The following is a 461,373-nucleotide window of genomic DNA, read 5'->3' on the forward strand; positions in this document are numbered from 1 at the left end:
CTTGTTTCAATTTTGCTTTTGATTCTGGTTCATTTACTAAATCCCACCAACTAACATTTTTTGTACGATTTCTAAACCAAGTTAATTGTCTTTTAGCATATCTTCTCGAATTTTTTTGAATTTCAGTAATCACATCTTCAATCGTACCTTCGTTTTCAAAATATGGAAGCCATTCTTTATAGCCTATTCCTCGCATCGCTTGAGAATCCTGAATATTTTGCTCATATAACCATCTTGCCTCTGATTCAAGACCTTGTTCCATCATTTTATGGACACGTTGATTGATTCGATTGTATAAGATAGAACGTTCAGTGGTTAAACCAATTATTTTCACATCAAACAACAACTCTTTTTCTTCGCGCTCTTCTTGATAGTCAGAAAAAGGAATTCCAGTTGTATGATGAACTTCTAATGCACGAATAACGCGTCTAACATTGTTTGCATGAATCATCTTTGCTGATACTGGATCTATTTTTTCAAGTTCATTCCAAAGATGTTGCACTCCTGATTTTTGTGCTTCATATTCTTTTCTGGCACGAAAATCTAAATCACTTTCGCCTGTACCACCCAAGCTGACATTGTATAAAATAGACTCTATATAAAGACCTGTTCCGCCTACTATAATCGGAGTTTTACCTCTAGCTATACTATCGTAAATTAATTGCCTGCCTTTTTTTTGAAAATCAGATACAGAATAACGGCTATTAACAGAAACTTCATCAATTAAATGATGAACTATTCCATCTTGTTCAACTAAAGATACTTTTGCCGTACCAATATCTAACTTCTTATAAATTTGCATGGAATCTCCACTAATAATTTCGCCATTGTATTCTTTTGCCAACTCAATACTTAAACTAGTTTTTCCAACTGCAGTAGGCCCGACAATCGCAATCAATTTAGGCCTAATTGGTTGTCTCTTTTTTTGAATAGTAAGAGCTTTTTCAGGGAAATCTGTGAAAATCCCAGCTACTTTTTTATCAAAACAATAGGCTAAATCTTCCTCGTTATTGATTGTCCATAGTCGGATGGGTATTTTGAATCCTTCACTTAAATAAGTATTTTTAAACCACTTTAAATCAGAATGCCACATTTCAATGGGAACATCCTGGTCCAACATCATTTTATTCTTGCCAGTACCTTTAAATAATAAAGCAATTTGAACTTTATCCTCTATTTTTTTTAACCGAATAAGAGTCTGATAATTAAAGCTTGAAAACACAATTGAAAAAGAATTTGATTGTTTTGAAAGTATCTCTAATACTTTTTTTTCAATACTTGGATAAGGGTATTTATTTGTTTTAAATTCAATATTCAGTAGACCTTTAAATGAGTGTTTATTTAATAACTCAACCACCTCTTGCAAAGTAGGGATAGTACATATTCTACACGCTGAATCAAACCAACTACCCATATCTAATCGTTTCAATTCTTCTAAAGAAAAATCTCGAACTAGTCCTTTTCCATCACTTGTTCTATTTACAGTTTCATCGTGTATGACAACTACTTTGCTATCTTTAGTTAGATGAACATCCAACTCAATCCCATCGCTGCCTACTCGGATAGCTTCTTCAAAAGCAATCAGTGTATTTTCAGGATGAGTGCCTTTACTTCCGCGATGAGCAATAATTTTAGTTTTCTCCATAATTTTATGCCGTTTAAAAAAATTTAACTATAAGATTTTTTAATAGACAGCTCGCACTCTCCCCTCTATAGAAAGCTCTATATTTACCAATTTTAAATAAAAATCATTCTTTTTATACAACTAATTCAACGTATTATTTTGAGCAATAAAAATCTCAAACGATAAAAAAATATCGATTAGATTATTAAAAAACAGAATGAAGGATAACATTCCTATTGTAACATAATAGCATGGAAATTCAGTATGCTTAAATATAAATAGTAAAGTCTTTCCTCGTGTTTATTTCAAATTTAGCGTAAAATAGACAAATAAAGAATGAACGGAGGGACCTCGTATATATCTAACACTTGAAGAAACTGCAGATTATTTAGGTACTGAAATTTCGGAAATTTATCGCCTAGTTCGTGAAACACAAATCCGTACTGTATCAGATGGCGAAAAACTTTTAGTTAATAAACAGCAATTCAATCTCTATTTGAAATCATTAGAAGCATACAAAATAGAAATACAAAACTACTTGAACGAATCATTACCAGAAGACAGTAATATTAAAGATGAAGATTAAATTGTTTCTCTAAACAGATAAAAAAATCGTCTCTTTAAAAAGAGACGATTTTTTATTTATTTATGTTTTTTAGTTTTACCTGTCCAATCACGGAAACCGCCTTTTAGTCGGTATAATTCCGTGTAGCCAATTTTATGCAGTTTAACAGCTGCTCTACTGCTTAGTGTCTTGTTGTGATCATAAAGATAGACTGGCTGGTCTTTTCTAATTTCAACCATTCTGGTTTTAAACAAAGAATAGGGAATATTTCTAGCTCCAAGAATATGTCCAGCATCAAAATCACTTTTTTCACGTACATCTATTAATTGGACTCTTCGCATTTCTTTTTTAAATTCTTCTTCAGTTAATTCTACTGATGCACGTTTACGATTAAAATATTGGAAAAGTTCATAGCCTCCCCAAATAATCACAACAACTAGTAAAACAGCATTTAGTATAACGTTAATATTCAATTCATAGTACCCCTCTCATCTCATAGTCACATGGATAATTGTACACAAGAGAAGCGTTTATTACTAGTATTTTTTCAAAAAAGATTAAGTTGATTCGATCACAAAAAATTATTCAGCTTCAGTCAAAGGATACAATTCTTTTTCCCTTAAATCGATCATATATTCATAGCGCCAACCATATAAACAATAATTCCCATCTTTTGAAATACTAATAGGAGCGTTATCAGGTAAGTCAATAATAGGCTCACTTTTTTGAGAATCAAAATTAAATTTACTAAGCTGAAATTCCCCCGAATTTACTTCTAATTGCGTTGGTTCTTTAGAAGTTATCCCATAAATAGCTTGTTCTCTACTTGATTGAGTTAGATATGGAAAAATTAAACGATCATTCATTGAAACTTTTGGAATAGTTACAAAACCATTATCTACCATAAACGGGTATTGCCTATTTAGTAACAACTCATCTTCGCTAAAATCAGATGGTGAAAATGTAATGAAAGTATCATTATTTAAATAAAAATTTGTTACTTGGCTTCTAATTGGAGTCACTTTGTTTGTACGAATATCCCCCATATATAATTCTCCAGTCTGCAATGAGAAATCATTTAAATTATCTACATATAAATAGAGATTTGCTGAATACCAAACAGGCGTCAGTGAACTAGATTCTACATTCGTTATTTTGTTGGTATTAATATCCCAATTTTGTACAATCATTTCTTGTTCTTGTTTGTAGTAAGAAATGAACAAGTTATCTTGATTAACAGGATTCCAGTTTATATTTAAATAACCATTTGTCTTAATAGTCGTTTGTTGCTCAATTGTCCCCGAAAGAGTCATTATTTTTAATTCTCGATTTTCATCGTTAACTGTTTGAACAAATATTTTTTGCTGGTCAGTAGATATGACTGCTGTTAATATAATTGCGTCAGCTTCGTATAAAATCGCCATTTCGCCATTAAATAAATTAAAAAGATACAACGTATCTTCATTTCCTTCTCCTGCATGAATAAGAACTTCTTCATCGGATACCCATCCGACGATTTTTCTAAAGCTTTCATATTCAAGAGGAAGTTCATGTAGAACTAGTTCTTTCTTTTTTTCTTCAGGAGTAGTGGATACTTTGTTGCAACCAACTAGAAAAAAGGCGCAAAAGGACAATGTTAACGCTGATTTCATCACAGTGGATATAGTTATTTTCATGTTATCACCTTTTGTTTCTTTTTATTAATAAGCTGGATGGTACTTACCTCTTTCCTTATTCAAATGCTATAGCTAATTATAGCACAGCCTTTTTTCTTTAGCTCGTTTTAACTATTAGTAAAAAAACTATACCTAGAAAAGTTAGTTTTTCACCCTAACTTTTCTAGGTACAGTCTTCTTTTCTTTAAAATAATTTTTTTATTTAATTTTTTAAAAAGTTATTTTTTTAGATACTATTTCTTTTATTAATGAACTTGCACCGATAACACCAGCATCATTTCCTAGTTGTGCTAACCTAATTTCACAGCTATTTCGAACTGCAGGGAAGGTAAATGTGTCAAAATAATTTCGAATCTTATCAATTAAGAATTGACCTGCATTAGATACACCGCCGCCAATTACTATTGTAGAAGGATTTAAAATATTCGCTATATTTCCACATGCTAAGCCTAAATAGAAAGCCACTTTATCTACAATAATTAATGCTAACTCATCATTTTTTTTAGCAAAGTCGAATACATCTTTAGCCGTTACAAGTTGACCATCATCAATGGCTAATTTTAATTTTGACTCTCCAGCATATTTATCTGCAAAATCGCGTGCTAAACGAACGACTCCGGTTGCACTTGCAACGGTTTCAAGACACCCTTTTTTTCCACAAGTACAGGCATACCCTTCAGGTTCAACTGTAATATGCCCTACTTCACCAGCAGCACCAACGATACCATGTAGCAGAACGCCTCCTGCTACGATTCCGCCACCAACTCCCGTTCCTAAAGTTAAAAAGGCCATATTGTCTTCATTTTCTCCTGCACCCTTCCAACGTTCACCAAGAGCTGCTACGTTTGCATCATTATCAATCGCAAAAGGAATACCGATACCTGATTCTATTAGTTTTTTAACTGGCTGCATCACTTTCCAATTTAAATTATACGCACCTACTACGGTACCATTTTTTCGATCTACTGTTCCTGGCGAACCCATTCCAATCCCAATAAAATCATCTTTTGACATGTTGTAACGATTAATGTGCTCATTAATCGAATCTATAATAGATGGAACTATTTTAGAACCCTCTTCAGATATATCTGTCAGAACACTCCATTTTTTTTGAATTTCTCCTGCTTCAGTTAATATTGCTAACTTAACTGTTGTTCCACCTAAATCAATTCCAATTAATTTTTTTGACATCTCTTTGTCCTCCATTATTTTTCATTTTCTTTCTCTATTTCTATTTGGTGTTCTTTTTTAAGAATCATAAGCGCTTTAAAGTATTCGCTGTCTTCGATTAACCCTTGGCTGTGAATCTTTTTTAATTCAATCATCATTAACTCAATATCCCACATTCTTTTCCCAACATAGATATAAGTACCAAATCTCTTTAAAATTTGCTGGACATCGTAGAGCGCCCTCAAAAAAACCACCACCTTGTATCATAAAACTAATTGAACTTTCCAATAACCTAAAGCAATCATCAAACCAATGGATAAAAGAAATAATCCAGCGTACGATACTCTCTTTTTTAATAGTGTTGATGATGTTTCTTTGACACTAATTGCTGTTGAAATAAGATAGCCTCCGACAAAACCGCCTATATGGCCAAATAAATCAGTAGAAGAATCAAAAACACCAAAAACTAAATTAATAATGACTAAGGTTAAAAAGTTACGCGCCATTTGTTGAATGGCAGGATTGTATGGATAAAGTTTGCCTAATACTAGGGAGGCACCAAATAATCCAAAAATTGCTGTACTTGCTCCAGCCGAAATAGAATCGTTAAATGCAAAACTTGCTACATTACCAGCAAAACCGCTTAATAAATAAATTAACACAAAACGCCAATGTCCAAAATAATTCTCTAATTCAATACCTAGAAAATATAAAATAACAGAATTAATTAGCAAATGCATCCAGCCTATATGTAAAAACATAGGTGTAATTAGACGCCACCACTGTCCCCATACAATAAAAGGATTGAATTTCGCTCCATATTCAATTAGTGTATTTGTATTTGTACTTCCTCCATTAAAAGTCATTAGAATAAATAACAGAATTTGTGCACCTAAAAAAAAGTAAGTCACTAATGGCTGTCTAAAAAAACGTTTTATTTTCATTTGTGTCTGGTAATCCAATAACTTCACTCCAATCTTTGGTCTCTAACAGTCCAATAACAAAAAAAAAAATTATATTTTCAAAGAAACTATCACCTAATTATAGCATATAAATAAACCATTTATGTTAAGAAGATAAGTAACGTTCGTATTCCTTTCGAGCTCTTTTTTTCAAAAAATAGTCTAAACAACTTAAAAGTAAGGTTAATACTGATATTTTAAAATAAAAAACCTAAGTAGACAAGCCTTTTGTCTGCTTAGGAGTAAATCAATCAAAGTTTGCTTTACTTTATTGTGCGAATAATCTTTTTAGTTGTGACTAAAAGCTTGACTGGGATGTCAAAAGAATCAGCCTTAAATAGTTCTACTTGTTGTTCATTTAAGACTAATGAGACAGTATTCCCCTCATAATTTGCTAGAAAACGATCATAATATCCGCCGCCAAATCCTATTCTAAATCCAGCTTCACAAAAAGCAACTCCCGGAACAATAATTAAATCAATATCTGACCTTGAAGTAGCAATCAAATGACGAGCAGGTTCTTTAAGCCCAAAAGAAGACACCTCTATCGGTGTATCTTTTTTGTAAACAACAAAATCCATTTTTCTATCTTTCTTAGTACGAGGAATGACAACAACTTTATCTTCTGACCAAGCTTTTTCTATTATCTTACTAGTATCTAACTCTAATTTTTGTGCCATCGTTAGCGCAATAACCTTTGCTTTTTCCCACTCGGAAGTACCAAATAATGTTTTGATCAAAATTTCTTCTTGATTTACTTTTTGCTCATTATCTAAGTTTATAAGTAGATTAATAACCTGATTCCTGATTTCTTTTTTCTCCATAGTCGCTTTTCCTCCTAAAAAGAAAAAACGCTAAGAATATAATATTCCTGCGTTTTCACTATTTTTTTAAACTTATTATGAAACAAAAAAAACAACAGAAATTCTGTTGTTATTTTGTTTCACGATGTAAAGTAACAACACGTTCGCGAGGGCAATATTTTTTAAATTCTACACGATCCGGATTATTACGTTTGTTTTTCTTTGAGATGTAATTACGTTCTTTACATTCTGTACATTCCAATGTGATATTTACACGCATGATTTTCCCTCCAAGCAATAAACAATAGTTGAAGTTACATTTCGTAAACTTCTGACTTAAATATCATAGCATTTTTTTTTGAAACATGCTAGTATTTTTTTAAAAGATGTAAAGTTTTTTTACTTTACGTCATTAAAATTTGTTAATAAAATTATTTTTTTAACAACCTACTTTTATAAAGTGAAATATGTTAAAATTATATCAAAGTTTAAATAAAAGAGGTGAAAATAGTGGATTTATGGATAATAGTTATTATCTTGCTAGTCATTGCCGTTGCTTTAATTGGATGGTCTTTTTATAAAAAAGATAATGGCGAAGCAATAAAAGAGGAGTTTGAAGAACTTTCTCTACAATTATTACAAGATATTTACGGATTAAAAAACCGCATTTCTATTCTTGAAAAAGAGTTAAATATTCATACGGAAGAAAAGACTACATCAGTGAAAATTCACGATGTTCTTAAAAAGCACGTTATCACTCTTTATACACAAGGAGTTTCTACCGAAGATATTGCAAATCAAACAAGATTATCTAAAGCAACTATTAATGTTGTCATAGATGAATACATTGATGAAAAATAAAAATAAGGAAAAGGAGTTTTTATATGAGTAAACCAGCATTACGTTTTTTAGCACTTGGTTTCTTAATTTCCGCTATTGTTCTTTCAGGGTATCGCTCTTTTATATACGAATCCCAGTCAACTACTAAAGACTCAGTTGCTATTGAGACAACAAAACCAAATGAGGAAGAAGAATTATTATATAAAGAGAAATACGAAAAGTTATTAGCCGAAACAGAAGTTGCTGAGCTTACTAAAGAAAACGCAGCGAGCTCTGCTGCTGTTGAATCGGAAGAAAAACCAGTAGAGAAACCAGTAGAAAAACCAGCAAAACCTGTTGTGACAAAAGCGACTATTGTTGTAAATGATGGCGATCCAGGTAGTATTGCAGTAGAACAAGTTAAAAATCAAGGCATCATTAAAGATTCTACCGAATTCGAAAATTTTCTTGAACAAAATGATTATATTTCATTTATTAGACCAGGTAGCTATGAGCTTACTAGTGAAATGAATTATGAACAAATTGCCAATGTTTTAATGGGACGTTAAAAAAACTAACTCGTCTAGCCTATCACTGGGCTAAACGAGTTAGTTTTTTTATTCCTCTGCTACGTCTTTTGAATCTAAATTTTTGTAAGCTCCTACTCTGAAATAAGCATCTAAAACTTGCCGTGCAATAACAGTGTTTTCTCTACTCGTATTAAGTAAAGGTAGATAAGGAACCACTACTGTAACAGCAATCTCAGGATTATCAAAAGGCGCGTATCCAATAAAAGTCCGATTTTCAACCTTTGATCCTTTGCTGCTTTCAATTGGCCCATCATAAGGAGCTTCAGCTGTTCCGGTTTTACCACCAGCTACGTATTCTGCACCAACAAATGCTGTTCTAGCTGAACCATTAGCTCCATTTACTACTTGATACATTCCTTCTTGGGCACGACTAAACTCTGTTTTTCCAACATTAACAGTATTCAAGATGTTAGACTCTAATTGAGTCTCTATAGCACCCAGATTTCCTTTTTCATCTGTTCCTCTTATTTCGTCGACAATTCTTGGTGCAATACGTTTTCCACCATTAGCAATAGTAGAAACATATTGATTCATTTGAATGGGAGTATACGTATCGTATTGACCAAAGGAGAAGAAGAGCGGTTGCACACCGGTAATATCTTCACCTACAAATCCTATTCCTTCATTTGGCAAATCAATTCCTGTTTTAAGCCCTAAGCCAAATTGTCCATAATATCCTCTTAATTTTTTAATTACTTCGTCTCCGTCGATTTTTAAATTTAATCCTGGAATGTAAGAAAATTGTCCGCCCATGCGCATCGCAATTTTAGACATATAAACATTTGATGAGCGTTCTATTGCAGTAATATCATTTAAAGCTATACTTCCACCTCTGTTAAAAACAGAGCTGATTGTGTTACTACCTGGAAATTTTAATGGTTCATCAACAAGTGTGTTGTCATTAAGTGTTAGTGCTCCATCCATATATCCAGCCAATACCGTTGCAGGTTTAACAGTAGAGCCCATTACATAGGCTGTATTAATAGTGCCTAGAGCATGATCTTCTATATCACCTGTTTTTGGATTTACTTTTTGTCCTGTCATAGCCATAATTTCACCTGTATTAGGATCAGATGCAATGACGTATACTCTATCATTTAGACCTTGCCGATTTTGTGCAAGAGACTGATAGGCAATATCTTCAACTATTTTTTGGAAGTTCATATCTATAGTTAAAACAAGATTGTCACCCTTTTTTCCGACATAACTTTGAACAGAGTTAACAATATCACCTTTTTGATTAGTTTCTGTAGCAGCTTTAGATTTTGATCCACTAAGGACTTGTTCGTATTCTAATTCTAAGTCGCTACTACCTACACGATCATTTCTAGCATATCCTTTCGCAAGATAAGTAGCTACTTTATTTTCTGGTAAACCTTTTGATTCAGTTGTAACACTTCCCAAAATACTCTCTAACATGTTGCCTTGGGGATAAGTTCTGACCCAATCCGTTCCTGTATCTACTCCTGGTAAGCTTAACAAGTTTTCACTGACCTTAGCTACTTCTTCATCGGTTACATTTTCACTTTTAATATTGATAGTGGATAACGCATAGGCTCCATTCATTCTTTTAAAAATAGCCGCAGCTTCTTTTTCTTCATCTGTAAACTGAATATCCTCATTCGTTACGTAGCTAATTTGCTTTTGATAAAACTCTGATCCGGTTGAAGCTAATTCCTTTTTTGATAAGCGATTGTTTAGTTTTGCTTCATTTAGTGCAATCCAAAAATCTTGTAAATCTCTTTTAGATAAATCGAATTTTTCGTCTATTTCTAATTGTGTTGTATGCGGCATTGCTATATACTTAGCTACTTTTTTTGCTAAGCTTGCCATTTCTTTTGCAGATACTCCCTTGCCTCTTGTATAAGTTATTGCCTGCAATGGATTATTTCCTACTAATTTACGATACTGACTATCGTAAATTTCTCCGCGAGGAACGGTTCCTGTTGCTAGTGTTGTTTCTGTCCGTTGCACTTGCGTTTCAAATTCTTCTCCTTGTACAATTTGCAAATAGCCCAGACGTAAAATAAGAGCCGCAAATAACAAAAAAACAGTGAAAAATAACAAGTTCAAACGAAATGGAATATGTGACTTTTTCTTATTGCTTTTCTTTTTATTCGATTTCAATATGACACCTTCCTATCCGACTTAACTTTATCTATTGTAACAAATTGTATCAAAATTAACCATTGAATGACTAAAATTTTAATCATTCCTTAGTAATTTATGCTATTCTATTAGTTAGACAACTACGTATTATTACGACTTATTTTAATGGGGTGATTATATTGCAACTTTCAATTAAAAATTTTTTACAGTACCAGTGGCCTTTACTATTAGCTTTTTTTGTTCCCTGTATTATTCTATCTGTAATTTATATTGTACAAGGTGTTTATCCTTTTGGAAACAGTTCTCTGATGACTGTAGATTTAGGTCAACAATACGTTGATTTCTTTTCGTATTATCGACAGACTTTTTATGAAGATCCTTCCAGTTTTTTTTATTCTTTTTCAAAATCAATAGGAGGAGATATGGTAGGACTATGGGCTTATTATTTAACTAGTCCATTTAATTTTATTTTTTTAATTTTCCCACAAAACCAAATTTCTTTGGCCATTACCTGCTTAACTATTCTAAAAATTAGTCTAACTGGCTTAAGTTTTGGTTGGTTATTAAAAAAATCATTCAATGGACATGGCTTTATTTTAGCCGCTTTCTCTATTAGTTATGCTTTGATGGGCTACACGATTGTCAATCAATTAAATATTATGTGGCTTGATGGACTTATTTTTTTACCCCTCATTGCATACGGTATTGAAGTCTTACTCTCAGAAAAAAAAGGTCTCCTTTATTCTCTTTTTTTAGCACTAGCTTTATTCTCTAATTATTATATCGCTTATATGATTTGTCTTTTTTTAATTGGCTATTTTTTCTTTCGTTTATTGGGCATGTCTTATGATTCTAACCTGTCGCTTATGAAAAAAATCAAACTAAATCTATCTTCTGTTTTATTATTTTTTTGGCATTCCCTACTTGGAGCTGGTTTAAGTGCTTTTTTACTTTTACCTACTTTTTTTTCTCTTCTAGAAAGTAAAGCTAGTTACACAAAATTATTATTTGATTGGGAAACTTCCTTTCCTTTTCATGAAATGTTATCTAAATTAATGATTGGAGCATTTAACTTCGAACAAATGCCTTCAGGATATCCAAATATTTTTATAGGTAGCCTAGCTTTATTATCTTTTTGCTTTTATTTTTTTAATCAATCTTTTCCTTTACGTGAAAGATTTTTCGGTTTAATTTTAACGCTCTTTTTCATTGTTTCGATGAATCTAAAAGCCTTTAATATTGTCTGGCATGCTTTGCAGTATCCAATTTGGTATCCTTATCGCTTTTCTTTTGTTGTTTGTTTTTTTATGATTCTAAATGGATTTAGAAGTTTTATGAAAATGGAGGGGTTAAGACCTCTTGAAACTTTTTTCAGTGTGATTTTACTTGCAATAATTGGAATAAACGTTTATCAAAATGACTATGATTTTATCGAACCAATTCAAATTATAATAACAATTGTATTTAGCTTACTCATTATTTTTATGCTTATTATAAAATCACAAGCTTATAAGTGGCTTCTTTTTTTATTTTTTTTAGTAACGATTGTTGAAATGGGAACAAATGCTCAAATAAATTTATCACGTTTAAGTTACGTTAAGCAAAATTCTTTTTCAACTTATCAACACCTATTAAATACTGATATTTCAAGTATCGAAGATAGAGATACTGGTTTTTATAGAATCGAAAAAACATTTTCTAGATCAAAAAATGACAGCTTTCAAACTAACTACCCAAGTGTTTCCCATTTTAGTTCTACTTTTGAAAAAGAAATGCCCAAGTTTTTTGGCCAACTTGGATTACCTGTTGGTGATGGTTTTGTCTCATACTCAAATGGAACCTTACTTACGGATTCGTTTCTGGGAATTAAATACTACATTAGCGAACAAAATGAACTTTATCGTAACTCTCTGAACGAAACGAACTTATTAAATAAGCTACCGTTATCAGAAGAAAAAAAACAAAACAAACTAATTAACCCCGATTTTCAGCTTTCTTTAATTCAGACTAAACCTGACTTACGTGCCTATCTACCTTTCAAAGAGTCTGATAAAACAGTTATATACGAAAACCCTTATGCACTTCCAATTTTATTTGGTAGCGATAGAAATATCTTAACCGTTGAACCACCTAATAATAGACCTATTCAATTTCAAGAAACAATCATGCGTTCCTTAGCTGGACTTCCTAATAAGACTAGTCTATTTATTCCGGCTGATTTTGATACAATTGTTTACCAAAATATTGCTGTAACTCAATCTTTTAAAAATCAGTCTTATGTAAAACAAATTTTTAATGAAGAGGCATCTGTCACTTTTCAATTTAAGCCTAAAACAAACGATTCTTATTATTTAACGTTAGACCCAAATATTAAGGAGGAGGATGTGACATTCTATCTAAATGGGATACCCTATACTCAGTATCCTACTTACCGTGATGTTTTAGTTTTAAATTTAGCACATCTAAATAAAGATGATACCATTACATTTAAAATTGCTTTAAAAAAATCAAGACTTTCTTTAAATAATTTTGATTTGTACCGGCTAGATCAAGATATTTTTTCTTCTATCATTAAAAAACTTCAAAAAAATAATTTAACTATTAAAAATCAAAGTAATACGTTAATACAAGGCACAATTACAATCCAACCGGATCAAGAACTTCTTTTTACTTCTATTCCCTATAGTAAAGGCTGGTCTGCTTCGATAGATGGAGTGCCTGTCGAGACTAAAAAAGCTTTAAATAGTTTGTTAGTCGTACCAATAAAACCAGGAATACATTCAGTAAGCTTAAAATATCAACCTCCTTGGTTAAAAGAAGGTGTTATTTTAACATTTATTGTAGCAGGCATATTAGCTATTTCACATCTTCTAGAAATTAAAATTAACAATAAATGCGATTGCAATGATTAATGGACAAATGATTAAGGCACCTAAACTATCTTCTAACCTTTCTCCTAGTGATTTTGAATCATTAGAAGAAGAAAGTTATTATACTGGAGTAATTTTTAAAGATTGCACACTTACAGGTAGTTCTTTTTGAAAAAGTTTGTTTTAAAAATGTATCTTTTTTAAATATTCATTTTAAAAATTGTGTTTTTTATCAATTAGAATTAATTAATATCTATTTTGATAATTGCGATATTAGTAATACTGAAATGATTGAGTCAATTATTCAGCGTACTCATTTTTCAAATACTAAGTTATTTGGTACAAATTTCGCCGAATCCTCATTGATGGATGTGTTGTTTTCAGGATGTTTTGCTAACTATAGTTCTTTTAGTATTAGCTCTTTAAAACAAGTACGTTTTAAAGAGACGATTTTAATTAAAAATGATTTTTATGAATTAAAATGGAAGAACCTTTATTTCAATCACTGTGAATTAAATGGAATAAGTTTAATGCAAACAAATTTAAACGCGTTAGATTTAAGTTTTTCTACTTTTGAAAAGGTAGGCATTTCCCTTGATTTACTAAAAGGGCTTACTCTAAGTAGTATACAAACCTTAGTTATCGCAAATACTTTAGGTAGAAAGATAAAACAAAAAACCCAAGAAATGACTAGTCATTTCTTGGGTTTTTCTTATTCCTTACTTTGCTGCCGCATAATTTTTTGCTGCTTCATCCCAGTTGACTACATTCCAAAAAGCTTTGATGTAATCTGGACGAACGTTTTTATAATTTAAATAATAAGCGTGTTCCCATACATCCAATCCTAAAATTGGTGTTTTTCCTTCTGTTAATGGTGAGTCTTGATTAGGAGTAGACATAATAGCTAACTTATCTCCATCTAATACTAGCCATGCCCAACCAGAACCAAAACGTCCTGCTCCTGAAGCGGCAAATTCTTCTTTAAATTTATCTAAGCTACCAAAAGTTGTTTCAATAGCCACTTTCAAATCGCCAGTTGGCTCACTGCTACCATTTGGCGTAAGGATAGTCCAAAAGAAGCTATGATTAACATGTCCACCACCGTTATTACGAACAGCTGTACGGATGGCTTCAGGTACAGTATCTAAACTAGAAATTAATTCTTCAATTGTTTTTCCTGCTAATTCAGGATAATTCTCAATTGCTTTATTTAAGTTTGTTAAATAAGCATTGTGATGCTTGTCGTGGTGCAAGTGCATTGTTTCCTCATCGATAGTTGGTACTAGTGCATCGTAAGCATAAGGTAGTTCTGGTAATTCATAAGCCATAATTAAATTCCTCCACGTTTGTTTATTATTTTTGTGTAGCTCCTACCTTCTAAATGTAACACCTTTCATAAAAAAACTCAAAATCTTTGCCTGTATTTAAAATAAAAAGTTTATTTTTTCTTTCTATAGCAGATCATATTTAGACCAAACATTGAGTTTTCTACTAGAAAAGCTTACAATAACAAAGAACGATTTTATCATAGTAATAGGAGTGATTGATATTCAACTTTTTAATTTAATGAAAGCCTCTTTTCTTAATCCAGAAAAATTAAGCGCTGTACGTAGCTTGAGTAAGAAAAAAATAATACTGTATCTGATATTCCTTTCGTTTATAACAGCTATTCCTACTTGGATTCAGGGAAATAAATTAATCGCTGATTTTAAAAAAGATGGCCAAAAGATTGCCGAACAATTGCCCTCTTTTAAAATAGAAGATGATAAGTTAGTAACTGAAGAAGGTACTAAAAGCTTTATTTATCAGACAGATTCAATTATTTTTACTTTCGATCCTACAGGAGAACAGACACCAGAAGATGTCAAAAAAAATACTATTGGGACAACAGTAGGACTAGCCTTACTTAAAGAGGGTTTTTATCTTAGTGCACCAGGCTATCCAGGTGATATATCTTATTCTAAAATGAACGGTTTAGATAATATTTTTTTTAAAGACTTATTTTTAGGGATGAAAAGAGTAAGTATTCTAATTTTTATTTTCTCATTTATCTTAATTTGGCTAGTTAGTTTATTAATCGTAATTATTTACAATTTACTTTATACCGTTTTTGCTAATTTAGTCTCTACCTTCAGTCGTCGTTCTCTTCGTTTTTCTGACAATTGGAAAATTGTTTTGTTCGCTTCAACTTTACCTACTGTTTTCTTTGCTGTATTAAATAGTTTTCAACTAACTCCTTATTTGCAGCTAGAAGCAACATTGGCTGTAACAATTTATTTCTACTATTTAGCTATTAAGAAGATACCAAAAGAAAAAATAATTAAAAAATAACTAAAAAGCCGCTCACATAATAAAAATGTGAGCGGCTTTTTTAAAATTATTTAGTTTTATTACTTGCTTTATTTGCTTTTTTAATTGTATTAGCTTGCGTACGACGCTCTGTACGACGTTTTTTCACATTACTTGCTTTAATAACTCGACCCATTTTTTTCTTGTATCCAGGTTTAATCGTCTTTTTAGCTTTTTTCAACATTCCTCTCGTTTCACCATCAAGAGATTCTGTTTTTTTCTTTTCACGCTGAGCACGGCGCTTACGATCGAAAGTATCTACGATTTCTCCATGTTTAATACTTTTAGGCTCAAAAGTGATACCCATTTTTTCGATATCAATAACTAAATTTTCTTCATTTGGTGAATACAAAGTTATGGCTGTTCCTTTTAAGTCTTTACGACCCGTACGACCTACCCTATGAATGAAGAAGTCTAAATCACGAGGGATTTCAGCATTAATGACATGAGAAACACCATCTATATCAATGCCTCGAGCAGCTAAGTCGGTTGCAACAACAAATTGGTACTCTAAGTTTTGGACTTGTTTCATCACACGTCTTCTTTCACGTGGTGGGATATCTCCATGTATTTTCGCTACTTTTATTCCTCTTGATTTTAATCCATCTGCTATTTCATCTACTTTTACTTTTGTATTAGCAAATATCATCACTAAATACGGTTGTCCAATTGTTAGTAATTCGTAAATAACATCAATTCTTTCGCGTCCTTTAGTAGATATAAGCCAGTTTTCAATGTTTGTAGATATGATATCTTTCGGTTGGATTTGCTCATATAGAGGATTCTCCATATATTTCTTCAAGAAAGGTTTTAGCTTATTTGGGATAGTTGCTGAGAAAATTAACATTTGCAATTCTGTTGGTAATTTACTAGCAATTTTATCAATGTCTTCTAAGAATCCCATGTCTAATGTCATATCTGCTTCGTCTATTACTAAAACAGGTGCTGTATAGATTAATAGCGCTTTTTCATTCATCAAATCTAAAATTCTACCTGGTGTTCCAATAACAATATGTGGTTGCTTCCCTGCTAATTTAGCTATTTGACGTTTTTTATCTGTACCGCCAACATAAGTTTGAATATTAATTTTTTCTGGTGCATTTTCCACTAATTGTAAAGCAGCTTTAGATATTTGTTCAGCTAATTCTCTACTTGGTGTAGTAATTACAACTTGAACTTCTTTTTTAGCAGGATCAATGCCATCAATTAAAGGCAACAAAAAGGTATGTGTTTTACCTGAACCCGTTTGGGATTGTCCAATAACACTTTTCCCTTTTTTTATGGCTGGAATAAGTTTTTCTTGCACTTCTGTAGGCTGTGTAAAGCCTATTTCGTTAATTGCTTCTATTAAAAATGTTTGAATATTAAATCTTTCAAATGTATGTTCCATCTATTCGTACGCCTCTTTTCTATCGATACTCTTTTGCATCTGTTATATTATAACATAATTCCACTTGCTCCGTTAATGAATTATTGATTTTTTAATGATCCTATTATATTCTGGATAACTAGTTCGTTCACTTTATTATTGATTAGTTAGTTTTTTAAAAGTTATTTTTTGCTTTTCTTTCCTCATCTTCCTTTAAATAAATAAACAAGAAAAATTGATTCCTCTATCATATACTTGTATAATACAGTAGATAATCCTTTTTAAGGAAAATATTAAAGACTAGTATATATCGATTGAAGGAGTGGTTACAGTACATGAATACAGAAAAGAAAGCTCTCTTTACCATATTTGGTGGAACAGGAGATTTAGCAAAAAGGAAATTATATCCTTCTCTTTATCGATTATATAAAAAAGGGTACCTTAAAAAACAATTTGCGGTTATCGGTACAGCAAGAAGAGAATGGACAGATGATTTCTATCGTGAAATCGTTATTGATTCTATTCGAGATATTACTGATTCACCTGAGCATGCACTAAAATTTGCAAGTCATTTTTACTATCAATCTCATAATGTAACAGATGTAAATCATTACGATACATTAAAGAAGCTATCTAATAAATTAGATGAAGAATACCAATTAAATGGCAATCGCTTATTTTACTTGGCAATGTCTCCTAATTTCTTTGGTATCATCTCACAAAATTTAAAAGATAGAGACCTAATAACAACTTGCGGCTTTAATCGACTGATTATTGAAAAACCCTTTGGACATGATTTTGAAAGTGCTCTAAAACTCAACAATCAAATTAGAGCTTCTTTTGAAGAAAATCAAATCTATCGTATCGATCATTATTTAGGTAAAGAAATGGTTCAAAATATTTCAGCTGTGAGATTTGGAAACTACATAATTGAATCCATGTGGAACAGTCGTTACATTGATAATATCCAAATTACGCTTAGTGAATCTCTTGGTGTTGAAGAACGAGGCGGGTATTACGACACAAGCGGTGCATTGAGAGATATGTTGCAAAATCATATTTTACAAATTATTTCTTTATTAGCAATGGAGCCTCCCACTCGCTTAGAAGACAAAGAAATACGAACTGAAAAAATTAAAGCCTTAAGAGCTGTTCGACTATTTGAACCAAATGAAGTAACAGGTCATATGGTTAGAGGTCAATATGGTCCTAGTCTTGATGATAGTAGTGAAAACTTAAACGGGTATCGTGAAGAAATAAATGTGGCACCCGACTCTCAAACAGAAACATTTGTTGCTGGAAAAATCCTAATTGATAACTTTAGATGGATGGATGTTCCTTTCTACTTTAGAACTGGAAAACGTCTAGCTAAAAAAGGGACTCAAATCGATATCGAATTTAAAAATGTTCCTTTAAATTTATTTGATAACAACGATGAACCTTTACCTGCTAACATTCTTACTATTTATATTCAACCAACAGAAGGTTTTTCTTTAGAATTAAATACTAAAAAGATAGGGCTTGGTTTAGAAACCGAAACTTTGAAGTTAGAACACAAACATTCTGCTGAAACAACTGCAAATAGTCCTGAAGCCTATGAAAAACTTATTTTAGATTGTTTAAATGGTGATTCAACTAACTTCACTCATTGGGATGAAGTAGCAACATCTTGGAAATTCGTTGATGTTATTCGTGAACATTGGGATAATGAAACAGTAAACTTTCCTAATTATGCCAGCGGTTCTATGGGACCAACGGCTAGTGAACAATTATTAATTACAGATGGATTCAAGTGGCACTGGTGCCCTAATGAAAAGTAACGTGTTTATTTAATTTAAAAAAACTAGATGAAAAAAGATTTGGCATTTTAAAATGCCAAATCTTTTTTCATTCCGTTGGTTTAATTGAAGTTACCCTGAGACGTTCTTGATTGTCTGGATTTCCACCATAACGAGTTTCTGTATTTAATAAAGCGATTCTATCCATATCTTCTTGGGTCAAAGAAAAATCAAAGAGTTCGCTATTTTCTTTAATTCGATTTCTATGAATCGATTTAGGGATAATCACCTCACCACGTTCTAGATGCCAACGTAAAACCACTTGTGCTGGTGTTTTAAAATATTTTTGCTCTATTTTAGCTAAAATAGAGTGATTCAATAAGTCAGATTTTCCTTGGCCTAATGGTCCCCAAGCTTCATGGATGATCCCATTTTCTTTCATATAATCATGTAATTCATTTTGTGGAAACTCCGGATGAGTTTCTATTTGATTAACCATTGGTTGCACTAATCCTGCATTTTTTAATTCTTCTAAATGATGAATTTGAAAATTTGAAACACCAATAACTTTAATTTTTCCAGCTTCATATAATTCAATCATTGCTCGCCATGTATCTATAAATTTTTCTGCAGGCCAATGAATTAGGTATAAGTCTAAATAATCTGTCTCTAATTTATCTAGCGATTCTTGAAAAGCTCTTTTTGTTTCTTCATATCCTTAATCATAATTCCAAACTTTTGATGTTAAAAAAACTTCTTCACGTGACAGACCTGATTCTTTTAATCCTCTAGCCACATACTCTTCGTTCTCATATATTTTAGCTGTATCAAAATGACGGTAACCAAATTCAACAGCTGACTTAATTGCGTCAATTAACTCACTCTCATCTTTCATTAAAAAGACGCCCAATCCTAATTTGGGGATTTCAACTCCATTGTAGCATTTGTAACTATCTAGTAGTCCCTGATTCATTTTTAACCAGCTCCTTTGATTGTGCTTACCCACTCGTCATAGCAGGATGAAATCTTTTATTACAAGTCAGATGAATCTAAAAATTCTTGTGAAATAAAAAATATTTTTAACTCTCGGCGCAACTGTTCGATTGTACCCGTTTGATCGCTTTCAAAAGTTAGAACTAGTAAAGGCTCATGTAAACTCATTCTCAATAACAGCCAGCCTGAACCGTAAATACCTTTTGTGTTTACTCTTACACCTTCTAAATTATTGGGTTCAATCACTAAATCAGGCACCTGTTCAATAAATTCTCTGAATTTCCCCATTGTATCTAGCCCGTTTTCTCGAATTGGTTTAGTCAGAATCCGAAAACGGACTTCATCCGTTTCTATTGGTTGTTTTAACGTTCTAATTAAACTACCAATTTTTTCATTTTCTTTACGCAATCGTGCGTCGGTAATTAATATTTTAGCAACCAAGTAAGCACCGTCATCTAAAAAATAATTTTCTTCAAGTGCCGCATGTCCACTTGTTTCTATGGCTAATGAAGTTTGAATTCCTTCTTGGTTTAATTTCAATGCCTGATTAATAACATTGCGATATCCAGTTAGATAGCGATTTTGATGGCCGCCTTGTTCTTCTATAAATATTTTTAAATGTTCTGACGTTGCAGAATTTGTCACAATTGTTGTCCCAGGATTCTCAGCTATCAGAATAGCAGAGATAACTGCAATTAAGTTATTTCGATTTAATGTCACACCCTTATGATCGACTAATGCTGACCTATCTACATCTGTATCAAAAATAATGCCTAAATCAGCTTGATTTTCTAAGACGGCCTTTTGGATACTAGCCATCGCTTCTTTATTATCTGGATTTGGGATATGATTTGGAAACGTTCCGTCTGGATCCAGAAATTGACTACCTGTAATGTTGGCACCTAATTTTTCTAAGACTTCTTTTGCAAAAAATCCTCCAGCACCATTTCCAGCATCTACAATAATATGTCTACCTACTAAAGGTTTTTCATAATTTTCTACATCATTAATCCCTTTTTTTATTTTACTTCTTAAATCAGCTGCATAGACGTTTAATAGATCCGCCTTCTTTACTTCACCTTTATTTCCTGGATAAGTTGGTTTTTCCAAATTTATATTTGCTAAAATAAATTCAATATCCTCATGTTCTGCTCCGCCGTCTTTTGTAAAAAACTTTAAGCCGTTGTATTCATAAGGTAAGTGACTTGCTGTAATCATAATCGCAGCATCACAGTCAAATTCTTGGTATTGTGTGGACATAAACATGGCTGGTGTTGTAGCTAGACCAACGTCAATAACATCGACACCCAAATTAGTTAACGTTTTTATGATAACTTCTTGAATTCTCTTAGCAGACAATCGACTATCGTACCCAATAGCAACTTTGATAGTCGTTAGTGAGTTAGTCAGTTTTTTGTATTCTTTTAGCCACGTCAATAAGCCAATACTAATCTTTTCAATTCGATTATTTGTTAAAGTTAGTTCATTGTTTTTTGTTTGAATAGCAATTCCTCTAATATCAGATCCATTTTGTAAATCTGCTAAATGAAACTCAGATAATTTTGTCATAACGAACCTCCATTTTATGCATTTATCCATTTGTGTAAATAATCATACATTTTAACTGCATCTTCTTCATTTTTAGAAATAATGATGCAAGTATCGTTCCCAGCAATCGTTCCTACTTTTTCAGGAAAATCAATCGCATCCATTAACGCTCCGATAACATGAGCATTGCCTGGAATAGTCATTAGAATCGTTAGAAATTGCACACGAGTCAATTTTATAGTAACTTCACCTAATGTTGACTGTAATTTTTCTTCCGTTGACATTTTATTGTTTTGGAAAAGAGCGTACTTTACATTCCCGCTTGAAGTCGTTGTTTTCACTAAATGCATCTCTTTAATATCACGTGAAATTGTTGCTTGTGTTGCTTCTACTCCTTCTTCCTTTAAGTAGTGCAATAGCTCTTCTTGTGTACTAACATCGTAGTTATTAATAATTTGTTTTATGGCTAGTTGTCTATTAGATTTTTTCATACTACAAGACCTCCTCATAATTACACTATTTATCCGTATTATACCAAACAAAATATGAATACGCTTAGATTTATTAAATTCTTTGCAAAATAATGAATAAAAATTCTTTTTAAAAATGAATGGAATTTATCTAGATACTTTGCTATACTTATAGAATAGAATTAAATAGTGATTCAGTGATGAAGAGAGTACTGATTTAGTTTGTTCAAAGCGAATTGGGATGGTGTAAGCCAATAACAAAAAAATCAGGAACCGCACTTTTGAGAAAATAATTCGAAACTAGTAAAATTATTCGGTTTTGTTTGCCGTTATCTAAAAACAAGTGGTTTTGTCGCTTAGATAAAACAACAAGAGTGGTACCGCGGGCTCAACCTCGTCTCTTTTTTGATTTATTTGTAAATCAAATTAGGGCTTTTTTTGTATTCTAAAGTTTAAAATAATTAAAAAATAGAGATTTAAATAGGGGGAAAAAATATGAACTATAAATTACTCGTTGCCAAAGCTTTACATGAACAAATTGGTGAAACACTAACTGTTGAGAAAATTTTTGCTTTACTTGAAAAACCAAAGACAGCCGAACACGGCGACGTTGCTTTTCCTACATTTATTTTAGCAAAGGAATTTAAAAAAGCACCTCAGCAAATTGCAACAGATTTAGGTGAAAAAATTTCTTCTATTATTATCGAAAAAATTGAAGTTGTTGGGCCATATTTAAATTTTTTCTTAGATAAAAAAATAGTTAGCGCTGCTGTATTAGCAGATGTTTTGGAAAAAGGTGAACATTATGGTGATTTAGCTATCGGTGAAAATCGAAATGTTCCAATTGATATGTCTTCTCCTAATATTGCAAAACCTATTTCAATGGGCCACCTACGCTCAACTGTTATTGGAAATGCGCTTGCTAATATCTACAGTAAAGTCGGGTATCGACCAATTAAGATCAATCATCTTGGAGACTGGGGAACTCAGTTTGGGAAACTAATTGTTGCTTACAAATTATGGGGGAATGCAGAAGCTATTGATGCTGAACCTATTACTGAATTATTACGTCTTTACGTTAAATTTCATGCCATAGCTGAAGAGCAACCAGAACTAAATGAAGATGCTCGTATCTGGTTCAAAAAATTAGAAGATGGCAATGAAGAAGCAGTCTCTCTTTGGGAATGGTTCCGTGAAGAGTCATTGAAAGAATTCAATCATATTTACGATATGATAGATATTCAATTTGATGCAATCAGTGGAGAAGCATTCTATAATGATAAAATGGATGAAGTTATTGATTTGCTTGAAGAAAAGAACTTATTAAAAATTAACCAAAAAGCTAGCATTGTCGATTTAGATAAATACAATTTAAATCCTGCATTGATCAAAAAATCTGACGGAGCGACTCTTTATATCACCCGCGATTTAGCTGCTGCTTTTTACCGTAAACGCAACTATGACTTTGCACAAAGTTTATATGTTGTTGGGAATGAACAAAGCAATCACTTCAATCAATTGAATGCTGTGTTGAAAGAAATGGGTCTTCCTTGGGCAGATGATATGCAACATATTGCTTTTGGTTTAATTACGCAAGGTGGAAAAAAATTATCTACACGTCAAGGCAAAATTGTACTGCTTGAAGAAGTCTTAAACGAAGCAATCAATTTAGCTGGCAAACAAATTTCAGAAAAAAATCCTGATTTACCAAATAAAGACGAAGTGGCTAAGCAAGTTGGAATTGGAGCTGTTATCTTCCATGATCTTAAAAATGATCGCTTAAACAACTTTGACTTTGTTTTAGAAGAAGTTGTGCGTTTTGAAGGTGAAACGGGTCCTTATGTTCAATACACAAGAGCTCGCGCAATGAGTATCTTACGCAAAGCTGGAAACCCAACAACTAATAGTGAAGACACTTATACGTTGAACGACTCTTATAGTTGGGAAATTATTAAATTATTACAAGAATATCCAACTATTGTTAAAAAATCTTACGAAAAACGTGAGCCATCAATTATTGCAAAACACTCTTTACAATTAGCCCAAGCTTTCAATAGGTATTATGCAAACAGTAAAGTTTTAATAGAAGATGCAGAAAAGCTTGCACGTTTAGCTTTAGTTCAATCTGTTGCTACTATTTTAAAAGAAGATTTAAGATTACTAGGAGTAAAATCTCCTGATCAAATGTAATTTACTAATCAACTTTTAAAAAATTCAAACTAAAAACAGCTATTAAACTGATGATAACATTAGTTTAATAGCTGTTTTTTACATCATTTTTTATTTTCCAGGTTTTTCCGTTACAACTAATTCTCCATTACTAATTTGTTGTTTGAATAAGTCAATTTTATCGATTATTTCTTTTGATAGCTGACCATCAGTTAAACCAACCCCATCTTCTGATAAACCGTAATTTAAAATTTCTCCGCCAGGAAAATTTCCTTTCAAAGCTTTATCAGCAATATCTTGAATTGCGTTACCAGTTTGTTTTAAAGTAGAAGTAAGTGTTACATTTCCACTATTATAGACTCCTTCTTTTGTTTGATCGCGGTCTGCGCCAATAACCCATTTCTTGTTTTCAGAGTTTAAATTCATTAAATCCTTTGCTTCAGAAAATACGCCATTACCAGAATCTCCTGCCGCCTGGAAGATAATATCTATTCCACTTGCGTACATTGCGGCTGCTATCGCTTTTCCTTTAGCAGAATCAGCAAACGAGTTTACATACTCCACTCTTACTTCTGCTTCAGGTTTAACTGTTTTAACTCCTTGAACAAATCCCGCTTCAAATTTATCAATAATATCTGATTGTTGTCCACCAATAAATCCTACTTTATTAGAGAGTGTTGACTCAGCTGCTGCAATACCTGCTAGAAAAGCTGATTCATTATCTTTAAAAACCAGTGAAGCAACATTATCCATTTTTGGCATGGCAACATCAACAATCGTAAAGTTCGTTTCAGGGTATTGAGGCGCTACCTCAATAAGGGCTTCAGTTAATTTAAAACCCATTGCTACAACTGTGTCAAACTTATTATTTGCCAATGTCTGTAAGTTCATCACATAATCGGAGGCTGATTTAGCTTGAATGTAGTCATATCCCTGGATACCTTTTGGTAGATTATTCTTTTGACCCCATGCTTCTAGACCTTCCCATGCTGATTGATTAAATGATTTATCGTCAATTCCACTAAAATCAGCTGCTAATCCAACCGTTCCATTCTTTTTTTCATCAGTTGATGCCTTTGCAGGATTTTCGGCTCCACATGCTCCTAATAGAACACTGATAGTTACTCCAGCTGCAATAAGACTTAAAGAATGGTTTGTTTTCAATTTTATAAATCCCCCGTTTTTTTATTTGTTTTCTTTATACTTTTATCCTATCATCTAAGGATTATTTTGTAAACTAAAATACGACAATTAAAACTATTAACTAGTTAATAGTTCGTGTTTATGCCTTAAAAAAAGAAATATTGATTGCTTATTAAAAATAAAAGTTTTTTCTAATTAAATGAAGAGTAACTATCCATTTTTTATTGCAATCAGTTTTCAAAACACTTACGGCTGTAAATGGCATCATTCATGTTTGCTTTAGGAGGAAATCGTTTGAAACTTTTTTTCAGTTAGAAAAAAATAATACAACTATACAAACTGAAGTTTTAGCAGGGTTAATTACTTTTTAAACTAGGGCTTATATTATCGTAGTTAATCCTGTTATTTTATCAGCAGCTGGTGTGCCCTTCGATCAGAATTTTATAGCAATTATTGTTTCGTCAGTAGTCGGAATAACCTGGATGGATTGCTTTAGCCGCTAATTATCCTATTGGTGTAGCTCCAAGACTAGGATTAAATGCTTACTTTGTGACTGTTGTCGCTAGTGGTGTTAATTATAAAACAACTTTTAGAGAAAGGTTAATTGGAGTATTCCTGAATCTTTAGAGCCAGCTATTACCGCTACATTATTCTAATCATAGCTTTTATTGGATTATGCCTCTCTGAAATCGTCGTTTGAAATGAAGAAACATTAGTTCCATTAGAAGACTTGAAAGATCCTGGTATTTTGCTAACCTTATTTGGTATGATTAAATTTAATGGAATTGTCGCCTTACCTGATTTTGGATTTGATTTAATGATTACAAATCCAATAACTCCATTTATAGATATTTTCTCGAATGGTTTTCACGGTACTGTTATTCCATTTTTATTAATTACTATATTTGATACTACTGGAACATTAATTACTGTAACAAAACGTGTGAATTTAATGAAGGATAGCAAATTAAAAAATGCTAAACAAGCTTTGCTATCCGATGCGATTGGTACAACAGTCGGTGCACTATTTGGAACTAGCCCAACAACTGCATCTGCAGAGTCAGAAATAGGTGTTGCAGTTGGTAGACGGACCAGTTTAACAGCCTTAACAATTGCTGTATTGTTTGCATTATCTAGTTTCTTTTATCCTTTATTTAATATTATTTCTAGCGTATCAGCTATCACTTCTCCCACTTTAGTTATCGTCGGTTCAATTATGATGGCAAACACTGCCGAAATAAACTGGTCCGACTTATCAAAACCATTTCCTGCATTCATCGTCATCCTTACTATGCCTTTAACAGGTAGTATTGCTACTGGTTTAGCTTTAGGTTTTATCAGTTATCCTATTACGAAATTTTTTAGTGGGCAAGCAAAAGATGCCCAGCCTTTTGTTTATATTTTTGCTATTCTCTTTATTATTCAGCTATTTTTCTTGAGTTAAAAAAAATCCTTAACTATCTCCAAATGAGAGATTGCTAAGGATTTTTGGTTTACCTGCTTTTAACTAATAAATCAATTGCTTCTTTAATACTCTCTTCATGACTAGAGCCATTACTCGTACTTTCTGCAACGCACCCTACTAAGTTTTCAGCAACTATAATACCCATAGCGCGGTCAATACTGGTTCGGATAGCAGATAATTGAGTAACAACTTCTTTGCATCCTTGCCCTTCTTCCATCATCTTTATCACACCTCGCATTTGGCCTTCTGATCTTTTTATTCGATTGATTACTTTAGTATTTGGTTTATATTCATTCATTTTATTTTCCATTTAAACTACCTCCCCATTAAATTTTACTAATTCTTCTTTTTTTCTTGATTTCTTTTTAAAGTAAATTTAGTTGGAACAGGATCATATCCACCACGAACAAGTGGATGACACCTTAATATTCTAGCCGTACCCATAACTGTACCTTTTAGCGAGCCATGTTTTTCGATTGCTTCAATAGCATAAGTTGAACAGGTAGGATAATAACGGCAAGATGGCGGAAATAAAGGAGATATACTTTTTTGATAACCTCTAATGCCTTTTATAATAAAATTTTTCATAGTTTTCCCCCGCCTTTTCTTATTCCATTATACCCATTCCCGTATTTTTTGTAAAGTTTAACAATCGGTTACTCTAGTAAAATAAAGATACTTTCAAAATAGAATCAAATTAATTTCTTTCAACTAGTAGAATCTTTAGTTGTTTTATCTTCAGATTGTGTACGGTACATGTTAGCATACTTGCCATTTAAACTTAGTAGCGTCTCGTGGTTTCCTCTTTCAACTATCTCCCCTTTATCCAATAGTAATATTTGATCTGCATATTGAATAGTCGATAATCTGTGAGCAATAATAAAGGTCGTTCTTCCTTTTTTTACAACACTCATAGCCTTTTGAATCAACTCTTCTGTTTCTGTATCAATATTAGAAGTCGCTTCATCTAAGATTAAAACTCCCGGATCAAATGCTAGAGCGCGAGCAAGAGAAATTAATTGCTTTTGTCCAGATGATAAGGTGCTACCTTTGTCTGTTACAGGCTGATCAATCCCTAAAGGCATATCGTTCAATAGTACATCTCCCCCAACGGCATTAATAGCTTCTTTGACCTTTTCACGAGAAATAGTCGGATCATTTAATGTAATATTCGAAGCAATCGTTCCTTTAAATAGATAAGGATCTTGTAAGACAATACCCATCTGCTTTCTCAAACTCTTTCTTGAAAGAGAAGTTGTTGGGTAATCATCTAGATAAACACTACCTTTATCAGGATCATAAAAACGAAATAATAAATTTATAATTGAACTTTTACCTGAACCAGTATGTCCAATCAGAGCAGTTGTTTCACCTTTTTTTGTTTTAAAGTTTATATTTTTTAAAACATACTCATCTTTTTTATAAGCAAAGTAGACATGCTCAAAAATGATTTCATTTTTCAAAGTATCAAAGTCTTCTTTGCTTTCAATCTCAATGGGCAAGTCAACGATATCAAAGACACGTTCTGCTGATGCTAATGCCGTTTGCAGATAAGACCATTGAGATACGATACCTTGGATAGGTTGAAATAAGCGATGAGTATAGTCAATAAAAACATACAAAACGCCGACTGTTACTAAAAGCGAACCGTTTAAATAGCCTTTTGAAAAATATAAAATTAACATTAGAAGCGAAAAATTTTTTATGACTTCCACAAAACTATAAGAAGCAATCGAGTCTAATAAAACAAATTTTTGACTATAATTAAACCATTTCTCATTTGTTTCTTCAAATTCTTTCTCGATTTCTTCTTCTTGTTGGAAGACTTGTATAATAGTCATACCTTGGATTGTTTCATTTAATTTTCCGTTTATTTCTCCTACTAACTGACGTATTTTCTTATTGAACGGTGCTGCATATTTTTGATAAATCATCGCCCAAAATAAAAATATAGGGATCAATAAAAATGAAATTAACGCATAAAAACTATTTAATTGAAATAAAGCAATGTAAATACCGATTAAATAGCTAAAGTTTGTTAACATTTGGCCAACAGATATAACATAAAAAATACGAAGTTGTTCTGTGTCATTTGTTATACGAGAAACAATTGTTCCAGCAGCAACTGTATCAAAATATCGGATAGGCAATTTTTGTACATGAGCATATAACTCATTTCTCATTGTTTTTACAACGGTATTTGCTCCGATAGTCAACAGTAAGAAGCTAAGATAGCGAAAAAAAGCTGTTAAAAGTGCTAAGACTAGAAAAACACCTAAGAATAGCAACAATCTATCTACTTTAAGCACTGATTCATTAGAGGGTGCTATAATATTATCAATCATATAACGAATAACTAGAGGGCCACTTAAATCTGTTATTACAGCTAAAATTAATAGAATAAGGCCTGTCAAAAAATACCTTTTTTTCTTCATCGAATAAGACCAAAGTATTTTTATCGTTTTCATGCGATTTATTCCTCCTCTTTCAATTGCTGACGAATAAATTGTTTCTCATACCAACCTTTTTTATCCATTAACTCAGTATGTGTTCCTCTTTCGATAATCGCACCATTATCCATTACAATAATTTGTTTTGCATGGTAGACCGAAGATAAGCGGTGAGTAATAATAAGAGTTGTTTTATTATTACGGTATTTTTTTAAATTAGTTATGATATTTTTTTCTGTCTCTGCATCAACTGCTGATAGAGAATCATCTAAAATTAAAATAGCTGAATTTTTAATTAAGGCCCTAGCAATAGCTATTCGTTGCTTTTGCCCACCTGAAAGAGAAATTCCTTTTTCGCCAATTTGAGTATCTAAGCCATTAGGCATTTTATTTATATCTCTATCAAAATTAGCTAAATGTAAAGCTTCATTGATTTCTTTTTCAGATGCATCTTTTCTTCCAAAAGAAATATTATCACGAATCGTACCAGAAAATAAAATGTGTTCTTGAGGAACATAACCAAATTTCGAACTCAATTGGTCTGGTTTTACAGCATCAATTGGGACTCCTCCTATACTAATTAAGCCTTTACCTCTTGGATATTCTTTTAATAACTGACGAACAAGAGTTGTTTTTCCGCTTCCTGTTTTACCAACAATACCCAATGTTGTATTTTTTGGTATTTCTAAATTAATTTTTTTTAAACTTAGTTGCTTTGAATCTGGATAACTGAAAGTAACCTCTTTAAATGTTATCGTTCCATTTTCCAAAATATCTTTTTCTCCAGTATGTCCCATTTGATCGTCTGTATTTAACACTTCCATCACACGATCCATAGAAGCATTACCTTGTTGAAGTAAATTTATTAATTCCCCAATAGATTGAATTGGCCACACCAACATACTTAGATAAACTTGAAAAGCAACTAATTGTCCAATCGTTATTTCATTTTTAGAAACCATTATGGCTCCCAATCCAAAAGCAAGTACATAACTTATTCCCAATGTAATTTTGATTAGTGGTTGAAAAGCAGAATTTATTTTCGCAACAGAAATATTTTTTTGTAAAACATTGGTTGTTTTCTCATCAAATTGAGCAGACATTGCTTCTTGTCTACCATAAGCTCTTATGACACGAATACCTTCTACTGATTCGAGCACTTCATCATTAATCTCCGCAAAAGCATCTTGAGACTCTTTGTAACGAATATGTACTTTATCTCCCAAAACTTTTAATAGATAACCTAAAATAGGTAGAGGTAAAATACAAGCTAAGGTTAACTTCCAAGATACTGTTAAAAACATCGTTAAAAGAATTACACCAAAAAATGCTGTGGAATCCATCGCAATCATAATTCCATAACCGGCCATTTCAGAAATCGCATCTAAATCATTAGTAGCACGTGCCATTAGATCACCTGTTCTAAATTTTCGGTAAAATATAGAGCGCATTTTCAAAAAATGATTCATCAACTGTTTACGTAGCTGTCTTGTTAAAACATTTTTTCCACCAAATAATTGATAGCCCCAAAATATTTCAATTCCATAAGAAACAACAATTGAAAAAACAAATAATAATACTTGTTTCATTAGTAAGCTATCTGTTAATTTATCTAAATAAATTCCGTCAATAACCTGTCCAACAATAAAAGGAGGAATCAAAACTAACCCGTTCCCTATTAGCATTGCGAAAATTGCCCATCCATATCTTTTTTTATGCTCTAAAAAGAAAGGTGTTAGCTTTTTAAATAATAGGAACATCATAAAACCTCATTTCATTTAATTCTTTCTATTGTAGCGGTTACAAAAATTAGTAGCAATCCTACTCCATTTTTTTATTTTTAATTTTAACTCTAAATTAATTTATTCGTTAAATAAGCAGCTTTAGTGTAGCCAATTATTATTATTATTTACTCTTACTATCCTTAATAAAAAGTCTTTTAAATAATTATTAAGAAAAAATCCTCATGCGGAATAGACTATGCATGAGGATTACCGAAACCCTAATTTTATTTATTCTATTTTCTAAAAAGTTAGCAAAAAACAAGAACCTTAATTGCTTATTTTTTTCTTGTCCAAAATAAATTATTTACGATTATTTTTATGTCTATTGCTATGAAAATAACAGTTAAAAAAAATTAGTTCTACTAAAGAATTAAGGAAAAAATTTGGAAATAATCTAAGAAGTAGAAGAATAAAAAAAGGAACTAAAATGGATTTATTGTCATTCAACTTATAGTCAAACAACTTTTTTTGAATAAAGGCTCGCTTAAATAAACTAATAGTATCCTTACCAGAGATAGTACAACGAAAAAAACAAATAATTCTACTTCCGTTTTGATATTAAAAAAAGTAAAGCTTATTATACTTATAATGCTAAAACCAATATAAATTATTATGTGGTTAATTAACAATATTTTCTTTTCTCTAGTCATAATAGCCTCCAGCAACTTTCTACTAATTAGGTTGAAAACTTATGCAAAAAAATTAATCTAACTTATCATTTTCATAATGGTGTGTTAATTCCATATTTATAAAATTTTGTTGACGTAGAGCTTCATATACTAAAATCGCTGCTGTATTTGATAAGTTGAGTGATCGGATATGTGTATCATCCATGGGTATTCTCAAACATTTTTCTTCATTTTCTCTCATGAAGCTTTCTGGTAACCCTGTTGTTTCTTTGCCAAACATAAAGTAATAGTTTTCTTTTGTAGCGGAGTAATCTGGTTCACTATACGTACGGTTACCAAATTTAGTAATTAAGTATAGATGATCATTGCCTACTGTAGCTAAAAATGCTGATAAGTCAGCATGATACGTAATATTAACATCATTCCAATAATCTAAACCAGCTCTTTTGAGGTGTTTATCGTCTGTTGAAAAGCCAAGAGGTTCAATTAAGTGTAAGTGTGTGTTTGTACCAGCACAGGTTCTAGCTATATTACCTGTATTAGCTGGTATTTGTGGTTCAAATAAAACAATATGATTTGGCATAATACGTTTCCTCCTGAATCTTACTTTTTCTTTTCTTTCTTCATATGAATAGAAGCAATTGCTTTATTCATTTCATCTTGTGCCTCTTTATCTGTTTCTTTTTCTAGGACTTCTTTTAAAAATTCCATAATCATTTCATCTCTATGAAAAACAATCTTGGCTATTGACCAAGCAGCTGTACCACGAATCACCGGCCGTGGATCTTTTTCAAGACAATGTAGCAAATCAGGCAAAGCAGATTTATCGCGATAATTTCCTAGAGCAATTATAGCATTTCTTTGAATCGGTTTTTTTCCACGCCAAGAACCAGACATGTAGCCAAAACTTTCTTTAAACTCTCTATTACTTATGGTCAGTAATGGTTTTAATTTAGGCATAGCGCTTTCTGGGTCAGGTTCCATTGCGGGATGAAAACCCGTATTTTTCCCTTTATTATAAGGACAGACAACTTGACAAATATCACAACCATAAATAACATGACCCATTCTTCTTCTAAATTCTTCAGGCATCATACCTTTTGTTTGAGTCTGGTAAGATAAGCATTGTTTAGCATTCATACGTCCGTCCCCCAATAAAGCTCCAGTCGGACAAGCGTCAACACATCTTGTACAATCTCCACAACCAAAAGGAATTTCTGCATCAATTGGGAAATCTAAATTCGTTATGATTTCACCTAAATAAACATACGAACCAAATTCTTCAGTAATTAATAAACCATTTCGACCAATAAAACCTAATCCAGCTCTTTTTGCTACAGCAACGTCTATTAATTCTCCCGTATCAACCATAGGTTTATACGTAACTGAATCACCAGCTTCTTTGCGGATATACTCAATCAATTGATCCATTTTTTCTCTCAAAATAATATGATAATCTGTTCCCCAAGACGCACGAGCAAATTCTCCGCGCCTTTCCCCTTTTACTCGCTCTGGAGGATGTTCTATTTTAGTTGGATAAGCTAAGGCAATTGAGATGATAGATCGCGGACTCTCGAAAATCAATTCCGGATAAATTCGTTCTTGAATATTCTTATGTTCAAATCCCGAGTGGTGTCCTTTTTCTTGTTGAGCAATCAACTTATTTTCCAAGTCTAAAAAAGGCTCAGCAGTCGTAAATCCAATTTTATTGATACCTAATCGTTGACTTTCTTCAATAATTTTTTCTTTCAAATCTGCTTGTAAAACAATCAATATAATCCATCTCCCTAGCCAAAACTTTCTTTTATTTTAGCACAACCAACAGTAAAAAAAATAGACTCATTTAATTATTTAATTTGCATTCTTAGCTAAATCGATTTAAAATAAAAAAAACGTATCATTTCGGTGTCCAGCACTGCGAAATGATACGTTAATGGTGCATTATTAAGTTTCACTAACTTTTATCAAAATCTGATGGATTCCTGATAAAAACGAATGAATAATAATAGCTTATACGTAATATAACACCCACGGTAACAACTTGCAAGTCAGAATCTATCAAATATACTATATAATTTGTGTTATCTATCCTATTATTTACTTTACGCACTTATTTAGGCTTTATTTTTACCTATTAGCAAACAAACATCGATAGTGATTTTTGATAACGGATGATTAAGTGCATATTCTTTTGCTTCTACACTAGCTCCCCAACCTAAAGGTGTCATCTTCATTAAATCTAAAAAATTTTGCTTTGTCAACGAAAACGAGTAACGAATACGTTTTGTCTCAATTTCTAAAAAATGTTCTTTGAACTTATCTATTACTAATTGATTAGAATAGGACTGTTTTTCTTTTTGATCATGATAAAATAATTTTCTTAGCTCAATTAAATAATCTTTTTCTGGAACAACTTTAATAATAAGCCCATCTTTTTTTAATAATCGTTCAAACTCTTCATAATTTGAAGGAGAAAAAATATTTAGTAACGTATCATATTCGTTAGTTGCAAATGGTGATTGAGCTAAGTCTGCCACACAAAAAAAGGCACTTGTAAAATTCCCAGCTGCCAATTGAATGGCATCTTTAGATATATCAAAGCCGATATTATTTCCAGTTAATCCTAACTGCGTCAAATAATCTAATTGAGAACCTTCCCCGCAACCCACATCTAATAGACTACCATTTTTCTTATGTTCAATATAGCCATAAATAGCTTCTAATAATGGATTAAATAGCCCCGCCTGAGCAATCGCGTATCTTGCTGCTAACATTTCTCTATCATATTCGTTTTTAGAACCTTTTAATAAAAAATAAAGACTTCCCTTTTTTGATAGATCAAATGAATGATTCTGTTCACACTGTAGACTATGATTTCCTATTTTATTAAATTTAGAATGACAAACAGGACATTTAAATAAATTCATATTATTTTCTAAAAATTGATTTGCTAATTCTATTTTTTTCACACTATAGCCTCTTTCTAACATGACTTGCTTTAAGAATTTTCTTGTTATTCGTTTCTTTAGTATAGCATTATTTGACACTCATATCCTGAGTTTTCATAAGGGTTATTTTTTATTCATTTCAAAAAGTAGTATCGTTTGCGACTTTTTTGACTGAGTGTTATAACCAGACTAAAGGATTATTTAATTAGAGAGGATGATAACGGTGCCATGGAGTCCCATTGATTACCTAACTTGTTTGAATAATTTCGATCCATTGCTTCGAAAAAAAACAATAGAAATTGCTAATGCTCTGCTAGAAAATAGTTATAAAGATAATCGTGTTATTCCTATTGCTATCTCACAAGCAAAAGACTGAATAAATAAAGCTAGTGAAAAAGAATTAACGATTTGAAACAAGAAGATAGTTTTAGTAAACATGATATTTCTGATCGTCATATTTATCTGTTTGACAATAATCTGATAGTTTTTTACCATGATGATCGGCGGACAGTAAAAACTAAAGGGACTAAACAAATTAATGAACCACTTGATGAAAAAATCAAAGCTGTATCGCGTGCTAAAGAAATTGTTGCTAATGAAAAAACAACTATCCTAATTTATAAAAAAGATGGAACGATAGAAAAATAATAACTTTTTAAAAGATTGAATAAGTAAATAAGAAAGTTGTAAGAATTAGGAGGTTTCACCTAATTTTTACGACTCTCTTGTTTCCTTTGGGCCCTTTTTTGTGGCCAAAACCCTTCTTTTATCAGAATAGCTGATTTCATAAATTTCGTATATTTCATTTCACAATAAAAGTAAGCAAAAACTTCTAAACGTTCATATTTATTATATTCGGTATTCCATAATTCAACTTCTTTATTTTCTCTTTCATATTCATTATTAACGACAAGTTTCCGTAATAACTTTCTAATTTATCTAATGGTATAATGGTGCTTTCAAAATCTATTAAATCATAAACTTCACTATAAACCCAACGATTATTTTTTTCATTCGAGATTATAGCTGGATATCCTTTATAAGACAAGTCATAAAGGATATCTTTTATTCTTGATTTTTTAGCTTTGGATTTCATCTTTCCTTCTAAATACAAAAATGATTGTGCTTACCCGACTTTAATCTACTATAAACAAAGATAGGTGATTGTTTCATTTCTTCTATTTTAATGAATGGCACCTCCAATTGCTTTTAAATCTTGTTTTTCATCAAAATCAACAATAGCGTTTATAGCCACTGTTAGACCTTTAGTCATATCTTCTAGACTCATAAAGGTTGATTTGGTTTATTGATTACTTGTTCTGGAATGTACGGTACATGGATAAAACAACCCTTTACATCAAGAAGTTTTGTTTCAATCACAAACTGTACTTGGTACATAATATAATTACATACCAATATTCCAGCAGCGTCAGAAACAACACTAGGGATTCCTACAGCTCTTGCATCGCTGTTACCATTGCTTTGACAGGTAACTGAGTAAAATAGGCATTTCTGCCTTTTTCTTGAATAGCGGTATCAATGGGCTGATTTTCTTCGTTGTCTCGAATTCTAGCATCACCGATATTTATCGCTACTCGTTCAGGCGATAAAATAAATCTTCCCCCTGCTTGTCCTATATTTGAAACAACATCTGGATTATATTCTTTTATAGCTTCTTTTACAACAAAAGCTGATTTATTAAAACGGTTGGCATTTGTATTTTTTGATTTCTGCTCCATGTATTGTATCTACTAATTTTTTAACTGCTTCAAGCACTGAATTTTTTTTCGCCACCGAAAGGATCAAACCCTGTTACTAAAATTTTTATTTTTATTCAATACATCACTTATTTAGTTTATTTTTAATTTTTTTAGAAAGCCCAGAAATATATTAATACAATATCAACATCTATCATTATAACTGTAAATGGTGCTTGCTCTTTAATTACATCATTTGGATTTTTCATTTCTAATAGAGCTGCTGGTAAAGCGTTGAAATTTGCAGCCATTAGAGTTATTAATGTTCCACAAAAACCAGCCGTCATTGCTAAAGCACCAGTGATAACAGTATCACCACCTTGAGCCATGACAAATGGTATACCGATACTTGCTGTAATAACAGTAAGTGTAGCAAACCCATTATCCATAATTATAGTAAAGATAACCCATTCCTAAAACATAAGCAATTATACCTAATAAACGATTGCCTTCAGGTACAAAAACAGAAATACCACCTGCAATGACATCTCCTACACCAGCAGCTGTAAAAACAACTCCTAAAGAAGCTAATAACTGAGGCAATATCCCAGTAATTCCAACCTGTTGAATCATTCTGTTTCCCTCTTCTAAAATAAGTTTCGGTTTTGCTTTAGTAATTAAAACTGCAATAATCAATGAAGTAATCGCTCCTGCTCCAATTCCAACTTGACCGCCTAAGGGAGTTAGCTGCGTAACACCTGTAGCAACTATTACCAAAGAAATAACGTGTATAAAGATTTTATTTTCTAATCTATTACTAGTCTCTTTTGCTTCCTCTTCATTTATTGATTTCACTTTTACTAGACGTACTTGTTTAAATAAAATCAAGACTCCCATTAGCATAAATAAAGCACCATTAATTTCTGAAGGAATGAGCTTACCGAAAGCAAGGATAATACCAAGTAATAATCAAAATAAAGCAGTGCCTGCACGAGTAGGATAGGTTAAATCTTTATAAACTGTAAAAGCGGTGTACATTAATAAGAAACCAATCATCATAAAAAAAATTCTAATATATTAGCTGAGATTATTTCCATCAATTATTTCTCTCCTTTTTTGATGACAAATTTGTTCTTTCACTATATTTTTTTCTAATTTCTTATCAAAAATTATATTTGAACTGGTTACTAATACTAATGTAATCAAAGTAACTGGTATTGAGGATAATGCAATTGAAACTGCAGAAACTGTATAGCCTAAAGACTCCAACGTTCCAGTAATCAATAAAACGCCTGCAGCAACAATAAGTGTTTTCTGTGCAAAGAAATTACCATAGTTTTCAGTCGCTGCTGAACGAGCTTTAATTTTTTCTTCATCTAATTCATCTATCTCTCCATATTTTTTTTAGTAGCAGCTTGTGCCATTGGTCCAACTAACGGACGGATAAATTGAGTGTGACCTTGAATTCGAATAGAAAACAATCCTAATAATTCACGAATAACCATATATAATGACAGTAAGCGGCCTGGGGTTAACCCTCTCATTTTCTCAATTAATTTAACTGCTTGTTGACGCAATACACATCTTTCTGTCAATCCAACCATTGGCAAGGTAAGTAAAAATAAAGTTACCAATCGATTGGATACAAACGTATTTCCTAATAGCACTAAAAATTCCATAATGGAAATTCCTGAAACTAATGCTGTAGCTAAAGCAGCAACTAATACAATTACAATTGTATCAAACTTTAACAGAAAGCCTACAACAATAATTAAAATACCAATTAGTTTAAAAATTTCCATTTTTTCTCCTCTTTTATTAATCAAATTTTAATCTAGAGTTCATTAAACGTAAAATAAAAAAGAGATACAAAAAAATTTAATGTATATCTCTTTTTTTATTCAATTACTATTTTTTATTACCTTCTCTTAAACTTATCATTTCAATACATAATCCAATTACGTCCATTGCTTGTTCTAAATCAGCTAATTCAACTGAAGTTGGAGCTAGACGAATGCTATTATCTCTAGGATTATTGCCACTTGGATAAGTCGCTCCAGCTTTAGTTACTTTAACACCAATACGATCTAATGATTCAACAATCTCAGTCGCGCATCCATCCATCGTTGTTAAATGAACAAAATAGCCTCCCTTTGGATTTGTCCAAGTTAACAAGTTACTTTCATTAAAACGTTCATTTAGTTTCTTTTGAATCAAATCAAACTTAGGTTTTAAAATCAAAGCATGTTTTTCCATATGTTTTTTTAATTGGTTTGTATTTTTTAAAAATTTTACATGTCTCATTTGATTTAATTTATCATGACCAATCGTTTGATAACTTAATTCGTTTGCTAACATGGTAATGTTTTTTTCTGAAGCTGCTACTGCTGAAACACCTGCACCCGGAAAAGTAATTTTTGAAGTTGAGCAAAACATCCAAGGACGTTCTGAATTTCCAGCCTCTTTACAAGCGGTTAATATATTTTTAGCAACCTTATTCTCCTGTGTTAAATGATGAACTGCATAGGCATTATCCCACATAATTATGAAATCAGTTGCGCTAGTTTTCATTTTTGCTAAGCGGTTAACAACTTCATCTGAATAAATGATACCGGTTGGATTACTATAGTTAGGGACACACCAAATCCCTTTAATCGTCTGATCTTGTAGTACTAGGCGCTCGACTTGATCCATATTTGGCCCATTCTCATCCATCTCAATTGGAATCATTTCAATTCCCAGCTTTTCAGTCATAGAAAAATGACGATCATAACCTGGACTTGGACATAAAAATTTGATAGGAGATTTAGTTTTCCAAGGTACTGAGCCCATGAATAATTTAGTCGTTAAAACAAAATACATTAAACTCAGACTTGAGTTTCCACCAATAATTGTTTCTCTACTTTCTGATCCTAAAATAGCAGAGAATAGTTCCTTAGCCTCTATAATACCTGTCAACTCTCCATAATTACGGATATCCATTTTATTTTTACTCAAAAAATCTTCTGGATCATTAAGCATTCCCAACATTTCTTGAGATAATTGTAATTGTTCTTCACTAGGGATACCCCTAGTAATATTTAAATTAAGTGGATACTCTAGATAATTTTCGTATTCTTTTTCTAAACTACTTAAATGTCGAGTTGCTTTATCATTATTTAACCCCATAGAACCATCCCTCTTCTCTTTTATCACAATTTTTTACGTGCTATATTTTTAATGAAACGCTATTCTTATAGAAATACCCTACCTTATCACTATTTCATTAAACCTATCAACAGCATATGGAGTATACTTTTTAATAATAAATACCGTTCTATCTGAGTAATTAATAACTTTCCCATTATAATTGAAAGTAATCGTATGAACTAATCTTTTTATTTTCTGGTATTTTATTGAATCTATCTGCTTTATATTTCGTTAACCTCCCTATATAATCTTCCTTTATCTTAATAGATATATTAGCCATTATCAATAATGAACTTCTCTTATGCCATTGATAGAAAATAATAACTAGCCTACTATTATTTATTCTACCGTTTAATAGGAAATAGCTCGTATAAACATAAACTAACCTTTTGCTCATTTCATTTTTATTTATTTAATTATTTTTTTCATTGCAGCTAAGACTTCATCAGGTAAAATATCAAGACCACCTGCCGCGTTTTTTTCTATTATATGGTCTACACGCATTTGCAATCTTTCATGGACCAATTGTTTATAGGTTTCATTATCAAAATCTGGTTCATATCCCTCTACACTCATGTAGCTTAAGTGTTTGATGTTACCAAAAGAATTGAATTTAGCCTTAGCCTCTACAATAGCTTCTATACTATTAAGGGTTACCGATGGTGTAATTTTTTTATCTAAGAAAAAACCAGTATTTATAATATAACAATCAATTCCATTTACCTCAAAAAGATGTTTGAATTGTTCATAATCTTCCGTTAATGGATAAACTCTAAATGGATTAGCGTAAGGAACGATAACTAATTTATTCATATCTACGCCTTCTTTTAAGCGCTCTGCTGTCGAACGTTTTGTTGCTAGTGTAGCGCCAAAACTTGCTGCTAAGGTAGGGTCATCAACTTTAATTACTGGTGGAAGGCTGTCATCTTTCATAATCCAATAAATGGCATTAATCGGTTCTTCAAATCGATCGACTCTATTTGGTGTTGAATAACGTGATTTTACAGTGCGACCATTCCCATTTCTTACATCTTCTGTTAATAGCACCTTATTATTTAGATTATCTAACGTAACAGCAACGTTCTGTACGGTTACAAAATAATCAATCTCTTCATGATCTGAAGGATAATCTTGTGTTTTATCAAAATAAGCTGGTTCTAATGCAATAGACGATCCGTCTGTTAATGAGATTATAAACGCATCATCGTGTAAAACCTCAATAGGATATTTACCATTATGCTTAGCGTGTGTCAATGTTGATTTGCCTGAACCGGATAGACCAAAAAAAGCTGATACATAATTTGTGTCATTAGGTAATGTGAATTTCTTTTGTCCTCCATGACAAGAAGCAAAACCAATTTTATGAGCTGTACCCCAGGCTAAAGTAAGTGTAGCTTTTTTTAATTCTCCAAAATAATTAAGACCCAAGATAACAGCTGTATTATGATCGGTATCGAAATAAGCTAACCCAAGTGGGTAGTCAGGATGTTTCCAGTAAGGATCAGAATAGATGAAAATATCACCTGCATCTATCTCATGTGAATTAGAATACATGTCATCATAAAAATCATTCGTTATTTGAAAATTTAACAACCAAGAATATAAATTATTTTCTTGCCCTTTCGGAACAGAGAGATGAGCTTTTATCATAAACTCTTTATCTAAACCAACATATGCACTTGCTTTATATCGTTCAGTTAAAGACCCTTGGTAAACAGCCTCTCTAGCGATTGAAGCCAATTTAACGTCCTCTTCTTTATTATTTCCTACTATTCTTCTTGCAACTGCTGTTCTACCAACAATAGCTCCACCATTTTCTACTAAAACTTTAGCAGCGTCTGGAAGACCTAATTTTTCTGGATACTTTACTAATAAATCTGTCACTATTGTACCTGGAGAATTCAAAGCTAACTTATACGCTTTACTTGTACTTATTACTTTTTTCACATTATTTCCGTACATAGCTGTCTCAACGACTGATCTTAAAGATGAAAAAATAGTGTTATCTTTTCTTATTTCTGATTTTTGAAAAGTTTCTTTAGTTGACATTTAATCCACTCCCTTATAAATAGTTGACATAATGTATCTCTATTTGATAGAAAAATGAAACGAATATCCTCCTCCTTACTAGATTACCACTGTTCATACTTACTTTAAAGCGCTTTCAATTACTACACTTATCATATCAAAAAAGACCGTTAGTTTACAATAAAAAGATACAATCATTTACTAGTGCAAAATTATACGTAAAAAGACACCAAAACATTAAGATAACTTAACGTTTTGGTGTCTTTTTTATACCGACGGCCGGAATCGAACCGGCACGCCCTCGCGGGCACAGGATTTTGAGTCCAGCGCGTCTACCAATTCCGCCACGTCGGCATGATAGGTAAACAATCAATCTATCGAATAAGGCGGTAACCGGATTTGAACCGGTGATGGAGGTTTTGCAGACCTCTGCCTTACCACTTGGCTATACCGCCATCATTAAATTGGATTGGTTAAAAAATAAAACTGGGCTAGCTGGATTCGAACCAACGCATAAGGGAGTCAAAGTCCCTTGCCTTACCGCTTGGCTATAGCCCAATAAAAAAAGGCGACTGATGGGGATCGAACCCACGAATGCCGGAACCACAATCCGGTGCGTTAACCACTTCGCCACAATCGCCATAATAAAAGGGTAGTTTTTTTAAAAATACAACACAGGGATAGTAGGATTCGAACCCACATCGATGGTTTTGGAGACCATAATTCTACCATTGAACTATATCCCTATAAAAAAAGGTCACTCTTTAAAAAAATGGTGGAGGGGGGCAGATTCGAACTGCCGAACCCGAAGGAGCGGATTTACAGTCCGCCGCGTTTAGCCACTTCGCTACCCCTCCGCTATTAAAAAATGGTGGCCTGGGACAGAATCGAACTGCCGACACCTTGAGCTTCAATCAAGTGCTCTACCAACTGAGCTACCAGGCCTTAATTTGTTGCAACGGTCTCGACGGGAATCGAACCCGCGATCTTCTGCGTGACAGGCAGACATGTTAACCCCTACACCACGAGACCTTTAAATTTTAAACATGGAGGTTGACGGGATCGAACCGCCGACCCTCTGCTTGTAAGGCAGATGCTCTCCCAGCTGAGCTAAACCTCCAGTAACCAACATGACCCGTACGGGATTCGAACCCGTGATACCGCCGTGAAAGGGCGGTGTCTTAACCACTTGACCAACGGGCCAAACTAGGATGACGGAGAGTAAGGGATTCGAACCCTTGAGACAGTGTGCACCGCCTACATGATTTCCAATCATGCTCCTTCGGCCGCTCGGACAACTCTCCAAGGTCGTTCTAATAGAACTCTCTATTCATTTATTTCCATAGATATCTATGTACTCCGCAAGCAGGATTCGAACCTGCGACATCATGATTAACAGTCATGCGCTCTACCAGCTGAGCTATTGCGGAAAAATAAAGATGCGCGGCAGCGTCCTACTCTCACAAAGGGAAACCCTTCACTACCATCGGCGCTAAGAAGCTTAACTGCTGTGTTCGGCATGGGAACAGGTGTGACCTTCTTGCCATCGCCACCACACATCTTTTAGTTATAAGAGAACGTTGTTCTCTCAAAACTGGATAGTGTTTAACTATAAGACAATAAAACTGTTTCTTCATCGTTTAAAAATGGTTAAGTCCTCGACCGATTAGTATTGGTCCGCTCCATACATCGCTGTACTTCCACTTCCAACCTATCTACCTGATCATCTCTCAGGGGTCTTACTCACTTACGTGATGGGAAATCTCATCTTGAGGGGGGCTTCACGCTTAGATGCTTTCAGCGTTTATCCCGTCCACACATAGCTACCCAGCGATGCTCTTGGCAGAACAACTGGTACACCAGCGGTGTGTCCATCCCGGTCCTCTCGTACTAAGGACAGCTCCTCTCAAATTTCCTGCGCCCGCGACGGATAGGGACCGAACTGTCTCACGACGTTCTGAACCCAGCTCGCGTACCGCTTTAATGGGCGAACAGCCCAACCCTTGGGACCGACTACAGCCCCAGGATGCGATGAGCCGACATCGAGGTGCCAAACCTCCCCGTCGATGTGGACTCTTGGGGGAGATAAGCCTGTTATCCCCAGGGTAGCTTTTATCCGTTGAGCGATGGCCCTTCCATACGGAACCACCGGATCACTAAGCCCGACTTTCGTCCCTGCTCGACTTGTAGGTCTCGCAGTCAAGCTCCCTTCTGCCTTTACACTCTACGAATGATTTCCAACCATTCTGAGGGAACCTTTGGGCGCCTCCGTTACACTTTAGGAGGCGACCGCCCCAGTCAAACTGCCCGTCAGACACTGTCTCCCAGCCAGATCATGGCTGAGGGTTAGAGTGGTCATACAGCAAGGGTAGTATCCCACCATTGCCTCCACCAAGACTAGCGTCCTGGCTTCATAGGCTCCTACCTATCCTGTACAAGCTGTACAAACACTCAATATCAAACTGCAGTAAAGCTCCATGGGGTCTTTCCGTCCTGTCGCGGGTAACCTGCATCTTCACAGGTACTATAATTTCACCGAGTCTCTCGTTGAGACAGTGCCCAAATCATTACGCCTTTCGTGCGGGTCGGAACTTACCCGACAAGGAATTTCGCTACCTTAGGACCGTTATAGTTACGGCCGCCGTTTACTGGGGCTTCAATTCTGAGCTTCGCTCGAGAGCTAACCCATCCTCTTAACCTTCCAGCACCGGGCAGGCGTCAGCCCCTATACGTCATCTTTCGATTTAGCAGAGACCTGTGTTTTTGATAAACAGTTGCTTGGGCCTATTCACTGCGGCTGACCAATTGGTCAGCACCCCTTCTCCCGAAGTTACGGGGTCATTTTGCCGAGTTCCTTAACGAGAGTTCGCTCGCACACCTTAGGATTCTCTCCTCGACTACCTGTGTCGGTTTGCGGTACGGGCAGATTGTTTCTAACTAGAAGCTTTTCTTGACAGTGTGACATCGGGAACTTCGATACTTAATTTCTCTCCCCATCACAACTTGTCCTTAATAGAGGCAAGCATTTGACTCACCTCAAGACTTGTTGCTTGGACGCACATATCCAACAGTGCGTATTCCTTAGCCTACCGTGTCCCTCCATTGTTCAAACAAAACAAACTGGTACAGGAATCTCAACCTGTTGTCCATCGTCTACGCCTATCGGCCTCGACTTAGGTCCCGACTAACCCTGGGAGGACGAGCCTTCCCCAGGAAACCTTAGTCATTCGGTGGACGGGATTCTCACCCGTCTTTCGCTACTCATACCGGCATTCTCACTTCTAAGCGCTCCACCAGTCCTCACGGTCTAGCTTCGACGCCCTTAGAACGCTCTCCTACCATAGAACCTAAGTTCTATCCACAGCTTCGGTGTTATGTTTAGCCCCGGTAAATTTTCGGCGCAGGGTCACTCGACTAGTGAGCTATTACGCACTCTTTAAATGATGGCTGCTTCTGAGCCAACATCCTAGTTGTCTAAGCAACCCCACATCCTTTTCCACTTAACATAAACTTTGGGACCTTAGCTGGTGGTCTGGGCTGTTTCCCTCTCGACTACGGATCTTATCACTCGTAGTCTGACTCCCGGATATAAATCAATGGCATTCGGAGTTTATCTGAATTCGGTAACCCGAGAAGGGCCCCTAGTCCAAACAGTTGCTCTACCTCCATGATTCTAATTCCGAGGCTAGCCCTAAAGCTATTTCGGAGAGAACCAGCTATCTCCAAGTTCGATTGGAATTTCTCCGCTACCCACACCTCATCCCCGCATTTTTCAACATACGTGGGTTCGGTCCTCCAGTGCGTATTACCGCACCTTCAACCTGGACATGGGTAGATCACTTGGTTTCGGGTCTACGACCACATACTCATTCGCCCTATTCAGACTCGCTTTCGCTACGGCTCCGTCTCATCAACTTAACCTCGCATGGGATCGTAACTCGCCGGTTCATTCTACAAAAGGCACGCTATCACCCATTAACGGGCTCTAACTACTTGTAAGCACACGGTTTCAGGTGCTGTTTCACTCCCCTTCCGGGGTTCTTTTCACCTTTCCCTCACGGTACTGGTTCACTATCGGTCACTAGGGAGTATTTAGCCTTGGGAGATGGTCCTCCCGGATTCCGACGGAATTTCTCGTGTTCCGCCGTACTCAGGATACTGATCAGAGTGAACAAAGTTTCAGTTACGGGGCTTTTACCCTCTTCGGCGGACCTTTCCAGGTCGCTTCTCCTACTTCGTTCATTTATGACTCTATGTGTTCAGTCCTACAACCCCAGAAAGCAAGCTTTCTGGTTTGGGCTATTCCCGTTTCGCTCGCCGCTACTCAGGGAATCGATTTTTCTTTCTCTTCCTGCAGGTACTTAGATGTTTCAGTTCTCTGCGTCTACCTCTATTGACCTATGTATTCAGTCAATAGTAACACCCGATAAAGAGTGTTGGGTTTCCCCATTCGGAAATCTCTGGATCAAAGCTTACTTACAGCTCCCCAAAGCATATCGGCGTTAGTCCCGTCCTTCTTCGGCTCCTAGTGCCAAGGCATCCACCGTGCGCCCTTATTAACTTAACCTATGGTCATGTTAACTATTCCATTCACCCTAAGGTGAAGAAATACATTAAAAAATAAAACGCGATGTTTTCTTGGTTTCTTGCTTTTCTTACATGTTAAACACTATCCAGTTTTCAAAGAACAACTACTTACTTTCTGAGAAGATTAGACCTCTCAAAACTAAACAAAGTAAAACAACTGTGACGGTTCCGTTATATCCTTAGAAAGGAGGTGATCCAGCCGCACCTTCCGATACGGCTACCTTGTTACGACTTCACCCCAATTATCTATCCCACCTTAGGCGGCTGGCTCCCAAAAGGGTTACCTCACCGACTTCGGGTGTTACAAACTCTCGTGGTGTGACGGGCGGTGTGTACAAGACCCGGGAACGTATTCACCGCGGCGTTCTGATCCGCGATTACTAGCGATTCCGGCTTCATGCAGGCGAGTTGCAGCCTGCAATCCGAACTGAGAATGGCTTTAAGAGATTAGCTTGACCTCGCGATCTTGCGACTCGTTGTACCATCCATTGTAGCACGTGTGTAGCCCAGGTCATAAGGGGCATGATGATTTGACGTCATCCCCACCTTCCTCCGGTTTATCACCGGCAGTCTCACTAGAGTGCCCAACTGAATGCTGGCAACTAATAATAGGGGTTGCGCTCGTTGCGGGACTTAACCCAACATCTCACGACACGAGCTGACGACAACCATGCACCACCTGTCACTTTGTCCCCGAAGGGAAAGCTCTATCTCTAGAGTGGTCAAAGGATGTCAAGACCTGGTAAGGTTCTTCGCGTTGCTTCGAATTAAACCACATGCTCCACCGCTTGTGCGGGTCCCCGTCAATTCCTTTGAGTTTCAGCCTTGCGGCCGTACTCCCCAGGCGGAGTGCTTAATGCGTTAGCTGCAGCACTGAGGGGCGGAAACCCCCCAACACTTAGCACTCATCGTTTACGGCGTGGACTACCAGGGTATCTAATCCTGTTTGCTCCCCACGCTTTCGAGCCTCAGCGTCAGTTACAGACCAGAGAGTCGCCTTCGCCACTGGTGTTCCTCCATATATCTACGCATTTCACCGCTACACATGGAATTCCACTCTCCTCTTCTGCACTCAAGTTCTCCAGTTTCCAATGACCTTCCCCAGTTGAGCTGGGGTCTTTCACATCAGACTTAAAGAACCGCCTGCGCTCGCTTTACGCCCAATAAATCCGGACAACGCTTGCCATCTACGTATTACCGCGGCTGCTGGCACGTAGTTAGCCATGGCTTTCTGGTTAGATACCGTCAGGGGATGAGCAGTTACTCTCATCCTTGTTCTTCTCTAACAACAGAGTTTTACGATCCGAAAACCTTCTTCACTCACGCGGCATTGCTCCGTCAGACTTTCGTCCATTGCGGAAGATTCCCTACTGCTGCCTCCCGTAGGAGTCTGGGCCGTGTCTCAGTCCCAGTGTGGCCGATCACCCTCTCAGGTCGGCTACGTATCATTGCCTTGGTGAGCCATTACCTCACCAACTAGCTAATACGCCGCGGGTCCATCCATAAGCGGTAGCCGAAGCCACCTTTCATCTGTCTGCCATGCGGCAATCAGAATTATGCGGTATTAGCATCCGTTTCCGAATGTTATCCCCCACTTATGGGCAGGTTACCCACGTGTTACTCACCCGTCCGCCACTCCTCTACTATCGAGTGCAAGCACTCAATAGTAGAAGCGTTCGACTTGCATGTATTAGGCATGCCGCCAGCGTTCGTCCTGAGCCAGGATCAAACTCTCATAAAAGTTGAAGCAACCCGTTAGGATTGTTTCGCTTTTTAACGATGCTTGAAGCTCATTAAAATGACTTGCTAGCGAATAATTATTCACTTTGTTTCTTTTGGTTCGACCCTTGGCCGAACCGCCGTTCACAGTTTGTTGTTTTACTTTGTTCAGTTTTCAAAGGTCTAATTTGTTTGTGCTGTCGTTTTGACAACTTCTAAATATTACCAGAAGTTACTTAACTTGTCAACACTAAACTTAATTTTTTTTGTATTTTTATTCATTTTTTTAAATAAATTATATTTTTATTGCACACACATCTTATCACGTTGTCTATTAACAAGTCAATGTGAATATAAACTTATTTATTATTAACATATCCATAAATTCGTTTGCCAACAACTCATATTACTTTACAGAATAAACTAGATTTTGTCAATTGTTTTTAACTTACCTTTTATTTCATTACCTGCTTTTAACTCTCTCTCTTCTACAAATAAAAAAAGCACATAAATCTCACAATTGAGATCACATGCTTCTAGTATTTTCTTAACGACGGACTTCTTTAATACGAGCTGCTTTACCATGTAATGCACGCAAGTAGTATAATTTAGCGCGACGTACTTTACCAAAGCGAATAACTTCGATTAATGCTACACGAGGAGTGTGTAATGGGAATGTACGTTCCACACCAACACCATTAGAAATTTTACGAACAGTATATGTTTCGCTAACTCCAGCTCCACGACGTTTAATTACTACGCCTTCAAATAATTGGATACGTTCTCTAGTACCCTCAACAATTTTAGCGTGAACACGGACAGTATCTCCTGGACGGAAAGCAGGGATATCTTCGCGCAATTGTTCGTTTGTAATTGATTCAATTAAATTCATGTTTTTTCTCCTTCCAACAAACATTCATATGTCACCATTTGGACACAGCGGAATATCGTTATTTCAGCAGGTTTTTCCCACTTACCAAAATAGTCTACCACATTCTAAAAAGAGTGTAAAGTAGTTTTCCTTATTTTATCCTGAATAATTCATAGATTTTTTCAAAAGCTACTTAATGTGTGTTGTAGCGCTACTTTTTATTTAATTTTCTTGCACCCTTTGGGTGTGAAAAAAGAACCCCAATCTGTTATGGTTAAAGTGACTAAACTAAACCATGAAAGGGGTTCTCTCAATGGCTACATTACACGAAAATCACTTAATTTTCAATTCTCAAATGTCAATCTCAAATAATGGAGGAAATCTTCCAACGGATTCCGGATTAATTTTGGCCAAAGAGTTCATGCACAAAATTAATTTTACAAAAGTATTAAAAGAAAAACTTACTATTAACGATAACCGTCTTTATTATAAGCATGATAATTATTCAATTATCGAACAATTACTATTCCAGTTGATTGCAGGATATAAGACAGATTCTTCAGCTGATATTTTATCGAAAGATCCAATCTTCCAAAGTGTTTTAGGCAAAGAAAGACTCGCTTCCCAGCCGTCAATATCTCGTTTGTGGGATCGACTAAGCCAAGAAAATATTGATCAATTACAAGAAGTAAATCAAGTTTTAATTGATAAAGTTCGAACAACTCGTAATACAAATGAACTAATTTTCGATTTAGACTCAACACATTCAGATACATTTGGTTATCAAGAAAACACAAATTATAATGCACACTATCAAACGAATGGTTATCATCCGTTGGTTGCTTTTGATGGCTTAACAGGAGATTTTTTGAAAGCAGAACTGCGTTCTGGTAATGTTTATACCTCTAATGGTGTGGGAGATTTTGTTCGTCCACTTTTCGAACATTATCAAGAAACAACACCTGTAAATACAATTCTAGTTCGAGCAGATAGTGGTTTTGCAACTCCCGATCTTTATGAAATATGTGAAGAATTTCAAAGTTTTTATGTTATTCGTTTAAAATCAAATCGTAACTTAGGAAAAATTGCTGAGCAATTTGTATTTATAGATGATAACCATGACTGGACTAAAAAAGAAGTTCGTTATATTTCTACAATCTATCAAGCAAAGAGCTGGAAAAAACCAAGAAGGCTTTGTATCAAATCGACACGTGAAGCTAATGAACTGATCGCTCGACATGAGTTCGTCCTAACTAATCTATCAGAAAATACCTCTGCAGAAATAGTTTTTGGAACTTACTCTAAAAGAGGAACGATGGAGAACTATATCAAGGAAGCTAAGAATGGATTCTATTTCGATAAAACGGATAGTCCAAGATTTTTAGAAAATCATGCCCGTATGATGTTAAGCTTACTAGCTTATAATATTATTAATTTCATGCGAACACTCTGTTTTACAAAAGAAACCAAAGGTTTCCAAGTTTCAACTATTCGGTTGTTCTTGTTTAAAATAGCAGGCAAATTTGTTCGTTCAGGAAGAAAGACAGTCATAAAACTCAGTTCGTATCATGTTCACCAAGAACTCTTTTATAAAATTCTACAGAATATTCAGTATTTAAGGTGGCGATAATAAGCAAACTGGCCTAATTTTTAAAATATAGATATATTTCACGGTATCAGTCTGTCCAAAAAGCTACAATTTCCAGTTAAAAGGTAGTGATTTATAAAAAAAGAAGTAAAGAACAAAAAAACAGTAAAATAATTTCGTGAGAAATAACAAATAACAAGATATACTAGATTTTTGAAAAGTATGAATCATTCAGGTTTATAATAGATTCGTTTCTTTTTTAATATCATCTAGCCACTTCTTCTGATCTTTCGTAAAGATTGTTTCTGTCAGCATGTCTGGTCTTCTCAAATAAGTCCGACGCAACGACTCTTTTTCTTGCCATTCTGCTATTTTTTTATGGTTTCCACTAATTAGGACATCAGGTACTTTCATACCACGAAATTCTGCAGGTCTTGTATATTGAGGATGCTCCAATAAACCTGTTGAATGAGAATCGGTTTTAGCAGACTCATCATTTCCTAATACTTCTGGTAACAAACGAACAGCCGCATCAATCAGAACCATCGCTCCTAACTCTCCGCCAGTTAGAACAAAGTCTCCCAATGATATTTCATCCGTTACTAATGTACGTATTCTTTCGTCATAACCTTCGTAATGGCCACATATAAAAACTAAGTGACTTTCCTCAGATAATTCTTCAGCAAGACTTTGTGTAAAAGGAACACCTGCTGGATCTAACAAAATAACTCTTTTAATTGTCTCAGGATTTTCAGTCTCGATTGCATCTAGCCCACTAAATATTGGCTGAGCAGTCAATAACATACCTGCACCTCCACCGTAGGGATAATCATCAACATTGCGGTGTTTGTTTTCAGAATAATCCCGAAAATTTCTTATTTTAACATTCAACAATTTTTTTTCTATTGCTTTACCAATAATTGATTCCGTCAGAGGCCCTTCAAACATTCTAGGAAATAAAGTTAAAATATCAATTTTCATTAATCTATTAACCCTTCCATCACGTGAATAGTAACTAACTCATTTTCCAAATCAACTTTTAATACAATGTCTTCTATATAAGGAATCAATAAGTCTTTACCGTTTAATTGTTTTATCACCCAAACATCATTCGCTCCTGGTGACAATACTTCTGTAATTTCACCTAATACTTGTCCTTTTTCATCTTGGACAGATAAGCCAATAATTTGATGCAAGTAAAATTCATTTTCTGGCAAATCACCCATTTGTTCCTCAGTTATTTTTAAAATTCCATCACGGTATTTTTCTACATGGTTAATGTTAGAATGATTTTCAAATGATACGATATCAAATATTTTGTGTTTCCGATGACTAGCAACTACTAATTCTATCGTTTTATTGCCAGGTTGATCGAGTAATAATATTGCACCCTTTTTATAACGTTTTTCTGGAAAGTCTGTTCTTGAAATAACCCGTACTTCCCCTTTAATGCCTTGAGTGTTTACAATTTTACCTACATTATACATTTTAGTCATAGTATCCCTCAATTCTTTTTTAATATTATTCTAGTCATTTTTTATTGTACCATACGTTTTGTTTGAAAATTTATTATACAAAAAAGAAAAAAACCATTCCTTAGAAATGGTTTCTTGCTTCAAGAATTTTCACTATTTTGAATAATTAGCCTAATGCGTTTTGGTCCTTCAACCTTAACACTGTAGATAATCGTTCGAATAGCTTTTGCTACGCGACCTTTTTTCCCTATTAAACGTCCTATATCATCAGGATGAACAGACAACTGATATTCTAAAAAATCATCTTTTTCAACAACATCAATAATCAGTTTCTCCGGATAACTAACAAGTGGACGAACAATGGTAAGAATTAACTCATTCATGTCAGCCATAGTTCTCATCCTTTTTATTTACTATTTTTTGAATCATGGAATTTTTTCATAACGCCTTCTTTTGAAAGGATGTTACGTACTGTATCAGATGGTTGCGCACCTTCGGCTAACCATTTCAATACTAATTCTTCGTCCAATTTCACTTCAGCTGGACTAACAACTGGGTTGTATGTGCCTACAGGTTCGATAAAGCGTCCATCACGTGGAGCGCGAGAATCTGCAACTACTATACGATAAAACGGATTTCTTTTAGAACCCATACGTTTCAAGCGGATTTTTACTGCCATATTTATTACACCTCCATTAACTATCTCTCAATAAGTATATTAACAGGAAATTTCATCCTTGTAAAGTGTTTTTTCTTTACAGTCTTTTTTTTATTTTTTTTAGGTTCTAACGTTTCTTTTTATTTTTCTTTTTGACTTTCTTTTTATTTTTACGAACCATAGAATTCATTGCCATTTTACCTATTTTACCTTTGACACCTTGACCAAACATTCCATCCATACCATCAAAATTTCCTTTAGTCATTTTACTCATCATTTTTTTTGATTCGTTAAATTGTTTAATCATACGGTTAACCTCTGCAATCGGTCTTGCTGAACCTCTTGCAATTCTACGTCTTCTACTTTGAGATAAAATATCAGGACTTTTTCGCTCTTTGGGTGTCATCGATAAAACGATAGCTTTCATACGAGACATATCTTTTGGATCTATTTGTAAATTTTCAAGTCCTGGAGCATTGCTCATACCTGGAATCATCTTAAGGATATCTTCTATCGGTCCCATGTTACTTACTTGATCCATTTGATCAATAAAATCATTAAAATCGAAACTGTTATCTTTTAATTTTTTTGTCATTTCTTCATTTTTCTTTTCATCAAAATCCTGCTGGGCTTTCTCAATCAGAGTAAGCATATCTCCCATACCAAGAATTCGATTTGCCATTCTATCAGGATAGAATGGTTCTAGTGCATCCAACTTCTCACCTTGACCAACAAATTTAATTGGTTTCCCAGTAACTGAACGAATAGAAAGAGCTGCTCCACCACGAGTATCGCCATCTAGTTTTGTCAAAATGACACCCGTGATATCTAGTTGTTCATTAAAAGATGCCGCTACATTTGCAGCTTCTTGACCTGTCATAGCATCTACTACTAAGAAGATTTCTGTAGGGTTTACAGCAGCTTTAATGTCTATCAACTCAGTCATCAATGTCTCGTCTATTTGCAAACGTCCAGCCGTATCAATAATAACGAAATCAAGATGATCTTCTTTAGCTTTTTGGATCCCTTGCTTAGCAATTTCTACCGGACTAACTTGATCTCCCATTGAGAATACCGGGATATCTAATTGTTCTCCTAATGTTTCTAACTGTTGAATAGCAGCTGGACGATAAATATCAGCTGCTATCATCATAGGACGTTTGTTTTGCGTTTTTTTCAAATGGTTTACTAGTTTTCCAGCCGTTGTTGTTTTACCTGCTCCTTGTAAACCGACCATCATAACGACTGTTGGAGCTTTAGCTGCCATTTGAATGGTACTTTGTTCGCCACCCATTAAACTTGTTAGCTCTTCACTAACGATTTTTAGTATTTGTTGACTTGGCGAAAGACTTTCTAATACTTCTGAGCCTATTGCGCGCTCGCTAACAATTTTCACAAAATCTTTTACTACTTTAAAGTTAACGTCTGCTTCTAATAAGGCTAATCTTACCTCTCGCATCATTTCTTTTACGTCTGTTTCAGATACCTTACCTTTACGACGCATTTTTGCCATTGCATTTTGTAATCTTTCTGATAATCCTTCAAATGCCATTTAATTCACCATTCCTTTATTCTACTGATTCTTTTTTTAACTGTTGAATATAGTTTTCTGCTACTTTATCATTTGGATAATGGGCCTTTAAATAATTAGAGAACTCATTAAGCGTTTCTTCTGTTTGATTAAAATTCTCTACTAGATGTAGTTTTTTTTCATAATCAGTTAAAATTTGTTCTGTTCTACGAATGTTATCATATATTGCTTGTCGGCTCACATCAAAATCTTCTGCGATTTCACCTAAAGAATAGTCATCTGCAAAATAAAGCAACATATATTTTTGTTGCTTTTCAGTAAGTAAAGATCCATAAAAATCGAATAACGCATTCATGCGGTTCGTTCGTTCCATTTCCATTTTAACTCTTCCTTCTTTATCCGGCTTATTTTCACAGTGAGTTTCATTATTACACTTCTTAAGCGTACTCATTATCGGTTAAATAGTCAATACTTTTAAGCTGTTTCCTCTCTATTCCCAACAAGTGTAAGTAATTCATTTAAATAAAAAAAGAATCCTTATTTAGATCCTTTTTTTATTTAAAACTATTCGATTACATTGAATCCTTAATCAAGCCGCTAAATAACCCGTAAATGTATTCGCCTGGATCAAACTCTTGCAAATCATCTACTGCTTCACCCAAGCCAACAAGTTTAACCGGTATATCTAATTCCTTACGAATAGCTAAAACAATACCACCTTTAGCTGTTCCATCTAGTTTTGTTAAAACAATCCCGGTTACGTTCGTTGTTTGTTTAAATTGTTTAGCTTGAACCATAGCATTTTGACCAGTCGTTGCATCCAAAACTAATAATACCTCATGTGGGCCATCAATAATTTCTTTTTCGATAACGCGCTTCATTTTTTCTAGTTCATTCATTAAATTAACTTTATTTTGCAAACGACCAGCTGTATCCACAATCAAAACATCTGCTTGTTGTTTTTTAGCCTGACGCACAGCATCAAATACAACAGCTGCTGGATCGCTTCCGGCTTTACCGGTCACAACTTGGGCTCCAACTCGCTCGCCCCAAACAACTAATTGTTCGATTGCTCCTGCTCTAAAGGTATCACCAGCAGCTAGAACAACAGTTTTACCTTCTGTTTGATAGCGTTTGGCCATTTTACCAATGGTAGTTGTTTTACCTACACCGTTTACACCTACGACCAGAATAACGGTTAAACCATCTTTGTTAAAATTAATTTCTGGTTTTTCTGTATTATCTTTCTCATAAATTTCAACCATTTTTTCGATGATAACTTGTTGTACTTCACCTTGACTTTTAGCATTTTTCAATTTAACCTCTTGACGTAGCGCGTTACTGATTTCCATTGATGCGTCGTACCCAACATCTGCGCCAATAAGAATTTCTTCTAATTCCTCAAAAAAATCTTCATCTACTGTTCTAAAATTTGCAAATAATTCGTTCATTCGATTTGAAAAAGATTTTCTTGTTTTTTCTAATCCTTTTTCATATTTCTCTGTTACTTCGGTTGTTTCAATTTTTTCTTCCCCTGTAAAGGCTCGTTTTATTTTATCAAAAAATCCCATTGTCTTACCTCTTTTCTTTTTTATAGTCGCATTCACTTATTCAACTTATCTATTTATTGAAGAGCAAACTTTTGAATAGCATATGCAACACCATGGTCATTATTATTTTTAGTTATAAATTGAGCAATTTCTTTTATTTCAAAAGTGGCATTTTCCATGGCGACTCCCACTCCAGCAAACTCAATCATTGCAAAGTCATTCGCCTCGTCACCTATGGCCATTACTTCATGAGAGGCGATTCCTAAAAGATCACAAAGAACAGAAATCCCTTTGCCTTTATCTACCTCTTTGTTCATCAATTCAAGTAAAATTGGTCTAGATTTCATTAAAGTAAATTTTTCGAAAAACTCTAAAGGTATTTTTGTAATGGCCTCATCTAAAATTTCTTCTTTATAACAAAAAACAACTTTATTTATAGCCATATCTTCAGAAAGTTCTTCAGAAGTAACAGTGACAAAGGGCAATGCGTTCATTACTGTCGAATACAATGACTCTCTTCCCAATGGATAAGGAGGCTCGTATACTTTTTCTAAATCAATAAAATTACAAGGAAGATTAATGTCTTGGCTTAATTTATACAATTCCTGAGCTTCTTGTTTTGATAATGTTTTCTGAGATAAAATTTCTCCAGTATCCGTTTTTTGAACTAACCCACCATTATAAGTAATACAGTAATCTCCTGGCTCTCTCAAATCTAACTCTTCCAAATAATGTGCCATCCCTAAAAGTGGTCTCCCGGTGCACAAGACAACTTTTATCCCCCTTTTTTTTGCTTCGTAAATAGCCTGTTTGTTCTCATTGGATATTATTCGATCTTTCGTTAATAAAGTACCGTCTAAGTCTATCGCAATTAATTTGATCATCTAATCTTCGACTCCTTCGTGTTTATTTCATTGCATTTATACTCCCTCGTTCAGCTTCTTCTAATCGAACAGAGACAATCTTAGATACACCAGATTCTTGCATCGTTACACCATACAAAACATCCGCTTCTTCCATTGTACCTTTACGATGAGTAATAACAATAAATTGCGTATCTCTATCAAATTCATTTAAGTATCGGCCAAAACGGACGACATTTGCTTCATCTAATGCTGCTTCAACTTCATCTAAAATACAAAAAGGTACAGGTCTAACTTGAATGATAGCAAATAGCAGTGCAATTGCAGTAAAGGCTCTCTCTCCACCAGACAGTAAACTTAGCTGCTGTAATTTTTTACCTGGTGGTTGAACAATAATTTCAATTCCAGTAGTTAGTACATTCTCTGGATCTGTCAAGCGTAGTTCAGCCATCCCACCACCAAACATTTGGGGAAAGACTTTGCTAAAACGAAAGCGAATAGCATTAAACGTCTCTGTAAACCGAAGAATCACTTCTTCATCCATTTCATTCATTGTTTCGTACAAGCTTTCCTTAGCTCCTAGTAAATCATCACGTTGCTCTACTAAAAAGGTATACCGATTATAAATACGTTCAAATTCTTCAATCGCACCTAAGTTAACGTGACCCAGTTCTTGAATGCTTAATTTGAGTAATTTAACTTTTTGTGCTGCTTCTTCTGTTTTTATTGTTGGTGTGTGATGTTGTTTAGCACTTTCAAAAGTTAGGTTGTATTCTTCACTTAAATAAACTAATCGATTATCCATCCTAACGTCATTTCTATTCACTGAAACTTCTACTTTTGTTTTTTGTTCAACTACATATAGCTGTTGATTATTTTTTAAAGTAACTGTTTGTTCTACTTGATTTAATCGTTCCTGAAGCAAGAGTAATTTTTCTTTGTGGAGAATCAGAGAATGTTCTACTTGTTCTTTTTCTTTTTTTAACTTGGAAGATTTAGCTATTAAATCACTCTCAGAAAGTTTTTGATCCCCATTTGATTGAGAAATTTCTTGGATAAATAACCTTAACTTATCTACCTCTTTTTGTCCTATCTCTAATTGATTATCAATCCTATTATGCTCATTTTTCAAACTTGTCATTTGTTCTTTAATAGTTGCAGATGAAGTCATTAATTCTTGAACCTTTTGTAGAATGGTGGCTTGTAACTTTTCTCTTTCTTCATCTTGAGAAGAAACCATCTCAATTTGTCGTTTGGTTTGATCCATTTTATCTTTTAGTATGAAAGATTCTTTTTTTATGGCCTCTAGACGTTTCACATAAGTATTTTCTTCTTGTCTCTCTTCTTGTTCTTCAAATCGATTACCTTTTAATTCTCTTACTAAACGAGTAAATTTTTCAACAATAACGGTGTGTGCATTTTTTAATTCTTGATCTTTTAGTCGCTGTTGTTCGCCTAACTCTCGTACTTTTTCTAATTTCTCTTCTTCTTTTATCACTGTTTGTTTTAGCTGTTGAACCTCTGTTTCTTTAGTTAATAACTTATTTTCCATTTGATCAATCTGCTTACTTAATGTAGCCAGTTCGTTTTTTCGAGAAAACAGGCTGCTTTGGTTCCCTTTTTTACTTGCTCCACCGGTCATAGAACCACCAGCATTCATAACATCTCCTTCGAGAGTTACGACACGATAGCTAAATTGAATCATTTTTGCAATACTATTGGCAGACTCTAAATCTCTAGCTACAATAGTCGTACCTAATAAGTTTTGGATAATTGACGAGATTTCTTTAGGATAACCAACTACTTCAGATGCTATCCCTATAAAACCTGCACTGTTTTTAACCTTTGTCTCAACTGAAAGTGGTAAATGACGTGATTTTATAGTTGTTAAAGGCAAAAATGTTGCACGACCAGAGCGTTTTTGTTTCAAAAAATTAATTGAGTTACGTGCACTTGTCTCATCTCGAACAATAATATTTTGCGAAGCGGCTCCTAATGCAATATCAATAGCTATTTCACTTTCTTTAGGAACGCTAATTAACTCAGCAACGGCTCCAACTACTCCACCAATCTTAACTTTATGTTTCAGTATCTCTTTTACGCCTTGATAAAACCCAGTATAATCATCCGTTAGTTCCTGTAAACTTTCTTTTTTTGCTTTAGCTTGTTGAACCACTCGTAATGCATCAAACATTTTTTTATTTTCATTTTCTAAAATTACACGTTTGTCTTGAACGGTTACTTGTTGTTCTTGATAATGTAAAATCTTCTCTGCAATTTCTTGTTGAATCGCCTTCATGTCTGAAGTCGTTCTTGTTAACTTTATTTCAGATTGTTCTTTTTCTAATTCTAAAGCAGCTATTCTAGCAGTGGATTTCATTTTTTTTTGTGAAACTTGATTAAGACTTTTTTCTAGATAGTTTTGTTCGTTTCGTAAACTTGTTTGCTCTTGCATTAAATCGATATAATTGCTACGAAGTTGTTCCCTAATTTCTTTACTATCAGAAGCTAACATTTGCTGTTCTTTTTGAGCTTTCTTTAACTGAGAATGACCTATTTTCTGGTCTTCACTTTTTTTTGTTATTGTTATAGTTACTTGTTTTAATTCTTCAGTCAATTGTTCGACTTTTTCTTTGGCTAATTGCCTTTGTTGTTCATGTTGTTGTCGATTTTTTTTTGTATGTTTAGATCTTTCATTTAAAACTTGTTTTTTCCCTTCTAATTGTTCATAGTGTTGCAGAATTTTCATTAAAGAATTTTGTTCGCTGTCTATTATTTCAGTTACCTTATTTTTTTCATTTTTTAATTCTAATAGTTCTTTCTCTAATTCAACACTTATCTTTTGCATTTTATTTAGCTGTTGATTAAAAGAGTCAACTTCTTGATTTTGACTCTCCGCTTGCTTCTTTAATTGTTCTATTTCTACAACCGTTAAAGCGATTTCTACATCACTTAACTGCTTTTTTTGCAATAGGTAATCTTTTGCAATACTGCTTTGTATTTTTAATGGTTCAATCTGGCTATCTAATTCATATATAATATCTTGAACACGACTTAAATTATCTTCTGTTTCTGCTAGTTTTTGTTCAGCTTTTTTCTTGCGTGTTTTATATTTAAAGACTCCGGCTGCTTCTTCAAAGATAGAACGACGATCTTCAGGCTTACTATTAAAAATAGTCTCTACTTTCCCTTGCGAAATAATCGAAAAGGATTCTTTCCCTAGCCCAGAGTCCATAAATAACTCTACGATATCTTTTAATCTACAAGCTTGTTTATTGATAAAAAACTCACTATCTCCATTGCGATGCAACCGTCTTGTAATATTTATTTCTGCAAAATCTAAAGGTAGAAAATGATCTTCATTTTCTAAAACTAAGGTTACTTCTGCAAAATTTAACGGTTTACGCAAATCTGTTCCCGCAAAAATAATATCATTCATTTTTCCTCCACGTAAACTCTTTGCGGATTGCTCTCCTAAAACCCAACGAATAGCTTCAGTAATATTACTTTTCCCACTACCATTTGGTCCAACTACCGCTGTGACGCCTTCGTGGAAGTCAATAATTGTTTTCTCCGCAAATGATTTAAAACCAGTGATTTCAATTCGTTTTAACTGCAAATGAACTTTCTCCTTTCTCAATAAGTACATGAATTAAGGATAAGCTAAACATTCTAGCTTATCCTTAATTCTATTATTGGCCTTGTAAATTCAACAAAGCATTTTCTGCAGCAACTTGCTCAGCTGCTTTTTTTGTTCGTCCTTGACCTTGTCCCAATATTTGTCCTTCTGCGCTGACTTCAACAACAAAAGCCTTTTGATGAGCTGGCCCGATTTCTTCGACTAATTGATAATCAATTGTTATTTCGCCTTTTTTCTGCAAATATTCTTGCAGATTCGTTTTATGATCCATCACATGTGAGAAAGCACCGGATTGTATTTTAGGAAACATAGTCTGGTTTAGAAACTCCAATACTTTAGTAATTCCTTGATCCAAATACAAAGCACCAATAAAAGATTCAAATAAATCACAAAGAAGGGCTGGTCTTTTTCTACCATCCATTCGCTCTTCGCCTTTGCCTAAACGGATATAATGATCGAAACCACAATCTTTAGCAAATAAGCTCAAGCTTGCCTCACAGACAATTCTTGCTCTTAGTTTTGTTAGATGTCCTTCTGGCAGTGTAGGATAATGCTCAAAAAGATATCTTGAAATAATCAATTCTAACACAGCATCACCTAAAAACTCGATACGTTCGTTATCTTTTATATTTTGATTCCTGTGCTCATTCACATATGATGAATGAGTAAATGCCTCTTCTAGATAAGCAGTATTATTAAATGAGATGTTAAAATCATCTTTAAGTTCTTTTAAAAATAGTTCATTCATCTTTTTTCTCCTCCCAAGCAGACTTGCCAAACTAGTACTAGTATACTGCTTTTTCAACTAAAAATAAATAGTTTCATTTTCCGTCCACGAACTCCCATCTTACTATACTTTTTACTTAACTTAAATAAAATCAAATTAAAACACTAAAAAGACTTTTGATAAAAGAAAAAATTCTTTACCAAAAGTCTTCTAGGTTACTATTAATTTAGATTTGCATTGATATAGCTTACTGCATCTCCAACAGAAGAGATGTTTTCTGCATCATCATCAGAAATTTCTGTCCCAAAAACATCTTCTAATTCCATTACCAATTCTACAATATCAAGTGAGTCTGCTCCTAAATCATCTTTAAATGTCATTTCAAGAGTGACTTTTTCTTCATCAATACCAAATCGTTCAACAATTATTTTTTTAATTTTTTCAAACGTTTCATTCTTTGACAATCCTTACACCCCCGTTTGGCTTTTTTGTTATACTTTTTTTACGTATCAGACATGTTTATTTTACAGATAGTTAAAGATAAAGTCTAGCTTTTTTGTATTTTACTCTTTAAATCCCTTCATCTTGTTTTGCTTCAAAATGAGTGACAAGATCATCAATAACTTTTGAAGCTAACATTTCATGAATTTGTTTAATTGTAAAGTAAACCGCTTCTTTTCCAGTTGAGCCATGTGTTTTAACAACAGGCGCTTTAATTCCGAATAGTACTGATCCTCCATGTTTAGAATAATCTAATACATCTTTCATTTCAGACAAACTATCTTTTAGTAATAGACCACCCAATTTAGCTTTAGTACCGTTATCGTAAACAGCTGATTTTAATAATTTCATCATTGACATCGCAGTACCTTCAATCGTTTTCAAGACAGCGTTCCCAGTAAATCCGTCTGTGACGACAACATCTGCAACTCCGCTTAAAATATCACGAGCTTCTACATTCCCAATAAAATGAATCATTGGCTCATTTTTTAAAAGTTGGTAGGCACGTTTAGTAAGGTCATTACCTTTGTTTTCTTCTGTCCCATTATTTAATAAGCCAACAGTTGGTTTTTTTATTCCTTGCACCAATTTAGCATATTCACTACCTAGAACAGCATATTGATGGATATTTTCAGGTTTAGAATCTGCATTTGCACCGACATCCATTAAATTGAACCCTTTTTCTGAATCCGTAATCACTGGTAAAGTAACTAGCAAGCCCGGACGATCAATTCCTTTAATACGTCCAATAATCAATAATCCAGCTGTTAAAAGTGCTCCTGTATTCCCCGCTGAAAAAAGAGCATCTGCTTCTTTATTTTTTACAGCTTGTGCCGCTAAAACCATTGAAGCGTTTTTTTTACGACGAATAGATCGAATAGGATCATCTTCACTCTCTATTTTTTCATCTGTATGAACAATTCTGATATTTGTTTCATTTGATAAATAAGGTTTAATTGCCTCTTCTTTTCCGTATAAAATAAATTCCATATCTTTAAATTCATTCGCTGCAAGCACAACACCTTCGACTATTGCTTTAGGTGCGTTATCTCCACCCATTGCATCTACTGCAATTTTCACACTTTATTCCTCCTTGTTTATCCTTTAAACGATTCTTTTTATAGATTTTACGGTTCCTACTTCATTTTAGTATTAACGAATAGTTTTAACAATACTTATCAGTTAAAATTTTGTTCAGATAACTGTTCCAAGCCAAGTGATTTTCGTAACTGTGAATACTTTGGGTCAATCATAAATTTAGGATTATTAACCAGTTCTGTCGCTTCTTGTCTAGCGGCTTCCAATGCTCCAAAATCGCCAATAATATCTCCTACTTTAAAATTGGGTAATCCAGATTGTTTTGATCCAAATAAGTCTCCAGCACCTCTTAATTCCAAATCCTTTTCACTTAAAACAAATCCATCTAGTGTTTCAGTCATTATTTTCATTCGTTCAATACCTGTTTCACTTTTAGGATTAGCTACTAAAATACAATAGGATTCCTTATGCCCGCGTCCTACCCGACCTCTTAGTTGATGTAATTGAGATAGCCCGAAACGATCTGCGTCGTAGATAACCATTGTTGTAGCATTCGGCACGTTAACTCCAACCTCAATAACCGTCGTAGAAACAAGAACAGCTAATTTATTTTCTTTAAATTGATGCATCACTTGTTCTTTTTCTGCTGATTTCATTTTACCATGTAATAATCCGACTTGATAACGTGTTGCATAATAAGCCGATAGCTTCTCATAAATATCTGTCGCATTCTTTACGTCTAACGTTTCTGATTCTTCTATTAGCGGACAAATCACGTAAGCTTGAGAACCTAATCTTAATTGACGCTCCATAAATTCTAATGTCAGCTCAAAATTTTTAGGTCTAGTCCAAGTTGTCTCTATTGGGATTCGTCCAGCCGGTAACTCATCGATAATGGAGACATCCATTTCTCCATACGTTGTAATGGCTAATGTTCTTGGAATCGGCGTCGCAGTCATAAATAAAACATCGGGTTCTTTACCTTTATCTCGCAATATTTTCCTTTGATTTACTCCAAAACGGTGTTGTTCGTCCGTTATAACTAAACCTAATCGAGAAAAATAAACATCTTTTTGAATTAATGCGTGGGTTCCAATGATAATATCTAATTGACCATTTTCTAACTCTTCTAAAATAATCCGACGTTCTTTTACTTTAGTTGAACCTGTCAAGAGTGCAATTCTAACTTCTAAAGGATCAAATAGCTGACTTAAACTTTCCATATGTTGTTCTGCAAGAATTTCAGTGGGAACCATCAATGCAGATTGATACTTTGCATTTGCAGTTGCAAACAAGGCTATAGCTGCGACAATTGTTTTCCCACTTCCAACATCCCCTTGCAGTAACCTATGCATGTGCATAGGTTCTTTTAAATCCGTACAAATTTCATTCACAACCCTTTTTTGAGCCTTTGTCAGTTCAAAAGGTAAAGAAGCGATGAAACGTCTTAGATCCTTAACATCGTACTTTATTTGTAACCCATAACCAGCTGCTTTTTGCTTTTTCCTCAGACTCTGAAGTTTAAGTTGATACAATAAAAACTCTTCAAAGATAACTTCTCTTCTAGCTTGTTTTGATTGCTCTTGTGAAGTAGGAAAATGCATACCATATACCGCTTCATTATGAGATATCAGCCGATACTTTTCTTTTAATTCATTAGGTACATTTTCTGGAATCAATTCATGGTAATTTTGATAAGCTTTTTTTACTAATTCAAAAATCGTTTTTTGCTTTATCCCTTTATTTGCTTTATAAATAGATTCAAAATCGTTTGTTGAATCTCCTGAACTCGTTCCTAGGATTTTAATGCCCGTCAAACTTTTACGCTTAGCGTCCCACTTACCAAACACCGCTAATTCTTCGCCCAAAACAATTTTATTTTTTAAATAAGATTGATTAAAAAAAGTAATTGAAATGACTGCGTGTTCGATGATCAAACGAAAAGATAAACGATTTTTTTTAGGTCCAAAGCGACTAACAACGGCTTCGGAGACAACATTTCCTTTTAACGTCACCTTTTCTTGATCTTCTATCTCTAATAAATTTTTTTCTTGAATATCTTCGTAACGAAAAGGAAAATGAGAAAGCAAATCTAAAATCGTAAAAACGCCTAATTGATTTAACGCTTCTTGACGCTTTTGTCCAACCGAAGGAAGAACAGATACTGAATCATAAATCTTTTTCCCCATAGTTGTTCATCTCCTCTCCATCACTTTTTAAGGTTTTTACTTAAAATTTTAAAAATAGACAACAATAGTAAAAATAAAATACTATCGTTGTCTATTTCATTTAATTTATTCTACTGATAATAAGTATGGATAAACAGGCTGTTGTCCTTCGTGAACTTCAACTTCTACCTCTTGAAATTCTTGACTAATTTCACCAGCTATTTCATTAGCTTCGTCCATATTACCATCTTCTCCTAGTAAAATAGTTACAATTTCACTTTCATCAGTAATCATCATTTTAAGTGTTTCTAGCGCGGCCTCTTTACGATTTAGTTTAGAAACTTTAATTTCACCATCAATTATTCCCATGAAATCATCTTTTTTGATACTAATACCTTCTATTTCTGTATCGCGAACAGCATTAGTGATTTGACCACTTATAACATTCTCTAATTCCATACTCATTTCTTTTTTGTTTGTTTCCATATCATTTAACTCATTGAAAGCCAGCATGGCTGTCATCCCTTGAGAAACCGTTTTACTTGGAATAACAACTACCTCTAATTCACTAACTTCTGCAGCTTGATCAGCAGCCATAAATATATTTTTATTATTTGGTAAAATAATAACTTTTTCAGCATTGATAGCATCAATTGCTTTCAATATATCTTCTGTACTAGGGTTCATTGTTTGTCCCCCACTGATAACGTAACCCACACCTAAGCTTTTAAACAGATTTTGTACTCCTTCACCAGCAGCGACAGCTATTATACCATAAGGCGTTTTTTTGCTAGGTGCTTTAGAAGCAGTTGGTTTTTCATTATCTAAGATTGTTTCATGTTGTTCACGCATATTATCTACCTTGATTTTTACAAGTGAGCCAAATTCTTGACCATAATTCATCACTTCGCCAGGATATTCTGTATGGACATGAACCTTAACAATTTCATCATCTGATACGACTAAAAGAGAATCGCCAATTTCATTTAAATGATTGCGGAAAGTATCATAGTCAAAGTCTTGTTTGACTGTCTCTCCATCACCAATTTTGACCATGATTTCAGTACAATAACCAAATTTAATGTCTTCTGTAGCAATATGATTCGAGACGCTACGGTGGTGTTCTGCATTTACCATATCACTCATTTGTTCTGGAGAAGGTTGGTACTCTTCGTCTTCATTGACTTTACCTGATAATACTTCTAAGAATCCTTCATAGATAAATAAAAGACCCTGTCCTCCACTATCTACTACACCAACTTCTTTTAAAACAGGCAATAAATCAGGTGTTCTTGCTAAAGATTTTTTCGCTTCACGAACAACTGCTTCCATTATTACAACAACGTCATCAGTAGATTTAGCTTGTAGTTCACCAGCCTTTGCTGATTCACGTGCTACAGTTAAAATAGTTCCTTCAACTGGTTTCATGACCGCGTTATACGCTGTTTGGACACCATTCATAAAAGCTCCAGCAAACTCTTTTGCTGTTACGGTTTCTTTGTTTTCAATCGCTTTACCAAAACCTCTAAATAATTGAGATAAAATAACTCCTGAATTTCCACGTGCTCCCATCAATAAACCTTTTGACAAAGCTGCCGCTAGTTCATTCATGTTATTTGACTCACAATTTTCAATTGCTTTTACTCCACTTGCCAATGACAAGTTCATATTTGTACCAGTATCTCCATCTGGAACTGGAAAAACATTTAATGAGTTAACATATTCAGCATTCTTATCTAAACGTTTGGCCCCAACTGCAACCATGTTGCGGAACTGTTTTCCTTCTAACTTTGTAACATTCACTACTATATCCTCCTTCATCACTTTCAATCAAAGTGACTACGACAAATTCTTTTTTTTAATCTTTTAAGACACGAACACCTTGTACATAAACGTTCACTGCTTTAGCAGAGATGTCTAACATTGTTTCTAAATCATACTTAACTTTTTCTTGTACATTACGGCTTACTTCAGAAATTTTAGTCCCATAACTAACGATGATGTAAACATCCACTATAACGCCATCATCTTCTTGACGTACAATTACACCACGCGAATAATTTTCTTTATTAAGAATATCATTTAAATTATCACGAATTTGATTTTTGCTTGCCATACCAACAATCCCAAAAATTTCAGTCGCTGCTCCTCCGACTACTGTGGAAATTACTTCGTTTGAAATATCAATAACACCAAATTGCGTTTTTATTTTAACTGCCATGGTAAAAATCCTCCTTTTTGCTAGTTAGCCATGAATTACTACTCCATATTTTATCATAGCTGGCTGAATATTAAAAGGTCTAAGGTGAAAACTCGCTGTTCTCTAATAGTAATAGGTAGTTATATTTATTAATTATTTTTTAAAATAATTATGCCACAATAAACTACTCGCTACTTTCTATGATTTTAGGCTGTCAAGTAAAATTCCTTGAAAGAAAAATCTTGCATATCTTCCCTAATTATGATAAATTATGAAAGTATGAGTGTATAGATTGAAGCCTTGCTTCGAGATATCGGCAAAGGAGGAAAGAATAATGGCTAAAGTATGTGTTATTACAGGACGCAAAGCAAAAAGCGGAAACAACCGCTCTCACGCTATGAACAAGACAAAACGTACATGGGGTGCTAACTTACAAAAAGTTCGCATTTTAGTTGATGGAAAACCTAAAAAAGTTTGGGTTTCTACTCGCGCTCTTAAATCTGGTAAAATTGAACGCGTTTAAAAAGTACAAAAAATAGAGTTGAGACAATTGTCTCAACTCTATTTTTTTAATCTTTACTTTGTATAACCGCTACCAGCCCTGTTTCAAAAGAGAACTGGCATTTTTTGTTTATAAACTCATTACTTGCTAAAGATTGAGGATAAGCGATATCTGCTTTAGATAACTCATATTTCATACCTTTCAGTGTTAATTCCTTAACAGCGGTTAGGCAAACAAAAGCCAAATACTTTTTATCTTTCTCTTTTTCGATTTCATAGGTTCCGGGATTAAAATAAGACAAGTTATTTTTATTGTCAATAATGTTTATTTTAGATAAGTGAGGATAAAAAGCTGGTTGAAAAACAAGCCATAAATTATTTAATAAATGATCCAATCTTCCTCCCGTAGCACCATACAACGTTACTTCTTCAGGAGAAAACTCCCCAAACGCTACTCTAACAGCTAACTCTGTATCTGTTGCATCTTTTTCCGCTGGAAATTGACGCACGTCTTTTACTTCGTTTTTTAAATATTCTAGTTCCACAGAGGTAATAGAATCAAAATCACCCAAAGCTAAAATAGGTTTAATGCCGTAATCCAATAGTCTCATAGCACCTCTATCCACACCAATCCAGATTAAGTTATCAGATAAACTATTTTTAATATTTGGTAGATAACTCTCTGGGCCGCCAACCATTATCGCAATTTTAACCATCTCGTCGCACGGCATCTTTTAAAGTCATCAATCGTTCTACTGGATTTTTTGCACCGTAAATATAAGAACCAGCTACAAAAACATTTGCACCTGCATCTTTACATATTTTAGCCGTTTCAGGTGAAATACCGCCATCAACTTCGATTTCAAAATGGTACCCTTTATCTTTTTTTAGTCTATATAATGAGGCAATTTTAGAAACTGTCTCCTTAATAAAACTTTGACCACCAAAACCAGGATTAACAGTCATGACTAAAACCATATCCACTTCACTTAAAATGGGCATAATAGATTCAACTGCTGTCCCAGGATTAATAACTACGCCTGCTTTGACACCTTGATTTTTAATCAATTGAATAGCACGATGAATATGAGGCGTACTTTCTACATGGACTGTAATAATATCTGCTCCTGCTTTAGCAAAATCTTCAATAAAATTTTCAGGATTTTCAATCATTAAATGACAATCTAATGGTAATTTCGTTATCGGACGGATTGCGGAAACAATGTTCGCTCCAAAAGTTAAGTTTGGCACGAAATGCCCATCCATAACATCTACGTGGATGTAGTCCGCTCCTCCTTCTTCAACTAACCGAATGTCCCTTTCTAAATTCGCAAAATCTGCACTTAAAATAGATGGTGAAATTTTCATATACATCCTCACTTTTCCTTCTTATTGTATTTAGGTTTTCTGTTTTCGATTTCATCAAGGTATTGTAAATAATGTTTGTAACGATAGGCCTGTATCGTACCCTCTGAAACTTCTTTTTGGACTTGACAGCCCGGTTCATTCCGGTGCATACAACTTCTAAAACGACAAAGATCTTGTACTTCAACAAATTCTAAGAATAATTCAGGTAACTCTTCTGTTTCAATCTCTAAAAAATCTATCGAACTAAAACCAGGCGTATCTGCTACTAATCCATCATATAAAGGAATCAACTCAACATGACGAGTAGTATGCTTTCCACGACCCAATGCTGAAGAAATAATCCCAGTTTTTAAGTCTAATTCAGGAGCAATTTGATTTAAAAGCGTTGATTTTCCGGCACCTGATTGTCCCATAAACACCGTTAATTTATTTGGAAAATATGCTATTAACTCTTCTATTGCTGCATGATTTGATTTTAATTCTGGAAGAATAACTGGATAGCCTATTTTCTCATACTGCTGTTTTAGAATCGCCATGTCTTTGATTTGTTCTTTATTCAATAAATCTATTTTTGTAATATAAATAATAGCCTGAATACCTTTACTTTCTAAGGTGATTAAAAAGCGGTCTAGTAAATTAGTGGAAAAGTTAGGCTCAATAGCTGACATAATAATAATTCCTAAATCAACATTTGCTACAGTAGGACGGATAAGTTCATTTTTTCTTGATAACAATTCTTTAAGAATTCCATCAGTCGTCGTGCTGCTCTCAAATTCTACATAATCACCAACCATCGGCGTTAATTTACGTTTTCTAAAATTACCTCTACCACGAGTTTGGTAGGTTTCACCTTCGTGGTAAACATAATAAAATCCACTCAACGCCTTTCTAATTTGTCCTTTTGGCACAGTGTACCTCCTTTTTTTTTTTATTTAGTTTAACGAATAAGAATGTTCTTTTTTATATTTTAACACCAAAAAACCCGAAAGACTAGTTTATGTCTTCCAGGGATTTCGGTTTATAGCAACATTAGACTTCTTTTATGGAGAAACTTCATCTTCTTCGATAGTTTCTCCATCCCTAACAACTTTGTATCTTCCTTTTTTTCCTTCTTCTAAGACAAATGGTAAGTCAATTTCAGTATCTTCTGAAATTTCGAATTGTTGGTAAACAGTTTCTAACTTGTGTTCTTTATCTTCTATATAAATCGTGATTAAGTTTGGAAGAGTGTTTGGCTCTACGCTCTCTTCATCGTTTCCAGAAGAATCTATCTCTTGTAGTTTTTTATAAGAAATATCAATTCTTTTATTAACTGTCTTTGCCGGGATTTCTTTAGGTCCCTGTGAAAGAACCACCGAAATATCTTTCCCTGCGTATAAAATAGTTCCTGCTGCTGGATTTTGTGATATAACTTGCCCCTCGGCTACTTCGGCTGAGTACTCTTTTGTGATCGTTACATTTAGCTCATTATCATTTACATAATCTCTCACGCTCTTTTCAGTGTACCCACTCAAATCGCGCATTTCAAAACCAGCTTGTCCAGTACTAACGACAAAGGTAACCGTTATATCTTCAGGAATAACAACTTCATTTTCGTTAATGTTTTGTGAAATAATCAGGCCTGCCTCTATTGTATCACTACTTTGATCTTCACGCTCTACAGTAAAATTTTGTTCGTTTAATTGAGCTTGAATTTCCTCATATGATTCTCCTGTATAATCTAGAAATTTAAAAGTTACTTTACCAGAGCTAATCACAACATCTATTGGTGTATTTTCTTTTACGCTTAAACCTACTTTAGGTTTAGATTTTATAATGAGTCCTTCTTCAATGTCATCATCTGCTTCTTTTGTAACTTTTCCGAGAAGTAACTTTTTTTCAGATAAAACTTTCGTTGCTTCATTTTCAGTCATATCTGTTATATCTGGAACAGTAACATCTTTCGGTGCACTATTTGCTATCAAAAAGAATAGTCCAATGCTCAATAAAAACAAAGCTAATGCTATCGAGAGCAATACCTTACGCTTTTTACTTTTTTTAGTTTGCACTTTATTTGATTTTTCATTATTTTTAAGCTGCTTATTATCTAATCTTTCATTTTCTTGAGTCTTAGCTTCTACTTTTGAGTCTTTTATAACTAAAGGAATCGGTTCTAAAATTTTTGTTGTTTCCATCATACTAACTGGAATATATTTTGCTTCATCTCTTCGGTCTGCCGATAATGCAGTAGCCAAATCATTTTGCATCTCGTAAATCGTTTTATATCTATCCGCTACTTCTTTAGCTGTAGCCTTTAAAACGACATTCTCTAAAGCTTGCGGGATGCGTTGATCGTAACTTTTGACAGAAGGAACAGTTTCTTGGAAATGCTTTAGAGCAATTGAAACGGCAGACTCTCCATCAAACGGAACATGGCCCGTTAAGAGTTCATATAAAATAATTCCTAGAGAGTAAATATCAGATTGATTTGTTGCCATGCCTCCGCGTGCTTGCTCGGGCGACAAATAGTGTACTGAACCTAGTAATGAATTAGTCTGTGTAATAGACGTTTGAGATAGGGCAACTGCTATTCCAAAATCGGTAATTTTAACTATGCCAGATTCATCAATTAAGATATTCTGTGGTTTCAAATCGCGATGAATGATTCTATTATGATGAGCAGCAGCTACTGCAGATAGAACTTGATCCATAATATGTGTGACTTTTTGATAGGGTATCGGAAAGTTCGTATGAATATACTTTTTTAAGTCCATTCCTTTAACGTACTCCATAACAATGTATTGGTTATCATCTTCTTCACCGATATCATAAACACTCACAATATTAGGATGGACTAATTCAGTCGCTGCAAGGGCTTCTCGCTTGAATCTTCTAATCGTATCTTGATCGTCACGGAAATCATAACGTAATACCTTAACAGCTACGTCTCTATCTAATATTAAATCGTGTGCTAAATAAACGTGAGCCATTCCACCGCCACCGACTGTGCCAATTATTTTGTAGCGACCATTTAACTTTGTTCCTATTTGCATATCCATTTGCCCTCCTTTCCTTTATTGGGTTCTATTAGCATAACTGTAACGTTATCGTACCCACCGTTTGCATTCGCTAATGAAACTAACTCTGACACCTTTTCTTTAAGGCTCGTACTTGATATAGTTAATATTTTTGCTATTTCTTTATCGTTAACCATATTGGTTAACCCATCAGAACAAAGCAACAATTGATTTCCTGTTGAAATAGAGGTAGTAACGATATCCACATCTACTTTTTTAGTAACTCCTAAAGAGCGAGTCAAAATATTTTTTTGGGGATGATTCATAGCTGCTTCTGTTGTAATTTCGCCACTTTTTAATAATTCATTAACCAATGAATGATCGTCCGTTACTTGCTTTAAGTTTCCATTTATAAAATGGTAGGCTCGACTATCTCCAACATTCGCAACAATAAAATGATTTTCAACTAAAGCCACTGCTACAAGAGTTGTACCCATTCCTTCTAAATCTGGATACTGAGTTGATTTTTCAACAATTCGAGTATTTTCTATATTAATATGTTCTTTGATCCACTCTACAATCGTATCTACATCAGTTAAACCACTATTTTCCCATGCATCTCCTAAATGTGAAACAGCCATTTCACTAGCAATATCTCCAGCTTTATGACCACCCATTCCATCACACAAAACTGCTAATGGTATCCCTTGATTATTCTCAAAGTAATTAGCAAAATCTTGATTGTTTTTTCTTTTCTTTCCAATATCACTTTGAAAAAAAATATGCATTACTACACCTCACCGATCATAGAAATTAGTCTTTTAAATCTATTTTCTTCTTAAACAACTAATGAAAAAGCCATCTGTCCCAAAATCTTGTGGATAAATCTGCATTAAATTATCTTGAATCGTTCCATTTAAAGCATCACTCGCGACAACAGCTATTTTTTCGAAGTTAGGATGAGAACTTAAAAATGCCTCTATTGTCCCTTGGTTTTCTTCTTTAGTAATAGTACACGTACTATAAACTAATATTCCATCTTTTTTTAATTTTGGAGCGACACTTGTCAAAATATCTAACTGAATTTTTTTTAATTGAGTGATATCTTGAGCTTTTTTTGTGTACTTAATATCTGGTTTTCTTCTCATTAATCCTAAACCAGAACAGGGTGCATCCACCAAAATACGATCAAAGCTCTCATCTTCAAAAGCTTCTTCGACTTTCCTAGCATCCATTGTTCTTCCCTCAACTACTTTATCGACACGCAATCGTTTAGCATTATCTTCAATTAATTTTACTTTATGTGGGTGCAAATCAAGTGCTACAACCTTGCCACCTGCTTCTTGTGATAAGAATGAAGCAATATGAGTCGTCTTACCTCCGGGAGCAGCACAGGCATCTAATACTTGGTGATGTCCCTCTATTTGCATAGCAGGAGCTACTAGCATAGACGTTTCATCTTGTATCGTTAACTGGCCTGACTGGAATAAAGGTGAGGACGCAAAATGGCCTCCTTTACTAATGACTCCTACTGAAGAAATAGCACTCTGTTCTACATGAAATCCTTCTTCTTCCATTACCTCTAGAGCCTCTTTGACAGATAAATATTTCTCATTAATACGTGCACTAGAATGACTAGGACTTAAAATAGATCTCCCTAATTTCCTTGTTTCTTCTATCCCTATTTCAGCTATAAATTTTTCAATCAACCATTTCGGCATACTAATTTCAATACTTAATCGCTCTACTGGATCTTTTATCTCATCAAGTGATTTAAATCCTTTACGCTCAGCATTTCTCAAAACGCCATTAATAAATTTACTAACTCCAATGTGACCTTTTTTCTTTGCTACTTCTACAGCTTCAAATAAAATAGCATGAGAAGGTATTTTATCTAAGTAAATCATTTGATAAATAGATAAACGCAATAAATTACGAACCCAAACATCTAATTTTTGATTTTCTTTCAAAAAAGAAGTCAAATAATAATCCAATGTTAACTTGTGTTGCAGTACGCCATAGACTAATTCAGTTAATAAACGAGCATCTGCTGGAGACAAATTATTTTTTTGTATCGTCTCGTTGAGGAGTAAATTAGAATAGGAATGGTCTTTTTCTGTTTTTTCTAAAATAGACATCGCTAAATAACGACTAGTCTTTTTTGTATTGCGTTTTTGTACAGTCTTATCTGTTTCTGTTTTATCTTTTTTAGTTTCCATTTTCCCCTACCTTTTCTCCAATCGTTACTTGGCTTCCTATTCCAGTTAAATAGGCCAGTGTTGTCATTTTACTTTTGCCTGCAGGTTGAAGTTCGTTAATTTGTATTGTTGTATTATTTCCACAAGAAATGACAAGCGCGGCTTTTTCTATTCTAACAACAACTCCAGGTTCTTCGCTTATTTTTTCTTCTAAAACAGTTGTATCCCAAATTTTCACTCGGATATTATCTATAATGGTATAAGTAACTGGCCATGGACGCATGCCTCGTACTTGGCAGTCAATTTCTTTAGCTTCTTTTGTCCAGTCAATTCTTTCTTGTTCTGGCTTAATATTGGGTGAAAAAGTAACTTTTTCTTCATCTTGTATGATTGGTTTAATTTTGCCAGCTAATAAATCAGGTAAAGTATCGATTAATAGTTCTTTTCCTAACGCACTCAAGCGTTCAAAAAGAGTTCCCACATCATCACTTTCCGTAATTTCTAAAGAGCGCTGAGATAAAATTAAACCAGCATCCATTTTTTTCTCCATATACATAATGGTTACGCCCGTTTCTTTTTCACCTTTTATTAAAGCATAATGGACAGGTGCGCCTCCACGGTATTTAGGTAAAAGAGAAGCATGAACGTTTATTGCACCATATTTCGGTGTGTTCAATAATTTTTGAGGCAAAAATTGGCCAAAAGCTGCTGTAATAAGCAAATCTGGTTTCATCTCTATTATTTTAGTCATTTCGTCTGAACCCGTTATTTTCTCTGGCTGTAAAACGATTAAATTTTGCTTAAGTGCCGCAATTTTTACTGGAGTTTGTGTCATAACCTTTTTTCTACCAACCGGTCTATCTGGTTGTGTTACTACGGCTAGTATTTCGTATTTCTCCTCAATTAAAGCTTCTAATATTGGAACAGAAAATGCTGGTGTCCCCATAAATACTATTTTTGTCATGTTATATTCTCCTCCATATAATCTTCTAAGTCTTCTGGTTTAATTTTTTGAATGATTTTATCTGTAAATAACTTTCCATCAAGATGTTCTAATTCATGTTGAAAAACACGTGCTAGATAATCTTCTGCTTCAACTTCATAAGCGTCACCATCTCTATCAAAATACTGAAGAACAATCGTTTCTGCTCGCTCAACTGTACCGTAGATTTCTGGAAAACTCAGACAACCTTCAACGTCAATTGCTTTACCTGATGATTTTATAATCTTAGGATTAATCATTTCAAATAAACCTGTTTCTTCATCAATCTCAACTAATGCTATTCTAAGTGATTTATTTACTTGAGGTGCCGCAATACCAATTCCGTCACCGTCTATCATTGTTTCATACATATCATCCATCAACTGAATAATTTCATCTGTGATATCTAACACCTCTTTAGTCGGTGTAACTAATACTGGGTCAGGGTATTTTATTATTGGTAATAAAGCCATTTATTTTCCTGCTTTCTTTTATCAAATAAAATGCATCGGTTCAGAATCAATCGCAATTTGTAAACCTTTTGCCATCTCTTTTTGTGATTGACTTAGTAGCTCTTGTAATTGTTTAAACAAAGTTGGTTCGTGTTTATACTTAATAATTGTTTGATAGTAATACCGATTATTTACTCGCGCAACTGCTTTTGGTGTAGGACCTAACAAGATTGTTTCTGGTCTTAAATTTGGTCTGATGGACTCTACAATTTCTTGCATTTTTTTTGAAGCTTGTAATTCTTCAGTATGACTCGTCGTAATCAGAATAGTGAAAAAAAATGGTGGATAATTCCCTCTATGTCTTAAAAGCATTTCTTTTTGATAGAAAGCATCATAATCGTGTTTTTGAGCTAGCTGAATAGAATAATGTTCTGGATTAAATGTTTGAACAATTACTTCTCCTTTTAACTCAGCTCTTCCTGCCCTTCCGCTCACTTGGGTTAGTAATTGAAATGTTCGTTCACTTGCTCTGAAATCCGGTAAACCTAATCCAGTATCTGCGTTTAAGACTCCGGCTAATGTGATATTAGGGAAATCTAGTCCCTTTGCAATCATCTGAGTACCTAACAGTATATCCGCTTCTTTATTCCCAAAGGCAGATAATAATTTTTCGTGAGCTCCTTTTTTTCTAGTTGTATCGACATCCATCCTAATCACTCTTGCTTCTGGTATGATGTCATGTAGTTCCTCTTCTATTTTCTGTGTTCCAGTACCGTAATACCGAATCTTATGTCCGTTGCAACTTGGACAAATGCGAGGTATAGCTTCTTCATGTCCACAATAATGACATTTCATTGTTTTTGTATCCATATGCAAGGTTAAGGAAATATCGCAATTAGGACAGGGCAAAACAAAGCCGCAGTCTCTACACATAACAAAAGAAGAATACCCACGACGATTCAATAGAAGAACAATCTGTTCTTTTTTAGCTATTCGATCTCTTATTTTTTCTTGTAAGACAATTGAAAAATTACTACGGTTTCCTGTTTTTACTTCTTCACGCATATCGATAACTTCGACTACGGGTAAATCTTTTTTATTTACTCGCTCAGGTAATTCAAGTAAAGTATACACTTTTTTATAAGCACGTGCGCGTGATTCTAGTGACGGTGTCGCACTACCTAGGATAACCGGGCAACTATGATAATCTGCTCTCCAAATCGCTACATCTTTGGCATGATAACGTGGATTTTCATCTTGCTTATACGTTCCTTCATGTTCTTCATCAATGATAATCACACCAATGTTCTTAACCGGAGCAAAAATAGAAGATCGTGCACCAACAACTACTTTAGCCTCTTGTCTTTCTATCTTACGCCATTCATCGTATTTTTCACCTATTGATAAGCCGCTGTGTAAAACAGCAACAGCTCCACCAAATCGGCCTTTAAAAGAATGAACCATTTGAGGTGTTAAAGCAATTTCTGGTACAAGCATTAAGGCTGATTGACCATTTTTTAATGTTTCCGCTATCGTTTGCAAATAAATTTCTGTTTTTCCACTTCCGGTTACGCCTTTAAGTAAGAAAACTTCTTTTTCGTGTTGTTTAACAGCTTTCATAATCGGCTGTAACGCTTTTTCCTGCGTATCATTTAAGACAAACGGCTCGGTTTTTTTAAATTCTTTGTGCTTAAATGGATCACGATACATTTCTTCTTCAAAAAAAGAGAGCCATTTTTTATTTTCAGCTTCTCGTAAAATAGCTGCAGAAACCCCATATTTTTTATTCATATCAGTAGTACTAATGGATTCATTATTCAATGATTGAAGTTGTCTCAATAATACTGACTGTTTAGGAGCTCGTTTACCTAATCCAATAATCTCTTCTTCCAATTGTTCAAAGCTTAAATCGGATTGAATCATCCGTCTTTTTTTTGTTTTTGCTTGGTTTTTTACAGAATAAGACAACTCAACTAATTCTTTTTTCTTTAGCTTTAATAATTGAGGCATCAATCCGCGTTCCGTCGCTTCATCCCAAGTTAATTCATTTCTACCTTTAAATAATTCAAAGAATAAATTTTCTGGTATTTCATCTATTACTTTTATTTTTTTTTCATATTTTGCTCGCAACATAGCAGGCAACATAGTTTGATAACAAGTAATTTGAAAAGAAAAAGTCCATCTTGCCATTTCACGTCCTAATAACAGCAGTTCTTCATCTAAAACAGCTGTTAAATCCATTAAATTAGCTATAGCTTTTAACTCTCCTTTAAAATTACTTGCTTGAGTAATTTCAACAACAAATCCTTGGACTTTTCTAGCTCCTTGTCCAAAAGGAACTTCTACCCGCATACCAGGCATTATTTGTTCATCAAATTCAGCTAGAATTAAATAATCGTAGGGTTTATTTGTTTGCATTGTTGGGACATCTACAATAACCTTAGCAATTGAAACCACTCTTTATCACTTCCTCACTTAATCATTTGCTCTATAGCTACTTTAAAAATTTCTTCGGCAACTTTTTGTTTGCTACGGATAGAAACTTTAACAGGTTCGCTATTCGGCGTGAAAATAATCACTTCATTTGTATCTTGATTAAATCCAACATTGGGTTTTGAGACATCATTAGCTACAATCATATTAGCTTTTTTGCGCATTAATTTTTCTTGAGCGTAACTTTCAAGGTTATTTGTTTCTGCAGCAAAGCCAATCAGAAACTGTTGCTGCTTAGTATGACCTAATTGGTACAAAATATCTGTTGTTTTTTCTAATTCTATTATCAGCAATTCTTCACTTTTTTTAATTTTTTTAGAAGCTTGTTTTTTTGGACGATAATCCGATACAGCCGCAGCCATTACAACAATATCTACCAATGCGTATTCTTTCAATACAGCATCCAACATTTCTAAAGCAGAACTTACATAGACAACAGTTACTCCAAAAGGTTCAGGTAATTGACTAGTAGCAGAAATAATAGTTACTTGTGCTCCTAAATCTCTGGCAACACTCGCCAAGCTGTAACCCATCTTACCAGATGAATCGTTGGTTATATAGCGAACAGGGTCAATACGTTCTTTTGTTCCACCTGCTGTTATGACAACACGCTTATTTTTTAATGGCAACTCTGCTTGTCTTGGAATCATAAATTGTTTGACTGATTCAACAATCGTTAACGGTTCTGGTAGTCTACCTTTGCCTTCATATCCTTCTGCCAGAAAACCGGTTTCTGGTTCCATAACAAAACGCTTATCTAATCTTAAGGTTGCAAAATTACGAACAGTTGCTGGATTCTCCAACATATGTGAATTCATTGCAGGAACAACAAAAATAGGAGCTGTTGTAGCTAGTAAAGTTGTCGTAACAAAATCATCTGCTATTCCATTTGCTACCTTAGCAATAACATTGGCTGTGGCAGGAGCAATAACAGCTAAATCCGTCCAGTCTGCTAAATGGATATGACTGACTTTATCTTCTTCTCTCTCATCAAATGTATCTGTGTATATATGGTGTTTGCTCACTATTTGGAACGTCAAAGGGGTTACAAATTCCATAGCTGATGCAGTCATTGCTACTTTAACATTTGCTCCTTGTTTAATAAACTGTCTAACTAAGTCAACAGCTTTATAGGATGCTATACCTCCACAAACATATAACGCAATATTTTTATTTTTTAACATTTTGACTAGCCTCCTTCAAAATACAACAGAATGTTAACGATACCTGATAACAGTTTACTAAAAAATAAGATGTTTGTCTTGTGAACCTAGTAATTCCTTAATTTACTAAAATAAAAATACTCCAAAAACAGGTAAATACCTATTTTGGAGCACATGTAAAAATTATTAGCGATTAAATAAAAGCAATTACTCTTGAGGCCCAACCGTGGTAGGATCGATAACTAAATCTCCGGCGTCAATTTCTTCTAGTGCACGTCCCACATTTTTATATGATTGGTAATTTTCTAACATAGGCATAGCCTTTGCTTCCAATTCGTGTGCACGCTTGCTTGCTAAAATAACTAACGAATATTTTGAATCAATTTTTTCTAATAAACTATCAATAGATGGCAATAACATCATAATATTTTACAACTCCTCAATCATTTTTTTATACCGATGGATAACACGTGAAACTTTTAAGTGTTCACATTCAACGATATCTTTAATTTTTGCAACAGCATTTTCTACTTTATCATTCTCAACAGCATAATCATAGTGTTGCATCAAATTGATTTCCTCAATAGCTCTTTCCATCCGACTTTCTATGACACTTGATTCATCTGTTCCTCTACTTACTATACGTGATTTTAATTCTTTCAACCCTGGCGGAGTCAAGAAAATAAAGATCCCTTCAGGCATTTTTTCTCGCACCTGTAAAGCACCTTGAACTTCAATCTCTAAAAATACATCTTTTCCACTGTCCAACGTTCGATTGACATACTCTAGTGGTGTGCCATAATAATTTCCAACATATTCTGCATATTCTAATAAACCGTCTTTTTTGATCAAATCTTCAAACTGTTCTTTGGTTCTAAAAAAATAATCACTTCCATCTATTTCCCCTATACGTTCTTTTCGTGTAGTCATTGAAATAGAATATTCTAAGTCATTTTCTTCTTGCTCAAAAATAGCTTTCCTTACGGTCCCTTTTCCTACTCCAGAAGGTCCTGAAAGAACAATTAAAAGTCCACGATCTACCATGTCAAAATCCTTTCCATTCTAAAAAAATAAGTTATTCTTTTTTATAAAAATAGTACTTTATTCAAAAGTTGATAAGAAGAGTTTGAGAGTGTCCATCTCTTCATTCGTTAATGTTAAACCTTTACCCATTTTCTCATGGTTTGGTGACCAATCACGAATATCAAATTTAGGTGGATTACCATTCCAACTTACTAAATTAATTTCTTTTTGCCAGCCTTTATTATTCTTTGACAACACTGCAATTTCTTCCATTATTTCATAAGAAAATTTTTGAGACACTGTTCTTTACACCTCACATATAGACATTAAAAGTAATTTTTAAATAACTAGTTACAAACACTTGTCCTTTTAGTGTACCATAAAAAATAGAAATGGTGTACGCCTTTTTTCATATTTCTTCATTAATACTAGTAAAGCCTATTTTTAAGAGAATATAGTTTTTCAAGGTTATTTTAAACATAATTTTAAATATAAAAGAAGTAGTATGAACACTAATCGTGTCATACTACTTCTTCATGAAAACAGATTTAAATTAAAGGCTAACCCATGTCTTTAACTTTCATTAAGCGAGTTATATTCGCTCTCTCATTTTCATCTAATTTCATTTGGATGAAATAAATTGTCTCTTCTAATTGAGGAATTGTCATGTATTCTAAAGCATTTACACGACGACGAGTTTTCTCAATCTCATCTGCCATTAGTTGGCATGTTTTTTCTATCTCAGAAAGTTCTAACAGTTCAGTCATAACCGCAGACATCTCTTCGATTGACGTATCAAGTTCACTATTTGAATTTAGGTAACCATACTTTAAATCATTTGTATCTTGACTCTCATCGTATCCAAAATTCATTACAGGTACTGAAACACTCATAATATTTTTTTGGTACATTTCTAATTCAACCGAACGTGGTGGTATAGCTACTAACTCTTCAATAAATTTTTCATTTAGTAAAGCCTTAGCCATTACAAATGATTGCATCGCACTAGTTAATTTTTCTTCAACTATTGAACGTAATACATTATTTTTTCTGATTAGAGTAATAAACTGACGCATCAATTCATCTTGTTTATCTTTTAATAATTTATGACCACGAGTTGCTGTGCTTAATCGTTGTTTTAAAATGGTTAATTCCATTCTTGTAGGGTTGACGTTTAACTTTGCCATTTAGACTCATTCCCCTTTCGGCAGGTATTCGTCTAACATTTCATCTTTGATTCGCTTTAATTCTGTTCTTGGTAAAATAGCTAACAATTCCCAAGCTAAATCTAGTGATTGTTCAATTGTACGATTCGTGTAATTACCTTGGTTTACATATTCATTTTCAAAACGCTCGCCGAATTTAGCAAATAACTTATCTGTTTCTGAAAGAGCAGATTCACCTAAAACAACTGCTAATTCCTTTGCTTGTTTACCTTCAGCATAAGCAGCAAACATTTGGTTCATTGTTGCAGCATGATCTTTTCTTGTTTTCCCTTCTCCTGTACCTTTATCTTTCAAACGCGATAAAGAGGGAAGTACATCAATTGGAGGTTGGATTCCACTATTGAATAAATCACGAGATAAGATAAGTTGTCCTTCAGTAATATAACCTGTTAAATCTGGAATTGGGTGAGTAATATCGTCTTCGGGCATCGTTAATATCGGTATTTGAGTAACAGAACCTTTTCCACCTACTAAACGTCCAGCACGTTCAAACAATGTTGCTAAGTTTGTATACAAGTAACCTGGGTAACCACGTCTTCCTGGTACCTCACGTCTTGCTGCTGAAATTTCGCGTAAAGCTTCACAATAGTTAGTCATATCCGTCATGATAACAAGAACATGCATATCTTTTTCGTAAGCTAAATATTCAGCCGTTGTTAATGCCATTTTTGGCGTTGCAATCCGTTCGATAGCTGGATCATCAGCTAAATTAATAAACATTACTGAGTGGTCGATAGCTCCTGTTTTACGAAAATCTTCCATAAAAAATTCAGCTTCTTCAAAAGTAATCCCAATTGCTGCAAAGACAATCGCAAACTCTTCTTCAGAATCTAAAACGGTTGCTTGTCTAGCAATTTGAGCTGCTAATTCTTTATGTGGTAGTCCTGAACCTGAAAATACAGGTAGTTTTTGTCCTCTAACTAATGTATTCAAATGGTCGATTGATGAAATTCCCGTTTGGATGAATTCATCTGGATAATCGCGCGCCATTGGATTAATCGGTTCACCATTTACATCCATTGTTTTTTCTGGAATTAATTCAGGACCATTATCGTTAATTCGTCCCATTCCATCAAATACTCGACCAACCATATCCTCAGAAACATCTAGTGAAAGTGGTCTACCTAAGAAACGTACTTTTGTATCTTCTAAATTTATTCCACTTGAACCTTCAAAAATCTGAACCATAGCTTTATCGCCATTGATTTCTAAAACTTGACCACGTCTTTTTTCACCAGTTTGCATTTGTATATCGACTAGTTCATCAAATTTAACGCCTTCTACGCCTTCAACTGCCATTAAGGGGCCCACAACTTCTGTTACTGTTTTGTATTCTTTAAGCATCTGAGTCCATTCCCCCTTCTTCAACAATTTGATGAATCGTATTTTTAATGTCTTCTTTTAATTGATCAAATTCGCTAATTCTTTCTTCTGGGATATATTTACTACGTGCAATTCTTTCTCGAACAGCGACAGTTCCTTCAATAATCTCATTGAAGTAAGAACCTAATTTCATACCGGCTAGTGCTTCATCTTGGAAATCAAGAATGGTAGAGAGCATTCCATACTGTTTTTCGATTGACGTATAGCTATCAACATCATCAAAAGCATTTTGCTGTAAGAAATCTTCACGAATCATTTTAGATACTTCAAGTTTTAATCTATCCGTTTCTGATAGAGATTCAACGCCGACTAAACGTACAATTTCTTGTAATTCTGATTCATCCTGTAATAGCGTCATGGTTCTTCTTACCATAACAGTCCAATTTTTTTCTAACTTGTTTCCAATAAATGTCCCCAATTCAGCTGAGTACAATGAATAAGAAGATAACCAGTTAATGGATGGGAAGTGACGTTTTTGAGCTAGTAAATTATCTAAACTCCAAAAAACTTTAGCTACACGTAATGTATTTTGCGTTACTGGTTCTGAGGTATCTCCACCTGGAGGCGAAACTGCACCAATAGCAGTGATACTTCCTTCACGACCTTCTGTACCTAATGCGATAATTTTACCAGCACGCTCGTAAAATTCTGCAATACGACTACCAAGATAGGCAGGGTACCCTTCATCTCCTGGCATTTCTTCCAAACGACCTGACATCTCACGAAGTGCCTCTGCCCAACGCGATGTTGAGTCAGCCATGATTGCCACGCTGTATCCCATATCTCTAAAGTATTCTGCAATCGTGATACCTGTATAAATTGAGGCTTCACGAGCCGCAACCGGCATATTTGAAGTATTAGCGATTAAAATCGTACGTTCCATAATCGATTCACCAGTACTAGGATCAATTAATTCTGGAAACTCATTGATTACGTCCGTCATCTCATTACCACGCTCACCACATCCAACATAAACTACTAAATCGACATCTGCCCATTTAGCTATTTGGTGTTGTACAACAGTTTTTCCAGCACCAAAAGGTCCAGGTACTGCTGCTGCTCCTCCTTTTGCTACTGGGAATAACGTATCAATAACACGTTGACCAGTAATCATTGGAGCATCTGGGTTTAATTTTTTTGCTGTTGGACGGCCCTGTCTTACTGGCCATTTCTGTAACATCGTAAATTCTTTCGATCCATCTTCAGTATCTAATGTATAGATTGTATCAGTAATATCAAAGCTTCCACTTTTAATACTTGTTATCGTTCCTTCAACGCCATAAGGCACCATTACTTTGTGTACAATAACTTTAGTCTCTGGGACAGTACCTACAATATCACCAGCAATAACTCTAGTTCCAACCTCTACGGTTGCTGTGAAATCCCATTTATCCGTACGACTCAATGCTTTTATTGACACACCACGGACTAAATAGTTGCTATCTGTTTTTTCCATAAACTTGTCTAACGGACGTTGAATTCCGTCAAACATTTGTGAAATCATTCCAGGAGCCAATTCTACTGATAAGGCTTCTCCAGTAGTTTCTACTGGTTCTCCAGGTCCAATCATCGATGTTTCTTCATAAACTTGAATAGAGGCTACGTCATTACGCATTTCAATAACCTCACCAATTAACCCAAGTTTACCAACTTTACAAATATCTTGAATATTTGCCTCCTCCATTCCATCAGCCGTAACTAATGGTCCAGAGACACTCACAATTCTTCCTTTGTTCAAACTGGTAACCTCCTATAAAATATTTTGTCCGACTGCTTTTTCAACATTTTGTTGAATTCTTTTTTTCCCAATACCTAAAGATCCTAAATGATTCGGAATTAGAATAACAGCAGGCTGAACTACTTGGTCGTAGCGTTCGATTGTTTCAGGTATTAATTTTCCTAGTGGCTCAGTTAAATAGATAATCCCATAATTTTCTTTGGCTAATTGGTCTACCATACGTCTAGCTTCTTTAGCTTCCGATGCATAAAAAATATTAAATCCTAAAATTTTAAAAGGGAGAATGGAATCTTTATCGCCAACTACTCCTATTTTATAAGCCATAAATGATTCGCATCCTTTCTCTTATTTCTTTTATTGGAAGATTATTTTCTTTTCCCACTAAAATTAAGCGTAAGTTTTTAACTTCGTTTTCTTTAGCATAAATATAAGCCAATATCGGCATTGGCCCAAAAACTTCCAGTTTAGCATCTTTCATCTTTTCCATATAAGCATTATCTGTTTGTAAATCAAGTCTTACGGGTGATAGTTCTTGCGTTTCTGGGTTAACAGAGTTTAAAATAATATCACTGTACTTCCCATCAGCAAGTTTCTTACCCGCATCAACTAAATTTCCAGTACCAAGTTGAATCAACTCTTTTTTTGAAATACTTCCTGAACTAGATAATATCGTTGTTAAAAAGTTTTGAGATCGTTTTTGTTTAATTGCTCTAGACAATGTAGATAAATTATTTAAGTCAATTAGCATTGTAATTAAATCAACTACTTTAGGATCTCTAGTACTTTTTGCTAACTGTTTCAAATGAGTAAAATAACGTCGATCTAAAATAATATCAACGGATTGAACGTTATGATACTCCTCATAACCTGTTTTAACTTCTTGAATGCTAATTATATACTCTTGACTTAGTTCGTCTGATTTCCCTGTTTCTACAGCTTGTTTCAAAGATGAAATAGATTCTTTCCCAATCGGTATAAGCATGCTAGAAAAATCATTTTGTGTTAAATTTTCTTTTAACATTACTTTTAAATTATGATAAGAATAACGTAGTGTAAACAACTCTACTAAAGCTGGTTCAGGACTAATCGTAAACAGTTCGTCGTACATCCGTTTTAACTCATTCACAAGAAGCGTGTCGTAATTTTTCGTTCTTTTCAACTCTTCGACATCATTACGATAGGGTGTATCTTTTAACACACCTAGTGCCTCCTCAAAATCAGGCGACTGTAGCATCCGTTCAAATTGATCATTTTTAAGGAGGTTACTTTCGAAAACACGAATACGTGCATTAGTCCCAGCAAAAGCTGTTGGTTCCATTTATTCTCCCCCTTTTTTTAAAACAATTTTTTAGAAATAGATGGTATTATTTGCCTTCTGATTTCAGTAATCAATGAATCAAACAAATAGTTATATTGGATACCTGTTTTATCTTTGATAATAAATCCGGCTTTTTTATCAATCGTTTCAGTAGACAATAATACCAGTAGACCTTTTTGAACAGCGTTATCAGTCCAAGTTTTAGATACTTTCTGACTAGATTTTTCACCTAGAACTAACTCAATAGTTTCTATTGTTTTGAACTGCTCTAAAACGGAAAGTAAAAATTGTTGGAATCTTATTTCGTCCCATTTTTCCATAGTTGTTTGGGCTTCCTCAAAAACGTTGTATAAAAAATGTTGTTTTTTAGCTAATATCTCGTCTCTTCTTTGATTTTCTAAACTATTTTGATTCTTTTCAAAATCTTCTGCTAAACGTTTATCAATCAATTGCAATTGTTTTATTTTTTCTTCTTCCAGTTTCACTTCAGCTAGTGCAATAGTTTCTTTAGCTTCTAATTTAGTCTGGTTTATTGTCTCTTGTATTTCAATTTTCTTTTTTTCAATCATACGATCAGTAATGAGTTTTAAATCTGACATAATTTCCCTCCACTCTTATCAATTTCTTTTTTGTATAGAAAAGTAACTTAATTTTTCTATACGTTTAATACTAATAAGAACGAAATTACGAAACCTAAGATTGCATAAGTTTCAACCATCGCTGAGAAAATAATACCTTTAGTTGCATGTTCCGGTTTTTTAGCTAAAATTTGGATACCTGCTGATGCAACACGTCCTTGAGCAATACCTGAGAATAAACCAGTAAAAGCAATTGGCATCGCAGCCATTAGCAAATACAATCCTTGAGCTACTGTTGTATCAGCACCTGTATTCAAGTAGATTAAGAAGGCAATAACGAATCCGTATAAGCCTTGTGTACCTGGTAACAATTGTAGAATCAAAGCTTGTCCAAATTTTTCTGGTTGTTCTGTCGTTAGTGCCGCTGCTGCTTCACCAGTCATACCTACACCCTTAGCTGAACCGATTCCTGAAAAGATCGTTGCGAATCCAATTCCCATTGCTGCAAAAAATAAACCACCGTTGTTTTCAGTTAAAAATGTTAGCAAGTTTCCCATTATAAAATTCCTCCATTATTGTGTTTTATTTTTTTAAAATTATCATTTATTTACTGTCTTTTTTTAAATAAATATGTTTTTCAAACGTTTTTAACGGATTAAGTGCATGTCCGCCACCTTCATAAAATTTACCAAAAAATTCAACATATTGTAATCTTGCTGTATGCACATACGCACTCAGATAAGTTAAGAAGATATTTAAAGAATGTAGAGCAATAAACAATAGAATTCCAACAGTGAACTTAGCCACTGGTGGAAGGAAATCAACAATCATATTAAATGCTGCTGCGATACTTCCACCTGAAATACCTAAAGCCATCAGTCTTGTATAACTAACTAAATCGCCGACATAACCGGTTATTCCATAAATATTATACAAGCCAAGTGCAGCTCCCAAACCTTTACTTTCCGATGACAACATCGTTACAAAAATAATTCCAACAACGTTTACGCCAATCAGAATGTAAGCGACTAAATTAAGAATTGGACTATCAAATACCATCATTCCTAATACTAGTAAGCCTATACCTAGAAGAATCCCAACCCAGGCCATACCATCGACATAACTAGAAGCACGTTGTTGTTTTCTCCACTTCACTCCACTATTAATAAGCAAGCCATAGATCAGTTGGATAAAACCAAAAATTACAGAAACAATCAATATCGTTATGACATCAGATGTTGTAGATAATAGTTGAATTGGTAATTCGTAACCTATAAAACTACCATAAACTAATCCCCAAACGATTACGGAATAAGATAGTAGATTGAAAAAGCGAATAAATTTAGCTGTTCCACGATCAAGATTAAATAGTTTCTGGGCAGCAAGTGTCCCAACCATAAGAATCAAGCCATACCCTACATCTGCACTCATCATACCAAAGAATACTAAGTAAAAAGGCATCATGAATGGCGTCGGATCAATATCGTCGTATTTAGGCAGACTATACATTTCAGTAATACTCTCAAATGGTTCTACGAACTTATTATTTTTTAAAACAACAGGGACGATATCAAATTCTTTCATCTTAATTTCTTCTGGGATAATAGCATAATTATTTTGCCCAAGATGCTCATCCAAAAGTTTGCTCAAATCAGAAAATTGTTCTTCTTCTAACCAACCATTTAGCATGAAGAGACTATTGCCGTTTAACAGAAGATCTTTTCCAATTTCTCTTTGGTGTAGATTGTAATAATATTCCTCTCCCAATTGTAATTCCTTTAACTGAGGAGAAAATTGCAACAATTCTTTTTTCAATTTCCGCTCTTTTTCTTGTAGTGCTTTATTTTCAGTCCTATTTTTTTGTAGCTCTTCTTTAGGTAAGGATTTGTAAGGATAAGTGAATTTAGTAAACTGAAACTGGTTTAGTACTTCTTCGATTACTTTTTCATTATCTTTTGCAGTAATAACTAGATACGCTGCTTCGTCTTTGTATAGAAAAATTTCATCCATATAATTAGTTTCAGATTCTTTTAAAGCTTCTTTAAAATCCGATACATTTCCTGAACAAATTGTTCCAACAAATGCTGAAGTCAATTTAAATTTAGTCAAGTCATTGGGATTAAAACTTAAAGGCTCCCACTTACGCAAGAATAACTCTTCCTCATTTAACGTTTTTTGCTTTTGATCTAAAATGATGAGTTCCTTTTCCTTTTCTGAAACGTCATCGCAAATCTCTTTCAACCGGGTAATCGAAACCGATTTTTCAAGCTCTTCTAATGTGTATTCTTCTCTACCTGCCTTTAATTTAGCAAACATTCCTGCTTTAGGAATGTATTGATTTAAATAAGTCAAAGAATATTGAATATCTTTTAATCGTTCTTCGTATTCCATTCTTTCATTTGCTGGTTTTTCTTTAGAGTAGTAATCAAGAAGCGTTGATTCTTCTAAAGTAGACAGATCAAACAGTTCTAGTCTTTGTAACTCCTGTACTGCCTTTAGTAGAAGGTCTTTATCTGTTTGTTCAGCTAAGAGCGTTACTTTTTTCATTTTAGCTATTGCCATAGCGATTGACGACCTCCTTAACAATATCATTAACTACATTTTTTTTATTCATCTGAACGGACTGTTTCATTTTTTCTACTTCAACCGTGATTACTTTATTTATTTCTTCTTTAATAGAGGTAATTTTTTCATCATATTCTTTTTGTTGTATATCTTCGTAATCTTTTAATTCTGAGGATAATTTCTTTTTATTTCCTTCAATTACTACTTGCACTTCAGCTTTTATACTTTTTATTTCACTGATACTGTCTAGCTCTAACTTCGCTGCTTTTTCTTCTGCTTTTTTGACGTATTCTACAGTTTCTAAACTCATTATCTCACCTCCTCAAGAATAAAAAATAGGCGTGCTTGAAAAGACTTCTTCTCACCCCTTGAAGAATCATCCTTGAAAGCTATCGCCCAACCGTTACACTCTATTTTATTAAGTAAACTAAGTTTATCCCAAATAATGAAATCCTTTTGATGACTTTCCCTCTAAGAAAAAAACACTACTCCACCTAACTTGACGCCTTTTAATTTTTATGCTTATCTCTACAAACAACTTATTTCTTAGCTGTTGTTCAACAACATATTTAAACTTATACTTGTACCATTATACCGTTTTTTAACCGAAATTACAATGTAGAAGGGTTAAATAAGCCAACGTCATTTTTTTATCTCACCGAATGAAAATACTGCTATAGATCCAAAACCAGTATGAGCAGCAATTGTTGGACCGTAAGGATAAATCTGGATATCTTTTACTGCCATTTTGTCTAAAATTGTATTTTTTATCCAAATGGCTTCTTCAGGTACACCTACGTGTCCGATAAAAAGCGTTTGTTTTTCTGGTTCTACTATACCTTCAATTGTTTTTTGGACTAAATACTGTAAAGATTTTTTGCGTCCACGTACTTTCGCAAATGGGACTAAATTACCTGTACGATTCATAATAATAATAGGCTTTACGTTTAACAATGTCCCTAGTGTTGCTGAAACAGCTGAAATACGTCCACCTCGTTCTAAATGCTTGATATCTTCTACAGTTACCCAAGAGTGAAGTTTCAACTTATTTTCTTCGATCCATTGCGCAACTTCTACTAATGATTTACCCATTTTTTTTAACTGTACTGCTTCGTAAATCAATAATCCTTCTCCAAGACATGCGGCTAGAGTATCAACGACCGTAACTTCGATTAAGCCGTACTCTTCTTTTAACATCTCAACAGCTGCCATTGCATTATTATAAGAGCCACTCAATCCAGATGAAAAGGCTAAATAAAGAACCGGCTCATTATTCTCAATATAATATTTAAAGGTTTCAAAATAAGTTCCGATATTTATTTGTGAGGTTGTAGCAATCTCTCCATTTTTTACTGATTGAAAAAACGCTTCTCTATCAAATGTTTTACCTAAATCGTCTAGGTATTCATTGCCGTTCAAATTAATTGTCATGTTAATAACATGAATGCCATTTTCTTCCACAAAATCTAGTGGTAAATCACAGCAAGCATCTGTCATTATTTTATAAGTCATCATAAAACTCCTCATCATACCTTATCTATTTTTGCATTTCTCTTTCTATTATAACTAGAAACCTAATGAAAGAAAACTTTATCGTTAATAATTTTTAAAAGACTGTCATTAATAATTTTTAAAAGACTTGCAAAAAAGAACATTTGTTCGTATAATAGAAGTATCAAACAAACGTTCGGAGGAATCGATATGGAAAAAAAATTAGCTGAGCAGTATTCTATTTTTTTTAATAAAAAAATCTCTTTGATAAAAAAAATTAATACCATAAAAACTTTATCTCAAATGCCGGAATATCAAATTTTACTTTTTTTAGCCCAGGCTTACGATCGGAAAAAGCCTATCATTCTTCAAATAAATAAAAATGACTACAATTTATCTATCAGTGAAAAGCATGGAACGATTAGTTATTTCCAGAATAAAAGTGGGATGCTTGTTTTAGAAAATACTGATTCTCAGATAACCCATATGCTTTGCTACAAAGACATCCGTCATATCCGTCTTGCTTAGATATGATAGTATGTATTGCAAATCTTTAGCTCTATTGTTTATAAAAAACATTATTAATTAAAAATATTCTAAATGAGCATCAGTTGATAATGACACATTTTTTATAATTTGTGTCATTTTTTTATTCTCGCGAATTGTAAAATTAAGCTAAACAACTAAAAAAGCCATTCGTGGTACACTCAAACTGTATTTCAACTAAAGAAAACATAGGAGTAATCACGTATGACCTACTCCTATCTTACTAATAAAGAACTAATAATGATAAAAACATATTTCCATCAAAAGGTTTATATTTTGACAACTGTCAAAAAACACAATCTAATGCTTCGAAACATTTTATACTACATTCTTTTTCTACGTTCTATCGGACGCAATCAACTCAAGTATCTTTACCCTGTTTTCTTCGCACGATTTCTTTTGCTTTATCTATTAAAATTATAAAAGGAGATCCATTTAGGATGAAAAATCCTTTCAATTCTTTTGCTGTGTACTTACCATTTACCAGACGTCTATATCTTTTCGTTCACCTTTAAAATTGTTGTTTTTTTGATGGCGCTCCGCCAATACCGTGGCAACATCATCAACGGCAATGCCTTGATTATGCAGTAAGACTCCAAGGTGGTACAGCAAGTCAGCTGTTTCATTTGCAGTATTTTTTTTGTCTGCATTTTTTGTGGCAATGATAACTTCAATTGCTTCTTCACCAAATTTTTTAGCTATTTTATCGGTTCCTTCTGTTAACAGATAATGGGTGTAGGAAGCCTCTTCTTTATCTTTTAACCGGTCTTGAATGATCTTCTCGATATCTTTCAGAGTAAAAGCTGGAGCAATGTTGAAATAGCTTTCCGTATTTCGGTGACAAGTTGGTCCTGCTGGGTCTACCAATATAAGCAAAGCATCTTGATCGCAGTCCAAATACATTTCTTTTACATATTGGACATTCTGACTGCTTTCGCCTTTTTTCCACAGCCTTTCTTTGCTCCTAGAATAAAACCAAACTGCTGCTTCTTTTTTTGTGATTTCGAAAGCCTCTTCATTCATGTACCCAACCATTAGGACGTTTTTATTCGTGTAATGCTGCAAGATAACCGTCAGTAATCCTTGGGAAAAATCAGGCTTCAAATCATCGTAATTAGACATAACGCATCAATACTCCTTTTTTAGAACAGCTATCTTTTACTTCAGTAATAGAGACTTCTTCATCATGGAAAATGGAGGCGGCCAATCCGGCAGATACATCGGTCTCTTTGAATAAATCTGCAAAGTGCTGGGCGTTTCCTCCACCTCCAGAAGCAATGACAGGAATATGGACGGCTTGTTCAATTAGCCTCAATAACCGATGATCAAAACCTTGTCTCATGCCATCGTAATCCATACTGGTGACTAGTAATTCCCCGGCACCTAATGCCTCAACTTCTTTTACCCATTCGAGCGTTTGCTTAGGTGTTCGTTTTTTTCCGCCATGAGTATAGCAAAACCAATCTTCTTCTTCGGGTTCCCATCGTGCATCGATTGCAATACAGATGCACTGCGAGCCAAACTTCTCACTAGCCTCTTTAATAAATGAAGGATTTTCCAATGCAAAAGAATTCAAGCTAACTTTATCTGCTCCTGCATTGAGCAGCTGGGAGATGTCTTCCATATTTTTAATTCCACCTCCTATAGTCAAAGGAATAAACAATTCCTTAGCTGTCTTACGAATGACATCAATCATGAGTTCATGTCCTGTTTCAGTTGCAGAAATATCCAAAAACACCAATTCATCTGCTCCAAAAGCATTGTATTTTTTCGCCATTTTAACCGGATCACCGATTTTTCTTAATTGTTTAAATTGAATACCCTTGACCACTTGGCCGTCTTTTACATCCAAGCAAGGAATAATCCGTTTTTTAATCATAGTCTAGTCCCTCCCAGAAAGTATACGTGCTGGTTGCTTTTCTAACAATCGCTGCAGTAACAGCGGATTTTTTTTAATATATAATATCTTTGAGACTGCGTATACCACCTGGATCCCACAATAGGGTGTTTTGGATAACCTTACTAGTGCAACGGTTAATTCCCTATTTGGACCACCCAGCTTTCCATCTTTTGTAGTATCTGTATAAACAATACTTCCTAAAGGCAAATCGGTTACCGATTCGGCAACCTCGCAAATATTCTGTTCACTGACTTCTGTCCAGCCATTCAATGCAGCCTTCTCTACTTTCACATCAAGTCCCAAGTAAATCTTTCCGGGATAGCGTGTGGCTATTTTCGCAAACCATTCTCTATCTTGAAGGCCTTTGATTCCAACAATGATATAAGAAGCTACTGCTTCAAGGTAATGTCGAATGGTTTTTCCAGATTGGATTCCCCCACCGATTTCTATCGGAACGGTACTTTTTTAAGAATGTTTTGATATAAGCGCTAGAAGTTGGTTGTTTCTTGACTGCTCCTATCAAATCAACAATATTGATGCGTGTGACTTGAGGGTGTTGATTATAAAAAGTAATCGTTTCTTCGGGTGTTCGTTTCATTTCCTCTTTGGTTGCACAATCCTCTTCTATTAGGCGGACACTTTTATTGTCAATCAAATCGATTACTGGCCATATCTCATTCATGCAAATCCTCCTTGAAGTGCTTGATTTAAAATTGCCAATCCTTTTATTCCGCTTTTTTCAGGATGGAATTGAATACCCAAAATATTATCCTTTTGCACGATTGCTACTACTTCTTGCCCATAATCAGCTGTAGCGATAATGTTTTCTTTGGTGACTACTTTATAGGAATGAATGAAATATACATCTCCATTTAAAATTGGAAGAGTTGATTGCAACGCATTCCATCCGAGATGGGGTACGGGATACGGGCTAATGATTCTTTCAACTGTACCGGGCAGAAAGCCAAGACCGTCGATATTCCCTTCTTCACTGTGTTGAAACAACAACTGCATGCCAAGGCAAATCCCTACCAATAGTTTTGTTTCCTTTAACTCATTCAATAAAGGAAGCAGGTCTTGTGCTTGAATTCGTTCCATGGCATCTTTGAAGTGTCCAACACCTGGCAAGATAATAGTGTCTGCCTGTCGAAGGGCATCTTCCTCTTTGGTTACTTCTACCTCATAGCCCAGAAAACGGATGGCATTAGTTAAATTAGCAATGTTTCCCAAACCATAATCCATAATCGCTATCATTCAATCACTCCTTTTGAAAAATCTACATCCAAGTACAAATAAGAGCGTCTTCTGATATCGGTCACTAATCGAGCCAATGTTTCGTCCATCGATACATTGGTTGTACCATAATATGTTATACTCTCTTTTTCTTTACCCAGCTCAGTCAACAATTGTCCCAATACGATACCAACATCTTCAGTTGTACGGTGAGAATCCATATCTGTATCGCCATCGACTATCAAATTTAGTACAAAATGGCTGTGAAAAGCAAATAAATCCAGCATATAGTTCAAAAAACTAACTTCCGTTTCAATGCTAGACGGATCTAAACCTTGTTTTAATGACATACTGCTTTTTGTTTCTTTGGTATTGCGTTCTATAAATACTATCATTGTCTTCTCTCCATTCTTTTATAATTGATTCAAGTTGTGTTAATTATTCGTCTGTCCATTATTGAATAGTGAATAGCCTTTTACAGTAACGAATGGGACGAATCAAGATACATTATCGGCTAGAATCCTCTTTATCGAATGTACTCTCCTAATTCCAAGGCGACTTCATCGTAAGTAAAAACGAAGTTCGCTTCATTCGATAGTACAGTCATCATATCACTGACTTCTTTCTCAAAAATATCTTTCAATTTTCCAGCTAACTTTCTTTGATTATTCATAAAGGTTCCTAATTTAGTTGTATTCTTGAATAAGTATTCTGACTTGTTCCACAAACTGTGACACCCATGAGTAATGACATTAGTACGGCAATTATCCAAAAGCTACTTAATTTCTTCTTTATCTTACATTCTTCCTATATCTTTTAAAATTTTGAACCTAGAATTTATATCGCAAAACGGTTAAAAAAACTCCCGTGGTTCCACCTCAATTTATTGATGCTTCACAGTATCAATCTCAAAAAGTACTATCATACTTTTGCACTGTAACGGGTGCGAGTCCCGAATCCAACTACTCCCAAAAAATGGTTTCACCGATTAGCTCAAAGATGTGTTCAATACACTTGTTTATGTGCTCTCACCAACCGCACACTCTCTGATAAACAACCTGTATCTACTCTTTCTTTTCAAAGCCTATGTTTTTCTATTTGTTTTGTAATTGTTTTGTAATTGTTTTGTAATTGTTTTGTAATTGTCACCTAATTTATCATATAAAAAATGATTTGTAAATAAAAAAGAATTTTGATAGTTTCAATCAAAAGGAATTTCTTTTTTAACATAGAAGGTATCTCGTTCAACCAGATTGTATTTTTTTATTCATACTTTTATTTTTAATAACTTAACTAATTCCTGAATAATTCATAGATTTTTTCAAAAGCTACTTAATGTTTGTTGTGGCGCTACTTTTTATTTAATTTTCTTGCACCCTTTGGGTGTGAAAAAAGAACCCCAATCTGTTATGGTTAAAGCGACTAAACTAAACCATGAAAGGGATTCTCTAAATGGCTACATTACACGAAAATCACTCTGTCCAAAAAGCTACAATTTCCAGTTAAAAGGTAATGATTATAAAAAAAGAAGTAAAGAACGAAAAAATAGTAAAATAATTTCATGAGAAATAACACATAACAAAATATACTAAATTTTTGAAAAGTATGAATCATTCAGGATAGAATAGGTTTATTAAATTAATTTTTAGTAATATAAGAATACAAATAATATGGAGCGTTATCGATGACCATTGTGCTTAATTTATTTAACAGATAGGATACATAAAATGACATAGAATAGTATATAAAGAACCTTATTAAATCAAGGTTTTTTTTCATCTTAAAATTAAAAATCAGACACAAAATGTATCTGATTTCTTTTATAATCATTGTTTAATCTTTAAAAATATCATCAACGGTCGTCTCGAGAACCTGAGCTAACTCAAATGCCAATTTTAAAGTTGGATCATATCGATCATTTTCAATCGCATTAATTGTTTGTCGAGTGACGCTACACTTTTTTGCTAAAGCCTCTTGTGTAAGTTTTTTATCTTTTCGGAGTTCAAAAATTTTATTTTTCATAGCTACTCATTTTACGACTATAAATCCAGTAATATATAAAATAACTAACAATCACAATTAACAAATAAAATAACTCCGGATAATTAAACTCTACCATTGCTAAACGCTCATCATTCAAGTTAAAGAAATTGAAAACAAAGTTAATAATGAAAAACATTATTAGTAATAACCAACTACTTACAATCGCTTTATGTTTAATCAACTGTGAACGTTCGTCGTCCTTTTTACTTGTAACACCGTATTCATTATTTCCAGTCAACCAACCAATAACAAAAAACATAATTAAACCAACTACAAAAGTAATTATCCACCTGATTAACAATCAAATCACCTCACTAAAATGTAAAAAACTCTTTCCACTTAACTTTATAATAATAACTTCTTAATGTCAACAACTCTTTACATCTAATAAGTGTACTATCTTACTAAATTGGCCCGGTTATTGAATATTGAGTAAAGTAGAATATCTTCGGCATAACTTACACTCTAGTTGAGTTTTACATATTCATCACACTTTGTTAGATACATGAAATCTTATAGAATCATGTATTGATTGAATGAACCTTTAACACTTTTAGCGTATTGAAGTTCTTTTTTAGTAAAGATAATTTCTATCATCTTTCTACTTTTAACGAGTTAGCAGTGTATACAAAGTAGATACTCTTCTGGTATAATGAATAAAAGAAAGGAAGGGATTTTAATGATTAAGCTACCAGTTAAGCAGTGGGGAAACAGTCAGGCAATACGTTTACCAAAAAGCCTATTAGAAGCATTGGAAGCAGAAAAAGATGATGACTTAAATGTAGAAGTTATTAATCATTCGATTATATTAACCAAAGCAGAAAAAGAAGTCACGTTTGAAGAACTTTTTAAAGACTACAGTAAAGAAAAATTCACTACAGAAATACAAAGTTTTTCTCCTGTAGGAAATGAAAAATGGTAAAACAAGGCGATATTGTTAAGATAAATTTAGAGCCTAAACAAGGACATGAGCAACAAGGATACAGACCTTATATTTGCTTAAGTTATCATGGTGTCAGTGACTATGCTAATATAGCGGTCTTTGCTCCAATATCAAACACAGAACGCAACTATCCTTTATATATCCCCTTAAAAGGTACGAAATCTTCAGGAAAAATTTTGTTAGATCAATTAGTTACCATTGATTACAACGCAAAAGAATATAGTTACATTGAAACTGTTCCAGAGAAATTGAAAAATGAATTATTAATAAAGGTAAAAGTAATCTTTCAAAAAAATGAAAAGATAAAGTGATAAAGTAGTCTTAACAATGAAAATTATCATTTAGCAATGAAGGCTATTAACGTTTAAAAGGACTCAATCGCTTAAAAAGCAGTAGAGTCTTTGTTGCTATTATTCAGGTAGTGGTTGGTTTGTTAAGTTTTTTCAAATACACATTATATTTCACTACTTTTCTTAATAAATAACAATTTTTTCTAAATATATTATAACATTTTGTACTATTAACAACGCGTTCAATATTCTTTATTACATAGGTTAGGTTGTTAAAATAAAACACTGTTCTATCAAGTTTTATTTCCTGGCGTCCGAAAACAAAGATTCTAATTATACACCTTACTAAGAATGATAGTTATCATTTTTTTATACTACTTTAATAAAATTAGAGTTTTTGAATTGTTTCAAATAATAGAATCTAAGGAACATTTTATCGCCTCTTAGGAGTTAACTACATTTTTCCAAAAATGACTTTTATCAGCCTAATTGTAAAATTGATTTCATTAATATCTTGGAGTAAAGATGAAACGTAATATCTTTTTTTCATAATCTTATTAATTTATTTAAAAATACAACCTCCAAAAACAAGTTTCGGAGGTTGTATTATTCTTTTACGTACATATATTTTTTATCTAGCCACGTACTTTACGTGTAGGATCTAATTTCTTTTCAATTACTCCCAGCACAAAATCACTAATAATAGCCATTAATGCTGTTGGTATAGCGCCAGATAATATAATAGCCCCTCCATCAGTAGCATTAACTCCACGTGTTATAATATCACCTAGACCCCCTGCTCCAATAAAGGTTCCAATCGCAGTGATACCAATTCCAACAACTAGTGCATTACGAATGCCAGCCATGATAACAGATAGCGATAATGGTAATTCAATCATAAAAGTTAACTGTAATCTTGTCATTCCCATACCTTTTCCTGAATCCAAAACATTGTTATCAACGTTTTTTACTCCTGTATACGTGTTTTTTATAATTGGCAATAAAGAATATAAAAATACGGTAACAATAACTGTCGTTGTACCGAGCCCTAATCCAAGCATTAAAATAGAGAGCATAGCTAAGGATGGGATAGTCTGAATCACATTAGCTATCCCGATAACCCAATTTGCTAACTTTCCTCGACGGGAAATCAAAAACCCTATCGGAATACCGATAATTGCTGCAAAAAGGACACCGTAGATAGAGATTAAAAAATGTCGTGAAAATTGCTCCCAAATATAAAAACCATTTTCACTAAAGTAATACCATAATTGTTCCCATAGGCCTAACTCTGAAACATCCATCGTTATTCAGCCCCCTTTTTATCTTCGAAAAAATTATTTTCGTCAAGAAAATTTCGTGCAACTGTTTTAGGCTCTAACAAATCATTGTCTGCACTAAAATTCATTTCTTGCATTTTTTCTGTTGAGATCGTGTCTTTTAATTTTAATAAAATATCATTTAATTCTGGATATTCTTTTAAAACTTGGTTTGATGCAACGGGACTAGCATCATACGGTGGAAATAACTGTTTGTCATCTTCTAAAACAACTAAGTCATAACTTTTTATTCTTCCATCTGTTGAATAACCTAGAACAACGTCCATTTTATCTGCCTCTAAAGCATCATAAACTAGGCCAATTTGCATAGGATACACACGATTAAAGTCAAAGCCATATGTGTTTACGAAAGCATCGTATCCATCACCTTTTCTTTCCATCCATGAAGTATCAGCCCCCAGGTTAAGTTCTGAGATACTGTCTTTTAAATCGCTAATTGTTTTAAGTCCATATTTTTCAGAAGTTTCTTTTGTCACCATGAATGCGTAAGAGTTTGAAAAACCATAGCTTGGAAACCACTTTTGATCAAATTCTGTTTCAAATCCCTCTACAACAGTATCAAACGCTTTAATAGGATCTGTTATAGGGTCTAAAGCCAATTCACCTGTCAAAGAAGTCCCTGTATAACGAGCCCCTGATACGTTTGCATCTCCGCCAATTAATGCTTGATGATTTAGTGTAGATGAACCTAAATTATTAATAATTCCTGCATCAACATCTAAATAGTGCTCAACCATACCCTCGACAATAAAGGCTAAAATCTGTGTTTCGGAAGTCGTACCTCCTGTAATGATAATACCTTCTCCATCAAGCCCTCCACCTAAGCCCGGAAGTGAACAACTGCTTAATACAACAGTTGCAAAAAGAAGAATCACAATTTTTTTAAATTTATTGATTGTGTTCATTATTTAAAAACCTCCTATATTTTTATGCTTGAGCGAGTGTTACTTTTTCCTCTAGTTTTCCTAATAAAAAATCTATTATTAATGCCATTAATGTCACCGGTATCGTTCCGGCAAGAATAAATTCAGTACTAAACACATTTAATCCATTAAAAATAAAGTCTCCTAATCCACCAGCTCCGATATAAGAGGCTAATGCGGCCCATGCTATCACGTATACTCCAGAAAGACGGATACCAGCCATTATCACAGGTGCTGCTTGCGGCAATTCTACAAGCCGAATTAAATCTATATCTGTCATTCCCATACCTTTACCGGCATCTTTTAAACCTGCATCTACTCCTTGTACTCCAATAAACGTATTTCTTAAAATTGGCAGTAATGAATAGATAAATAATGCGACGATGGCAGGGATTTTTCCAATACCTAAAATTGGAATCATCAAAGCTAATAAAGCTAAAGAGGGAACCGTTTGTAAAATTGTTGCTAATCCAATAATAAATGATGATAATCTTTTAAACCGAGTTAGTACAATACCTAGAGGAACTGCTACGATAACTCCAAGAAACAAAGCAATCATAGAAATATAGAGGTGTTCCCAAGTTTTTAACAATAGGTCAGAACCATTGTTTACAAAAAAATCAACCATATCTCTTCCCTCCTATTCTTTACTTTCTTTTGCTGTCATCGATTCCATCTTATTTCCGTCAGGGATATCAGCTTCGTCGCTATCGCCCCAAATCGTATCATAAACAATATCCACTAGCGATGCGCGTGTAACAATTCCTACCAAGTGATTGTTTTCATCTACAACAGGTACATTTTTAAAGCCCCGTTTTAGAATACGCTGAACAGTGTCTCTCAAAAGAGTTTCTTTTCTTACAAAATAAACTTTGTTAGACATAATATCTCCAACACTCGTAGCTTTTTTTCTGTTTAAATCGATACTTTCAATATCAACAAAACCTTTAAGTACACCCGCGTCATCTGTTACCAATAATGTATCTACACGACGATCGCGCATGATTTTAATCGCGTCTGAAATAGATTTTCCAGGTGTGACAGATGCTGGATTTTTTAACATGACTTGTTCAACTGTTTGGATATTTGGTCTTGCTTGTATTAAGCGATCTTCGCCAATAAAATCTTCAACAAATTGATTAGCTGGAGCTGATAAAATATTATCCGGAGTATCGAATTGAACGACTTTTCCTTCTTGCATAATAACGATTCTATCTGCTAATTTTAAGGCCTCATCCATATCATGAGTAACAAATACGATTGTTTTATCTAATTCTTTTTGTAGTTCTTTAAGTAATTCTTGTAAGGAGTCTCTTGTAATCGGATCTAATGCACCAAATGGCTCATCCATTAAAATAATATCTTGATCAGCTGCTAGTGCACGAATAACACCTATTCTTTGTTGCTGACCTCCAGAAAGTTCTGATGGATACCGATCCAAGAAATCTAACGGTAAATCCACTTTTTTTATAAGATCTTCTGCTATTGCTCTTTGCTTTTTTAGAGGCCATTTCATTAATCGAGGAACTAACACAATGTTATTAAATATTGTCATATGAGGCATCAAGCCGATTTGTTGAATTACATAGCCAATTTTACGTCGCAACTTTACTGGATCTTGTTTCATAATATCTTCACCATTAATTAAAATCTGACCAGATGTGGGCTCAATCATTCGATTAATCATTCTCATGGATGTTGTTTTGCCACTACCACTCGTACCGATAAAAACAATAAACTCTCCTTTATTAAAAAAAAGATTGATATTTTCTACAGCTTTCTTGCCGCCTTTGTAGACTTTTGAAATATTTTTAAATTCAATCATCGTTTCCACCCTCTTTTTTAATTTTCATTTCTTTTATAAAAAACTCAGATAGTACAGCCTTATTATCCATTAAATAGCCTACATTATCAAATTTAACTTTTTCATTTGATATAATTAGTTAAAAATATCTTGTTTTTCATAATCTTCTAAACCCTTTCTTAAGCTCTTTACTCTTTTTAATTTAACTATAATTCATATCTTTAATTTTTTTGTTATTTTTAATCAATTAACGCATTTCTTTCAATTTTTTTAAATTAACGTTTAATTATTTTGTTTTTTAATTTTTGGTATTTAATTCATTTATTTATCGGTTTCTCATTAGGAAAGTACAAATTTTGGGCATAGTTCGCCCTTTTTTTTGATTGATTTTTTTAAAAGATTTTAAAAGATTAATGAGTATTTAAATATAATGTCGAATCCTTTGGATTCGATTAAAGACGGCATAAAACTCCGCTTGATAAACATGTGAACTAGAAAGTATTAGATACATTTCTCTTTCAGTACTCACTAGTTTACCAGCCACTTTGAATAAGTGAAGACGAATCGTATTAATTTGAAGTCCTTTATAATTTTTATCAAAACAAGTTGTACGCAAAAGATTGATTAGGTTATATGCAAGGACACTTATCATCATACGTGTACGATTTTCAATAAATTTAGGGCTATCTGTCTTATCAAAATAGAAAACATTTTTTTCTTCCTTAATGTAGTTTTCCATAGCACCACGCTTTTTATACGTCTCGAAAACTTGTTTTGATGAACTATTTTCTGAAAAATTTGAGGCAATAAACGTATGCTTGAAAAGTAACTCGCCCATTTCTCGAATGGATTGAATGCATACTCTACGCGGTCTAGACCAAGACGCTGCTTGATAGGAAACGGAATAATAGCACTCTTCTTTTTCATTCCAAGGATAATTATCGCCATAATACACAAACTCTCCTGCTAATCGGTATAAATTATTAGTATGTTTTAGGCGAATGACAAAGTTTGACCCATATTCTTCGCATAACTCATAAATATCAGGTGTTGCAAATCCACTATCTCCACGCACTAAAATATCTGTCGTAGGGACTGCTTGATTATAATGATCTAATAACGGTTCAAGAAACTCTTTAACTCCTTTAGACGTGTATTGATTTCCTGAACGAAGTTTAGCTTTTAAAAAATCGCCCGTTAATCCATCGAATGCGACTAATGGATGATAACCGTTTGTTCGATAGTGGGCATTATAATCTGTTTGTTCCTGAATACCGAAGGTATCAGAGTGTGTAGAATCCAAATCAATAATCATATTCATATCATTGCGAACAAATCTCGCTTGGTCAATTAATGTTTGATTAAAGGTTTCTAAATCATTAATCGTTTGGTCTGTAATGCAATCAAGAAACCGAGAGATAGTCGGTTGAGAAGCTAGACACTCTTCTAGTGATAGAGTTTGTAATACTGGATCATACTGTAAGATAGTTGCAGACGAATCAGCTTTATAGCCAGCAATTAGTTGAAGAATTAGTTATTTTAAAATTTTATGGTTAGTGTGTTTCCAATAGCGACGATTTTCATTATATGAAATGAGTTTTTTTGACAATTCTTCAAAATGAAAAGTATCCATTAATTCATCAACTAAAATTAATCCTGAATCACTCGATAAACGACCGCCTGTATGAGAGACATATAAATGGCTATTGAATTTCATTGCTTTTTCTTGTAAAGTAATCATTAAGAGAACCCCTTTCTATTGGTTGTTTGTGATGATATAACCCTATCAGAAAGGGGTTCTTTTTTCATCACCTAGTGGGTGATAAAGCAAATTAGTTTAAACGCTGTAAAATTAACATCGATTAATGTTTTTAGAAAAGCTATGAATTATTTAGGTTTAATAATTTAAAAATCAAAATAAAAAAACTTCCAAAATCTGAAAGTTTTAAAAAAATAATAAAATAAATTATTTTAAACTACTAGTTATAAAATTGGAGAAAATAGTCTAGAAAAAACTTGTTTAAATTTCAACCATTTTGATTGATTATCTAACATTTCTTGAGTCAACAAGTAGCTTTTTTCGATATCATTATAAAAAATATCTCTTTGCTGCTTAGCAACTTCAGGATCATAGATAAAAGCATTAACTTCGAAATTAAGTTTAAAACTTCTAACATCAAAATTAGCCGTCCCTATTGAACAAATTTCTCCATCTATAACTATCGTTTTAGCGTGTAAAAAACCATTATCATAAATATATACCTCCGCTCCAGCAGCAATCATTTCAGCTGCGTAGTAAGTTGTTGCACGATAAATAAAAGGATGATCAGGCTTATTTGGGATCATAATTTTAACATCTATTCCTGACATTACTGCTATTTCTAACGTTTCTAACAGAGAATCATCTGGAACAAAATAGGGTGTTTGAATAAAAATCGATTCCTTTGCCATACTAATCATTTTTATATACCCTTTTTTTATTTGCTGTATTTCTGAGTCTGGGCCACTTGATACAATTTGCATATTTGTTTTCCCTTGCTTTTTTATAAGTGGAAAATAATTTTCTTGATATTCTAACTTATAGTTAGTAACCGTTGCATTCCAATCCATTAAAAATCTACTTTGTAGTGGCAAAACAGCGTTACCTTCGATTTTCATGTGTGTATCACGCCAATACCCAAACTTTTTATATTCTCCTAGGTACTCATCGCCAACATTAAATCCACCAGTATATCCAATTTTACCATCAATGATAACAATTTTCCTATGATTACGGTAATTAAATCTTAGATTTATTAGACTGTGACTCGAGCCGAAGAAAGATTCTGCGCAGCCTCCTAAAGATTCTAATTTTTTAAAAAAGTTGAATTTCAACGAACGTGAACCTAAGGCATCATAAATAACTAAAACTTCTATTCCTGCAGCTGCTCTATCTTCTAATGCTGTCAGTACTCTTCTTCCAATTTTATCATCTTTAAATATATAGTAGATTAAATGAATATGATGTTTAGCATTATACATATCAGCAATTAACGACTCATATTTTTCTGCTCCATCCGTAAATAATTGGATTTTATTTCCTTTTGTCAAAATAGATTCATCACTTTCCAGAAATAGACTCGCCATTTCTTTAGCATTTTCAGATGCTTGCTTACTAGAAAGTAAATCTTCATCATCTGCTAACATTTCTTTTTGCGCTTGTACTAATTCATACATACCTATGCTTTCTTGAGCTTTAATATCAAAAATCTTTTTCCTGGATAACTTATTTCCAACAAATAGATAAAAGACAAAACCAACAACAGGTAAGAAAATCAAAACAACTAACCAAGCCCAAGTTGCTGCAATATCACGCTTTTCTCTAAAAACTGTAATAATAGCAAAAAAGGTATTTAACGTAATAATGATAGAAGTAATTGATAAAAATAGTTGCATAAGCAATCCTTTCAAATCGTTTTTTCTAATCTTACTATGTCCCATCATTTTTTACTAGTATTACCAAAACAATTAAAGTCATTCCTTAACAGTTAGCGGGAGATAAAGGGATTATAATTTTCTTATTTTAATTGAGCTTACTTTTTTCTGTTGGTAGAAATAAATCAGGACTTGTCTTACTTAATAAAACTAACACCATTGCTGTAACAGTCATCGTAGCAAACGCGCTACTGCCATTCGCAATAAACGAGTACCAAACTGGGCTCATTCCTTCGGGGGCATAGCTTCCCCAAAAATAATATCCAGCAACAAAATGCCAGAAGAAGCGGGCAATTGTTCCTACGATTGCTGCAAGAACAATATAATAAACTGCTTTAATCTGTTTACTATTTTTGATTGTAGCTTGAACTGGTTTTGCCAATAATCCTGCCATTCCAGCAAACGTAAATGCTATAAAATATTCAATAAATCCTTGAACTAGACTCAAGATTGCGACATTACCGGTTAGATAATGCAAAATCCCCCATAAAAAACCTGCAGTTAAACCCGCAATTGTTCCTCTTCTAAGTGAATATAAAACCAAAGGGATCATCCCTAATGAAATGGTAAAGCCTGTTCCAATATTAGTAGGTATCATAGATAAAACAATCGCTGTTGCTGCCACTATTGTTCCTTCAATCCATACTCGTAAACTAATATTTTCCATAAAAAAACCTCCTCTTAATGTGCTGAACAGTGCCACACATCAAAGGAGGAGCTAAAATGATTATTTTATTAATCAGTTGCCCCGTCACAATCCCTACGCTCGTACTAACGAACAGGTTCGAAGGGTTAGAATCAAAGATTCAATCTCAGCTTTACAGCACCCCTTTGTGATGGTTGTTCTATTTTATTTTTTCTTACTTAATTACTATAATAAACATATATGTCCTTGTCAAGTCGTGCTAATAAAATGTTTGTGTCAAGTTTTTCTCGAGCGTCCTATTACCATGCTAGTTTAGACGTTTTATTCTTGTACACTCATCAGCTACCGCACGGCTACGCCGCTTGCTGGCCCATCTTTTGGGAGAAGGTTCCTAAAACCAGGAACCTTCTCCCAAAAGACAGGAATTAACGAAAACTTTTAATTAATTGTCCTATTGCTGATGAACGGGAGGCATATAACGGAATAGTCCCATTTTTTGCCCCGACTGACTGCCGTGTTTTCTCATGCAATAACGACGATAAACGAACCGTTTGGTTTAACTTACGTTGATTTCTCGCACTTCTATTTTGTTGGTGAAGATAGGCTTCACGCAAGGTGTGATTAAACATCCCTTGTTTTACCTTTACCATAGCTTCGCAACCTTCTGCGCTCCAATGCATTCCTCGCTTTTTCATGCGAAAAGAGATACGTCGTTGATTGGACTCCATTGCGCCTAAACCTCTTGCGTCCTTCGGCGCTTGTTCTACTTTTTCGCGCCAATCGAAAATTCGATCCCAATTTCGTACTACATAGGTTCGAAATGTAGTCAGTTTTTCCACTGCAGAAGTTTCATCTAGCGTACTTTCATACGTATCCAACCAAATAGTTAACTGATCTAAATCATGCGTCTTTAATGCTTGTTTGACCTGCTGTTTAAAAATGGTAGTTTTCACGCCAAATGCACGGTTTAACCCTTGAAAAACATGATAAGAGTCTAGCTGATTTAAAACAGGGTAGTTCGATTGAGAAAAAGCTTCTTGGAATTTGTCTGCGGTATACCCTTGTCCGCCGTCACTATTTGTAATGATTTGAGCTTGTTGTAAGGCATAATGATTCGCTGTAAAGGCTTGAATCTCTGCCCAAAAACCAGCGGTTTTTTTAGTCGTCATAATGGCTTTGGGTTCCTTTAAAGAGACGCGTTTCCCATTTTTATTCCAGCCTTCATAAAGGATGGCATGACGAACTTCTAAGCTCTTTTTCTTTTTTGTCCCACGGACAAAAACTCCATCAGCCTCGGCATAAAGATAGTCTACCTTTTTTCCTTCCGGCAACTCAGCTGATTCTTCTAGTTCCAATACGCTCTCTTCATCTTCACGTGCTTGTGCGGATCCAACGCGTTTGAGAAGACTACCGACTGTTTGATGACTAATCGTAACAGCTGTCCATTCATTTAACATATTTGCAGTATCTCTATAAGTAACTTTACTCGCCAACTCTGCCACTTTTACTTCTACTAATGGACTATGGCGTTGATATTTCCGAATACCTAGCCAGTCATCTAGCGGATAATGATTTTGACTCTCTTGATCTATCATCAAGGTACGACAATAACGAACAGACCCAAAAATAAACTGAACGGTTTTCCAATCTTCTCGTTTCACTTTCCAACCTTCCTCTTGTTTCTGCTCTTTGATTACCTGATTGAGATGAGTGAAGACATCTCCTACTAATTCAGCGAATACTTCATACATACAGACTTGAATAGCTTCTTCTGTCTCTATTAAATTGCTTGAATCCTTTATTATTTGGTAAACCTTTGATATAATCTTATTCATAAGAAGGCCTCTTTCATTTATGTATTTGCCGCTCAAGCATACATTTATGATAGAACGTCTTCTTTCTTTTTGCTAGTAAAAAATAATAGTATCTCGAGAACTATTTTACACATACTAATAAAATGATTTTTTTATACTTAAATTAAAAATTATCTGATCCTATACTTGAATCAGATATGGGCTTTTTTGGTACTTCTGATTCTTTATCTGGTTTTGGAACTAGAACTGGCTTCGCATCTAGTTCTAGTTCTGGTTCTGGCTTTGAAACTGAAGTCTGATCCGGTTTCACTGTTGAATTTGGATTTTTATTATCAGAAGGTTCCAAAGGTTTTGCTGGTTCATAAGAGTCTGGATTCCAAGTACTTCTAGACTCTTTATATATTGTATTCGGCTTACTTTCTATCTATTCATTATTTTACATGTCTTGTTCCGTTTATTCTAGCAATTTTTCTTCTATCGCTCTTTTCTTTTTTAATTAACTGTTCTTCAATGAGCTTTAATCGTTTTTTTATTTTATTTTTCATAGTCCTAACTTTGTACTAACTTTTTCCTGTAACTGCTTAAATTGTTTTCTTGTAACGTTATCTCTAACTATTTTTTTATTAGTTCTTTCAAAAAGTGTAGTAAAAGCTCTAACTGTTTCTTCGTTATGCTTAAATTTTACTGTCGCTTCAATTAACTTCTCACTTAATTCTTTAAATAAAGTTAAAGATAAGAGTTCACTATTTTTTAAAAAAATTTCTGCTTCTTTAGCTATTTTTTAACTATATTGTCGGATAAAATCTTTTCTGTTAACAAACTCTTATTTCTTCTTGTGTTTTATAGAATAAACTTGCTGTGTTTACGTCTTTTAATAATTCCTCATTAGCTAAATCAGTTGACAATCCTTCAACTTGTTGTATAACATTCTTCAGTTATTTTTTAGTAGAGTTATTAGCTAATTCGTGTTCTCTCATCTTTAAACAAGCTATTAAATAATCATTTTATTGTTTCTATTCAATCTATCTTTTGTTCAGATTTAGTCATTTTTCTGCTTGCACCGACCTATTATACTGGGCTCCTTTTATAATAACTGCAGCAGTAAATAAGGCTAAAAAACCAAGTAGGACATTTTTTATTCGTTTTTTTACTTTCAATTACATTTTATTTTATTTTTTATAGTTAGTATCTCTATAAACTAGCTATATTTTTTTAAAGTAGATAAACTTAAACCTATTATTTTCTTTGTAACGCTCTTTAGTATCTTTAAAGCCCGTTTTTAAATAAAGCATTTGGCCACTAAGATTATCATAATCAACAGCTAAAACGACTTTATTTATATTATCAAAACTGTTCCTTATATAAATAGGTAATGCCTCTATAGATAATTTTCCGAATCCTTTTTCTTGAAATCGTTCATCAATAGAATGATCTCTTAGAAATAGACTAGTATTATCCATTGGAAAAGTTTCAATAACCTTATTTTTTTGTAAAATGAAAAAACCTACCAGATTCTCTTTATTTAAAATCAAAATAGGGTGTTTTTGTGTTTCATGTAGACTATTTGTCATCGCCTTTATTGGCATATCTGCATATTGATGGTCTTCTAGCGCGTAACTTTCTATGAGTGGTATATCCCCTATTGTAGCTTCTTTTAACTTAATCCCTTTATATTCAATCATTTCTCTCACCACCTGTTCTTAATGATTAAATCATTTTATGCAAAAAATAATACCCCTAATAAAAGTAGAATTCATTGTTACCATACCTTCTAAATCCATTTCCTGGTTTCATCAAATAAATAACTAGTTTAAGTCTGCTCTTTAATATAGTAGCGTTGTATCAAATTACTTCTTATCTTTTTAAATAAATCATTTTATAATTGGTTTAAAAGATAGAAAGCTGGTAAAATCATTGTAATTCGAGTAATAACACAATTAGTTTTATTCTATTTTCTTTTGGTGTCTCAAAAAAATTTTTGTTTATCTTTTTCATCAACTATTTTTCTTAAAGAACTTGATAATTCATTGTTTTAATAACGTTTCTGGCCTATTTAATCTATCTAAAATCTCATGCTTTTTTGATTAATCTCCTTAAAAAAACCACTTTTTTAGTTAGCAGTCTATTGTTTTTTCTTTAAATGAGAAAATTCTTATCTAATTATAATTTTTCTCTCATAGTTCTTTTAAAACAGGAATAACTTGCTGTTATTGGCTAGTATTGGAAAGTCTGTTTGTTTTCATTTAAAGCTTTACATGGTAAGCTTTATCTTGTGCTCACTTCTAGTATAGGCTTTTTAACAGAAAAAATCTATTTTTAATAGTAAAAAGTAATTCAATTATTTTTAGTTTTTCTGTAATAATCGTATGTAAATAGTTGGTAAAAAAAATAAAAAAAGGAGTCGGTTTTATTGACGAAGATTAAAGTAGAAAATGTTACAAAAATTTTCGGTAAAAAAAGTGAACGTGTTACTGAGCTTCTAGACCAGAATAAATCAAAGCAAGAAATTTTACAAGAAACAGGCGTTACTGTTGGTGTCAACAATGTTAGTTTTACAATCGAAGAAGGTGAAGTTTTTGTCATCATGGGTCTATCTGGTAGTGGTAAATCCACTTTGGTTAGAATGCTTAATAGACTAATCGATACAACGCAAGGGAACATCTACATTGATGGTGAAAATCTATCTAAGATGAGCAAGAAAGACTTGCGTGAAGTAAGACGTAAGAAGATGAGTATGGTTTTCCAAAACTTCGCACTATTTCCTCAACGTACAATTCTTGAAAATACCGAATATGGTTTAGAAATTCAAGACATTGATAAAAAAGAAAGAACCCAAAAAGCTACGCAAGCTTTAGAAAACGCTGGCCTAGGTGATTACATTCATCAACACCCTAATCAATTATCTGGTGGTATGCAACAACGTGTCGGTTTAGCTAGAGCATTAGCTAATAATCCTGAAATTCTATTAATGGATGAAGCTTTCTCTGCTTTAGATCCACTCATTCGAAAAGAAATGCAAGATGAGTTAGTAGAACTACAAGCGACCGTAAAGAAAACAATTATTTTTATTACTCATGATTTGAATGAAGCTTTAAGAATTGGCGATCGCATTGCTTTGATGAAAGATGGCGCTATTGTACAGATTGGAACACCTGAAGAAATTTTAATGAAACCTGCAGATGATTACGTTGAACGCTTTGTTGAAGATGTTGACCGTTCTAAAGTTCTTACTGCTGAAAACATTATGAAACGACCTGAAACAGTTAATATAAATAAGCATGGTCCACGTGTTGCATTAGAACAAATGAAACGTGAAGGAATATCAAGTATTATTGTCGTTGACGATAATCGTAACTTAAAAGGTTATGTAACTGCTGAAGATGCTTCTGAAGCACGTAAAAACTCGATTACAAGTCTGGAAACCATTCTAAAATTAGACATACCAACAGTTGATCGTACAACAACAATGAATGATATTTTTTCAGTTATTCACGATACAGTAACCCCTGTTGCTGTAGTAGATAACAAAAAATTAGTTGGTATTATTGTTAGAGGAGCGGTAATCGCTGCACTAGCAGGCGAAAGCGAGGAGGAATTAATCAATGAATAATATTTTAAACTTAGTTCCTAAGCTGCCAGTAGCTGAACAAATTGAAAGATTAACAAGATGGATAACACAAACATTTTCATTTCTGTTTGATCCTATTCAAACATATTCAGAATTATTTATGGATGGAATCACAACCTTTTTATTGTTTATTCCACCAATCATTTTTATTCTCTTAATTGCGCTACTAGCATTCTTTGTCTCTGGCAAAAAATTTGGCTTAACTACTTTTTCAATCGTAGGTTTATGGTTCATTTATAACCAAGGACACTGGGAGAATTTGATGAATACTATTACTTTAGTATTAGTAGCTAGTCTACTTTCAGTTATTATTGGTGTTCCATTTGGAATATTAATGGCTAAAAGTACAATTGCTAACAATATTTTGAAACCAGTTTTAGACTTCATGCAAACTATGCCTGCCTTTGTCTATCTTATACCGGCAGTTGCATTTTTCGGTATCGGAGTCGTTCCAGGAGTTTTTGCTTCTCTAATCTTTGCTATCCCTCCTACTGTTCGTTTTACTAATTTAGGGATACGTCAAGTCTCTACTGAATTAGTTGAAGCATCAGAAGCATTTGGTAGCACAGGTTTCCAAAAATTATTTAAAGTTGAATTGCCTCTTGCAACATCCACAATCATGGCAGGAATTAACCAAACGGTTATGCTAGCATTATCAATGGTCGTTATTGCTTCTATGATTGGTGCGCCAGGTTTAGGTAGAGAAGTTCTCTCTTCATTGCAACGTGCACAGATTGGAACAGGATTTGTTTCTGGTATTGGCTTGGTTGTATTAGCCATTATTATTGACCGTATCACTCAAAAATTAACCAATAAAACTAAAAAATAGTAAAAAGGTGGTTTTAATTTGAGAAAGAAAGAATATAAATATCTAGGGATCATAACAGGACTTGCCCTTTCCATTTTCGCAGCAGGTTGTTCAACTGATAACTCAAAAGTGATTAACGATGATTCAGTAGGAAAGGGTCAAGAAATTGATCTTGCTTATGTAGAATGGGATACAGAAATAGCTTCTACAAATGTGATTGGAACTGTTTTAGAAGAACTAGGCTACGACATCAACCTAATCCCGCTTGATAATGCCGTTATGTGGGAAGCTATTTCAACTGGTGAAGCTGACGCAATGGTTGCTGCTTGGCTGCCTGATACACATGCAGCACATTACAAAAACTATCGTGGAAATCTTGTAAACTTAGGTGAGAATCTAGGTGGCGCTAAACTTGGTTTAGTTGTTCCTAAATACATGGACGTTGATTCTATTGAAGACTTGACGAATGAAGCTAATAAAACAATTACTTCAATTGAACCTGGTGCAGGCATAGTGGCTGCGGCAGAAACTGCAGTTGAAGAATATGATAGTCTGAGTGGTTGGGACTTAGATACTTCTTCATCTGGGGCGATGGTTGTTGCTTTAAAAAAAGCTATTGAAAATGAAGAAGAGATTATTATTACTGGCTGGTCTCCTCATTGGAAATTTTCAACCTATGATTTAAAATATCTTGAAGATCCTAAAAAAGCTTTTGGAGGAACAGAAACAATCAACACAATGGTCAGGACAGATTTAGAAAAAGATATGCCTGAAGCCTATAAAGTTTTGGATCAATTTAATTGGACAAAAGAAGACGTTGAATCTGTTATGTTACCTATTAGTGAAGGTGAAGATCCTAAAGATGCAGCAAAAGAATGGATTAAAGATAATTCCGATAAAGTTGAAGCTTGGACTAAGGATGTAGTTAAATAAAATTTATTAAAACATTAATAAAGGGGTTTTATTTTGAAAAAAAATAATTTCAACTATTTAGGGATTTTGACAGGACTTGCACTTTCATTGTTCGCTACAGGTTGTGCATCTGATGATGCACAAACAACTAAAGATGATTCTGTAGGCAAAGGTCAAAAAATTGATCTTGCTTATGTAGAATGGGATACAGAAGTAGCTTCTACAAATGTGATTGGAACTGTTTTAGAAGATCTGGGCTACGACGTTAACCTAATTTCGCTTGATAACGCCATTATGTGGGAAGCTGTTTCGAACGGTGAAGCTGACGCTATGGTAGCTGCTTGGCTACCTGAGACGAACGCAGCGCATTATGAAAAATATGGTAAGGACCTAGAAAACTTAGGTGAAAATTTAAGTGGTGCTAAACTCGGTTTAGTTGTTCCTGAATACATGGACGTTGAGTCTATTGAAGACCTAACGAATGAAGCTAATAAAGCGATTACTGGAATTGAGCCTGGTGCAAGCATAGTAGCCGCAACAGAAAACGCATTAAAACAATATGATAGTCTAAATGATTGGAACTTAAATACTTCTTCATCTGGAGCAATGACCGTTGCTTTGAAACAAGCTATTGAAAACGAAGAAGAAGTCGTCATTACAGGATGGTCACCCCACTGGATGTTTGCAACATATGACTTAAAATATCTTAATGACCCTAAAGAAATTTTTGGTGGAATAGAAACAATTAACACAATGGTTAGAAAAAATTTAAAAACAGATATGCCTGAAGCTTACAAGGTTTTAGATCAATTTAACTGGACAACTGAGGATATTGAAACTGTTATGTTAGCAATCAGCGAAGGTGAAGATCCCAAAGATGCAGCAAAAGCATGGATCAATGATCATCCCGAGGAAGTTACGGCTTGGACAAAAGACGTAAAAAAATAATAACGTTAAAACATTTACTAAAAAATATATAGAAGGTGGTTTTATTTTGAAAAAAAATAATTTTAAACATTTAGGACTTGCAACAGGATTGGCACTTTCATTATTCGCAGCAGGTTGTGCGTCCGATGATGCAGAAACAGCTAAAGATGATTCAGTCGGTAAAGGTCAAGAAATTGATCTGGCATATGTCGAATGGGATACAGAAGTAGCTTCTACAAACGTTGTTGGTTCTGTTTTAGAAGGTTTAGGCTACGATGTTAACCTAATTCCTCTTGATAATGCTGTTATGTGGGAAGCTGTTTCGACAGGCGAAGCAGATGCTATGGTTGCTGCTTGGTTACCCGGTACTCACGCAGCTCAATATGAAAAATACGGTAATGATGTTGATAATTTAGGGGAAAATTTAAGTGGTGCTAAACTTGGTTTAGTCGTTCCTAAATACATGGATGTTGATTCTATTGAAGACCTAACCGACGAAGCTAGTAAAACAATCACAGGAATTGAACCTGGTGCTGGTGTCGTTGCTGCTACAGAAACGACAATGAAAGAATACGACAATTTAGGGGATTGGAAATTAGAAACCTCTTCATCTGGCGCTATGACCGTTGCATTGAAACAAGCTATTGAAAATGAAGAAGATATTATTGTTACTGGTTGGTCTCCTCACTGGATGTTTGCAACCTATGATTTGAAATATTTAGCTGACTCTAAAGAAACTTTCGGCGGAGTTGAAACAATTAATACCATGGCTAGAAAAGATTTAGAAAAAGACATGCCTGAAGCTTATAAAGTTCTAGACCAATTTAACTGGACAACTGAAGATATTGAATCTATTATGTTAGCTATCAGCGAAGGTGAAGATCCTAAAGATGCTGCAGAAGCATGGATCGATGATCATGCTGAAGAAGTTGCAGCTTGGACAAAAGGTGTAAGTAAATAAAATTAATTTAATTACCTAGTTTTCACTTAATTTATAAACTAAAAAAAGATGTTTCTTCCTCATTTTGGGAGAAGCATCTTTTTTTGTTGCAGTTTTTTTTATTTTTTCAATCTAATCATTTTCTAATTAAGCACTCTTTAAGCTGTTTTTGCTGTGATACACTTAATCTAATACTAATTCGCCTATAGTACACTAACAAGATACGTTAAACACCTATATGAGCCACTCTAGCATCTCTATCGGCTTAACATAAACAAAAAACTTCCAAAAAAGGCCTAAAATAACCTTTTCTGGAAGTTTTTTTGTTTACTATTTAGTTTCTTCTATTTCTTGAACTTGTTTCCATAATAATTGGCAAAATAACAGGTCTTCTTCTTGTTTGTTCGAATAAATACTTGCTAAGCGCATCTCTAATTTCTTGTTTTAGACGACTCCACTCAAATTCTTTATGATTTAAGTTATCTTCTACAACTTTTCTAACAATCTCGTTGCTTGATTCAATAAGATCTGTATTTTCTTTAACGTATACAAATCCACGAGTCATCACCTCAGGGCCTGACATAATTTTACCTTTTTTACGACTAATAGTTACCACAGCCACAAAAATACCATCTTCAGACAATAATTTACGATCTCTCAACACAATGTTTCCAATGTCTCCGATACCAATACCGTCAACCATCGTGTTACCAGCAGTTACTTGACCGGACATAGACATGCGACCAGCTTTGTATTCAACAACATCGCCTTTTCCAGGAATAAAAATATTTTTAAAAGGAATGCCCACTTCGTGAGCTAACTTTGCGTGTGCTGCTAAGCGTCGGTACTCTCCAGTAACAGGAATGAAATAAGTTGGTTTAATCAGATTTATCATTAACTTTAAATCATTAGGAGTAGCATGTCCAGAAGCCTTGATATTATCAGAAATCTGTTTTACTTCTCCGCCTGCACGATAAATCATATTTTTCGTCTTATTAACCGTTACTTCCATACTTACAGAAGGACTAGTAACTATATAAACTAAATCGCCTTCTTTAATGTTAATTTGTAAATGTTTCCCCATCGCCATTCTTTGAAGAGTTTTAATCGGCTCTCCAGTTGTACCCGTTTCTAAAACAACGATTTCATTATCTGGATATTTTTCAATATCTTCAATTGAAACGATTAAATCTTCATTAGGTAAGTGTATTTTTTTTAACTTCATGGCTAATTCAACAATCTCTTCTACCTTTTTGCCAGTAAAAAATATTTTTCGACCAGACTTATAAGCTGCATCCATCACTTGTTGAATCCGTAGAATATTACTAGCAACGCTAGCTACAATAATGCGTTCTTTAGTGTTGCGGAATGTATCTTCGACTTGTTCAGCAACTTTATAATCACTCATATTTTCGATAGAGCTCTCAGCGTCACTTGAATCACTTAATAAAGCTAATACTTTACTCTTTCCAATATCGCTTATTTTAGCTAAATCAGTCTGATAAGCAGGAGTAGCACTTTGATCAAATTTAAAATCACCAGTATAAACAATGCTGCCTTCAGCTGTTTTTAATGTTACACCTACTGAGTCTGGAATAGTGTGGGTTGTTCTAAAAAAACCTAAAACAGCGTGCTCAAATTCAATTTCAGTATCTTCATCAACAATATGATAGTCATCAAAATGACTGACTTGGCTATCTTTTTCAACAAATAATTTTGCTAATGCAATAGTCAATTCTGTACCAAAAACAGGCACATCAAATTTTTGAAGAAAATAAGGTAGTGCCCCAATTGCATCTTCATGTCCATGTGTTAAAAATACGCCTGTTACACGATCGCGATTTTCTTCTAAATAACTAAAGTCAGGAATGACAATATCGATTCCTAATAATTCTGTTTCTGGATACATTAACCCGCAATCCAAAACAAATATTTCTTCATCTACTTCAACAACATACATGTTTTTTCCATTTTCACGTACGCCACCTAGTGGAATTATTTTAATATTACTCATTTCTTCACCTCTGTTTCTTTCTATTTATTTTTATTTATTCGTTAAATTTAAACTATTTAAAATCGTTTGTATTTCTTCTTTTGTACAATCTACTAAAGGCAATCTTACGCTTCCTACTTCTACTCCTAGCGTGTTCAAAACCATTTTGACGGGTGCAGGAGAAGGAACAGAGAAAAGACTATTCATTTTAGGTATTAATTGACGATGCTGATTTGCAGCCTCAACAATTTTCCCTTTACCAAGAAGATCATACATATCTTTCATTTGATTACCTAATATATGACTTGCAACAGAAATAACACCAGTAGCTCCTATACATTTAGCTGGGAAAGTCAGGTTATCTTCACCAGTATAAACAAGAAAACCATCCTTTGTTTTTTCAATAATTTCACTCATAGCATCTAAACCCATACACTCTTTAATACCAATGATATTTTTGAAATTTGCTAAACGAATCGTTGTAGTAGGATCAATCGATACACTTGTTCTACTTGGAACATTATAAATAATAATAGGTAAATCCGTATTTTTAGATACGGCTTCAAAATGAGCATATAATCCAGCTTGGTTAGGTTTATTGTAATACGGTGCCACAACTAGTACCGCATCTATACCTTTAATGTTCTCTACTTCTTTTGTAAAGGAGATTGTTTCAGCCGTACTATTTGTCCCTGTCCCTACAATAACTGGAACACGGCCATTGATAATCTCTGCTGATTTCTTATATAGTTCTAACTTTTCATCGTGAGATAATGTTGGAGATTCACCTGTTGTTCCACCTATGACAAGTCCTTCGCTTCCGTTAGCTAAAAGATAATCAATTAAGGGTTCTAATTTATCATAATCAAGTTGCCCTTTTTCATTAAATGGGGTAGTCATTGCTGTTATAATTCTTGCTTTTATTAAACTCATTAAAGACACCTTCTCTTTCATGATTCGCTCTATTTTTATTTCTTTATTAATCCCATACCATGTAATTTTTCAGCAATTTGAACTGAATTTAAAGCTGCGCCTTTAATTAAGTTATCTGATACAACCCACATATGATATCCATTCTTCACATCTATATCTTGTCTAATTCTTCCAACAAATGTTTCTTTTTTACCTTCTGCTGTTAAAGGGGTAGGATACAATTGTATAGAGGGATCGTCTTGTAGTTCTATTCCTGGTGCTGATTGCAATGCTTCTTTTATACCAGAAACAGATGCTGATTCATCCTTTACTTCTATATAAACAGATTCTGAGTGACCAGATACTACAGGTACACGGACACAAGTAGCTGAAACTTTTATTTCGCTATCTGACATAATTTTTTTTGTTTCGTTTATCATTTTCCACTCTTCGAAAGTATATCCTTCTTGGGAAAATAAATCGATTTGCGGTAAAATATTAAACGAAATAGGATAATGTTTTTTATCCCCACCTGAAGGCAAGATAGTTGCTTCATAAGCTTCATTATTCAGCATTTGTTGAGCTTGATCTTTCATTTCTTTAACAGCAGCTATTCCAGCACCGCTAACTGCTTGATAAGTTGAAACAATAATTCGGCTTAAACCATATTTTTTACGAATAGGCTCTAATGCTACCATCATTTGGATAGTCGAACAATTAGGGTTTGCAATAATACCATTGTGCCCTTTTAACGCTTCAGGATTCACTTCTGGAACAACTAATGGAACTGTTGGATCCATGCGGTAAGCACTTGTATTATCGATAACGATTGCACCACGTTTAACCGCCTCTGGAGCAAATTGTTGTGAAATACTTCCGCCAGCACTAAACAAAGCAATGTCAACACCGTCAAATGATTCAGGAGTCGTCTCTTCAACTACTAATTCTAACCCATTTACCGTTATTTTTTTTCCTGCTGATCGTTTTGAAGCAAGAACTTTAATTTCGCGAATAGGTAGAGTTGAACTTTCTATCATTTCAATCATCTTTGTTCCAACCGCTCCGGTTGCACCGACTACAGCTATCGTATATTTGATCATTTGATTATTACCCCTTTTATAAAACTATTCATATTTATTTTTTATTTTTTATTTTTAATTTATCCTACAGACGTAACCAATGTACATTTTATCATAAATAGCGATAAAATCATACAGATGTAGATTATTCCCTTTGTTTTAAATTAAATTGAGCTAAATGTATAAGATTAGTGCTAAAATAAATAAGCACTTAAAAAAATAAAGAAAATAAAGGAGAAAAAATGAAAAACAAGAAAAAAATAGCTGTTTGGCTTACTTTAACACTCCTACTCTTAGTTACAATTGGATTCGTCACGCTTAAAAATCTTACCTATCAGCCCTCTTCTTTAGCGCTTGAAGCTGCAACCAATACTAGTTCCTATACTGTTGAAACAACAAATAATGTTGTTTATTTTAAACCAACAAAAAAACCCCTCAATAGTTCACTTATTTTCTATCAAGGTGCACTTGTTAATCAAAAGAGTTATAGTATTTGGGCTTCAAAGTTAGCATCTGAAGGATACCCAGTATATTTGGTTCATCATCCTTTTAATTTAGCTATTACAAATAAAAACAAAGCCAAAGATATTGTCGAAGAGTACGCCATTAAAGATTATATAATAGGTGGACATTCCCTAGGTGGCGTGATGGCCAGTCGATATGCTCACGATAAACAAAAGGACCCTACTATAGATAAAGGAAGTTTAAAAGGTATTTTCTTTTTAGCTAGTTATCCAGACAGTAACGGCAGTCTAAAAAATACTGATTTATCAGTTTTATCAGTAACCGGATCAAATGACGGTGTGTTAAATCAAGAATCTTATCTTGAAAGTAAAAAATTCTTACCAGATGATACATTGTACTCATCTATTGAAGGTGGAAACCATGCTGGATTTGGAAGTTATGGACCACAAAAAGGCGATAGTTCTGCTACTATTACCAATAAAGAACAGCAAAGAATCCTTTATTCGACTCTCTTTTCTTGGCTTAAGACATTCGGAAATTAAAAAATTTTATTCTTTGCAACTAAAAAGTAGACCTGCAATTACGATGCAAGTCTACTTTTTTGTTTAATCTTCTTTTTTCAATAAAGCTTTAACGGAAAGATTGATTCTTCCTTGCTTATCGATTTCAACAACTTTCACATCTAATACTTGCCCCATAGTTAAAACATCTTCTACTTTAGCTACTCGTTCATTAGCCAATTCAGAAATATGAGCTAGTCCATCTTTACCTTTAGCAATTTCAATAAAAGCACCGAATTTTTCAATTCGTTTTACTTTACCTGAGTAAACTTTGCCAATTTCAATATCTTTAGTTAATTCTTCGATAATTTCTTTTGCGCGCTTGATCATTGAAGCATCTTCTGAAGCAATACTAATTTTACCTTCTTGATCAATGTCAATTTTTACGCCAGTTTCTTCAATAATTGCATTGATTTGGTCTCCACCGCGGCCAATAACAACTTTGATTTTTTCTGGTTTAATTTGCATCATTTCAATCTTCGGTGCGTATTTGCTCAATTCTGCATGTGGCTCAGCGATGGTAGAAATCAGTTCATCTAAGATTTCTAAACGTGCTTTTTTAGCCTGGATCAAAGCTTCTTCTAAAATTTGAGGAGTAATTCCTTGAATTTTAATATCCATTTGTAAAGCTGTAATTCCATCTTTTGTTCCAGCAACTTTGAAATCCATATCGCCTAAGTGGTCTTCTAGTCCTTGAATATCAGTTAAGACCGTATAATTTTCGTCTTCCATCACAAGTCCCATAGCAATACCAGCTACTGGTGATTTAATTGGTACACCCGCATCCATTAAAGCCAAAGTTCCAGCACAAATACTTGCTTGAGATGAAGAACCATTTGATTCTAGTACTTCTGAAACTAAACGAATCATATATGGGAAATCTTCTTCATTAGGAATAACTTGTGCCAAAGCTCTCTCTCCAAGAGCTCCGTGTCCAATTTCACGACGTCCTGGTCCACGGCTAGGGCCAGTACTTCCAACTGAAAATTGGGGGAAATTATAATGATGAATAAATCTTTTACTTTCTTCAATCCCTAATCCATCAATGATTTGGTGTTCTCCAAGTGGAGCTAGAGTTGCAACAGTCAAAGCTTGTGTTTGCCCACGTGTGAACAGACCTGAACCGTGTGTTCTTGGCAATATACCAATCTCTGAAGATAATGAGCGTATCTCATCAATTTTACGGCCATCAGGACGAATTTTATCAACTGTAATTAAACGACGAACTTCGTCTTTTTCCAGATTTTCAACAATTGTTTTAATTTCTTTTTTAATGCGTCCAGCTTCTTCGTGATCTTGATATTTTTCACTGTAAAAAAGAATAGCTTCTTCTTTTACTGACTCAATATTTTCTTCACGAGCTAGCTTTTCTTCTGTTTTAATGGCTTTACTCATTTTTTCTTTATACGCATTCGTTACCTCTTCTTCAAGTTCTGAATCAATTTTTAATAAAGAAATACCGATTTTTTCTTTACCAACAGCTTGTTTAATTTCTTCTTGGAAGGTAACAAGCTCTTGAATAGCTGCGTGTCCAAATAATAAAGCACCTAACATATCTTCTTCAGATACTTCTTTTGCGCCACTCTCAACCATATTTATAGCAGAATTTGTGCCAGCAACTGTCAAATGAATATCAGAGATTGCTTCTTGTGCTACTGTAGGATTGATAATGTATTCTCCGTCAACACGACCCACATCAACACCTGCAATAGGTCCTGAAAAAGGAATATCTGAGATAACTAGAGATAATGACGAACCAAACATTGCTGAAAATGAGGGTGAACAATCTTTTTCAACTGACATAACTGTATTTGTTACTTGAACTTCATTACGGAAGCCATCAGCAAACATTGGACGAATCGGGCGATCAATTAATCGTGCCGTTAATGTGGCAGCTTCGCTTGGACGAGCTTCGCGTTTGATAAATCCGCCGGGGATTTTACCTACTGAATACATTTTTTCGTCATAATTTACAGTTAACGGGAAAAAATCTACGTCTTTTGCTTTTTTACTCGCTACTGCCGCTGATAATACTACTGTATCACCGTAACGAATCAATACTGCACCATTAGCTTGCTTTGCTAATTGTCCAACTTCAACGGTTAATGTACGTCCTGCCCATTCTTTAGTAAAAATTTGTTTTTCTGACATAAATGATTTTTCTCCTTTTTTTTCAAACTACTATTCATTTTTCCAAACAGACTACTAAACAAATGTCAATCTTCAAGCTATTAAAAACTCACATTTGTATAGTAGGATGGTTAATAGAACAAAGTTTGATTTTTTAAATTTCATTGGCTAAAATGTGCAAAAAATAAAGCGAGATTCCTACGAACCTCGCTTTATAGTAAGACAAACGTGTTTAACGACGTAAGCCTAGTCTTTGGATTAGTTCACTGTAGCGACTAGCATCTTTATTACGTAAGTATGCTAGTAAGTTACGACGGTGACCAATTTTTTTCATCAGTCCACGGTATGAATGATGATCTTTTTTGTGAATACGCGCGTGTTCGTTTAAGTGATTAATTTCTGCAGTTAATACAGCAACTTGTACTTCTGGAGAACCAGTATCTCCTTCGTGTGTTGCATATTCTCTCATAATCTCGTTCTTTCTTTCTTTAGAAATTGCCATTTCTAAACACCTCTTCCTTTTAATTTATCCTGTTACTGAGTAGACGTTGGTGAGTCGTTAAACCAAGTAAAGGATATATGTTTTACATTTACAAACTTTACATGATATCGCGAAGAAATGCAAGGATTAATTATTTAAAAATAGTTGCTATATTCTTAGTTTGATTAGCGCCTCTTTTTATTTATATTGAGCAGTCAATTCTAGAACAATGTCTCTTAAATTCGCAGCTTTTTCAAAATCAAGAGCTTTTGCTGCTTCATGCATTTCATTTTCCATATTTTTTATTAACTCTCTTCTTTCTTGTTTCGTCATCTTCGCTACTTTTTTAGAAGAAAGTCCTTCTTTAGCTTCACCTGGGACAGCCGTAGTAATAGATATTAGATCACGCACTTCTTTGATGATTGTTGTTGGTGTCATGTTGTGTTCTTTGTTGTAAGCTTTTTGCGTTTCACGACGTCTTTCTGTTTCTCCCATTGCAGCTTTCATTGAATCGGTTACTCGATCAGCATACATGATTACTCTCCCATTTTGGTTTCGTGCAGCTCGTCCAATCGTTTGAACTAATGCCCGCTCGCTTCTTAGGAAACCTTCTTTATCTGCATCAAGTATGGCTATTAAAGAAACCTCGGGTACATCAATACCTTCTCTCAATAAATTGATACCGATTAGTACATCATAAACACCCAAACGTAAGTCCCTTATGATTTCTGTTCTCTCTAGCGTCTTTATATCGCTATGAAGATAGGACACTTTTATACCTACTTCCTTTAAGTAATCTGTTAAATCTTCAGACATTTTTTTTGTTAATGTCGTAATAAAGGTTCGCTCATTATTTTCTACCCTTTTATTAATTTCATTAATTAAATCATCAATTTGTCCCTTGATTGGACGAACTTCAATTATTGGATCAAGTAGTCCGGTAGGACGAATAATTTGTTCTACTACTTCTGGAGTACGCTCTAATTCGTATGGTCCAGGTGTTGCAGAGATGTACATAATCTGATTCACATGTTCTTCAAACTCCCCTAAACGCAAGGGTCTATTATCCAAAGCACTAGGTAAACGGAATCCATATTCAATTAATCGCTCTTTTCTCGCTCTATCTCCATTATACATCCCTCTTATTTGAGACATAGTGATATGAGACTCGTCTATTACAATCATAAAATCTTCTGGGAAAAAATCTATTAATGTATAGGGTGGCTGACCAGATTTTCTGCCGTCCATATGTCTTGAATAGTTTTCAATCCCTGAGCAATAACCCATTTCTAAAAGCATTTCTAAATCATAATTGGTTCGTTGTTCTAGACGCTGAGCTTCAATTAGCTTATCTTCTGCACGTAAAACTCTTAATCGATCTTCCAATTCTTTTTGAATCGTTATGACTGCATTTCTTGTTTGTTCATCGTTTGCGACAAAGTGGGTAGCTGGAAATACAGGTACGTGTTGAACTTCAGCTTTAACTTCCCCAGTCAAAACATCTACTTCGGTAATACGGTCTATTTCATCTCCAAAAAATTCTACACGCACAGCATCTCTATCTCTAGAAGCTAAAAAAATTTCAACAACATCGCCACGAACTCTAAAATTACCACGTTGAAAATCAATATCATTTCGTTCAAACTGCATATCTACTAGGCGACGTAACATATCGTCTCTTTTCATTTCTGTTCCAACTCGCAATGACAAAACATGATCTCGATAATCTACTGGGTTTACCAAGCCAAAAATACAAGACACAGAAGCCACTACAATAACATCTCGACGTTCTAGTAGCGAACTCGTAGCAGAATGCCGTAGTTTATCGATTTCATCATTCACACTAGATTCTTTTTCAATAAATGTATCACTAGAAGGAACATAAGCTTCCGGTTGATAGTAGTCATAGTAACTGACAAAATACTCTACCGCATTGTCAGGGAAGAACTCTTTAAATTCGCCATACAACTGGCCTGCTAGCGTTTTATTGTGCGCAATAACTAACGTTGGTTTGTTTACTTCTTGAATAACATTGGATACTGTAAATGTTTTACCAGTCCCTGTTGCTCCTAATAAGGTCTGCTCTTTTTTTCCTTCTTCAATCCCTTTAACTAATTCTTTAATGGCATTGGGCTGATCTCCACCAGGTACATAATTAGATACTAATTTAAATTGATCTTTTTCCATTTTGCTTCACATCCAGTTTCTTGAATTTTTCATATAAACTAATTATGCGCACACTTAACCGCTCTATTTTACCATTGAACGTACGTTCTTACAATAATAAGGAACTTTACTCCTTTCTTTCTTTTGAGAGGAACGTGTTATTTTAAATTGACTAATTTTTTGTATCCAATAAACCAGTAAGTTACTCGTGCTACTCAAAATAACTTTATTTTTCAAGGAATCTATGCTACAATGATTATGTATTAAAAGTAAGTATGTAGTTTTATATAAAATAGTTTTAAAGAAATTTATTCGCACTGGCACAGTTTTAGAACTGTAAGGACATAAAAGAGGTTGGGTTTATGTTGTCTAAATGAGAAATCAATTAATATAATTTAACTAGTATTTTCCCCGAATAACTTTATAAATATTTATTTTTAATTAGAAAGCCACTCCATTGCGGAGTGGCTTTCGTCAATTTTATAGACAAAAAAACCACAAACACAATAAATCATGTTTGTGGTCTTCACAAAAAGTAAGTTAACTACAATATCTTATTTAGCTAATTTAGCTGTTAAACGAGATTTATCACGGTTAGCTTTATTTTTATGAATCAATCCTTTAGATGCAGCCATGTCAATAGCTCTGATTGCTTGTTTGTGTAAAGCTTCAGTACTTTCGTCACCAGCTTCATTAGCTTGAACGAATTTTTTGATAGCTGTACGCATAGCACTCTTTTGAACGTTATTTTCTAAAGCAGATTTTTCTGAAGTACGAACGCGTTTGATTGCAGATTCGATGTTTGGCATTTGATTCACCCCACTTTCAATTAATTACAACTTAAAATAGATTATTCCAGTTGTTTCCCACGTTAATCATTATACATAATGACCAGACCTATTGCAATATAAACTGTAAAGTTTTTTTACTTGATAGTCTGCAAAATTATATTCTTTAAACCATTGAATGATTACTAGCAAATTGTAAAATAAATAATTCGAATTGCATTTCTCTTTTACCTTGACCTGTTTTCAGACGATATTCTGTTTCAATTAATCCACTATAAGCATCGGATAAAACCTTTTTACTGAATGGACGCATATGTTGGATACTCAACTTAATTCTGTATGGATGAACTTTTAACATTTTGGCTATATCCCCTTGCTGATAACCTTTTTTTTCAAGTGTTTTCACTTGGAGCAACAGTCTAAATTGAGAGGTCATAATTGCATTAATTTTAATAGGATCTTCTTTTTGAAGCAATAAATCATGATACAACTCTAAAGCTGGACCTACTTTTTTCTTCAGTACATAGTCATTAAGAGAAAAAATATTTTGTTCAAGTGATTTCGTTATTAATTCTGAAACAGCTTCTTTGGTAATTCTTTTTTTATCCTGCCCAAATAAGATTAATTTAGGCAATTCAGACATTGCTACCGAAAGATTTGCATCCGTTAATTGAACAAACAATTCAAAAGCTTCAGAAGATACCGTAAAATCTTCGTTTTCAATCGTTGTTTTTAAATAACTTCTCATTTCTTTTTCTGATAAAGTCGTTGTTTCGATAATAACCGCATTTTTCTTTAATAGTTTACTTATTTTCTTTCTTTCATCTAACTTTTCATAAGGAGCAAAAATAACTAAAGTAGTCGTTTCAGAAGGTTTTAGTAAATAATTTTCGAACCACTTCATATCGTGTTCAAGTTTAGCCTTACTTTTATCTCCAGTTAAAAAAAGTGGATGATCAACAATAACTAGTCTTCTTTCTCCGAAAAAAGGAATCGATTCTGCATCTTCTAATGCTGTGCCTAAAGGAACTTCACCCAAATCATAAATACCTAGATTTAAGTCAATTTCATCCTCTTTTAAAATAGAATAAATAAACGTCTCTCTGAGCGTCCGATTTAAATAAGATTCTGTTCCTAAAACTAAATAAACTGAGCTAATTTGATTGTTTCGTAGTTTTGCAACTTCTTTTGAAAAATTCAACGCACAACACCACTTTCTTGTCCTTTATACATGGTACAAAGCTTAATTAAATATTGCAAGCTCAATCAATCTTTTTCTTTAAAAATCGTATAAAAAGACTCTTTATATTTATTTTCCCCTATTTTTATGTGGCTGAAATGAATAGCTCCATTTATGTCTGTTCGATAGATTTGGCTAGTTTGAATTCGATTAAGTACTTCTGAATTTGGATGATTGTAGCGGTTATTCACCCCACAAGAAATCAATGCATGCTTTGGCTGAATAGAATCAATGAAATTCTGACTAGTAGATGTTTGGCTTCCATGGTGAGCTACTTTTAAAACATCTACTTTTAAATTTGGATATCGTTGAATTAATTGGTTCTCTCCCTCTTCAATATCTCCTGTAAATAACCAAAAATATGATCCTATTTTTCCGTATAAAACCATAGAATCATTATTTTCTCCTTTCCCTGAAGAAGGTGGCCATAATACAGCTAATGTCGAATTAATAAATGTTGTTTTTTCCTCTGACGCAATAACTTCATGAATGAGTGTCTCAGAGCCAGCTATCTTTGAAACAGTCTTTTGAAAGGATGGCTTATTTAGTGTTCCTGCTGGAAAAATTAGTTCTTTTACTTTAATGGATTGTGTCAAATCTAGTAATGCACCACAGTGATCCTCATCTCCATGAGAAATCAGTACTTGATCTAAACTCGCTATCCCTTGCGATTTTAGCGTTGGTATTACTACTCGTTTGGCTAGTGAAGGAGGATTCTTTTTTTTTTGCCATTCTTTTGTCTCAAAAGCTATAGAACCTCCAGTATCAATTAGATAGTTGCCTCTTCCAAATGATTTTTTTATTATTATCGAATCTCCTTGCCCTACATCGACTACAACTACTTTATCGAAAGGAGAATAACGTTGATAGCTGCTAAAAAGAATGAACGAGATAATTAATAAAATAGTGCTGAATACTCTTTTATTTATAATATTTCTATTTATCTCTAACGTTAAAATAAAATAAATTAAAGAACAAATAAAAACTAGCATTAAAAAAAGTGGAACTCTGCCAGTAACAATTGTGATAAAAGGTAGCTCGCTAATCATCTCTGCTATTTTTTCAATAATAGTTAACAATTTTTCAATACTTATCACGCTGTATTGAAAAAGTGAACTTTGGTAAAAAATAAAAGATACTATCAATAAAACAATAAAAATTGGCAACAATAGCCAAGTAAATAAAGGGACGAAAAGAAGATTAGCAAAAATCCCAATCCAAGAAAATTCAAAAAAATGATAGGACAATATTGGAATAGATACTAACATAAGGATAAAAGAAATAATAAAGTTCGTAACAATAGGTAATTTCGAAACGGTAAAATAGGTTTGTGAGAGAATCAGTAATACTAAACTTAGAAGATAGCTTAATTGAAAGCCTACTGAAAATAATTGATAAGGATCAATAAGAATAGCAGATAATAATGTCCATGACCAAACATCTAGACTGGAAACAACTTTTTTAAAATGACTACAAGTTAATAAAATTAACGACATCACAATTGCTCGATAGACACTTGTACCCCAGCCAGTCAAATTTCCATAAAAAGGCAAAACAATCAACATAATATAAAACGTTGTCTCTTTAGTCACTCCCATTCGCCACAACAAATAAACTAAACCCGTCAAAAAAAATTGAATATGTAATCCTGAGATACTCAGTAAATGAATGATCCCTATTTCTTTAAACTGTTGGATAGTTGTTTTATCAAGAGAATTTAAATCAGCAAAAAGGAGTGTTTTCATGTATTGAGAGACTTTCAGTGTAAATTTCTTATCAAGCTGTTTTAATAAAGCCATTCTCATATTCGCTGGCTTTAATTTAGTAAAAAAAGTAGATTTCGGTTGATACAACGATTGGATTGTTTCAGCTTTTAAAATCCAATGTACTTTTTTACGTTTTAAAAATGTTTGATAATTAAATTGATTTTGATTCCGATTCTTCTCTGGCTGTTCTAAATTACCTGAAATCGTAACAGTAACTATCGTGGTTTGTGCTTCCCAAATCTTTTTTTCTTTTATCGAATTAAGTGTGTAAAAAACAACCAGTTTTTCGGCTACTGGTAATATATTAGCTGATTTGTCAGTCGTTCCGTAAAACTGTAGTTGATCACCATCTATTTTTATTTCATCTGGTTTAATAATTACTGTAAAATTTTTATCTTCAGTAGTTAATTTAGTTTGATTTGTCCACTGATGAACGTTTGTAACCAAAATAACCAAAAAGGATAAGACTAGTGAGCCAACGATTAACGTTAATCTTTTAGTCTTATATAGACGCAACAAGAAAATAAGATACATTATAACTGCTAGCCAATGCATTGTTGTTAAAACGATTAGTGAACTTATTAAACCAAGTATCGCTGGAAACAAGAAATAACTCCTCATTTTTAATTAACGATTGATTCTGTCTACAGCAATTTTTTTTAATAAAACCATTGGCTTAAAATTTTAATTCTTTAAAAAAGTTTTCTGATAGAAAAACTTTTTCGCATTGAACGTGGGCTTGTTCAATTAAATTTAATGCGTATTCATTATTGTGATAATCTTCCAAATAATATATTTTTTTGATTCCTGCTTGAAGAATCATTTTAGTACATTGAAGACAAGGAAAGTGAGTAACATATATTTCCGCACCTTCTGTTTGAACACCAAATTTTGCACATTGTAGGATAGCATTCATTTCCGCATGGATTGTACGAATACAGTGGCCGTCTACCACGTAGCACCCTTCATCAATACAATGCTTGTCCCCACTTACAGAGCCATTGTAGCCACCAGCAATAATTCGTTTCTCTCTTACTATCGTAGCTCCAACAGTTAGTCTAGTACAGGTACTTCTTAAAGAAAGCAATAAGCTTTGTGACATAAAATATTGATTCCATGGAATTCTTTCTGCCATCACTCGTTCCTCCAATTTAATTCCATTAAATAATTATTAATCGGTTCATTTAATAAACATTTCTATTAGTATACAAAAGCTTTTCTATGTTTTCAATCTTTCGTTAAAAAATAATTAATCTGTGCCCACACTAATAAATTCAGCCAACGCTTCAAATGTTTTATCGCCAATGCCAGAAACTTCTTTTAATTCTTCCACAGCTTTAAATGAACCTTTTTCTTGCCTATATTGTAAAATACGTTCAGCTTTTTTTTCACCAATCCCAGATAGTGTTTGTAATTCACTTATATCTGCAGTGTTAATGTTTACTTTACCTGTCTGTGTCTCGTTTGATTCACTTGATGGACTACTCACCACTGGCAGCTCTTCTTCACTTTCATTTGTACCTATACTCGATTTTTCTACTCCTATCGCCGGTATTGTAATCATCATTTGATCTGTTAGCTTTTGAGAAAGATTAACCATACTTTGATCAGCTGTTGGCAAGAAACCACCTGCTAAAATAATAACATCTGTTAAACGTGTTTCTGAATTTATTTCATAGACTCCTGGTAATTGAACAGCACCCTTGATATCAACAAAAATAGAGGTATCTATAACTTTTTCTTGCTTGCTTTTACTTTCATTTCCATCTGAAACGATGCTACTTTGGAGCGAGGAAGCATGACTTATATAAAAATCAGTTAAAGATTCATCTAGCTGGTCAGTTGTTTCTGATTCAGAAATAAGACTAAAAACCAAAAAGAAGATAATAAACAGGCAAGTAACAATTAAACTAATCGCTATCATTGATTTTCTTTTTACTAATTCTATTTTAATTTTTTCAATCATTTAGCACCACCTCCTCTGTATTTATCGTATCTACTAAAATTATCCGCAATCATTTAGCTTTAACTTTATTATTTATTATTAATCTCGTTTTTCTATTAACTTTTGATAAAAAAATAAAACACACTCTCAGACTGCTAAGTCTTAGGAAGTGTGCTTTATTTTAATTGATTTAAATAGTTGATAGCATCTTGATATTGTTTAACGGGAATAATTTTCATTTCAGTATCTATTTTTTTAGCAACTTTTAAAGCTTCTTCATAATTTGATTGTACGTTCGGATAATTTTTTTTAATAACTGGATCAATAGAATCATCTGGCGCAAAAAAGATAGTTGCTCCTTCTTTACTAGCCGCTACAACTTTTTTATCAATCCCGCCAATTCGTCCAATTGTTCCATCAGGTGAAATTGTACCTGTTCCGGCAATCTCAGTGCCTTTACGTAAATCTTGCTTAGTTAATTGCTCATATATTTGGAGAGTATACATAAATCCTGCAGAAGGCCCTCCGATATCATCTGAATCAATAGAAACAGGTATATCTGTTTCTATTGAGGTATGATCAACTAAACTAATACCTAAACCGGGTGTTTTAGTTTGTTCTATTTCTATTAAAGGAGCAGAAATAGTATTCACTTTATTCTCTCGTTGGTACGTAACCGCAATATCTTGTCCAGGACTTTTACTTTTTACGTAGTCGATGAATTCAGCAGAACTTTTAAATTTTTGACCATCTAATGCCGTTACTGTATCTCCAACAAATAGTTTTCCAGAAAAATTTGAATCTGGTAAAATAGACATAACATAAATTCCTTTATAGGTTAATTTATACTCTTCATTTGCCGTCTTATACGCTAACTCAATAGCTGCATTAACTGAGCTATCCATATAATACTTTTGTAAATTATCATACTCTTCACTTGATTCTGTTGTACCAAATAGTTCTTTTTTAGTCACTCCTTCATGAAAAGGCAAGTATTTTGTAAAGTAACTTACAGGTGTAGCTCTACGAATTGAAACGGTCGTTAACATAAAACTTCCTGGATTTTCATCAACTTTATCATTAACTTCAATTAATTCATTTAATCGAACTGCTGAGCCTGGCGCTTCAATATAGTAAGGGAGAGGAACAGTCAATCCTAAAACAAGGAATAGAGTCGCGACAAATAAAATAATGGTTTTACTATTTTTTATTTTTTTCATTATAATCACCCTTACATAGCAGCTATTCTAAGAGTTTTCAGTTTCTTTTTTTAGGTAAGCATACTTTTTTTTAATCGCTTTATCGACATCAAGTGGCACTAATTTAGAAACATCTCCACCGAAAAAAGAGACCTCTTTAATTAAACTTGAGCTTAGAAATCGATGTTGTTGCGAGGCCATTAAAATAATGGTCTCAATTTCTAAATTTTGCGTTTTGTTCATAGCAGCAATATTCATTTCATATTCAAAATCTTCAGCATTGCGTAATCCTCTAATCAGTACGTTTGCTCCAACTTTTTTAGCTAAATCTACTGTCAAACCCGTTGTATGTTCGATGATGGAAACATTTTTCAACTGCTTAGTTGCCGATTGTATTAATTGTATTTTTTCATTTACATCGAATAAATTCTTTTTAGACGTATTCGTTGCTACAGCAATAAAAAGATGATCAAATAATTTAGCAGAACGTTCAATTGTATCAACGTGCCCATTTGTTAACGGATCAAAACTTCCTGGGAATAGTGCATTCTTGACCATTTTAAAAAGCTCCTTCACTAAAAACTTCATACAATACTATTTTACTTGCTCCATAAACCGTCGATCTAAACTGTTTTGCTCCACTAATTTTGTCTGGTAAATCAATTTTCCGTCCAACTTCACAAACAATTACTGCTTTATCTGCTAAAAGATTTAAAGAAAGAATTTTTTCAAGTTGTTTAACAATCTCCTGTTCAAAATAAGGCGGGTCTATAAAAAGTAAATCAAACGGGCTATTTTTAGTTGCTAACATTTCAATAGCCCGGTTCGCATCACTTCGGTAAACATCAAATTTGGTCATTTCTTTAGTCATTTCAATATTTTCTTTTATTATTTTAATCGCTGTTGTATCTTTATCGACCAATACTGCATGGTCCATTCCTCTAGAAATAGCCTCGATAGATAAACCACCACTACCTGCAAATAAATCCAAACATCTTCCACCATCAAAGTAAGGTCCAATAATATTAAAAATAGATTCTTTTACTTTATCGGACGTTGGCCTAGTATTTTCACCAGGAGCAGATTTCAACTTTCTTCCACCATAGTCACCAGAAATTACTCTCATTAAAGAATACCAACTTTCTTTTCTTTTTTTTTCTTTTAAAAAAGAGGTAGGAACAAAATCCTCCCTCTTTAATCTTTTGAACCATTCGACCTACTTTAATCTCGCTATACTAACTTTATTATAGTGATAAACGTTAGCCATTTCTAACTTCATGTTCTTTTATAATATGTTCATTTTTAACTAATTGACTTTCAGACTCTATATTTAGCTGATTAAATTCTTCAACTTCCTCAACTTCTTTTCTAGGAGTTGCTTTTTTAAGAACTTCTTTAAAATCCATATTAATCAATGGTCTGTAAGAGGGTTCCACTTGTCGAACGAAATGCAGCTCCTTGAGTTTACGGATAGTTGCTTCTAGTTCTGTCCGATTCACATAAATAACAATGTATTTCATTCGCTTTGATACATAATGAATCAAACCAAATCGCTTAAGTGTTTTCATATGTCTTAAACTATAGACCCAAATGATTATACCTTGTCTTTCACTTAATGTAAGTTCCAATGAACATTCTCCCTTCTTTTTCCTTATTTTATGCTTGGTTCTTCTTGTCTATTTAATATTAACATGACTTCTTCCCCACGAAAAGCAATGCCAAATCTTTCCATCAGAGGATCAGCTAAAATAGTTCGTTGGTTTTCAAGACTAAACCAATACGTGATTAACCAAGTTGAATTCGTAAACTGATTAGAATAAACAACACGATTATCTAATAAAGTTAATTTATTTAATTTTAAATAATCTTGAATCTCTTCGCTCTTTAAAGGAGGCAGTCCTACCTCTTCTTCAAAATTATCTTGGACAAATTTATTTTCATTTGAAATGTCCATTTTTATTGAACCTTCCGCCAAGGAAGATTCTCTTTTCTTTACTTCTTCACTTGATTGTTCGATAGCCATTTTCTCTTGATTAATAAAAATATCTTTGGCAATAGAAGAAAGTTCTTTATTGTAAGTTAATTCAGGTAAATTATACCGTTTCCTTAAAGCATTAAGAGTAACTTCTACTTCTTTTATCTTGCCTTTTTCATCTTCTAATTCTGTTGCTGGTTCTTTCTTTGTAATGCCTTCATTCTGAGGAAACACTTCATAAATATCCGATTGAAGTAAGGTTTGTTCGTCTACATAACGAATAGCATTAATTTTATTGGTTTCTCTATCTACCATTAAGATTGAAAAAACATTCTTTTCAAAAATAACTAGCGGGTGGTAATTCAAGTCATTTTCTGATAGTTCAATTGTATAATCTTTATTTTCATATTCAATAGAAAAGGTTGGGTATAAAGGAGTTAGTTGATAAACTTCTGCTATATCCATACCTACTTTAAACGGAGAAACATCCAATATTGACCCTAGAACAAACATAGATATGACCTTACCTTGTTTTGAAACCCCAACTTGAAAGTAATCTTTTTCGTTATCGCCATAAATCCACCATTCGTAGCCATATGAAGTTGTTTCAATACGTAGAGGACGACCCTGTTTTTTTTCAAGTAAATCAATGGTTTCTCCAACATATTGGCCTATCCCTTCAAGAGGAAAAACCTCTTGTTTAACGGCAGGAATAGAGTTTGTTTTGGCCTCTTTTTTTAGCTTTGGTACGTTTTTCTTTTGAGTAACAATTTCAGAAGGACTATCGGAAATAATTTGAGGAACAAAATAGGTTAAGAGCATTAAAACCAAGAAAATTGGTATTGTTCTCAAAATTGTTTTCATATTTTAGGTACTCCTTACCGACACTTATTTCGCAATCATCTCAATCAATAAATCGCCTGTTTCAATGAGATTATCTGCTTCTACATAAATTTGATCGATAACGCCGTCAAACGCAGCTTTTATCGTTGTTTCCATTTTCATTGCTTCCGTAATGACGATTGGATCCCCTTGGCTAACACGGTCTCCTTTTGAAACTAAGACTTCTATAATCGAACCAGGCATCGTAGCACCAATATGTTCTTTATTCGTTGGTTCTGCTTTTTTACGAACAACTTTGGTACTCGTAATGCTTTTATCTTTTACTACAATTTCTCTGCCTTGGCCATTTAAATCAAAATACATCGTACGATTGCCTTCAGAGTTTGGTTCACCAATCTGATTTAATTTAATAATCAGTGTCTTACCCTTTTCAATCTGGACTTCAATTGATTCACCTGTTCGCATCCCATGAAAGAACGTCGCTGTATCTAAAACTGTTACATCACCAAATTGTTCATAATTTTTTTGATAATCTAAAAATACTTCAGGATACATAACGTAGCTTAACACCTCTTCGTTAGAAGGCTCCTTATTGATTAGTTTAGCTAGTTTCACTTTAGTTTGTTCAAGATCAATTGGATCCGCTAAAATTCCAGGCCGGACCGTAATCGGCTGACTTTTTTTCAAAACGATTTTTTGCAATTTTTCTGGAAATCCGCCAACAGGCTGTCCTAAATCTCCCATGAAGAAGCTGATGACAGACTCTGGAAAATCAATTGAATGACCTTGATTATAGACATCTTCTTCAGTTAACTCATTTTGCACCATAAATAATGCCATATCTCCAACAACTTTCGAAGAGGGCGTTACTTTAATAATATCACCAAACATCTGATTAACCAGTGCATATATTTTTTTAATTTCATCCCATTTATCTGCTAGTCCAACTGCTTTAGCTTGTTGTTTAAGATTAGAGTATTGACCTCCTGGCATCTCATGTTGGTAAACTTCTGTTTGAGGAGCACTTACCCCATTTTCAAAATCACTATAACGTGTTCTCACATCTTCCCAGTAATGATTAATTTGCTGGACATTTTCAATATTTATAGATGGAACTCGTTGTGTCCCTAATAAAGAATAGTAGAGGCTGCTCATGCTAGGTTGACTCGTCGCGCTGCTCATGGCACTCATTGCGACATCGACAATATCTACCCCAGCTTTAACGGCTAAAGCATACGTAAATATCCCATTTCCACTCGTGTCATGAGTATGCAAATGAATTGGCACTTGAACAGTATCTTTTAATTCACTAATTAAACGATACGCTGCTTCAGGTTTTAAAATTCCAGCCATATCTTTAATTGCAATGATATGTGCACCTTGATTCTCTAGTTCTTTAGCCATTTCCTTATAGTAGTCAATCGTATATTTCGTTCTTAGTGGATCATTAATATCACCTGTATAGCAAATAGATGCTTCAACTATCTTACCTGTGTCTCTGACAACTTGAATACTTTTCTCCATTTGAGGAATCCAATTTAAACTATCAAAGATACGAAATACATCTACTCCACTTTTGGCTGCTTGCTGAATAAATGATTCAATCACATTATCAGGATAATTTTGATACCCTACTGCATTAGAACCTCTAAATAACATTTGGAGAAGCGTGTTAGGCATTTCGTGTCTTAGTTTTTCCAAACGCTCCCATGGATCTTCATTCAAGAATCGATAAGCAACATCAAAAGTCGCTCCACCCCACACTTCAGAAGAAAATAATTGTGGGATAGCTTTTTCTGTTTCCGCAGCAATGTTTAAAAAATCTTGTGTCCGAACGCGGGTCGCTAGCAAGCTTTGATGGGCATCTCTAAACGTTGTATCTGTTAATAAGACTTCTTTCGTATTTTTTATCCAGTTTACCACTGCATCTACACCTTGATGTTCTAAAATACCTTTTGCATTTAGTGGAACATCGTTTAGTAAAGTTAGTTTCTTAGGTCTTCTAGCAGGTTCATAAAATTTCTTTGGAGCTTTCTCGATACCTGGGAAACCATTCACTGTAATCGTACTAATATATTTCATTGTCTTATTTCCTCTATCACGAACTTTTGAAAACACAAAAAGTTCAGGAGTCGAATCAATAAAGGTTGTTTTTGCTTCTCCTGAAAGAAAAACCGGGTGGGAAATAACATTATCCATAAATGGAATATTTGTTTTTACACCACGAATACGGAATTCTCTTAAAGATCGTGTCATTTTTTGTGCAGCTAGTTCAAATGTAGACGCGTGCGTACATACTTTGACAAGCAAGGAATCAAAAAATGGCGAAACTACAGTGCCTTGAAAACCATTGCCTGCATCTAGGCGTATCCCAAAACCACCTGGAGAGCGATACGTATCTATTTTACCAGTGTCAGGTAAAAAACCATTAAGGGGATCTTCAGTCGTTATACGACACTGAATAGCTGCACCCATTAAGGGTATATTCTCTTGAGCAGGAATAGCTATCTCACTGTGTAAATTTTTCCCTTGTGCAATTAGAATTTGAGCTTGAACAATGTCAATTCCCGTGATGAGTTCCGTAATAGTGTGCTCTACTTGTACACGTGGATTTACTTCAATAAAATAAAATTCATTGCCTTCAAGTAAAAATTCAACGGTTCCTGCATTAACATAGCCAACATGCTTCATCAATTGAACAGCCGACTCACACATTTTGAGACGTAGTTCATCTGGAATAGAAACACACGGCGCAACCTCTACAACCTTTTGGTGTCGACGTTGTACTGAGCAATCACGTTCATATAAATGAATAATATTCCCATGAGTATCTCCTAATATTTGAACTTCGATATGCTTAGGATCTTGAATATAGCGTTCGACATATATATCATCATTTCCAAATGCCGATTTTGCTTCACTACGGGCCCTTTCGAAACTATCTTTTACTTCTTCAGCGGAGTAAGCCACACGCATTCCTCTTCCGCCACCTCCTAGTGCTGCCTTTACCATAATAGGATAGCCAAAAGTTTCACCAAATTTTATGACTTCTTCAACAGTTAATACAGGCCCTTGAGAACCCGGTATAGATTTTATACCAGCTGCGATTGCTGCTTCTTTAGCCTTAAGTTTATCTCCAAAAATATCTAAATGATGCAAATCAGGACCAATGAAAATAATTCCTTCTTCTTCACAACGTCTAGCAAAATTTAAGTTTTCTGATAAAAAACCATAACCAGGATGAATTGCATCCGCATTAGAGTACTTTGCGATACGAATCATATCTTCGATATCCAAATAAGCCTCTATCGGTTTTTTTCCTTCCCCTACTAAATAGGCTTCATCTGCTTTGAATCGATGAACAGATCCCTCGTCTTCCTGTGCGTATACAGCAACAGTCCCAATATGAAGCTCCGTCAAAGCGCGGAATATTCGGATGGCTATTTCTCCTCGATTAGCTACTAATACTTTTTTCACTATCTCCACTCCTAAATCATCCGATTATTTTACTTACTATCTAACTTTACTTATACTTTATCATTTAATCATTTAATCTTTTCAACTTCATTTTTTTTATTCATTGCACTTACATTTAAGACTAATCCAATTGAAATAGCCAAAACCAATGCGCTAGAGCCACCGTAACTGACAAACGGGAACGTTACACCTGTAATCGGCAAGAGCCCTAGAACCCCTCCTAAATTGATGGATCCTTGAACTAAAAACATTGTAGCAATTCCAATACACAGCAATGAACCAAAAGAATCTTTTGTACGGATTGCAATCAAATAAATTCGTAGTATCAAAAAACAAAAAAGGCTCAAAATCATTACTACTCCTAACAATCCTAACTCTTCTCCTAAGATTGAGATAATAAAATCTGTGTAAGGCTCAGGCAAATAGCCTGTTTTTTGAACACTCTGTCCAATTCCTACACCAAGTACTCCTCCTCTACTGAGAGCATAATAGGAGTTGACTAATTGAAGTCCCGCACTTTCAGAGACTTCAAAAGGATCCCAAAAAGCTAAGAAACGATTATATTGATAAAGCTGTAGAAAAGGCAATCTAGTTCCAAAAGCACGTACTAATTCAACTGCTCCTAGAATAAGTGCGATACCAAGAGTTCCTATCGTAACGCCTAATTTAGTAGAAACACCGCTAGCAAATATCATAATAATACCAATAAACAAGATAATTACTGCTCCACCTACATCTGGCTGAATAACAATTAGAAAAAGAATAATGCCAAATAGATAGGCTGGTTGTTTCATAGAAGACCAGAAATTACGAATAATTTGTTGCTGTCTTCGAGAAAAGATGTAAGCAAAATACCAAATAACCGATATTTTTGCAAATTCAGCTGGTTGTATTCCAACTATACCAATATCAATCCACCCTTTTGCCCCATTGATTTCTTCTCCAAAAACAAGAAGATAGGCTAGCAGCAATACTGTAAATATAATCGTGTACTTAATTAGTTTTTTATATTTTAAATGGCTATATTTAATTGAAAAGATAAACATACTAATAAAAAGACCTATACATACAAATACAGCCTGTCTTAAAAAATAATATTCCGGAGGTTTACCTTGGCTGATTACAGCATAACTACTAGCACTATAAACCATTAAAATACCAAATATAGATAAGATAAAATAAGGTATAAAAATAAACTGATCTAAATATTTTAACTTATTAATTATTTTTTTTATCATACTGCCGGCTTAAAAGAAGCCCTTGGCCTCCTTTATTTTCTTACAGATTTTTTTCATTATAAGCTTTTGTGTACAAATCATTTAATTTTTTTTCTAAATCACTTAAAATACGGTCACCTTCAGTTGAGTTAATGACTCCAATTTTTTTTGCAAAAGAAATTTCTTTTGATAGTCCAAACATTTGAGTATCAACAATTTCATTAAAAGCAGGGCATTCAGTTAGACACAACTGATTTTTTTGATTATTGATAAGTTGAAAGATTTTTGTAGCATCTTCTAATAAGACCTCAAGGGCCTCTTTTTTCTGAATATTGTTCAGCATAAATCTTCCTCCTTTAATGGAACATTTTTATTATATCAACAATAAGGTCATCCAACAATACGAAAGTATCGGTATTCTTATAAAGCTGAAACTAATCTATCACCATTTTCTCTTTCTTTTTTATAAAAAGCAAAAAAAAAGCTACTCAATGATTCAATATCATCGAGTAGCTTTTTAAAATAGATTTAACCTATTTGAGAAGCTTTATTTTTCTTAGCTGATTTTTCACGTTCATTTTTGTTTAACACTTGTTTACGTAAACGAATACTTTCTGGTGTAATCTCACAATACTCATCATCACCCAAGAATTCTAATGATTCTTCTAAAGTTAAATGACGAGGTGCTTTGATAACGTTTGTCTGGTCTTTGTTAGCAGAACGAACGTTAGTCTTTTGTTTAGCTTTTGTAATATTAACAGTAATATCATTTTCGCGAGAGTTTTCTCCAACGATCATCCCTTCGTATATCTCTGTTGAAGGCTCGATGAAGATTGTTCCTCGGTCTTCAACTCCCATGATACCGTAAGTTGTTGTTTTACCAGTTTCAGTTGAAACTAATGCACCATTACGACGTCCACCAATTTTAGTTCTCAAACGTGGAAGATATTGATCGAAAGTATGATTCATAATTCCGTATCCCCTTGTCATTGAAAGGAACTCGGTAGAGTAGCCAATTAAACCACGAGCCGGAGCTAGGAAAGTTAATTTAACTTGTCCATTGCCGTTGTTAACCATATCTTGCATTTCGCCTTTACGAGCACTTAAAGATTCAATGATTGATCCCATGTATTCTTCAGGAGTATCAATTTGTACTAATTCAAAAGGTTCACACTGAACTCCATCAAAATCACGTAAAATAACTTCAGGACGAGATACTTGCAACTCGTATCCTTCACGTCTCATATTCTCAATTAAAATAGCCAAGTGTAATTCTCCACGTCCAGAAACAATCCAAGCATCAGGTGATGCGGTGTTTTCAATACGCATAGAAACATCGGTATGCAATTCAGACATCAAACGGTCTTCAATTTTACGAGATGTAACCCATTTCCCTTCGCGTCCTGCGAATGGAGAGTTATTTACTAAGAAAGTCATCTGTAAAGTAGGCTCATCGATGTGAAGTATTGGCAATGGATCAATATGATTTGTAGGTGTAACTGTCTCTCCTACAAAAATATCTTCCATACCGGAAACTGCAATTAATTCCCCCGCTTTTGCTTCATCAATTTCAACACGGTCTAAACCGAAGAAACCAAGCAATTTAGTAACGCGGAAATTCTTAGTAGATCCATCTAATTTACTCAGCGTAACGCTATCTCCGACTTTAATTTTACCACGGAATACACGTCCAATACCAATTCTTCCGACATAATCACTGTAATCTAATAGTGATACTTGGAATTGTAGTGGTTCATCCGAATTATCAATAGGAGCAGGAATTTCACTAAGAATTGTATCAAAGATATAATTCATTGTTTCTTCTTGTTCCTCTTTATTATCAGATAGACTACTTGTACCATTCATAGCAGAAGCATAGATAACAGGGAAATCTAACTGGTCATCATCTGCACCCAATTCGATAAATAATTCAAGAACTTCATCAACAACCTCTGCAGGACGAGCTGAGTCTTTATCAATTTTGTTAACAACTACGATTGGAACTAATTTTTGCTCTAATGCTTTTTTTAATACAAACCTTGTTTGAGGCATTGTACCTTCGTATGAATCTACGACTAAAACTACTCCGTCAACCATTTTCATAATACGTTCAACTTCTCCACCAAAGTCAGCATGTCCTGGAGTATCCAAGATATTGATGTGAGTATCTTTGTATTTAACAGCTGTGTTTTTAGCTAAAATTGTAATGCCTCGCTCTTGCTCAAGAGCATTTGAGTCCATTGCGCGTTCAGCCAATTTGCTATGAGAATGTAATGTGTCAGATTGTTTCAATAATTCATCCACCAATGTTGTTTTGCCGTGATCGACGTGGGCAATAATGGCTACATTTCTAATATCTTCTCTTCTTATCATTACTATATTCCTCCATGATTCTTATCATTATTTCAATACTTCTGATTGGCTATCTATCAACATGAAAATTAATTTATCCAATTTATGCACTTGAACTTTTCATAAGTTTCTGCTCATTTCAGGATGAAAACGCATTGAAAACTTATGAAGACAACTATCAACTTGTACAGTCTAACACTAAAACAAAAGATTTAAAAGAAAAAAGTTGATGTTAGCGGTATATTTTTATTATTTTTTTATGAAAACGTTCTATTTAAAGCTAGTTCAAGTTTTCTCTTTATTAATTAAAACTATCTTTACTTTAATATGGAAGACTCTTTATTTAACTATTTCCTTATTTAAAGTTCTTTATTATTTCTTTATGAGCAGATGGTGTCGCTACAACTGTTTTGTTGTGACACAGCATATCGATTATTTCTCCATTTAACTGGGTATAAATTAACCCTAATTCTTCTGCTATTATTTTGCCAGCGGCAATATCCCAAGGAGCTAAAGATGCTCCAATATAAGCAACTAACTTACCTGTCGCTACTCGCGTTGTTTCAAGACCGGCTGAACCAATCATACGCACACCGCTACTAGCTCTTCCAATTCTTCTTGCTTCATCGCTATTTTCGTTGGTCATTAAGCGGTGGCTGATTGCAACTAGGCCTTCTCGTAAAGGGATATCTTCTACCCTTTCCAGTTGTTCTCCATTCAAATAAGCCCCTTGATTTTTTGCAGCCGAATAAAGCTCATCTCTCATAACGTCGTATACATATCCTAAATAGCCTATACCATTTTCATAAATACCTATCATAATAGCAAAATCACTTTTTTGCTTGACAAAATTTAGCGTTCCATCAATAGGATCTATTATCCAAACTGTCCCCTTCAAATCTGTAAAGGGATATTTCGAACTTTCTTCTCCTAAGACTCTTTCTCCAGGAAAATAAGTACTTATTTTTTCAATAAAAAATTGTTCGATTTTCTTATCAATATTTGTTACTAAATCTGTTCGAGTTGTTTTTTCTTCTACACTAATGGTCTGTTCAAAAGATTTTTTACTTATCTTTGCAGCTTCATAGAGCCATTCTTCAATTAATTGATCTCGCTCAATTAGTCTATTCAAGGACCCACTTCCTTTCTTCTATTATTTAGGTTAACTTATTTAAATGTAAATTTCTATCTACTTCCTTTACTTTTGTCCATAAAAATATTCTTTTTATCTAGTTTTTTAGCTTCTTGATATACTGCATAGACAGAATATCCAGAAATGGATTCAAATTGACGACACCATTTTTTCTCTTCCCCAATAGATGGGATAACTTCTTTAAATTCGCGATAACTTATCATAAACTGCTCCTTTTTTATTCCAATTTCATAAGCTAACTCAACTGCTCGCCACAAGTTAATCACTTTTGTCATTTCCTCTTTTGTCCAATCATAATCCATTGGGTAACTGTAACTTTTATTTTCCATTATAAGCTCCTTTGACCTTTTTCTATCCAATCTAAATACTCGCGAGTTTCTTTTGCTGCTTTAAACAATTCTTTTTTTCTGAATCCGAAAAAAAGTTCAGATATCTTATTTATGCCGTCTTTTCCCAGTAAAATAGGTAAAGATAATGGAATATTTGTTAAATCATCTACATCAACTAGATGCATCAACGTAACCAATGTTTTTTCATCATCAAAAATAAATTGAGTTAGCTCAACTAAGGCAGATACCGTTGTAAAATAAGATTTATTTTCAAGAGAAAATAAATCTTTTTCTGAAAGAAATGAGTCAATATTTATTCTATCATTTTGATTAAAATAATTCTTTTTGTCCACCATCAGTCTAAGAATTGGCATTCCACCGATATTAGATCGGATCAAAGTCGTTATTTTACTTTCTCTTTTGCTTCCACCAACAATAAAGGCACTAATATTCGTAAAAGATACGGATAATTTTTTGCTTAATAGTTGTCTGAAGAGTGTAGAATCTATATACGTCCCTAGTCCGATAATTCTTTCTTTAGGAATACCAGAAAATTTCCAAGCAAGATAGGTAAACATATCTGTCGGTTCAGTAGCAATTAAAATTAATCCGTTGAACCCCATTGGCCATCGCCCTTTTAATTACATTAAGAATTAATAATATATTCCTTCTGATGTAGCTATCGTTTGATTCATCCACTTTTCTTTCTTCATACGCCGTTATAATCAATAGATCAGTTGTAAGGAAATCCTTTGCACTAGCAACAGTAAAAGAACTTGCTGATTAAAAAGAGGAAGCATATTGTAGAACTTGTAATTTATTTTCTTCTGAGGATAGAAGTTCATAAAATAAAATGCTTGCTGCTGTTAATTTTAACATACTTAAGAAGGTAAAAAGGTAAGTTACTTCATTCGTACCTGCAATAATAATCTCTTCCATCTGTTCTTTACTCACTAAATCTCCTCCAACAACCTATTTAAACACTATTAATTAATAAGAAAATCAAGTCTGTTGTATTTCTAATTTTTCTTATTATACCAAATTTTTTATGATTTACTTTATTATATGTAAAAAAACACTTATTCAGATTAAGAATAAGTGCTTTTTTCATTATAGACACGTCTTTATTGGAACAATAAAGACAATTAAAACTCTATTAAATTACATGTGAATTGGTAAACCTAATGCTAATTCTGAAGCATCCATAACTGTTTCAGCTAAAGATGGGTGAGCATGGATAGTTAATGCAATATCTTCTGCTACCATTCCAGCTTCAATAGCCAATCCTAGTTCAGCAATGACATCACTAGCACCAATACCAGCAATTTGTGCTCCAACAATCAGACCATCTTCTTTATTTGTTACTAGACGTACAAAACCATCCGTTGCATTTAAAGAAAGGGCACGTCCATTACCAGCTAATGGGAATTTTGATGCTTTAACATCCATCCCTTTTTCTTTAGCTTCTGCAAGAGTTAATCCTACAACAGCTAATTCTGGATCTGTAAAGGCTACAGCTGGCATTGCTTTGTAATCAACAGCTACTTTTTTTCCAGAGATTGCTTCTGCAGCAATCTTAGCTTCATAACTTGCTTTGTGAGCTAATGCTGCACCAGGAACGATATCTCCAATAGCAAAAATGTTTTTAGCGCTTGTACGTCCTTGTTCGTCTACTTTAACTAACCCACGGTCAGTCATTTCAACTCCAGCACCTTCTAATCCAAGCTCATCTGTGTTAGGACGACGGCCAACAGTTACCATTACGTAATCAGCGTCAATTGATTTTTCTTTACCGTTTACTTCATATTTAACAGTTACGCCATTTTCGGTTTGAATCGCTTCTTTAGCCATTGCAGATGTCTCAATTGTTACACCTTTTTTTGCAAAATTAGTTGTAACATATTTAATCATGTCTTTTTCAAAAGTGGGCATAATAGAATCTGTTCCTTCTAAAATAGTTACATCAGCGCCTAAGTTAGCATATGCGCCAGCAAGTTCACTACCAATGTAGCCTCCCCCAACAACAATTAATTTTTTAGGTACTTCAAGAAGTGCTAAACCACCGGTTGAATCAATAACACGTTTACCAAATTTGAAACCTTTGATTTCAATCGGACGGCTACCAGTTGCAACGATTGCATTATTAAAAGAATACGTTTGGCCAGTTTTTTCTCCCATAACGCGCATAGTGTGCTCGTCATTGAAATAAGCTTCTCCTCTTAAAATTTCAATCTTATTTTTTTTCAATAAGCCTTCGACACCTTTGGTAAGAGTCGATACCACTTTATTGTTTTTCCATTCTTGAGTCTTAGCAAAGTCTAAAACAACATTCTCAGCTGTGATTCCAAAAGCTTCTGAATGCATAGCGTCTTGATAATGATGTCCGGCACTAATCAAAGCTTTTGATGGAATACAACCAACGTTTAAACAAACGCCGCCGATATTTTCTCTTTCTACGATGGCTACTTTTTGTCCCATTTGAGCAGCGCGTATTGCCGCAACATATCCTCCTGGGCCTGAACCGATAACAACTGTATCTAACTCTATTGCGAAATCTCCTACTACCATCTTTAACTCACCTTTATCCTTCCATCAATAATAATTCTGGATCAGCAAGCAATGTTTTTAATTCATTCATTGCTTTTTGTGCAGTTGCACCATCTATAATACGATGGTCAAAGCTTAATGATAACTGCATAACAGGTGCTACAACAATCTCATCATCTGCATTTACGACTGCTTTTTTAGCAATCCGACCAACACCTAAGATAGCAACTTCTGGGTAGTTAATAACTGGTGTAAACCAACCGCCACCAATTGAACCAATATTACTTACTGAGATAGAACCGCTACTCATTTCATTTGCTGCTAACTTACCTTCTGTTGCTTTACCAGAAAGTTCAGTAATTTCCTTTGCGATAGTGAAGATACTCTTAGCATCTGCATCTTTAATAACTGGTACAAATAAACCACGATCAGTATCAGTAGCAATACCAACATTAAAGTAATGTTTGTATACGACTTCGTTTGTTGTATCATCAATTGAAGCGTTCATTGCTGGATATTTACGTAAAACAGACACAATTGCTTTAACAACGTAAGGTAAGAATGTTAACTTAATACCTTTATCCGCTGCAATATCCTTGAAATGCTTACGATGAGCCATTAATTTAGTTGAGTCAACTTCATCAAACAACGTAACATGTGGAGCAGTTGCTTTACTGTTTACCATTGCTTTAGCGATTGCTTTACGCATTGGAGTCATTGCTTCACGAGTTTCAAGTTCAGTCTGATTAGATTTAAACGCTGTAGCCGGAGCTACTGCTTTAGCTACAGGAGCTTGTTTTGTTTGAGTTGCTGCAGTTGTTGCAGTTTCTTGTTTTGCTGAACTAACTGCTGGAGTTGCACCATTTTTATTAAAGTTAGTGATATCTTCTCTTGTTACACGGTTATGTTTGCCTGTTGGTGTAACTAATGTAATATCTACATCGTTTTCACGAGCAAATTGACGCACTGAAGGCATAGCTTGTACACGTTTGTTAGAGTCAGAAGACTTAACAACGTTTGCTGTTGCAGCTACTTGTGCTGTCTCTTGAACATTATTTACAACTGCAGGTGTTGCACTTTCAGTGTTGTGTTCAGGTGAATCAATTTCAACGATTACCTGACCAACAGTAGCAACCGTTCCTTCTGCTACTAAAATCTTTTTAATTGTTCCGGTAACAGGTGAAGCAATCTCTTCAACTGATTTATCGTTTTGGATCTCAACGATTGAATCTTCTTCTTTAATTTGATCCCCTTCAGCTACTAACCATTTCACAATTTCGCCTTCTGCCATTCCTTCTCCAACATCTGGTAATTTGAATTGATAGAAAGAAGTATTTTGAGTGCTTGAAGCAGATTCTTGAACTGGAGCAGATACTGGAGCCTCTGCCTCTTTCTCTTCTTCCTCATCTTCATGTCCTGGAGCATCAATTTCAACGATTACTTGACCAACAGTAGCAACGGTTCCTTCCGCTACTAAAATCTTTTTAATCGTTCCAGAAACGGGTGAAGCAATCTCTTCAACTGATTTGTCATTTTGAATTTCAACGATTGAATCTTCCTCTTTAATTACGTCTCCTTCAGCTACTAACCATTTTACGATTTCGCCTTCTGCCATTCCTTCTCCAACATCCGGTAATTTAAATTTAAAAGCCATTTTTGATTTTCTTCCCTTCTATACTAGAATTTCTATTTTTTTGACTTACAAGATTAAATGGACAACTTAAAATCAATAGATGCAACCATTTATCATTTAAGTAAATAGTTTACATCTATTGTTTTTTTGTCTAATAATTTGCAAATTAGAAGTTATAAACTTCTTTTATTTTATCTGCAATATCAGCAGCATTTGGCAACCAAGCGCTCTCAGCTAAACCAAACGGAAATACTGTATCTGGTGCTGCAACGCGGCCAATCGGAGCTTCTAGTGAAAGTACAGCACGTTCTGCGATTTCAGACATAACCATTGCACCAGCACCTGCTTGACGTTGTGCTTCTTGAACCACTACTACACGGCCAGTTTTTTCAACTGATGCGATAATTGTTTCAATATCTAATGGAGAAACGGTTCTTAAATCTACGATTTCTACAGAGATGCCCTCTTTTTCTAAATCATCAGCTGCTTTAAGTGCTTCACGAACCATTGCACCATAAGTGATGACAGAAACGTCTTTACCTTCGCGAGAAATAGCAGCTTTACCTAATGGAATAGTATAAGATTCTTCAGGAACTTCATCACGGAATGAACGATACAATTTCATATGTTCAATAAATACAACAGGATCGTTATCGCGAAGAGCTGAAATTAATAAGCCTTTTGCATCATAAGGATTTGAAGGAATAACCACTTTTAAACCTGGTGATTGTGTCATCAAACCTTCTAAGTTATCTGAGTGCATTTCTGGTGTATGAACACCTCCACCAAATGGCATACGGATTGTAATTGGTAAGCTACGTGTACCACTCATACGGTAACGTGTACGTGCAGCTTGGCCAGCAATGGAGTCTAACACTTCAAAGATAAAACCAATAAATTGAATTTCTGGAACTGGACGAAATCCTTGTAAAGCTAAACCAATAGCCATACCACCGATACCTGATTCAGCAAGAGGAGTATCTGAAACTCTTTCTTCGCCAAATTTCTCTTGAAGACCTGCAGTTGCGCGGAACACTCCACCATTTTTACCGACATCTTCTCCAAATACTAAAATATCTTGATCGCGTTCCATTTCTTGTTCAAGTGCTTCAGTTATCGCTTGGATCATTGTTTTTTGTGCCATAATTATTTATTCTCCTTTGCTTCAAAAGTCGCAATTTGTTCTTTAATTACTTGCGTAGGCTCTTCGTACATGTTTTTCAAAAAGTCTGAAACTTTTTGTTTCGGTACTTGGTCAGCTTCTTTAGCTGATGCTTTAATTTCTTCTTGGGTTTTTTCAATTAATGCTTGCTCTTTTTCTTCAGACCATAGACCTTTTTCAGTCAAGAAGTTACGGAAACGAATTAACGGATCGCGTTGCTCCCAGTAGTCAAAACTTTCTTGGTCACGGTAACGTGTTGGGTCATCTCCAGAGGTTGAGTGAGGACCAAAACGAGAGGTTACAGTTTCAATTAGTACAGGGCCATTTCCGGCAATTGCCCATTCTCTTGCTTGTTTTGTAACTGCATAAACAGCTAACGGATCCATACCATCTACTTGAATTCCTGGAATTCCTGCTGCAACAGCTTTTTGAGCTAACGTAGTAGCAGCTGTTTGCTTGTGGCGCGGCGTTGAAATGGCATAGCCATTGTTTTGGATAAAGAATACTACTGGAGCTTTATATGCTCCTGCAAAGTTAATTCCTTCGTAAAAATCTCCTTGTGATGAACCGCCATCACCTGTGTATGTGAATGCTACGTTAGGCTTGCCACGTTTTTTTAATCCAATTCCTGCTCCTGTAGCTTGAACAATTTGAGCGCCAATGATAATTTGAGGTGGCATAGCATGTAGGTTTTCAGGATATTGGCTTCCCACAGCGTGACCGCGAGACCATAAGAAAGCTTTATAAACAGGTAACCCATGTTGAATTAATTGTGGAACATCACGATATCCAGGGAACAATTCATCTTCTTTTTCGAATGCAAAGTAACTTGCCATTTGAGATGCTTCTTGTCCAGCAGTTGGGGCATAAAAACCTAAACGTCCTTGACGAGCTAAAGCCATCGAACGTTCATGTAGAATACGCGACCAAACCATCTTCTCCATTAATTCCACTAATTTATCATCTGATAGATCCGGCATGATGTCTTTATTAACGACCTTACCATCCTTATCTAAAATTTGTACCATTGGGAAAGCCGCATCAACAGTGCTTAACAATGCTTCGAAATCTACGGGTTGTTTCTTGTTAGCCATTTGTAAACCATTCCTCTCTTTTTACATTCTAATTTTTATAAAGTTCTGTTTTATACAGTTATTCAAACTGTATTAGTGCAATCTGTTTGCTAATTAAATTTACCACTATTTTTCTAGTTATGCAAGCATATCAACGCTTTTCAGGCTACAAAATCTTGTTTTTATAATAAAAATAATGGAAATCTTGTTTTTTTTTTAGTGTCGTGAAGTATTTCACTACTATTTTTATGCTGTTTTTTTCAAAATTAATCTTGTTATAAAAAAAAATAGGCTAGATAATTGATTAATCAAAGTTAAAACTGTTATATAATTTAAAATAAACTGTATTATTTTCGACACAGTAAACATAAAATATAAAACATGTCGTTTTGTTCACAATCTAAAAAAATAATGAGAACATTCTCATTCACTTTAAATTTTTCTATTAAATTTCTTTTTTTAAAAAAGAATAATGATTTTATTTTTAAAAAAAGAAAGAAACAGACTTTTAAATCTGTTTCTTTCTTTTTATACAAGTCCTTGACTAATCATTGATTGGGCTATTTTTATAAATCCAGCAATATTTGCTCCTGCAACAAAATTACCTGGCATATGATACATTTTAGCAGTATCACGCACTTCAATATAGATAGACTCCATAATATTTTTTAGCTTTTCATCTACTTCTTCAAATGACCAGCTAAGTCGTTGACTATTTTGAGACATCTCTAAAGCAGAAACAGCTACTCCACCTGCATTTGATGCTTTTCCTGGTGCATATAGAATCTTAGCTTCTTGGTAAACTTCAATTGCATCTAAATTAGAAGGCATGTTAGCTCCTTCGGCAACAGCTATAACACCATTTCTAATCATCTTTCTAGCTTTTTCACCATTTATTTCATTTTGAGTAGCGCAAGGTAGTGCTACTTGATATTTCTTATCTATATCCCAGATGCTTCCTTCATAATAATAAGCTTTTGGATGGCGATGAACGTACTCAGAAATTCTTTTTCTTTCTACTTCTTTTATTTGTTTAATAGTAGCATGGTCAATTCCAGCTGGATCCCAAATATAACCATCAGAATCGGAGCATGCAATGACTTTTCCACCTAATTCATGTACTTTTTGAATAACGTAAATAGCTACATTTCCGCTACCCGAAACAACTACTTTTTTATTTTCAAAAGAATTCTTCGTATCTTGAAGCATTTTATCTGTAAAATAAGCCACTCCATAACCCGTTGCTTCTGTTCTACCCAAGCTACCGCCTAAAAATACAGGCTTACCAGTTAATACACCTGCTTCAGATCCATTTAAACGTTTGTACTGTCCATACAGATAACCTATTTCTCTTGCTCCAACACCTATATCCCCGGCTGGAACATCAAGATTAGGCCCAATGTGGTGCTGCAATTCCATCATAAAACTTTGACAAAAACGCATTACTTCATTATCCGATTTGCCTTTAGGATCAAAATCACTGCCACCTTTTCCACCCCCAATAGGAAGTCCTGTTAAACTATTTTTAAAAACTTGTTCGAATCCAAGAAACTTAATAATACTTTGGTTTACACTTGGATGAAATCGAAGACCACCTTTATAAGGTCCAATGGCTGAATTAAACTGAACACGAAATCCTCTATTTACTTTTACTTCTCCATGATCAGTCATCCAAGAAACTTTAAATTGAATGATTCTTTCTGGTTCTATCATTCGTTCTAAAATATTTTGTTGAATAAATTCAGGATGAGCAGTAAAAACCGGCTCAATACTTCCAATAAACTCCTTGACTGCTTGTAGAAATTCCATTTGATCAGGATCACTTTTTAGTATTTTTGCATAGGTGTCTTCTATATATTTTTCTGCTTCTTTCATACTATCTACCCCACTTTCTTCAATCGCCAACAAGCCTATTGTTTCTTGTTCAAAATTATCTCATATTTTGTTTTGAAAATGAAGTTTTTATTTCAACATCTTTAAAATTAATTTGACCGTGCATTTTAGTTGAATAGCTGTTAAAATTAAAAAGTTAGTAATTATCGTATCTAAATTGAATGAATGTATCTATAAAAATATAAAATGAAAATTTATTTACAGGAGTGAAATACAAATGATTACAATGAAGAATATCATTTTGGAGGGCAATTCCACTTTAAGAAAGACTGCAGAGGAAATTTCTTTTCCTATTAGCGAAGAGCTAAAAATACTTGGACAAGAAATGTTAGAGTTTCTAAAAAATAGCCAAGATGCAGATTTAGCAGAAGAATATCAACTTCGTGCTGGAGTCGGATTAGCGGCACCTCAATTAAATGTTTCAAAAAGAATGATTGCTGTTCATATACCTAATGTTGACGATGAAACAAGTGAGCCAATTTTGAGTACAGTTATGATTAATCCTAAAGTCATCAGTCACTCTGTTCAAAGTGCTTGTCTATCAGATGGTGAAGGATGTCTTTCTGTCAACCGTGATGTTCCTGGATATGTTCCTCGTCATACTAGAATAACTGTAACTTACTTTGACTTGAACGGCCAAGAGCAAAAGATTCGTTTGAAAAATTATTCTGCTATTGTGATTCAACACGAAATTGATCATATTAATGGTATTATGTTCTACGATCATATTAATAAAGAAGATCCTTTTCACTTAGATGAAAATATTTCTATTCTTTCTTAATTAGCAGGCTATAAAGTAAAATAATCAGGCCAAAGCAAGGTAGCGTTTTAACTATGCTTTAGCCTTTTTTGATTGATTTGATAAAGTTAAACGGATATTGCTTAAAAATATTATATTTGCAACACCAGTAATATTAATTAAATACTAGTGTTGCATGAAAGTCATTCAAGAACGGTTAGAACATAAACAAATAAGCACCACAATGGACATTTATGCTCACGTTTTAAAAGAAGCGGATCAAGGAGCTGGAGACACATTTAAGAACCTATTTTAAAGTTATGCACCTTTCGTGCACCTTTTATCTAAAATTACATAAAAAACGCCTATACAATCGGTTTGAAACACCGTCATATAAGCGTTTTTAGCTTATGGAGATAAGGGGGTTCGAACCCCTGACCTTTTGGCTGCCAGCCAAACACTCTCCCAGCTGAGCTATACCCCCATAAATAAGAAACAAATCTTATTTATCAACGCCTTTATTATATCAGACCAAGTTCTTGCAATGCAAGATAAATTCCATCTTCATTACAGTTCTTAGTTATCTTATCTGCTTTTAATTTCACTATTTCTAATGCATTCCCCATTGCTACACCTGTTCCTACCTCAGTAAGCATTTCTAAATCATTTAAACCATCTCCAAAAGCGATTGTATCTTCTATTGCAAATCCTTGTTGTTTCGCAAAATATAATACCGTATGTGCTTTAGAACCGTCATGAGGAACGACATCAACTCCATCAGTATGCCATCTAATAAATTTGAATTTAGGAAACTGACCATTCTCATAGGCATTTTTTTCTTCATCCGTATAAAAAATTAAACTTTGATAGATAGGATTAGTCAGGTGATAATCATGATCATGAGGGGGAGGACTTGACCCGACACTCTTCATCGCATTAATCATTCTTATATTGTTATCTTTGCTTCTTCTTTTTAACTTATCAGCAGATTCATAAATAACATCGTGGTTGTGCTTGTCTGAAATTTCAACTAATCTTTTAAATTCATTTTGGTCTAGCTTATTTTCGAAAACAAGCTTGTTGCGAAAATAACCTGCTGCTCCATTACAAATAATATAATTATCAAATTCTAACTCATCGATAATAGATTGAGCTAAAAATAAGTTCCTACCTGTCGCGATAACAACTTCATGACCGAGTTCTTTTAATTGCTCTAGAGCTTTTTTAGTACTAGGTAAAAATTTCTTCTCGTCATTCAGTAATGTTCCATCTATATCAAAAAATATCATTTTTTTTTTCATTTTTCACTAACCTTTCATTTTATTAAATAGACTTTTATTCTTCTGCTTGTTGAAATTGGCTATTGTATAATTTCTCATAAAATCCACCTTTACTTAACAGCTCTTCGTGATTGCCTTGCTCTACGATTTCACCTTGGTCCATCACTAAGATTAAATCTGCATCTCGAATCGTTGACAATCTATGAGCAATAACAAAACTCGTACGCCCTTCCATGATCTTCTTCATCGCTTTCTGAATCAAAGCTTCTAAGCGGGTATCGACTGAACTGGTTGCTTCATCCAAGATAAGTATCCTTGGATTAGAGATGATTGCCCTAGCAATAGTTAACAATTGTTTTTGTCCTAGTGAGATATTAGAAGCTTCTTGATCTAACTCCATATTGTATCCCCCAGGCAATGTACGGATAAAATGATCCACGTTTGCTGTTTTTGCAGCGTCTATAACTTCATAATCCGTAGCATCCAATTTACCAAAACGAATATTATCTGCTATTGTTCCATTATAGAGCCAAGCATCTTGCAATACCATTCCAAATTGTGCTCTTACTTCTTTACGGTCCATTTCCTTAGTATCATAACCGTCTATTTTTATTGCTCCGCTATCAACATCATAAAAGCGCATCAATAAATTTATCAATGTCGTTTTTCCTGCTCCAGTCGGGCCAACGACTGCTACTTTTTGTCCACTTTTCACTTGAACAGTTAAATTTTTAATCAGTGGATTATTTTTATCGTACCCAAAACTAACACGCTCAAAGCTGACATTTCCGGCAATCGGTTTTGGTAAATTAATTTGAATTGCATCTGGATTTTCTTCAGGCTCATCTAAAATTTCAAAAATACGTCCAACAGCTGCTGCAGCACTTTGAAGGACTCCAGAAAGTTGCGTAATTTGAGTAAGTGGCTGATTAATTTGCCAAATGTATTGTGTAAATGCTTGTAAGTTACCTAAAGATAACGTCCCTTGGATGACAAACAATCCACCTAATACAGCTACTACGAAATAAACTAAATGCGTAGCAAAACCAATTAGAGGGCTCATAATTCCAGAAATGAAGGCTGCTTTAAACCCATACTCGCTAAGATTATGATTAATTATTTTAAATTCCTCTAATTTATCTTGTTCTTTTCCATAAAGTTTTATCTCAGAAAATCCACTATAACTTTCTTGGACATGTCCATTCATTGCTCCTAAAGCACTTTGTTGTTGGACAAAATAAGGTTGCGATTTACGAATAGTGTATTTTGAAATTAAAAGTGATGCTGGAATTAAGATAAGAATAACTGCTGCTAAAGGAACCGATAAATAGAGCATCATAATGACAGCGAAAGTAATTCCCATAACTGAGTTTACAATTTGTATTAAGCTTTGCTGCATAGCATTGCTCACGGCATCTACATCATTGGTTACACGGCTTAAAATATTCCCTTGTTGATTACGATCGAAATATGAAACCGGTAATCGATTAATTTTGCTTTCAATCGTATTTCTCAAATCACGCATCGTATGTTGAACAACATTCGTCATAATATAAGCAGAGGCATAAAGGGTTAGTTGGTAAACACCTGAAACGCCCAACATAACAATAAGTATTTGTCTAACGTATGAAAAATTAATTTTAGCCCCGGCCACACCTTTTAAGATATCCGCTACATTGTTCCCAACTTCTGTTAATGCAAGTCCGATAATAAAGGGTTGAAGTGCATTCATCAACATACAAATCATCGTTAATGTAATGGCTGAAATAAATCCTCTTTTATATGGCCTGATGAAATTCCACAAACGACGAATAGCGACTAACGATTCTCTCATGCTAATTCCTCCTTTGACAATTGCGATGCTGCTATATCATAATAAATATCTGATATTTTCAATAATTCTTCATGTGTGCCTTGCGCAACAACAATACCTTTATCTAAAACAATTATCTTATCCGCATGTCGAATAGATCCAACTCTTTGTGCAACGATTAAAACGGAAGCCTCTTTTGTTTCAGCTTTTAACCGTTCTCTTAACCTTGCATCGGTTTGATAATCCAATGCAGAAAAACTATCATCAAAAACGTACACGTCCGGTTTTTTTATAATCGCTCTTGCGATAGAAAGACGTTGTTTTTGTCCGCCAGACATGTTGCTCCCACCCTCTGCTAAAAGTTCTTCATACTTTGCTGGTTTTGATAATATAAATTCTTTTGATTGAGAAATATCAGAAGCTTCATCAACTTCATTAGTTGTCGCATTCCACTTTCCATAGCGCATATTCTGAGAGATAGTCCCAGTAAATAAAAGAGCTTTCTGAGGAATAAAGCCAATTTTTTTTCGTAAAGCTTTCAATTGATAATCCCTTACATCTACCCCATCTATCAAAACACGACCTTTAGTTACATCATAGAATCGTGGAATTAATTGAATTAATGTCGATTTCCCACTTCCTGTACTTCCTATAAAAGCAACCGTTTCGCCAGGTTCTGCTGTGAAACTAACATCTCTGATAACAGGAGATTCTGTATTTCCTGGGTAAGCAAATGTCACATTTTCAAAAACAACATATCCATGAATAGCCGTTTCTGTTATACCATTTTCATTTTCATCTATAGAAGGAACTGTTTGAAGGACTTCTTCGATTCTTTCTGCTGACACAGCTGCTCTTGGATATATCATGAAGACATTCGCAAATAGCATAAATGAAAATAACGCTAGAAAAATATATTCGATAAAAGCAATCAAACTGCCTACTTGTAAGTCTCCGCTTTGAATTTCAACCGTTCCAGACCAAACAATGCTTACTAAAATGATATTAAATACAATAGAAAAACCAGGCATAGCTAATGCCATCAATTTGAAAAGTTTTTTAGAAATAGCTGTATAGCTTTCATTAACTTTTACAAATCTTTCTTCTTGGAATGTTTCTTTAACAAAAGCTCGAATAACTCTAAGTCCAGTTAAATTCTCTCGCAAATTTTGATTAATGTGATCCAAACTTTTTTGTTGTTTTTCTGATAAAGGCTCTGACTTACGAGCAATCAACCAAACAATTGCAAAAAGAAATGGAATAGCTATTAATACTGTAGACGATAGTGAAGGACTTGTTCTTACGATCATGAAAAAACTAGCAATGAACATAATAGGCGTCATCATTCCTAATCTCAATAGCATTTGTAGAAAAGTCATCACTTGAAAGGCGTCATTCGTCGTCCTAGTAACTAAAGAAGAGACACCAATCTGGTTAAACTCACTATGTGAAAAAGATTGGACGGATAAAAAAATATCGTTTCTAATGTCTCTAACAATTTTAGTAGTAATTTTACTACCTGTATAAGCTAGTCCTATCAAACTAATTAATCCTATAACCGCTATGACTACCATCCATTTGCCATAGTTCATCACCTCAGAAAAATCATTCATAATAATTCCTTTGTCAATAATTAAAGCTAGCAAGGTTGGTAACCCCAGTTCAATGATGACAAAGCCAAATACACATAAAAAATTTAACCATAACAATCCTTTATAATTTTTTAAATAACGTAACATTAACTTCACTTACTCATCTCCTTTTAATCCATTCTAAGTAAATCCTTTCTAGCTAATATAGCATAGTCTAGATAAAAGGAACATTGCTAAAATCTTTTTCTATTTTTGACTTTAACTTTCTTTCTTTTTTTAATGATTAGCCTTAGTTTCTATACTTACTAAATGAACTATGTTAAAATGAACATATCTGTTGTGAGACTAACACAACCACCAGTTCGGGAAAATAGTAAAAATTATTTCAGCGTTGAGAAATACCGGTTAACTATGAGATTTTTCTGCTTGTTTTACCATTAAAATTTATGAGATAAAACTGTCGTGGTTCCATCTAATCAGCACTGAAAAGTGTAAAATGATGGTTTTTTTCGTTATGCAACATTACACCCAATCATTATCTATAAAACAAATCATCATTTGATGATATTAAAAAGGAGAGAAATACATGATTTACAAAATCACTTACCAAGAAACAAAATTAAGAAACCCAAAACGGGAGGAAACACAATCTTTATATATTGAATCAGATACAGAAATAGAAGCACGTAGCCTTGTTGAAACAAATACCCCCTTCAACATTGAGTTCATCCAACCAATAGATGGTAGCCATTTAGAATACGAACAAAAAAGTCCGGACTTTAAACTTACGGAGTTTGCTAAATGAAACCGTCTATAAAAAACAATGAAGCAGCCGTTTTTGCCATTGGGGGTTTAGGTGAAATTGGTAAAAATACCTATGGCGTACAATTTCAAGACGAGATTATCATTATTGATGCCGGTATTAAATTTCCCGAAGACGACTTATTAGGAATTGATTATGTCATTCCAGATTATAGCTACATTGTTCAAAATATTAATAAAGTGAAAGCTTTGGTTATCACTCATGGCCATGAGGATCATATTGGTGGTATTCCATTCTTACTAAAACAAGCAAATATTCCAATTTATGCAGGTCCTTTAGCTAGCGCCTTAATCCGCAACAAGTTAAATGAGCATGGATTGCTGCGTGACACTGAATTACATGAAATCGGTGAAGATGATGTTATTAAGTTCAGAAAAACAAGCGTTAGTTTCTTCAGAACAACACACAGTATTCCCGAAGCTTTTGGTATCGTTGTTAAAACACCTCCTGGTAATATTGTTGCAACAGGAGATTTTAAATTTGATTTCACTCCAGTTGGCCAACCTGCTGATTTGCATAAAATGGCACGTATTGGTGACGAGGGAGTCTTAGCTCTTCTTTCTGATAGCACAAATGCAGAAATTCCAACTTTTACAAATTCAGAGCAAGGTGTCGGCGAAGCAATCACAAATATTATGCAAAAAGTTGAAGGAAGAATTATTTTCGCCACTTTTGCTTCTAATATTTCTCGTTTAGAACAAGTTGCTCAAGCGGCTATCAAAACAGGTAGGAAAATTGCGGTTTTCGGTCGAAGCATGGAATCATCTGTTGTGACTGGCCGCTCACTAGGCTACATTACTGCTCCAGATGATAAATTTATCGAATCTCAAGAATTAAATCGTATGCCTGCAAAAGAAACAATTATTTTATGTACTGGTTCGCAAGGTGAACCTATGGCTGCATTAAGTAGAATCGCTAATGGTACACATCGCCAGATTTCAATTCAGCCTGGAGATACGGTTATTTTCTCAAGTTCTCCAATTCCTGGAAATACCGCTAGCGTTAATCGCGTTATTAATTTATTGTCTGAAGCCGGTGCAAATGTTATTCACGGTAAAGTTAATAATATTCATACTTCTGGTCATGGTGGTCAACAAGAACAAAAATTGATGTTGCGTTTAATGAAGCCTAAATATTTTGTTCCTGTCCACGGAGAATACCGTATGCAAAAGATTCATGCTGGTTTAGCTGAACAGATTGGTATGTCTAAAGAAGACTGTTTCATCCTAGAGAACGGTGACGTTCTTGCGTTAACAGCAGATTCTGCTAGAAAAGCAGGTCATTTTGATGCTGGAGATGTCTATGTGGATGGGAAAGGTATTGGCGATATTGGAAATGTTGTCTTACGCGATCGTCGCTTGCTTTCTGAGGAAGGTCTAGTTGTTGTTGTTGTTACGATTGATTATAAGTCTAAGGAAATCTTAGCTGGACCAGATATTTTATCACGTGGTTTTATTTATATGCGTGAGTCTGGTGAACTAATCAGCGATGCCCAACGTGTTATCACTAGAAGTCTAAGAAAACTACTTGCTAATACTGAAGAGCCTCTTACAGAACAAGTAATCAAGTCTGTTGTTATCGAGAGTCTGAAACCTTTCCTATATGAAAAGACCGAACGTCATCCAATGGTATTACCAGTTATTATGCCCGTATAATCATAAAAGCTCTTACTTTCTTTTCGAAAGTAAGAGCTTTTATTTATTTTATGCAATTTGATCAATAAACGTATAGATAGGTTCATCACTTTTTTTATCATAATCTACTTTTAAGTCATACCCACTGAAAAACCAATCATCATTTTTTTCAATAAAATAAGTTACTCCGTTTACAACTATTTTAGTTAAGATATCTTCAGGCTGACATATATTCATCCCTATAGAAAAGCCCTCATGAACTTCAGTTTTCCCATAAACCTTACCCATAAATCGAACGCCGCTTCCTTTTGAAACCCCTACTTCTTTTTCAAACCATTCAATAGCATTTTTCGTTAACTCTATTTTCATTTTTTTGCTTCACAGAATATAAAATCTGTGAATCCTCCCTCCATTTAGCTATAACGCATTTAGTTTAACATATCTTTATGCAAAATACAGATAATAGGATTTCATTAACCTTAAGAGAGTTTCTTAGTCAATTAAGTGATGTTTAAAAGCATAAATAGCCGCTTGAGTTCGATCATCAACATCTAATTTAGCTAGTATATTAGAAACGTGTGTTTTAACCGTTTTTAAAGTTATAAATAGTTTATTTGCAATCTCTTGATTTGAATTGCCTTGTGCAATTAATAGAAGGATTTCATTTTCTCGTTTAGTTAAGTCATCATGAAGATAGTGCTGTTGTTTTTTAGAAAAACGAGTCATCATTTTCGCTGTAACTTCTGTTTCTAAGATTGATTCTCCTTTATAAGTAGAACGGATAGCATCAGCAATTTCTCTTGCAGTGGATGTTTTTAAGATATAGCTTGCTGCACCTGCTTCAAGAGCGGGATAAACTTTTTCATCATCAATAAAGCTTGTTACAATAATAATCTTAGCTTCTGGCCATTCATTCATAATCGCTTTAGTCGATTCAATACCGTCCATTACATCCATTACTAAATCCATCATAATAACATCTGGTCTAAGTTTCATTGCTTTTTGATAGCCTACTTTTCCGTTTTCTGCTTCACCAATAACTTCAATATCTGATTGAATCGATAAATAAGATGAAACACCTAATCTTACCATTTCGTGATCATCAATCAATAAAACTTTTATCATCCTCATTCACTCCCTCAATAAGCGGTATCTTAATTTCTACACTTGTCCCTTTGTTTACGAAACTAATGACTCTAAACGTTCCACCCATATTGCTTACTCGCTCGTTTATGTTAACTAAACCATAGTTTCCTGCTTTTTGTTCCTCAGGATTAAATCCAACCCCATCATCAATAACCCTTAGAGACAATGAATCCTGGTATTGCTTTAAATAAACTTCCAACTCCTTAGCCTTTGAATGCCTTAAAGTGTTTGAAAGGAGTTCTTGTATTATTCGAAATAAGTGATCTTCCATTCCAGTTTCTAAATTCACTTCATCAATTTCCCAAACTAGTTTAATTTGTATCTTTGTTTTTAGTTCTGTCAATAACTGCTCAATTCCTTTTTTTAATGTTTTTCCTTCTAAATTAATTGGCCTTAGATGGAGTAACAAGGCTCGCATTTCAGATTGCGATTCATTTATAATACTTTCAACCATTTTTAGTTGTTTTTTCATTACTCCATCAGTATCTTCAAGTTGCTCATTAATAGCTGATAATAGCATCATTGCTGCAAATAACTGTTGGCTAACAGAATCATGTAATTCTCTAGCAATACGACGTCGTTCAGCTTCTAATATCTCTTCTTTTGTTTCTCCGTCAACTAATTTAGGGATATTGCTTTGTTTTTGAACTTCCTTAGATAAATCAAGTAGTTTAATACGGATTAATGAAAGCGAAGTTTTTATATCTTCTAAATAATAAGATTCTTCTACTTCATTATCTAAAAATTTTGGGCTAGTTTCAACTGAGTAATTCCCACTAGCAAGCAATCGCACTATTTCTTCTATATGCTGCCATTCTCTTCGTTGAAACTCATGTAATAAAAGTGAGGTTAGTAGCCCAATAATCAGCGCTACTCCTAGTAGATAAAGAATATAAGGCACATGTAAGAACTGTGTTGTGAAAATGGTAATCAGCCAATCTTCAGGTCGTATTGCGTAGCTATAAGATAAAGAAACAATCGTAAAAAAGAGAAAAGAAAAGAAAGTAATCTGAACAAATCGTATCCTGCTATTCTTTTTTTTCATATTGTTATCACCTCTAAATCGCCAACTAAAACCGTTGTGATGAGTTTTATTTTTCTCGTATTTTTATCGTATTGTTCGCTGTATAGCTTTAAAGATTCGTTATTTAAGACAAAAACGTCTTTTTCAAAATGTACTTTCCCTTTGAAAGCACTATGTTGAATCATTATTCCAATTCCAGCTGGCACTAAAATACGAGTCTTACCAAAACCTTTACGGACAATAACATAACTTTCGTCTTTAGGTAAAAGTGTATTACCTAAGTCTACAATGGTATCTCCCATAAGAACAGTTAAATTAATATCATCCCACTCATAGACTGAATTACCGATTCTTTCATTTCCTAACCAGTTTCGCTTAAATCTTTTGCCGTTTTTTGGTAAGCTTTTTGCTGTTTCTACAATAATTATCTCTTTTTCTTGCCAAGGGATACTATCGAAATCAGGAAATTTTAAATTTGGTAATGATTTATTATCTAAAACTATAAAAAATAAAATAGCACAAATCAACATAAACCAAATAGCACTCGTTGATAATAAAGCAATTAAAACTAGTACACTACCTGTTATTAGATACGTTTGTCGTTTTGAATTATTCTTTTCATGTCTGCCTCGTAATAAAACTAGTGCTCCTACTATAAAGGTTAATAAAGTAAAGCTATTATTTACTGATTCATATAATAACCATACTAGCAGAAATGCTTCAACTAGAAAAAATAAGCGCAATTTTTTTTTCATTGCGTTGACCCCCTTAATATTTGATACTTTAGCATTAAGTATAAGCTATTTATAGACAAAAAAAAGCCTGCTAAAGCATGAGGTCGGTCTAAGACTAAAGTCTGATAATTTTACTAATAAAAAAATAAAAGAACAGCTTAAATTAAAATAATTTAGCCATTCTTATGATATTTATTATTATTCTATACTCATTATCTTGATAGTCATATCTCCACCTGGTGTTGAAATAATAACTTGATCGCCAACTTTTTTACCCATTAATGCTTTAGCAATAGGTGAGTCATTTGAGATACGTCCACTAAATGGATCAGCTTCTGCACTTCCTACTATAGTATATTCTTCAACTTCACCATCTGGTAATTCAATAAATGTAATTTTACGACCAATCGCAACTTCATCCATAGCACTTTTTGAGTTATCAATAATTTCTGAAAAACGTAACATCGTTTCAATTGTTGTGATGCGTCCTTCAACAAAAGCTTGTTCATCTTTAGCTGATTCATACTCAGAGTTTTCTGATAAATCACCGAAGCTACGTGCTATTTTAATTCTTTCAATAATTTCTTTTCTTTTAACTGTTTTTAATTCTTCTAATTCTGCCTCTAGTTTATTTTTTCCATCTAAAGTCATTGGATATATTTTTTCTATCATAAGTAAATTCTCCTTTTTAAATAAAAGCTTGTTTGATGGTTTTATACTTATTAATTTATTGAAAGCGTCTTTATAATTTCAATAGAGATAAGATACCATGTAGGCTTTTATTTGTAAACACTTTATAGCTATTCTCATATAATTTTAAGCTTAGTCATTGTTATTTATTCATTTAATTTTTCTTATTGAACTTTTAACTGATATTCGAGAATACTTTTTATCTTCGTTGTCATCAGATCAATCGCAACTTGATTGCGTCCACCTTCAGGAATAATAATATCTGCAAATTTTTTAGTCGGCTCAATAAACTGCGTATGCATAGGTTTCACAACGGTTAGATATTGTTCAATAACAGAATCAAGCGTCCTACCACGTTCCTCAATATCTCTTTTAATTCTTCTAATAATTCGAATATCGTCATCCGTATCTACGTAAACTTTAATATCCATTAAATCTCTTAGGCGTTTATCTTCTAAAATTAAGATTCCTTCTAAAATAATAACTTCCTTTGGTTCTTGAATAATAAATTTGTCACTTCTAGTGTGAGCAGCATAGTCGTATACTGGTTTTTTGATGGATTTATAGTGAATCAAATCTGTCAGATGCTTGATTAATAGGTCTGTATCAAAAGCAAACGGATGATCATAGTTTGTATTCAAACGCTCTTCATAGGACAGGTTACTTTGATCTTTGTAGTAAAAATCTTGTTCCAACATTAAAATAGAATGTCCAGAGAAGTGATTGTAAACTGCACGACCTACGCTTGTCTTCCCACTACCTGATCCACCTGTTACCCCAATGACAATCGGCTTGCGTTCAACATTCATACTTTTTTCGCTCCATTCTTATTAAAAGATAATCATTCTTACATAATTCACTATTTTTTTCTTTTTTAGTACTTTAAATGATTAAGGGGTGATATATTCATCTACTAATTCTTGGTGTTCAGCATATGTTCTTGAAAAATAGACTTTACCTGTTGATGTATCTGCCAAGAAATAGATATAATTTGTATCTGCAGGATTTAGGGTAGCCTTAATGGCATCTTCTGACGGATTATTAAAGGGTCCTGGTCCATAACCCTTATTTTGATACAAGTTATAAGGAGAGTTTGTTTCTAAATCTTTATAAGTCACAATTTCTTTATGTTTATTCATCGCGTAAAGCACACTGATATCTGATTGTAAAGGCATCTCAACATCCAAACGGTTGAAGAACACACTAGCAATCTTTGTTCGATCTTCAAATGAATTACCCTCTCGTTCGATTAATGAAGCTAATGTCAGCACTTGCTGAACAGTCATCTTTTTGTCTTCAATAATCGAATAATAATTTTGCATGACATCATCTGTCTTTTTAACCATATTTTTTATAACAGTTTCAAGAGACATATCTTCTGAAAAATCGTAGGTAGCCGGAAATAGATACCCCTCGAGAGTATATTTCGCTTCCTTTGACTCTAATGCACTAGTTAGCAATTTTGGATAAGTTTCTTTTAATTGCATTAAAAGCTTTGGATCTTTTAATTTCTCAATAAAATCGGAAGCTTTATATTTAGTTGATTTTGCAACAGATTCCGCTACTTGATCAATAGTTAATCCTTCTTGAATTAATATTTTAGTCCCATCAAAAGCAACAGGACTGCCACCTGATTGAAGAGATTGGATAATTTTTTCCAAAGTCATTGAAGGTGAAAAAAGATAATAGCCAGCTTTAAAATCTATTTTATTATTTAATTTTATATAAAATCTAAAGACAGATGCACTTTTAATAACTTTGTTCTTTTCTAAAATACGAGAAATATCTGCTGAGGAAGAACCAGAGGGTACTTCTATTTGAATTTCTTTTTTACTAGTTGTATCTAAAGGTTGAAGTGATGATGTCACATATTGATAACTAACTATGCCGAAAATAATTAGCAGAGTAAATAATATTGAAACAATACTCCATACAATTTTTTTAACCATCTTTTTTTCTTTTTGTCGTTCAACTAATTTAGAATTACTTTCAATTTCATCTTTTTTTTCATTATTTTTACTATTTTTTTTCTCTTTCTTTCCCAAAAAGAGCCCTCCTATCAAAATAAAGAAATAAATAGGTACACGTATAATTTCTTTAATATCGTACATTTTAACTACTAGCTTGCACCATTATACATGATACCATACTCAAAGTGAATAGAAAAAAAGAACTAGCTCATTATTTATATACAATTAACGACGTTCGTTTTTCTAATATATATTCATATTTTTAATCTATCTTCACTATTTTAAAAAATGATAAACAATAAAATTGAGCTAATGAATAACTCATTAGCTCAATTTCAATTATTAAGTTAGTAAAAAATAATTTTAATCTTCGTCAGCCATAAAAGTATTTAATACTTCTTCAATCATATCCCATTCTTCATCTGTTTCAATTGGTTGCAAATCACCTTGTTTACCGTCTTCTTTTTCCACGTAAGAGTAAGCTTGTAATTCAACTTCTTCTCCTTCTTCAGAACCAGCCGGGTAAACTAAAACATATGATTTTTCAAAATCATCTGAATCAAATGTGAATAAAATTTCGTATAACTCTTCATTTCCTTGCTCATCTATAATTGTAATATGCTCATGTTCCTCATGATCGTGATCGTGTGACATATTTAACACTCCCTTTATTCTTATCTATAGCTCTACTAAATTAGTTTAACGTATCTTTTTATTAAAAGCTAGTTTTGATTGCTATCCAAATAATTTTGAAGAATCATGACCGCTGCAACCTTATCGATAACTTTTTTGCGCTTTGCACGTGAAGCATTTCCTTCTTCAATTAACATTCTTTCTGCTTGAACAGTTGTTAGTCTTTCGTCTTGAAAAAAAACAGGTAGTTGAAATAACTCTCTTAAAAGGTCAGCATAGCAAATGGAAGCTTGTGCTCGTGGTCCAATTGAATTATTCATGTTTTTGGGTAAACCAACAATAATTTTTGAAACTTCGTATTCACTAATCAATTCTTTAACTCTATCCATTCCGAATTCTTTTTGATTTTCATTAATCTTTATCGTTTCAATTCCTTGAGCTGTCCAACCAAATGGGTCACTAATTGCAACACCAACTGTTTTTGAACCTACATCTAATCCCATTGTTCTCATTAGATTTCTTTACCACTCTCTTTCAAATAAGTCTTTACCAATTCTTCTACAATTTCATCACGTTCATGACGTCTAATTAAGTTTCTAGCATCATTATGACGTGGAATATAGGCCGGATCTCCAGAAAGTAAATAACCAACTATCTGATTAATGGGATTGTACCCCTTTTCTTCCAATGCTTCATATACTAACGTCAATGTTTGTTTCACACTTTTGTCGTGATTATCACCAACATTAAACCGAACTGTTTCATCTATTGAACTCATATTCTGCACCTCGATTTCTGTAAACTCTACCTTTATTCTACAAGAAAGAACTTCAAACTACAATAACTATGAGCAAATGAAAAATATTTTGAATTTTCAAAGGAAACCTCACATAGAAAATAATTTTATCTTAGCTATTTTTTTCTACCCACTCTACTACTTTTTCTAAGGCATTTGTTAACCCAGCAGCATTTTTTCCACCAGCTTGCGCCATATCTGGACGTCCACCACCTCCGCCACCGACTAGAGGAGCGATTTCTTTAATCAAATTTCCTGCAGATAATCCTTTTTTTACTGTTTCTTGATCAACTGCAGCTAATAGACTAACTTTTCCATCTTTTGAAAAACCTAAAACTAAAATATTAGAAATAGCTTGCTGTTTCCACTGATCCGCAAGTTGTCTCATTTGGTTTGCGTCCGAGACTTCTACTTGAGCCGTTACTATTGTCATGCCATTGATAGTTTGAACGGTATCAAATACATCATTTGCTTGTTCGTTTGCTAATTTGGCTTGCAATGAATCCTTTTCTTTTTGAGTTTCTTTTAATTCTAACTGTAGCTGCTCAATTTTTCTTTCTACATCTTTAATTTGTTTAGCTTTCACTAAACCTGCGATTATTTTTAACCGTTTTTCTTGCTTTTGCAGATAATTAAATGCGGCTTCACTAGTAATCGCTTCAATTCTTCTTACTCCAGCTCCAATACCAGATTCCGAAAGAATTTTAAAGAGTCCAATTTCATCTGTATTAGCGACATGAACTCCACCACATAATTCTATTGAATAGCCTCCAACGTCAACAACACGTACTTCATTGCCATACTTTTCACCAAATAGTGCCATTGCACCCATTTCTCGTGCTTTATCAATAGTGGTCTCTATTGTTTTAACTTCTAGTGATTCCCAAATTTTTTTATTAACCTTGCGTTCCATCTCATCTAATTCTACTTGAGTTACTTGCCCAAAATGAGTGAAATCAAAACGTAAATAATCACTCATCACTAATGACCCTGCTTGATTAGCGTGTTCACCTAATATGTCTTTCAAAGCACGGTGCAATAAATGCGTTGCAGTGTGGTTACGTGTTATTTTATTTCGTAAGTTCTTATCTACTGAGAGTTTCATCGTTTGGCCTACTTGTATAGGACTTAATACCTCAACGATGTGTAGAGTTTGACCCGCAGGTGCTCTCTTAACATCTATTACTTTTCCAATTGTGTAACCGTCTGAATCTAGTAATAGGCCTTTATCAGCAACTTGACCACCCATTTCAGCATAAAAAGGCGTTTGATCAAATATCATTCTAACTTTATCGCCCGATTTAGTTCTTTCAACTAATTCTTCATCTGTTGCTATTAACTCAAGCTTTGCTTCTATCACTATTTGGTCATAACCAACAAAAATACTCTCTACTGTTGTATCTGAGAATAATTTTGTCTGTATACCCATTGATTTTCCATCACTTCTTGCTGATCGTGCGCGATTTCGTTGAGCTTCCATCTCTTTAATGAAACCCTCATGGTCAACGGATAAGCCTTCATCTTGTGCATATTCTTCGGTTAGTTCAACAGGAAAGCCAAACGTGTCATATAACTTGAATATATCTTTTCCAGTAATTTTTGTTTCACCAGCTAATTTCAACTCTGAAATCAATTGGTTTAAAATTATTAAGCCATCATTAATGGTTTCATGGAAACGTTCTTCTTCATTTTTAATCACTTTTTCAATAAACGATTTTTGTTCTAAAATTTCAGGATAGAATGCATCCATAATATTTCCGACAATTAAAACTAGTTTAAACATGAATGCTTCATCAATACCTAGCTTTTTACCATGCATCACTGAGCGACGCAACAATCTTCGTAAAACGTAACCACGTCCTTCATTCGATGGCAATGCCCCATCACCAATTGCAAAACTAACTGCACGTAAGTGATCTGCAATTACTTTGAATGAAATATCGTCTTGTTTACTTTCACCGTAATGCTTATTTTGACTTAATTTTTCAATCTCACGAATGATAGGCATGAATAAATCTGTTTCAAAATTTGTCGGTGCATCTTGTAAAATTGAAACGACTCTTTCTAGACCCATACCTGTATCTATATTTTTATTTGGTAAGGGTTCATAAGTTCCATCTTCCTTGTGATTAAATTCAGAAAATACGAGATTCCATATTTCAAGCCATCTTTCATTTTCACCACCTGGATAATTTTCAGGATCATCTTTTGATAAATTATTAAATTTTTCTCCACGATCATAGAAAATTTCTGAATCAGGTCCACTTGGTCCAACCCCAATATCCCAAAAATTATCTTCAATTTCAATAATGTGATCATCTGTCAGACCAACTTTATCTCTCCATAATTGAGCTGCTTCTTTATCTTCTGGATAAACGGTAACGTATAGTTTTTTAGGATCTAACGCTAACCATTTTTCACTTGTCAAAAACTCCCATGCCCAAACAATGGCTTCTTCTTTAAAATATTCACCAATCGAAAAGTTGCCTAGCATTTCAAATAGGGTATGATGTCTAGCTGTTCTACCCACATTTTCAATATCATTTGTACGAATACTTTTTTGAGCGTTTACAATTCTAGGATTATCTGGTGTAACAGAACCATCAAAATATTTTTTTAGTGTTGCTACGCCTGAGTTAATCCATAATAATGATGGGTCTTCAAATGGAACGAGCGAAGCACTTGGTTCTACTTTGTGACCTTTATCTTCAAAAAAATCTAAAAACATTTGACGAACTTCGTTACTAGTTAATTGTTTCATAGTCTATTTTCTTCCCTTCAAATTCTTTATTTTTTAAAAAGAGTATAAAAAAAGTCAAACGATATCATTGCCAGACAAGGACGACGTAAGCGCGGTACCACCTTGTTTGCAATGATGTCATTTGACGGATTCATTACCTCTTAAGTCTCTATAACGCGAGAACCGATAGTATTTCTACTATGATTATTAAAAAAAGGGAGCATTTCTTTAACTTACCAGTTTTCTTTCAGCCTTGGAAAACTTCTCTAAAGGTAAAAACTAAAAAAATATATCCTTCTTACTATCGTTTTAAATTATAAGAGAACTTCTATTAAAAGTCAACACTAGCCAAAGGCTTGCCTTCTAATAATTTTGTAGTGAATGACTCTTTTTTTTGATTGCTTTATAGATTTTCAGTTGAAGAGTCTTTAGCTAATGTAAAACCTTTACCCCAGACTTCACTAGCACTCATTACCACAACAAAAGCATGCGGATCAACATCTAAAATTGTTTCCCGTAAATAAGTAAATTCCCTCTCACCTATTACACACATTAACATTTCTTTTTTGTTGTTTCCGTAACCACCAGTGATTCTTAAATTAGTCACACCTCTATTTATATTTTGATAAATAGCTGTCCTAATTTCACTAGCATGATCTGATATAATCATCACGTTCTTAGATCTATTAAATCCAACTTGGATAATATCAATTGTCCGACTAATGACAAATAAGGAAATGATAGAATACATAACCGTTTCTGCATCAAATGCAATTAAAGCTGCAGATATAACAAAACCGTCTACTAAAGCTACACTTGTACCTAGAGGCAATTTTAGATAGACGTGAATAATCTGAGCAATAATACTTGTTCCACCTGTAGAGCCTTTAGCTTTAAAGACTAAACCTATCCCTACTCCTGTCATAACTCCTCCAAATACTGCTGCTAATAAAGGATTCATTGTTAAAGGTTCCATAAAGTTTAATAATCCAATAAAAGCTGGTAAGATTAAACTTCCTAAAATTGTTTTAAATCCAGCTTCTTTACCTAAAGCAACAAAAGCTAAAATCAATAAAGGTACATTAAATGCAAATTGAACAATTGAAGGATTCCATTGGTACAAACTATTCAAAATAGTACTTAATCCTCCAATACCTCCTGATACAATAAAGTTTGGTAAAAGAAAGATGTTAAATGAAACTGCAGCAATAAAAGAACCGACAGCAATAAAAATGATGTCGATTACTTCTAGGGGAAATTGATCTTTTTTAAATTTTTTTCTCACTATAAACACCTTTTTCTCTATACTTTTTTAAACTATAGCTTATTCTATCATTAAATGAATATTTTTAAACTATTTTTTTAAAATAAGAATCTCTTTTACTTATTTTTACTTACTTTCTATTTTTTTTAGTTTATAATTTGTTTACATCTAGATATTATTTTTATAAAAGGAGCATTCATGATAAATCCAACAAAAATTTATATCATTGTTAATGAACTTTCTGGATCTGGTAATGGGAAAAAAGTCTCTATTGCATTAAGTGAACAATTAAGTGAAAAGAAAATTGAGTTCAGCTTATATCCTTCTCAATATGCAGGACATACTATTCAATTAGCTGCAGATCTTTCAAAAAAGCACGATGCTAATTTGACTGAAAATAAACAACTTCTACTTATTATAGGTGGGGACGGAACCTTGAATGAAGCTCTAGCGGGACTTGGAGAAACACAAAAACATATTCCTTTAGCCTATATCCCAGCTGGTTCAGGAAATGACTTTGCAAAAGCCTTAGCTATTTCTAAGGATGTAGCTAAGGCTTTAGAACAAATATTAAACTGTAAGGAACCAAAAAAAATAACTATTCTTCATTATCATGAACGGAATTTAGATGAAGTAGGATATGCTGTAAATAATATCGGAGTTGGTTTTGATGGTGCAACAGCTAATTTTATTAGTATATCTTCTGTGAAAAAGAAACTAGGTGCTATCAAAATGGGATCTCTAACATACTTAGTTTCATTAATTATTGTGTTATTTAAACAAAAAGGTTTTCCAATTGAAGTTAAAGTAGACAACGTTTATAAAACATTCCCAGAAGCTTTTTTAGTTACTGTTAATAATCATCCTTACTTTGGTGGTGGTCTGAAGATCTCTCCAAAAGCTTCGCCGTACGATAACTCTGTTGATTTAATCGTTTTGCAAAAAGTATCTCTTTTTAAGTTTATTTCTCTTTTTATTTTAATGTTAAATAGAGGACGACATTTAAACCATAAAGACGTTCATTATTTACAAGGATCTTGTATTCAAATTCTTTCCAATCAACAAGAATATGTTCAAGCAGATGGCGAATTTTTAGGGAAAAAATCTATAGATTTAGCTATTAAATCATCTACTCGTTATTTTTGGATCCAATAGTAAGAGTGGTCAGGGATTTATGCCCTCCATTCCTATCATCGGATTTATCATATTTTTTTCTATCCTATCAATCGTTAAACGATATATTTTAGACTTATCCTCTTTTACGTTTATTTCTCCTTCTTCGAATAATGAAATCTCATCTCCGGTAACTTCCGGAGCTTTTTTTTGTTTAGTCGTTACTTTTTTCATCTTTTCATCTTTTTCAGTCGTCTCTTTTTCTAAAAGGACCGCATCATTATCCCATAGTCGCTCTTTTAAGGTTGTCAATCTAGTAGCGGATGATTTTTCAACACATTCTTGAAACGCACTAATTTCTCCACAAAGAATCAGCAACTCACTACTTCTAGTGATAGCTGTATACAATAAATCTCTTCTAAGCATCCTACCGTAATTTTGTACCATAGGTAAAATAACCATTTTAAATTCACTACCTTGCGATTTATGAATGGAACAACAATAAGCGAGTGTTATTTTATTCCACTCATTTCTTTTATACGTCACTTCGTTTGCGTCAAATTGAATCACTAATTCATCTACTTTATCATCTGTTTCTTTTGCATAGGAGATACTTGTTATCTCACCCATATCTCCGTTAAACACATTTAATTCAGGATTATTTACTAATTGTAGTATTTTATCACCAATTCGGTAGAATTTATCATTAAATTTTACTTCTTTACGTCTTCCTGAATCATTTGGATTAAGAATTTCTTGCATCATTTTGTTTATTGCATCAATTCCAGCTGGTCCACGATACATCGGCGCTAGAACTTGTATATCTTGATGCGTATATCCTTTTAGTTTGGCTTTAGTCACAACTTGACGGATAACTTCTTCTATTTGGTGAGCATTACAAGTAATTAGTGACCTGTCTTTTTTATTTTGTGTAAAATCAGTTGGTAAGCGCCCATCTTTGATTTCATGAGCTAATGGAATAATAGAAGAACCATCTTCTTGACGGTAAATTTCATTTAGCTCCATACTAGAAATTAATTTTGCATCAATTAAATCATGCAATACTTGTCCTGGACCGACAGAAGGTAGTTGGTTTTTATCGCCCACTAGTAAAACTTGCATGTTTTGAGGAACCGCTCGTAATAACTGGTTAGCTAGCCAAGTATCTACCATAGACATTTCATCCACAATTAATAACCCACCCTCTAACTCACGTTCAGATTGTTGGTCAGCATTGTTGTTTTCTCTCCCATTTAAACCCAAAAGGCGATGAATGGTACTACTTGGTAATCCCGTCGTTTCATTCATTCTTTTAGCAGCTCTACCCGTTGGTGCAGCAAGTAAAACAGGAAAAACCTTATCTGTGTAGTCATTCAAATCTAGAGATAGCCCATTTAATTCGGCAAATAAAGAAACTATCCCATTTAAAACAGTTGTCTTACCAGTACCTGGTCCACCAGTTAAAATAAAAACAGGTGATAGCATGGCTTCTTCAATTGCTTTTAACTGAGATTTTCCATAGGAAATAGCTAAACGTTTTTCTAATTTCCTTATTTCTTTTGGAATATCATGTGCTTTATAACTGATTTTTTTACGATCCATTAATCGTTTTATTGATGAAGTAATACCCCACTCTGCAGCATACAGAGACTTAATATATATTTTTTTATTGTCTTCAATAATTTGGTTTTCTTCAATAAGATGAACCAATTCAGAGGCAACTAAATCCGGTTCAATAATATAAGGTCGACTTGATTCTAATACGCGCAAACTTTCTTCTAAGAGTGGACCTACTAACGTATAAGTATTTCCTTGACTCAAACACAACTCATTTAACGCATAAAAAACGGCAGCTTTTAAACGAGCAGGTGAATCAGAAGCAAATCCAAGTTGTTCAGCAATCGCATCAGCTTTTTTAAAGCCAATATTTTCAATATCTTGTACTAATAGATATGGATTTTCTTGAATGATTTCTAACGTTTCATTTTGGTACAGTTGATAGATATTATACGCTAATTGGCTACCAAATCCGTATCCATTTAATCCAATAATAATTTTTTCCATGCCATCACTTGCTTGAATCGTTTGGACTAAAATTGCTTTTTTCTTCTCGTTTAAACCGGTGATTTCTTTTAAAACAGTAGGATCATTACTTATTCGATCAATTGCTTCTTCTCCTAAAGCATCAACAATATTCTCTGCTGTTTTTTTTCCAATCCCAGGAAACTTATCACTAGAAAGATAATTTACTATACCCATTATAGAAGTTGGCTTCTCTTGTTTATAGCGGTAAGCATTAAACTGAACCCCGAATTTTGGATGATCTGCTATTTTTCCATAAAACCGATAACTCTCTTCTTCTTGAATTTGGCCAAAACTACCAGTAATAACAATTTCTTTATCATCATAATTTGTATTGGTTTCAATCACTTTTACCAGTAATACTTTATAAAAATTAGTTGGATTTTGATAAAATATGGCTACGGTTTGTCCCACTATGTATGGTTCTTCCGTTGAAAATAACTCTAAGTTCTCTTGTTCAGCCATCTTTTATCCATCCCTTCTATCGTATGTCTCTTTTTTTATATTGTTATTTTGGCTAAAAATAAATGATTCTATCTCTTTTAGTTGATAAAGTCTTTCTTCATATTTTTTGGGATCAAGCTCTTTTGATTTTTCAAAAAAACTAGTAAAATTCTCTGACTTTTCTTTCAAAGCTGCACCTACTAATCCTCTTTTAAATAAAGCTTCATCATTGTCAGGTGATAATTTCAACGATTTTATATAGTAGTTTTTTGCTTCATTAAAATAGCTAATTTGCATCATGCAATCACCTAATAGCAGGATGACTGAATTATCTTTTTTATTATTTTCATGAGCTAACAACAAATAAACTAATGCTTTTTTAGGATTGTTTAGTACTAAATAACACTGTCCTATCATGATGGTTGCATCCTCTTTTAAACGAACTTCATTTCCATTAAAAACTTTAATAAAGTAGTCTAAAGCTTTTATAGCATTATTTTTATGATAATATAAGTTACCGAATGCATAAAGCAATTCCAATTGCTTAGGGTACTTTTTAAGAGCGGTTTCTAAAACAACTTGCGCATCCTCATATTTCTTAGCCAAAATCAAAAGACTAGCTAAATTACAATAGGCATCGCTATTCTCGCTGTTTTTTTCAATTTCTTTAAATAATAACTGAATAGCTTCATTCAATTGGCCATTTTCCCATAATTGAAAAGCTTTATGATTTTGGTTCATTTTGCTCACTCCTTTACAACTCCCACTATTTTACACTAAAAAAACTCGTTTTTCTATCTCCACTTTATCACCATTCTTTTTAAAATCAAAATAGAAAAAAGACAGAACAAATAGCGTCCTGTCTCTCTAGAATATTAAACGTATTGTAATTCTCTTGATGTGTTATAAGCCGCATCAATTGTGCCTCCACCTAAACACTCCATACCATCATAGAAGACAACTGCTTGTCCAGGAGTAATCGCACGAACAGGTTCGTCAAATTCAACTCTAGCTGTTGTCCCATCTTCATTTAAATGGACCGTAACAGCTGTATCAGCTTGTCTATAACGAAATTTAGCCGTACATTTAAATGTTGTTGCTTGTTTTTTATCTATTGTAAAATGAATATCGGTCGCATCCAAGTGAGTAGCATATAACCATTCATGATGAAATCCTTGTCCGACAAATAGTGTGTTTGACTTCAAGTCTTTTCCAATGACAAACCAAGGTTCACTAGACTCCCCACCACCGCCGATTCCTAATCCTTGCCTTTGTCCAATTGTATAGTACATCAAGCCGTCATGTGTTCCTTTTACTTCACCATCTGGTGTCAACATTTTACCAGGTTGAGCTGGTAAGTAGTTCATTAAAAATTTTTTGAAATCTCTTTCCCCGATAAAGCAAACTCCCGTAGAATCTTTTTTCTTAGCTGTTGCTAAGTTAGCTTCTTCTGCAATCTTACGGACTTCACTTTTTTCCATATGACCCAATGGAAATAATGTCTTAGCTAATTGTTCTTGTGATAATTGATTTAAAAAATAAGTTTGATCTTTATTATTATCGATTCCTCTTAACATATGAGTTATGCCCTTTTTATCACGTTCCACTTGGGCGTAATGACCTGTCGCAACATAATCTGCTCCTAATTCAATTGCATAATCTAAAAAAGCTTTAAACTTAATTTCTTTATTGCACATGACATCAGGATTAGGTGTTCTACCTTTTTTATATTCATCTAAGAAGTACTGGAATACTTTGTCCCAATATTGTTTTTCAAAATTCACTGAATAGTAAGGAACGCCAATTTGATTTGCAACTAATGCAACATCATTGTAATCTTCTGTTGCTGTGCACATTCCAAACTCATCTGTATCATCCCAATTTTTCATGAAAATTCCTACTACATCATAGCCTTGTTGTTTTAGTAAAAGAGCTGTGACAGACGAATCTACTCCACCACTCATTCCTACTACAACACGTGTATTGCTGTTGTCTTTCATACTTTCACCATCATTTCAACTAGATTCTGAAAATCTTAACGATTTGAAGGTCGTATCTTTTCAGTCTAGTTCATTATACTGACTTTTTGGAAGAAAGCAAGAATACTTAACTAGCTTTCCCTCTAAAAAGAAGCATGAAAATAGGTACCACCCCTTTTTCCATGCTTCTCAATATTCGGTTTATTTTTTTTCCAAAATGCTTTTGTTTAAAAAATCTTGCATAATAAATTCATATTTTTCACGTATTTCTTTAAATGCATCGCCTTTATAAATGATGATTGGCCTTAAACCATTCATAGTCGTTGTTGCTATTTTTAGTTTAGATAAGTCCTCGGATATTATAATCTTTAATTTTACTTCTTGGTTAACTGCTGAATCACTAGTAAGTGTCCGAAGATACTGAAAATTACCTGTTTTTAATTCTTCGAAAGAGTTATCTCTTAACGTATATTTCTTTAAATCTGGACTAAGTGCATATACATCCTCTGATCCTTGAAGTTTTGCTACTTTTTCAAATGCCAAATCATCCACCTCATTTAGTTTTTTTACTATACCTACTATATCATAATTATTGAATTAATCGTACTACCTAATATCTTCTTTATTTCTTTAATTTATTCGTTAATTTGATTAGTTCAGTTACCAAATAATCAATTGATTTCATGGTTGTATCTATTCCAAAACTAATTCTAACTGATTCTTTTACTCGCTGGCTTTCTTTTCCGTACATCGCTATTAGGACGTGACTAGGATCAATATTCCCAGCTGTACAAGCTGAGCCAGCAGAAATAGCAAGACCAGATAAATCCATTAATAATAATAACTTTTCTGAAGAAACTCCCTTAAACCAAATATTAATAATGTGTTTTAAACGACTATCTGGATGGCCATTTATTTCAAAATCAACTTTCTGATCATTTAATCGTTGGATTAAACGATGACTAAAACTATCATACTCATTTCTGCGTGATTCTTTCGTTAATTGTGCTATTTCTACTGCTTTTTGAAATCCTACTATTGCAGGAATATTTTCTGTTCCTGCTCTACGTTTCATCTCTTGTTCACCACCAAGCATGAAACTTGGTAAGTGAATGGCTTCATTTATATATAAAAATCCAATTCCTTTAGGCCCACTTATTTTATGACTTGATGTAGATAATAAATCAATGGATTCTTTTTTTACATCTATTGACTCTAAGCCATAAGCTTGAACAGCGTCTGTATGAAAATAAGCTGTTGACACACTTTCTACTATTATTTCTCCTATCGATTTAATAGCTGATAATGAGCCTACTTCATTATTTCCGTACATGATAGAGACAAGTATCGTGTCTTCTCTTAAAGCTTCCTTTAATACTTCTAAATCTATCATTCCGTATTTGTCTACAGAAAGATAAGTAATCTCAAATCCTAATTTTTCAAGATAGTCCATTGGCTTTAAAACGGCATGGTGTTCAATAACTGTCGTAACTATATGTTTACCTTCTTTTTCACGAGCAAAAGCTGTTTCTATGATTGCCGTATTGTCACTTTCAGTACCACCACTTGTAAGAACAATTTCGTTTGGTTTAGCACCAATACTATCGGCAAATACCTTTTTAGCATTATCCATCATACGGCGACTATCTCTTCCAAGGTGATGAATACTTGATGCATTACCAAAGTGATTGATCATGGCATCATGAACAACTTCTATTACTTCAGGATGAACAGGGCTAGTTGCAGCGTAATCAAAATAAATTCTTTCCATTGTTACCCTCCGTGTTAATTTATTTATCGTCATGGTATTACTTTAAAGAGTAAAGATAAAAAGAGATTATCAACAAGTTTGTCGAATCTCTCCTTATCAAACATTAGATTATTTCAGGGAAAAGCATTTTTAAAATACCCATTGCTAATGGTCGTCCTTCTCCTTTTGATACGTATGCGTGCATATGCATCGCTGGATTAAAGTTCGCTTCAAGTGCAGTATAACCAGGATTTTCTTTTGTAGAAATATGATTATAATCTGGAATAATTAAATCTACTCCACAAACTCTTGCTCCTATTATTCCGGTCATTTCTACTGCTGCTTTTTTATAAGACTCATCAATACTATCTGTTACATCAGTAGAATCTCCACCAGTACTCATATTTGAATTTTCACGCAAGAACACTTGGTTATCCTTTTTAGGAATACTTTCAGTAGTATATCCCTGTTCTTTTAACATGAGTTGCTCAATCTCGTCTAATTGAATCTCTTCAAACGGTGCACGATGATTAGTTCCTCTTAATGGATCTTTATTTTTTTCTGATACTAATTCTTTTATAGTCTGTTTTCCATCACCAATAACATTGGCAGGTGTACGCAATAAAATTGCTGCAACTTTACCATCTAATACAAAGAAACGATATTCTGTTCCTTCAATAAATTCTTCTACTAAAATAGTTGAATCTTCTTTAAAGGCAAAATCTAAAGCTGATTGGTAAGCATCAAAGTTAGCACCCTCTTTAAAAATAGAGATACCAACTCCGTAATTAGTGGATTTTGGCTTTATAACAATGCCTTTATTTTTATAGAGCCAATAATTTTTTTCAGCTTCACTTTTATCATGGTATTCTTCACCAGCTGGTACGTTAAATCCCTTGCTAGCTAGAATTTTTTTTGTAACAGTTTTATTCTCCATAATTAAAGGAGCAATGTACTGATCTTTAGATGTCATATTCGCATTTTTGACATATTCAATCTGGTTTTTATAACTTAATTTTAAAAATTGTTCTGTTTCATCTAGAATTTCTACTGTTATTCCTTTTTTGATGGCATCAAAAATAAGCAACTGTGTTGATAATTCCATATTTTCAAATCCTCTTACTATATAAGGTTTTTCAAGTGATTCTTCTTTGTATTTTTTGGCGAGTTTCATACCAAAAGAAACATAATCTCCGCTCTCTTCAATTCCTTTTATCATTCGAGCTGCTAGTGTCATTTCTGGTTTTTCAAGTTTATCTTTAGCCTGTTGGACACAGTCTATTTGATCACGCGACCCATTAGTCTCTTGAATCATTTTTATCATTTGATTGATAAGTTCAATTCCTTCTTGATGGTAATGAGTAGTATCAAATGGGTATTCTAATGCGACTAAATCACTCATTTCTTTCCCTTTTTCGACTTCTGCCATCGTAGCCGATTCCTCTTTATAAATCATTAGCATGCAAAATAAGTGGATAAACTGCATGTCCTCTTCTGCTATTCCGAAAGCACTAAAAGGATTTAAATCAAAAATCCTTAATTCTACGTAAGAAATTCCCTGCTCTAGCATCTCACGAGCTTTTTTAGTTCCTCTTAAACGAACACCTGAATAAAATTCTTTTTCTTCAGATAGCTTACCTTCATTTACAGCTGTTTCTAAATTTTCAACATACTTTTCAACGGACTCAAAGGAGATAGAAACATCCTCTGAATTAGCGTAGCCAAAGTGGCTACAGCGGATACTTCTGATGTATTTTTCCGGAAGGGTCATCTCACATTTTTTATTTTTAAAAAAAGAAGAATCGACTACTGGAGCTGCCCCTAATAGATAAGTCAAAATCCAACGATAACGCAAAAAATTTCTTGCCAGTTTTAAATAAACAAATGACTGAAACTGAACTAAATTAGTATAATCTTTTTGGTTTAAGTACAATTGTCGCATCATCTCTTTATCTAATTCAAAATTGTAGTGTATCCCACTTAGCATTTGCTTGTTTTTTCCATATTTAGCTGCTAAATGATTTCGATAAGCTACTGCGTCCTGATTATCTAAATCCGCTATTGGAATGATAGACTCTTCCGGTAAAGGAACTGGCATGCTCATCGGCCAGATAAATTCATCCTTAGGAATTGTTCTGAGCGTAACATCGTGAATACCCTTCAGCCAACGATTCGTTTCGTAGATAGAATGAAGTGGAGGAGTGATTAGTTCTAATTGCGTTTCACTAAAATCTGTTTGTATATAAGGGTGAAAAGAACGATTCCCAAGTTCAGATGGGTGTTTTGCTAAAGACAACTCTCCAGAATTTAAAACACGCAATCCTTCTTTTTCGATTCCATAAATAGCTTGATGAAATGCTTGATCCATTTCAATTTCTTTAATATTGTCTTTAATTGTCTTCATTTTAAAATTTACCTCTTTTTTCTTTAATTTGTTTTTCAATTTCAGTTTCAATTCTAGTTTCTGGAGCATATTCTTGTTCCCAATTTTTTGGTTTTAGTACTTTTCCGTCCCCTAGACGATAGTGAGGCTTGCCATCAGGAAATAATTTCCCCATATTAGCTTCATGTACGATGGTTGAAATGGGTGTTGGGTCTACGCCCATTAAAACAAAAGAACCATAATTAAAGTAGTTGGCATCTATTAAAGCATCTACTTGGCCAACTAAAATTGATTTAACCTCTTTTTTTTCTATTTTTATTTTTGCTACTGTTTTATTAATAGTGTACTCCCATTGTTGGATTATTTTTTCAAATAGAATCAAATCTCCTTGCACACTTGCATATAGGAACTCTATTATTTCTTCTGTTGAAAAATTCGCCCGATTGAGTGCTTCTTTTGAAGTAAGCGCTGTTGGAGTACTATTATCTGTTGGATTAAAAACAGCATGAAATTCTTTGACTTGTTTGAATGTAGATACTTCAGTCATCTTTACTATTACTCCTATCCCTTTTTGAAACTTATCAAAATGAGTCTTCTGTTGTATTTTTCATCAGCGAATGCTTTCTCAGCGCTATATTTTCTGATTCTAAAACTGTGCGCTTTATCTCTGATTCTTTTAGATCCGGTTGCATGAGAGTTAAAAATCTAAAATCACCAGCAAAAGAACGCTCTATTTTATCTGAATTTTTTTTGCTCATTAAATTTTGCATACTGTCCAATCAACATCGTTTGTAATAATTGTGTTTTTTCGTTTTTTATTTTTTTCTCTTTTCTTCCTTGTACTAAATAAATATAAAATAAATACAATGCTGCACAGGCTATTAGTATAGGCATTCTTGATTCAATTGCAAATTCTTTTTCTTAAAAAGTTAAATAACAACTGTTCGATAAAAAGAATTATGGCTATAATAAGCTTTAAACCTTTATTTTTTTGACATTCGTTGGTTTAGTATACTAATCTAATTGATTAGCTAATTCTAATTCATACTGTTCTCTTTTTTCTTGCAAAATAAAAAACAATTTAACTTCTTTACTTTCTGAATTGATATCAAGTTATTCTTGGTCTAAAGCAAGCCACTCGCTCTCTTTGCTCAAGTAGTCTAAATAACCATCCACCTCATTTTGATAATCTTGTTTTTTCTAGTTAAGTTATTTTCGAATTCAATAGTTTTATTTTTAAACCAGATATCTATTTGTACTTCTTCTTGCTCAAATTATTTTTTTAACAGTTACTTTTTAACAGCATAATTAACTTCTAAAAGTGCCGTTTTTTTCTCGGTATCTTGGATATTTTCTTGTTTTTCTTTTTCTATTTCTTTTTTAGACTGTTTGATACTCTGTTTAAATTCAACTAGTTGCTCTTGAACCTGCCGATAGATACTATCCGTTTGACGGTAAGCTTCATTTAATATATTTTCAGCTTCCAACTTTGCCTTTATTTCGATGTTAGATAATTCTGGTACAATGAAAGATGAATCTTCTTTTAACTCTAACTTTCCCCCCATGGTTCCCACTCCTTTATAAACCGAAAATTCTAAGAAAATCTTATTTTTCTATTAAACGACTTCACTTTTTCTTTTAATTAATGATAGCATAATTCCTTAATAATAGGGAATATTACTTACTTTTTATCATTTTAAATTAATAATTTATACAAACAAACGTTCCTTCTAACTAGATGCTAAACTTTTAAAGTGATATACTAATAAGGTAACTATTATGGAGGTGTAAAACATGAATAAACCTTTGGCATTCCTTATGCGGCCTACTCGAATTGATCAAATTATTGGACAAACACACTTGGTAGGACCAGGTAAAATTATTCAACGTATGGTCGATGCAAAAATGCTTTCTTCTATGATTTTATACGGACCTCCAGGTACTGGAAAAACAAGTATTGCAAGTGCTATTGCGGGTTCTACTCAATATGCTTTTCGTATGTTGAATGCTGCTACTGACAACAAAAAAGATTTACAAATCGTTGCTGAAGAAGCAAAAATGAGTGGTTCTGTCATTCTTTTGCTTGACGAAGTCCACCGTTTAGATAAACCCAAGCAAGATTTTTTATTGCCACATTTAGAAAGTGGTCGGATTATTTTAATTGGAGCAACGACCGAGAATCCTTATATTTCAATTAGTCCTGCTATTAGAAGTCGAGCCCAAATTTTTGAATTAAAGCCGCTTTCTATTGAAGATATACAACTAGCTCTAAATTCTGCTCTTGAAGATAGGGAGCGAGGTTTAGGTAAATACCACGTTCGCATCACAGATGATGCTTTATTGCACCTCTCAAGAGCAACTAACGGAGACCTGAGAAGCTCTCTCAATGGATTAGAGTTAGCCGTTAAGTCTACTAATCCAGATGATAATGGAATCATTCAAATTACTCTAGATATTGTAGAAGAATGCATTCAGCGAAAAGCCTTGACCCATGACAAAGATGGCGATGCTCATTATGATGTTATTTCAGCACTTCAGAAATCTATTAGAGGCAGTGATGTTAATGCATCTTTGCATTACTTAGGCCGATTGATTGAAGCAGGTGACTTATCCATTATTGCAAGAAGGTTAATGGTCATTGCTTATGAAGATATTGGACTAGCTAACCCTTCTGCTGCTCAAAGGACAGTTACAGCAATCCAAGCATCCGAAAGACTGGGCTTTCCGGAGGCTAGAATCCCGTTAGCTACTGTAGTGATTGATTTGTGTCTTTCACCAAAATCAAATTCTTCTATTATTGCAATTGATGCAGCTTTGCAAGATATTCGTTCTGGAAAAAGTAGTGACGTACCGGATCATTTAAGAGATTCTCATTATAAAGGTGCAAAAAAGTTAGATCGTGGGGTAAGCTACAAGTATCCTCACAGTTATCCAGAAGCATGGGTTAAACAACAGTATTTACCTAATAAATTACAAAAAGCTATTTACTATTATCCAAATCATACTGGAAAATATGAAGATGCTTTAGCAAGACAATACAGTAAAATCAATCAAAGGAAATAATGAGATAGCGCTATCTTTGCTGTAATATAGGTATATTCCATATTCTTAAGGACTCTTAAATTATTGACATTATCTTATGTGCATGCTAGTATAAAGATAAGAATTCTGAGATGTTCGTCACGTCCAACATGTGTTGACCGAACAATTAATAATACCTTGGGATCCAAACTGACTCAAGCAAATAACAAGCCTTTTCACTTGGTAGTTAGACGTTTGACAGTGGAGCCCACCTGCTAAATGCGGGTTCAATACAACCTGGACGTATAAACGGCATCACCGGATTTCTTATTAAAGTTGAAAAACTTTGAAAGCCATTCTTTATTGAGTGGCTTTTTTCTATTTTATCACCTCTAAACTACTAAAAAAAACTAATCCTAGCTATTGACAGAAGGGATAAACTGGTATGTTACTACAAATTCTATTTGGCGTTTTCGCATTTCTTTTATTCTCATTACCCTTTTTCTTAATAAGTGGTAATGCAATCGTTTTCATTCCGATAACTAACGTTGAAAGAAAAAAATTTACTCATAACTTTTTTTTAGTTTTGGTATATTTTTTACTTTTTTAGCCTTTGCTAGTGTTATCCCAATTTTCTATCCCTCTATTTGGTTTTCATTTAGTGTTTTAAGTTTAGCTAGTTTTTTTATACTTATTTTTATTTTCAGCTTATATTATTTTATGTAATTTTATTCGATTCTCTTATCTTAACTATCTATTGAATGGTATGTGTAAAATAGTTCTCGAGATACTATTATTTTTTACTAGCAAAAAGAAAGAAGACGTTCTATCATAAATGTATGCTTGAGCGGCAAATACATAAATGAAAGAGGCCTTCTTATGAATAAGATTATATCAAAGGTTTACCAAATAATAAAGGATTCAAGCAATTTAATAGAGACAGAAGAAGCTATTCAAGTCTGTATGTATGAAGTATTCGCTGAATTAGTAGGAGATGTCTTCACTCATCTCAATCAGGTAATCAAAGAGCAGAAACAAGAGGAAGGTTGGAAAGTGAAACGAGAAGATTGGAAAACCGTTCAGTTTATTTTTGGGTCTGTTCGTTATTGTCGTACCTTGATGATAGATCAAGAGAGTCAAAATCATTATCCGCTAGATGACTGGCTAGGTATTCGGAAATATCAACGCCATAGTCCATTAGTAGAAGTAAAAGTGGCAGAGTTGGCGAGTAAAGTTACTTATAGAGATACTGCAAATATGTTAAATGAATGGACAGCTGTTACGATTAGTCATCAAACAGTCGGTAGTCTTCTCAAACGCGTTGGATCCGCACAAGCACGTGAAGATGAAGAGAGCGTATTGGAACTAGAAGAATCAGCTGAGTTGCCGGAAGGAAAAAAGGTAGACTATCTTTATGCCGAGGCTGATGGAGTTTTTGTCCGTGGGACAAAAAAGAAAAAGAGCTTAGAAGTTCGTCATGCCATCCTTTATGAAGGCTGGAATAAAAATGGAAAACGCGTCTCTTTAAAGGAACCCAAAGCCATTATGACGACTAAAAAAACCGCTGGTTTTTGGGCAGAGATTCAAGCCTTTACAGCGAATCATTATGCCTTACAACAAGCTCAAATCATTACAAATAGTGACGGCGGACAAGGGTATACCGCAGACAAATTCCAAGAAGCTTTTTCTCAATCGAACTACCCTGTTTTAAATCAGCTAGACTCTTATCATGTTTTTCAAGGGTTAAACCGTGCATTTGGCGTGAAAACTACCATTTTTAAACAGCAGGTCAAACAAGCATTAAAGACGCATGATTTAGATCAGTTAACTATTTGGTTGGATACGTATGAAAGTACGCTAGATGAAACTTCTGCAGTGGAAAAACTGACTACATTTCGAACCTATGTAGTACGAAATTGGGATCGAATTTTCGATTGGCGCGAAAAAGTAGAACAAGCGCCGAAGGACGCAAGAGGTTTAGGCGCAATGGAGTCCAATCAACGACGTATCTCTTTTCGCATGAAAAAGCGAGGAATGCATTGGAGCGCAGAAGGTTGCGAAGCTATGGTAAAGGTAAAACAAGGGATGTTTAATCACACCTTGCGTGAAGCCTATCTTCACCAACAAAATAGAAGTGCGAGAAATCAACGTAAGTTAAACCAAACGGTTCGTTTATCGTCGTTATTGCATGAGAAAACACGGCAGTCAGTCGGGGCAAAAAATGGGACTATTCCGTTATATGCCTCCCGTTCATCAGCAATAGGACAATTAATTAAAAGTTTTCGTTAATTCCTGTCTTTTGGGAGAAGGTTCCTGGTTTTAGGAACCTTCTCCCAAAAGATGGGCCAGCAAGCGGCGTAGCCGTGCGGTAGCTGATGAGTGTACAAGAATAAAACGTCTAAACTAGCATGGTAATAGGACGCTCGAGAAAAACTTGACACAAACATTGAATGTAAATTCTATGAAAACGGATTTATTTAAGGTACAATAGAAGTAGTTAAAAGTACCTATCAACTTGTTTAATAAACTTATTAGAATGGAGTGATTTATATGTTACAACAATATAATCGAATTTTAGTCGCTATTGACGGTTCCAAAGAGGCCGAACTTGCATTTAAAAAAGGTGTCCAAGTTGCTGTACGAAATAATTCTTCGCTAATTTTAGCTCATATAATTGATACAAGAGCTTTTCAAAGTATTTCTACGTTTGATGGTTCAATGGCTGAAAAAGCTAATGAACAAGCTACTACTACTTTAGAAGAGTATGTACGTTATGCTAAAAATCATCGAGTTACAGATATTAGTTACTCTATCGAATATGGCTCACCAAAAGTTTTAATTGCAAAACAAATACCGGAAGATAAAGAAATTGATTTGATTTTATTAGGAGCAACTGGTTTAAATGCTGTTGAACGTATTTTTATAGGCTCTGTTTCTGAATACGTTATTAGACATGCTGCATGTGATGTTTTAATTGTTAGAACTGACTTAGATAACGTTGCAAAATCATAATTTGTTCAAATAAAGAGAGTCTTAAAAAGCATTTCACTTTTTAGGACTCTCTTTATTTTTATTAAATAGAGATTACTTACGCAATCTTTCTACATCACGTGCGATAACAATTTCTTCATCAGTTGGAATTAACAATACTTTTACTTTTGAATCAGAAGTAGAAATAATACGTTCTTTGCCTCTTACTTTATTCGCTTCTTCATCAATTTCTGCTCCAAACCAATTGATACCATCAATGATAATTTGACGTGTTTCAGGAGAATTTTCTCCGATTCCTGCTGTAAAGACAATAGCATCTGCACCATTTAACAAAGCAAAATACTGACCAATGTATTTTTGTACACGGTTATAGAAAATATCTAAAGCCGTTTGTGCTTGTTCATTTCCAGCTTCTTCTGCTGCTTCTTCTACGTCACGCATATCACTAGAAATATCAGAAAGACCAAGTAACCCTGATTTATTATTCAAAATATAGATCATTTCATTAACATCAGTAAGACCTAATTTATTCATTAAAAATGGTAAGATAGATGCATCAATATCACCAGAACGAGTTCCCATAGTAATTCCTGCTAAAGGAGTAAAGCCCATCGATGTATCAACTGATTTACCACCTTTAACAGCTGTAATAGAGCCTCCATTACCTAAATGACAAGTGATTAATTTAAGATCTTCAAGTGGCTTACCTAACATCTCAGCTGCACGTTCTGAAACATATTTATGAGACGTACCATGCGCTCCATATTTACGAGCAGAAAAATCTTCATAATAACTCATTGGAATACTATACAAATAATTTTCCTTTGGCATAGATGCATGAAATGAGGTATCGAATACTGCTACACTAGTAATATTTGGTAATAATTTTTTAAATGCTTTGATCCCCGTAGCATTTGCAGGATTGTGTAGTGGTGCAAATTCTGCTAAGCCTTCAATTTGAGCAATCACTTCATCAGTAATTAGAGCTGAATCTTTAAAAATTTCTCCACCAGCAACAACACGATGCCCTACTCCTGTAATCTCTTCATAGTTTTCTATTACTTTTAATTCAATTAATTTATCTAAAACCATTTGTATTGCAATTTCATGATTTTTAATGTCTTCAATTACTTTATATTTTTCACCCTTGTATTTAGTTGTAAATACAGAGTCTTTTAAGCCTACTCTTTCAATAATTCCAGATACAATTTCTTCTTCTGCTGGCATCTCGTAGAGAGTAAATTTTAAACTAGAACTACCTGCGTTGATTGCAATTGTTTTTGACATAATGAGAACCCCTTTATTTTATATTTTTATATTTTCTTGTTTCCAATTTTCAACTTCTTGCATGAAATGTTGCATAGAAGTTTGGTTTTTAAAATCAGGTATCTGAGCTAACAAAACTTGTTTTGCTTGTTTTGCTTTACCACCTTTTTTCTGAACTAAAAGAATAGATTTTCTTGACTGTTCTGATTTAAATAATTCTTTCGGTAAATGAAGCATACCTTGAAGAAACGCTTCGGATTGAATCATTTTAGTTAATGCGGCGGATTCTTTTGATTCAAATAATTGTGTAGGAACTAAGAAAACGCCATAGCCACTATCCTTTAAATAATAGATACTTTGTTCAATAAATAAATGATGAGCATAAGAATGGCCTTCATTTGAACTCGTTTTAAATCGTTTAGCATTTTCGTCTATTGGATAAAAACCAACTGGTAAATCACTTACAACGACGTCTACTGGATCAAGTAACAAATCAGTTAATGCATCTTGATGGGTTAATTTAAGTTTTTGTCCTTGAAGTTCAAAATTAATTAAAGCCAATGATAACAATAAATCATCATTGTCTATCCCTTCAACCTCAACTTCAATTTTTTTCAAAGTTAAACTATTATAAACGGTCGATAATAAATTTCCTGTTCCAATTGCTGGATCAAGTAGGCGAATTTTTTTTATATCCGCATCAATAACTTTTTCAATTAAGTAAGCTAATATAAAACCAATAGCATCTGGTGTCATCTGATGATTCGCTTGTACTTGGTCGCTTTTTGCACCTTTTAAAAGAGCTAACTGAAAACTTTTTCTTATTTCTTCTGAATCCATCTTATTTAGAGGCAATTTTTGATAAAGACTCGTTAATACTTTCACTGCTTGATCAGAAAGCCGATCACTATCTTGTGCTACTTTTCTTCCATCCACAATATTTTCTCCAGTTTCAGAAAGTCCTTCTAAATATGAAACACCTAATTCTTTCTGTAATAGTTGAACTGAAGTATCTAACTCTGAAAATAAACGTTCAATCTCTTTTTGAGACACTTTATCAACCTCTTTTCTTAATTTATAGCTACTTAGCAACTTAGTTTATTCTCTAAGCAGACTTATTTATCTGTTTAAATTTATTTACTACCTGTATTATTCTACCGAATAAAGCTTTAATTTTCAAGACTCATTTCAAATTTTATTTCTCTATTTTTTAAATATTTATCTCGGGTTAATCATACCATTAACCATAGCAAAATAGCAGATTGAGACTTTTAAGCAGTAAATAGACTATTAAAATAAAAAAAGCCCAGATACTTCTTTGTATCTTATTTACACCTTTATATTCATCTATAACTTTTAAAAAAACGAGAAGTACTGTGATGATTGTCTTACTCTTTATGAACTTTAAAATAATAGTCATTAAATCAGTCATTTTCTTTTAAAGTATTCCTATTTCTTTTAAAATAAATAATAAAAAAAAGCTCTTCTACAAAATAGAAGAGCTTTTTTGTTAAATTATTGAGCAGCTGGATAAACAGATACTTGCTTTTTGTCGCGGCCTTTACGTTCGAAACGAACAACGCCATCAACTTTAGCAAATAAAGTGTCATCTCCGCCGATTCCTACGTTATTACCCGGGTAGATTTTAGTACCGCGTTGACGGTATAAAATTGATCCGCCGGTAACAGTTTGACCATCTGCACGTTTAGAACCTAAACGTTTAGATTGAGAATCACGACCGTTAGTTGTAGATCCGCCACCTTTTTTATGGGCAAATAATTGTAAATTCATTTTCAACATTTTAATTGCACCTCCTGTTTTTAATCTTAATTTCGAGTTAATTTAACATATTCGGGATACTCTTCTGCTATACTTTTTAAAGATAAAAGAAGGCTTTCCAAAAGAATCTGCGCAGTAATAAATTGTTTTTCATTGATTTCCAATGGTAATTCAACAAACAGGTATCCACCTTCAACTTCATCATTTGTTTCAACTAAAGGAGTAAATTCTCCCAAAACAGATAAACTGTTTGTTGCTCCAATTGTTAAAGCTGATACACCTGCACAAACAATATCAGTTCCGTAAGCTCCTGACCCTGCATGCCCCGTAACTTCAAAAGAAACAATCTTATCTTCTTCATTCCGTTTAAAAAATGCATGAATCATTCACAAACACCACTTCCCTTATAGGTTGATTGCATTAATCATAACTTTTGTATAAGGTTGACGATGTCCTTGTTTACGATGTGAGTCTTTTCTGCGTTTGTAAACGAAAGTTGTCACTTTCTTTTGACGACCATGTTTTTCAACTGTACCTTCAACGACAGCTCCATCAATAGTTGGAACACCAACTTTTGTTTCTTCGCCACCTACTAAGATAACTTCATCAAATATAACTGTTTCACCAGCTTCAACATTCAATTTTTCAATATAGATTGTTTGGCCTACTTCAACTTTAATTTGTTTTCCACCTGTTTTTATAATTGCGTACATTTATTCGCACCTCCTTATTAGACTTAGACTCGCCGTCGTGAGTGCCATTACTGGACTTCTAAACTCATTCCCGCGCGGTTGTAGTTGTGGTGCTACACATTAACAACAGTAGTAGCATACCAAAAAGAGACTTGTACGTCAATCAATAGTTTTCTCTTTTTTCAAAAAAGTTTCAGAAGAGAGGCTTCTTGTACTAAATTTATCTGCAAATTCAATATCATGGGTAACAATTAATATACCTGTTCCAGTAGCAGCTATCGTTTGTATCATTTCACCAATTCCATTTGAAGACTGTCGATCTAGAGCAGATGTCGGTTCATCGAAACACAGAATTTCTGGACTTAACATCATTGCACGTGCAATTGCAGCTCTTTGTTGTTGTCCACCTGACAGGGTCTTAGGGTATGCATCCTTTTTATCTAATATATTCATCTGTTTTAGTAAGTTTTCAGCTTTTTTTGTTGCTTCTTTTATCGTCATTAGTTTTTTCTGAACAGGTGCTTCAAGACAATTTTGGAGAATCGTTAAGTTAGGAAATAGCTGATAATCTTGAAATACCATTCCAATCTTATTACCATAACGATTCCGTTCCTTTTTCGAAGTATATTCAGCCCGATCTTCAGTTGTTTTCTTATAAAGAAAATCATTAGTTATTGAAATAACGCCTTTATCTAACTCTTCAAGATTATTTAATAATCTCATAAAAGTCGTTTTACCTGTTCCAGACTCACCTACTAATGATATAATTTCGCCATAATCTATATTAAAATCAAAGTTATCGATTATTTTTATCTTATTAAATGTTTTAGTGATTCCTTGTGCATTCAACACCATTTCATCCGCTCCTTAAAAATCAATTTTCTTTTCAATAATAGCTAGAATAACCGTTATTATCCCTGTAATAAAAAGATAAATCACTCCAACTGCTACAAAAGGAAGCAATGAGGCGTACGTATTAGCTGCAATTTGTCCCGCTCTCAAAAGTTCCCCAAGGCCTAATATGTAAACTAAAGAAGTATCTTTTACTAGTGATATAACTTCATTTCCGACAGAAGGAAGAACGGTACGTAGAACTTGCGGAATAATAATTCTTCTAAAACCTTGTACTCTTCCAATTCCTAAAACTTTAATGGCTTCAAACTGCCCCTGTGGGATGGATAGGATACCACCTCTAAATATTTCAGCATAGTAGGCTGTATAATTTAAAGCAAATGCAATAATAGCTGCTACAAACCGGTCAAATGTAATCCCGACTAATGGAAGGCCAAAAAATACAATCATTAATTGAAGCAATAAAGGCGTACCACGCATAATATAAATATAAAGTTGAATAATCCAGGATATAAATTTCGGAGAATAAATTCTGATGCAAGCAACTAGAAATCCTAAGGGAATAGTTAAGAAAAAGATAATAAAAAATAATTGCATTGTTGTACCTAAACCACTCAGTAAAGCTGGCATAATATCATTAATTAGTTCCATACTCTTCCTCTTTTCTTATAAAATAGTCAAATAATATGTATTTTCATTAGCTTAGCCTTCTATAATAACATTATTTAAATGAAGCATACCGAGGTATGCTTCATTTAAATAATGTTTTTTATTCTTCAAACCATTTATCATATATTTTATCATAGGTTCCATCTTCTTTAATATCTGCTAAATTTTCATCTATAGCTTGTTTTAACTTATCGTCTGATTTGCGTAGTCCAACTGCATATTCTTCTTGACCAAAATTTTCATCTAAAACTCTATATTCAATTTCTTTATTTTGTTTCATATAATATCGCCCTAACGTCTCATCCACTACAATTGCTTCACTACGACCAGATGCTAAATCATTAAAAACATCATTATTAGACGGATACTGAACTATTTCTCCATTATTAAATGATTCTATAACATTTTCTTCATCAGCCATGACAGCATCGACAGCACTTGATGATTGTTGTGCAGCTATCGTTTTATCTTTTAAATCAGCTTTATTTTTTATTGGACTATCTTTTAGAACAATAATAATTTGGCTATTATCTAAATAAGGACTACTAAATGAAACTTTTTCTTTTCTTTCTTCAGTTATTGTATAGCCATTCCAGATAACATCAATGTTTCCACCATTTAATTCTGTCTCTTTTAAGGCCCAGTCAATTGACTGAAATTTAAAATTAACTTCCATACGCTTTCCAATTTCGTTAGCTAAATCAATATCAAACCCAACAATTTCACCACTCGAATCTCTATAGCCCATAGGAGCAAAGGTATCATCTAATCCCATTATAATTTCACCTTTTCCCATTATTGCCTCATAACTATCTTTTTCCCGCGAATCTTCGCCACAACCTGACAAAGCTAATCCTAGTAAACCTAAACCTGTAATAACCTTCAATAATTTATTTTTCATTTTATTCTCCCCAATCTTGTTTTAAAAAAACGTATAACTTAACTAAATAAAAAAAGTCCTTTGATTTCCCGAATAACTGGAAATCAAAGGACGATAATTTTTATATCGTGGTACCACCTTTTTTTGTAGCCTCTTCACAGAAGACTACCTTATTACGTTCAAGACTACTAAACGCTAGTAATATAACGGTTACAACCGGATCAGCTTACTGAAATTTTTCAACTGTCAGCTTGGAGATGTGTGTTCAGATTAGAATTTTAATTGCTCACACCACCCGCAATCTCTCTTGTAAACTTCTAAACTTACTTTTTCTCGTCTTTGCTTTTACTTATTCTTTACACTATAACATACTTAATCTTTTTTACCAAATATTTTTTTCCAAAATTTTTCTTTTTCTTTTTTTATCGACATCAACGGTACTGTTTCCCCCAATATTCGGCGAGCAACATTTCGATAACCTTGTGAAGCTGGATTTTTCGGATTTAAAACAATTGGGTCTCCTTTATTAGAAGATCGAACAACATCATCATCATCAAATATAATACCAAGTAATTCAACAGAAAGATGCCTTGTAATTTCATCCACATCTAAAAGTTCTCCATCTTGCATCATTCTTTTGCGAATTCTATTTATAATCAGTTTTGGTGGCTCTAATTGTGTTTGTTCTAATAAGCCAATTATCCGATCAGCATCACGAATAGCAGATACTTCAGGAGTTGTCACCAAAATCGCTTCATCTGCAGCAACAATTGAATTTTGAAAACCTTGCTCTATTCCTGCAGGACAGTCAATTAAAATATAGTCATATTCTTTTTTTAATTCTGCAATAATTTCTACCATTTGTTCACCGTTAATATCATTTTTATCCGCATTTTGTGCTGCTGGTAGTAAATATAAATTATCATTAAATCGTTTATCTTTTATAATAGCCTGATGTAATTTTGCTCGTCCTTCAATAACATCGATAATATCATAGATAATCCGATTTTCTAGTCCTAAAATAACGTCTAAATTTCTTAGCCCTATATCCATATCGATTAAACATACCCGTTTACCTTGTAAAGCAAGGGCTGTTCCAATATTTGCTGTTGACGTTGTTTTACCAACGCCACCTTTTCCAGAAGTAATGACTATTGCTGTTCCCATTTAAATTAGTCCTCCTAACATTTTACCTAACGTCGGTCGTATTTTCCTCAAATGATTTAGATTTTCAAAAGCTAATACATGTAAATCATTTATAAATGCGAATTCATTATTTTTCATAGCTAAATTTTCAGTTATTTTATTCTCTATAATTTGAATGCTATCTGCTATTCGTATTTGTGCGTTTGTTTGGAAGTCGGCAACAATAACTGCCGTTGCGTCGCCTTCAGAACCTGCATGAGCGACACCGTGTAATTCACCGATAATAAAAATACTGCCGTTTGCTCTAATTATACCGCCAGGATGAACCTTGCCCACAAACAAAATATCTCCAGAAGCTTGAAGCACTTGTCCACTTCGAATCGTGTGCATTTCCATTTGTAAGCTATTAGCTTCTTGCCAAGCTATCGCCGCTTTATAAGTTAAAACAGATGAACTTATTTTTTTTATTTCAAATTGACTATTTTCTTTTATTATTTTTGTTATTTTTTTTTTTTCTTTATCTGTTAGCAGACGGTTTCCAGTTGCTACCTCTAGTAGAATTTCTTTATTAGTTTCATTTGAGTCACCTTTTTTTGATTCCGTCCTAAGATGGTCTAATAATTGCTCTATCTCTCCAACAATTGTAGCAAAAGAAGCTGATTCGTTTAAAGTTAATACGAAACCATCCTTACTCCCTTTTAACGTTACACTCTGTTTCACTCAAACAACTCCTATCATCTAAATAACAAACAAGGATTTCATCATTTTTAATTCCCAGTCATTTTAATCATTGCTTTTTTTAATGGATAAAATGTAAATATAAAAAACACTAAATTTAATAATAAAGTAGGGCCTAAGCGTCCAGCCATAAAAGTATTCATATCAATCGCTGTAAAACCTAAAACTCTATAAATCCAATACAACATTGTTTCTAAGATACTTAAGTTAATAAAAACTATCATTCCAATAGTAATTAAATTTGGATTTAAAACTTGTTTCAACTTAGTTGTAACATAAACAATTAAAGGGAAAATAGCTATATATATACCTAAGATTCCTACGTAATAACTATCATAAAGAAATCCAAAAACAATTCCATATAAAATCATTTTATTTCTAGGAAAATAAAATGAAATCAATATAAGGATAAGAATGATCAGTCTTGGTACCATAATATTCCCATTTTCTGCATATAACTGTTTAAAAAAAATTTTCGAAATAAGACCATCCGCTAGTAGGCCAAAAAAAATCAGCATTGGAATAAAAAAATTTATTTTCAATTTCTTACTCATTTTATTCCCCGCCTTCAGCTGTTCGTTGAATAAAAGTCACATAACGAATATCATCAAAATCTGATGCAGGTACAACGTAAGCCTCTTGAGACAACCCGTGTGAGTCTAGTTTAACTTCATCTATTGTACCAATTAATAGTGAACTTGGTGATATTCCACCTAATCCAGAAGTCATGACTTGATCGCCTTTTTTCAACGTTACCTTAGTTGTTATTTGTTTCATAATTAACCGATTGCTTTCTATATCGTAACCATTAATAATTCCATGAACAAATCCTTCTTTTGAAGATACTGAAGCGGCAACTCTACTATTATTTTGATCTGAAGTTGTAATTAATTGAACTTTTGAACTAGCTGGATTCACTTCTATCACACGACCAATTAAGCCATTATCTGCCATAACTGATAGTCCAACAGTTATCCCGCTCTGACTTCCTCGATCGACAACAATTTGATTTATCCAATTATCAGGATTTCTACTTATCACTGTCCCGTTAATTTCTTCGTAATCAGAAAGTGTGTCTTGTAATTCTAGCTGTTCCTTCATTTTTTTATTATCTTGTTTTAAATTACCTAGTTCTACTTCTATTTCATAAATTCCATCAATTTTTGATTTTAATAGCTGATTTTCTTTATAGGTATTTTTTAAATTTTCTACTGAATCAATAAAATTGATAACCACGTTAGTCGGTCTTGATAATAATCGACCAGTTACAGCCGTAATGTCATTTCCAATTCGTTGCACTAATGTTGGCTTACCATTTCCTGAAATAGAATAGGCTATTAAACCTAAGCAAACAATGACACTCACCAACAATATAATTAATTTTTTATTTGAAAGAAATTGACGCAATTTATCACCTCATTAATTCTTCAGGCTTTGTTTATTTTACCATAACTTTAACTAAATAGCTTAGTAATCTACTAAATTTTTATTTCAAATAAAAAGATGCAAGAAGTAAAATAGCTTCTGCATCTTTTTGATTACACCATACTTCCTTACTTATTTCAGTCTTTTCTTTTTATATAAATCTATATGCTTGAGCGACTCTCCAGTACCTAGGGCAACACAATCTAATGGATCATTTGCCACGAAAACGGGTACGTCTGTTTCATCAGCTATTGCATCGCTGATATTTTTAAGCAATGCCCCACCACCTGTCAAAATAATACCATGGTCAATGACATCTGAGGAAATTTCTGGTGGTGTTTCTTCTAATGTTTCTCTTACTGCGCTAACAATACCGTCTACAACTTCTTTGATTGCTTCAGCTACATCTATTGCTGAAACTTGAATGGTTTGTGGTAAACCAGTCAATAAATCTCTCCCACGGACATCCATGGACCCATACTCAACTGCTTTATCAACTGAAGCACAGCCGATTTCTATTTTAATTTGTTCAGCTGTTCGTTCTCCAATCAGCAGGTTATATTTTTTACGTATATAATGAATAATCCCTTCATCCATACTATCTCCAGCTAAACGAATTGAACGACTACTTACGATACCTCCTAGAGCTATCGTTGCTACATCTGTTGTTCCACCACCTATATCTACAACCATGCTACCTGTTGGTTCCATCACTGGTAAACCAGCACCTACAGCTGCAGCAAATGGCTCTTCTAGAATAAAAGCATCTTTAGCACCGGCTAGTCTCGTTGCATCAATGACTGCACGTTTTTCTACTTCTGTTACTCCGCTTGGAACACAAACAATTACATACGGTTTAGATATCGTTTTCCCGATTGCTTTTTCTATATAGTACTTCATCATAGCAGCAGTTGTATCGTAATCAGCAATAACACCATTTTTCATAGGTCTGATGGCTACAATCGAACCTGGCGTTCTACCAATCATATTTCTTGCATCCTCACCTACTGCTACTATCTCACCAGTTGATAAGTCCTTAGCGACTACTGAAGGATCTCTTAAAACGATTCCTTTACCATCCACAAATACATTTGTATTAGCTGTTCCTAAATCTATTCCAATATCTTTACTTCCAAATCTAAACACATAATTCATCCTCTCAAGTCAATCAAATCTAATTGTTTTTATAGAATGTTATTTATTTTTTAGTTAACACTCAATAGATTCTAAAGATAGTATAACAAAAAAAACTGAACTTACCTTATTATATTTTTATCATACTTTATTTTCCCACTCAAAACATTATTTATTGAACACTTTTATAAATTATTTAGATGTTATTTTTTTAATAAGCTAGCTAAGAAAGACATTTTCCATCAAATCGTAATTTTATAATACACAAAAAAAAGACCTAATGAAAATCACTAGGTCTTTTGAAATTCAATTTTTAATTAAGCTTTGTTCACGTTTGCTGCTTGAGGTCCACGGTTTCCTTCTTCAACATCGAAAGTTACTGCTTGTCCTTCTTCTAAAGATTTGAATCCTTCGCTTTGGATAGCTGAGAAATGTACGAATACATCGTCTCCGTTTTCGCGTTCGATAAAACCAAAACCTTTTTCTGCGTTAAACCATTTTACTGTACCTTGTTCCATAATTAAATATCCTCCTCGTGCGTTTTGCACATTTTGTTAAGCCTTGCTAACGGTACGAATTGGAATGTTTTGAAACAATTCTTTTCTTTTACCTCACAAAAACCTTAAATTTAGTATAGCATGCGGTTTAATAGATAGCAAGAATTTTCCAGCTACTTTCAAACAATTATAGAAAAATGTTTTCACTCGCTTGTTTACTTAGTGAGAAATATCTTAATTAAAATTAAAGAAAAAAGAACTTAGTCCATGGGCTAAGTTCTTTTAAGTTTTAATTTTGATTTAAATTAAGCTTTATTTACGTTTGCTGCTTGAGGTCCACGGTTTCCTTCTTCAACGTCGAAAGTTACTGCTTGTCCTTCTTCTAAAGATTTGAATCCTTCACTCTGGATAGCTGAGAAATGTACGAATACATCGTCTCCGTTTTCGCGTTCGATAAAACCAAAACCTTTTTCTGCATTAAACCATTTTACTGTACCTTGTTCCATAATTAAATATCCTCCTCGTGCACTAAACACTTTGTATTTTTACGTTCTTATTTAAATATGATCTAGAATGTTTTGCAACGATTCTTGCACATATAGCAAATTGAACGATGGGTTTATTTTATCACAATACTATAATCTAAGCAAGTAAAACGCTTTATTTTTATATATAAAAAAGACCTGATAAAAATTATCAGGTCTTTTTGAAGTTTAAGTTTTAATTAAGCTTTGTTCACGTTTGCTGCTTGAGGTCCACGGTTTCCTTCTTCAACGTCGAAAGTTACTGCTTGTCCTTCTTCTAAAGATTTGAATCCTTCGCTTTGGATAGCTGAGAAATGTACGAATACATCGTCTCCGTTTTCGCGTTCGATAAAACCAAAACCTTTTTCTGCGTTAAACCATTTTACTGTACCTTGTTCCATAATTAAATATCCTCCTCGTGCGTTTTGCACATTTTGTTAAGCCTTGCTAACGGTACGAATTGGAATGTTTTGAAACAATTCTTTTCTTTTACCTCACAAAAACCTTAAATTAAGTGTAACATGCGGTTTTTTAGATAGCAAGAAAAATTTAGTTGTTTCTCAACTATTGCAGAATAAAGTTTTTCATTTAGTGAAAAACATCTTAATTAAGATCAAAGAAAAAAGAACTCAGTCCAAGGGCTGAGTTCTTATAAGTTTTAATTTAAGTTTAAATTAAGCTTTGTTTACGTTTGCTGCTTGAGGTCCACGGTTTCCTTCTTCAACGTCGAAAGTTACTGCTTGTCCTTCTTCTAAAGATTTGAATCCTTCGCTTTGGATAGCTGAGAAATGTACGAATACATCGTCTCCGTTTTCGCGTTCGATAAAACCAAAACCTTTTTCTGCGTTAAACCATTTTACTGTACCTTGTTCCATAATTAAATATCCTCCTCGTGCGTTTTGCACATTTTGTTAAGCCTTGCTAACGGTACGAATCGGAATGTTTTGAAACAATTCTTTTCTTATACCTAAACAAAAACTTATATTAAGTATAACACGAACAATAAAATGGTTCAACTATTTAATAGGTTTTCTTATATTAAAATATCCCAAGTTCTTTTAAACTTATATAATGAGTTTGTCCGATAATAATATGATCTAACATTTCAATTCCCATCATCTCTCCACAAGTGGCCATTCTCTTAGTAAACATTAAATCCGCTTCTGAAGGTTCAGGGTTTCCAGATGGATGATTATGCCCAATAATAATACGAGCTGCTGAAAATCGAACAGCTCCTCTGAATATCTCTCTAGGGTGAGCTACTGAAGAGTTTAGTCCTCCTACAAAGACTGTTTCTTTTTTAATAATCTCATTTTTTGTATTTAAGTACAAGACAATGACGTGTTCTTGTTGAAAATCACGCATTTCACTTAATAACATCTCACCAGCATTACGACTAGATGTTATTTGTCCAATCTTAATTTGAGAAGCTTGAGAAATACGAATGCCTAATTCAATCGCAGCTCTTATTTCTATCGCTTTAATTTTGCCAATACCCGCTATACTCATTAATTCTTCAATTGAAGCTGTTTTTAAGAAATATAAATTTTCAAACTTATTTAAAACTTTCATCGCAAGTGCCATCACGTTCGAATCTTTTGTGCCCGTACGAAGTAATATAGCTAATAATTCGTGATTAGCTAATGCCTTTTCGCCATAATTTTCAAGACGTTCTCTCGGTCTTGAAAAAGTCGGTACCTCATTAACTAAACTTGTCATTTTCCCTACCATAAAAACACTCCTTTTTTGTATCCCTTTTAAATATACGCAGGAAAAGGAGCTATTTTTATTTTTAACTCATCCATTTACCTTATTTTATTAATAGCGTGCGAACTTCTGAAATAAAATAAAGTGATCCCGTTATGAGAATGATGTCATTTTCATCCATCTCCTGAATAATATCCGCTAAAGCTTCTTGCCAATATTCTTTTATTGTTATACCTGAAAGTCGGTAGCTCTCGAGTTCTTCTATCTTAGCTGCCCTAGGATTATCGAAGCTCGTTAATGTGATATGACAATTGGGTAACTCTTCTAGCAAGCTAATCATCTTATTAACTGCCTTATCTTGTAAAACAGCAAAAATAAGATGAATTTCCTGCTGTTTAAAATCAGCATTTATCGTTTCTATTAACCGACCTATAGCTGGCTCGTTATGGGCTCCATCTAGAATAATTATAGGACTACTACTAATTTTTTCCATTCTTCCTGGCCAAAAAGCCGTTTTTAATCCTCTTCTTATCGCTTCATGATTTAATTCTAACCCTGTTTCTTGGCAATAGATTTGTATTGTTTCAAGAGCTACCATTGCATTCTCAATTTGATGTTGTCCCAACATTTTTATTTGCACCTGATTCAAATAAATATATTCGTCTTCAAACGTAAATTGTTCTCCCCACGTAGGTAAAGTCTGACATTTAGAAGACCAATAATCTTCTCCAAATAATTTTATAGTAGAGTTATTCTTTTTGGCAACTTGTTGAATAACTTGTAAAGCTTCTTCTGGAACCTTTCCTACTACAATAGGAACAAACGGCTTAATGATTCCCGCTTTTTGAAAGGCTATTTCAGCTAGCGATTCTCCTAATACTTGCATATGATCTAAACCAATCGTTGTGATAGCTGAAACTACTGGTATTATAACGTTTGTTGAATCCAATAGGCCTCCCAGTCCTACTTCAATAACTACTATATCGGCATGACCTTCTCCAAAATAAATAAACATCATTGTCGTAATAACTTCAAACTCTGTCGGCCCATCTAACTCCGTTTCTTCTAATTCAAGAGCTAAAGGGTAAACAATATTAGCTAATCGAGTTATTTCTTCATCAGAAATAGGCTCTCCATTTACACTGATACGTTCATTGAACGTTTCAATATAAGGAGACGTAAACGTTCCAACTATCTTACCATTCGCTTCTAATATACTTCTTAAAAAAGTAACCGTCGAACCTTTTCCATTTGTTCCAGCAACATGAATAGCTTTTATCTTTTCTTGTGGAGATTCTAATTTTTTAAGCATCCATTCCATGCGTTTAAGTCCAGGTTTCATTCCAAATATTTTTCTACCATGAATCCAATTTAATGCTTCTTCGTAAGTTTTAAACATTAGCTACACCCCGTCTTTTGTAGTCATCGTTTTTTACAGAGTATTGTATAATAAAAAGTAAAAAATCTTTGCCTTCTCTCATAGTAGTGAAGGCAAAGATTTTTTTCAAGTTTATTTAATTATGATTGAGTTTTTAATATTTCAATTCTTTCTAAAACAAGCATTTGTTTCTCAAGATACTCTTTTTCTTTTGCTTTTTCTGCTTCAACAACAGCAATTGGTGCATTGTCAACAAACTTAGCATTAGATAGCTTACCTTTAACGCGTTTAACTTCACCTGACCACTTAGCTAATTCTTTTTCTAAACGAATAATCTCTTCGTCAATATTAATTAATCCCGCCAAAGGAAGATAAATTTCAGCGCCTGTAATGACAGCACTCATAGCTGTTTCAGGAGCTTTAATGGTACTTGAAATAGTTAGATTTTCAGGGTTACAGAAACGTTCAATATAAGAAGTATTGTTTTTCAAAAATGATTCAACTTTAATATCATTTGTTTTAATTAACAATTCAACAGGTTTAGATAGAGGCGTATTTACTTCTGAACGAATATTACGAACTGAACGAATCAATTCCATTAATACGTCCATCCCCTCAGTCGCTTCTTCATCTGACAACTCTGGACGAACAACTGGATATTCGGCAACAACCAATGATTCTCCAATATGTGGAATATTCTCCCATATTTCTTCTGTTACAAAAGGCATCACTGGATGCAATAAGCGAAGTGTTTGATCTAAGACATGAGCTAAAACACTTCTTGTCGTTTGTTTAGCCTCTTCATCTTCATTAAATAAAATTTCTTTACTCATCTCAATATACCAGTCACAAAAATCATCCCAGATAAAGTGGTAAAGATGTCGGTTAGCTTCTCCAAATTCAAAACGCTCAAATAAATCAGCTACTTTTTCGATTGTTTTATTTAGTTTAGTTAAAATCCAACGATCAGCTATTGTTTTCTTACTAGTTAAATCGATTTGTTCAACTGTAAAATCTTCCATATTCATCAATGCAAAGCGACTTGCATTCCATATTTTGTTGATGAAATTCCAGGAAGCATCCATCTTATCGTAACTAAATCGTACATCTTGGCCAGGCGCTGAACCATTAGACAAGAACCAGCGCAATGCATCTGCACCGTACTTATCTACTACTTCCATCGGATCAATTCCATTGCCTAAGGATTTACTCATTTTACGACCTTCTTCATCTCGAATTAATCCATGAATAAGTACATCATTAAATGGTTTTTTGCCAGTAAATTCCAGACTTTGGAAAATCATTCGACTTACCCAGAAGAAAATAATGTCGTAACCTGTTACTAATGTGTTATTAGGAAAGTATCGTTTAAAATCTTCTGAATCTTCATCTGGCCAACCCATCGTTGAAAAAGGCCAAAGAGCTGAACTAAACCAAGTATCTAAGACATCTGGATCTTGCTCCCAGTTTTCACTATCTTCAGGTGCTTGCATCCCTACGTAAAGTTCACCCGTTTGTTTATGAAACCAAGCTGGTATCCTATGACCCCACCATAATTGGCGTGAGATAACCCAATCATGGACATTTTCCATCCAGCTTAAATAGGTGTTTTCAAATCGTTCTGGCACAAAATTAACTTTATCTTCCGTTTTTTGTAGATCGATTGCTTCTTTTGCAAGAGGCTTCATTTTAACAAACCACTGAGTAGATAAACGAGGTTCAACAATAACTCCCGTTCTTTCCGAGTGCCCTACACTATGGACCATTTTTTCAATTTTTACCAGTCGTCCTTGAGCTTCTAAATCTTTGATAACCGCTTTTCTAGCGTCAAAACGATCCATCCCCGCGTATTTACCAGTTATTTCATTCATCGTTCCGTCTGGATTCATAACATTTGTGCGCGGCAAATCATGGCGATTTCCAACTGCAAAGTCATTAGGGTCATGTGCTGGAGTTATCTTAACAACTCCTGTTCCAAAATCCATCTCAACGTACTCATCCGCAATTATTGGTATTTCAAGATTCATCAATGGTAAAATAATTTTTTTACCAATGAGATGCTGGTAACGTTCATCATCAGGATGAACAGCGACTGCTGTATCGCCTAACATCGTTTCTGGACGCGTTGTAGCAATTTCTACAGAACCACTGCCATCTGCTAATGGATAGGTCATGTGATAGAAAGCTCCATCAACATCTTTATGAATAACTTCAATATCTGATAAAGCCGTCTTCGCTTTTGGGTCCCAGTTAATAATATATTCCCCACGATAAATTAAGTCTTTATTAAACATCGTAACGAAAACTTTTCTAACTGCTTCTGATAATCCATCGTCTAACGTAAATCTTTCACGACCGTAATCAACAGATATCCCAACTTTTGCCCACTGTTCACGAATAACTAAAGCGTACTCTTCTTTCCATTCCCAAACGGTCTCGTTAAATTTTTCTCGTCCTAAGTCATAACGTGAAATACCTTCTTCAGCTAATTTAGCCTCTACCTTGGCCTGTGTTGCAATCCCTGCATGATCCATACCTGGCAACCACAAAGTATCAAAGCCTTGCATTCTTTTTTGGCGAATAATAATATCTTGCAAAGTTGTGTCCCAAGCATGCCCTAGATGCAACTTACCTGTAACGTTTGGAGGAGGGATAACAACAGAATAAGCTTCTTTTGTTTTATCTCCGCTTGGTTTGAACAAATCTTTTTCAAGCCATTTTTCATAGCGACCGGCTTCAACTTCTTGCGGTTGATATTTCGTCGGCATTTTCAATTCTTTAGACATTTTTTAGCCTCTTTTCTTTTTATTGTTTATAACTAACAAAAAAAAGCATTCGTCCTAATACAACTAGTTGTATTAGGACGAATGCTTTTTAATTCGCGGTACCACCTATTTTGTATATCTCCACAAGAAATATACCTCTCTTCACGTTTTTAACGAAACGTCATTCCGAACAAAGTTACTGTACATTCACCTTGTTAGCTCCCAAGCTACTTTCATTTTATTTTGGTCAAGAACTCTCAGCATCTGCTCTTTTCTCTGGATAACCATGTAACAAAACTACTTCTCTTGTTCATTGCTTTTTTTCTATAATTTAGTTTAGCACTGAAAAGATGTTAATTCAATCTTAATTTTAATATTCTGTCTAAATTAACGTACTGCTTTTGCACTTTCGATTGCTTTATCGTAGTTCGGCTCATCAGACATTTCTGATACCACCTCTTTGTAGATTAACTTGCCCGTTGCATCAATAATAAATACTGAGCGAGCTAGTACATTTAATTCAGGAATAGCTATTCCATACATTTTGCCAAAAGATAAATCTACATCACGAAACATTTCCATATCTATGCCTTCTCCTGCACACCAATTTTCCTGCTCATCTTTTGTATTTGTAGAAATAGTTATTAAGTTGATTCCTTCGAGTTCACTTACATTTTTATTGAAAGCTTTTGTTTGAACCGCACAGACTCGTGTATCAATATCAGGAACAACACTTATCAAAGTAATTTCCCCTTGACAATTTTCTAAAGATATCGTTTCATCATTTTTATTTCTAACAAAAAAATTTGGGACCATTTCCCCTATGTTGGGCTGAGTACCTTCTATTTTTAATAACTTGCCTTTTTTTGTGAATTCCATATTTACTCGCTCCTATCTCTAAACATATTTACCCATTAAGTATACGCTGTCTGAAAAGAGAAATGCAAATTTTAGATTTCATTTACCTTTCATTAAAAAAAGGTAAGAGTAGAGTATTATTACACTTTAGGTACTTTTATAATACTTAATGTTTACCTTTTTATAGTCGGTGGAAGCAATTTCCCATCATAATAAACCAATGTTAATATTTCACCAGTCAGGTCAATATAACGAACATCAACTCTTGAAGGAACAACTACTCTACCTGGGGCAAAATTTAAAATAGAGGTAATTCCTGAGTCCACTAGCATATTTATCGACTCTTGAGAGTATTCACTCGGAACGGTAGAAATAGCTACATGAATATTTTCACGAGATAAAACACTTCTCATTTGATCGATAGAATAAATCGGAACGCCGGATAAAATTTTTCCAGATTCTTCTTCATTTTTTTCGAAAGCACATGTTATTTTCATATTATCGTCTCTACGAAAATTATTAGCGATTAACGCTTTACCTATATTTCCTACACCCACTAAAGCTATATTTACGATTTTATTCACATTTAAAATTTCATGGAAGACTTCTAATACGTAATCAACTTCATAACCGTATCCACTTCTACCTAATTCTCCGAAATGAGAAAAATCACGGCGGATTGTTGCTGAGGGTATCTGTGTTAATTCACTAATTTCTTGTGATTTAATCCTCTTTACTCCTTTATCTGCAAGCTTTTTTAAACATCGGTAATAAACTGGTAATCTTTTAGCAGTTGCCCTAGGTACATAGTGTTCTTCCTGCTCACTTTTCATTAAAAATCCTCCAATTGCCTATCTCTTTCTTTAAATCATATCATCAATAAAAACAAAACTCAATCTTTTTGTGATAAAAATCACATTAAAATCATAAAAACGCTTTCTATGATTTATTGAAAAAAGATTAGAAATAGTATTTTCTCTAATCCGTCTGAGATAAGTCTATTTCTGATCTTTTTTAATTTATAATAGTGAAGAATATTTATCAGTTTGCTGGTTTTCTAGAGTATCTCCCACTTTTATTTCAGAGTAAACTAAATTATCCATTGTATGTTGGATTAATTCTTCTATATTAAGTCTTGCTTCATAGCGCCTACTTTTTTCTAAATCGGGCCTTGTTTTTGGAGTAGTAGGAGCAAATATAGTACAACAATCTTCAAAAGGTTGGATAGACAGTTCAAATGTCTCAATCTTTTGAGCTAAATCAATTATTTCATTTTTATCCATTGATACAACTGGTCTAATAATCGGTGTGACTGTTACATCATTAATGGCAATCATACTATGCAAAGTCTGCGAAGCTACTTGTCCAAGAGATTCGCCATTAATGATTGCCAATCCATTTTGCTTTTCACGAATTTTTTCTGTGATTCGTAACATCATCCGTCGTGTTACGGTCATTGAATATCCCTCAGGCACACATTTTTTTATCTCTTCTTGAATCTCAGTAAATGGGACTTCAATAAAGACAATATTCCCTACAAATGCAGCCATTTTAGAGGTTAAATCCTTAGCTTTTTGTAGAGACCTAGTGCTTGTATAGGGGGGGCTGTGAAAATGGACCGCTTCAATTTCTACACCACGCTTCATCGTCAAATAGCCTGCTACTGGGGAGTCAATCCCACCGGATAACATCAATATTCCTTTTCCGCTCGAACCAACTGGTAATCCACCCGCTCCTAAGATTGTTTCGCTAGATAGAAAAATACCTTCATTTCTGATTTCAACGCGAATATTAATATCAGGATTTTTCATTTTCACCTTAATATCTTCTATATTTTTTAAAACTTCAGATCCTAGTAAATGATTAATCTGATCCGTATCCAGACTAAACTCGTGATCTGAACGCCGTGCTGTAATTTTAAAGGACTTACCTTCTGTATATAACTCTTGGACCATCTCCACGGTTATTTTTTTCATTTTTTCAATATCTCTTTCCAATCTCATTACTGGAGAGAAATTTTGGATGCCAAAGATAGACTCTAATCTTTCTAAAACAATAGCACTATCTGCACCATTTAATTTCAGATGCATCCGATCTCGATCGCCTGTTACCTCAAGTTGTTCAAAATCGTACAAAGCAAATTTTACATTTTGGATTAATTTATTAATGAATTTCTTTTTATTTTTTCCTTTAGTAGATAATTCTCCATATCGGACCATTACTTCATTATATTGCATTACTTATTCACTTCTCTTTCTTAAGCATGGATGGATTGAAATTTTTTATATAAAACTTTAAAGACACTTAAAAATTGCTTTGCTTCTTCTAGCGTATTTGTATCTGACAAGCTGACACGGACAGCATCCACGGCAAGTGTATTTGGTATATGCATAGCTGAGAGAGTACCAGAGCTCTTTTTATTCTTACTAGAGCAAGCGCTAGTAGTGGATATATAGATTAACTCATTTTCGAAAGCATGAAGCAAAACTTCTCCTCTAATTCCCTTTAAAGCAAAACAAAGGATATGTGGCGCTCCTGCTTTCGTCGAAAACAACATTACTTTTTTGTAACTAGCCAATTCATTCATTAAATAATCTCGTATTTTTCTTTGCTTTTCTTGTTTGTTAACAGAATCAGTTAATATTAAGCGAAGAGCTTTTCCAGTTGCTGCTATGCCGGCAACATTTTCTGTTCCGCTCCGCATACGATTTTCTTGTCCACCTCCGTTAAATAAAGGAGCTATCTTTCTTCCTTTTTTCAAGTAAATAAATCCTGCTCCTTTTGGCCCATGAAACTTGTGACTTGAAAAAACAGCAATATCAATACGAGATTGTGGACCTAGAAGTAAAGGAATCTTTCCTATAGCTTGAACGGCATCCACATGAAAATGAATGGTTGGATAATTTTTTAATACTTCGCCAATTTCCTCAATGGGTTGCAAGCTACCTACTTCATTATTTACGGCCATAACAGATACTAAAATAGTGTCTTTTCGTATAGCTTTTTCTAGGTCTTTAACGGAAATAATACCATCTTTATCAACTGATAGATAGGTAACTTCAAAACCAAATTGTTCTAGTTGATAGATAGATTCACTAACAGCTGGGTGTTCTATAGTTGTTGTAATAATATGATTCCCATAATTTTTTTTCTCAATAGCTGTTCCTTTAACAGCCCAATTATCTCCTTCTGTTCCACCGCTAGTAAAAAAAATCTCTTCTGGGCTAACTGCAAGTAAAGAAGCTATTTGCGTACGTGATTGATGTATTAACGCGGCAGATTTATTTCCAATTTCATGCATACTAGAAGGATTTCCATTAATATTTTTAGTCACCTCTATAATTGTTTGTAATACTTCTTCGTTAACACTAGTTGTTGCACTATTATCAAAATAAATCATTTTTTCCACACTTTCTATTAGCTATTTCATTAGTCTTGTTATCTTTTTTTATCATTTAATTTAACACAAAACAAAACAGAGTTTCCAATTAAATGAAAGACTCTGCCACTTTTCTCATTAATTTTTTTTTTTATCTTCTAGATAATTTGCTTCTATTTTTTTAAATGATCCGGGTTCAACTTTTTCTAAAGTCGTTGAAATCTGTTCTAATGCTTTATTGTAATCAAATTGAGTATTAAAAGTTGCCATACTTTCTGCTATAGCATTCGCTATCTCTGGATGTGTATGTCGATAACGATTAGCGTATTGCATCATATATTCGCACAATAGGGCATTATCTACTAAATCTTCCGTTTTTCCAACTAATAATTCAACATCATCATCACATAAATTACATAATCGTTTGATGTCCTTCATATCTATTCTTAATTTATTCAACTCCTTAGATAGCTCTTCTACTCGTTCGGTCGTTAAAAAGAAAAAATCTAAGTATTGTGTAGGTAGTCCAGGTAAGTGCTGTTTCTCAATATATCGTTTTACTCCGCGTAGATTAAATTCAAAATCATCAATTTTATCTTTTACTTTTTTCTCTTCTTCTCTTAACTCTATTAAGGATTGGTTAATAATTTTTTGTTCTCCCTCTATTTCTTCAAGTTCTTTTGCATGTTCTATATAGCTTTCTTTCACCGCACTAAAGACGGCTTGACGACTATTCAAACCATCTGTAAAGGTGTCAAAATTTTCTTGTATTTCTGTTAACTGTTCTTGCATTTTTTGAGTTTGATTTAGCTCATCATGATTTAATGCATAACTTTGAGCTACACGGTCAATTTCAATCAGCAACTTACGATTTTTTTCAATCATAAACTCTATATAATCATCTAAAATAGGCTGATATTTAACAATATAATTTTTTGCTTCAATTTCAATTTCCATACTACTATATAAACGATTGATTTCTTCTTCTATTTCTTTATTTAATGATTTAGATTTTTCCATATCACAGTCCGCAATCGCCTCTTTGGAAATTTCATACTTTACTTCAACAGAATCAATATCTGCTAGGATGGTATCATTTAAAAATATAAACTGTTGTTCGACAAGCTCTTTGTACCCCTGTTTTAATTCTTGTATTTGCTCCGAGAACTCATTAGTCAGTTGTTTTAAAATACCAGGGATTTGTTTGGTACTGTCATTCAATTCTTTTGTATCTGCATCAATTTTATTTAAAATGCTTTTTGCTTCAACAGGGTCTCCAGAAACTGTTAAGTCTGAAACTTTAGCAAAATCAACCTCTAAAAGAGTCAGTTTTTTTTCCAGCTTCTCTAATGCAGGACCAAATGAAAAGCTCTGTGTCAGTAGTTTTTTCCTGATTTCTTGGTAGGTTTCTTGTATTCTTTTAACTTCTAATAAATTTTGTTCTTCGCTTTGTAACAATTCACGCAAGGCTGTTTGGATTTCATTGCTATCTATTTTAATATTTTTTATTAGCATTACTACCTTTTGTTCTATTGTTTTTGCTCTAATTAATTGCAGACGATTTGTCGCTTTTTTTGCATCAAACAAGTAGTTTTCTAAATCCGGAAAAGTACTTATCTCAATCCGTTGCCATTCCAAGCGTAATTGATCAAACTTTTTTTCCGTCTGTCCTGTTAATTCTAATTCTTTTGCTCTGAGCAGATCATCTGATATAGTTAAATCCACTAATTCAAATTTCTGTTTCTCTAGCCCATCAATTAATGAATAATGTCTTTTTTTCATTATAGAACTTATCAAATAAGCAGTAAGAGCCAAAAAGATTATAATCATCAAAATATATTCAAACTTCATTTTTATTGATACCTCCAGCTAATTTTATAATAAAATAGTTGTTATTAATTAGTTCATTTATATATTATCTAAAAAAAGTTAACATTGTTTGCATTTTCTTATAAAAATACCTATTATGTATATTAACATATATAATGAAATCTGACACTACTTAAAGGTTTTTATATTTATCCTATCTAGTAAGTGTGCTTATTACAGGAGGAATTTTCGTGCCTAAAGAATCATATTATCGTTTAATAAACAAACAGCTCTCTGCAGTCTTAGGTGATGAAACAAATTTGATTGCTAATTTGAGTAACAGTGCGGCTTTATTATTTGAAAGCTTACCAGATATCAATTGGGCGGGATTTTATTTGTACGAAAAAACATCAGACGAATTAGTCTTAGGTCCTTTTCAAGGTAAAGTAGCTTGTATAAGAATAAAAATAGGTGCAGGAGTTTGCGGAACGGCTTTCAAAAATAATACAACTCTAATTGTCAAAGATGTTTCTAAATTTAAAGGTCACATTGCTTGCGATGCTGCAAGTAAATCAGAAATCGTTATTCCCATTGTAATAAATGGTGAAAAAATAGGTGTTTTAGATATTGACGCTCCTATAACAAATCGATTCGATAAAACGGATCAACATTATTTAGAATTATTTGCTAAGATTTTACAAAAAAATAGCTAATCTGTACTTCACTGAAAATACAAAGCTTGCTCTTTAGAGTTACCCATTGTATAATTAATTTTGTGTAAAATAATGCAGCGTGAAAGTGGTATTCGCGTCAACAGTTTATTGCCAATATTGGTGCATTTGTGTAACCTGCGGCTGCAAAGGCGAAGAATGAAAAATAAACTGCACGGAGTATTGAACTATCAACTTATTATTTTACTCCAAAAAAAATATTATTGGAGGAATTTTATTATGTCACGTTATACAGGTCCAAGTTGGAAAATTTCACGTCGTCTAGGTATTTCACTTTCAGGTACAGGTAAAGAAATTGAACGCCGCCCTTACGCTCCCGGTCCTCATGGTCCAAACAGCCGTAAAAAATTAACTGAATACGGTTTACAATTACAAGAAAAACAAAAATTACGTAATATGTACGGTATGAACGAACGTCAATTTAAAAATCTATTTGTTAAAGCTGGAAAGATTAAAGAAGGTAAAGTTGGTGACAACTTTATGATCTTACTAGAACAACGTTTAGATAATGTTGTTTACCGTTTAGGTTTCGCAACTACTCGTCGTCAAGCTCGTCAAATAGTCAACCACGGTCATATCCTTGTTGATGGCAAACGTGTTGATATCCCATCTTACAGCGTTGCTGTTGGACAAGTTATCTCTGTTCGTGAAAAATCTAAAAACATGGAAATTATCACTTCTGCTGTTGAATCATTATTTGGACGTCCAGAATTTGTTAGTTTTGATGGAGAAAAATTAGAAGGATCATTGAACCGTTTACCTTTACGTGAAGAATTATATGCTGAAATCGATGAAGCATTTATCGTTGAGTTCTATAACCGCTAATTCAACTTTAATAAAAATAACAAACAAAAAACACAACTATAAAAAGTTGTGTTTTTTGTTTGTTTTTCTGTCGATTATAATAAGTCTGATTTCATTTCTAATTTTTTTTCGAGAAATTAAATTTGAACCAGATCAGCTAACTGCCAGTATCCTTCTACTCTTTATTTCACAATTCTGACATAATCTTTTTAAGTTTTTCATGATATATAAACACTTGATTCCTTAATAATTATAGATGCTTTATAATGACAGTAATAATTAATTTGAGGTGATGACTATGTTGATTGAAGTAAGTGATAGTTTTGGAAATGATATTAAGCGCTTAGCTGAAGCTGCTAATATAACTCCAGGTGAAGTAATTGAATCAAGCTTTAAAAATTCTTATTTTTTAAAAGAAGATTTACTGCATGGAAAAAATCACTTTTCAGATTTTATTGAGGAGTATCTCTCAGCTTTAAGCAGTTTAGACAATTTAAAAAGTGAGATGTTACTTGTTATCAAGAAAAGAGACGAATCAGATGCTATTCAACATGTTTTTAAAGAACTATTTAGACTTGCTAGCGAAGATATTACGTTATTGAATAAATTATTTCAAGTCTATAAACAATCCGATGATATTTCTAGTTTACTCTGATTTTCAACTCTTAAATAAAGTTCCTACACTTAAAATAAGTATTTCTTGCTTATTTTAGTTTGTCCTGGTAGATTATTTTTTATAGAGTGAAAACAGTTCTTTTATTTATTCAACTAATATAATTTATTTAAAGGAGTAATTATTGTGTATAACCAAACGATACTTGAAGTATCCGGTAAATCTATCACGTTAACACGCAATCGTTCGACATTTATTTTTTATCTATTATCTGATAGCGACGCATTAATTTTGTATGATTATATGGCTCGTTGTATCCATAAAAAATAACCAACAGATTCTGCATTAGAATTAGTCGGTTATTTTTTTGCTATTGTGTAAAGGTCAATTTGGATAAGCTTGAAAGGCTTGTTTATAGATAGGGACTAAAGATTTATAAGTTTCTAATACAAAAGTATAAAAAGCTTCAGAATCTTTAAAAATTGGATTAGCGGCACTTAATCGCCTACCAACTAAAAACTCGCCTTTTTTACTATCTCTCCATCTGATAAGATTTTTCCTTAATTCACTTTCATCAATAGATTGTACGTTTTCTTTTGTATGATCGTATGAAACAACAAAATCAGAAGGTAATGATTGAATAACAGTCTTATTATCAATAAAACTTTGTGCCATTTCTTTTTCAAATTGTGGATTATCAATAAATGCTAACCAGATAAATAAATGAGAATGATAGAGGCCCAATTGAAAGTGTGGATATTTTTTATATCCTCTCTTATCTCCTCCAATTGCACACCAAGTATCTTGAGGTGGATTTTTAGTTCTTCTAAGGTGTTGTGCAATATGCACTGGTAAAGTTTCATCACCTAGCAATAAGCTCAAGTCTTTCGAAATATCTGTTCCAATTTTTTTAAATTTAGGTTGAATTTTTTTACGAATTTCATTCATTCTAGAATCTAATCCTTCAATAGCGAAAATATCAAAATCTTCTTGAGTAAAAACCACTACATTTTTCATTGCTTGATTCCTTTCTGTGCTTTTAACGTAGTACTTATATTCTTATATACCATGGTCTATAAATGTAAAAATCCTAATATATGTTATAATAAAAGAGAAAACCAATTCATTAAGTAAAAGAAATTAAAAGGAGGGGAAGCTTTATGGGTTCAGATAACATGCAAAACTATTTAAGCAAAGGTATGTATGGAGCTCATCAGACTAAACCCGATGAGCGTCAAAAATATCTTGGAAGCTTAAGAGAACGCATTTATTTATCCATAACTATCGAGCAATTGTCTTCGACAGATTATTCAAAAGAAGTAAAGAAAGAAATAACTCAACATCCAAAGAATACATTATTATTTAATGGCTCTGTTGACATAAAAGATTTAGATTCCTACATTAAATTAAGTAACCAGTTAGACTGTTCTTTTAGAATTGTAACAGACGAAAACGCTGAGAAAAGTAATATTGGACTAGTTTACGTTGCTCCACAAGCAGTTAATATTGAAATTATTAATGTTGTGGAAAAATATCCAAATTCTGATAAAAAACTAGAAAAGGAAGTTACTAAAAAGAAATCCTTTTTTAAAAAGTTCTTTTCGTAGATTTTAAGATAGTATTGATACTAAAGCTCAAAAGAAGAGTTCTTTCTGGCTGTTCTTTTGAGCCTGTGTAACTTACTTATACTTATTTTTCCACTCAAACTCAATGACCTTTTCATCTCTTCCAATTATACCTTCTCCAGTTTTAATAAATCCATTATTTTCCAATATATGTTGTGACTTTTTATTTCTAGAAAAAGTTTTAGCTTTAATAAATGAAATATTTTCCATTTCTACTGACCACTTTAGAAATAGTTTTATTGCTTCGGATACAAAACCTTGATTTGAATAAGAATCAACAATTCCATATCCCAGTTCTGGAATCCATCTCGCACCAGCGTTGCCTTGCATGCTTATTTCTCCAATAATTTTATTTTCTTTTTTTAAAATAATTAACCTTGTCCATTTTTCCATTTCAGGCCTTTTTTTTAACTCCTCTAGCGCGAAGGGTAAATAAAAAGAAAACTCGATACCTGGCCATTCACTGCTTACATCATATCCTGATACATGACTTAAATTTTCTTTTCCTAATAAAGTCGCTTCAATATAGTTGATTTTATAAGCAACTAATAATAACCTTTCCGTTTCTATACTTTCCATTATTTCTCCTCGCTTTTCAAATAAAGATACTTTTATTAGTGGGTAACTGATTAATTGTCTTTTACATACTGATTTTTAATAATTCTAAAACCATATTTGCTGATTTTTTTCCAGCTTCAATAATAAATTCATCAAAACTAATACTAGCTTCTTCATTTGCAACATCAGACATTGCTCTTACGATAACAAAAGATTTTTTGAATTGGTAACAAACTTGAGCGATTGCTGCTCCTTCCATTTCTGCTGCTAATGCATCTGGAAAATCTTCCATTATTTTTTCTTTTTGAATTTTCCCAGCAATAAATGAATCACTTGTTACAATTAATCCTTCAATTGGGTGCAATCCAACATTCTTAGCTGCGGCAATTGTCATTTTAACAAGTCGTTTATCAGCCGTATAACGAGCTGGCATCTGCGGTACTTGTCCTATTTCATAATTAAAAATAGTCGCATCCACATCATGATAAGCCACTTCAGTCGAGACAACAATATCTCCAACTGCCAACCCTTTACCTATTCCACCAGCAGAACCAGTATTAATTAACGTTTCCACTTCGCATTGAGAAATTAATAACGTAGCTGCAATTGCTGCATTCACTTTTCCAATACCTGATTGCACAAGGACAACTTGGTGTCCTTCTATTTCTCCAGATATAAATAAAGCATTAGCTTGAAGCCATTCTTTTGGAGATTCCATTTTTGATTTCAGTAAAATAATTTCTTCTTCCATAGCGCCGATAATTCCAATTCTCATATTTCCTTCTCCTTTAAAATTAGATTAAAAAAACGATTATTAATAAAATAATAAGCAATATAGAGACAAAAATAATCGCTTTTGTTAAAAGTTTATCAATACTTCGGTATTTTTCATTTTCTGTTTTTCTACTCTTTAAAGATTTATCTTTTTTTTCTAATTTTTTTTGATAATCTTTTTCAACTTTATCTCGTTTTTTGCTTCTTTTTTTTCTTTCTTTTTTTTCTTTTTCCTTAATTTCTCGCAATTCAGCTCTTGTTTTTTGATCCATTTTTTTGTTCACAACCTCATCTATTCATTTGTTCCAATTGTCGTTTCATCTTCCAATAAAAAAGAGCAAATACTGTTTTAGCATCAATTATTAATTTTTCCTCATAAGCAGTCCATGCTTCTTCAAAAGATAAGGTTGTAAGTTCAATAAACTCATCTTCATCTTGTGCAAGAGGACATTCTATTTTTGTCAATTCTTCAGCTCGATAAATGTATAAGAGTTCATTTGAAAACCCAGGTGATGAATAAAATGATGTTTCTAGTTCAAAAACTTTGGCCTGGTAACCTGTTTCTTCTTCCAGCTCTCTTTTCCCAGTTTCTATTGGATTTATATCCGTTTTATCAATTATTCCTGCTGGTATCTCTAGTATCGTTTTTTCAATTGCTTTACGAAATTGCTTAACAAAAATCATTTTTCCATCTATTGTAAAAGGCATTATTGCAACTGCGCCAGCATGCTTTACTAGTTCACGAGTTGATTTTTTTCCGTTTGGTAGAAGTACTTCATCTACCCAATATTCTGTAATTTTTCCTTTGTAAATACAGTCGCTTTTAATCGTTTCTTCTTTAAATTTCATTATATTTCCTCCTAATTATTATAGATATCGTCTTTCTTATCATACCGTGCTAGAATTACTTTATCAATATTGAAATTATAGTCTTATTTGCAACTTTTAAGTAAATAATTTGATTACTGACAGCTAGAAAGAGAAATCAACCTTAAGTCTGATGGGCCTTTTGTATGCTTATATGATAAAATAAAGATATACAATAAACTGAACGATGAAATCAAAATAAAATTATGGAGTGATTTAAGATGAATGATTTTTCTAAAAATATTATCGCCGTACTACGTTATACTTTTACTAGTGTCTCTACAATTCTATTTTTTTTACTTTTAGTCTTTATTTTTAATTTAGATTTTTGGTGGTCCCTGATCATTAGTATTGCACTCGGCAGTGTCTTTTTCTACATGCAAAATGATAATGAAACCAAGAAGCCATCCACTAAGCTAAAAAAAGTATCTGCTGAAAAAGAAAATTTTTATAAATCTAATGGTTTAAATAAAGAAGAAATGAATTTCTTTAGAGAAACAATGTATCTTGCGAAAACTCAAATTTTAATTTTGGAAAGAAACATGTACTCTATTTCAAAGTTAACGGCTATCGAAAAGCGCAACAATACTTTACACCTAGTTAAATCTTTATTCAAAGAGATTACAGAAAATCCGCGTCGTTTAAATGAAGCTAACAAATTTCTTTATGTTCATTTATCCTCTTTAGTTGATTTGACAAATAAATATATTGAAATTGATCAACATGAAGTTAAAAGTAAAGCAACATATGATGTACTCAATGAGAGCGCACTAACTATAGACGAAATGTGCCACTTAATTGCAGTAGACTATGTCGCTTTTAAGTCAGAGGATTTCGATGATATGAGTATTGAGGTAGAACTTGCAAAAAAAACAATTGAGCGAGATAGTACAGATTTTGAAATAATAGAAAACCAAGAATTATAAGATTGCCCAAGGAGATGAAAAAATGGTAGATGACATGTCAAGAAATAATCTTTCAATTAAAGAAGTAAACTCTGAGTTAAATGAATTGTTATCAAATCCTTTTGGAGATGCTAGTTTAAATAAACTTTCTGTAAAAGATTCAGTTGAAAATGATATGGTTGAAACCGAAAAAGTTGATCGTTTAATTAACCGATTACCAGAAGAACGTCAGAAACAAGCTAGAGATTTAGCTGAACAAATTGATGTTACAAATATTCAATCTGTTATGAGCTATGGAGCTGCTGCACAACAAAAATTAGGTGAATTTTCCCACGCTATGCTAAATCAAGTTCAAAATTCGGATACAGGTGAAATAGGTGATTCCTTAAACGATTTGATGTTTCGCCTGAACGAAGCTAATCCTGAAGACTTAAGAGCGGAAGACAATAATGTTTTCAAAAAAATATTTGGACGAGTCAGAAAATCAATCTATGAAATGACAGCAAAATACCAAAAAATTGGTGCACAAATTGATAAAATTAGTGTCAAGTTAGATAAAGAAAAAAACGCTTTAATTAGTGATAATCTTATGTTAGAACAACTTTATCAAAAAAATAAAGACTATTTTGATGCTTTGAATATTTATATCGCAGCTGGCGAGCTTAAAATTGACGAGCTAACTACTGCGTTTATTCCTGAAGCTATCAAGAGCGCTGAAAATAGTTCAAATCAGATGGATGTTCAAATTGTTAATGACTTAAATCAATTTTTAGATCGCTTAGAAAAAAGAACCTATGATTTGAAACTAGCTCGTCAGATGACCATTCAGCAAGCTCCTCAAATACGTTTAATCCAAAATACGAATCAAGCTTTAGCAGAAAAAATTCAATCTTCTATCAACACAGCTATTCCCCTTTGGAAAAATCAAATTGCAATCGCGTTAACCTTATTGCGTCAAAAAGATGCTGTTACCGCTCAACGACAAGTATCAGAAACAACAAATGACTTATTAAAAAAAAATTCAGAAATGTTAAAAATATCTACTATTGAAACAGCAAAAGAAAATGAACGTGGCATCATTGATATTGAAACGTTACAACAAACTCAAAATGATTTAGTAGAAACTTTACAAGAAACATTGCAAATTCAGAAAACAGGTCGTTTAAAGCGAAAAGAAGCTGAAATTGAATTATCTGTTATGGAAGATTCTTTAAAAAATAAGCTTCTCGAGTTGACTAGCGATCAATCTTAAATAAAAGGAGAATAAATCTCTTCCTTATTTGCGATGATATAGCGAATAGGAAAGAGCTTTATTTTTTTATATCATATCTATCAAGTTTCTTTCTTATATTTTTGAATAGCGGTACAATAAATAGTGTATATTTAAACCTGTATATGATGATTATTTCATTTTCTTAAAACAACTGTTGATACAGGCGAGAAATAATATAATAAATATTAAGATAAAAAATTATGATATATCTAAACATGTTACCCCGTATACTGTTATAGTTATTAAGTGTGACGGACAAGGAACGTTATTTCAATAAGAAAAAATCTACCACTCGCTTATAAAAACAGATGAAACCCAACTAACTACTTCCAAGAATAACTTTAATCAAGAATTACTTAAAAAAGTTAATAAAATTACGATAAAACTGATTCATTTTTACGTCATTTTAATAATAAAAAGATAAGTGTTTATAAAATAAGAGAAACTATTTTTCAAGTACTAATGAATTAAAATACTTTAAATTTAGCCAATGCCTATATGGATTTCAAAATTCAAAAATCAATTAATCGTAAAAATGAGGCAGATATCAATTGAGCTTTTAATACTAATAAAGATACTGCAGTTTTTGATCCTCAGAGAAATTTGACTATTAGAGTTGTAGGAAAATCTATTGATCTACACCTGTTACCTGAACATGCCCATAATGCTTATCGAAAAGGGGCATGATAACCACTGCCATAATTTAGATTACCACCCCTACTTTACTATGATTAATTACTGCCTGATTGATTTTGAACATATACTATCTGAAGGATTCAAAATTAGAAATGTAGAAGTAAAAAGTCCGAAACTTATCCAAACAGCTGCTATTCAAATGGCTAAATTATTGCAAACATTGCTTCTAGTTACTACGATGAATATAGTGTTGGTAGAATAGCTCTTTATGCAAAACTGAATTTTAAAAAGTACCTTGCAGAAGCCGTTAAATGGACAGATGATTCTGACCAAAGAGAACTATGGGTTCTTCAAGCAGCTAAAAAGGATATCTACGAAGATATGAAGAGCTTAGAATATGAAATTAACACCTTTTCTCTTCTAATGGTCAAACACGCTTTACCACTCCAGAATACTGTACAAATAGTTTCCATTATAAAGTCACAAAAAATGCTACAGATCTTATATTTTTTTGTCCTGTAAAGTATTATTTATCTACTTTCTTGGGCACAGTTTTCGTCAATCCTTTATCAAAATGAGTAAAAGAAATCTTTGGCTAAACTAAAGATTTCTGGGCTTGGACTCGTTATATATAGAAAGAAGTGATACTAGAATAATAGGATAAACTTGAATCACTTTCTTATATCGATGAACGATACGAAATTGACAAACAAGACTTAATTCTTAAGTTTAGGGGTAGTTCAAATCAACAAATTAGTGATGTCCAAGAACCTTTGTAGTCTCAAGTAATCATCTTATGGACTAGCCCACTAATTGCTAAAGATTAATTTTTCTATAATAAATTTCACTATCCAATGCATATTGCTTGAAATGTGAACGAATTATGTCTATAATAGGAACAGTGATAGAGTAATAGCTATATTACTTACTTATATATATAGAAGGAGGAAATCATAATGGGATTTATTTGGTCATTAATTGTAGGTGGCGTTTTAGGCGCTGTAGCAGGAATGATTTTAGGCAAGGACGTACCGGGAGGAATCATCGGTAATATTATCGTAGGATTCATCGGTTCATGGATTGGCTCTTCATTATTTGGTAGCTGGGGTCCAGTTATCGGTGGTTTTGCTATCTTACCTGCATTAATTGGTGCTGTAGCACTAATCTTTATCTTTTCACTTATTATGGGAAGACGTAAAGGCTAATTGTAGTTTATTATTTGACTAAAACTCTTTGAGAGAAATCTCAAAGAGTTTTTTTAACTAATCTAAATAAAGGAGAGTTAATATGTCATTAAATCATTATTCGATTACTATAAATGCTCCATTCAATAACTCCTGTGAGAGGATAAAAGAGCCTTCCTTTTGGTTAACTTTTTTACCAGGATTTGATCAACTCACTAGTATTTCAGAATCTATCTATTTAATAGATTTATATTTATCTTTGGGGCCTGTTTCACGTAAAGCGTTGTTAACATTTAAATTTAAACCAGAAACAAAAATGACTGATGTCCTCTTTACTTTTTCTTCATCAAATAAAAGCGTATCAGGTCTTGGCCAACTAACCATTTCGCAATACTCTGAGAATGCTATTCAGCTAAAAGTCTCTTTAGATCTACAATTAAAAGGAAAGAAAAGTTTGCTCCTTACTCCTCTCTTGCCTTCTGTTAAAGAATCATGGGCTAAAAATATTTTAAATCAAGTAAAATTTTCTTTAGAGAACGAGCAATAAAAAAACTTCTTACACTATCATTTAGAAAATATTTTCTAAATGATTTATAAGAAGTTTTTATTATTTAAGATAATTAATTTATTTTATTGTTCTGGCACAAGAGCTTCTGGGAAATTCTTTGAAACAATGTCTGCACAACGTACGCAAAGAGTTGGGGCTATTTCATTTGTTCCTACGTCTTCTTTGATTGCACGACATCTTTCACAAGTCTCCCCATGAGCATGTTCAACTACAATAGCCAATGAATCAAATTGTAAAGCCGTTTCTGGTGCATCTTTTTTGTCTTCTGCAATTATTAAGTCCGATACAATTAATAATTGTTCTATATTACTATTTAATGCTGTGAATAAATCTCTTGTTGGTATAGTAGGATAAATAGTTAACTTAGCTTCAAAAGACTTACCAATTTCCTTATCATTACGTGCCTCTTCTAATGCCTTTTGAACATCTTGACGAATAGTCATAAATGCATTCCACATGTCCATTAACTCTGTTTCATTTTCATAAAATTCAACTTGTGGCATTTCAGCTAATTGAACAAATTTCTCTTTTTCACCTAATAGACTCCAAATTTCTTCTGCTGTATGAGGCAAAATAGGTGTTAATAATTTAGTTAATTTAACAAGCACTGTATGGAAGACCGTTTGCATTGCTCTACGTTCATAAGAATCCTCTGCTTCAATGTAAACAACGTCTTTTGCAAAGTCTAAATAGAACTGAGATAAATCGACGGTACAAAAATTATTGATTAATTGATAGATTGCTGGAAATTCATATTTTTCGTAATTCATTTCTACTTTTTCAACAAGTTTATTTAATCGAACCATCATATATTTATCTACTGAACGTAAATCATCAAACTCTATAGCATGATTTTGTGATTTAAAATCAGATGTATTCGCTAATAAAAAGCGCATAGTATTACGAATCTTACGATATACTTCTGAAACTTGTTTCAAAATCTCATCACTTACACGGACATCTGCTTGAGAATCAACACTTGAAACCCATAAACGAATGATATCGGCACCCATTTGTTTCGTTACTTTATCAGGAGACATTGTATTACCAAGCGATTTACTCATCTTGCGCCCATCACCATCTAACACCATTCCTTGAGATAAAACAGTTTTATAAGGTGCTTCACCATTGATAGCAATACTAGTTGTGATACTAGAGTTGAACCAACCACGATATTGATCTGAACCTTCTAAATACATGTCTGCAGGAAACGATAAGTTGTTTCTTCCTTTTAAAACTGCTTCATGTGATGAACCGGAATCAAACCAGACATCCATTATATCTTTTTCTTTAGTAAAGACATTGTTTGGACTAGAAGGATGTGTAAATCCTATAGGCAATAAATCGACAGCTTCACGTTCAAACCAAACATTTGAACCAAACTCACCAAATAGTTTTGCAATATGATTTGTTGTTTCTGGCGTAATAATAGGCTCATTATTTTCACCATAAAAAATGGGTAGTGGCACACCCCACGCACGCTGGCGAGAAATAACCCAATCGCCACGATCGCGAACCATATTATAAAGACGTTGCATGCCCCATTGCTGAGTCCAATTCACTTTTTTAATCGCTTCTAGAATTTCTTCTCTGAAAAGATCAATGGAAGCAAACCATTGTGGTGTTGCACGGAAAATAACCGGTTTTTTTGTACGCCAGTCATGAGGGTAACTATGCATAAAGAAATCTAATTTTAACAAAGCGTCTTTTTCTTTCAAAATATCTGTAATAATTTTATTCCCTTTATCATAAAATACGCCTTCTAAACCAGGAGCTTCATCTGTAAAACACCCTTTATCGTCAACTGGTGATAGAACACCTAATTTATATTTTTGTCCAACGATGTAGTCATCATCACCATGTCCAGGAGCTGTATGAACTAATCCAGTACCTGCTTCTAATGTAACATGATCTCCTAAAATAACTAATGATGCTCGATCATACATAGGGTGCTGAGCTGTCATTAATTCCATATCTTTCCCTTTAAGTTCACTAACGATTTCTACGCTTTCCCAACCGATTTCTTGAGTTACTGCATCAACTAAATCTTTCGCTAAAACGTATTTTTTTCCGTCAGCTAAGATAACCACATAGTCATATTCTGGATGAACCGCGATACCTAGATTTGATGGAATAGTCCAAGGAGTTGTTGTCCAAATAATTAGTGAGGTAAACTCATCAATCAACCCTTTTCCATCAATAATCTTAAAAGCAACATAAATACTTGCAGATTTGACGTCTTTGTACTCAATCTCTGCTTCAGCTAAAGCGGACTCGCTTGAAGGAGACCAGTAGATTGGTTTTAACCCTTTGTATATATAACCTTTTTCAGCCATTTTACCGAAAACACGAATTTGCGCTTCTTCATATTCAGGTGTCAACGTAACGTAAGGATTATCCCATTCACCTGCAACACCTAAACGCTTAAAATCATCTCGTTGTTTATTGATTTGTTCCCATGCATAATCTTCACATAATTCGCGAAATTTAGCCACAGACATTTCTTTACGTTTAACACCCTTATTTGTTAAGGCTTGCTCTATTGGTAAGCCATGTGTATCCCATCCTGGTACATAAGGAGAACGAAAACCTGTCATTGATTTGTAGCGAACAATAACATCTTTACTAATTTTATTTAAGGCATGACCAATATGAATATTCCCATTAGCATATGGAGGTCCATCGTGTAAAATAAAAGTGGGTTTATCTTTATTTAGCTCTTGTCGTTGGCCGTAGATATCTTTTTCTTCCCAATCTTTTTGCCATTCTAGTTCGCGTACAGGTAAATTACCACGCATTGGAAAAGCTGTTTTTCCTAATTGCAACGTTTCTTTCATTTTCATTTTTTATTCCTCCATTTTTTCTGTATATTATTTTAACTATATGCTACTTTTAATCTACGCTTTTAATTTAAACGATAAATTTAGAATAAAAAAAACACTTCGCCCTAAAAAGGGACGAAATGAATTCGTGATACCACCCAAGTTCAGGAAATGAACATTGCTCTTATTCCTCTCAAGTAATTATTAACGGTAATTAGCCGGCTAATTTTAATAGATTATTCAAATTAGCACTCTTGGAGGATCTTACAATAAAATAGACTGTTAGACTTTCACCATTTCTAACTCGCTAAAAGTATATTATTGCTTTCTGTTCCAATCATCGTCTTAAGTTCTATGGTAACTCAATTGCCGGTGTCATACCTTCAATATTTTGATTTTCATTATCTTCTAACTCTTCATCATTTACTATTTCTGTCATCTCTTCTTGATCTTCACCATGTTCAATTTCAAAAAATAGTGCTCTTAAAGTTGGGATTTTTAATATATCATCTTGTAAAGGTTTTAAAATATCTTCCCATTCTTCATTTTTCACCATTTCTAACTGAGATTCAAGCATCAATTGTAATCGTTGTTTAAAAATTTTACTTTGTTTTCTTAGTTCATCTGTCTCAGTTGCAATTTTTTTAGCTTTATCAACTGCTTCATCGAGTAAACGATTTGCATTTGTTTCAGCCTCTAAACCAATTAACTCTGCTTCTTTTATAGAATTCTCTTTTAAACGATCTGCAGCATCTTGGGCCACAATAATAGATTTATTCAAAGCATCTTGTAGATTATTATAATGTGTTACTTTTTCTTCAGAAAATTTTAAATTTTTCTCTAATTCTCGATTTTCTTTCAAAACCATTTCATAGTCTTTAATAATCTGATCCAAATAATCGTTCACTTCGTCTTGGTCATATCCACGCATCTTGACACGGAACTCTTTGTTATGTATATCCAAAGGAGTTAACACCATTTAAGACACCTCCATTATCTGATTTTTTATCTTTAATTTGACACTAATGATTTACTACTATAATACCTAAAGTAGCTTACTTATGCAAGACTCCAAATTTTATACGCCATTTATCTTTTTTTGTCTTTCCTTCTATTTCTTGAACTTGTAAGCGACCAAATCCACGTACAGAAACAATATCTAAAATACCTAATTCAAAATCTGGTTGGGTTATTTCTGACCAATTTAATTTAATTTTCCCGGATTCAATCATTTGTTTTGAGCGTTGTCTAGAAATATTAAACAGGTTAGCAACAATCGTATCCAAACGCATGGAAGAAACGGTCTCTTGAACGATTGTCCAACTATCAATTGGTTTCAAAATATCTAAATACGTTTTTTCTACAAATCTAATAGTGACGTTACCTATTTTTTCGATTTGAATTTGAACAAATGATTTCATACTATCACTAATGAAAAATTGCCAACGTTCGCCATCAGAAATAATATCTCCAAAATAATCTCTTTTCAAACCTGTTGAAAGTAATGTTCCAAGGATTTTACCATGAGATAATTTTGTAAATTTAATAGGATAGCGTATTTCGAAAAGAGATACTTCAAAATCTTCTTGTTTAGGAATAAAGTATTCGGGACATATATATAATCTATTTCTTTCAGCCATTTGATAACCACCAAAAGAATAGATTTTTATTCCACTTCTTTTACCAACAATTGTTTCCACTATATAGACTTGTCTGGGATCTAAAAAATTTGTTAAATACGGCGTATATTGATCTTCGCATTCTCTAACCCAACCGGTAACTTGATCAATAAAAGGACGCTCTTCTTTTCTAAAATGTTGATAAACATTTTCTATCATCAGAACACCTCCCTCCGGTTAGAAGCCTAAAATTACTCTTGCTATTATTTGATAAAGTGAGAATAATCCTCTTTGGGCTAAATTTAATACGACTATAGCTACAATTCCAGAAAAACTAATCATACCAATTGGAGGGATAAAACGTCTAAAAAATCCTAAATACGGTTCACAAAGTCGAACAATAATTTGTCCGATTTTTGATTGATAAGCTCCCGGAAACCAAGACATCAAAATGTAGATAATAATAAGAGTCGAATAAGCTTGAATCAATCTCGATAAAATAAGGTAAATAAAATATAATATATCCATAGCGTTTAAAGTATCCCTCTTTTCTAATATAAATCTTTTTCACGCATAATATCTGTTAGTGCACCATCAATGTCTACACTTTCAGGAGTACATAAAAATATTTCATTGCCAATCCGCTGAATGTCTCCACCTAAAGCATAAACGGTGCCTGTTAAAAAATCTACAATTCTTTTTGCTTGTTCTTCATCCATCCGAAAAAAGTTCAATACAACGGACTCTTCTCTCAACAAAATATCTGCTATTTCTTGTACTTCCGAGTATATTCGAGGTTCAATAATTGTAATTTTAGCTTGTTTTGTTGAAGTTTGCTGATTAAACGAAACAACTTTATTATTCGCTTTCTCTCGCTTAGTATTAATAATAGGAATACTTTTATCATTATCCTGTGACGTTCTGGATTCTCCACTTCTAGAAGAAGAGGGAATTCCTTGATCATAAATTGAGTCCAACTCGTCTTCCTCGTCTAATTCAAAAAAACGACTAAATTTATTTTTTATTCCCATTTTAATCCTCCTTAATGAAAAATGGTGCTAACAGAGCCAGTTACTCTTGAAAAAACAAACTACCTATCCTGATATAAGTTGCCCCTTCTTCAATAGCGATTTGGTAATCTCCACTCATCCCCATACTAAGTTCTGCACAAGGAGCGTAAGACAATTTTTTCTGTGCTATTTTTCTCTGACAGATTTTTAATGTTGAAAAAACATTTCTTATTGCATTTTCATCATCAGTCAGTGGAGCCATCGTCATCAAACCAATAATATGGATCTTAGGATACTCACTTAACTGTAAAATAAACTTTTCTAACTGTTCTGGATGGACTCCACTTTTAGAACCTTCCCCACTGACGTTGACCTGTACAAAACAAGACACTCTATCCTCTGCTCGATTGTTAATTTCTTTTGCCAAAGATAAACGGTCAAGAGAATGCAGAAAATCAATATGATTAATAATTTTTTTTACTTTTCTTGTTTGTAAATTTCCAATAAAATGCCAAATAATATTTTGGTTGTTTAATTCATTCTGTTTTTCAAGTAATCCTTCAGGACGGTTTTCTGCTAAATGATAAAAACCTTCTTGAACTAACTCTTTTGTTAATTGAACAGATCTATTTTTTGTTACTGCAACAACTTGGACACTAGTTTTTTTTAGTTTCTCTTTATTCAAAGAATAGTTAAATTTCTCTTCAAACTGCAGGACGTTCTCTTTTATATTTATCATTTTATTTATTTACGACGTCTTCTAAAAAATGGTGGAGTATCAATATTGTCATCTTCTGATTTATGTGCACGTTCGTTTTTTTCTTCACGTTTGAAGAAGTCGAACTCAGACCTTTCTTTTTTAGAATCAGCATCTGTTGGTAAATGAGGACTATTTTGATCACGAACATTGGGATCTTTACGAATATCCCAATCACCAAACGGATCTTTAGAAGCTCTTGATTGCGCTCCCTCTCCGCGTTTTGATGAATCGTTTGAGTCTGTATTACGATTTCTTCCTGAAGATTTTGGATGCACATCAGCTTTTTTAGTTGTATCAATCCCTGTAGCAATAACCGTTACAATGACTTCATCACCTAAATTCTCATTAATAGAGGTTCCAAAAATAATATTTACTTCTGTTGTAGAAGCTGAAGAAACAATATCAGAAGCATCTTGTGCTTCAAATAAAGTTAAATCGGAACCTCCGGTAATATTCAATAAAACTGACTCAGCCCCATCAATCGAAACCTCCAATAATGGTGAAGAGATAGCTTTTTTTGTAGCTTCAGCAGTTCTATTTTCTCCACTAGCCATACCAATTCCCATTAATGCTGATCCTTTATTTTCCATTACTGTTTTAACATCTGCAAAATCTAGGTTTACATATCCAGGTGCCGTAATTAAATCCGATATTCCCTGTACTCCTTGACGCAATACGTTATCAGCTTCATGAAAGGCTTCAAGCATGGGTGTCTTCTTATCGACAATCTCTAATAAGCGATTATTAGAGATAATAACTAATGTATCTACGTGCTCTTTCATTTGAGCAACACCCTCAGCAGCAAAACGACTACGTTTAGGTCCTTCAAATGTAAATGGTCGAGTAATGACTCCTACCGTTAAGGCTCCTTGTTCTTTTGCGATACGAGCAACGATAGCTGCTGCCCCAGTACCTGTTCCTCCGCCCATTCCAGCTGTAACAAAAACCATGTCCGCTCCTTTTAAAGCATCAGAAATTTGCTCTTCACTTTCTTCAGCTGCTTTGCGCCCAATTTCAGGGTTAGCACCCGCTCCAAGTCCACGAGTCAACTTAGGTCCTAACTGTATTTTCACCTCTGCGTTTGATCCTGCTAACGCTTGAACATCTGTATTTGCTACGATAAATTCTACACCTTTAACGTCTTCATCTATCATACGATTAACAGCGTTGTTTCCTGCTCCACCAACACCGATTACTTTTATAATTGCTCCATTATTCATCAAGTTTGCATCAAATTCTAAATCCATCCTATTTCCTCCTACTCACACAGTTCTGTGTATTTAATCAAAAAAATTCGTGAAAAAACTTTTAGCTTTAAAAACTAAAGTGTCTTCTTTACGCTTTTCTTGTTTTTTCGGCTTTTCGTTATAGTGATGTTCTTGTTCTTCATAATCTAATATTTGAGATTGCTTTTGTCTTATTGTGTTATCATCTTCGGTAGGCATATCTTGATTTAAAGAATAATCTTTTATAATTTGATGAATATCGTCTAATTTTGCTTCATAATTAACTAAGCCGATACTAGTCGTAAATGTTGGATAACGCATTCCCATTTGATCAGGAATATACAGCTTTACATTAGCTTCAAAAATATCTTCTGCTAATCCAATAACTCCCGGAATTGCTGCCGCTCCACCAGTTAATATAATACCACCTGGTAAATCACGTGCCTCTATAAAATCTAATTTGTTTTTTATTTTCCCGAAAATTTGAACCAATCGTGCTTCAATAATTTCTGATAAATATTGTTCGTCGACATTTATAGGTTTACTTTGTCCGATAATTTCAACCGGAAATTCTTCATCAGGCGAAGCATCTTCTGGAAGTGCATAACCGTAATCTCGTTTGATTCTTTCAGCATTTTCGAAAGAAGTATTTAAGACAACTGAAATATCTTTTGTCACATATTCTCCGCCTTCTTGATTAACAAAAGCGAATTTCAGTTGGTTATCATGCATAACAGAGGCTGTTGTTTGTCCACCACCCATATCAATTAAAATAGTGCCAAAATCACTTTCTCCTTTGGACATCGCTATACTACTCGCAGCTAATGGTTGCAATACAATATTTTCAATCTGCAGTCCAGCTTTTTCAACGCATTTTTTCGTATTATGAATAATTGTCTTTGGTCCAGTAATCATGGTCGCGTGCATTTCTAATCTAACACCGATCATCCCACGCGGATCTTTAATTCCATCAAAGCCGTCAACAATAAACTCTTCTGGCAATATTGCTAAAATTTCTTTTTCTGGTGGGACCGATTTGACCATAGCAGCAGATAGTACATTGCACACGTCTTCTTTTACTATTTCTTTATTTTCACCTGAAATAGCAATCATACCTTGACAGGGTTCAATTTCAATATTATTTGCAGGAATACCAACAATTACTTTATTAATGTCAACGTTTGCTTTTTGTTCCGCTTGCTTAATGGCTTTATTAATTGAATCAACTGTTTTATCAATATCAACAATAATTCCTCGACTTAGACCTTCTGATTTTTCATTTCCTACTCCAATAATATTCATTTCACCGTTAATAAACTCAGCAACAACAACTTTTATTGAAGTGGTTCCAATATCTAGACTTACATACATTCCAGTATTTTTCATTCATTGAAACCTCCTTATACTTCATTTCTAGTTTTAATTTTAATTTTATAGTACTTACCTCTGATTTTACCATAGTGACGCTTGATTTACGAAATTTTTAATAAAATACTTAAATTTTATCCGCTTTATTTAATTATCTATTCATCTTATTTATTGTGAGTCATTTATCTACTAAATAGTTCTGTAAAAAAAGGTATTGTTTTTATAATATTTTGTGACCTCAGTTACAATGAATATTCAAAACTCATATTATTTAAGGGTTTATCTAGTGTATTAATAATATTTACGGTAATTTTTCATCTTCTAATAAGCATCTTTTCCATATAAGGTTACTGCTATTTTTATGACACTAGTCTTATTGTTATAACACTATCATTTTCTGAGTACGTCACCGATTTTAACAAATACATTTTATACTGCTTAATTTTTCACCAATTTAATAAAGCAACATTCAAAACAATTAGTGTAATTTTTTTAAAGTTATTGAGTTTATCTTATTTATCTTCATTTATTTCCGGTATAACGGACTCAAAAGGAAAGAAATAGATTCCTACTTCGATATTGATGATCCCATTTTCTTCCCCAATTTTTTGAACAATATCTGGATAATAAACCATTTTTTCAGCAAATGAAGTAATAGATGCGATAACTTGATTCCCATCGTTCATATATATTTTTATTAAATAAGGATCTGTTTTACTTGGCTCATATTCAATTTCTGAGATACTATTATGAATAGTTTCTTTTAATTTATCATATTGTTCAATCATATCATTTAATACTTTACCTTCTTTAAAATTCACAAAGATAGGTTGATTGCCTATAGAAACTTTTCTGCTTTCATTTACAATTTTTCCATTCTCTAAGATATTATAATAAGTATCTTTCTTCTCTAGATAAGCTACAGTTTTGTACTCCGCTATAGCTAATTCATATGAGTTAATACTATCAAATTTTAAATCCATTGATTTCACTTGGGATAATTGCTTTTTTATTAACTGTTCCTTTTCTTTTTTTGAAAAGAAAGTCTCCCATAGAGATTCTCCAGATTTAATTTGACTAGCATTAATAATAGATTGTTCGGTGACTTCATTAGCTCCACTAACGCTAATTTTCTCAATTTTACTTAGCGGAGAAATAAAATAAACAACCGTTAAAATTGCAAATGAAAATAACAAAAGTAATAAAGTTAATCGCTGCTGCATTTTCTTGCGGCGCATCTTTTTTAATTCAGGTAATTTATTTTCTATAGACTGATTTCTTTTTTTCTTAACTGATTTCTTTTTAAAAGAAGAGAAGAGCGCAGATATTTCTTTGCTTTTTTTAACCAAATCTCTTTTTTTTGTCATACGCTATCCTCCTCTTTTATTTTTTTTTATCCGTAATCTCTTTTATCATTTGAATTAAATGATCTGCAGCTTTAGGCAAGCCTAATTTTTTAGCTGCATTTGCCATATTTTTCCTTAACTCTTTATTCAACATTAGTTCATCAATTGCTTCTATCAAGCTTTCTCCACTCAATCGATTTTCAGCTATCATCTTAGCTGCACTCCGTTTAGTTAAACTCTCAGCATTTCTAGTTTGGTGGTCATTAGTAACATAAGGACTAGGAACTAAAATACTTGGTAGACCTAAGGCTGTTAATTCTGCTAATGTCGTTGCTCCACTTCTAGAGACTACTAGTTCAACATTCGCAAAGACTTCAGGCATATTTTCGATGTAGGGAACGACTGAAATTGACGAACTGTTTTCTAGATAAGGTTCAATATGTTTTTTTATTGACTCATAATGTATTTCACCTGTTGCGAATAGCACTTGATAATCTTTATTTTTCAATAGTGGTACAGCCTCAAGAAAAGCTTCATTTAAAATTCTAGCACCACGACTTCCACCAAAAATTAAAACAGTTGGCTGATTGGCAACCAAATAATAGTCTTCTAGAATAGCTGATGGTTTTGCATCTACTGCTTCTTGTGCTCTTGGATTACCTGTATAATCGACTTTTTCTGAGTAATTACTAAATTCATTTCGAGCTTCTTCAAAGCACACGGCTATTTTTGTTACATAGCGTGCTAAAAATTTATTTGTGACGCCAGCTACGCTATTTTGTTCATGGATAATTGTTGGTATTTTTAACTTTGATGCTGCGTAAATAACCGGTGCGCAAACATAACCTCCTGTTCCAATAACGACATCTGGATGGAAGTCTTTAATTATTTTTTTCGATTTTTGAATACTCGTAATAAATAAATAAATTGTCTTAAAATTGCTTATTGAAAAAGAACGTTTAAATCCTTGAACTTCTATAGATTTAAATGGTATCGCCGCGTTTCTAATAATTTTGCTTTCTAATCCCTTTTCTGTACCAACGTATAAAATTTCAGTAGTAGGGTCTAACTGTTTAATCCTTTTAATTAAAGCTAAGGCAGGATAAATATGCCCGCCTGTACCGCCACCAGATAATATAATTTTCATTTTATGTCAGACCAATTAGCCTACTCCTCCTCTTTATTTGTTTCATTGATTAATTGTTCGATAGAGTTAATAAATGCGTCTCCACGAACTTCAAAACTTCTGTATTGGTCCCAACTTGCACAAGCTGGTGACAACAAGATAACTTCTCCTGGTTCACTTAATTCAAAGGCAACGGTTACTGCAGCTTCTACGTTCTGAACAAATTTAATTTGTTTAATTCCCGCTTTTTCACCCGTTTCAGCTAATTTAACAGCCGTTTCTCCAAAAACAATCAAAGCTTTTACATTTTTTAGTTCTGGTACTAACTCATCAAAATTATTTCCTCTATCCAATCCTCCAGCAAGTAAAATAATTGGAACTTTAAAACCTCTTAAAGCATTTTTTGTGGCTAAACTATTAGTAGCTTTTGAATCATTATAGAAACGTCTTCCCTTAAACTCTCTTACAAACTGAGTTCGATGTTTTACTCCTGTAAATTGTTCAAGACATTCTCTGATTTCGCCATTTTTTTGTCCCAGTATTTTTGTAGCTGCAATAGCTGCCATAGCATTTTCTACGTTGTGCTCACCTGGCACCAATATAGATGCTTTATTCATGATTGGCTCATTCTGATAATAAATAACGTCATCTTTTAAATAAACACCATTTTCTAATTGCTCCAATCGCGAGAAAGGTATGATTTTAGCTTTACTTGTTTTTGTTAGTTCTCTCAACTCTGGTTGATCCCAATTAACGATTAAATAGTCAGATTCAGTTTGGTTTTCGGTAATTCTCATTTTAGCTTGAACATACTTATCTCTTGATCCATGATAATCAAGATGTGCTGAATAAATATTTATAATAATTGCGATATGTGGCTTTAACTCTGTTATACCCATTAATTGAAAACTAGATAGTTCCATAATAATTTCGTCATTTTCTGTAGACGTTTGGGCCACCAAACTAGCTGGGGTTCCAATATTTCCAGCAACATAAGCTTGTCCTTTTTCACGCTTTTTATTTAATATATCTGCAATCATCGTTGTCGTAGTTGTCTTTCCGTTTGTCCCTGTAATACCAACTAATGTACTTTCAGAAACTTCATAGGCAAGTTCAACCTCCGTAATAACTGGGATACCTTTTTCAATAGCCCGTACAATAATCGGATTAGTATACATAATTCCAGGATTCTTTACAATCCATTCAAAGTCTTCATCTAGTAACTCAACAGGGTGGCCTCCTGTTACTACTTTGATTCCAGATTCTAATAATTCCTGTGCTTCAGGATTTTCGTCAAATTTTTTATAATCGTTAACCGTTACCAACGCTCCTAGTGAATGGAGCAACTTTGCTGCGTTTACACCACTTAAAGCTAGTCCTAAAACCAACACTTTAGTATTTTGATATCGTTTAATATTTTTCATATTCAAACCTCTTTTCAGCGGAATAATTTAAACTACTAAATTTATTAACCTGTTTATTTTGTCTATTCTAAAAAACTAGCCATAGGCTTAGTACTGCTGTAATAAGACTGATAAACCAGAATGCTAATACAATACGCCATTCACTCCAACCGCTAATTTCAAAATGATGATGGATAGGACTCATTTTAAAGACCCTTTTTCCTGTTAATTTGAACGAGGTTACTTGAATCATGACACTAGCTGTTTCGATTACAAAAATTAATCCGATTAAAAGTAAAGACCACTCTTGCTTTAATAAAATAGATACTGCTGCTAATCCTCCGCCTAGTGCAAGCGAACCAACATCTCCCATAAATATTTTTGCTGGCTTTTTATTGAAGAAGAAAAAGCCGACTAAACCTCCCATAATCGTTAAACAAAAAATTAAAATATCTGTTTGTTGCTGATTCCAAGCAATGAATGCGTAAGCTGTATAAGCTATCCCCGCTGTACCTGCAACTAATCCATCTAGTCCATCTGTTAGATTAACGGCATTAGAAAATCCAACTAACCAAAATAAAGCAAAAATACCATAGAACCATCCGAAATCAATTGAACCTATCAAGGGAATAGTTAAATTGGTTGGGAGGTTGTTCAATTGGTAAACAATAAAAAATAGCAGTCCACCAACTAATTGACCAATCAATTTTTGCTTAGAAGTTAATCCTAAGTTGCGTTTTCTAAAAACTTTAATAAAATCATCTAAAAAACCTAATAAACCATAAAGTAAAGTAATAAATAATAACAATCCTAAACTTATTGATAAACTCTTCTGCCAAACACCAACCCACACCGTTGAAATAACGGATGCTATCAAAAAAACAACACCCCCCATTGTCGGCGTTCCTGTTTTAACTTCATGCCATTTAGGACCATCATCTCTTGTTGTTTGTCCTAATTGTTTTGTTCTAAAATAGCCAATAATAATTGGCATTGCCATAATAGTCAACGCAAAACTACTAACCGATGACAATAACATTTCTGTCCAGTGCATGCTTAATCGCTCCTACATTTTTAAATTTTTTAGCTTGATAGCTTTTTCTACTTCTTCAACGTCATCAAAATGGTGCTTTGTTGTTCCAATAATTTGATAATCCTCATGCCCTTTTCCTGCAATTAAAATAATATCATTTGTTGTCGCTTGGTTGACGGCTGCTTGAATAGCTTTTTTACGATCTAAAATCATTTGGTAAGTACCCGCTTTTAAGTTTACAACCATTTCGTCAAGAATATCTTGTGGCTCTTCTGTTCTTGGATTATCAGATGTGAAAATGACATAATCTGAGTTAGCGATAGCAACTTCTGCCATAATAGGTCGCTTTGTCCGATCTCGGTCTCCGCCACATCCAACTATACAATATACTTTACCCGTTTTAATCTCATTTACTGCATCTAATACATTTAACAACCCATCAGGTGTGTGAGCATAGTCGACAATTACTGTGAAGTTTTGTACGCCTTGTACGACTTCAAAACGACCTCTTACTCCTTTAATTTTTTCCATTGAATCAATTACACTAGCTAAATTTATTCCAGAAGCATAAGCAGCTGCAATAGAAGCCAAAGCATTAGACACATTAAATTTACCTATCATCTGCATATGGACAGGGTGTTTTTTTCCTTGAAACAGCAAAATAAAACTAGTCCCTTTATTCGTTGTTTTTAACTCTAATGCTCTGAAATCTGCTGGTTCCTCAATACCGTATGAATAAATTTGTGCAGCTGTTTTATTTTGGTAGCTTCGACCAACTGAATCATCGACATTCAAAACAGCGTATTTAGGTTGTGTATTTTGGTAACTATTTCCTAATTGAGAAAACAGCAATTCCTTTGCATGCGCATATCCCTCCATTGTGCGATGGTATTCTAAATGATCTTGGCTCAAGTTTGTGAATATTGCCACATCAAAATCTGTTCCCCAGACTCTTCCTTGTACTAATGCATGAGAAGAGACCTCCATAGAACAAGTCGTTACACCTGCGTCGTTCATTTCACTTAATGTTTTTTGCAAAGTAATACTATCTGGAGTCGTGTTTTTGGTTGTGAACAGTTTATCTCCAATACGCCGATACATTGTTCCAATGACACCTGTAGTTTCTCCGTGATTTCTAAAAATTTGATCTAATAGATGAGTTACAGTTGTTTTACCGTTTGTACCTGTTACCCCAATCACTCTTAAACGTTGACTAGGATGTTCGTAAAAACTATCTGCTAAAACGGCCATCGCTTTTGTTGTATCTGCAACGTAAACTACTGGTACAGAAACTGTTATTTTTTTACTAGCTATAATTAAAGTGGCACCTCTACTAACTGCTTCTTCGACCAATTTATGACCATCTTGTATAGCTCCTTCGATACAGATAAACAAAGAATTTTTTTCTATTTCCCGTGTATCTTGGGTGATCTTAGAAATGGATAATGCTTGAGGAATATCACTAGTTATCCCTTTAATAACAAGGGGTGCGATTAAATCAATTGCTTTCATAATTTCCACCTTTTCTATTCTATTATTAAGGAGAAGCTAGGGTGATTGTAATGGTTTCCTCATTTTGCATATTAGCTTGCGGCATGAGGCCCTGTTCGACTACGTAACCCTCTCCTTCAAATATAAATTTAATTCCAGTGATTTCAGATACTTTTAAAACATCATTCTTAGACCAACCAGTCATATCAGGCATTGTCATAGCACCATTAGTCATTAATATAATTCGTTGATTTTTTATAATTATCTTCTGAGGCAGCGGCAATTGTTGAACTACGGCATCTCCATTTCCAATGATTGTTACATCTAACTTTGCTTCATTTAATTTTTCTAATGCATCTACTTTAGAAATACCAGTTACTTTTGGCATCTCGACTTGATTCAAATTTTGACTTTGAGACTCATCTGTTAATTGTTGGTACTCAAGAGTTCTTTTCATTACAGGATTAAAAATTGCTTTTACTACGTCTCCCCCGATTATAGATGAATTATTGATTATTGGCTGTTGTACCGTAATATACAATATAACCTTAGGATCATCAGCAGGTGCCATTCCGACAACGGAATAAATATAATTGTTCCCACCGCTATAATACATCTTTGTGTCAGGATTTACAATTTGTGCCGTTCCAGTTTTAGCTGCAATTTCATAGCCTTCGATTTTATATGCCTGTCCAGTACCGTTTTCGCTGTAGACAACTTCTTTTAAATAATTTAAAGCTTGATTTGCCGACTCTTTAGAAACGGGTTCACTCACTACTTCAGGTTCAATAATTTTTTCATTCCCTGTTATAGGATCCACAAGTTTGCTTATAAATTGTGGTTTCATCATTTTACCTTCATTTGCTACAGCTGAATAAGCTTGCATCATTTGCATAACCGTTATCGTCAATCCTTGACCAAATGATGTATTAGCTTTCTCAAGAGGCCACATGTAAGGATTGAATCCTTCTTGTTCATTTGGTAAACCGGTAGATGTCGTTTTTCCTATACCAAATTTATCCATATATTCTTTCCAGGTTTCAGTCCCCATTTTTTCCATTAGATTTACAAAGGCTACATTACTCGATCTTTCTAATCCTTCTAGATAACTGATTTGACCCCACCCATTTACATTATGATCGTTTACTTTGCCGCCTTCAATTGTTTTTGAACCTGACATATAGGTTTCACTAGGATTAAATACTCCTTCATTAATAGCCGAAGCAAGCGTTAAAACTTTCATTGTTGAACCAGGTTCAAACGTATTTTCGACCAATAAATTCTGCCACAAATCTCCAATACCTTCTTTAGTCGTTCCATTAAATGAAGGCCTTTGGGAAGCAGCTATAATTGCTCCTGTTTCTGGATTCATTAGCGTAGCTGTCATACCAACTGGTTGATATTTATCATTAACTTCAGTCATAATACTCTCTAAGTAAACTTGCATTCTTTTATCTAAAGTTAAATAGATATCTTTACCGTCTATTGGATCTGTAGATTTCACAGAAGAGTTAGGTAAAACATAGCCGAAGCTATCTTTCTGGTACTCAATTGATCCGTCTTTGCCAGTCAATTCAGCGTTATAAGATTGCTCTATACCCATTAAGCCAACCAAGTCGTCATTCGATGGATTTACACTTGGTTCACCATTTTTATCTGTAGGTAGTTCAGCATAGCCGACAATATGCGAAGCAAAAGTACCATTTGGATATAATCTAGTTGGTGTTTCATCAAAAATAATTCCAGGTAACTTTTCTTTTTCAATCGATGACTTCATATCATATGTTAATTTTTTACCAGCAGAACCAAACTCAACTTGACTCAAGTTCTCTTGGTTTAATTTTTTCAAAATTTCAGCCTCACTCATAGAAATATGCTTAGCTAAAGCTGCTGCTGTTTTTTGCTTGTTTACTACATGCAGAGGTTTTTCAGGGGTATTAGACCACTCATCTGTTAAAACAGCGATTAACGAATAAGAAGTAGCGTCTACAGCAATAGTATTACCACCGACATCATAAATGGCTCCTCTGTTTGCTTCGAGTACACTACTTCTTGTATAAAGATTGTTAACATTTTGAGATAAATCTTCTCCGTTAATTTCTCCTTTTACCATAATATAAGCAAAACGTCCTACAAATACCATAAAGGTTAATCCAGCAAGAAAAAAAAGCAAGATTGTCATATTTTTTCTATTTTTAAAAGGGCTTCTATTTTTCATTTAATAACATTCCTTACATTTGCTTCATTCATTTTTAATCCTTGTTCATTAGCAATTCTATAGATTCGATCATATCTAGATAGTTCTTGTACTTCTTGTTGTAAATTGCTGTTTACCGTGGTTGTACTTAGAATCGATGCCTTTGTGTCTTGTAACGCCCGATTCGTGCTTGCTATATTAATTTCCAAAGAAATACTAATTGTCATTAAGGTAAAAGCTATAGCCATAATCATACCCATTAGCATTTTTTCTAATCCAGTTACAATTGATTTTTTGGGAATCGATTTATGTACCATCCTAGTTGACTGTTCAGGCGTATTAAGCGGCGACTGCAGAGGTATTTCTACTTCAACTTTTCTAGCTGAATTACTATTTAATGGCATTTACATAACTTCCTTTCCAACTTCTTTTTGAAGTTTCTATTTTCTTTGTCTTTCTGCTACTCTCAATTTTGCACTTCTAGCCCGATTATTTATTTCCAATTCATCTTCACTCGGTAAAATTGGTTTTCGAGTGATTAATTTTAATTCCGGTAAGTATTCTTCCGGAATAATTGGTAATCCTCTTGGTGTTTCTCGACCTTTAGCGTATTCTTTAAAAATTGATTTTACAATTCGGTCTTCTAATGAATGAAATGTAATGGCGCTAATTCTGCCTCCTACTTTTAATAAGCCAATCGCTTCTTCAAGTGAGTCTTCTACTGAAGATAACTCATCATTCACAGCAATTCTTATTGCTTGAAAGACTCGTTTTGCAGGATGACCCCCTTTTCTTCTAGCTGGTGCCGGAATACCACTTTTTATAATTTCAACTAGTTCACTAGTCGTTTCAATTGTTTTTTCTTCACGCGCTGCTTCTATTTTTCGTGCAACACTTTTAGAAAATTTCTCTTCACCGTAGCGATAAAAAATCCTTACTAAATCTTGATATGCCCAAGAATTAACAACTTCTTTAGCTGTTAATGGAGCATCCGTATCCATTCGCATATCTAAAGGAGCGTCTTGATGGTAGCTAAAACCTCTTTGGGCTTCATCTAGTTGCGGAGATGAAACACCTAGATCATAAAAAATCCCATCTACTTCTATTACTCCTAAAGCGTTTAGCTCTTCTTTTATAAAGCGAAAATTCGACTTAATAAATGTAACCATATCTTTTTCTACATAGTCTGCTAATCGAATTTCAGCATTTTCAATAGCTCTTATATCTTGATCAAAAGCGTATAAATGCCCATTCTCACTTAATTGAGAAAGCAAATATTCGCTGTGACCCGCTCCTCCTAATGTACAATCAACATATATTCCATCTGGAACAATAGATAAATTATCTACTGTTTCGTGGAGTAAGACTGTTTCGTGATTAAATTCTGTCATTTTTTACCCACCTAGCTTTTTTATACTAATTTTATAGTCTTTTTTTAGAATCCAAAACCACTCATATTTTCAGCAATCTCATCAAATGATTCTTCGGCCTCAGCGGAAAAATTAATCCATTTTTTCTCACTCCATATTTCAATACGATCAGATACGCCTATAATATGACATGCTTTATCTAAATCTGCATATTCTCTTAGCGTTTGAGGAATATTAATTCTTCCCTGTTTATCTAATTCACACTCTGTTGCTGCGGAATAAAAGAATCTCGTGAAGGCGCGTGCTTCTTTTTTTGCTAGTGGGAGCTGTTTGAGCTTTTCTTCAAGTACAGACCATTCATTTTTGGGGTACCCAAACAGACAACCATCTAACCCTCTGGTTAAAATGAAAGTCGTCCCTAAGTCATTACGAAACTTAGCAGGCATAATCAATCGACCTTTTGCATCAATATTATGTTTATATTCACCCATTAACATGTCTAAACTCACCCCACTATCAGTAGATATTTTCAGTCTACCACATTGCCCCACTTTCCACCACAATTAACAGAAACATTTCAAAAAAAAGCTATTGAAATATTTATTGATTGTTTGTCTTACAAAAAAGGAATAACGAATAAATACCTAAATGGTTACTTTTCCCAAATAAAATGCAAAAAAGTAGTAAAATAGATTAAAAAATCTATCTTACTACTTAAAAAATCATTAGATTATTTAAAATACTAGCTCCCACTAAAAAATAATACGTGAACAAAGAAAAAATAAATACAAAGCGCCAATAAGTTCGAAAAAAACGGTTGTAAATAATCTCCCCTTTTTTATAGGCTAAAAAAATTGCAATAATCATACCTAAACTAAATAGAATAATTAGATAGTAAGGAAAAATAGATATTTCGAAAACTTGTATACTTAAAATCTGAATGCCCATCATCAAGTACGGGACCATTAAATCTGCAAGCTTAATTCTAATTTCTTGATTTTGAAAATGACGATTAATGCTTTTACCAAAAATATATAATAGTAAAATTGGTATAATATAAAGAACGATATCTGCTAGCTTAAACATAGATCCATTCATGGCAATTCTCCTTTCAATTAAAATAATAATTTAGGTTTTTAAGCAAATTCGTTATTCGAGTTGTTTTCTCAGTTGATCTCTTATTCAATTTACACTAACTTTATATTCTTGTATACCTATAATATATTTACCATCATTAAATTAATCCTGTGTATTATTTTTTTAAAGCAAAACACCCTTGAGCCATGGTCTCAAGGGTGTTTTAATGTTATCTCAACATAATGTTAGTCTTATGCTTCTTTGCTTACTACTTCTTTTCCATCATAATGGCCACATGCTGCACAAACGTGGTGACTTTTTTTCAATTCACTACAGTTAGGACATGCATTCATGCCAGGCACTTCTAATTTAAAATGCGTACGGCGTCTGTTTTTCTTAGCTTTTGATGTTCTTCTTTTTGGTACTGCCATTCTCTACACCTCCTTAAATTTTCTTCTGTTCTTGATTTGCTTGTTCGAAAAGAGGAGATTTAAACTCTATTCTCACTTCTTATCATCAGATTCATCTTTAAATAAATCTTTTAAACCGGCAAAACGAGGGTCCAATGTTTTAGCTTTTTGTTCTGCTTTTTCTGATGTAAAATCATCTTCAGACATCACAACCCAATCGTTTCCACTTGGCATTTTATTTTCCTTTACTTCTTCTTCAGTAAAAACTTGAATCGGAATATTTAACAAAACCGCGTCTTCAATTGCTTCAGATAAATCGACCCAATCATTCTCTAGTTGAATAACCGTTCCTTCATCCTCGTCAGTTTCGCGACTTGCTACATTTTCTGGAATATAAATCTCGTCTACCTCTAATGATAGAGGTATCAATACTGGTTCTAATGACCTTGCGGAAGGCAGTGTCACATCTAATGAAACAACCATATGAAGCAAGATCTCGTTTTCTTGAACAATTAGATTTCCTTCCAAAAGAATAGGCGATACATCTAAAATTTCTTTTTCTCTCTTCAACAACGATTTTTTCAAATCAACTGTTTCGGAAAAAATAAGCGGTTCAAAGCGGTATTTTTGCAATTCGTTTAATGACCATTTCATTTTCCATCACTCCTAAAGCAACAAAGATAATTATACTAGTCTAACATACCTTTGTCAACGTATTTTACCTTACACTGAAAAGCTTGTGATACATGCTTTCATGTATCTTTTCATAAGAAATTAAAAATTAAGTTATTATTATTGGTTGTCTTCGATAATCTTGTTGTCGCATGTTATTAGTATAACCTAAATTATAAATATCACCTGCTTTAATATCTAGTTCCCATAAAGAAGCGTTCTTTTTATTAATATGATTGAGTATTGGTAAATCCACTATTTTTTTCACTCCGTTTAAATAAGTCTGACCGATTTTATTAAAACCTAATAGATGAATAGCTTTCGGTGAGTCTAATTGTGGATTTATTTCACTTTTTTTCATATTTAATAAAATATAGACACATAATCGTTGCAACCTAACCCAAGTATAACGTTTATTTTTTACTAATGAAATAAAGTCTTTGAAATTTTCGGCTTCTTTCACTTTTTCTTTTAACCGATATTCAATGCCTTCTTTCATTTCATAAATTAATTGTAATTCTTTTATCGATTGATTTATTAATTGGTATTTGAGAAACGGCCAATAATTTTCCCAAGTTACCCACTCTGCTACTGATAATAAATTCTGACTAGATTCTGGCATCACTTCTTTTAAGATTTCTAAAGAATTTTTTTGGTCCAAACTGTTTGTTAATTCTACGCGGATAGCAGTAGCACTAGCTCTCTTTTGGTTTTCCACGATGTCTTTGTCATGATATTCAGCTTCTATTCGTTTTATAGGAACTAATGCCATTGGATTAGAATAGTTAGCATTCTCTTTTGCATAGGCTAAACCTAGAATTGTATTAGGAGAGGATAAATTTAATTGTGTTTCTGGAAGTAATTTTTTCATAATTTGGTCCATTTGAAAAGCGTAACTCGATCCATCATTTTTCAACTCATTGAAGCGTTCTTCTATTTCTGATTTTTTGTGCTTAAGCTTATCCGTTAACTCATAATAATCAGCAGTTTTACCAGTCTCAGCTCCAAAGCAAAAATTTTGACAGCCTAATGAATGAAGCAAGGCTATTCCTCCTTTAGCGAAGAAATCAGCAGGTTGCACACTAAAAGAAACTGGCAACTCAATCACTAAATCCGCTCCATTAAATAATGCCATCTGTGTTCTAGTCCACTTATCTACAATCGCAGGCTCTCCCCGTTGCAAAAAATTACCACTCATTATGGCAATAATAACATCAGCATTTGTTTTTTTTCTTGCTTGTTGGATATGATAAAGATGGCCGTTATGAAATGGATTGTATTCTACAATAACACCGCAACTTTTCATTTTTCATCCTCACTTCAAATTGTACTATTTTCTTCTTTCAGAGCTTCTAGAAAAACTGAACCATATTTTTCTAGTTTATTTTCACCAACACCTTTAACTGATAGGAGTTGATTTTCAGTTTGAGGCATCAATTGACACATTTGACGCAGAGTCTCATCTGAAAAGATAACATAAGGTGGCACTTTCTGCAATGTTGCTAGCCCTTTTCTTATTTCTCGTAAACGGTCAAATAAACGGTCATCAATAGCTACTTTGTGAGCTTTTTGAGCTTGCTTACGTGTGACGCTGCTTTTGCCTTTCAATACTAATGCACCTTTTTCAGTAATTTTTAATAAAGGGTATTGCCCATCTGTTGGAGTTAAATATTTTTCTGCTGTTAAATAGTCAATGAGCTGCGTGACTTCTTTTTGTGGCATTGCATTCATTAGACCATAGGTTGATAGTTCTTCAAATTTCCAATGTTTGACCTTTTGATCTTTTGAACCAGTTAAAACTTTCATAACCATAGACTTCCCAAAAGTTTCTCCCATCCGCTTAACACAAGACAACACTTTTTGCGTATCTTTTGTAATGTCCATTGCTTCTCGTTCATCTAAGCAATTGCTACATTGGCCACATTCCTTACATTCATCACCGAAATAGTGAACAATATAGCATTGCAAACACACTTGTGTTGAAGCATATTGAGCCATTTCTCTTACTTTTGTATATTCTAACTTTTTATGCTCGTCATCCATATCTGATTGTTCAACAAAATAATATTGAATCTGTACATCTTGTGGTGAAAACAATAAAATCGCATCACTTGGTAACCCATCACGACCTGCACGGCCTGCTTCTTGATAGTATGCTTCAATATTTTTTGGTATTTGATAATGGATAACAAAACGAACATTACTTTTATCTATTCCCATTCCAAAAGCATTTGTTGCTACCATCACCGTTATTTCATCATAAAGAAATTTCTCTTGCCACTCATTTCGCTCAGTTTCCTTCATCCCACCATGATATTTACCAGCTGGTATTTTTTTTGATTGTAGCAATTCGAAAATTCGCTCGACCTCTTTGCGGGTACTTGCATATATAATGCCGGATTGGCCCTCATTTATTTTTAAATAATCTAATAAATAACGGTTACGCTCTTGTCCTTTGACAACTTGAAAGGCTAAGTTATCACGAACGAATCCAGTATTAACGTAGTTTTCTTCCTCTATATTTAATAAATGAAGGATATCGCTAGATACTACTGGTGTTGCAGTTGCTGTTAAGGCTAAAATAGTTGGTCGATATGAAAAATGTTGAATCGTCTCGCATAAAGACAAATAACTTGGTCTAAAATCATGTCCCCACTGTGAAATACAGTGTGCCTCATCGATTGCAATAACTGAAACTTTAATAGCTTGCATCAAATAAAAAATTTCTTCTGTTTGAAATCGTTCTGGAGCCACATAAACTAATTTATACTCGCCATTACTAGCACTTCTTAACCGTTCATTCATTTCTTGAAGAGATAGAGTACTATTTAAAAAGGTTGCAGGTATACCTAGTTCTGTTAGAGCATCTACTTGATCTTTCATTAAAGAAATCAAAGGAGAAATAACAATGGTAATTCCTTCAAATATTAGTGCAGGAATCTGGTAACAGATTGACTTTCCGCCACCTGTTGGCATAATAGCTAATGAATCTTTTCCGTCTAAAACATTTTCAATTACTTCCAATTGTCCAGATCTAAATTCATCAAATCCATATATCTCTTGTAACAATTGTCGGGCTTTGTCTAGCATTGGTTAACCCTCCGTTTTTTATTATTTATCTTTAGTACAGTAAAAAACAGAAAAATCAGTTTCGATTCTCCTGTTTTTTCTTCACTCAGTCTACTTTTACTTGACTCAACCAAATTGATTAGCTTGCTATTTGGTACATGCAAAAAACCAACGTATAGATTTTTTTTCTACCTCAGAATCACCAAAATCAGAAAAAACTTCAATAGAACTAAAACCCGCTTGTTTAAGCATATCACAATAAGCTTCCAAAGGATATGTTCGTTCTTTATGTGTCTCATCAAAACGTTCATACAAGTCCTTATCTTCATTGTATACAAAAAAAGTTAAATCATGTTCAATAGAATGAGGCTGTTCACCTGAATAACTTTGCCAAAGAAAACTAATTTCTTCTGATTGATCATTATACATATACCCAGGAAAGACTTCATCAACTTGATAAGTGGAATGCACATCAAAAAGAAATTTGCCGGTTTTAGTTAAAGTCTTAGCTACTTCTTTGAAAACAGCTAAGACAGCTTTTTCATCTGGCATGTAGCAAATAGAATCTGAAAAACAGGTTACTACTTCAAATTCTCCTGCTTCAGATAAATCTAACATATTACCTTCAATTAAAGGTAACTGAACGCCATTTGTTACGGCTCGTTCATTTGCAAGACTAAGCATATTTGGAGACAAGTCTAATCCAGTTACATTATACCCTCTTTTTTTCAATGTCACTGCTAAAGCCCCAGTACCACAAGCTAATTCCAATAATTTCTGACCATTACTTTGAAGATGCAGATCAACAAAATGACCCCATCGCTCATAAAGTGTGTCATCCATAATCGCATCATAGACTTGAGCAAAAGTTTGATAACTCATTTTTTCTTAAACCATCTCTGTGATGTCAACTAATGGTGCATCACTCCATAATTTTTCAAGATTATAGAATGCGCGCTCTGAATAATGGAAAACATGAACGACAACGTCACCTAAATCAATTAATAACCATTTTGCTGAATCTCTACCTTCAACGCGTTTTACTTCAAAACCTTGTTTATGTGATTGACTAATAATTTCATCCGCAATAGCTTGAACTTGTTTTTCACTATTTCCATGCATAACAACAAAATAATCTGCTAAAATGGATACTTCTCTAACGTCCATTGCCATAATATCTTCTGCTCTTTTATCGTCTGCAGCCTTTACTACTAATCCTAATATTTTTTCGCTTGTTGCTGTCATGTTGTTCCTCCTAATTTTTCGCTACCCACGTATTATACGTTTCAATAGCCTTTGGATAAATCTTTCTTTGTTTTAAAATTAAATACTGTAGTGTACGGGCTGTTTCAAATGAAACTGCCTTAGCTAAATCACTTTTTGCTAATTTTCTAGCTTCATCTACACCAGGAAAATCACGACCAGGCTCAATATAATCAGCAACATAAATAACTTGTTCCAATAAACTCATGTTAGAAGAGCCAACTGTATGATGACGGATAGCATTTAATATTTCTTCATCTTTTACACGCAACTCTTTTTTTGCTAGAATTGCCCCTACTGGACCGTGCCAAATTTCGCTGCCATATTGTAATAAGTCTAAATCTAGATTCGCACTAATGATTAAATCGTGCATCTCTTGTAAATCTCTTTCCTTAGCATAATCATGGATTAAAGCAGCTATGCTTGCCGCTTCAATTGAAGCACCATATTGTTGTGCTAATTCTACTGCAACTTTTTCAACACCCAGTACATGTTCAAAACGTTCCTGGCTCATCTGTAGTCGCACCTTATCTAAAAGTTCGGCTCTAGTGAATGGAATATAATCCTTGCTGTATGATACATTAGTTGATTTTATCATCATTTTGATACAATCCTTTCTCATGAATGTATTCTAATGTTTGATCTGGAATCAAATACCGCACGGAACAATTCATTTTTAATTTCTCTCTCAATAGGGTTGAACTGATATCTATGGATGGGATGTCTACCCAAATAATAGGATAATCGGTTATGACTGCATATCCAGGGCGGTTTACTCCTACAAACTGTACTAAATCAATTAACTTGTCAATTTTATGCCACTTAGGCAAATAGTCAACCATGTCTCCACCGATGACAAAATAATAATCTATATCTGGATTTTTTTCAACTAATTGAACCATTGTATCGTAGGTAAAACTTTTTCCACCACGCTCAATTTCAGCTCGTTCAACATCAAAATAAAGATTGTTTTGGATAGCAGCTTCTACCATTTCTAATCGATAGGACGCAGGAATCGCTTTTTTTCCGTTACGATGCGGAGGATTAGCACTAGGCATGAAGTAAAGTTTATCTAAATCAAGTTTTCGGCAAACTTGATCTGCGATTATTAAGTGACCAACATGAGGTGGATTAAACGTACCGCCTAAAATACCTACTTTTTTTCGTTCAATTTCCAAAGAGATATCATTCGTTAAGCCCTTTGTTTGATTAAAAGAAACTGTTTGCCTTCTCAAAATAATCACCTTTCTTTACACAATTATTGGTTTCTTTTTTTTGGTACTTGTGCTGATATGCGTCGGTATTTTTCTTGTGTTGAAGGCTGAAATAAAACAATTACACGACCAATGATTTGGACAGCTGTACAGCCTAGCTCTGATTCAATTTTGTTTGCTACTTCTTGAGCTGTTTCATCTGTATTTTGTAGCAAGCTTACTTTTAACAATTCTCTTTTTTCAAGAGCTTCACCTATTTGAACAATCACTTCTTTATTTAAACCATTTTTCCCAATTTGAAAAATAGGGTTTAAATGATGTGCCTTACTTCTCAAAAAACGCTTTTGTTTTCCTGATAAATCCATTTTTTCACTCCAATTGTATCGATTTCTCGATTCTAATTTTTATTAAATTAACGATTTTCTTATAATAACGTCGACGCCTTTTGGAGCCCATCCTGCTACTATCGCCCCAGGTTCATTAATGGTGACCCATCCCAAGCCAGCAAAAACAATATCTGCTTTTTCTTTAGCTGTAAATTCAAAACGAACTAATTCTGGAAAGCTATCAACTTCATCTTCACGAGGAGGCTGCAATAATTTCCCTACTTGTTTTTGATACAATTCATCAGCTTTTTCTAATTTAGTTCTATGAATTTTCAAGTCATTGGAAGTAAAGCAAGTAAAAGATCTTCTCTCACCTTTCAAGTAATCAAAGCGTGCTACTCCACCAAAGAACAACGTTTGTCCTTCATTTAATTGATAAACCATTGGCTTTATTTCTTTTTTAGGCGCAATTAATTTCAAATCCTTAGCTCCTAGAACATGAGCCATTTGATGACGATGGATAATTCCGGGAGTATCTATTAAAAATTTCCCATCTTCTAAAGGTATTTCAATTCTATCTAATGTTGTTCCTGGAAATTGAGAAGTGGTAATTAAATCTTCCACTCCTGCAGTTAGATTAATGATTTGATTAATCAATGTTGATTTCCCTACATTTGTTACTCCAACTACAAAAACATCACGACCTTTACGATGGTTTTCAATAATGGCTAGTAAATCTTCCATTTCTTTAGGTTTAACCGCACTTGTTAAAATAACGTCTTGTGGACGCAAACCTTCCTCAAATGCTCTTTCACGTAGCCATTGGGTCATCTTACCTCGTTTTAAAGACTTTGGTAGCAGATCAACTTTATTCCCTACTAAAAGAACAGGATTATTCCCAACAAAACGGTGAAGCCCTGGAATCATACTACCGTTAAAATCAAAAATATCAATGACATTTATAATCAACGCATCTTTTGTGCCCAATTCATTTAGTAATTTCAAGAAGTCATCATCTGTTAGATTTACATCTTGAATTTCATTGTAATGACGTAATCTAAAACAACGTTGGCAATAGACTTCATCTTTTTCTAATCCTTTTTTCAGCGCAGAATCTGGTGTGTAACCAGATTTTTCTTTATCCGTTGTTTGGATAATTGCTCCACAGCCAATGCACCGCAGTGCTTCTTCATTCATTAATTCTTTCGTCATGTAATGACTTCCTCCATCTCATGTTTGGATCTTTTTTAATCAAGTAATTCATAATATGCAATTCCATATAACGATTAAGCTTCGTGTTCCAAGCATCACTATCAATAATGGGTTTAACTAGTACTGTACGTATGCCGGCTAGATTAGCGCCCCATATATCGGTCATAATCTGATCTCCGACCATCAAAATATCTTCTTTTGGAAGATTTAATTTTGCTTCTGCTTTTTTGAATCCAATAACTGTTGGTTTTATCGCTCTTGAAACATATTCCAAATCTAAAATTTGAGCTACTTTTTTAACACGAGGTGCACTATTATTTGATAATACAATAACTGGGATACCGGCATCTTTCATTACTTGGATCCACTCTATCAGTTCCTGTGTACCATCAGGGTTATTCCAAGCAATTAATGTATTATCTAAATCCGTTAAAACAGCTTTTATGTGTTGTTTTTTTAATTGTTCTGGTGTTAGATGATAAATCGCATCTATCATCCATGTTGGTTTGAATATATTTAGCATAATTTCTCCTTACTCATTAAAATAGGAGTACTCATCCAGTACTCCCTCTAGTTTACTATCTAGCTAATTATACGTTAAAAACATGAAATAGCAATCAAACCCAAATGTTTTTAGCCTACTTCTCATTTTCTAAAAAAGCAGTATGCAAGGAATTAACAGCAACTTTTAAATCAACCTCCGCTACTAAAATCCAAATAGTTGTGTAACTATCTGCTGATTGGTGAATAGATACCTGATTATCTACTAAAGTTGTTACAATTTTTGAAACAATTCCTGGGACACCGGTGATACCTGCTCCGACAATTGCAACCTTCGCACAATTTTCTATAACTGAATAAGAGACGGCTAGTTTTTCAAATAAACTTCGAGCATTCTCTAAAGCTGTTTGTGGCAGTGTAAAAATAATTTGATTTGGAAAAATATTAATGAAATCAACACTAATATCTCTTTTAGCTAACAAAGTAAAGATTTTCTCTTGCATTACGGGATCAGCCTCAACTCTAAATTGTACTAAATTTGGAACATGAGCAATTCCAGTAACTAAACGGTAATGTTCTATTTGACTTTGGATATGAGTGACCAACGTTCCTGTATTTGTGACAGGTTGGTGGGTTGAACGAATTCGTAGTGGTATTCCAGCTTGCATTGCAATTTCGACAGCTCTAGGATCAATCACTTTTGCTCCTTCATGCGCCATATTGCTGACCTCACGATAACTAACAACTTCTAAAAATTGTGCATGATCAACTAAACGAGGATCTGCAGTCATCATCCCTGAAACATCTGTAAAAATATCAATACTTTCAGCTTCAAAAGATGCTCCTAAGAAAGCTGCTGTTGTATCACTCCCACCGCGACCAATTGTTGTAATGTGCCCATTTTCACTTATGCCCTGAAAACCTGTTACAACAACCACATCATTAAACTTAAAATGACGGGTAATAGCAGTTTGATCAATTCTCTTAACTTTAGCATTACCAAAATCTTCATTCGTTACAATCCCAGCGTCTTGACCTGTTAGACCAACAGCTGCTATCCCGTTTTTCTTTAACCCATTTGTGAAAACAGCTGTCGAAATAGTTTCTCCTACCGAAAGCAACATATCTTTTTCACGTAAATCTAAATAGCTGCGGTTTCCACCAATTAGCGAAAGTAATGAATCAGTGGCATAAGGATCTCCTAAACGCCCAATCGCTGAAACAACGACAATTACTTTATATCCTAAAGAAATAGCATGAGCAATATGTTTTTCTGCAGCTGCACGGCTATCTTCATCTTTAACAGATGTCCCACCAAATTTCTGAACTAAAATTTTCATTAGATACCATCCTTTAGATTTAAATCTTTTAGTGAATTTTTTTTAATTATATTATTTCAATTAATTATTTATATTTTAACTGTTCAGTTTTATTATAACGAAGACTTAGCCATTATTCAATAAAGTGATGGAAGGTAAACTAATTTTATTTTTCGTGGTATACTTTAAAAAATTAGTTGAGAAAATGGAGAGTGACAGAATGTTTCTAAAAGAAGTTTGTGTTGAAAATTATACGGTAGTCCCTTCTGCAATTGCCAAAGGAGCAACTCGAGTCGAACTTTGTAATTACTTACCTAGTGGTGGAACAACTGTCAGTAAAGGGGTCATGCAAGAAACCTTAGCTTATTGTAGCGAATATTCCGTTCCAGTAATGGTTATTATTCGTCCACGTAGCGGAAATTTTGTTTACAATGATACTGAATTAAAGATCATGGGCTATGATATTATCGAAGCTAAAAATCTTGGAATTGATGGCATTGTAGTCGGATGTTTAACTGAAGAGAACTGGATAGATGAAGATGCTATGGAACAAATATTAGAAGAATCATACGGCCTACAAACAACTTTCCATATGGCTTTTGATTCTATACCAAAAGATCGACAGTTTGAAGCGATTGATTGGTTAGTTGAACACGGTGTAGAACGCATTTTAACACATGGTGGAGTAGCTAATCACTCTATTGAAATAACATTGCCACGCTTAAAAGAATTAGTCGATTATGCTAATAACAAAATTATTATTCTTCCCGGAGGAGGGATAACCGATAAAAACGCTTCGCAAGTTATCGAGTTCTTGGGAATCAATGAAGTCCATGGGACGAAGATTGTAGGAAAATTAGCTTAAAGTAAAAAAAGAATTTCTACTAGGTATGCTGAAATTCTTTTTTCGTATTCTATTATTTACATTACTTTTAAACGACTATGCTAAGTTAATAAAAATAAAGAACAAGCTTAGTTAAACTAGCTTGTTCTTTATTTTTATCAATCTTGCAATAATTCAAAAATCTCAATTGCAACTAAATCTAAATCATCAAATTGATAAACTTGACGTGTTGAGCTATCTTCTAATTCAAAGGTAGTTGTCTTAGCATCATAGGAAATCAGGCAACGCTCATTGCCTTCTTTTTCGAATCTACGTACTTGGACTTCACTATCTTTGTCTTCTAGCATAGCTTCCAATCGGCGAATGATTGCCTGTAATTGTGAAGGTTTCATGATCTCATACCCCTTTCAAACTTGGCTCAGTCACTATTTTAACAGATTTTTCTTTAAAAGACAGCAAAGTTATCTTTTTTTCTCAATTTATTTTAAAATAACATTTGTTTCATTTTAAAATATAATCATTTATCTTGTTAGATTATCAATTGTATTGCTTTTCAATTACTTCGAGTAACCCTTTAGACTGTAAATATGATTTTGGAGCTAAAAAAGTAACTGTAACCATACCTGGATGACGACCTATTTCAACTGAGCCTGTTATAGTTGCACGATTCATCACTTCAGGAACAGTTATCTCAAATAGGTTTGCTGCTCTTTCAAGACCATTAGCTGTTGCTCTATTCAAATCAGCTCCGCTTCCGACAAACGAAATAGGGTAACTCTCTTCTATCTCCTCAACTTTCCAGACTTTACTAAGTGAACTTGCTTGTTGTTTCTCTTCTTCAGTAAAAGGTTGAGCTAGATACGGAAGATCTTCTCTAACAGGCAGCAAAATAGGTCCACCTATTGTTATATTTTTTAACACATTTACTTGTAGATTAACAATTCCTGACACATCTGCTGTGTGACCTGCAATTTCCCCGTTGCCTTGCATTGCATGCATATCACCTAAATAAATTCCTCCACCTTCAACTTTCACCGGACAAATTAAAATAGCTCCAGTTCTAACACGGTTGATATCCATATGACCATCTGTTCGATCTTCTAATTCTAGTTCAGTCATACCGTAGTCATGTGGTGCGCCAAGCAAAAATTGTCCAAAATCGCCTGCATTATGCGAATCAGGAAAAGCTCTTGCTGGTGTTGTTCCTAGTTGCCCTAAAAAAGGTCTTAATCGTGCAATGACGCCAGGCATATCATGCGGAGCGAAGGTTAAAATTGAATTCTGAATAGACGCTTCGGGTGTATTCATATACCGTCTACCATCTTTTGCTACCATTTCTGCAGCTTGTTTATTTAAAGTTAACCCAACACTTTTATTATCGTCAAAAGCCATTGAATAAGCATGCGTAAAAACAAACGGCGTGATATCAGCATCACAGTTGGCACAATGGACCGCTTTTTCACCAATTCCTTTTATAATTGATTTCGGATTAACAATGCCACAACTAGGACACTTCGCATCTACAAATGGATCGCCAGTGAAACGTCCACCAACTGGCTTATCGTTTCCAGAACCAGTCACTGTAGAGGTAATATCGATATTTTTGATATGAATAGCAATTGCGTCTCCAACTTCTGCACCTTCGACGTAAACAGGCTTAGTTACTTCATGTCCCCCCTTTAATTCAGGAGTAATCATTGGTCCCCAACAGCCTGGTGGTGTATTCGCTATGATAAATCCACCGTCTTTCACAAAATAATCCATCGGTTTATTAGGATCGAGAATACCATTTGTAAATTGATCCACGTAAACTGTCTGTTTAGCTTTCATTTCTAATTCCTCCTATATAGTTAGTTGTTTCATTCTAACTAGCTATTATTCTTTTTTAAAAATAGCGCTCTCATTATTTCGTTAAATTAAAGAGAGATACTAACTACCTCTCCTTTAATTTATATCTATCACTGATTTATTCATTCTACTGTTTCTTATCTATTTCCTTCAGCCCACCATAATTTAATAAATGCTTGAGTCCCATCATTTCCATGTCCATCAGTTTCAAGTTTCTCATATAAATGTTGAGCTAACGTTGTAAAGGGTAAATCGATAGCCAATTTTTCCGCCTCATTTAATGCGATATTTAAATCCTTCACAAAATGTTTTATAAAAAATCCTGGAGAAAAATCTTCACTTAAAATACGCGGACCGTAGTTTACTAATGACCAGTTATTTGCACTACCTCCGCTTACCGTGTCAATAACCTTTTCTAAATTCAGGTTGGCTGCCTGCGCATAAACTAACATTTCTGTCAGTCCTGTCATCGTACCTGCTACCATAATCTGATTAACCATTTTTGTATGCTGACCCTTACCTGCGGAACCTTGTAAGTTAACTTTGCTTGAAAATACATTTAAGATTGGCTCGATATTATTAAATACGTCTTCATCTCCACCAACCATAACAGTCAGTGCCCCCTTTTGTGCTCCTAAATCTCCACCAGATACCGGTGCATCTAGTACGGCTATATTTCTTTTTCTTCCTTCTTCATACAATTTAACTGCTAAAGTAGGTGTACTAGTAGTCATATCAATCAGAATATGATCAGATGTAGCTGTTTTAAAAATTCCATTTTCCCCTAAGTATGTCTCTTCAACATCATTAGGGTAGCCTACGATTGTAATAACCACTTCACTTTTTTCGGTAACTGCTGCAGGACTTTCATACCAAGTAGCTCCTAAAGAAATTAATCCATCTGTTTTACTTTTTGTTCTATTATAAACATTTACCTCATAACCAGCTTTCAATAAATGCTTGACTATGGAACTACCCATTACACCTGTTCCAATGAACCCAATTCTTCTCATTATTTAAAATACTCCTTTCTAATAATTACTGCCCTTAGTATAACATTTTCAGATAAAAGTTTAATATATTTTGATTCGCATACTTTCTTATTTTAATTTCAATAAATTGTATTTTTATTATTCTAAAAAAACAAAATAAAAAGCCGCTGAAATTATAAATTTCAACGGCTTTTTATTATTTTGTGTATTCTGTAACTAAACTAACAACTTCTTCAGCTGTATCACAATCATTGATTGCTTTATCTGCTAATTCTGCCATTTTAGTTGAGTCTAAACGTTTCATTAAACTACGTGTTTTCAAAATGCTTGACGCACTCATAGAAAACTCATCAAGTCCTAATCCCATTAATAATGGAACAGCAGTTTGATCTCCAGCCATTTCTCCACACATACCTGTCCATTTACCCTCTTTATGAGAAGCATCAATTACACCTTTAATTAAACGTAAAATTGATGGATTGTATGGTTGATATAAATAAGAAACTTGTTCATTCATGCGGTCTGCTGCCATAGTATATTGAATCAAATCATTGGTTCCAATACTGAAGAAATCTACTTCTTTAGCAAATTTATCGGCAAGTATAGCTGCAGCTGGGATTTCGATCATAATACCAACTTCAATATTATCTGAAACAGCAATGCCTTCATTTTTCAAGTTTTGTTTTTCTTCAAGCAACATAGCTTTAGCTTTACGGAACTCTCCTAAAGTTGCAATCATTGGGAACATGATACGTAATTTACCAAAGACAGAAGCACGCAATAATGCACGCAATTGTGTTTTAAACATATCTGGTTCTGCTAAACAAATATGGATTGCACGGTATCCTAAAAATGGATTCATCTCGTGAGGCAAAGTTAAGTAAGGTAGTTCCTTGTCCCCTCCGATATCCATCGTTCTAACGACAACAGCTTTGTCACCCATACCTTCTAAAATCGTTTTATAAGCTTCAAATTGTGCATCTTCAGTTGGAAAGTCAGGTGAATCCATATAAAGAAATTCAGTACGGTATAAACCAATGGCTTCTCCACCGTTTTCTTTAACACCAACTAAGTCTTTAGGTGTCCCAATATTAGCAGCTAATTCAATGTGTTTTCCATCAGCAGTATAGGTTTTTTCATTTTTCAACTTATTCCATTCTGCTTTTTGATTTTCAAATTGATTTGCTTTTTCTTCGTAAAAGGAAATATCGGTTTCATTTGGATGAACTAATACGTCACCTTCTAAACCATCAACAATAATGACATCTCCTTCTTCAACTAAGTCTGTAATAGACTTAGTCCCAACGATTGCTGGGATTTCAAGAGAACGCGCCATAATTGCTGAGTGAGAAGTACGTCCACCAATATCTGTGACAAAAGCTTTAACATACTTACGGTTTAATTGAGCTGTGTCACTTGGAGTTAAGTCATGTGCGATAACGATTACTTCTTCATCAATCAATGCTGGGCTTGGTAATCTTACCCCTAGAAGATGACTTAATACACGCTTGGTAACATCTTTAATATCGGCAGCACGTTCTTGCATGTAAGGATTATCCTCCATACCTTCAAAGACACTGATAAACGTATCTGTGACTTCTTTAAGTGCGCTTTCAGCATTTACTTTATTGTCGCTTATGTTGCTTTCGATACTCCCAATTAACTCAGGATCAGAAAGAACCATTAAATGTGCATCAAAAACTTGAGCTTCTTTTTCGCCTAAAGCTTTAACAGCTTTAGCACGAATCAGCTCAAGTTCTTTAGTTGCTTTATTCAAGGCATTTTTTAAACGGTCTATTTCTGAATCAGAATCATCAACTGAGATTTTGTCGAAAGATAAATTGGGCTCAACAAGAAGATAGACCTTTGCTGTAGCAATGCCATCGCTCGCTGCGATCCCTTTTAATTTTTCAACCATTACTCAGCTAAACCTTCTTTCTTCATTGTCTCTTCAATACTTGAAATTGCTTCTGCTTCATCAGTACCATTTGCACTAATAACAACTTCTGCACCTTGGCCAACGCCTAATGACATTACACCCATGATAGATTTTAAATTTACAGATTTACCTTTATATTCAAGATTAATATCTGAATTAAATTTGCTAGCTGTTTGCACCAATAAAGTTGCAGGACGTGCATGAATCCCTGTTTCAGCTATTACGTGAAAATCGCGTTTTTCCATAATGTTTGATCTCCTTTTAATAAAAAAAATTTTATTAAAGTTTTTTCTAAGTAGTTATTGTCTAAACACTTTTACATAAAGAACGCACTACTTAAAAATAACTTTTTCTTCTTTATAATGTTACCATTTTAAACAAGATTCTACAACTACTTTCTATCTTTTCTTTGTAGAATTTCGTTTATTACTCATTTAATCAATTGATTTATACTGATAACTAACCTCACCATAATGGTTTGCCGTACCAATAAGTGAATTTTTTTTCGGATGATTTAACCAGATTTCTCTAAATATCATAAAATCTTCTTTTTTTATAAATATTTCGTCTGTCTTTCCACTAATCAATTTTTCAATATTTTCTGTAATTTGGCTACTATCCATCTCAGATATCATTTCCCCTCTAAAGTGAAAGCATATTTATTAAGGACTAATTGTACTCTAATTTTTTATTAAAAGATAGAGCACTATACTTGAATGTCAGACAAGGTCAGTGTATAATAAATTGAAAGGTCAGAAAAGGTCAAAAAAATCTTTCTACCTTTTACAAAATTAATTACTGGAAGGATGTGTGCTATATGTTGTGTCAAAATTGTCAACAGCTAGATGCAAACATTCATTTGTACACAAACATGAATGGTCAAAAAGGCCAATTAGATATTTGTCAAAATTGTTATAATCTATTAAAGGAAGCTAATGGTAAAGGAAATAGACAAGACAATCGTCAAACTCTTCAAGAACCTTTTGGTATAAGTAATTTAGATGACTTTTTCCGCTCTATCAGTTTACCTGAGCGTGGTAATCAAAATACTCCATCAAATAAAAATAATGGCTATAATGAAAGTGTATACCCTCCTACAAATAAAATAGGCGGTCTTTTGGGAGAATTTGGGATAAACGTAACAACCTTAGCTAGAGATGGTGCTATTGATCCTGTTATTGGGCGAGACAATGAAATTAATCGCGTGATTGAAATATTAAATCGACGTACTAAAAATAACCCTGTTTTAATTGGCGAACCTGGTGTTGGTAAAACAGCTATAGTTGAAGGTTTAGCTTTAAAAATCATAGATGCTGAAGTACCTGAAAAATTAATGAACAAACAAGTTATTCAGTTAGATGTTGCTTCTTTAGTACAAGGAACAGGTGTCCGAGGACAATTTGAAGAAAGAATGCAGCAATTAATGGATGAAATGAAAAAAAATCCAAAAGTTATTCTTTTTATCGATGAAGTACATGAAATTGTAGGGGCTGGTAGCGCAGAAGGCAGCATGGATGCAGGTAATATGCTAAAGCCGGCTTTAGCTCGTGGTGAACTTCAAATGGTTGGAGCAACTACACTGAAAGAATATCGCTCTATTGAAAAAGATGCAGCTTTAGAGCGTCGTTTACAGCCTGTTCAAGTACGTGAACCTTCCATAAAAGAAACGATTGATATTTTAGAAGGAATTAAAAGTAAATACGAAGACTATCATCAAGTTTCTTACACAGATGAAGCAATTAAAAATGCCGTTTTATTATCTAGTCGGTATATCCAAGATCGTTTTTTACCAGATAAAGCGATTGATTTACTTGATGAATCAGGTTCTAAAAAGAACTTAACCATAAAAGTGATGGATCCAAAACTTATTGAAGATAAACTAGTTGAGACTGCTCAACAAAAACAAGCTGCATTAAAAGAAGAAGATTATGAAAAAGCTGCATTCTATCGAGATCAAGCTATTAAGCTCGCAGCTATGCGTGAAAAACAAACGATTCAATCACAAGAGCGACCTATTGTAACTGAAAAAGATATGGTTCAGATTATTGAAACAAAAACCAATATTCCAGTTGGTGAACTTAAAGCTAAAGAGCAATCTCAACTTAAAAGCTTAGAATCAGACTTACGTAAGCAAGTTATAGGTCAAAATCAAGCAATTGAAAAAATTTCAAAAGCTATTCGAAGAAGTAGAATTGGTTTAAATAAAAAAAATCGTCCAATTGGTTCGTTTTTATTTGTCGGACCAACAGGAGTCGGAAAGACAGAATTAGCTAAACAATTAGCTTTAGAAATGTTTGGTAATAAAGAGGCTCATATTCGTTTTGACATGAGTGAATATATGGAAAAGCATAGTGTTTCTAAGTTAATCGGTTCTCCTCCAGGATACGTAGGATACGACGAAGCAGGACAACTTACTGAAAAAGTACGACGTAATCCTTATAGTATATTGCTCTTAGATGAAATCGAAAAAGCTCATCCTGATGTTTTACACATGTTCTTACAAATTCTAGAGGACGGTCGTTTAACGGATGCACAAGGCCGTACAGTTAGTTTTAAAGATACTATCATCATCATGACGAGTAGTGCAGGAAGTGGTTCTATAGAAGCAAATGTCGGCTTTTCCGCTGCCACTAAAGGGAATCAAAAATCTGTATTGAATCATTTGACCGATTTCTTCAAACCTGAATTTATTAACCGTTTTGATGCAATCGTAGAGTTTAACACTTTGGAATACGAGCATTTACTTGTGATTGTTGATTTAATGTTACGAGATGTCAACGAGATGCTTAAAGATCAAGGAATTAGTTTAGAAGTTGATCAACTTGCTAAGAAGAAATTAGTCGACTTAGGATACGACCTTCAATTAGGCGCTCGCCCATTGCGTCGCGTTATTCAAGAACAAATAGAAGATCGAATCGCTGATTTCTATATTGATTATCCTGAAATAAAAGATCTACTTGCCTCAATAAATGATAAAGGTGATATTATCCTTACCTCTAAAGAGGAAGTTTCTGCATTTACAAAAGCTAATCAAACTACCAACTAATCGACTACTATTTAGCCAAGTAAGAGGATGTTTAGAATTTAATCTAGACATCCTCTTACTTGCATACTCTTTTACCCTATGATTAATCCTTTTTCATTCAATTAATATACTTTGAATTTACTACTTATTCATTATATAATAGTCTCAATCTACTAGATTTAAAAAAAGAGGTGAAAAAATGAAGCTTATTGACGTTACCAATAGCCATATAGATTTAGTAACCGAGCAATTAGGGAGTACTGATGCAAACTTTATAAAAGTTTATACATTAGGACCGACAACTGTAATTTTTTCAGGAGCTCCTACTCATGAAGATGTTCTGTTATTAAACAAGCACCGGAATATAAAAAATGCTGAGATAAAATATGCCATAGATAATATCTTAAAGACAACTCTAGATAAAGCAGAAATTTTACATGCGCCTAACATTGTTGAGTTATCTATACTAGTAGAGCAATAATACGTTCTTGCTGATTTATTTATAAAAAATAGTAAAGCTATAACCCCATACAGAAACTACTATACGGGGTTTCTAGCTTTACTATTTTTTTAACCAAATTTATTTTATAACAAGGATGTTAGTTCTACATTTGGATACTTATCTGCAAACCAGTGCATAGCAAACTGATTCTCAAACAAGAACAATGGTTGGTCAAAACGGTCCCGAACGAGTAAATTCCGACTAGATGACATACTAGTATCTAATTGTTCTGGTTTAATCCACCGTGCGATTTTATTCCCTATCGGAGTCATAATTACTTCTGATTTGTATTCATGAAGCATTCTATACTGAAAGACTTCAAATTGTAGCTGTCCTACTGCTCCTAAAATGTAGTCTTCTGTATGGAACGTTTTGTACAATTGAATAGCACCTTCTTGTACCAATTGTTGAACACCTTTATGGAATGATTTTTGTTTCATTACATTTTTAGCAGAAACTTTCATAAAAATCTCAGGTGTGAATTGCGGTAACTTTTCAAATTCAACACATTTCTTACCTTCAAAAATAGTATCTCCAATTTGAAAGTTACCTGTGTCGTACAAACCAATAATATCTCCAGCAACCGCTCTTTGAACCATTTCCCGACTCTCAGCCATAAATTGAGTTGAGTTAGATAATTTTATTTTCTTTTTTGTTCTAGCAAGAGTTACATCCATTCCTCGTTCAAACTCACCTGAACAAATCCGAATAAAAGCTATACGATCTCGATGAGCAGGATTCATATTCGCTTGTATTTTAAAAATAAAACCTGAAAATTCGTCATTTGTCGCTGGTACTTTATTACCTGATATATCTTTATGAGAAGATGGACTAGGTGCGAAGTTCAAGAAAGTATCTAAGAATGTTTGAACTCCAAAATTAGTTAATGCGGATCCAAAGAACACGGGTGTTAATTGCCCGTTTATAATTTTCTCTTCAGAAAAGTCATTTCCAGCTTCATTTAATAATTCTATATCGTCTAAAGCTTGATCATATAAAGAAGATTTCTTTATAGGATGGTCTCCTTCTATTTTACCTTCTGCATTTAACTCAACAATTTTCTCACCATTTATTCCATTTATATCAGGATGATGAATTTCAATTCGTTTATTGTAGTTATCATATAGTCCTAATAAACCTCTACCCATTCCAATAGGCCAATTCATAGGGTAAGAATCGATTTTCAAAACTTCTTCTAGTTCCTCTAGTAGTTCTAACGGTTCTTTACCATCGCGATCAAGCTTGTTAATGAAAGTGAAAATTGGAATACCACGCATACGACAAACTTGGAATAGCTTCTTGGTTTGAGGCTCAATTCCTTTTCCGCTATCAATAACCATGACCGCACTATCTACAGCCATTAATGTTCTATAGGTATCTTCTGAAAAATCTTCGTGCCCAGGTGTATCTAAAATATTAATTTTCTTTCCTTGGTATTCAAACTGCATAACTGAACTAGTAACAGAAATTCCACGTTGTTTTTCTATTTCCATCCAGTCAGAAGTTGCAAATTTCCCTGTTTTTTTACCCTTTACTGTCCCTGCTTGACGGATTGCCCCACCAAACAACAAAAGTTGTTCAGTAATTGTTGTTTTACCAGCATCCGGATGGGAGATAATCGCAAATGTTTTTCTTGCTTCTACTTCGTCTTTTAATTTTTGTTCCATATTAGCATCCCTCATTTAAATCATTATTTAGTAGTTTTTTTAGTGGTTTTACTTAATGGCATGCACCTACATGTCAACACCCTTTTCTATTACACTCTTTTTTAACTATAATCTAAATAATTATAGCACACTCATTAAGATTTTTTTATTTATTATTAAAACCATATTCCCCTACGTAATCCTTTATCGACCAAATATTCTTTTTTTCTAGCGCAGCAGCTTGTTCTGCCTCTTTTAAATCATTAAGATAGATTTCTTGCCCTTTTTCATAACCTACTCTCGCTAATCCTTCTCGCACTAGTCCTTCTTGAACTAGTTCTCCATCAGCAAATAGGTAGGCTAGTATACGTCCATATTGATCTTCTTGTTTTTGAGTCACTTCATATTCTACTGATAAGTTTTTCCCTGTCAAAAAATCTGTTAAAAATTCTTTTGATTCTTTACCAAATGGTTGAACTTTATCTGTTTTAGTTGTCGTACTTTCAGGAGTATCTATTAGGAGTAAACGCATTTTTTTACTTTCGCCATTTTCATTAAATACAATCGTATCTCCATCGATTACTCTTTCTAGTTCTATCGCTAGTTTTTGATTTTCAACTCCTGTTGATGAATTCTTTGTTGAAGAGTCTGATATAGCATACCCTCCAGTCAAAGCAATGAGTAAGGCTAGTATAGAGGAGACTATTTTTTTCACTCTATTCACATCCTTCACATAGTTATTGCTCACTCTTATTCTCATTATATTATTTAATAAAAACAAAAAAAGAAGAAAGGACTACAGCTCCCCCCTCCTTTAAGATACCAAACTATCTTCTAAATTATTTTCCAGCTAATTTTCTTTCTTGTTCTACTGCTGCTTGAGCTAAAATATTCAAGTAATTCCAAGGACGATCAAAGTGTGGCTGGAAGAAGAAATCAACATACGCTAAATCTTCAATAGTCATCTTATTTTGAATAGCTAAAGAAAGAGTATTAGCAGATTGAGTTACATCGTATTTCGACATAAGTTGTCCACCTACGATACGATTTGTTCCTACTTCGTAGACTAATTGCATTAAGACTTCTTCAGTTGTTGGCATAAATTCCGGACGATAGTTGTCTTTGACCAAAACTGAGCGAACATCTAAATCAAAGTGCGGTGCGCCACTTGTCGTTACACCTGTTGAGCCAATATTAAAACCAAATAAATACAATCCAGATGTTGATTGAGTGCCTCTGTATCTTACTTTAGGTTCTATAATATTTTTACCTACTAATGTACCCATACGAACAGCATTTGTGGCTAAAGGAATATAAGCATGTCCGCCATTAGGATTGTAGTTTACTGCACAGCTATCTCCTGCAGCATAAATATCAGGATTGCTCGTTCTCATGTAATCATCTACAATGATAGCTCCATTTGGTAACATATCGACTCGACCTTTTAGTAAATCGTTGTTAGGACGGAATCCTACACACATAACGACTAAATCTGTTTCATACTCACCTTGTGCAGTTGAAACAGATACAACTTCTCCAGCTTCATTGGCGTTAAATCCATTAACAGATTGATTTAATGCTAATTTAATTCCGCGTTCTCGTAAGTCTGCTTCTAGCACATCCGTAAATTCTTTATCAAGATATTTATTTAAAATACGATCTAAACCATCAATTAGTGTCACTTCTTTACCAGACTCAGCAAAAGCTTCAACTAATTCAATACCAATATAACCACCACCAACGATTGTGATTTTTTTAGCATCTTTTGATTTAGCAATTAAGTCATTTGCTTGGTTATAATTTTTGCACAATAGGATATTTTTGTGATCAATACCTGGAATTGGTGGGATGATTGGCCAAGAACCTGTTGTATTGACTAATTTGTCATATGACTCTTCAAATACTTCACCCGTTAAAATGTTTTCAACAACTACTTTTTTAGCAACTGTATCAATCTCTTTAACATTGTGTTCCATTTTAACCGTTGCACCCATAGATGCTAATTCTTCAGGATTTGAATAAAACAGCCCCGTAGGATCTTTTACTACACCACCTACGTACAAAGCTATTCCACAAGATAAAAAAGAAATATTGTCATTACGTTCAAAAACTGCTACCTCTATTGAAGGGTTATCATTTAAAATTGTTTTTACCGCAGATGTTCCTGCATGAGTACAGCCAATTACGATCACTTTCATATTGTAATTCCTCCTATTATTAAGTTTTTATTAGATTCGTTTAATAAAATTGGCACCATTTAGTTGGTATTGTTATTCACTAAACACTCGTTTACTATATCACAATAACAAAAGAAAAGAAAACATAAAGATTCATTTCGCTTGAAATCAAGCTTTTTACATAGTGAAAAATATCTTCTTTTTTTAAAAAATAAGCCTTTAAAAAGTAGATAAAACTACCTTTAAATGCTTATTTTAAGTCAATGAATATGTTATTTATTTTTCTGTGTGAACTGTATTACTTTTCAGTCTCTTCAAACTATAAACTCTGATGTCGTTTCTTTATATTTATCATATCGTGTAAATAAATAACAATCGTCTTTACTACTGCGTAGAACGGAACACCTAAAATCATACCCAGTAATCCCGCTAAATTACCAGCAACAAGTAAAATCACAATAATCGTTAAAGGATGGATGTCTAGCGTTTTTCCAATAACATTTGGAGAAATAAAGTTTCCATCTATTTGTTGAACAACTAAGACTACTAATGCTACTAAAATCGCTTTTGTTGGAGAGATAGTAAGACCGATAATAACAGCGGGTGCTGCTCCTATATAAGGTCCAACGTAAGGAATAATATTTGTAACGCCTGCTATGATTCCTAACAATAACGCATAAGGCATCCCCGTAATCAAATAGCCAATGAACGTAAGGATTCCAACCATCAAACATACTAATGATTGTCCACTGATATAAGAAGCAATCGTTTTATTCATTTGTCCAAGTAGCTCAATCAACTGTCCTCTAAATTCTTTTGGAAAAAACTTTGCTACTGCTGGCCTAAATTGCTGGCCATCTTTGAACATATAAAATAGAATAATAGGAGCTGTAAAAATAACGATTGTAGTATTTGTAACTGCCCCAAATATTGATCCTACACTATTTGTGATTCCTAAAAAAACAGTATTTGCAACATTGCCGATAGAAAAATCTAATTCATTCATAGATTTTTCTATATTAAAATCTTTTAACCAAGGTTGTCTAATAATTTCTCTAGAATAGGCTTCGAGCGCTTTTATTAAATCAGGAATATTTGCGATGAATTCTCCTACTTGTCTAACTAATACAGGTAAAACTGAAAAAATTAAAACAGTTAGAATTCCTATGAATAAAAGTAAAATAATTAGAATACCATACTTACGTTTAATTTTAGTTTTTCCCATTAGATTAATGATTGGATTCAAGAGATAGTATAAAAATCCAGCTACTAAAATCGGTGTAAAAAGAGTTGATACAAATGTCGTAACAGGTTGAAATATAAAGTCAATTTTTGTAGACATAAAAATCAAAGTAGCTACAACTAATAACCAGATAGACCAAAACATTAATTTTGATTTTTTGAAAAGTTCCATTTTTTCATCTCCTTATTTATAATGAATCAATCATAGAGCTTAGTAGATAGCTCTCTAGTAGCTTTTCCGTTGCTGTTATTGATGCTAAATGAGTTCTTTCGTAAGCATGGCTAGCATCAATTCCTGCGCCAATCAACGCGTGACGAACGTCTGCTCCTGCTTTCATTGCTGCTGAAGCATCGCTTCCATAAAAAGGATAAATATCTAAACGATATGGAATGGAACCTTCAATACAAAGATTTGTTAATTGTTTTCTCAGTAGATAATGATAGGGCCCACTGCTATCTTTTACACAAATAGAAACAGAGTACTCATCTGTTTGTTGATCATCGCCTATTGCTCCCATATCTACTGCTAAATATTCTACTACTTTTTCAGATATATTTGAGTTTCCACCATAACCAATTTCTTCATTATTAGAAATAAAAAGCTGAGTAGTATAAGGTAATTTAATATTTTCTCTTTTTATTTTTTCTAAAAAAGTTATCAATATAGCAACACTTACTTTATCGTCAAGATGACGAGATTTTATAAATCCACTTTCTGTTACTTCTGTTCGAGGGTCAAAACTAACAAAGTCTCCTACTCCTATTCCTAATTGTGCTGTTTCTTCTTTATTTCGAGTTTTTTCATCAACACGTATTTCCATATTCACTTGATTTCTTTCAGCTGTTCCAGCCTCTTCATAGACGTGCACACTTGTTTGGTGCAAAAGGATGGTTCCTGTATATGTTTTTCCTTTTGATGTGTGGATAGTACAGTATTCACCCTCTATCGCATTGTATCTAAATCCTCCAATCAGGTCCATTTTCAATCGACCATCTAGCTTTATAGCACGTACCATCGCTCCAAGTGTGTCTACATGGGCAGTAACAAACCGTTGTTTTCTGCTATCTGCTCCATCAACTGTTACGATTAAGCTACCTTTGTTGTTCTCATGAATTTCATACCCTAACGTTGAAATAATTTTCTTTATTTCTTTTATGATTTTACTTGTATTTCCAGTTGGTGAAGGGATATTCGTTAAATATTTTACCCACTCTATCGTCTGGTTAGTCATTTTTTACCTCCATATGATTACCTTTTATTAAATTTACAAATTTTATTAACAGTAGAAAAATGATAAAATAAGTTCTAAAATTATTCTTCTAGAAACATCTTACCTTATATGTTATTCTTAGAGCCACAATACCAGAGAAAGAAGGTGCGTTTATGAATTATTCTTGGTCAACTAATTTAGATTCTTCTATCTATAAAGACTCATTATCCATTCGAAATAAAGTTTTTGTAGAGGAGCAACAAGTACCTCAGGAAATGGAAGTAGACGAATTTGAAGATTTAACCACTTACGTAGTTGGATATTTAGACGCTATTCCTGTTGTCACAGCCAGACTTTTACCAACGAATCAACGTACCTATAAAGTACAGCGTGTTGCTGTTTTAAAAGATTATCGTGATAGACAAATAGGAAAGAAAATCATGCTTGAAATAGAACGATTTGCGATTGAACATAATCGAACTTCGTTGATTTTAGGCGCTCAAGACCAGGCTATCGGATTTTATTTTTCTTTAGGCTATTTGATTAATAGTGATGGCTATCTTGATGCTGGTATGCCTCACCATGATATGATTAAAGCCTTAGTTTAATCATATCATATTTGAATTTGTAACTGCTACTGATAAAAACTAACGAGAGCCTCTTTTATGTTAAATGAGAATGCTCTCGTTAGTTTTTTTATTTATTTAGTTCAACTAATTGATCAGTAAATTTTTCAACAAATAGCATCACTGTTTCTGCTACAGAGTCTAAATTTTCTTCAAAGTTCTCACCTGCATTTTCACCTGCTATATCAGATAAAATCCTGATATTAATAAATGGAATACCATAATGGTGGGCTGTTTGATGGATAGCAGCTCCTTCCATTTCAGCAGCTTTAGCTGTAGGGAATTGTTTTCTTATTTTTCTTACTCTTTCTTTATCGCTCATAAAAGAATCTGCTGTAAGAATTAAACCTTCTATTATATTTTGATTCGTATCTAAATCAGCGAAAACAGTGAGCGCAAGTTTGCTATACTTCTCTTCTACATGATAGCTAGCTGGCATTTCTGGAACTTGCCCTAAGGCATAATTAAATACCGTTGCATCAACATCGCTAAAAATAGATTCCGTTGAGATAACAATATCCCCGATCGATAAAGAATGATCCATCGCTCCTGCTGAACCCGTATTCAAAATAAAATCAGGTGCAAAACGTTCGACTAAAATAGCGGTAGACATTGCAGCATTAGCCTTACCGATTCTGGATTGGACTAAAACAACATCATGACCATTTAATAGACCTTGTTCAAATACGGCATTAGCAACTATTATCGTTTTTTTATTTTTTAACTTTTCCTTTAGAGGCCTAACTTCTTCAGCCATTGCAGCTATTATTGCGATTCTCATTTTTATTTCTCTCCTTTTTATTTTATTCTATCTAATAAACTACTTATTAATATAGATCCTAAAACAAATAATTAATTTTTAAGTCTGCTCATTATCTTTTGTTCTTTTAAGTAGAGCTTCCCGTTTTAATTTCATTTTTTCTAAGCGTCTTATTCTTTCGTTTGGAATCAGATAAATTTTTTCAATAATTTGTTGATCACATTTATAATGAATTTCAAAAACATCACCTATTCTTGCTTCATCAGGTAATTCCCACTTTTTAACTTCAATCGGATTGCTACCATTATCAGGAATCAATCGAGCAATGTTATTTTCTAATTCTTCAAAAATTGCTCGCATACCCTATTCCTCCTTTTCAGTTTCAACAGTGAAGGTTCCATCGTTATTGGCTCTAACATTAACTGTACCATTTTTACTTGTTCCATAAAAAGGAATAGCCATCTTTTCCAATCGATTAATGGTTTCTTTTCCAGGATGATCGTACCCATTGTTTCCTCCTGCTGAATAAACACTAATTTTTGGCTGTACTGCTTTTATCCATTCCTCACTCGTACTTGTTTTTGAACCATGGTGTCCCATTAAGAGTAAATCAGCATCTAAATCGATACTCTTTTCTTCTACGATATCTTTTTCAACGCGTATAGAAGCATCTCCACTAAATAATCCACTAAAATCAGCAAAAGAAATCTTCGTTACAATAGAATCATCATTTGGGTTGTTTCTTAATTCTACTGTAGGATTTAAAACTTCCAAGTCAAAAGGTCCAACTTGATGATTTTCTCCACTTTTTGGTTCAATATAACGTGCTTGACTATTTTCAATAGCATCCAAAACACGTTCATAAATTTTACTAGTCGAATCGTAACCATTCATCCAAATTTCTTGAACGTCATAGTACTGTAGAATCAAATCACCGTACCCGATATGATCAGAATCATTATGAGTAAAAATTAATAAATCAATTTTCCCTCCTGTTCCAATATAATGATCTAGATAAGTTAATATTTTTTTTTCTTTATCTTCATATCTACCCGAATCAATTAAAATAGTTGTTCCATCTTCTGACTGAAGCAAAGTTGAAGAACCCTGTCCCACGTCTAAAATGCGAAAGTATGCACTTTGTGAACTTTCTAGATTTTCATCATTTTTTTTCGATGAAAATTCTTTAAACAATAATGTCCACTCTTCTTTAAATTGATTTATTTTATCATTGAAATTAATTCTCGACTGATCGTCTTTCCCTAAAAATAAGCCCGTTAAGAAAGAAAAAAGAATAATTGCAACCAATAAGGCTAATTTTTTTTGTTGTTTTTTTTGTTTTCTTGTCAGTTTCTTCTTTTTTTTTCGATAGGCCACTCTGTTTCAGTCCTTTACTGGTAAAAGACAACTTTCATAGAAAAGAAAGTTGTCTTTATTGATTTATTTCAACTTCTCTATTTTATAATGAATGATTCAAATAAAAAAATTCATAAAATAAGCTGCAATATTAAAATAAATTAAAACACTTGTTAAATCACTTAGTGTCGATATAAATGGACCACTTGCGACAGCAGGATCAAAGCCTATACGATCCATTAGAATCGGAATCAAACTTCCTGCTAAGTTTGCCACAATAATTGCAAAGAGCATAGCTGTTCCAATAACAAAACCTAGAATGAAATTATGTTTCCATATACCAATCACTAAGAAAATAGTAATCCCTGTTATTAATCCTGTAATCACACCTGTTAAGACTTCGCTAATAACTAGACGAGTAAAATTTCTATTCTTATCATCGTTATCTGCTAGTTTCCTAACGGCTACCGCTAATGATTGGGTTCCTGCATTACCAGCAGTACCAGTAATTAAAGATATGAAAACAGCTAGGATACTCGCCTCACTGACTAGTACTTCATATCGACTGATTAATGTAGCTGTTCCCATTCCTAGGAATAACAATGTGATTAACCAAGGTAATCTTTTAGAAGCTGCTACAAAAGGATTTTCAGATTGCTCGCCAACATCGACCCCGGCCAAACCAGAGTAATCACTAGCCGCTTCTTCATCGATGACGTCAATAATATCATCAACTGTGATAATTCCTAAAAGGTGCTCTTCTTTATCTATCACGGGAACAGCTAGAAAGTTATAATCTCGAATCGTTTTAGCAACATCATTTTGATCATCTGCTACATTTACTGAGATTGGGCGATCGCCCATCACGTCGGAAACTAATTCATCATCTCCACGGGTAATCAAATCTCTTAAAGAAATGACACCTACAAGTTTTTCAGCTGTATCAATTACATAAACATAATAAATAGTTTCTGCATCTAGCGCCTTAATTTTTAAAATATGCATAGCCTCTGAAATAGTTTGTGTCGCTGCTACTGAAACATATTCGGTCGTCATAATTGAACCGGCCGTCTCATCTTCGTAATGAAGTAATTCTTTTATTTCGTCTGCATTATCAATAGTCATCATGTTCAGATATTTACGTAAATCTATTTTATCTAATTGATTCAAAATATCTACCGCATTATCGGTATACATTTCGCTTAACATGTCAGCAGCATATTGAGGATCCATTTCTTTTAAGTAAATTTCAACAGACTCTTCGTCTTCTTCGAGAATTTCAAACATATCAGCCATTTCTTTTGGCGAAAGATAAAAATATATTTGCTGTCTTTCCTCTTGCGTTAACGATAAGTAATATTGACTTTGTTCATAAACGTGTAAAGACAAAAATTCTGAACGAAAATCTTCTATTTTTTCCCCTTCTAAATAGAGCTTCAATAAAGCTAATTTTTCTTCCATTTCTAATTGTGCTTCATTCAAGAATAGCCCTCCTTTCTAAAAGAGTATATTATTATTATACTTAAGCCATTCGGAAATATCCTCAGGATAGTTTGCTTTTAATACAATTTTTTCCTGTGTAAAAGGATGAATAAAATCTAATTCGCAACAATGTAACGCTTGTCTTTGAATCCATTCATTTTTTTCTCCACCATAAAGATCATCTCCTATTAGTGGGTATCCAATATGAGAGAAATGTACGCGTATTTGATGCGTTCTACCGGTGTGTAACTGAATAGATACTAGCGTTGTGTTATCAAATCTTTCTTTTACCCAATACTCTGTTAAAGCTGCTTTACCTTTTGGATTGACAATCCGTCTAACAATAGAATCTTCCGGCATCCCGATTGGTGCGTCTATCATCCCGTGTAAGCTATCGTTTAAATCTCCTGTTACTAAGGCGACATACTTTTTGTGTAACTGTTTTAATTTTAGTTCTTTATCTAACATGGCATGAGCATAACCATGTTTTGCGAATAACATTAAACCTGTTGTATCACGATCCAGTCGTGTCACAATATGAATGACTTGATCAATATAATTTTCACGTACATAATAACCTTTTACACGATTAGCCATTGTATTTTTAGGATGAATCTTTGAAGGAATTGAAGCTACCCCATAAGGCTTATTGACAACTAGATAATGAGCATCTTCATAAATGATTTCGATTGGAATATCTATTGGAACTGTTGTATCGTAGCCTTTTTCATCTGGTATAGTTATCTCTACTTTATCCATATCTTCAAGATAATGGACAGCATTTTCTTCACACTGATTCACTTCTATTTTTCCGCCTTGAAACTTTATCTTTGCCAATAGTCCCCTTGAAATCCCTTTAGTTCTCAGAAAAGTTTTTACTTGTTGTTTTTCTGATGATTCATATATCCAATTAAATTTCATATTTATTTTTCGCTCCAATAAACGCGTCTTCTACTCTACTCCAAAAATGAGTATGCCTATATCTAGCAAAATGAATTCGCTCTTTTGCTATAAGATATTGTAATTCTACAATATTTTTTTCAGATGATGATAACTGATCGATGGTCAATATAAAACTATCTGTTGCATTTGGTCTTATCTTAATACATTCATCCGGTGCTACAATCATTGGCGAACTTAATGTTCTAAAAACTCGATTATTGATAGATGCTATCTCCGCTAACTGAATAGCTTCGAGTCTGGGATGAATAATGGCTCCACCGACTGATTTATTGTATCCTGTTGATCCAGTAGGAGTTGATACACAAAGTCCATCGCCTCTAAACCTTTCAAATAATTCGTCCTTAACAAATACATCACAAACCATTGTTCCATCTACACGTTTCATCGTTGATTCATTTAACGCTAGAAAATGAGAAGGTTCTTTATTCCCTTGGTAGGTCACTTTAATGTCTAATAATGGATAACTAATGCTTTCACCTTTATCTTCCATCAAGCTTTCTACTAAATCTGGAAGTTCATAATCACGCCAATCTGTGTAGAAACCAAGGTGCCCTGTGTGTACTCCGACAAAACGTATTTTGTTTAAAAGATGCGCATAACGGTGAAAAGCCGATAATAAGGTTCCGTCGCCACCTATCGTGATAACTAGGTTAGGATTTTTATTATCAAGCTGGATAGCCTTTTCTTCTAACATCGCCTTCAACTCTGCTACTAATGTTAGAGACTTTTCGTTATTATTATGGACAATAGCTATTCTCACAGTTCTTTCCTCCTATCTTAAAACAATCAAGAATATGCTTATTTTATATTTTTATACTCATTTTTTTTAGGGTTATCTCGTTGATTATAAGAAAACATCTGTTGGGCTTCTTGGATTTCTTCTCTAATTTGAGACATTTCTTCATCCAATTGAAAAACAGCTTCTGCAGCTCTCTTTAAGCGGATTTTAATATCTTCCGGAAATTCTCCTTGATATTTATAATTTAACGAGTGCTCAATTGTTGCCCAAAAATTCATAGAGAGAGTCCTTATTTGAACCTCAGCTAAAATTATTTTTTCGCCTTCAATAACCTGAACAGGGTACTCAAATACTACATGGTAAGAACGATAGCCACTCTCTTTCTTATTTGTAATATAATCTCGTTCTTCTATAATTTTAATATCGTTTCGATTTCTCAATAAACGAACAACTTCATGGATATCATCCACAAACTGACACATAATTCTTAAGCCAGCTATATCTTGCATATCTGTTTCTAAATGTTTCAATGGCACATTGCGTAGTTTTGCTTTAGCTAAGATACTTTCTACGGGCTTCACTCGTCCGGTAACAAATTCAATTGGAGTATGCAAGTTTTCTTTTCCAAATTGCTTTCGAATACCTTTTAATTTAACTTTTAATTCTTCCACTGCTTGTTCGTAAGGTATTAAAAATTCTTTCCAGTTCATCTCTTCATCCATAATTTTAACCTTCTTTATCAATCATTTTAACATCTTTTGCTTAAAGATTGCCTATTCATTTATTTTAACATATACCGGTTAAAATAAGAACTATTCGAAGTTTACATGAAAAAAACAAATATATGCTATTCTAATGATAACTTAATCATAAAGTTAAAAGTAATTTATACTAATCTAATTAACTAGAGGAGTTAATAAACATGAGCGAAGAACTAGAAATAGAGTTTAAGAATAAATTATCTACTAAAGAGTACCATCGTCTCCTTGAGTATTTTAAAGTACAGGAAAATGACTTCTTTACACAAGAAAATCACTACTTTGATTCTAATTTATGGGAATTAAAAGAAATGCAGGCTGGTTTAAGAATTAGAGTGCTTAAAGATTCAGCCGAATTAACACTTAAAACACCTTTTAATCATTATCTATTAGAAACAACAGATTGTTTATCGTTGACTGAAGCTAAACAATTATTGTTAGAAAATAAAATTGACTCTACTGGTCAAGTGGGTAAAAAACTAAGAGAACTAGCTATTGAACCAATGACCGTTCATTTAATTGGATCACTTATAACCAAACGATTTGAAGTAAAGATTCCAACAGGTCTAATTGTGTTAGACCAAAGCTTTTATGGAGAACAAATAGACTTCGAATTAGAATTTGAAGTTCAAGAAGATCAAGCCGGAAAAATTAATTTTAATAAGTTTTTAAAAAAACACAACTTAAAAAGAGTTCCCTCAGAAAATAAGATCATCAGAATGATTAAAGAATCACAAAAATCTAATTAGTCCATATTGGCCCATAACATTAAGCTTATGGCAAAACTGTGACTATTAGCCTATTTTTTAAATTTAACATAAGTCTTTTTGGTACTATTTTCTAAGTTTATTTGATAAAGTGGAGATGTTACAAAAATATTGGTAAATTTGTAAAATATTATAAAAAGTAAAGGTGAACTATAAATGATAACAAGTACGCATTCCAGTAAAGGGAATCAATACAAACAAATCACTGAAATTTATTTATTCATCAACCCCATTGGTTCTGCATGTTATCAAGCGGAAAATGGATTGTTGGACTTTATCGAGTCACGCGAAAATAAAATTCATTTCCACTTTATTCCTGTCCATAATTTCAAGACATTTTCTGATTATATGAAAGCAAAAAAAATACCTAAAAATGATTTAGATTTAAGAAATAAACATTTCTTTCAAATCTACGAAGCTTGTCTAGCTTATGCCGCTGCTTCAATGCAGGGTAAAAAGAAAGGTCGCTTATTTTTAATGGGCTTACAACAAGCTATTACTATCGACGAAAAGCCTTTTTCACAAAAATTAGTTTTGGAAATAGCCATAAAATCTAATTTAGATATTGAAATGTTTTCTGAAGATAAACAATCAGAATTTGCTAAAACCGCTTTTGAAGCAGATCAGAAAGTAGCCCGAGAAATGCATGTTCTCTCTAATCCATCGTGCGTTGTTTTTAACAATCAAAGTTCTAATCATGGGTTTTTAATAGAAGAAGATATTAATTTTGAGACACTACAAGCATTATGTAGTGAAAACAAAGATGAGAACTACTCAGCATTTTCTAGTAAAAACGAAAAAAAAAATCATCTATTAATTCTTTAATTTATTTAATAAATACATCTATTCATTAAATAATTTGGGTTCTATCGTTAAATGCTCAACCCTCAAAATATTTTTATTTGAGGGTTTTTTTCCGTTATTAGGCGCTAAAAGGTTCTACATCAACTAACGTTGGTGAAAAATAATAATCTTTAACTTATCCTATTTTCAACCTGTTTTGTAGCTGGTATTAAGCGGCTGCGGAGCAGGTATTTTTTTGACTTTTCATGTAAGAAGAACTGTCTTTACCTATCTTTCTATTTAAAATCATTGTCTTCAACAGCTTGGATAACGGATTGATAGATTGCGTAAGTAGTGCTCAAAATAGCCTCATAGCTTAGCATTTCGGATACAATGGCCGCTTCAAGTCGTTGTCTAAACATAGAATAGTAAGAATAAGTTGTATAAGATAAATTACTTTCTTTTTTCAACATTTTCTTCCAGTAACGTTTTAGGCGGCGGTATTTCTTTTGATCTTCTCCGTTTGAGGTATTTAATCGATTCCTCACATTAACTCTTGTTTTATTTATAGAGCGATTAATTAATTGAATAATATGAAAGCGATTGATAATGATTTTTGCTTTTGGAAAAAGAATGGGTATAAAACTTGTGTAACTAGCATTCATATCTACTGTGATGGTTTGAAACTTTTCCCGCTCACGGAGACTATAGTGTGAGATAAAATGGTTTTTTACCGTCCTTCCATCTCTAGAGGGTAAAACATCTAAAATATTTCCAGCTTTTGCATCAATGTATTCAAAAGCTAATTGGCCCTTAGCATATTTGAATTTGTCAAATGATAAATTCTCAGGAAGAGTTCGATCATACGATTGAATTTTTTTAGCTTCTTGGTTGATTAATCGTTGAACCGTTGGTGCTGAAACACTGCTATTTCTAGCAATATTCTTAATAGACTGAGCGTCTGTTGTTTTGAATAAGATAAGTCCTTTGACAGTATTGGCAATAAAACAATGGTCTTTTACCAAGGGAGTTTTAGCTGTAAAGGTTGCTTTACGAAATTTACACATGAATCGTTGTTTTTTAATAACAGATAAGTCGGATGAACTCCAGCCATTGGGAGTGTAATACGAGATAATTGGGTGCCATTTCGATAAAGGGAGTAACCTTTATTCCGGGCTTGGCATTTAGCACACGCCGTCGGCATATAAGCTAGCTTTCCTTCAATAAATTTACTTCTTTTTCCTTTATATTGGTCGTAATAAACACAATTATCCTTAAATTCGATATTTCCATCTTGAATATCTAGTATTTTTAGCATATCATTTGAAGTAGGCAAGTGAGTTCCTCCTAGTGGTAAGTTTTCGTCGACTATCATTTTACAGGAGAACTCACTTGTTTTCTATTTATATTTAAATAAATATTAAAAATGACGTTAGTGAGTTTTTTACTCACCAACGTCATTTATTGTACAACCCGCTAAAAAAATGATAGTAGTTTTTATTCACCAACATCAGTAAGTATTATTTATTTATTTTACTTCTTGCACTTTCTTCTAGTTCATCTAGTCTTAATTTAAAAACGGTCATTGCTTCTTCTAGATAAGTTTTTTTAGTCATATCTACACCAGCTTTTTTCATGACATCAATTGGGTAGTCGCTACTTCCCGATTTCAAATAAACTAGAAAATTTTCTAAAGATTTGCCCGTTTTATCTTTTAAAATTTTATCAGCAAGTGCTGTAGCAGCAGAAAAACCTGTAGAATATTGATAAACATAATAGTTATAATAAAAATGTGGGATTCTAGACCACTCATAAATGATTCCAGGGTCTTGTGAAACCGAAGGACCATAATATTTGCTATTTAATTTCTTATAAGCTTGATTTAAAAAGTCTGCAGTTAAAGGAGTTTCTTTTGCTGATTCTTGATGTATAAAATGCTCAAATTCAGCAAACTGTGTCTGTCTAAATATTGTTCCTTTAAAACCATCTAAATAATGATTTAAAATATACGAACGTATTTCTGGTTTGGTTTGAGTTTTTAATAAGTATTCTGTTAAAAGATTTTCGTTCGTTGTTGAAGCTATTTCTGCTAAAAATATGGAATAGTCTCCATAAACATAGGGTTGATTTTTTCGTGTAAAATAACTGTGAACACTATGTCCTAACTCATGTACTAGTGTGTAAAGATGATTTAATGAATCATGCCAATTTAATAAAATATAAGGTTGTGTCTCATATGCTCCAGAGGAGTAAGCCCCACTTCTTTTCCCTTCATTCTCCACAACATCTATCCAGCGGTCCTTAAAAGCTTGTTTTAATACTGCTTGATACTCTTCACCTAAGGGTTCTAGTGCTTTTAAAACCGTTTCTTTTGCTTCATTATAGGTGAATTGAATAGTAGCTTCTCCCATAATTGGTGTATACATATCGTACATGTGTAGCTCGCTAACCGAAAGAAGTTTTTTTCTTAGTGCTACGTAACGATGAAGTAAGTGAAGATTCTCATCCACTACCGATAGCAATGTGTCGTATACTGCCTCAGGTATATGGCCTGCTGATAACGCTGCTTCACGTGCAGATCCATAGTGATGAACAGCAGCGTTATAATTATGATATTTGATATGGGAAGATAGTGTACTTGCAAAAGTATTATTTAGTCCTTTATAGACTTTGTATAGAGCTTTAAAGCCTGCCTCTCGGAGTAAACGATCTGTACTTTCCATCACCTGTCCATAGACACCATGAGATAATTGCATTGCATTTCCATCCTTATCTTCTATAGTTGGGAACTGGATATCAGCATTATTTAAAATATTAAATGTTCGACTCGAAGCCCCGAACAGTTCACCTGCACCAGCTAACAACGATTCTGACTCAGCTGTTAAAACATGTTTTCTTAAAGCTGTTAGCCTATCAATAAAATGCTGATACGTAGCCAATTCACTGTTATCTTTCAGGAATTCGGATAACACTTCTTCTGGTATTTCTAATAGTTCTGGTTCAAACCAAGATATAGACTCACTTATTTTTGTTACTAAAAGTGATGCTTGTTCAAACATTGCTTGATAAACAGTATTTATTGTATCTTGGTCATTCTTCAAATGAGCATAAACATAAATAGTTTCTAATTGATTAGAAACTTCTAAAATATATTGAATACCGTTCAATAAAATCTCTGAACTTTCGCTTAACTTTCCTTTAAATGCAGAAATTCCAGTTATTTTACTTTCTAAATCTCGATAGGAAATAAAAAAATCTTTATCCGTTTTAAAAATAACTTCTAAATTCCAAGTTAATTTTTCAGGCACTTCTTCACGTTTCGGCAATCCTTCAAATTCGCTCATTTTATTATCCCCCTCCATTTTAAACACTTTAAACACTTTAAACACTTTTAATTTTACCATATACTTTAATTACTTAAAGAGAATTCCTTCGAAAAACTAGCCATTTTTTCTTGTTCATTTTTATAATAATAAGGTTTTCTTCTCAAAATCCATTGGTTAGAATCTTTTTCCTCTAAAATAGCTACTTTTATTAATAAGCGAATATAACAATAAAGTGGCTTTTTTTGTTCTTCTAATGAAAGTAAAGGCATTTTATAAAAAATGATTTCCTTATTTTTTATCATTTCATTTATTTGCTTGTCCAGTTGTTTTAAAGTAATCACTGAATGAATATTATTTTGTGAAAGCCACTTAAGTAAGATATATTTCCAAAAATGGGGAAGTGTTTTAATCATTATCTGATCCGTTACCACTAAATAGATTTCTTTCGGTAGTGAAATTAAAGAGTCTCCTCTATGGTAGATATATTTTTGAAATAATACTACTTCTGGTGTTTGATACATTCTTCCTTGATTAAGAAAATTGTGGCTTTGCATTAATTCATTAGATTTAGGTAGCTCTTCACTCTTTTTGCTTTTTGTTTTATTCGAGATTTTCTTCATTAAAACAGGCACATCAACTAGTGTAAATTGATCTAACTTTATTAGATACTTGTCATAGGTTATTTTTTGTGTTGTATTTTTCTGTTGAATATTTGAATAAAAATAGACAGTCCTTTTTATAACATCTAAGAAAAAAAGACTTGATTTAATTTGAGCATTACCATAGATAAAAAGTCGCTGAAACGCTGTAATTTTATCGTCAAGTTTAAATTGAGAACCAACTATCCAAAGAACATCATACCCCTTACTTTTATATCCAACTGTTCTTTCTATCATTCTTTTTAAAGGTAATGAACTACACTGAAATTCGATAGCTATTGCCTTAGTTTGACTTATCCAAACAAGAATATCAGGACGTTGGTTCAAATTAGGTAGATAGGCTTCTAATTGGCAAATAAGTCCTTGTTTAGTAAACCATTCATACAATAGTTGTTTCCCTTGGAGATGTTCTCTTGTTTCACCTTCTGAAAACGAAGAACAATTCGTTTGACTAAAATGTGAAAAGTGGGCTACTTTTAAACTTCCTTTTTTTAAAAATACATAATCCTTACAATTAGGACAGTAATAATGATTAGTTGTTTGTGCGACTTCTTTTAATGAATTAGCATAAATCAGTTCATTTTTTTCATCTAAAGCTACCAACATTAGAATCACTTCCATTCATACGGTTTTATTTAATGTCCGCAAAATGTTTCTTTATTCAATAAAAAATAAAAAACAATTTTTAGAAAAATAATAACTTCTAAAAACTGTTTTTTTATAATATTTATTTAAAATAAAAACGACTCAGTTCTAACGCATTATTTTCCATTATTACTCGACCGTGCTCCATTAAAATACCCTGAGTAATAGGAGTTCTTTGAGTAAATTCTAATGCTACAGTAATTTGATCTTCCACACTTCGTTCTGTTGTTTCTTCTATAAAAAAGATCATATAAAGAAAATAACTATTTTTATACCAATATAGTTTAGACGTAGCACTTTCTAAATACAGTTGTTTAGATAAAGAAATCATATCTTCAAATTCATTAAATCTCAACACAACTTCTTGAGTCGGTTTGCTTGAATCATCCAGAAAATTCTCTTCTTCTTTTTCCTCATCATCGTCCATCAACTGTTTTTTTATAAGTTTAGAGAATTCATTTGCCTCAAAATTACCAGAAGTTGAAGAAAAATCAATATCTTCACTTAACGGACCGCCCTTACTGATAAACAGTTCTAGTCCATTTCCACTTGGTAAAACTTGAAATGTGATAGCATCAGATTCATGGAATTTTTCGTCTACATCTACTTCTTCTAAAATACTATAAAAGAAATCTTCAATTTGTTTATGATTTCCCAAAAGATCTAAAAAAGTTATTCCTCTTTCTTCTAGATCTGTACTTTCAATAAGCACACGAATTGTGTTCTCATTAATATGCTCCATTTCCATAGTTCTACACCTCACTTCTTAATCCTTTACTAAAAGTAACTATAGCAAAGAATATTCATACTAATTAGTTTAAAGCAAATATATAAAATGTAAAGATAAATGTACTAAGTAAGTACACTGCTGAAAGCATTAAAAGTTTATTTGCAAAAAAAGAGTTCATCACAAAAAATTAATTTAAGTGACAAACTCTATTTAATTTAAGTTTTAATAACCGACGATTCTCTGAGCTCTCAATAATTCAATTGCGCGTACTTCTCTGGGTAAGAAACGACGAATTTCATCTTCGTTATACCCAACTTGTAATCTTTTTTCATCTACCATAATCGGACGACGCAATAGTCCAGGATTATTTTGGATAAGAACGAATAAATCTTGAAGTGGCAATTCTTCTAAATCGATATTTAACTCTTGAAAAGCTTTAGACCTTGTAGAAATAATTTCTTCTGTTCCATCTTCTGTCATTCTTAAAATAGATTTAATTTCAGGAATATTTAGTGGTTCCGAAAAAATATTTCGTTCTTTATAAGTAATGTTGTTTTCTTCTAACCAAGCTCGTGCTTTACGACATGAAGTACAACTAGGTGATGTATAAATTGTAACCATATGTTATTCTCCCCTTTTTTAGCCGAATTAATTTAGTCAAAGTCTATAAAGATTGATAATATTTCTATTTTACTTCCTTACATAACTTATTACATAACTTATTATATATCAAATCATAAGAAAATACTATAACTTTCGTCAATATTTTGTCACTTTTGAAAAATAAACAGAGTCCTAAACTTGATATTTTTTATTTATTCTTATTAAAAAAATACATGCTAGTATGAGATTTTTTCCCTCAAATAACATGTACTTTTTGTAATATTTTTTATTTTATATAATTTGCTTTCTTTTCTTTCAAGGCAGGAATATCTGATTCACGACAGTAAACAAAATGGCCAGGAGTTATTTCTCTTAATGTCTCTGGCTCATTTGTTTCCTCTCTACGAATATATGGTGTACGAATACGGTTACGCTCGTATTCGGGATCCGGTAAAGGAACAGCAGATAGCAAACTTTCAGTATAAGGATGCAACGGTCTATTATAAACATCATCAGCTGCTGCCAATTCAAGTAATTTCCCATTATTCATTACCCCTATACGATCACTAATGTATTTAACCATAGATAGATCATGCGCAATGAATAAGAATGTTAAATCTTTTGTTTTTTGTAATTCCATCAATAAATTTACTACCTGTGCTTGGATCGAAACATCCAGTGCAGAAATAGGTTCATCTGCAATAATAAATTTAGGTTTTACGGCTAATGCTCTTGCGATACCAATACGTTGACGTTGGCCCCCTGAAAATTCATGCGGATAGCGTGATGCGTGATCTGGGTTTAATCCAACCGTTTTAAGCAAATCATCTACTTGTTGATTGCGGTCTTCTTTTGATGAGGCTAGGCCATGAATATCTATACCTTCAGCAATAATATCACGAATCTTCATTTTAGGATTTAAAGATGCATATGGGTCTTGAAAAATCATTTGCATATCTCTTCTAAATTTCAGCATATCGGTTTTACCCTTAATACTATGAACTTTCGTACCTTCAAAATCAATCTCTCCATCAGTAGGATTATAAAGTCTGATAATAGAACGTCCTGTTGTGGATTTACCAGAACCAGACTCTCCAACTAAACCAAACGTCTCACCTTTGAAAATATCGAATGTAATATCATCTACTGCACGTACTTCATTTTTAGTACCTTCATTGAAGTATTGCTTTAAATTCTTAACTTCTAATATTTTTTCTCTTTGCTCCATTTTATACGCCTCCTTTTACTTCGTTTTCAGAACTAAAAACGGAGGTTTCATTTTTACTATAATAGTTAGCAAACTTCTTTTTATAAAGGGCTTGTCTTGCTCTAATTTCAGCAGGTGGATTAACTGCTGGAGCATTTGGGTGCAATAACCACGTAGCTGCAGAGTGTGTATCAGAAACTTCAAAAAAAGGAGGTTCGAGTTTCGTATCAATTTTCATTGCAAATTCATTTCTAGGTGCAAACGCATCTCCCACCGGCGGATCTAATAAATCTGGTGGTGTTCCTGGAATAGCATATAGGGTTTTCTCCATTTCAAGAGTTGGCATAGAGCTAATTAGTCCCCATGTATAAGGGTGTTGAGGATTATAAAATATCTCGTCTACAGTCCCTATTTCAACAATTTTCCCTGCATACATGACAGCCACACGATCAGCTACATTTGCCACTACTCCTAAATCATGTGTAATAAATATAATTGAAGTCGATATTTTCTTTTGTAATTCCTTCATCAAGTCAAGAATTTGAGCTTGAATCGTTACATCTAATGCCGTTGTTGGCTCATCTGCAATTAATATTTCTGGGTTACAAGCTAAAGCTATTGCTATAACGATTCTTTGGCGTTGTCCACCTGAAAATTGATGCGGATATTGCTTCATACGCTTTTCAGCCTGTGGTAATCCTACTAAATTTAATAATTCAAGAGCTCTGTTAGTAGCCTCTTGTTTATTTAATTTTTGGTGTAAACGGATTGGTTCAGATATTTGTTTTCCAATTGTCATTGTCGGATTAAGTGACGTCATTGGATCTTGGAAAATCATAGCAATATCTTTTCCGCGAATTTTTTGCATTTCTTTTTCAGTCTTCTTAACTAAATCATCACCATTATAAAGGATTGTACCCTCTTCGACATTTGCATTTTGAGAAAGTAAACGCATAATGCTGCGAGTCGTTACTGATTTTCCAGAACCCGACTCTCCCACGATTGCCAAAGTTTCACCTTTTTTCAGATTGAAACTGACACCACGAATAGCTTTTACTTTACCAGCGTAGGTGTCGAATGTGATATTTAAATTTTTAACTTCTAATACATTATTCATTCGGTTTCACCTCGCTAATCTTTCATTTTTGGATCAAATGCATCTCGTAAACCATCAGCTAATAGGTTAAATGAAATCATTAAGATACAAATAACTGCTGCTGGATACCACATTAAGTGAGGTAAGAAGCGGAAAGTTTTGTATCCGTCATTAATTAATGTTCCAAGTGATGCTGTAGGAGCTGGAATTCCAATACCAATGAAACTTAAGAAAGCTTCAAAGAAAATTGCAGCTGGAATTGAGAACATGGTTTGAATGATGATGATACCTGATAAATTTGGAATTAAATGTTTAAATGCAATTTTTATTGGTGATTCACCCAACGTTTTTGCAGCTAAAATATACTCTTGATTTTTTAACTTTAACGTTTGAGCTCTAATGACACGTGCCATAGAAATCCAGCCCGTAATAGCTAGCGCAATGATAATTGACTTAATACCTGGATCTAAAACTAGTAACATAAGTATAACAACTACTAAGTTTGGTACTCCTGATAAAATTTCCAAAACACGTTGCATACCATTATCTACCTTGCCACCAGACCAGCCAGAGACTAAACCGTAGATAACACCAATCGTTAAATCAAAAAACGCTGCTACAAATGCAATGAGTAATGAAACACGTGTACCGTGTAAAATACGAGATAATAAATCTCGTCCTAGTCCGTCAGTTCCTAAGTAATAATTTACATCATTAGGCACACCTTGTTGCTCATACTTATCCACACGTGTATCTCCAACGGCTTGTGTTCCATTTAGACCATTGATATTAAGACCTGGTATTTTTGGTGGCAAGTTCGCATGCGAAACGATTTGGAAATCAGGATCATGTGGCGAAACAATTGGCGCAAATACACTTAACATAATAAAGATAATTAGAATAAACAAGCTAATTACAGCAGCTTTATTTTTTTTCAGTCTTCTCCATGAATCTTCCAAAAAGCTAAGTGAGGGAGCAGTTATCCTCTCATTATCAACTTTATCAGAGCTATCGGCAGGATTGAACATTTCAGGAGACAGTTTTGTTGTTTCATCAACCGTTTGTTTTGAGTTGTTCATTTATTCGTCTCCTCCTTCATTTGTAACACGAATACGAGGATCGATAATCCCGTACAAGATATCAACAACTAAAATAATACCTACTAGCATTGCTGAGTATAATATTGTTACACCCATAATAGTTGGGTAATCATTAGTCAAAATTGATTTAACAAATTGTTCGCCAATTCCTGGTATTGCAAAAATGTTTTCCACTACTAATGATCCCGTCATTAAAGCAACCGCTATCGGTCCTAGTATCGTAACTAAAGGAATTAACGCATTACGTACTCCGTGTTTAAACGCTACTGTCAAGCGACTTAGTCCTTTAGCACGTGCTAATTCAACATAATCACTGCTAAGTACTTCTACCATTTCAGTACGGATAAAACGTGCAGAATCTGCGAGTGGCGCAATCGCTAAAGCAAGCGTTGGTAAAACTGACGAATTAAATCCATCGTTCCAAAGAGCAATAGGGAACCACTTTAGGTAAACTCCAAAAACTAATTGTAATAATACAGCTATAACGAAGTTAGGTATAGATCGACCAAGAATCGCTGTAAAGGTCGCTGTCGTGTCTATCCATGTATTCTGGTTCATAGCTGCTACGACACCTAGAACAATCCCGAGGGTTGTTCCTAATACAACGGCTTGAACTCCGAGCTGCAGTGAGGGTCCGACTCTGGTTGATAATAATTCAGTTACAGGAGTATTATTAAACTGGAAAGATGTCCCTAAATCTCCTCTCAATAAACGTGACATATAGACAACATATTGAACCGGGAGTGGTTCATTTAATCCATATTTTTCATTCATAATAAAAATTTGTTCTTCCGAAAGCTTGTCCTGGTTACTATATGGTGTTCCAGGTAAAAGCTTCATTAAGAAAAACGTGATCGATGCAATTAAGAATAATGTCAAAAACATATATAAGATACGTTTCCCGAGATATTTAGCATAACTTTTCATCGATTTGAGCACCTCCAGTGATTTTTTTATATTTTATTCGAAAAGAGAATATACTATATAGAATAGCTTGTTACAGGGATAAATGCAAAAGTTTTTTTAAAATTTTATTTTCAAAAAATTTAAAATTAGAAAACAATGGCGGAATTGCAGGTTTTCTAGCCATTTTATCATCAAGTTTTTATCTGAATTTTATTATTGTATTTTATTTCAATATACTGTAAATTAAAACCTATCATCCACTACTAGGAGGTTTAAAAATGAAAAAAAAATTCACGCCCTTGAAGATAACGAGCATAATTTTATTTCTGTGTTTAATTTTAGAATTAAGTATTTATCAAAAAATTAGTTTTCTACAGACAACAAATATTACTTTTTCAGCTGCCAGTCTTTTCCTAATCATTAGTCTTCTATGGTCTGTATTCTATTCAGGTGCTTTTGACTTTTTTCACTACAGTATGAAGAAAGTGACTACGAAAATACATCGAGAAGATTTATCAGAACAAACCGACATTATCCCACTATCTAAATCCGTCGGACAGGGATACAAACTTCCTTTAAAAGTCGGAATATTACTAATGTTAATTAGTATGCTATCTTTAATTTTTCACTATTTTACTTAAAGCTATTTATTTTTAAAGCAGATGGGATTAGAATCTCTAATCATTTGCTAATCCCATTTGTTTTTTATTTAATAGATTAAATTTACTAATTCTTCTTTTGTTATCTTACCAAAATATTTATGAATATCGATTTCATCAAAGAGTTTTTCTAAAGCTTCGTGTTCATACTTCAAACCAACTAATTTTTCTTCTACATCTGAAATTTCACCTAATCCAAAGAAATCTCCATAAATCCGTACATTTTGTATTCTTCCATTTTCTACATTTAACTGAAACTCAACTGATCCAATAGAGAAACGATGACGACGAATCAATTCAAATTTAGGTGATTTACCATAATTCCAATCCCAATTTTTAAAATATTCCTCACTGATTTTCTCGATTTCATTCCAATCCTGCTCAGTTAATTTGTATTCTTTAATCGCTTCTTTTGAATCAACATCAAAAATTGTTAATAATAATTTGTTTCGGAATTCTTTAGTTGTCATATACTGATATTCTTCAGAAAGATAAGGACGAATATTTGTTACACGACTTCTAATTGATTTGATTCCTTTTGACTCGATTTTATCCTTTCTAACTTTTAATGCTCCAACAACTGCTTCTATATCACTGTCGAACATTAATGTACCGTGAGCGGTCATCCGCCCATTTTTCGAATACATAGCATTTCCAGAAAACTTTTGTCCATCAATTACTAAATCATTTCGTCCAATTAAAGCCGCTCCCTCAACACCCATTTTGTGTAAAGAATGGATAACCGGTTCTGTGAATTTACCAAAATCTCTAAAGGAATTTCCATCATCTTTTTTAATAAAGCAAAATGAAAGATTTCCGAAATCATGATAAACTGCTCCTCCACCTGATAAACGTCTTACAATATGGATATGATTTTTTTCAACATACTCGGTATTTATCTCTTCAATAGTATTTTGATTGCGGCCTATTATAATAGAAGGTTCGTTAATATAAAAAAGCAACACTGGTTCATCTAATAAAACATTTTTTAATAAGAACGTTTCTATTGCTAGATTAATCCTCGGGTCCGTAATTTCTTTTCCATTACGCTCATTTGCAACATAATACATAGTTTGCTCCTCTTTTCTTTACTATTTGACTTTTTTTAAATATAAACAACTAAATCTTTTTCCGCTAAAATCACTTCAGTCTCAGGAGATTCATTAATGGATTGTGCTTTTAATAAGTCTAAATCTCCTTGCTGAGGTAAATGAGTTAAAATCAATTTAGGCACTTTCGCTTCTCTAGCAATCCTAGCAACTTCAACCGAAGTCATGTGAGCACGATGATTGTCCATTCCTTCAAATAAATTCGCATCCGCTAACAAAACATCAGCATCTTGGCTAAATGGAATAAACTGTGGTAAATACCCTGAATCAGCTGTAAAAACCAGTACTTTTCCTGTATTTACTTCTACGATTCTCGTAGCATAGCAAGGAACTGGATGAAGTGTCTTCATAAAAGTAAGTTGGAATGGTCCAATTGTTAATACTTCGTCTTCCGAATAAGATACCCCTCTTGCTACCCGCTCCAATGTTAGGCGTTTAAAATTGTCTAAATCTTCTCGATGACCATAAATAGGTAAAATGGGTGCTCTTGTTTCATTATTATTTAACCTTTTTAATTGTCTTGTGTATTGTAAAACGCCTACATCTGCAATATGATCTGCATGGTAATGTGTCAAAAATAAAGCATCTAGCTCTAAAGGATCAAGATGCTTCTCAAGCGCAATTAAAGAAGCACTACCGGCATCAATTAATAGATGAAAATTATCTGATTCTAATAAATAAGAACTTGTTCCTTCATTTTTTGTAGGGTAACCACCCCAATATCCTAGTACTGTTAATTGCATTTTTACACTCTCCTTTTTAAACTTATCTCATCACCATGCAGTATTCTTAGTTTTTTTAGACTAGCTTTCTATTAAACCTACTACTCTATAAACAATTTTGTTTTTTTGCATACTCTATAATTTTATTTCCAATAACATTAGCTTGCTGGATACAGTGATTGATACTAAACCCAGCTAAACCTTGACCAGCAATATAAATTCCGGGATATTCATCAAGTAAAATCTGTTTAGCATGGAAAATATCTTCTTCTTGGGTAACTGTAAATTGTGGAACAGCATCTTCCCAACGTTTGATAATCCTAAATAAAGGCTCTTTGGTAATTCCCAAAATAGTATTTAAGTCTTTCAAAATAGACTTCTCAATTTCTTTATTACTTAACGATACCAATGCATCTTCTCCGTTACGACCAAAGTTAACTCCGATTAAAACATCCTCTTCTTTATTTAAGGCTGGCCACTTTTTATCTAAAAAAACCACTGATGTAACAAAAGAATCACTCCTTCTTGGTGTAACAATTCCAAATCCGTCTGGTAAATTTTTAATATCTTTTTTTGAAAACCCAAAGACAATATAGCCAACTGAGGCTGTTTCAATATTACCGAAAACTCTGGATATCTCTGGATGTTCAATCAATTTAGCATACTCCGTTACAGGAGTTGCCATGCAAATTGCCCCAACTCTAACCTGTTCTGTATGATTTATATCTAGAACATAGACATTCTCATCACTTTTTTTAATTTCAAAAACTTTTTTCCTATACTGAATATGAGGTTTCAATATTTCTTCGAGAGCTTCAGTTAAAACAGATAATCCATTTTTAAATGTCACATAATTACCTGATCCATCTAAAAGCTCTGGGTGAGCAGCTAATCCTTTTTGCAAACTACCGTACTTCATCTCAATTTCATAAACTAATTCTCTTGATGCTTTTATTCCAATTTTATCTAGATCACTGGCATAAATTTTATTAAAGAATGGTTCAACGATATGTTCAACCATTTCATCTCCTAGAAGTCTTTTCAGATAGGTGCTTATTTCTACATCTTTTTCTAACTTCTTAAAAGTATTAAAATAACTTGTATATGTGACAAATTTACCGTACATCGTTAGTAAATTCCCTTTCCAAATATCATTTCTTCTAATCGGAATACCGTTATATGTTGGATAATTCAATTGGTATAATCGATTATAAAAAAAGACATCTGGTTTATTTCCCTCACTATAAATTAACTGATCTTCAAGTCCTAATTCTTTAATCAATTCTAAAGCTTCTGGATAGCGTGTGTCTATTGATTCAGCACCTAAATCGATAGAACGTGTTTTATTTTTCATTGTATAGATTTTTCCACCTACTTTTAAAGATTCTTCCAACAAGATTAATTCAAAAGGTAAATGCTCTTTTTCAATTTTTTGCTTGATCCGATATGCCGTAGTCAAACCAGTAATACCACCACCAATAATAGCAATTCTTTTTTTTGCCCTTTTCATCTCTATTATTCCCCTTTAAATAGTTGAACTAACTCATTGAATGTTTTCTTTAGATAGTCATAGACACATAAAAATCTATTACTGTTTAATTATGTTACCCATATGTTATTTTTTCAATAGTTTTACTGTCCAATCTTTTTATAACTTCAGTCATCAAAGTAACGGTATTTAAATAATCATCTTCGTGTATAACGGATGTATGCGAATGGAGATACCTTGTAGCTACTGTAATAGCTAATGAAGGGACTCCGTTCCTAGTCACATGCTGACTGCCTGCATCTGTTCCACCACCTGCAATGACAGTATATTGGAAAGGTATATTTAATTCTTCTGCTATCTCTACTACAAAATCACGTAACCCTTTATGAGCGACCATTGAAGCATCATAGATAATAATCTGAGGACCTTTACCTAACTTAGAATCCGCTTCTTTTTCGGTCATTCCTGGAGTATCCCCTGCAGTCCCGGTGTCGAATGCAAATGCAATGTCGGGATTAACCAAGTAAGTGGATGTTTTTGCTCCACGCAACCCTACTTCTTCTTGGACATTTCCAACAGCAAATGCTTTATTCGGATGACCTTCACGTGCAATGTTTTCTAGTACTCTTAGGGTAACTGCTGTACCGATACGATTATCCCATGCTTTTGCCAATAAGAATTTCGATTGATTTAATCGTTTAAATTCAATATACGGGGTTACCATATCACCCGGCTTAATACCCCAAGATGAAACTTCTTCCTTCGTTGTCGCCCCTACATCAATGAACATATCTTGAATATCGTAGGCTTTATTTCTTACTTCTGCTGTTAGCACATGAGGTGGTTTACATCCAATAACTCCATGCAATACATTTCCTTTTGAGGTCGTTACCTGAACTTGTTGAGCTAGCATAACTTGAGACCACCATCCCCCAAGTGTTTGAAATTTTATAAATCCTTCTTTGGTTATCGCTGTCACCATGAAACCTACCTCGTCTAGGTGACTTGCAAATAGAACTTTAGGGCCTGTTTCATCCCCTACATGCTTAGCAATCACACTCCCTAATCCATCATATATTATTGAGGAAGCTGATTTTTCAGCATATCTTACAAATACTTCACGTACTTCTTTTTCATTTCCAGGTACACCTTTAGCATCCGTCAATTCTTTTAGCATTTTCAATTCTTTATCTTCCATAAAAAATGACCTCCATTATATAATTATTAGGTGTATTGTATCATTTTAACACATAAAAAAGAACTTACTTAAAACTATTAAAAAAAAGCAAGAAGAATGTTTTACCACCCCACTTACTTTTATATTCATCTATTTCGACTTATTTATACTGTTATTCTGAGACTGAAGCCCATTTAAATGAGTACTCTGGGCCTACCAAATGTGTCCCAATGTCTTCAACGTATGATTTTTCTAATATAGCATTATAACGTTGGTAGATAGGTCCAATAGCTGCTTCTTCTAGTAATAATTTTTCAGCACTAAGCATATTAGCCCATCTTTGATCTGGATCATCAAGATCAGTCGTTCCAATTTTTTCAATTAATACGTCATATTCTGGAATAGAAATACTTGCTTTATTATTTGAATTTTCTGTCTCAAATAACTCAAGGAAGTTAATTGGATCTGCATAATCTGCTCCCCATCCTGCCATTTGAATATCATAATCTTGACGTTTATTTACATCAAGTCGAACATTGAATGGTACTGAACGAATACTTATTTCTAAACCTGGTAAGTTTTGCATTAATTGACCTTGCATGTATTCTGAAGATTTTTTAGCATTCTCAGAATCATCTGAAAGTAACTCTAATGTTATCGAGTCTAAACCTAGTTCTGCTAATCCCTTTTTTAAATAATCTTGTGCTGCATCAATGTCATAGTTTAATAAATTTCCGTTTTCCTCTCGGTAGTCTTCACCCGTTGAAGGATTTACAGACAGACCTTCTGGAACTAAACCGTTAGCAGGTAGAGAACCATTTTGTAAAACTGTTTTTGCATAGGCTTCTTTATCAAATCCCATTGAAATAGCTTTACGAATGTTTTCATTCGCTAAAGCAGTTGGTGCACCATTGCGTTCTTGGTTATATTTAAAGAAGAAAACAGAAGATGTTGGAACAGATTTCAAATCAGGATCTCCCTGTTTTGTTTGTACGTATTCACCAGATAATTTAATCGTATCTACTTCGCCTGCATCGTATAAGTTAATAGCAGTAGACGTTTCTTTTACTACATCTACATTGATTTTATCTAATTTTACTTTATCTACGTCCCAATAATCTTTATTTTTTTCATATGACCAACTTAAACCCGTACCGTCCCAGTCTGTTAAGACAAATGGCCCATTGTAGATTGCATTATCGCTATCTGATGCATATTTTTTTCCTTTTTCTGTTACATACGATTCATTTTGAGGTAAGAACATAGCTAAGGATAGTAAATCTTCAAAGTACGGAACTTTAGATTCTAATTGTACTTCTAAGGTTGTTTCATCAATCGCTTTTACTCCTAATTCTTCTGGCGCTATATTTCCTTTATTGACTTCAGAAGCATTTTTAATGATTCCACCCATCATATAGGCAGACTGTGAACCAGTACTTGGATTAACTAAACGACGCCATGAAAATACGAAATCATTAGCCGTAACAGGATCTCCGTTAGACCACTTTGCATCTTCTCTTATTTTATAAGTGTATGTTAAACCATCTTCACTAATAGATGGCTCCTCAGAAGCCATAGCAAGCTCAGGTTTGTTGTCTAGATTTAAACGATATAAACCTTCCATTACATTATTCATGACTGTAGAACCTACTGTATCAGTGTTTAAAGCCGAATCCATCGTTGGAATTTCAGCTGTTTCAATTAAATTTAGTTCTTCAGTCGTTTTGCTATTTTCTGAATCACCATTATTTGAACTACAAGCAACTAAAATAGCTGTAGATAATAGTGTGATACCTAGTAAACTTAGTAATTTTATATTTTTCATACTTATTTCCTCCTGATTTCCCAATTGTTCCTTATTTAATTTCTAGATAAGAATAATACACTTGATTCTATCATCATGAGGAAAATGGCGCAAATCAGCATCATGCATTTCTAATGAATATATTAGCGTTCTCACATAAAGTAAAAAAAAGAAGCAGAAAACTGCTTCTTTTTTTATATATAGTTACTTATTTACCGTCAACATAAGCCCATTTAAATGAGTTTTCTGCTCCAACTAAGTGAGAAACGATATCTTTTGCATATGGTTTCTCTAGTACAGAGTTGTAACGTTGATAGATTGGTGCAATTCCAGCTGTTTCCATCAGAATTTTCTCAGCATCTAACATGCCAGTCCAACGTTTTTCTAAATCTGATACTTCACTCAGAGAACTCTTAATTAAAGTATCGTATTCATCATTAGCATAACCAGATTTATTATTTCCATTATCTGAAGCAAATAATTCTAAGAAATTAATTGGGTCAGCATAGTCGGCACCCCATCCAGACATTTGTAAATCGTAGTCTTGTTTTGAGTCAGCTTCTAAACGGACTTTGAAAGGTACATTACGTAATGTAATAGTTAAGTTTGGTAAGTTTTGAGTTAATTGACCTTGCATATACTCTAAAGATTTTTTAGCATTTTCACCATCATCGCCAAGAATTTCTAATGTTAGACTATCTTTGCCAATCTCTTCTAAACCTTTTGCAAAGTATTTTTGTGCTTCTTCAATGTTAAATTCTAATAAATCGCCATTTTGATCACGGAAATCTTTACCTGTATCTGGATCAACAGCTAAACCTTGAGGGACTAGACCATTAGCTGGTAACGAACCATTTTGTAAAACCGTTTCAGCATATACTTCTTTGTCATAAGCCATTGCAATACCTTTACGGATATTTTCATTTGCTAAATCAGTTTTTTCACCATTTCTCTCTTGGTTAAACTTGAAATAGAAAACAGCTGATGTTGGTACAACTTGTAAATCTGGATTATCTTTTTGAGTTTGTACGTACTCACCAGATAATTTCATGCGGTCAATTCCACCAGTTTCATATAAGTTCAAGGCAGTTGATGTTTCTTTTACTACATCAAAATTAATTGTATCTAGTTTAACACTGTCTGCATCCCAATAATCTTTGTTCTTTTGGTAAACCCAGCTTAAGCCAGTTCCATCCCATTCAGTTAAAGTAAATGGTCCGTTATAAATTAAGCTATCGCTATTTGAAGCAAATTTATCACCTAATTCTTCAACATAAGCTTGATTTTGTGGATAATACATAGGTAATGTTAATAAATCTTTAAAGTAAGGAACTGCACGAACTAATTTAACTTCAAGTGTTTTTTCATCTACAGCTTTAGCTCCAAGTTCACTTGGATCTTTCTCGCCATTAATAATTTCTGTTGCATTTTCAACGACATCTTGAATCATATAGTTATAAGCTGCTGCTACAGTAGGATCTGATAATTTTTGCCATGCGTAGACAAAGTCAGCTGCAGTAACTGGATCTCCATTTGACCAGTTTGCGTCTTCTCTAATTTTAAATGTATATGTTAAGCTATCTTCACTGACTTCTGGTTCTGCTTCAAGCATGCCTAGAACTAATTCACCTTCTAAACCTTGACGATATAGTCCTTCAAAAACGTTATTCATTACGTTCCCACCAACTACATCTGTATTTAAAACAGAATCCATTGTTGGAATTTCACCAGTTTCTATTAAATTAAGTACTTGTTCTTTATCCATTTCACCATCAGATGATTTAGAAGAAGTATCTTCACTATCTGCTCCTCCACCACAAGCTGCCAACATCAAGGCAGAAGTTGCTGTTATACCAAGCAAACTCAACATTTTATTTCTTTTCATATTGTTTTCCCCCTGTTTTTCTTTATTATACAAATTTCTGTATGGGATGAATATTAGTTTACTCAAATAATATTATCATCTTATTATCATTTAAGCAATACGTTTATCCATTATTTTTTAATAATCTTAATATTTGTTACATCCGTTAAAAAAAATGTTGCTTTATCTTACGTAAATAATCAAATCTTATCCGATTAAAATAAAACCTTTCTCATTTTAATCTACTAAATAGAAAGGGGTGTAACTGTTTTTTAAAATTATTTTTTCGTAAAAAAAGAAGCTAAGACACTTTAACTGTCCCAACTTCTTTTGAATTATTTATTTTCTAAAGCTATTTTAGCTTGTTCAGTTAATACTGTAAAAGCTGCTGCATCTGTAACAGCAATATCAGCTAACATTTTACGGTTCATGTCGATTTCAGCTAATTTAAGACCATGCATGAATGTGCTGTAGCTCATATTGTTAATACGAGCTGCTGCGTTAATACGTGCAATCCATAATTTACGGAAATCACGTTTCTTTTGACGACGATCTCTGTACGCATACTGATAAGATTTCATTACTGCTTGTTTAGATACTTTGAATAAAGTGTGTTTTGAACCATAATAACCTTTTGCTAATTTTAATATTCTTTTGTGACGTTTACGAGTAACCGTCCCACCTTTAACACGTGCCATATTAATTTCCTCCTCGAAGATGTTCTCTTTTTAGAAAACTCTTATACATAATTATCTTGATTATCATCATTAAAGCTCTTTTTCAAAATTACCAGTTAGCTAATTGTTGACGGATACGTTTCATATCGCCTGATGATACCATTGCTGACTTACGTAATTTACGTTTTTGTTTTTGAGATTTATTTGCAAACATATGGCTTGTTTTTGCGTGATGACGTTTCAAACCGCCATTACCTGTTCTCTTGAATCGTTTAGCTGATCCACGGTGTGTTTTTTGTTTTGGCATTATATTTTCCTCCTTAAAATACTCTTACTTTTCAGTTTTTGGTGCTAAAATTAAGAACATACTACGTCCATCCATTTTAGCGGCTGATTCAATACTAGCAATATCGGCTGTTTCTAGCGCTAATCGATCTAAAACTTTTTTACCAATCTCTTTATGAGTAATGGCACGTCCTTTAAAACGAATAGATGCTTTAACTTTGTCTCCTTTTTCAAGGAATTTACGGGCATTGCGTAATTTTGTATTGAAGTCATTTAAATCAATTGTTGGACTTAAGCGAACTTCTTTAAGACCGACGATTTTCTGATGTTTACGGGCTTCACGTTCTTTTTTCTGTTGTTCAAAACGGAACTTACCATAATCCATAATACGAGCTACGGGTGGTTTTGCTGTTGGAGCTACTAAGACTAAGTCTAAGTTTTCTGCTTCTGCAATTGCCAAGGCTTCACTCTTGGTTTTAAGTCCAAGTTGGTCACCATTACTACCTATAACGCGCAATTCACGTGCACGAATGCCGTCATTTACCATCATATCTTTTGCTATGGTCATACACCTCCATTAGATTTGAGAGAAAGAACAGCAGAAAAATAGACGAATTCGCAATGAACTCGCCTATAAATAATTTCCAACTTACGCCATGCGCAAGTTATCATCGTTTATATCTAGCCCAGAGACTTTTAGTCAACTTAGGCGAGAAGCGAGTGCTTCTGCTTTGTTTTCTCAACTTTTTAATCATACCATGATTTAATTTATTTGTAAACTACTACCGACTAAAATTATTAATTTCTACCATCACTTTCTCTAAGTACTCTTTTAAATCAAGTACTTGGGTAGTTTTTTCACCGTATTTACGGACAGCAACTGATCTATTTGCTAATTCATCATCACCTACAACTAATTGGTAAGGAATTTTTTGTGTTTGTGAAGCACGAATTTTATAACCCATTTTTTCATTTCGATCATCGACTTCAACACGCATACCAAGTGACGCCATTTTATCTTTGATTTCATATGCATAGTTAGAATGAAGGTCTAGGTTAACCGGAATAATCGTTGCTTGTACAGGTGCTAACCAAGTAGGGAAAGCTCCTTTGTATTCTTCTATTAGATAAGCGACAAACCTTTCCATTGTTGAAACAATTCCACGGTGGATAACAACAGGACGATGATTATTTTCTCCATCTTCTCCAACATAAGTTAAATTAAATCTTTCAGGCAATAAGAAATCTAATTGAATAGTAGAAAGTGTTTCTTCAAGACCTATAGCTGTTTTTACCAACACATCTAGTTTTGGACCATAAAAAGCTGCTTCTCCTTCGGCTTCAAAATAATCTAATCCTTTTTCGTCCATTGCATCTTTAATCATTTTTTGGGCTTTTTCCCACATTGCATCATCATCAAAATATTTATCTGTATTATTTGGATCTCTATAACTCAAACGAAAACGGTAATCAGTGATATTAAAATCTTCGTAGACTGCTAACATTAACTCAATTGTACGAAGGAATTCTTCTTGAATTTGGTCAGGACGTACAAACGTATGGCCGTCGTTTAAAGTCATTTCACGTACTCGTTGCAAACCAGAAAGTGCACCACTTTTCTCATAACGGTGCATTTGCCCTAATTCAGCGATTCTAATTGGCAACTCGCGGTAACTATGAACATCATTCTTATATACTATCATGTGATGTGGGCAGTTCATTGGGCGCAATACAAGCATTTCTCCCTCACCCATATCCATTGGCGGAAACATGTCATCGTGATAGTGATCCCAATGGCCAGAAGTTTTATATAAGTTTACATCAGCTAAAACGGGCGTATAAACGTGTTGGTAACCTAGACTAATTTCACGATCTGTGATGTATCGTTCGACTATCCGCCGGATTGTTGCGCCTTTTGGAAGCCAGAAGGGTAATCCAGAACCTACTTCAGGTGAGATCATAAATAAATCTAGTTCTTTTCCTAATTTACGGTGGTCACGTAACTTAGCTTCTTCGCGCATTTGTAAAAACTCTTTTAAAGCTTTTTTATCAAAGAAAGCTGTCCCATAAATACGTTGCATCATCTTATTATCTGAGTTGCCTCTCCAATAAGCTCCAGCAAGGGACAATAGTTTAAAGACTTGTATTCTGCCGGTCGTCGGAACATGAACACCTCGGCATAAATCAACAAAGTCCCCTTGAGTGTAAACAGCAATGATTTCATCTTCGGCTAGAGCTGTTATTAACTCTACTTTATAGGGATCGTCTTTAAACAGATTAAGTGCTTCGGCACGAGTTAATTCTTTACGTACGATTGGATTATTTTCTTTGACAATTGTCATCATCTCTGCTTCGATACGGGGTAAATCTTCTTCGGTAATCGGTGTTTTTGTATCTGTGTCATAATAAAATCCTGAGTCAATTGCAGGGCCTACACCAAATTTAATATCCGGATACAATCTTCTTAATGCGTTTGCCATTAAATGAGCACTTGAGTGGCGGATAATTTGTAGTGCATCTTCATGATCAGGAGTAATAATTTCTAATGTTCCATTTTCTTCTAATGGTTGACTGTAATCTACAAGTTCCCCATTAAATTTTCCTGCTAAACCTTTCTTTGCTAAACCTTCACTGATGCTTTCAGCCACATCTCTTGTAGAAACACCGATTGGCATATTTTTTTCTGCACCATCGGGTAAACTAATTTTAATTTCTGACATAATCTTGTTCCTCCAATTCATTTATATTAAAAAAAGTAAAAAAAGTCCCTTTTATGCTAATTGCTTAACATAAAAGGGACGATAAAGTCGTGGTTCCACCCAAGTTCAGAATCCTATAGAAATATAAACAATCGTTCATACTCTAGAATTCACTCTTAGCTGATAACATTAGCTAAATGACCTCTGCTAATTAAAACTAGTTCACAGTGGCACTCAAAAGGGGTAAAAATAAGAACTATTCAGGAAAATTCCAGCCATGTTTTCCTTCTCTAATGGAACGTTTTCTTATTCTCTTATCTTTTTCAAAGATTTAATCTATTTTTATAATTAAACCAGATTTTACAAATTAAATCAAGTTAATAACAAGTTTTTCCCAACTAATAAAGAAAAAATTTTTTTAAGATAGTCTACGATTTCTACCTGTCATTTCTAATTCTTTAGACAAATACTTTATGCGTTCCATAATGCGTTGTGCCTTTAGTGGCTCGTCTTCACCTCTTTGTGTCACTCTCAAGTGTTCTTCTCCTAAGTGCTTCATATCAAGATTAGAAGAAAAGAAAGTTGGCAATTGTTCTTGCATCCGGTATTGCAAAATAACGCCTAAAACATCATCTCTTATCCAGCTAGACATTGAATCTGCACCAATATCGTCTAGCATCAGAATAGGAGATTTTTTTACAGCTTCTAATTTCTCACCTGTTGTATTCTGACTAATAGCTTGCTTCATTTCGACTGCAAAAGAAGGAAAATGCATCAAGGTTGTCGGGTACCCTTTTTCTGCTAATTCATGGGCAATTGCACCTAATAAAAAAGATTTCCCAACACCAAATGCTCCATAAAGGTAAAGTCCCTGATGAAAGCCTTTAGGATTCTTTAAATATTCTCCAATAAAATCAAAAGCAGCATTAATCGCATCTTCACGCATGTCGGTATTGTGAAATTGATCAAATGTTGCTGTTCTAACATCTTTAGGCATATCCATTGAGTGAATACGAGCTTTAATGGCTTGTTCTTTTTGTTTAGCAATCAGCTCAGCTGTAGGCACGTAAGAAACGGCTATAAAGTGATAGTTCATAATTAATTGGGGCTTATAGCCCGGAGCCATCATTCCGGCTTTTTCTCGGTATTTTTTCTTCTCATTTACAAATTCATACAAGTTTGCATAACTCTTCATTATTGATTCTTGGGTGAGTATTTCTTCATTTTTTTTAATAAAGTCTTGAACATCTCTATCGTTTAATACTTCTTGAATGAGCTTTTCGTATTGTTCAGAAAGATTTCGATCCTTCAACATTTTCGTCAGATTTTTACCCATATCTTCCATTTATTCTTCACCTTCTTTTCCAAAGCTTTGAATTTTTTTCAATCTATCACTAAAAGCCTGCTTTTTTTCTTCACTCATTGGTTTTTCAACTTTTTCTACATTACCTTCTTTAGCCCATTCAGGAAGGGTTTCTGTTCTTATCTTATTAGTCTTTCCATAATTAGAGGAAGGAAAATTTGTATACTGTTTTCTTTGAGCTTGTTGTTGTTTTTCTGCATTTTCTTGATACATTATCTTTACTTTTTCAAGCGCCATTTCAGGAGAAACGACATCATTTTGAGCCCAATCATTTGAAATTTTATAAGCTAAACTTTTTTCAAAAATCGGATTATTTCTAATGACTAATACATAATGGATTAAGATATTAATAACAGATGCTGGCAAGTTAGCTTTACTAAGTATTTCTCGTAAAGTCCATTCTTCGTTATTTGTTACATAACCACCTTTTTGTTCTTTGATAGATGTCATAAATTCATATGGACTAATTCCTTCACTAGCCTCTATCAAATAAATGTCATCATCCGTTAAGCCTTGCTGTTTTAAATAACTCTTACGTTTTTTACGTTCATTTTGGTTGGCTTGAATATCTTTTTCAACAACATCTTCTAGCTTAACTTTTTCTTTCTTCACATTATGGTATTGGCGATACACAATGTTTTTTAATTTACGTTCATCAATATTTCCTGTATCAATATTACTAGCTTCTAAAACATATTGTTGCATATCTAATTCGTTGATTCCATACATTGTATGCAAAACAAGCATAGTAGATTCTAATTCTTTAGTAATGGCTGAACGGTTAACATAATGTTTGTTGAGACCAGTATAAAAAAACTTGAAATCAAATGTTTGCGTACCGATTTCTGGTCCTTTAGCCGGCGTTTCTCCTACTAATTCGATAGATTCTTCAAATAATTTTTTTTCTTGTTTCAATAAATTCGCATCGAAATGATAGACATCTAAAAACGATTTTGTAATTTCTTCGTATTTCTCTTTATCAAATGAAGCAATTGCAAATCGACTTCTTAAATCTTTAAATTTACGTTCTCCAACGGTTTCAAAAAGGAGTAAACTTAATAGGTCGTCTCTAAAAAAGGTTGCGCTAGATTGAGGCGCGAGCAACTCGTAGATGTATACTTTTCCTGATTGTGAGCCTTTAAGATAACTTTTTAATAATCCAATTGCTTCTAACTTAATTCTTGCTTGATATAATTCAGGAATACCAATATTTAATAATGTCAGTAATTCCGAATGTAGAATACCATTACTCCAATACGTTTCTTCACCAACTTCTGTCCATAATGTCATATAAAGACTGTACGCATTAGAACCAATTAAAGGTTGATATAAAAATGTAAGAACTTTTTGGTCTACATCCGAAAGTTGGGCATTTTGTCGGACCATAAATCCATCTTTAGGACTCATATTTTTCCACGGATAGTTCAAATGCCTTCACCCCTTTCGAGTTCTTTCAATGTTCGCTAGATTTTTTTTCAGACTTCTTTTTTTCAAGTTCATGTAGTTCAGTTAAAAAGACACTCATGTCTTTATATTGGCGATAAACGCTTGCAAAGCGAATATACGCTACCTCATCAATTTCAACTAATTTTTCCATGATATATTCACCAATAATTGCTGAAGAAATTTCATTTTCTCCAAGACTTCTAATTTTATTTTCTACTTCATCCACGATTTTTTCTACTTGCTCTATTGCGACTGGTCGCTTTTCACACGAACGAATAATACCTCGTAGTATTTTCCCACGGTTAAATTCTTCTCTTGTTCCATTCTTTTTGATGACAAGTAATGGTGCTTGTTCTACTCTTTCAAAAGTTGTAAATCGAAAGCTACAAGCTTCACATTCTCTTCTCCTACGAATAGCCCGCCCATCATCAGCAGGGCGACTATCGACAACTCTAGAACCATTATTTTGACAGCGTGGACATTGCACTATTCATCATCCTTTTTTATGATTTTCTTTGAAAGATTATTATTTGATTGTAATATAGCTTTATTATAACACAGCTCGTAAAGAGGTTAAATAAAAGAAGCCATCCCTATTTTCACAACACTTTAATAAAAAGAATGAACAGGTCTAACTTGTCCATTCTCTCTTTTATTACTCTTATTCAATTAAGTTTTTCTCTTTTAACCAATCTTCTATTTGTTTTTGTGTGTTTTCAACGGAATAATTATTATCAATAATTTTATCTGCTCTTTTTATTTTATTTTTAAGAGGTAACTGTGTTTTAATTCTTATCTCGGCTGCCTCTTTAGTTACTTTATCACGCTTCATTAGTCGCTCTAATTGTACCTCTTTTGTCGTTACAACTACCATAACACTATCAACTTCTGATAAGTAATCCCTTTCATATAGCAAGGGGATATCTAGAACAATTAGTGGAGGACTTATTTTAAGATAATCGATGATTTGGTTTGAAATCCATTTGCGTATATATTCTTCTAAAATACCATTGAGGGTGGCTAATTGTTTTTCATCATAAAACACAATAATCCCTAAAGCTTTCCTATTAAGCGTCCCGTCTGAATTAAGAATGCTCTCACCAAAATGTGCTACAATTTTTCTCAATCCATCTGTACCTGGCTCAACAATAATTCTTGAACCAATATCTGCATCAACAACTGGAATCTTTAATTTTTTAAAGTAATTACTTGCTGTAGATTTACCTGTTGCTATTCCTCCTGTTAAACCTAGGATAACTGCCATAAAAAACACCCTTTCTCTAAGATCGAGGCAAACTATTTTTCGTCGTTAATTTTTGACAATTTGTACATATATGAGTACCTCTTTGTGCTACTTTTATTTTTTTTATAGGAGTACCACAATTGGTGCACGGCTCATTTGTTTTTCCGTAGACGTGCAATTCAACTTGAAAGTTGCCTACTTTCCCCAAGGCATGTTTATAGCTTCTAATTGTTGTCCCACCAGCTAATACTGCTTTTCTAAGAACATCTATGATAGACTGATGAAGTTGCTCTACTTCTTTAGGTCTCAGTGAATGAGCTGGTCTAAGCGGATGAATTTCAGCTTCAAATAAAGCTTCATCTACATAGATATTTCCTAATCCAGCGACAACTTTTTGTTCTAATAAAAGAGGTTTGATGGCTCTGCTTTTTTGTTTCAATATCTTTTTGAAAAAAGTCAAATCAAATGTTTCTGAAATTGGCTCAGGTCCAATCGTCTTCAATCCAGCTACTGTGAATTCTTCTCCTTTTGGAACTAACGTCATTCTTCCAAATTTTCGCACATCTAAATAGCGTAAATCTCGACCATCTGATAAATGAAACACGATATGTGTATGTTTTTTTAATGGTTCGTTTGTTTCAGAAACTTCATATTTGCCTTCCATTCTCAAATGGCTAATCATACTCCAATGACTAAAATTAAATAATAAATATTTTCCTCTTCTATTAATATCAATAATACGATTGCCTATTAACTGAGAAGCAAAATCTTCACTATGAATTTCTCCTGAAATAATTCGATCCCAGTAAACATCTACTCCAATGATGGTGCTTCCTTTGACAAGTTTCAATAAGCCTTGCCTAACTGTTTCAACCTCTGGTAACTCTGGCACTGTCTTCGACCTCTTCTTTCTGATGATTTATTTCTTATTTTGAATCATACCAACTATCTCCGCTACTACTGTCTACTTTCAATGGGACATTTAGAGCAACGGCATTTTCCATTACTTCAGCAACTAATTTTTCAAGAAGAGGAATTTCAGATTCTGGTGCTTCAAAAATTAGTTCATCATGAACCTGTAACAACATAGTAGCTTTTAATCCTTCTGTTTCCAAACGTTTATCCATTTCAATCATCGCTACTTTAATGATATCAGCCGCACTTCCTTGAATCGGAGTGTTCATGGCCGTTCTTTCTGCAAACGAACGCAAATTAAAATTACGTGAATTTATATCAGGCAAATAGCGTCTTCGATGGAATAATGTTTCAACATATCCTTTTTCTTTCGCTTCGCGGACGATATCTTCCATATAAATTTTTACACCCGGATACTTATCGAAGTACGTATCAATAAATAGTTGAGCTTCTTTACGACTAATATCTAAGTTTTTCGATAGTCCATAATCACTAATGCCATATACTATCCCAAAGTTAACGGCTTTAGCTTGGCTACGCATTGCCGGTGTTACATCTTCTTGCTTTTCAATGCCAAATACTCTCATTGCTGTACTGGCATGAATGTCTTGCCCTTCAATAAAAGCTTCTTTTAAATGATCATCATCTGAAATATGTGCTAATACACGCAGCTCTATTTGTGAATAATCGGAAGCAAATATCTTCCAACCTTCATGACTCGGAACAAAAGCTTGTCTTACCTTACGTCCTTCTTCTAGTCTAATAGGGATATTTTGTAAATTAGGATCTATCGAACTCAGTCTTCCTGTTTGAGCAATAGTTTGCATATAGCGAGTATGAATTTTCCCACTATTACCGTGGATAACTTTTAGCAATCCTTCTATATAGGTGGATTGTAATTTCGCTATTTGCCTATATTCTAAAATATCTTCAACAATAGGCGCTTGATCTCTTAATTGTTCTAATACGTCTACCGCAGTCGAATATCCAGTTTTTGTTTTTTTGATTACTGGATAGCCCATTTTTTCAAATAGTATGACACCCAATTGTTTAGGAGAATTTAAATTAAATGTTTCCCCAGCTAATTCATAAACGCGATTTTCAATTCCTATTAATCTTTCGGCAAATTCTACTTTCATTTCTCTTAAACGTTGTGCATCAACTTTTATTCCACTTATTTCCATTTTTGCTAAAACCATTGCTAAAGGCAATTCCATATCGTAAAAAAGCTCTGTTTGATTATTTTGTGCTAAATGTCGTTCAAGCTGCTCACTCAATAAAACAATTGCTTTTATTTTATGCGCAATGTGTTCATGCATGATAGATACGTCTTCTGGAATATGGATTTTTGCTCCTTTTCCATAAATAGACTCATCCGGCGAAACATTGTAGTAATCATGTTCTATAGCAACTTCTGATAAATCCTTGCTGTTATCTTTAGTATTTAAGATATAAGAGGCAAGTAAAATATCAAATTGACTATTTTTCAATTCAATTCCATAGCGATTCAAAGCAACATACGTCCGTTTTACATCAAAAACTTGTTTCGATAGAGCAGCATCCTGGGCCCATTCTTTAAAATAAGGTGAATTTAAAACAATTTCTGGATCACTGACATAAATATGATTCTCATGACCCCAACCAACACTTATAATTTCTGAAGTATGGTAATTATCTGTTAACATTTCAAGATAAAGACCCGTTTTATCAGTGAACATCTCAGGTATAATCTCCGTCACAAATTTATACGCTACTTCTTCTCTTTTTTCTTCGTTAGCTGCATCATATTCTGTTGTATCTAATTTACTTAAATGTGTTTTAAAGTCCATTTCCTTATAAAATTGAACAAGTTTTTCTATATCTGGTCCATTGTAAGCTAAGTCATTTACACCAATCGTTATCGGAGTATCTAACATAATGGTCGCTAAACGTTTGCTAAGAAAAGCTACTTCTTTTTCATTGATTAAATTTTCTTTCATTTTACTTTTTTTCAACTCGTCAATATGTTCATACACACCTTCTACAGAGTGGTACTCCTTTAAAAGCTTCAAAGCTGTTTTTTCTCCGATTTTAGTTACACCAGGTATGTTGTCTGAAGTGTCTCCTGCGAGCCCTTTAAGATCAATAATTTGTTTTGGTTTAATCCCCATTTCATCAGCGATTGATTCAATGGTATATTCTTTGAGTTCACTGACTCCTTTTACTGTGATATCAACTCTCACATTTTCTTTAGCTAGTTGCGTTAAATCTCGATCTCCTGAGATAATGACTACGTCAAAAATAGCAGGATCAACGGTATCAGAAAGTGTGCCAATAATATCATCTGCTTCATAGTTGCTTAATTCATAATGTTTAATTCCAAAGCCATCTAATAATTCTCTCAAATAAGGCATTTGTTCTGTAAATTCATTAGGTGTTTTAGAGCGTCCACTTTTGTATTCGTTAAAAAACTCGTTTCTAAATGTTGTTTTTCCAGCATCAAAAGCGACTAAAACATGAGAAGGTTTTTCCTTTGTTAAAACACTCTCAATCATATTATGAAAACCATACAAAGCGTTTGTATGAAGTCCACTTTTATTTTTAAATCGTTCTAATTGTTGATGCAAAGCAAAAAATGCACGGAAAGCAACACTGCTTCCATCAATCAATAATAACTTATTTTTTTTAGTCATATAAAAGCTCCTTCTTATTTATCCTGTAAGATTAGTATTGTATCTTTTTAAATAGTTTTAGCTAAAATAACCCTCTTTTTCTATATTATTTTACCAAATAATATATGAGATAGCTAATTTCCAAAATCCATTCCTTCTTGCAAATAATAGTTTATTCTCTTAAGAATGAGAAAGTAAAAATTAACTAGTCAGATATTTGAAAGAGAGGCTGGAACATCTTGCTCCAGCCTCTCTTTTTTATTTATTTAACGCTGAATGGCTCAATAGTATCTCATATGATAGTTCAAATTTTTGAACATCTCCTGCGCCCATAAAAATAGCTACTCCATCATGGTGCTCTAGTAAAGGTGACATATTCTCTTCTCTTAAGATCACAGCATTGTTATCTATTTTTATAGCTAAATCTTCGATTGTTACTTTGCCTTGTTGTTCACGAACTGAACCAAAAATATCACAAAGGTAAACAGAATCCGCTAAGTTTAAAGCTGTAGCAAACTCACTTAACAAAGCAACTGTGCGTGTAAACGTATGTGGCTGGAATATCGCAATAATTTCTTTAGTTGGATATTTTTGACGGGCAGCATCAATTGTAGCTCGAATTTCTGATGGGTGATGGGCATAATCATCAATAATAACCATATCTTCTACTACTTTTTCAGTAAAACGACGTTTAACTCCTGCAAATGTAGTGAAATTCTTTATTACTTTTTCTTTATCCAAATTTTCATGATAGGTAATAGCAATAACAGCCAACGCATTTAGAATATTGTGTTTTCCATAAGTAGGAATAACAAAATGACCATAAAACTCATCTTCAATATATACATCAAATGCAGATCCTGTGACTAAACGGCTTAAATTTTTAGCTTGAAAGTTATTATTATCATTAAACCCATAATAAATAATAGGTACTTCAGTTTGAAGTTTCACTAATTGCTCATCATCACCACACGCAATAATAGCTTTTTTTACTAATTTAGCCATTTCCTCAAAAGCGCTGACAACATCTTCTAGGCTCGTAAAATAATCAGGATGATCGTAGTCAATATTTGTAATAATCGCATAATCAGGATGATACGCTAAAAAATGTCGTCTATACTCACATGCTTCAAGTACAAAAAACTCTGCATTTGGAACTCCGTGTCCTGTACCATCACCAATTAAGTAACTTGTATCTGCAATTGTACTCATAACATGAGCTAATAAGCCTGTTGTACTTGTTTTTCCATGTGAACCTGTAACGGTAATACTTGTATATTGTTTTAATAATTCTCCAAGAAAGTCATGGTATCGAATGACAGGCAAATTCATTTTTTTAGCAGTTATAATTTCTTCATGTGAATCCGAAAATGCATTTCCTGCAATAATTGTTAAACCTTCGTGAATGTTTTTCTCACTAAATGTTAAAATTGGAATTTCTGCGTCTTCAATATTTTTTTGGGTAAAAAAATATTTATCTACATCAGAACCTTGAACTTTAAAACCCTTATCATGAAGGATCAATGCCAGTGCACTCATACCAGAACCCTTAATTCCAACAAAATGATAGACTGTTTCATTATTCATTTTTATAAATCCTCCATTTTTTTATTACGTTTTATTTGCGTTTTATTTGTTGTTTACTATGATAATTAATAATAATCTTCATCATTTTTAACATTCGTCTAACTCTTAGAATCGGTTAGTTTAAAAAAATAAAATAGAACGAATATAGTATACCATGGTTTGTTTTTTTCGACTACCAATTATCTTTTTTTGTTTTATCTTTGTCTGAATAACCTAGCCAAATGATCTTATCATCACGTGAAAATAGAAGGCTGTGATTTATTACCTCTAGAAATAGTTCCCTATGAGAAGTAATATCAGCTGCCTTCTTTTTTAAAAATAATCAAACAGTTATTTATTGCCGTAACGTTCCTCGTAGTCAGTTTTAGTTATAAAAACGTCACGTGGTTTTGATCCTTTATTAGGTGAAATTAATCCTTCTTTTTCTAATGTATCAACTACATTCGAAGCTCTATTAAACCCAATCTTAAACTTACGTTGTAGAGAAGATGCTGATACTTGACCTTCTTCAATGATAAAAAGCAGCATTTCTTCATATAATTCATCCTTACCTTCAATACTTTCTACTCTCGCCAATAAGCTTTCAGGCTCAAATAAATAGTTTGTTTTACGTTGTTCTTTTACATGCTTAACAATACTATCTATTTCTTTTTCAACATAAGTTCCTTGGATACGAATAGGTTGGCTTGCACCATTTTCTAAAAACAACATATCTCCCCTGCCAAGTAATTTTTCAGCTCCACCAGAATCCATAATTGTCCGTGAATCTACTTGGCTAGATACCATAAAGGCTATACGCGTTGGGATATTATTTTTTATTGTCCCAGTAATAACATCTACACTTGGACGTTGGGTTGCAACTAGTAAGTGTATTCCTGCAGCACGCGCTTTTTGAGTAATGCGCACAATTGAATCTTGGACATCGCTACTGGCAACCATCATCAAATCAGCTAACTCGTCAATAATAATTACGATATAAGGCAGTTTCAACCCATGATCTCCATGTTCTTGAACTTTTTCGTTAAATCGTTGAATATTTCTTACTCCTGCTAAAGCTAATTTTTGATAACGTTCTTCCATTTCATTAACTGCCCATTTTAAGGCTTCACTTGCTGCTTTGGGTTCAGAAATAACCGGTGATAACAGATGTGGAATATCATTATACGGTGCCAGTTCAACAGCCTTAGGATCAATCAAGATTAGCTTCACTTCACTAGGGTTAGCCTTATACAGTAAACTAACTAAAATAGAATTGATAAACACGCTTTTACCCGAACCTGTTGCGCCAGCAATCAGTCCATGAGGCATTTTATCAAGAGTTGATACGATCGCATCCCCAGCTAAATTAACGCCGAGTGCAACGGTTAATGGGGAATGGCTATTTCTAAATTTATCACTAGCCATCACTTCTGAAAGCATCACAGGTCTGGATATTCTATTTGGTATTTCAACTCCAACCGTGCTTTTACCTGGAATGGGTGCTTCAATTCTAATATCTTTGGCTGCTAACGCTAACTTTAAATCATCAGAAAGATTCGTAATTTTATTCACTTTAACACCACGACTTAATTGTAATTCAAATTGTGTAACTGCAGGTCCAACAGTCCAGCCTACTACTTGGGCGAGAACGTTGAAAGCATCTAATGTCTCATTCAATAATTCTGCTTGTCCTAAAACCCAATCATCAATAGCATTGCTTTGAAAATCAACTGGTGGATCCAATAAATCTAAGGATGGAAATTTATATTCGCTTAACTGTTTATTTTCATCACCAATCAACTTAGCTAAATTAGTATCTAATAATACTTCAACTTTTTCTTCTATAGGTGGTTCTAGAATCGGTTCTAGTTCCGAAATCGATTCTGGAACTATACTATCGCTTATTGAGCTATCGTTTTCTTGTTGCTCTTTTTCTTTACTCAACTCTTCTTGCTCGTTGTATTTATTTGTTTCTATCTTTTGGTCCATTTCCTTTTGTTGAGTATTACTGGTGATTTTTAGTACGTCATCTTTAGCTTTAAACAGTTGTTTTCCTTTATTCAGATTTTTTTCAATGTAATTGAACCGGCTAAGTGCAGCTTTAAGCTCCAACATTTCAATTTCTTCATCTGTTATCGTCTTTATTTTTCTTGTCGCAATTGGTCCCGGTTGTGTATTTTTTTTAATTGGCTGGTTATTAATCTTTTTTGAGGTACCTAACTTTTCATTTAAATTTAAGCTAATAGACTTATCCATAAACGCAATATTTGGTGCCTTTATTATCTTCTGGTCTTCAAAAATAACGTCATTATTAAAATAATTAGTTCTTGTTTTCTGTTGATTCACTTGACTATCTTGTTCTTCTTCTATCATTGTTGCTAACGACCTATTGAGTTTCTTTTTAGAGCTTTCTAAAGAGCCAGGATGCTTTGTGTCTACTTGTTTTTTATAAGTAGATTCGGTTTCTTTGGTATAAAGCTTGGAGATACGCTCACAAAGATGATCATAAGACAGTATAAAGTCTTCTTCTTTTTTTAAACTTATTGCCAATTCTCTATAATTTATTGTTGTTTCTTTTTTTGAATTTTCGTTTAATCCATAATAAGGTGAAGGGATTTTTTGGACTTTAAACGGTGTTGAGCTTCGTCTTTTATGATAGACTGCCGCATCTCTTTTAAATGTTTCTTTTGACTTATTACTTTCATTTAGTCCATTTGAGTTGTTATTTTTATGAGAAAACACTTGCTTATTTTTATTGTCGCTAGCTTGTTTAGTAGGCAACTGTCTTTTTCGCTCGTCATTCGCTTTGTTTACTTGTTCAGAAAATAATTTTTCTGAGTTATTAGTATTATTTTCTTTAGTTATTTTTATAGGTTTTTCATATTTTGATGTCTTAGTCTTATCAAAAAGACCGTCTCTCTCCGTCACATGAGCAGAGTCACGATAGAAAGGAAGCTCAGATTTCTTCAACCGTTTCTGGTTTTTTTTATAACTTGGTCCATCATATTTCGACATGATGACGCTCCTTTCCTCTCCGATGTTCGTGTATTAGTTTAACACAAATCCCATAGAGGTTGTAGAATTAATCTGATACACTTATTAAGAGTTTATCAAAATAAAAAAGAAGTATAAAATAGCAATAGCCTATTTCTACTTCTTTTTTATTATTTATTTATATTATTTTTGAAATTCTGTTCCAACTACTGCAGAATCAGGTAAGACTAAAATACCTTTTTTAACTTGTTCTTCTTTTATTCCTAATTCTTTAGCAGAACAGACCATCCCGCGACTTTTTTCTCCTCTTAGTTCTCCATCCCAAATAGCTGTCCCATCAGGCATCATTGCCCCGACTTTAGCGACAACTACTTTTTGCCCAACCGCAATATTAGCCGCTCCACATACAATCTGAACAACTTGTTGATTATCTACTTCAACTTGAGTAATAGATAAGTGATCAGAATTTGGATGTGAAATACATTCTTTAACGTATCCAATAATAAATTTAGGCGCCTCGTCTCCTTCTAATTGATCGGTAAACCCTTGCTTTAAAAGAAAATTATTTAAGATACTGATTTGTTCCGTATTTAATGTTAATGGTCCGTTTGCATTTATTGAAAAATAGTCAGAACTATCAAAAAAATTATATCCTACTGTTTTTTTTGTTAATACATTAAAAATACGTGTGATTTTTCCTTTTGTCTCAAAATTTTGATCTTTAGCGACGCTACTTTTAGTCATAACTAAGAGAACATCTCCAATTCCATCTTTATTATAGCTACTTATTATCATTGTCTTAATTCATCCTCTTTTTTGTATTTCTTACAACTAAAACATCACAATGAGCTTCTCTGATAATATATTCACTCACACTTCCGATCATCCAGCGCTCAATCATATTTAATCCCGTACTCCCTACAACAATTAAATCTGTCTGAAACTCACTTGGTATATTTACAGATAATAGCTGTTTTGGTGAGCCTTTGGTCAATTCCGTTTTAACTGATTTTACTCCAGCTTCTCTAGCTTTATTACTGTATTTCTTTAATAACTCTTCCATTTCTGTTGCATCAACTTCGATTGCGTTAAAAGTCGCACTTTCAATCCCCATATTATAAGAACTAGAATCAATTACATGTACAATAATCAATTCGGAATTATTTCGTTTAGCAATTAGAATAGCTTTTTCGAAAGCTTTTTTAGCGGAGCCACTTCCATCTACAGCAATTAAAATACGAGCATATTGTTGTTGATCTTGCTTCATATCTACATCTCCTAACTTTTTATTATAAGGTTTGGATAAATGCTTCTATTTCTTCTTTAGTTTTACGATTTTTACTAACAAATCTTCCTATCTCTTCACCGTTTTCGTAAGCAAGAAAACTTGGTATCCCAACGATAGATAGCTCTTCGCATAATTCAATAAACTCATCACGATCTACTTTAATAAATGTTATTTCTGGATGAGCTTTAACAATTCCTGGTATTTCTGGCTTTATAAAAACACAATCTCCACACCAATCTGCATTAAAAAAGAAAATAACTTTTTCTTTTTTACTAACTAATTGAAATTCTTCAACTGAAGCTAGATTATGCATACTATCATTCCTTTCTATTATTAATTAGTTGCTTTTCATTATCGTTTCAAGAGCACTACGATCTAACGTGCGAGCTATTTGTAAAACCATTTCTTTAGCTGCAGCGTAGTCATCAATATGGAAAACAGTCTGATGAGTGTGGATGTATCGTGCACATACGCCAATAACAGCACTAGGAACACCGTTATTCATGACTTGGGCTGCACCCGCGTCTGTTCCGCCTTTAGAAAGAAAATACTGATAAGGAATATGGTTTGTTTCAGCAGTATCTAATAAAAACTCACGCATTCCTTTTAATGTTATCATCCCTGGATCTTGAAGCCTAAGTAAAAATCCTTCTCCTAGATGCCCAAATTTAGATTTATCTCCAGTTAAATCGTCAGCTGCAGAACAATCTACAGCAAAAAACAAGTCTGGTTTAAACTGGTGAACTGCCCCTTTTGTTCCTCTTAATCCAACTTCTTCTTGGACATTTGCTCCTGCAATTAATGTGTTTGGTAAATCTTCGTTAGCTAATTCTTTCAAAGCTTCTATTACTACTGTTGTTCCATAGCGATTATCCCAAGCCTTGCTGACTATTTTTTTACCGTTTGCCATTTTTATTGTCTCAACATCTGGTACTATTGTATCTCCTGGACGTACTCCGTAAGACTCTGCTTCTTCTTTAGAATCAAAACCAGCATCAAAAAGAATATCACTAATTTCTAGTTTAGCTTGACTGCCATCTTTACCTCTTAGAAGATGTGGCGGTACAGAGGATGAAATACAAGGGTAATCACCTTTAGCTGTCTGCAAAGTAAATCGCTGTGCTGAAACAACGTAAGGGTTCCATCCTCCTAAAGGTACGACATGGAATAATCCTTGTTTCGTTATGCGAGCAAGCATAAAGCCGACTTCATCCATGTGAGCTGCAACCATAATTTTAGGGGCATTTTCAATCTTACTTTTACGAATACCAAAAATCCCTCCTAAACCATCTTGCTGCACTTCATCTACTAAAGGAGTTAGTTGCTTTCTCATCTCTTCTCTTACTCTATGTTCAAATCCGCTAGTCCCTTGTAACTCTGTCATTTTCTTGATTAAATCAAAGGTTTTGTCTTCCATAATTTTATGTATACATAAAAGTCTTATTTACTTTTATGATCTCCTTTCTATTTTTTATAGCTTTCCTTTAACATTATACCCTATTTACATATTAAATTTAAGTTAGAAGACTTTTTTTTCAATAAGTAGTATACTTAGTGGTAGAACGAACTGCTGAAAGGTTGGGATAGTTATGCAAAAAAAACAGAACGAAGCAGTAAAAAACAATTTAATTGCCGGTCTTCTCTTTGGATCAGGTATAGTTTGTGGTTATTTCTTACGTCGTTATTTACAAAAAAATGTTGCTATACATGGAGATACCATCTTAACATCTGTTAAGAGACAATTTCTAGCAGAAGGTCCAATCGAAGGATCATGGATTGAATTAAAAAAAATACCTTCAAGAAAATTTACTTTAAAAACAGATGTTTATTACGGCGGAATATCAAGATTAGAGGAAAACGAACTTGTTCAATATGAGTTTATTGCAGATGCATATTCTGGAACAATCTTAGATATTTATCGAATTTAAAATGTATGAAAATAAAAATAGTGAGGGATTCAACAATTATTGAATCCCTCACTATTTTTTATTTTCTTTTAGGAAATCTAGCTATAACTCGATAAATACGTTGTCCGCGATTCGAAAACTTTTCCTCGTATTCAGTCATAATATTGCCCTCGAAATCACTTTCGTGTAAATTCAACCAAACTTTATCTAAACGCATTCCGTATGTAGAAAAACTACTCAATGAGTATTCAAAAAGACCTTGATTATCTGTTTTGAAATGAACTTCTCCTTCTGGAATCAAAACTTCTTCATAATTTTTAATAAAGCTAGAGGATGTTAGTCTTCTTTTTTCGTGGCGACTTTTTGGCCATGGATCCGAAAAATTCAAATAGACTTGATCAACTTCTTCCTTAGCAAAGTATTGTGTCAACGATCCTCCATTGACGTGAAGCAATTGTAAGTTAGGTAAGTCTTCTTCTATTAATTTATCTAAAGCAACTACTATAACGCTCTCTTGCAATTCAATTCCTATATAATTTATTTCAGGGTTACTTTTAGCCATTTCAGTAATAAAACGCCCTTTTCCGGTTCCAACTTCAATATGAATCGGATTGCTATTTTTAAATCTCTCATGCCATTTCCCAACCCACTCTTCAGGAGTATTCGCAATATATTGTGAGTATTCAGCTATCTTTGCTGGTGCTCCTGGCTTTCTTCTTAGACGCATAATTAGTCCCCTTTTTAGTTTTATTAATCCTATCTTTTCTTAAACGTAAATTAGAATCTTTCCGAAATATCGAATAAGATTCTAATCTCTTTCATCTTGTATTACTGAGTGAATTGTTTGTAATTTTAAAATATCTTTATTCATTTCATAAAATCTAGATTCGTGATGATGACGCTTAGTTTGAGTTAAATAATTCATCGAGGCATACCATAATATCCGTTCAATTAATTCATCTGTGACAACTGCTCCATAATGTTCAAGCCAATCCTTCCAATTTTCTCGTTGAACATATTGAAAGAGTAGCATACTTAAATCCATTGCTGGATCAGCTAACATTGCAGAATCCCAATCAACTAAATATAAACGATTTTTATCAGATAACAACCAATTCTTTTGATAAATATCCCCATGACAAACCTTAGAGGTAACTAAATTCATAGTATCTGCTTCTGCTGTTAGCTTGTTAAAAATACTAGTCAATAGTGGGTGATTTAACAAATCGTTAGGTAGTTTATTCTTATAATTCTGAAGCAATATTTGAGGCGTTATTTCTTTACCGCCAACCCGTGACAGCATACTCCTCAACGGTTCTGAAGTATGAATGCGACTTAGTAATTGCGCAACTTCAGGAGAAGCCATTTCTTCACTCTTAAGCGTGCGTCCATTTAACCATTCTTGAGCTGTTAGTACATCGCCGTTGCCAATACGCTTTGTCCATACTAGCCTTGGTGTGATTCCTTCAACGGAAAGCGCAGCTAAAAAAGGCGAAGAATTGCGCTTCAAAAAAAGCTTTTCTTCTGCTCTAGTTCCCATATAAGCTTGACCTGTATCCCCGCCAACTGGATGCAATTTCCATCCAGAATCTATTTCAAAATTCATATCCTATCATTCCCTGTTTTATATTAGTTTACTTATCTACTTAGACAAAAAATGATAGACATCATTTACGATATCTATCATTCTATTCCTAACCTATTTTAGATAGAAATTCTAATTACGTCAAGCGCATATACGTTCTTTTTATAATATTTTTTTTATTTTAATTCCTACGTATTGAAATCAATCTATTTGAAATGAAAATTGGATGACCTGCTTTAAAGAATTCATTTTCACTTTTGTAACATCATTTTTTGTGCAAAATTACTTAGCTTCTTATTACAAAGATAAGCAGTCAATAAAAATTACTATTCTTTTAAATAATTGTTTCTAAATCAAAAAAACATTTAATTCTTTTTATGTAACACTCAAAAAACGTAACTCTTAATTATAAAAGTTACGCCTTAAGTAATTGCTTTATTTTATTTAGATAATTGAACCACATGTTAATTCAACTTCGTTAACATAAAGTTCTTGTAATAGCTTAACGACAGGACCACGTTTACCATCGCCAACAGGTTTATCGTCAATCTCTACAACCGGCATAGCTTCCATTGTTGTACTCGAAGCAAATACTTCATCCGCTTCTTTTAGATCTTTTAATGTAAACGTTTCTTCTTTAACAATTATTCCACGTTGTCTAGCAACTTTTAATAAAACCGTCTTTGTTATCCCAGATAGTATCAAGTTACCATCGGGATGAGTATAAAGAATCTTGTTTTTTATTATTGAAACATTTGATGCAGAGCACTCTGTAACAGCTTCATCGCGATACAAAATAGCTTCATCTTTTCCTTTTTTATGCGCCTCATGTTTAGCCATGATATTTCCTAAAAGACTAATTGATTTAATATCACAATGAAGCCATCTCATATCCGGTAAAGTGATAACCTTTATTCCATCTTTCATCGTTTCTAAATTACGTGGTACAACTGTTGTCGATGCCGTGAAGACAGGTGAAGTAAACTCAATTTTTGGGTAAGTATGGTTTCTTGGACTCGAAACACCTCTAGTAATCTGTAAATAGATATTACCTGTTTCTATGCTATTTTCTTTGATTAACTCATTTAATAAATAGATTAATTCCTCTCTCGTAAAAGGTAAAATCAAATCTATCTTTTTTGCTCCTGTAAATAACCGTTCAACATGCTGTTCTGCTGTAAAAAGTATTCCATTGTAGGCACGTATGACCTCATAAAGTCCATCAGCGAACTGATAACCTCTATCTTCCATATCAATCTTTACATCTTCTCGTTCAACAAGTTGATTATTCCAAATAACTTTCATTATTTTCGCCTCTTTCAGCTCATTTTATTTTAACTATTTTGGAAACTCTCATTTCAACTTCTTTATTAGAAACTGAGATCTAGTAATTTATTGCTCTTTTTAATAGACTATTACCTTCGTTGCATTTTTTCCATTTTATTAATTCTAGACGGCAGATAAAGATAACTAAATAAAAAACTAAACAGTATCAAAGCAGCTCCTAATAGTGCTGTCTCTAATAAGGATACGCTAACTAGCGAAATCACAACTATTCCAAGACTTTCAATTAAAAGTAACGTAAATAAAAGTTGTTTTATTGCTTTTAGTTTCTGTAAGGGATCAATTGGATACAAAACAGCCATTGCCATATTGTCGAAATGAAAATAAAGCGGAATTAACTGGAAGCCAGTTAAATATAAAAACAGTAAAGCTAATAATAACTGCAGCATAAATGGTTCTGCAAATAATATGAGTACCATAGCAATCAGCATCAAGCGGATGAATAGCCCGCTATACTCTGTCCCTCTTAAAAAGGCTCGTGTGTATAAATAGCTATATGTTTTTTGGTATTGTCTTTTACTCTTATTTAAGAAGAAATCTAGATAACGTCGTCTTCTTACAGTACTTTTCATAATAGGAACATCAGTAAATAAATTAATAAACTGGTAAATACGCTGAACACGAGTCGTTTCATCTTTAACCATTGACTGCCACTGATAAAGAAAATGATCACGATACTTTACAGCATAGTTAAACCATAGAATAGTTAGGAGTAAGGCATAGGCAATTCCTACTAATGGCGATAAAAAAATTAACAAGAATTTTCCAATAAATGAAACGAATAAAAACAATATTTTTATTTTTATTTTTAACTGTCTAAAAGAAATCTTCATACACAAATGTTGTACTTCTAATTCAATATTTTTTATTATTACTAAATAGACAACAAAAAAGAAGATATCTGTAAATTTAAACGAAGAAGTTGCAACTAATAAAGGCATAATGATACTTGTCCCAAAAACAATTATAACAGCTGGCAAAATCATGCTGTATCTTCTGGCTAATTGAAGATAGCCTTTCAACTCTTTTTCTTTTGGTAATAAAAATACAATATCTGCTTCTTTCAAAAAAGTGGCTAATTTACCGATTAAGATTAGAAACATGAAATAAAAAACAGCTATTATACGTCCATGTATAAAGTTCTCTGATAAGGTTTTAAGAAGTTCTGAATAAGCATAACCTAATGCTCCAAAAAGAAATAAACAAACAATCACAAAATGATCATTTAGGATATATTTTGAATAGCGTATCATTTTTTTCTGATAGTGAGCAGATCTTTTTTTCCAAATATCTTCCATCATCTGCGCTCATCCTCTTCTTTAGTCAGCTGCAGATAAATTTCATCTAATGTTGCAGAAGGCATACTAAACGTTTTTCTTAAGTCTGCTAGAGTTCCATCCGCTCGTACTTCTCCTTCGTGGAGTAAAATAAAACGATCACATTCTCTTTCTGCTGTAGCCAGTATATGAGTAGACATCAAAATAGAAGCGCCTTGTTGCTTCATTTCATTCATCAAATCTAACAATGCACTAATTCCTAATGGATCTAATCCAACAAAAGGCTCGTCAATAATATATAGACTAGGCTCAATGAGGAATGCACAAAGAATCATGACTTTTTGTTTCATCCCTTTAGAAAAATGTGCTGGAAACCAGTCAAGTTTATTTTCTAATCGAAAAGTTTTAAGCAATTTCTCGGCTCTTTTAAAAACAACTTCGGAAGATAAATCATAAGCCATCCCAGTAATTTCAATATGCTCACGTAGCGTCAGTTCTTCATATAAAACTGGCATCTCAGGAACGTATCCTATTTTTTTACGGTAACTCGTAATTTCTTGTTTCAGTGTTTGACTATCTACAATTATTTCACCCTTCATTGGGTCCATTAATCCTATGATGTGTTTGATAATTGTACTTTTACCAGCACCATTTAATCCAATTAATCCAACTAATTCTCCAGCGTTTACTTCAAAAGATACATTTTTTAGCACAGGGACTTGAGTATAACCGCCTGTAACATTTGATACTTTTAGACCCATTTTCTTTTTTCCCCTCTTTTCTTAAATTTTTTTAATTGTACCATAAGATAGCAATAGTTGCTTTGTTCTATTTATTTTAGTTAGCGTTTCACTTTAGTTAAATTTTGTGCTACATTTAAGGTGAAAATGAATAGCAAAAGATAACTATTCTTCGCTATTTTTTGTCTCGTAAAACTAAACTATGAGAAAGAAGGTTCTCTTGTGTCAGAGTGTATTTTTTGTAAGATTATTAAAAATGAAATCTCAAGTAGAAAGATCTACGAAGACGAACACATTATTGCATTTCTTGATTTAACTCAAGTTACACCAGGTCACACATTAGTTCTTCCAAAAAAACACGTCGCAGATATTTTTGAATACGATGAAGAGCTAGCTAGTATCGTTTTTTCAAGAATCCCAAAAATTGCGCGTGCTATCAAAGAATCTGACTCAACGATTGAGGGAATGAATATAGTCAATAATAACGGTACTGTTGCTTATCAATCTGTTTTCCATAGCCATATCCATCTAATCCCTCGCTATACAAAACAAGATAACTTTAGTATCGTATTTGGCGATAATTCAAACAGGCATACTGCAAAAGAACTAGACCACATTGTCACATTAATTAAAGAAAAAATGGAGGTATAATCATGGCAAAAAACTTTTTGAAAGGTCTTTTTTTCGGTTCTCTAGCTGGAGGTGTTTACACGTTATTAAAAACTCCAAGATCTGGTGAAGATAATCGCGAAATTTTACTAGATTATCTAGATGATACCACTCTTCTAGTAGATGATGTAACTAAAAGTATGAATGACTTAAAAGAGGCTATTTCAACTCTTTCAAATGAAGGCAAAACTTTAGCAAACGAGTTTACACAAGAGGTAGCGGTATCCGTCGAAGAGTTTATAAACCAAACTGAACCACGTATGAGAAGGATTCAAGAACAGGCTGAAAAACTTTCTAAAGATATAAATGAACTAGATAAACAAGTCTCTCCAACAGAATAGAAGGTACAAAAAAAGCACCTAAAAATAAGACACAATCGAAGTTGTGCTGCTTATTTTCAGGTGCTTTTTTGTTTTTACCTTCTTAAGATGTGTTTTTTTTATGATTTTTAGTAGACTTTATTTAGGTTTATCTAATTTTATTTTTTTTATTTAAGTGAATGTGGTATATTATTACTTGTGACTGGAAATGTTAAGTTTGTAAATTAAAAGAAATGGATGTGTCTATTTATAATGAATAAAATTATTTTAACCACTGCGACTATTTTAGCTAGTTTAACTATTGCAGGTTGTACAAACAACACCGTAGCTTCTTCTACTGCTGGTAAAATTTCACAAGATGAACTTTATGAAGCAATGAAATCAAATGTAGGGTCTACCACTTTACAACAATTACTGATTAAAGATGTTTTAACAGAAAAATATGGTGAGACAATCACTGATAAAAAAGTAAATGCTGAGTATAAGAAACAAGAAGAATCCTATGGTGGAGCTGATGCATTTAAAAATGTTCTAGCTTCTTCAGGATTTACAGATGCTTCATACAAAGACACTATTCGTTTAAACCTACTGATTGAAGAAGCTGTAAAGAAAAATTCCAAGTTTACTGACGAAGAAATAAAAGCTGCTTATGATGCTTACACACCTCCAATGACTGTTGCTCATATTCTTGTTGCAGATGAAGCAAAAGCAAAAGAATTAATTACTGAATTAAATGATGGCGCTGATTTTGCTACTCTTGCAAAAGAAAATTCTACAGATACAAGTACTGCTGAAAAAGGTGGAGAGTTAACTTTTTCAACAGGAGAAGTAGCTCCAGAGTTTGAAGAAGCAGCTAGCAAATTGGAAGAAGGAAAAATCACGCCTACACCTGTCAAATCTGAATTTGGATACCATATCATTAAATTAACTGAAAAATCAGAAAAAGGGGCATTAAAAGAAGAACGTAAGACTATCGAAGAACAATTATTACAAGAAAAACTAGCAGATAGCGCCACTGTTCAGTCCACCCTTTCTGAAATTATACAAGATGCTAATATTAATATTGATGACGAGGATCTTTCGACTGCCATGGATACCTACCTAAAAAAACCTGAAACTTCTACTAAAAGTTCAGAAAAAGTAGAGTCTTCAGCTGATTCTGAAAGTGCTAAATAACTCTCAATTAACAAATATAACTGACTTAATAATAAAAAGACGCTATTTTCTTTTCAATAAGAAAATAGCGTCTTTTTTATTAAGTGAATTTACATAAGCTATAGTATCAAGGTCTAATCTTCTATATTTTTCTCGTTATCTTGACTCAATGGTTTATAAAAAATACGATTATCTAGTCCAAAAATTCGCTCAGTAAATTCGCCTGGCTCTGTTCTACTTAGACTACTATTTAGCATCGTCACTGTCGCATCTAAATTATCTATCATAAATAAAATCTCTGATTCTCTTAATTTAGGCCTTACAGGCGATCCGTAATCTAGTTTCCCATGATGAGATAAAACCATGTGTTTTAATAAAAGGACATCTTCACTCTTATCATCTATTTTTAAAGACAAACAAGCTTTAGTAATCAACTCATCAACAATGACGATATGACCTAATAAATTTCCTTCTAATGTATATTCTGTCGAGATAGGTCCTGAAAGTTCAATAACTTTTCCTAAGTCATGTAGAATAATTCCTGAGTACAATAAAGGTTTATTAATTTCCTCATATTGATTAGCAATCGTTTTTCCTATTCTCAACATTGAGATCGTATGGAAGGCTAACCCTCCTACAAAAGCATGGTGGAATCTTTTTGCTGCTGGATATTGGAAGAAATCTTTTTGGTAATGATTCAATAAATAGCGAACAATTCTATTCATATTAGCATTAGTAATTTCAAAAAGAGTTTCATTTAGCTCTTCCATCATATCTTCTTTCTTTAAAGGTGCCCGTTCAATAAATAATTCAGGACTAGTTGGTTCTCCTGCTTTTGTTATCCTTATTTTAAATAGTTTTATTTGAGGATTGCCTTGATATAATTCTCTTTTACCAGAAATATTTACTATTTTCCCTGGAGTTAATGAAGCTATTTCATCTTCTGATGCATCCCAAAATTTCCCATCCATTTGTCCACTTGTATCTTGAAACGTAAACGCAATAAACTTCTTACCATTTTTTGCTACACGTATATCTGCAGATTTAATTAATAAGTATAATTCAAAACTTTCATCTACACTGTAGTCATATAATTTTTTCTCCATCATACTCCCCCACTCTATATTAACTATGTTTATTATAACATCTCTATCTGGTCTTTTCTAAACTTTGTCAAATATTGTTGATCAAATGTGAAATAGAAAACTTGAGTTGTTTCACTAATTTGTTTAATTAATTCTATCATTTGCATTCTTCGCGATTGATCAAAATTTACAAATCCGTCATCAATCATAATAGGTAACTTTACAATATCTGTTGCATTTTTAACAAAAGCAAATCTTAATGCTACATATAACTGTTCCGCTGTGGATTGAGAAAGTTCTAAAGCATCAAAAAGAGAACCATCCCTTCTTTGAACTTCAATTTTTTCCTCTTTTATTAAAACTTGTTTGTATTGACCTTTAGTTAATAATTCAAAATATTTTGTAGTATCTTGAAGCGTTTCAGGAAAACGATTTTTACGAGCATGTGTCATTGCGCGCTCAATTAATTCAGCAGCAACTTTATGTGTACTCCACATATCTACTAGTTCTTGTAACTCACTTTTAAGATTAGCGTATTCTTGCAATAAAACTGAATACTCTCCACCTTTTTCTAATTCTTTTAAGGCTAATTCATTTTTTACTCTTTTGTTCATTAGTGTTTCTTCATTAACTTTATGAAGCTCTATTGATTTTTTCACTTTATTCATTTGCTCTACCAAGTCTTCTTTATCGCGAAATTGTTCTAATAAGTTAATATCTTCTGAAACTTGCTGTTCCAATAACTGTAACCGAGCTCTTTTTCGTTTCCACTCATCAAACAAAATAAATTTTTTACGAAAATCTTCTTCATTCTTTGCTTCAACAGATTGAAATAGTGTTATTCTTTGTTGTTCAAAATTTCTTTGTTCGTAGACTATTTTTTTCATTTCTTGTTGCCTTAATTCTTCTTCTTTTTGTATACTCAGAAATTTTTGTTCATCATCTAAAGACTCTTGATAGAAATTTGTTATCCCTTCAATGATCGACGGATAGTGTTCCCAATCTAGTAAAATAACTGGTTCTAAAAATTGCACCTGATTTTTCCATTGTATTAATTGTTCAGATAATTGCTTTAATAGTTCCTCTTTTTCTTCAACAGCTAGAACTCTTTCACGTAATGTTTCAAAAGGATCTTCTTGATTAACGAGACTTTCTATTGTCGTCGTTTCAGGATAGCCACTATCCGTTATAATTTGGCCTAGTTTATTTATTAACTCTTTTTTTTCATTTGTATTTTTTTCTATAATCTCTAAAACTTCTTTAGAATCCGTTATTACTTGATCAAATTCAGCTAACTGAGTTCTCCATTGCTTACGTAACTCAATTTGCTTGATATAGTCTGCGTAAGTATTTCTCGATTTATCTTCATCTACTATTTTTACAGGTTTCTTTTTAACATAAAGAAACCTAGCTAAACCAATCATTGCAACACCGGATAAGGCTAAAAGAGGCCCAGCCTGTCCAGCACTCATAAAACCAAAAATAGCTAGTAAAGCTCCTACAGCACCAATCAAACTGGCTTTCAAGCGATTAGTTTTTAGTTCAGAAAGATTCTCTTTAATTGACCTAGATTGGCCCAAATCGTATTCTGAATCCTCAGATTGTTCATAGCGTTTTTTTGCTTCTTGAAATAATTGGTTATTCCATATATCAGGTTCTATTTTGTCTATTTGTTCAGATAAAGAATTCTCCTGATAAACTAAAAAAGTCTTTTTTTCAATGGCTTTTTGTAATTTACTTTCTACGACTATAATAGAATGGTAAAGTTTTTGGTAATCAGTTTTTTGTGCAGCTGTTTGAGCTGTGGGGATTTGTTGTCCAATAGTTAAATTTAATTGAAGTTTATTGCGTAAAATTTGTTCCATTTCTTTTTTTGCTTCTCGTTCAAGAAAATCTTTTTCTTGTAAAATAGCTTTCGTACTATCAACTGTAGAAAGTATTCTTTGAATCTCTTCTTTTTGTTTTATAAATAGCAACTGTGATTTTGTTAAATTGCTTCTTTCCATTGCTTGTTTGGAACGTTCTTTTTCTTGCATCGTTTTCGCTCTAAGTTGATCAATTGATTGGTTTAGATGATTCAGTTGAAATAAACTATCTTGTGGCATATTTTTGACAGTACTTTTTCTGATATCTTCTTGAATAGCAATAATCTCTGAAAAGTAACTCCAGTTAACAGCTAGACGACTTAACTGTTCTAAATGGGCTTCATTTTTAGTTCGTGTTTTTCTTATTTCTTCTGTTTCTTGTTCATAGCTTTCTTTTTCGGAATATATTTGTGTGTACTGATCATTTTTACCTTTAGCTATTCGAAGTTGCTGTCTTTTATTTTGTACTTCTCTAATTTTTTTATTTATATCAGGAACTCGCCCAGTCTGCTTATATAACTTTCCTGCTTCTAATTGAAACTTATCTGCTAATTTTAAAAGTTGCTCATTACCTAAGCTGCCTACACTTAAAAAATAACGATTTAATTTAGCTTTATTCATTCTTTGAATTTTTTGTACCCCAAAAAGATCAAATGAAAATAAGGCTTGGTAAGTAGTTTTATCCATCCCATAGACTAACTTTTCTAATAGATTATCTGAACCTGTTTCTCCATTTGGTAATATAACCGTTACTTTTCCATTTGCCTTACCTCTCACTCGCTCAATGCTAATTTCTCCGTATCTATCATCTTCAATTAATAATTTCCCGCCGTATTTGCTACTTATTTTAGGCTCGTAACGTAAATCCGAACTTTGTTTTGTTGGGAAACCAAAAAGGATACTATGAATAAAGGTCATCAACGTTGTTTTACCCGCTTCATTCTCTCCATAAAATAGTTGAACTTGCCCTAAATTCACGATTTTTTTATCAATCCATTTGCCAAATCCATATATTTCTATTGACTTAATTTTCAATTTCATCACTTCCTTCAACCGTCAACAAAGATTTAACTCGATCTTTCGCACGTTCAATAATTTTTCCCCTGTATAAAGAATCTCTCGAATTAAGTAAGTCTGATATTTCAGTATAGTCAAAAAAAGGATTGGTTACTTCATTAAAATAATCTTCTTCTTCTAGTTCTATAAGTGCTTTTTGCCATTCTTCTGGAAATAACTGCATATACTGCTCATTTTCTTTTTTTTTAGCTACTAATTCAATTTGGTAGATCCAAACAAAATTATCTTCTTGGATAATTTGCTGCAAAGCTTCTAGTAACTCTCCTTGATTAATTTTTTTTCTAACACCGTTCAATAAGGCCTCTGAATCTTTTAAATCGATTGAGATAAATAAATTATAGTTTGTTTTTCTTTTATTTAAAATTGCTTGTTGGATAGAAGTGTAGACAGCTTCCAAATTAACTGACCCCTTGATTGACAACTCTATTTTTTCCCAATGAATAGTCGCTGTAGGGTAAAATTCAATTTGCTCGCTTATATCTGTTAATGTAACGAGTTCACACCCTTTCGGTCCAGTTTCTTTGCTATTTCTCCCTTGGGTATTACCTGGATAAATAATTAACGGATGAGCAGCTAACTGTTGACGTTTATGAATATGTCCCAAAGCCCAGTAATCATATTGTTTGTTCTTCAACTCTTTTAACGTAAAAGGAGCATACTTACCGTGTTCTGATTCTAATCCTTCTGAAAACCCATGAAGCATTCCAATTTGGTAATCAGCCTCATCGTATTTCTTAGGGTAATCTACGATTTTTCTTTCTGTTATCCAACGTTTTGTATAACTAAATCCTGTCATAGCAATCTTTTCATTTCGTTTTGTTGTTAACCAGTATGTTTCAGGATTCTCTCCGAAGATAACAACATTTTCTGGCATCTCTAAGTGTAATCCCTGATTTCCTATGTAATCGTGATTACCATGTGAAAGATAAACCGGAATTTTTTTTTCGTTTAATCGCTCCATTTCATTTCTGAAAAAAGCTTGCGCTTTGACGCTGCGATCATCACTATCATAAATGTCCCCAACAAGGCAGACAAAATCAACTTTATTTTCAATAGCTATATTAACTAGTTGTGATAGTGCTTCGAATGTTGAACGGTAAATAGCTTGCCAAACAAATTCAGGCATTGACTTTAATCCAATAAAGGGACTATCTAGGTGCAGATCAGCACCGTGAATAAATTGAACCACTCCTATCCTTCCTTTCTCTTTTACTAGTTATTTTTTACGGGCACATACGTTCCAATAGTTGAACAAAAAAAGAGCTCACTACTTATACTGACTTAGTGAACTCTTTTTTAAAATTAACCTTGGTAAATATCTTGTATCGGTTTCATAATAATACGGTTTAGATCATCAATTAATGTGCTTAATTTTTGCTCTGCTTCCATCAATTCTTTGATCAAATTGTTTTCACCTGATTTTAATGCCATTTCTTGTGCTTCTTGAACTTCTTCTTCAGAAATTTCTTCACCTGACATTTGTTTTTGTTGTAGTTTCATTTGTATTTCTTGAAACTGCTGGAAAACTTCATTTGCTTCAGGATTTTCTTTTACAGTTAAGAACGCTGATTTCAAATCTGAATAAGCTTCTGTCTCTCTTAATTCTTGCTCAATTTTGTTTGCTGTATCGTAGATATTATTCATAATCTAAATCACTCTCCCGGTATTTTTTCTTGACCGTTATACTATACCATTACTCAGTGTTTTTTTCCAATGTTCTCCTTTATTATTGACAAACTATTAACGATTTTTAAAACGTTCAATTAAAGAATTCGTTTTATCCTTCACCTGATCTAACCCTTTTTTAAATTGTTCACCCCATTGAGTAATATTTTGCTGGAAGTTCTCTCCCCATTGGGTGGAATTATTTTCTTCTTGTGAACCAACAATTACTTCTGCACTTTTCGTACCAAAAGTCGTTTGAGGTGTTTTTGGCAATATATTTTGCATTTGTAATTTAAACAAAGGGCCTACCCCCGTTGAGCTTCCCGTTCCCATGTAGTGATTTTCGTCAGTCTTATCAAACCCAATCCATGTAGCTACGACTATATCTGGAGTATAGCCTACTGTCCACTGATCTGTTGTCCCGCCAGAATTATTAAACGATACTTCTGTACTTCCTGTTTTTCCTGCTACCTTATAACCATCAGGAGCATTACTGCTAGCTGTTCCATTTGTAAATACACCCATAAGCATACTAGTCATTTTTTCTGCTATTTCTGGTGAGGTCACCTTTTTAGTTTTATGTTCTGTATTATCGATAATGATTGCTCCCGTTGCATCTACAATTTTAGTGATGAAAAAACCTTCGCTTCTTAACCCTTTGTTTGAAAACACAGTATACGCACTAGCCATCTGAAGTGGCGATACGCCTCCTGTTGTACCACCAAGCGCTAAACCAAGATACTTGTCTTTTTCTTGAACAGGTATTCCAAATTTTTCAACTTTCTTTATCCCTTTTTTTAGTCCAATTTGATCCAAGAGCCAAACTGCTGGAGCATTTAAACTTTGTGCTAAAGCTTGGTACATAGGGACTTCTCCAGAATAATTAAAATCGTAATTTTCTGGTGTATAATCGTCTGATCCATAAGCTTTTTTTTCATCTTTCAAAATAGAGTCAATATCATAGCCTGACTCTAAAGCTGGTGTATAAACAGCTAATGGTTTCATAATCGATCCTGGTTGTCGTTTTATTTGAGTAGCTCGATTGAATCCTCTAAAGGTATGTTCGCCCCTTCCGCCTATAATAGCATATACTCCACCAGTTTTCGGATTCATCGCAACAGAACCACTTTGTAATAACGTTCCGTCTGAAGCATCAGAAAATAACCAATCATTTTTGTACGTCTGATCCATTCTCGATTGATAGTTTTGATCCAATGAGGTGTAAATTTTATAGCCTTTATTTAATAATTCTTCTTCTTTTAGACCATGCTTAGTAATCGCTTCGTCTATAACGGCGTCAAAATAATAAGGATATTGATAGCCTTTAGTTTGTTGATAATCATCTACTAATTGTAACGATTCATTTTTAGCTGCTTCGCCTATTTCTTTTGAGATACCCTCATTTTTTATTAATAAATCTAAAACAATATTGCGTCTTAAGATAGATTTTTCCATATTATCTCGTGGGTTATAGGTAGTTGGTGCTTTTAGCATTCCTGCTATTGTCGCTGCTTCTGTCAGAGAAACGTCACTAGCATTTTTACCAAAGTACTTATGTGAGGCATCTTCTACTCCCCAAACACCATTGCCAAAATAAGCGTTATTCAAATACATTTCTAATATTTCATTCTTTGTATATTGTTTTTCAATTTCAATCGCTAAAAATAATTCTTTTAGTTTTCTTATTAACGTTTGATCTAATGTTAGATAAGCATTTTTAGCTAGTTGCTGGCTAATAGTACTTCCACCACCACTTATCTTTCCACCATTTAATACAAAACCTACTGCTGAACGAGCAATTCCGATAATATCAAAGCCTTTATGATCAAAAAATCGTTTATCTTCAGTTGAAATAACTGTCGCTTGAATCGAAGGAGAAATAGTATCTAAGGGTATAAAGGAGCCTTTATGAGAATAAAGTGTTCCGGCTTCATCGCCATCAATATCATAGACCGTCGTTGTTTGTTCGAGACCAGCTTTCAACGTTGAAACATTTAAAGTTTTTGTTAAATACAATAAATATCCGCTACTAAATAAAGATACTAATAAAAAGGCAAGAATAATAATTTTAGTTGCATGAATTTTTTTCCAGATTCGTTTGAACCTTATTTTAAATCTATTTAAATAAGGTTTTGATTTTTGCCATAGTCTTGTTAAATGAAATACTATTTTTTTAAAAAAATTTTTAAAATTCATTTTCAAACATCCCTTGTTTTACTATTTGATATTATTTCTACTTTATATTGATGTAGCTTTATAATCAAAGTATATCAACTATTGCGATAGTTAAAATCCTTCTTAAGTAGGAGATAATCAGCTTCTAACTGTTATTTACATCTTTTTTATGTTAAACAGACCATAAATATGTTTTTTACTTTAACATTTTACCATATTAAGGTAAAGTAAACTTATAAGACTTTTTAATTAACTAGTCTACTTCTAAAGAGCAATCAAAACCGATCATTTAGATAATATCATTAAATTAAAGTGAGGCGAGGAACTTTGGAAAAAACAAGAAATAATAAATAGATAATCAAAAAGAAATCCATTCACCCTATATCTTACTATTGATTCTTATTTATTTTACGGTTCTTTTATCCTAAAGGCCTCACTTCAATCCGTGTCCTATAGAACATAAAATTAGTTCAATTAGAGTTATAAATTAACAAGGAGGTGAAGCTTGCGTTAGTGTAACGTAAGCATCCATTTGTCAATAACTACTGGTATGATTTTGTTCTTTTCCATTTTATTAATTGCCGCTTTATTCGTGATGTCAGAATTTGTATTAGTCCGTATACGTCCTTCAAGATTAGATTTTCTTATTGAAGATGGAAATCAAAAAGCTCAATTGCTCAAAAATATGACCCAAAAGTTGGATACGTACTTATCTGCTACTCAATTAGGAGTCACCGTGACTTCTTTAGCTATTGGTTGGTTAGGTAGGCCTACTTTTGGCCGTTTATTTGATATCTTATTTTCAAATTTTCAATTGCCAGCATCGATTTCAAAAGTAGCATCGATTGTTCTTTCCTTTGCTGTTTTAACTTTTCTTCAAGTTATCATCGGAGAACTTGTTCCAAAAAATATAGCAATAAATAATACTGAAAAAATTGGTTTAGCCATTGCTAGACCTTTACAATTTTGGTTTAGAATTATGTATCCTATCGTTTTTGTTTTAAATAGACTAGCAAATAAAATTTCTCAAGCTATTGGAGTTCCCAACAAAAATGAATTTGGTGAAGGTGTTTCTGAAGAAGAACTTCGAATTATTATGGGTGAAAGTCTAAAAAGTGGTGAAATAAACAGAGATGAATATCAATTCGTTGAAAATGTTTTTGCATTTGATGATCGTATGAGTCGTGAAATAATGGTCCCTCGAACTGAAATGATTACTGTCTCTAGCGACATGTCTTTAAAAGAAATTGGCAAATTAGTTAGTGTAAAACGATATACCCGCTATCCCGTTATTCAAGATGGCGACAAAGACATAGTTATCGGAATATTAAATACAAAAGAAATCTTCGCTGCCTATGTAAATGCTGTTGAAGATAACACACCAGGTTCTTTTGATTTTTCTCTTTATATTCGACCGATTATTCGTGTAATTGAAACAGTTCCTATTAAAGAACTATTGGTTAAAATGCAAAAAGAGCGAAATCAAATTGCTATTTTAGTTGATGAATACGGTGGAACTAGTGGCATGCTTTCTATGGAAGATATTGTAGAAGAAATAGTAGGAGATATCAGCGACGATTATGAAAGCGTTGAAGAACCTGAAATTAAAAAAGTCGGTGACAACCATTATCGTGTTAGCGCAAGAATGCTAGTTGATGAAATTAATGAGCTTTTTGGTTTGTCTATCGAAGAAGAAAACGTTGATACTTTGGGTGGATGGATGTTGAACCAAAAGTATGATATTAATGAGGGAGAAGCCCTTGTAGCAGGTGGTTATACATTTACTGTCATTAAATCTGGTAGTAGTACGATTGAAACAATTGATATTATTAAAAATTCAACGCATACTGCCAATAAAAATGTGAAACCATCCTAATCAGATAAGATTTATTAAAAATAAATTAATCTCCGTTTCTATTCTATAAGCTCTAAAAGCCGTGGAACTTCTTTACGAATTCTACGGCTTTTTTTTAAAAAGTTATTTAGGATAATTTCTTTAATCTATAGCTAAAAAAAATCGTACCCTTTCTTATTTATTTACCCATTTCCCAGCAAGTTCTGTTAGTTCTTTTATAATTTGATCAATCTCTTCCGTATTCTTTGCATTCGCACCACTCGCCAAAGGATGACCTCCACCATCGTGTCGTTTTGCAACTTCATTGATGACTGGTCCTTTTGATCTCAAACGACACCTAAAATGTCCTTCTGGTTGTTCAACAAAAATTCCCCAAGTTAGAACGCCCTCAATTGTTCCGGGAATAGATACAATTGAAGCTGTTTCTGTATCTGTTAAATCAAATTGCTTTAATATCTCTTGAGTTAATAAGACTTTTGCTACACCAACCTCAGAGATTATCAGATTTTGAAGAATATAGCCAGTTAATTTGGCAACTTTTGGAGAAATACTATTCATCTGGTTGTTGACTTCGCTAGGAACAAATCCACTTTCCATAAGTTTAGCAGCTATTTTCAACGTGTGGGGCGTTGTTGAAGGATATAAAAATCGTCCTGTATCTCCGACAATGCCTGCATATAATAACCGTGCTGCCTCTTTAGATAAGATTAAATCTTCTTGATTTTCTAAATAGAGATCAGCTATTATTTCACTGCAGCTACTAGCCTGTATATTAACAAGCTGTAAATCTCCATAACTGTCATCGTTAGGGTGATGATCTATTTTAATCAGCTTCAAACCTAGCTGATACCTCTTATCGCTAATTCTTGGCGTGTTAGCAGTATCTGTTACGATAACTAGTGCTTCTTTGTAGTCTTCATCCTTTACTTCATCCATCGTTGTTAAAAAGCCCAAATCTCCTACAGGTCCTCCAGCTTTAATTATTTTTTTTTCAGGAAAACTACCTTTTAATAGTTCAACAAGACCACCTTGTGAACCTAGAGCATCGGGGTCTGGATTCATATGTCGATGAACAATAATCGTATCATATTTTTTTATTGTTTCTACTACTTCTTTATATGGAAATAATGTCATAAAAATAACTCCTTTTTAATTTCTTTGCATCATCTGGCAAATAACAATCGCTTTAGCAACTAATACATTCTCAACATATACTTCAATATCAAATTTTGACGAGCGCCTTCCGATTTCAAAAACTTTGGGCTTAATTTCTAGTATGCTTTCTAATTGTATCATTTTAAAATAATGTAAATCCATTTGTTCAATCAAAGCATCTCTCTTTTGATAGAGTAATAGTGATCGCTTCGCACAACTAGTAATAATTTCGCTCAATACTCCGAAAGAAATTGTTCCAACAGAGTCTGTCATCTGTGGTGTTACACTAAATTTATATGAAGGAATTGAATTTTCAATGCCGGTGTGATTTTCACTACTCAATTCTATTTGTTCTTGAATTTGGTCAGAAATAGTATCGCCAATTTGAGGTTGTCTTTGTGCTAACTGCATTGCCTTCATAACATCTTGTCTTGAAATAATCCCCATCAACGTTAAATTATCTTCAACAACAGGCATAACTTCTAATTCATCCCAAATCATCAGATGTCCAACACTGGCTACACTCACATGTGTTTTTACTACTGTAGGGTCTTTAGTCATCACCCGATCAATACTTTGTTGATCTCCTTTTCCAATCATATCTTTTGCAGCAACAATACCAACTAGACGCATATTCTTTCCCACAACAGGAAATCTAGTATGGCCGCTTTTCTCATTTAGCCGACGATAATCCAGTACGATATCTTCTACATTTAGATACATTGTTTGCTCAATTTTTGTGTAGATATCTTCTACTAAAATTATTTCTTTTTTAATTAATTGGTCTGTCATAGCTCGGTTAATCATAGTCGCAACCGTAAACGAATCGTAACTCGTTCCCATTAAAGGCAGAGCTAATTCATTAGCTAATTCAATAATTTCATCACTTGTTTCAAAACCTCCGGTGACCAAAACAGCTGCTCCGCTTTCTAAAGCTAGTTTTTGAACGCTTTCTCGATTTCCAACAATCATTAAAGAACCAGGTGTGATATAGCGAACAATTGCATCTTCTTTCATCGCGCCAATAATAAATTTAGTCAAAACATTATTAAGTCCCTTTTTTCCACCAAAAATATCGCCTTCAATTATCTTTATAATTTCTCCATAACATAGTGTCTCAATGCTTTCTTTCATTTTTCGCTCAATACGAATCGTTCCGACACGTTGAATAGTTGAGACTAAGCCGCTATTCTCTGCTTCTTTAATAGCCCTATAGGCTGTCCCTTCACTGACTTTTAAATTCTTAGCAATTAATCGTACAGAAATTTTTTCTCCAACAGGTAGCGTTTCTATATAAGCTAGTATTCGTTCGTGTTTAGTCGTCATAAATTACCCTCCAAAATAGTTGCTTCTTAAATTTCTAGCCATTCTCCTACCTTTAAATATTCACCTTGTTTCTCGCGTAAGCTAGTACAAAAAGCGATAGGATTTTGTTCAATTAAAGGAAAAGTATTGTAATGGATTGGAACAACTTTTTTAGCTTTCAAGTAGTTAGCTGCAAGAGCAGCGTCTTCTGGACCCATAGTGAAGTTATCACCAATTGTTAAAAATGCTACATCTAAAGGACGGTATTGACCAATCAGTTTCATATCAGAAAAAAGAGCCGTATCCCCAGCATGATAAATTACTTTACCATCTGAATGAAAAATAATTCCAGCTGCTAATCCAAATTTAGTAAGCTTCCCCTCTATTTCGTAAGATAAACCATGAATAGCCTGGGTCATTTTAATTTCTCCAAAATCAAATACATGTTTTCCACCCATTTGCATACCGTGGGTTCTTAAATTTTTCGATTCAAAAAATCCAGCTATTTCAACAGTTGTAACAATTAAAGTGTTTGTTCTTTTGGCAATTTATTGTGTATCTCTAATATGATCCGCATGTCCATACGTGACAATAGTAACATCTGCCGCGATTGTGTTAGGATTAAGATTATTTGCCTGATTTCCTGTAATAAATGGATTAAATAGAATGATACAACCTGTATCGGTAACAACTTGTAAAAAAGAATGACCGTACTAGAATATCTTCATTATTAAAATCTTCTTTCATTATAACACAAGCAAAAAACTGTACTAGTATATACAGTATACCTTTAGAAAAAAAAGAAATCAATTCAGGTCAGGTATTTTTTTATTATTTTTATTTTTCCCAAAGAGGCAATACAATATTTTCAAATGTTAATGGATCTAGGGTTGTTATTGTAATTCCCAATAGCCGTATGCCGTTTTGTAGTTGTCCAACTTCATCCCAAATATTTTGCGCATGAAAAAATATTTCTTCAGCATCTTTAATATAATGAGGCAGTGTCTGACGTTTAGTTACTGTTTCAAAATTAGAATAACGAATTTTTAATACAATCGTTTTTCCATGTTTTTGTTCTTTTGTTAATGAGCGGTAAACTTCATTCGATAAAAAACGCAATTCTGCTATAATTTCATTTTCCGTCATTAAATTTTCATTATACGTATTTTCTTTTCCTACAGATTTTCTTTCCCTACTTATTCTGACAGGTGAGTCATCAATTCCTCTAACTTTTCGATAAAGAGAATAACCCCTCTTTCCAAAAGATTGAATCAAGTCCATCTCATTTCTTTGATATAAATCTTCTCCAGTAAAAATACCAGCCTCATGCATTCGCTCAACCGTTTTTTTCCCAACTCCCATGAACTTTTCAATAGGAAGATTTCTTAAGAAAGCGAGGGCTTCATCTGGTGTGATGACGGTAACACCTGCTGGCTTTTTATAATCTGAAGCTAATTTTGCTATAAATTTATTATAAGAGACGCCTGCTGAACAAGTTAAATGCACACTATCCCAAACTTCTTTTTGAATAGAGTGTGCTATAAAGGTCGCGCTTTTCATCCCTTTTTTATTTTCTGTTACATCAAGATAAGCTTCGTCTAAAGATAAGGGTTCTATAATATCCGTATAGTTTAAAAATATTTTTCGAATTTCACCTGATACTTCTCGATATTTATCATGATTTCCAGGAATAAATACACCTTTAGGGCAAAGTTCGTAAGCTTTTTGAGCACTCATTGCAGAATGGATTCCATATGTCCTTGCAACATAATTCGCTGTTGCAACAACTCCTTTTCCCTTTGTTAAATTAGGGTGTTTGGCAATAATAATGGGTTGACCTTTTAATTCTGGATGGTCTCTTTCTTCAACAGAAGCGAAGAAAGCATCCATATCAATATGAATAATTTTTCTAGACGTATCTTTAACCGGTTCGTCAAAACGAATGACTCCAATTTCCACTTTCTTCGCCTCCTTCTTTCCTCATAATTATACGGGAACACACATTCTTATTCAAGAGTTGATAATTGTAAAAAAAAAAAGAACTCGGCTTTAATTAGTCGAATTCCTTTTTTTAAATGGCTTGAACAAATATATCTGATGCTGCTTTAAAACTTATTTGAATCTTTTTATGTTCTTTTTCAACTACGACAGATCCTTCGTAGGCACCAATTGAATTAATTATGCATACATCATTTATTCCAATATCTATTGAAACGAGATAATCCAATAAATCTTTCTCATCTGCAACACGTTTTATTAAAACTTTTTGATTTTCATTTTGTTCCGTTAGCTTTTCTAATAAAGGTTCTTTTAGAATACCGTTTTTTTCTGGTATCATACCTCCATGTGGACATATCTTAGGAAAATCTAAATATTTTTCTAATCGATTGGTTAGTTCAATAGATGAAACATGCTCTAAGACTTCTGCTTCTGCATGTACTTCATTCCAAGAATACCCTAAATGTTCGACTAAAAAAACTTCCCATATTCGGTGTTTCCTTATTAATGTACTGGCTTTACGCAGACCTTTATCATTGAGCTCTACTCCTTGATAAGGTAATCTTTCTATATAGCCTTCTTTTAAAAGCTTAGACATCATCTCGCTAACTGATGCTGCTGAAACTCTTAACCTTTTTACAATTTCTTTATTATTTATTTTTTTTTCTGTTCCACCAAGTTCATAAATGATTTTCAAATAATCTTCTTTATTAGGCGTCAATCGTATCACCAACTTCTTCATATTTAGGCAACCCTAACTTATTCGTTTAATTATAACTAGTTTTAATTTAAAAAGCAATCTTTCTATGTACAACGTTTAAGTATATCTAAAAGTTTGTTTCTCAAAAAATAATGTCATCAATTAAAAAAACTATCATATTTTTTTATTTTCCCTCTCTTTCCTCTATATTTTACTAATTGTATACTCAAATTAACACTAAAGAAATGGTGCTACCTTCCTTTTCGAAAAAGGAAGGTAGCACCATTCTTTATTAAGATTTTCATAGTTGATTGTCATTCAAAAATCTAATCTTTAAAAACTTTTTTCTACTTTTCACCATCAAAAGCATCGATAATGATTTGACGCAATTCGCTAATTAGAGGTTGTTTTGGATTTGCAGTTGTACATTGATCTAAGAAAGCTAATTCAGCCATGTGATCAACTGTGTCGTTTAAGACTTCTTGTGTTACTCCTTGAGCTTTTAAGTTCATCTCAATTCCAACATCTTTACCTAGTTTATTGATTTCAAAGATTAATGATTCTACTAATTCCTCTGTTGTATTCCCTTTGAATCCCATGAAACGAGCGATTTCAGCGTAATCTTCATCAGCTTTAAAGAACTCATATTTAGGGAATAATGCATGTTTTGAAGGATCTTTTGCATTGTAACGGATAACATGAGGCAATAAGATTGCGTTTGTGCGTCCGTGAGCGATATTGTACTCTCCACCTATTTTATGAGCGATAGAGTGATTAATTCCTAAGAATGCATTAGCAAATGCCATCCCAGCCATTGTAGAAGCGTTATGCATTTTTTCTCTTGCATCTTCATTTGCATATGAGTAAGAGTCACGTAAGTTTTGGAATACTAATTTAACAGACTGTAGACTTAAACCTTTTGTAAAGTCACTTGCCATAACAGATACATAAGATTCAATCGCATGTGTTAAGACATCCATTCCTGTATCAGCTGTAACAGATTTAGGAACACTCATGACGAATTGTGAGTCGATGATAGCAACATCAGGCGTTAACGCATAATCAGCTAAAGGATATTTTACGTGTGTTTCACTATCTGTAATAACTGCAAATGGTGTTACTTCTGCACCTGTTCCTGATGTAGTAGGGATACAAACAAATTGTGTTTTATTTAATGTAGGAATTTTGTACGTTCTTTTACGGATATCTAAGAATTTTTGTTTTGCCCCAAAGAATTCTGTTTCTGGTTTTTCATAGAACAACCACATACCTTTAGCAGCGTCCATTGCTGAACCCCCACCAATAGCGATAATGGTATCAGGTTGGAATTGAAGCATAGCTTCTGCTCCGGCCATTACTGTATTTGTTGAAGGATTAGGCTCTACTGCTGAGAATATTTCTACTTGTACACTTTCTTTTCTTTTGTTTAATTCAGCAATAACTTTATCTGCATAGCCAAATTCAATCATTCCTGGATCACAAACTAAGAATACTTTTTTGATATTTTCCATTTTTTGTAAATATTGAATAGAATACTTTTCGAAATAAATTTTTGATGGCAATTTGAACCATTGCATGTGATTTCTACGTTTTGCAATTGTTTTAATATTCATTAAGTTAATAGTAGATACGTTCTTAGATACTGAGTTCTTACCGTATGAACCACATCCAAGAGTTAATGAAGGAATCATGTTATTATACAAATCGCCAATACCACCTTGTGCTGTAGGAGAGTTAACTAAAATACGACAAGCTTTCATTTGCTCTCCATACTTTTTAGCTAGCTCATCATCTAATGTATGAATCGCTGCAGAGTGACCTAAACCACCTAATTCTAGCATTTGCTGAGCTAATGAGAATCCATCTTCAGTTGAAGTTGATTTAAGCATTGCTAATACCGGTGATAATTTTTCACGTGATAATGGGTAGTCTTCTCCAACTCCATCTAATTCAGCAATAATAATTTTTGTACCTTGTGGAACTTTGATTCCTGCAAGTTCAGCGATTTCTACTGCTGATTTCCCTACGATAGCTGCATTAACAGCAGTTTTTGTTGGGTTCATTACTGCATCTTCAAGTCTTTTTAGTTCATTAGGCTTAATAACGTACACTTGATGTTTTATAAATTCTGCTTTTACTTCTTCATAAATTTCTTGATCAACTATGACTGCTTGTTCTGAAGCACAAATCATACCGTTATCAAATGATTTTGAAGCAATAACATCGTTAACAGCACGTTTAATCTTAGCAGATTTTTCAATGTAACTTGGAACGTTTCCTGGTCCTACTCCTAAAGCTGGTTTTCCAGTTGAATAAGCAGCTTTTACCATTGCTGATCCACCAGTTGCTAAAACAATAGCGATATCTGAATGGTTCATTAATAGGTTTGTACCTTCTAATGAGGGTTGTTTGATCCATTGAATACAATCTTTAGGAGCTCCTGCTTTAACAGCTGCATTTAAAACAACTTGTGCTGCAGCCTCTGAACATTTTTGAGCGCTTGGGTGGAAAGCAAAAATAATTGGATTACGAGTTTTAATTGAAATTAATGCTTTAAATAGGGTTGTTGAAGTAGGATTAGTTACAGGCGTTACTCCACAAACGATTCCAACAGGAGTAGCAACCTCGATTATTTGGCTTTGCTCATCGTCACTTATGATCCCAGCGGTTTTATCATGCTTTATTGTATTCCAGATAGACTCTGTAGCAAACATATTTTTTATACATTTGTCTTCGTAAATTCCTCTACCTGTTTCTTCAACAGCCATCTTAGCTAAAAGCATGTGTTCATTTAATCCTGCTATTGCCATTTGATGACAAATATGATCAATTTGTTCTTGATTCATCGTTTCTAATGTTGCTAATGCTTTTTTACCTTTAGTTGTCATTTCATTAATAGCTACTTCGATAGGCGATTTTGCGTCTGCAACCTCAATTGTACCTTTTTTAACTTTATTATCTAATTTTGTAGAAGTCATTTTATATTCCTCCGTCTTTTTATTGTTAACTTATTCACAACCTAATAATAAATCATTAATATTAAAATGTAAAGCTTTTTCCATCATTTTATTAAAAAAAGTTAAATTATGAAATAAACATTGCTTTAAAGCGCTTTCTTTAATTTCATATCTTTTTATAGAAATAAAAATAATTTTAAATTATATATTATTAAATGATATTCATTTCACAATGAATGGAAATTAAATAGAAATTCATTAGTTTATTTTCAGTGATTAATAGATAAAAGTACTTTTAATCTTTTATAAAATTAGTCTAGAAGTGTGTTTCTAGCTTTTATAGTCTGTATATTGTTTATTTGTTAGTCTGTTTAACTAAATTTATACCAAAAAAATATACCTCAAAATTAAATTAGTTCTAATTTTGAGGTATGCCCAAATTGTTTTTCAGAAATTTGTATTTTTATTGTAACTATTCTTATAATCAATCATCTATATTCATATCTTCTAACGAACTTATCGGAGACACTAACACTTCAACAGATGCGAAGTTTAAATAATTATTTGGTGTTAATCGCATGATGCATCGAATCTGCTGGTAGTGATGAGTGGAGACCATTCTTTTCCAAGAAAAAGAAATCAACTATCGCCACAAATCTTCTTGGGATAGTTGTCTATATCCTAATAAATGAAATTCTGTTGTCTTCAAATTTAGCTACGGCTCAATCTTTTCAAATAAAGAAATCGAAGAATTATTCAATGTTAGCACCTCTGTCCTAGTAAAAATAATTTTAGTTTAAATCAAAAAAAGCAAAAGAAAAGATTAATCTCTTTTCTTTTGCTTTTTTAATCGTACGTTGTTATCTATTTAAATCGCTATCTTCTGGTTCTGCTTCAAATGTTTCAATTGTAGAGGCCACTGCTAAGTCTTTAATACGGGCAATTGCACGTCTTTCAAAAGTTAAAAAGATGCCTTCGCAATTTATGACAACTGTTTTATCTGTTTCATTAAGCTCATCAATTACTCCATGCAAGCCACCGATTGTAACAATACCGTCGCCTTTTTTCATTGAAGACAACATATTTTTAGTTTTGTCTGCAGCCTTTTTTTGAGGTCTGATCATCATGAAATACATTAAGCCCATAATAGCAGCAAAAGGTAAAATACTTATAAGAAATTCCATTACTTCACTCCATTCTATATTTTAAAAATTTCTCTCATTGCTAACTGTACCAAAACTTACTCGTTAGTACCACTTATTTTTTCATTAAGTTTTAGAAATTTTTTGCATTTGGTTTATTGTAGCCGTATTCTTCAAAAAAGCTTTCTCTGTATTCTAATAAATTATCTTCTCTAATAGCTTGCCTAACATCTTTCATCACATTCAAGAGAAAATAAAGGTTGTGATAACTTGTTAAGCGTAACCCAAATGTTTCATCTGCTTTGATTAAATGACGAATATAGGCACGACTATAATTTTTACATGTGTAACAATCACATTTTGGATCTAATGGACCAAAATCACGCTCGTACTTAGCATTTTTAATGACTACTCGCCCTTGACTAGTCATTACCGTACCATTTCTTGCTATTCTAGTTGGTAAGACGCAATCAAACATGTCTACTCCTCTTATTACTCCGTCAATCAGCGAATCAGCTGTTCCAACACCCATTAAATAGCGTGGCTTGTTTTCTGGTATTAAAGGCGTAGTATATTCAAGCACTTCATTCATTGAATGCTTAGGTTCTCCTACTGATAGTCCTCCGATTGAATAACCAGGAAAGTCCATTGCGACAAGCTCTTTAGCACTTTGTTCACGTAATTCTTTATATCCTGCTCCTTGAATAATACCAAAAAGACCTTGACTATTAGGTTTAGTATGAGCTTTTAGACCACGCTCTGCCCAGCGTGTTGTCCGTTCTACAGATTTTTTTACATAGTCAAAACTTTCATCAAAAGGTGGGCACTCATCAAAACTCATCATAATATCTGGACCCAATTTATTTTGAATTTGAATCGCTTTTTCAGGTGAAAGAAACATTTTAGATCCATTTAAATGATTTCTAAAATGTACGCCTTTCTCTTCAATTTGTCGTAAGTCGCTTAAAGAAAAAACTTGAAAGCCTCCTGAATCAGTTAAGATTCCTTTATCCCAATTCATAAATTTATGCAGTCCGCCTGCTTCTTCAACGATATCTTCACCAGGTCTAAGCCATAGATGATACGTATTGCTTAAAATAATATTTGCACCCATTGATTCTAATTCTTCTGGAGCAATACTTTTAACCGTTGCTAATGTCCCTACTGGCATAAACATCGGTGTTTCAAAAGTTCCGTGAGGTGTTATGATTTCCCCTAAACGCGCACCTGTATGCTTTTCTTTTTTTATTAAACGGTATTTAATTGCTGGTTCTGGCATAATTTTTTTCCTACTTTCGTCATACTTTAAAAAAGTGTATTCATTGGCTAAATAATAGTAACTTACTAACTATACTAATGTTCTTATCGATTTGCAAATTCATTTTAAAAATTAAGTACATATCATTTGTAAGCGTTGTCTTTCTATGGTATATTAAGAGTGTAAAGAGAGATGCAAGTATGAGTGAATGAAAGAACTTCTAAGTTGTTTAGTTTTACAGAAACAATTAATTCAATATTTGTTTTGGTTTACCAGATTCACATTTTATTAAGCAACATTTGTAAACGATTAGTAAAGTTGTTAGTAGTAAATTTAAGAATCCGTTTTACACGTTAGAAGAATTAGCTTAGTTTAGTGTTACGAATGAAGTAAAGTAAGATGTATGTCGTTTATGAAAAGAGATTCAGTAGTTAAGTATCAATTGTTTAAAAGAATAAAAATAGTTCACTCATACCTCTCTTAAAACAAAAGAGAAGTTGGCGTCTTTTAGCCGGCTTCTCTTTTTTTATTTTTAATTCGAGTGAATAAAATCATTCATTACTTTACAAACATTGCATCCCCAAAACTAAAAAAGCGATATTTTTCTTTTACCGCATGTTCATATGCTCCTAATACTTTTTCTCTACCAGCAAAAGCACTGACTAGCATAACGAGAGTAGACTTTGGTAAATGGAAATTTGTTAGAAAGGCATCGATAAGTTTAAAATCGTAACCTGGAGAAATAAAAATACTTGTCCAACCACTATCTGCTTTAATTTCACCATCAAACTTGGTTCCGATTGTTTCAAGTGTTCTAATAGAAGTCGTACCAACTGCTATAATTTTTCCTCCAGCAGTTTTCACTTCATTCAACTGATTAGCTGCCTCATCGGATAATCGATAGAATTCAGAGTGCATCTCATGGTCTTCAATCGAATCAACGCTTACTGGCCTAAACGTACCCAAACCAACATGAAGTGTTAAGAATACAAGTTTAACCCCTTTTGCTTTAATTTCTTCTAATAACTCTTGCGTAAAATGAAGTCCAGCAGTGGGAGCTGCAGCAGATCCGTTTTCTTTCGCATAAACTGTCTGGTAACGCTCATTGTCTTCTAAGCGTTCTTTTATATATGGAGGCAGTGGCATTTCACCAAGAGATTCTAATACTTCTAGAAAAACTCCTTCGTAATAAAATTCAATAATTCGACCACCATGATCTAACTCTTCTTTTATAACAGCTTCTAAACGACCATCACCAAATGAAATTTTCGTTCCTGTTCTTGCTCTTTTTGCAGGCTTAACTAATGTTTCCCATTGATCACCAGCAGTATTTTTTAACAATAAAACTTCTAAGTGTCCACCCGTTTCAGGTTTCACTCCATGAAGTCTAGCTGGCAATACACGTGTATCATTCATAACTAACGCATCACCTGACTCTAGCTCATTTAAAATAGCTGGAAAGTATTCGTCTTTTATCTCACCATTTTGTTTATTTAATAACAATAGCTTTGAGCCAGAACGGTCCTCTAATGGAGTTTGTGCAATTAACTCCTCTGGTAATTCAAAATCAAAATCATTTGTCGATAACATAACTTAACGCCCCTGTTCCTAATTGTTTTTAGGATAACCCAAATGGTCAAACCCTAATTGTGTAACAATTCTACCACGTGGCGTCCGTTGAATAAAGCCCATTTGCAATAAATAAGGTTCCACCATGTCTTCGATTGTTTCCATTTCTTCTCCAATATTAGCTGCGATTGTTGAAAGTCCTACTGGACCACCTTGATAAATTTCAATCATTGTTCGGACCATTTTTTGATCAACGAAATCTAATCCCTTTTGATCGACTCTTAGCATTGTTAAAGCTTCATTTGCCACTTTTTTATCTACTACGCCATCTGATTGTACTTGTGCATAATCTCTTACTCTTTTTAATAAACGATTCGCTACACGTGGTGTCCCTCTTGATCTTCTAGCAATTTCTAATGCACCTTCAGAATGAATCTCGGTTTGGAAAATAGCAGCGGAACGAATAACAATATCACTTAAATCTTCTATTGTGTAGTATTCCATATGCGATACAATTCCAAAACGATCACGCAAGGGGGCAGATAACATCCCTGCTCTAGTTGTTGCACCTATTAATGTAAACGGCGGTAAAGGAAAATGAACAGGATGAGCTGTTGGGCCTTGCCCAACAATAATATCAACAAAGTAATCTTCCATTGCTGAATAAAGCATTTCTTCTACCATTCGTGGCATTCTATGGATCTCATCGATAAATAAAACATCACCCGGTTCTAATTCATTTAATAATGCAACTAGATCTCCTGCTTTTTCGATTGCCGGACCACTTGTCGTACGAATATTGACCTCCATTTCGTTAGATATAACCATTGCCATTGTCGTTTTACCTAGTCCGGGTGGACCGTATAGTAACACGTGGTCTAATGCCTCTTCTCTACTCTTAGCAGCTGAAATATAAATACCTAATTCTAATTTTAACTTTGACTGGCCGATATATTGATTTAGATATTGAGGTCGTAGTGATTTCTCAATCGATAACTCATCTGAACTATCGCTTTCGCCTGAGATAATACGTTCTTGATCCGACATACTTCATTCACCTCTTTTTATAAGCCCTCTTATTTTTTCATTAATAAACGTAGTGCTTCCCTCAAGTAAGCATCTGTTGTTTCTTTGTTCATCTTACGAATTTCTGGTTCAACTTTTTTAATCTCTTTCGCACTGTATCCAAGAGCTGTCAGTGCTTCTATAGCTTCATTCACTGGTTTTTGGTCCTGTGATAAACTTAATTCTTGTTGCATAACTCCATCAATCGGTACTCTAATGATTTCTAAATCATCTAGTTTTCCTTTTAAATCTAAAATGATTTGAGCAGCTGTCTTTTTACCTACTCCTGGAAATTTCATTAAATAAGAAATCTCTTCACTTTCGATAGCTTGAACCAGCCCTACATGATCATCATTTGCTAGTATTGCTAAACCACTCTTAGGACCAATACCAGATACACTAATTAATTTTAAGTATAATTGCTTTTCATTGTAGTCTTTGAATCCGTATAAAGTAATCGCATCTTCTCTAACAGCTTGATGCACGTAGATTATTGTTTCTTGGTTTAATTGATTGGAAAAACGAAAAGGGTTAGCTATATACAGCAAATGGCCTGTTCCATTTAATTCTAATACTATATACGCAGGGCCAATAAAAGTAACTATGCCCTTAAGGTATTCATACATTCTTTTAGCTCCATTCATTCAGATATCCAGGAAGCTTAATAAGCACACCTGTTCCCTTTTCATTCTAACATAATTAAACATTTAAAAGAAAGTTCTAAAATCATTATCTTTTTCAACATTATTCTAATCCAACAAAAAAATCCCCCACTACAAAAATAGTGAAGGATTTTTTGAATTCAATTGTATTAAGCAAATAGTCTCAAGTAAAATCCATAGCCTTCTTGTTCTAATTGTTCTTTTGGAACAAAACGCAAGGCTGCAGAATTAATACAATAACGCAAACCGCCTGCTTCTGTTGGTCCATCGTTAAAGACATGACCTAAATGTGAATCCGCTTCTTGACTGCGGACTTCCGTTCGTTTCATACCTAGTAATCTACGATCTGTTTTTTCGATTATTTCTTTAGAATCAATAGGTTTTGTAAAGGAGGGCCACCCACATCCAGCATCGTATTTATCCGTCGAGGAAAATAAAGGTTTGCCACTAACTACGTCAACAAAAATACCATGTTCGTAAAAGGCATCGTATTCTCCAGTAAATGGACGTTCTGTTGCTTCGTTTTGAGTTACTTCATACTGTATAGGTGTTAATTTTCTTTTCAATTCTTCTTTTTTACCATCTTTCATAAATATCCTCCTATTCTAGGCTAAAAAATTTCCTAAGTGGTCTATCAATTCATCTCTGAAAATAATTTTCTTTGCTTAGCAGCAGAAATTTCTATTTATTTCTTTCTTCATTTTAACTTATATCCAGCAATGCTTCAAGTTATTGGATTATCTCAATGGTTCGATTTATTATTGAAAAAAATACTTAACCTCTGTTAAAATATTTACTCGGATAAGAAACAACTCCTATTTTATTTTTTGATAGATGAAAACGTAGAATAGGAGTTGCTTGTTTTTTTAATTTTTAACGATTTTTCATTTCATCTCGTATTAATGAGAGTCTTGAATTCGTTTAAACATTTTTTCCATATCATTGTTCGTAAAACGAATTAATACAGGTCGACCATGCGGACAATTATAAGGGTTTTTAGTCTTAGCTAGATCATTTAATAATGAACGAGCTTCAGCGTCATTTAAATGATGATTAGCCTTTATTGATCCTTTACAGCTCATCATAATAGCTGTAGCTTCACGAAACTTCGCTATATTTACTGCCCCTTTTTCTAGCAACAAATCAATTAGCTCTTTGACTACTTGTTCTTCTGCTCCTTTATCAAACCAGACAGGATGACTTCTTAATAAAAAACTGTTTTGTCCAAATAGTTCTAAATGAACCCCAACATCTTCAAGGGCTTGTTGATTTTCTTTAATTTTGATGGTATCGCTATTAGGATAATCTAAGATAATTGGAACTAAGAGCTCTTGCAAGTCCGTACTTACTTCACCAATTTTTTTACGGAAATACTCGTATTTAATTCTTTCTTGTGCCGCATGTTGGTCTAATACATATAGCCCTTCCTCGTTTTGAGCAAACAAATAGGTTCCGTGCATTTGACCAATATATTCTAACGAAGGTAAATGAATTTCTTGAGCAGTTGATTTTTCATTGGCTTCCATCAATTTTTCAGCTGTCTGGAGATAGGATGCTTGGTGTTCAGGTGGTGAAATACTATTTAGACTAGTTTTATCATTTTTAACAAGTGAGTCTTCTGATTCATTTAAGACAAATACCTCTTCTTTTGTTATCGTTTCAAAATCTATCTTACTTGCTCCGGCCGTTTTTTGGTTGTCCTTAGATGTTAATTTTAGTTTATTCCATACGTCATCGTAAGACAATATCTTTTCGGTTGACTGCCCTTGATTTACTAGATGATTAGAAAATGCTAACTTTGTTTGCTCAGTAGCCTCATCTATAACATTTGTTTTCTTTTTAAATGTCAAATTACCTAGTGCTTCAGGAATTAGCTGTTCTTTGCTTAAACATTGATGAATGGCAGATTCAATTAATGCCATCAATTCTTTTTCTTTACTAATTCTTATTTCTTGTTTAGTTGGATGGACATTCACATCCATCAATAACGGATCTGCTGTAATTTCGATAACAGCAATCGGAAAACGACCAACCATGAGTTTGGAACGATAGCCAGCGATGATTGCTTTGTTTAATAAATAGTTTTTAATGTAACGTCCATTTATAATGATAGAAAGATAGTTTCGGCTTGCTCTTGTCATTTCTGGTAATGAGATATACCCACTAATCTGAAAATCCAAATCTTCACCTTCTATCTTTCTCATTTTTTTAGCTAGAGCAACACCGTAGATACCCGCTAACGTCTGTTTTAAATGACCATTGCCAGCAGTTCTCATCAATTGGCTCTCATCATGGACTAGCCTAAACGCGATGCCAGGATGGCTAATCGCCATTCTATTAACAATGTCTGTGATATTAGCAAGTTCTGTTTGAATGGTTTTTACATACTTCAAACGTGCTGGTGTATTAAAAAATAAATTCTCTACTGTTATAGTCGTTCCTTTTCTGGATTGAGCAGAACGTTTCTCTATTACTTTGCCACCTCTTAAATAAATAAAAGCTCCTTCTTGATCGCCAGTTGACGTCTCTAGTGTGACTTCAGAAACAGAAGCAATACTTGGCAAGGCTTCTCCTCTAAATCCTAATGTACGAATTCTAAATAAGTCATCTCGCGAATAAATTTTACTTGTCGCGTGTCGCTTAAAAGCATTCAATACTTCTTCTGTAGGAATTCCTTCGCCATTATCGATAAGTTTAATTTTCTTAAGTCCAGCTTCTTCAATTAAAATATCTATTTGCGTGCTTCCTGCATCAATTGCATTTTCAATTAGCTCTTTCACAACTGAAGCGGGTCGTTCAATTACTTCCCCAGCCGCTATTTGATTCGTTAGTAGTTCAGAAAGTTCTTGAATTTTTGCCATTATTTCTGTTCCTTTCTGTCTTTTTTTAGTTTAGTTGCTGTTGCAAATCGTGTAAAACATTTAAAGCTTCTAAAGGAGTCATTGCTAATAAGTTTATTTCAGCCAACGCCTTTACTATACAAATTTCCTTCTCATTTGCTAGTCCAAATAAAGAAAGTTGTTCTTCTTTTTCTGCTGTTTTATTTTTTTGAGGTACTATTTTTTTTGTTTCTTTTGTTTCTTGAACTGTTGCTTCTAACACCCATTCTTCTTTCTTTTCAAGCCGCTCTAAAATAATAGTTGCTCTGGTCAATAAGTCTACGGGTAACCCAGCTAACTTAGCAACATGTATCCCGTAACTTTTATCAGCAGCTCCTGGTAACATTTTGTGTAAAAAGATTAATTCCCCGTCTTCTTCTATTGCACCTACATGTGTATTCACTAAGCCTTTTAACTCTTGATCTAAGACCGTTAATTCATGATAATGAGTAGAAAATAGTGTTTTTCCATGTACATGATTATGAATATACTCAATAATCGCTTCTGCCAAAGCCATCCCATCAAATGTAGCCGTCCCTCTTCCAATCTCATCAAATAAAATAAGACTATGTTGAGTCGCGTGACGCAATGCTTGATTAGCTTCTATCATTTCGACCATAAATGTACTCTGGCCAGAGATTAAATCATCCGCTGCTCCAATCCGAGTGAAAATCCGGTCAAATATTGGGAGCTGTGCTGATTGTGCTGGTACAAAGCAACCCATTTGAGCCATAATGACCGTTAAAGCTAGCTGACGCATATAGGTACTTTTCCCTGACATATTTGGTCCTGTTATCAACATTATCTCTGTTTGCCCATCCATTTCAACGCTGTTGGGCACATAAGTCTGTTGGCCTAATACTTTTTCCACGACAGGATGTCTGCCATCTTTAAGTATTAGTTCTCGACTATCATAAGTTAGTTTTGGTCTAACGTAATGGTATTTTTCACTAATCGTAGTGAAACTTTGTAAAACATCAATAGTCGCTACTGTTTTCGCTACTAATTGAAGTCTATCAATATAATGCTTCACTTCATCCCTGACCTTAGTAAACAAATCATATTCTAGAGCCAGTGATTTTTCTTCAGCTTCTAGGATTAATGTTTCTTTTTCTTTTAATTCAGGAGTAATGAATCGCTCAGCATTAGCTAAGGTCTGTTTGCGTTCATATAACCCTTCAGGTAAAGAAGCAAGATTAGATTTGGTTATTTCAATATAATAACCAAATACTCGATTATAGCCAATTTTCAATGTTTTTATCCCTGTTTTTTGACGTTCTTGTGCTTCTAGTTTAGCGATCCATTGTTTGCCGTTACGCATAGCATCACGATAGAGATCAAGTTGTTCGTCAAATCCATCTTTAATAACATTCCCATCTTTTAACGAAAGCGACGCATCTAAATGTACCGCACGTTCAATTAATTCTACGACCTCGGGAACATGATCTAAATCTGCCATCAAATTATCCCACTCGCCTTTATTTATTAAAGCGATAATCTGTTTCAAGAGCGGAATTTGAGATAAAGACGTTTTTAGTTGAAGCAAGTCTCGCCCATTAACATTTCCGAATGCGACTCTACCAGCTAGACGTTCCAAATCGTATACTCTTGTTAGAGCTTCGTTTAAATCAGTCCGCTCAAAGAAATGATTGATTAAACTTTCTACAATATCTTGACGTTCTCTAATAGGTTGTTCTTGAATCAGGGGTCGATCAATCCATTGCTTCAGTAACCGGCCACCCATAGCCGTTTTTGTTTCATCTAATAACCAGAGTAATGTTCCTTTTTTTTGGCCGGTTCTGATAGAAGAAACTAATTCTAAGTTGTGTTTTGAATAGTGATCCATTTTCAAAAAATGTTCTGGGATATAAACCTCTGCTTTTTGTAGATGAGATAAACTTCTTTTTTGCGTGATGGTTAAATAAGATAATAAAATTTTTATGGCTGAAAAAATTTCTTTATTCTCTACTTCAGTCGTTAAATAAGATAATGATGCATTTTCTTCGCTGCTTTGCTGCGTGGAAATCATTACACCTAATTTAGTTTGTAATTCTGTTTGTAACTCTACCTCTTTTGCTTCTTCAAAAACGACCTCTTTTGTCTTTAAACCACTTAATTCATTGATTACTTCTTCTACAGAAGTCAATTGGGTCGCCTTCAATTCTCCAGTACTCAAATCAGCATAGGCCACATTAAACTGATTTGTGCCTGTCACCGATAATGCAGCTAAATAATTGTTAGATTTTGCATCCATATTTTTCGATTCTATAGCTGTTCCAGGCGTAATCAATTGAACAACTTCACGTTTGACCATCCCTTTAGCTGTTTTTGGGTCTTCTACTTGCTCGCAGATGGCTACTTTAAATCCTTTTTCAATTAATACATCAATATATCCTCTGGCTGCATGATAAGGTACTCCACACATTGGTATTGGGTTTTCTGCATTGCGATTGCGACTAGTTAATGTAACTTCTAATAGTTGAGAAGCTTTTATCGCATCTTCATTGAACATCTCATAGAAATCACCTAAGCGATAAAATAAAAACGCATCTGGGTATTGTTTTTTAATTCCTAAATATTGTACCATCATAGGTGTATGCTCTGTTTTTTGTGGCATGCTTATTTCCTTCCTTACTTTTCTCTTTTTAATAGACCATACTTATTAAAAATTATTGCCAAAGGGTCGATCATCATTGATGACAATATTTTCAATTCTTTTTGCTGCTCCTGTTGTATCATCAATCTCGATAAAGCAACCAGATAACAATTTACGTCCTTCTTTAGGCACTTCAAATCGTGTTGGCATTTGAGTTAAAAAGCGATTGATAACTGCTTCACGTCGCATTCCTAATATCTCGTCATACGGACCTGTCATCCCTACATCGGTCAAGTAGGCTGTACCCGCTGGTAAAATACGGGCATCGTTTGTTTGTACATGGGTATGTGTGCCGACTACTGCAGAAACTCTGCCATCTAAGTACCATCCCATTGCTTGTTTTTCACTAGTCGTTTCAGCGTGAAAGTCAACAAAAATCAAAGGAGTTCTTTGACTTGCTTCTTCGACTAGCTCATCTGCTTTTCTAAAGGGATCATCTACATCAGACATAAATACTCGACCAATTAGATTGATGACAGCTAATTCTAATTGGTTTACTTTGATATAGGCAATACCATTTCCTGGTGTTCCTTCAGGATAATTAGCTGGACGAATCATTTTTTTTGCTTCGTCAATAAATTCAAAAATTTCTCGATTGTCCCATGTGTGATTTCCCATTGTAACGATGTCTACTCCATCTTGAAGAAAACCTTTATAAATTTTTTCGGTAATACCTCTTCCAGCTGCTGCATTTTCACCATTTAAAATAGTTACTTGTGGCTTGTATTGTTGTTTTAATTTATGTAGCTGATCATGAACCATTTCTCGTCCCATAGATCCTACAACATCTCCAATAAATAATAATCTCATGTCTATTGCCTCTTCTCTAGATAATTGCATTCAACCCATTTTAACAATAATCTGTAGTAAAGAAAAGCAACGAAATACTATCCTTAACCTTTCATTTATTTTTAATCATAAAAAGAGATACGAAACGAATAAAAATCACTCGTTACGTATCTTCTAATTTTTTTATTTTAAAATTAATTATTTTGCGTATTCGACTGCTCGTATTTCACGGATAACTGTTACTTTAATATGTCCTGGATAATCTAACTCATCCTCAATCATATTTCGAACATCGCGAGCTAAGCTAATCGCTTCTAAATCATCAACTGAATCTGGTTTGACCATGATTCTTATTTCACGTCCTGCTTGAATAGCATAGCTTTGTTCTACACCTTCAAAACTGTTAGAAATACTTTCTAACTTCTCTAGACGATGAATATAGTTTTCAAGTGACTCGCTTCTAGCTCCCGGTCTAGCAGCAGATAAAGCATCTGAAGCTGCAACTAAGACAGAAATAACTGAAGTGGCTTCCACATCCCCATGATGAGAGGCAATTGCATTAATCACTGTTTCATTTTCTTTATAACGCATAGCAATTTCTGCACCGATTTCCACATGTGAACCTTCAACTTCGTGGTCTAATGCCTTTCCAATATCATGAAGCAATCCTGCACGTTTAGCTAACGTTACGTCTTCTCCTAATTCAGCAGCAAGCACTCCTGCTAGCTTAGCAACTTCAATCGAATGTTGCAAAACATTTTGTCCATAACTGGTCCTAAAGCGCAAACGTCCTAGTATTTTTATAATATCAGGATGAATCGAATGTACTCCAACTTCAAATGTTGCTTGTTCACCAATTTCGCGGATTCGTTCGTCCATTTCTTTACGTGATTTCTCGACCATTTCTTCAATGCGAGCAGGATGAATCCTACCATCTTGAATAAGTTTTTCGAGTGTCATACGGGCAATTTCACGACGAATTGGATCAAATCCACTTAAAATAACTGCTTCTGGTGTATCATCAATAATTAAATCAATCCCAGTTAATGTTTCAAGAGCACGTATATTACGGCCCTCACGGCCAATAATACGGCCTTTCATCTCATCATTTGGTAAAGAAACGACAGAAACTGTAGATTCAGAAACTTGGTCTGCAGCACTTCTTTGAATAGCTAAAGCAATCAAATCACGTGCGCGACGATCTCCTTCTTCTTTTGCTTTCTCTTCAGAATGTTTCACCATGACCGCAAGTTCATGAGATAATTGTTCTTCTGTTTCTTCTATAATAATATGTTTAGCATCTTCTCGTGAAAGAGCGGCTACATTTTCTAGTACTATTTCTTGTTGTTCAACTATTTTTCTTGCTTGATTCTCCAAATCGTCCAATAATTGTTGTTTTAAAACTAATTTTTCTTCTTTTGCTTCAAGTGTCCGTTCACGTTTTTCTAAGCTATCATTTTTACGGTCAATATTATCTTCACGTTGCACTAACCGATTTTCTTGTCTTAGAATCTCATTTCTTCTTTCTTTCAGCTCAGTTTCAATTTCAGTTCTATATTTGTAGTTTTCATCCCTCGCTTCTAACATCGCTTCCTTTTTCATGGTTTCTGCTTCTCTTTGCGCTTCATCCAATATTCCAGTTGCAGTGTTTCTAGCACCAACCAATTCTTTTTCATGTTTTGATTTTCGGATGGCATATCCTACAAAAATACCAACAATTAAAGTAACGATAGCGAAGGCTATACTGTTAAAATTCATTCTTCCACCTCCGTATCTTATTTAATTTATTTTTTCCTGTTTATTAACTATTGATTATCTGGTAGTACTTTGTTCTTTTCCACCAATAAAAACCTACCTATTATCTAAAGATAAAATAAAGGATACCTTAATTTTAATTGTCTACACTGGACATGTCAACTGAATAATAACTTTTAGGGCTGATTACCTTGTTTTTGTCTATAAAATAAGACCAATATCTTCTTTAGTCTTTATTTCCAGCCTCTTTTTCTTTCAAAAAAAGAAGCTAAACGGATATAATCCAATTTAGCTTCTTTAAATAGTTCAAAAAATAGTTCAAAAAATTTATTTTTCTTCCGTTAAAGATGACTTACCTTTTTTTTCTAGAGTTGCATCAGGTTTCTTTTTTTCAGTTTTTTCAACTTTCTCAGTTTCTTCTGGTGCATCACCTATACCATAAGCTGCACGTACTTTTTTCTCAATTTCGACTCTTAGTTCCGGATGGTCTAAGAAATAACGTTTTGCATTTTCGCGCCCTTGTCCGATTCTTTCGCCTTCATAAGAATACCAAGCTCCTGCTTTATCGATAATGTCTTTTTCTGACCCCATGTCTACAAGTTCGCCAACTTGAGAAATTCCTTCTCCGTACATAATATCAACTTCTGCTACTCTAAATGGTGGGGCTACTTTATTTTTTACTACTTTTATTTTTGTTCTATTTCCCACAATATCCGTACCTTGTTTAATTTGTTCTGCACGTCTGACTTCTAAGCGAATCGTTGCATAAAATTTAAGAGCACGGCCACCTGGTGTTATTTCAGGATTACCAAACATCACTCCTACTTTTTCACGAATCTGATTGATGAATAAAGCAATTGTTTTTGTTTTATTAATTGAACCAGATAATTTACGCAGAGCTTGAGACATCAAACGAGCTTGTAAACCAACATGACTGTCTCCCATTTCGCCTTCGATTTCTGCACGAGGAACTAATGCAGCCACTGAATCAATGACAACAATATCAACAGCACCACTTGAAACTAATGCATCGGCAATCTCTAATCCTTGTTCGCCTGTATCAGGTTGTGACAAGAGCAACTCATCAATATCTACTCCTAATGCTGCTGCATATTTAGGATCTAATGCATTTTCAGCATCAATAAACGCAGCTATTCCACCTTGTTTTTGGACTTCTGCTACTGCATGCAAGGCAACTGTTGTTTTACCAGAACTTTCTGGTCCGTATACTTCTATGATTCTTCCTCTTGGAAAGCCACCTACCCCCAATGCTACATCTAATGCTAATGAACCACTTGGAATAGTTGAAATACGAGTATCAACTTTTTCTCCTAATTTCATGACTGAACCTTTACCGAAGTTTTTTTCAATTTTTTTCAAAGCTAGCTCTAGCGCTTGCTTACGATCTTCTGCCATTTTATGTCCCCCTAAATTATCTATTCATTGCCCTTTTATTTATCTAATTAGTTTTTATTTTTTATCAGTCTCACAACATCTATCATACTTTCTTTTTTTATAAAATGCAAGAAAAAAGCGAACAAACATTCGGTACGTTTTTGACTCTGTTTTTTAAACTAGTCTAGTAAGTCTCTATAAATTAAGTGTAGCCCTGACAAAACTGAGAGTTCCCTATTCTTATTTCTATCACCTTCGAAATTGAAACATTTTGCATACGTTTCTTTGTTTTTCACTGCTATACCTATCCAAACTGTGCCCGGTTTTTTATTTTCTAGTTCTAACGGACCAGCTACGCCTGTAAATGAGATTCCTATATCCGAATTGAATAATTGTCTAACATTCTCTGCCATTTTAATAGCACATTGACTACTAACAACTCCAAATTGATCTATTATTTTACGGTCAACATTAAGCTGCTCTTCTTTTATACGATTGCTGTAAGTAACTAGCCCACCTTCAAAAAATTCTGAAGCGCCAGATGTACTTGTCAGCATACTTTGAAAAGCCCCGCCTGTTAAACTTTCAGCTGCTGAGAGCGTTAATTTTTTCTCTTTTATTAATTTGCTAACCACTTCAACTAAGCTATTGTCGTCACCATAGCCGTATATATAGTCTCCGGCACGTTCTCTTATGATAGCTTCTAGATTGTCCAACTTTTTTTCACACTCTGTATTAGAGCTGCCATTTGCTGTTAGACGCAAGCTAACTTCATATTTACCTGTATAAGAAGCAAGTGTTGGATTTAGTTGATTTTCAATTAAATCATCTATTAAGGTGACTAGACGTGACTCTCCTATTCCATAAAAGCGTAAAACTCTTGATAATAAAACGGTCTCTTTTGATGTTTGTTTTAACAATAGAGGTTTTACTTCTTGTTCAAACATCTTCTCCAGTTCATGTGGGGGACCCGGTAACAGTAAAAAAGACTGATTTTCTAAGTTTAAAAACATCCCTACTGCTAACCCATTATTATTTTTCAAAACAACTGATCCTTCTATTATTAATGCTTGAAGTTGATTATTTTCCGTCATTGGGTGTTTTCTTTGTTTATGGAATAGGCGTATTTTTTTCATTGCCGCTTCATCTATCACTAACTCTTTGCCAAGATGTTCTGCTACTACTTGTTTCGTTACATCATCTTTTGTTGGGCCCAATCCACCAGTTAAAATTACTAACTCACTTCTCTTTTCAGCAAGCTCTATCGCCTCTTTTAATCTTTTAGGGTTATCTCCTACAACAGATTGGTGATAGACTTCTATCCCTAATGTTGCTAATTCTTTAGACAAGAAAGTCGCATTCGTATTGACTACCTGCCCTAATAATAATTCTGTTCCAATTGCAATTATTTCAGCATTCATTAAATTCTCCTCACTTATAGTTAATATACGTTTCTCAATCACATTTTATTTTTATCTTAGATAATAACTTGTTACCTAAGAAAAGGCTGGAACAATTGTCCCAGCCTATTTTGTCTATATTCTCCTAGTTTTACGTTAAATCCAGGCGTTAAATTCAGGTTACATTGACCCTTTAAAAACAATTTTATTTTTCACGAAATAATCAATTCCTGAATAAATAGTAAAGAATAAACAGATATACAACATGATATCAGCTAAAGGGATACCTAAGCCTTCAAAAGGTAAGTTGTCTACTAGCAATAGTATGATAGCAATCATTTGAGTCATCGTCTTAATTTTACCTGGCCACGCTGCGGCCAAAACTGTCCCACCTTGTTCAACTAGTAATAGGCGTAATCCTGTTACGGCTAGTTCTCTACAAACGATAATCGCTACAATCCATGAAGAAGCTAGACCTTGTTCAACTAGAATAATTAAAGCAGTCATTACCAACATCTTATCAGCTAATGGATCGGCAAATTTACCGAAATTAGTCACTAAACCTCTTGAACGAGCAATTTTGCCATCAAGCCAGTCCGTTATACTAGCAACTGCAAAGATAATCGCTGCTATCAGTTGTGTTATTTCAATAGCTGATCCCCATAATTGAAAGACTCCCCAATTTAAAGGAGCTAAAGCAATAATAACAAAAATTGGTATCATAAAAATACGGACAACCGTCAGTTTATTGGGTAAATTCAAATTATCGCCTTCTTCCTTTTGATTTCTATTTGAATTAAGACAATGAGAAAAATCTAATAAAAGAAATTTCTTATTGTCTTTTTATCTTATTCTTCTTTATTAAATTGAAATTCAATCTTTTGTGTAACTGCCTCAGCTGCTTCAGGGGCGAATTCTACATTCTTATCGTTTAACTTAATAGATGTGAACTTAGAATTCCCCACCACTAATTCAACTTGTTTTACATCTTCGGAAACGGGAGCTTTTAACGAATTTCCACTAGATAATAAAGCTTGTTCAACCATCACGCCATCAATCTCTATACTTACCCAACTGTCTCCACCTTCAGCAAGCAAATTAATTTCGCTTACTCCAGATATCCCAGTTACAGCAAAGATTGTTTGAGAACCTGTAGATGAGACGACAGAGACTGATTGTTTTGGTTCTTCTTTTTTAGCGACGGAAGATTCTAATTTCCCCGATTCCTTATTTTCGGTCAGACTTGATTCAGAACTTGAAACGACTACCGTTTCTGAATTTTTTGTAATCATATCTTCTTTAACTACTTGATTCGTCTTAATAAACGCAAGATAAATAGCCGTTACGATTACGATAACTATAACCAAAATAAATAAGCTTGGTAAATAGTCTTTTATTTTTTCAAATAGATTGTTTCCTGACTTATTACCCGATCGTGTCTGATTTGCGGATGCTTGTTCTACATACTCAGTATCATGCGTATGTGGAACACTATCTGTATAATCTGCTAATAACTGTTCTCCATCAAGTCCGACTGTGTCAGCATACTGCTTAATAAAAGCTCGTGCATAAAATTTGCCTGGCATTACATCGTAGTTATTTTCTTCGATTGCAATTAGGTAACGTTTTTGTATTTTTGTCATTTGTTGTAAGTCATCTAAAGTATAACCCTTAGCTTTTCTGGCTTCTTTTAATTTTTCGCCAATTTCATTCATTCTATTTTCACCTACCAGTTCTCTTGTCTAGAGAGCATAAAAAGCTCATAACACTTCTCATTATAACACAACAAAAGATTGAGAAACATCTCTTTTTGGTGATAGTCAAGAATAATTTTAATTTTATTGCTCTTTATTTTTACGACCTCATTTTTTCACCTCAGCCACCCACCGCTAACGACAATAGATTGACCTGTTAGATAAGCACTCCTAGGATCTAATAGCTGGTGAACCCAAAAACTAATCTCTGAAATACAGCCCATACGTCCAACTGGTATTTCTTCTTTAAGTTTAGCCAACTCCAATACACTAAATCCTGCATTCATCTTCGTTTCGATTGCACCAGGTGAGATTGCATTGACCGTTATTCCTTGGCTAGCTACTTCTTTACTGTAGGCTTTTACGAAGGAAAGTTGCGCCCCTTTTGTTGTGCTATAGATGACTTCCATTGGGCTACCTGATTCTCCATAAATAGAGCTAATAAAAACAATCCTACCTGAACCAGAATAAGCTAACTTCGTTTGGAGTTTTTGCAGCAATAATAGAGGTGTTTTAACGTGAACTGCCCACATATCATCCATTGTTTTAGATGTCACTTCTGTTAGCAGTTGAAAGGTTGTAAAACCACTTGAAAAAATAACCGCATCTAATTGGAATATATTTTTAACAAACTTTTCAATTCCTAATTCATCGGTCATATCCAGTTTAATTCCGAAAAAAATTTGTTTAGGATAGGATAATTGATAGTTTCGAAGCTGTCTTTCAATACTCTTATCATCTGTATGATAGTGCAAATATAAAGACCAACCATTTGTAGCTAATTCTTGTGCGATTCCTGAACCAATATCACCGCTGGCTCCCATAATCAGAGCTGATTTCATGCCTTTTCGTCTCCTTTAGGTAAGATATGAAAGACACTCATGTGACTTTCTTGCATAAATTCTTCAGCAATCTTTTTTATTTGATTTAATGTGATGGCCTCAATGATTGGAACTAAGTCAAATAATGTCGTTTCCCCATAATTTTGTTGGCTATATTGGTTTGCAATATATTCTAAAGAATTAAGAGATTGCAAGACTTGACCAATCATTCTTTTCTTAATCAGGACTAGGTGTTCTCGATTTAATTCTGGACTCATTTTTGCAGTTAATAAAATTTCTTTTATAGCTGTACTAAACATTTCCGGATCTTTAGTGTCCCCTGCGATATCAGCAAAATAAAAAGTACGTTCTAAACTAAAATCATGCGAAAAGCTATCATCAATAACACCTGAATCATACAATCTCAAATAGTTATCAGAGGTCGGTCCTACTAATAAAGCTAGTAGTAAGTCCATCGTTATTTTATAAATCAAAGCCTTTTTTCCCTCTGGAACTTGTCCAACACCTTTGATACCTATGATACTTTTTGGTCTTTTAACCGTCATTCTTATTGAATCAAAAGGGTTAATATCCGCAATTTTTTCTTCAGGGAAATAACGTTCAATTTCAGTTACTTCAGAAAAACTTTTTTTTGCTTGATTCGATTTAATTAATGCCATCATTTCTTCTGGGTCCATTTTACCTACAACAAACAGATTCATATTACTTGGATGATAAAAAGTGTTATAGCTTTCATATAATAACTCAGCTGTTATGTCTGTAATGCTATCAACAGTTCCTGCAATATCAATATGCACAGGATGCTTAGGGTAGAGATTGCCTAATATTCCGAAAAACAAACGCCAATCTGGTTCATCTTCGTACATCTGAATTTCTTGAGCAATAATACCTTTTTCTTTATCGACTGTTTCTTTTGTAAAATACGGTTCTTGTACAAAATTTAATAATGTTTCAATATTCTCTTTTATGTTAGTTGTACTTGAAAACAAGTAACTAGTCTGAGTAAAACTTGTAAATGCATTGGCTGAAGCTCCCAGTTTCCCAAATACGTTAAAAACATCTCCATCCTTTTTTTCAAACATTTTATGCTCTAAAAAATGTGCAATGCCATCTGGAACACGAGTTAACTGATTGCCTTTACGAGGTACGAATTGATTGTCTATTGAACCATATTTAGTAGTAAACAATCCGTATGTTTTATGAAACTCATTTTTAGGTAATAAGGTAACAGATAATCCATTTAATAATATTTCGGTGTAAGTTGTTTCATTTAATTGATCATAGTGTTTTTTATCCATTACTTTACCTCCTCAGATAAAAAGAATGTCGCCTTTAAATGAACTAAATTAGCTATTCCTATAATTTCTTCCTTTGTTACTTTTTCAATATTCTCCATCCACTCTTCTATACTCATAATCGTATTTTTTGCTAATTGATTTGAGTAAGTGCGCTCAATTACTGCGCTTGAATTATCTTCAGATTGAAGTAATTGATTTTTTAACATCTGTTTTGTCTGGTAAATATCTTCTTCAGTAAAATTACCAGTCTGCATTTCTTTTAATTGAAGCGTCACAATTTCCTTTACTTTTTCCATTTTTTTACTATCAATTCCCGTTTGAACAATCATCATTCCTCTAAAAGTATCTAATGAACTAGAGGCATAGTAAGCTAAGCTTTCTTTTTCTCTAACATTTACGAATAATTTTGAGTGTGGGAACCCACCAAACAAACCATTAAATAGTTGACCCGCATAATAATTCTCTTGAAGATAAAATATAGGAGTCGTGTACCCTAAATTGAACTTTGCTTGTTTAATTTCTTGTTGTTCTATTTTTATTTTTATTTCTTTAGCATTTGATGGTGTATAAAAAAGATCTTTTTGTTTTAATTTTCTTGATTCAAAAGAGAATTCTTTAAATTGTTTTACTAGTTGGTCTTCATCAATGGCACCTAATACATAAATATCAACTTGATCCTGTTGAAGCATTTTTTTATAGTAATGGTAAAGAGAGTCTTCAGTGATTTCTGCTAAGTCTTCTTTAATTCCAATACTAGGAATTTTTTGGTCATCTTCTTCAAAAAACAGTTTTTGTAATTCTAAATTGGCATACGTTTGTTTATCATCTGTAATCGAATCATAGTAATCGACTAAATTTTCTTTTTCACGAACAAAGGTAGCCTGATTGAAATGCTCATTAGTGACGTTTGGATTAAAGATAATTTCTTTCAAAAAATCAATTGATTTTGCCAATATTGAATCGCTCATTGTTAAATATTTTTCATTCACAACATTTAAAGATAGCGTTAGAACGTGAAACGCTCCTTTTTTTGTTACCGAACTGCCAAAACTTGCACCAAATAAATTAGATAATTCACTTCTTAAAGCTGTTTGTGTCGGATATTTTTTACTATTCGTTTCAAGTAAACTAGATAATAAAGCTCTTTTAGTTATAGTTTTTTTATCCAAAGGAGCACGAAATTTTATTACTATCCTGACTGTTTTATATTTTTCAGTTGGCATAATATGAAGGTTAACTCCTTCAGTTAATTGGATAGACATTTTTTTCCTCCTTATGTGTAGATACAATCTTTTCTTTATCATAGTTTAAAATAAGTAAAAAGTGAAGTACTCTTAACTAACAAAAAAAACAATTAGAAGATTATCTTCTAATTGTTCTTTAATCCTATTTTGATTTAATATATGTTTTGCCATTTGCTGCAGGTCCTTCAGATTTACCAATAACACCTACTAATACGATAATTGTTATTAGATAAGGTGCAGCTTGTAACCAAACACTTGGTACATCTTGAATAATTGGAATATAGTTTCCGATAACACTTAGACTTTGAGCAAATCCAAAGAATATTGCAGCACCCATAGCGCCTAATGGATTCCATTTACCAAAAATCATTGCTGCCATGGCAATAAATCCTTGTCCGGCAATAGTTGAAGCCGAGAAATTCAAAGAAATAGCTTGAGCTTGGATTGCTCCACCCATACCACCTAATAAACCAGATAAAAGAACACCAGCATATTTTGTCATGTAAACATTAATTCCTAATGTATCAGCTGCTTGAGGGTGTTCCCCAACGGCTCTTAATCTTAGACCAAAACGCGTTTTGAAAAGAATAAACCAGCAAAGAACTGCAATAGCTATCCCTACAAATGCAGGAGCAGATGTTCCTTTAAAGAAAATAGGTCCTAAAACCGGAATATTTTCTAATAAAGGTATATTTGCTTTACCAAAATTTTCTGAAATGATATCTGTCTGACCACGTCCATCGTATAAAACACGCGTTAAAAATATAGCCAGAGCTGGAGCCATTAGGTTGATAACCGTACCAGAAATAATATGGTCAGCTCGTAAATTTATTGTAGCGACAGCATGTATAAGTGAAAATAAAATACCAATTAATCCACCGACAACCACACCAACCCAAGGTGTCCAATTACCTAATTGTGAAGCGAATGTTAAGTTAAAGACTACTGAACCAAAAGCACCCATTACCATAATTCCTTCAAGCCCAACGTTAACTATCCCGCTTCGTTCTGAAAACGTACCGCCTAATGCTGTCAAAATTAGAGGAGCTGAGTAAACTAATGCTGAAGAAAAGACAAGTTGCAATACATTAATAATATCCATCTTATTTTACTCCTCCTTTATTTAGTTTAGCACGCTTATCGACAATCGAACGGATTAAATAGTTAGCACCGACGAAGAAGATAATAGAAGCAATAACAATATCAACAACTTCTGTAGGAACGTCTGCTGCTAACGGCATGCTGTTTCCGCCGATTTTCAAAGCACCAAATAATAAAGCTGAGAATAAAATACCTACTGGATTACCTAATCCTAATAATGCAACAGCAATACCGTCAAACCCAATTGATGGTATCCCCCCTTGAACGAAGATATTTTGAAAAGTTCCCATACCTTCCATAGCTCCACCTAAACCCGCTAGTGAACCACTAATTAGCATTGAAATAATAATATTTCGTTTCGTACTCATCCCTGCATATTTAGATGCAAATGGATTCAAACCAACTGCTCGTATTTCGAAACCAGCTGTTGTCTTTTTCATAAATACCCAAACAACAACAGCCATAATTAATGCTAAAAAGATTCCTCCATGTAACGTAGAATTATTTGTTAAATCAGCTAACCATGCCCAACGGAGACTTGCTCCTTCAGGGATGCGAGCTGTTGTATCTGATGATTCAGATAAGACATTTCTGATTAAATAATTTGCTGTATACAAGGCCGTATAATTCAGCATAATCGTTACGATAACTTCACTAGTATTAAAGTAAGCTCTCAAGAAACCTGCAATACCCGCCCATAAAGCACCAGCTAAAGCACCAACAATTAAGCTTATAACTAATAAAATAATACCTGGTAGCTCAGGGAATGACAATGCAAACCAAACTGAAAACAACCATCCGAGTAAGGCTTGTCCAGCAACACCGATATTAAAGAAGCCAGCTGTATAAGCTACTGAAAATCCAAGTGCCGTAAAAATTAAAGGTGTTGCTTGTCTTAATGTTTCTCCAATATAAAATGAATTACCAAATGCACCTTGTAACATGGCTTGATAACCCGCAACTGGGTTATAGCCAAAAACCAACATAATTAATGCCCCTAATAATAATCCCAAAATAACTGAGAATACTGGAACTAATATATTATCCAATTTACTTTTATTATTCAACGTGAGTCGGCTCCTTTCCCAGCTCTTGTTCGACGGCTGCTCTGGCTTTTTCAAGAGATGAACCTGCCATAAGTAGACCTAGTTCTGTTTGAGTTGTTTCCTTTGGTTTAACGATAGCAACAATATTTCCATCATACATTACCGCAATTCGATCTGAGACATTTAAAATTTCATCTAATTCAAAACTCATTAACAAGACAGCTTTTCCATTGTCTCGCTGTTCAATTAAACGTTTATGGATATATTCTATCGCTCCGACATCTAATCCTCGCGTAGGTTGAGCTGCAATTAGTAATGATGGATTACGGTCAATTTCTCTAGCAATAATTGCTTTTTGCTGATTTCCACCAGATAAAGCACTTGCCGGAACCGTTTCGCTTTGAGTACGAACATCAAACTCTGCAATTAATTTCTTAGCATAATCCTTAATTTCTTTGGGATCTAAGAAGCCTCTATTGCTTAACGGCTTTTTATAGTAAGTTTGGATTACCATATTTTCTTCTAGACTCATTGGTAAAATCAAACCATATTTATGACGATCTTCAGGGATATGTCCTAAACCATTTTCAGTAATGTTACGTGGTGTATTATTTTGAATTTCTTTTCCATTCAATTTAATTTTTCCACTCTCTGTTTTAGATAGTCCAGTAATCGCTTGAATTAACTCACTTTGACCATTGCCATCAATTCCAGCAATTCCCAATATTTCTCCAGCTCTTACTTCAAGACTTAGAGATTTTACAGCGTCTAGACCTCGGCCTTCCTTAACGACAATATTTTCAACTGAAAGAACAACTTCCTTAGAATGTGCTTCTTTCTTTTCAGTCTTAAATGAAACTGAGCGGCCAACCATCATATCTGCCAGTTCTTGTTGTGAAGTCGTCGATACGTTAACAGTATCAATACTTTTACCACGACGAATAACCGTACAACGATCTGCAACTTCTTTTATTTCATCTAATTTATGAGTAATTAAAATAATAGATTTACCTTCATTAGTTAGTGCTTTCATAATTTGCATCAATTCATCAATTTCTTGAGGAGTTAATACTGCTGTAGGTTCATCAAATATTAAAATTTCTGCACCTCGATAAAGCGTTTTTAATATTTCCACACGTTGTTCCATTCCAACTGAGATACTTTCTACTTTTGATGCTGGATTTACTAACAAACCATACTTTTCTGATAATTCTTTAATTGATTGTTGAGCTGTCTTTTGATCCAGTATACCGGCTTTATTCGGTTCACTGCCTAAGATAATATTCTCAGTAACTGTAAATTTTTTAACTAACATAAAATGCTGATGAACCATACCAATCCCTAATTTATTGGCCATTCCAGGAGAATTAATGGTTACTTCTTTTCCGTTAATCAAAATCTTTCCTGAAGTTGGCTCTAATAATCCTGATAAAATATTCATCAGAGTAGATTTTCCCGCTCCATTTTCGCCTAATAAGGCATGAATTTCTCCTTTTTTTAGCTGTAAATTAATATCGTCATTTGCTTTAAAGGTACCAAATTCTTTTGTTATACCTTTCATTTCGATAACAAAATTCGTTTCTGACACGATGGACTCACTCCTTTTAACTTCTTAAATTCATAACCCATTATACGTCATTTCTTGTTTGCGAGCTACATTGATTTTTTCAATTATAACACCATTAGTCATTTTAAACCCTAAAAGTCATCTTTGCTCCATAATGGATAAGAAAGGAAAAGGCCGGAATGAAAATCCGGCCTTTCTCTTACATGAATTAATTTAAATTATAAAGTACTCATTTTATGGTTTTTGAGGTACTTCAATCTCACCATCAATAACTTTTTGTCTGTATTCAGCAACTTTTTCTTTTACTTCGTCTGTTAGGTTACCGTCTGTTAAATCAACGCCGCCTTCAGCTAAACCGTAGTTTACAGATTCGCCACCAGCAAAGTTACCAGCTAATGCTTCGTTTGAAATATCTTTAACTGCTGCGCCTACGCCTTTTAGTGTAGAAGCTAACGTCAAGTTACCTGTATCGAATTTACCTTCATCATTTTGATCACGGTCAACACCGATTACCCATAATTTTTTAGAATCATCGGCATTCATTAAATCTTTTGCTTCTGAGAATACACCGTTACCTGAATCTCCTGCTGCTTGATAAATAATGTCAATACCGCTGCTATACATGGCTGCTGCTAATTGTTTTCCACGAGCTGCATCACCGAAAGATCCTACATACTCAACTTTCACCTCTATATCTGGCTTAACTTCTTTAACTCCAGCAACAAAACCTGCTTCAAAGCGTGAGATAACATCACTTTCTTGTCCACCAATAAAACCAATTTGTTCTGATTCAGTTGATTCAGCTGCTGCTACTCCTGCTAAAAATGCTGCTTCGTGGTCTTTAAATAATACAGAAGCGACGTTTGGTGCGTCAATCATATCATCAACGATAACAAAGTGTTGGTCTTCATTTTGTCCTGAAACATCAGTCATTGCTTCTTTCAATTTGTATCCAATCCCGAATACTAAATCAAATTCAGCTTGCACAGCACTATTTAAATTCGTTACAAATTCTGAATCTTCGTTTGATTGTAAGTACTTAAAGCCTTCAGTTCCTTCTTCTTTATTGTTTTCTTCGCCCCATTCTTTCATACCTTCCCATGCAGATTGGTTAAAGGACTTATCGTCTACCCCACCGATATCTGTTACCATGACTACTGAAAAATCATCTCCACTTGTTGATGATTTTGTTGCAGAATCAGAAGATGTATCTGAATCAGTTGATCCACAGGCTGCTAATGTCGCTCCTGAAATTAATCCTAAAGCTAGAAGACTCATAAAATTGCGTTTTTTCATCAAAAAAACCCCCAACATTTTTTTAGTACAAGTGAACTACATTCACCTGCCCTCAATAGTTATGATAACATCTTTAATTAATAAAATAAACAATTAAACGATGAATGTAACCGTTTTGCACAAAAAACGTTCACATTTTAATGATATTCTAATTTCAGTGTTTTAGAAAGTGTTTTAAACATAGACTTCTTTATCAAAAGGTTATTTATCTATTATCAGATTTTTCTTCATCAGGCTCTCCAGGAAATTCTGTAATGTTAACTTTTCTTGGTTTACTTCCTTCAGACGGTCCAACTATACCACGCATTTCCATTTCATCAATCAATCGAGCTGCACGATTGTACCCAATTCTAAAACGTCTCTGCAATAATGATATGCTAGCTGTTTGCATATCTATTATCATCTGAACAGCATCGTTGTAATAATCGTCTTGAGCTTCACCGCTGACCGTTTCAGGTTCATCAACAGGCATCATTTCTTCTACATAATTGGCTCCCTGTTGTTGGGTAACATAGTTAACAACTCGTTCTACTTCTTCATCAGATATATACGCTCCTTGAACACGAACTGGCTTATTTTCTCCCATAGGTAAATACAGCATATCTCCTCTTCCAAGTAATTTTTCTGCTCCACTGCTATCAATAATCGTTCGTGAATCCGTTCCACTAGATACTGCAAAAGCAATTCTTGAAGGAACGTTTGCCTTTATAATTCCTGTGATAACATCGACACTTGGTCTTTGTGTTGCTAAAATCATATGAATCCCAGCAGCTCTAGCCATTTGAGCAAGTCTGATAATGGCATCTTCTACTTCATTACTAGCAACCATCATCAAATCAGCTAACTCGTCTACTACGACCACGATAAACGGCAAAGTAGGATGCCCTTCTCCATTTTCTAAATTCTTTTCTATGATAAATTGATTGTAACCCGTAATATTTCGTTGGCCGCTAGCAGCAAATAATTCATAGCGCTGTTCCATCTCAGAGACGACTTTTTGTAAAGCTTGTGCAGCTTTTTTAGGGTTAGTAACAACTGGCGTTAATAAATGTGGTATACCATTATATACGTTTAATTCAACCATTTTTGGATCAATCATCATTAATTTTACTTCGTTTGGTTTAGCTCTCATTAACAAACTAGTTATGATGCCATTAATACAAACTGATTTCCCACTGCCGGTTGATCCTGCTACTAATAAATGAGGCATCTTAGTTAAATCAGCCATCGTGACGTTACCAGATATATCTCTACCTAGAGGAACTTCTAGCAATTTATCAATATTTTTTACTTGTCCTTCAATGACATTCCTAAAAGCTACAAGGCTCACTTCACTATTTGGAACTTCAATTCCAATAAACGGTTTGCCTGGAATAGGTGCTTCCATTCTTATATCCTTTGCAGCTAGTGCTAGTGCTATATCATCACTAAGACTTACAATTTTGCTTACCTTTACTCCAACTGCAGGTTGAATTTCGTATTTTGTCACAGCGGGTCCAAGATTTGCTTTTGTGACTTTAGCCGCTACTCCAAAACTTTTAAATGTTTCTTCAAGTTTTTTTACATTTCTCTGAATTAAAGCATATTCATTAGTTTGATCTGTTTTTTTAACTTCATCCAATAAGCTAGTAGGCGGTAACTGATAATCAATATTTTCAGATTCTGGTTTTATTTCAAATTTTAAATCTTGATTATTAGAAGACTCTTCTTTTAACTCTACTTTTTTTTGCATTTGTGCTTCCTCTTCTTGGTTTTGATAATTATTGATCTTTAACGAATTTACTTGATTCAATAAGTCAGTCTTATTTTTTTTAGTATCCTTATGTTTTTTATCAGAATATCTTACCTTTTTATCTGTTGAATCATCCTGTTTTTTTTCACTAAGATGCTTCTTATTTTTTTTCAGATTCTGCCACCAATCAGCAATAAATAATTTTATTTTTTTAAACCCTATATGCAAGTAGCCTATTCCTTGTTTTAAATAAGTTCGAATAATTTTCATAAATTTTTTAAATGATAAGTCGAAAATTAAGAAAATACTAATAAACCACAATAGCACAACGAGTAAATAGCTTCCTAGTTGTGAAAACAAGAAATAGCTAACAGAGTAGAGTATTCCTCCAATCATTCCACCACCCAAAGACTGTGAAATTTCATTTTTAGTCATATCTATTATAAAAAAGCGTATCGAAGCTGAAACGACACTCACATTTGTATCCATAATTGGAGCAAATAATTGAGCATGCAACAATAACAATGTGCTTGCATATGCCGTTCCCATTCCGATTACTCTTTTATTTTTAAATGGAGGCTCTGCTCCTTTTAACACTAAATAACCACCATATATCCCTATTAATAAAGCTGCAAATATAAAAGTATTGCCTACAAAAAAACGAAATAAATTGGCACTTAATACTCCTATAAAGCCTAATTGCGAAGTCGCAAGCAAACTTAGTAAGATAAATATAATACCTATAATTTCAATTGAGAACGTATTTTTATTACTTTTCTTCTTTTTCGTTGCCATAGCAAACTTACCTCCTTTGACACTTCTTTTTCATTATACACAAAACAAATAGAAAGTGGAATCTGCCTTTTAGACAAAAAAAGCTTATATTATAGTGATTAGGAATCTTTCTGACTCATACAGAAATGATTCAACTCACTACAATATATAGCTTTATTTCCCTTGTTTTTCCATTGCAGCCTTAAGCGCTAACGTTAAAGGACTTTCTACTTCTTCTTGAGCTTCTTTATTTACTTTTTGCATTAAACGTTTTGTTTCATGTTTAGTTATTTTTTTATTTTTTGTATTATCCATTTTTTCAGAAACGTTACAGTATTTACATTTAAAAAACTTTCCGGATTTCCCTTCGTGAATTTCCATTTTACGATGGCATTGTGCACATCTTTTATTGGAAACTTTCGGTTCTTTAAAACGTCTATATGAACAACTCGTTTTAGTGCAAACCAGCATTTTCCCTTCTCGACTACTTCTTTCTTTCAACAGTTCGCCGCACTCTGGACAAGTTTTAGTTGTCAAAGAATAGTCTTTGTAAGACTGTTCACTCGTTTTTATTTCTTTGATTAATTTTTTTGTTTCTATTTTTATTTGTTTCAAAAAAACTTCTTTTTTTAATTTTCCGGTAGCTATTTGCTCTAAAGACTTTTCCCATTCACTAGTCAATTCAGGTGTAACTAATGCTGGATTTACTAATATTAACAATTGTTTCCCTTTTGGTGAGACAGATAGCTTCGTCGCTTTACGTTCCATCAATTCATTACTTATCAACTTTTCAATAATTTCAGCTCTTGTTGCTGGTGTTCCTAAGCTATGCTTTTCCATTGCTTGAAGTAACGAAGACTCTGTCAATCGACCTGGTGATTTGGTTAGTTCTTTTTTCACTTCAAAGATTGGGTTTTCTATTTGTTCCCCTTGTTTAAAACGTCTTTTTTCTTTTACGGGTTCTAACTTGCGCCATCCATTTTCTAAAACAACTTCTTGTTTTAGTTTAAAGGTAGTCTCTGCCGCAGCAAACAAATAAGTTGTTTGAGCTACTTTATAAGCAGGTAAAAATAAGCCAATAAACCGCTCAACAATCATCCGGTAAATGCGTATTTCATCTTGGTCCATCTTTTCAATACGAACTCGTTCTTCTGTTGGAATAATTCCATGGTGGTCCGTAACTTTAGCGTTATTGAAGATTGCCATTTGAGTTACTTTAGAGCCTTTTTTGATAATGTTTTTTACTTCTTCATTAGCAAATCCGTGAACAGCTTGTAACCGGTCCTTTAATGTTTCTTTCATGTCTATAGTCAGATACTTAGAGTCTGTTCTTGGATAAGAAACAACTTTATGCCGTTCGTATAGAGTTTGCATAACACTTAGCGTTTTTTTAGCAGAAAATTGGTAGCGTTGATTGGCTTCCCTTTGTAACTCAGTTAAATCATAAGGCAAGGGAGGAAGGTGAGTTTGAATTTTTTCTTTTACTTCTTTTACTACAACAGATTCTTTTGTTAAGTGTTTGGCTATTTTTTCAGCTTCATTTAAGTCTTTTATTCTTTCTGGAGCTCCGCTAGCCAGCGTTGCCATTTGCCCGTTAATCATTAATTGAATCGTATAAAATGTTTCTGCTACAAAATCTTCTATTTGAGCTTCTTGTTTTCTAACCATTGCTAACGTAGGAGTTTGGACTCTACCTGCTGACAAACTATCCTCATATTTCACAGTTAATGCTCTTGTCACATTCAAGCCTACTAACCAATCCGCTTCGGAACGAGCAACTGCTGCATCATATAAATCATCATACTTCTTACTAGGTTGCAGTTGTTTAAATCCATTTTTGATAGCTTGATCTGTTTGCGATGAAATCCATAACCGCTGTACAGGCTTTTTAAATTTAACGTATTCTAAAATCCATCTAGCTACTAATTCGCCTTCTCGACCAGCATCTGTTGCAATAACGGCCTTATTTACATCTTTCCTTTGAGAAAGTTGTTTAATCGTTTTTAATTGGGCCGCTGTATTTTTTAGTGGCTTGATTTGCATCTCTTCTGGAATCAGCGGCAAACTTTCCATGTTCCATGTTGCCCATTCTGTTTTATAATCTTCAGGCATCTTAAGTCCTAATAGATGACCCAATGCCCATGTAACAATAACATCTTGACCTTCAATATAACTTTTGTTCTTATTGGTTGCTCCTAAAACTCGAGCTATTTCTTTTCCTACACTTGGTTTTTCAGCAATAATTAATGTCTTCATATCTGTCCCTTTCTTTTTTCTACTTATTATTCTTAGTTTAGTTGGTTTATTTACTCTATTACGTTATATTCTTTTAACAACATAACACTGTGGAATAGTTGTATGTCGTCTTCACATTCGGGACAATATTCATTTTGTTCGTCATCCCAGAAGGCAGCTAAATATTGTTTTTTAGTTTGGTAACTAGGAAACTCATTATAAAGCAATTCAAATTTTTTCTGGTAATCAATCAAAGCCTCATCAAATATTTCGAAGGTTTTGATTTGGCTTATTTGTTCTTTCCAGTCATCAAAAAACCACCAAGGTTCATATTCTCCTTGTAATTCTATTACTTGAAACATTTTCCTCACCTCAATTATTTTATTATATGCATTTTAATCATATCATATGTTTAGTATGTGTAAAATAGTTCTCGAGATACTATTATTTTTTACTAGCAAAAAGAAAGAAGACGTTCTATCATAAATGTATGCTTGAGCGGCAAATACATAAATGAAAGAGGCCTTCTTATGAATAAGATTATATCAAAGGTTTACCAAATAATAAAGGATTCAAGCAATTTAATAGAGACAGAAGAAGCTATTCAAGTCTGTATGTATGAAGTATTCGCTGAATTAGTAGGAGATGTCTTCACTCATCTCAATCAGGTAATCAAAGAGCAGAAACAAGAGGAAGGTTGGAAAGTGAAACGAGAAGATTGGAAAACCGTTCAGTTTATTTTTGGGTCTGTTCGTTATTGTCGTACCTTGATGATAGATCAAGAGAGTCAAAATCATTATCCGCTAGATGACTGGCTAGGTATTCGGAAATATCAACGCCATAGTCCATTAGTAGAAGTAAAAGTGGCAGAGTTGGCGAGTAAAGTTACTTATAGAGATACTGCAAATATGTTAAATGAATGGACAGCTGTTACGATTAGTCATCAAACAGTCGGTAGTCTTCTCAAACGCGTTGGATCCGCACAAGCACGTGAAGATGAAGAGAGCGTATTGGAACTAGAAGAATCAGCTGAGTTGCCGGAAGGAAAAAAGGTAGACTATCTTTATGCCGAGGCTGATGGAGTTTTTGTCCGTGGGACAAAAAAGAAAAAGAGCTTAGAAGTTCGTCATGCCATCCTTTATGAAGGCTGGAATAAAAATGGAAAACGCGTCTCTTTAAAGGAACCCAAAGCCATTATGACGACTAAAAAAACCGCTGGTTTTTGGGCAGAGATTCAAGCCTTTACAGCGAATCATTATGCCTTACAACAAGCTCAAATCATTACAAATAGTGACGGCGGACAAGGGTATACCGCAGACAAATTCCAAGAAGCTTTTTCTCAATCGAACTACCCTGTTTTAAATCAGCTAGACTCTTATCATGTTTTTCAAGGGTTAAACCGTGCATTTGGCGTGAAAACTACCATTTTTAAACAGCAGGTCAAACAAGCATTAAAGACGCATGATTTAGATCAGTTAACTATTTGGTTGGATACGTATGAAAGTACGCTAGATGAAACTTCTGCAGTGGAAAAACTGACTACATTTCGAACCTATGTAGTACGAAATTGGGATCGAATTTTCGATTGGCGCGAAAAAGTAGAACAAGCGCCGAAGGACGCAAGAGGTTTAGGCGCAATGGAGTCCAATCAACGACGTATCTCTTTTCGCATGAAAAAGCGAGGAATGCATTGGAGCGCAGAAGGTTGCGAAGCTATGGTAAAGGTAAAACAAGGGATGTTTAATCACACCTTGCGTGAAGCCTATCTTCACCAACAAAATAGAAGTGCGAGAAATCAACGTAAGTTAAACCAAACGGTTCGTTTATCGTCGTTATTGCATGAGAAAACACGGCAGTCAGTCGGGGCAAAAAATGGGACTATTCCGTTATATGCCTCCCGTTCATCAGCAATAGGACAATTAATTAAAAGTTTTCGTTAATTCCTGTCTTTTGGGAGAAGGTTCCTGGTTTTAGGAACCTTCTCCCAAAAGATGGGCCAGCAAGCGGCGTAGCCGTGCGGTAGCTGATGAGTGTACAAGAATAAAACGTCTAAACTAGCATGGTAATAGGACGCTCGAGAAAAACTTGACACAAACTATGTTTATTGGAATAGTTGACGGATTAGCTTTTGACTTATAAAATGATAAAGATAGATAGGGTTTCAAAGGAGGAAATCAAGATGATAAACCTTTTCCAAAAGTTAAAAAAAAAGAGATTACCCATCCCTGATGCAAAACAAACGAAAGGTACAGAAAATATGGTAATGAAAAAGGTGAAAATGACTGCAACAGGACGTGTTCAAGGAGTAGGATTTCGTTTTATGACAAAGATGGTTGCTGATGAAATTGGAATTTTTGGCTCTGTAAAAAATCAAACTGACGGAAGTGTATATATAGAAGCAAATGGCGATCCCGTTAAAATAGACAAATTTATAGAAAAAATTAAAAAATCTCCTTCTCCAAGTGGAAAAGTAGATCATCTACAAATAATAGAGGATTCTTCCTTGCCCGAAAGAATTAAATTTTCTATAACTAATTGAAATCGATTCATATATCCTGTATAGTTGGATTTGTTATTGATAAAAACATTTAAAATGAAGGATAGTGAGTAATGAAAAAATTAAATAAATACCTCTTGACTGGATCGCTTTTAAGTGTGATGCTTTTTCTTTCTGGTTGTATGAGTACAGACAAACAAGGTAATCCTGAAGGCTTTATCTACGAATTTTTAGTCGTTCCTACACAAAACCTTATTCTTTGGTTAGCCGATACTTTTAATGGTAGTTATGGTTTTGCGATTATCATTATTACGTTAATTGTTCGAGTCATAATTTTGCCTCTAAACTTAAGTCAATCAAGAAAATCTTTAGCTCAGCAAGAAAGAACGGCTGTAATCAAACCAGAATTAGATGTTATCCAAGCCAAACAAAAAGCTGCAACAACAAGTGAAGAAAAAGCTACTGCTCAACAAGAACTAATGAGTCTCTATAAAGAAAATAATATGAGCATGTTAGGCGGCATTGGCTGTTTGCCTTTACTTATTCAAATGCCAATCTTTACTGCCATGTTTCAGGCTATTCGCTTATCTGGACCAATTGCTGCTAGTACATTTTTAGGTATCAACTTAGGTACAAGAAATATACCTTTAGCTATTGGCGCTGGATTAATTTATTTAGTTCAAGCTTATGTTTCAATGATTGGCATATCACCTGAACAAAAGAAACAAATGAAGACTATGATGTACATGAATCCGATTATGATTTTAATGTTCACAATTTCTTCTCCTGCTGGATTAGGCCTTTACTGGTTAGTCGGTGGATTCTTCGGAGTATTCCAAACTATTCTCACTAACTTTTATTATAAACCTAGAATACAAGCTGAAATCGCTGAAGAAATGAAAAACAGACCTAAAAAAGAACGTGTCATCAAGCAAGCCGAACCTATTCAAGAACAACCTAAAGAATTAATGTCTGAAAAAGTCAGTGTTCGCCCTTCTAATGATTCTTCTGGGCGCAATTCCGGTAAACAACAACGAAAATAAAAAAAGATTTCTGTCCTTAAAAAGGCAGAAATCTTTTTTTGCTTATCTTCTTATGAATTTTTTATTTCGTTTTGATAAATTGGTAATTTTATTCTAAATATAGAACCATAATCAAGAACACTTTCAACATAAACGGTTCCTTTATAACCTATTAAAAGTTCTCTTGCAATAGCTAGACCTAAACCATTTCCGCCTTTATAGCGACTTCTCGCTTTATCAACGCGATAAAAACGATTGAATATTTTTTCTGTATCTTCCTGTGTCATGCCTTCTCCAAAATCTTGAATAGCAATATCTACATTTTGGTTATCTGCAGCAACAGACACATGTATTTCTTTTCTCTCAGATGAATATTTCACAGCATTATCTAAGATAATAACCAGGATTTGTTCTAAATGGTTACGATAGATTGAAACATATATTTCATCTCTTATATCGTCATCTAAGTTAAATACAAAGTCAGGATAAATCAATTTAAAATTAATTATTGCTTGTAAAATCAAAGGCTTAAGGGATGTTTTTTCATTTTTATAATGAATTTCAACTTGTTCAGCTCTTGATAAATCAAGCATCTCTTGAACTAAGCTTTTCATTCTTTCAATTTCTTGCAAAGAAGCTTGTAACGATTCATCTAAAACTTCAGGATCATCTTTGCCCCAACGGTTTAACAACTTTAAATGACCTTCCATAATAGCTACAGGCGTTCTTAATTCGTGAGAAACATCTTCTACAAAATCTTTTTGTTGTTCGATATACCTTTGCATTCTATCTAGCATATCGTTAAAAACAGTTGAAAGATGAGTTAATTCATCATTTCCTTCATCTAGTTCAATTCGAGAAGTAGATTGTGTATCCTCACGAATATCATTCATTGTATTAGTAATTTTTTTAATCGGTTTCAAAAAGTTAACGGCTAATAAATAACCAAGAACTGCACTAAATATTAATGCTAAAATTCCAATACCCAAAATAGCCCATAAAATTTTCCCACTCATATAGTGGTAATTAACCATCTCATTAGTAACCTGGACATACCCAATTAAATTTTGTGTCACTCTAGAATAAATTGGAGAAACACCTCGGATACCTCCTTTATTATTCATTTTAATTGGCTCAATCAAAAGTTGAGCAGACCTTTTAAAAGGACTATCTTTTGGCTCAGTTTCAAATAATAATCTTGAAGTCGGGCTGTAAACTCGGACAAATACACCTTCTTCATTCATCTTAGCGAAAATAGTATCTTGATAATTACTTGACTGTCCATAAACTAAGTTGCGCTGATCAAACTCTTCTCCTAACTCAAGAGTCGTTAGTGTATAGTTCCCACTTAGATTTAAATAAACTGTTTCTTTCGATAGCGCACTCGAACCACCATTAAGCCGATTTGTAACACCAACTAAAATTTCTTTTACATCTTGTGTTTCTTCAGTTAACATAATTTGTCTGAATCCTATAAAAATAGCTACAGTAAAGATTATATATGTCAAAAAGATAGCTAGAGTAGCACCAATTGTCCATTTCCATTTTAAAGAAATGCGTTTTTTATTATTTTTGTTGGAAAAAGCGTATGTCACGTACGCATCACATAGCCCGTTCCACGTACGGTTTGAATATAGCTATCCATACCTGGAACATCAATTTTATTTCTTAAGTAGCGAATATACACATCCACTACGTTTGTTTCTACTTCAGATTCATATCCCCAGACTTTGTTTAGTAGGATATCTCGAGCTAATACAACATTAACATTTTCCATTAATTCTAGTAATAATTCGTATTCCCTTTTTGTCAATTCAATAACTTTTTCTCCACGATGAACAACATGATTCTCTTTTTCAATAGTTAAATCACGGTAACTTACGATTGTTTGTTTAGTGATATTTTGTTCATTTTCAATTTCAATTCGACGAAATAAAGCGCGCATTCTGGCTAGTAGTTCTTCAATAGCAAAAGGTTTTACAATATAATCATCAGCACCATGATCTAATCCACTAACACGATCGATAACAGAATCTCTAGCAGTCATCATAATAATAGGTACCGTATTAACTTGGCGAATACGACGACAAACATCTATACCATTTAACTCTGGCAGCATTAAATCCAGTAAAATAACGTCCCATTTTTTCTTTTTATTTAATGCTGCTTCCAAACCTGAACGACCATCATAACGGACTTCTGTTTCATATCCTTCATGCTTTAATTCTAATTCAACAAAACGTGCTAAATTTTTCTCATCTTCAATAATTAATATTCTATTCATCTAATTCCCGCCATTCTCTCTATTTTCGCTAGACTTTGCCTTTGTTACAATACCATGCCAGTCTAATTTTCTCAATAACCTTCTTGATTACTTATTCACTTATTTATTTATTTGCTTTATATGATTTTACCATAAATTAAAATAAAATGAGAAAAATAACCACGAATCGCAGAAAGAATGCGATTCTATGGTTATTTTTCTTTAACAAATTAAAATGATTTATAGTTCTTCTTGGCCATTTTCGCCATACCAATCAAAATGGAATGTGCCGGGTCTGTCTGTTCTTTCGTACGTGTGAGCACCGAAATAATCTCTTTGAGCTTGTACGATATTCGCAGGTAAGCTAGCTGAGCGGTAAGAATCATAATAAGCAATAGCGGAAGAGAATGTCGGTATTGGTACACCTGATTTCACTGCAATTCCAATTACATCTCTTACAGCATCTTGATAATTTTTTGTAATATCCAAGAAGTAATCATCTAACATTAGATTTTTTAATTCTGGATTTTCATCGTACGCATCTGTAATTTTTTGTAAGAAACGAGCACGAATAATACAACCTGCACGGAAAATTTTAGCAATTTCTCCGTATTGTAAGCTCCACTCATACTCTTTACTTGCTGTACGCATTTGGGCAAATCCTTGAGCATAACTCATAATTTTACTGAAGTATAAGGCTTTTCGTATATTTTCAACTAATACAGCCTTATCTCCATCAAATGAATACGGCGTTGGTTTAGGTAATAGTTCACTTGCTGCTACACGCTCTTCTTTCAGAGCTGAAATATATCTAGCAAAAACAGACTCTGTAATCAAAGGAAGAGGCACACCTAAATCTAAAGCACTTTGTGATGTCCATTTACCTGTTCCTTTATTGCCAGCTCTATCCAAGATAATATCTACCATTGGTTTACCAGTTTCTGGATCTTTTTTAGTTAAAGCATCAGCTGTAAGTTCGATTAAGAAGCTATCTAGTTCGCCTTTATTCCATTCTGCAAAAACCTCTGCTACTTCATCAACCGACAAACCAGCTACTTTACGTAATAAATCATAAGATTCAGCAATTAATTGCATATCTCCATATTCGATACCATTATGCACCATTTTGACATAATGACCTGCCCCGTTTGGTCCAATATAGGCAACACAAGCTTCGCCATCTTCAGCAACTGCTGCGATTTGTTCTAAAATTGGTGCTACTAAATCATAAGCTTCCTTTTGTCCACCAGGCATAATTGCTGGCCCTAATAAAGCTCCCTCTTCTCCGCCGGAGACACCTGTACCAATAAAGTTAATACCTGATTCAGCTAGTGCTTCACTACGCCGAATTGTATCTTTAAAGAATGTATTTCCTCCATCGATTAAAACATCTCCTGCATCAAGATATGGCAAAAGTCCTTGAATGGTTGCATCTGTTCCTTTACCAGCTTGTACCATTAATAAAATACGACGTGGCTTTTCTAACGATTGAACAAATTCTTCCGTCGTATATGTTGGAAATAAATTTTTATCTGGATTTTCTGCAATAACAGCTTCTGTTTTTGACCCAGTTCGGTTAAAAATAGAAACAGAGTATCCTCTACTTTCAATGTTTAAAGCTAAGTTTTTACCCATTACTGCCATTCCTACTACACCAATTTGTTGTTTACTCACTTGTTAATTTCCCCCTTTAAATACTTAAATTACTGTTTAATGTTAAAGTTTCTTTAGACCTTACTATCCTACCAAAAATAAGCTAAAATTAAAAGAAAGGAATACTAGAGAGGTCTTAATTTTTTACTTTATTAGGCTCTTTGTTAAGATAGTCATCTAGGTGAGCCATTCATCTTAAATATGCTATTTCACTATTTGTGATAGCTTTTTTTATTTTACATTTAATCTCTTTAGCGGTTTAAAATAGTGTATGATTAGTTTAACTACGTAAATAAGTTAGTTATTGAATAAGGGGGTCTACAATGCTTCAATCTTATAATACTAATTCCGCTGGACTCATGACTAGAGGAATCAACAATCAGATAAACGACTGGATTCACGTTTCAAAACCTACTATTGATGAAATTGAATACTTATCAAGAAAATTTAACTTCCCAAAAGACTATTTGTCTTGCGTTAATGATCCTGACGAAATTGCGCGACAAGAAAAATTAGGAATCAACCCTATAGAAGAACCAAATTTGATTATCTTTAACTATCCGTCTAAAGTAATAAATAAATTAGGTTATGATGAATATATTACTATTCCTTTTGCTATGATTTTAACTGAACATACCCTCATAACTGCTGCCGAAGATATTCCCTTATTTTTGAAAAAAATTATTGATAACCAAATAGACTACCCTGTAAATACGAAGAAAAAAGAATTATTTATTTTAGAGGTCGCTTGGCAAATCTCTTCCCACTACGTTTTTTATTTAAAAGAAATTATTAGAAAAACAGAATATATGGAACAACAATTAACCAAATCTACTGAAAACGAACAACTTTTTGCTTTAATGTCTCTTCAAAAAAGTCTTATTTATTTTAATTCTTCTATTCATGCTAGTCACCCTATTTTTGACAAATTAAAAAAAATTAAATCTTTTACAGTACAAGTTGAAAATCGTAATTTATTGCATGATGTTGTTGTTGAAAATAGGCAAGCTGAAGTTATGATTGAAGAAACTTCTAGACTTTTAGAGCAAATCAGTGCTGTTTTTTCTTCTGTTATTTCAAATAATTTAAATAATATTATGAGATTTCTGACTTCTATTACAATAGTTTTAACTATACCAACAATTATTGGCGGAATCTGGGGTATGAATGTTAATTTACCCATTGATCAAGGATCATTTGCTTTTTGGATTATTATGGTTTTAATTCTTTTTATTAGCTTCTTAACGACTTGGTTACTAAAAAAGAAACATTACTTATAAAAAACTTGATTTTAGATCTTTAATTGAGGTATAATAGGCTAAGTATGCCAAATGAAAGTAGGCGAATAATGTCATGGCGAAAAGTAATAAAGATAAACAAGTAAATATTAACAAAAAGTTGACCAAAATTTTTGTCTGGGTGATGTTGTTTTCTATGGTCGGTATTGTATTCATTACTGCTATCTTGAACTTACTCGTTTTTTAAAAAATTATATTCCGTTACTCAATCGAGTAACGGAATATTTTATTTATTCGTAGTTTTATCTTTTTGGATCTCCGCTAAATTTATTAGCTCTTTAGCATGTTCAATCGTTAGTTTAGTTATTTCTGTTCCCGCAAGCATACGAGCAACCTCATTAACTTTTTCAGTTTCAGCTAGAGCTACGACATGTGTTTCTGTTCGCTCATCAATAATCGTTTTAGAAATAAATAAATGATGATTAGACATGGCCGCCACTTGAGGCAAATGTGTTATACATAAAACTTGTGAGTGCATTGCAACCATGTAAATTTTATTCGCGATCGCTTGAGCAACTCTTCCGCTGACACCAGTATCTACTTCGTCAAAGATAATACTTGTTAATCCTTGAGTTTTTGAAAAAATAGTTTTCATCGCTAACATTATTCTGGATAGTTCCCCACCAGAAGCTACCTTAACTAATGGCTTAAGCGGTTCACCTGGATTCGTTGCGATATAAAATTCAATCCGATCAAACCCCGTTTCATGGGCTCTACTTAAAATATCTTCTTGATTTTTTTCAAAAAAATGCACTTTTAAGATCACTTTATCCATAAATAATTCTTTAAATTGTTCATGGATAGCCTCTTCTAGTTTTAAAGCGATTACTTGTCTCATTTCAGATAAAATGTCACCTTTATCAATCAATTCTTTTGAGAACATGTCCATTTCTATCTTTAAATTATTAACATGATCTTCACGATTTTGAAGTTGATCAATCTCTAGCATAATTTTTTCATAGTGCCTTTTAATTGCCTCAATAGATTCACCGTATTTTCTTTTCATTTGATAGATAAATTCTAATCTTTTTTCAATATCATTTAGCCTATTTTCATCATAAGCCATCTGATCCATTTCACGTAAGATATCACTAGCAACTTCTTGAAGTTGAAAATAACTACTTGCAACAACCTCTGAAAATTGTTTATATTTATGATCGATATCTTCAATACTACTTATCCCTGTCATTGCTTGTCCTATTAAATCAATCCCATTATTTTCTTCACCTTGTAAGGCATCATAACCTTCTGATAAAGCATTTATAATTTTTTGATAGTTCATTAATAGATTTTTTTCTTCCAACAATTCATCTTCTTCTCTATCTATTAATTCAGCCATCTCGATATCATTTGCTTGAAATTGCAACATATCAAGCCTTTGAGCAAACTCTTGCTCAGTATTTTGCCATTTACGATAAGCTTTTTTAGTTTGGGTATACTTAGAAAAAGTTACACAATAATTTTTTTTCGTTTTCTGTAGTGACTCACCACCAAATTGATCTAACATTGCCAGATGTCTCTCAGGATTCATTAATTCTTGATGCTCATTTTGTCCATGAATATCAATTAATGTTTCACCAATTAATCTTAACGTCGCAATATTAACCAGTCTCCCGTTAATCCGACAGACATTCTTACCATTACGGTGAATATCCCGTTGGATAATGACATCATCATTTTCACTTGCGATATCGTATTGCTCCAATAAATCATAAGTCATCGAGTTGCCTTCCATTGAGAAAAGTCCCTCTAGAACACATTTATTTTCACCGTGTCGAATAAATTCATTCGATCCACGTCCTCCAGCTAATAATCCAACAGCATCAATGATAATCGACTTTCCTGCTCCTGTCTCACCTGTTAAAACAGTCATTCCTGTTTCAAAAGTTAGACTTAAATCATGAATTATAGCAAAGTTTTTAATGGTTAATTCTTGTAACACTCTATCCACCTCCATTAACTTGCCTACTTAAAAACTTATAACATACGAATAAAATGATTTTTTATCTTCTTAGCTAATTCATTAGAACGACAAATAATTAAGACACTATCGTCTCCTGAAATGGTTCCAAATATTTCTTGGAATTCTGATAAATCTATCAAAGAACCTAATGCAAAAGCATTACCCGGAATAGTTCGAACTAAAAGCAAATAATCTTGTACATCAACGGAAACAAAACACGTTTTTAGTAAGCGCTCTAATTTTTTTGAAGTGTCATAGTGTACATCGGGAGGGAGACTATAACGATAACCTCCAGATAAAGATGGTACTTTTATTAACTGTAATTCCTTGATATCACGCGAAATAGTAGCTTGAGTAACTTCAGTACCTTTTTCTCTTAAAATAGATACAAAATCTTCTTGTTTTTCAATTACGTGTTCTTGAATAAGAATTTTCAGCAATTGATGCCGTTCTTTCTTCTTCATAATTCCACCTCATTTTAGTGTGAGTATAAATATACAGTATTCCACTCATTATACCGTATATTTTCTAGTTATAACAGTAATTTAGCTAAGGTTTATCAAATTATTTAGAAACTTCATTAAAAAATACAAGCAAATATACAATTTTTAATTTTGATTAAATTGGAAACTCTCGTGCGCTAGCTTTACTATCTCATCAGTACTAACTATTTTATTTAGTGAGCCTTTTAGCTTATTATTCCATTTTAAGTGAGCTAGAAATTCAATATTTCCTTGCCCTCCAGTAATTGGTGAAAAACTCAGTGCCTCTACATCGTATCCTTGATCAAGGGAGAATTGAACCATTCTTATTAGAACTTCTTGGTGAATAATAGGATCATGTATAATCCCTTTTTCACCAACATCATTGCGATTAGCTTCAAATTGAGGCTTAATTAAAGCTAAAACATCTCCTCCAACAGAAACAATTTCTTTCAACACAGGTAAAATAATGCGTAATGAAATGAAGGAAACATCAATTGAAACTAGATTAGGTTGTCCCTTTTTAAAATCTTTTAATCGGCTATTTCTAAAATTTGTTTGTTCCATTACTACAACACGTGGATCTTGTCTTAGTTTCCATGAAAGTTGATTTGTACCAACATCCAGCGCGTAGCTCAACTTTGCTCCATGTTGCAATGCTGCATCTGTGAAACCACCCGTTGAAGAGCCAATATCTAGCATGATCTTATCTTTTATTGATACGTCGAAAATAGCCATCGCCTTTTCTAATTTCAATCCACCTCTGCTGACATAACGCAACTTCTCACCTTTACGTTTTAATTGGATCGTAACAGGTATTTTTTCACCAGCCGTATCAATTCGTTCATTTTTATCAGTCAAAATAATCCCTGCCATGATAGCGCGTTTTGCTTTTTCAACGGAATCATATAGACCTTGTTCTACAAGGAGAATATCTACTCGCTCTTTCTTCATTGTATTCTCTCCTTTGCTAAAGTTGCAATAAATTAAGCATGTCAGATAATAGTTGACTATCAAAGTGACTACCCTTTTGTTTATAATAGTCTCCAATTTGTATTAGGTTTTTTCTTGCACTCATTAATTCATCTTCTAAAGCTGCTTTAGCACCTACTAGACTTAATAAAGCTGGATAGGTACTTTTATTTAAAGTAACGTCCATTCCTGTTTTTTTACCTAGTTCTTTTGAATCGCCAATAACATCTAGAATATCATCTAGAATTTGAAAAGCTAAGCCAAAATGTGCAGCAAATTCATTTAATAACATAGATACCGTAGAGGGAGCATCTGCAATTAATCCCCCCGCATAAACAGAAAACCTTAATAATTCTCCCGTTTTCTTTTCGTGGATCGCTTTTAGTGCTTCCAATGGTACTTGTTGATTTTCGCCTTCTATATCTTCTGTTTGACCAGCAACCATGCCCATTGGGCCAGCTGCTTTTGCCAAAGCTAAAATTAAAGCTACTTTTTTTGTATCTGACAAAGAACCTTTTGAGGCAATCTCAAAAGCTTGAGTTAGCAGACCATCTCCGGCTAAAATAGCTATATCTTCACCGTAAACTTTATGATTAGTTGGTTTTCCTCTACGTAATGCATCATTGTCCATTGCAGGAAGGTCATCGTGGACCAAAGAATAAGTATGAATGTATTCTAACGCGGTTGCTATTTCGTAGCTTTTGGACATATCTCCGCCTAGTGAATGAACCGTTGCTAGTAATAGCAACGGTCTAATACGTTTCCCACCTGCTGTTAGGGAATACCTCATTGCTTGACTGAGCGTTCCTTTTGGATAAGTACTCTTATCTAAAAACTCAATTAAAGCTGCTTCGATTAAAGGTTTTTCTCTTTTTTCAAATAAGCTGAATTCCATCTATTATTCAGCTCCTATTCATTTGAATCAGATTCATTTTCAAACAATGTTTCTTCTCCATTTTCTTCTACAATTTTTGTTAATGTTTTTTCTGCGTTTTGTAAGGTTTCTTTACATATTTTACTTAATCCAACACCTCTTTGAAATTGATCCAATGCCTCTTCTAAAGGAACATCGCCTCTTTCAAGGTTTGTTACAATTTCTTCTAATTGTTGCATAGCTTCTTCGAATTTTATCTTTCCTTTAGCACTCATTTTGTTTCCCCCATTTTCTCTATTACAGTAGCTTCAAACTCACCATCGTGCAGATGAATATGAATTTGATCGTTTAGTTGAATTTGGTCTACTGCTTTAACCACTCTATCTTTTTTTGTTACATAGCTGTAACCGCGGTTCATAATTTTTAAAGGACTTAGATAATCTAATGACTGCATCGCATAATCGACCCGCTTAGTTATCTTTTCCATATAACGTTCCATTTCATTAAATAACTGTTGATTACTTAATGCCAAGTCTCGTTGTTTCCCTTCTATTAGTTGAATAGGATTTACTCCCATTAATTTATAATGCATTAGTTTAAAATCTTGTTGACCTGTCTGAACTTTTTCTAATAGTGATCTTTGAAGTCTATCTGTCAGTATATCTAAATTTTGAGCATAACCTTCATATAATCTTTGAGGCTGTTTAAAGATATACGATTCTAAACTACGATTTAATCGTTGACTTAATACTTCCATCTTTCTCATATAACTTTGAAACAAACGCAAGCGCATTTGTTCTATTTTAATTAATTCATCAGAAAGCAAAGGAACTGAAAGTTCTGCCGCTGCTGTTGGTGTTGCAGCTCTCATATCCGCAACTAAATCAGCAATTGTCGTATCCGTTTCGTGTCCGACAGAAGAAATAATAGGTGTTTTAGCTTCAAAAATAGCTCTTGCTACTTTTTCTTCATTGAATGGCCATAAATCTTCTATTGAACCACCACCACGTGCCAAAATCATCGTATCAAAATCACCTTTTGCCTCAACCATTCTGATGCTATTAACAATATCGTCGGCTGCTTTTACTCCTTGCACTAATGTTGGAAAAATAACTAATTGCACAATTGGATAACGTCTTTTAATCGTTGTCATAATGTCTCTAACTACTGCGCCTGATGGACTAGTGACTATCGCTATTTTTTTAGGGAAAGTTGAAATTAATTGCTTAGGTGCATCAAATAATCCTTCTTTTTTTAATTTCACTTTCATCTCTTCTAATGCCTGATACAAAGCTCCTACACCATCTGGCTCCATATGCTCTACATATATTTGATAATTACCGCTCGCTTCGTATAAAGAAATACGACCAATAATTAAAACTTTCATACCTTCTTCGGGTGTAAATTTCAAACTTTGAAAAGCTCCTTTAAACATCATCGCCGAAATTTTAGCTCGATCATCTTTTAAGCTGAAATATTGATGTGCATTAGGTCGATTTCTGAAGTTAGATATTTCACCCGTTAAATAAACTCTTTCTAAATAAGGGTCTTGCTCGAATTTTCTTTTAATGTATTTCGTTAAAGCCGTAACGGTTAAATACTTCTTCGTCAAAAAAAACCCTCCTGACTTATCATCCATTTAAATTGTTCTTTGCGCGCTAATGATTGTTTGATACAACAACATCGTAATCGTCATCGGCCCAACTCCACCAGGGACTGGCGTAATATAACCTGCTATCTCGGCTACTTCATCGGCTTTTACATCACCAATCAACTTACCTTTTACATCATGGTTCATTCCTACGTCTATAACAACTGCACCTGGTTTAATAAATTCTTTTGTAATAAAATGACCTCTTCCAATTGCTACTACTAAAATATCCGCAGTTTTTGCTATTTCTGCTAAATGGTTCGTTTTTGAGTGAGACATCGTCACTGTAGCATCATTCATCAGTAATAATTGAGCCATTGGTTTGCCTACTATATTGCTACGACCAATAACCACAGCCGTTTTCCCAGCGATGTCAATCTGGTGATATTCTAACAATTTCATTATGCCATAAGGAGTGCAAGCAATCTTATCTGGTTCTCCTATTAGTAGTTTACCCATATTAACTGGGTGAAAACCATCAACATCTTTCTCCGGATTAACTGCATTTAAAACTTTTTCAGGATCTATTTGTTTTGGCAATGGCAATTGAATTAAAATACCATGGATCGTGTCGTCTTGATTAAATTGCTTAATCTCTCTTAGAATTTCTTGCTCACTAACTTCTTGAGGATACCTCACTACTTTCGAATTAAATCCTAATGATTGTGCTCTTTTTTGTTTGTTGCGTACATAAATCTGACTAGCTGGGGATTCACCGATAAGTAAAACAGCTAAACCAGGAATGACTCCTTTTAATTTTAGCTCATTGACCATTGCTTGCATTTCTTCATTCATTTTGTCCACTAAATTCTTGCTACTCATTATAATTGCGCTAATCGTCATTCCCACCCTTTTTAACTTTAAATAGTTATTTTATTTATATGTGTATATTTTACCATATCAATCAATAATGTAATATGCCTTCAACTCTATTTATAAGAAAAGAAAAAAGAAGCTTATTCAGCCTCTTTTTTTTCTAAGTTATTCACAATATTTGCCAATACACCATTGACGAATTTCCTTGATTTTTCATCATTATAAAGCTTTGTTATTTCAAGAGCTTCGTTTAAAGCAACTTTTGCTGGAACATCTGGAACATAAAGCATTTCAAAAATAGCAATTCTCATGATTACTACATCTGTTTTTGCAAGTCTTTCCATTGACCAGTTTTCAAGATATTTTTGAACCTCTTCATCAATAATTAGTTGATTTTTGATAACTCCTTTAACAAGTAAGTCTAAATACTCGGGCACCAAGACTGTTTCAACTTCATCTGCTAAATCATTTGAGCTTATTAAGGCTTGTTGCATAGCTATCTCTGGCGCAAGATCTTGATTAGCGGATAATTGAAATAGAGATTGTAATGCTTTCTCTCTAATTTCACGTCTGGTTAAACTCACTCTACTTCACCGTCTTCATTATCAAAACTAAATAAATCTTTTAATTCAGCTTTTTCTGGTACAATCCCTACTACGTGAATATTAACTTCTTTTAACTCAATATCTGTCATTTGAATTAACTGTTCGCGGACTTTCTTTTGTAGCTCTAAAGCTATTTTCGGTACAGAAACGCCATAATTCAAGTAACAATATACATCTACTTTTAAACCTTCTTCATCAGAAGTTAGATGAACACCTTTTTTATGGTCTACTCTTCCAAATAACTCAGAAACACCTGAACTTAATTTCCCACGCATAGCATGAACACCTGATACTTTACTTGCAGCAATACCTGAAATGATTTCAATTACTTCTGGTGCTACTTCAATTTCACCTAAAGCTTCTTTTGTTTTATTTACTACAAAACTAGATTCTTCAGCCATTTTCAAGACCTCCTATTGTATTTATTTTAGATTTTATGCACGAGAAACGTATGATCCATCTTGTGTATTAACATTAACCATATCATCAACGTTTACAAAGAAAGGAACGTTAACATTTGTTCCTGTTTCTAACTTCGCTGTTTTAGTTCCACCTGAAGATGTATCTCCACGGATTCCTGGCTCTGTTTCAGCAATTCTTAATGTGACGGTATTTGGTAACTCTACACCTAATATTTCAGCATTAAACATCATGATATGAACTTCCATATTCTCTTTTAAATATTTCAACTCTTCTTTTATAGCCTCTTCTGGCAACTCAATTTGTTCGTAGTTTTCAGAATCCATGAAAACATATACATCGCCACTCTCGTATAAAAACTGCATTTTACGGTTGTCGATTTGAGCTCTTCCAACTTTTTCTCCAGCACGGAATGTTTTTTCTTGAACATTCCCATTTCTTAAATTTCTTAACTTAGAACGAACGAAGGCTGCGCCTTTACCAGGTTTTACGTGTTGAAAATCGATTACTTTCCAAAGCCCACCGTCAAATTCAATTGTTAAACCCGTTTTAAAATCATTTACAGACATCATTATTTTTTCCCCCTAGAATCGTTCCTATTTTCTGCTTTAGTGTATCATTTTTACAACCATCTACCTAATAAATTATAGCCTTTTTCTAGTTTTATAAAATAATAAGTTCTTTTGGTGAATGGACAATAACTTCATTGCCAGAACTAGTAATAACTAGATCGTCTTCAATACGAACTCCACCAATGCCTGGCAAATAAATTCCTGGTTCGTTCGTAATAACATTTCCTTCAACAAACTTTTTTGTTGCCAATTTAGAAACATTTGGTCCTTCGTGTATCTCTAGACCAATACCGTGTCCTGTTGAGTGGCCAAATGCTTCCCCGTACCCATAACTAGCAATATGATCACGTGCAATGGCATCTAGTTCGGAACCTGATATTCCTGGTTTAGCCACATCAATGACTTTTAACTGTGCCTCTAATGTTATCGCATAAATTTCTTTTAGTTTTGCGTCAGGTTCCCCAATCGCAATTGTACGGGTCATATCTGAAACATATCCTTTGTAATAACAACCAAAATCAATCGTCACAAAATCACCAGTTTCGATTAGTTTTTGACTCGCCACTCCGTGAGGCATTGCTGAACGAATTCCACTAGCTACAATCGTTTCAAATGAAACACCTGTTGCACCTAAACTACGCATATGAAAGTCTAATAAATTTGCTACTTCAATTTCTGTCATTCCCGGTTTAATAATCCCTAAAATATAGCTAAAAGCTACATCTGAAATCGAACAGGCCTTTTTAATGATTTTAATCTCTGAAGAATCCTTAACTTCTCTCAACTCTTCAATTAAATTTGAAACAGGAATTAGTTCGCTTGAAATAATTTGTTCTAAAAGTTCAAATGTGCTAAAGCTGACGTAATCTTGTTCAAATCCCATTCTGCTAATCTTATCTTTTTTTACTAACCGGGCAACCTCATCATAGACTGGCCCACTATTCTTCACAATTTCAAAACCAATTGCTTGAGATGCAGCCTGTTCGGTATACCTAAAATCTGTCACAAAGTAAGCTTTTTCTAATGTGATTAAACTCAATCCTGTTGTTCCAGTGAAGTTAGATACGTAACGCAAATTATAAGAACTAGTTATTAATAAAGCTTCTATATTTCTTTTTTTCATACTTTCTCTTATCTTATTTAAACGTGACATTTGTTTCACTCCTTGTCTTTTAGTTCCACACTGTCTCAACTAGTTTAAATAGCTGAACATAATCCATTCTATTATATCAAATTTTAGGGTAAAAAGAAATAACCCTTTATTTTGTCAACTAGACAAGTTTTATTTCAAAAAAATCCGTTTATTTATCTAGCTTGATGACTTTATCCGATTTAGTTAAAGTAGTTAACTTAAAATACTGCTACGATAAAAATGGTGACTAAAGTAATAAGACTAAACACTTTATAGGCAATATTAGAAATAAAAATTAGTTAAAAATAGTATAGGTATGGGTAGGAATAAACTTACCTTCATCCACTTAATGCTTGTTATTTCAATCCTTTCGCCATCATTTACATCTAGTTCATTGCTTTTTGCTCCTCCAGGTTGTGATACGCTTAACTTTACTCTATCGTTTGGGATTCCAAGCCTTATTTCTTTGCTTTCGATAACTTTCGCGACCTTTTCCCCGTCTATTTTATACTAATTTTCGAATTCCTACCAATCAAACCTGTATGTATTAAAATTGTTATTGCCACCTCTTCACTCCTTTTCATAAACTAGAAACAACTCTAATCTCAGAATTACTAAATCTAACTACTGACTTTAAGTTTAGCTATTATTCAAACTGTATACAAAAAAAGTTCAATAATCATTAGGTAAAATAATGACGACCAAACTTTTTTAATGGATTTAAGTTTTACCTACCTCATAGTCTAGATAAGTAGGTTTACCATAATAATACATAGGTTAGTTCCTATTTACTCTTCAATAATTCATAACTTTTTTCGGTTTCACTCTTTTCTATTTCTTTTTTTTCATCAGTTTTTCCGTTAAATTCTTTATCGTTAAGAAAAGATACATTAACCTTTATTGAATTAGTTGGATTATTTTTAGTTGTTCCAATAAAGATATACGACTCTTCTTTTTCTTTGTACACTTCCACTTTCCCATCCTCAAAATTAAAAACAGCTTTTTTAAAAGTTGATGATTCTGCTAATTTCCTTTGAACTTCAACTTTTGATAATGCAATCATCGTATGAATTAAATAGTAGTTTTCAGTTAGTATCATTTGCTGCATTTGATTTTTGTAGATACGAGCTGTTCCAATCATAACTGTAGCAATCAAAAATACAAAGATAACTACTGAAGGTAAGATGGTTCCTTTTTGATTCATTTTTCTAGCTCCTCAACTGGTTGAGTTATTTTCAATTGCGCTTTATAACTTTCTTTATTCGAGAATAAAACTTCTATAACTAAAAAATTACCCTTCTTTGAAAATGTCACTTTACTGACTTTCATTAATAGGGGTTGATACCCACCTAATTCAGTTGTTTTAATCAGATTTGTTTTCTTCAAATCTTTTTGATAGACAATTACACGCTGTGTTTTACCAATACGATCAAATTCTTCAAATCTAACTCTACTCGTTGTGATGTCTTTAAATACTAATTGTTTACTATCGTATTCAAATTGGTTCAAAAATAAATGCCATTCTAATTGACGATCTAAAAATATTTGTTTTCTTATCGTTTGGTATTGACTAGCTGCGTAACTTATTAATAAAATACATATTACTAAAACATATAAAGAAACAATTGATTCTAATAGTGTAAACCCTTCTTCTTTAAGGGGTAATAATTTGGGTTGAGAGAATATCCATTTCCTTAGTTTGACCACCATAATGTATATGAATCCCTTTTCTTTGGCTTATCTCTGAAAGAGTAATAATATAATGGGTTTTTCCAGTTTGCCAAGTACTATCTAAATCTTGATTAAGCCCTATTTTCTGTGATTGCTCATAAGCAACCCTTGCTAAGTCAACCTCTGTCTTTTCTTTTTTTATTGTAACAAGTAAATTAGTTGTTAGTGGTAAATAAAAACTAATACAGAGTGTTAGAATCAAAAAAGCAACCAAACTTTCAAGTAAGATATATCCTTTTTGATCCTGTCCTTTATTCCCATCGATAACGCCCACTTCCTAGTTGAAAAATTAATCCATATCGTGTTCCATCTATATCAAAATATAATGTAGAAAAGCTCTGTAAGTTTCCGCTCTCACCATTAAATATATATTGCTTATTCGATGGTGTGGTAATATTTTCTGGTAATTCTAAATCATATTCTGAATAACTATTTTCTTTTGACATCGTTTTAAACGTGATCATATTAGTCCGAGCTGAAACCTCTATTATAGTCCATTTACCCGATAGTACAGCATAGTTTTGACTGGCTGTTATACCACTTTGTAATTCCTCAATAAATAATTGAGTCGTTGTATCCTTTATCATTCTTTTTGAAAATACTGTTGGAATAATAAGTAAAGTCGTTACTATGAATAAAACAATCAGCATCTCAAATAACAGTATTCCACTTGAATCTATTTTTTTCATGGAGCAGAATTTTTTACAGAGACTATACCATTAATCATTTGAAGTTTAGTATTGGCTTGTTTTACCTGCGTTACATTCAGATAATCCTTACTTTGTAGCATTTCAAAAGAAGTAGCTTTCGTACCAAGTTCCATTTCGTATAATTCAACTTGGGTTTGCACAACGGTTACTAGTGCTTCTGTTCCTTTAGTGTCTACTTTTTCTTTTTGGGTCACTACATTTGGAATAATTAATAACATTAAAATAGAAATAACAAAAAGGACTAAAACCATTTCAATTAGCGTGAAACCTTTCGTATTCAATTTTTTCAGTTTTTTCATTACATAATTTCCTCCATCATTGAGAAAGTTGGTAAGAGTAAAGCTAAATAGATACAAAGTATCAAAAAAGCAACAATTAAAAAAATAACTGGTTGAATCCAACTAAAGATTCTTTGTATCTGAAAGAGCATTCGATTTTGACAATCCTGCGCATAAAGGGCTAACTCACTTGCTAACTGGCTTGTTGCTTCTCCATGTAAAATAATCAATCCTAATTCTGGACTAAAAAAAGTTAATGGCTGCATCGATTCTTGGAAATTTTGTCCAGCTATTAGATTTGTTTCCATATATACAGCAACTTCTCTCATTAATTTTGTTGCTTCTTTCGATTGCATCAATTTAATGATTGTGTTCATTTGATATCCACTTTTCAATAATTGACTCCATTCATAGCTGAAAAAATGAGTATAGTAAAGTTTTAACATTGTATTCAAAAGTGGTATTTTCATAAAAAAAGCAGCTTTTTTTATCGCTGTCCATTTTTTTAATTTTCGTTGAAAAACAATAAATAATATTAGGAAAAGCAATAGGTTAACTCCTAGTACAATAGGAAAGTGTTGAATAAAAAGAATAGGAAATCGATTTAACCATGATAAATTTTGATCTGTCGTATCATAAAGTTCTTCAAAACTAGGCAATAAAACAATTCGCATAGCCATTAGAATACCCAACATAAATATCAATAAGATAAATGGGTATTGTAATAATTTTATTAATTCTTTTTTCTGTTTTTCTCTATCGGATAAGTACTTTCCACTTGAATTCAAGGCGAATGCAAAACGTCCATGAATCAAAGATAAATATATCTGTGAACAGACTCGCTCCGGAAATCCATGATTTCTAATCGCTTCATCAAAACGTTCTCCATTTTCTAACTGTTGAATAATCATTTGAATCCAAATGGCCTCTTTTGGCATTATTCTAGCTAAAAACGTTAAGGCTTCTCCCAGAGTAAATCCTTCTTGTACTAAAGATGATAATTTTATCAAAAATGACGCTTGAATAAAATAGGTCGTTTTCTTAAGGTATTTGATATTTTTGAAACGTTGTTGTAGTGATATAGCCATAAGCATAAGCCTTTCTGAGTAATCGATTAAAGGAACGGGGAGTATCTGTTTGTTGATTATTTAAAATAGATTCAGTAGATAAACAACTTTGCAATTCATTTTTTGTCAGAACTTCATAGATAACCGCTCTTTTTCCATACCCTTTGAAATGTGAACAAACAGCTAAGGTTTCTTCTTCACAAAAAAAACATCGTTTTGGAACTAGTTTCTGGAATATTATTCCTAAAAGGGTTTGTCTCAATTGGTCTATTGTTACACCTAATTCTAACAAGCGTGAAAGTACCCCTACTGCATTCTTAGCGTGAATCGTTGCAATAATTAAGTGCCCGGTTAAAGCTCCTCGTATTACCATTTTCGCAGTCTCTTCGTCTCTTATCTCACCAATAATCATTGTATCCGGATGATGCCTTAAACTAGATTTTAATAATGTCTCATAATAAATTCCTGCTTTTTCATTTACTTCAGTTTGTAAAAAAGATGTTTCTTCTATTTCCACTGGATCTTCAACCGTGATAACTTGTTGGCTACGTTCTGAATGATAATCTTTAATTAATTGATACATCGTTGTTGTTTTACCTGATCCGACTGGGCCAGAAAATAAAATGAGTCCACTTTTAAATCGAACTAATTCATTCATTTTAATTACTTCATTTTGAAAAAAAGTCGTGTATTTTAGAGAACCTGTATGCATTTTATTTAATAACCGAATAACTAATGATTCCTGACTTCTAAAATTGGAGATAGTAGAAAATCTCAAAGCTTGCTTACTCTCTTTCAGTGCCAGTTGTACGGAGCCACTTTGAGGTTTCCTACGTTCTCCTACATCCATTCCCGAAAGGTATTTGAAATAAGATATTAATCGATTAGCCTCTTTTGATTCCACTAAAGAATGTTTTTGCATCTCTCCACTAATTCTAAAAAAAAGAAAATAATGAGTTAGTTCTGGTAATAAATGAACATCACTAGCGCCTTTATTTCGTGCTTCTAAAATCAAGTTTTCAGCAAATTTTTCTATTTCCATTCTAATCGCCCTATTATAATGACTTTATTCAATCGTTAGCATTGAACTTAAGTTTCAGGCTTCCCTCCTTAACTTAATTTTATTTCTATCTTACTTGTGCCTCCTTTTTTAAGCTCTCTATTTTAATTATCTGCATTATTTTTGATTTTCATTTTTTATAAAAAAAAAGCCACCATTTCTTTATCAGAATCGATAAACTAAACGGTGACTTTTTACTATAAATCACTTAAAACATTCAATTTTATTATCATTCAGCATTATGAAAAACTTCCGAAACATCATCATCGTCTTCAAGCTTATCTAGCATTTGCTCAAAAATTCCTTGTTTATCTTCAGGTAATTCAACCATTGTTTGTGGAATCATTGTTACCTCTGCTTTTGCTAAAATATATCCTTCACTTTCTAAAAAATCACGTACTTCTGGAAAATCTGAAGGATCAGTATAAATTTCAAAAGCTTCCTCTGAGGCTTCCATTTCCTCACCACCAGCTTCTAATACGCTCATAAGCATTGTATCTTCATCAACGTCTAAACCTTCTCGTTCGATAGCTATATAGCCTTTGCGTTCAAACATATAGCTAACAGAACCTTTTTCGCCAATAGCTCCGCCGTTTTTATTGAAAGCAACTCGTACGTTTGTTCCTGTACGGTTTATGTTATCAGTTAAAGAGTGGACTAAAACTGCTACCCCATTAGGACCATAACCCTCATAAGTTACTTCATCATAATTTTCGCTTTCAGCGGTACTACTACCTTTTTAATAGCACGATCAATATTCTCGTTCGGCATGTTACTAGACTTGGCTTTATCCATTACCATACGCAATGAAGGGTTCATATTCGGGTCAGGTCCACCTTTTTTAACAGCCATATAAATTTCTCTAGATATTTTTTGAAAAATTTTTCCACGCTTTGAATCTTGTGCATTTTTTCGTCCTTGGATATTATTCCATTTTGAATGTCCTGACATCCAACTCCCTCATTTCATTGTTTATTTAGGCAAGTAAGCCTTGTTTATTCTACCAAAAAACGACTGTCTGAGCAATCTTTTCTAGTACGTGTTTTTTCTTAGTAACCTTTCTCTTCATTGCCGTTATCTTTTCTTGCTTTTATAATTCCTTTTTTTGTGGTTTCTCTTGTGGAAAGTAAAAAATAGTAACGCTAAAATAATCCCTGTAGCTGCACCAATACTATCTAGTTGAATGTCTTGTAATAAAGGTGTTCTATTTGGAGTAATGCCTTGATGAAATTCATCTATAGCGGCGTACCCGGTCGCTAGTAACCAAGAAATAAACACTGTTAGAGCTGTACTCGTTAGTTTATTTTTTAATCCTAAAAACCAAAATAGTCCTAAAAGAAAATAAATCACAAAATGAGCAGCTTTACGAATAAAAAATTCAACAAATTTACTATAACCCAGTGTAGAAATACTTATTTCACTATCTGCGTAACTAAATTGAATCGTACTTAATAGATTTTTCATAGGTTCTTTAGCTAATAATTGATCTAATGTAGATGTGATAGATTGCTCCTCATAGGGTTGAGATGAGCTATAAAAAAGAATACCCATAATGACTAGTGCTAATAAAATATAACTATTATCTCTTGTTGTTGAACGCATATTCACACTCCTTTTCCTAAATCGTTTTAACTCCATAATATTTTAAAATTTCGTTTTATTCAGTATCACTAGTGTTGCATGAAACATTATGTATTTCACAAATTTGTTTATATTATTCCAATATGCAAAAAAGTCCTTTATACTGAACTCAGATGACTCATCCAAGACCAATAAAAAGGACCTAACACATGGATAAGTATAAAACAAATTCTGCTTTTAATAAATGGTTTTCTTCCATTAAGCTAAATCTTTTACCAAGCCCTATTCAAAAAAAGATTGTTGACTTTGATAAATACCATAAGAAACTTAGTTTCTTCCAAGCTCTTCAACTTTTTCTTCATGGAATCAATGACGAAAAAGAAAGTCTTAGAGAGATGGATGCGGCTTTTGTTTCGAAAGAACTTCAAAAAGAAATGGGTATGACTAGTATCAGTTATTCTCAGCTCTCTAGAACTCTCTCAAAAATAGATTCAGAGATTCTTTTAGCCATTTTTAGTCAGCTAGTTAGTCAGGCTAAAAATAAAAGGCCCGTAACGAAACGAAATAGTCTCTACCTAATTGATTCTTCGACGTTTTCACTTAACCAAAACCTTTATCAATGGGCTGATTTTCGTAAAACAAAATCAGGAGTTAAGCTTCACTTAAAACTCTGCTTTATGGATAATGACCATCTTTACCCAGATGAATTTACACTGACTAACGCCGTCGAGCACGATACAAATCAGTTAGAAGTATTGGTTAATCAACCTGAAGCGACTTATGTGTTTGATCGCGGTTACCTTGATTTTGAACGATTAGATACGATGCACTCGCAGGGCTACTTCTTTGTGACAAGAATCAAAAAGAATACAAAAGTTCATGTTTTAGAACCATTAGTAGCTTTCAAGAGTGAGTCCGTTATCAGCGACCAAATGGTCGCATTAGGTGCTCAGAACCATCTAACGTCCAGATTTCGTTTAGTAACCGTTCAAGACAAAAAGGGGAAAACTCTCCAGTTTATTACCAATCGTTTTGACTGCTCCTCTACTGACATTGCAGAAATGTACAAAGCACGTTGGCAAATAGAGCTGTTTTTCAAGCATATTAAACAACATATGACGATTAAAAAGTTTTTTTCGAGAAGTGAAAAAGGGGTTGTCAATCAGCTGATTTTAGCCATGATTGCCAGTTTATTAACCTATTTGATTAAGTTAAAAACAAAAAGTAAACAGTCTGTTTTCCAAATCAAACGATTTTTTCGTTATCTGTTATTTCAACCGGCAGAAGAATGGTTTAATCTTTTGATACCGACTTAGACCCTTAAAGAAAGGGTGTCCGTTGGTAATGGAATCAGTTGAATAAGCAAAATTTTCTGGAAATAGTCATCTTTTGCGTAAGCACTCCCTTTTTTTGCCTTTTTTCAGAAAAACAAGAAATGAGGTCAAATTAAGCTATGTTTATGCAACACTAGTGATTCAGTATATCAAAATACAGTTATTTCTGCTAAAAAAATTTAGCTACGTATAGAAGTTACTCTGTTAGCGTGATTTCTCCTTGTATATTAAAGAACGTGGAGTAATTTTGTTGCCATACTAAAATAAATCATCAAACCCATTGCGTCATTAATCGTTGTAATAAAAGGACCAGAAGCAATAGCAGGATCAATATTTAGTTTGTTAATTAGAAAAGGGATGACAGCACCTACTACAGTAGATAAGCTTAAGGTTATAAAAAGCGAAAAGGCAATAATAAATGCTAAAATCAGATTTTGATAAAAAATCCCTGCTACGAGTGACAAAACGATTCCGGCAGTCATCCCTATCATCATTCCGGCTAATAATTCTTTTAATATATTTTCCCAAAATTCTTTTTTCGTTCTTTTTCCTCCCATAGAAATATTTCGGACTGCTACTGCCAAGGATTGTGTCCCTACATTTCCAGCTGAGTCCATAATGACTGGAATAAAAGCCGCAAGTACAACAACTTGACTTAGTGTTTCTTCAAAAGAGTTGATTAAAGAAGCACTAATCATTCCCAAGAAAACGAGGATGATAATCCAAGGCATCCTAACTCGAGCCATTTGCCAAGCACTTTCTTCTCCTCTTTCCATTTTATTTTTAGTCTTTCGAATCGCAGAAAACTCATTAAAATCTTCTGTCGTTTCTTCAACTAAAATATCCATCACATCATCAACCGTTACAATTCCTAACATGACATCTTCGTCATTTAAAACAGGTACTGCTAATAAATCATAATCTTGAATCATACGCGCAACTGCTTCTTGGTCATCATTTACTCTTACAAAGGTTAGTTGAGTGAGCATAACATCTTGGACTATTGTATCTTCTGGATGAATAATCATGTCACGCAAAGACAAAATCCCTGTCAATCTACTTTCTTTATCTAAAACATAAATATAATAGACCATTTCTGTTTCTTTAGCAAAGGTACGTACCATATTTACGGTTTGTTGTACTGTATTTTCAACATAAACACTAATAAATCCTTTGGTCATGATAGAACCAGCCGTCTCTGGTTCATAGGCTAGCATTTCTTCTACTTTACTTCTTTCTGCTGAATTTAACTCGCTTAAAAGAGCTAGTCTTTCTTTTTCATCTCGATAAGATAAAAAACTTACTACATTATCTATTTTCATATAATAGAATAAGTTCGCAACATACTCTGCTGAAAAAGCTTCATAGGCTTCTGTTTGATCAGCAGAATCCATCCATTCAAATAGCTCTGCAAATTCTGCTGGTTCTAAAAAACTTTCTACTTTTTTTCTATTTTCAGGATAAAGAAGATGAAAAAGTTCTACTTGATCATTTATATGAAGCTTTAAGAATAATTCTCTGAACTTTTTACGATTATTCTTCTCTGTAGCTTTAAATATTTCTTCATAATACTTATTTTTTTGATCATCCATTTTTTTCACCAAATCATTCCTCCCAAAAAACACATTTTTTTATAGTCATTATAACGGCATAAAGAATTTTTTTATTTTTATAAAATTAATCACTAGTGTTGCATAAATATAGTTTAACTGACCTAATTTTTAATTTTTCTAAAAAAAGGCAAAAAAAGGGAGTGCTTGCGCAAAAGATGACTAACTTCAGAAAAATTTGCTTATTCAACTGAGTCCATTATCGACTGATATCCTTCCTTTAAGGATATCAGTCGATATCAAAAGGGTAAACCATTCTTCTGCTGGTTCAAATAACAGACAATGAAAAAATCGTTTGATTTGGAAAACAGACTATTTATTTTTTGTTCTTAACTTAATCAAATAGGTTAATAAGCTAGTAATCATGGTTAAAACCAATTGATTGACAACCCCTTTTTCACCTCTCGAAAAAAACTTTTTAATCGTCATATGTTGTTTAATAGGATTGAAGAACAGCGTTATTTGCTAACGTGCTTTACACGTTTCTGCAATGTCAGTAGAGGAGCAGTCAAAACGATTCGTAATAACCTGGAGAGTTTCCCCTTTTTTTATCTTGAAAGGTTACTAAACAAAATCTGGATGTCAGGGCGTTCTAGAGCGCCGGAAATAACGGATACTAGACATACCTATTTCTTTTTGACGTTCTTTCAAAACAAAGCCCGCGTCCATCTCTTTGAGACTTTCTTTTTTGTCAATACTCCTATGAAGAAAAAGTTGAAGAGCTAAAAAGAAGCTAAGTTGCTTATGGTATTTATCAAGTCAAATTTTTTTTGAATAGGGCTTGGTAAACAATCTGATTTAATGGAAGAAAACCATTTATTAAAAGCAGAATTTATTCTATCCTTTTCCATGTATTATGTCCTTTTTATTGGCCTTGGATGAGTCATCTGAGTTCAGTATAAAGGACTTTTTCTCTTTCAGATAGCCTAGCTTTTTTAATTGATTGTTCTTTGATTTTTTTGTATATAGATCTGTTTCTTTATTTAACAAACTTTTTCCTCCTTCATATATTAATGAAAGAAGTAAAGCCGCTAGATTCTATTATCACATGAAATTCCTGACTGAGTTTCTTACTTCTCCGTTAAGAAACTACCTATTTAAATCTGATTTTTTATTTATCTCCATTTTCCAATCCATTCACATTGCTTATCGTTTTATCAGATTCCTTTATTTCCCTATTAGACTTTGTGGTAAAACAAAAAAAACACATACTCTTATAAAGACAGAGTATGTGCACGTATTATCTATAATAAATAAGCGATACACATAATAAACGCCATTATATTTAGCACAAGGCTAAATAAGATGGGTAGTTTTTCTCCATCGTCGAGTTTTAGCACTATATGGCATAGATTATTCATCAGCTACGTTAAATATGGCCTTAATCCGACCATCTCTGTTGACCCATTGGTGTCTCTCGACGTTTTTGGGCAGCAGCATATATCCATATAGGAGCCTCACCTAACAGAAGCATAGTTATTCTTAACCTCACATCTAATCTAACTGGAATAGCTCTAACTGTCAACCTATAGCGATTTGAAAAAACTAACCGATAGATAAGAGTTATTTCCTCTGTATGTGTAAAATAGTTCTCGAGATACTATTATTTTTTACTAGCAAAAAGAAAGAAGACGTTCTATCATAAATGTATGCTTGAGCGGCAAATACATAAATGAAAGAGGCCTTCTTATGAATAAGATTATATCAAAGGTTTACCAAATAATAAAGGATTCAAGCAATTTAATAGAGACAGAAGAAGCTATTCAAGTCTGTATGTATGAAGTATTCGCTGAATTAGTAGGAGATGTCTTCACTCATCTCAATCAGGTAATCAAAGAGCAGAAACAAGAGGAAGGTTGGAAAGTGAAACGAGAAGATTGGAAAACCGTTCAGTTTATTTTTGGGTCTGTTCGTTATTGTCGTACCTTGATGATAGATCAAGAGAGTCAAAATCATTATCCGCTAGATGACTGGCTAGGTATTCGGAAATATCAACGCCATAGTCCATTAGTAGAAGTAAAAGTGGCAGAGTTGGCGAGTAAAGTTACTTATAGAGATACTGCAAATATGTTAAATGAATGGACAGCTGTTACGATTAGTCATCAAACAGTCGGTAGTCTTCTCAAACGCGTTGGATCCGCACAAGCACGTGAAGATGAAGAGAGCGTATTGGAACTAGAAGAATCAGCTGAGTTGCCGGAAGGAAAAAAGGTAGACTATCTTTATGCCGAGGCTGATGGAGTTTTTGTCCGTGGGACAAAAAAGAAAAAGAGCTTAGAAGTTCGTCATGCCATCCTTTATGAAGGCTGGAATAAAAATGGGAAACGCGTCTCTTTAAAGGAACCCAAAGCCATTATGACGACTAAAAAAACCGCTGGTTTTTGGGCAGAGATTCAAGCCTTTACAGCGAATCATTATGCCTTACAACAAGCTCAAATCATTACAAATAGTGACGGCGGACAAGGGTATACCGCAGACAAATTCCAAGAAGCTTTTTCTCAATCGAACTACCCTGTTTTAAATCAGCTAGACTCTTATCATGTTTTTCAAGGGTTAAACCGTGCATTTGGCGTGAAAACTACCATTTTTAAACAGCAGGTCAAACAAGCATTAAAGACGCATGATTTAGATCAGTTAACTATTTGGTTGGATACGTATGAAAGTACGCTAGATGAAACTTCTGCAGTGGAAAAACTGACTACATTTCGAACCTATGTAGTACGAAATTGGGATCGAATTTTCGATTGGCGCGAAAAAGTAGAACAAGCGCCGAAGGACGCAAGAGGTTTAGGCGCAATGGAGTCCAATCAACGACGTATCTCTTTTCGCATGAAAAAGCGAGGAATGCATTGGAGCGCAGAAGGTTGCGAAGCTATGGTAAAGGTAAAACAAGGGATGTTTAATCACACCTTGCGTGAAGCCTATCTTCACCAACAAAATAGAAGTGCGAGAAATCAACGTAAGTTAAACCAAACGGTTCGTTTATCGTCGTTATTGCATGAGAAAACACGGCAGTCAGTCGGGGCAAAAAATGGGACTATTCCGTTATATGCCTCCCGTTCATCAGCAATAGGACAATTAATTAAAAGTTTTCGTTAATTCCTGTCTTTTGGGAGAAGGTTCCTGGTTTTAGGAACCTTCTCCCAAAAGATGGGCCAGCAAGCGGCGTAGCCGTGCGGTAGCTGATGAGTGTACAAGAATAAAACGTCTAAACTAGCATGGTAATAGGACGCTCGAGAAAAACTTGACACAAACATTTCCTCTTAGGTGTTTTCATATTTTAACTAACTAGACTATAATAGAATTACTTTGAGATAGAAAGGAAGTTTTTGAATGACTTATAAAATGAATTGGGATTTAGATTCTATTTTCCCAGGTGGAAGCGAATCTATTGAATTACAAAACAAGTTGTATTTGATAAAAGAGCAATTAGTTGTCTTAGCTAGTCAAGTAGACAAATGGAATAGTGAAAAGGATAAACCACACTTCAAGGGATTTTCAGCTATTTTAGATAATCAAGAAAAAATAACTTTCGGTTTATCACAAGTACGCACCTTCGTTGAAGCTATTCAATCTGCAGATGTGACAGACAAAAACAGCGGTATACTGTTTGGTAAAATTTTTACATTAAGTAGTTCATTCGATACAATTAAAATAATTCTCACAAAAAAAATGGTTGCTATGACTGATAAAGACTGGGCAGTTTTACTCTCAATGAGCGAATTCCAACCCATTGACTTCGTCTTACAAGAAACTAGAACTCAGGGCAAAGAATTATTAAACGAGTCAGAGGAGGCATTAATTAATACTCTTTCAATAGACGGTTTCCAGGCTTGGAGTGACCATTATGATACATTAGTGGCAACAATTACTATTCCTTTTGAGGAAACAGATGGCACGATTTCTACTCTATCAGCTGGGCAAGCCTACAATAAAATGAACTCTGATCCTAATAAAGACGTTAGGAAACAATTGTTTGATAATTGGGAAGCTGCGTGGGCCGAGAAAGCTCCATTATTTGCTAATACTTTGAATCATTTAGCTGGTTTTAGATTAGCTAATTATAAAGCTCATGGAGTTTCTGATTTTTTAAAACGTCCTTTAGAATATAATCGAATGAATAAGGAAACACTTGATGCTATGTGGAAAGCCGTTAGCGAACACAAGCAATCTTTTATTGATTTTCTAAATCGTAAAGCTAAATTAATGGGCAAAGAACAATTAGACTGGCAAGATATTGAATCACCTGTTCTAGTGGGCAACGCTGAACCACAAATTTACCCTTATAATAAAGGCGCTAACTTTATTATAGAAAATTTTAAAAAAGTTAGCCCTAAAATGTCTTCTTTTGCACAATCTGCTTTTGAAAAAAATTGGATCGAAGCTGAAAACCGCAACGGTAAAAGACCGGGTGGTTATTGTGCAGAATTGCCAGAAAGTAAAGAGTCACGGATTTTCATGACTTACGCTGACTCACCTGGTGAAGTATCCACACTAGCACACGAATTAGGTCATGCCTTTCATAGTGATGTTATGAAAGAATTACCTGTATTAAATCAACAATATGCTATGAATGTAGCGGAAACGGCTAGTACATTCGCCGAAATTGTTGTTGCTGATGCAACTGTAAAAGATGCTCAGTCTAAGGAAGAAAAAATAAATCTACTTGATACAAAAATTCAAAATTCACTAGCTATGTTCTTAAATATTCACGCTCGCTTTATCTTTGAGACTAATTTCTATGCAGAACGGCAAAATGGAATAGTCACCGAGGCGAAATTATCTGAACTAATGGATGCAGCTCAAAGAGAAGCCTATAAGGATTCATTAAGTTCTTATCATCCTCATTTCTGGGCCAGTAAATTACATTTCTTTATCGCTGATGTTCCTTTTTATAATTTCCCATATACTTTTGGTTATCTTTTCAGCTTAGGTATTTATGCTCAATATTTAGAAGATAGCAATGGTTTTGAAGACCGCTACATTGCTTTACTAAAAGATACAGCTTCGATGTCTACAGAAGACTTAGCTAAAAAACATTTACATGTTGATTTAGCAAAACAAGACTTTTGGGTAGCTGGTATTGAAGTGATGGAAAAAGAAATTCAATCTTTCTTAGAACTTACTGATGAATATCTGGATTAACTTATAAAAAAGAAGCAGCTGGATTAATAAAATTAATTCAACTGCTCCTTTTTAACTTCTATTAAATTATTATTTAATAACGTCCAAATCCAACCACTCTATTAGCCCAATAACCAGAAGTGTAAGATGTATACGCTACTCCGGTACTACTTTGTGAACCGACAAAACCGCCTCCGCCTGTTACAATTCCAACGTGATCTACTGTTCCACCACCGATTGAAAAGAATACTAAGTCTCCTGCTTTTGGACTAGACACTTTCTTAGAATCACTATATTGCACAGATGCAACTCGTGGAATAGAAACTCCTGCAGATCTTAAAACATACTGGGTAAATCCCGAACAGTCAAAGCCACCCTCAAGTGTATCTCCACCCCAAAGATATTTTTTCTTTGTCACTGACGCTAAAGAACGGTCTATTGCTGATTGCATTGAACCAAGAGATGTTCCGCCAGTTGAAGGAGCTAGAGTTGGTGCTGGCTTTTTAACTTGTACTGGTGTTGGCTTTTTAACTTGTACTGGTGTTGGTGCTGGTGTTGACGCGACTTCGTTAACAGAAGGTTGAGTTACAGACTCTATTGCATTTGATTCTTGATTTGAAGAACTAGACCGAGAAGAAGTTTGTGCTTCTGCTGCGGTATTCTGTTCAGCAGTTACAACTGTTTCAGTCATAATAACTTCAATTGAAACTCTAGTTTCCTCTTCTTTTTGCTGCTCAAAAGCAACTCGGACAGCTTTTTCTACATCCGCTTGAGCTGTTGTATAATCTAATACAGCCTGTTCTGCCGCTACTTTTTGTATTAGGAAAGCATCTTTATCTTCTTGAACCAGCGACATTTCTGAAGCAAGTTGTGATACGACTACTTCCTTTTCTAATAATTGCTTTTCAAATGAGCTCTGTGTATTTTCTAATTGAGCTGCCAATGCATTTTGTTGTACAATCGTTTGTTCTGTTTCTACTTTCTTTTTGACGACTAACTTTTGATCTTGTACTTGTTCTTCTACAAGAGTTTTGTTAGCTGTTACCATTTGATTGATAACATCTACACGACCAATAACATCTACTAAAGATTCAGCTTCAATAACGAATTCTATGTAGTTTTGTGTATCCCCATTCGTTTGAACAGTTCGTGCTTGTTTGTCTAATTGTTCATTACGTTTTTCAATTTTTTTCTCCAGTGACTCAATATCAATCTTTAAAGTTACCATCTCATCTTGAGATTTTTCAATTTCGCCAACTAATTTTTGGGATTTTTCTTTATTAATACTGATTGTCTTATTTATCGTTTCTAATTGTATTTGTGTATTGTTTTTTTCTGCTGATAAACCATTTATTTTTTGATCAGCTGCATCTATTTTGTTTTGATTTAAATTTTCTGTTTGTTTGGCATCTTCTATTTTGTCAGTGTAAGTTTCTGCATCAGCTGTTATAGGTAAAATAAGAGAACTAAAAGTTATTGTTCCTAGAATCACAATTGAAAGTAAATTTTTTTTCACTGGTTTTCTCCTCCAAAAATTTATTTCTGTTATATTCTCATTTATCTTTGTATGAGATGACTTTGGCACTTCACTACGGCAATTATAACACGAAGAATCTTCTTAAAGATTACTTTTAGGTTACAGTTAGCTATCAAATAATAACAGATTAGAAATAATAGGATTAGGAAGCGGAGTTTTCTTTAATAAATCACATTACTCAAAAAATAATAACCGTTATTTCTGTATTCCTTGCTTTCATAAGATAAATTAGTGTATAATGTAATGTCAGATAGCTCATCTATTTATACTATACTATTTTTACATATTTTAGGAGGGTTTATAATGTCTAAAGATTACCGCGTATTACTTTATTATCAATACGTTACCATCGAAAAACCTGAGCAGTTTACAACTGAACATTTGACTTTTTGTAGGAAAATTGGTTTAAAAGGCAGAATTTTAGTTGCTACAGAAGGCATAAACGGTACGATTTCTGGAACATATGAACAAACTCAACTCTATATGGATACAATGCATGCTGACAAGCGTTTTGCTGATATAATTTTTAAAATCGATGAAGAGAATATCTCTGCTTTTAAAAAAATGCACGTTCGCTATCGTCAGGAATTGGTTACTTTAAGCCTTGAAGATGATATTAATCCAAATGAACTTACTGGTACTTATTTAGAACCTGAAGAATTCCACAAAGCTATCTTAGATGAGAATACCATTGTCATCGATGCTAGAAATAACTACGAATACGATTTGGGTCATTTTAGAGGCGCTGTTCGCCCGGAAATCCGAACTTTTCGTGAGCTTCCCCAATGGATTCGTGAAAACAAAGAAAAATTTATGGATAAACGCATCGTTACTTATTGTACCGGTGGAATTCGTTGCGAAAAATTTTCTGGTTGGCTTCTTAAAGAAGGCTTTGAAGACGTAGGGCAATTACATGGCGGAATTGCTACTTATGGTAAAGATCCTGAGGTTCAAGGTGAACTATGGGACGGACAAATGTATGTATTTGATACTCGTATCAGTGTTCCCATAAACCAAAAAGAGCATGTTATTGTCGGACGCGATTGGTTTGACGGTTCGCCTTGCGAACGCTATGTTAACTGTGCAAATCCCAAGTGTAATCGTAAAATTTTAATTTCTGAAGAAAACGAATATAAATATCTAAAAGGATGTTCTCATGAGTGTCGTATTGCTCCAAAGAATATTTACGTTAAAAATAATCAATTAAATCAAGATGAAGTTAGTGAACGTTTAGCTGCTATTGGTGAAAAATTACCAGCAACTGCCTTGTAAAAAAGTTGAATAGATAAGTAAAAAGATTAGGACCGTACAGAGTCCTAATCTTTTTTCATCCTAAAATTAATGCGTCGTCACTAACACGATTGCCACTATTTTTATGAAACAGCTCCAACAAATCTGGAACAGTCATTTGTTGTTTTTCTTTTCCTCTCACATCTACTGCTATTTGCCCATTGTAGAGCATAATTAAGCGATTTCCGTATTCAATTGCATTTTCCATATTATGAGTAATCATCATCGCCGTTAATTGCTCTTCCTTGACTATTTTATTTGTCAATTCTAACACCATTTTACTTGTTTTTGGATCTAGCGCAGCTGTGTGTTCATCAAGTAAGAGTAATTTTGGAGACTGTAAAGCAGCCATTAATAAAGTCAAAGCTTGACGTTGTCCACCAGACAATAATCCAACTTCCATCTTTAAGCGACTTTCTAAATTTAAGTCTAATTGTTTTAGTCTTTCACGAAATTCTACTCGTTGCTTATCTTTTACACCAAGGGATAGTCCCCTTTTTCCACCACGTTTGTAAGCAACTGCTAAGTTTTCTTCTATACTTAAACGAGTAGCTGTTCCCATCTTAGGATCTTGAAAAACACGTCCTATATGTTTTGCTCTTTCAGCTGTTTTTTGGCGCGTTACATCTTCACCCGCTAAATGAATACTTCCCGAATCTACAAGAAAGCTACCTGCAATACTATTTAATAAAGTTGATTTCCCAGCACCATTGCCACCAATAATTGTAACAAATTCCCCTTTTTCAATAGTTAGAGTTAGACCTTTTAGAACATGATTTTCATTAACTGTTCCAATTTCAAAACTCTTATGGATATCTTTTACTTGTAAAATAGCTGTCATATCATTTAATTCTCCTTTACTTTGTAGTATTTTTCAATTTTACTTTAGTTTTCTTTTTTATTAGTGGAGTAGAAAGAGCAATAGCTAAAATAAGTGCAGAGAATAGTTTAATATCTTGTGGATCAATACCTAGTTGTAAAACTAAGTCAATAATTAGGCGATAAACAATTGAACCAATAACAATTGTTAATAACCGCTTAGCAAAAGATAATTGACGGAAAAGAACTTCTCCAATAATAACGGATGCAAGACCAATAACGATTGTGCCAATGCCCATTCCAATATCAGCATAGCTATTATTTTGAGCAATCAGTGCTCCAGATAAAGCAATTAATCCGTTACTCAGCATGTAGCCAATAATTTTCATTGCATTAGTATTGATTCCATTTGCTTCACTCATGGCTTCGTTATCTCCCGTTGAACGAATGGCTAAGCCTGTTTCTGTATTAAAAAATAAATATAAAAGAAAGATAACCAATAAACTTGCAAACAATCCAACAATCAAAACAGACATACGACTAGTTAAGCCGTATGATTGAACTGTCCGCATGAGTGTTTCTTTGCCTAATAAAGTAACATTTGCTTTTCCCATAATTCTTAAATTAATTGAATAAAGTCCTGTCATAGTTAAAATACCTGTTAATAATGCTGGTATTTTAAGTTTTGTATGCAGTAAGCCAGAAATGGCTCCGGCTAACATGCCGCAAAACATTGCAATAAAAGTTGCTAAAAGCGGTGAAAGTCCTGCAACAATTAGACTCGCACATACCGCTGCACCTAGTGGAAAACTTCCTTCCGCTGTTAAATCAGCAATATCTAATATTCGAAAAGTCAAATAGACACCTATGGCCATAATTGACCACAACAATCCTTGTGAGATACTTGATAAGATAATACTCATAGTATAGATAACTCCTCTTCTTTACTTTTTATTCTGGTATGACGATACTTGCAGGATCAATTCCTAATGCTTTAGCCATTTCTTCATTAATAACTAACTCTAAATTATTTGATGTTTCAACTTTCATATTAGAAGTTTTCTTGCCATCTTTAATAATTTCTAATGCCATTTTTGCTGTTTGGCGCCCTAAGTCTGAGTAGTTTATTCCGTAAGTTGCTAGAGCTCCGGCTTGCACCATTTCTGCTGAACCAGGAATAACAGGCAATTTGTATTCCATTGCGATTTCTCCAACAGTAGGCATTGTACTAGCTAGCGTATTGTCTGTTGGGATGTAAACAGCGTCAACTTCTTGAGCTAATGTTGTCATCACTTGTTGGACGTCATTCGTCGAAGTTACCGTTAAAATTTTTACGGCTACACCTTTATCCTTAATCGCTTTTTCAGCCATATCTGCTTGGATCTTTGAATTTGGCTCACTTGAATTGTAAATAATTCCTACTGTTTTAGCCTCAGAAGCTATCGATAATAGTAAAGCAATTTGTTCTTCAATCGGAACGATGTCACTTGTTCCTGTTAGATTTTTATTTGGCTTTTCCATGCTTTCGACAAGTCCAGCATCAACTGGGTCTGTTACTGCTGTGAATAATATTGGATCCTCTTCCGTTACGTTTGCTAAGGATTGGGCTGCTGGTGTTGCAATAGCTAGGACAACATCATTTTTACCAGCTAAACGCTCACTCATACTTTGTAAGTTTGCTTGATCTCCTTGAGCATTTTGGTAATCAACCGTCAGATTTTCACCTTCAATATAGCCTGCTTCTTCAAACTCACTTAGGAAACCTTGACGTGCTAACGACAAGGACTCATGCTCCATATATTGTAAGACTCCAACGTTTATACCCTCGTCTTTTCCGCTATCTGCTTCGTTACTAGTACCACAACCTACTAATACTATTCCTGCCATCATTAATCCTAGTCCTGTTTTCCATAATCGTTTGTTTTTCTTCATTATCTTTTCCCCCTAGTTCTTTTATCAAATCATTCGTTCAGAAACTAAAAACACCCACTTAGATAAACGTACAATCTAAGTGGGTGTTACTTGTTATTTTAAAAAAGATAAAATAGGTTTCTTGCACCACTTAGATTTAACTTTCATCTATGTGACGCATTCAGCTCAATACAAAATGCCTTAGCCATCATAGATACAAACATCACTGTTTCCTGTTTGCATCCAAGTACGACCTGTCTACAAACAACTTCTAAAATAACTAAAGAAATAATTATTCAGTTGTGTTGTGTTTTTTGGCAGACAGTTCATATCGATTCCCTCACAATCTATTTTTTTGATAACTTTAGTATAGAAAAAATACAAAAGATTGTCAATCCTTTTATTAGATTTATTTAATAATCTTATCATCTTAAACTCATTTTAAAGGATGCTTCAAAACACTTCAGCTTATTTTAAAGATACTTTTATTCAAAAGTTAGGTTTTTTTCTGACTTTTTGATATAATTAACAGAGTAACTTTGAACAACACTATGAATTTGAGGTGAAATTATTTGAAAGAACCAAAAAAAAATACTATTCCACTTTTTCTAACAAAAATTAAAGTCTTTTTTACAAAAGTAAAAAAAGATCTGAATGAAAAATATTCTTCTTTTAAAGAGGTTAGAAAAAATAAAGCGAATAGAAAAGAGCAAAATAAACAATCGGATAGAATAGAATCTGTCTCGTCTGACCACACTGCTCTAGATTCAAAAAAATCAACCGCCAATCCTAAAAAACTTGAGGATAAATTTATTGGTATTTTATTAGCTGTAAAAATATGGCTTGTTGTGCAAGGAAAAATTATTAAAAATAAGTTTGCTAAGAAAAACAGCAATAATAGCAATCATCATACTGATAAAGAAACGACTTTTTCAGATCGTTATCCATCTTTCTTATTCGGTTTTAATGTTACGTACACCGTTATTAAAAACCTCTTTATTGCGCTAGTTATTTTTATTCTAATTGGTGTTGCATTCGCAGGTGGAACGGGATTAGGCTACTTTGCTTATCTCGTTTCTGAAGATAAACCGCCCACTTATAAAGAAATGAATGCTGATTTAAAAGATGTAGAAACAACTTCTTCCGTTTATTACGCAGGCGGTGAGCTGATTAGTGATTTAAGGACTGATTTAAAAAGAACGACTATGCCTTTGAAAGATATGTCTGATTTAGTCCAGAAAGCTATTATAGCAACCGAGGATGAATATTTTTATGAGCATCATGGTGTTGTACCTAAAGCTATTGCCCGTGCCCTATTTCAAGAGGTTACTGGCTCAAGTTCTGTTTCTGGTGGTTCTACGTTAACTCAGCAATTAGTTAAACAACAAATTCTGACGAACGAGGTTTCATTTAAACGTAAAGCAAATGAAATTTTACTTGCTTATCGACTTGAAAACTTTTTTTCTAAAGAAGAAATTCTAGAATCTTATTTAAATGTTTCTCCTTTTGGAAGAAATAACCACGGCGAAAATATTGCTGGACTCTATGAAGCTTCTTACGGTATTTTCGGTGTTGACTCAAAAGAATTAACACTGCCACAAGCAGCCTTTATTGCTGGACTGCCACAAAACCCAATCGTTTATAGTCCGTATACTCAAAATGGAGAAATTAAAGAAGATTTATCAACAGGTTTTGCTAGAAAGAATGAAGTCTTATTCAGAACGTACCGCGAAGGGTATATTAACAAAAAAGAATACGATGCAGCAAAAATCTATGATTTAACTGCTGACTTTATTCAACAAGATTCTGCGACTAAACAAAATAATTCTTATATCTATAATGCTGTTGAAAAAGAAGCGCGTAAGGTTTTAATTGAACAACTTTATATAAAGGATAAATTAACAGCTGCTGACTTAGCAGCTGACAAAAGCCTATACAATGAATACTATGATAAAGCAGACCAAAAAATACGTATGGATGGCTATCAGATTCATACCACTATTGATAAGGATGTCTATGATGCTATGCAAAATGTCGTAGTTAGCAATGCTAGCAATCTTGGTTATAAAAAAGAAATAAATTGGACAAATCCTGATACCAACGAGGTAACGACAATCATTGAACCCGTTCAAAATGGTAGTGTATTACTAAATAATGCTACTGGTGCAATTCTTTCATTTGTTGGTGGTGTCGATTTTAATATTTCCCAAGTGAATCATGCATTTGATACGAATCGATCGCCTGGTTCTACTATCAAACCTATTTTAGTCATTGCACCCGCTCTTGAAAATGGTACGATTACCCCAGCAACGATTGTTCCACAAACAGAATTAATCGTTCCTGATGGCGTTACGGGTACACATGAAATTACAAATGCTGGTGGCAGAGCACCTGGCACATGGATTAGTGCTCGAAAAGGTTTAGCTATATCTAGCAACATCGTCATATCAAGAATCTATATGGAAATGCAAAAATCATTTGTTCCAGGAAAATATCTCCAAAAAATGGGGATAGGAACAGATTCAATTGCAGAAGAAGAATATAAAAATATTTCCTTAGCTATCGGTGGTACTGAAGGTGGAGCTTCTGTATTAGAACAAACTACCGCATTCGCCACTCTAGCTAATAGCGGAACACATACTGAAAACTATATGATTGAATCAATTGAAAGTTCAACTGGTGAAGTACTTTACAAGCATGAAACGAAATCTAATCCAGTCTTTACTCCTCAAACAGCCTATCTAACTATTGATATGTTACGAGATGTTTTAGATGCTGGTACTGCTACCGACGTAAAAAGCCAATTAAATTTCAGCACTGATTTAGCTGGTAAAACAGGGACCTCTGAAAATGAAAAAGATATTTGGTTTATTGCTAGCACACCTAAAGTTACCTTAAGTTCTTGGATTGGTTATGATAACTCTGTTGAAGAAAACTATTTAGACAAATATTCTGGTCCAGGTAATTCTGGAAGGCGAAATCGTGCTTATTGGGCTCAGCTTGCTAATGCCATCAATAACGCTAACTCATCTATTATCGGATCTGGTCAGTCTTTCCAACAGCCAGGAGGGATTGTTTCTTCAACTGTAAATGAAAAAACAGGTACTAAAGCCGGTAAAGTAACATTAGGCAACGAAAAAGAAATCGTTGTTTCTGGAGAAACAGTAACTGAATTATTTAATAGTAAATACCTTCCAAAAGCGGCTACGTATAATTTTGCTATTGGAGCAAATGAAAAAGACCTGAAAGATTTTTGGGGTGAAATAGCTACTGCAGAGGCTAAAGAAAAAGCAGAGAAAGCTAAGATTGACGCTGAAGCGAAAAAGAAAGCTGAGGCCGATGCAAAAACAAAGGCGGATGCTGAAGCGAAAAAGAAAGCTGAGGCCGATGCAAAAGAAAAAGCTGATGCTGAGGCTAAAAAGAAAGCTGACTCCGAATAATAATATAAGAGAATGAAAAAACCCGATTAAAAGAGAACCAACTCTTTTAATCGGGTTTTTACTTTATTTTGAAGTTCCTCGATTTGCAATATGATGAGGTAAAATAATAGTTTTTTCATCCACTTCTTCTTTATTCATTAATTTTGTTAATAAACGCATAGAAACAGCGCCAATATCGTATAATGGTTGAGTAACTGTACTCAATTTAGGGCGAACCATTTCAGTTAATTTTGAATTATTTGCCGTAATAATTTCGAATTCTTCCGGTATGCGAAGGTTTGAATCTAAAGCACCATTTAAAACACCTACTGCTAACTCATCATCACCGACGAAAGCCGCTGTTGCACTCGCTTCAGCTAATTTAGAAAAAATTTCTTCTCCCGCTGAGAAAGTGTAGTCTGTTTCAAAAATTAAACTCTCATCAAAAGCAACTCCCGCATCCGAGAAAGCTTTTTTATATCCTTTCATACGATAAACACTATTAATAGGTTCATCTTTTTGAGACCCAGAAACAAAGGCAATACGTTCATGACCTTTAGCTAATAATTCAGCAATAGCTTCTTCAGTTGCTCCCTCATAATCAATATTCACACTTCCTACTTGGTTATCAGGATCAACCGTACCTGCTAAGACTACTGGGATTTTTGATCTTGAGAATTCAGCACGTAGTTCATCTGTAATTTTGTGTCCCATATAGATCAATCCATCTACTTGTTTTGCTAATAAAGTATTTAACACATTTACTTCTTTTTGATCATTTTGATCTGAATTAGCTAAAATAATATTGTATTTGTACATTGTAGCAATATCGTCAATTCCTCTTGCTAGCGATGAAAAATATAAATTTGTGACATCAGGTATGATTACACCTACTGTCGTTGTCTTTTTACTAGCTAAGCCACGAGCAATAGCATTAGGTCTATAATCTAAACGGTCAATAACTTCTAGTACTTTTTTACGAGTAGTTGGCTTTACATTTGGGTTTCCGTTGACAACTCTAGATACAGTTGCCATTGATACATTCGCTTCTCTCGCGACATCATAAATGGTAATCGTTTGTTTTTCCATATATATTATCTCCTTTAATTTTGTTTGTTTGATAGATTGTATTATTCTAATACAATCTATCAAACTTTCACAAATAATGCAAGCGTTTTAATTATGTTTTCATGAAAATTTCATTTTATGTTTTCATAAAGTTCTTTTTTCTATTTTGCTTCTTTACTTTTATTTTTTTTTTCTAATGATACAATTAGTTAAGTTGAAAACATAATAGAAAGTTGGGAATAAACGATGACAAATAAAAAACTGACTTCTTTAAAAAAATGGTTAATAGAAAGTAAGATAGATTGTATTTTATTAAATGATCCAGAAAACATTGCTTACTATAGTGGGTTTAAAAGTGAGCCTCACGAAAGGATATTAGCTCTCGTTATTTTTCCATTTGCTGACCCATTTCTCTTTACACCTTCTTTAGAAATTAAAGATGCTCAAAATAGTGAGTGGCCATTTTCTGTTTACGGTTATCTAGACAACGAAAATCCTTGGTCTATCTTATCCGAAAAAATACAATCAGCAACGACTAGCACAGGTCATTTTGCAATAGAAAAAGCTTTTTTAACTGTCGAACGCTACGAAAAACTTTGTCATTTTTTCAAAAATTCACTATTTAAAAATATATCCGAAAAAATACAAGAAATGAAGTTAATTAAAGATTCAAGCGAAATTAAAAAAATGATTGAAGCTGGTGAGTGGGCAGATAAAGCTTTAGAAATAGGTTTTAACAGTATTAAAGAAGGAATCTCTGAGGAAGAAATCGTTGCTGAAATTGAATTTCAATTAAAGAAACAAGGAATGAAAGAAATGAGTTTTGAAACGATGGTCCTGACCGGTGATCATGCCGCAAGTCCACATGGTGTTCCAGGTGCAAGAAAAGTAAAAAAAGATGATATGATTCTCTTTGATTTAGGCGTAGTTCATAATGGATACACTAGTGATGTTACAAGGATGGCTATTTTTGGTAACCCTTCTAAGGAAGCTGAAAAGGTATACTCTATTGTGCTTAGAGCTCATCAAGCTGCTATTGCAGCGGTAAAACCCGGTGTAACTGCTGGACAGCTAGATGAAATTGCGCGAAATATTATCACAAAAGAGGGATACGGAGAGTATTTCACTCACCGTCTTGGACATGGATTAGGTAGTAGCGTTCATGAGTTTCCTTCTATTATGAAAGATAGCGAGTTAATAATTAAAGAAGGAATGTGTTTTTCAATAGAACCTGGTATTTATATTCCAGGCATTGTAGGCGTTAGAATTGAAGACTGCCTGTATGTTACAAAGAATGGTTGCGAACTTTTTACAAAGACGCCTACAACTTTTAAATCAATTGGTTAAAAAATAATTAGGATAAAAATCCTAACAGAACAAGAAATAAACTAGATCTTATCTTTATAGCAGTAACAATGGGCAGATATGCTAGAAAAAGGTTCTAGCTTTTGAGCAATCTGTCTACTGAAATAAAAAAGGGTTCCACTCATCAGAAATTGATGTATGGAACCCTCTTACTTATTCTTAAATGGTGGATTACTTTTTGCTATCAAAAAAAGTCGTTTGATCTGTACTATAATCGGTTATGTTTTTTTCAATTTCTCTTTTTAATAAGTCTGAATCTAATCTTATACCTGTTCTTAATCCAGCTTTTTTTTTTCAGTTCCAGCTTCTTCCGCTTTTTCTTTAACGTCATCGGACGCATCTTTAGCTGTTTGTTTAACATCTTCTGATGCATCTTTAGCAATATTTGATAAATCTTCTGAAGTATTTTCAACATTTTCTTTAGTACCATCAACAGTAGATGAAACTTTTTCTTTTGTTTCAACTGCTGTTTCTGCTAAATCAGATTTAACTTTATCCGCATTGATCATTAAGTCTTCTTGAATGTCTTTTAAATCCGCTCCTACTTCTTTAGAAGTTTGAGTTAATTGCTCTTTCATTTGAGACGCTGTATCTTTTAAGCTGATTTTTATATCTTCTGATGCATTTTTAGTAACATTTTTGATTTCTGTTCCTTTTTCTTTTGCAATTTCTGAATAGTCTTTTGCTGTATCTTTAGCATTTGAAGCTTGCTTAGCTAAATCATCCCGCAATTCTTTACCAGATTTTGGTGCAAATAATAGTGCTGCGATACTAGCTGTTGCTGCTCCAATAAACGTACCTAATAAAAATCCATTTTTTTTAGCCATAATTAATTTCCCCTTTTTTGAATTAATTTATTTTTATTCTAAACTAATTTAGTTTGATTTTCGTTTTCTTTTTAGATTTAAAGCTGTCTTACCAACTTTTGTTACCATTCCTGCTTTAACTGTTTTCTTAGTTGTACCAGAAACGTGTTCAGCTAAATTACGTGTTGACGAATTTAAACTGGATACAGATACTCCCAAATCACCAATTGCTTGGAATACTGGATCCGTCTTATTTAATTTTCCATTTACATCATCAAGCGTTGTATTTGTTTTATTCAACAGACCTTCAACTTCAATTAACAACTTATCAGCATCTTTAGTTATTACTTCAATACTAGTATTTGCTTCTTTTACAGTTTTTGAAACTTCTTCAATTACTTTTGAGATTTTTAATAATACCACAATTAAAAAGACGACTAATGCCGCAAATGCTATCGCAGCTATCAAAGCTGCTATTTCTCCACCTGTCATATTAATTCCTCACTTCCTTCATTTAGTTACCCTTACTTAAATTCGTATTATACTACAAGTAGCAAAGATAAAAAACAATCGTCTTTTTGTAAAATAGTATAAAATTCTTTCTTATTTAGAATACCATATCATTTTTATCACTTCAAATGATATGGTACCGATTTCTAAATAAACTAGGCTTAAAAATAATAATTCTCTTGTTATAAATTAATTCCATAATAATTAAGATGATTAAAGAATTCAAATTTATTTTCCTTTCTTTTATTAATTTGTTATGATTAAAGATAGTAACTTATTTTTTAATTTGAACCCAAAGGAGTCATTTTTATGAATAATCAATCAGACAGCTCAGTAACTACAGAAGTAGTAAATACCGTTGCAAAACAAACCTCTTTTTTTATAGAGTTTTGGCAAAATATTGATTGGAGAAGTTTATTATCTTCAGGCATCTCCAAGGCCATTCAAATCTTTTTTTTCTTTTTTGTTTATTTTATTTTTAAAAAAATTGGAAATGTGTTTATTACTCGAACTTTTACAAATTACCGTGGTAAAAAAAATATTTCTCCAAGCCGTCTGGGTACTTTAGACAATCTTACTCACAACATTTATAATGCAGTAATTGGTTTCTTCCTAGCTTATGCGATTCTTTCAGAAATTGGTATCCCTGTTGGCACGTTACTAGCTGGTGCAGGTGTTATCGGCTTGGCATTCTCTTTAGGAGCTCAAGGTTTTGTTAGTGACATCGTGAATGGCTTCTTTATTCTCCTTGAAAAACAAGTGGACATTGGGGATGTTGTTACCTTCAGTGATGTCACAGGTACTGTTGTTGATGTTAATCTAAAAACGACTACCGTTAAAAGTTTTGATGGTACGCTAAACTTTGTACCTAACCGCTATATTACAATTGTCAGTAATTTATCTAGAGAAGATATGCGTGCTCAAATAGATATTCGACTAGAACCTAACGTTGACATGGTAAAAGTAAATACAATTATAGAACAAGTAAATAAACGATTAGTTCCGTTACACCCTGAAATCACGCAAGAACCTGTTAGCTTAGGCTTGATGGATATTGGTGACGGATTTCTAGCTATACGTATCCATATTTTCGCATTGAGTGGCAGCCAATATGCTATTCAAAATATTTTTTTCCAAGAATATGTCACAGCCTTGACAAAAGAAGAGATTATCATTCCGGTAACTCCTATAAAAATAACTACTTAAGTTTCAAAAAGAATCTATAAAGTATTTATTTAATCAACTACATCAAAAGTCGCATAAACTTTAGTCGTTTAAAAAATTCACTAGAGCTATGATTTTATTTTTTGTGAATGTTTCGACTGATTTTCACCTACATTCTCGTTGGCTTTCTGATGAAATAGACCATTTTTTTGTAGCTGGCGAGTCATTAAAACAGATATTAATAGACTCTGGTGTATCTTCCAAAAAAATAACGGTTTCGGGTATTCCTATTAAAGAAGAATTTTATCATACAAAAAAGCAACTTTGATAAAAAAGATATTCTTATTCAACTACAAGAATTTTTAATTTCAGCTGGAGTTTTTGGTGTTGTAAAGAATCTCCGAATATTGATTGAAGAACTATATTCCCACAGTAACTTTAACATTATTGTGGTTTGCGGCCAAAATCAGGAATTTTATGACCTACTTAATATAAAGTTTAAAGCTATTTCGCTGATTTCTATTTTAGGCTATGTAAAAGATAGGGCTTATCTTATGAGGAAAGCCAATCTTATGATTACTAAAGCCGGTGGTATTTCTCTTTCAGAAGCATTAGCTATGCAAGTACCCTTTGTCTTAACCCCAGCTGTACTCGGTCAATAATTAGGTAATGCTAAGTTACTTGAGTCAAAAGGAATGGCCATTGTCCCTTATGAAGAAGAAGAAGAAATTGTCCCTACTATTCTATATTTACTAAAAAACCCAATATTCTAGACTGAAATAAAGAAAAATATGCAAAAAAATTTTTCATCCAAATGCTGCTGCTACAATTGTTGATGAAGTTTTAGCTATTAGTAAAAAGACTTCTTATTTAAAGAATCCTTTAGCTTAAAAAAGCGCATTTCTTCTCAATAAATAAATTTTAAGTATAATTATTACTTTTAAAAATAAATCCATATAAAACTATTATTTAGAAATTTTTTTATTCCTCTTATATTTTAACCATTCAAAAAAAGGCAACAGGAGTATTGCTCCTATTGCCTTTTTTTATACATATTCTTTTTTACGTTTTACATCATATTTATTCTCGAACTCATGAGCAATTCTGTTGGTTGCTTTAAGTATTTCGCTACGTGTTACTATGCCCGTAAAGCTGCCATCTGATGCTGCTACACAAACAAATGAATTGCGTACAAGTAAATGCAACACTTCTTCTAAGTCGTACGGATTCTCGATTAATGCAAAATCTGTCTGCATGACATCTTCAACACGAATATCTCCAAGTTTATTAAAATCAACATCTTCAATGCTAGTTATGGCATCAATAACCAACGACATAGAAATCAATCCTCGTATTTTATAAGTTGAATCTAGGACCGGAATGACAGTATATCCTATCTTTGTTAAAACTAATAATGCATGATCTAAACGGTTCGTCATTTGGATATGCGCGACTTGTTCTGCAGGAATTAAGAATTTTTCTTTATTTTCTAATAGCATTTTTCCGATTTCTTTACCTATCATGTCTACTAATTTCCTTTCTCACTAATAACTCTCTATAACCATTTCAAGTGAACACATATTAAGCTAATAATATATCCTAACGCACTTGCTTTCTCTATTCATTTAAAGAGATTAACTCTTTTTGAGTTGTTAAACTCTGGCAAAAGAACACTCTAGCTCTTCAATAGGTCGATGTAATCTATCGTAATACGATACTTGAATGGTATCTTTAGTCGTTTCAACAATCGCATAGGTTTTTATTTTATGCGCTCCTCTAGGCAGTAAGATGCTACCAGGATTTAACACTAAAATCCCATCCATCATCTCTACTCCCAATTCATGAGTATGTCCAAAAAAAGCAAAGTTTGCTTGTGCCTCTTTTGCCGTAAACAGTAAAGTCTGCATAGACTTCTTCACATCATGTAAATGTCCATGAAGCCAAATTATTTTTTCTTGACCTATTTCTTTAGTCTGTAGCAGTGGATAGGATTGGTCAAAATCCATATTGCCCTTCACAGATTTCATATCTTTCCAAACTGAATCTGTTTCAGCTAACTCTGAATCGCCACAGTGAATCATTTCATCAACTTTTCCTTGATAGATTTTAATGAGCTCTATTAAAATATCTTGATCACCATGACTATCGCTTACAACTAATAACCTCATTTCATCCACTCCATTATCTATTTATTTAATCAATTAACCAGGTATCCCATACTTGTTCTAACTTCACTAATGCTTTTGCTCGATGACTTTTTTTATTTTTTTCTGCATCTGATAACTCTGCCATTGACTTTTCTATTTCTGTTACATAAAACAATGAATCGTAGCCAAAACCGTTATTTCCACGTGGTATTCCTAATATGATTCCCTCTACTTCACCTTCAACAACTAAACTTTGTTTATCAGGATAAGCTAACGCTAACGTGCAATGAAACTGTGCTGTTCTTAAGTTACTTGGAACATTTGTTAATTCGTGCAAAAGTTTTGCATTATTTGCAGCATCACTTTTGGGTTCACCAGCGTAACGAGCCGAAAAGATTCCTGGTCGTCCTTCTAAGGCATCTACCTTTAATCCTGAATCATCAGCTAGTACCATCACATTAAATTTATTTGCGATAGTCTCTGCTTTTAGCAAAGCATTTTCAGCAAATGTCGTTCCTGTCTCTTCTACTTCAGGAATATCAGGAAAATCTAATAACGTTTTGACTTGAATCCCTTTTTTAGCAAATAATGCTTCAAATTCACGAGCTTTGCCTTGATTGTTTGTTGCAATTAAAATAGTATCCGGCAAAATAGAACTCTGCTCCGTCGCTATCACCGGTTCTTGATTAAAAATTTGATTTTGAATAGCAATTAATTCTTCTATCCCTTTTTCTCCAAGTTCAAGCATCTCCATTAATTGTGAACCTGAAAATGTTGATTCTTCACCGGTACCTTGTATTTCTGAAAACTTACCACTTTCTGTCATCACGATATTCATATCAACCGCAGCAGAACTGTCTTCAGAATAATCTAAATCTAATAGAGCTTCATTATCTTTTGTTATACCAACACTGATAGCTGCAATGTTTTCTTTAATCGGATTTTCTTTGATTTGACCACTCTCTAATAAAGTTAAAACAGCTATTTTCATTGCAACAAAAGCACCAGTAATACTAGCTGTGCGCGTTCCACCGTCTGCTTGAATCACGTCACAATCTATTGTAATAGCCCGTTCACCTAACTTATCTAAATCAACTACAGAACGCAATGTACGAGCTATCAGACGCTGTATTTCCATTGTTCTACCTGTTAGCTTTCCTTTGGCAGATTCTCTTATCGTTCTTGTATTAGTAGCTCTAGGTAACATCGCATATTCAGCATGAATCCAACCTTTTCCTTGTCCACGCATAAACGGTGGAACTTTTGTTTCAACAGTTGCATTGCAGATAACTTTTGTATCGCCAAAAGTCACCAGTACCGAACCTTCAGGATGTTTTAAGTAATTCGTTTCAATCGTAACGTGGCGAAGTTCATTATTCTTTCTAGTATTTTTCCGCATAATTCCCTCAATTCTAACCTAGTTTTAAAGTCCTAATTTAATATGTTCTACAGTAGCCTTCTCTATTTCAAGCCACTGCGAAGCAATCGATTCAAACATTTGAACCGAGCCTGTTGTGTAAAATTTATACTCTGTTTCTTTATTGTCTCGACTATCTACAGCTAAATTAAAGTAATCCAAAATAGTACTTACTTCATTGACTGTCTCTGCACCTGAATCAATTAACTTAACCTTATCCCCCATTACATTTTGAATAATAGGTCGTAACAAAGGGTAATGTGTACATCCCAAAATTAACGTGTCTAAGTTCATGTTTTTTAAAGGACGTAAAGTTTCGGCGATAACTTTTTTTGCAATCGCATTATTGTATGCGTTACTTTCTACTAACGGAACAAATTTTGGACAAGCTAAACTCGTAACGATTGATTTAGTATCCTTAGAATGAATCATTTTTTTGTATTGATCACTTTTAATGGTCCCTTCTGTCCCAATAATACCAATACGATTGTTTCGAGTACTTTTTATGGCTGATCGACTACCTGGCAAAATAACTCCTATCACAGGAATCGCTAATTTTCTTTTAATATCTTCTAAAGCTGCTGCAGTTGCTGTATTGCAAGCAATCACTAACATCTTGATATCTTTACTTAATAAAAATTGCGTCATTTGCCAAGTGAATGCTAAAATTTGCTCTTCTGGTCTAGGACCATAAGGGCACCTTGCAGTATCTCCGACATAATAAATAGATTCATTCGGTAATTGTCGGATAGCTTCTTTAACCACTGTTAATCCACCTACTCCTGAATCAATAAAGCCTATTGCTTGTTTTTTCATGTTTTAACAACCTTTTTATAAAGTCAATTTACTTGTTAGCTCTATCTTCTCTTTTTTTCATCAATAATTCAAGTCTTATCAGCAAAAAAAGATAGGTTTCTATCCTATTGCACGCTATAATAGAATGGTATAAACTGCGAGGTGAAAAAGAATGACTAAACAAAAAACAACCATTGACTTAAATATATTTGAAGAAAATAGTCCTTTATTGGGACAAACATTATTACGTGATGTTTTAATACCTAATTTATTAGGAAATGAAACAAATGAAATTTTATATTGGGCTGGAAAAGAGCTAGCAAGGCAATACCCTCTTTCTTGTATAGAAGATACCATTCTTTTTTTTGAAAAAGCAAGTTTTGGTACTCTTGTGTTGAGTAAACACAGTGACCACAACATTATCTATCGACTAATAGGTGCTCATGTCGAAAAGCGTATAAAAAATGTTGAAAGTGTTTCTTTTAATTTAGAAGCTGGATTTTTAGCTGAACAAATTCAACAACAAGAAATGAAATATACTGAAGCTTTTTTTGAAATTGATACTAGAAAACGTACGGTTACGATTACGTTAAAGCAAGATACAAAAGATTTAGAACCAATTGAACAAGCGAATCCATTTTTTACTTTAACTAGAAAAGATGATTTATTAGATAAATAAGTCTTTTTAATAAAAGACAATAAAGATGACACTTTACTTACTAGATTTTGTATCTGCTAATATTAAGATAAGCGAAACACCTTTATTTTTTAAAAAATCACTTTTTATTCTTTGAATAATCTCATAAAATAAATTAAGTATTAATGTTGGTAAAGTCGGGTTGTGTTTATTCGTCCCCTAATTTATCAATTTTTTTTATTCTAATATTATAAAGCAAACAATTCTTCGTAGAGTTTTATTTTCTTAAATTAGTGTAGATAATCGCTTTTGAAATTCTTATGAACTATCTTTCAGCTTTACAGCTTCCCCTCTTGAGAGGAGGGTGTTTTTTTACTACTTGTTCCTATCAAGCGTATGAGTAAAACGAGGTATCGAAACAATCTCGATACCTCGTTTTCAATTACTTTTTGTTTAAATACTCTATTTCTATCTTAGGAACACTTTTTTTCAATTCTATAACAAAAGCTACTTTATCTTTAGGTGATAATTTAATTGTTTTCATTCCTACTTTTGTTTGATAATAAAGAGCTAGACCATCTTTTGAACTTAGAGCTCTCTCACCAGTTAAAAGATCTGGTAATCGATAGTAAACCTCTTTTGCTTTTATCAATTGGTTGTATTGAATTTGTTTAATAAATAGTCCTTTTCTTATCAATACACTCTCTTTGTTGAATGTATAGGAAATAAACCATCCAGCTGCTAGCCACGATAACAATGCACCAACTAATAAACCCCATCCTATCCATTTAAACCATTGGTTGAATGGGACTGTTGTTAAAACTACAATCAAACTAATAACAAATAAAAAACTGTTAGATGAAAATAAAACAAGTAAAAAACTATCTCGTTTTGTATAAAATGTCATTTTTTTATCCTCCTCTATCTGTTTCTAATAAAAAATCTTTAACAAGCGAATTAAATAGATCTGGTTTTTCAATCATCAAAAAATGTGTAGTCTCTGGCAAAGTAATAAGTATACTTTTTACGATTAAGTCATTTATCTTTTTTGTGTGACTCTTTTGAATGACATCATTCTCACCAACTACTATAAGGGTCCGTGTTGTTATCCTTTTTAAATCATTATCATTTAATTTTATTTGATGCCACATTAAGTCAATGACCTCTTTGCGTCGCTGTTTGGATTTAGAAATAGTTCCTACCCATTTTAAATAGCCATACAATAGTTTTACTTGTAGAAAATCTTTTTTTCTTAAGCCTTCTGGTCTATAATTAGCTCCCACAACAACCAGTTCAGCTACTCTCTCAGGATAATGACTGGCTAAATATAAACCAACATTACCACCATCACTAAAACCAATAATAGCTGTTTTTTCTAAATGGAAATAGTCTAGTACATGGATAATATCGCTTACTATTTTTTCAAATGTTAACAAATTTTTACCATGATCAGAACGTCCATGACCACGACTATCTAATGCAAAAACTTGATAAAATTTGCTAAAGTAGGCTATTTGGTTATTGAAAATTGTATGATCTTCTTCATTACCATGTAATAAAAGCAACGGATCACCTTTTCCGCTCACATGACAAAATAACGAATCTTCATTTATCAAAATAACATAATCTTTCATTTCATTCATCTTCTTTATTATTCACTTCATTTTTTCACCTTAAATCAGTCTAACATACTTCTTAATTCATTTTTTTATTTAATCGCTTAGTTGTTCAGTAAAGATAAAAAGAACTAAAAAATAGTCTTTTTATCTTTAAAATCAGCTTTTCGACATTAACCATAAAATAAAAAAACTAAGAGCAACTTCTGTTCACCAAACAGAAGTTGTTCTTAGTTTTTATCTCTTACTTGTATTTTGCAATAATTTCTTCAATTTGTTCTTTACCATGATAACCGATTAGTTTCTCAACTACTTCGCCATCTTTTTTCACTAATAATGTTGGAATACTCATGATTCCAAATGAAGCAGGAACCGTTTGATTCTGATCAACATCCATTTTCACTATTTTAACTTGATCGCCTATCTCTGTGTCTAACTCTTCTAAGACTGGAGATTGCATGCGACAAGGGCCACACCATGGTGCCCAGAAGTCTGTTATTGAAATACCTTCATTTGTTTCTAATTCAAAATCTTTATCTGTTACTACTTGTACCATTTAAATTCCTCCTAATGTATTGACTTATTAATAGTAAGTTATTCAACCTTTATCTATTGTACCAAATAACTTTAATAATTTCTACTACTTTAACTTATTAATAGTAAGCTCTTATTTCTTTACCTAGTATAACAAATAATTTTATTTATTTCTACTATCTTGCTTAAGATTTAAATTCTACTATTGTAGCACCATTACCACCCTGATTGTTAGGTGCATAATGGAAACTTTTTATTGAACGGTGTTTCTTTAATGCTTCTGTTACACCCGTTCTTAAAGCTCCAGTACCTTTTCCATGAACAATTGTTACTTGCGGATAGTTCGCTAATAAGGCAGCATCCAAGTATTTATCTAAATCAGCTAAGGCATTTTCATAGCGTTCTCCACGCAAATCTAACTGTGTAGAGACATGACTAGTTGATGAAGAACGAACGGCTGTTGTCATCCGACGGGTTGGTTCTTTTTCAGGAGTTGTTAGCTTAATGTCATTTTCTTTGATTTTCATTTTTAACATACCCATTTGAACAACCCAATGGTTTTTATCTACTTTTTCCAATAAAACGCCTTTTTGTCCAAATGACATCACTTGTACATCGTTTCCTATTTTAAAAGACTGATCTATCTTAGCTTTTTTTAATACTTTATTTTTAGCTAGCGATTCTTCGTGATGCAGTTGTGCTAAGTTCGACTTTGCTCCTATTAATTCATGCTCTTTCACATTATTTCCAAAAGGTTCTTGTAATTGTTTTTTACGTAAATCTTTAATAATTTGATCGGCTCGTTCTTCTGTTTCTTCAACAATCTTATTCGCCTCTTCACGAGCTTTCTTCATTAATTCTTCTCGTTCACTGTAGAATTGTTGAATAGCTGTTTGTAAATCAGCATGAAGTTGTTCGGATTCATCCAAATGATACCTTACTTCAAGGTATTCTGTTTCAGCCATTTTACGACGATTTTCTAAATCGGTAATCATTTCATTTAAATCTTGGCTTTCCGCGTCAATTAATTGACGTGCAGATTCAATAATCTCTACTGATAAACCTAAGCGCTTAGATATCTCAAACGCATTGCTTCGTCCAGGTACTCCAATCAATAAACGATAAGTAGGACTTAACGTATCTACATTGAACTCCATACTTGCATTTACGGTACTTGGACGATTGTATCCGTAAGCTTTTAATTCAGGGTAATGAGACGTTACCATTACATAACTTCCAATAGTTCCTATCTGATCTAGAATCGCAATAGCTAGCGCAGCTCCTTCTTGAGGATCTGTTCCAGCACCTAACTCATCAAAAATAACCAAACTTTTTTTATCAATATTATCTAAAATAGAAACAATATTTGTCATGTGTGAAGAAAAAGTACTTAGGCTTTGTTCAATGGACTGTTCATCGCCGATGTCAGCAAATATTTCAGTAAATAATCCCATTTGACTGCCTTCAGCTACAGGTAATTGTAAGCCTGATTGACCCATTAGTTGCAATAAACCCAATGTTTTCAAAATAATTGTTTTACCACCTGTATTAGGTCCAGTAATAATAACGGCTTGATTTTCGCCACCAATTAAAATATCATTAGGAACAACTGTCTCTGAATCCAACATTGGGTGCCTTGCGCTGAGTAAGCTTACTTCATTCGCTTCACTAATAAGTGGACGAGTAGCCGTTATACTTTTACCGTAACTCGCTTTCGCACCGATAAAATCAAGTTTGCCTAATAAAAACATATTGTTTACTATTTCGTTCGCATAAGGAGCAATTTCATTAGATAGTTCTGCTAGAATACGGTCAATTTCTTGTCGTTCTTCAATCTGTAATTGACGCAATCTGTTGTTCAAATCAACAACAGATTGAGGTTCGATAAACAATGTTTGTCCTGTTGAACTTTGATCGTGAACAACTCCACCAAATCTACTGCGGTGCTCTGGTTTTACTGGGATAACATAGCGATCATTACGCATGGTTACTACTGCATCTGTTAAATATTGGGCATTTTTTCCTCGAATTAAACTATCTAGTTTTTCACGAATCCCTGTTTCACTTCGCTTAATACCTGTTCGAATACCGCGTAAAGCCGTACTTGCATCATCTAAGACATGACCGTCTTCTTCTATAGCTTCTCTTATTTGTTGGTTTAACGTAGGCGTTGTAATAAAGTTGTCGGCTAAGTGATAAAGTGTCGTTAATTCGATGCCTGTTTCTTTCATGGTTTCAAAAAAACGAGAAACTTCTGATGTTGTTCTTAGAATTCTACCGATTTGTGCAATTTCTAAACCGTTTAACGATGCTCCGATTTGAAGACGTTTTAAGTGCGGTTTAACGTTATGTAGTTTAGGAATAGGCATCCCTCCACGTAAACGTAAAATAGTCACACCATCTTCTGTTTCGTTTTGCAATCTTTCGATCTCAGCTAATGAAGTGGATGGCTTTAGTTCAAGTGCTTGTTCTTTTCCTAATTCAGAAGCAGTAAAATGGGACAACATTTTACTAATCTTATTAAATTCTAGTGTTTGAAATATTTTTTTATTAATCGTATTCACCTCTTCGTTCATCTTTTTTGCTTAAATTAGATACTAAGAAATCGTCCTTTTAAATGCTAAAGAACGATTTCTCAGTCAATTATTTACTAGTCATTAAAGGGTTGTTTGAATCCACCAATCATAAATTTGTTTCGATAAAATTGGTGTGCTTTCTACAATTATTTGTGCCAAACGACTATCATTAAAGGCATTTTGTATCACGACGAAAGGCAACATGGTTAGTAAAACTAACATTAAAAAAATTCCTGTATACGACACAATGAAAGCTAATACTGCTCCACCTAATGTATTCAGTTGTTTTATTATAGGTATATACGTTAATGAATTTAATAAGCCTCCAATAAACCTCGTCACTAACCAGCCAACAAACAAAATCAATACAAAAGCGACGCCATTATAAAAAGCTTGATCTAGATTAAAGCCTATTGCTTGATTATAAAACACGAACTGTGTTCCTTCTGAAGCTGATGGATAAGGAACAAGCAAATCTATTTTTTCTCCTAAGACCTTATAATATTGTGCCGCTACAAAATAAGAAATAAAATAGCCTATCGTTATTACAAGTTGCAGTACTAGTCCTCTTCTGGCACCGCCATAAGCACCTAATGCTAGTATAATTAATAGAGCAATCGTCATTAACATTTTTCCACCCTCTTCAATCAAAAATCTGCTTTACTTTATTCTTGATTTTCTTTTAATTTAGCTTCCATTTCACTTACCTTATTCTGAAGTTCATCTAGTTTAATTTGCATGTCAAATTGGTCAGAGACAGCATTAACAGCTGCTAAAACAGCACGTCTTTCCGAATCTAAGTCTTTAGATAAAGATTCAATTTGATGCATTTGTTCATTGACCGTTTCAGCTACTAATTTTAAATGAGCTTCAGGACGTGCGCCAATAATGGTATATATTTTTCCCGCAATCGTTACTTTATAACGAATCTTACCGTGAGACATTACGAACCCCCCCAAAAAAAAATCACATTTATCTTATTTTACCACGAAAGATAAAAGAGTAACACTTCTTTTCTTTAACTTCTCAGTTAGGTCTTATTAAGATCGGTTAAAACTAATTACTTTTTCTTTATTTAGATACCAAAGGATTTCTATACTATCCCTTTAGTCGTTTGTAAAAATCAATTTATTCTGGCTTATCAATCTTATCCATCATTAACTAGATAGTTCTTTATGCTATAATAAGACCCAATGTATTTATTTTCATTAGAAAGGACGAACGAACTTATGTCCCAAGAAGTACTAACCGTTTCATCTCAAACACTGCAAGAAATGAAAAAAGAGTATGCTACTTTTTTAAAACCAAATACTCCACCAGGTGGATTATTCGCTGCCAAAAAAAATACCGTTAATATTACGGCTTATCTCTCAGGAAAAGTTTTGTTCCAAGGCTCTACATCACAGCAAGAGGCTGCTATTTGGGCTGATAAAAGTCAGTCAGTCGCTTTAAACAAAAAAACTAAAAAGGATTTAAATACTCCGTTGCCAAAGGGTTTTAACCAGTGGTCCGTTATTGGGAGTGATGAAGTCGGTAACGGTAGTTATTTTGGACCCTTAACAGTAGTAGCTACTTATGTTGATTCCAGTCAGTTTCCATTATTAAAAGAATTGGGTGTAAGAGATTCTAAAGATATGAAAGATCTTGAAATCATAAAAGTAGCTAGTGATTTGATTACTTTTCTCCCTCATAGCTTATTGACCGTAACACCAGAAAAATACAATGTCATTCAACCCACTATGACTCAGGGTAAAATGAAAGCTGTTCTACACAACCAAGCTCTGGCAAACGTATTAGCTAAGATTCATCCTGTTGTTCCCGACGGTATATTGATTGATCAGTTTGAACTGCCCTCTACTTATTTTAAACACATTGCCGATCAACCCAATCAAATAAAAGACACTCTTTATTTCCAAACTAAAGGAGAAAGTCACCATTTAGCTGTTGCAGCGGCTTCTATTATTGCTCGCTATGCTTTTTTAACTAGTTTAAAAACAATGACAAAAGATGCAGGTATGAAGATACCGTCTGGAGCTGGTAGTCAAGCTGATTTAGTTGCAGCTAAATTACTTAAACGAGGTGGCTTATCTTTATTAGGAAAATACGCCAAACTACATTTTGCTAATACACAAAAAGCCAAAAAATTAGTTGGTATTTAATCCTTCCCTTATTAGCCAACCCATTAAAAATAGGCTTCGCTCTTTTAAATAAGAAGTGAAGCCTACTTTTTAGTTGTTTTTATTCTTTGTGTACAAATAAATAGGTATACCAGACAAGGTCAATAACGTTCCCAATAAGGCATTTTGAGGTTGCACAATAACCGTATTAAGAATAATATAAAACCCACCAATAATCGCTATCAAAGGGATAACCGGATATAATGGTACACGATACGGTCTATGAATATCAGGTTTGGTTTTCCTTAGAATCATAACTGCTATAAAAGTTAAAGTAATAAAAATCCAAATAACAAAGATAATCAAATCCGTTAATTGATTAAACTGGCCTGTTAAAATCATAATAACAGAGATACTTAAAATAAATAAACCTCCATTTACTGGAACATTTGTCCGTTTGCTTACTTTACTAAACCATCCACTAAAAGGCAGCATTTTTTGAGTAGCTAAAACATAAGGAATACGAATACCTGAAATAGCATAACCATTCATTCCGCCAAAGACAGAAATTAAAATACCACTAGTTATCAGTTTTCCACCTAATCCAGCAAATAATTTAGAAGCTACTAGTGCAGCTGGTGTATCCGTTCCGGCTAATTGTGAACTATCTAAAACAAATAGATAAGCGACGTTAATCATTAAATAGACAGCCATAACGATTGAAAGTCCACCAATAATAACTTTTGGCAATATTTTGCCTGGATTTTTCATTTCACCAGCTAACGTACCAACGTTTATCCAGCCATCGTATGCAAATAGTGTGGCCATTAAAGCGGAGCCTAATCCTGTAGCAACAGGATGATCTACACTAGAAAAAGGCAACAAGCGAACGACTCCACCACCAGGATAGAGTAATCCAGCTATGATAATAACAATAATAGGGACTAACTTTAAAATAGTAGCGGCTGTTTGAATACGACCACTGTACTTGGTTCCCATAAAATTAAGCAGCATCACGGATATGGCGGTTATAATGGCGATAGAAACAATACTTTTTTCTGATAATTCAAATAAACTACTTACTTGTGTCGCAAAAATAATCGCTAATGCTCCGATATTAGCTGGATAATAAACAATCATTTGTGCCCATCCAACTAAAAAACCAAGCCATCTTCCATAAACCTTTTCTAAATAAATCATCATCCCACCAGTTTCAGGATAGATTGTGCCAATTTCGGCAACTGTTAATCCACCAGCTATTGTAATTAATCCACCAATAAACCAAGCTAGCAAACCTAATCCTGGTGCACCTGCAGCTCCATAGACCGCTGTTGGCTTAAAGAAAATACCAGCTCCTATAACCGTTCCGACAACGACGGTTAAAGCCGTTAATCCTGTAACGTCTTTTTTTAACTGTCCGTCTCCCATATTTCACCTTCTTTTTTATTTTTTAAAAATAGTTTTTTACTACCTTAACACAGTAACCATAACTCTGCTATCTTTTTTAAATTTTTTTACTTATAAAAAAAGCTTTGCTGTTAGGCAAAACTTCTTTTTATTTTGAAGCTAATAAATATTACCTAATCACTGCATCAAACTGTTTAACTAATGCCTGAACGACTTTTTCAAAGGCTTTTGTGACTTCTTCTTCTATTAATGTTTCTTTGGGATTCAAATAAGATAAAGTATAAGCTAGTGACTTTTTACCTTCATTAATTTTATCTCCTTGGTACAAATCAAATAAGCGAACCTGTCTTAAATATTTCCCGCCTTTTTCGCGAATCAATTCTGTTAGCTGTTGGTTCGTAATGGTTTCATCAACTAGTAAAGCGATATCCCTTGTCATACCTGGATATTTTGGAATACCCGCGTAAATAGTCGGGTGCTTTTCTCCTTCAATAATGGGATGCAAATTTAATTCAAAGACATACGTTTCTTTTATTTCGTATTCTTTAGCCATTAAAGGATGAATTTGACCGATAAAACCGATCGATTGCTCTCCCAAATAAATGGCCGCTGTTCTGCCAGGATGCATCCCTTCACGGTCTTTATCTGTTATAAATGTTAAGGGTTCTGTTAAACCATATGTTTCAAATAATCCTTCGACTATTCCTTTTAAATTGAAAAAATCTACTTTCCCAGCTTTTTCTTGCCAGCTATTTTCTAGTAATGAACCCGTTAAAACACCCGCAAGATGCTCTTCTTCTATCGGCAATAAGCTGCCCTCGTTCTTATAAAAGACGCGTCCAATTTCATATAAAGCTACGTCAGTATTTTTACGAGCCGTATTGTAGTGGACATTATCAAGTAGTCCGCTAACAAGGTTCATTCTTAAGGTACTACGATCTTCACTCATTGGGAAATCCAATTTAGTAGCGTCACTTTCACGCATAACAAATTGTCCAGCTTTTTCTGGCGTTGTAAGAACATAACTAATCGCTTGAGATAGTCCTGATCCTTCTAGGTAATGTCTGGTATGACGGACGATTCGTTGTTTGTCATCTAGTTTACCTGGAGTAGATTCAATAATCGGCAAAGTTGAAGGAAGATTGTCGTAGCCATAAATACGAGCAACTTCTTCTAACAAATCTGCTTCAATTGAAATATCCAAACGACGAGGTGGAATAGATACTTCAAACAATCCATTTTCTTCACTAACACTAAAGCCTAGGCGTTTGAAAATAGATAGAACTTCATCGGTCTTTATAGCTGTTCCTAAAGAGCGATTTAGTTTTTCTAACGTAATAGAAACAAGTATATTTTCTACTTCTATGTTGGAAACAACAGCTGCTCCACTGACAACACTACCACCTGCTAATTCTTCTATTAAAGCTGCTGCATGAGCACTAGCAGATAGAATCGTTGCCTGGTTAATGCCTTTTTCGTAACGAGAACTGCTTTCGCTACGTAAGTTAAGTTCTTTAGCTGTTTTACGAATAGCTACTGGTTCAAATAAAGCTGACTCTAATGCAATATTCACTGTATCTTCTTGAATTTCTGTTCCCAATCCACCCATAATACCCGCTAATGCTACTGGTTTTTCACCGTTTGTAATCACAATCATCTCGCTTGTTAATTGACGAGTTTCACCATCTAGTGTATCCAAATTTTCGCCTTCTGCTGCTCGGCGAACAAGAATTTTTTTTGATGCTAGTCGATCATAATCAAATGCATGTAGAGGTTGGCCATATTCTAATAAGATATAATTTGTGATATCAACAACATTATTCAAAGGACGAATACCTGCATTCATTAACTTCGTTTGAAGCCACATTGGACTTTCAGCAATCTTCACATTTTTAATGATTCGCATACTGTAAAAAGGTGTATCTTCTTTATCAGCAATCGCTAGATTAATATAATCTGCTATTTTTTCATTTTCCATTTCATTTAATAGAACCTCTTTAAAAAGAGGTTTTCTATCGTAAATAGCCCCTACTTCATGAGCAACTCCTCGCATGCTTAATGCATCTGCTCTGTTAGGTGTAATAGATAAATCTAAAACAGCATCATCCATTGCTAAATAAGAAAAGACTGGCTCTCCAGGAATAGCTTCACCGGGTAATACGTAAATCCCATCTGCGTATTTTTTAGGAACGACTTTCTCAGAAAAGCCTAATTCTGATAGAGAACAAACCATTCCGTTCGATGCTTGACCACGCATTTTACTTTTTTTAATTTTCATATTGCCTGTAATTCTTGAACCTGGTAAAGCAACAATAATTTTTTGGCCTGTTGCAATATTTGGAGCACCACAAACGATTTGTGATAATTCTTCTTCGCCAATATCTACTTGACAGACGTGTAAATGGTCTGAATCCGGATGATCTTCTACCTTAATAGCATGACCGACAACAATTTTTTTCAAGCCCGTTTCTGGAACAAAAATATCTTCTACCTCGATACCTGTCCGTGACATTTTATCTGCTAAACCTTCAGGTGTGATACCCGTTAAATCTAAATACTCTGATAACCATTGATACGATACATTCATGAGTTTACTCCTTTACCTTAAATTGATTTAGAAAACGAACATCATTTTGATAAAAATGTCTGATATCATCGATTCCATATTTTAACATCGCTACACGATCTGGCCCTAAGCCAAAAGCAAACCCACTATATTTAGTAGAATCAATACCCGCCATTTCTAAAACATTCGGATGGACCATTCCTGAACCTAAAATTTCAATCCAACCTGTCTGCTTACAGACATTACATCCAGATCCCCCACACTTAAAGCAACTTACGTCAACCTCTACAGATGGCTCAGTAAAAGGGAAATAACTTGGTCTCAGTCTGATTTCACGTTCAGCACCAAATAACTTCTTAGCAAAAACTTCTAGTGTGCCTTTTAAATCGGCCATTGTTATCGCTTCTGAAATAATTAGACCTTCAATTTGATGGAATTGATGTGAGTGAGTAGCATCATCACTGTCTCTTCGGTAAACTTTACCAGGGCTAATCATTTTTAGTGGTCCCTTAGAAAAATCATGTTTATCCATCGTTCTAGCTTGAACAGGTGAAGTATGGGTGCGCAGTAACGTATCTTTGGTAATATAAAAAGTGTCTTGCATATCACGAGCTGGATGGTGTTTAGGCAAATTCATTCGTTCAAAATTGTATTTGTCTTCTTCAACTTCTGGCCCTTCGATGACTTGGTAGCCCATTCCAATAAATAAATCTTCTATCTCTTCCATAATTTGCGTTAATACATGTGATTGTCCAGTTGAAACTTGTTTACCTGGCAAAGTTACGTCAATAGCTTCTCTTGCTAAATCACGGTTAATTTTTTCTAACTCTAATATTGCTTTTTGACTTTCTAATTGAATGGCTATAGCGTCTCTAACTTCATTAGCTGCTGCACCAATGATAGGGCGTTCTTGTGCTGAAACATCTTTCATCCCTCTTAGTACTTCTGTAATGGGACCTTTTTTCCCTAAATAAGCAACACGGACTTGGTCAAGCAAAGAAAGACTTTTTGCTTGACCAATTTTTTCAAGGGCTTCTTCTTTCAAAGCCTCTAATTTTTGTTTTAACTCCATACCGTTCTCCTTTTTTGTACTTTATTTTATCTATTTTTAGACACAAAAAAAGCCTCATCCTTAAAAGGGACGAGGCTACATATCGCGGTACCACCCTTGTTTAGATTTAAACCAAGCTTAAATCTACACTTCATTTACATAACGGCGTATACCGGATCTTTTTTCATTACCTAACGTAAATTCCAAAGTCAACTACGGAAGTGAATGTTCATTTGGTCTTCTAGACAAATACTTTCAGCCTCGGGTATTTGTTCTCTCTTTTAGATTATACCAAATTACTTTTTTCCATTATCATTTTTAATTATCTATTTTATTTTTTCATCCTAAATCAGTTTACCTAAAGGATGACAGAGAGTCAAGCAATTATTAGAAATTAGACTCCTCCACACAAACCCAAACATCAGCCCAAATTTGTACAGCTTTCATAACGTCTTTTAAGTCTTTGCCTTTATTAGTCAAACTATAGGCTACTCGCATAGCAGCATTGGGATCAACTGTCCGCAAGACTAGTCCCTCTTGTTCTAGCTCTTTTAAGCGTTCTACCAGCACTCGATCACTAACATTAGGGATAGCTGAAGCAATATTTTTAAATCGCTGGGGTCCTTCTAATAACACATCAATGATTAGACCCATCCATTTTTTTCCTAAGATAGAAAACGTGCGTTCAAACTTAGGACAGATTTCTTTTTGTTTAGAATCACATTCATTTTTTTGATCTACTTCTTTTATTGCCATAGTATTTGCTCACCTCTTTATTTTATTATATCATTTTTGGTTATTCATAGTAAGTAAACTAGTTTTTTTATTGGATTTTTTTTCTTACTCTAACCTACTTATATCAGAAAAAAGTTTTCTCACCGAATTATATGGTGAGAAAACTTTTTATTCTATTCATTCGATTAGCTTTTTAAGATTTCAGCCTATGCTTGGACAGTTTTTAGTCTTGCCCACATATTTTTCAAACGATTATTTACTTTTCCAGACAAAGGAACCGCTACTTCTTTTACAGCGCAATATTTATCTACAAAAGTTACGATGTAACTTTCTTTGTATTTCGGTAAGGCTACTGTTGCTAGCCACATATGTTTGATGATGATATCGCATTCTAATTCATTTAACTCAGTAATTTTCTTAGCATTCTCACAAGCCATACGTGGATGAACGTAAGCATGAGTTCCTTCATTAAACTTTGTTGTTCTCCAGTCGTAGTAAAATAAATCATGAAGTAAACCAGCACGTGCAGTTGATCTAGTATCTAAACCATATCTTTTTGCAATACGGTAACTAAGATAAGAAACGCTAATCGAGTGTTCTAGACGTGTTGTAAAGTGATGTTGGGTATACTCTTTTAGTTTTTTTACTTCTTCACGATCGAGTAAATCTTCAATTAAGGCTACATATTCTAAATCTTGCTTCCATTTCAGCTCAGACATTCACAGACTTCCTTTTCTATTCTATAGAGTTTAGAAATTTCTTCCTAGTAAACTACATGATACACTTTTTTTATTTGATTGAGAAGCCTTATAAGTTAATTTTAGCTATTGTAACTAAAACTTAATATGTTAAGTACAGCTATTCATAAATTATTTATTTTGTTAAAGCAAACATTAAAATACCAGCAGCTATCGCTACATTTAGCGATTCTGCTTGACCCGTAATAGGAATATAGATATTCTTTGTTGTTTTTTCTAATAACTTTTTGTCCATTCCATTTCCTTCATTGCCCATTACTACGGCAAAAATCGCTTGCGGTGGAATATCTCGATAAGAAACAGCTAACTCGTTTAATTCTGTTCCATAAACAGGAAAGCCTGCATTCTTAAATAAATCAAACCACTTAGTTAACTCATCTCGGAAAATAGGGATATGAAAATGACTCCCCTGCATCGAACGGATCACTTTATTATTATATAAATCAACCGTTCCTTTACCTAAAACAACACCGCCAAAGCCTGCTGCATCAGCTGTTCGAATCATGGTTCCAAGATTGCCAGGATCTTGAACATTATCTAAAAATAAATAAGGTTTTTCTAGTATAGGTATTCGTGAACTGTCTTTTTTTTCAACAACAGCAAAAATCCCTTGAGTTGTTTGAGTTTCGCTCAGCTGCTTAGAAATTTCTTTTGAAATAAGAACTTTCTTATCTTCAGGTAGAGAAATCGTTGCTGATTCTTTTAAGTCTTCACTTATCATGACTTCCAAAATAGATGCTTGATTTTTTACTGCTTCATCTATTAAATGAAAACCTTCAATGAGATAAGCTCCTGTTTTTTCACGTCCCTTTTTCGTTTGCAACTTTTTCCACGATTTTACCCGCTCATTTTTGGCTGATGAGATTGTTTCCATCTTTTTAAATCCTCCAATTCATGCCATTCATTAACTCTTTTGCCCTATTAAAAAAATCTCTTCTTTTATAGAGAGATTTTTTAATTTTTACAAGCCTAAATAAGAGGCTGGATTAACACGATTCCCGTTCACGTAAACTTCGAAATGCAAATGAACACCCGTTGATGAACCCGTTGTACCCATTATGCCTAAATGTTGTCCTTGAGAAACATTTTGCCCAGGCGCTACTGCTAGACTACCGGATACCATATGAGCATACAGCGTTTTCAAGCCATTACCATGGTTAATAGTAACATGGTTTCCCCAGCCAGAATCGTATCCTGCTACTTCAACTACTCCACCTTGGGCAGCCACAATAGCTCCATTACCACCAAAATCTGTTCCACCATGTAAAGTATGTTCTCCAGTAATTGGATGGACACGGTAACCATAAGGCGACGTTACTACACCATTACTTGGACGAACAAATCCGGCTCCGTTGCTAGAGCCCGTTGGTTTTGTCGCCCCAATTGATGGCGCTTGTGGGACTTGCGGTGCTTGCGTGTTACTACTTGAAGAAGCTACTGATCGTTGTTCCTCTTTTTTTGCTGATTCCCTTGCTGCTGCTTGTTTTGATGCTATTTCCACTTGACGAGCTTGCTCTACTTCAAAAATTCGTGTTTTTTCTTGTTGAAGCTCTTCGGATAAGACACTCGTTTTTGTAGCAACAATTTTTTGCTCGTTAATAAATGTATCTTTTTCTGATTCTGTTAGATTGTATTGAACAGCTAATTGAACAATATTGTCATCCATTTCGGCTTTTTGAGCAACTAAATTATTTTTAGCAACTTCAATGCCACTTTTCAACTTTTCTATTGCTACTTTTTCAACTTCAGCTTTTTTTTCATTTACTTCCAACGTTATTTTATCATTTTCTTGTGCTGTTACAATTTCTTTATTAGCTGTTACCAGTTGATTGATTATACCAACACGTCCGATTAAATCAGATAAACTTTCAGCAGTAACGACCATTTCTACCATGTTAGATGATCGCCCATCTGTTTGAATAACTCGTGCTTGATTTTGAAGTTTTTCTTCTCTTTGTGCAATTAGTTCTTTTAATGCTTCAATTTCTTTTTGTAACTTTTCAATATTTTCCTTCGATTTTTTTAATTTCTTCTCTTGTTCGTGTAATTTAATAATCACTTCGTCTATATTTGTTTGTAGTTTTGTAACATCATTTTCTAATTCAGCTTTTTTTGATTCTAGGCTAGTTAATTTATTTTCTTGGTTTTTAATTTTAGAGTCTAAGTCATTTGATTTTGTGTTAAGTTCTTGTTTTAGTCTTTCTAAGTTTTGTACACTTTCAGCATTAGCCATTGTAGGCATTACAAAAGGACCTGCAAGCAACATCGCTGCAACCAATCCAGTAGTTAATTTTTTATTCAAAAATGTACCTCCTTCAAATCTATCTGGTTATGTTTTCCAACCTTATCAGTATAGCATTATTAGATTGATTAAACGATACCTTTGAAATAACAATTCAATAGGTATTGTTACAAACAGATTAAATAACAGTCTATTCCAGAATATCTTATTATTATTTTACAAAATAAATTAGACATAGCAATTAAAAGTCTTTCGTTATATCATAGGATTAAGAAGCGAAACGATTATTTGGTTACGCAATTTAAACTTGATAGATAAAAAAAGGGGTTAGAAAATGAGAAGAAAAAAGAAACAACTCTCTATCGCAATTGTACTTATCGTATTTATAATTTTGGGTGGGATAAATCTTTATCGCTACAATATAAACGTAAAAGCCAAAGAAATACAAAAAGAAATAAATACGGCATTAATCCTTGTGAAAAAGAAAACAAAATTGTTGTATCTAAACGAAAAAGAAGATCTTTTAAGCGAATCAATTACAAAAGAAAAAATCAAAGGAGCGGAGACTTCTCTTAAAATAGTATCCGCCTTACAGTTAAGCGAAACCCAGCAAAAGAGTGTGGATAAACAGTCGATAAAAATAGCTACTGCTAAACAACTATTTTCCATTCAGTCTTCTATACATAAAAAATTTAAAAACGAAAAAATTACAAGTGATGACATTGAATTTTCTAAAGAAGAGAAAGAGTTAGTATTCTTTAAAATTACTCACCCTCTTTTTTTCAAAGAGTTTAATGAGATAATCGAACAGAGTAAGCTGCAACTTGTTGTAAAACAAGCGCTTCTTCTTTTTTTTGAAGATTATGATAAACTAACAATAAAAGAAACCATCTCCCGTTCTGAATATGATCGGTTTAAAGAAAAACTTGAATCCTTATCTAGTGAATCATTCAAAACTAGTTTAATTAACGCATGCGCCGCTATTGAACAAGAACTTGATAGAAAAGAAACAAAAGAAAAAGAAGAGAGAGAAAAAGAGCGCAAAGAAACTGAATTAAAACAAATCAATGAAACTAAAAAAGAAGAAATAAAAGAAGTAACGAGCATTAGTGAATCAACTCCTACTTCTAAAGAAACAACTCAAGATAAGACTGATTCTCAACCGAATACCCCAGCAAGTCAAATTATCCCTCCTCAACAAGTTGGAATAGAGGGCACAATAGCACGCTCTTCAACGAGTAACTATACCAATCAAATAATAGGTGTTGTCGCAAACGGATCAAGTTCTACTGTTTATTTATTTGAAAAGAACGGAGAGCAATGGCAAACTGTCCTCTCTATGCCAGGACGTGTCGGTTATAATGGCGTAGGAAGTTCATACGAAGGTTCCGGTCGTACTCCTAAAGGTGCTTACTTACTAGGTTTTGCTTTTGGTACAGGTCCAAATCCTGGGACTAACTTAGCTTATAGACAAATTACTGGTAATTCTTACTGGATTAGTAATCCTGACGATTCACAATACAATACCTGGCAAGAGCGAGTTAGTTCAAGTTCTTTAGACGAGCATATGAGCGATTACCAAACACAATACAAATACGGAATCACATTAAACTATAACAATGGTGTTAATGGTGGGAGTGCATTTTTTGTCCACGTAAACGGTAATGGTGCAACAGCTGGATGTATTTCGGTTTCTGAATCTAATATGCTTTATTTAATGCAACATATCAGAAATGGTGCTCATATTATTAATGTCAACAATGAATCTGAATTAGCAAACTACTAACTTAGTCTTCCTCCGATAAAAATAGACTCCTGATTGCCTATTAAGGAATCAAGAGTCTATTTTTATTGAAAACAAGCTAGTTACTTGATCTAACTCATTACATCTTAACTTCTATTTGACTTCCTTCTGACGTTTTCGTTACATCAATATGAACCGGTATCCGCATCTTTAGTTCTTCGACGTGCGAAATAATCCCGACTAATCGACCTTTTTTATTTAAATCAAACAATGTTTCGATAGCACTATCTAGCGAATCTGAGTCCAACGTGCCAAAGCCTTCATCAATAAATAAGGTATCTACGCTCACCCCACCACTATGATTTTGAATGACATCACTCAGTCCCAAGGCTAAGGCTAACGACGCTTTGAAACTTTCTCCACCAGAGAGAGTTCTCACACTTCTTGTCTTACCTGTATAATTATCGAATATATCTAAGTCTAGACCTTTCGCTCCAGCTCCTTTTACTTTTTCTTCTCTTTTTAATAAAGAATAACGATTGTTAGTCATTTGAGTAAAACGAAGATTGGCTGCTTGAATAATTTCTTCAAAATAAATAGCCAATACATAACGTTCAAACGAAATATAATCTGTTTCCTTAGATCCATTTGCCAATTCTGACAGCTCACTATATAGACGATATTTTTCTAGTTGTGTTTCTTTAGATTTGTAGTGTTTTTTTATTTCTAAATTAGCTGATTCATGCTTATTGGTTATCCCAATCAGTGCTTGATACTTTTCATCTATTTCTTTTAGCTTCGTTTCTTTGGTTTTGATTTTTTCTTGATAATCTTCAACTGAATAATGTTCTTTCATAGCAGCTACTTTTTGTGTTTGCTTCTTGTGATTATCTTGGTTAACCCAGACCTTTTTATCGTAATCAGCAATTTCGGTTACCAACTCTTTTAGCTGCTCATTTCCCACTAAATAGTCTTCAAATTGTTCAGCATATCCAGTTATTTTTAATTGCTGTTCAAATGCAGCTAAGGCTAGTTCAGCATTTTTCATACTTGCACTAAGTTGCGTTTTAAATGAATCAATCGTTGTTTTGTACTGTGCTTCAAATTTTTCTAGTTTATTTTTTTCCTCATAACTTTTTTTATAATTAAATTCGATTTGTCCAATCTCTGTTATCAACTGCTCGAGAGTGGTTTGTACTTGATTAATATCGCCGTAAATTAAGTGAGTCTGTGCTTCTTCCACTTCTTTTTTTATTTCTTGTATGTGTTTATTTATATGTTGCTGAGCTGAATGCAATTCTTGTATCGTTGATACTAATTGTTTTTCTTGTTCTTGTTCATCTTCTATTTGTTGTTTGGTATTTTCTTCTTGCTCAATTAATTGCTCTAATAACTTTTTATCTTTCATGCATTTCACTTTATTTTTATCTAGCGCTTGTTGTTCTAGTGCTAACTGTGCTTGTTTTTCTGGTGCTTTTTCTGAAACTACTTGAAGAGTCGCTTCATATTTTTTAATTTGCTCATTCAAATGGACTAAATCATTTGTTAAGAATGTGTACTCCTGATAACTGTTATCCTTATCTATTTCTATCGCTTCTAATTCTTCTTTAGATAGAGCATCTTTAGATAGCGCTGCTGGTAAAGGATGATCAAGCGAACCACATACAAGACAAGGTGTTCCTTCTTCTAATTCACTAGCCAATAAACCAGCGATATTTCGATTAAACAGTAACTGTTGTTGCTGGTAATCTTGTTGGATAGCAATGTATTTGGCATCTGCTAGTTTGAATAAATGCACTTTCTCTTCTTTTTGTACAATCAATTGGATCAATTCATTGTATTGAGCTTGTTTAGCGCCCGATTTTGTTTGCTCTTCTTTTAATTCTGCTAATTCGTTTTGTATAACCGCTACGCTATTTCTAGCTTGACTAATTTCTAAGGCTAGTTGCTTATTTTTCTCTAGTTGTTCTTTGTGATCCACTAGTGATGCTGTTTGTTTTTCACTATCCAGTTGTACTTGTATCGTTTCTTTTTCTAAGGCAACTATCTTCATTTTTTTTAGTTCAATGGCTTTTATATGATTCTCTTCTTGTTTTAATTCTATTATTTTTTCTCTTTTTTCTGATAAAGTAGCATAATTCTCTTCTGCTACTACAACTTCTTCTTTATTTTCTCTCAGAGCAAGCACTGTTCCTGTCAAATCTTGTTCAGCCGCCTTTAACTCTTTTTCTAATCGTAGCTTTTCTTTAGCCGTCTTTTCTTTTTCTTCTTTGTAGCTAACTAATCGTTGTGCTTGTTCATTCTGCTTTATTTTTACTCGTTTATTTTCTGTCTCGCTTTCTAATTCTACTAACTCAGTTTTTATCTTTTCTAATTGTTCTAATTCTGTTAAGTCTATTATTCGTTCTTGATTTTGCTGTATTTTTTTCCGGAATCGGTCCATCTCATTAGCATAAATTTGAATGGTTTCTTTAGAACTATCAATTGATTTATCCAGTTCGATTAATAATTGGGCGATATCCATTAATGCTATTGCTTCGGCTAACGCATGATTATCTTGTGGAAAAATAAAGCTTACAAACTGCTCCATTACTTTATCACTTTGCTCGACATCTGATTTTAATAATCGAGCTTCTTCTTTTAGACTCATTTGGAACTCGTTCATCCTATCTGTTTGGAAAATATTACGAAATATTTTTTCTTTGTCTGCACTATTTGATTCCAGCATCTTTTTAAATTCGCCTTGAGGCAGCATAACAATCTGTTTAAATTGTTCATAAGATAACGATAGCAAGTCTTTGATTTCTTGATTGGCTATCGGTATTTTGGTAGTCACATTTTTACCATGAATGAATTCAACTTTTGAATCATGCTGTTTTATCTTTCGTGAGCCGGGTCCTTTTTGAGCAGGAGACCGTTTAATGTAGTAGAGTTTCCTAGCTAATTCAAATTCTAATTCTACGTAACAAAGATCGTCATCTGTAGCAAATTGAGACTTAAATGAATCTTTTCCTCGACTTGTTCCACTTGCCTCATCATATAATGCATAAGCAATTGCATCAAAAATAGTCGTTTTTCCTGCACCTGTTGGGCCACTAACTAAAAAGAGAGTTTTTTGATTAAACTGAGTGAAGTCAATTTCAACTTTCCCTTTATAAGGACCAAAAGCATTTAATGTTAATTTCAGTGGTCTCATTTATTATTGCCTCCTAATTTGTGTAAGATACTTTCAACGATTTCTTTTTGATCAGCTGCTAGCTCTTTTTGTTTGACTTGCTGATAAAATTTACTGAATAAGTCTTCTAGTGGCGTTTCTTTCAAGCTTTTTTGGCTACCTGTTTGATAAACTTGATTGTCATTTTTCTTAGTTATATAATCTAAGCCCATCGCATTTGGAAATCTTCTTCGTAACTGATTCATGGCATCCATGATAAACGTTTCATCCAGTAACTCAAAAAAAACATAATCGTCTGATTTTTGAGTCATTAAGTTTTCAAATGAGCCTTTAACGACACGCATGTCATGCAAAGGTTTTAAATAAATAGGTTCAATCTCTACGCTTCCTTTTTCCACTGTTACCAGTGAGACTTGTTTCTTTTGTTTGGTTTCTGATTTAGAATACTTTAAAATAGATCCGCTGTAGCGAATTCTATCGTGTTTTACCTTTTGCGGCTTGTGTAAGTGGCCTAATGCAACATAGTCGAAGTCTTCAAACATTTCTACATTGACATACTCTGCTGTCCCAATACTCAGTGGTCGCTCTGAATCAGTCGTTTCAAAACTGTCCTCAGAAATATTAATGACAAAACCATGAGCGATAATAATATTCGTTTCTTCTTTATTCATTGTTTCTTTTATCTTATTTATTTGAGCCCTTGTTGCGTCTTCTAAATTTTTTATAGAGTCATCTTTTAATAATTCACGAATGTAAACATGATCTGCAAACGGCAATAAGTAAAAGTTCGTATCTTGAATCGTCACTTTTCTCGTCTCTTCTTTAACGGTTCCTTCTATATAAAGATTACTTGATTCAAATAAGCTTGCGCCATACTCCACACGCTCGTTGCTATCATGGTTTCCTGCGATAATAAAGACAGGTATATTTATTTCTTTGATTAACCGAGTTAATACTGTGTTTACCAATGTAACAGCTTCTTTTGGCGGGAAAGCTCGATCATATAAGTCTCCTGCCATAATCAATACATCTACATCTAAATTTTTCAATTTTTCAATTAATTGTTCTAAAAAGAATTCTTGGTCCTCTAACATAGATACTTCATTTACAATTTTCCCAATATGCCAATCGGCTGTATGTAATATTCGCACTTATCTCGACCCCTTGTCTCCATTTTTAATCTAATCATTTATTGTCTTATCCAGTTAGTTTACCACTTTTTAAGTGCTTTCAAAAGTTCTGTTTTGGATAAAAGATTAGTTACTTTAATCCACTTTATTTTATTCAAAAAAATAGGACACTTTTGATAAAACGAGCGTTTTCTTTTTAAAAATAATGGTATACTAATAGCATCTTAATAAAATGGGAGGGTTTACAATGGCTAAACTAGTTCTAGGCTTAGATATCGGAGTTTCTAGTGTTGGTTGGGGAATTATCGATGAAGAAACAGGAGAAATTAAAAAAGCTGGTGTTCGCTTATTTGAAGAAGCGAATAGAAATGCTAATGAAGATCGCCGGAGTTTTCGCAGCGCAAGACGGTTAAAAAGAAGAAGAAAGCACCGGTTAGAAAGAACGAAAACATTATTAGTAGAAAATAACTTCTCTTGCACCTCTATTCAAGACTACAATCCGTATGAAGCAAGACGCAACGCTCTTTATGAACAAGTAACGAAAGAGGAACTAGCCGCTGCACTGTATCATTTAGTTAAACGCCGCGGGACAACATTGGATACACCACAAGAAGATGAAAAAACAAGTGGCAGTGAATTATCTACTAAAGAGCAATTAAAAAAGAATGCAAAAAAATTAGAAGACCGTCACATTTGTGAAATCCAATTAGATAAAATAAAAAATGGTGAAGTCGTACGTGATCACACGAACCGCTTTAAGACAACTGATTATATCAAAGAAGCTAATGCTATTCTAGAAAAACAAGAAGCATTTCATCCTGAAATTACTGATAGCTTCAAAGAGTCGTACTTAGCTTTAGTTAATAGTCGCCGGATGTATTATGATGGCCCAGGTTCTGAAAAATCTCCTACTCCTTATGGACAATATTTTATTGGTGAAGATGGAAAACTTAAACACGAAACGATGATTAATAAAATGCGTGGACGTTGTACCTATTTTCCAGAAGAATTGCATATCGCTAAGATGTCTTACACGGCTGATTTATACAATCTGCTAAATGATTTGAATAATTTATGGTATGCGAATGATAAAAAAGAAAAAGTCAGTCTTTTATCGGTAAACGATAAACAGTATCTGATTGAGAAATTCATAAAAAACGGAAAAAAAATTACATTAAATGGGATTGCAAAGTACCTGACTATTCCTGAAGAAGACTTAAAGGGTGCTCGCATTGATTTAAAAACCAATAAACCGATTTTTACAGATTTTATTGGATTTAAGAAATTAAGGAAATTAGTGGAATCTATTTCTACTGTTCCCGCTGATTTTTTTGATAATCCCGCTGTTTTGGATAAAATAGCCGATATTCTAACCGCAGAAAAAAGCTTAACTCGTCGAGAAGAACAGCTAACAGACTTATTTCAATCGACCTATCATGACAGCTTGCCAGAAGTAACGGCTGCTTTAATTAATGATACAACCTTTAAGGAATACCATGCTCTTTCTAAAAAAGCGATACAATTAATCTTGCCTGAGCTATGGGAAACCAATAAAAACCAAATGCAAATTTTCTCAGAACGAGGACTAGGAAAAAGCCGTCTTGAACAGTTACAAAATGGCACTAAAATCCAATTCGATGATGAAGCTATTCTAAGTACAGTCGCAAAACGAGCTCATCGCGAAGCGATTAAAATCACTAATGCTGTCCGAGAACAATACGGTGAACTTGCCTATGTTGTCGTTGAAATGGCTCGCGAAAAAAATAGCGATGAAGAAAGACTGAACTATAGTAATTTCCAAAGGAACCAAGGAAAATTTGAGAAAAAGATTTGTGATCTACTTGAAGTGAAGAATTTAAAAGACTTGTATTTAAATGGCAAGCAACATTTAGCGTTAAAATTATGGGATGTTCAAGATGGAAAATGTGTGTATTCTGGTAAGTCTATCGCCCTTTCTGATATTGTTTATGATTTTACGCGTTTTGAAGTCGACCATATCATTCCACTTTCTTATTCCTTTGATGATAGCCAACAAAATAAAGTACTCGTTTACCATGCAGAAAATCAATTAAAAGGCCAATTAACCCCTTTCCAATATTTCCAAAGTGGCAAAGCGACACGCTCTTTTGTTGAGTTTAAAGCTGATTGTTTGAGTTTATTTAAATCTCGTCGAATTAGCAATAAAAAATTAGGCTACTTATTAGAACAACGAGATGTCCAACACGATGAGGAAGTCCAAAAAGACTTTATTAATCGGAATTTAGTTGATACCCAGTACGCTATGAGGAGTTTTTCTAGCTCGCTTCGTACTTTTTATCGAAATAACGCTATTCCAACAGGTGTCTTATCGATTCGTGGAAGTTTCACTGCTGCATTAAGAAAACGAACAAACATGCGTAAAGATCGTGATGCAGGTCATTTTCATCATGCTATCGATGCCTTGATCGTTGCCGGTGTTGGTCGAATGCCGTTATTTAAGCAACTGAAACAAACAACTTTTACTATTGAAGGTGTGGCCGTTGATACAGAAACTGGTGAACTAATCAATGCCTCTCAAGTTTTCGACAACAACTCACTTAAATTTGTTAGCTCATTAAGAAATTACCAGGACAAAATTAAGTATTCACATAAAGTTGATCGTAAACCCAATCGGACAATGTCTAATCAAACCATCTACTCTACTCGCGAAAAAGATGATGAAACATACGTTGTCGGGAAAGTAAAAAATATTTATCAGTTGGATAAGAAAGGCTATGAAGCTCTCAAAAAAAGAATCGAAAAAGATTCTGATCTTTTTTTAATGGCCCAACATGATGAGAAAACTTGGAAATTAATCAGAAAAGTCATGGAAGAACATAGTCATGCGGACAATCCTTTCCAAGATTTTTACAAAGAACACGGCTTTATTTTAAAAGACGGAAAAGTACCAGTTAAAAGCTTGAAGTATCTAGATAGAAAACTAGGTATCCATGTCAATATTTCAAATAAATATAAAGATGCTAAAAATGATGTTGTTTTATTAAGTAGAAAAAGTATTCGTGTGGATATTTACATGAATGAAGATGGAAACTACAAATACCTTGGAGTACCTTATAATTGGTTTAGAAAAGTAGATGGTATCTATACTCTTGATATGAATCTATATAATGGAGAAAATGGTCGTAATGCTCCCTATAAAAGAATAGATGATAGCTATGGATTTCAATTTAGTTTATATAAAAATGACAGGATTTCTTACGATAAATTAGAAACTGTTGAAGACGAAACAACTAAAGAAAAGACTAAAAAAATCGTTCATTATGAAAAGTTATTTAAAGGTGATGCTATGCCACGCGGAAATAAAATAGAAATAGAAGATATTATTTTTAAAAGTAATAAACAACAGTTTATTGCAGTTGGTACCTTGCACTATTTAAAAAAATATAATACCGATATTCTTGGTAACAAATATCCAATTGATATAGAAATATTTAGTCCTTATTTAAAAGAATAACATTAAGAAAAAAATTCTAATAAAGGGTTTACAAAATATATAAACCTTGTTATAATAAGGGTGTCTTCGACGGAAGACTTCCTTATACCAAAGGGTCGCGAGGACCTACCAAAATAAGGCTTTATGCCGAAATCGCCCCATTTATGGGGCTTTTTTTGTACATAACTCTGGAAAAAGGAGTGATAATAATGAGCTGGCGTGTTGTCTATATTGAAAAATCTGATTACTTAAGATTGTATCTTGATAATTTAAAAGTTATTCGAGAAGATACGGAAATTTTGATACCGCTTACTGATATTCATACAATCATTGTCGATAACCAGCAAACCGTTGTAACTGCCCGCTTGCTAAATAAATTAGCAGATTACCATATTCTCTTAATTTTCTGTGATGAAAAACACTTACCCAATATTTATGCTCTTTCTCCTCATAGTCATCATCAGTCTTCTAGAGTTCTGGAAAGGCAAGTTAAATGGTCTACTGAAATGAAAGGCTTGATGTGGCAAAAAATTATTCAAATAAAAATAGCGAATCAAGCTTCCGTATTAGCTCATTTAAGAAAAGATTCTACTTCAATTGAAGCAATGCATCGTTATTCTGATGATGTTAACTTTTCTGATCAAACGAATCGTGAAGGTCATGCTGCTAAACTTTATTTTAAAACGTTGTTTGGAAGTTCCTTTACTAGGGATCGAGACAGCTTTGACGGAATTAACTCTGGTTTAAATTATGGTTATATTGTCCTTCGTTCAACCGTTGCTAGAACAATTGTGGCTTCGGGTTTACAACCTTCTTTTGGTATTGGGCATTACAACCAATACAATGCTTTTAATTTAGCTGATGACCTTATTGAACCCTTTCGTCCTGTCATTGATTTATGGATCAGCATTATGTGCCAAGAAGATACTTATTTAGACTTAAAAACTAAACAAAAAATTGTTCACTTAATTAGCAATAACAAACTATTGATTGGCAATCAAAAACAAACTATTCTGAACGCGATTGAAATACTTGTTCAATCTTTTATTAAAGGAATGAATGAGAATAATACCGAACTATTGGTTTACCCTGCCAATGGCATCTCCTTATAGAATTATGCGTTTAGTTTTATTTTTTGATTTGCCAATGAATACAAAAAGTGAGCGACGAACTTATTCAAGATTCAGAAAGTATTTAATTAATAACGGTTTTACAATGGTTCAATTTTCAGTCTACGCAAAAATTTTCCCAAATCGATCAAGTTTAGATAATTATATGATGGGGTTAAGAAATAACCTCCCAAAACATGGTTCTATTCGGGCTATGGCTGTGACTGAAAAACAATACAGCAATATGTTTTTGCTTGTTGGTGATAAAACCCTTACTGAAAAAGCTATTACCGAAGATCCGATGGTGATTTTATGAAGGAATGGCACATTAAAGACTCTGTACGAGTAACTTCATTCTTAGTTGATAAAGTGACTATTTTAAAAGGTGAGCAAAAAGAATGGTGTCAATTAGTTGAATATTTTAGCGATTACTTCAGCTATAAAGGTATACAAATAAACCTTTTTGAAAACCAAACATTGATTCCAAGAAGAGACTTTCTATTCCAAATTCTTTCTCCAAATGATCCAACAAAATTTATTAGTTTAGAGAAAGCTTTAATTCGACAAGAAAAAGAATTTTTGACTAATCTTGAGTTTTCTCCATTTTATAAACAATTAGTTGAAAGCTGGGAAGAATTGATTGAAGAAGTTGATTTTTTAAATACTCAACAAAAAACAAACACAACTCACTACACTTTGTTGCCTTTCGATAAAAAATGGATTCAAACTAGCTTATCTTTTTCAAAAAAAAATTCTGCTCAACTATCTCATTATGAAAAATTAATTCTTCAAATTAATGTATTAGAAGAATCAATAAGTGATAAAAAATTAATTATCTATATACAATTTCCTGAAGTGGTGCTTTCAGATAAGGAATTAGAACATTTTATTTATTACCTTCAACAGTCTCCTAATGGGATTCTCTATTTTATTCAAACAGAAAATCCTTCTCTTTTTCCTACCAATATTGTTTACAAAGAAAAAATAAGAAATAAAACTATTTGTTATGCTGTTAAAGATCAATTAATCTCAAAAATTCCTTCTAGTTGGTCTGAAGAAACATTTCAACATGCTTGTAATTGGTATATGATACTTGTGGATAAGTACGCGCAAGAAACCGTTCTTTTATCTTTAAAAACTGTGGATAACTTATCTATTTTTATCTATGTTTACTCACTTTTTATTCTTACCAATACTCCTGTAATAGTTGATCTAACTGCAGTTACAGCCAATATAAAAAAATATTTTGAAAATTTAATACAAGATAAGGTATAATTAAATTGGTATTTTGGTACTCTCGCATCTTTTGGTATTTTGGTACAGATAAGGACTCTTTGATAACTAGTGTTTCCACCATTGATTTTGGTACTCTCGCATCTTTTGGTATAAGGAAACCAGTAACTAATGCCACGACCACCATAATCCATTTTGGTACTCTCGCATCTTTTGGTATAAGGAAACTTATTTGTTTTACTATTCTACACTTACATCATTTTGGTACTCTCGCATCTTTTGGTATAAGGAAACAGTAGATGAAGTCAAAATGCTTCAAAAGGAATTTTGGTACTCTCGCATCTTTTGGTATAAGGAAACCTCACCTGTTTCGGATTGTAGCAACTTATTATTTTGGTACTCTCGCATCTTTTGGTATAAGGAAACAAGATTGATTTACAAAAAACAACTAGTCACATTTTGGTACTCTCGCATCTTTTGGTATAAGGAAACCGTTTTCAATATCAAATGGTAGTCGGTAACATTTTGGTACTCTCGCATCTTTTGGTATAAGGAAACTTGCTAGTGCAGGTAAACGTATACTAAGTGATTTTGGTACTCTCGCATCTTTTGGTATAAGGAAACTCATCGTGAGTCATCAATTCTTGTACTGCTATTTTGGTACTCTCGCATCTTTTGGTATAAGGAAACTCCTCTTGAAGTAATTCAATATGGTGACCCATTTTGGTACTCTCGCATCTTTTGGTATAAGGAAACTAGCTAAAGCGCCACTAAACGGTATGATTGATTTTGGTACTCTCGCATCTTTTGGTATAAGGAAACCATATTTATCTCTTAGCTTTTTAGCTGATAATTTTGGTACTCTCGCATCTTTTGGTATAAGGAAACACGTGTCTGCTTAATGCGTCACTTGTATCTATTTTGGTACTCTCGCATCTTTTGGTATAAGGAAACTTATGGTGGCGTTTCTAAACGGAATAACTTATTTTGGTACTCTCGCATCTTTTGGTATAAGGAAACGGTTCACCTTCTTCATTCCTGTCAAGTACCATTTTGGTACTCTCGCATCTTTTGGTATAAGGAAACCGAACATGGAGCTAGGCAGTTTCAAAAATTATTTTGGTACTCTCGCATCTTTTGGTATAAGGAAACTTTCTACTTATGCTATCTCAAAAGCAACTGATTTTGGTACTCTCGCATCTTTTGGTATAAGGAAACCAAACCCAAAGTACTTATACTACAATAATGATTTTGGTACTCTCGCATCTTTTGGTATAAGGAAACCTCTATATGTTTTAATATCATATTCCATGTATTTTGGTACTCTCGCATCTTTTGGTATAAGGAAACCGGTATGCCATTCCGTCAAAATATTTAATCTATTTTGGTACTCTCGCATCTTTTGGTATAAGGAAACCATTGGTTCCATAGGTAGGTTTTCTGGACCATTTTGGTACTCTCGCATCTTTTGGTATAAGGAAACAAGCTCATTCAATTATTTTGAGAAAAGACGATTTTGGTACTCTCGCATCTTTTGGTATAAGGAAACTAATTCTGGTATAAAAATAGATACTATGTCATTTTGGTACTCTCGCATCTTTTGGTATAAGGAAACGGTCAAAAGATAAAACAGTAACAGCATCCTATTTTGGTACTCTCGCATCTTTTGGTATAAGGAAACTAGCAAAAAGAAAACCTAAAGTCACTCCTTTATTTTGGTACTCTCGCATCTTTTGGTATAAGGAAACAATTATAGTCTCACTTGGTATACAAGAGGAATTTTGGTACTCTCGCATCTTTTGGTATAAGGAAACCAGTGTACGGTCAACTGTTAACCATGAACCATTTTGGTACTCTCGCATCTTTTGGTATAAGGAAACGATGGTTGATTGTCTGTCATTCCAGCCCCTATTTTGGTACTCTCGCATCTTTTGGTATAAGGAAACTTTCGAGAAGAAACTAACAAATATTGAACGATTTTGGTACTCTCGCATCTTTTGGTATAAGGAAACTTTGCTGCAGGTTTAATGTATGCAGGAGTATTTTGGTACTCTCGCATCTTTTGGTATAAGGAAACAAAAAAGGATAGCGTTATCCACAAATAAAGATTTTGGTACTCTCGCATCTTTTGGTATAAGGAAACATCTAATGCGTCATAAGTTCCTTCAACTGTATTTTGGTACTCTCGCATCTTTTGGTATAAGGAAACAAGTATTTAACTTGTTTTCTTCAGGCTACTATTTTGGTACTCTCGCATCTTTTGGTATAAGGAAACCGTGTGGTTGTGATAGAAAATATTTACTTATAATTTTGGTACTCTCGCATCTTTTGGTATAAGGAAACTGGTTGTCAAAATGCCTAGAGGCAGATACGATTTTGGTACTCTCGCATCTTTTGGTATAAGGAAACGATTCAACAGCTCGATTTGAAGTTCAATAGATTTTGGTACTCTCGCATCTTTTGGTATAAGGAAACCCATGCCTACCCCGTTAGCCTCGGCGATGGATTTTGGTACTCTCGCATCTTTTGGTATAAGGAAACTAAGGTTGCACAAGATACAGGACAGTCAGTATTTTGGTACTCTCGCATCTTTTGGTATAAGGAAACTGTCATTGTACTGTTTAAAATGCCAAACAATTTTGGTACTCTCGCATCTTTTGGTATAAGGAAACTAATATAATATAGCTTTTCTTGTTCAGTTATTTTGGTACTCTCGCATCTTTTGGTATAAGGAAACCACCTTACATTCTTGATTGAGTTTAATTAGTATTTTGGTACTCTCGCATCTTTTGGTATAAGGAAACTTCTGAAGTTATATAATCAATTACTACATCATTTTGGTACTCTCGCATCTTTTGGTATAAGGAAACATCAATCATTTCTGATAATTTAAAAACATCATTTTGGTACTCTCGCATCTTTTGGTATAAGGAAACTTTAACATCAAACTTTTTTTTGTTTGTTCTATTTTGGTACTCTCGCATCTTTTGGTATAAGGAAACAATCTTTTCAATCTGTTTAGCTTTCAATGGATTTTGGTACTCTCGCATCTTTTGGTATAAGGAAACTCGGATTGACCATTGATTTATTTTTAAAGTATTTTGGTACTCTCGCATCTTTTGGTATAAGGAAACAATGATAGCATGTTTACTAGAGTTAACCTTATTTTGGTACTCTCGCATCTTTTGGTATAAGGAAACAGTTATCTTCATTGGTGATTTGTTAACTCTATTTTGGTACTCTCGCATCTTTTGGTATAAGGAAACCGATTTTAATATAGACCCGACACTCTCATATATTTTGGTACTCTCGCATCTTTTGGTATAAGGAAACAGTAGTCCGACTACTTTTGTTAACGGATCTAAATTTTGGTACTCTCGCATCTTTTGGTATAAGGAAACCTAAAGCAGTAGCAACGAGACCTATTACTCGATTTTGGTACTCTCGCATCTTTTGGTATAAGGAAACATAATCATAACGGATAAGGAGTGTTGATATATTTTGGTACTCTCGCATCTTTTGGTATAAGGAAACCTTTTCTGTTATCGTCATTGATTTCATATCCATTTTGGTACTCTCGCATCTTTTGGTATAAGGAAACCAAAAATACTATCCAATCATTTTACTGTATTATTTTGGTACTCTCGCATCTTTTGGTATAAGGAAACATTTTTACAACAGGTTTAGCGTTTAAATGTATTTTGGTACTCTCGCATCTTTTGGTATAAGGAAACCTTAGGTATAGGCAAAACAGCATAAGTGTGATTTTGGTACTCTCGCATCTTTTGGTATAAGGAAACCTCTTTCTTTGTAAGTTTTATCAAGCCCGTATTTTGGTACTCTCGCATCTTTTGGTATAAGGAAACAGTATGAGAATACTCTTTTCTGCTGTTGATATTTTGGTACTCTCGCATCTTTTGGTATAAGGAAACATCTTTGCAACTTAACATCTTCAGCCAATGATTTTGGTACTCTCGCATCTTTTGGTATAAGGAAACAGCTGATGTTCTAGGCTTATCTATACAGGCATTTTGGTACTCTCGCATCTTTTGGTATAAGGAAACATATTCGAGAAGGCATTGTTTTACTATAAGATTTTGGTACTCTCGCATCTTTTGGTATAAGGAAACATATTCGAGAAGGCATTGTTTTACTATAAGATTTTGGTACTCTCGCATCTTTTGGTATAAGGAAACAGAAGAAGTTATATTCATGGCAATGGGTGGATTTTGGTACTCTCGCATCTTTTGGTATAAGGAAACTCATTCATGTCTTCATTTTTGTTGTATTGCATTTTGGTACTCTCGCATCTTTTGGTATAAGGAAACCTTAATGGAGGCTTTTGGTTATCCTAATACATTTTGGTACTCTCGCATCTTTTGGTATAAGGAAACGTTTCTAGGTGGTCTAAATCATCTAGTGTAATTTTGGTACTCTCGCATCTTTTGGTATAAGGAAACCAATTAAATTGAGTTGCCTTTGTATATGTTATTTTGGTACTCTCGCATCTTTTGGTATAAGGAAACTTGATAGTCTCAACTCCGAAGATCTTAGGTATTTTGGTACTCTCGCATCTTTTGGTATAAGGAAACTCATTGTCTCCTTGTCTAATACTGTAAAAGATTTTGGTACTCTCGCATCTTTTGGTATAAGGAAACACCTTTTAAATCAGTTTGAGACTTAGCATTATTTTGGTACTCTCGCATCTTTTGGTATAAGGAAACTATACTTATTTTTTTCTTCTTCGTAGTTCGATTTTGGTACTCTCGCATCTTTTGGTATAAGGAAACACGATGATAAACATTTTTTTGTTTCCACCAATTTTGGTACTCTCGCATCTTTTGGTATAAGGAAACTAAAGGTAAATAAGGCGAAAGGTGATACGTATTTTGGTACTCTCGCATCTTTTGGTATAAGGAAACTCTGTTTAATAGCATTAACAAAAGTGGCGTATTTTGGTACTCTCGCATCTTTTGGTATAAGGAAACATCTTAAAACAATGCCTAAACCCACCCTTAATTTTGGTACTCTCGCATCTTTTGGTATAAGGAAACAATAAAGGAATGAAGATGGAACTTAGCGTAATTTTGGTACTCTCGCATCTTTTGGTATAAGGAAACACATCTTCAAATTGTGCTTTTGATAACGTGGATTTTGGTACTCTCGCATCTTTTGGTATAAGGAAACCGTTGTAACTCTTTGATTGTTTCGATTCCTATTTTGGTACTCTCGCATCTTTTGGTATAAGGAAACTTTTTGTTGCTTCCTAACTCTACTACTTCAATTTTGGTACTCTCGCATCTTTTGGTATAAGGAAACCACTTGTTGGTATGGCGGTCAAGTCTGCAGATTTTGGTACTCTCGCATCTTTTGGTATAAGGAAACTAAGTAATTGATTTAAATCCAATTCAATCCATTTTGGTACTCTCGCATCTTTTGGTATAAGGAAACTGGATTGAAAGATGCTTTCGGTTTCTTAATATTTTGGTACTCTCGCATCTTTTGGTATAAGGAAACTCATTCATCTGTTTAGTAACGTATTTGATTATTTTGGTACTCTCGCATCTTTTGGTATAAGGAAACACCACCCCGATGGGGAAAGCTTACCTTAGGATTTTGGTACTCTCGCATCTTTTGGTATAAGGAAACAGTTATGTTTGAATTAAAAAACGAAGCATTATTTTGGTACTTCTCGCATCTTTTGGTATAAGGAAACTCGATTGCTATCATATTCCAGCTTTGTGCTATTTTGGTACTCTCGCATCTTTTGGTATAAGGAAACCATCTTCAAATTGTGCTTTTGATAACGTTGATTTTGGTACTCTCGCATCTTTTGGTATAAGGAAACCTCTAGGTAGCCCTGTAGGAAGGGCTCCTGATTTTGGTACTCTCGCATCTTTTGGTATAAGGAAACTTTTATACTTTGATCGTGCATATAATAGCAATTTTGGTACTCTCGCATCTTTTGGTATAAGGAAACTTGTTGCAGATGAAAACGTTGAACAAGGTTATTTTGGTACTCTCGCATCTTTTGGTATAAGGAAACTCTCCCATAACAACGATTGATCCCCAGTGTATTTTGGTACTCTCGCATCTTTTGGTATAAGGAAACTGGGACGAGATTAACTTTGAATTGGATTGGATTTTGGTACTCTCGCATCTTTTGGTATAAGGAAACGTCTTAATTGCATTTTTCTTTCTGGATTATATTTTGGTACTCTCGCATCTTTTGGTATAAGGAAATATTTTTTGATTAATTTTGGTACTCTCGCATCTTTTGGTATAAGGAAACGTTTTTTCGGCTTGATCTAAAGGATATAATTTTGGTACTCTCGCATCTTTTGGTATAAGGAAAAAAATCTGACACTCGGGTATCTCGCTTTTGGTACTCTCGCATCTTTTGGTATCATTCTCGCATTTTTGGTATAAGGAAACTTTTTTCCCACACCTTGATATTTTGGTACTCTCGCATCTTTTGGTATAAGGAAACTTCTTTTAAGGGTACTCTCTTTTGGTATAAGGAAACTCGAACTCGATATTTTGGTACTCTCGCATCTTTTGTATTCGGGGTAATTTTGGTACTCTCGCATCTTTTGGTATAAGGAAACTCAACTCTTCTTAGATGGTGGATTTTGGTACTCTCGCATCTTTTAGTATAAGGAAACTTCATCTTTTATAAATTCGTTAAGTCTAATTTCAATAAAATTCTATTTTTCAGTCTACACTTTCCATCTCTTCTTTAACCCTATTCTCACGGTCTATCTCTAAAAAAATAGGCATATGATCACTATGCAAAATCCAATCTTTATAAATACCAATAGTCAGGTTGTCTACCCATTCTCTCTTACAAAAAAAATAATCAATATGATAAGGTCGATGACTATGACGATACATATAATATGTCGCATATTTTTCTGATCCAGCGACAGTATCTGTTAAGGAATGGTAAGTACTTACCAAACCAATAGATGCCAGTTCATCACCCCTGAATGAGTTCGTCGTTTATATTTTTCATCCCAGATGGCGTTACTATTAAAGTCCCCACCTATTAATGTGTTTCTTATCTGTTTTTATAGATTTGTAAGTAAACATAGATCTTCTATATAATTATTGCACCCCCATATTCCTAATAAATCAAATGTATCCTGAATAATTCATAGCTTTTCTAAAAATACTAATCGATGTTGATTTTACAGCGTTTAAACTAATTTGCTTTATCACCCATTAGGTGATGAAAAAGAACCCCTTTCTGCTATGGTTATATCATCACAACCAACCAATAGAAAGGGGTTCTCTCAATGATTACTTTACAAGAAAAAGCAATGAAATTCAATAACCATTTATATGTCTCTCATACAGGTGGTCGTTTATCGAGTGATTCAGGATTAATTTAGTTGATGAATTAATGGATACTTTTCATTTTGAAGAATTGTCAAAAAAACTCATTCATATAATGAAAATCGTCGCTATTGGAAACACACTAACCATAAAATTTTAAAACAACTAATTCTTCAACTAATTGCTGGCTATAAAGCTGATTCGTCTGCGACTATCTTACAATATGATCCAGTATTACAAACTCTATTACAAGAAGAGTGTTTGGCTTCTCAACCGACTATCTCTCGGTTTCTTGATCGCATTACAGACCAAACGATTAATGATTTACAAACCTTTAATCAAACATTAATTGACCAAGCGAGATTTGTTCGCAATGATATGAATATGATTATTGATTTGGATTCTACACACTCTGATACCTTCGGTATTCAGGAACAACAGATTATAATGCCCACTATCGAACAAACGGTTATCATCCATTAGTCGCATTCGGTGGATTAACGGGCGATTTTTTAAAAGCTAAACTTCGTTCAGGAAATCAATACACGTCTAAAGGAGTTAAAGAGTTTCTTGAACCGTTATTAGATCATTACAATCAAGCAGTCCCTACGACAGATATTTTAGTGCGTGGAGATAGTGGATTTGCAACACCTGATATTTATGAGTTATGCGAAGAATATGGGTCAAACTTTGTCATTCGCCTAAAACATAATAATAATTTATACCGATTAGCAGAAGAGTTTGTGTATTACGACGATAATTATCCTTGGAATGAAAAAGAAGAATACTATTATTCCGTTTCCTATCAAGCAGCGTCTTGGTCTAAACCGCGTAGAGTATGCATTCAATCCATTCGAGAAATAGGTGAATTACTTTTCAAGCATACGTTTATTGTCACAAATTTTTCAGAAAATATTTCATCAAAACAAGTTTTTAAGACGTATAAAAGCGTGGTGCTATGGAAAACTACATTAAAGAAGCAAAAAATGGTTTCTATTTTGATAAGACAGATAGCCCTAAATTTATTGAAATCATGCACGTATGATGATAAGTGTCCTTGCATACAACCTAATCAATTTTTTGCGTACAACTTGTTTTGATAAAAATTATAAAGGACTTCAAATTAATACGATTCGTCTTCGCTTATTCAAAGTAGCTGGCAAACTAGTGAGTACTGCGAGAGAAATGTATCTAAAAATTTCTAGTTCGCATGTTTATCAAGCGGAGTTTTATGCCGTCTTTAATCGAATCCAAAGGATTCGGCATTATATTTAAAAACTCCTTAATTTTTTTAAAAAAAACCAATCAAAACCAAGGACCAACTATGCCCAAAATTCGTACTTTCTTAATGAGAAACCAATAAATAAATGAATTAAGTACCAAAAAGTAAAACTATTAAACGTTAATTTGAAAAAAATTTGAAAAAAGTGTGTTAATTGATTAAAAACAACAAAAAATTAAAGGTATGAATTATTCAGGTGTATTGTTTATCTTGCAACAGATAAAATACTCTAACCCAAAAGATGGCCAATTATTGTCTTCAAGTTTTATCTCCTTCTTTGCAAAAATACCTAATCCTCTATTCTTATTATGTCCAATCCATAAATGATTTTCTGCAAACTTAATGTAAGAATCATGATTGCTTCTTGCTGGATCTTCACATTCTTGAATAATATAAATATCAGCATCAAAAGAGTCTAAATATTGGAATTTCTTTCTAAATGCCCCATTGCAATTCCAAGTAATAATTTTCAAAATCTCTACTCCTTTTTGTATTAGTATATCATGATTTTTTCTTAAATTTAAAAAATACCACACTGCTCTTTTTATACAATGTGGTATTTATCTATTCTATTTCTCTTACTATAAAAGTTTAAATCGCTCTTTTGTAACATCTTTTATATCTTTACTATTTTTCATAACTAAATAATAATTAGATGATTGTTGATATGAAATAGTTGATAATATAAATTTCTCACGTACAATCCGATCTGGCTCAATTCATTTCTACTATCTGCGATTATTACTTGTTCGTTAGATAATTTATTGCCTATTTCATCCTCAAAATAGACACTTAGCCGTTTTTCTTTGAGAGTTTCTGAAACAGGATCGAGTTGTAAAAACTCCAACCAAATAACGCTATTCGTCAGCGTTTTGTTTGACTTAATAAATTAACCGTGACTTGCGGTATATCATTCCGTCCGCGTACCATTTTAATTTTTAATAAAGGAACCATTGTCTCTTGAGGCAAATGTCCTCCATGAACGTATTGATATCCTCCACCTGCCAACGAAAATCGATTGATCCCTCTTGGTATAAGAACGTGTCTATTAGTGCTAATTTGGTTTGCTAAAGAGAAGCTTAATCCTGTTTGTGTTGGATTTTCTTGTTCTGATAAGATAAAACGTTTATTGTAACTAGTTCCTTTAAGTTCAGTTATTAACTGCACTTTTTCAGTTGATTGAATGGTACTTCTACTATATAAAAAACCATGATCAGCTGTCACAAATAACTGTGCAGCACTTACTTCCGTTGTTAGACGTATGAATAGTCTTTTTAGTTGTTGTAAGGTCTCTTCAACAGCCGCAAAAACATCATTCTCAGTGATTCTTTGATCGCCTATTGCATCAATTCGATTATGGTAAAGATAAATCACTTTTTTTCCCGAAAATTCAGAGCGCAATTCATCTCGACTTAACTGATTGACTGCATCATAACTGATAGCCAGAGCTTTATCTGAACTATTTTTTTGAAGGACTTCATTTCTCTTTACTATGCTTTCGGTGGATAACCCATTTACTCTAACTTCACCCGTCGATTCGATAGCAAGTTGCTGATGTGGCAATAATGCAGCCATTCCTAGAGCCGTACTAGAGGGTAAAGCTGTCTGCATTGATGATAAGTCACCAGTAAACCGTTTATCTTCTAAACAAACGCTGAAACAGTTCTTGACCAGCTTCAAAACGCAGTCCATCTGATATAATCACAATAACTTTTTTATCTTGTTCGACAAAAGAAGCTACCTCATCAGAATAAAAATGAGTTTGCTGAGTGATATCCTTTCTGCTTAACCTAGCTTCTTGCATCACTAACTGGTCCCACTTTGCTGCAAATTCTTTTAAAAACAACTGGTGATAATGCCTTTCAACAGTTAATGTTAAGTCTTCAAATGAATCATTTAAATGAATTAATTGATCAGAGTAAAAATAAAATTTACGATAAGCTTGATCTATTTTATAAAAGTTTGTTTGATACATTTGCCAAAATAAATGCTTATCATGAATCTTAGCAAGCAGACTAGTCATCTCATCTACAGCTTTAACTAGTTTCAGACTCCAGCGCAATGCATGATAAGCTGTACGGTAGTCCTTGTACCAAAACTTCCCCCTTCTTTGTGCAATCAACTGATCATAATAATCATAGTCTATCCCACCATTAGCTAACTGAGAAGCTAGTTGTTGAATAAGGTAATTATCAAACCATTGGAACGTTTGAACCTCAGTCACGTTAGCCAATGACTCTTGATTGAATAATTGATTAATCCTAATTCTTTTTCTAATTGGTCAGCTACTTGAATATAACTTAGTTGCTGGTCTCTTAAATTCATCCATTGATTGATAAAAATAATCGCTTGATTTACTTTTGGCAATACAAATGGTTCAAATGCTTTTAGGAAACTCTTCTGGCCATAACTTAGTTGCTGGTCTCTTAAATTCATCCATTGATGATAAAAATAATCGCTTGATTTACTTTTGGCAATACAAATGGTTCAAATGCTTTAGGAAACTCTTCTGGCCATTCACTAGCTAAATGAGTGATAAACAATTGTTCCATTAAGGTCTCGATAGATAATTTTCCGGTCTTACTTGCTGACAAGTTGAAGCCAAATAGACGATTGATTAACCGCCAAAAACGATCCTTATTACCAAATTTTTCAATTGCACTCCAACGCATAGTCTGACCTTTAACAGACTCAGCAAATAATTCAATCAAACTGTTAGTCCAATCAGGCTGTTTCGCTTTGGTTAGTACAGCTAAGATACAGAATTCCATTGTTTCTTGATTTTGAGTTATCATTTGCTGAAAGAACTTTTAAAATTTAGTTGTTCGTTCTTTAGATTTGAAAAAGGTCTGGTACTGTTTAGCTAAATCGGTTAAGGCCTCGTTAGTTGAATCTATTCCGATAGCCGCATATAATTGACTATCTTGATCCAATTTTAATTCATAGCTATACAATAGAACTCCCAACATAGGATTTTCTTGGTCATTAGGACGTTTAATTGTATAATACAAGACAATATTTTTATCCGCCATCACTTTTTCAATGTGATAGTGAATTTGAAAATAATTGTGATCCGTTACTTTAAGTAATTCAAATAACGCAGTTTCCTTACTCATTCAGTTAACTGTTCGTCATACTGTTCGTCTTCATCATACAAATACAGAATCTTTCTTTTCTCACCTGTTTGAAGAGGCGAGTGAAAGAACGTTTGAATTTTCTTAATAATATCTTGTGCCATTAGACTGCCTCTTCCCATCTTTATTTTTTCAAGTAGATTCATTTTCACTAGTTTCCCAGCTTGATCTTTAACTACTTCAACATCTTGGAACTTTTCATAATTTACTTTTACTCCATCATCCAAATCTAATTCTATGCGTTGTTTAGCCATATGGTCTAGTACTTCTGCATACTGAACAATTTCTGTTTTATCTTTTAGATAGTTTTCAATTGCTTTTAATGAAGCAGCTTTTGACTGACTAGAAGCATTCTCATCATCTACTACATGTTGTTCTAAAGTGATTAAATTATCCAATGTCCTACTTTGTTGCAAGACATAATCTGTTCGGATACGTGCAATTGTATCGCGGTCATAGCGATGTAAATAGACTAGTCCTTTAAAAGCTCCACGTTTCCCACTGCTAAACATCCAGTAAATCGGTCTTTTTTATACATTTTAAGTGATCTTTATAAAAATCCTTTATGAAATAACGACGAATACAATCTACGGAAGATTCATTTACTTTTTTACCTAGTGCTTCGGCTATAAATAAAAGGTTTTCTTCTAACGGTTCTTTTCCATAAAGGATGCTAACTAATTCTTCTATCTTATTGATAATATCATCATCAAATAAAACTTCTTCTGTTACAGGAATAATATTATCTACATCAGGTTGATATGTTTTAAACTCGCTGCGTCCCACTCTCCACCAGCATAAGCTAATCCTTCTTCATCCAATGAATAACGACCAAAAATAATACCCACTAGATACGATAAGAAACTTTTTATATCTCTTGTTTTATCAGCTTTTCGAATTGTTACATCTTTATCTTCTACTTCTGGACTTAACTCATCTTCCAACCCATAAATATCAATAAAGATGCGATTTAACTTTTCTTCATTAGCTTTTAACTGATTAAGCTGCCCTATTGTAAATTCTTCCCAAGATTTAAATGAAGATTCCATCAAAGTACTTTTACAATATAAAAACGGATGTTTTTTGAAGTCCCAAGAAGTTTCAAAAGAATCCCAATCATCTTTTGAAATATTAATATTCTTAAACACTTTTTTATCAATCAAATTTTTACTCTCTTCTTTTATAAGAATAGGTAGTTTTTTTATGTGATCTACCTCAAAATTCATAGTTGGACTAATAAACTCAAAATTTTTGAAGCTACAATACTATTACTAAATGCTAATATATATTTCAATTCATCTTTTGATATAAAAATACAACATCCGGCAATATCAAACATACAACCTGGAGACATATACCTAGTAGAAATTTTCCCACTACTTATTTTAGACCATGTTATTGCTTCTTTAAAATAAAGTTTAGGATCTCGTAATCTGTAATTATTATTTTTTCCTGAATATTTTATATCAAAACCATCATTTTCCATATTTATAATATGCTCTACATTTCCATACCATCTTCTGAATGCTCCTCCTTTATTATAAGGAAACCATTTTTTTCCATATAATAAAATATCCTCACTTTTCTCATGATTAAAGCCTATTTCATAAATAGACACTTCAAACCAATATCGGAGAAATTCATTAGTATTACCAGGAATCATACCTTGTCTCGTATTAGATAATTTTTCTAATGGGGTATATTTAAAGATATTAACTAATTTATCACTTGCCCAATACGCAATCGGAATACCGGGGATACTAGCAAATATGTCAGTAGACTGCTCAGTATATCTATGTTCTTTTACAGGAAACCATATAGGCTTATTGTCTTCTATGTCTTCATACTCTATATAATTAAATACTCCTCTGTAATCATTAATTTTGTTTCTAAATATTGTTGCTACGGTTCCGAAGGCAATTCCCATTACCATTATCCATATGAGTCATGTTTACAATACTATAATTACTAATTACTGATTTTCTGAACTTTTCATAAGAAGATAAAAACATCCATGATTGCATAGTAACGTTAGCAATAAACCCATTGTCTAAAGAAAAAGCTTCCATACGTTTCATCATTACCGCAAACAAATCACTTTTTTCATCTGGATAGTATTTCTTCACATATTTTGAAAGTTTTGGATCCATTCCTTTAGACCCCATATAAGGTGGATTAGCTACGACTATTTCGTATTGATTAGCTAGTATCTTGTACTGATTTAATAAATCTTCTACTAGTGGCAATGTATACTCTACTAGTTCACTGGTAAAAATATCTATCTCACCGTAGTGTTTAAAGTAGTCCATTTGTTTTTTAATTTGACTGATATCAATCTCAGGAACTTGAATAATTGACCCATACAATTTTGCATCTTTAAATGTTTCTATTAAAGTTTCTGTTGCTTGAAGGAGTTGCTCATTATCTTTAGCAAATAAATAAACGTCTTCTTGAGTAATTTCATTACTTTCTTCGATGCTGTGAATATGAACAGCAAACTTTCTACTGAATAAGCGTTTATCATACGAGCGAGCTTTCATAATAACCGCGAAAGTCGCTAGTTGCGCTGCACGTCTATCAATATCTAATCCAAATAGGTTGTTTTCAAGAATCAACTTAGGAATTTCTCTTTCAGAATAACCACGCGATAAATAGATTTTATAAAAAAGCTCAAAGGCATAGACTAAAATATGTCCTGATCCACAAGCAGGATCTAAAAATTCGATCTCTTCAATAGTAAGATTAGGATTTTTTAAGTCTTCGAGTTGTTTTAGAACTTCTGCTGTTTGTTCAGCATCTTCTAGGTAATAAGATAAGGATTCTTGCAAGTTCTCATCTGGATGAGATTCTAACCATAGTCTTCCTAGTGAGTTATCCACCATATATTCGACAATCCAACGCGGTGTAAATAGTTGCGTTGCTGCTGGAATATCGTTTTTACCATTTTTTTATTTTTCTTTAAATTAGCAAAAACGAGATCTTTTTGCTCAGAGATATAAAATTGATACAACCAGCCAACAATTTCAACATCTTTCCAGTCTTTCATCAATCATATTGACGATGTCACGAATCATGCTATTTTCTGCTAATAGATTATCTGGCAGCAATAAAGCTAAGTCATCTGAGATATAGTCAAACACATTAGGGATAATCTCGCCTAATTTATTGCATTGTTTGACTAATAAATATTGATACAAAGCCTCAGACTTATTTTCATCTTGTAATTTAAAAATTAATTCTCTATCTAGATTTAATTCATCACTTAATTCTAAGATAGCAGTTAGAGCATCTGGTTCTAGTTTACCAGCCGTTTGCGAAGAAAAGAATCGACATCCGGATTGGTAGATAACCATTCACTTCCATAAACCGTAAAGCAACAATTCGGTTGAACCAAGTATACGCTGCTTCGTCCATCACTTGGTCGTATCCATCAAAAACTAAGCGATTTTTTCAAATGATTGTATTGCTTTAACTGCTCTTTACCCATAACTGTTCCATTCACAACCAAACCATCTGTTAATTCTATGATA

General features: G+C 33.6%; 418 protein-coding genes, 13 tRNA genes, 3 rRNA genes, 1 other RNA gene, 11 pseudogenes, 1 CRISPR repeat array, 2 riboswitches and 8 other annotated features (2 of these 457 only partly in view). Of the genes and pseudogenes, 73 read left to right on the plus strand and 373 right to left on the minus strand.

Annotated elements, in window-relative coordinates; all coding sequences use genetic code 11:
* A protein-coding gene (miaA, locus tag B9Y54_RS13050; RefSeq protein WP_338061322.1) for a tRNA (adenosine(37)-N6)-dimethylallyltransferase MiaA crosses the window boundary here: on the minus strand, positions 1-1,645 show its 5' portion. Its footprint begins 23 nt before the window's first position; only the first 1,645 of its 1,668 coding nucleotides appear in the window; the start codon lies at positions 1,643-1,645; its stop codon lies off the left edge, out of view.
* Between the two features lie 334 nt (positions 1,646-1,979).
* Between miaA and B9Y54_RS09820 the strand changes: the two genes are divergently transcribed.
* Complete coding sequence (locus B9Y54_RS09820; protein WP_085560082.1) at positions 1,980-2,210, plus strand: excisionase family DNA-binding protein; 231 nt, start codon at positions 1,980-1,982, stop codon at positions 2,208-2,210.
* Between the two features lie 56 nt (positions 2,211-2,266).
* On the opposite strand, the gene B9Y54_RS09825 is transcribed toward B9Y54_RS09820, so the two are convergent.
* From B9Y54_RS09825 to rpmG, 7 genes are all read right to left on the minus strand, one after another.
* On the minus strand, positions 2,267-2,662 hold the full coding sequence (locus B9Y54_RS09825) for a rhodanese-like domain-containing protein (RefSeq protein WP_085560083.1): 396 nt from the start codon (positions 2,660-2,662) through the stop codon (positions 2,267-2,269).
* Positions 2,663-2,770: 108 nt separating this feature from the next.
* The gene (locus B9Y54_RS09830; protein WP_085560084.1) at positions 2,771-3,865 is read right to left on the minus strand and encodes a YqgU-like beta propeller domain-containing protein; all 1,095 of its coding nucleotides are present in this window, start codon (positions 3,863-3,865) and stop codon (positions 2,771-2,773) included.
* 210 nt (positions 3,866-4,075) lie between these two features.
* The gene (locus B9Y54_RS09835; RefSeq protein WP_085560085.1) at positions 4,076-5,056 is read right to left on the minus strand and encodes an ROK family glucokinase; all 981 of its coding nucleotides are present in this window, start codon (positions 5,054-5,056) and stop codon (positions 4,076-4,078) included.
* Positions 5,057-5,070: 14 nt separating this feature from the next.
* Entirely contained in the window at positions 5,071-5,280 is a 210-nt protein-coding gene (locus tag B9Y54_RS09840; RefSeq protein ID WP_085560086.1) for a YqgQ family protein, read from the minus strand.
* A gap of 18 nt (positions 5,281-5,298) precedes the next feature.
* On the minus strand, positions 5,299-5,997 hold the full coding sequence (locus tag B9Y54_RS09845; protein ID WP_090005074.1) for a rhomboid family intramembrane serine protease: 699 nt from the start codon (positions 5,995-5,997) through the stop codon (positions 5,299-5,301).
* Positions 5,998-6,260: 263 nt separating this feature from the next.
* Positions 6,261-6,821: a 5-formyltetrahydrofolate cyclo-ligase gene (locus B9Y54_RS09850; protein ID WP_085560087.1), complete on the minus strand. Its 561-nt coding sequence runs from the start codon at positions 6,819-6,821 to the stop codon at positions 6,261-6,263.
* A 109-nt stretch (positions 6,822-6,930) separates the two neighbouring features.
* Complete coding sequence (rpmG, locus tag B9Y54_RS09855) at positions 6,931-7,080, minus strand: 50S ribosomal protein L33 (RefSeq protein WP_034536796.1); 150 nt, start codon at positions 7,078-7,080, stop codon at positions 6,931-6,933.
* Between the two features lie 230 nt (positions 7,081-7,310).
* Here rpmG and B9Y54_RS09860 point away from each other — a divergent pair, with 230 nt between their 5' ends.
* Together B9Y54_RS09860 and B9Y54_RS09865 are read left to right on the plus strand one after the other, a co-directional pair.
* Positions 7,311-7,661: a hypothetical protein gene (locus B9Y54_RS09860; protein ID WP_085560088.1), complete on the plus strand. Its 351-nt coding sequence runs from the start codon at positions 7,311-7,313 to the stop codon at positions 7,659-7,661.
* Between the two features lie 23 nt (positions 7,662-7,684).
* Positions 7,685-8,188, plus strand: coding sequence for an MltG/YceG/YrrL family protein (locus tag B9Y54_RS09865; RefSeq protein ID WP_085560089.1), 504 nt, complete (start codon positions 7,685-7,687; stop codon positions 8,186-8,188).
* 48 nt (positions 8,189-8,236) lie between these two features.
* Here B9Y54_RS09865 and B9Y54_RS09870 read toward each other — a convergent pair whose 3' ends face one another.
* Complete coding sequence (locus B9Y54_RS09870) at positions 8,237-10,336, minus strand: peptidoglycan D,D-transpeptidase FtsI family protein (RefSeq protein WP_085560090.1); 2,100 nt, start codon at positions 10,334-10,336, stop codon at positions 8,237-8,239.
* 152 nt (positions 10,337-10,488) lie between these two features.
* Here B9Y54_RS09870 and B9Y54_RS09875 point away from each other — a divergent pair, with 152 nt between their 5' ends.
* Complete coding sequence (locus B9Y54_RS09875; protein WP_234987895.1) at positions 10,489-13,230, plus strand: YfhO family protein; 2,742 nt, start codon at positions 10,489-10,491, stop codon at positions 13,228-13,230.
* Positions 13,231-13,460: 230 nt separating this feature from the next.
* On the plus strand, positions 13,461-14,003 hold the full coding sequence (locus B9Y54_RS13210) for a pentapeptide repeat-containing protein (protein WP_420836100.1): 543 nt from the start codon (positions 13,461-13,463) through the stop codon (positions 14,001-14,003).
* Here the strand turns inward: B9Y54_RS13210 and B9Y54_RS09885 are convergent.
* Positions 13,908-14,516: a superoxide dismutase gene (locus B9Y54_RS09885; RefSeq protein ID WP_085560093.1), complete on the minus strand. Its 609-nt coding sequence runs from the start codon at positions 14,514-14,516 to the stop codon at positions 13,908-13,910. The two genes, B9Y54_RS13210 and B9Y54_RS09885, sit on opposite strands and share 96 nt — an antisense overlap.
* Positions 14,517-14,727: 211 nt before the next feature.
* Between B9Y54_RS09885 and B9Y54_RS09890 the strand changes: the two genes are divergently transcribed.
* Complete coding sequence (locus B9Y54_RS09890; RefSeq protein ID WP_143062487.1) at positions 14,728-15,519, plus strand: DUF1189 domain-containing protein; 792 nt, start codon at positions 14,728-14,730, stop codon at positions 15,517-15,519.
* Between the two features lie 46 nt (positions 15,520-15,565).
* On the opposite strand, the gene B9Y54_RS09895 is transcribed toward B9Y54_RS09890, so the two are convergent.
* Positions 15,566-16,927 carry a DEAD/DEAH box helicase gene (locus tag B9Y54_RS09895; protein ID WP_085560095.1) on the minus strand — a complete coding sequence of 454 codons (1,362 nt, stop codon included), beginning with the start codon at positions 16,925-16,927 and terminating at the stop codon, positions 15,566-15,568.
* A 314-nt stretch (positions 16,928-17,241) separates the two neighbouring features.
* Here B9Y54_RS09895 and zwf point away from each other — a divergent pair, with 314 nt between their 5' ends.
* Complete coding sequence (gene zwf, locus B9Y54_RS09900) at positions 17,242-18,726, plus strand: glucose-6-phosphate dehydrogenase (RefSeq protein WP_085560096.1); 1,485 nt, start codon at positions 17,242-17,244, stop codon at positions 18,724-18,726.
* Positions 18,727-18,793: 67 nt separating this feature from the next.
* On the opposite strand, the pseudogene B9Y54_RS09905 reads toward zwf, so the two are convergent.
* The 3 genes and pseudogenes from B9Y54_RS09905 to argR (B9Y54_RS09915) all read right to left on the minus strand — a co-directional run bounded on the left by B9Y54_RS09905 (position 18,794) and on the right by argR (B9Y54_RS09915) (position 21,716).
* Positions 18,794-19,657, minus strand: a pseudogene (locus B9Y54_RS09905) (aldo/keto reductase).
* A 59-nt stretch (positions 19,658-19,716) separates the two neighbouring features.
* Complete coding sequence (locus B9Y54_RS09910) at positions 19,717-21,246, minus strand: phosphohexomutase domain-containing protein (RefSeq protein WP_085560097.1); 1,530 nt, start codon at positions 21,244-21,246, stop codon at positions 19,717-19,719.
* Between the two features lie 14 nt (positions 21,247-21,260).
* Positions 21,261-21,716 (minus strand): arginine repressor, encoded by a 456-nt coding sequence (gene argR / locus B9Y54_RS09915; RefSeq protein ID WP_085560098.1) that lies wholly within the window; start codon positions 21,714-21,716, stop codon positions 21,261-21,263.
* A 167-nt stretch (positions 21,717-21,883) separates the two neighbouring features.
* Positions 21,884-22,100, plus strand: a binding site (T-box leader).
* Between the two features lie 90 nt (positions 22,101-22,190).
* Here argR (B9Y54_RS09915) and argS point away from each other — a divergent pair.
* On the plus strand, positions 22,191-23,885 hold the full coding sequence (gene argS / locus B9Y54_RS09920; RefSeq protein ID WP_085560099.1) for an arginine--tRNA ligase: 1,695 nt from the start codon (positions 22,191-22,193) through the stop codon (positions 23,883-23,885).
* Between the two features lie 90 nt (positions 23,886-23,975).
* Here argS and B9Y54_RS09925 read toward each other — a convergent pair whose 3' ends face one another.
* Positions 23,976-25,028 (minus strand): BMP family lipoprotein, encoded by a 1,053-nt coding sequence (locus B9Y54_RS09925; RefSeq protein ID WP_085560100.1) that lies wholly within the window; start codon positions 25,026-25,028, stop codon positions 23,976-23,978.
* 709 nt (positions 25,029-25,737) lie between these two features.
* Between B9Y54_RS09925 and B9Y54_RS12855 the strand changes: the two genes are divergently transcribed.
* Positions 25,738-26,451, plus strand: a complete 714-nt coding sequence (locus tag B9Y54_RS12855; RefSeq protein ID WP_234987897.1) for an NCS2 family permease — start codon at positions 25,738-25,740, stop codon at positions 26,449-26,451.
* 49 nt (positions 26,452-26,500) lie between these two features.
* On the opposite strand, the gene B9Y54_RS09935 is transcribed toward B9Y54_RS12855, so the two are convergent.
* The 7 genes from B9Y54_RS09935 to B9Y54_RS09965 all read right to left on the minus strand — a co-directional run bounded on the left by B9Y54_RS09935 (position 26,501) and on the right by B9Y54_RS09965 (position 34,304).
* Complete coding sequence (locus tag B9Y54_RS09935) at positions 26,501-26,782, minus strand: metal-sensitive transcriptional regulator (protein ID WP_276526125.1); 282 nt, start codon at positions 26,780-26,782, stop codon at positions 26,501-26,503.
* A 26-nt stretch (positions 26,783-26,808) separates the two neighbouring features.
* Positions 26,809-27,060: a membrane protein insertion efficiency factor YidD gene (yidD, locus tag B9Y54_RS09940; protein WP_085560101.1), complete on the minus strand. Its 252-nt coding sequence runs from the start codon at positions 27,058-27,060 to the stop codon at positions 26,809-26,811.
* A 119-nt stretch (positions 27,061-27,179) separates the two neighbouring features.
* Positions 27,180-28,940: an ABC transporter ATP-binding protein gene (locus tag B9Y54_RS09945; protein ID WP_085560102.1), complete on the minus strand. Its 1,761-nt coding sequence runs from the start codon at positions 28,938-28,940 to the stop codon at positions 27,180-27,182.
* Between the two features lie 5 nt (positions 28,941-28,945).
* Positions 28,946-30,682: an ABC transporter ATP-binding protein gene (locus B9Y54_RS09950; RefSeq protein ID WP_085560103.1), complete on the minus strand. Its 1,737-nt coding sequence runs from the start codon at positions 30,680-30,682 to the stop codon at positions 28,946-28,948.
* Between the two features lie 726 nt (positions 30,683-31,408).
* The gene (gene trmL / locus B9Y54_RS09955) at positions 31,409-31,918 is read right to left on the minus strand and encodes a tRNA (uridine(34)/cytosine(34)/5-carboxymethylaminomethyluridine(34)-2'-O)-methyltransferase TrmL (protein ID WP_085560104.1); all 510 of its coding nucleotides are present in this window, start codon (positions 31,916-31,918) and stop codon (positions 31,409-31,411) included.
* A 20-nt stretch (positions 31,919-31,938) separates the two neighbouring features.
* Positions 31,939-33,105: a tRNA epoxyqueuosine(34) reductase QueG gene (queG, locus tag B9Y54_RS09960; protein ID WP_085560568.1), complete on the minus strand. Its 1,167-nt coding sequence runs from the start codon at positions 33,103-33,105 to the stop codon at positions 31,939-31,941.
* A gap of 344 nt (positions 33,106-33,449) precedes the next feature.
* Positions 33,450-34,304, minus strand: coding sequence for a methyltransferase domain-containing protein (locus B9Y54_RS09965; protein WP_085560105.1), 855 nt, complete (start codon positions 34,302-34,304; stop codon positions 33,450-33,452).
* A 202-nt stretch (positions 34,305-34,506) separates the two neighbouring features.
* Between B9Y54_RS09965 and B9Y54_RS12860 the strand changes: the two genes are divergently transcribed.
* Positions 34,507-34,659 carry a DUF2188 domain-containing protein gene (locus tag B9Y54_RS12860; RefSeq protein ID WP_234987898.1) on the plus strand — a complete coding sequence of 51 codons (153 nt, stop codon included), beginning with the start codon at positions 34,507-34,509 and terminating at the stop codon, positions 34,657-34,659.
* A 32-nt stretch (positions 34,660-34,691) separates the two neighbouring features.
* Entirely contained in the window at positions 34,692-34,931 is a 240-nt protein-coding gene (locus B9Y54_RS12865) for a DUF2188 domain-containing protein (RefSeq protein ID WP_234987900.1), read from the plus strand.
* A 184-nt stretch (positions 34,932-35,115) separates the two neighbouring features.
* Here the strand turns inward: B9Y54_RS12865 and B9Y54_RS09975 are convergent, their stop codons facing one another.
* The 23 genes and pseudogenes from B9Y54_RS09975 to rplS all read right to left on the minus strand — a co-directional run bounded on the left by B9Y54_RS09975 (position 35,116) and on the right by rplS (position 48,395).
* A complete protein-coding gene (locus tag B9Y54_RS09975) occupies positions 35,116-35,379 on the minus strand; it encodes a gamma-glutamylcyclotransferase (protein ID WP_085560106.1) in 264 nt (87 codons plus the stop codon).
* An 87-nt stretch (positions 35,380-35,466) separates the two neighbouring features.
* Positions 35,467-36,111 (minus strand): annotated as a pseudogene (gene pcp / locus B9Y54_RS09980) (pyroglutamyl-peptidase I).
* Between the two features lie 42 nt (positions 36,112-36,153).
* Positions 36,154-36,429, minus strand: coding sequence for a 5-oxoproline transporter, DUF979 family subunit (locus B9Y54_RS13215; protein ID WP_420836098.1), 276 nt, complete (start codon positions 36,427-36,429; stop codon positions 36,154-36,156).
* Positions 36,422-36,937 carry a 5-oxoproline transporter, DUF979 family subunit gene (locus B9Y54_RS13220; RefSeq protein ID WP_420836101.1) on the minus strand — a complete coding sequence of 172 codons (516 nt, stop codon included), beginning with the start codon at positions 36,935-36,937 and terminating at the stop codon, positions 36,422-36,424. Before B9Y54_RS13220 ends, B9Y54_RS13215 begins: the two co-directional genes overlap by 8 nt.
* 120 nt (positions 36,938-37,057) lie before the next feature.
* Positions 37,058-37,782 (minus strand): annotated as a pseudogene (locus B9Y54_RS09990) (DUF969 domain-containing protein).
* 106 nt (positions 37,783-37,888) lie between these two features.
* Positions 37,889-39,148, minus strand: a complete 1,260-nt coding sequence (locus B9Y54_RS09995; RefSeq protein WP_085560107.1) for an aspartate aminotransferase type Ic — start codon at positions 39,146-39,148, stop codon at positions 37,889-37,891.
* A 429-nt stretch (positions 39,149-39,577) separates the two neighbouring features.
* Positions 39,578-41,218: a phosphoenolpyruvate carboxykinase (ATP) gene (locus B9Y54_RS10000; RefSeq protein ID WP_085560108.1), complete on the minus strand. Its 1,641-nt coding sequence runs from the start codon at positions 41,216-41,218 to the stop codon at positions 39,578-39,580.
* A 249-nt stretch (positions 41,219-41,467) separates the two neighbouring features.
* A tRNA-Leu gene (locus B9Y54_RS10005) sits at positions 41,468-41,551 on the minus strand.
* Positions 41,552-41,581: 30 nt separating this feature from the next.
* A tRNA-Cys gene (locus B9Y54_RS10010) sits at positions 41,582-41,652 on the minus strand.
* Between the two features lie 31 nt (positions 41,653-41,683).
* A tRNA-Gln gene (locus B9Y54_RS10015) sits at positions 41,684-41,755 on the minus strand.
* Positions 41,756-41,764: 9 nt separating this feature from the next.
* Positions 41,765-41,837 (minus strand) — tRNA-His (locus B9Y54_RS10020).
* Positions 41,838-41,872: 35 nt separating this feature from the next.
* A tRNA-Trp gene (locus B9Y54_RS10025) sits at positions 41,873-41,943 on the minus strand.
* 27 nt (positions 41,944-41,970) lie between these two features.
* Positions 41,971-42,054 (minus strand) — tRNA-Tyr (locus B9Y54_RS10030).
* Between the two features lie 12 nt (positions 42,055-42,066).
* Positions 42,067-42,142: transfer RNA gene (locus tag B9Y54_RS10035), tRNA-Phe, on the minus strand.
* Positions 42,143-42,156: 14 nt separating this feature from the next.
* A tRNA-Asp gene (locus tag B9Y54_RS10040) sits at positions 42,157-42,229 on the minus strand.
* 15 nt (positions 42,230-42,244) lie between these two features.
* Positions 42,245-42,317, minus strand: a tRNA-Val gene (locus tag B9Y54_RS10045).
* 11 nt (positions 42,318-42,328) lie between these two features.
* Positions 42,329-42,400, minus strand: a tRNA-Glu gene (locus tag B9Y54_RS10050).
* 12 nt (positions 42,401-42,412) lie between these two features.
* Positions 42,413-42,501: transfer RNA gene (locus tag B9Y54_RS10055), tRNA-Ser, on the minus strand.
* 53 nt (positions 42,502-42,554) lie between these two features.
* A tRNA-Asn gene (locus B9Y54_RS10060) sits at positions 42,555-42,627 on the minus strand.
* A gap of 11 nt (positions 42,628-42,638) precedes the next feature.
* A 5S ribosomal RNA gene (rrf, locus tag B9Y54_RS10065) occupies positions 42,639-42,754 on the minus strand.
* Positions 42,755-42,843: 89 nt separating this feature from the next.
* Positions 42,844-45,764: ribosomal RNA gene (locus tag B9Y54_RS10070) — 23S ribosomal RNA — on the minus strand.
* Between the two features lie 203 nt (positions 45,765-45,967).
* Positions 45,968-47,525: ribosomal RNA gene (locus B9Y54_RS10075) — 16S ribosomal RNA — on the minus strand.
* Together the 16S, 23S and 5S rRNA genes with 12 tRNA genes alongside form the textbook arrangement of a ribosomal RNA operon.
* A 525-nt stretch (positions 47,526-48,050) precedes the next feature.
* Positions 48,051-48,395: a 50S ribosomal protein L19 gene (gene rplS / locus B9Y54_RS10080; protein WP_085560109.1), complete on the minus strand. Its 345-nt coding sequence runs from the start codon at positions 48,393-48,395 to the stop codon at positions 48,051-48,053.
* Positions 48,396-48,687: 292 nt separating this feature from the next.
* Between rplS and B9Y54_RS10085 the strand changes: the two genes are divergently transcribed.
* Positions 48,688-50,004 carry an IS1380 family transposase gene (locus tag B9Y54_RS10085; RefSeq protein ID WP_085560110.1) on the plus strand — a complete coding sequence of 439 codons (1,317 nt, stop codon included), beginning with the start codon at positions 48,688-48,690 and terminating at the stop codon, positions 50,002-50,004.
* 195 nt (positions 50,005-50,199) lie between these two features.
* On the opposite strand, the gene trmD is transcribed toward B9Y54_RS10085, so the two are convergent.
* The 15 genes from trmD to B9Y54_RS10160 form a co-directional block, all read right to left on the minus strand.
* A complete protein-coding gene (trmD, locus tag B9Y54_RS10090; protein WP_085560111.1) occupies positions 50,200-50,943 on the minus strand; it encodes a tRNA (guanosine(37)-N1)-methyltransferase TrmD in 744 nt (247 codons plus the stop codon).
* Positions 50,943-51,458, minus strand: a complete 516-nt coding sequence (gene rimM / locus B9Y54_RS10095; protein ID WP_085560112.1) for a ribosome maturation factor RimM — start codon at positions 51,456-51,458, stop codon at positions 50,943-50,945. The genes trmD and rimM overlap by 1 nt, the downstream gene beginning before the upstream one ends.
* A 119-nt stretch (positions 51,459-51,577) precedes the next feature.
* Positions 51,578-51,829: a KH domain-containing protein gene (locus B9Y54_RS10100; protein WP_085560113.1), complete on the minus strand. Its 252-nt coding sequence runs from the start codon at positions 51,827-51,829 to the stop codon at positions 51,578-51,580.
* 14 nt (positions 51,830-51,843) lie between these two features.
* Positions 51,844-52,116, minus strand: a complete 273-nt coding sequence (gene rpsP, locus B9Y54_RS10105) for a 30S ribosomal protein S16 (RefSeq protein ID WP_085560114.1) — start codon at positions 52,114-52,116, stop codon at positions 51,844-51,846.
* Between the two features lie 106 nt (positions 52,117-52,222).
* Entirely contained in the window at positions 52,223-53,647 is a 1,425-nt protein-coding gene (ffh, locus tag B9Y54_RS10110; RefSeq protein ID WP_085560115.1) for a signal recognition particle protein, read from the minus strand.
* 16 nt (positions 53,648-53,663) lie between these two features.
* The gene (locus B9Y54_RS10115) at positions 53,664-54,005 is read right to left on the minus strand and encodes a putative DNA-binding protein (RefSeq protein ID WP_085560116.1); all 342 of its coding nucleotides are present in this window, start codon (positions 54,003-54,005) and stop codon (positions 53,664-53,666) included.
* A 193-nt stretch (positions 54,006-54,198) separates the two neighbouring features.
* A complete protein-coding gene (gene ftsY / locus B9Y54_RS10120) occupies positions 54,199-55,197 on the minus strand; it encodes a signal recognition particle-docking protein FtsY (RefSeq protein ID WP_085560117.1) in 999 nt (332 codons plus the stop codon).
* Between the two features lie 53 nt (positions 55,198-55,250).
* Entirely contained in the window at positions 55,251-56,060 is an 810-nt protein-coding gene (gene yidA, locus B9Y54_RS10125; RefSeq protein ID WP_085560118.1) for a sugar-phosphatase, read from the minus strand.
* A gap of 22 nt (positions 56,061-56,082) precedes the next feature.
* Complete coding sequence (smc, locus tag B9Y54_RS10130) at positions 56,083-59,658, minus strand: chromosome segregation protein SMC (protein WP_085560119.1); 3,576 nt, start codon at positions 59,656-59,658, stop codon at positions 56,083-56,085.
* A 73-nt stretch (positions 59,659-59,731) separates the two neighbouring features.
* The gene (gene rnc / locus B9Y54_RS10135; RefSeq protein WP_085560120.1) at positions 59,732-60,427 is read right to left on the minus strand and encodes a ribonuclease III; all 696 of its coding nucleotides are present in this window, start codon (positions 60,425-60,427) and stop codon (positions 59,732-59,734) included.
* Between the two features lie 200 nt (positions 60,428-60,627).
* Positions 60,628-60,870 carry an acyl carrier protein gene (locus B9Y54_RS10140; RefSeq protein WP_085560121.1) on the minus strand — a complete coding sequence of 81 codons (243 nt, stop codon included), beginning with the start codon at positions 60,868-60,870 and terminating at the stop codon, positions 60,628-60,630.
* 106 nt (positions 60,871-60,976) lie between these two features.
* Positions 60,977-61,987 (minus strand): phosphate acyltransferase PlsX, encoded by a 1,011-nt coding sequence (gene plsX, locus B9Y54_RS10145; RefSeq protein ID WP_085560122.1) that lies wholly within the window; start codon positions 61,985-61,987, stop codon positions 60,977-60,979.
* Positions 61,988-62,085: 98 nt separating this feature from the next.
* Positions 62,086-64,134 (minus strand): ATP-dependent DNA helicase RecG, encoded by a 2,049-nt coding sequence (gene recG, locus B9Y54_RS10150; protein WP_085560123.1) that lies wholly within the window; start codon positions 64,132-64,134, stop codon positions 62,086-62,088.
* Positions 64,135-64,239: 105 nt separating this feature from the next.
* The gene (locus tag B9Y54_RS10155) at positions 64,240-65,916 is read right to left on the minus strand and encodes a DAK2 domain-containing protein (protein ID WP_085560124.1); all 1,677 of its coding nucleotides are present in this window, start codon (positions 65,914-65,916) and stop codon (positions 64,240-64,242) included.
* A gap of 55 nt (positions 65,917-65,971) precedes the next feature.
* On the minus strand, positions 65,972-66,334 hold the full coding sequence (locus B9Y54_RS10160) for an Asp23/Gls24 family envelope stress response protein (protein ID WP_085560125.1): 363 nt from the start codon (positions 66,332-66,334) through the stop codon (positions 65,972-65,974).
* Between the two features lie 313 nt (positions 66,335-66,647).
* On the opposite strand from B9Y54_RS10160, the gene rpmB reads away from it, so the two are divergent.
* The gene (gene rpmB, locus B9Y54_RS10165) at positions 66,648-66,836 is read left to right on the plus strand and encodes a 50S ribosomal protein L28 (RefSeq protein ID WP_034550470.1); all 189 of its coding nucleotides are present in this window, start codon (positions 66,648-66,650) and stop codon (positions 66,834-66,836) included.
* A 46-nt stretch (positions 66,837-66,882) separates the two neighbouring features.
* Here the strand turns inward: rpmB and B9Y54_RS10170 are convergent, their stop codons facing one another.
* From B9Y54_RS10170 to B9Y54_RS10280, 23 genes are all read right to left on the minus strand, one after another.
* The gene (locus B9Y54_RS10170; RefSeq protein WP_085560126.1) at positions 66,883-67,530 is read right to left on the minus strand and encodes a thiamine diphosphokinase; all 648 of its coding nucleotides are present in this window, start codon (positions 67,528-67,530) and stop codon (positions 66,883-66,885) included.
* The gene (gene rpe, locus B9Y54_RS10175) at positions 67,523-68,182 is read right to left on the minus strand and encodes a ribulose-phosphate 3-epimerase (protein ID WP_085560569.1); all 660 of its coding nucleotides are present in this window, start codon (positions 68,180-68,182) and stop codon (positions 67,523-67,525) included. The genes B9Y54_RS10170 and rpe overlap by 8 nt, the downstream gene beginning before the upstream one ends.
* 8 nt (positions 68,183-68,190) lie before the next feature.
* Complete coding sequence (gene rsgA / locus B9Y54_RS10180) at positions 68,191-69,090, minus strand: ribosome small subunit-dependent GTPase A (RefSeq protein ID WP_085560127.1); 900 nt, start codon at positions 69,088-69,090, stop codon at positions 68,191-68,193.
* Between the two features lie 132 nt (positions 69,091-69,222).
* Positions 69,223-71,214, minus strand: a complete 1,992-nt coding sequence (gene pknB / locus B9Y54_RS10185) for a Stk1 family PASTA domain-containing Ser/Thr kinase (protein WP_085560128.1) — start codon at positions 71,212-71,214, stop codon at positions 69,223-69,225.
* Positions 71,205-71,966 carry a Stp1/IreP family PP2C-type Ser/Thr phosphatase gene (locus tag B9Y54_RS10190; protein WP_085560129.1) on the minus strand — a complete coding sequence of 254 codons (762 nt, stop codon included), beginning with the start codon at positions 71,964-71,966 and terminating at the stop codon, positions 71,205-71,207. Before B9Y54_RS10190 ends, pknB begins: the two co-directional genes overlap by 10 nt.
* Before the next feature lie 39 nt (positions 71,967-72,005).
* Complete coding sequence (rsmB, locus tag B9Y54_RS10195; protein ID WP_085560130.1) at positions 72,006-73,397, minus strand: 16S rRNA (cytosine(967)-C(5))-methyltransferase RsmB; 1,392 nt, start codon at positions 73,395-73,397, stop codon at positions 72,006-72,008.
* Positions 73,387-74,340 (minus strand): methionyl-tRNA formyltransferase, encoded by a 954-nt coding sequence (gene fmt / locus B9Y54_RS10200; RefSeq protein ID WP_085560131.1) that lies wholly within the window; start codon positions 74,338-74,340, stop codon positions 73,387-73,389. The genes rsmB and fmt overlap by 11 nt, the downstream gene beginning before the upstream one ends.
* Complete coding sequence (gene def, locus B9Y54_RS10205) at positions 74,337-74,831, minus strand: peptide deformylase (RefSeq protein WP_085560132.1); 495 nt, start codon at positions 74,829-74,831, stop codon at positions 74,337-74,339. Before def (B9Y54_RS10205) ends, fmt begins: the two co-directional genes overlap by 4 nt.
* Before the next feature lie 21 nt (positions 74,832-74,852).
* Positions 74,853-77,267, minus strand: a complete 2,415-nt coding sequence (gene priA / locus B9Y54_RS10210; RefSeq protein WP_085560133.1) for a primosomal protein N' — start codon at positions 77,265-77,267, stop codon at positions 74,853-74,855.
* A 14-nt stretch (positions 77,268-77,281) separates the two neighbouring features.
* Complete coding sequence (gene coaBC / locus B9Y54_RS10215; RefSeq protein WP_085560134.1) at positions 77,282-78,487, minus strand: bifunctional phosphopantothenoylcysteine decarboxylase/phosphopantothenate--cysteine ligase CoaBC; 1,206 nt, start codon at positions 78,485-78,487, stop codon at positions 77,282-77,284.
* A 186-nt stretch (positions 78,488-78,673) separates the two neighbouring features.
* Positions 78,674-78,889 carry a DNA-directed RNA polymerase subunit omega gene (gene rpoZ, locus B9Y54_RS10220; RefSeq protein WP_085560135.1) on the minus strand — a complete coding sequence of 72 codons (216 nt, stop codon included), beginning with the start codon at positions 78,887-78,889 and terminating at the stop codon, positions 78,674-78,676.
* A gap of 6 nt (positions 78,890-78,895) precedes the next feature.
* The gene (gmk, locus tag B9Y54_RS10225) at positions 78,896-79,510 is read right to left on the minus strand and encodes a guanylate kinase (protein WP_085560136.1); all 615 of its coding nucleotides are present in this window, start codon (positions 79,508-79,510) and stop codon (positions 78,896-78,898) included.
* Between the two features lie 57 nt (positions 79,511-79,567).
* The gene (locus tag B9Y54_RS10230) at positions 79,568-79,789 is read right to left on the minus strand and encodes a YdbC family protein (RefSeq protein ID WP_085560137.1); all 222 of its coding nucleotides are present in this window, start codon (positions 79,787-79,789) and stop codon (positions 79,568-79,570) included.
* A gap of 260 nt (positions 79,790-80,049) precedes the next feature.
* On the minus strand, positions 80,050-80,676 hold the full coding sequence (locus tag B9Y54_RS10235) for a V-type ATP synthase subunit D (RefSeq protein WP_085560138.1): 627 nt from the start codon (positions 80,674-80,676) through the stop codon (positions 80,050-80,052).
* A gap of 6 nt (positions 80,677-80,682) precedes the next feature.
* Positions 80,683-82,059, minus strand: a complete 1,377-nt coding sequence (locus B9Y54_RS10240) for a V-type ATP synthase subunit B (RefSeq protein ID WP_085560139.1) — start codon at positions 82,057-82,059, stop codon at positions 80,683-80,685.
* Positions 82,052-83,836, minus strand: coding sequence for a V-type ATP synthase subunit A (locus tag B9Y54_RS10245; protein WP_085560140.1), 1,785 nt, complete (start codon positions 83,834-83,836; stop codon positions 82,052-82,054). The genes B9Y54_RS10240 and B9Y54_RS10245 overlap by 8 nt, the downstream gene beginning before the upstream one ends.
* 12 nt (positions 83,837-83,848) lie before the next feature.
* Positions 83,849-84,160, minus strand: coding sequence for a V-type ATP synthase subunit F (locus B9Y54_RS10250; protein ID WP_085560141.1), 312 nt, complete (start codon positions 84,158-84,160; stop codon positions 83,849-83,851).
* Positions 84,150-85,154: a V-type ATP synthase subunit C gene (locus B9Y54_RS10255; RefSeq protein ID WP_085560142.1), complete on the minus strand. Its 1,005-nt coding sequence runs from the start codon at positions 85,152-85,154 to the stop codon at positions 84,150-84,152. Before B9Y54_RS10255 ends, B9Y54_RS10250 begins: the two co-directional genes overlap by 11 nt.
* Positions 85,155-85,171: 17 nt before the next feature.
* Positions 85,172-85,753 (minus strand): V-type ATP synthase subunit E, encoded by a 582-nt coding sequence (locus B9Y54_RS10260; protein ID WP_085560143.1) that lies wholly within the window; start codon positions 85,751-85,753, stop codon positions 85,172-85,174.
* Positions 85,754-85,809: 56 nt separating this feature from the next.
* A complete protein-coding gene (locus B9Y54_RS10265) occupies positions 85,810-86,289 on the minus strand; it encodes a V-type ATP synthase subunit K (RefSeq protein ID WP_085560144.1) in 480 nt (159 codons plus the stop codon).
* A 46-nt stretch (positions 86,290-86,335) separates the two neighbouring features.
* The gene (locus tag B9Y54_RS10270; RefSeq protein ID WP_085560145.1) at positions 86,336-88,294 is read right to left on the minus strand and encodes a V-type ATP synthase subunit I; all 1,959 of its coding nucleotides are present in this window, start codon (positions 88,292-88,294) and stop codon (positions 86,336-86,338) included.
* Positions 88,281-88,607 (minus strand): hypothetical protein, encoded by a 327-nt coding sequence (locus B9Y54_RS10275; RefSeq protein WP_085560146.1) that lies wholly within the window; start codon positions 88,605-88,607, stop codon positions 88,281-88,283. Before B9Y54_RS10275 ends, B9Y54_RS10270 begins: the two co-directional genes overlap by 14 nt.
* A gap of 45 nt (positions 88,608-88,652) precedes the next feature.
* Positions 88,653-88,699 (minus strand) — a sequence feature (sodium ion sensor (DUF1646 type); this cis-regulatory element may regulate processes involved in with the transportation of sodium ions).
* Positions 88,700-88,939: 240 nt separating this feature from the next.
* On the minus strand, positions 88,940-89,809 hold the full coding sequence (locus B9Y54_RS10280; protein WP_085560147.1) for a DegV family protein: 870 nt from the start codon (positions 89,807-89,809) through the stop codon (positions 88,940-88,942).
* A 189-nt stretch (positions 89,810-89,998) separates the two neighbouring features.
* Here B9Y54_RS10280 and B9Y54_RS10285 point away from each other — a divergent pair, with 189 nt between their 5' ends.
* Positions 89,999-90,316, plus strand: coding sequence for a hypothetical protein (locus B9Y54_RS10285; RefSeq protein ID WP_085560148.1), 318 nt, complete (start codon positions 89,999-90,001; stop codon positions 90,314-90,316).
* A 498-nt stretch (positions 90,317-90,814) separates the two neighbouring features.
* Here the strand turns inward: B9Y54_RS10285 and hisIE are convergent, their stop codons facing one another.
* The 9 genes from hisIE to B9Y54_RS10330 form a co-directional block, all read right to left on the minus strand.
* Positions 90,815-91,456 carry a bifunctional phosphoribosyl-AMP cyclohydrolase/phosphoribosyl-ATP diphosphatase HisIE gene (gene hisIE, locus B9Y54_RS10290; protein WP_085560149.1) on the minus strand — a complete coding sequence of 214 codons (642 nt, stop codon included), beginning with the start codon at positions 91,454-91,456 and terminating at the stop codon, positions 90,815-90,817.
* Complete coding sequence (gene hisF / locus B9Y54_RS10295) at positions 91,449-92,213, minus strand: imidazole glycerol phosphate synthase subunit HisF (protein WP_085560150.1); 765 nt, start codon at positions 92,211-92,213, stop codon at positions 91,449-91,451. Before hisF ends, hisIE begins: the two co-directional genes overlap by 8 nt.
* A 3-nt stretch (positions 92,214-92,216) precedes the next feature.
* A complete protein-coding gene (locus tag B9Y54_RS12970; RefSeq protein ID WP_085560151.1) occupies positions 92,217-92,684 on the minus strand; it encodes a HisA/HisF-related TIM barrel protein in 468 nt (155 codons plus the stop codon).
* Entirely contained in the window at positions 92,632-92,916 is a 285-nt protein-coding gene (locus B9Y54_RS12975; RefSeq protein ID WP_085560152.1) for a HisA/HisF-related TIM barrel protein, read from the minus strand. The genes B9Y54_RS12970 and B9Y54_RS12975 overlap by 53 nt, the downstream gene beginning before the upstream one ends.
* A complete protein-coding gene (gene hisH / locus B9Y54_RS10310; protein ID WP_085560153.1) occupies positions 92,913-93,488 on the minus strand; it encodes an imidazole glycerol phosphate synthase subunit HisH in 576 nt (191 codons plus the stop codon). The genes B9Y54_RS12975 and hisH overlap by 4 nt, the downstream gene beginning before the upstream one ends.
* On the minus strand, positions 93,485-93,862 hold the full coding sequence (locus B9Y54_RS10315; protein ID WP_085560154.1) for a hypothetical protein: 378 nt from the start codon (positions 93,860-93,862) through the stop codon (positions 93,485-93,487). Before B9Y54_RS10315 ends, hisH begins: the two co-directional genes overlap by 4 nt.
* A 131-nt stretch (positions 93,863-93,993) precedes the next feature.
* A complete protein-coding gene (locus tag B9Y54_RS10320; protein ID WP_085560155.1) occupies positions 93,994-94,194 on the minus strand; it encodes a hypothetical protein in 201 nt (66 codons plus the stop codon).
* 115 nt (positions 94,195-94,309) lie between these two features.
* Positions 94,310-94,557, minus strand: a binding site (T-box leader).
* A 743-nt stretch (positions 94,558-95,300) separates the two neighbouring features.
* Entirely contained in the window at positions 95,301-95,489 is a 189-nt protein-coding gene (locus B9Y54_RS10325) for a helix-turn-helix transcriptional regulator (RefSeq protein ID WP_085560156.1), read from the minus strand.
* Complete coding sequence (locus tag B9Y54_RS10330; RefSeq protein WP_234987902.1) at positions 95,479-95,811, minus strand: DUF2178 domain-containing protein; 333 nt, start codon at positions 95,809-95,811, stop codon at positions 95,479-95,481. Before B9Y54_RS10330 ends, B9Y54_RS10325 begins: the two co-directional genes overlap by 11 nt.
* A 378-nt stretch (positions 95,812-96,189) precedes the next feature.
* Between B9Y54_RS10330 and B9Y54_RS10335 the strand changes: the two genes are divergently transcribed.
* Both B9Y54_RS10335 and B9Y54_RS10340 read left to right on the plus strand, forming a co-directional pair.
* Positions 96,190-96,432 carry an AbrB/MazE/SpoVT family DNA-binding domain-containing protein gene (locus B9Y54_RS10335; RefSeq protein WP_085560158.1) on the plus strand — a complete coding sequence of 81 codons (243 nt, stop codon included), beginning with the start codon at positions 96,190-96,192 and terminating at the stop codon, positions 96,430-96,432.
* The gene (locus tag B9Y54_RS10340) at positions 96,426-96,764 is read left to right on the plus strand and encodes a type II toxin-antitoxin system PemK/MazF family toxin (protein WP_085560159.1); all 339 of its coding nucleotides are present in this window, start codon (positions 96,426-96,428) and stop codon (positions 96,762-96,764) included. Before B9Y54_RS10335 ends, B9Y54_RS10340 begins: the two co-directional genes overlap by 7 nt.
* 614 nt (positions 96,765-97,378) lie before the next feature.
* On the opposite strand, the gene B9Y54_RS10345 is transcribed toward B9Y54_RS10340, so the two are convergent.
* From B9Y54_RS10345 to B9Y54_RS10390, 10 genes and pseudogenes are all read right to left on the minus strand, one after another.
* Positions 97,379-98,047, minus strand: coding sequence for an ABC transporter permease (locus B9Y54_RS10345; protein WP_085560160.1), 669 nt, complete (start codon positions 98,045-98,047; stop codon positions 97,379-97,381).
* A 2-nt stretch (positions 98,048-98,049) separates the two neighbouring features.
* Entirely contained in the window at positions 98,050-98,979 is a 930-nt protein-coding gene (locus B9Y54_RS10350; protein WP_085560570.1) for an osmoprotectant ABC transporter substrate-binding protein, read from the minus strand.
* A gap of 31 nt (positions 98,980-99,010) precedes the next feature.
* Complete coding sequence (locus tag B9Y54_RS10355; protein ID WP_085560161.1) at positions 99,011-99,634, minus strand: ABC transporter permease; 624 nt, start codon at positions 99,632-99,634, stop codon at positions 99,011-99,013.
* Between the two features lie 12 nt (positions 99,635-99,646).
* A complete protein-coding gene (locus B9Y54_RS10360; RefSeq protein WP_085560162.1) occupies positions 99,647-100,831 on the minus strand; it encodes a betaine/proline/choline family ABC transporter ATP-binding protein in 1,185 nt (394 codons plus the stop codon).
* A 400-nt stretch (positions 100,832-101,231) separates the two neighbouring features.
* A pseudogene (locus B9Y54_RS10365) lies at positions 101,232-102,551 on the minus strand (IS1380 family transposase).
* 242 nt (positions 102,552-102,793) lie between these two features.
* Positions 102,794-104,245, minus strand: coding sequence for a cardiolipin synthase (gene cls / locus B9Y54_RS10370; protein WP_085560163.1), 1,452 nt, complete (start codon positions 104,243-104,245; stop codon positions 102,794-102,796).
* 127 nt (positions 104,246-104,372) lie between these two features.
* Positions 104,373-104,951: an energy-coupled thiamine transporter ThiT gene (thiT, locus tag B9Y54_RS10375; protein ID WP_085560164.1), complete on the minus strand. Its 579-nt coding sequence runs from the start codon at positions 104,949-104,951 to the stop codon at positions 104,373-104,375.
* A 73-nt stretch (positions 104,952-105,024) separates the two neighbouring features.
* A riboswitch (TPP riboswitch) is annotated at positions 105,025-105,125 on the minus strand.
* A 230-nt stretch (positions 105,126-105,355) separates the two neighbouring features.
* Positions 105,356-106,765, minus strand: coding sequence for an ISLre2 family transposase (locus B9Y54_RS10380; protein ID WP_085560165.1), 1,410 nt, complete (start codon positions 106,763-106,765; stop codon positions 105,356-105,358).
* Between the two features lie 142 nt (positions 106,766-106,907).
* Positions 106,908-107,090 carry a hypothetical protein gene (locus B9Y54_RS10385; RefSeq protein WP_085560166.1) on the minus strand — a complete coding sequence of 61 codons (183 nt, stop codon included), beginning with the start codon at positions 107,088-107,090 and terminating at the stop codon, positions 106,908-106,910.
* An 856-nt stretch (positions 107,091-107,946) separates the two neighbouring features.
* Positions 107,947-108,426 (minus strand): GNAT family N-acetyltransferase, encoded by a 480-nt coding sequence (locus tag B9Y54_RS10390; protein WP_085560167.1) that lies wholly within the window; start codon positions 108,424-108,426, stop codon positions 107,947-107,949.
* A 728-nt stretch (positions 108,427-109,154) separates the two neighbouring features.
* Here B9Y54_RS10390 and B9Y54_RS10395 point away from each other — a divergent pair.
* The 4 genes and pseudogenes from B9Y54_RS10395 to B9Y54_RS10415 all read left to right on the plus strand — a co-directional run.
* Positions 109,155-110,354, plus strand: a complete 1,200-nt coding sequence (locus tag B9Y54_RS10395; protein WP_085560168.1) for a quaternary amine ABC transporter ATP-binding protein — start codon at positions 109,155-109,157, stop codon at positions 110,352-110,354.
* Positions 110,347-112,113 (plus strand): annotated as a pseudogene (locus tag B9Y54_RS12870) (ABC transporter permease/substrate binding protein). The gene B9Y54_RS10395 and the pseudogene B9Y54_RS12870 overlap by 8 nt, the downstream one beginning before the upstream one ends.
* A 153-nt stretch (positions 112,114-112,266) precedes the next feature.
* A pseudogene (locus tag B9Y54_RS10410) lies at positions 112,267-113,040 on the plus strand (glycine betaine ABC transporter substrate-binding protein); the annotation flags it as partial.
* A 166-nt stretch (positions 113,041-113,206) separates the two neighbouring features.
* Positions 113,207-113,980, plus strand: a pseudogene (locus B9Y54_RS10415) (glycine betaine ABC transporter substrate-binding protein); the annotation flags it as partial.
* A 313-nt stretch (positions 113,981-114,293) separates the two neighbouring features.
* Here B9Y54_RS10415 and B9Y54_RS10420 read toward each other — a convergent pair.
* The 3 genes from B9Y54_RS10420 to B9Y54_RS10430 are packed head-to-tail and all read right to left on the minus strand — an operon-like array spanning position 114,294 to position 117,964.
* Complete coding sequence (locus B9Y54_RS10420) at positions 114,294-115,973, minus strand: ribonuclease J (protein WP_085560173.1); 1,680 nt, start codon at positions 115,971-115,973, stop codon at positions 114,294-114,296.
* 30 nt (positions 115,974-116,003) lie between these two features.
* Positions 116,004-116,885 (minus strand): 4-hydroxy-tetrahydrodipicolinate synthase, encoded by an 882-nt coding sequence (gene dapA, locus B9Y54_RS10425; RefSeq protein ID WP_085560174.1) that lies wholly within the window; start codon positions 116,883-116,885, stop codon positions 116,004-116,006.
* A 35-nt stretch (positions 116,886-116,920) separates the two neighbouring features.
* A complete protein-coding gene (locus B9Y54_RS10430) occupies positions 116,921-117,964 on the minus strand; it encodes an aspartate-semialdehyde dehydrogenase (RefSeq protein WP_085560175.1) in 1,044 nt (347 codons plus the stop codon).
* A 221-nt stretch (positions 117,965-118,185) separates the two neighbouring features.
* On the opposite strand from B9Y54_RS10430, the gene B9Y54_RS10435 reads away from it, so the two are divergent.
* On the plus strand, positions 118,186-118,950 hold the full coding sequence (locus B9Y54_RS10435) for an alpha/beta hydrolase (protein ID WP_085560176.1): 765 nt from the start codon (positions 118,186-118,188) through the stop codon (positions 118,948-118,950).
* Between the two features lie 63 nt (positions 118,951-119,013).
* On the opposite strand, the gene pnp is transcribed toward B9Y54_RS10435, so the two are convergent.
* From pnp to gdhA, 26 genes are all read right to left on the minus strand, one after another.
* Positions 119,014-121,119 (minus strand): polyribonucleotide nucleotidyltransferase, encoded by a 2,106-nt coding sequence (gene pnp, locus B9Y54_RS10440; protein ID WP_085560177.1) that lies wholly within the window; start codon positions 121,117-121,119, stop codon positions 119,014-119,016.
* A 211-nt stretch (positions 121,120-121,330) separates the two neighbouring features.
* A complete protein-coding gene (gene rpsO, locus B9Y54_RS10445) occupies positions 121,331-121,600 on the minus strand; it encodes a 30S ribosomal protein S15 (protein WP_085560178.1) in 270 nt (89 codons plus the stop codon).
* A 177-nt stretch (positions 121,601-121,777) separates the two neighbouring features.
* Positions 121,778-123,766 (minus strand): excinuclease ABC subunit UvrB, encoded by a 1,989-nt coding sequence (uvrB, locus tag B9Y54_RS10450; RefSeq protein ID WP_085560179.1) that lies wholly within the window; start codon positions 123,764-123,766, stop codon positions 121,778-121,780.
* 533 nt (positions 123,767-124,299) lie between these two features.
* A complete protein-coding gene (gene rpsT / locus B9Y54_RS10455) occupies positions 124,300-124,554 on the minus strand; it encodes a 30S ribosomal protein S20 (protein WP_085560180.1) in 255 nt (84 codons plus the stop codon).
* Positions 124,555-124,699: 145 nt separating this feature from the next.
* Positions 124,700-125,734, minus strand: coding sequence for a DNA polymerase III subunit delta (holA, locus tag B9Y54_RS10460; RefSeq protein ID WP_085560181.1), 1,035 nt, complete (start codon positions 125,732-125,734; stop codon positions 124,700-124,702).
* Positions 125,735-125,799: 65 nt separating this feature from the next.
* Positions 125,800-128,145 (minus strand): DNA internalization-related competence protein ComEC/Rec2, encoded by a 2,346-nt coding sequence (locus B9Y54_RS10465; RefSeq protein ID WP_234987904.1) that lies wholly within the window; start codon positions 128,143-128,145, stop codon positions 125,800-125,802.
* 70 nt (positions 128,146-128,215) lie between these two features.
* Positions 128,216-128,674 carry a ComE operon protein 2 gene (locus tag B9Y54_RS10470; RefSeq protein ID WP_085560183.1) on the minus strand — a complete coding sequence of 153 codons (459 nt, stop codon included), beginning with the start codon at positions 128,672-128,674 and terminating at the stop codon, positions 128,216-128,218.
* 114 nt (positions 128,675-128,788) lie between these two features.
* Positions 128,789-129,505 carry a ComEA family DNA-binding protein gene (locus B9Y54_RS10475; RefSeq protein ID WP_090005079.1) on the minus strand — a complete coding sequence of 239 codons (717 nt, stop codon included), beginning with the start codon at positions 129,503-129,505 and terminating at the stop codon, positions 128,789-128,791.
* A 155-nt stretch (positions 129,506-129,660) separates the two neighbouring features.
* Complete coding sequence (locus tag B9Y54_RS10480) at positions 129,661-130,704, minus strand: SepM family pheromone-processing serine protease (protein WP_085560184.1); 1,044 nt, start codon at positions 130,702-130,704, stop codon at positions 129,661-129,663.
* A 27-nt stretch (positions 130,705-130,731) separates the two neighbouring features.
* Positions 130,732-131,241 (minus strand): pantetheine-phosphate adenylyltransferase, encoded by a 510-nt coding sequence (gene coaD, locus B9Y54_RS10485; RefSeq protein WP_085560185.1) that lies wholly within the window; start codon positions 131,239-131,241, stop codon positions 130,732-130,734.
* Between the two features lies 1 nt (position 131,242).
* Positions 131,243-131,809 (minus strand): 16S rRNA (guanine(966)-N(2))-methyltransferase RsmD, encoded by a 567-nt coding sequence (rsmD, locus tag B9Y54_RS10490; protein WP_085560186.1) that lies wholly within the window; start codon positions 131,807-131,809, stop codon positions 131,243-131,245.
* A gap of 133 nt (positions 131,810-131,942) precedes the next feature.
* Positions 131,943-132,311, minus strand: a complete 369-nt coding sequence (locus B9Y54_RS10495) for a YlbG family protein (RefSeq protein ID WP_085560187.1) — start codon at positions 132,309-132,311, stop codon at positions 131,943-131,945.
* Positions 132,312-132,334: 23 nt separating this feature from the next.
* Positions 132,335-133,522: a CAP-associated domain-containing protein gene (locus tag B9Y54_RS10500; protein ID WP_085560188.1), complete on the minus strand. Its 1,188-nt coding sequence runs from the start codon at positions 133,520-133,522 to the stop codon at positions 132,335-132,337.
* Positions 133,523-133,546: 24 nt separating this feature from the next.
* Positions 133,547-136,978, minus strand: a complete 3,432-nt coding sequence (locus B9Y54_RS10505) for a pyruvate carboxylase (RefSeq protein ID WP_085560189.1) — start codon at positions 136,976-136,978, stop codon at positions 133,547-133,549.
* A 68-nt stretch (positions 136,979-137,046) separates the two neighbouring features.
* Complete coding sequence (locus tag B9Y54_RS10510; RefSeq protein WP_234987906.1) at positions 137,047-138,216, minus strand: FtsW/RodA/SpoVE family cell cycle protein; 1,170 nt, start codon at positions 138,214-138,216, stop codon at positions 137,047-137,049.
* Between the two features lie 40 nt (positions 138,217-138,256).
* Entirely contained in the window at positions 138,257-138,538 is a 282-nt protein-coding gene (locus B9Y54_RS10515; RefSeq protein ID WP_085560190.1) for an Fpa/YlaN family protein, read from the minus strand.
* A gap of 185 nt (positions 138,539-138,723) precedes the next feature.
* Positions 138,724-140,568: a translational GTPase TypA gene (typA, locus tag B9Y54_RS10520; RefSeq protein WP_085560191.1), complete on the minus strand. Its 1,845-nt coding sequence runs from the start codon at positions 140,566-140,568 to the stop codon at positions 138,724-138,726.
* Between the two features lie 334 nt (positions 140,569-140,902).
* Positions 140,903-141,679 carry an inositol monophosphatase family protein gene (locus tag B9Y54_RS10525; protein WP_085560192.1) on the minus strand — a complete coding sequence of 259 codons (777 nt, stop codon included), beginning with the start codon at positions 141,677-141,679 and terminating at the stop codon, positions 140,903-140,905.
* Between the two features lie 53 nt (positions 141,680-141,732).
* Entirely contained in the window at positions 141,733-142,029 is a 297-nt protein-coding gene (locus B9Y54_RS10530; protein WP_085560193.1) for a UPF0223 family protein, read from the minus strand.
* Positions 142,029-142,652 (minus strand): hypothetical protein, encoded by a 624-nt coding sequence (locus B9Y54_RS10535; RefSeq protein ID WP_085560194.1) that lies wholly within the window; start codon positions 142,650-142,652, stop codon positions 142,029-142,031. Before B9Y54_RS10535 ends, B9Y54_RS10530 begins: the two co-directional genes overlap by 1 nt.
* Positions 142,653-142,812: 160 nt before the next feature.
* On the minus strand, positions 142,813-142,983 hold the full coding sequence (locus B9Y54_RS12355) for a hypothetical protein (RefSeq protein ID WP_159446083.1): 171 nt from the start codon (positions 142,981-142,983) through the stop codon (positions 142,813-142,815).
* A gap of 207 nt (positions 142,984-143,190) precedes the next feature.
* A complete protein-coding gene (gene lpdA / locus B9Y54_RS10540) occupies positions 143,191-144,597 on the minus strand; it encodes a dihydrolipoyl dehydrogenase (protein WP_085560195.1) in 1,407 nt (468 codons plus the stop codon).
* 13 nt (positions 144,598-144,610) lie between these two features.
* Positions 144,611-146,230, minus strand: a complete 1,620-nt coding sequence (locus B9Y54_RS10545) for a dihydrolipoyllysine-residue acetyltransferase (protein WP_085560196.1) — start codon at positions 146,228-146,230, stop codon at positions 144,611-144,613.
* Positions 146,231-146,375: 145 nt separating this feature from the next.
* A complete protein-coding gene (locus B9Y54_RS10550) occupies positions 146,376-147,353 on the minus strand; it encodes an alpha-ketoacid dehydrogenase subunit beta (RefSeq protein WP_085560197.1) in 978 nt (325 codons plus the stop codon).
* 2 nt (positions 147,354-147,355) lie between these two features.
* A complete protein-coding gene (gene pdhA / locus B9Y54_RS10555; RefSeq protein WP_085560198.1) occupies positions 147,356-148,465 on the minus strand; it encodes a pyruvate dehydrogenase (acetyl-transferring) E1 component subunit alpha in 1,110 nt (369 codons plus the stop codon).
* A gap of 507 nt (positions 148,466-148,972) precedes the next feature.
* Positions 148,973-150,319, minus strand: coding sequence for an NADP-specific glutamate dehydrogenase (gene gdhA, locus B9Y54_RS10560; protein WP_085560573.1), 1,347 nt, complete (start codon positions 150,317-150,319; stop codon positions 148,973-148,975).
* 235 nt (positions 150,320-150,554) lie between these two features.
* Here gdhA and def (B9Y54_RS10565) point away from each other — a divergent pair, with 235 nt between their 5' ends.
* Complete coding sequence (gene def / locus B9Y54_RS10565; protein WP_085560199.1) at positions 150,555-151,118, plus strand: peptide deformylase; 564 nt, start codon at positions 150,555-150,557, stop codon at positions 151,116-151,118.
* A gap of 369 nt (positions 151,119-151,487) precedes the next feature.
* Here def (B9Y54_RS10565) and B9Y54_RS10570 read toward each other — a convergent pair.
* From B9Y54_RS10570 to B9Y54_RS10585, 4 genes are all read right to left on the minus strand, one after another.
* Positions 151,488-151,560: transfer RNA gene (locus B9Y54_RS10570), tRNA-Ala, on the minus strand.
* A gap of 37 nt (positions 151,561-151,597) precedes the next feature.
* Positions 151,598-152,377, minus strand: a complete 780-nt coding sequence (locus tag B9Y54_RS10575) for a Cof-type HAD-IIB family hydrolase (protein WP_085560200.1) — start codon at positions 152,375-152,377, stop codon at positions 151,598-151,600.
* A 34-nt stretch (positions 152,378-152,411) separates the two neighbouring features.
* Positions 152,412-154,190 (minus strand): ABC transporter ATP-binding protein, encoded by a 1,779-nt coding sequence (locus B9Y54_RS10580; RefSeq protein WP_085560201.1) that lies wholly within the window; start codon positions 154,188-154,190, stop codon positions 152,412-152,414.
* Positions 154,187-155,917, minus strand: coding sequence for an ABC transporter ATP-binding protein (locus B9Y54_RS10585; protein ID WP_085560202.1), 1,731 nt, complete (start codon positions 155,915-155,917; stop codon positions 154,187-154,189). Before B9Y54_RS10585 ends, B9Y54_RS10580 begins: the two co-directional genes overlap by 4 nt.
* A gap of 430 nt (positions 155,918-156,347) precedes the next feature.
* Here B9Y54_RS10585 and B9Y54_RS10590 point away from each other — a divergent pair, with 430 nt between their 5' ends.
* Both B9Y54_RS10590 and rnjA read left to right on the plus strand, forming a co-directional pair.
* A complete protein-coding gene (locus B9Y54_RS10590; RefSeq protein WP_085560203.1) occupies positions 156,348-156,566 on the plus strand; it encodes a DNA-directed RNA polymerase subunit epsilon in 219 nt (72 codons plus the stop codon).
* The gene (gene rnjA, locus B9Y54_RS10595) at positions 156,563-158,239 is read left to right on the plus strand and encodes a ribonuclease J1 (RefSeq protein WP_085560204.1); all 1,677 of its coding nucleotides are present in this window, start codon (positions 156,563-156,565) and stop codon (positions 158,237-158,239) included. The genes B9Y54_RS10590 and rnjA overlap by 4 nt, the downstream gene beginning before the upstream one ends.
* Positions 158,240-158,287: 48 nt before the next feature.
* Here the strand turns inward: rnjA and B9Y54_RS10600 are convergent, their stop codons facing one another.
* The 12 genes from B9Y54_RS10600 to B9Y54_RS10655 form a co-directional block, all read right to left on the minus strand.
* Complete coding sequence (locus B9Y54_RS10600) at positions 158,288-158,587, minus strand: HesB/YadR/YfhF family protein (protein WP_085560205.1); 300 nt, start codon at positions 158,585-158,587, stop codon at positions 158,288-158,290.
* Between the two features lie 123 nt (positions 158,588-158,710).
* Positions 158,711-159,343, minus strand: a complete 633-nt coding sequence (locus tag B9Y54_RS10605) for a response regulator transcription factor (RefSeq protein ID WP_085560206.1) — start codon at positions 159,341-159,343, stop codon at positions 158,711-158,713.
* Entirely contained in the window at positions 159,321-160,409 is a 1,089-nt protein-coding gene (locus tag B9Y54_RS10610; protein ID WP_085560207.1) for a sensor histidine kinase, read from the minus strand. The genes B9Y54_RS10605 and B9Y54_RS10610 overlap by 23 nt, the downstream gene beginning before the upstream one ends.
* Positions 160,406-161,143 carry a cell wall-active antibiotics response protein LiaF gene (gene liaF / locus B9Y54_RS10615; RefSeq protein WP_085560208.1) on the minus strand — a complete coding sequence of 246 codons (738 nt, stop codon included), beginning with the start codon at positions 161,141-161,143 and terminating at the stop codon, positions 160,406-160,408. Before liaF ends, B9Y54_RS10610 begins: the two co-directional genes overlap by 4 nt.
* Positions 161,144-161,320: 177 nt before the next feature.
* Positions 161,321-161,794, minus strand: a complete 474-nt coding sequence (greA, locus tag B9Y54_RS10620) for a transcription elongation factor GreA (protein WP_085560209.1) — start codon at positions 161,792-161,794, stop codon at positions 161,321-161,323.
* Positions 161,795-161,976: 182 nt separating this feature from the next.
* Entirely contained in the window at positions 161,977-162,621 is a 645-nt protein-coding gene (gene udk, locus B9Y54_RS10625) for a uridine kinase (RefSeq protein WP_085560210.1), read from the minus strand.
* An 81-nt stretch (positions 162,622-162,702) separates the two neighbouring features.
* Positions 162,703-163,857, minus strand: a complete 1,155-nt coding sequence (mltG, locus tag B9Y54_RS10630; protein ID WP_234987908.1) for an endolytic transglycosylase MltG — start codon at positions 163,855-163,857, stop codon at positions 162,703-162,705.
* A 288-nt stretch (positions 163,858-164,145) separates the two neighbouring features.
* Complete coding sequence (locus B9Y54_RS10635; RefSeq protein ID WP_085560212.1) at positions 164,146-164,436, minus strand: DUF1292 domain-containing protein; 291 nt, start codon at positions 164,434-164,436, stop codon at positions 164,146-164,148.
* Positions 164,437-164,504: 68 nt separating this feature from the next.
* Positions 164,505-164,927, minus strand: a complete 423-nt coding sequence (gene ruvX, locus B9Y54_RS10640) for a Holliday junction resolvase RuvX (RefSeq protein ID WP_085560213.1) — start codon at positions 164,925-164,927, stop codon at positions 164,505-164,507.
* Positions 164,927-165,193 (minus strand): IreB family regulatory phosphoprotein, encoded by a 267-nt coding sequence (locus B9Y54_RS10645; protein ID WP_085560214.1) that lies wholly within the window; start codon positions 165,191-165,193, stop codon positions 164,927-164,929. The genes ruvX and B9Y54_RS10645 overlap by 1 nt, the downstream gene beginning before the upstream one ends.
* A gap of 130 nt (positions 165,194-165,323) precedes the next feature.
* Positions 165,324-167,972, minus strand: a complete 2,649-nt coding sequence (gene alaS, locus B9Y54_RS10650; protein WP_085560215.1) for an alanine--tRNA ligase — start codon at positions 167,970-167,972, stop codon at positions 165,324-165,326.
* 382 nt (positions 167,973-168,354) lie between these two features.
* On the minus strand, positions 168,355-169,236 hold the full coding sequence (locus B9Y54_RS10655) for a YitT family protein (protein ID WP_085560216.1): 882 nt from the start codon (positions 169,234-169,236) through the stop codon (positions 168,355-168,357).
* 177 nt (positions 169,237-169,413) lie between these two features.
* Between B9Y54_RS10655 and B9Y54_RS10660 the strand changes: the two genes are divergently transcribed.
* The gene (locus tag B9Y54_RS10660; RefSeq protein WP_085560217.1) at positions 169,414-170,370 is read left to right on the plus strand and encodes a diacylglycerol/lipid kinase family protein; all 957 of its coding nucleotides are present in this window, start codon (positions 169,414-169,416) and stop codon (positions 170,368-170,370) included.
* Between the two features lie 9 nt (positions 170,371-170,379).
* Here the strand turns inward: B9Y54_RS10660 and recD2 are convergent, their stop codons facing one another.
* The 9 genes from recD2 to B9Y54_RS10700 form a co-directional block, all read right to left on the minus strand.
* A complete protein-coding gene (recD2, locus tag B9Y54_RS10665) occupies positions 170,380-172,875 on the minus strand; it encodes an SF1B family DNA helicase RecD2 (protein ID WP_085560218.1) in 2,496 nt (831 codons plus the stop codon).
* Between the two features lie 3 nt (positions 172,876-172,878).
* Positions 172,879-173,595: a tetratricopeptide repeat protein gene (locus B9Y54_RS10670; RefSeq protein WP_085560219.1), complete on the minus strand. Its 717-nt coding sequence runs from the start codon at positions 173,593-173,595 to the stop codon at positions 172,879-172,881.
* A 134-nt stretch (positions 173,596-173,729) separates the two neighbouring features.
* Positions 173,730-174,854 carry a tRNA 2-thiouridine(34) synthase MnmA gene (gene mnmA, locus B9Y54_RS10675; RefSeq protein ID WP_085560220.1) on the minus strand — a complete coding sequence of 375 codons (1,125 nt, stop codon included), beginning with the start codon at positions 174,852-174,854 and terminating at the stop codon, positions 173,730-173,732.
* A gap of 180 nt (positions 174,855-175,034) precedes the next feature.
* A complete protein-coding gene (locus tag B9Y54_RS10680; protein ID WP_085560221.1) occupies positions 175,035-175,376 on the minus strand; it encodes a cysteine desulfurase in 342 nt (113 codons plus the stop codon).
* Positions 175,377-175,455: 79 nt separating this feature from the next.
* Positions 175,456-176,604, minus strand: a complete 1,149-nt coding sequence (locus B9Y54_RS10685; protein WP_085560222.1) for a cysteine desulfurase family protein — start codon at positions 176,602-176,604, stop codon at positions 175,456-175,458.
* Between the two features lie 103 nt (positions 176,605-176,707).
* A complete protein-coding gene (gene gshAB / locus B9Y54_RS10690; protein WP_085560223.1) occupies positions 176,708-178,987 on the minus strand; it encodes a bifunctional glutamate--cysteine ligase GshA/glutathione synthetase GshB in 2,280 nt (759 codons plus the stop codon).
* A gap of 1 nt (position 178,988) precedes the next feature.
* Positions 178,989-179,513: a pyrophosphohydrolase domain-containing protein gene (locus tag B9Y54_RS10695; RefSeq protein ID WP_085560224.1), complete on the minus strand. Its 525-nt coding sequence runs from the start codon at positions 179,511-179,513 to the stop codon at positions 178,989-178,991.
* Positions 179,514-179,547: 34 nt separating this feature from the next.
* Positions 179,548-179,724, minus strand: coding sequence for a hypothetical protein (locus tag B9Y54_RS12360; RefSeq protein ID WP_159446084.1), 177 nt, complete (start codon positions 179,722-179,724; stop codon positions 179,548-179,550).
* Between the two features lie 531 nt (positions 179,725-180,255).
* Positions 180,256-180,531 carry a hypothetical protein gene (locus tag B9Y54_RS10700; RefSeq protein WP_085560225.1) on the minus strand — a complete coding sequence of 92 codons (276 nt, stop codon included), beginning with the start codon at positions 180,529-180,531 and terminating at the stop codon, positions 180,256-180,258.
* A 229-nt stretch (positions 180,532-180,760) separates the two neighbouring features.
* On the opposite strand from B9Y54_RS10700, the gene B9Y54_RS10705 reads away from it, so the two are divergent.
* The 4 genes from B9Y54_RS10705 to B9Y54_RS10720 all read left to right on the plus strand — a co-directional run bounded on the left by B9Y54_RS10705 (position 180,761) and on the right by B9Y54_RS10720 (position 184,999).
* Entirely contained in the window at positions 180,761-182,029 is a 1,269-nt protein-coding gene (locus B9Y54_RS10705; protein ID WP_085560226.1) for a replication-associated recombination protein A, read from the plus strand.
* Between the two features lie 99 nt (positions 182,030-182,128).
* Positions 182,129-182,316: non-coding RNA, 6S RNA (ssrS, locus tag B9Y54_RS10710), on the plus strand.
* Positions 182,317-182,866: 550 nt separating this feature from the next.
* Complete coding sequence (locus B9Y54_RS10715) at positions 182,867-184,276, plus strand: ISLre2 family transposase (RefSeq protein ID WP_085560165.1); 1,410 nt, start codon at positions 182,867-182,869, stop codon at positions 184,274-184,276.
* 261 nt (positions 184,277-184,537) lie between these two features.
* Entirely contained in the window at positions 184,538-184,999 is a 462-nt protein-coding gene (locus B9Y54_RS10720) for a universal stress protein (RefSeq protein WP_085560227.1), read from the plus strand.
* Positions 185,000-185,071: 72 nt separating this feature from the next.
* On the opposite strand, the gene B9Y54_RS10725 is transcribed toward B9Y54_RS10720, so the two are convergent.
* From B9Y54_RS10725 to B9Y54_RS10845, 25 genes are all read right to left on the minus strand, one after another.
* Entirely contained in the window at positions 185,072-186,265 is a 1,194-nt protein-coding gene (locus tag B9Y54_RS10725) for an acetate/propionate family kinase (RefSeq protein WP_085560228.1), read from the minus strand.
* Between the two features lie 18 nt (positions 186,266-186,283).
* The gene (locus B9Y54_RS10730; RefSeq protein WP_085560229.1) at positions 186,284-187,297 is read right to left on the minus strand and encodes a class I SAM-dependent methyltransferase; all 1,014 of its coding nucleotides are present in this window, start codon (positions 187,295-187,297) and stop codon (positions 186,284-186,286) included.
* A 462-nt stretch (positions 187,298-187,759) separates the two neighbouring features.
* A complete protein-coding gene (rpmA, locus tag B9Y54_RS10735) occupies positions 187,760-188,044 on the minus strand; it encodes a 50S ribosomal protein L27 (RefSeq protein WP_085560230.1) in 285 nt (94 codons plus the stop codon).
* Between the two features lie 26 nt (positions 188,045-188,070).
* Positions 188,071-188,409, minus strand: coding sequence for a ribosomal-processing cysteine protease Prp (locus B9Y54_RS10740; RefSeq protein WP_085560231.1), 339 nt, complete (start codon positions 188,407-188,409; stop codon positions 188,071-188,073).
* Between the two features lie 18 nt (positions 188,410-188,427).
* Complete coding sequence (rplU, locus tag B9Y54_RS10745; RefSeq protein ID WP_085560232.1) at positions 188,428-188,736, minus strand: 50S ribosomal protein L21; 309 nt, start codon at positions 188,734-188,736, stop codon at positions 188,428-188,430.
* Between the two features lie 15 nt (positions 188,737-188,751).
* Positions 188,752-188,826, minus strand: a sequence feature (ribosomal protein L21 leader region).
* Between the two features lie 48 nt (positions 188,827-188,874).
* Positions 188,875-189,570, minus strand: a complete 696-nt coding sequence (locus B9Y54_RS10750) for an amino acid ABC transporter ATP-binding protein (RefSeq protein ID WP_085560233.1) — start codon at positions 189,568-189,570, stop codon at positions 188,875-188,877.
* A gap of 12 nt (positions 189,571-189,582) precedes the next feature.
* Positions 189,583-190,218: an amino acid ABC transporter permease gene (locus B9Y54_RS10755; protein WP_085560234.1), complete on the minus strand. Its 636-nt coding sequence runs from the start codon at positions 190,216-190,218 to the stop codon at positions 189,583-189,585.
* Between the two features lie 118 nt (positions 190,219-190,336).
* The gene (locus B9Y54_RS10760) at positions 190,337-191,137 is read right to left on the minus strand and encodes an amino acid ABC transporter substrate-binding protein (protein ID WP_085560235.1); all 801 of its coding nucleotides are present in this window, start codon (positions 191,135-191,137) and stop codon (positions 190,337-190,339) included.
* Positions 191,138-191,220: 83 nt separating this feature from the next.
* Positions 191,221-191,465, minus strand: a binding site (T-box leader).
* A gap of 23 nt (positions 191,466-191,488) precedes the next feature.
* Positions 191,489-192,283 (minus strand): septum site-determining protein MinD, encoded by a 795-nt coding sequence (gene minD / locus B9Y54_RS10765; protein WP_085560236.1) that lies wholly within the window; start codon positions 192,281-192,283, stop codon positions 191,489-191,491.
* Positions 192,284-192,982, minus strand: coding sequence for a septum site-determining protein MinC (locus tag B9Y54_RS10770; RefSeq protein ID WP_085560237.1), 699 nt, complete (start codon positions 192,980-192,982; stop codon positions 192,284-192,286).
* Positions 192,983-193,029: 47 nt separating this feature from the next.
* Positions 193,030-193,554, minus strand: a complete 525-nt coding sequence (mreD, locus tag B9Y54_RS10775; protein ID WP_085560238.1) for a rod shape-determining protein MreD — start codon at positions 193,552-193,554, stop codon at positions 193,030-193,032.
* A 1-nt stretch (position 193,555) separates the two neighbouring features.
* Positions 193,556-194,407: a rod shape-determining protein MreC gene (gene mreC, locus B9Y54_RS10780; RefSeq protein WP_085560239.1), complete on the minus strand. Its 852-nt coding sequence runs from the start codon at positions 194,405-194,407 to the stop codon at positions 193,556-193,558.
* Between the two features lie 150 nt (positions 194,408-194,557).
* Entirely contained in the window at positions 194,558-195,571 is a 1,014-nt protein-coding gene (locus B9Y54_RS10785) for a rod shape-determining protein (protein WP_085560240.1), read from the minus strand.
* Positions 195,572-195,876: 305 nt separating this feature from the next.
* Positions 195,877-196,077 carry a cold-shock protein gene (locus tag B9Y54_RS10790; RefSeq protein ID WP_034550685.1) on the minus strand — a complete coding sequence of 67 codons (201 nt, stop codon included), beginning with the start codon at positions 196,075-196,077 and terminating at the stop codon, positions 195,877-195,879.
* 284 nt (positions 196,078-196,361) lie between these two features.
* Entirely contained in the window at positions 196,362-196,562 is a 201-nt protein-coding gene (locus B9Y54_RS10795) for a cold-shock protein (RefSeq protein ID WP_034550685.1), read from the minus strand.
* Positions 196,563-196,780: 218 nt separating this feature from the next.
* A complete protein-coding gene (locus tag B9Y54_RS10800) occupies positions 196,781-196,981 on the minus strand; it encodes a cold-shock protein (protein ID WP_034550685.1) in 201 nt (66 codons plus the stop codon).
* A 273-nt stretch (positions 196,982-197,254) separates the two neighbouring features.
* Positions 197,255-197,455 carry a cold-shock protein gene (locus B9Y54_RS10805; RefSeq protein ID WP_034550685.1) on the minus strand — a complete coding sequence of 67 codons (201 nt, stop codon included), beginning with the start codon at positions 197,453-197,455 and terminating at the stop codon, positions 197,255-197,257.
* Positions 197,456-197,618: 163 nt separating this feature from the next.
* Complete coding sequence (gene radC / locus B9Y54_RS10810) at positions 197,619-198,311, minus strand: RadC family protein (RefSeq protein ID WP_085560241.1); 693 nt, start codon at positions 198,309-198,311, stop codon at positions 197,619-197,621.
* A gap of 79 nt (positions 198,312-198,390) precedes the next feature.
* Positions 198,391-199,686 carry a bifunctional folylpolyglutamate synthase/dihydrofolate synthase gene (locus B9Y54_RS10815; protein ID WP_085560242.1) on the minus strand — a complete coding sequence of 432 codons (1,296 nt, stop codon included), beginning with the start codon at positions 199,684-199,686 and terminating at the stop codon, positions 198,391-198,393.
* Positions 199,687-199,805: 119 nt separating this feature from the next.
* Entirely contained in the window at positions 199,806-202,451 is a 2,646-nt protein-coding gene (locus tag B9Y54_RS10820; RefSeq protein WP_085560243.1) for a valine--tRNA ligase, read from the minus strand.
* A gap of 70 nt (positions 202,452-202,521) precedes the next feature.
* Positions 202,522-202,753, minus strand: a binding site (T-box leader).
* A 64-nt stretch (positions 202,754-202,817) separates the two neighbouring features.
* A complete protein-coding gene (gene tpx / locus B9Y54_RS10825) occupies positions 202,818-203,309 on the minus strand; it encodes a thiol peroxidase (RefSeq protein ID WP_085560244.1) in 492 nt (163 codons plus the stop codon).
* 152 nt (positions 203,310-203,461) lie between these two features.
* Complete coding sequence (locus B9Y54_RS10830) at positions 203,462-204,121, minus strand: redox-sensing transcriptional repressor Rex (RefSeq protein ID WP_085560245.1); 660 nt, start codon at positions 204,119-204,121, stop codon at positions 203,462-203,464.
* 186 nt (positions 204,122-204,307) lie between these two features.
* The gene (gene thiI, locus B9Y54_RS10835) at positions 204,308-205,525 is read right to left on the minus strand and encodes a tRNA uracil 4-sulfurtransferase ThiI (protein WP_085560246.1); all 1,218 of its coding nucleotides are present in this window, start codon (positions 205,523-205,525) and stop codon (positions 204,308-204,310) included.
* Positions 205,526-205,545: 20 nt separating this feature from the next.
* Complete coding sequence (locus B9Y54_RS10840; RefSeq protein WP_085560247.1) at positions 205,546-206,688, minus strand: cysteine desulfurase family protein; 1,143 nt, start codon at positions 206,686-206,688, stop codon at positions 205,546-205,548.
* Between the two features lie 117 nt (positions 206,689-206,805).
* Positions 206,806-208,518 (minus strand): septation ring formation regulator EzrA, encoded by a 1,713-nt coding sequence (locus B9Y54_RS10845; RefSeq protein ID WP_085560248.1) that lies wholly within the window; start codon positions 208,516-208,518, stop codon positions 206,806-206,808.
* Positions 208,519-208,727: 209 nt separating this feature from the next.
* Here B9Y54_RS10845 and B9Y54_RS10850 point away from each other — a divergent pair, with 209 nt between their 5' ends.
* The 4 genes from B9Y54_RS10850 to B9Y54_RS12365 all read left to right on the plus strand — a co-directional run bounded on the left by B9Y54_RS10850 (position 208,728) and on the right by B9Y54_RS12365 (position 210,954).
* Positions 208,728-209,189: a GAF domain-containing protein gene (locus tag B9Y54_RS10850; RefSeq protein ID WP_085560249.1), complete on the plus strand. Its 462-nt coding sequence runs from the start codon at positions 208,728-208,730 to the stop codon at positions 209,187-209,189.
* 237 nt (positions 209,190-209,426) lie between these two features.
* On the plus strand, positions 209,427-210,032 hold the full coding sequence (rpsD, locus tag B9Y54_RS10855; RefSeq protein WP_085560250.1) for a 30S ribosomal protein S4: 606 nt from the start codon (positions 209,427-209,429) through the stop codon (positions 210,030-210,032).
* Positions 210,033-210,309: 277 nt separating this feature from the next.
* Positions 210,310-210,666, plus strand: coding sequence for a hypothetical protein (locus B9Y54_RS10860; protein ID WP_085560251.1), 357 nt, complete (start codon positions 210,310-210,312; stop codon positions 210,664-210,666).
* A 144-nt stretch (positions 210,667-210,810) separates the two neighbouring features.
* Positions 210,811-210,954, plus strand: coding sequence for a hypothetical protein (locus B9Y54_RS12365; protein WP_159446085.1), 144 nt, complete (start codon positions 210,811-210,813; stop codon positions 210,952-210,954).
* A 54-nt stretch (positions 210,955-211,008) separates the two neighbouring features.
* On the opposite strand, the gene B9Y54_RS10865 is transcribed toward B9Y54_RS12365, so the two are convergent.
* Positions 211,009-211,641, minus strand: a complete 633-nt coding sequence (locus tag B9Y54_RS10865) for a YktB family protein (protein ID WP_085560252.1) — start codon at positions 211,639-211,641, stop codon at positions 211,009-211,011.
* Between the two features lie 143 nt (positions 211,642-211,784).
* On the opposite strand from B9Y54_RS10865, the gene B9Y54_RS10870 reads away from it, so the two are divergent.
* Complete coding sequence (locus B9Y54_RS10870) at positions 211,785-212,231, plus strand: YueI family protein (RefSeq protein WP_085560253.1); 447 nt, start codon at positions 211,785-211,787, stop codon at positions 212,229-212,231.
* Between the two features lie 72 nt (positions 212,232-212,303).
* On the opposite strand, the gene B9Y54_RS10875 is transcribed toward B9Y54_RS10870, so the two are convergent.
* The 4 genes from B9Y54_RS10875 to B9Y54_RS10890 all read right to left on the minus strand — a co-directional run bounded on the left by B9Y54_RS10875 (position 212,304) and on the right by B9Y54_RS10890 (position 214,430).
* Complete coding sequence (locus B9Y54_RS10875) at positions 212,304-212,828, minus strand: GNAT family N-acetyltransferase (protein WP_234987911.1); 525 nt, start codon at positions 212,826-212,828, stop codon at positions 212,304-212,306.
* Positions 212,829-212,889: 61 nt separating this feature from the next.
* Entirely contained in the window at positions 212,890-213,582 is a 693-nt protein-coding gene (locus B9Y54_RS10880) for a 5'-methylthioadenosine/adenosylhomocysteine nucleosidase (protein WP_085560255.1), read from the minus strand.
* A gap of 19 nt (positions 213,583-213,601) precedes the next feature.
* Positions 213,602-213,853: a cell wall synthase accessory phosphoprotein MacP gene (macP, locus tag B9Y54_RS10885; RefSeq protein WP_085560256.1), complete on the minus strand. Its 252-nt coding sequence runs from the start codon at positions 213,851-213,853 to the stop codon at positions 213,602-213,604.
* A 16-nt stretch (positions 213,854-213,869) separates the two neighbouring features.
* The gene (locus B9Y54_RS10890; protein ID WP_085560257.1) at positions 213,870-214,430 is read right to left on the minus strand and encodes an NUDIX hydrolase; all 561 of its coding nucleotides are present in this window, start codon (positions 214,428-214,430) and stop codon (positions 213,870-213,872) included.
* A 239-nt stretch (positions 214,431-214,669) separates the two neighbouring features.
* On the opposite strand from B9Y54_RS10890, the gene B9Y54_RS10895 reads away from it, so the two are divergent.
* The 5 genes and pseudogenes from B9Y54_RS10895 to B9Y54_RS10915 all read left to right on the plus strand — a co-directional run bounded on the left by B9Y54_RS10895 (position 214,670) and on the right by B9Y54_RS10915 (position 218,993).
* A complete protein-coding gene (locus tag B9Y54_RS10895) occupies positions 214,670-215,374 on the plus strand; it encodes a 5-bromo-4-chloroindolyl phosphate hydrolysis family protein (RefSeq protein WP_085560258.1) in 705 nt (234 codons plus the stop codon).
* Between the two features lie 22 nt (positions 215,375-215,396).
* The gene (locus B9Y54_RS10900) at positions 215,397-216,605 is read left to right on the plus strand and encodes a toxic anion resistance protein (RefSeq protein ID WP_234987913.1); all 1,209 of its coding nucleotides are present in this window, start codon (positions 215,397-215,399) and stop codon (positions 216,603-216,605) included.
* A 582-nt stretch (positions 216,606-217,187) separates the two neighbouring features.
* Positions 217,188-217,499 (plus strand): annotated as a pseudogene (nrdD, locus tag B9Y54_RS13225) (anaerobic ribonucleoside-triphosphate reductase); the annotation flags it as partial.
* 716 nt (positions 217,500-218,215) lie between these two features.
* Positions 218,216-218,467 (plus strand): GlsB/YeaQ/YmgE family stress response membrane protein, encoded by a 252-nt coding sequence (locus tag B9Y54_RS10910; protein WP_085560260.1) that lies wholly within the window; start codon positions 218,216-218,218, stop codon positions 218,465-218,467.
* A gap of 82 nt (positions 218,468-218,549) precedes the next feature.
* Positions 218,550-218,993 (plus strand): hypothetical protein, encoded by a 444-nt coding sequence (locus tag B9Y54_RS10915; RefSeq protein WP_085560261.1) that lies wholly within the window; start codon positions 218,550-218,552, stop codon positions 218,991-218,993.
* Positions 218,994-219,076: 83 nt separating this feature from the next.
* Here the strand turns inward: B9Y54_RS10915 and ileS are convergent, their stop codons facing one another.
* The 30 genes from ileS to dapG form a co-directional block, all read right to left on the minus strand.
* On the minus strand, positions 219,077-221,857 hold the full coding sequence (gene ileS / locus B9Y54_RS10920) for an isoleucine--tRNA ligase (RefSeq protein ID WP_085560262.1): 2,781 nt from the start codon (positions 221,855-221,857) through the stop codon (positions 219,077-219,079).
* A gap of 107 nt (positions 221,858-221,964) precedes the next feature.
* Positions 221,965-222,186: a binding site (T-box leader), on the minus strand.
* Positions 222,187-222,188: 2 nt separating this feature from the next.
* Positions 222,189-222,815: a DivIVA domain-containing protein gene (locus B9Y54_RS10925; protein WP_085560263.1), complete on the minus strand. Its 627-nt coding sequence runs from the start codon at positions 222,813-222,815 to the stop codon at positions 222,189-222,191.
* Between the two features lie 76 nt (positions 222,816-222,891).
* Positions 222,892-223,674: a YlmH family RNA-binding protein gene (locus B9Y54_RS10930; RefSeq protein WP_085560264.1), complete on the minus strand. Its 783-nt coding sequence runs from the start codon at positions 223,672-223,674 to the stop codon at positions 222,892-222,894.
* An 18-nt stretch (positions 223,675-223,692) separates the two neighbouring features.
* A complete protein-coding gene (locus tag B9Y54_RS10935) occupies positions 223,693-223,983 on the minus strand; it encodes a YggT family protein (RefSeq protein ID WP_085560265.1) in 291 nt (96 codons plus the stop codon).
* A gap of 23 nt (positions 223,984-224,006) precedes the next feature.
* Positions 224,007-224,486 (minus strand): cell division protein SepF, encoded by a 480-nt coding sequence (locus B9Y54_RS10940; protein ID WP_085560266.1) that lies wholly within the window; start codon positions 224,484-224,486, stop codon positions 224,007-224,009.
* Positions 224,487-224,526: 40 nt separating this feature from the next.
* Positions 224,527-225,204, minus strand: a complete 678-nt coding sequence (locus B9Y54_RS10945; RefSeq protein ID WP_085560267.1) for a YggS family pyridoxal phosphate-dependent enzyme — start codon at positions 225,202-225,204, stop codon at positions 224,527-224,529.
* A gap of 5 nt (positions 225,205-225,209) precedes the next feature.
* On the minus strand, positions 225,210-226,472 hold the full coding sequence (gene ftsZ, locus B9Y54_RS10950; RefSeq protein ID WP_085560268.1) for a cell division protein FtsZ: 1,263 nt from the start codon (positions 226,470-226,472) through the stop codon (positions 225,210-225,212).
* A gap of 33 nt (positions 226,473-226,505) precedes the next feature.
* Positions 226,506-227,837: a cell division protein FtsA gene (ftsA, locus tag B9Y54_RS10955; protein WP_085560269.1), complete on the minus strand. Its 1,332-nt coding sequence runs from the start codon at positions 227,835-227,837 to the stop codon at positions 226,506-226,508.
* Positions 227,838-228,331: 494 nt separating this feature from the next.
* Complete coding sequence (locus B9Y54_RS10960) at positions 228,332-229,186, minus strand: cell division protein FtsQ/DivIB (protein ID WP_085560270.1); 855 nt, start codon at positions 229,184-229,186, stop codon at positions 228,332-228,334.
* 16 nt (positions 229,187-229,202) lie between these two features.
* The gene (murG, locus tag B9Y54_RS10965; RefSeq protein WP_085560271.1) at positions 229,203-230,312 is read right to left on the minus strand and encodes an undecaprenyldiphospho-muramoylpentapeptide beta-N-acetylglucosaminyltransferase; all 1,110 of its coding nucleotides are present in this window, start codon (positions 230,310-230,312) and stop codon (positions 229,203-229,205) included.
* Positions 230,313-230,332: 20 nt separating this feature from the next.
* Positions 230,333-231,715 carry a UDP-N-acetylmuramoyl-L-alanine--D-glutamate ligase gene (murD, locus tag B9Y54_RS10970; RefSeq protein ID WP_085560272.1) on the minus strand — a complete coding sequence of 461 codons (1,383 nt, stop codon included), beginning with the start codon at positions 231,713-231,715 and terminating at the stop codon, positions 230,333-230,335.
* A 67-nt stretch (positions 231,716-231,782) separates the two neighbouring features.
* On the minus strand, positions 231,783-232,748 hold the full coding sequence (mraY, locus tag B9Y54_RS10975) for a phospho-N-acetylmuramoyl-pentapeptide-transferase (protein ID WP_085560273.1): 966 nt from the start codon (positions 232,746-232,748) through the stop codon (positions 231,783-231,785).
* Positions 232,749-232,760: 12 nt separating this feature from the next.
* Positions 232,761-234,239 carry a UDP-N-acetylmuramoyl-L-alanyl-D-glutamate--2,6-diaminopimelate ligase gene (locus B9Y54_RS10980; protein ID WP_085560274.1) on the minus strand — a complete coding sequence of 493 codons (1,479 nt, stop codon included), beginning with the start codon at positions 234,237-234,239 and terminating at the stop codon, positions 232,761-232,763.
* A gap of 25 nt (positions 234,240-234,264) precedes the next feature.
* Complete coding sequence (locus B9Y54_RS10985; protein WP_085560275.1) at positions 234,265-236,436, minus strand: penicillin-binding protein; 2,172 nt, start codon at positions 236,434-236,436, stop codon at positions 234,265-234,267.
* The gene (ftsL, locus tag B9Y54_RS10990; RefSeq protein WP_085560276.1) at positions 236,433-236,819 is read right to left on the minus strand and encodes a cell division protein FtsL; all 387 of its coding nucleotides are present in this window, start codon (positions 236,817-236,819) and stop codon (positions 236,433-236,435) included. The genes B9Y54_RS10985 and ftsL overlap by 4 nt, the downstream gene beginning before the upstream one ends.
* 36 nt (positions 236,820-236,855) lie before the next feature.
* On the minus strand, positions 236,856-237,806 hold the full coding sequence (gene rsmH, locus B9Y54_RS10995) for a 16S rRNA (cytosine(1402)-N(4))-methyltransferase RsmH (RefSeq protein ID WP_085560277.1): 951 nt from the start codon (positions 237,804-237,806) through the stop codon (positions 236,856-236,858).
* A 44-nt stretch (positions 237,807-237,850) separates the two neighbouring features.
* Positions 237,851-238,282 carry a division/cell wall cluster transcriptional repressor MraZ gene (mraZ, locus tag B9Y54_RS11000; protein ID WP_085560278.1) on the minus strand — a complete coding sequence of 144 codons (432 nt, stop codon included), beginning with the start codon at positions 238,280-238,282 and terminating at the stop codon, positions 237,851-237,853.
* Positions 238,283-238,499: 217 nt separating this feature from the next.
* On the minus strand, positions 238,500-238,883 hold the full coding sequence (locus tag B9Y54_RS11005) for a DUF3397 domain-containing protein (protein WP_085560279.1): 384 nt from the start codon (positions 238,881-238,883) through the stop codon (positions 238,500-238,502).
* A 230-nt stretch (positions 238,884-239,113) separates the two neighbouring features.
* Positions 239,114-239,293, minus strand: coding sequence for a 50S ribosomal protein L32 (gene rpmF / locus B9Y54_RS11010; RefSeq protein ID WP_085560280.1), 180 nt, complete (start codon positions 239,291-239,293; stop codon positions 239,114-239,116).
* 72 nt (positions 239,294-239,365) lie between these two features.
* Complete coding sequence (locus B9Y54_RS11015; protein ID WP_085560281.1) at positions 239,366-239,926, minus strand: YceD family protein; 561 nt, start codon at positions 239,924-239,926, stop codon at positions 239,366-239,368.
* A 127-nt stretch (positions 239,927-240,053) separates the two neighbouring features.
* On the minus strand, positions 240,054-241,250 hold the full coding sequence (locus tag B9Y54_RS11020; RefSeq protein WP_085560282.1) for a nucleotidyltransferase: 1,197 nt from the start codon (positions 241,248-241,250) through the stop codon (positions 240,054-240,056).
* Positions 241,251-241,264: 14 nt separating this feature from the next.
* A complete protein-coding gene (gene recQ, locus B9Y54_RS11025) occupies positions 241,265-243,034 on the minus strand; it encodes a DNA helicase RecQ (RefSeq protein ID WP_085560283.1) in 1,770 nt (589 codons plus the stop codon).
* 126 nt (positions 243,035-243,160) lie between these two features.
* Positions 243,161-243,895, minus strand: a complete 735-nt coding sequence (locus B9Y54_RS11030; protein ID WP_085560284.1) for a class I SAM-dependent DNA methyltransferase — start codon at positions 243,893-243,895, stop codon at positions 243,161-243,163.
* Positions 243,896-243,901: 6 nt separating this feature from the next.
* Positions 243,902-244,258 (minus strand): ribosome silencing factor, encoded by a 357-nt coding sequence (rsfS, locus tag B9Y54_RS11035; RefSeq protein ID WP_085560285.1) that lies wholly within the window; start codon positions 244,256-244,258, stop codon positions 243,902-243,904.
* Positions 244,259-244,268: 10 nt separating this feature from the next.
* On the minus strand, positions 244,269-244,877 hold the full coding sequence (gene yqeK, locus B9Y54_RS11040; protein WP_420836092.1) for a bis(5'-nucleosyl)-tetraphosphatase (symmetrical) YqeK: 609 nt from the start codon (positions 244,875-244,877) through the stop codon (positions 244,269-244,271).
* Entirely contained in the window at positions 244,858-245,514 is a 657-nt protein-coding gene (locus B9Y54_RS11045) for a nicotinate-nucleotide adenylyltransferase (protein ID WP_420836094.1), read from the minus strand. Before B9Y54_RS11045 ends, yqeK begins: the two co-directional genes overlap by 20 nt.
* A gap of 20 nt (positions 245,515-245,534) precedes the next feature.
* Positions 245,535-245,855 (minus strand): ribosome assembly RNA-binding protein YhbY, encoded by a 321-nt coding sequence (gene yhbY, locus B9Y54_RS11050; RefSeq protein ID WP_085560287.1) that lies wholly within the window; start codon positions 245,853-245,855, stop codon positions 245,535-245,537.
* Between the two features lie 42 nt (positions 245,856-245,897).
* Positions 245,898-247,028, minus strand: coding sequence for a ribosome biogenesis GTPase YqeH (yqeH, locus tag B9Y54_RS11055; RefSeq protein ID WP_085560288.1), 1,131 nt, complete (start codon positions 247,026-247,028; stop codon positions 245,898-245,900).
* The gene (locus B9Y54_RS11060) at positions 247,006-247,551 is read right to left on the minus strand and encodes a YqeG family HAD IIIA-type phosphatase (protein WP_085560289.1); all 546 of its coding nucleotides are present in this window, start codon (positions 247,549-247,551) and stop codon (positions 247,006-247,008) included. Before B9Y54_RS11060 ends, yqeH begins: the two co-directional genes overlap by 23 nt.
* A gap of 115 nt (positions 247,552-247,666) precedes the next feature.
* On the minus strand, positions 247,667-248,869 hold the full coding sequence (dapG, locus tag B9Y54_RS11065) for an aspartate kinase (RefSeq protein WP_085560290.1): 1,203 nt from the start codon (positions 248,867-248,869) through the stop codon (positions 247,667-247,669).
* A 199-nt stretch (positions 248,870-249,068) separates the two neighbouring features.
* Here dapG and B9Y54_RS11070 point away from each other — a divergent pair, with 199 nt between their 5' ends.
* Positions 249,069-249,713 (plus strand): copper homeostasis protein CutC, encoded by a 645-nt coding sequence (locus B9Y54_RS11070; protein WP_085560291.1) that lies wholly within the window; start codon positions 249,069-249,071, stop codon positions 249,711-249,713.
* Between the two features lie 137 nt (positions 249,714-249,850).
* On the opposite strand, the gene B9Y54_RS11075 is transcribed toward B9Y54_RS11070, so the two are convergent.
* The 6 genes from B9Y54_RS11075 to B9Y54_RS11100 form a co-directional block, all read right to left on the minus strand.
* On the minus strand, positions 249,851-250,084 hold the full coding sequence (locus B9Y54_RS11075; protein WP_085560292.1) for a YkuJ family protein: 234 nt from the start codon (positions 250,082-250,084) through the stop codon (positions 249,851-249,853).
* Positions 250,085-250,229: 145 nt separating this feature from the next.
* Positions 250,230-251,522: an acetamidase/formamidase family protein gene (locus B9Y54_RS11080; protein WP_085560293.1), complete on the minus strand. Its 1,293-nt coding sequence runs from the start codon at positions 251,520-251,522 to the stop codon at positions 250,230-250,232.
* Between the two features lie 155 nt (positions 251,523-251,677).
* Entirely contained in the window at positions 251,678-252,553 is an 876-nt protein-coding gene (locus tag B9Y54_RS11085; protein ID WP_085560294.1) for an NAD(P)-dependent oxidoreductase, read from the minus strand.
* A 175-nt stretch (positions 252,554-252,728) separates the two neighbouring features.
* Positions 252,729-254,450, minus strand: coding sequence for a phosphoenolpyruvate--protein phosphotransferase (gene ptsP, locus B9Y54_RS11090; protein ID WP_085560295.1), 1,722 nt, complete (start codon positions 254,448-254,450; stop codon positions 252,729-252,731).
* On the minus strand, positions 254,450-254,716 hold the full coding sequence (locus tag B9Y54_RS11095) for a phosphocarrier protein HPr (protein ID WP_085560296.1): 267 nt from the start codon (positions 254,714-254,716) through the stop codon (positions 254,450-254,452). The genes ptsP and B9Y54_RS11095 overlap by 1 nt, the downstream gene beginning before the upstream one ends.
* Positions 254,717-254,905: 189 nt before the next feature.
* Positions 254,906-255,106, minus strand: coding sequence for a hypothetical protein (locus B9Y54_RS11100; RefSeq protein WP_085560297.1), 201 nt, complete (start codon positions 255,104-255,106; stop codon positions 254,906-254,908).
* Positions 255,107-255,288: 182 nt separating this feature from the next.
* Between B9Y54_RS11100 and B9Y54_RS11105 the strand changes: the two genes are divergently transcribed.
* Both B9Y54_RS11105 and B9Y54_RS11110 read left to right on the plus strand, forming a co-directional pair.
* A complete protein-coding gene (locus tag B9Y54_RS11105) occupies positions 255,289-257,517 on the plus strand; it encodes an ATP-dependent Clp protease ATP-binding subunit (RefSeq protein WP_085560298.1) in 2,229 nt (742 codons plus the stop codon).
* Positions 257,518-257,695: 178 nt separating this feature from the next.
* Positions 257,696-257,977, plus strand: a complete 282-nt coding sequence (locus tag B9Y54_RS11110) for a DUF1827 family protein (protein ID WP_085560299.1) — start codon at positions 257,696-257,698, stop codon at positions 257,975-257,977.
* A 104-nt stretch (positions 257,978-258,081) separates the two neighbouring features.
* Here the strand turns inward: B9Y54_RS11110 and B9Y54_RS11115 are convergent, their stop codons facing one another.
* The 5 genes from B9Y54_RS11115 to B9Y54_RS11135 all read right to left on the minus strand — a co-directional run bounded on the left by B9Y54_RS11115 (position 258,082) and on the right by B9Y54_RS11135 (position 264,295).
* Complete coding sequence (locus tag B9Y54_RS11115; RefSeq protein WP_085560300.1) at positions 258,082-259,665, minus strand: peptide chain release factor 3; 1,584 nt, start codon at positions 259,663-259,665, stop codon at positions 258,082-258,084.
* Positions 259,666-259,810: 145 nt separating this feature from the next.
* Entirely contained in the window at positions 259,811-260,359 is a 549-nt protein-coding gene (locus tag B9Y54_RS11120) for a thermonuclease family protein (RefSeq protein ID WP_234987915.1), read from the minus strand.
* Positions 260,360-260,483: 124 nt separating this feature from the next.
* Positions 260,484-261,842, minus strand: coding sequence for an FAD-dependent oxidoreductase (locus B9Y54_RS11125; RefSeq protein WP_085560301.1), 1,359 nt, complete (start codon positions 261,840-261,842; stop codon positions 260,484-260,486).
* A 298-nt stretch (positions 261,843-262,140) separates the two neighbouring features.
* On the minus strand, positions 262,141-263,235 hold the full coding sequence (locus B9Y54_RS11130; protein WP_085560302.1) for an AI-2E family transporter: 1,095 nt from the start codon (positions 263,233-263,235) through the stop codon (positions 262,141-262,143).
* A 16-nt stretch (positions 263,236-263,251) separates the two neighbouring features.
* The gene (locus B9Y54_RS11135; protein WP_085560303.1) at positions 263,252-264,295 is read right to left on the minus strand and encodes a M42 family metallopeptidase; all 1,044 of its coding nucleotides are present in this window, start codon (positions 264,293-264,295) and stop codon (positions 263,252-263,254) included.
* Between the two features lie 152 nt (positions 264,296-264,447).
* On the opposite strand from B9Y54_RS11135, the gene B9Y54_RS11140 reads away from it, so the two are divergent.
* Entirely contained in the window at positions 264,448-264,882 is a 435-nt protein-coding gene (locus B9Y54_RS11140) for a GNAT family N-acetyltransferase (protein WP_085560304.1), read from the plus strand.
* An 88-nt stretch (positions 264,883-264,970) separates the two neighbouring features.
* Here the strand turns inward: B9Y54_RS11140 and B9Y54_RS11145 are convergent, their stop codons facing one another.
* From B9Y54_RS11145 to yjbM, 7 genes are all read right to left on the minus strand, one after another.
* Positions 264,971-265,681: a 5'-methylthioadenosine/adenosylhomocysteine nucleosidase gene (locus B9Y54_RS11145; protein WP_085560305.1), complete on the minus strand. Its 711-nt coding sequence runs from the start codon at positions 265,679-265,681 to the stop codon at positions 264,971-264,973.
* A gap of 78 nt (positions 265,682-265,759) precedes the next feature.
* On the minus strand, positions 265,760-266,020 hold the full coding sequence (locus tag B9Y54_RS11150) for a DUF3006 family protein (protein WP_085560306.1): 261 nt from the start codon (positions 266,018-266,020) through the stop codon (positions 265,760-265,762).
* Between the two features lie 3 nt (positions 266,021-266,023).
* Entirely contained in the window at positions 266,024-267,037 is a 1,014-nt protein-coding gene (locus B9Y54_RS11155) for a ComEC/Rec2 family competence protein (protein ID WP_085560307.1), read from the minus strand.
* A gap of 96 nt (positions 267,038-267,133) precedes the next feature.
* On the minus strand, positions 267,134-268,498 hold the full coding sequence (gene mgtE, locus B9Y54_RS11160) for a magnesium transporter (protein ID WP_085560308.1): 1,365 nt from the start codon (positions 268,496-268,498) through the stop codon (positions 267,134-267,136).
* Between the two features lie 15 nt (positions 268,499-268,513).
* Positions 268,514-269,419 (minus strand): RluA family pseudouridine synthase, encoded by a 906-nt coding sequence (locus tag B9Y54_RS11165; protein WP_085560309.1) that lies wholly within the window; start codon positions 269,417-269,419, stop codon positions 268,514-268,516.
* On the minus strand, positions 269,409-270,221 hold the full coding sequence (locus B9Y54_RS11170) for an NAD kinase (RefSeq protein WP_085560310.1): 813 nt from the start codon (positions 270,219-270,221) through the stop codon (positions 269,409-269,411). The genes B9Y54_RS11165 and B9Y54_RS11170 overlap by 11 nt, the downstream gene beginning before the upstream one ends.
* Positions 270,222-270,259: 38 nt before the next feature.
* A complete protein-coding gene (yjbM, locus tag B9Y54_RS11175; protein WP_085560311.1) occupies positions 270,260-270,922 on the minus strand; it encodes a GTP diphosphokinase in 663 nt (220 codons plus the stop codon).
* Positions 270,923-271,122: 200 nt separating this feature from the next.
* On the opposite strand from yjbM, the gene B9Y54_RS11180 reads away from it, so the two are divergent.
* Both B9Y54_RS11180 and B9Y54_RS11185 read left to right on the plus strand, forming a co-directional pair.
* Positions 271,123-271,707 (plus strand): CYTH domain-containing protein, encoded by a 585-nt coding sequence (locus B9Y54_RS11180; RefSeq protein WP_085560312.1) that lies wholly within the window; start codon positions 271,123-271,125, stop codon positions 271,705-271,707.
* A gap of 174 nt (positions 271,708-271,881) precedes the next feature.
* Complete coding sequence (locus B9Y54_RS11185) at positions 271,882-272,550, plus strand: DsbA family protein (RefSeq protein ID WP_085560313.1); 669 nt, start codon at positions 271,882-271,884, stop codon at positions 272,548-272,550.
* A gap of 254 nt (positions 272,551-272,804) precedes the next feature.
* On the opposite strand, the gene B9Y54_RS11190 is transcribed toward B9Y54_RS11185, so the two are convergent.
* From B9Y54_RS11190 to opp3b, 10 genes are all read right to left on the minus strand, one after another.
* Positions 272,805-273,575 carry a transposase gene (locus B9Y54_RS11190; protein WP_085560314.1) on the minus strand — a complete coding sequence of 257 codons (771 nt, stop codon included), beginning with the start codon at positions 273,573-273,575 and terminating at the stop codon, positions 272,805-272,807.
* Entirely contained in the window at positions 273,527-273,844 is a 318-nt protein-coding gene (locus B9Y54_RS11195) for a hypothetical protein (protein WP_085560315.1), read from the minus strand. The genes B9Y54_RS11190 and B9Y54_RS11195 overlap by 49 nt, the downstream gene beginning before the upstream one ends.
* Positions 273,845-274,028: 184 nt before the next feature.
* Positions 274,029-275,852 carry an oligoendopeptidase F gene (pepF, locus tag B9Y54_RS11200; protein ID WP_085560316.1) on the minus strand — a complete coding sequence of 608 codons (1,824 nt, stop codon included), beginning with the start codon at positions 275,850-275,852 and terminating at the stop codon, positions 274,029-274,031.
* 65 nt (positions 275,853-275,917) lie between these two features.
* Positions 275,918-277,099 carry a competence protein CoiA gene (locus B9Y54_RS11205; protein WP_159446087.1) on the minus strand — a complete coding sequence of 394 codons (1,182 nt, stop codon included), beginning with the start codon at positions 277,097-277,099 and terminating at the stop codon, positions 275,918-275,920.
* A 121-nt stretch (positions 277,100-277,220) separates the two neighbouring features.
* A complete protein-coding gene (locus tag B9Y54_RS11210) occupies positions 277,221-277,886 on the minus strand; it encodes an adaptor protein MecA (protein ID WP_085560318.1) in 666 nt (221 codons plus the stop codon).
* Between the two features lie 204 nt (positions 277,887-278,090).
* Entirely contained in the window at positions 278,091-278,489 is a 399-nt protein-coding gene (gene spxA / locus B9Y54_RS11215) for a transcriptional regulator SpxA (RefSeq protein ID WP_085560319.1), read from the minus strand.
* Between the two features lie 268 nt (positions 278,490-278,757).
* Complete coding sequence (locus B9Y54_RS11220; protein WP_085560320.1) at positions 278,758-279,699, minus strand: ABC transporter ATP-binding protein; 942 nt, start codon at positions 279,697-279,699, stop codon at positions 278,758-278,760.
* A gap of 1 nt (position 279,700) precedes the next feature.
* The gene (locus B9Y54_RS11225) at positions 279,701-280,795 is read right to left on the minus strand and encodes an ABC transporter ATP-binding protein (RefSeq protein WP_085560321.1); all 1,095 of its coding nucleotides are present in this window, start codon (positions 280,793-280,795) and stop codon (positions 279,701-279,703) included.
* Between the two features lie 14 nt (positions 280,796-280,809).
* Positions 280,810-281,853, minus strand: a complete 1,044-nt coding sequence (opp3C, locus tag B9Y54_RS11230; protein WP_085560322.1) for an oligopeptide ABC transporter permease — start codon at positions 281,851-281,853, stop codon at positions 280,810-280,812.
* The gene (gene opp3b, locus B9Y54_RS11235) at positions 281,854-282,801 is read right to left on the minus strand and encodes an oligopeptide ABC transporter permease (protein WP_085560323.1); all 948 of its coding nucleotides are present in this window, start codon (positions 282,799-282,801) and stop codon (positions 281,854-281,856) included.
* Positions 282,802-283,058: 257 nt separating this feature from the next.
* On the opposite strand from opp3b, the gene B9Y54_RS11240 reads away from it, so the two are divergent.
* Complete coding sequence (locus B9Y54_RS11240; protein WP_085560324.1) at positions 283,059-283,421, plus strand: DUF3899 domain-containing protein; 363 nt, start codon at positions 283,059-283,061, stop codon at positions 283,419-283,421.
* 68 nt (positions 283,422-283,489) lie between these two features.
* Here B9Y54_RS11240 and B9Y54_RS11245 read toward each other — a convergent pair whose 3' ends face one another.
* From B9Y54_RS11245 to pepA, 22 genes are all read right to left on the minus strand, one after another.
* Positions 283,490-284,509: a lipoate--protein ligase gene (locus B9Y54_RS11245; RefSeq protein ID WP_085560325.1), complete on the minus strand. Its 1,020-nt coding sequence runs from the start codon at positions 284,507-284,509 to the stop codon at positions 283,490-283,492.
* A 35-nt stretch (positions 284,510-284,544) separates the two neighbouring features.
* Positions 284,545-285,291: an MBL fold metallo-hydrolase gene (locus B9Y54_RS11250; RefSeq protein ID WP_085560326.1), complete on the minus strand. Its 747-nt coding sequence runs from the start codon at positions 285,289-285,291 to the stop codon at positions 284,545-284,547.
* 85 nt (positions 285,292-285,376) lie between these two features.
* The gene (gene hemG, locus B9Y54_RS11255; RefSeq protein ID WP_085560327.1) at positions 285,377-286,780 is read right to left on the minus strand and encodes a protoporphyrinogen oxidase; all 1,404 of its coding nucleotides are present in this window, start codon (positions 286,778-286,780) and stop codon (positions 285,377-285,379) included.
* A gap of 94 nt (positions 286,781-286,874) precedes the next feature.
* Entirely contained in the window at positions 286,875-287,957 is a 1,083-nt protein-coding gene (locus B9Y54_RS11260; RefSeq protein ID WP_085560328.1) for a M42 family metallopeptidase, read from the minus strand.
* A 151-nt stretch (positions 287,958-288,108) separates the two neighbouring features.
* Positions 288,109-289,761 carry a peptide ABC transporter substrate-binding protein gene (locus B9Y54_RS11265; protein WP_085560329.1) on the minus strand — a complete coding sequence of 551 codons (1,653 nt, stop codon included), beginning with the start codon at positions 289,759-289,761 and terminating at the stop codon, positions 288,109-288,111.
* Positions 289,762-289,948: 187 nt separating this feature from the next.
* Entirely contained in the window at positions 289,949-291,625 is a 1,677-nt protein-coding gene (locus B9Y54_RS11270) for a peptide ABC transporter substrate-binding protein (RefSeq protein ID WP_085560330.1), read from the minus strand.
* Positions 291,626-291,939: 314 nt separating this feature from the next.
* Positions 291,940-292,302, minus strand: a complete 363-nt coding sequence (gene rplT, locus B9Y54_RS11275; protein ID WP_085560331.1) for a 50S ribosomal protein L20 — start codon at positions 292,300-292,302, stop codon at positions 291,940-291,942.
* Between the two features lie 88 nt (positions 292,303-292,390).
* Positions 292,391-292,588, minus strand: a complete 198-nt coding sequence (rpmI, locus tag B9Y54_RS11280) for a 50S ribosomal protein L35 (RefSeq protein ID WP_085560332.1) — start codon at positions 292,586-292,588, stop codon at positions 292,391-292,393.
* Between the two features lie 24 nt (positions 292,589-292,612).
* Positions 292,613-293,134: a translation initiation factor IF-3 gene (infC, locus tag B9Y54_RS11285; protein ID WP_085560333.1), complete on the minus strand. Its 522-nt coding sequence runs from the start codon at positions 293,132-293,134 to the stop codon at positions 292,613-292,615.
* 214 nt (positions 293,135-293,348) lie between these two features.
* Entirely contained in the window at positions 293,349-295,286 is a 1,938-nt protein-coding gene (gene thrS / locus B9Y54_RS11290) for a threonine--tRNA ligase (RefSeq protein WP_085560334.1), read from the minus strand.
* 397 nt (positions 295,287-295,683) lie between these two features.
* On the minus strand, positions 295,684-296,610 hold the full coding sequence (gene dnaI / locus B9Y54_RS11295) for a primosomal protein DnaI (protein WP_085560335.1): 927 nt from the start codon (positions 296,608-296,610) through the stop codon (positions 295,684-295,686).
* Entirely contained in the window at positions 296,611-298,056 is a 1,446-nt protein-coding gene (locus tag B9Y54_RS11300; RefSeq protein ID WP_085560336.1) for a replication initiation and membrane attachment family protein, read from the minus strand. It lies immediately after the preceding gene.
* A 25-nt stretch (positions 298,057-298,081) separates the two neighbouring features.
* Positions 298,082-298,561 carry a transcriptional regulator NrdR gene (gene nrdR, locus B9Y54_RS11305; RefSeq protein WP_085560337.1) on the minus strand — a complete coding sequence of 160 codons (480 nt, stop codon included), beginning with the start codon at positions 298,559-298,561 and terminating at the stop codon, positions 298,082-298,084.
* A gap of 174 nt (positions 298,562-298,735) precedes the next feature.
* Positions 298,736-299,338: a dephospho-CoA kinase gene (gene coaE / locus B9Y54_RS11310; RefSeq protein ID WP_085560338.1), complete on the minus strand. Its 603-nt coding sequence runs from the start codon at positions 299,336-299,338 to the stop codon at positions 298,736-298,738.
* 16 nt (positions 299,339-299,354) lie between these two features.
* Complete coding sequence (gene mutM, locus B9Y54_RS11315; protein ID WP_085560339.1) at positions 299,355-300,209, minus strand: DNA-formamidopyrimidine glycosylase; 855 nt, start codon at positions 300,207-300,209, stop codon at positions 299,355-299,357.
* Between the two features lie 34 nt (positions 300,210-300,243).
* The gene (gene polA / locus B9Y54_RS11320; protein ID WP_085560340.1) at positions 300,244-302,904 is read right to left on the minus strand and encodes a DNA polymerase I; all 2,661 of its coding nucleotides are present in this window, start codon (positions 302,902-302,904) and stop codon (positions 300,244-300,246) included.
* 237 nt (positions 302,905-303,141) lie between these two features.
* Entirely contained in the window at positions 303,142-304,470 is a 1,329-nt protein-coding gene (gene murC, locus B9Y54_RS11325) for a UDP-N-acetylmuramate--L-alanine ligase (RefSeq protein ID WP_085560341.1), read from the minus strand.
* 330 nt (positions 304,471-304,800) lie between these two features.
* A complete protein-coding gene (locus tag B9Y54_RS11330; protein WP_085560342.1) occupies positions 304,801-307,464 on the minus strand; it encodes a DNA translocase FtsK in 2,664 nt (887 codons plus the stop codon).
* 162 nt (positions 307,465-307,626) lie between these two features.
* Complete coding sequence (gene ytpR / locus B9Y54_RS11335; RefSeq protein WP_085560577.1) at positions 307,627-308,235, minus strand: YtpR family tRNA-binding protein; 609 nt, start codon at positions 308,233-308,235, stop codon at positions 307,627-307,629.
* 7 nt (positions 308,236-308,242) lie between these two features.
* Positions 308,243-308,710: a universal stress protein gene (locus B9Y54_RS11340; RefSeq protein ID WP_085560343.1), complete on the minus strand. Its 468-nt coding sequence runs from the start codon at positions 308,708-308,710 to the stop codon at positions 308,243-308,245.
* Positions 308,711-308,732: 22 nt separating this feature from the next.
* Entirely contained in the window at positions 308,733-309,044 is a 312-nt protein-coding gene (locus tag B9Y54_RS11345; protein WP_085560344.1) for a thioredoxin family protein, read from the minus strand.
* A 24-nt stretch (positions 309,045-309,068) separates the two neighbouring features.
* Complete coding sequence (pepA, locus tag B9Y54_RS11350; protein WP_085560345.1) at positions 309,069-310,148, minus strand: glutamyl aminopeptidase; 1,080 nt, start codon at positions 310,146-310,148, stop codon at positions 309,069-309,071.
* A 172-nt stretch (positions 310,149-310,320) separates the two neighbouring features.
* Between pepA and B9Y54_RS11355 the strand changes: the two genes are divergently transcribed.
* Positions 310,321-310,659 (plus strand): PepSY domain-containing protein, encoded by a 339-nt coding sequence (locus B9Y54_RS11355; protein WP_085560346.1) that lies wholly within the window; start codon positions 310,321-310,323, stop codon positions 310,657-310,659.
* A 58-nt stretch (positions 310,660-310,717) separates the two neighbouring features.
* Here B9Y54_RS11355 and trmB read toward each other — a convergent pair whose 3' ends face one another.
* The 5 genes from trmB to B9Y54_RS11380 form a co-directional block, all read right to left on the minus strand.
* Positions 310,718-311,365: a tRNA (guanosine(46)-N7)-methyltransferase TrmB gene (gene trmB, locus B9Y54_RS11360; protein ID WP_085560347.1), complete on the minus strand. Its 648-nt coding sequence runs from the start codon at positions 311,363-311,365 to the stop codon at positions 310,718-310,720.
* An 81-nt stretch (positions 311,366-311,446) separates the two neighbouring features.
* The gene (locus B9Y54_RS11365) at positions 311,447-312,244 is read right to left on the minus strand and encodes a phosphotransferase family protein (protein WP_085560348.1); all 798 of its coding nucleotides are present in this window, start codon (positions 312,242-312,244) and stop codon (positions 311,447-311,449) included.
* Between the two features lie 423 nt (positions 312,245-312,667).
* Positions 312,668-313,528: a D-amino-acid transaminase gene (gene dat, locus B9Y54_RS11370; RefSeq protein WP_085560349.1), complete on the minus strand. Its 861-nt coding sequence runs from the start codon at positions 313,526-313,528 to the stop codon at positions 312,668-312,670.
* A gap of 110 nt (positions 313,529-313,638) precedes the next feature.
* Positions 313,639-314,868, minus strand: a complete 1,230-nt coding sequence (locus B9Y54_RS11375) for an ABC transporter permease (protein WP_085560350.1) — start codon at positions 314,866-314,868, stop codon at positions 313,639-313,641.
* Positions 314,865-315,605 (minus strand): ABC transporter ATP-binding protein, encoded by a 741-nt coding sequence (locus B9Y54_RS11380; protein WP_085560351.1) that lies wholly within the window; start codon positions 315,603-315,605, stop codon positions 314,865-314,867. The genes B9Y54_RS11375 and B9Y54_RS11380 overlap by 4 nt, the downstream gene beginning before the upstream one ends.
* Positions 315,606-315,806: 201 nt before the next feature.
* On the opposite strand from B9Y54_RS11380, the gene B9Y54_RS11385 reads away from it, so the two are divergent.
* From B9Y54_RS11385 to B9Y54_RS11395, 3 genes are all read left to right on the plus strand, one after another.
* Complete coding sequence (locus B9Y54_RS11385; RefSeq protein WP_085560352.1) at positions 315,807-316,235, plus strand: HIT family protein; 429 nt, start codon at positions 315,807-315,809, stop codon at positions 316,233-316,235.
* Between the two features lie 2 nt (positions 316,236-316,237).
* Positions 316,238-316,594 carry a YtxH domain-containing protein gene (locus tag B9Y54_RS11390; RefSeq protein WP_085560353.1) on the plus strand — a complete coding sequence of 119 codons (357 nt, stop codon included), beginning with the start codon at positions 316,238-316,240 and terminating at the stop codon, positions 316,592-316,594.
* 231 nt (positions 316,595-316,825) lie between these two features.
* Positions 316,826-317,749, plus strand: a complete 924-nt coding sequence (locus B9Y54_RS11395) for a peptidylprolyl isomerase (RefSeq protein WP_085560354.1) — start codon at positions 316,826-316,828, stop codon at positions 317,747-317,749.
* A 113-nt stretch (positions 317,750-317,862) separates the two neighbouring features.
* On the opposite strand, the gene B9Y54_RS11400 is transcribed toward B9Y54_RS11395, so the two are convergent.
* The 5 genes from B9Y54_RS11400 to B9Y54_RS11420 form a co-directional block, all read right to left on the minus strand.
* Positions 317,863-318,834: a 3'-5' exoribonuclease YhaM family protein gene (locus B9Y54_RS11400; protein WP_085560355.1), complete on the minus strand. Its 972-nt coding sequence runs from the start codon at positions 318,832-318,834 to the stop codon at positions 317,863-317,865.
* Positions 318,835-318,866: 32 nt separating this feature from the next.
* Positions 318,867-321,713 (minus strand): ATP-binding protein, encoded by a 2,847-nt coding sequence (locus B9Y54_RS11405; RefSeq protein WP_159446088.1) that lies wholly within the window; start codon positions 321,711-321,713, stop codon positions 318,867-318,869.
* The gene (locus B9Y54_RS11410; protein ID WP_085560357.1) at positions 321,703-322,944 is read right to left on the minus strand and encodes a metallophosphoesterase family protein; all 1,242 of its coding nucleotides are present in this window, start codon (positions 322,942-322,944) and stop codon (positions 321,703-321,705) included. The genes B9Y54_RS11405 and B9Y54_RS11410 overlap by 11 nt, the downstream gene beginning before the upstream one ends.
* A 113-nt stretch (positions 322,945-323,057) precedes the next feature.
* The gene (locus B9Y54_RS11415; protein WP_085560358.1) at positions 323,058-323,399 is read right to left on the minus strand and encodes a YlbF family regulator; all 342 of its coding nucleotides are present in this window, start codon (positions 323,397-323,399) and stop codon (positions 323,058-323,060) included.
* A 96-nt stretch (positions 323,400-323,495) separates the two neighbouring features.
* Entirely contained in the window at positions 323,496-325,616 is a 2,121-nt protein-coding gene (locus tag B9Y54_RS11420; RefSeq protein WP_085560359.1) for a PBP1A family penicillin-binding protein, read from the minus strand.
* Positions 325,617-326,127: 511 nt separating this feature from the next.
* Here B9Y54_RS11420 and B9Y54_RS11425 point away from each other — a divergent pair.
* Positions 326,128-327,471, plus strand: a complete 1,344-nt coding sequence (locus B9Y54_RS11425; protein WP_085560360.1) for a hemolysin family protein — start codon at positions 326,128-326,130, stop codon at positions 327,469-327,471.
* Between the two features lie 153 nt (positions 327,472-327,624).
* Here B9Y54_RS11425 and B9Y54_RS11430 read toward each other — a convergent pair whose 3' ends face one another.
* The 31 genes and pseudogenes from B9Y54_RS11430 to B9Y54_RS11580 all read right to left on the minus strand — a co-directional run bounded on the left by B9Y54_RS11430 (position 327,625) and on the right by B9Y54_RS11580 (position 367,386).
* Entirely contained in the window at positions 327,625-328,584 is a 960-nt protein-coding gene (locus B9Y54_RS11430) for a DHH family phosphoesterase (RefSeq protein WP_085560361.1), read from the minus strand.
* A 15-nt stretch (positions 328,585-328,599) separates the two neighbouring features.
* Complete coding sequence (locus B9Y54_RS11435) at positions 328,600-329,931, minus strand: DRTGG domain-containing protein (RefSeq protein WP_085560362.1); 1,332 nt, start codon at positions 329,929-329,931, stop codon at positions 328,600-328,602.
* A gap of 26 nt (positions 329,932-329,957) precedes the next feature.
* Positions 329,958-330,458, minus strand: a complete 501-nt coding sequence (locus B9Y54_RS11440) for a metal-dependent hydrolase (protein ID WP_256205814.1) — start codon at positions 330,456-330,458, stop codon at positions 329,958-329,960.
* 289 nt (positions 330,459-330,747) lie between these two features.
* Positions 330,748-331,869 (minus strand): DNA polymerase IV, encoded by a 1,122-nt coding sequence (gene dinB, locus B9Y54_RS11445; protein ID WP_085560363.1) that lies wholly within the window; start codon positions 331,867-331,869, stop codon positions 330,748-330,750.
* Between the two features lie 112 nt (positions 331,870-331,981).
* Positions 331,982-332,629, minus strand: a complete 648-nt coding sequence (locus B9Y54_RS11450) for a metal-dependent transcriptional regulator (RefSeq protein WP_085560364.1) — start codon at positions 332,627-332,629, stop codon at positions 331,982-331,984.
* Between the two features lie 326 nt (positions 332,630-332,955).
* Positions 332,956-335,586 carry a bifunctional acetaldehyde-CoA/alcohol dehydrogenase gene (adhE, locus tag B9Y54_RS11455; protein ID WP_085560365.1) on the minus strand — a complete coding sequence of 877 codons (2,631 nt, stop codon included), beginning with the start codon at positions 335,584-335,586 and terminating at the stop codon, positions 332,956-332,958.
* 463 nt (positions 335,587-336,049) lie between these two features.
* Positions 336,050-336,274, minus strand: a pseudogene (locus tag B9Y54_RS12980) (post-transcriptional regulator).
* A 151-nt stretch (positions 336,275-336,425) separates the two neighbouring features.
* Positions 336,426-336,749, minus strand: coding sequence for a preprotein translocase subunit YajC (yajC, locus tag B9Y54_RS11465; RefSeq protein ID WP_085560366.1), 324 nt, complete (start codon positions 336,747-336,749; stop codon positions 336,426-336,428).
* A gap of 91 nt (positions 336,750-336,840) precedes the next feature.
* Complete coding sequence (tgt, locus tag B9Y54_RS11470; RefSeq protein WP_085560367.1) at positions 336,841-337,986, minus strand: tRNA guanosine(34) transglycosylase Tgt; 1,146 nt, start codon at positions 337,984-337,986, stop codon at positions 336,841-336,843.
* 537 nt (positions 337,987-338,523) lie between these two features.
* On the minus strand, positions 338,524-339,555 hold the full coding sequence (gene queA / locus B9Y54_RS11475; protein WP_085560368.1) for a tRNA preQ1(34) S-adenosylmethionine ribosyltransferase-isomerase QueA: 1,032 nt from the start codon (positions 339,553-339,555) through the stop codon (positions 338,524-338,526).
* An 18-nt stretch (positions 339,556-339,573) separates the two neighbouring features.
* Positions 339,574-340,581 (minus strand): Holliday junction branch migration DNA helicase RuvB, encoded by a 1,008-nt coding sequence (gene ruvB, locus B9Y54_RS11480; protein ID WP_085560369.1) that lies wholly within the window; start codon positions 340,579-340,581, stop codon positions 339,574-339,576.
* 29 nt (positions 340,582-340,610) lie between these two features.
* The gene (gene ruvA / locus B9Y54_RS11485; protein WP_085560370.1) at positions 340,611-341,225 is read right to left on the minus strand and encodes a Holliday junction branch migration protein RuvA; all 615 of its coding nucleotides are present in this window, start codon (positions 341,223-341,225) and stop codon (positions 340,611-340,613) included.
* A gap of 185 nt (positions 341,226-341,410) precedes the next feature.
* Positions 341,411-341,851: a peptide-methionine (R)-S-oxide reductase MsrB gene (msrB, locus tag B9Y54_RS11490; RefSeq protein ID WP_085560371.1), complete on the minus strand. Its 441-nt coding sequence runs from the start codon at positions 341,849-341,851 to the stop codon at positions 341,411-341,413.
* Positions 341,852-342,160: 309 nt separating this feature from the next.
* On the minus strand, positions 342,161-344,122 hold the full coding sequence (gene mutL / locus B9Y54_RS11495) for a DNA mismatch repair endonuclease MutL (RefSeq protein ID WP_085560372.1): 1,962 nt from the start codon (positions 344,120-344,122) through the stop codon (positions 342,161-342,163).
* Between the two features lie 25 nt (positions 344,123-344,147).
* On the minus strand, positions 344,148-346,757 hold the full coding sequence (gene mutS, locus B9Y54_RS11500) for a DNA mismatch repair protein MutS (protein ID WP_085560373.1): 2,610 nt from the start codon (positions 346,755-346,757) through the stop codon (positions 344,148-344,150).
* A gap of 45 nt (positions 346,758-346,802) precedes the next feature.
* Entirely contained in the window at positions 346,803-347,606 is an 804-nt protein-coding gene (locus B9Y54_RS11505) for a TIGR00282 family metallophosphoesterase (protein ID WP_085560374.1), read from the minus strand.
* A gap of 177 nt (positions 347,607-347,783) precedes the next feature.
* Positions 347,784-349,343, minus strand: a complete 1,560-nt coding sequence (rny, locus tag B9Y54_RS11510; protein ID WP_085560375.1) for a ribonuclease Y — start codon at positions 349,341-349,343, stop codon at positions 347,784-347,786.
* A 324-nt stretch (positions 349,344-349,667) separates the two neighbouring features.
* A complete protein-coding gene (gene recA, locus B9Y54_RS11515; RefSeq protein ID WP_085560376.1) occupies positions 349,668-350,756 on the minus strand; it encodes a recombinase RecA in 1,089 nt (362 codons plus the stop codon).
* A 158-nt stretch (positions 350,757-350,914) separates the two neighbouring features.
* On the minus strand, positions 350,915-352,156 hold the full coding sequence (locus B9Y54_RS11520) for a competence/damage-inducible protein A (RefSeq protein WP_085560377.1): 1,242 nt from the start codon (positions 352,154-352,156) through the stop codon (positions 350,915-350,917).
* 159 nt (positions 352,157-352,315) lie between these two features.
* Positions 352,316-352,897: a CDP-diacylglycerol--glycerol-3-phosphate 3-phosphatidyltransferase gene (gene pgsA / locus B9Y54_RS11525; protein WP_085560378.1), complete on the minus strand. Its 582-nt coding sequence runs from the start codon at positions 352,895-352,897 to the stop codon at positions 352,316-352,318.
* Positions 352,898-352,983: 86 nt separating this feature from the next.
* Positions 352,984-353,850: a helix-turn-helix domain-containing protein gene (locus B9Y54_RS11530; RefSeq protein WP_085560379.1), complete on the minus strand. Its 867-nt coding sequence runs from the start codon at positions 353,848-353,850 to the stop codon at positions 352,984-352,986.
* A 155-nt stretch (positions 353,851-354,005) separates the two neighbouring features.
* Entirely contained in the window at positions 354,006-354,731 is a 726-nt protein-coding gene (gene ymfI / locus B9Y54_RS11535) for an elongation factor P 5-aminopentanone reductase (RefSeq protein ID WP_085560380.1), read from the minus strand.
* Positions 354,728-356,029 carry an EF-P 5-aminopentanol modification-associated protein YfmH gene (gene yfmH, locus B9Y54_RS11540; protein ID WP_085560381.1) on the minus strand — a complete coding sequence of 434 codons (1,302 nt, stop codon included), beginning with the start codon at positions 356,027-356,029 and terminating at the stop codon, positions 354,728-354,730. Before yfmH ends, ymfI begins: the two co-directional genes overlap by 4 nt.
* Positions 356,029-357,291, minus strand: a complete 1,263-nt coding sequence (gene yfmF, locus B9Y54_RS11545; RefSeq protein ID WP_085560382.1) for an EF-P 5-aminopentanol modification-associated protein YfmF — start codon at positions 357,289-357,291, stop codon at positions 356,029-356,031. Before yfmF ends, yfmH begins: the two co-directional genes overlap by 1 nt.
* A 124-nt stretch (positions 357,292-357,415) precedes the next feature.
* Complete coding sequence (locus tag B9Y54_RS11550; RefSeq protein WP_085560383.1) at positions 357,416-358,375, minus strand: ABC transporter permease; 960 nt, start codon at positions 358,373-358,375, stop codon at positions 357,416-357,418.
* A 1-nt stretch (position 358,376) separates the two neighbouring features.
* On the minus strand, positions 358,377-359,441 hold the full coding sequence (locus B9Y54_RS11555; RefSeq protein ID WP_085560384.1) for an ABC transporter permease: 1,065 nt from the start codon (positions 359,439-359,441) through the stop codon (positions 358,377-358,379).
* Positions 359,434-360,981 (minus strand): ABC transporter ATP-binding protein, encoded by a 1,548-nt coding sequence (locus tag B9Y54_RS11560; RefSeq protein WP_420836093.1) that lies wholly within the window; start codon positions 360,979-360,981, stop codon positions 359,434-359,436. The genes B9Y54_RS11555 and B9Y54_RS11560 overlap by 8 nt, the downstream gene beginning before the upstream one ends.
* Positions 360,982-361,221: 240 nt before the next feature.
* Complete coding sequence (locus tag B9Y54_RS11565; protein WP_085560386.1) at positions 361,222-362,283, minus strand: BMP family lipoprotein; 1,062 nt, start codon at positions 362,281-362,283, stop codon at positions 361,222-361,224.
* Positions 362,284-362,488: 205 nt separating this feature from the next.
* Positions 362,489-364,810, minus strand: coding sequence for a DNA translocase FtsK (locus B9Y54_RS11570; protein ID WP_085560387.1), 2,322 nt, complete (start codon positions 364,808-364,810; stop codon positions 362,489-362,491).
* A 153-nt stretch (positions 364,811-364,963) separates the two neighbouring features.
* Positions 364,964-367,045: a DNA topoisomerase 3 gene (locus tag B9Y54_RS11575; protein WP_085560388.1), complete on the minus strand. Its 2,082-nt coding sequence runs from the start codon at positions 367,043-367,045 to the stop codon at positions 364,964-364,966.
* 50 nt (positions 367,046-367,095) lie between these two features.
* The gene (locus B9Y54_RS11580) at positions 367,096-367,386 is read right to left on the minus strand and encodes a DUF1033 family protein (protein ID WP_085560389.1); all 291 of its coding nucleotides are present in this window, start codon (positions 367,384-367,386) and stop codon (positions 367,096-367,098) included.
* 168 nt (positions 367,387-367,554) lie between these two features.
* Between B9Y54_RS11580 and B9Y54_RS11585 the strand changes: the two genes are divergently transcribed.
* The 3 genes from B9Y54_RS11585 to yidC all read left to right on the plus strand — a co-directional run bounded on the left by B9Y54_RS11585 (position 367,555) and on the right by yidC (position 370,564).
* On the plus strand, positions 367,555-368,964 hold the full coding sequence (locus B9Y54_RS11585; RefSeq protein ID WP_085560165.1) for an ISLre2 family transposase: 1,410 nt from the start codon (positions 367,555-367,557) through the stop codon (positions 368,962-368,964).
* Between the two features lie 323 nt (positions 368,965-369,287).
* Complete coding sequence (locus B9Y54_RS11590) at positions 369,288-369,563, plus strand: acylphosphatase (protein WP_085560578.1); 276 nt, start codon at positions 369,288-369,290, stop codon at positions 369,561-369,563.
* Between the two features lie 71 nt (positions 369,564-369,634).
* Complete coding sequence (gene yidC, locus B9Y54_RS11595; protein WP_085560390.1) at positions 369,635-370,564, plus strand: membrane protein insertase YidC; 930 nt, start codon at positions 369,635-369,637, stop codon at positions 370,562-370,564.
* Positions 370,565-370,614: 50 nt separating this feature from the next.
* On the opposite strand, the gene B9Y54_RS11600 is transcribed toward yidC, so the two are convergent.
* The 3 genes from B9Y54_RS11600 to gndA form a co-directional block, all read right to left on the minus strand.
* Positions 370,615-372,000: a HAMP domain-containing sensor histidine kinase gene (locus tag B9Y54_RS11600; protein WP_085560579.1), complete on the minus strand. Its 1,386-nt coding sequence runs from the start codon at positions 371,998-372,000 to the stop codon at positions 370,615-370,617.
* 134 nt (positions 372,001-372,134) lie between these two features.
* Positions 372,135-372,827 carry a response regulator transcription factor gene (locus B9Y54_RS11605; protein ID WP_085560391.1) on the minus strand — a complete coding sequence of 231 codons (693 nt, stop codon included), beginning with the start codon at positions 372,825-372,827 and terminating at the stop codon, positions 372,135-372,137.
* A 219-nt stretch (positions 372,828-373,046) separates the two neighbouring features.
* Entirely contained in the window at positions 373,047-374,480 is a 1,434-nt protein-coding gene (gene gndA, locus B9Y54_RS11610; RefSeq protein ID WP_085560392.1) for an NADP-dependent phosphogluconate dehydrogenase, read from the minus strand.
* 302 nt (positions 374,481-374,782) lie between these two features.
* Here gndA and B9Y54_RS11615 point away from each other — a divergent pair, with 302 nt between their 5' ends.
* The gene (locus B9Y54_RS11615; protein ID WP_085560393.1) at positions 374,783-375,739 is read left to right on the plus strand and encodes a magnesium transporter CorA family protein; all 957 of its coding nucleotides are present in this window, start codon (positions 374,783-374,785) and stop codon (positions 375,737-375,739) included.
* 73 nt (positions 375,740-375,812) lie between these two features.
* The gene (locus tag B9Y54_RS12985; RefSeq protein WP_085560394.1) at positions 375,813-375,944 is read left to right on the plus strand and encodes a DUF4044 domain-containing protein; all 132 of its coding nucleotides are present in this window, start codon (positions 375,813-375,815) and stop codon (positions 375,942-375,944) included.
* Between the two features lie 39 nt (positions 375,945-375,983).
* Here the strand turns inward: B9Y54_RS12985 and recN are convergent, their stop codons facing one another.
* The 20 genes and pseudogenes from recN to B9Y54_RS11720 all read right to left on the minus strand — a co-directional run bounded on the left by recN (position 375,984) and on the right by B9Y54_RS11720 (position 391,692).
* Positions 375,984-377,699, minus strand: a complete 1,716-nt coding sequence (gene recN, locus B9Y54_RS11625; protein WP_085560395.1) for a DNA repair protein RecN — start codon at positions 377,697-377,699, stop codon at positions 375,984-375,986.
* A 35-nt stretch (positions 377,700-377,734) separates the two neighbouring features.
* A complete protein-coding gene (gene argR / locus B9Y54_RS11630; RefSeq protein WP_085560396.1) occupies positions 377,735-378,184 on the minus strand; it encodes an arginine repressor in 450 nt (149 codons plus the stop codon).
* A gap of 144 nt (positions 378,185-378,328) precedes the next feature.
* A complete protein-coding gene (locus tag B9Y54_RS11635) occupies positions 378,329-379,156 on the minus strand; it encodes a TlyA family RNA methyltransferase (protein ID WP_085560397.1) in 828 nt (275 codons plus the stop codon).
* A gap of 16 nt (positions 379,157-379,172) precedes the next feature.
* On the minus strand, positions 379,173-380,069 hold the full coding sequence (locus B9Y54_RS11640) for a polyprenyl synthetase family protein (protein WP_085560398.1): 897 nt from the start codon (positions 380,067-380,069) through the stop codon (positions 379,173-379,175).
* A gap of 14 nt (positions 380,070-380,083) precedes the next feature.
* Complete coding sequence (locus B9Y54_RS11645; protein ID WP_085560399.1) at positions 380,084-380,323, minus strand: exodeoxyribonuclease VII small subunit; 240 nt, start codon at positions 380,321-380,323, stop codon at positions 380,084-380,086.
* On the minus strand, positions 380,320-381,660 hold the full coding sequence (gene xseA / locus B9Y54_RS11650) for an exodeoxyribonuclease VII large subunit (RefSeq protein WP_085560400.1): 1,341 nt from the start codon (positions 381,658-381,660) through the stop codon (positions 380,320-380,322). Before xseA ends, B9Y54_RS11645 begins: the two co-directional genes overlap by 4 nt.
* Before the next feature lie 27 nt (positions 381,661-381,687).
* Entirely contained in the window at positions 381,688-382,542 is an 855-nt protein-coding gene (gene folD, locus B9Y54_RS11655; RefSeq protein WP_085560401.1) for a bifunctional methylenetetrahydrofolate dehydrogenase/methenyltetrahydrofolate cyclohydrolase FolD, read from the minus strand.
* A gap of 113 nt (positions 382,543-382,655) precedes the next feature.
* Positions 382,656-383,099: a transcription antitermination factor NusB gene (gene nusB, locus B9Y54_RS11660; RefSeq protein ID WP_085560402.1), complete on the minus strand. Its 444-nt coding sequence runs from the start codon at positions 383,097-383,099 to the stop codon at positions 382,656-382,658.
* Positions 383,096-383,521, minus strand: coding sequence for an Asp23/Gls24 family envelope stress response protein (locus B9Y54_RS11665; RefSeq protein ID WP_085560403.1), 426 nt, complete (start codon positions 383,519-383,521; stop codon positions 383,096-383,098). The genes nusB and B9Y54_RS11665 overlap by 4 nt, the downstream gene beginning before the upstream one ends.
* A 33-nt stretch (positions 383,522-383,554) precedes the next feature.
* Positions 383,555-384,112, minus strand: a complete 558-nt coding sequence (gene efp, locus B9Y54_RS11670; RefSeq protein ID WP_085560404.1) for an elongation factor P — start codon at positions 384,110-384,112, stop codon at positions 383,555-383,557.
* 91 nt (positions 384,113-384,203) lie between these two features.
* Positions 384,204-385,265 carry a M24 family metallopeptidase gene (locus tag B9Y54_RS11675; protein ID WP_085560405.1) on the minus strand — a complete coding sequence of 354 codons (1,062 nt, stop codon included), beginning with the start codon at positions 385,263-385,265 and terminating at the stop codon, positions 384,204-384,206.
* 763 nt (positions 385,266-386,028) lie between these two features.
* Entirely contained in the window at positions 386,029-386,448 is a 420-nt protein-coding gene (locus B9Y54_RS11680; protein WP_085560406.1) for a hypothetical protein, read from the minus strand.
* Complete coding sequence (gene comGF / locus B9Y54_RS11685; protein ID WP_085560407.1) at positions 386,445-386,954, minus strand: competence type IV pilus minor pilin ComGF; 510 nt, start codon at positions 386,952-386,954, stop codon at positions 386,445-386,447. Before comGF ends, B9Y54_RS11680 begins: the two co-directional genes overlap by 4 nt.
* Positions 386,899-387,249, minus strand: coding sequence for a hypothetical protein (locus B9Y54_RS11690; protein WP_085560408.1), 351 nt, complete (start codon positions 387,247-387,249; stop codon positions 386,899-386,901). Before B9Y54_RS11690 ends, comGF begins: the two co-directional genes overlap by 56 nt.
* Positions 387,227-387,664, minus strand: coding sequence for a competence type IV pilus minor pilin ComGD (gene comGD / locus B9Y54_RS11695; protein WP_085560409.1), 438 nt, complete (start codon positions 387,662-387,664; stop codon positions 387,227-387,229). The genes B9Y54_RS11690 and comGD overlap by 23 nt, the downstream gene beginning before the upstream one ends.
* Positions 387,661-387,984 (minus strand): competence type IV pilus major pilin ComGC, encoded by a 324-nt coding sequence (comGC, locus tag B9Y54_RS11700; RefSeq protein WP_085560410.1) that lies wholly within the window; start codon positions 387,982-387,984, stop codon positions 387,661-387,663. The genes comGD and comGC overlap by 4 nt, the downstream gene beginning before the upstream one ends.
* On the minus strand, positions 387,984-389,051 hold the full coding sequence (gene comGB, locus B9Y54_RS11705) for a competence type IV pilus assembly protein ComGB (RefSeq protein WP_085560411.1): 1,068 nt from the start codon (positions 389,049-389,051) through the stop codon (positions 387,984-387,986). The genes comGC and comGB overlap by 1 nt, the downstream gene beginning before the upstream one ends.
* Entirely contained in the window at positions 389,005-390,072 is a 1,068-nt protein-coding gene (gene comGA, locus B9Y54_RS11710; RefSeq protein ID WP_085560412.1) for a competence type IV pilus ATPase ComGA, read from the minus strand. Before comGA ends, comGB begins: the two co-directional genes overlap by 47 nt.
* A gap of 247 nt (positions 390,073-390,319) precedes the next feature.
* A pseudogene (locus B9Y54_RS11715) lies at positions 390,320-391,041 on the minus strand (YebC/PmpR family DNA-binding transcriptional regulator).
* A gap of 123 nt (positions 391,042-391,164) precedes the next feature.
* Positions 391,165-391,692 carry a VanZ family protein gene (locus tag B9Y54_RS11720; RefSeq protein ID WP_085560413.1) on the minus strand — a complete coding sequence of 176 codons (528 nt, stop codon included), beginning with the start codon at positions 391,690-391,692 and terminating at the stop codon, positions 391,165-391,167.
* 188 nt (positions 391,693-391,880) lie between these two features.
* Between B9Y54_RS11720 and B9Y54_RS11725 the strand changes: the two genes are divergently transcribed.
* Positions 391,881-392,987, plus strand: coding sequence for an IS4 family transposase (locus B9Y54_RS11725; RefSeq protein WP_085558865.1), 1,107 nt, complete (start codon positions 391,881-391,883; stop codon positions 392,985-392,987).
* Positions 392,988-393,232: 245 nt separating this feature from the next.
* On the opposite strand, the gene mgtE (B9Y54_RS11730) is transcribed toward B9Y54_RS11725, so the two are convergent.
* The gene (gene mgtE / locus B9Y54_RS11730; protein WP_085560414.1) at positions 393,233-394,606 is read right to left on the minus strand and encodes a magnesium transporter; all 1,374 of its coding nucleotides are present in this window, start codon (positions 394,604-394,606) and stop codon (positions 393,233-393,235) included.
* Between the two features lie 846 nt (positions 394,607-395,452).
* Positions 395,453-395,605 carry a hypothetical protein gene (locus tag B9Y54_RS12370; RefSeq protein ID WP_159446089.1) on the minus strand — a complete coding sequence of 51 codons (153 nt, stop codon included), beginning with the start codon at positions 395,603-395,605 and terminating at the stop codon, positions 395,453-395,455.
* Between the two features lie 320 nt (positions 395,606-395,925).
* Positions 395,926-396,091: riboswitch (M-box (ykoK) riboswitch) on the minus strand.
* Positions 396,092-396,304: 213 nt separating this feature from the next.
* Here B9Y54_RS12370 and B9Y54_RS11735 point away from each other — a divergent pair.
* Both B9Y54_RS11735 and B9Y54_RS11740 read left to right on the plus strand, forming a co-directional pair.
* Positions 396,305-397,714, plus strand: a complete 1,410-nt coding sequence (locus B9Y54_RS11735; RefSeq protein WP_085560165.1) for an ISLre2 family transposase — start codon at positions 396,305-396,307, stop codon at positions 397,712-397,714.
* 234 nt (positions 397,715-397,948) lie between these two features.
* Positions 397,949-399,760, plus strand: coding sequence for a M3 family oligoendopeptidase (locus B9Y54_RS11740; protein WP_085560415.1), 1,812 nt, complete (start codon positions 397,949-397,951; stop codon positions 399,758-399,760).
* Positions 399,761-399,833: 73 nt separating this feature from the next.
* Here B9Y54_RS11740 and B9Y54_RS11745 read toward each other — a convergent pair whose 3' ends face one another.
* The gene (locus tag B9Y54_RS11745) at positions 399,834-401,255 is read right to left on the minus strand and encodes a C40 family peptidase (RefSeq protein WP_085560416.1); all 1,422 of its coding nucleotides are present in this window, start codon (positions 401,253-401,255) and stop codon (positions 399,834-399,836) included.
* Between the two features lie 324 nt (positions 401,256-401,579).
* Between B9Y54_RS11745 and trhO the strand changes: the two genes are divergently transcribed.
* Positions 401,580-402,548 carry an oxygen-dependent tRNA uridine(34) hydroxylase TrhO gene (gene trhO / locus B9Y54_RS11750; protein WP_085560417.1) on the plus strand — a complete coding sequence of 323 codons (969 nt, stop codon included), beginning with the start codon at positions 401,580-401,582 and terminating at the stop codon, positions 402,546-402,548.
* 55 nt (positions 402,549-402,603) lie between these two features.
* Here trhO and B9Y54_RS11755 read toward each other — a convergent pair whose 3' ends face one another.
* From B9Y54_RS11755 to B9Y54_RS11765, 3 genes are read right to left on the minus strand one after another with little or no spacing between them, the layout of a single operon-like run.
* Positions 402,604-403,407, minus strand: coding sequence for an ABC transporter ATP-binding protein (locus B9Y54_RS11755; protein ID WP_085560418.1), 804 nt, complete (start codon positions 403,405-403,407; stop codon positions 402,604-402,606).
* Between the two features lie 16 nt (positions 403,408-403,423).
* Positions 403,424-404,308: an ABC transporter permease gene (locus tag B9Y54_RS11760; RefSeq protein WP_085560419.1), complete on the minus strand. Its 885-nt coding sequence runs from the start codon at positions 404,306-404,308 to the stop codon at positions 403,424-403,426.
* Positions 404,309-404,336: 28 nt separating this feature from the next.
* Positions 404,337-405,317 carry an ABC transporter substrate-binding protein gene (locus tag B9Y54_RS11765; RefSeq protein ID WP_085560420.1) on the minus strand — a complete coding sequence of 327 codons (981 nt, stop codon included), beginning with the start codon at positions 405,315-405,317 and terminating at the stop codon, positions 404,337-404,339.
* Between the two features lie 551 nt (positions 405,318-405,868).
* Here B9Y54_RS11765 and B9Y54_RS11770 point away from each other — a divergent pair.
* Positions 405,869-408,736 carry a transglycosylase domain-containing protein gene (locus B9Y54_RS11770; RefSeq protein ID WP_085560421.1) on the plus strand — a complete coding sequence of 956 codons (2,868 nt, stop codon included), beginning with the start codon at positions 405,869-405,871 and terminating at the stop codon, positions 408,734-408,736.
* A gap of 63 nt (positions 408,737-408,799) precedes the next feature.
* Here the strand turns inward: B9Y54_RS11770 and ccpA are convergent, their stop codons facing one another.
* Positions 408,800-409,804, minus strand: a complete 1,005-nt coding sequence (gene ccpA / locus B9Y54_RS11775) for a catabolite control protein A (protein WP_085560422.1) — start codon at positions 409,802-409,804, stop codon at positions 408,800-408,802.
* Between the two features lie 225 nt (positions 409,805-410,029).
* Between ccpA and B9Y54_RS11780 the strand changes: the two genes are divergently transcribed.
* On the plus strand, positions 410,030-411,130 hold the full coding sequence (locus B9Y54_RS11780; RefSeq protein ID WP_085560423.1) for a M24 family metallopeptidase: 1,101 nt from the start codon (positions 410,030-410,032) through the stop codon (positions 411,128-411,130).
* A gap of 293 nt (positions 411,131-411,423) precedes the next feature.
* Here the strand turns inward: B9Y54_RS11780 and B9Y54_RS11785 are convergent, their stop codons facing one another.
* Positions 411,424-411,975, minus strand: a complete 552-nt coding sequence (locus B9Y54_RS11785) for a YtxH domain-containing protein (RefSeq protein WP_085560424.1) — start codon at positions 411,973-411,975, stop codon at positions 411,424-411,426.
* Positions 411,976-412,023: 48 nt separating this feature from the next.
* Entirely contained in the window at positions 412,024-412,446 is a 423-nt protein-coding gene (locus tag B9Y54_RS11790) for a DUF948 domain-containing protein (protein ID WP_085560425.1), read from the minus strand.
* Positions 412,447-412,773: 327 nt separating this feature from the next.
* Between B9Y54_RS11790 and B9Y54_RS11795 the strand changes: the two genes are divergently transcribed.
* The 3 genes from B9Y54_RS11795 (at position 412,774) to B9Y54_RS11805 (ending at position 414,290) form a co-directional block, all read left to right on the plus strand.
* Positions 412,774-413,670 carry a mechanosensitive ion channel family protein gene (locus B9Y54_RS11795; protein ID WP_085560426.1) on the plus strand — a complete coding sequence of 299 codons (897 nt, stop codon included), beginning with the start codon at positions 412,774-412,776 and terminating at the stop codon, positions 413,668-413,670.
* A gap of 88 nt (positions 413,671-413,758) precedes the next feature.
* Entirely contained in the window at positions 413,759-413,956 is a 198-nt protein-coding gene (locus tag B9Y54_RS11800) for an MGDG synthase family glycosyltransferase (protein ID WP_085560427.1), read from the plus strand.
* A 16-nt stretch (positions 413,957-413,972) separates the two neighbouring features.
* Complete coding sequence (locus tag B9Y54_RS11805; protein WP_234987956.1) at positions 413,973-414,290, plus strand: glycosyltransferase; 318 nt, start codon at positions 413,973-413,975, stop codon at positions 414,288-414,290.
* Between the two features lie 384 nt (positions 414,291-414,674).
* Here B9Y54_RS11805 and cbpB read toward each other — a convergent pair whose 3' ends face one another.
* From cbpB to racE, 4 genes are all read right to left on the minus strand, one after another.
* Positions 414,675-415,151 (minus strand): cyclic-di-AMP-binding protein CbpB, encoded by a 477-nt coding sequence (gene cbpB, locus B9Y54_RS11810; RefSeq protein WP_085560429.1) that lies wholly within the window; start codon positions 415,149-415,151, stop codon positions 414,675-414,677.
* A 129-nt stretch (positions 415,152-415,280) separates the two neighbouring features.
* Entirely contained in the window at positions 415,281-415,796 is a 516-nt protein-coding gene (locus B9Y54_RS11815) for a YfcE family phosphodiesterase (protein WP_085560430.1), read from the minus strand.
* Positions 415,797-415,821: 25 nt separating this feature from the next.
* On the minus strand, positions 415,822-417,174 hold the full coding sequence (gene rph, locus B9Y54_RS11820; RefSeq protein WP_085560431.1) for a ribonuclease PH: 1,353 nt from the start codon (positions 417,172-417,174) through the stop codon (positions 415,822-415,824).
* 24 nt (positions 417,175-417,198) lie between these two features.
* Complete coding sequence (gene racE / locus B9Y54_RS11825; RefSeq protein ID WP_085560432.1) at positions 417,199-418,008, minus strand: glutamate racemase; 810 nt, start codon at positions 418,006-418,008, stop codon at positions 417,199-417,201.
* Positions 418,009-418,159: 151 nt separating this feature from the next.
* On the opposite strand from racE, the gene B9Y54_RS11830 reads away from it, so the two are divergent.
* Entirely contained in the window at positions 418,160-418,666 is a 507-nt protein-coding gene (locus tag B9Y54_RS11830; protein ID WP_085560433.1) for a YslB family protein, read from the plus strand.
* 400 nt (positions 418,667-419,066) lie between these two features.
* Here B9Y54_RS11830 and B9Y54_RS11835 read toward each other — a convergent pair whose 3' ends face one another.
* The 6 genes from B9Y54_RS11835 to B9Y54_RS11860 all read right to left on the minus strand — a co-directional run bounded on the left by B9Y54_RS11835 (position 419,067) and on the right by B9Y54_RS11860 (position 424,294).
* A complete protein-coding gene (locus tag B9Y54_RS11835) occupies positions 419,067-419,531 on the minus strand; it encodes a PH domain-containing protein (protein WP_085560434.1) in 465 nt (154 codons plus the stop codon).
* Positions 419,532-419,535: 4 nt separating this feature from the next.
* Complete coding sequence (locus tag B9Y54_RS11840) at positions 419,536-420,258, minus strand: alpha/beta fold hydrolase (protein WP_085560435.1); 723 nt, start codon at positions 420,256-420,258, stop codon at positions 419,536-419,538.
* Positions 420,259-420,484: 226 nt separating this feature from the next.
* Positions 420,485-420,796, minus strand: coding sequence for a thioredoxin (trxA, locus tag B9Y54_RS11845; protein ID WP_085560436.1), 312 nt, complete (start codon positions 420,794-420,796; stop codon positions 420,485-420,487).
* A gap of 163 nt (positions 420,797-420,959) precedes the next feature.
* Complete coding sequence (locus tag B9Y54_RS11850; protein ID WP_085560580.1) at positions 420,960-423,329, minus strand: endonuclease MutS2; 2,370 nt, start codon at positions 423,327-423,329, stop codon at positions 420,960-420,962.
* Positions 423,330-423,431: 102 nt separating this feature from the next.
* Complete coding sequence (locus B9Y54_RS11855) at positions 423,432-423,980, minus strand: CvpA family protein (protein WP_085560437.1); 549 nt, start codon at positions 423,978-423,980, stop codon at positions 423,432-423,434.
* Positions 423,981-424,015: 35 nt separating this feature from the next.
* On the minus strand, positions 424,016-424,294 hold the full coding sequence (locus B9Y54_RS11860) for a cell division protein ZapA (protein WP_085560438.1): 279 nt from the start codon (positions 424,292-424,294) through the stop codon (positions 424,016-424,018).
* A 285-nt stretch (positions 424,295-424,579) separates the two neighbouring features.
* On the opposite strand from B9Y54_RS11860, the gene rnhC reads away from it, so the two are divergent.
* Positions 424,580-425,509, plus strand: coding sequence for a ribonuclease HIII (rnhC, locus tag B9Y54_RS11865; protein ID WP_085560439.1), 930 nt, complete (start codon positions 424,580-424,582; stop codon positions 425,507-425,509).
* A 69-nt stretch (positions 425,510-425,578) separates the two neighbouring features.
* Here rnhC and B9Y54_RS11870 read toward each other — a convergent pair whose 3' ends face one another.
* From B9Y54_RS11870 to B9Y54_RS11900, 7 genes are all read right to left on the minus strand, one after another.
* Entirely contained in the window at positions 425,579-426,895 is a 1,317-nt protein-coding gene (locus B9Y54_RS11870; protein ID WP_085560440.1) for an APC family permease, read from the minus strand.
* A gap of 148 nt (positions 426,896-427,043) precedes the next feature.
* Positions 427,044-429,461, minus strand: coding sequence for a phenylalanine--tRNA ligase subunit beta (pheT, locus tag B9Y54_RS11875; RefSeq protein ID WP_085560441.1), 2,418 nt, complete (start codon positions 429,459-429,461; stop codon positions 427,044-427,046).
* Positions 429,462-429,465: 4 nt separating this feature from the next.
* Entirely contained in the window at positions 429,466-430,512 is a 1,047-nt protein-coding gene (gene pheS, locus B9Y54_RS11880) for a phenylalanine--tRNA ligase subunit alpha (RefSeq protein WP_085560442.1), read from the minus strand.
* 62 nt (positions 430,513-430,574) lie between these two features.
* Positions 430,575-430,813, minus strand: a binding site (T-box leader).
* 65 nt (positions 430,814-430,878) lie between these two features.
* Positions 430,879-431,247 (minus strand): winged helix-turn-helix transcriptional regulator, encoded by a 369-nt coding sequence (locus B9Y54_RS11885; protein ID WP_085560443.1) that lies wholly within the window; start codon positions 431,245-431,247, stop codon positions 430,879-430,881.
* Between the two features lie 185 nt (positions 431,248-431,432).
* Complete coding sequence (locus tag B9Y54_RS11890; protein WP_085560444.1) at positions 431,433-431,945, minus strand: HD domain-containing protein; 513 nt, start codon at positions 431,943-431,945, stop codon at positions 431,433-431,435.
* Positions 431,946-432,099: 154 nt separating this feature from the next.
* Positions 432,100-432,858: a TrmH family RNA methyltransferase gene (locus B9Y54_RS11895; protein ID WP_085560445.1), complete on the minus strand. Its 759-nt coding sequence runs from the start codon at positions 432,856-432,858 to the stop codon at positions 432,100-432,102.
* 87 nt (positions 432,859-432,945) lie between these two features.
* On the minus strand, positions 432,946-434,286 hold the full coding sequence (locus tag B9Y54_RS11900) for a M23 family metallopeptidase (protein WP_085560446.1): 1,341 nt from the start codon (positions 434,284-434,286) through the stop codon (positions 432,946-432,948).
* 274 nt (positions 434,287-434,560) lie between these two features.
* Here B9Y54_RS11900 and B9Y54_RS11905 point away from each other — a divergent pair, with 274 nt between their 5' ends.
* On the plus strand, positions 434,561-436,012 hold the full coding sequence (locus tag B9Y54_RS11905; protein ID WP_085560447.1) for a L,D-transpeptidase family protein: 1,452 nt from the start codon (positions 434,561-434,563) through the stop codon (positions 436,010-436,012).
* Between the two features lie 97 nt (positions 436,013-436,109).
* On the opposite strand, the gene B9Y54_RS11910 is transcribed toward B9Y54_RS11905, so the two are convergent.
* Together B9Y54_RS11910 and B9Y54_RS11915 are read right to left on the minus strand one after the other, a co-directional pair.
* Entirely contained in the window at positions 436,110-439,166 is a 3,057-nt protein-coding gene (locus B9Y54_RS11910; protein ID WP_085560448.1) for an AAA family ATPase, read from the minus strand.
* Positions 439,163-440,296 (minus strand): exonuclease SbcCD subunit D, encoded by a 1,134-nt coding sequence (locus B9Y54_RS11915; RefSeq protein WP_085560449.1) that lies wholly within the window; start codon positions 440,294-440,296, stop codon positions 439,163-439,165. The genes B9Y54_RS11910 and B9Y54_RS11915 overlap by 4 nt, the downstream gene beginning before the upstream one ends.
* A gap of 226 nt (positions 440,297-440,522) precedes the next feature.
* Here B9Y54_RS11915 and cas9 point away from each other — a divergent pair, with 226 nt between their 5' ends.
* The 4 genes from cas9 (at position 440,523) to B9Y54_RS11935 (ending at position 446,131) form a co-directional block, all read left to right on the plus strand.
* On the plus strand, positions 440,523-443,768 hold the full coding sequence (cas9, locus tag B9Y54_RS11920; RefSeq protein ID WP_159446090.1) for a type II CRISPR RNA-guided endonuclease Cas9: 3,246 nt from the start codon (positions 440,523-440,525) through the stop codon (positions 443,766-443,768).
* Positions 443,769-443,956: 188 nt separating this feature from the next.
* Positions 443,957-444,859: a type II CRISPR-associated endonuclease Cas1 gene (cas1, locus tag B9Y54_RS11925; protein WP_159446026.1), complete on the plus strand. Its 903-nt coding sequence runs from the start codon at positions 443,957-443,959 to the stop codon at positions 444,857-444,859.
* Positions 444,843-445,172: a CRISPR-associated endonuclease Cas2 gene (gene cas2, locus B9Y54_RS11930; RefSeq protein WP_200805338.1), complete on the plus strand. Its 330-nt coding sequence runs from the start codon at positions 444,843-444,845 to the stop codon at positions 445,170-445,172. The genes cas1 and cas2 overlap by 17 nt, the downstream gene beginning before the upstream one ends.
* A gap of 53 nt (positions 445,173-445,225) precedes the next feature.
* Positions 445,226-446,131: a hypothetical protein gene (locus tag B9Y54_RS11935; RefSeq protein ID WP_143062497.1), complete on the plus strand. Its 906-nt coding sequence runs from the start codon at positions 445,226-445,228 to the stop codon at positions 446,129-446,131.
* A 10-nt stretch (positions 446,132-446,141) separates the two neighbouring features.
* Positions 446,142-452,446: a CRISPR direct-repeat array (repeat unit 36 nt; unit sequence ATTTTGGTACTCTCGCATCTTTTGGTATAAGGAAAC).
* Between the two features lie 49 nt (positions 452,447-452,495).
* Here B9Y54_RS11935 and B9Y54_RS11940 read toward each other — a convergent pair.
* A complete protein-coding gene (locus B9Y54_RS11940) occupies positions 452,496-452,759 on the minus strand; it encodes a hypothetical protein (protein ID WP_143313957.1) in 264 nt (87 codons plus the stop codon).
* Positions 452,760-452,803: 44 nt separating this feature from the next.
* Positions 452,804-453,049, minus strand: coding sequence for an exonuclease/endonuclease/phosphatase family protein (locus B9Y54_RS11945; protein ID WP_085558461.1), 246 nt, complete (start codon positions 453,047-453,049; stop codon positions 452,804-452,806).
* Between the two features lie 338 nt (positions 453,050-453,387).
* Between B9Y54_RS11945 and B9Y54_RS11950 the strand changes: the two are divergent.
* Positions 453,388-454,702, plus strand: a pseudogene (locus tag B9Y54_RS11950) (IS1380 family transposase).
* Between the two features lie 195 nt (positions 454,703-454,897).
* On the opposite strand, the gene B9Y54_RS11955 reads toward B9Y54_RS11950, so the two are convergent.
* The 13 genes from B9Y54_RS11955 to B9Y54_RS12380 form a co-directional block, all read right to left on the minus strand.
* Complete coding sequence (locus B9Y54_RS11955) at positions 454,898-455,182, minus strand: hypothetical protein (RefSeq protein WP_085558463.1); 285 nt, start codon at positions 455,180-455,182, stop codon at positions 454,898-454,900.
* Positions 455,183-455,573: 391 nt separating this feature from the next.
* Entirely contained in the window at positions 455,574-456,320 is a 747-nt protein-coding gene (locus B9Y54_RS11960) for a PglZ domain-containing protein (protein WP_159446092.1), read from the minus strand.
* A gap of 25 nt (positions 456,321-456,345) precedes the next feature.
* On the minus strand, positions 456,346-456,933 hold the full coding sequence (locus B9Y54_RS11965; RefSeq protein ID WP_085560454.1) for a PglZ domain-containing protein: 588 nt from the start codon (positions 456,931-456,933) through the stop codon (positions 456,346-456,348).
* Entirely contained in the window at positions 456,930-457,145 is a 216-nt protein-coding gene (locus tag B9Y54_RS11970) for a hypothetical protein (RefSeq protein ID WP_085560455.1), read from the minus strand. Before B9Y54_RS11970 ends, B9Y54_RS11965 begins: the two co-directional genes overlap by 4 nt.
* Entirely contained in the window at positions 457,142-457,504 is a 363-nt protein-coding gene (locus tag B9Y54_RS11975; RefSeq protein ID WP_085560456.1) for a hypothetical protein, read from the minus strand. Before B9Y54_RS11975 ends, B9Y54_RS11970 begins: the two co-directional genes overlap by 4 nt.
* 15 nt (positions 457,505-457,519) lie before the next feature.
* Positions 457,520-457,825, minus strand: a complete 306-nt coding sequence (locus B9Y54_RS11980; protein WP_085560457.1) for a hypothetical protein — start codon at positions 457,823-457,825, stop codon at positions 457,520-457,522.
* Complete coding sequence (locus tag B9Y54_RS11985; protein ID WP_085560458.1) at positions 457,822-458,355, minus strand: hypothetical protein; 534 nt, start codon at positions 458,353-458,355, stop codon at positions 457,822-457,824. Before B9Y54_RS11985 ends, B9Y54_RS11980 begins: the two co-directional genes overlap by 4 nt.
* Positions 458,348-458,629: a hypothetical protein gene (locus B9Y54_RS11990; RefSeq protein ID WP_085560459.1), complete on the minus strand. Its 282-nt coding sequence runs from the start codon at positions 458,627-458,629 to the stop codon at positions 458,348-458,350. Before B9Y54_RS11990 ends, B9Y54_RS11985 begins: the two co-directional genes overlap by 8 nt.
* Entirely contained in the window at positions 458,590-459,006 is a 417-nt protein-coding gene (locus B9Y54_RS11995) for a hypothetical protein (RefSeq protein WP_143313958.1), read from the minus strand. The genes B9Y54_RS11990 and B9Y54_RS11995 overlap by 40 nt, the downstream gene beginning before the upstream one ends.
* A gap of 59 nt (positions 459,007-459,065) precedes the next feature.
* The gene (locus B9Y54_RS12000; protein ID WP_085560461.1) at positions 459,066-459,770 is read right to left on the minus strand and encodes a hypothetical protein; all 705 of its coding nucleotides are present in this window, start codon (positions 459,768-459,770) and stop codon (positions 459,066-459,068) included.
* The gene (locus tag B9Y54_RS12005) at positions 459,733-460,725 is read right to left on the minus strand and encodes an Eco57I restriction-modification methylase domain-containing protein (RefSeq protein ID WP_085560462.1); all 993 of its coding nucleotides are present in this window, start codon (positions 460,723-460,725) and stop codon (positions 459,733-459,735) included. The genes B9Y54_RS12000 and B9Y54_RS12005 overlap by 38 nt, the downstream gene beginning before the upstream one ends.
* A gap of 141 nt (positions 460,726-460,866) precedes the next feature.
* Entirely contained in the window at positions 460,867-461,196 is a 330-nt protein-coding gene (locus tag B9Y54_RS12010) for a hypothetical protein (RefSeq protein WP_085560463.1), read from the minus strand.
* A 77-nt stretch (positions 461,197-461,273) separates the two neighbouring features.
* On the minus strand, positions 461,274-461,373 hold part of the coding region annotated (locus tag B9Y54_RS12380) for a hypothetical protein (RefSeq protein WP_159446093.1) (this coding region is incomplete at its 5' end). 105 nt of the annotated region lie beyond the right edge of the window; 100 of 205 annotated nt are visible.

The organism is Carnobacterium iners (assembly GCF_900177385.1).
In the GTDB taxonomy this organism is placed as follows: domain Bacteria; phylum Bacillota; class Bacilli; order Lactobacillales; family Carnobacteriaceae; genus Carnobacterium_A; species Carnobacterium_A iners.

Bases quoted from the DNA above. Each gene is read 5' to 3' on its own strand.
- B9Y54_RS09830 (WP_085560084.1), bottom strand. From the start codon at position 3,865: ATGAAAATAACTATATCCACTGTGATGAAATCAGCGTTAACATTGTCC.
- B9Y54_RS09835 (WP_085560085.1), bottom strand. From the start codon at position 5,056: ATGTCAAAAAAATTAATTGGAATTGATTTAGGTGGAACAACAGTTAAG.
- B9Y54_RS09850 (WP_085560087.1), bottom strand. From the start codon at position 6,821: ATGGAGAAAAAAGAAATCAGGAATCAGGTTATTAATCTACTTATAAAC.
- rpmG (WP_034536796.1), bottom strand. From the start codon at position 7,080: ATGCGTGTAAATATCACATTGGAATGTACAGAATGTAAAGAACGTAAT.
- B9Y54_RS09865 (WP_085560089.1), top strand. From the start codon at position 7,685: ATGAGTAAACCAGCATTACGTTTTTTAGCACTTGGTTTCTTAATTTCC.
- B9Y54_RS09885 (WP_085560093.1), bottom strand. From the start codon at position 14,516: ATGGCTTATGAATTACCAGAACTACCTTATGCTTACGATGCACTAGTA.
- B9Y54_RS09895 (WP_085560095.1), bottom strand. From the start codon at position 16,927: ATGGAACATACATTTGAAAGATTTAATATTCAAACATTTTTAATAGAA.
- zwf (WP_085560096.1), top strand. From the start codon at position 17,242: ATGAATACAGAAAAGAAAGCTCTCTTTACCATATTTGGTGGAACAGGA.
- B9Y54_RS09910 (WP_085560097.1), bottom strand. From the start codon at position 21,246: ATGACAAAATTATCTGAGTTTCATTTAGCAGATTTACAAAATGGATCT.
- argR (WP_085560098.1), bottom strand. From the start codon at position 21,716: ATGAAAAAATCTAATAGACAACTAGCCATAAAACAAATTATTAATAAC.
- argS (WP_085560099.1), top strand. From the start codon at position 22,191: ATGAACTATAAATTACTCGTTGCCAAAGCTTTACATGAACAAATTGGT.
- B9Y54_RS09935 (WP_276526125.1), bottom strand. From the start codon at position 26,782: ATGGAAAATAAAATGAATGAATATAAACCAAATACTAAAGTAATCAAT.
- yidD (WP_085560101.1), bottom strand. From the start codon at position 27,060: ATGAAAAATTTTATTATAAAAGGCATTAGAGGTTATCAAAAAAGTATA.
- B9Y54_RS09945 (WP_085560102.1), bottom strand. From the start codon at position 28,940: ATGAAAACGATAAAAATACTTTGGTCTTATTCGATGAAGAAAAAAAGG.
- B9Y54_RS09950 (WP_085560103.1), bottom strand. From the start codon at position 30,682: ATGTTCCTATTATTTAAAAAGCTAACACCTTTCTTTTTAGAGCATAAA.
- trmL (WP_085560104.1), bottom strand. From the start codon at position 31,918: ATGCCAAATCATATTGTTTTATTTGAACCACAAATACCAGCTAATACA.
- B9Y54_RS09975 (WP_085560106.1), bottom strand. From the start codon at position 35,379: ATGAAATCCAAAGCTAAAAAATCAAGAATAAAAGATATCCTTTATGAC.
- B9Y54_RS13215 (WP_420836098.1), bottom strand. From the start codon at position 36,429: ATGGATAATGGGTTTGCTACACTTACTGTTATTACAGCAAGTATCGGT.
- B9Y54_RS09995 (WP_085560107.1), bottom strand. From the start codon at position 39,148: ATGGGGTTAAATAATGATAAAGCAACTCGACATTTAAGTAGTTTAGAA.
- B9Y54_RS10000 (WP_085560108.1), bottom strand. From the start codon at position 41,218: ATGTCAACTAAAGAAACTTTTCAAAAATCAGAAATAAGAAAAGATAAC.
- rplS (WP_085560109.1), bottom strand. From the start codon at position 48,395: ATGAATTTAATTGAATCAATTACAAACGAACAATTGCGCGAAGATATC.
- B9Y54_RS10085 (WP_085560110.1), top strand. From the start codon at position 48,688: ATGGCTACATTACACGAAAATCACTTAATTTTCAATTCTCAAATGTCA.
- trmD (WP_085560111.1), bottom strand. From the start codon at position 50,943: ATGAAAATTGATATTTTAACTTTATTTCCTAGAATGTTTGAAGGGCCT.
- rimM (WP_085560112.1), bottom strand. From the start codon at position 51,458: ATGACTAAAATGTATAATGTAGGTAAAATTGTAAACACTCAAGGCATT.
- B9Y54_RS10100 (WP_085560113.1), bottom strand. From the start codon at position 51,829: ATGGCTGACATGAATGAGTTAATTCTTACCATTGTTCGTCCACTTGTT.
- rpsP (WP_085560114.1), bottom strand. From the start codon at position 52,116: ATGGCAGTAAAAATCCGCTTGAAACGTATGGGTTCTAAAAGAAATCCG.
- ffh (WP_085560115.1), bottom strand. From the start codon at position 53,647: ATGGCATTTGAAGGATTATCAGAAAGATTACAAAATGCAATGGCAAAA.
- B9Y54_RS10115 (WP_085560116.1), bottom strand. From the start codon at position 54,005: ATGGAAATGGAACGAACGAACCGCATGAATGCGTTATTCGATTTTTAT.
- ftsY (WP_085560117.1), bottom strand. From the start codon at position 55,197: ATGGGATTTTTTGATAAAATAAAACGAGCCTTTACAGGGGAAGAAAAA.
- yidA (WP_085560118.1), bottom strand. From the start codon at position 56,060: ATGATCAAATTAATTGCGATAGACTTAGACGGTACTTTATTAACGAAA.
- rnc (WP_085560120.1), bottom strand. From the start codon at position 60,427: ATGAATGAACTATTTTTAAAAGAACTTAAAGATGATTTTAACATCTCA.
- recG (WP_085560123.1), bottom strand. From the start codon at position 64,134: ATGGGGAAAAAGATTTATGATTCAGTATCTGTTCTTCCTTCGGTTGGA.
- B9Y54_RS10160 (WP_085560125.1), bottom strand. From the start codon at position 66,334: ATGGCAGTTAAAATAAAAACGCAATTTGGTGTTATTGATATTTCAAAC.
- rpmB (WP_034550470.1), top strand. From the start codon at position 66,648: ATGGCTAAAGTATGTGTTATTACAGGACGCAAAGCAAAAAGCGGAAAC.
- B9Y54_RS10170 (WP_085560126.1), bottom strand. From the start codon at position 67,530: ATGGTTAAAATTGCGATAATGGTTGGCGGCCCAGAGAGTTATCTACCA.
- rpe (WP_085560569.1), bottom strand. From the start codon at position 68,182: ATGAAAATTTCACCATCTATTTTAAGTGCAGATTTTGCGAATTTAGAA.
- pknB (WP_085560128.1), bottom strand. From the start codon at position 71,214: ATGCAAATAGGAACAAAGTTAAATGGTCGCTACAAAATAATTGGCACA.
- B9Y54_RS10190 (WP_085560129.1), bottom strand. From the start codon at position 71,966: ATGCATATTTTTTTTCAAAGTGATATTGGAAAGAAAAGAAAAAACAAT.
- rsmB (WP_085560130.1), bottom strand. From the start codon at position 73,397: ATGGAAACTAAAAAAGATAAAACAGAAACAGATAAGACTGTACAAAAA.
- fmt (WP_085560131.1), bottom strand. From the start codon at position 74,340: ATGACAAAAATAGTATTTATGGGGACACCAGCATTTTCTGTTCCAATA.
- def (WP_085560132.1), bottom strand. From the start codon at position 74,831: ATGGCTTTATTACCAATAATAAAATACCCTGACCCAGTATTAGTTACA.
- coaBC (WP_085560134.1), bottom strand. From the start codon at position 78,487: ATGTTAAAAAATAAAAATATTGCGTTATATGTTTGTGGAGGTATAGCA.
- rpoZ (WP_085560135.1), bottom strand. From the start codon at position 78,889: ATGATGTTATTGCCATCTATTGATAGTTTATTAGAAAAAATTGATTCA.
- gmk (WP_085560136.1), bottom strand. From the start codon at position 79,510: ATGGTAGATCGTGGACTTTTAATTGTTCTTTCAGGACCTTCTGGAGTA.
- B9Y54_RS10235 (WP_085560138.1), bottom strand. From the start codon at position 80,676: ATGGCAAAGTTAAACGTCAACCCTACAAGAATGGAATTAACCATTTTA.
- B9Y54_RS10240 (WP_085560139.1), bottom strand. From the start codon at position 82,059: ATGCTTAAAGAATACAAAACAGTAACAGAAGTTGTGGGCCCCTTAATG.
- B9Y54_RS10250 (WP_085560141.1), bottom strand. From the start codon at position 84,160: ATGGCTTATAAAATAGGAGTAGTTGGCGATAAAGATTCCATTCTCCCT.
- B9Y54_RS10255 (WP_085560142.1), bottom strand. From the start codon at position 85,154: ATGGAACCAACAGCTTTTGCTGGGACTAATGCACGTATTCGTGTTTTC.
- B9Y54_RS10260 (WP_085560143.1), bottom strand. From the start codon at position 85,753: ATGTCAGATTTAAAACTCATTACTGATCGTATGATTGAAAAAAAGAAA.
- B9Y54_RS10265 (WP_085560144.1), bottom strand. From the start codon at position 86,289: ATGGGAAACTTGCTAACATTTTTAACTGAAAACAACGGTGGTTTATTT.
- B9Y54_RS10270 (WP_085560145.1), bottom strand. From the start codon at position 88,294: ATGGCAATAGCTAAAATGAAAAAAGTAACGCTCTTAGCTGAACAAACA.
- B9Y54_RS10275 (WP_085560146.1), bottom strand. From the start codon at position 88,607: ATGAGTTTAGAAACTGTAGAATACGTCAAAAAAGCAGAAGAAAAAGCA.
- B9Y54_RS10280 (WP_085560147.1), bottom strand. From the start codon at position 89,809: ATGACTTATAAAATAATGACAGATGCTTGCTGTGATTTACCACTAGAT.
- B9Y54_RS10285 (WP_085560148.1), top strand. From the start codon at position 89,999: ATGGAAAAAAAATTAGCTGAGCAGTATTCTATTTTTTTTAATAAAAAA.
- hisIE (WP_085560149.1), bottom strand. From the start codon at position 91,456: ATGTCTAATTACGATGATTTGAAGCCTGATTTTTCCCAAGGATTACTG.
- hisF (WP_085560150.1), bottom strand. From the start codon at position 92,213: ATGATTAAAAAACGGATTATTCCTTGCTTGGATGTAAAAGACGGCCAA.
- B9Y54_RS12975 (WP_085560152.1), bottom strand. From the start codon at position 92,916: ATGAATGAGATATGGCCAGTAATCGATTTGATTGACAATAAAAGTGTC.
- hisH (WP_085560153.1), bottom strand. From the start codon at position 93,488: ATGATAGCGATTATGGATTATGGTTTGGGAAACATTGCTAATTTAACT.
- B9Y54_RS10315 (WP_085560154.1), bottom strand. From the start codon at position 93,862: ATGATAGTATTTATAGAACGCAATACCAAAGAAACAAAAAGCAGTATG.
- B9Y54_RS10325 (WP_085560156.1), bottom strand. From the start codon at position 95,489: ATGAAAAATAAAATTTTTGAACTCCGAAAAGATAAAAAACTTACACAA.
- B9Y54_RS10335 (WP_085560158.1), top strand. From the start codon at position 96,190: ATGATTAAGCTACCAGTTAAGCAGTGGGGAAACAGTCAGGCAATACGT.
- B9Y54_RS10340 (WP_085560159.1), top strand. From the start codon at position 96,426: ATGGTAAAACAAGGCGATATTGTTAAGATAAATTTAGAGCCTAAACAA.
- B9Y54_RS10345 (WP_085560160.1), bottom strand. From the start codon at position 98,047: ATGGATGTTTCAGAGTTAGGCCTATGGGAACAATTATGGTATTACTTT.
- B9Y54_RS10355 (WP_085560161.1), bottom strand. From the start codon at position 99,634: ATGGTTGATTTTTTTGTAAACAATGGTTCTGACCTATTGTTAAAAACT.
- B9Y54_RS10360 (WP_085560162.1), bottom strand. From the start codon at position 100,831: ATGATTGAATTTAAAAATATTTCAAAAGTCTACAAAGGCGGCAAGAAA.
- cls (WP_085560163.1), bottom strand. From the start codon at position 104,245: ATGCAACTATTTTTATCAATTACTTCTATCATTATTACGTTAAATACC.
- thiT (WP_085560164.1), bottom strand. From the start codon at position 104,951: ATGGAAAATATTAGTTTACGAGTATGGATTGAAGGAACAATAGTGGCA.
- B9Y54_RS10380 (WP_085560165.1), bottom strand. From the start codon at position 106,765: ATGAATAAGATTATATCAAAGGTTTACCAAATAATAAAGGATTCAAGC.
- B9Y54_RS10390 (WP_085560167.1), bottom strand. From the start codon at position 108,426: ATGATTGAATATAAAGGGATTAAGTTAAAAGAAGCTACAATAGGGGAT.
- B9Y54_RS10420 (WP_085560173.1), bottom strand. From the start codon at position 115,973: ATGAGTAATATTAAAATAATTCCACTAGGTGGCGTACGTGAAAATGGA.
- dapA (WP_085560174.1), bottom strand. From the start codon at position 116,885: ATGAGTTTAATAAAAGCAAGAATTATAACAGCAATGACTACCCCATTT.
- B9Y54_RS10430 (WP_085560175.1), bottom strand. From the start codon at position 117,964: ATGATCAAATATACGATAGCTGTAGTCGGTGCAACCGGAGCGGTTGGA.
- B9Y54_RS10435 (WP_085560176.1), top strand. From the start codon at position 118,186: ATGAAAAACAAGAAAAAAATAGCTGTTTGGCTTACTTTAACACTCCTA.
- pnp (WP_085560177.1), bottom strand. From the start codon at position 121,119: ATGTCAGAAAAACAAATTTTTACTAAAGAATGGGCAGGACGTACATTA.
- rpsO (WP_085560178.1), bottom strand. From the start codon at position 121,600: ATGGCAATTTCTAAAGAAAGAAAGAACGAGATTATGAGAGAATATGCA.
- uvrB (WP_085560179.1), bottom strand. From the start codon at position 123,766: ATGGAAAAAGATCAATTTAAATTAGTATCTAATTATGTACCTGGTGGA.
- rpsT (WP_085560180.1), bottom strand. From the start codon at position 124,554: ATGCCAAACATCGAATCTGCAATCAAACGCGTTCGTACTTCAGAAAAA.
- B9Y54_RS10470 (WP_085560183.1), bottom strand. From the start codon at position 128,674: ATGGCAGAAAGAATTCCATGGAATCAATATTTTATGTCACAAAGCTTA.
- B9Y54_RS10475 (WP_090005079.1), bottom strand. From the start codon at position 129,505: ATGATTGAAAAAATTAAAATAGAATTAGTAAAAAGAAAATCAATGATA.
- B9Y54_RS10480 (WP_085560184.1), bottom strand. From the start codon at position 130,704: ATGAAAAAAATAAAAAATAGTAAAACCATTATTTTATTTGTCGCGACT.
- coaD (WP_085560185.1), bottom strand. From the start codon at position 131,241: ATGGTCAAGAATGCACTATTCCCAGGAAGTTTTGATCCGTTAACAAAT.
- rsmD (WP_085560186.1), bottom strand. From the start codon at position 131,809: ATGAGAGTAATTTCTGGTGACTATGGTGGAAGAAAGTTGAAATCTGCT.
- B9Y54_RS10500 (WP_085560188.1), bottom strand. From the start codon at position 133,522: ATGAAAACAATTTTGAGAACAATACCAATTTTCTTGGTTTTAATGCTC.
- B9Y54_RS10510 (WP_234987906.1), bottom strand. From the start codon at position 138,216: ATGATAAAAAAAATAATTAATAAGTTAAAATATTTAGATCAGTTTATT.
- B9Y54_RS10515 (WP_085560190.1), bottom strand. From the start codon at position 138,538: ATGCTGAACAATATTCAGAAAAAAGAGGCCCTTGAGGTCTTATTAGAA.
- typA (WP_085560191.1), bottom strand. From the start codon at position 140,568: ATGATAAGAAGAGAAGATATTAGAAATGTAGCCATTATTGCCCACGTC.
- B9Y54_RS10530 (WP_085560193.1), bottom strand. From the start codon at position 142,029: ATGGAAAATAAAAGTTACAGTTACCCAATGGATTATGATTGGACAAAA.
- B9Y54_RS10535 (WP_085560194.1), bottom strand. From the start codon at position 142,652: ATGGGGTTCAACGGATTAATTTTAATTGCTACTGAACCGACAGATATG.
- lpdA (WP_085560195.1), bottom strand. From the start codon at position 144,597: ATGGTAGTAGGAGATTTCGCAATAGAGTTAGATACAGTTGTTATCGGT.
- B9Y54_RS10545 (WP_085560196.1), bottom strand. From the start codon at position 146,230: ATGGCTTTTAAATTTAAATTACCGGATGTTGGAGAAGGAATGGCAGAA.
- B9Y54_RS10550 (WP_085560197.1), bottom strand. From the start codon at position 147,353: ATGGCACAAAAAACAATGATCCAAGCGATAACTGAAGCACTTGAACAA.
- pdhA (WP_085560198.1), bottom strand. From the start codon at position 148,465: ATGGCTAACAAGAAACAACCCGTAGATTTCGAAGCATTGTTAAGCACT.
- gdhA (WP_085560573.1), bottom strand. From the start codon at position 150,319: ATGAAAGAAGCAGAAAAATATATAGAAGACACCTATGCAAAAATACTA.
- def (WP_085560199.1), top strand. From the start codon at position 150,555: ATGATTACAATGAAGAATATCATTTTGGAGGGCAATTCCACTTTAAGA.
- B9Y54_RS10575 (WP_085560200.1), bottom strand. From the start codon at position 152,377: ATGAAAAAAAAAATGATATTTTTTGATATAGATGGAACATTACTGAAT.
- B9Y54_RS10580 (WP_085560201.1), bottom strand. From the start codon at position 154,190: ATGAGAGAATCGTTAGTCGCTATTCGTCGTTTGTGGAATTTCATCAGG.
- B9Y54_RS10590 (WP_085560203.1), top strand. From the start codon at position 156,348: ATGATTTACAAAATCACTTACCAAGAAACAAAATTAAGAAACCCAAAA.
- rnjA (WP_085560204.1), top strand. From the start codon at position 156,563: ATGAAACCGTCTATAAAAAACAATGAAGCAGCCGTTTTTGCCATTGGG.
- B9Y54_RS10600 (WP_085560205.1), bottom strand. From the start codon at position 158,587: ATGAAAATAGAGTTAACGAAAAATGCTATTGAATGGTTTGAAAAAGAA.
- B9Y54_RS10605 (WP_085560206.1), bottom strand. From the start codon at position 159,343: ATGATAAAAGTTTTATTGATTGATGATCACGAAATGGTAAGATTAGGT.
- B9Y54_RS10610 (WP_085560207.1), bottom strand. From the start codon at position 160,409: ATGAAAAAAAAGAATAGCAGGATACGATTTGTTCAGATTACTTTCTTT.
- liaF (WP_085560208.1), bottom strand. From the start codon at position 161,143: ATGAAAAAAAAATTGCGCTTATTTTTTCTAGTTGAAGCATTTCTGCTA.
- greA (WP_085560209.1), bottom strand. From the start codon at position 161,794: ATGATAGAAAAAATATATCCAATGACTTTAGATGGAAAAAATAAACTA.
- udk (WP_085560210.1), bottom strand. From the start codon at position 162,621: ATGAATGTTGAACGCAAGCCGATTGTCATTGGGGTAACAGGTGGATCA.
- B9Y54_RS10635 (WP_085560212.1), bottom strand. From the start codon at position 164,436: ATGTCACACGATCACGATCATGAGGAACATGAGCATATTACAATTATA.
- ruvX (WP_085560213.1), bottom strand. From the start codon at position 164,927: ATGAGAACAATGGGATTAGATGTAGGTTCAAAAACAGTTGGTGTTGCA.
- B9Y54_RS10645 (WP_085560214.1), bottom strand. From the start codon at position 165,193: ATGAGTTCAATAGATGAAACAGTTCGGTTTAATGTTGGTGATAATCAC.
- alaS (WP_085560215.1), bottom strand. From the start codon at position 167,972: ATGAAACAATTAACTAGTAACGAAGTTCGTCAAATGTTTTTAGATTTT.
- B9Y54_RS10660 (WP_085560217.1), top strand. From the start codon at position 169,414: ATGATAAATCCAACAAAAATTTATATCATTGTTAATGAACTTTCTGGA.
- recD2 (WP_085560218.1), bottom strand. From the start codon at position 172,875: ATGGCTGAACAAGAGAACTTAGAGTTATTTTCAACGGAAGAACCATAC.
- B9Y54_RS10670 (WP_085560219.1), bottom strand. From the start codon at position 173,595: ATGAACCAAAATCATAAAGCTTTTCAATTATGGGAAAATGGCCAATTG.
- mnmA (WP_085560220.1), bottom strand. From the start codon at position 174,854: ATGAAAGACAACAGCAATACACGTGTTGTAGTAGGAATGAGTGGTGGA.
- B9Y54_RS10685 (WP_085560222.1), bottom strand. From the start codon at position 176,604: ATGGAAAGAATTTATTTTGATTACGCTGCAACTAGCCCTGTTCATCCT.
- gshAB (WP_085560223.1), bottom strand. From the start codon at position 178,987: ATGAAGACAATTAAAGACAATATTAAAGAAATTGAAATGGATCAAGCA.
- B9Y54_RS10695 (WP_085560224.1), bottom strand. From the start codon at position 179,513: ATGACTGAAGTATCTACATTCAAACAAGTCAAAGAATTTCATGCTGTT.
- B9Y54_RS12360 (WP_159446084.1), bottom strand. From the start codon at position 179,724: ATGAGCAAAAAAAATTCAGATAAAATAGAGCGTTCTTTTGCTGGTGAT.
- B9Y54_RS10700 (WP_085560225.1), bottom strand. From the start codon at position 180,531: ATGGGGGGAAAGTTAGAGTTAAAAGAAGATTCATCTTTCATTGTACCA.
- B9Y54_RS10705 (WP_085560226.1), top strand. From the start codon at position 180,761: ATGAATAAACCTTTGGCATTCCTTATGCGGCCTACTCGAATTGATCAA.
- B9Y54_RS10715 (WP_085560165.1), top strand. From the start codon at position 182,867: ATGAATAAGATTATATCAAAGGTTTACCAAATAATAAAGGATTCAAGC.
- B9Y54_RS10720 (WP_085560227.1), top strand. From the start codon at position 184,538: ATGTTACAACAATATAATCGAATTTTAGTCGCTATTGACGGTTCCAAA.
- B9Y54_RS10725 (WP_085560228.1), bottom strand. From the start codon at position 186,265: ATGTCAAAAACAATTGCAATCAACGCAGGTAGTTCTAGTTTAAAATTT.
- rpmA (WP_085560230.1), bottom strand. From the start codon at position 188,044: ATGTTGAAAATGAATTTACAATTATTTGCCCATAAAAAAGGTGGCGGA.
- B9Y54_RS10740 (WP_085560231.1), bottom strand. From the start codon at position 188,409: ATGATTCATGCATTTTTTAAACGGAATGAAGAAGATAAGATTGTTTCT.
- rplU (WP_085560232.1), bottom strand. From the start codon at position 188,736: ATGTACGCAATTATAAAAACAGGTGGAAAACAAATTAAAGTTGAAGTA.
- B9Y54_RS10750 (WP_085560233.1), bottom strand. From the start codon at position 189,570: ATGGTGTTGAATGCACAAGGAATCACTAAAACATTTAATAAGATAAAA.
- B9Y54_RS10755 (WP_085560234.1), bottom strand. From the start codon at position 190,218: ATGGAACTAATTAATGATATTATGCCAGCTTTACTGAGTGGTTTAGGT.
- B9Y54_RS10760 (WP_085560235.1), bottom strand. From the start codon at position 191,137: ATGAAAAATAAATTATTGAAGGTTATTACAGGTTTAGGTTTACTAGGA.
- minD (WP_085560236.1), bottom strand. From the start codon at position 192,283: ATGGGAACAGCAATAGTCATTACTTCTGGAAAAGGTGGCGTTGGTAAA.
- mreD (WP_085560238.1), bottom strand. From the start codon at position 193,554: ATGAGTAAGAAATTGAAAATAAATTTTTTTATTCCAATGCTGATTTTT.
- B9Y54_RS10790 (WP_034550685.1), bottom strand. From the start codon at position 196,077: ATGGAACAAGGTACAGTAAAATGGTTTAACGCAGAAAAAGGTTTTGGT.
- B9Y54_RS10795 (WP_034550685.1), bottom strand. From the start codon at position 196,562: ATGGAACAAGGTACAGTAAAATGGTTTAATGCAGAAAAAGGTTTTGGT.
- B9Y54_RS10800 (WP_034550685.1), bottom strand. From the start codon at position 196,981: ATGGAACAAGGTACAGTAAAATGGTTTAACGCAGAAAAAGGTTTTGGT.
- B9Y54_RS10805 (WP_034550685.1), bottom strand. From the start codon at position 197,455: ATGGAACAAGGTACAGTAAAATGGTTTAACGCAGAAAAAGGTTTTGGT.
- radC (WP_085560241.1), bottom strand. From the start codon at position 198,311: ATGGTAGGGAAAATGACAAGTTTAGTTAATGAGGTACCGACTTTTTCA.
- B9Y54_RS10815 (WP_085560242.1), bottom strand. From the start codon at position 199,686: ATGTTTAAAACTTACGAAGAAGCATTAAATTGGATTCATGGTAGAAAA.
- B9Y54_RS10820 (WP_085560243.1), bottom strand. From the start codon at position 202,451: ATGTCTAAAGAATTGAAAATGCCGACGAAATATCAACCGCAAGAAGTT.
- tpx (WP_085560244.1), bottom strand. From the start codon at position 203,309: ATGGAATTCACAAAAAAAGGCAAGTTATTAAAAATAGAAGGTACTCAG.
- B9Y54_RS10830 (WP_085560245.1), bottom strand. From the start codon at position 204,121: ATGAAAAGTGAGCAGGAAGAACACTATGTACCTAGGGCAACTGCTAAA.
- thiI (WP_085560246.1), bottom strand. From the start codon at position 205,525: ATGCAATATAATGAAGTAATGGTCCGATATGGAGAATTATCTACTAAA.
- B9Y54_RS10840 (WP_085560247.1), bottom strand. From the start codon at position 206,688: ATGATTTATTTTGATAATAGTGCAACAACTAGTGTTAACGAAGAAGTA.
- B9Y54_RS10845 (WP_085560248.1), bottom strand. From the start codon at position 208,518: ATGAAGTTTGAATATATTTTGATGATTATAATCTTTTTGGCTCTTACT.
- rpsD (WP_085560250.1), top strand. From the start codon at position 209,427: ATGTCACGTTATACAGGTCCAAGTTGGAAAATTTCACGTCGTCTAGGT.
- B9Y54_RS10860 (WP_085560251.1), top strand. From the start codon at position 210,310: ATGTTGATTGAAGTAAGTGATAGTTTTGGAAATGATATTAAGCGCTTA.
- B9Y54_RS10865 (WP_085560252.1), bottom strand. From the start codon at position 211,641: ATGAAAAATGTAGTGGTTTTTACTCAAGAAGATTTTGATATTTTCGCT.
- B9Y54_RS10870 (WP_085560253.1), top strand. From the start codon at position 211,785: ATGGGTTCAGATAACATGCAAAACTATTTAAGCAAAGGTATGTATGGA.
- B9Y54_RS10875 (WP_234987911.1), bottom strand. From the start codon at position 212,828: ATGGAAAGTATAGAAACGGAAAGGTTATTATTAGTTGCTTATAAAATC.
- B9Y54_RS10880 (WP_085560255.1), bottom strand. From the start codon at position 213,582: ATGAGAATTGGAATTATCGGCGCTATGGAAGAAGAAATTATTTTACTG.
- macP (WP_085560256.1), bottom strand. From the start codon at position 213,853: ATGGATCAAAAAACAAGAGCTGAATTGCGAGAAATTAAGGAAAAAGAA.
- B9Y54_RS10890 (WP_085560257.1), bottom strand. From the start codon at position 214,430: ATGAAATTTAAAGAAGAAACGATTAAAAGCGACTGTATTTACAAAGGA.
- B9Y54_RS10895 (WP_085560258.1), top strand. From the start codon at position 214,670: ATGAATGATTTTTCTAAAAATATTATCGCCGTACTACGTTATACTTTT.
- B9Y54_RS10900 (WP_234987913.1), top strand. From the start codon at position 215,397: ATGGTAGATGACATGTCAAGAAATAATCTTTCAATTAAAGAAGTAAAC.
- B9Y54_RS10915 (WP_085560261.1), top strand. From the start codon at position 218,550: ATGTCATTAAATCATTATTCGATTACTATAAATGCTCCATTCAATAAC.
- ileS (WP_085560262.1), bottom strand. From the start codon at position 221,857: ATGAAAATGAAAGAAACGTTGCAATTAGGAAAAACAGCTTTTCCAATG.
- B9Y54_RS10925 (WP_085560263.1), bottom strand. From the start codon at position 222,815: ATGGTGTTAACTCCTTTGGATATACATAACAAAGAGTTCCGTGTCAAG.
- B9Y54_RS10930 (WP_085560264.1), bottom strand. From the start codon at position 223,674: ATGATAGAAAATGTTTATCAACATTTTAGAAAAGAAGAGCGTCCTTTT.
- B9Y54_RS10935 (WP_085560265.1), bottom strand. From the start codon at position 223,983: ATGGATATATTATATTTTATTTACCTTATTTTATCGAGATTGATTCAA.
- B9Y54_RS10940 (WP_085560266.1), bottom strand. From the start codon at position 224,486: ATGGGAATAAAAAATAAATTTAGTCGTTTTTTTGAATTAGACGAGGAA.
- B9Y54_RS10945 (WP_085560267.1), bottom strand. From the start codon at position 225,204: ATGATAAATATAAAAGAGAACGTCCTGCAGTTTGAAGAGAAATTTAAC.
- ftsZ (WP_085560268.1), bottom strand. From the start codon at position 226,472: ATGGATTTAGAATTTGATGCAAACTTGATGAATAATGGAGCAATTATA.
- ftsA (WP_085560269.1), bottom strand. From the start codon at position 227,837: ATGAAAAATACTGGAATGTATGTAAGTCTAGATATTGGAACCACTTCA.
- B9Y54_RS10960 (WP_085560270.1), bottom strand. From the start codon at position 229,186: ATGACAAAAAAAAGAGATTTGGTTAAAAAAAGCAAAGAAATATCTGCG.
- murG (WP_085560271.1), bottom strand. From the start codon at position 230,312: ATGAAAATTATATTATCTGGTGGCGGTACAGGCGGGCATATTTATCCT.
- murD (WP_085560272.1), bottom strand. From the start codon at position 231,715: ATGAAAAATATTAAACGATATCAAAATACTAAAGTGTTGGTTTTAGGA.
- mraY (WP_085560273.1), bottom strand. From the start codon at position 232,748: ATGCACTGGACAGAAATGTTATTGTCATCGGTTAGTAGTTTTGCGTTG.
- B9Y54_RS10980 (WP_085560274.1), bottom strand. From the start codon at position 234,239: ATGAAAGCAATTGATTTAATCGCACCCCTTGTTATTAAAGGGATAACT.
- B9Y54_RS10985 (WP_085560275.1), bottom strand. From the start codon at position 236,436: ATGAAAAATAGAAGCCCTTTTAAAAATAGAAAAAATATGACAATCTTG.
- ftsL (WP_085560276.1), bottom strand. From the start codon at position 236,819: ATGCCATTAAATAGTAATTCAGCTAGAAAAGTTGAAGTAGAAATACCT.
- rsmH (WP_085560277.1), bottom strand. From the start codon at position 237,806: ATGACAGAATTTAATCACGAAACAGTCTTACTCCACGAAACAGTAGAT.
- mraZ (WP_085560278.1), bottom strand. From the start codon at position 238,282: ATGTTAATGGGTGAATATAAACATAATATTGATGCAAAAGGTCGATTG.
- B9Y54_RS11005 (WP_085560279.1), bottom strand. From the start codon at position 238,883: ATGAATGGATCTATGTTTAAGCTAGCAGATATCGTTCTTTATATTATA.
- rpmF (WP_085560280.1), bottom strand. From the start codon at position 239,293: ATGGCAGTACCAAAAAGAAGAACATCAAAAGCTAAGAAAAACAGACGC.
- B9Y54_RS11015 (WP_085560281.1), bottom strand. From the start codon at position 239,926: ATGAAATGGTCATTAAACGAATTGCAAAAATACCGCTTTGAACCGCTT.
- B9Y54_RS11020 (WP_085560282.1), bottom strand. From the start codon at position 241,250: ATGAAAAGTTGCGGTGTTATTGTAGAATACAATCCATTTCATAACGGC.
- recQ (WP_085560283.1), bottom strand. From the start codon at position 243,034: ATGCTAGACAAAGCCCGACAATTGTTACAAGAGATATATGGATTTGAT.
- B9Y54_RS11030 (WP_085560284.1), bottom strand. From the start codon at position 243,895: ATGAGTTATCAAACTTTTGCTCAAGTCTATGATGCGATTATGGATGAC.
- rsfS (WP_085560285.1), bottom strand. From the start codon at position 244,258: ATGACAGCAACAAGCGAAAAAATATTAGGATTAGTAGTAAAGGCTGCA.
- yqeK (WP_420836092.1), bottom strand. From the start codon at position 244,877: ATGATGATAAAATCAACTAATGTATCATACAGCAAGGATTATATTCCA.
- yhbY (WP_085560287.1), bottom strand. From the start codon at position 245,855: ATGGATTTATCAGGAAAACAAAAGCGTTTTTTGAGAAGTAAGGCACAT.
- yqeH (WP_085560288.1), bottom strand. From the start codon at position 247,028: ATGACGAAAGAATTAATGAATGAAGAAGCACTGCGGTGCATTGGCTGT.
- B9Y54_RS11060 (WP_085560289.1), bottom strand. From the start codon at position 247,551: ATGCTAAATATATTCAAACCAACATGGATGATAGATGCGATTTATCAT.
- dapG (WP_085560290.1), bottom strand. From the start codon at position 248,869: ATGAAAATTTTAGTTCAGAAATTTGGTGGGACATCTGTTAAAGATGAA.
- B9Y54_RS11070 (WP_085560291.1), top strand. From the start codon at position 249,069: ATGTTTCTAAAAGAAGTTTGTGTTGAAAATTATACGGTAGTCCCTTCT.
- B9Y54_RS11075 (WP_085560292.1), bottom strand. From the start codon at position 250,084: ATGAAACCTTCACAATTACAGGCAATCATTCGCCGATTGGAAGCTATG.
- B9Y54_RS11080 (WP_085560293.1), bottom strand. From the start codon at position 251,522: ATGAAAGCTAAACAGACAGTTTACGTGGATCAATTTACAAATGGTATT.
- B9Y54_RS11085 (WP_085560294.1), bottom strand. From the start codon at position 252,553: ATGAGAAGAATTGGGTTCATTGGAACAGGTGTAATGGGTAGTTCCATA.
- ptsP (WP_085560295.1), bottom strand. From the start codon at position 254,450: ATGGTTGAAAAATTAAAAGGGATCGCAGCGAGCGATGGCATTGCTACA.
- B9Y54_RS11095 (WP_085560296.1), bottom strand. From the start codon at position 254,716: ATGGAAAAACGCGATTTTCACGTAATAGCTGAAACAGGGATTCATGCA.
- B9Y54_RS11100 (WP_085560297.1), bottom strand. From the start codon at position 255,106: ATGATATCTGAGATGGATAGTAGCCAAATTACAGAAAATATTGAAAAA.
- B9Y54_RS11105 (WP_085560298.1), top strand. From the start codon at position 255,289: ATGTTGTGTCAAAATTGTCAACAGCTAGATGCAAACATTCATTTGTAC.
- B9Y54_RS11110 (WP_085560299.1), top strand. From the start codon at position 257,696: ATGAAGCTTATTGACGTTACCAATAGCCATATAGATTTAGTAACCGAG.
- B9Y54_RS11115 (WP_085560300.1), bottom strand. From the start codon at position 259,665: ATGGAACAAAAATTAAAAGACGAAGTAGAAGCAAGAAAAACATTTGCG.
- B9Y54_RS11125 (WP_085560301.1), bottom strand. From the start codon at position 261,842: ATGAAAGTGATCGTAATTGGCTGTACTCATGCAGGAACATCTGCGGTA.
- B9Y54_RS11130 (WP_085560302.1), bottom strand. From the start codon at position 263,235: ATGGAACTTTTCAAAAAATCAAAATTAATGTTTTGGTCTATCTGGTTA.
- B9Y54_RS11135 (WP_085560303.1), bottom strand. From the start codon at position 264,295: ATGACTAACCAGACGATAGAGTGGGTAAAATATTTAACGAATATCCCT.
- B9Y54_RS11140 (WP_085560304.1), top strand. From the start codon at position 264,448: ATGAATTATTCTTGGTCAACTAATTTAGATTCTTCTATCTATAAAGAC.
- B9Y54_RS11145 (WP_085560305.1), bottom strand. From the start codon at position 265,681: ATGAGAATCGCAATAATAGCTGCAATGGCTGAAGAAGTTAGGCCTCTA.
- B9Y54_RS11150 (WP_085560306.1), bottom strand. From the start codon at position 266,020: ATGCGAGCAATTTTTGAAGAATTAGAAAATAACATTGCTCGATTGATT.
- B9Y54_RS11165 (WP_085560309.1), bottom strand. From the start codon at position 269,419: ATGAAATTTAATTGGATATATGAATCATCAGAAAAACAACAAGTAAAA.
- yjbM (WP_085560311.1), bottom strand. From the start codon at position 270,922: ATGGATGAAGAGATGAACTGGAAAGAATTTTTAATACCTTACGAACAA.
- B9Y54_RS11180 (WP_085560312.1), top strand. From the start codon at position 271,123: ATGAGCGAAGAACTAGAAATAGAGTTTAAGAATAAATTATCTACTAAA.
- B9Y54_RS11185 (WP_085560313.1), top strand. From the start codon at position 271,882: ATGATAACAAGTACGCATTCCAGTAAAGGGAATCAATACAAACAAATC.
- B9Y54_RS11190 (WP_085560314.1), bottom strand. From the start codon at position 273,575: ATGTGTAAATTTCGTAAAGCAACCTTTACAGCTAAAACTCCCTTGGTA.
- pepF (WP_085560316.1), bottom strand. From the start codon at position 275,852: ATGAGCGAATTTGAAGGATTGCCGAAACGTGAAGAAGTGCCTGAAAAA.
- B9Y54_RS11205 (WP_159446087.1), bottom strand. From the start codon at position 277,099: ATGTTGGTAGCTTTAGATGAAAAAAATGAACTGATTTATGCTAATTCA.
- B9Y54_RS11210 (WP_085560318.1), bottom strand. From the start codon at position 277,886: ATGGAAATGGAGCATATTAATGAGAACACAATTCGTGTGCTTATTGAA.
- spxA (WP_085560319.1), bottom strand. From the start codon at position 278,489: ATGGTTACAATTTATACATCACCTAGTTGTACTTCATGTCGTAAAGCA.
- B9Y54_RS11220 (WP_085560320.1), bottom strand. From the start codon at position 279,699: ATGGAGCAAAGAGAAAAAATATTAGAAGTTAAGAATTTAAAGCAATAC.
- B9Y54_RS11225 (WP_085560321.1), bottom strand. From the start codon at position 280,795: ATGAATAATGTATTAGAAGTTAAAAATTTAAATATCACATTCGACACC.
- opp3C (WP_085560322.1), bottom strand. From the start codon at position 281,853: ATGAACAACTCAAAACAAACGGTTGATGAAACAACAAAACTGTCTCCT.
- opp3b (WP_085560323.1), bottom strand. From the start codon at position 282,801: ATGAAAAGTTATGCTAAATATCTCGGGAAACGTATCTTATATATGTTT.
- B9Y54_RS11240 (WP_085560324.1), top strand. From the start codon at position 283,059: ATGAAAAAAAAATTCACGCCCTTGAAGATAACGAGCATAATTTTATTT.
- B9Y54_RS11245 (WP_085560325.1), bottom strand. From the start codon at position 284,509: ATGTATTATGTTGCAAATGAGCGTAATGGAAAAGAAATTACGGACCCG.
- B9Y54_RS11250 (WP_085560326.1), bottom strand. From the start codon at position 285,291: ATGCAATTAACAGTACTAGGATATTGGGGTGGTTACCCTACAAAAAAT.
- hemG (WP_085560327.1), bottom strand. From the start codon at position 286,780: ATGAAAAGGGCAAAAAAAAGAATTGCTATTATTGGTGGTGGTATTACT.
- B9Y54_RS11260 (WP_085560328.1), bottom strand. From the start codon at position 287,957: ATGGAAGATAAAGAATTGAAAATGCTAAAAGAATTGACGGATGCTAAA.
- B9Y54_RS11265 (WP_085560329.1), bottom strand. From the start codon at position 289,761: ATGAAAAATATAAAATTACTAAGTTTACTAGGTATCACACTATTATCT.
- B9Y54_RS11270 (WP_085560330.1), bottom strand. From the start codon at position 291,625: ATGAAAAGAAATAAAATGTTGAGTTTGCTTGGTATAACAGCAACTTCT.
- rplT (WP_085560331.1), bottom strand. From the start codon at position 292,302: ATGGCACGTGTTAAAGGTGGGACGGTTACTCGTAAACGTCACAAAAGA.
- rpmI (WP_085560332.1), bottom strand. From the start codon at position 292,588: ATGCCAAAACAAAAAACACACCGTGGATCAGCTAAACGATTCAAGAGA.
- infC (WP_085560333.1), bottom strand. From the start codon at position 293,134: ATGACCATAGCAAAAGATATGATGGTAAATGACGGCATTCGTGCACGT.
- thrS (WP_085560334.1), bottom strand. From the start codon at position 295,286: ATGTCAGAAATTAAAATTAGTTTACCCGATGGTGCAGAAAAAAATATG.
- dnaI (WP_085560335.1), bottom strand. From the start codon at position 296,610: ATGGAAGATATGGGTAAAAATCTGACGAAAATGTTGAAGGATCGAAAT.
- coaE (WP_085560338.1), bottom strand. From the start codon at position 299,338: ATGGCAGTTATCCTAGGTTTAACAGGAGGAATAGCAACAGGTAAATCT.
- polA (WP_085560340.1), bottom strand. From the start codon at position 302,904: ATGACTAAAAAAAATAAGTTATTATTGATTGATGGAAGCAGTGTTGCT.
- murC (WP_085560341.1), bottom strand. From the start codon at position 304,470: ATGAATAATGAAACAGTCTATCATTTTGTTGGAATTAAGGGTTCTGGT.
- B9Y54_RS11330 (WP_085560342.1), bottom strand. From the start codon at position 307,464: ATGTCGAAATATGATGGACCAAGTTATAAAAAAAACCAGAAACGGTTG.
- B9Y54_RS11340 (WP_085560343.1), bottom strand. From the start codon at position 308,710: ATGAAGCAAGATCAACAACAATATGCTCGTATTTTAATTGCTGTAGAT.
- B9Y54_RS11345 (WP_085560344.1), bottom strand. From the start codon at position 309,044: ATGCATAATCTAGCTTCAGTTGAAGAATTTCAATTAGTTAGTAAAAAA.
- pepA (WP_085560345.1), bottom strand. From the start codon at position 310,148: ATGGAAGACAAAACCTTTGATTTAATCAAGAAAATGACAGAGTTACAA.
- B9Y54_RS11355 (WP_085560346.1), top strand. From the start codon at position 310,321: ATGCAAAAAAAACAGAACGAAGCAGTAAAAAACAATTTAATTGCCGGT.
- trmB (WP_085560347.1), bottom strand. From the start codon at position 311,365: ATGCGTCTAAGAAGAAAGCCAGGAGCACCAGCAAAGATAGCTGAATAC.
- B9Y54_RS11365 (WP_085560348.1), bottom strand. From the start codon at position 312,244: ATGAATTTTGAAATAGATTCTGGATGGAAATTGCATCCAGTTGGCGGG.
- dat (WP_085560349.1), bottom strand. From the start codon at position 313,528: ATGAAAGTTATTTGGAATAATCAACTTGTTGAACGAGAAGATGTAAAG.
- B9Y54_RS11375 (WP_085560350.1), bottom strand. From the start codon at position 314,868: ATGATGGAAGATATTTGGAAAAAAAGATCTGCTCACTATCAGAAAAAA.
- B9Y54_RS11380 (WP_085560351.1), bottom strand. From the start codon at position 315,605: ATGGGTCTAAAAGTATCAAATGTTACAGGCGGTTATACTCAAGTCCCT.
- B9Y54_RS11390 (WP_085560353.1), top strand. From the start codon at position 316,238: ATGGCAAAAAACTTTTTGAAAGGTCTTTTTTTCGGTTCTCTAGCTGGA.
- B9Y54_RS11395 (WP_085560354.1), top strand. From the start codon at position 316,826: ATGAATAAAATTATTTTAACCACTGCGACTATTTTAGCTAGTTTAACT.
- B9Y54_RS11400 (WP_085560355.1), bottom strand. From the start codon at position 318,834: ATGGAGAAAAAATTATATGACTACAGTGTAGATGAAAGTTTTGAATTA.
- B9Y54_RS11415 (WP_085560358.1), bottom strand. From the start codon at position 323,399: ATGAATAATATCTACGATACAGCAAACAAAATTGAGCAAGAATTAAGA.
- B9Y54_RS11420 (WP_085560359.1), bottom strand. From the start codon at position 325,616: ATGAATTTTAAAAATTTTTTTAAAAAAATAGTATTTCATTTAACAAGA.
- B9Y54_RS11430 (WP_085560361.1), bottom strand. From the start codon at position 328,584: ATGACATTATTTCCATATAAAGAAGTAGTAGAAACAATAAAAAAATAT.
- B9Y54_RS11435 (WP_085560362.1), bottom strand. From the start codon at position 329,931: ATGACGACTAAACACGAACGAATACTAGCTTATATAGAAACGCTACCT.
- adhE (WP_085560365.1), bottom strand. From the start codon at position 335,586: ATGACTTCTACAAAATTAGATAATAAAGTTAAAAAAGGTACAATTGAG.
- yajC (WP_085560366.1), bottom strand. From the start codon at position 336,749: ATGGAATTTCTTATAAGTATTTTACCTTTTGCTGCTATTATGGGCTTA.
- tgt (WP_085560367.1), bottom strand. From the start codon at position 337,986: ATGCCAGAACCAGCAATTAAATACCGTTTAATAAAAAAAGAAAAGCAT.
- queA (WP_085560368.1), bottom strand. From the start codon at position 339,555: ATGTTATCGACAAATGATTTTGATTTTGAATTACCAGAGGAGTTAATT.
- ruvB (WP_085560369.1), bottom strand. From the start codon at position 340,581: ATGTCGGATCAAGAACGTATTATCTCAGGCGAAAGCGATAGTTCAGAT.
- ruvA (WP_085560370.1), bottom strand. From the start codon at position 341,225: ATGTATGAATACCTTAAGGGCATAGTTACTTTTATTGGCCCTGCGTAT.
- msrB (WP_085560371.1), bottom strand. From the start codon at position 341,851: ATGAAAGATGGTAAAAAAGAAGAATTGAAAAGAAAATTAACACCTATA.
- mutL (WP_085560372.1), bottom strand. From the start codon at position 344,122: ATGGCAAAAATTCAAGAACTTTCTGAACTACTAACGAATCAAATAGCG.
- mutS (WP_085560373.1), bottom strand. From the start codon at position 346,757: ATGCCACAAAAAACAGAGCATACACCTATGATGGTACAATATTTAGGA.
- B9Y54_RS11505 (WP_085560374.1), bottom strand. From the start codon at position 347,606: ATGAGATTATTATTTATTGGAGATGTTGTAGGATCTATGGGACGAGAA.
- rny (WP_085560375.1), bottom strand. From the start codon at position 349,343: ATGAATTTTAACAGTATAGCCTTCGCTATCGTTACTTTAATTGTTGGT.
- recA (WP_085560376.1), bottom strand. From the start codon at position 350,756: ATGGCAGAAGATCGTAAGCAAGCGCTAGAGCTAGCTTTGAAAAAAATT.
- B9Y54_RS11520 (WP_085560377.1), bottom strand. From the start codon at position 352,156: ATGAATGCTGAAATAATTGCAATTGGAACAGAATTATTATTAGGGCAG.
- B9Y54_RS11530 (WP_085560379.1), bottom strand. From the start codon at position 353,850: ATGAATGAAATTGGCGAAAAATTAAAAGAAGCCAGAAAAGCTAAGGGT.
- ymfI (WP_085560380.1), bottom strand. From the start codon at position 354,731: ATGAAATCAGCTCTGATTATGGGAGCCAGCGGTGATATTGGTTCAGGA.
- yfmH (WP_085560381.1), bottom strand. From the start codon at position 356,029: ATGGATAAAAAACACTATGATCAATTAAATGAAACAACTTACACCGAA.
- yfmF (WP_085560382.1), bottom strand. From the start codon at position 357,291: ATGTCTATCCAATTAACTGAAGGAGTTAACCTTCATATTATGCCAACT.
- B9Y54_RS11550 (WP_085560383.1), bottom strand. From the start codon at position 358,375: ATGGATATTATTAATGTATTGCAACTTGTCTTTTCTTCAGCATTAGTT.
- B9Y54_RS11560 (WP_420836093.1), bottom strand. From the start codon at position 360,981: ATGAAAGGTATAACAAAAGAATTTGGTACCTTTAAAGCAAATGACGAT.
- B9Y54_RS11565 (WP_085560386.1), bottom strand. From the start codon at position 362,283: ATGAAAAAACGCAATTTTATGAGTCTTCTAGCTTTAGGATTAATTTCA.
- B9Y54_RS11570 (WP_085560387.1), bottom strand. From the start codon at position 364,810: ATGGCAACGAAAAAGAAGAAAAGTAATAAAAATACGTTCTCAATTGAA.
- B9Y54_RS11575 (WP_085560388.1), bottom strand. From the start codon at position 367,045: ATGAAGACATTAATTATTGCTGAAAAACCAAGTGTAGGAAAAGAAATA.
- B9Y54_RS11580 (WP_085560389.1), bottom strand. From the start codon at position 367,386: ATGTTTCAAGTAATAGAATTACAAGGAGAATATGAACCTTGGTGGTTT.
- B9Y54_RS11585 (WP_085560165.1), top strand. From the start codon at position 367,555: ATGAATAAGATTATATCAAAGGTTTACCAAATAATAAAGGATTCAAGC.
- B9Y54_RS11590 (WP_085560578.1), top strand. From the start codon at position 369,288: ATGAAAAAGGTGAAAATGACTGCAACAGGACGTGTTCAAGGAGTAGGA.
- yidC (WP_085560390.1), top strand. From the start codon at position 369,635: ATGAAAAAATTAAATAAATACCTCTTGACTGGATCGCTTTTAAGTGTG.
- B9Y54_RS11600 (WP_085560579.1), bottom strand. From the start codon at position 372,000: ATGTTAACTGAAGAAACACAAGATGTAAAAGAAATTTTAGTTGGTGTT.
- B9Y54_RS11605 (WP_085560391.1), bottom strand. From the start codon at position 372,827: ATGAATAGAATATTAATTATTGAAGATGAGAAAAATTTAGCACGTTTT.
- B9Y54_RS11615 (WP_085560393.1), top strand. From the start codon at position 374,783: ATGCTTCAATCTTATAATACTAATTCCGCTGGACTCATGACTAGAGGA.
- B9Y54_RS12985 (WP_085560394.1), top strand. From the start codon at position 375,813: ATGGCGAAAAGTAATAAAGATAAACAAGTAAATATTAACAAAAAGTTG.
- argR (WP_085560396.1), bottom strand. From the start codon at position 378,184: ATGAAGAAGAAAGAACGGCATCAATTGCTGAAAATTCTTATTCAAGAA.
- B9Y54_RS11635 (WP_085560397.1), bottom strand. From the start codon at position 379,156: ATGAAGAAAGAGCGAGTAGATATTCTCCTTGTAGAACAAGGTCTATAT.
- B9Y54_RS11640 (WP_085560398.1), bottom strand. From the start codon at position 380,069: ATGGAATTCAGCTTATTTGAAAAAAGAGAAAAACCTTTAATCGAAGCA.
- B9Y54_RS11645 (WP_085560399.1), bottom strand. From the start codon at position 380,323: ATGAGTGCTAAAGGAAAGATAAAATTCGAAGAAGCTATGCAACAATTA.
- folD (WP_085560401.1), bottom strand. From the start codon at position 382,542: ATGACGATTAGCGCAATTATAATGAGTAGCAAGAATTTAGTGGACAAA.
- B9Y54_RS11665 (WP_085560403.1), bottom strand. From the start codon at position 383,521: ATGGCTGAAGAATCTAGTTTTGTAGTAAATAAAACAAAAGAAGCTTTA.
- efp (WP_085560404.1), bottom strand. From the start codon at position 384,112: ATGATGTCTGTAAATGATTTTAAAACGGGTTTAACAATTGAATTTGAC.
- B9Y54_RS11675 (WP_085560405.1), bottom strand. From the start codon at position 385,265: ATGTCACGTTTAAATAAGATAAGAGAAAGTATGAAAAAAAGAAATATA.
- B9Y54_RS11680 (WP_085560406.1), bottom strand. From the start codon at position 386,448: ATGAATCAAAAAGGAACCATCTTACCTTCAGTAGTTATCTTTGTATTT.
- comGF (WP_085560407.1), bottom strand. From the start codon at position 386,954: ATGGTGGTCAAACTAAGGAAATGGATATTCTCTCAACCCAAATTATTA.
- comGD (WP_085560409.1), bottom strand. From the start codon at position 387,664: ATGAAAAAAATAGATTCAAGTGGAATACTGTTATTTGAGATGCTGATT.
- comGC (WP_085560410.1), bottom strand. From the start codon at position 387,984: ATGAAAAAACTGAAAAAATTGAATACGAAAGGTTTCACGCTAATTGAA.
- comGB (WP_085560411.1), bottom strand. From the start codon at position 389,051: ATGGCTATATCACTACAACAACGTTTCAAAAATATCAAATACCTTAAG.
- comGA (WP_085560412.1), bottom strand. From the start codon at position 390,072: ATGGAAATAGAAAAATTTGCTGAAAACTTGATTTTAGAAGCACGAAAT.
- B9Y54_RS11720 (WP_085560413.1), bottom strand. From the start codon at position 391,692: ATGCGTTCAACAACAAGAGATAATAGTTATATTTTATTAGCACTAGTC.
- B9Y54_RS11725 (WP_085558865.1), top strand. From the start codon at position 391,881: ATGGATAAGTATAAAACAAATTCTGCTTTTAATAAATGGTTTTCTTCC.
- B9Y54_RS11735 (WP_085560165.1), top strand. From the start codon at position 396,305: ATGAATAAGATTATATCAAAGGTTTACCAAATAATAAAGGATTCAAGC.
- B9Y54_RS11740 (WP_085560415.1), top strand. From the start codon at position 397,949: ATGACTTATAAAATGAATTGGGATTTAGATTCTATTTTCCCAGGTGGA.
- trhO (WP_085560417.1), top strand. From the start codon at position 401,580: ATGTCTAAAGATTACCGCGTATTACTTTATTATCAATACGTTACCATC.
- B9Y54_RS11755 (WP_085560418.1), bottom strand. From the start codon at position 403,407: ATGACAGCTATTTTACAAGTAAAAGATATCCATAAGAGTTTTGAAATT.
- B9Y54_RS11760 (WP_085560419.1), bottom strand. From the start codon at position 404,308: ATGAGTATTATCTTATCAAGTATCTCACAAGGATTGTTGTGGTCAATT.
- B9Y54_RS11765 (WP_085560420.1), bottom strand. From the start codon at position 405,317: ATGAAGAAAAACAAACGATTATGGAAAACAGGACTAGGATTAATGATG.
- ccpA (WP_085560422.1), bottom strand. From the start codon at position 409,804: ATGGAAAAACAAACGATTACCATTTATGATGTCGCGAGAGAAGCGAAT.
- B9Y54_RS11780 (WP_085560423.1), top strand. From the start codon at position 410,030: ATGACAAATAAAAAACTGACTTCTTTAAAAAAATGGTTAATAGAAAGT.
- B9Y54_RS11785 (WP_085560424.1), bottom strand. From the start codon at position 411,975: ATGGCTAAAAAAAATGGATTTTTATTAGGTACGTTTATTGGAGCAGCA.
- B9Y54_RS11790 (WP_085560425.1), bottom strand. From the start codon at position 412,446: ATGACAGGTGGAGAAATAGCAGCTTTGATAGCTGCGATAGCATTTGCG.
- B9Y54_RS11795 (WP_085560426.1), top strand. From the start codon at position 412,774: ATGAATAATCAATCAGACAGCTCAGTAACTACAGAAGTAGTAAATACC.
- B9Y54_RS11800 (WP_085560427.1), top strand. From the start codon at position 413,759: ATGATTTTATTTTTTGTGAATGTTTCGACTGATTTTCACCTACATTCT.
- cbpB (WP_085560429.1), bottom strand. From the start codon at position 415,151: ATGATAGGTAAAGAAATCGGAAAAATGCTATTAGAAAATAAAGAAAAA.
- B9Y54_RS11815 (WP_085560430.1), bottom strand. From the start codon at position 415,796: ATGAGGTTATTAGTTGTAAGCGATAGTCATGGTGATCAAGATATTTTA.
- rph (WP_085560431.1), bottom strand. From the start codon at position 417,174: ATGCGGAAAAATACTAGAAAGAATAATGAACTTCGCCACGTTACGATT.
- racE (WP_085560432.1), bottom strand. From the start codon at position 418,008: ATGAAAAAACAAGCAATAGGCTTTATTGATTCAGGAGTAGGTGGATTA.
- B9Y54_RS11830 (WP_085560433.1), top strand. From the start codon at position 418,160: ATGACTAAACAAAAAACAACCATTGACTTAAATATATTTGAAGAAAAT.
- B9Y54_RS11835 (WP_085560434.1), bottom strand. From the start codon at position 419,531: ATGACATTTTATACAAAACGAGATAGTTTTTTACTTGTTTTATTTTCA.
- B9Y54_RS11840 (WP_085560435.1), bottom strand. From the start codon at position 420,258: ATGAAAGATTATGTTATTTTGATAAATGAAGATTCGTTATTTTGTCAT.
- trxA (WP_085560436.1), bottom strand. From the start codon at position 420,796: ATGGTACAAGTAGTAACAGATAAAGATTTTGAATTAGAAACAAATGAA.
- B9Y54_RS11855 (WP_085560437.1), bottom strand. From the start codon at position 423,980: ATGTTAATGACGATTGCTCTATTAATTATACTAGCATTAGGTGCTTAT.
- B9Y54_RS11860 (WP_085560438.1), bottom strand. From the start codon at position 424,294: ATGTCTCACGGTAAGATTCGTTATAAAGTAACGATTGCGGGAAAAATA.
- rnhC (WP_085560439.1), top strand. From the start codon at position 424,580: ATGTCCCAAGAAGTACTAACCGTTTCATCTCAAACACTGCAAGAAATG.
- B9Y54_RS11870 (WP_085560440.1), bottom strand. From the start codon at position 426,895: ATGGGAGACGGACAGTTAAAAAAAGACGTTACAGGATTAACGGCTTTA.
- pheT (WP_085560441.1), bottom strand. From the start codon at position 429,461: ATGAATGTATCGTATCAATGGTTATCAGAGTATTTAGATTTAACGGGT.
- pheS (WP_085560442.1), bottom strand. From the start codon at position 430,512: ATGGAGTTAAAACAAAAATTAGAGGCTTTGAAAGAAGAAGCCCTTGAA.
- B9Y54_RS11885 (WP_085560443.1), bottom strand. From the start codon at position 431,247: ATGGCAATAAAAGAAGTAGATCAAAAAAATGAATGTGATTCTAAACAA.
- B9Y54_RS11890 (WP_085560444.1), bottom strand. From the start codon at position 431,945: ATGTCTGAGCTGAAATGGAAGCAAGATTTAGAATATGTAGCCTTAATT.
- B9Y54_RS11895 (WP_085560445.1), bottom strand. From the start codon at position 432,858: ATGGAAACAATCTCATCAGCCAAAAATGAGCGGGTAAAATCGTGGAAA.
- B9Y54_RS11905 (WP_085560447.1), top strand. From the start codon at position 434,561: ATGAGAAGAAAAAAGAAACAACTCTCTATCGCAATTGTACTTATCGTA.
- B9Y54_RS11910 (WP_085560448.1), bottom strand. From the start codon at position 439,166: ATGAGACCACTGAAATTAACATTAAATGCTTTTGGTCCTTATAAAGGG.
- cas9 (WP_159446090.1), top strand. From the start codon at position 440,523: ATGGCTAAACTAGTTCTAGGCTTAGATATCGGAGTTTCTAGTGTTGGT.
- cas1 (WP_159446026.1), top strand. From the start codon at position 443,957: ATGAGCTGGCGTGTTGTCTATATTGAAAAATCTGATTACTTAAGATTG.
- cas2 (WP_200805338.1), top strand. From the start codon at position 444,843: ATGGCATCTCCTTATAGAATTATGCGTTTAGTTTTATTTTTTGATTTG.
- B9Y54_RS11940 (WP_143313957.1), bottom strand. From the start codon at position 452,759: ATGAAGTTTCCTTATACTAAAAGATGCGAGAGTACCAAAATCCACCAT.
- B9Y54_RS11960 (WP_159446092.1), bottom strand. From the start codon at position 456,320: ATGCAGACAGCTTTACCCTCTAGTACGGCTCTAGGAATGGCTGCATTA.
- B9Y54_RS11970 (WP_085560455.1), bottom strand. From the start codon at position 457,145: ATGAATTTAAGAGACCAGCAACTAAGTTATGGCCAGAAGAGTTTCCTA.
- B9Y54_RS11975 (WP_085560456.1), bottom strand. From the start codon at position 457,504: ATGATAACTCAAAATCAAGAAACAATGGAATTCTGTATCTTAGCTGTA.
- B9Y54_RS11980 (WP_085560457.1), bottom strand. From the start codon at position 457,825: ATGAGTAAGGAAACTGCGTTATTTGAATTACTTAAAGTAACGGATCAC.
- B9Y54_RS11985 (WP_085560458.1), bottom strand. From the start codon at position 458,355: ATGTTTAGCAGTGGGAAACGTGGAGCTTTTAAAGGACTAGTCTATTTA.
- B9Y54_RS12000 (WP_085560461.1), bottom strand. From the start codon at position 459,770: ATGGGAATTGCCTTCGGAACCGTAGCAACAATATTTAGAAACAAAATT.
- B9Y54_RS12005 (WP_085560462.1), bottom strand. From the start codon at position 460,725: ATGGTGGATAACTCACTAGGAAGACTATGGTTAGAATCTCATCCAGAT.
- B9Y54_RS12010 (WP_085560463.1), bottom strand. From the start codon at position 461,196: ATGGTTATCTACCAATCCGGATGTCGATTCTTTTCTTCGCAAACGGCT.